Here is a 447,459-nt window from a genome sequence, read left to right as displayed (position 1 = left end):
AGATGGCCTGTTCCTTGGCGTAGGAAGTCTTCAGCTCCCCGGCGTCACGGTAGAACATGGGTCAGACCCTCGCGATGCGGGCGGCGCCGAACAGGCCGGCGGGGCGGATGAGCAGGACGGCGATGGCAAGCGCATAGGGGAACCAGTTCTCGATGCCGCCCCCGACGAAGGGACCGAGATAGATCTCGGCAAGCTTCTCCGAGACGCCGATCACGAGCCCCGCCACGATGGCGCCGGCGATGGAGTTGAAGCCGCCGAGGATCATCACCGGCAGCGCCTTGAGCGCCACCAGGGTGAGGGCGAACTGCACCCCCAGCCGGGCACCCCATACCAGGCCCGCGACGAGGGCGATGAAGCCCGCCGCCCCCCACACCACCGCCCAGATGAAGCCGAGTGGCACGCCCGCCACCTGCGCCGCCTGGGTGTCGTCGGCCACCGCGCGCAGCGCCCGGCCCACCTTGGTGTAGGAGAAGAAGGCCGAGAGCACCGCCACCAGCACCGCTGCCATGACCGCGGCGGAAAGGTCGAACTGGGACACCAGAATGCCGGCGATCTCCAAGGGTTCGTCGGAGATGCCAAGATCCAGCCCGCGCACTCGCGTGCCCCAGATGAGCTGGGCGAAGCCCTCCAGGAAGATGGACAGGCCGATGGTGGCCATGAACAGGATCATGTGATCCTGCCCGACGAGCGGGCGCAGCACCGTGCGCTCGATGGCCACCGCCAGCACCAGCATGGCGGCCAGCGCCAGGAGGAAGGCGGCCCACATGGGCAGGCCGAATTCCAGGAAGCCCACGAAGGTCAGGGCCGCGAACAGCACCATGGCGCCCTGGGCGAAGTTGAACACGCCGGAGGCCTTGAAGATGAGCACGAAGCCCAATGCCACCAGCGTGTACATGACGCCGGAAAGCAGGCCGCCCACCACCACTTCGAGGAAGAAGGAGAAATCGCTCATGTGCTGTTCCTTCAGGCGGCCTCGCCCACGGCGGCGGAGCCGAGGTAGGCGGCGATGACCTCGCGGTCGGCACGCACCTCGGCCGGCGTGCCGTCGGCGATCTTGCGGCCGTAGTTGAGGACCACGACGCGGTCGGACAGGCCCATGACCACGCCGATGTCGTGCTCGATGATGAGGATGGTGGTGCCGAAGCTCTCGTTGACCCGGCGGATGAAGCCGCACATGTCGCGCTTCTCCTCGTGGGTCATGCCCGCCATGGGCTCGTCCAGCAGCAACAGGCGCGGCTCGGTGGCGAGCGCGCGGGCGAGTTCCACGCGCTTCTGGACGCCGTAGGGCAGGCTCGCCACCGGCGCCTTGCGCAGGTGCTCCAGCTCCAGGAAGGCGAGAATGCGCTCCGCCGCCTCCCGCTCGCGGCGCTCCTCCCCTGCGGTGGAGGGCAGGCGCAGGAGCTTGCCGAGAAGCGTGCCCCTGAAACGGGCGGCGCGGCCCACCAGCACGTTGTCGATCACATTCATGCCCTTGAACAGGGAGACGTGCTGGAAGGTGCGGCCGATGCCGGAGCGCGCGGCGAAGGCCGGGCGCATGCGGGCCCGCGCCTTGCCGGCGAAGGTGATGGTTCCGGAGCGCGGGTGGTAGACGCCGTTGATGACGTTGAGCAGCGAGGTCTTCCCCGCCCCGTTCGGCCCGATGATGGAGAGGATCTCTCCCTCATGGACGGCCAGCGAAACGTCGGTGAGCGCCTTGACCCCGCCGAACGCCACCGCCACGTCGCTCACCGCCATGAGCACCTTTCCCTGTGCGCGAGAGGCGCGCTCCGTCCGGGCGTGGTCGGCCGCGAGGGCAACGGCGGCGGGCATGGCGTGCCGCACCTCGCCGTCCAGCGTCAGCTCGTGCGCGCCGAAACCGTCTGGCGCCAGCTCCAGCGCGACGATGGAGACAGGCTGCCCGTTGCTCTCCGCGGCGAGGCGGGCATTCACCCGCTCCACCGCCGTGGCGGCACGGGTGCGGGCGGCGGCGCCATCCTCCGTGTCGCCGCCGGAGGGAGCAAGCGCGATGCGCGCCCGCAGACCCGTGGCATCGCGGGTGACGCGGGTGCGGTCGATGCCAGGCGCGCCCCGCAGCAGGGCTTCCACGCGCCGCAGCAGCCTCGCCGCATCGGCCGGCGTGCCGGCGCGGGAAAACGGGCTGCCGTCCTCGGCGAGGCAGAGGTCTGTGTCCAGCGGCAGGCCGAAAGCCATGAGGCGGGTGGCGGCGGCCGGCTCCAGTTCGCCGGAGGTGACGAAGGCGAGCCGGCAGGCGCTGATCCCGAGGGTGTTCCGCAGCGGCGCAGCGAAGGCGAGGCCGGCGCCAGGCGCGCCCTTCTCCGCCGTACGGGCGAGCGCCCGCACCAGCGGCCCGCCGCCCGACAGGCGGCGTCCCGCATCGCGATCGATCAGCTCGAACACGCGGGCGGGCGCGGGCAACACCGTGGGCGCCACCTCCCTGAGATCGATGGGAAAGCTCGCCGGTCCTTCCACGCAATGCACGCAGCAGCCCGACAGGAGCGGCTGCACCAGGCTCCCCGCCGCGTCCGCGATGCCGGAGGCGGGCAGGAAGGCCATGAGCCGGTCGGATGACACAAGCTCCAGCCGCGACACCGCCGCCTTGCCGGCGGCAAGCAGGCGCCGGTGGGAAAGCGCCACAGGGCGGGGCGGCCCGTCCGCGCCGTCCGTGTGCAGGATAAGCGCGGTCTCGTCGCCGTCGACGGTGGCGGCGCGCCAGGCGAACCAGGAGAGGCCATCCTCGCGGGCCTCTTCCGGCGATGGCCCCAGTTCGTCGAGGCGCAGCACCGGCGCACTGGCGCGACTCACGGCGCGCCACGCGCGGGCGGCCTCCTCATTCTCGCACAGGACCAGGGCGGGCTCGGCCTCCGGCGCACCGAAGCGGCGCAGGAATTCCGGCCCGAGCGGCATCACGGCGGCGCCAAGGCCTTGCGCTCCGAGAGCAGCGGCATACAGCTCCGGCCGGTTCTCGCCCACGCTCACCAGGAGGCCCGCGCCAGTGAAGCCCGCGCCGTCGAGCAGGCGGGCCATGGCGGCGGTGCGGGCGAGATAGTCCGCGAACGTCCACGTACGCCAGATGCCGCCCGTCTTGTGGCGCAAGGCCGGGCGCGTCGCATGGCGGCGGGCTGCAGCAACGAGGGTACCGGGCAGCGTCTCGCCGGGGGGCGCGTCCGCCTGTCCGGTGGCGAGCGCCGTATGGTCGAGGGCATGGTTCATGGGAGGAAGGGTCCCTTCGGCCATGGAGGTCAGGAGAGCCAGCGCGGGCGCCGACGGGCGGCAAGGGTCGCGCCGCCGGCCTCGGCGGAGGCATCGAGCCCGAGATAGGAGGCGCGGATTTCCGGATCGGCGGCGAGCGCCGCAGCCGGCCCCTCGCGCACCACCCGGCCGCTCTCCACGAGATAGCCATAGGTGGCGTAGCGCAGGGCGACGGAGGCGTTCTGCTCGGCGAGGAGGAAGGTCATGCCTTCGTCCGCGTTGAGCTGGCGCATGATGGAGAAGATTTCCTCCACCAGCAGAGGCGCGAGGCCCATGGAGGGTTCGTCGAGCAGGATCATGCGCGGGCGGGCCATCAGCGCCCGGCCGATGACGCACATCTGCTGCTCACCGCCGGAGAGGAGGCCGGCGGCCTGGTGCCGGCGGTCCTTCAGGCGGGGGAAATAGCGGTAGACCATGTCGAGGCTGTCGCCCACGCCACGGTCGCGGCGGGAGAAGGCGCCGACCTTCAGATTGTCCTCCACCGACAGGGTGCCGAAGGCGTGCCGGCCCTCCATCACCAGCGAGAGGCCGCGCCGGGCGAGGTCGGAAGCGTCGAGCCCGTCGATGCGCGCGCCGTCATAATGGATGGCACCCCGCGTCACCTCGCCCCGCTCGGAGCGCAAGAGGTTGGCCACCGCCTTCATGGTGGTGGTCTTGCCCGCCCCGTTGGCACCCAGCAGGGCGACGATGCCGCCCCTCGGCACGCTGAGCGACAGGCCGCGCAGGACGAGCGCGAGACGAGAATACATCACCTCGATGCCGGCGATGGACAGCAAGGGGCCTTGCTCGCTCATGGCGTGCCTCTCCCTGGGATGGTTCCGGCACCGGGTCGGGCGATGCCCGAGCTCCGGCGCGTCGGTTCGTGTGGCGGGGTCGTGGGTGGAGCAGACGGGCTCAGTTGGTCTCGCCGGCGCAGTCGCGCGCCGTGATGCCCTTTTCCTTGGCGAACTGGGCCGCCGAGGCCTCGATCAGCGGGCGGACCATGGACTGGTCCGACTTGATCCAGTCGGAGATCATCGTCCATTTGGCGCCGTCCCATTGCTGGAAGCGGATGGCGCCGTCGCCTTCGTGGTCGGCGCAGGTGACCTTGATCTCCGGCATCAGGCCCTCGAGGCCGAGCTGCTTGATGCGCTCGCTGGTCATCACCAGATGCTCGAGGCCCCAGCGCACCTCGTCACCGGTGAGAGGACGATTGCCGAACTTCTTCATGGCGGTGCGCATGGCTTCCGTCACCGCCACACCGTGGAGCACGCCGCGGACATAGTAGACCGAGCCGATGCGGTTCTCCTCCACATTGCCCTGGCCCTTGGCGTAGACGTACTTCTTGATGTCCTCGAACACCGGATAGTTCGGGCCGGTGGCATGGAACTGGGCGGTGATGAAGCCCTTGGCCGCATCGCCCGCCGGCGTCACGTCCTCTTCCGAGCCCGACCACCACCAGCCAATGATGCGGTCGCGGGCGATGCCGGCGCGGGCGGCTTCCTTGATGCCGGTGGGCGTCGCGGCGCCCCAGCCGCGGAACAGCACCCAGTCCGGCCGATACTGGCGCACCTGAAGCCACACGGCGCGCTGATCGAGGCCGGGCGGCGTGATGGGGAAGGTCGTCACCTCGAAGCCGTAGCGCTTGGCCTGGGCGTCGAGGATGGCCTGGGTCTCGCGGCCGGCGGCGAAGTCCATCACCACATTGGCGATCTTCTTGCCCTTCAGCTTCTCCAGCCCGCCCTCGCGCTCGGCGATGTAGCGGATGGTGGCGGTGTTCTCGCTCCAGTAATTGGAGATGAGCGGGAAGAAATAGGGGAAGACCCGGCCATCGGAGGAATCGGTCCGCCCGTAGCCGATGGTGACGGAGGGGATCTTGTCCGCCGTCATGCGGTCGATGAGGGCATAGACGCCGCCCGTGCCGGAGGGCGTGAAGGCCGCGGCGCCGGTCGGCCCCTTCGCCTTCTGGCGCTCGTAGCATTCGATCATGCGGTCGGGCTGGTAGCCGGTCTCGCACTCCTCATAGACGAGCTTCACGCCGTTCACGCCGCCGTCGCGGGCGTTCACCAGCGCGAGATAGTCCGCATAGGCACCGTAGATGCCCGAGCCGCCCGGCGCGTAGGGGCCGGTGCGGTAGATGGCGATGGGCACGAACTGCTCCATCGCCTTGCCCGCGCCGGGGGTCGGCGACTGGGCCACGGCGGGCAGGGATGCAGCGGCGGTGAAGGCCGCGACGCCGAGGGCGCAGGCGAACGCAAGGGTCGGCACGCGACGCGTGCCAGGGCTTCGAGACATTGGCGCTTCCTCCCGAGGCCGGTGTTTGGTCCGGCATTTTTGATATGATGGTCGGACCATAAATCGAAGGACGCGGAATCGTCAATAGACCGTCGCCGGCCACTGAATCTCGAATTAAATAATTATATTTGCTATATTTTATCGAAATATGACGTCATCCGCGCTGCGTTGCGGCGACGAATTTTCACTTGACCAACTAATTTCAGTCGGACAATTTTAGTCCGACAAAACGTTCGAACCCCGGTGCCTCATGGTCGAAGCCGAACGCATGCCTCCAGGTCTCCCCTCGCCGTCTCCGGAAGAGGGCGACGCGTCGGCCGTGGCCCTTGGGCGGCAGGCCTTGTCGCCACCGCCGGGCGTTGCCCTGCGCAGCCGCGCGGAGAGCCGGGTGCTGGACTGGGACGCGGTTGCCATCCACCTCGAGGACCACGGCATCGCGCTGGATCGCGCCTTCGCGCCACGCCAGTTCGCGGGCGGGCTGGCCAACCTCAACTTCCTTGTCCGAGTGGACGGGGGCTGGACGGTGCTTCGGCGCCCTCCAGACGGCCCCCTCCCCCCCGGCGCCCACGACATGGCGCGCGAGCACCGCATCCTCTCCAACCTCTGGCGGGAGCTGCCGCTGGCGCCCCGCAGCCTGCATCTGTGCGCCGATGCCGGAGTCGCCGGCGCGCCGTTCCAGCTCCTCGAATTCCGCAATGGCATTGCCCTGCGTGGCGACAGCCTTGCCCCCTTCCCCGCCACGACGGAGACGGGCGCCGCCGTCTCGCGCCTGCTGGTGGAGACGCTTGCGGCCATCCATGCGGTGGACCCCAAACGAGTGGGCCTCGACACGCTCGGTCGGCCCGCCGGCTTCTTTGCCCGGACCGCCGCGGGCTGGATCGGCCGCGCCGAGCGGGTGGCGAAGGGCGTGCTCTCCCCTGCCGCCCGCGCCGTGGCCGCATGGCTCGCCGCTGCCGAGGTGGCGGATGCAGCGGCACCGACATTGCTGCACAACGACTTCAAGCTGGACAATGTTCTGCTCGATCCCGTGACCCGCGCGCCCGTCGCCGTGGTGGACTGGGACATGGGCACCCGCGGCGACCCGCTGTTCGACCTCGCGACCCTGCTCAGCTACTGGACCGAGCCGGACGATCCCGCCTGCATGCACCAGCTGGCGCAGATGCCCACGGCCCATCCCGGCTTCCTGACCCGCGCCGAGGCGGCACAGGCCTACGCTCGCGCCACGGGGCGGGACCTCAGGCAGCTCAAGCCCTACCGGGTGCTCACCATGCTGAAGCTCGGCGTGGTGTTCCACCAGCTCCACGCCCGGCACCTCGCCGGCGAGACGGCGGACACGCGCTATGCCGGCTTCGGCCAGCTCGCCGAAGCGCTGTTCGATTTCACCCTCGACATCGTCAACGACAAGACATTCTGAGGCGACGCCCCATGGATTTTGCGCTTCCCCAAGAACTCGCGGCTCTGGAGGCCCGCACAGTGGCCTTCGTGCAGGACGAGATCCTGCCGTTCGAGGCCGACCCCCGCCGCACCGCCCACGGCCCCACCGAAGACCTGCGCCGCGAGTTGGTGGAGAAGGCGCGCGCCGCCGGCCTGCTGAGCCCCCACGTGACGCGGGAATGGGGCGGGCTCGGCCTCTCCCACCTCGGCAAAGCGGTGGTGTTCGAGGCGGCGGGCTATTCCATGCTCGGCCCGGTGGCGCTGAACATCGCCGCGCCGGACGAGGGCAACATGCACCTCCTCGCCGGGGTGGCGAGCCCGGCGCAGAACGCGCGCTTCCTCGCGCCCATGGCGGCGGGCGAGACCCGCTCCTGCTTCCTGATGACCGAGCCCCATCCGGGCGCCGGCGCCGACCCCTCCCTCATGAAGACCACGGCGGTGAAGGAGGGCGACCACTTCATCGTCAACGGCGTGAAGTGGCTCATCACCGGCGCCGAGGGCGCCGCCTTCGCCATCGTCATGGCGCGCACCTTCGTGGACGGGCGGGACGTGGGTGCCACCATGTTCCTCACCGATCTGCCGGCGGAGGGCTTCCGCATCACCCGCGCCCTCGACACCCTCGACAGTTCCTTCACTGGCGGCCATGCGGAGGTGGCGCTGGAGAATTTGCGCATTCCCGCCACGGACGTTCTGGGCGCGGTGGGCGAGGGCTTTCGTTATGCCCAGGCGCGCCTCGTGCCGGCGCGGCTCACCCATTGCATGCGCTGGCTGGGCGCGGCGCGGCGCGCCCACGACATCGCCACCGACTATGCGTCGCGCCGCGAGGCGTTCGGCGGGACGCTGCTCTCCCACGAGGGCGTGGGCTTCATGCTCGCCGACAACGAGATCGACCTTCACACCACCCGCCTCGCCATCCGCCACGCCGCATGGCTGCTGGACCAGGGCCAGAAGGCGAACGTCGAAAGCTCCATGGTGAAGGTCTTCGCCTCCGAGGCCATCTTCCGCGTGGTGGACCGTTCGCTGCAGGTGCTCGGCGGGCTCGGCATGACGCGGGACACGGAGGTGGAGCGCATCTTCCGCGACGTGCGCGGCTTCCGCATCTACGACGGCCCGTCCGAGGTGCACCGCTGGAACATCGCGCGCCGGCTCGCGCGGACCGCGACCGCAGCCGCCGTGCCGGCCGGAAGGGCGGCGTGATGAGCATCGCTATCGCCATGCCCAGCGCCGCGCCGCCCGTCGCCGGCCTTCAGGGCAAGATCGTCATCGTCACCGGCGGGGGGCGGGGCCTCGGCCGCGCCATCTCGGACGGCTTCGCCGCCGCCGGCGCCCATGTGGTGCTCACCGGCCGTACCGCCGCAACCGTCGAGGAGGCCGCCGCCACCATCGCCGCGCAGGGCGGCGCGGCGGAAGGCATCGCCGCCGATGTGTCCCGCGAGGAGGACGTGGACGCCCTGTGCCGCGCGGTGGTGGAGCGCCATGGCCGCATCGACGCCCTGGTCAACAATGCCGGCATCAATCCCTGGTACAAGGCCGCCGAGGACACCAGCCTCGACGAATGGCGGGCGGTCGTGGACACCAACCTCACCGGTGTCTTCCTCGCCGCCCGCGCCGCCGGCCGGGTGATGCTGGCGCAGGGCGAAGGCGCCATCGTCAACGTCACCTCCGTGGCGGGACGGGTGGCCCTTGCGCGGACCACCGCCTATTGCGCCGCCAAGGGCGGGGTGGAGCTGATGACCCGCCAGCTCGCCCTCGAATGGGCGAAGAAGGGTGTGCGGGTGAACGCAGTCGGCCCCGGCTACTTCGAGACCGACCTCACCGAGGGCCTGCGCCACAACCCCAAGCTCGCCGAGCGCGTCACTGCCCGCACGCCCATGGGGCGCTTCGGCCACCCGCAGGAGCTGGTCGGCGCCTGCCTGTTCCTCGCCTCGCCCGCAGCCTCCTACATCACCGGCGCCTCGCTGGCGGTGGACGGCGGCTGGACCGCCGCCTGATCCGCGGGATATCCCATGAACGCGCTCACACCCACTGCCACCCCTCCCACCGCCGCCCCCCTGGCCCTCGCCGGCCTGAAGGTGCTGGACCTCACCCGCCTCCTGCCCGGCGCCTTCTGCTCGCTGATGCTGGCGGACCTCGGCGCCGACGTTCTCAAGATCGAGCAGCCCGAGGGCGGCGACTACAACCGCACCTTCCCGCCGCTGAACCGCGCGGAATCCGGCTCCTTCCTGCTGCTTAACCGCAACAAGCGGAGCCTGACGCTCAACCTGAAGGCCGAGGAAGGCCGCGCCATCCTCCTCAAGCTGGTGGAAGAGGCCGACGTTCTGCTGGAGGGCTTCCGGCCGGGCGTCATGGACCGCCTCGGCCTCGGCTACGAGACCCTCTCCGCCCTCAACCCGCGGCTCGTCTATTGCGCCATCTCCGGCTACGGGCAGGATGGGCCGAGCCGACTGAAGCCGGGCCACGACCTCAACTACCTCGCCGAAGCCGGCGCGCTGCAATTGTTCGGCAAGGCGGGGGAAGGCCCCATCGTACCGGGTCTGTCCATTGCCGATGTGGGCGGCGGCTCGCTCATGGCCTCCACCGGCATCCTCGCCGCGCTGCTGTCGCGGGCGACCACGGACCGGGGCCAGTTCGTGGACGTGTCCATGCACGATGGTGCCATCTCCTGGCTGGCGCTCCACGGCGCGGACCACCTGTTCGCCGGCATCGAGCCGAAGGGTGGCGAGCGTCCCTTCATCGGCCAGGCGCCCTGCTACAACGTCTATGCGTGCGCGGACGGGAAATACGTGGCGCTGGGCCTCATCGAGCCGCATTTCTGGCACCGCTTCTGCGATGCCGTCGGCCTGCCCGCGCTGAAGGACGAGCAATGGCCACAGGGCGAGCGCGAGGTTGCGCAGAAGCAGATCCTCGCCGACCTCTTCGCGCAGAAGCCGCGCGATGCATGGGTGGCGGAGCTGGAGCCCGCGGACATCCCCTTCGGCCCGGTCCTTTCCATGGAAGAGGCGTTCGCCGATCCCCATGCACAGCACCGGCAGATGCTGCTCTCCATGGAGCACGCGGTGGAGGGCACCATTCCCCAGCTCGGCTTTCCGGTGAAATATTCCGGCACGCCCTGCACCCTGCGTTCGCCGCCGCCGCTGCTCGGCGAGCACACCGGCGCGGTGCTGGCGGGCCTCGGCTACGGCGAAGACGACATCGCCGCGCTGAAGGCCGGCAAGGTGATCTGAGCAAAATGATCTGAAAGCAAGAGAGCGCAATGCTCCGGGAGGAAACCATGGCCCCCAACATGACCGACTATGCCGAAACGGCCCGCACCTTCCGCTGGCGGGTGCCGGAGACCTTCAATTTCGCCGCCGACGTGGTGGACCATCTCGCCCACACGGCGGACGGCCCCGCCCTCATCTGGGCCAATGCGGCGGGGGAAGAGCGGCGTTTCTCCTTCTCCGACATGGCGCGCCTCACCGCCTGCTTCGCCTCGGCGCTGGCGGCGCGGGGGGTGAGGAAAGGCGACCGGGTGCTGGTGATGCTGCCGCGCATCCCCGAATGGCAGGTGGCCATGGTGGGCTGCCTGAAGCTCGGGGCGGTGCCCATTCCCTGCATCGAGATGCTCACCGCCAAGGACATCGCCTATCGCGTGCGCCATGCGGGAGTGCGCGCCGTCGTCGCCCGCGCCGAGCATACGGAGAAGTTCGCGGACGTGATGGGCGAGGTGCCGGTGCGCCTTGCGCTCGGCAACGCGCCGGGCTTCGAGCCGCTGGCGGAGGCCCTGGCGGCGGGCGACGAGGCCTTCGCGCCGGTGGACGTGGCGGCGGACGATCCGGCCGTCCTCTATTACACCTCCGGCTCCACCGGTCAGCCGAAGGGCGTGCTCCATGCCGCCAGAGGCCTCTATGCGTGGCGCGGCTCGGCCATCCACTGGCTGGACCTCCGGCGCGGCGATACCATCTGGTGCACCGCCGACACCGGCTGGAGCAAGGCCGGCACCTCCATCCTGTTCGGCCCGTGGAGCTGCGGGGCGGCCAGCTTCTTCTACGACGGCCCGTTCGACCCGAAGGAGCGCCTGCGGCTGCTGGAGCGCTACGGCATCACCGTCTATTGCGCCCCGGGAACCGAGCTGTTCCGGGTGGTGGATGCCGGCGTCGCCGAGCACGACCTCTCGCGCCTGCGCCACACCGTCTCCTCCGGCGAGACGCTCAACCCCGCGGTCGCGGCACGCTGGCAGACGGCGACGGGCGTCCCCATCCTTGAAGCCTACGGCCAGACCGAGACGCTGATGACGCTGCTCAATTATCCCTGCGTCGCCCCGCGCGAGGGCTCCATGGGCAAGCCGCTGCCGGGCCTCGATCTCGCCGTCATCGACGGCGCGGGCAACCGCCTGCCGCCCGGCGTGGAGGGCGACATCGCCCTTCTCACCCCCAACCCGCAGATGATGCTCGGCTATCTCGACGAGCCCGAGCGCACCGCCAGCGCCCATGTGGAAGGGCCGGAGGGGCGCTGGTTCGTCACCGGTGACCTCGGGATGGTGGATGCGGACGGCTATTTCTACCATCGTGGCCGCAATGACGACGTCATCAACTCCGCCGGCTATCGTATCGGCCCCTCCGAGGTGGAGAACGCCCTGCTCGACCATCCGGCGGTGCAGGAATGCGCGGCGGTGGCGGCGCCCCATCCCGAGCGCGGCGAGATCGTGAAGGCCTTCGTGGTGCTGCGCGCGGGGCTCACCGGCGACGACGCCCTCGCCAGCGCCTTGCAGGATCACGTGAAGCGTGTCACCGCTCCCTATAAATACCCCCGCGCCATCGAGTTTCTCGGCGAGCTGCCGAAGACCATGACCGGGAAAGTGCAACGCAAGGTGCTGCGCGACCTGGAAAAGGCCCGTGCCGCCGAGAGGATGGTTCCTGATGTCGCTCGCGCTTGATCCGGTGCAGGTGGAGCGGGCCTTCCGTCTCGTCGCCCGCACCATCGAGGACAAGATCCTGGCCGGCGAAATCGCGCCGGGGGATCTGCTGCCCTCAGAGGCGGGGCTGGCCGAGAAGCTGGGCGTGAACCGCTCCACCATCCGCGAAGCCATCCGCGTGCTGGAGCAGAACGGCTTCGTCAGGCGCGAGGCGGGGCGGAAGAAGCTCTATGCCTCCATCCCCCAGTCCGGCGACATTTCCCGCCGGCTCACGGCGGCGATGGTGCTGCATCAGGTGACGTTCGAGGAATTGTGGGAGGCGATGTACGCCATCGAGCCTGCCGCCGCAGCCTCCGCCGCTCAGCGCAGCGATGCGGCCGACCTCGAGGATCTGGAGCGCAATCTCGAGGAGACGCGCAAGGCGCTGAAGGATTCCACCAGCCTCACCGCCCTCGACATCGAGTTCCACGATTTGGTCGCCCGCGCCACCCGCAACCGGGCCATCCAGATGGCAAGGCTACCGATCTCCGAGCTGTTCTATCCGCCCTTCCTGAAGGTGATGTCGCGCCTCAATGCCGGCGAGCGCCTGCTGGTGGCCCATGAGGCGATCTTCGCGGCGGTGCGCGATCACGATGAGAAGCGCGCGCGGGACTGGATGGAGAAGCACATCCTTGACTTCAAGCGCGGCTACGAGCTCGCCAATCTCGACATGGCCACGCCCGTGGATATGCCCGAAAAATGAGTGCGCCCGCCCCCTCCCCCGCCTCTGTCACCTCCGGCGCCATCTCCGCCGAGGAGGCCATCCGCTCGCGCCGCTCCATCCGCGCCTTCCTGCCGACGCCGGTCGGCGACGAGACCGTTGGGGCCATACTGGAGCTTGCGGCCCGCGCGCCCTCCGGCACCAACATCCAGCCATGGCAGGTGCTGGTGCTCAGGGGTGAACCGCTCGCGGCGCTGACGGGCGAACTCCACGCCCTCTCCCTCGCCGGCGATCCCGGCACGGAGGAATTTGCCTATTACCCGCGGCAATGGCGCGAGCCCTATCTCTCCCGTCGCCGCAAGGTGGGGTGGGATCTCTATGGCACACTCGGCATCGCCAAGGGCGACTCCGAGCGGATGCGCCAGCAACTTGCCCGCAACTTCCTGTTCTTCGATGCCCCGGTTGGCCTAATCTTCACGATCGACCGAGATCTGGAGCGCGGCTCCTGGCTCGACTATGGCATGTTCCTTCAGAATATCATGATTGCCGCGCGGGCCTTCGGCCTCCACACCTGCCCGCAAGCGGCCTTCAACGCCTATGGGCCGGTGATCGCCAAGCGCCTAGCCATTCCGGACACGCAGATGGTCGTGTGCGGCATGGCCCTGGGATATGCGGACGCCGCCGCTCCGGAGAACCACCTCGACACCGAGCGCGAGCCACTGAAAAGCTTCGTGCGCGTCATCGACGCGCTCTCCTGACCGTCGGCCGGCGGCCCGACTTAACCTTGCGCCACCGCCGCACGCGCAGCCCCGGTTGCGCGAGTGATGACGCACGACCACTCCCAGACAGGACATGTCCCACATGGATCTCACCGGCACTCTCGCCATCGTCACTGGTGCCGCTTCCGGCCTCGGCAACGCTACCGCCCGACTGCTGGCAGAAAGGGGCGCCCGCCTCGCCTTGATCGACCTTCGGGAAGAAGGCATGGCAAACCTCTCGAAGGAGACCGGAGCGCTTTCCATCTCTTGCGATGTCGCCGACGCTTCGGCTTCGGAAGCGGCATTCGCCCGCATCCTTGCGGATCACGGAGTTCCGCGGATATTGATCAATTGTGCCGGAATCGCTCCCGGCGCCCGCATCGTTGATCGCAGCGAGCCGGGCTCCCTCGCGGAATTCGAGCGCATAGTGCGCATCAACCTGATCGGCACCTATAACTGGCTTCGTCTCGCTGCGGCCTCTATGACAGGCAACACGCCGGATGCCGAAGGCCAGCGAGGTGTCATCGTCAACACAGCCTCTATTGCCGCCTTCGAAGGACAGATTGGCCAGACGGCCTATGCCGCCTCTAAGGGAGGTGTCGCATCCCTTACTCTTCCGGCGGCACGGGAGCTGGCGCGCTACGGCATCCGCGTCGCTGCCATCGCTCCCGGCCTGTTCGGAACTCCCATGGTGGAGGCGATGACCCAGGAAGTGCAGGATCGCGTCTTTGACGCCATCCCATTTCCGAAGCGCCCCGGCCGACCTGAGGAATTCGCACGGATGGTCCTCAGCATCCTTGCCAATCCAATGGTGAACGGCTCTGTACTGCGTCTCGATGCAGGTTTGAGGATGCAAGCCCGGTGACATCTGCTCTTAAGAGACAATATGCAGATTGAAGCCAGAGCCCGTGTTCGGGGCATAGCCCGATGTGACAGGGCGGTGCGCAGAAGCAGGTTTTACCGCGCGCGCTCAATTCGACCGGTGCGCGGAATCGCCGTCAACGGGACGGTTGATGTCGAAATTGGCCAGTTCGTAGCCGCGGCGGAAGTCCATGATGTGCTTTTCCATCCACAGGGTGGCATGCCTCGGATCACGCCTGCGGATGCCCTCGAATATCTCGGTGTGGGCGGCGAGCATGCGATCCTTCGCATTGAGGCGGGACATCACGCGATAAAAGGCCGGGTAGAAGAATTGCCCAATAGGCTCGCGCGCCAGCAAGAGCGCGCGGTTTCGTGACGCCTTGGCAATGATGTAGTGGAACTCGATATCCAGCGCCACAAGCTCGGTTTCATGTTCGAGGCAGCGGCTGGTCGCTTTGAGATTCGTATCGAGCAACGCTATTTCTTCAGCACTAGAGCGCTCTGCGGCAAGCTCTGCGGCGCGGACCTCGAGCGGTAGCATGATTTCCCACAGTTCGAGGAAGGTAATCTCGTGCAGGATCATGGCGCGGGTCATCTGCTGCGCCAGATCCTTCTCTTGGGGGACACTGATGACGAGGCGGCGAGCGCTCTTGCGGAAGACAAGCCCACTCTGCTCGAGGACACGGATGGCCTCGCGCACTGTCGATCGGTTGACGCCAAGCTGCTTTGCCAACTGCAATTCCGATGGCAGTTGCTGACCGGTTTTGAAAACGCCGTCGAGGATGCGCTTCTCAATGGATGACGCAACCAACTGGTAAGTCGGCTGAGCCTCGACCCGCTCCAAGGCGAAAGTTTCGTTTCGGACCTCACCCATGATGCGTATGCCCACATTCAAAGCAGCCGATAGTCGGTCTATCCGCAGATTTTCGCACCATAGTGATGTCGCGCCCCGGAGCCAACCCACACGACTAATGCTGTCAATTTTTGAAATTCATAATGTATTTCAAATATTTACAATTATCGATGATCTGAGTTTGGCGATCCTGCTCTGCAGCGTTTTTTGATGGTGAGTCTAGACAGCGGATTGGCGGCACGATATAGACCGATAGTCCGACTATAAATAAATCGTGGTCTCCTAGCCGAATTGCCCGCTGAGATGACGCCAACGGTCAGCGAGCACCGCCACGGTATTTATGATTATACCATAAATCATAGATACTTATATGGACATGGCTGGGTGACTTCCAATTCAGATAACTGGAGGAGCCCCATGCGCAAGACCTGCCGAACCTTAAAGTATGATGCCAAAGCTCCTCAGCCGCAGGAGCCTATTGCGGCAATATCGTCCCTCCCTTCGCGCCGAGCCCTTCTTGCCAATGCCGTCTGCGCGATCGGAAGCGTCGGTGTCATGACGGCGGGGAATGCCCATGCCTCCACCACGAATGAAACGGCGGACGCGCGCTATGAACGCGGGATGCAGATGCTCAAGCGCGTCGGCGGCGAGGGCTACGACATTCCTGTGAAACGCCTCGCGGAAGTGGCCCCGGATCTTGCGCGCTTCACTGTCGAATATCCTTACGGCGACGTTCTGTGCCGCCCCGGCCTTGACCTGGCAAGCCGCCAGATCTGCACGATTTCGGCACTGATCGCCAACGGCAGCGCTCAGCCGCAGCTCAAGTATCATATGAATGGCTTCCTGAACGTCGGCGGAAAGCCGCGGGAACTTGCCGAACTGATGTTCGTGGCCATCGCCATCTGCGGTTATACTTCCGCAATCAACGGCGTCGGCCTCATTCGCGAGATTTTCAAGGAGCGCAACATCGCCTTCGAGGCGATCGCCCCCGTCACCGACGACGGGACGCGCCGGTACGAACGCGGCATGGCAACCCTCATCGCCTGGTCACAGAAGGGGCCGGACGCGGTGACCGGGCCGCTTCAGAAGGTGTCTCCGGAACTCGCCCAGTGGGTGGTCGAGGTCGCCTATGGTGACCTTCTGTCGAGAGAGGGGCTCAGCCACCAGACGCGAGACCTCGCGATTGTGTCGATGCTGACCTCCCAGGGAAATCGCGCCGATGCGCTGAGATTTCATATCGAAGCCGCGCTGCGCCACGGCCTCACGAAGGAGCAGCTGATCGAGGCCATCACGCAGCTGAGCATCTATGCAGGTTTCCCTGCAGCGCTGAATGCCTTCGCGGTGGCGAACGCCACGTTCAAGGATTGGAACGGCGCAATCCCTGCTGGCCCTGCGTCGGGGGCGGCGGCGGTGCAATCGGAGACCCGCGAGGCCCGCCGCAAGCGCGGATCGGAAGTGCTGTCTAGGACATCCGCCGCTGCCGGCGAGGCGGTCGTACGCAGCTTCTCCGACATTGCTCCAGACATCGGCACGATGATCGTCGAGAATGCCTATGGCGACGTCTTCGCCCGCAACCAGATCTCCTCGAAGACGCGCGAGCTGACCGCGTGTGCCGCGCTGGCGGCCGTCGGCAGCAAGACGATGGAGACGCCGCTTCGCGTCCATGTGAACGCCGCGCTCACCGCTGGTGCCAACCGCGAGGAGATCAACGAGGCGCTTCTCAACCTCATACCTTATTTCGGCTACCCGGTGGTGCAGCAGGCGATCCGCATCGCTGGCGAGGAGATCACCAAGCGACCCACTTGAAAACAAGGTCGGCCAGCCCGCCGCATGGGCTGGCCGACACGCTGCTCGCAGCGCGAGCCTTCAGGTCCCGCGATGTTCCTCGCCACGTCTTTTGTGGCTTCAGATGCCGTGCGCCCGCACGCCAAGGCCCGAGCCATATCTAGCCGCCGTTGGGCAGACCGCGACCGGAGAACGCATCTCCCGTGGAGGCGCGCGGGAGCTTTACAGGAGCCGGCACGGACCGGAGGCGCTGGAATTACCGTTTTCTCGCTTGTTTTGCTTCTCAAAGAGAGTCACCCCATGGCACTTCCAACCAAGCTCCTCATCGATGGACAGCTTCTTGACGGCTCCGGACTACTGAGCGTAGTCGACCCCTCGACCGGCGAGCCTTTCGTCGAGGTCCCGCGCGCGTCGCAGGCACAGATGGAGGCGGCGATCGCTGCAGCGAAGGCCGCACAACCCGCCTGGGGCGCGGCCCCCTTGTCTACGCGTCGTGAGCGTCTGGCGCGCTTCGCCGACGCAGTGGCGCAGCATACCGACGAACTCGCCCGCACCCTGGTGATGGAGCAAGGCAAGCCTCTGGAGCAGGCACACGCAGAGATCAGCTACGCTGAGTTCTTTCTCCGCCATTTCGCCACAGCGGAACTACCCGTCGAGATCGTGCAGGACGACGAGGTCCTTCGGGTCGAAGTTCATCATCGTCCGCTGGGCGTGGTCGCCGGAATCACGCCCTGGAACTTTCCCGTACTCATCGCCGCTTACAAGCTCGGCCCTTCGCTACTGCTCGGGAACACCTTCATCCTCAAGCCCGCGCCGACCACACCTGTGACCTCGCTGATGCTCGGCGCACTGGCGCGCGATATCTTCCCTCCGGGCGTCGTCAACGTCGTCACGGATGCCAACGACCTCGGCGCATTGCTCACGACCCATCCGGATGTGGCGAAGATCTCCTTTACCGGCTCGACGCCCACCGGGCGCAAGGTGATGGCGAGCGCCGCGTCGACCTTGAAGCGGATCACGCTCGAGCTCGGCGGGAATGACGCCGCCATCGTACTTGACGACGTGGACGTCGCTGCCGTGGCGCCGAAGATATTCGCCGGCGCCTTCCTCAATGCTGGGCAGGTCTGCATCGCGATCAAGCGGCTCTACGTCCATGATCGCGTCTATGATGCGCTCTGCGGCGCACTGGCAGCGCAGGCAGACACTTCGGTCTTGGGGAACGGCCTTGACGCCAGCACCTCGATGGGTCCGTTGCAGAACGCCGCGCAGTATGCCAAGGCGCAATGCCTCCTCGACGTGGCTGCGAGCGACGGCACGATCGTCACAGGCGGCATCGAGGCACGCAACAGCGGCTACTTCGTTCGGCCGACCATCGTCCGAGACATCACCGATGGCAGCGAACTGGTCGACGAAGAGCAGTTCGCCCCGATCCTACCCGTCGTGCGTTTCAATGACATCGACGACGTCGTAAGCCGTGCCAACGCCTCACCCTACGGCCTAGGAGGGTCCGTCTGGTCCGGCGACATCGATCGCGCCTACGAACTGGCGCAGCGGATCGACAGCGGAACCGTGTGGATCAACCATCACTTGCATTTCGGCCCCCACATTCCCTTCGCCGGCGCCAAGCAATCCGGCTACGGCGTGGAGTTTTCCGAGGCCGGCCTTTCGGAATTCGGCCAGACGCACGTCATAAGCATCGCGAAATGAAAGCATCTGGCGGGCGCGAGCGCGCACAGCGGATCTGATAACGGCGGCATGCCATGAACGCGCGCTGCCGATCCGCCGTAAAATCTGCCGCCGACCCCCGCCGTTCCATCCCGCTCAACCGCGCCGGTCGATGGGCTGGCCCATTTACAGGACACAACGATGAGCTGCCTCATTGTGCGTTCGAGAAATCTTGTCTTCGCGTTAGTCGCGGGCATCGCCACCGTCGTCCAAGCGGGCGGAACACCGGCCGCCGCCGCGCCGGTTGCCGACGTGGACGGGCGACGTATCATCGGTGCCGACGCCGAACCCGGCAACTGGTTGTCACATGGGCGAACCTATTCGGAGCAGCGCTTCAGCCCGCTGAAACGCATAACCGACGCGAACGTCGCGAAACTGGGCCTAGCTTGGCATCACGACATTTATACCCGCACCGCGCGCGGGCTGGAGGCGACCCCCATTGTCGTGGACGGCGTGCTCTATACGTCGACCGCGTGGAGTCATGTCTTAGCGCTTGATGCTCGCACCGGCGCAAAACTCTGGGAGTTCGACCCCGAAGTCGATGGGATTTATGCGGCCCGGGCGTGCTGCGACGTGGTGAATCGGGGGGTCGCGGTCTGGAAGGGGAAGGTTTTCATTGGCGCAATTGATGGACGTCTGATCGCCCTCGATGCGACGACAGGCAAGAAGGTCTGGGAGACGCTGACGGTAGATCGCAGCAAGGACTACACCATCACCGGCGCCCCCCGGGTAGTGAAGGGAAAGGTGATCATCGGCAATGGTGGTGCGGAATTTGGTGTGCGTGGCTATGTCTCCGCCTACGACGCCGATACCGGCGCGATGGTGTGGCGCTTCTACACCGTTCCCGGCAATCCGGCGGACGGCTTCGAGAGCCCCGTTCTCGAAATGGCCGCAAAAACTTGGGCCGGGGAATGGTGGAAATACGGAGGCGGCGGCACGGTGTGGGATTCCATGGCCTACGACCCCGATCTCGACCTACTCTATATCGGCGTCGGCAACGGTTCGACATGGAATAGGAAGATTCGCAGCCAAGGAACCGGCGACAACCTATTCCTGTCTTCTATAGTGGCGCTGCGGCCGGACACAGGCGAATACGCCTGGCATTTCCAGACCACACCCGGGGAGTCCTGGGACTATACCGCCACCCAGCATATGATACTTGCGGATTTGATCATTGGAGGGCGTCCCCGAAAGGTTCTGATGCAGGCGCCCAAGAACGGCTTCTTCTACGTTCTTGACCGCGAGACTGGAGAATATATTTCCGGAAAACCCTACATCGCATTGACGTGGGCGAAGGGGCTGGATCCGGCGGGCCGCCCGATCGTCGACCCACAGCAGCGCTATGAGGATACCGGCAAGCCGACATTCGTCGTCCCCGGACCGCTCGGAGGCCACAATTGGCACCCCATGAGTTTCAATCCTCAGACCGGCCTCGTTTATATCCCCACACGTGATGCCGGCGCCATCTACGCTCCGGCGGCACCTGATAACTACAGTCTTCGCCCTGGCGCATGGCGCTTCGGCCTGGATATGACGGCGCTGACTTTGCCCGAGGATGCGAAGGATCGCATCCAGGCCGCCAAGGGGGTCAAGGGACGGCTCATCGCATGGGACCCCGTCCGGCAGGCGGAAAAGTGGGCGGTCGAGATGCCCATGATCTGGAATGGCGGCGTGGTGTCTACGGCAGGCAACCTCGTGTTTGCTGGCAACGCACAGGGCCTTTTCGTAGCCTACCGGGCCGACACCGGCGAAAAATTGTGGGAGTTCGCAGCCGGCACCGGCATCGTAGCGGCCCCTGTCACCTACGAAGTGGAAGGTGAACAGTATGTTACGGTCCTTGCCGGATGGGGCGGGGCGGTGCCGATCGTCTTTCCCGGTATTGTCGCGGGCGCGCCCTCCAACGGCACCAATCGCGTCCTGACATTCAAACTGGGAGGCTCGGCATACTTGCCGGTCGCTGAAAAAAACTCCTCCCCGCTGGCTCCACCTCCGGCAATAGCCAATTCAACCACTGTCGAAGCGGGGAGGGTTCTCTTTCAGGAGAATTGCTTCCGCTGTCATGGTGAGAGCGCGGTGGGCGGTCCGGTGCTGCCAGATCTCCGGCGCAGCACCGCCATCGGCGACCCCGCTCTTTGGACACAGATTGTGCTTGGCGGAGCTCTTGCCTTCAACGGCATGGCGCCATTCGCACCCCAATTAAGCCAAGACGAAGTAGAGAAAATTCGATCCTACGTGATCAAGAGAGCGGAAGACGAGATCAAAGACCCATCAATCAGAAAGTGAATTGAATATGACCTGCTGGCCCAGCGAACTGGATTATATTATTCAGGCCCATTGACCGACTTCACTAAACACCCGTCGTAGCCATTGATGTCCGGGATCGGCATCATGTCGTGCGTGCCAAGTCTGCACCACCCGGAATGAAGGAATATCTATTGGCGGCGGGAAAAGTCGGAGCGGCAGCCGCCCCGCCAATGGGGCGAAGAGACGACTGGGCTCCGTAGCCACGAGGTCGGAGGCATCGACCAACATCGGTGCCATCAAGAAATGGCCAACTGTCATGACGACGTTCCGTTTCATTCCCTTCTCGGAGAGTACGGCATCGACATAGCCGCTCGGATTACCCTTCATCGAAACCTGGAGATGGCGCAGCGAGAGATAGCGGTCGAGGTCGAGTTTCTCGCCCAGGTCGGGATGATCGCCGCGGCCAGCGCAGATGAAGTCCTCTTCGTAGAGCAGTTCTTCGCGCATATGGTTGGGCGGCTGCGGGAAGTTGCCGGCGATGAGTTCTACAGCTCCTTCATCGAGCATCGGCAGGCCGACACCGTGGCTCGTATTGCGGACCACCAGAGAAACGCCTGGGGCTTCGCGATCGAGCCTTGCGGTCAGACGCGGTAGAAGCACGAAAGCGGCATAGTCGGAGAGACCGACCAGGAACTGCCGTGTGCTTTCGCTCGGATCGAACGCGCGCCCACCACGCAGGACGCCCTCAACCTGTTCGAGGATCGACCGCACGCTCGGCGCAATCTCCTGCGCCAGCGGCGTCGGCGTCATGCCGCGCGGGGATCGGACAAACAGCGGGTCGCCGAACAGAGCCCGGAGGCGATTGAGCGAATGGCTGACTGCCGGCTGGGTTAGCCCGATCCGCTCCGCCGCGCGCGTGGCGTGCCCTTCTGCAACGAGAGCGTCGAAGACAACCAGCAGATTGAGATCGACGTTAGCGATATGAATTCTCTTCATAACGGTAATACTAATAATGAATTGGATTTATCGCAACCGTCGATACAAGGTCTGGCACGAAGTAAAGCGAGGGCGGATGGCAGAGTTGGAGAACATGAGCGTCAGGTCCCACCACCGTAGCAACGGGAAGAGCAAGTTCTCGCCGCCGCTTTATTGAGGCTGCCTTTGCCGCAGTAAGTTCTTTTGCCATCAGTCGGAGCGGGCAAGCCATGGCCTCGGAAACGCATGAGGATCGATTTTCACGCGGCCTGGAGATGCTCCGCCGGATCGGCGGCGAAAATTTCGATGGACCGATCAATGCTCTGGCGGAGACCTCCGCCGATCTGTCGCGCTTCACCGTCGAATATCCCTATGGCGATGTGCTGTCCCGCCCGGGGCTCGATCTCCCACTCAGGCAGCTCTGCACCGTCTCGATGCTGCTGGCAGACGGCAGCGCCCAGCCGCAACTGAAGTTCCATATAGCCGGCTTTCTCAATGCCGGCGGCACCCCCGAAGCGATCGTCGAACTGCTCTTCGTCTCGGTCGCGGTCCTGGGTTTCCCTGCAACCATCAACGCGGTCGGCATCGTTCGGTCGGTATTCGCCGAACGCGAGTTGGCATTTCAGCCCATCAAACCCGCGACGGGTGACGGAGAGGGACGCGGATGGGCCGGACGCGAGATGCTGGAGCGGCTCGTGGCGGGCGACGCCCAGAACTATTTCGACCGCTTCGCCGGCACCGCGCCCGACCTCGCGCAACTTTCGATCGATTTTGGGTTCGGGGAGGCGCTGGCTCGGGACGGCCTTGATCACAAGGCTAAGCTGCTCGCGATCATCGCGATGCTCGCCGCGAGCGGCAACCGCACCGATGCACTGCGTCTTCATCTGGCCGGCGCCATCGCGAATGGAGTGACGTGCGAGGAGATCATCGAGCTGCTGATACAACTCAGCGTCTACCGTGGCTTCCCATCGGCCCTGAACGCATTCTCGGTCGCTCGCAGCGTCTTCGCACTCGGCGTCCAGCCGCTTCAGGTGGACATTCCCGCGCCCGTCGATGCGGAAAGTCGTTCGGATCGATTGGAGCGGGGAAAGGCCCTGCTTGCGAAAAGCTCGGCGGCATCAGGCGACGCCGTGGTCCGTAGCTTTGACGACATTGCACCGGACCTCGGGCGCATGATCGTCGAGCATGCCTATGGCGAGGTGTTCTCGCGCGACGGCATCGATCTGAAGACCCGTGAACTCAGTGCCTGCGCAGCTTTGGCCGCCATCGGTTCCGTAACGACGGAAACGCCTTTGCGGGTCCACATCAACGCCGCCTTGAATGTTGGTGCGAGCCGCGAAGAGATCATCGAAACGCTGGTCAATCTCGCGGCCTACAGCGGCTATCCAGCGACACAACAGGCGATCCGCATCGCTGCGGAAGAGTTCGCCAAGAGCAACCCGCCCTCGCGACAGCGTAAGGAAGAACGTGAATGATCGACCGACGTTCAATGCTTTCCGCCATCATCTCAACTGCACTCCTGCCGCCATCGCTCGCCATGATCACACCCGCCGCAGCGCAGGGCACCAACCGGGCCGAACGTCTCTGGACGGGTTTCAGCTCGCCGGTCGGCATGGCGTTCGACAAAACCGGCAACCTCTTTGTGGCGGAGTGGAGCGCCGGCCGCGTCTCGCGCATTGAACCGGGCGGAAAGCGCACGACATTCGCGGATGATTTGTCCGGCCCCTCGGGTCTCGCGATCGACGCGGAAGGCAACATCTACGTTGCTTCCTATTCTCGCGACGAGATCTATCGCTTCACGCCCGATGGCAGCCGGGAAACCTGGCTCACGGGGCTCGCGACGCCAGCGGGACTTGGTTTTGATCGGACAGGCCGGCTGCTGGTCGCCAACCGCCGTACCAACGAAATCCTCGCCTTCAGCGCCGCCAGGATCCGCAGCGTCGCCGTCTCCGGTCTGAGAACGCCGGTCGGGGCCGTTCAACGCCCCGACAATGGCTTCATTGTCTCCAATATCGGCGGCGGCGTGACGATCTTGCGCGGCGACGGTCGCCGGATCGAGACTGGCGAAGCATTGCGCACGCCGGGTCCAGGGATCGCACAGACAGCAAGCGGCCGGGTCTTCGTGGTCGATTACGGCGGAACAGGCATCCATGAGGTCTCCGACGATGGCCGCACGAGCCTGTTCGTCGATGGTCTTTCCAGTCCCGTTGGCCTGACCGTCTCGCCATCGGGCGATCTCTTCTCGGCCGACTGGGGCAACGGCGCCATCTATCGCATCAGACTTGCGTGAGGCTGACATTCGACAACGCCAGCTGTCATCGGAAAGCTGCACTCTGAGACCACAAACCTGGAACGCCCGAGACACTCTTTTTTGCGTCCAGATGCCCAGAGCCAACGCGGGATTTGGGGGCCGCTCCCTGACATCTCGGTTTCGCAGAAGATTCAACTGCCTTGGGTAGATCTCTCCGCCCTCGTAGCCGTTTTAGCAAACAATTGACCATCAGACTGGCGCGCCTTGTACGGAGGGGTGGCAAGGACAGCACCCGTCCCATGGAAAGCAAAGTACGGGCATTCCAAGAACCAACTCGCGATGCGGAAGTCGCCCAGCAATTAGCGTACCCCGCGTTGAAGGGGATGCCCAACCGACGCCTTGCCGCCCAGGATATCTGCCATTTCGACCGCGATACGGTCCGCTGCGAGCCGCTGCGCTTCGTCGATGTGGATGTAGCGCTGCGTCACGCCGCGCGCCGCGTGGCCGAGCAGCGCCGCGATGGTCAACTCGGAAAAGCCGAGGTCGCCGGCGACGCTGGCGAAGGTGTGGCGCAGGGTATGCGGGGTGACGTCCTCCAGCCGCGCCATCGCGCAAACGCGATCGAGCACGCGCACGATCCCGACGAAATGCCCTTCACCCCAGTCGGCCGGGAAGAAGAAGCGCGATCCCGCCTGTGGTTGAGCCAGCAGAAGGTCGACGGCGGCGCGGCCGATGACCCGCGTCTGCGCGCCGCTCTTCGTGTCGGGAAATCGGATCGAACCTTCCTCGTCATGGAGCCAAGCACGCTCCAAAGCGAGCCCCTCCATGCGGCGTAACCCCGTCATCAGAAAGAAGCGGATCGCCGCGAGGCCGGTTGGGTGCTCTCCCTCCTGCTCCGCGGCCCGGATCGCTTGGCCGAGCTTTTCGATCTCGGCGCGACTCAGCCGGCGGTCGCGCGGCATGCTGGCGAGGCGACGCACGCCCCGCGCCGGGTTGTTTTCGATCTTTCCCAGCCGGACACCGTGCTCGAGAATGGCGTGCAGAGTCGACATGGTTCGCGCAGCAACGCCCTCGCCGCCCGTCGCGGCACCGCCGCGACCGCCGGCGCGGGGCTTGGAAGTCTTGCCCGCCGCGATGTCCGCCTGTGCCCCCTCGATATCGCCGAGCTTGAGCGCGCTGACCGCGCGCTTCCCGAGGAGCGGCCGGATATGCACGTCGATACGGCTGCGATCCATGGCAAGCGTTGACGCTTTGATGGGCCGGCGTGTCTTACCGAGGATCCGGCCGGCCTCCGCCGCGGCCAGATACCAGTCGCACACCTCAGCAACGGTGGTGGCGTTACCGGCCGCCGCTTGCTTTTCCTCGAGAGGGTCGATGCCCCTGGCGATCCGGCCGAGGACGGTCTTCGCCTCGCGCCGCGCCTCCTCCAAGGTCAGGACGCCGTAGCGGCCAATCATGATGCGACGGCTGCGGCCTTGGGCGTTGCGATATTGGACGACGAAGGTCTTCAAGCCTGAGGCGACAACCTTGACGCCGAAGCCCCGGAGTTCCTGATCCCACTCGATCAAATACGAACCTTTGACCCCAACCTTCGAAGGTTTCAGAGCATCGACCGTCTGCTTCGTGAGCTTTGTCATTATATATCAATGCGTTAGCAATGTTTTGCTTACTTTATCACGGACGACCCGTCGAAGTAAGCAAAAAGTCAGCTTTTCAGGGCGCGTTCAGGCGCGCCATTGGGGAGGTTCGGCGACGGAATTGATAAAAAATATATAGCTATCATAGCAGTTTATGCGAATTCAGCGCAATTCCTCGCAGCGTGGCGAAAGCGCCTGTGGCACCTTGCCAAGGTTGGGGTCGTGGGTTCGAATCCCATCGCCCGCTCCAGTTTCGCTAAAAGAAACCAGTGACTTAGAGATTTTATCTCCAGCACCGTTTCGCTTACAATCCACTCGCTCTCCGTTTTTGTAAGCATTTTGCAAGCACGCGAACGCGTGCTGCTGGATATGACTGCGCGATTCTCTCGTCTCGATGAAACATTGCGTCCGGTCATTCGATCTCCGAACCAGGCGCACGCTATAGGGCAAAGCTCGGGCGTCGATGTGGCAAGCAAATACAGGAGAACGGCGAAGTAGTGGTAGCTGAGACCCTCATCTTTGGTGGCAAGGCGGTTTCTTTCAAGTCACAGATCGCTCCTCCAGACGGGGATCAGAAGCGCTCGCCCACCATCTCCTCGCTCTTGGCCCCGAGCGCCTCGGCGAGGGCGGGATCGAGCGCCTAGGAGCGCACGCCCTCGCCGATGGGGTTGATGAGCCCGTCGGACACGGACGAGACGTGGCAGTTCTCGCAATAGTGGCCGCCGACCAAATCGGCGACCGCCCCGGCCCACACCGAGGTCGCGGCGCCCTGCGGGATGGTCTTCCACCGGAAGGGCGGCTGGCCTTCGGCGGCCAGCTCGGCGTTGATCCGCTCAAGCATCTGTTCAAGGACGCCTGTGCCGATATGGCGTCCGAGCTCCGTCTCGATGCCGCCGGTCGAACGCAACCGCGAATAGGACGTTGGCGGTCTTTGAGCGTCCGTAGGCGACGATCGGGTCGTAGGGCGTGCCCTCGAAGTTCGGGCCTTCTAGGTCGACGTCCGCGAAGCGGTGGCTGACGGACGCTACGTTCATCAGCTGCCCGCCGGGGGCGATGCGGTTGATCCGCACGAAATGGCCGAGATGATTGGTACCAAACTGGGTCTCGAAACCGTCCGCCGTATGGCCGAGGAGACCATCGCGGCCTCCGACCGTCCGGAGCTGACGGCGGCGAAGATCATCGTCTCCGGCGGCCGCGCTTTGGGCTCGCGGGAGAAGTTCGCCGAGCTGATCGAGCCGCTGGCGGACGTGCTGGGCGCCTCGCGCGCCGCGGTGGATGCGGGCTCCGCCCCCAACGACTGGCAGGTGGGCCAGACCGGCAAGGTGGTAGCCCTGGAGCTGGACATCGCGCCGGGCATTTCCGGCGCCATCCGGCATCTGGCCGGCATGAAGGACAGCAAGGTCATCGTCGCCGTCAACAAGGACGAGGAGGCCCCCATCTTCCAGGTGGCCAACTACGGCCTCGTCGGCGACATCAACACCGTCGTCCCCGAGCTCGAGGCGGAGATCGGAAAGATGTGAGGCTGAGGCGGCCCTCATCGCCGACAACGCGCGTGCCCTGGTGGACGAGGAGGTTTCGTCCGCCAGGGCTGGCGGAGATGGTCTCGGTGACCTGCGCGGTGATCTGGCCCGGCAGGTCCGGCCGAGACGACGGCTCCTGCCGGCCACAGTGACGGCCCTTGACGATGCGGGAAAAGAGCCGAAAGTTGCGCCGATGCTGGGGAGGGCGACATGGTGGCCTTCGTGCGCAAGGCCGTGGCTTGGCTCCTGTCTCGTCTCCGTCCGGCACGGGCTGCATCAGCCCATGGCAAGGCCAGCAGCCTTCTCGATACCTGCCCTACTGCCCCGGATGCATCGCTGCGGGCGCTGGGTGCGGCTCTCGCCGATCCTGAGGAGCTGATCCGGATCGGCGCGGCGCGCGCGGCACCCTGGCTGGCGCCGAAGGGGGCGGCAGAGCTGCTGTGGGCGCGCCAGGAGCAACTGGCGGAGCCACTACCCGTCGCCGAGGCCTCCAGTCTTGCCATCGCTATCGAATGGGCCGGCGGGAACGGCGTACCGCTTGCTGCGCGTATCCTCCAGACGACGCCCGAGGTGGTGGAAGCGGCCACGGCCGGTGACGGCGCGCATTGGGCGCGTGAGATGAACCAGTTGGTGGACCGCATCGCGCGGCCCGGCCGGTTCCGCCTGCTTCAGCCCTTCTTTGTTGCGCACCGCCTGCGTACCGGGCCGCCCCAGGACCAGCCGGAGCACGACGAGGAAGAACCGGACGCCGGCCAGCGGAAGGCGCGGGCGGCCCGATGGGCCTTCGAGAACGCCTGCCGCGATTTTTCCAGCTTCGGCAGCGACGCGGCAGTCCGGGCAAGCCTCGACGCGGCGTTCGCCGACACGCTTGGGCGCCTCGACGCAGGCGACACCGACGGCGCGGTCGAACGCCTCCTCGCTTTTGCGATCACCCATCAGGACGAGCGCGTGCGGCTCACCGCCCAGCGCATGCTCCCGGCCTTCGGAAGACAGGCGTCGGAGCCGCTGCTCGCCATGCTGGCCGGCAAATCCGACATCCTGCCGGGACCCGAGGTGATGGCCGCCATCGCGGCCGCGCCGCGCGGCTATATCCCCGAAGGCGCCACAAGCGAAAGCCTGCGCGCATTCCTTGCCTGCGAGACGCTGGAGGATTTCACCGACCGGCCCACCGCCTTTGCCATCGTGCAGGCCGCGCTTTCGGGGGATGGACCGGCTCGGACCCGCGCCCAGCGGGTCGCCGCGCGCATGTCGGCCGATGTGGCGCTGCCGGTGCTGGCGTGGCGCGCGCTTGGCGGGGCCACCCCATCCGAGCGCATCGAAGCCCGCACCCTGCTGGACCGGATCCTCAGCCGCGATGCCGCCCTGGGCATCCGCTTCCATCGCATCGGCGCCACCGAAGTGGAACCGGAAACACTCGCGTGGCTGGGGCGCATCGTCCTGCCCGCGCCGGACCGTCGCGCATGGACGGACAACGAAGATGTCGCCCTTGCGGTGCTGGCTGAGGCCATCGCCGTCCTCCCCGCCCTGTTCAACGACGCCGGCCATATGTACATGGAGCTGGGCACCGCCGAGCGGTTCGATCATTTTCTCAGGACTGACGGTGTGGTCCCCTCCCGCAGCACCGGGTCCGACGCGCGTGAATATGTGCCGCGCCCGGCACCCCCCATCGCGATGCGGACAGAAGAGGAGGCGCCCACCAGCGAGACCTTTGCCAGCCGGAATGCGCGGTTCGACGCCATCGTGAAGCTCGACCTGCCCGACCCCGACTTACCGTCCCCTGACACGGCCGAAGAGGCTCCCCCGACGGCGCCCCTCCCCGAGCCGGCGCCGCGGTTCACCGATATCCAGCTGTTCGAGGCGGAACGCGAACTCGGACCGCTGGAGCCCCTCGTCCACGGCCGCGCCTACACCCTGAGCATCGCGGTGCGCACCCTGCGGCTCGGCCTGACGAAGGAACGCCAGGAGCAGCCCGACGTGCGCATTCCGGGACAGACGCAGACTGAAACCGTCTGGGCCATCGTCAGCGACGAAAGCACTGCCGAATTTGACGACGCGGAAGGCGGCGCCTTCGACATCGACAGGCGTTTCGCCTCCTTCCGCCTGCCGGTGACGGGGGATTCGGAAACCGCGGCGCTGTTCACGCTCACCCCGAGGGTCAAGGCGTTCCGCCAGCGCGGCGGCGGGCGCGGGCGCATCGGCGTCCGCCTGTATCACCGGCTCAACCTCATCGACCACCTGGAGCTCGAGCTGCGGTTGGAGGTGCAGCCGAACCAGCCCCTCTCCCCGCCGGACGATCCGGCCCTCAAGGCGGTTTTCTGCCGGGCGCTGGGCACGAGCGTGGAGCCGCTTGACCCGGACCGCGCGGCGCGCACGCTCAATATCGCCATAAGTCGCGTGGCCGACACTGAAGCGACCTATCGTTTCGCAGTGGCCCTCGGCGATGGTGACGGCGCCCCCCGGACCTATGCCGTGAAGCGCCTGCGGTCCGACCAGCTCGACACCTTCATGACGCGCTTCCGCGCCATTTTGCTGGACGCGGTGTTCGGCGAGGCTTTCGCCAAGGCGGAGCTATCGCCCGCCGTCTGCACCAAGACCCTCACCGACCTCACCCGCCTCGGGCAGGACGTGCTGACCACCCTGTTCGACTACGGCGAGGGCGGCGACTTCTTCAGCCTCGGCCAGATCATGCTGGAGGCGCTGCCGCAGGCGCCGGTGGTGCAGATCGTGCTGGGCAAGGGGGCGGAGAACCTTGCCCTCCCCTGGCAGATCCTCACCGTCGACAACCGCCCTCCCCCCGCTCCCGGCGCCGGCGCGGCACGGGTGAAGCCGGAGGACAATTTGTGGGGCTTGCGCTTCGTCCTCGAGGTCAAGCGCTGCGGCGACGGGGTGGACCGGCGCCCACCGGCCGGGCGGGACCGGAGACCGATCAAGGTGCGCTACGGCAACTGGCCGTTCGCGAACGAAGCCCAGCACCGCGCCCGCCTCGCGCAGATCATCGCCGCCCACGGGGACGAGGCCATCCTGGTCGAGCCCGTTCTCACGGGCGCGACCGATTTCGTGGAGGCGCTGAAGGGCGGCGGCGAGCTGATCTATCTCTACGCCCACGGGCACGCGGCGGCGCCGACCACGCCATCGGCCATGGCCCTGCGCGACCGCACCCTCGCCAAGCTCGCGGACGTTGAGGAGGAGCTGAAGCGCAATGCCGCCGGCCTGCCCTCGGCCGAGCTTGAGCCGCGCGTCGCGGCTCTCAAGGCCCTGAAGGACGTGGTAGGCCAGGGCGATGAGGCCAGCGCCCTCACCCTCAGCCTCGCGACCGTGCGGCTCACCGACCTGCTGCTGGCCCTGCCGCCGGACGGCGCGAAGCTTACCGACGCGCCGGTGCTGTTCCTGAATACCTGCCAGTCGGCGCAGATCTGGAACGGGGTCGAGAATTCCTTCGTCAGCTTCTTCCTCTCCCGCGGCGCGCGCGCCATCATCGGCAGCGAGGCTACCATTCCCGCAGTATTCGCGGACCGCTTCGGCTGCGAGGTCATGGGCCGGATCTTCCAGGGGGAAACCATCGGCGAGGCAGTGCGGCAGGCGCGGCTCACCCTGCTTCAGGCGAGCCGCAATCCACTGGGGCTCTGCTATGCGGTCTACGGAGCGGGCGATGCGCGGCTGATCCCACAGCGCACAATGGGGATGGGAGGACCAAGATGAGCGACATTCAAACCGTGATCGGCGAACTTCAGCAGGCCGACGACGACAAGCTGCTGGAACAGCTCGGTGCCTATTCCAAGGCCTATGCATCGGATGCGGCGAAGTTCTCGGCTCCCGCAGCCGCCATCCCCCTCGACATGGCGACCATGGGGCCGCTCGACGGACTGATCGAGATCGGTCGGCGGGTGCTGAAGCGCTGGCAGAAGGTCATCTACGATCTGGTCTGCGGCGGCGGCGAGGTTGACCCGGATGCGCGCAAGACCATCCTTGATTCCCTCAAGATCAACTCGCCGGAAGCCCTCGCGGCGGCAGTGGCTGGCGTTCTGATCAGCACGTTCAACGTGGGACCCGCCATCGCCACCATCGTCGGCGTCCTGTTCGGCCGCCTTCTGCTGCCGGCGGCAGGCCAGGTTGTCTGCGAATACTGGAAAGAACAACTGGCCTGAGCTCCTGAAGCATGGCCGGGCGCCTCCCGGCCATCCGTCTTCCACGGCCGCAGGGGTGGTGCGGAACTCTCGCGTCATCTCGCGGAGCCGGCCGGTCCGGTCGAGACCCTCAGGTTCCAGCGGACCTGCCGGATGCTGATGCGGATTGAGCCGAAGCTGCTCGGTTCGCACCCTAGACGATGTACGGCAGCGGCGCGTGCTCGTGGGTGGCGCGGAAGGCGGCGAGGCGCAGGGCCGCCTTGTCGCTGGAGGCTTGCAGATGGGCCACCAGGGCCCGCCGCGCCACCGCGTGCTGGCCCTTGCGCACCGCCTTTATGATGTCGAGGTGTTCGCCCATGAAGGGGTCCACAAGCCCGTGGGGTTTCAGCTCCATCTGGATATGCTTGCCGGAGACGAGAATGCAGCGGGTGCGCTTCAGCGCCTCCATGATCTCCGGATTGCGCCCATGGCCGATGCAGTCGATGTGCAGGTCGTTTTCCAGCACGTCGAGGTCTGCGCTCTCCACCTTGGGATAGCTGTCCATGGCGTCCCGCAGCCGGCGCTCGATGGCATCGAGCTGCGGCGTCGGGATCTGGCCGATGGCGCTGTCGAGGGCCACCGGCTCCAGCAGAATGCGCAATTCGTAGAGGTCGCGAAAGCGCGCTTCATCCAGCGGCACGGTCCACCAGTGTGACTTCTCGCCCTTGGAGACGATGCCCACCTCGCGGGCATGGATGAGCAGGTCGCGCGCCACCGTGCGCCCCACGTCGAAATGGCGGGCGATGGCCAGTTCGTTGACGCGGAAGCGGCCAAACACCGAGGACAGGATGATCTCGCGCTCGAAATCATAATAGAGCGCCTGCCAGGCAAAGCCCTTCCGGGCTTCCACCGCCTCGTCGCCGCTTTTCAGCATCTCCGCCGTCACCGGCAGGCGGCGCGGAGCGGCGGCACGGCCGACCATGAGACCGCGCCCGTCGAAGCGGGAGACGACGCCCTCTTCTTCCAGCTCCGCCAGCGCCTGCTTCACCGGCGAGCGGCTGGAGCCGAACAGGGCCGCAAGCGGCCCCTCCAGCAGAACGATGCCTTCCGGCAGCACGCCCGCCGCGATGGAGCGGCGCAGCCGGCCGGCGATGACCGCATAAGCCGGCGTGCGATCCACAACGGGCGCTGCGGTCCGCGCCGCGCTCAGGTTACGGCGCCGATCTGCCATGGCACGAACTCGCTGTCGCCGAAGCCGAAATCCTCGCTCGCCGTATGCGCGCCCGAGGCCACGGCAAGAATCATCTCGAAGATACGCTCGCCCGCGGCGGCGATGGTGTCCTCGCCGGTGACGATGCCGCCGCAGTTGATGTCCATGTCCTCGTGCATGTGCTCGTACATCTGGGTATTGGTGGCGACCTTGATGCAAGGCGCCGGCTTGAAGCCGGAGACCGAGCCACGGCCGGTGGTGAAGACGACGATGTTGCAGCCCCCCGCCACTTGGCCGGTCACCGCCACCGGATCGTAGCCGGGCGTGTCCATGAACACAAAGCCCGTGCGATCGATGATCTCGGCATATTCATAGACCGCCTCGAGCGGCATGGAGCCGCCCTTGGCCACCGCGCCCAGCGACTTCTCCAGAATGGTGGTGAGCCCGCCGGCCTTGTTGCCGTGGGAGGGATTGTTGTTCAGCTCCGCGCCGTTGCGCTCGGTGTAGGTGCGCCACCAGTCGATGCGGTCCATCAGCTTCTGCGCCACCTCGGGGCTCACCGCGCGGCGGGTGAGCAGGTGCTCGGCGCCGTAGATCTCCGGCGTTTCGCTGAGCACCGCCGTGCCGCCGTGCTTCACCACCAGGTCGGCGGCATAGCCCAGTGCCGGGTTCGCCGAGATGCCCGAATAGCCGTCCGAGCCGCCGCATTGCAGCGCCACCTTCAGGCCGGTGAGGGGCACCGTGGTGCGCTGGGCGGCATTGGCGATGGGCAGCATCTCGCGGATGATGGCGCTGGCGGTCTCGATGGTCTTGCGGGTGCCGCCGAGACCCTGGATGGTCATGGTGCGCAGCAGCCGGCCCTCCACCAGCCCCTCGCGGGAAACGATGGGCTCGATCTGGTTGGTCTCGCAGCCGAGGCCGATCATCAGGATGCCGGCGAAATTCGGGTTCTTGGCATAGCCGCCGAGCACGCGGGTGAGATAGGCGTAGCCCTCGGTCTTGGTGTTGATGGCGCAGCCGGTGCCGTGGGTGAGGGCGACCACGCCGTCCACATTACCAAAGCCCTCCAGCCCGCCGCGGTTGAAATGATCGGCGACGGCGCGAGCCACCGTGGCCGAGCAGTTCACCGAGGTGACGATGCCGATGTAGTTGCGCGTGCCCACCTGGCCGTCGGGCCGCACATAGCCCTCGAAGGTGCGCCGCGCGGCCTGCGGCAAAAGCTCGGTGGCGCGGCCGTCCTCGGCGAAGTGGTGAGCGACATCGCTCTCCTGCATGGCGAGGTTGTGCAGGTGGACATGGGCGCCGGGCGCGATGTCGGCGGTGGCGACGCCGATGGTCTGGCCGTACTTCAGCACACGCGAGCCTGCGGGGATGGGGGCGACGGCCATCTTGTGGCCGCTCGGGATCTCGGCCAGCGCGGTCACGCCCATTCCATCGAGGATGACGGCGGCTCCCGCCGGAATGTGCGCGCGCGCCACCCCGACATTGTCCGACGCATGCAGGTGGATGAGGGGTGATGCGGCGGACGTCGTCAGCATGGCGCTTCCCTAAAAATGATCATTGCGTGCATCAATCAATCATGTTAGACATGGTTTAGTCAAACAAAAAATATAACAAATATCAGGGTTATGGGGACGCCAATGGCCAGACATCCGTGATCCATCGTCTCATTCGTGTGCACTTCTGGCGCACGCCAAAGCATTCATGCCAGTCATGAACGCAGATATAGTGTCATCGGCGAAACGGACCTGATGCCGTGGGCTATGAATTCGATTTTTCATTTCTGAACGAGTATTGGCCTGACCTCCTTAATGGCGTCTGGCTGACGCTGGGCATGACCGTGGCATCGGTGCTGCCCGGATTCATCCTCGGCACCCTGTGCGCCGTGGGGCGCCTCTACGGGCCGCCCTATGTGCAGCGCGCCGTCGTCTTCTATGTGGAGGCGATCCGCAACACCCCGCTCATCATCCAGGTGTTCTGGCTGTTCTTCGGCCTCGCGGTTCTCGGGGCCAAGATCGGGCCGTTCCCCGCCGCCGTGATCGCGCTGGTGGTGAATGTGGGGGCCTATACGGCCGAGATCATGCGGGCGGGCTTCCGCTCCATTCCCAAGGGCCAGATCGAGGCGGCGCACTGCCTTGCCCTCACGCCGACCCAGGCCCTGTGGTCGGTGCAGCTGCCGCAGGCGGTGGAGCGGGTCTATCCCGCCCTCGTCAGCCAGTTCGTGCTGATGATGCTGGCCACCGCCATCATGTCGCAGATCTCGGCGGAGGAACTCACTGGCGTCGCCTACATGATCCAGTCCTTCACCTTCCGCGGCTTCGAGGTCTACCTCGTCATCGCGGTCATCTACCTCGCCATGGCCTCGCTGCTGCGCCTCAGCCTGATGGGTGTGGCGCACGTGTCCTTCCCCCGCCTTCGCCGTCTCGGCACGCCGCTGTGAGGATGCCATGCTGGGCCTGACCATCGAGCAGATCGCCTACCTCTTCCGTGGCGCCGGCTGGACCATCGTGCTGTCCGTGCTGGGCTTTGTCGGCGGCACGCTGCTGGGCCTGCCGGTGGCGCTCGCCCGTGCGTCCAAGAACCGGCTGCTGCGCTTCCTGTCCGGCCTGCTGGTGCAGCTGGTGCAGGGCATTCCGCTGCCGGTCATCATGTTCGTGGTCTACTTCGGCATCTCCATCGCCGGCTTCGACGTGCCGGCGCTGGTGGCGGCGGGCGTCGCCATGACGCTTTATTCCGGCGCTTATCTCGGCGAGATCTGGAAGGGCTGCATCCTCGCCGTGCCTCGCACCCAGTGGGAGGCGGGCGAGTGCCTGGCGCTGACCAAGACCCAGCGCTTCGTCTTCGTCATCCTGCCGCAGGCGCTGCGCATCGCGGTGCCGCCCACGGTGGGCTTCCTGGTGCAGATCGTGAAGAACACCTCCTATTCGGTGGTGATCAACTTCTTCGACCTCACCTATTCGGCGAAGGTGATCAATAACGCCACCTACAAGCCGTTCACGGTCTTCACCATCGCGGCGCTGATCTATTTCGCCATCTGCTTTCCCATGTCGCTTCTGGCGAGCCGGTTCGACCGCCGGCTGCACCGCAGCTGAGGACGCGCCATGGACCTGACCTCCCGCACCCTGACCTCCTCTGCTCTGCCCTCCTCCGCCATTCCCGCAGCCGATCCGCACGAGGGCCTTCGCATGACCAGTTCCGCCGCCCCCCTGGTGCGCTTCAAGAATGTGGAGAAGAGCTTCGGCGCGCTCCAGGTACTCAAGGGCATCACCCTCGATGTGGCGCCGGGGCAGGTGGTGGCGCTCATCGGCCGCTCGGGCTCCGGCAAGAGCACGGCACTGCGCTGCGTGAACGGCCTTGAAACCATCAATGGCGGCGAGCTGGAGGTGTGCGGACGCAAGCTTCACGCCGGCAAGGTGGACCTGCTGGAACTGCGCAAAGACGTGGGCATCGTCTTCCAGAGCTATAATCTCTTCCCCCATCTGACGGTGGAGGAGAACATCACCCTTGCCCCGCGCAAGGTGCGGCGCATCAGCAAGGCCGAGGCCCGCGACATCGCCGCCGAGGTGCTGGAGGAGGTCGGCCTTTCCGAGAAGGCGCAAGCCTATCCCGAGCAGCTCTCGGGCGGCCAGCAGCAGCGCGTCGCCATCGCCCGCTCGCTGGCCATGCGGCCGAAGCTGATCCTGTTCGACGAGGTCACCTCGGCCCTCGATCCGGAACTCACCGGCGAAGTGCTCAAGGTGATCGAGCGCCTCGCCCGCGAGGGCATGACCATGATGCTGGTGACCCACGAAATGGCGTTCGCCCGCTCGGTGGCCAACACCGTCGTGTTCATGCACCAGGGCCGCGTCTGGGAAACCGGGCCCGGCGCCATGCTCGCCAATCCCGTCACCGACGAATTGCGCCAGTTCGTCGGCAGCGGCCTGTAATCGCCATCAAAAACACTGACCGGAGGAACCCCAGGATGCTCAGGACCCCCATCATCGGCGCCATGGCGCTCGCGCTCGGCCTCGCCGCCGTTGCGCCCGCCGCCGCCGAGACGCCCGCCGGCATCAAGCAGCGCGGCAAGCTGATCGTCGCCATCGACGTGTCCCACCCGCCCTACGGTATGCTCGACGACAAGGCCAAGGAGACCGGCTCGGACGTGGAGACCGCGCAACTGCTTGCCAAGGACCTCGGCGTCGCCCTGGAGGTGGTTCCGGTGTCCGGCGCCAACCGGGTGCCCTCCCTACTCGCCAACAAGGTGGACGTGGTCATCGCCTCCTTCTCCATCACGCCGGAGCGCAAGAAGGTGGTGGATTATTCGCTCCCCTACGGTGTGATCCCGGTGGTGGTCTCCGCGCCCAAGGCCATGGCCATCAAGACCCCCGCAGACCTTGCCGGCAAGTCCATCGCGGTCGCCCGCGGCACCACCGCCGATATCGAGCTTTCGCGCACCATCAAGGACGCCAAGGTGGCGGCCAACATCGTGCGCTACGAGGACGAGGCCACCGCGGTCACCGCCCTTGCCACCGGCCAGCAGGATCTGCTCGCCGCCGCCCTCTCCACCGCCAACACGGTGGCCGAGCAGAACCCGGGCAAGACCCTGGAAGTGAAGCTGGAGATGGCCGCCTATCCCATGGCCGTCGGCCTGCGCAAGACCGATCCCGAGCTGAAGGCCTATGTGGACGAGTGGGTGAAGGCGAACCTTGCCAACGGCAAGCTCAACGACATCTACAAGAAGTATTTCCACCTCTCCCTGCCGGAGCATATCGCGGCCGAGTGAGCGTCCTGCGCCGTCATGCCTGTTCCGCCCCCTCCGCCCTATGGCCGCAGGGGGCGGGTCCGGGGAGAGGGCACGGACCTCGGGTGCTGCCCTGATAACCTCGCCTGACCGTTCGCGCCCTCCCCCCCGGGCCCCTTGTACCTCAATGATACGCCGCTCACTCGGCGGCCACATCCAGCGGCGGCATCACCGCCGGCGATGGCGGCGCCGGGCGTCGGCGATCGGCGAAGAAGCGCTGCAGGCGGTTCATGTAGAGGTAGACCACCGGCGTGGTGTAGAGGGTCAGCACCTGGCTCACCAGCAGGCCGCCGACGATGGCAAAGCCCAGCGGACGGCGCAGCTCCGATCCGGTGCCGGTGCCCAGCATCAGCGGCAGCCCGCCGAGCAGCGCCGCCATGGTGGTCATCATGATGGGCCGGAAGCGGATGAGGCAGGCCTGGTAGATGGACTCCTCCGGCGCCATCCCCTCCTCCCGCTCCCGCGCGAGGGCGAAGTCGATCATCATGATGGCGTTCTTCTTGACGATGCCGATGAGAAGCAGAATGCCGATGAGCGCGATCACGCTCAGGTCGTAGCCGAAGAGATAGAGGATCAGGAGCGCGCCGACCCCCGCCGACGGCAGGCTCGACAGGATGGTGAGCGGGTGGATGTAGCTCTCGTAGAGCACCCCCAGGATGATGTAGACGGCGATGATGGCGGCCAGGATCAGGTAGGGCTGGCTGCTCAGGGAATTCTGGAACGCCTGCGCCGTGCCCTGGAAAGTGCCGATCAGGGTCGCCGGCATGCCCATCTCGCGCTCTGCTTGCTTGATGGCGTCCACCGCCTGCCCCAGCGCGGTGCCGGGGCTGAGGTTGAAGCTCAGCGTCACCGCCGGGAACTGGCCCTGGTGGGAGATGGAGAGATAGGCGGACTTTGACGTATCCACCTTCACGAAGGCCGAGAGCGGGATCTCCTCGCCCGTGCGAGGCGAGCGCACATAGAGCTTTTCCAGCGCGCTCGGGTCACCCTGCAGCGTGGGATCCACCTCCAGGATCACGTGGTACTGGGACAGCTGGGTGAAATACTGCGCCACCTGCCGCTGGCCGAAGGCGTCGTAGAGCGTGTCGTCGATCACCTGGGGCAGGATGCCGAAGCGCGCCGCGGTGTCGCGGTCGATGGTCAGGGAGACCGTGGGCGCATTGGTCTGCTGGTCGGTGGCCACGTCCTGCAGCTGCGGCAGGGCGCGGAGCTTGGCAAGCATGCGCGGGCCCCAGGCGTTCAGCTCGTCGAGATTGGCGTCCTGCAATGTGTATTGATACTGCGTGCGCGAGGGCCGGCCGCCCACGTTGATGTCCTGTGACGCCTGGAGGAACAGGGCGATGCCCTCCACCTTGGCAAGCTGCGGCCGCAGCCGGGCGATGACCTGGTCGGCGCTGGCATCCCGCTCATTGCGCGGCTTCAGTGTGATCCAGACGCGGCCGGTGTTCACGGTCTGCGAGCCGCCGGTGGCGCCGGCCGCGCCGGACACGGCCTCCACCGCCGGATCGCGCGCCACCACCGCCATCAGCGCCATCTGCTTCTGCGTCATGGCGGCAAAGGAAATGTCCTGCGCCGCTTCGGAGAAGCCCTGGATGAAGCCGGTGTCCTGCTGCGGGAAGAAGCCCTTGGGGATCACCACATAGAGATAGCCGGTGGCGGCCATGGTGACGAACAGGCTCATGAGGGTCGCGAACTGGTGCTTCAGCACCCATTTCAGGCCGGTGTCGTAGACCTTGAGCATGCCGTCGAAGAAGGCCTCCGCCGCCATGTAGGCGCGGCCGTGCTTCGCGCCGTGGTCATTCTTCAGGAACAGCGCGCACATCATGGGGGTGAGGGTGAGCGACACCACCACCGACACCAGGATGGTGATGGTCACCGTGACCGCGAATTCCCGCAGCAGCCGGCCGACGATGCCGCCCATCATCAGCACCGGGATGAACACCGCCACCAGCGACAGGCTGATGGAGATGATGGTGAAGCCGATCTCCCCCGCCCCCTTCAGCGCCGCCTGAAAGGGTGGCAGGCCCTCCTCGATATGGCGGTAGACGTTCTCCAGCATGACGATGGCATCGTCCACCACGAACCCCACCGCGATGGTCAGGCCCATGAGGGACAGGTTGTCGATGCTGTAGCCCAGCACGTACATGACCGCGAAGGTGCCGATCAGCGCCATAGGCACCGTGACGGAGGGGATCACCGTCGCCCACAGGTTGCGCAGGAAGGCGAAGATCACCCCCACCACCAGCGCGATGGTGAGCAGCATGGTGAACTGCACGTCCTCCACCGAGGCGCGGATGGTCTGGGTGCGGTCGGCGATGATCTCCACATTGATGCCCGGCGGCAGGGCCGCCTCGAGGCGCGGGATCATGGCGCGCACCCGGTCCACGGTCTCGATCACATTGGCGCCGGGCTGCTTGAACACGATGAGCTGGATGCCGCGCTTGCCGTTCTGCCACGAGGCGAGGCGCACATTCTCGGGGCCGTCCACGGCCCGGCCGATGTCGCGGATGCGCACCGGCGCGCCGTTGCGATAGGCCACAACCACCTCGTTCCAGGGCGTGGCAGCGAGGAGTTGGTCGTCGGCATAGATGGTGAAGCCCTGGGCCGCGCCGTCGAAACTGCCCTTGGGCTGGTCCACGGTGGCGGCGGCGAGCACGGCCCGCACATCCTCGAGGCTCATGCCGAGGGCCGCGATCTTGGAGGGGTCCACCTGCACCCGCACCGCTGGCTTCTGCTCGCCGGTGATCGCAACCTGCGCGATGCCGGCGATCTGGCTGATCTGCTGCGCCAGAATGGTGTCGGCGGCATCGTCGAGCTTGGTCAGCGGATAGAGGTCCGACTGCACCGACAGGATCAGGATCGGCGCATCGGCAGGATTGATCTTGCGGAACGTGGGCGGGCTCGGGAGGTTCTTCGGCAACTGGCCTGAGGCCGCGTTGATGGCCGACTGCACGTCCTGCGCCGCCGCGTCGATGTTGCGGTTGAGATCAAACTGGATGGTGATGGCGGCGACACCGAGCGCGCTCGTGGACGTCATCTGGGTGACGCCGGAAATCTGGCTGAACTGCCGCTCCAATGGGGTGGAGACGGACGACGCCATGGTCTCCGGGCTCGCCCCCGGTAGGCTCGCCGACACCTGGATGGTGGGAAAGTCCACCTGCGGCAGCGGCGCCACCGGCAGCATCAGGTAGGCCACCGCGCCCACCATGACGAGGGCCGCCATCAGCAGCGTGGTGGCGATGGGTCGATGGATGAAGGGGGCGGAGATGTTCATGCCGGGCTCACCGCGCTGGCGCTGGTGAGCGTGCCGCCCGCGGGCGCGCCATCGGTTCCCGTGCCGGGGGTTCCCGCCGGCGCCTGCCGCACCGAAACCCGGGCGCCCGGCGTCAGCTTGTACTGGCCGTCCACCACCACCCGGTCGCCGGCGGTGAGGCCGGCCTCAAGGAAGGAGATGCCGTCACGGCTGCCGCCCACCTTCACCGGGCGCTGCTCCACGGTGCCGTCGGCCTTCACCCGATAGACGTATAACCCGTCCGGGCTGCGCTGGATCGCCTGCGCGGGAACCGTCGCTACCGCCCGGCGGGTGTCCACCAACACCTTCACGTTGACGAAGGCGCCGGGCCAGAGCTTGAGGTCGTCGTTGGGGAACAGCGCCTTGAGGCGCAGGGTGCCGGTATCGGAGCTGATCTGGTTGTCGATCAGCTGGATCTGGCCTTGGCCCATCTGCGTGGTGCCGTCCCGCTTCAGGGCGATCACCTCCACCGGCCCGCGCGCCATCGCCTCGCGCACGTCCTCCAACCGGTCCTGCGGCAGGGCGAACAGCACGGCGACCGGCTTCACCTGGGTAATCACCACCAGCCCGCCGGTGTCGGAGGCGTGGACGATGTTGCCCTGGTCCACGAGCCGCACGCCGGTCCGCCCGGAAATGGGCGCGCGGATGGTGGCATAGTCGAGCTGCACCTGGGCATTGTCGATGGCGGCCTGATCGCCCTCCACCGCCGCCTGGTACTGGGCCACGAGGGCCGACTGGGTATCGAGCTGCTGTTGGGATGCGGCCTGCTTGGGAACAAGGGTCTTGTAGCGCTCGTAATCCATCTTGGCATTGGCGAGCAGGGCCTCGTCCTTGGCCTTGGCCGCCCTGGCCTGGTTGAGCGCCGCCGTGAACGGGCGCGGATCGATCTGCGCGAGCAGGTCACCCGCCTTCACGTCCTGTCCCTCGGTGAAGGCGACCTTCTGCAATTCGCCGTCGACGCGCACCTTCACCACGATGGTGTTGGAGGCCTGCACCGTGCCGATGCCGAGGGCGTAGATGGGCACGTCCTGAAGCCGCACCGTATCCGCCACCACCGGAATGGGTGGGGCGACAGCCTTCGCCTTGGGGGCGTCCGGGCCGGGCGTCAGCAGCCCGAAATGCCACGTGACGGCGCCGGCGAGGATCACCGCCGGCGTCACGATCCATAAGACAGGCCGCATCAGCTCTTGCGCTCCAGTGGTCAACGGGCCTTTCAACCCGCCGGCGGACGGAACCCTGCGGCCATGCGTCCAGGCTCACGGGACTGTGATCGCATCAACGGACAACGGGCACCGCAGGGTTTCCCCACCGTGCGGGTTCAAAGGATCAAACCCGCAGAACGCCGCCGGCCTGCGGCGCCGCAGCGGAAGCAGCCGGGCGGGCGCCCGCCCTGGGACGGGGCGACCGATTGAGGGAGAGCGCACCATGGTGGCATGTTGCGGGGATGGGAGGCGGGTTCGAATACGCCCATGCGCGAGGCGAGCGACGAGGACCTCATGGCACGCGTGGCCACCGCCGACGCGGCAGCCTTCCGGACGCTCTGTGACCGGCATGCGGCGCGCGCCGCCGGCTTCGCCCGGCGCTTCCTGGGCGATGCGCAGGACGCGGAGGACATCGCCCAGGAGGCCCTGCTTCGGGTCTGGCGCGCCGCACCGCGCTGGCGCCCCACGGCGGCCTTCGGCACGTGGCTCTATCGCATCGTGGTCAATCTCTGCCTCAACCACCGGCGGAAGGCCCGCTTCCTGCCCCTCGACGGGACCGAGGAGGCCGCCGACCCGGCGCCGGACGCCCTCGCGCGCATGGAGCGCCGGGAGGACGACCTCGGGCTTTGGGCCGCGGTCGCCGATTTGCCCGAGCGGCAGCGCGCAGCCATCCTGCTCACCTACTGGGAGGGTCTCTCCAATGCGCGCGTGGCCGACATCCTCGGCACCTCGGTTCCCGGGGTGGAAACCCTGCTGGTGCGGGCGCGGCGCAGCCTACGCGGCCGCCTCGGCCCGCACCAGAACGGAGGATGAGGCATGACGCGCGCGGAACTCGAACGGCTGATCGCCCGCCACGGCGCGGACCGCGCCCTCTGGCCCGCAGGCGTCCGGCAGGATGCCGAACGGCTGGCGCGGCGGGACCCGGTGGCGCGGGCGCTGCTGAAAGAAAGCGACGCGCTCCATGCCCGCCTCGCCGCCGGAACCCGACACCACCCGAAAGACACGGAGAGCGGAAGACGGGTCATGGAGGCCCTGTTCGCCTCGCCGCTGCCGCCCCAGAGCCAAAGCGGGCCGACGGGCTGGCTCCCCGCCTGGCTGGTGTCGGTGGATCTCGCCCCGGCATGGCCCAGCATCGCGCTTTTGGCCGGCATGGCGCTTTTGGGCTTCGTGATCGGCACCGGCACCGGTGGCTTCGGCCTTCTGCCCGGCGAGCTTCACGCGCCGCAATTTTCCGGTGGCGACGTAAGCACCATCGTGTTCGAGCCCGACCCGCTGGGGGAGGAAGTTCTGTGAGCCTTGAACGGCGCTCCCTCCTGGCCATGCCATCTCAGCGCCTGCTGCTGGTGGCCTCCCTCGCGCTCAACCTGTTCTTCGCCGGCGCGGCGGTAGCGGTGGCGTTCCACCGCATGCACGGCCCGCCGCTGGCGGCGCGAAGCCAGACGGTGCACATCGACCGCCTCGCCGCCACCCTGCCGGCGGCGGACGCAGCCGTGCTGCGCGCCCGCTTCGGCGACATCGCCGGCAGCCTCGCCGCCGCCGAGCAGGCCTCCCGGCTGGCGCAGGACAAAGCCCGCAGCGCCATCTCAGCGACCCCGTTCGACGAAAGCAGGGGCGATCAGGCGTTCGTCGAGCTGAGGGCCGCGCGGCGTGCGGTCTGGCTCATCGTCCACAAGGCCATCCTCGATGCCGCCAAGGACATGTCCCAGGAAGGACGCGACCAGCTCGCCGCCTGGGTGCCACCCGGACCCGCCCGCGCGGGCGGCGCCACGGAGAGGACGAAACCGCCGGCATCAAACGGCGGCCAGTGACACCGCATGGCGTACCGAGTCCGGCATGCCGACCTCACGCAATGGTGCCGCCACCATCGACCGTGACGGTCGTGCCGGTGACGAACGGGTTGGTGGCGACGAAAAGGATCGCCTGCGCGATGTCCTCCGGCCGCCCCACACGGCGGGCGGGCAGACGCTCGGCGGTGCGAGCGAACATGGCCGCGCGGTCGTCCTCCCGCATGCCCTGCCACAGCGGCGTGTCGATCAGTCCGGGCGAGACGGTATTGACGCGCACTGGCGCCCGCTCGAGCGCCAGGCCGCGGGCGAGCGCCTCGATCGCGGCGTTGATCGCGCCCTGCAGCACCGCGCCCGCGCTCGGCCGGTGGGAAAGGAAGCCGGATACGAAGGTGATGGAGCCTCCATCCGCCACCTGCGCAGCGCGGGCGACGCGGTAGGCGCCCCAGAACTTGCTCTCCATGGAGGCCTTCGCGGCCTCCAGAGGCAGGCCGGAGACCGGGCCACTCTTGGTCGCAGCGGCCGCGATGGCGACGTGGTCGAAGGCCGGCGCCTCCGCGAAGACGCGTTCGATGGCACCATCGTCGAGAATGTCGAGGGCCACCGCCACGCCGCCGGTCCCGGTCGCAACGGCATCCAGCTTCGGCCCCGGCCGGCCGGCGGCGAACACGTGGGCGCCGGCATCAGCAAAGGCCCGCGCAGTGGCCGCGCCGATGCCGCCGCCCGCGCCAACGATCAGAACGCGCTTGCCTGTCAGGTCGAGTGCCATGATGAGACCTCCTGTGCTCGTCTCCGGCCTGCCGCAGCCGGGAAAGTCCAATTCGCCATGAGGGCAATGTGCGCTCTTGTTCTGAAGCTGATAAGCGAGCACGCATACGAGGTATTCTCGCATTCAAGTTGAGAACATGCGGTGCTGGACGACCTGAATGAGCTGAAGACGTTCCGGGCGATCCTGGCCGAGGGTAGCCTATCGGCCGCCGCGCGGCGGCTCGGCGTCACCCTCGCGGTGGTGAGCAAGCGACTGGCGACGCTGGAGGATCGGGCCGGCGTGCGCCTCATCCATCGCACCACCCGCGCGCTCAGCCCCACCGAGGAAGGCGCGCGCCTGCTGATCGATGTGGAGCGTGCGCTGGACGCCATCGAGGCCGGCGAGGAGCGGCTGGCGAGCGGCCGGGTCGAACCCTCGGGCGCTCTGCGGGTCAGCGCGCCCATCGCCTTCGGCCGCCGCTGCGTGGCGCCGGTGCTCGCCCAACTGGCCACGCGCCATGCCCGGCTCGCGGTCGCGCTGGAACTGGACGACCGGGTGGTGGACTTGGTGGGAGAGGGGTTCGACGTGGCCATCCGCATCGGCGCGCCCGTCGACAGTTCAGCCATGATGCGCAAGCTCGCCGACAACAGGCGCATCCTGGTCGCCGCTCCAGCCTATCTCGACCGGGCGGGCCGGCCGGTGACCCCGGAGGAGGCCGCCGGCCATGCGTTCCTGCGCTACGGCCGCGGCAGCGACCCGTGGCGGCTGCGGGGACCGGACGGAGCAACGGCCAGCCTTGGCGCGGCGGCGCGGTTGCGTGTCGACGATGGCGACGTGGTGCACCACTGGGCGCTTGCCGGCCTCGGCATCATGCTCAAGTCCGAGGTGGATGTGGCGCAGGACCTTGCCACCGGTCGGCTCACCCGCGTGCTGCCCGGTTGGGATGGCGGGGATGCGCCCATTCTCGCGCTTTATCCCAGTGCCCGGCATGTGCCGCTGAAGACGCGGGTGCTGCTCGACGCGCTCGCCGCTCACCTCGCCACCCTCATGGCCGGCGAAAGCCGCCGGCCCGCGGCACCCCTGCCGGCGCTTGACGTGCTTTAACTAGCCGTACCGCCGGCTCGCCTCTATGGCGAGGCCGGTGCCCACCGAGCCGAAGGTGTCGCCCTCGATCACCCGGGCCTGAGGCACGCAGGTGCAGATGGCCGCGCGCACATGGCTGAGGCGGGTGGAGCCGCCGGTGAGGAACAGGGCGTCGATGTCGTCGGCCTTCAGGCCCGCCGTGGCGAGGCAGGACGCAATCCGCCCGGCGATGCGATCGGCCAGCAGGCCGGTGTGCCGCACCAGATCCTCATGGGCGATGCCCACGGACAGGCCCGCTTCCAGCACCGCCAGATCCAGTACGGTGGCGCCCGCCTCGGCCACGCGGATCTTCGCGGTCTCCACGTCGAGGGCGAGGCTGTGGCCGCGTTCGTCCTCCACCGCCCGCGCGAGGCGCGATACCAGGTGGGGACGCTCGGCATCGCGCTCCAGCTCGCGGATGGAGCGGGCGGTCTTGCCGTCATAGAGCCGGTTGATGGCGGACCAGGTGGCAAGATCCTGATAGATGCCCACCGGCATGGACAGGCCCTTGCGCTTCAGCGGGCTGCCGTGGCCGAGCAGCGGCATGACCATGGACAGGGAGAGCTGCCGGTCGAAATCCGTGCCGCCCACGCGCACGCCCTCGTTGGCGAGGATGTCGGACGCCCGGTCGGACTGGCTGGCATGCCCGCGCGCAATGCGCACGATGGAAAAGTCCGAGGTGCCGCCGCCGATATCGGCGATCAGGGCCAGTTCCTCGCCCGCCACCTGCCGCTCATAATCGAGGCTCGCCGCGATGGGCTCGAACTGGAACGACAGGTCGGTAAAGCCGATCTCGCGGGCGATGGCGCCCAGCACGTCCTGCGCCCGCATGTCGCCGGCCGCGTCGCCATCCACGAAGTGCACGGGACGGCCGAGCACCACCTGATTGAGCGCGCCACCGGCCGCCGCCTCGCCCCGGGCCTTCACCGCGCCGAGAAACGCCGCGATCACCGCCCGGAAGCTCAGCCGCAGCCGGCCGACTGAGGTGGTCTCATCCACCAGCGCCGTGCCGAGCACCGATTTCAGGGCGCGCATCAGCCGGCCCTGCTCGCCCGAGACATAGGCCGCCATGGCCGCGCGTCCCACCAGCGGCTCGGCGCTACGGGGGAAGAAGATGGCGCTCGGCAGCGTGTCGGCAGCCCCTTCCAGGGGCGCAAGACGCGGACCGTCCGCGCCGATGAAGCCGAGCGTGGTGTTGGAGGTGCCGAAATCGAGGCCGCAGGCGGTCATGGGCCCTCCGTGCAGGATGCGGGATGCGGAAGGGGGCGCTTGCTAGAGCATGTCGTGCTGCAACGCAAGAGATCAAGCGCAGGCGGCCGCCGGAGCAGCCCCTTTTCGGGGCCGCCCTCAGGCTGACCGATGCAGGTTCGCTCCCGGGTCGGAGGCGCGATCAGGGGCGGCGCGGCTTCTTTCCTGCCGGCTTGCCTGCGAAGGTGCCGGGACCGCGATCCGCAGGACCTCGGCTTGGTGGCTTCCCGCCCTTGCCCGGTCCGGCCTTGTCGCGGAACGGCTTGCCCCGGCCCGGCCGGTCCTGCCCCGGCTTTTCATAGCCCGGCTTGTCGTATCTCTGCTTGTCTTGGGGCCCCTTCCAGCGCGGCGCCGGCCGCTCGGGACGGCTCGACGGCGCGCCGCCGGGCAGCGGCTCGATGATCACGTCCGAGCCATCGGACTTGCGCGCGGACGTGCTGAAACGGTCGAGGGCGGCGGCGCTCACCTCGAAGGCGGTTTCCTCGTCGAAGATGCGGATGGCGCCGATGTCGTCGCGGGTCACGTTCCCGCGGCGGCAGATCAGCGGCAGCAGCCAGCGCGGGTCCGCCTTATTGCGGCGCCCGATATTGAGGCGGAACCACGCCCCGCCGCCGGCGCCGGCAGGTCCGCCGAGCCCGCGCGCGGCGGCACGGTCGCGGCCGCGCGGCTCGCCGGGGTCGGCCACCTCCTCGGGCGAGGGCAGGCCAGCGCGATAAAGGCGCACCAGCGCCGCCACCAGATGCTCGGCCGGCTGCTGCTCCAGCAGGGCGCGGGCGACGGCGGCGTCCTCCTCGTTCGGCTCGTCGGTGAGCAGCGGATCGCGCAGCATGCGCTCGTGGTCGAGCTTGCGGATCTCGTCGGCGGTGGGCGGTCCCGACCAGGCCGGGGTCAGGCCCATGCCCCGCAGCATGTCTTCAGTCCGGCGGCGGCGAAACGGTGGCACCAGCAACACGCTGACGCCCTTGCGGCCGGCCCGGCCGGTGCGGCCGCTGCGGTGCTGGAGGCTCTCGGCGTCGTTCGGCAGGTCGGCATGGATGACGAGGCCGAGGCTCGGCAGATCGATGCCGCGCGCCGCCACGTCGGTGGCGACGCACACCCGCGCTCGGCCGTCGCGCAGGGCCTGAAGCGCGGAGTTGCGCTCGTTCTGGCTCAGCTCGCCGGACAGGGCGACGGCTGAAAACTGCCGCTCCTGCAGGGTCGCGTGCAGATGCCGCACGGTTTCGCGGGTGTTGCAGAACACGATGGCGCTCGGCGCATCATAAAAGCGCAGCACGTTGACGACGGCGTGCTCGATCTCCTTCGGCACCACGCGCATGGCGCGGTATTCGATGTCGGCATGGCCGCCCTCGGCGCTCGCCACCTCGATGCGCAGGGCCTCGCGCTGGTAACGCTTGGCCAGCATGGTTATGCCGCGCGGCAGCGTCGCCGAGAACAGCAGGCTGCGCCGCTCCGGCGGGGTGGCGTCGAGGATGAACTGGAGATCCTCGCGGAAGCCGAGGTCGAGCATTTCGTCGGCTTCGTCCAGCACGACGACCCGCACGGCGGAGATATCGAGCCGGCCCCGCTCCAGATGGTCGCGCAGGCGGCCGGGGGTGCCGACCACCATGTGGGCGCCCCGGCTGAGCGCGCGCTGTTCCTGGCGTGGGTCCATGCCGCCGACGCAGGAGACGATGCGCGCACCCGTCGCCGCATAAAGCCACTCGAACTCGCGCTGGACCTGCAGGGCCAGTTCACGGGTGGGGGCCACCACCAGCGCCTGCGGCGCCGTGGCGGGACCGAAGCGCTCATCCGTGCCCAGCAGCGTGTCCGCCATGGCGAGGCCATAGGCCACTGTCTTGCCCGATCCGGTCTGCGCGGACACGAGGAGGTCGCGCCCCGACGCCTCGGGGGCAAGCACGGCAAGCTGCACCGGCGTCGGATCGTTGTAGTCCCGCTCGGCCAAAGCGCGGGCGAGCGCCGGGTTTGTCGTCATGAAGGGCACGGGCTTGGTTCCGCCTATCTGGCACTGTCGTCAGGCGTCGAACGGGAGCCATCGGATGGGGTTGGGGAGCTCTTCTTAATCGAGCAGACGCCCTGATACCACGGCCAGCTTGATCTGATCCAATGTCGCCCCTCCCGCAATACCCCTCCCGCCCCAGTGCATGTCATGTGCGTGAGCGCCGCACCAGCTGCGCTCCCCAGAATCGACAAGCCGCTCCCCCGGCGGGCGAAGCGGCTTGTGTAGGGGTGCCAGAGCTAGCCGACGGCGACGGCGCGGACCGTAGGCTCCTCCTCGGCGTCGGGACTGACGGCTTCAATGCCCACGGACATGCCTTTGAACTCGGCGTCGCCGTAGATCGTGGCGAAGGCCGCGTCGGCGGCATCCCGGCCGACGCCGATCCGCACCAGCCCCTGCAGGGCGGCCTGCCGGGTGGCGTCGAACAGGTACCATTCGCCACCCAGATAGGCCTCGAAGACCGCATGGAAATCCGGCGGGTCCAGCTGCCAGGCATAGCCGCTGGCGAACCGGGTGGGGATGTTCAGGGCGCGGCAGAAGGCGATGCCGAGATGCGCGAAATCCCGGCACACGCCGGCACGCAGCACCATGGTGTCATAGGCGGAGGTCTGGGCATCGCTGGAACCGCGCTCATAGTCCACGTGATCGTGGATCCAGCCGCAAATGGCATTCACCCGGTTGTGGCCGGGTTCCAGCTCGCCGAACTCGCGGCGGGCAAACCGCCCGAGAAGGTCGGACTGACAGAAGCGGCTGGGGTTGAGATAGGGCAGGATGTCGAGCGGCAGCTCACCCACAGGCACTTCGCCGATGCCGGTGGGCTCCTTCTCGATCATGTTCACCTCAACCTCGCCGGCGTAGGCCACGCTGAACGGACCCGGGTTTGCGATCACCCGCAGGAAGCGGCTGCCGCCCTCATCCTCGGCGAACCGCTCGATGGCGTAGCCCGGCGTCAGTTGCAGCCGCTCGGCGATGATCCGTTGCCGGCGCAGGGCGGCGGCTTCGACGTTGAGAATGAACACGGTGGGAGACTTCACCTCGTATTCGAGGCGGGATTGGACGGCGAAGCGCATTTTTGCCCCCGTTGGTCCGCGCGCGGACGGCGCGAGGAAGACTCCGCACACGGCGCTTTGTTCCACCGAACGTCCCGCAAAGCCGAAGGCGCCACTGCGCCCGCCCCTTTCGCGCGAACCGTAGCCTGTACCTTCCGTCCGGTGCACGCGCTGGCTATGATGCCACCATGCTGCATAGCAGCATCCGGATGGACGACGCAGGCTGGGAAGGCCGGAAATGGGGAAACTCTTCAGCGCGCACGGCGCGGCACGCTGGCTTTCGTTCTTCGCGGGGTGGGTGATTCTCGGGCGCATCGGCGCCATCGACCTCGCCGCCGGCCTCGTCATATCCGCCCTCGCCACGGTCCTCAGCCTCCACCTGCTACCGACCGTGGGACCGAACCGCCTCAACCCTAGGGCGATGCTGGCCTATGCGGCCCGCTTCTTCGCCGGCTCGCTGCGCGCCGGCTGGGACGTTGCGTGGCGGGTCGCCGCCCGTCCGCCCCGGGTGAATCCCGGCGTGCTGGAGGTGCCCTGCGCCGTACCGCAAGGCCTCGCGCGGGACGCGTTTCGAGCGCTCGCCAGCCTCCAGCCGGGCACGCTGCCCCTCACCGGACAGGGACCGGAGCTGCAGGTGCATTGCCTCGATATCACCGCCCCGGTCGCAGCAATGCTGGATGCGGACGCCACTGCCTTCCTCGCCATGGCGGACACGCCACGCCATGGCTGACCTGCTCTTTTCGGCGGCGACACTGCTTCTGCTCCTCGCCACAGCGGGCCTTGCGGCCCTGTGGCGGGCCGGCAACGACGTGGATCGCTTGCTGGCTGTCCAGTTGCTCGGCGCGGCCGGGATCGCCGTGCTGCTGCTGCTGACGCCGGCCACGGGCGATCCCGCGCTGCTCGACACAGCACTGCTGCTGGCCCTGCTCGCCGCGCTGGCGGCCTGCGCCTATCGCGCTGCCTTCGGCTCGGTGCGCCCAAAGGCGGGAACACCCCCAGCGGCGCCCCGGCCATGAGCCTGATCGCGGACGCCTTCACCCTCGTGTTCATCGCGGCCGGCATCGCCTTCTTCGCCGCCGGAACCCTCGGCCTCGTGCGCCTGCCGGGGACGCTGTCGCGCATCCACGCCCTCACCAAGGCCGACAATGTGGGCCTCGCCCTCATCGTGCTCGGCCTGTTACCGCAGGCGGCGAGCTTGCTGGATGCCGCCAAGATGGTGGCGGTCTGGCTGCTGGCCCAGCTCGCCTCCGGCGCGGCAGCCCAAGTCATGGCGGAAGCCGTGATAACAGAATCGAAGGACGCCGGCGACGCGCCCGCTTCGGGGGAGGACAGCCGGTGAGCCTCGTGTTCGATGCCGTGCTTTGCCTCCTGCTGTTGGCCGGTGCGATGGGCGTGGTGGCTACCGGCGCGGCACGGCCGGCGGTGATCGCCTTCATCGGTTATGGGCTGCTGCTGGGCCTTGCCTGGGTGCGCCTTGCCGCCGTGGACGTGGCGCTAACCGAGATCGCCATCGGCAGCGGCATTTCCGGCGTGGTGCTGCTGCGCTGCGTCCGCGCCCTGTCCGCAACTCCGAAGTCGTCCGCACCCAATCGCGCCCTGCGGCCGCTGGCGGCGGTCGTTTCCATCGCCATCGCGGTGGCGCTCGGGGCGGCGGTGCTCGCCTTGCCGGAGCCGGCACCCACCCGCGCCTCCGACGTGGCTGCCGCCCTGCCCGCCACCGATCTGGGCAATCCGGTCACCGGGGTGCTCCTCGTCTTCCGCGCCCTCGACACGCTGCTGGAAAAGGTGGTGCTGCTGTTGTCCCTGGTGGGCGTTTGGGCCCTTTCCCGGGATCCGGCCTGCCGGGGGCGGCCGGATCCCCTGTCGGTGGAACCCGCGCCCGCACCCTCCGCCTTCCTCGCCCGGGTGCTGGCGCCCGTGGGCGTGCTGGTGGGGCTCTATCTGCTGTGGGCCGGCGCCGATCATCCCGGCGGGGCGTTCCAGAGCGGGGCGGTGCTCGCCGCCATGGGCCTGCTCTTGGTCATGGGCGACCAGATCAGCATCCCGGCCACGCAAAGCCGTGGCCTGCGGCTGATGCTGCTGGCCGGCCCGTTCGGATTTCTCGCGGTGGGCTTTGCCGGCTGGGCGACGGCGGGCGTGTTCCTGGGCTATCCGCCGGGGGCGGAGAAAGCGGTCATCATCGCCGTGGAAGTCGCCATCACCCTCTCCATCGCCGTCACCCTCGGCCTCATCGTTCTGGGCCCGCCGGCCGGAGAGGAGCGCTCGTGACCGGCGTTACTCTCTTCGACCTCGCCGGGGCGGCTCTTGTCGGCTGTGGTGTCTACGGGCTGCTGACGGCGCCCGGCGCCCTCGGCCGCATCCTCGCCTTCAACATCCTCGGCGGCGGGGTCTTCCTGATTTTCGGCGTGGTGGCGCGGCGCGGCGCGGGCGCCGGCTTCAATGCTGATCCAGTGCCGCAGGCGCTGGTGATCACCGGCATCGTGGTGGCCTTCTGCGCCACCGCCCTCGCCGCCGCCCTGCTGGTGCGGTTGTCCGCAACTCAGGCCGAGGCCGCGCACGAAGATGAGCGGGAGAAGGACACGTGAGCGCCCTTCTCGTCCTCGCGATCACGGCACCGCTCCTCGGCCTCGTGCCGCTTCTCCTGCTCGGGCCGCGCACCGGCGAGCGCGCGGCGCTGGGGATGCTCGCCGTCAATGTCGCCATCACCGCCGGCATCGCCGAGCGGGTGGCGCAGGGCGGACGGGCGCTGGGCTATTTCGTCGGCGGCTTTGCCCCGCCGCTGGGCGTCGGGCTGCGGGCCGACGGCTTTGCTGCCGCCATGATGCTGATGGCCGCCCTGGTGCTGCTCTTCACCGGCCTGTTCGCCATGACCGGGCCGGGGGATATGACGCGCAAGGTGAAGGCGCGTGGCTCGGCGGGCATGCCGGCCACCTTCTTCATCCTGCTTTTGTCGCTCGCCTGCGCGCTCAACCTCGCGTTCCTGGCGCAGGACCTCTTCACCCTCTATGTGGCGCTGGAACTGCTCACCTTCGCCGCCGTGCCGCTGGTGTGCCTGGAAGGCAAGGCGGGGCAGCTTGCGGCGGCGCTCACCTACCTGCTGTTCGCCCTGTTCGGCTCGGTGCTGTACCTGCTGGGCGTGGTGCTCATCTACGGCCTGTTCGGCACGCTGGACATCGCCCACCTCGCCGGCCTGATGGCGCACGGAGCCGGCGGGGCGACCGCCGCCGCGGCGCTTGCCTTGATGAGCGCGGGGCTGATGGCCAAGGCCGCCCTGTTCCCGCTCCACCTCTGGCTGCCGCCGGCCCATTCCGGCGCACCGCCGGCGGCGAGCGCGGTGCTTTCCGCCGTGGTCATCAAGGCGCCGCTGTTCCTTCTGGTGCGGCTCTGGTCGGACCTTGCGCCCTTGCCCCTGACCCAGCTGACCGGCCCCGTTTTCGCCCTCTGCGGCGCGGCGGCCATCGTGTTCTGCGGAGTGGTGGCGCTGGCGCAGGAGCGGCTGAAGCTGCTCATCGCCTATTCCACGGCGGCGCAGATCGGCTACCTGTGCCTCATGTTCCCCCTCGCGGCGTCCAGCGACGGGCCATCTAGCGCGCTGGCGTGGACCGGGGGCACGCTCCACCTCGTCTCCCACGCCTTGTCCAAGGCCGCCATGTTCCTCGCCGCCGGGCTGATCGCAGAGACCATGGGGCATGACCGGCTGTCGGGATTGGGGGGTGTCGGCCGGCTGGCGCCGGTGAGCGTCGCCGCCTTCGGCCTCGGCGGCCTGTCGCTCATGGGGCTGCCGCCCTCCGGCGGGTTCGTGGCCAAGGTGATGCTGCTGACCTCGGCCCTGCAGCAGGGCTCGTGGTGGATCGCCACGGTGGTGCTCGTGGGCGGGCTGCTGGCGGGCGGCTATGTGCTGCGGGTGGTGGTGATCGCCCTGCAGCATCCCGATGCCGACCTGCCCGATGCGCGGGAGTGCCGCTGGCGGGCGATGATCGCCCTCGCCCTCGCCTTCGGGGCCATGCTGGTGGGCTTCATGCCGCTCGCTCCCCTGCCCTTCCTGGAGATCGGCCGCCCCCTGACCTGGACGGGAGTGATGCCATGACCGGCGAGACCCTGTCCCCGCCGCTCGATCTCTCCGCCCTCGAACCGGCCATGCCGGCGCTGTCCGAGGCGCTCATGGTGGTGGCGATCGCGCTGCCGCTGGTGCTGGCCTTCGCCGCGCTGGTGCCGGCGGTGCGCCGGGCCCTGCCCCATCTTCTGGTTTTCGTCCCGCTTCCGGCGCTGATCGCGGCCCTCGCCGTGCTGCGGGGACTTTCGGTGCTGGTGGCGCCCGATCCCTTCCGCTTCACCCTCGCCCTCGACGCACCGGGGGCGCTGCTGCTGGGCGGGGCGTCGCTCTTGTGGATGACCGCCGGAACCTATGCCATGGCCTATCTGCGCAAGGACCCGGCGCGGCCGGCCGTCATGATCTGGTGGCTGCTCACCATGGCGGGGTCCTTCGCCGTGTTTCTGGTGGCGGACGTTGCGAGTTTCTATCTCGCCTATGCCCTGGTGAGCTTTTCCGCCTATGGCCTTGCCGCCCATGACGACACCCCACAGGCCCGGCGCGCGGGCTCGCTCTACCTGGCCTTGACCGTGCTGGGCGAGGCGCTGCTCATCGCAGCCTTCGTCATGCTCGCCTCCGGCGCAACCGACGCCAACCCGCAGATCCGCGATGCGGTGGCCCTGCTGCCCACCTCGCCGTGGAAGACGCCGGTGCTGGTTCTGATCCTCCTCGGCTTCATCCTGAAGATGGGCCTCTTTCCCCTGCATGTGTGGATGCCGCTGGCCCATTCCGTGGCGCCGGTTCCAGGCTCGGCGGTGCTCTCCGGCGTGGTGGTGAAGGCCGGGGTCATCGGCCTTCTGCGCTTCCTGCCCGAGGGCGTGCCTTTGCCCGGCTGGGGCGCGATGCTGTGCGGCGCCGGCCTGTTCACGGCCTATTACGGGGTCGCTGTGGGCCTCACCCAGACCCATCCCAAGCGCGCCCTCGCCTATTCCACCGTGAGCCAGATGGGCGTGGTGGCGGCGGTGATCGGCGCCGGCGTCATGAACGGGACGGCCGGCACGTTCACCATCGCCGCGTTTTATGCGGCGAACCACATGCTGCTGAAGGGCGCCATGTTCCTTACTGTGGGTGTTGCCATGGCGTCCTCGCCCAAGCGGGCATGGGCGGTGGCGGCGGTCGCCGGCGTGCTGGGCCTGAGCCTTGCCGGCCTGCCGCTGACCGGCGGCGCCATGGCGAAATACGCCATCAAGCTCATCGTGCCGGATGGGGTGGCGGGCACCCTGGTCACCCTGTCCGCCGCCGGCAGCACCCTGCTGATGGCCCGCTATGCCTTGCTGGTGGCCCGCAGCGGCACGAAAGGCACGCCGCCGCGCGACCTCGTTGTGCCCGCGCTCGCCCTCGCCGTTCTGGCGCTGGTTTTGCCGTTTGCGCTGTTCGAGGCGGTGACGGGCCTGCCAGCATCGGCTGCCTTCACGCCATCGGCACTCCTGAAGGGGCTGTGGCCCGTGGCGCTCGGCCTCGGGGGCGCGGCGCTCCTGGCCTGGAGGGCGCCGCGCGTGCGGGAGGTGCCGGCCGGCGACATCCTCAACGCCCTCGGCGTTCTGGGCACTGCGGGCCGAGCGATCATGGGTGGTGCGGTGGCGGCTGACGACGTGCTGCGCCGCTGGCCGGTCGCCGCCTTCGCCCTGCTCGCGATCGCCGCCCTGCTCGCCGCCACGCTGACCTTCGCCGCCCTGCCTTTATAGCGAGCCCCGCCCATGGCAGGGTTCACATGACCGAATCGGTCGACCTGAGGCGGGAAGGCGTTGGCGTTCGGCCGCCGACGCACAAGACGAGTGAGGGAACATTCCATGTCGAGACCGCCATTTCGCCGGACCGGAAGCTCGGTGCGGGACACCGCCGAAGCGGCGTTCAAATCGGTCACCACCAAGCCTATCGAGGCGCCCCCGAAGGCCCCGGTCGTTCCCGGTGGGCGGGAAATGGTCGCGCTACGCATCGACCGCGAGGTGCTGGAGCATTTCCAGGAGGGCGGTCCCGGCTGGCAGGACCGCATCAACGACGCGCTCCGCAAGATCGTCGACGCCAAATCCTGAGTCGCGTCGTCAGCCGGGCCGCCGGCCGCCTGCGCTGAACCCGATGGGGTTTGAGCTCTGGAACGCGGCATTCACGCCGGCCGCGACCTCGTCCAGTTCGCGGGTGAAGATGAGGTCGTCGATATAATTGATGAAGTGATGCGGCCTCATCTCGGCGATCTTCTCGATCCTCGGATGGCGCGCCAGATCGGCTGCTCTACCATAGATGCCGAGCCCATAGTTGCCGCCGAGCTGATGGCCAAAGACCTGCCCCCATCCCAGGAGGCGGCGCGCACCGCCGGCGCCGCGATCCCGCTCGGCGCGTCAGCACAGAAAATCATTGCCCGCTTTGCTGAGAATGGCGGACGCTGTAGCGACTATGCTGGGGTCATCGATCTTCTCAGGCAGAGCTGAAACGTCCATCAGGTCCGAGCGCGCAAAGCGCCGGGCCAGCCCGAAACCGGGCCAGAGCACGCGCCAGGAAACTGCTCGAGGAAACGTGGCAGAATAAAATGGGGGGACACATTGAGACATGGCATGATCATGGGCCTCGTCGCGCTGCTGGCGACGACCATCGCGGCATCCGCCCAGGCGCCGAAAACCGTCAAGATCGGGGTTCTCAACGACCAGTCGGGCCCCTACTCCGACCTGGGCGGCATCGGATCGGTGGTGGCGGCTCAGATGGCAGTCGAGGATTCCGGCCTCAGCCAGAAGGGCTGGACCATCGAGGTGCTCTCGGCCGACCACCAGAACAAGGCCGACATCGCCGCCAGCGTCGCCCGCCAATGGTACGACGTGGACGGCGTCGACATGATCACCGACCTCACCAATTCCGCCGCCGCCCTCGCGGTGAACGAGATCACCCGCGACAAGAACAAGGTCATTCTGGCCTCGGGGGCGGCAACCTCCGACCTCACCGGGAAGGCGTGCTCTCCCAATACGGTACACTGGACCTCCGACACCTGGGCGTTCGCCCACGGAACCGGCCAGGCCATCGTGAAGACCGGGGGCGACACCTGGTTCTTCCTCACCGCCGACTATTCATTCGGCCAGGCCCTGGAGCGCGACACCGCCGCGGTGGTGGAAGAGTACGGCGGCAAGGTGATCGGCCGGGTCCGGGTGCCCCTCGACACGGCCGATTTCTCGTCCTTCCTGCTGCAGGCGCAGAGCTCCAAGGCGAAAATCGTCGGCCTTGCCAATTCGGGGGCCGACACCACCAATTCGATCAAGCAGGCGGCGGAATTCGGCATCGTCGCGGGCGGCCAGAACATTGCCGGCCTGCTCATCTACATCACCGATGTGCATTCCATGGGCCTGCAGACGGCGCAGGGCCTGATCCTGACCGCGCCCTTCTACTGGGATTTCAACGACGGCACGCGGGCCTTCTCCGCGCGCTTCGCCGACAAGATGCGCGGCACCAAGCCCTCCATGGCTCAGGCTGGTGTCTATTCGGCGACCCTCGCCTATCTCAAGGCGGTGGCCGAACTCGGCTCAAGCCAGGACGGCAAGGCGGTCGTGGACAAGATGAAGTCGGCGCCCATCAAGGACGTCCTGTTCGGCGACGGCTTGATCCGCGAGGATGGGCGCAAGATCCACAACATGTATCTCTTCGAGGTGAAGAAGCCGTCCGAGTCCAAGGCGCCGTGGGACTACTACAAGCTGCGCGCCACCATCCCCGCGGAAGAGGCCTTCCGCCCCCTCTCCGAGAGCGAGTGCCCGCTGGTGAAGAAGTAGTCGCCAGCCCCCTCCCCGTCATTCAACCGGCGGATCCAGGAAACTCCACTTCGTTGGTCGAGCTGCTCAATCTCGTGATCCAGGTAGAGATCCACACCGGACAGGGCGAGGCCGTTCCCGGCCCAGCCGCAAGGTGACGGTGGCGGCCGACCGATGCCGGCCCGCCGTCGGTGAACCGTCAGACCGCGAGCCACTCCTCCATCAGCCGCGCGTTCGAGGTGAGCGCCTCGGGGGCGCCCTCGAACACGATGCGGCCATGGCCCATGACGCACACCCGGTGCGACACCTTGAGGGCGATGGTGAGCTTCTGCTCCACCAGCAGCACCGACACCCCGCGCCGGTTGATGTCGGCGATGGCCTCGCCCACCACGGTCACGATCTTCGGGGCCAAGCCTTCCGTGGGCTCGTCGATGAGGATGACCAGCGGGTTGCCCAGCAGCGACCGGCACATGGTGAGCATCTGCTGCTCGCCGCCCGAAAGGCTGCCGGCGCGGGTGTTGCGCCGCTCCTTGAGGCGGGGGAAGTAATCAAACATCTGCTCGATGGTCCAGCGCGCGGCGCCTTCCGCGCCCTTCTGCTCGCCCATCCGCAGGTTTTCGTCCACCGTGAGGTTGAGGAAGACCTCGCGCTCCTCCGGCACATAGGCGATGCCGGAGCGGCAGATGGTGAAGGCGCGAGCGCCGGTGAGCTCCTTGCCGCGCAGCACGATGTGGCCGCCGGTGGGCGGCACCAGGCCCATGATGGCCTTCAGCGTCGTGGACCGGCCCGAGCCGTTGCGGCCCAGGAGGCTCACCACCTCCCCCTGCCCCACCTGGAAGGTGACGCCGTGCAGGATGTGGCTCTTGCCGTAATGGGCGTGGAGGCCGTCGATGGTGAGAAGCGACGTGTCGCGCATCAGCTGGCCTCCTCGCCGAGATAGGCTTCGCGCACGGCGAGGTTGCCGCGGATCTCGGCCGGCGTACCGGTGGCGATGATCTGCCCGTAGACCAGCACGCTGATGCGGTCGGAGAGGGAGAACACCACGTCCATGTCGTGCTCCACGATGAGCAGCGTGCGGCCCCTGGTGATCTCGCGGATGAGGCCCACCGTGTATTCCGTCTCCTCGTGCGACATGCCCGCCATGGGCTCGTCCAGGAGGATCACCTTGGGATCGCTTGCCAGCGTCATTCCGATCTCCAGCGAGCGCTGCTCGGAATAGGATAGCTCGCTGGCCAGCACGTTCGCCCGCTTCTCCAGCCGCACCTGGGCGAGCAGTTCGTCCGCCAGATGGGTCACCGCCTTGAGGCGGGAGGCGCGCCGCCAGAACACGAAGTCGAGGCCGAAGCGCCGCATCACCGCCAGCCGCAAATTCTCGAACACCGAGAGGCCGGGGAAGATGTTGGTGATCTGGAAGGAGCGCGCCAGCCCCTGCCGGTTCACCAGATGGGGCGCCATGCCGCCGATGGGCAGACCATCCAGCAGGATGTCGCCGGCCGTGGGCGTCAGCTGGCCGGAGATGAGGTGGAACAGGGTGGACTTGCCCGCCCCGTTCGGCCCGATCACCGCATGGCGCTCGCCCGGCACCACGTCGAGCTCGATGCCGCGGATGATCTCGATGGGACCGAAGGACTTGCGGACCCCGTGGAGGGACAGGACAGGCGTGCTCATGAAACGCCTCCGCGCTCAGGATCCAGACGACGGGATGCGACGTTGAGAAGGCCGATGCCCACCGCCATCAGGCCCAGCGGCAGGCCCCAGGTGACGGGCGAGAACGGCAGCCACTCGCGCCCGAACAGGATGACCGGCGGCCATGGGGCGGCGGCGATCATGGAACGGTAGTCGGTGGAGAAGAAGCGCTGCGCCAGCTCCACCATGCACACGAAGCCGAGGATGGCGAGTACCAGCGCAGCCGCGAACAGCAGCCCCCCCGAAAGCCGCTCCCAGCCGAGGCCGAAACGCCCCTCGCGGACCCGTTTGGCGAACTCGCCCACGAGACCGTCGGGCAGGAACATCATCACCAGCACGAACAGCACGCCCTGATAGAGCAGCCAGGACCGGGTGAGGTCCGACACCGCATAGCCGAAGAAGGACATGAGCGCAGCGCCGATGGCCGGCCCCAGGAACACCTTCACGCCGCCGATATAGCTGTTCAGCACCACCGAGGCGGAGAGCTGCATGTCGAGCACGACATAGTTGGCCGCCTCGATGTTGAGGGCCTGCAGGCCGCCCGCCACGCCTGAGAACATGGCCGAAACCGCGAACACCAGCACGCTGAGCCGGTGAACATTGTAGCCGAGGAAGCGCAGCCGGTGCGTATTCTCACGCAAGCCGAGGGTGAGGCGGCCCACCGGCGTCAGGGTGTAGAGATAGAGCAGCAGCAGGCAGAGCAGCACCCAGGCGAGGGTGAGGTAATAGACTTCGACGTTGCTGCCGAAGGTGAAGCCCCAGGCCGGCATGCGCATGGCGGAGACGCCCGCCTCGCCGCCGAACACCTCCTTCAGGTGCGGCGCCAGGGCATGCAGCAGCTCGGCCAGCGCCAGCGTGATCATGGAGAAATAGACGCCGGTGCGCTTGGTGGCGAACCAGCCGGCGGCGATGCCGCTCACGAGCCCCAGCAGGCCGCCCACCAGCGGCAGCAGCGGCGTGGGCAGGAGGCCGGCGCCGTTGAAGGCATTCATGGCGTGGATGGTGGCGAAGGCGCCGATGCCGAAATAGGCCGAATGGCCGAAGGAGAGCATCCCAGCCTGCCCGCACAGCAGGCTGAAGGCAGAGGCGAACAGGGCCGCGATCAGCATCTGGATCGACGCGTTGACGAGCCCTGCGGAGAGGAAGGCCGGGGCGGCGACCAGCGCCGCGACGGCAAGGGCGAGGAGGATGACCTTGGTGCGCATGGTTTAGCTCTTGTCGCCGAACAGGCCCGAGGGACGCACCAGCAGCACCAGCAGCATGAGCGCGAAGGGAATGGTTGCGGCAAGGCTCGACACCTGCAGCGTCAGCGGGCCGCCCACCGCGCGCGCCCAGTCGCCGAGGCCGACGACGCCGAGCAGGTCGGCAAAGCTCGCGTCGATGCCCACCGCCAGCGAGGTGACCACGCCGATGAGCAGAGAGGCGACCATGGCGCCTTCCAGCGAGCCGAGACCGCCGATGACCACCACCACGAACACCAGCACGCCGAGTTCCAGCGCCATGTTGGGATTGGTGGTGTAGAACGCCCCCGCCAGCGCGCCGGCGAGGCCCGCGAGCGCCGCGCCCACGCCGAACACGCCCATGAAGACGAGCGGCACATTGTGGCCCAGCGCCTCGGCCATGCGCGGCCGAAAGATGGCCGAGCGCACCACGATGCCCACCCGCGTCGTGGTGAGCAGCGCATAGATGACACCGAACATGGCCAGCGCCACCGCGCCCATGATGAGCCGGTAGACCGGATAATCGGTGCCGCCGATGCGGAAGGCGGCAAAGCTCAGGGCCGCAGGCACCCGGTAGTCCACCGGGAAATTGCCGAAGAACAGCTTGATCAGTTCCGCGATGATGAAGGACAGACCGAAGGTGAGCAGCAGTTCATGGGCATGGCCGAAGCGGTGGACCCGGCGCAGGAAATAGCGCTCCACCACCACCCCCACCGCGCCGACCACGATGGGCGCTACGATCACCGCCAGCGCGAAGCCGAGCACGCCCGACAGCGCATAGGCCACATAGGCGCCCAGCATGTAGAACGAGGCATGCGCGAAATTGAGGACGCCCATCATGCCGAAGATGAGGGTCAGTCCCGCCGAGACCATGAACAGCAGCAATCCGTAGATCGTGCCGTTCAGGACGGCGACAAAGAGATGTTCCATCAAATGTCCTCTCGCGTCAGGCAGAGGTGTTCGGCTGGACGGCGGATCGCGGCTTCATGACAGCCCCATGGCCGGGCGTGCCCCGGCCATGGCGGATCGTGAGGCGCGAAGGCTCAGTTGGGCCGCGTCATCTTGCAGGCGTCCTGCACCGGAGAGGAGGCCTCGGCGGCGGTGAAGAGCTTCATGGGCTTGAAGCCGAGGTTGGTGCCGTCCACCTTGAACTTGGCATCCTCCGCCACGATGGAGACCACCATGGGGATCTGCGCCTGGTGGTCGGCCGCGCGCATGCTGGCCTCACCCATGGGCGTCTTGACATTGACGTTCTCGAGGGCCTTGGCGACGGCATTGATGTCGACGCTGCCATCCTTGGCCGGTGGCACGCTTTTCAGCGCCTCACCCACCATGGCGACGCCGAAGGCGGTCTGCGGCTCGATATAGACCGGATAGTGGCCGGTCTTCGCCTTGTAGTCCTCGGCGAAGGCGGCAGTGGCCTCGCTCGCCTCGGCGTTGAAGGGGTGGGCGACCACATTGCCGAGCGCCACATCGCCGGCATTGGCAATATTACCCGGCTGGTCGAGGAAGGCGGTGGCGAAGCGGGTCTTCAGGCCCGCGCCATGGGCCGCTTTCATGAGCAGAAGCAGGTCGTTGGACCAGTTGCCGGTGATCACCGTCTCGGCGTTGGCGGCCGAGATCTTGGCGACGTACGGCGAGAAGTCCTGGATCTTGTTCACGTCGTGGAGGGTCTTTTCCACCACCGTGTAGCCGCCCAGGGGCGCATTGGCGACGATGGCGCCCTCCATGTCGATGCCCCAGCTGTAGTTCTGGTTCATGGAATAGACGCGGGTGCCGAGGATGCCGGCATCCTTCATGGCAAGCACCATGGGCTTCACCCGTACCTGCGCATTGGGATTGAAGCGGAAATGGTGGAAGTGGCACTTGGCGCCGGTCAGTTCCAGCGCCTCACCGCCCACGTTGAGGAAGATGACTTCCTTGCCGGGGTTGCGGATATTGTACTTGCGCACGTCCTCGGTGATCTGGCCCGACACGGCCGACGAGGCGCCCTGCACGATAAAGCGGGCGCCGTCGGCGATGGCCGCCTTCACCTTGTCAGCGGCGCCCACCGGGCCACCCTGGTTGTCGTACTCCAATAGGACGACCGGCTCGCCGCCATAGCCGCCGCCGGCGTTGATCTTGTCGATGCCGTATTTGGCGGCGGTCTTGAACAGCAGGCCGGTGGAGGCCTGCGGGCCGGAAAGGGTCTCGATCACCGCGACCTTCAGCGGCTCGGCGCTGGCTGCGCCGGCGGTGGAGGCGAGGAGCATCGCGGCGATCGGCGCGAGGAAACGTGCACGGATGGTCATGAAAAGTCCTCCCTGGGACGTGGTTTTGCTTGGCTTCACCCGGTTCTTCTTCACTCTCTGCGGCCTCATCCCGCCGCGCGCAAATGGCGCTCCAGAAGGCGCCAGACCTCGTCGCGGATCTCCAGCTGCGGCATGTGGCCAACTCCAGGAAACAGGTGCAGGCCCACCATACCAGGCAGCCGCCGCACATGGCCCGGCGGGATGATCTTATCCTCGGTGCCGGCCACGACAGTGACCGGAATGCGCAACTGCTCCAGCTCCGCGCGCACGCTGAAGGCCTGCGTGCCGTCCGGGAACAGGGCTGCGGCGAGACGTTGCTGGGCGGCTACCAGCGCGTCGTCGGCACGGGCCGCGGCGCTGGCGCGCACGAAGGCGGGGGTCAGCACCGAAGGATCGGCCACCAGTTCGCCAAGCCAGGGCGCAAGGCTCTCGGCGGTGCGGGCGCGGGCAAGGCCGGATACGAAGGCGCCGTTGATATCGGGCCCAAGGCCCGCCGGCGCGAGCAGGAACAAGGAGCGTACATCGGGATAGCCTTCGGCCGCGAGCGCCACCGCCACCGCCGCGCCGAGGGAATGGGCGACAAGATCCAGATCGGACAGGCCGAGGCCCTGCAGGGTCTCGCCCACCGCCGCCACCAGCGCCTCGAAGCGTGCGGCACCGTGGCCGGCCGATCCGCCATGGCCTGGCAGGTCGATGCCGAGCACCGGCCGCGACACCGCAGCGCCGGCAAGGAAGGGACGCCAGCCGTTCAGCTCCGAGCCGAAGCCGTGGACCAGCACCAGCGGTCGGCCCTCGCCCTGACGTAGCCACGCATGATTGAGCCCCCCCTGTCCCGACCCGGTGCCAAGACGCGGCGCAGCAGGGGAAAAACGCGGCGCGGCGGGCGCAACCGGCTGGTGGCGCGCCTTCTCCACGTCGATCCGCACGATGCGGCCCCTGGGACCTGAGCCGGTGAGCGTGCTGAGATCGACGCCGAAATCGTCCGCGAGGCGGCGGGCCAACGGCGATGCAACGACCTTGCGCGCGGCGACAAGGGCCGCGATGGAGGGCGCCCGCGCCGCAAGGCTCGGGGCCGGTGCAACCGTCGCAGCGGGCGCCCGTGCGGAGGGCGCAGGTGTCGATGGCACAGGTGTCGATGGCACAGGCGAAGGAACAGCAACCGCCGCAGGCGCCGCCACGGCCGGCGCGGCGGCGACGGACGCGACCCGCGCGGGCGCGGCTTCCCCTTCCGCGAGGATGGAGGCGATGAGGGTGCCCACCGCCACGCCGCGCGAACCGTCACCGATCAGGATGGGGCCGAGGCGGCCTTCGTCCTCCGCCTCCATCTCCATGACGGCCTTGTCGGTCTCGATCTCGGCGAGCAGGTCACCACGCTTCACCGCCTCGCCTTCCTTCTTCAGCCAGCGGACGAGGTGACCCTCCTCCATTCCGGCGGCGAGGGCGGGCATCAGGATTTCCTTGGGCATGTGGGGCTCCTGATCAGGCGAGGGCGAGGCCCTGCTCGGCCATGACGCGACGGATGCCGGCCTCGATGTCCTTGGGACCGGCGCAGGCGGCGGCTTCCAGCACCTTGGAGATGGACGGCGAGGCCTCCCCGCCATGGACGCGCTGCACCGGCTGGTCGAGCGCATCGAAGCAGCGCGACTGGATCTCGGCGGCAAGGAACCCGCCGTAGGAGGTGCCCACCGAGCCCTGCTCCACCACCAGCACGTTGCCGGTCTTGGCGATGGAGGTCTCGATGGTCTCCCAGTCGAGGCCGGCGCGGTCGAGGCTGCGCAGGTCGATGACCTCCGCGTCCACGCCCAGGCGCTCCACCTCCTCCAGGGTCGGCTTCACCATTGACAGGTAGGTGAGGATGGTCAGGGCCGAGCCGGGCCGCACCACCTTGGCCTTGCCGAGGGGAATGAAATAGTCGAGGTCATCCAGCGGCGCCGGGCCCTTGGCGTTGTAGAGGTCCACATGCTCCAGCACGAGCACGGGGTCCTGGCAGGCCAGCGCGCTGTTCATGAGGCCCACATAATCGAACGGCGTGGAGGGGGCGACGATGCGCCAGCCCACGGCGGTGGCGAAGATACCGGCCGGGTCCATGGAATGCTGCGAGCCATAGCCCGTGCCCATGGCCACCTTGGTGCGCAGCACCAGCGGCACCGCCATGTCGCCGCCGAACATGTGCCGCGCCTTGCCGATCTGGTTGAACACCTGGTCGGCGGCCACCCACATGAAGTCCGGATACATGAACTCGATCACCGGCACATAGCGCCCGTCCATGGCGATGCCGCCGGCGAGGCCCGCAAAGGCGTTCTCGCTGATGGGGGTGCCGAGCACGCGGTCGCCGAAGGCCTCTTTCAGGCCGCGCGTGGCGCCATTGGTGCCGCCCTTGAGGCGATGCACGTCCTCGCCCATCACCACGATGCGGTCGTCCTCACTCATGCGGCGGTGCATCACGTCCGCCACCACGTCCACGAAGCGGGCCTGCGGGTCGATGCCGCCGGTGAAGGTCTCCAGTTCCTCGGTGCGCACGCCGTCGAGTTCGGACAGGTCGCCGCGCACGCCAAAGTCGCGGAAATCGGGCGAGGGCCACAAAGCCGGGATGATGCGGCGCTTGCCGTCCACCTGCTCCACCAACTCGCCGGCCACATCCTCCATGAGCGCCTTGGCACGGGCGCGCAGGGCGGCGACCTCCTCGTCGCCGATGAGCTGGCGCAAAGCCATCTCACGGGCCAGGAGATCGATGGGATCGCGCCGGCGCCACTCCTGCTCTTCCTCACGGGTGCGATAGCCGAAGGCGCTGCCGGGCAAGGGGCCGTTCTGGTGGAAGAAACGGTAGACATCGGCCTCGATGACGGTGGGGCCGCCGCCTGAGCGCATCACCTCCAGCGCCTCGGCGCTGGCCAGCGCCACCGCCAGCGGGTCCATGCCGTCCACCTTCCAGGACGGGATGGCAAAGCCCAGCCCGCGGGCGGAGAGGCGGATCTCGGCGGTGGCCTCCTCCACATGGGTGGAGACGGCGTAGCGGTTGTTCTCGATGAAGAAGCACAAGGGCAGCTTCCAGGCCGCCGCGAGGTTCATGGTCTCCAGCACCGAGCCGATATTGGTGGCGCCGTCGCCGAAATAGGTGAAGACCGCATCGCCCGTGCCGGCGCGCTTGTGGGCGAAGGCCGCCCCCGCCGCCAGCGGCACGCCGCCGCCGACGATGGCGTTGGTGCCGAGATTGCCCGCCTCGCCCCAGCGCAAGTGCATGGAGCCGCCGCGCCCCTTGCAGAAGCCCTGGGCGAGGCCGAGGATTTCCGCCATGGTCTTCTTGGACAGGTCGCGCACGTCGCCACTGATGGCGGCGGTGGGGGACAGGCCGTCCGGCGCCACATAGGCCAGCGACTTGGCGAGGAACTGGTGGTGGGCCCGGTGGGATCCGTTCACCTGGTCGGAAGCGCGCATCATCACGGCGGATCCGGTGGCGCCGCCTTCCTGCCCGATGGCCGAGTGGGCGGGGCCGTGCACCAGCCCCTGCCCGGCCAGCTCCAGCACCTTCTCCTCGAATGCGCGGATCAGCGCCATGGAGGTGAGCATGGTCCCGAGCAGGGTCGGATCGGCCGCATTCCAGTCGTCGCGGGAGGTGGTCAGCTCACGCCAGGGGGCGGCGGGTTTCAGGTCGATATGGGTCGCCATCACGGCAGCTCCGAAAACACTGGAAACGTCGAGGGTGCGAACTTCCCCCGCACGAAAGAACGGGACATCGAGGTGCGCGCCATGGCTCAGCCGCCCGGATCGGCTGTGTGCCAGAGCCTCAGGGAGGTGGTGCGCTCATAGGCCTTGCCATTGGGAAAGCTCACCAGCTCGCACTGCATGCCCCAGGGGGTGAGGAAATAAACCCAGGTCTGCCCACCGCTGGGCCCGCTCTCGCGCGTCACCGGCACACCCAGGATGCGGGCGCCGTGCGCTTCGAGATGGCGGACGGCGGCATCCATGTCATCCACGTAGAACGCAAGATGATGCCCGCCCACGTCGCTGTTGCGCGGCTGGATCGTTCGCTGGTCCGGGGCGATGTACTGGAAGATCTCGAAATTGGAGCCGAAGCCGCAGCGCAGGAAGACGAGCTTCTTCATGATGGCGCGCGGATCGACATTGAGCTGGCGGGCCATCCAGTCGTCCTCGGCCTGGAACGGTCCGAGCTCGTAGACCTGGATACAGCCGATGACATCCACGAAAAAGCGCACCGCCTCGTCGATATCGGGAACGGTGAAGCCGATGTGATCGGTTCCGCGCAGGCCCGGAAGCCCCCGCTCGGCCGTCTCGTAGGATTGCCCACCCTCAGTGCTCATGACCCGCCCCGTTGGAGGGATCGGCGCGCCGTTCGGCCGGGACGGGATGCGATTTCCGCGGGAAACCGGCCACCATCGCGGTCGCCGCAGCCCCCTCGCCCTCGCGTCTTCCCCTTGCCAAACGATCTGCGCCGCTTTCCTGACGGATAGGGCTGACGGGATACGCTGTCAATATCATTGTATCCAATTATGCCTGATATACGGATCGTGCGGCGCAAAATTCGCCTATTTGGATACATTTGTCAGAATGCGCACGCGTATGGTATCCAAACCGACCAAGCGGCACGGTCCCCATGGACGCCAGGGCCCCTCCAGCAGAGCGCGCCATGAGAACGGAAAAATCCCCGGATGGGCCAGACAAGGACCAGGGCGTCCGCAGTCACGCCATCGCCACGGACCTGCGGGCCGGCATCCTCGCCGGGCTCTACGCCCCCGGCACCCGCGTGCGGCAGGAGGAGCTGGCCGAGCGCTACGGCACCAGCCGCATCCCGGTGCGCGAGGCCCTGCGGGACCTCGAAAGCGAGGGGCTTGTGGTGCTGGTGCCCAATTCCGGCGCGTGGATCGCCAAGACCGACATCAACGAGTGCGTGGAGATCTACAAGATCCGCGAGCGCATCGAGCCCCTCGCCCTCAGCGAGAGCATCCGCAACATGGACGCGGCCACCATCACCCGTCTCGCCGAGCTGTGCGCGCAGATCGAGACCTCGACGGAGGTGGAGGATTTCCTGAAGCTGGACCGGGAGTTCCACCTGCTCAGCTACAAGGCGGCGGCGATGCCGACGCTGCTTTCCATGATCGAGCGCTTCTGGAACACCACCCAGCATTATCGCCGCGCCTATTCCCACCTCATCGGGAAGGAGGGCCAGTGGATCATCCACAGCGAGCATCGCCTGATCATGGAAGCGATCCGGCGCCGCGACGACAGGGACGTGCAGCATTTGCTTGAAAGCCACATCCGCCGCACCCGGCTTCAGCTTCAGGCGAACGACCTCACCGGCCTCGTGCCGGCCGGCAGATAGGCCTGCCTAGACCTTCTCCGCGCGGCGACGTCCGCCGGCGGGCTTGCGCGGCGGATCGGCCGGCGCCGCCGGAGTGGAGATGGACCACAAGGTCTCGAACATCACAGACTGCAGGCGCGCGAAATCCTCGCTCTCGATGATGAGGCCGTAATTCTCGCGCTTGGAAGAGATGATGGAGACCTTGTCGTCATAGACATACTGGGTCACGCCCAGCGTCATGCCATCGGGTGCATAGCGCAGCTCGCGCAATTGCTCCAGGCCCGAGGGCCAGATCTGCCCAACGTCCTTGTCGCGGGAGCGCAGCACCTTCAGGGTGATGCCGCGCTTCACCCGCTCGGAAATATACACGTCCATCTCGCCGAGCCCCGGCGTCTCGATCAGCTCGTTCATGGAGAGGATGCCACACAGCGTCTTGCTCTGGCAGGTCAGGGTATCCCACAGCACGGTGTTGATGCCCTCCTCCCCCTCGTAGAAGCGGATCTGAGGCTTGCCCTTGGCGCGATTGTAGAGGGAGCGGATCTGCGGCATCACATCGGTGATCACCTGCTTGCGCAGTTCCAGCCGCTGGAGCATGCCCACCGGATCCTCGGCCACCACGAAGCGCCGGCCGGAGCGCTCCACGATGCGGATCAGCTCTTCCTGCTCCAGCCGCTCCAGCACATCATAGGCGGTGGTGCGGGCAAGCCCGGCACGGGCAGCTACCTCCTGCACCGGCGCCTCGCCCAGCTCCACGGCGGCGAGGTACAGCTTGAACAGCTTTCCGGTGATGCCGATCTTGGCGAGCTTTTCTTCCATATCCATGACGTGTTGGTCTCACGGCGCGGCGCAGGCGGGCCGCGCCGTGAGAATGGCGGAATTCACGGCGGATTGCATGCCCCGCCGTGTGAGGTCTTCAAGCTTTCAAGCGAACCGCCTGCTGCGGGGCTTCATTGACCGTCAGGTTGAAAACGTCCGGCCGGGCATAATTGCCGGCCACGTCGAAGTCGAACTTGGCGCGGCCCAGATCGTCCATGTCGAGCTCGGCGGTCAAGAGGGTTTCCTGATCGAAGACCGGGCCGGCCAGCACCTTGCCGAGGGGGTCGATGATGGCCGCCCCGCCGTGCATCACGATCGCCTCGGGATCGTCGGTGATGGAGCAACGGTAGTCGTCCGGAAAATCACCGCGCTTGACCACCTGGCAGGTGGTGAGCACGAAGCAGCGGCCTTCCAGCGCGATGTGGCGCATGGTGGGCAGCCAGGTCTCACGATCGTCGGCGGTGGGGGCGCAATAGAGCGAGACACCCTTGGCGTACATGGTCATGCGCAGCATGGGCATGTAGTTTTCCCAGCAGATCACCGCGCCGATCTTGCCGATCGGCGTGTCGAACACCGGCAGGGTCGAGCCGTCGCCGAAGCCCCAGGCGAGGCGCTCGCCGGCGGTGGGCATCAGCTTGCGGTGCTTGCCCAATAGGGACCCGTCCGGGCCGAAATAGAGCACCGTGCAATACATGGTGCCGAGTTCGCGCTCCATCACGCCGATGACCACATAGGTCTTGGCCTCGCCCGCCGCCTTGCCGATGCGGTCCGTCTCCGGCCCCGGCACGGTGATGGCGGCGTCGAGATAGCGGCGGAAATCGTCGCGCCCGCGCACGGTGCGCACGCCGATGGCGATGTCGAAGTCCGAGCCCTTCGGATAGACCGAGAGGAAGGCCTCGGGAAACACCACGATCTCGCAGCCTTCCGCCCCCGCCTTCGCGATCCACGCCTCGGCCTTGGCGACGGACGCCTCCACATCGAAGGGCACCGCGCCCACCTGGGCGACGCCGGCTTTCACTTTCATCATTCTTCTCCCTGGGATTTGATGGGGCGTCACACGCCGAGATAGGCGCGACGCACGCCCGGATCGTCGGAGAGGGCCTGCGCGGTGCCCGAAAGCACCACGTGGCCCGCCTCCAGCACGTAGCCGCGATGGGCCACGGACAGCGCCAGCATGGCGTTCTGCTCCACCAGCAGCACGGACACGCCCTGCCGGTTGATCTCGCCGATGGCGGCGTGCAGCTCGTCCACCACGATGGGCGCGAGGCCATGGCTCGGCTCGTCGAGCAAAAGCAGCTTCGGCTGGCCCATGAGCGCGCGGCCGATGGAGACCATCTGCTGCTCGCCGCCGGACATGGAGCCCGCCATCTGAGACTGCCGCTCCTTCAGGCGCGGGAACAGGGCGAACACCCGCTCCACCCGCTCGGGAATGTCGCGGGCGCTGCGATGGCCGAAGGCGCCCATCATCAGATTGTCCAGCGTGGTCATGCGCGGAAAGACGTGGCGCCCCTCCGGCACATGGCCGATGCCGAGGCCGGGAATGGTATGGGCCGCCCGGCCGAGCAGAGCCGCCCCCTCGAAGACGATGGTGCCGCGCGCCTTCGGCACGAGGCCGGAAATGGAACGCAGCAGGGTGGTCTTGCCCGCCGTGTTCGCGCCCAGCACGGCCACCGTCTCCCCCGCCTTCACCTCCAGGGTGACGGACGAGAGCACGTCCGGTCCACCATAGGCGGCGGAAAGGTCGCGAACCTCAAGCATGAGCGGCCTCCTTGCCAGCGGCGCCATGGCCGAGATAGGCCTCGATCACTGCCGGGTCGGCGGCCACCTCGGCGGGGGTGCCCTGCGCGATCAGGCGGCCGAAATTCACCACCAGCAGTCGGTCGCACAGGGCCATGATGGCGCGCATGTGATGCTCCACCACGAGGAAGCTCAGGCCCTCGGCCTTCAGCGCGCGGATCACGCCCATGACCTCGTCCATCTCGTTGGGGGTGAGGGCCGCCATGACCTCGTCCAGCAGCAGCACGCGGGGCTCGGTGGCCAGCGCGCGGGCCATCTCCACCAGAGCCTTCTGCGGGAAGGTGAGGTCGGCCACATCCGCCTCGGCGATGGGGGAAAGGCCCAGCTTGTCCAGCACCCGCTCCGCCGTGGCGCGCGCGCCGGCAAGATCATGACGCAGCAGGGCGGCGGTCATCACGTTCTCGACCACGCTCATGTCGGGGAACAGCGCGGCATTCTGGAACGTCTTGGTCATGCCCTTCGCCGCCACCTTGTGGGGCTTGAGGCCGGACACCGTATCGCCGTCCAGCACCACCTTGCCCGAGGTCAGCGGCTGGAGACCGACCAGCGCATTGAACAGGGTGGTCTTGCCCGCCCCATTGGGACCAATGAGGCCGATGATCTCGCCCGCCTTCAGGGAGAAGGAGACGCCATCCACCGCCTTGAGACCGCCGAAGGTAACGGCGATGGCGTCGGCTTGAAGCAGCGCGTGCATTGTCAGGCCCCCTTCGCGGCGGCCTGGGCCGGCGCCACCACCGGCGGCACGGCCTTGGCAGCGCGGCGCTTCTTCGGCCAGAAGGCCATGACGCCGCGCGGCTGAATGAGGATGGCGGCGATCAGGATCAGCCCGAAGACCAGTTGCGACAGGCCCGCCGCCTTGGAGGAGAGATAGGCGTTCGCCACCTCTTCCAGCGGGATCAGGAACAGGGCGCCGATGAGGGGCCCTCCCAAGGTGCCGAGCCCGCCGACGATGGCGATCATGGCCATGCGCACCGAGATGCCCGCCAGCGAGAAGATGGAATCCGGATCGAAGAAGAAGGTGAACTGCGCAAACACCGTGCCGCACATGGCGGTGAGCGCGGCGGATATGACGCTGGCGGGGAGTTTCACCCGGAACGTGTCGACGCCCGCCACCTCGGCCGCATTCTCGTTCTCCCGCACCGCCCGCAGGCGATAGCCGATGGCGCCGCGCGCCAACAGGTGGAAGACGAGGCAGACAAACACCAGCAGCCCGAGGATGGCCCAGTAATAGGAGGACACCGCGCGGAAGGCGAAATAGGCCGGCTGGGTGCCCATGAAGGGGATGGAGAGGCCCACCGGACCGCCGGTGAGGCTGGCCCAGCTGTTGGCGATCACCCGCATCACCTCGGCGAAGGCGAGGGTGGCCAGCGCGAAGTAATGCCCCTTCAGCCGGAAGGTCGGAATGGAGAGCAGCGCGGCCGCCGCCCCCGCCACCCCGGCCCCGACGAACATGCCGATCCAGGGCGAGACGCCGAGCTTCAGGAACAGCAGGGTGGACGTATAGGCGCCGAGGCCGAAGAAGGCGGCATGGCCCAGCGAGATCTGGTTGGCAAGTCCGCCCACGATGTTCCACGACTGCGCCATGGCCGCGAACAGCAGCACCATGGCGGCGACGCGCAGCAGATGTCCGCGCGGATCCACCACCAGCGGCAGCAACGCCGCCGCGGCAAAGAACAGGAGCAGCACCACGCGCCCCGGCGAGAAAAGCTGTCGCATGGCTCAGGCGCCCTTGATGAGGCCCTGCGGGCGCAGGGCGAGAACGGCGATGAAGATCACGAACAGGCAGAGGTTCTGCAGCTGGATGGGGAAGACGAGGGTGGACATGGACTGCACGATGCCCACCATGATCCCGCCCGCCAGCGCCCCCGCCACCGAGCCGAGGCCACCCAGCACCACCACCGTGAACATGAGCACCACGAACTGCCCGCCGATGGTGGGGCTGACCGTGATGTAGGGCAGGATGACCGCGCCGCCGAAGGCGGTGAGGGCTACGCCGAGGCCGAAGGCCAGCCCATAGGTGCGCCGTGTATCCACGCCCACCAGCGTCGCGGCCATGGGATCCTGCGCCACGGCGCGGATGGCCCGGCCCATCCAGGAGCGGTCGAGGAACAGCCAAAGTGCGGCGGCCAGAATGACGGCGGCGATGAAGGCGTAGAGGTAGGGCGCGCCGATGAAGATGTCGCCGAGCCTGTAGCCTTCCACCTGATAGGGCACGCTCACCGACCGGAAGTCGGAGCCGAAGACCATCAGAGCGGCATTCTCGATGACGATCATCAGGCCCACGGTGAGAAAAACCTGCGCCGCCGGCGGCGCCTTCAGCACGCGCTGGATGAGCGTGCGCTGGACCCCATAGCCCACGGCGAACACCACGACGAAGGACAGCACCGATCCGATCAGCGGATCGAGCCCCAGATAGCGCCAGGCGAACCAGGCCACGTACATTCCGAGCATGAGGAATTCGGCATGGGCGAAATTGACCACCCCGAGCACGCCGAACACCAGCGAGAGGCCGGTGGCGATGACGCCATAGACGCCACCCAGGAGGAGACCATCGACAAGGGCCTGAAGCATATGCGTCCCGTCAGGCTGGAGGGCGGCCCCGCCACATGGCGGGGCCAAGGGAATGGCTTCAGTTCACCGGCTTGCCGCGCCAGATGGGAGCCTGCTTTGCCGCCTTGGGCGGATAGACGGTGACCGGCTCGTCGCCGCGCCATTGCACCATCACCGGGAAGGCGGACGCATTGAGGCCGTTGGCATCGAACTTGATGCAGCCACCGGGGACGCCGCGTGCGAAGCCGGCGCAATAATCAAGGCTGGCGAGGGCGTCGCGCACCTTCTGCGGATCGGACGACTTCGCCTTCTCCATGGCCTGCGCCACCGCATCCAGGGCAGCTGCGTGGATCAGGGCCTCGTGGGTGATGAAGGCGCCGTACTTCTCCTTGTACTTGGCGGCGAGATCGGGGATCAGGTCGCCGCTGGCGGCCGCCACCGAGAGCACGCCCTCGGCATAGTCGCCGAGGCCCTTCTTGAAGTCGGGAATGATGTAGCCGGCGGCGCCGCCAATCACCGGGATATCGATCTGCTGCTGGCGCAGGGCGCGGATGATGAGCAGGCTGTCGTTGAGATACGATACCGGGAACGCCATCTGGGCACCCGAAGCCCTCAGCTTGTTCACCAGCGGCGCCACATCAGTGATGCCGAGCGGATAGGCCTCGTCCAGCACGATCTCGACACCGGCCTTTTTCGCGGCATCGCGCAGGCCCTTGGCCTGGGCGGTGCCATAGGCCGTGTCCTCATAGAGGATGGCGATCTTGTCGATCTTCTCGCCGGCGGCCTTGGCGATTTCGGTGGCGTAGTCGAACTGCGCGGCACCGAACACCGTGCCTTTCGGCGACACCTGGAACACATACTGGTAGCCGCGCCCGGTGATCTGATCGGCGAAGGCGAAGGTGACCAGCGGGATGCCGGCGCGCTCGGTCACTTCCGAGGCTGCCAGCGTGGTGGAGGAGACGAAGGCGCCCACCACCGCGCTCACGCCGTTCTGGGAGATCAGGCGCTGGGTGGTGGCGGCGGCGGTGTTGGGGGTGGGCACGTCGGCGGCCACCAGCTTGATCTTGGCCCCGCCCAGGGACTTGATGCCGCCGGCGGCGTTGATCATCTCGGCCGCGAGCTCGGTGCCGCGCTGGGCGCCAATGCCGAACTGGGCGTTTGGCCCCGAGAGCGGTTGGATCACGCCCACCACCACATCATCCGCCGCATGCGCTGGCTGGAGGAGGGACGCGAACACGGCGGCACCGGCAGCGAGCATAACACCCGCCGCGCGGCGCCGGTCGAGAGGTGCGGACATCATGGGACCACCTTCGGCTCGGGCTTTCGATGGCCAGACGCTACGTCTTGTCGGCATTTTCCGTCAACGACGGACTATGTCAAATTTTGAGCAAGGACCGCACCGCGGCGGGCGTTCTTACTCATCTATATGTTTTTACACACTTTATTGTGCAAATAATTTATGCATCCCAGCTTCTGAAACAGGGAGTTTAGCACCGGAGTCAAGTGTCGAAATTTTCGACGAGTACGACCTGCGCCATCGGAGTGGCAGCTTTCCAGCCACCCCTCCTGGCATTTATGTCGGCTTTTTTCGACACAGCGGAAAGGGGATAAAAATCAGTCATACTGTCGCTTGTTTGAGCATGCTCGATACCAAAAACGCAGATGCGTCGAAGATTGTTGACATGATATCCGTTGCACCCTCATCTTTTCGGACCTTCCAAAAAAGAGAGAGGACCTTTCCGCATGCAAAGGACCTGGAAAACGCTCGCCTCAGCAGCCGCCGCGACCCTTGCCGCGGCGTTTCTGCCGGCCGCAGCCATGGCGCAGGCGCCGGTGAAGATCGGCGTGGTGCTGCCGCTCAGCGGTCCCAACGCCCAGTTCGGCATCAACAGCCGCGCCGGCATCGAGATGGCGGCGGAGGCCATCAATGCCGCCGGCGGCATCGCCTCCCTGGGCGGGGCAAAGATCGAGCTGGTGGTGGCGGACGTGCCCAGCCCCAACACCGCCGCTGCCGCCACCCAGCGTCTCGTCAGCCAGGATCAGGTGGTGGGCGTGGTCGGCGCCTTCGTCTCGTCGATCACCCTGGCCGCTTCCGAGGTGACCGAGCGCGCCGGCATCCCCATGATCACCCATTCCTTCGCCGACCAGATCACCGCGCGCGGCTACAAGTATATTTTCCAAGTGTCGGCCAAGGCGACCACCTACGGCAAGGCCCAGCTGGACTATGCCATCGCGCTGGCGAAGCATGCCGGCGCACCGTTCGAGAAGGTCGCGATCTTTTACGAGGACACCGCCTATGGCACCGCCCAGGCCAAGGGCCTGCGGGAGGCGGCCAAGGCCGCAGGCATCACGCCGGTCATCGACGAGGCCTATCCGCTCGGCATCACCGATGTCGCGCCGCTCATCAACAAGCTGCGCTCGGCGAAGGCGGATATCGTATTCCCGGTGTCCTATTTCAACGATGCGCTCCAGATCATCCGCGCCATGCGCCAGCAGCAGATCGATATTCCCACCGTCGGCGGTGCCGCCGGCTATATCATTCCCGATTTCAAGAAGGGGCTCGGCGAGTATTCGGAGGGCGTATTCTCCATCGCGCCCGCGAACTATGATTTCATCCCCGAGCTGAACGCCCAGTACAAGGCCAAGCACGGCACCTTCATGACCCACGAGGTGATCATGTACGGCGCCGCGCTGCATCACATGGCCAAGGCCATCGACGCGGCGAAATCCCGTGACCCGGAGAAGATCCGCGACGCCATCGCGGCGCTGAAGATCTGCGACACCGGCTTTGCCGCCGGCATTCCCGGCGGCTGCACAGCCTTCGATGCCACCGGGCTTTCCAGCACCGCCTATCCGGTGTTCGTGCAGTGGCGCGGCAACGATCTTGTCACCGTGTTCCCCGCCAAGGCGGCCAAGGGGCCAGCCATCTGGGCTGGCAAAACCCTGAACTGAAGCCCATCGACACCGATCGGACGCCCCGCCGGTACCCCCGGCGCGGCGCCTTCGCCTCAAGGAAACGCCCATGGTCTTCCACGTCGAATATCCGCGCATCGTCCCCGAGCGCCGGCCGCCGGGCCACGAGCCGGCGGCGCCGCGCTTCTCCCTGCGCTGGGAGCAGCCAGTAGGACTCGTGGTCTGCGCCTATTTCGGCCTTCAGGGGCAGGACCTTGCCTGGGACGAGCAGAAGGCCTTCTTCGACCGGCTGCAAACGTCCTTCGGCACGGACGGGCCTGTCGCCCAAGAAATCATGCGCACGCACGACGAGACGGGCGCGGTGAACGCCATCCTCGTCGCCTACTGGCTCGATGCCACCGCTCATGCCCGCTGGGAGCGCAACTCGCCCTTCACTGCGTGGTTTCGCGATCCCGCACGCCTCGAAGGCACCCGCGGAGTGTGGCGGGAAACCATGCATGTGCCCTACGACCGGCACGAGACCATCTATTCCACGCCCGGCTACGTCATCGGCCTGGCCCGCACGCCGGGAGCGACGCGCGTGCCCATCACCACCAACGGCTATTTCGGTGCCATGCGCGACCGCATGCCCGTCTCCGCCATCGACACGCTGGAAAGCCCGCTCGGCGCCATGCCGCCCCGCCGCGCGCCCGATTCCCACGGCCGACGGGTGACGGCGGCGTTTCCGCTGAACCTGATCTCAATTCGATCCGGGCAGTATTGGGAGGGAGCGGGTAACGAGCAGACCGCCGACTATATCGACAATCTCCAGCCCAAGCTCATGCGCGGCATGGCGCATCTTTCATCCCATCCAGAGCAGACCGGCACGCTGACACTACGCATCATGACCAATCTGGATGCGGAGGGAAGACCCCGCGCCGAAACCTCGGTGCATGGCTATTTCCTCTCCATGGCGCATCTGGAAGAGTGGTCGCGCAGCCACGAGACCCATCTCGACATCTACCGGCATGCCATCGCCATGAACCGGCTCTACAAAGAAAAGCGCGAGGTGTTCACTTGGCACGAGGTGTTCGCGCTGCTGCCCGGCGCCCACGCCGAATATGCCAACTGCCATGGCGGCACCGGCCTGCTGCCTTACTTCGCCGACGCCTGAGGCTCCCGAACGCTGCGAGCGTCGGGGTCGGCTTTGGCCGGGATCTATTGGGAATGGCGCATCTTGGGCTTGCTCGGCGTGCGCGCCGAGTCGATGCTCTCAAAGTCCATGAGTGCAAAGTCCTTGCGCGCCAGATCCATGCCGGACAAGTCTATGATCTGCTGCGCAATGAGAGGCGCAGACCGTCGCGGCTTCGCCGAGGCGAAGGGCAGTTGTGCCACGTCACAAAGACAGGATCGAGGCCGGGTTTCCCCTGGCCCCGGCGTTCAGCTTCAGATCGCTTTGGCCTGAGCCTTGGTGCGACGCTTGCGGACCGGCGCGACCACCACGAGGGCTTCGGCTTCCGCCTCGCGGGCCTCGCGCAACGCGCGCAGGCGCGCAGTATTGGCGCGGATCGCCTCGAAATCGGAATTGTAACGGTCCATGGCCTGGGCGATCGAATTCTCGAGCTGCCGGCGACGGTCCGAACTGGAAATGCGCTCATGGAGCGCGGGAGAAAATGTGTCCATAAAGAACACCATATACCATGCCGCGCTTGAGCGGTAGAAATTAATCAATGATCTGGTTTGTACGCCGGCTCTTCTTTCGAAGGGCCGGCGTTTTTCGCGTGCATATTTCGGCCGGCAACATGCGCAAACGCCGCCAATACGCCCCGGCGATCCGAAAAGAACCGACGAAAATCTGCATCCCTCATCCCATCCTGACGTGAATGGAACGATCCTGCCGCGCCGCGTCAATGGCGGCGACCGCGATGCCCTGGCTCACCTGGTCCGGGTTCTCGACCCCGATGCGATAGAGCCCCGCGCCGTGGCGGATCGTCAGATCGAAGCCCGGCCAATCCTTGGGAATACAGGGATCGAGGCGCAGCTGGTTGCCCCTCTTGCGCAGCCCGAGAATGCTCTCCAGCCCGGCCCTCTGCATCCAGCCGGCGGAACCGGTGTACCAGGTCCAGCCCCCGCGCCCCGGGTGGGGCGGCTCCGCATAGATGTCGGCGGCGAGCACATAGGGCTCCACCTTGTAGCGCAGCAGGTCCGAGCGGGTGCGGGCATGGTTGATGGGATTGAGCATCCGGAACAGGGCCGCAGAGTGGGCGGTGGTATAGGCCAGCCAGGCGCGATCATCGGAAATCCGGGTGCGCACCCCACGGCCGGAAGGGGGCAGCCACCAATGCTGTACGTCGCCCTCCACGAACTACCGGGCGGCGGCGCGCAGCAGATGAGCGCGGGTCATATCAGGGCGGATGGCGACGAGGGCCATGCCGTCCTGCAGCTGGTCGCGGAAGCCGCAGGCGCCGCTCGCATGATAGATGGCGGCACGCGCCCACACCCGGCAGGCAAGGGTCTGGTAGAGCAGCCAGCCGTTCAGCGTGATGTCCATGCTGCATTCCGGGGTGCGGACCTCCACGGCGCCGAGAATATCATCCCAGCTCCGCGTCACCTCAGCGAGGACTGATCGTGGTCGGCGGCCAAGGCAGGGCGGCCTCCAGGTCGGCGGCGTCGATGGCGAGGCTTTCGCTCCGGCCCTGCGGGGCCGCGACGGCCGGCGTGTGCAACAGGGTGGCCACGCGCCGGTAGGCGATGAAGGAAAGGCCGAGGATCTGCTCCTCATCGATCACCACGCGATAGGTTCCAGCCGGGAGCACGCCCTCGGTGCCGCGGATCCGGAAAGGATGGTCGAACGTAACCATGGTTTCATGGGTGCGAACGTCCATGACGACACCTCAGCTTTTCTTCTTCGGAGGCCCGATCGATACGGGCGTACCCTTGATAAACGAAGGCGGCGCCACAACTTCCTTTACCTTCTTCGGCTTTTTGGTTTCGCGATTCCCGCGCAATTGTCCCTTGGCCATTGCCGTCTCCTGCGCCTGGAATTGTGTGCTTCGCGCGTGTCAACCATGCCGCCAGCCTGTGGGGTGATCGACGACTGGGCGCTCTACGACCCGGCATTCGACCAGAGGGGGGCGCGAGCCGAGGGACACGCGGGCTGCAAGGCGCCGGGCGCCTTGCAGAAGTGTGGTCTACGCATCTCTCATGAAAGCGATGCGAAGGCCGGCGATGACCGGGTGACCGGGCCGCCGGCCGAACAGATCAGCTCAGATCCTTGAGCTGATCCGCGGACAGCTTGCCGCTCTTGCGATCCGTGACGAGCTCGAAGGCCACCTTCTGACCTTCGCGCAGATCCGACATACCTGCGCGCTCAACCGCGCTGATATGCACGAAGGCATCGCTGCCACCAGAATCGGGAGTGATGAAGCCAAAGCCCTTCTGGGCGTTGAACCACTTTACGGTTCCCTCAGCCATGGGAAACCCTTTCAAATTTTTGAGTTGTAGCTTACCGAGCCCTGCCCGGCCGTCGAAATCGCATTTTCTGGCGAGAGATATTGGTTTAGAGCAGAAATCAATCCCGCCTATAGCCAAGTTTTCCGGCTTTCCATCGACGCATCAGCTATGCTCCCAAATGCTGGAAATAGCAATAATATTTTCCATAACCGCCGTTTCCACATTTGCCTGCATGCCAGGCGCTGCTGAAGACGTACGATGTTTACCTCCCGGCCGTGCGCCCTTCCCGGCCAGCCCTGCGAACAGGAATGCCACCCGCCCCGGGCCCCCGCGGCCGTCGGAAGCGGCACCGGGAAACCTTGCGGTGGTGTCGTAGTCATGCGCTGATAAGGTGGTTTCTCTCGCTGTGGAGTACCCGTTGAGCCTCCTTAAGATCCGCCACACTACCACCTATCGCTTTCACCGGCCGGTCGCTTTCGGACCCCACCGCCTGATGCTCCGCCCCCGTGAAAGCCGGGACCTGCGCGTGATCTCCAATTCCATCACCCTCACTCCGCAAGCGAGCGTGAGCTGGGCGCACGACGTTTCCGGCAATGCGGTGGCCACCGCCACCTTCCAGGTGGGAGCCGACCTGCTGGTGGTGGAGAGCCTGACCCAGATCCAGCTGGACGCGGTAGCCTGGCCGGTGTTCGATATCGCAGGCTCCGCCCAGTCCTTCCCGTTCCGCTATTCCGACGACGAGTGGAAGGACCTCGGAGTCCTCGGCACCCCGCAATATCCCGATCCCAGCAACCAGTTGCGCGCTTGGGCCCAAGGCTTCGTCTGCGCGATGCCCACCGACACGCTGTCCCTGCTCAAGGACCTCAGCACCGGCGTCTCCCAGGCCATCAACTACCAGAGCCGCGACGAGGAGGGCACGCAAGCCCCGGTCCAGACCCTGCAGCGGGGCTGGGGATCGTGCCGGGATTTCGCGGTGCTGTTCGTGGAGGCGGCACGCAGCCTCGGCTTCGGCGCACGTATCGTGTCCGGCTATCTCCACAATCCCGACCAGAGCCAGACGGGATCTTCGGGCGCGGGATCAACCCACGCCTGGGGCGAGGTGTTCGTGCCGGGGGCGGGCTGGATCCCATTCGATCCCACCAACCGCAGCATGGGCGGGTCCAACCTCATCCCCGTCGCCGTGGTCCGGGATATCCGCCAGGCCATTCCGGTGGCCGGCAGCTTCATCGGCGATACCCTCGCCTTCCGGGACATGAGCGTGGATGTGCGGGTCTGGTGAGGCGGCGCACCGCCTCACTGGTTCTCCTATGAGCGGGCGTGCGACTGCGAAGACTTCGGCTCGTCCTTGTGGTCATGGAGAAAACGCGCGATGAGCACCTTGAGCTGCGCCAGATCATCATGATCGCTGGCGGTCGCCCGCCGAAACAGCGCGCGCTGAACGGGGGTCGGCAGGTCGGTCCATTCCTTGACCAAAGCCGCGCCCAAGCATTCGAGGATGTGCCGCTCGCGTTCGGTCAAGGACGCATGGCGCTGGGCCGAGAGATTTGGGGGCACCTGAGCACCACCTTCATCATCCCAGCGTGAGATAGCCGCCACCACATCAAGGCGGGTCGGCTCGATATCTTGGCGATTACTTCCCATATAAAAAGCATATCACAAAATCGAACCGCACCACAATTTCCGACATCCCGTTTCCGGCATCCCGGACTGACACCCTCAGGAGCCCGCCGCCAGGCGGCAACCCATCGGCGGGCCTGACGCAGCTCAGGCTCCGGGCACACCTTGGCGACGCGCTTGCGCCAGACCGCCCGCGTGCCGCAGCCTCATTTCAGCTGCTGCTCCACCTTGGCGATGGCGGCGTTGGCGCAGGCTTCGTCCAGCTGCCCGCCCGGCGCGCCGCCCACGCCCACGGCGCCGATGACCTCGTTGCCGGACTTCACCGGAACGCCTCCAGCGACGACCAGAAAGCCGTCGATAGCGACGAGCTGCGCGGCAGCCGGCGTCTTCTGGATGTTCTCCACCATGGTCGAGGTGGGAATGCGGGTGGAGGCCGACGTGTAGGCCTTGCGGCGCGCTGCGTCCGGCGTATGCACGCCGGCATTGTCCGCCCGCGCCAGCGCCCGGAGCACTCCAGCACGGTCCACCACTGCCGCGGTCACGTTGTAGCCCTGGGCCGCGCAGGCCGCGACCGCCTCGCGCGCGATGTCCAGCGCGATGGTGAGAGGCATGTTCTTGTCCTGGAGAACCTGGGCCGACGCTGCCGGCACGAGCGAGACCGCGGCCACGGCGGCGAGAAGAAGGCGCTTCATCGTCAATCCCTTATGTTGCGGCGGGTGTTCTTGGCACGTTTGCGATGGCGCCGGATCGAGCGGGGGTCGGTCACCGGCACGCAAAGCGGATCAGGGTGACGGAACCGCGCCGCCACGGCCCATGCTTTAGCGCGCGGCGGGCGGCCGCTTAATCCGCGCCTTCACACGGGCGGCTAGGTAGGACTACCGAGACGGCGGTGCAGCAATGGACATGCGCACCAGGTCCGCCACCGAACTGGTGCCAAGCTTCTCGGCGATGTTGGCACGGTGGGCATCGATGGTGCGCGGCGAGACGGCGAGCGCTGCCGCGATCTCCTTGCTGGCCCAGCCCCGGCACACCAGGTCCATCACCTCCCGCTCGCGCTCCGTGAGGGTGGCGAGCAGGGCATGGGTCTCCTGCCGTTCCAGCACCTCCTCCAGCACCTTGGTGGCGGCGGCGAGGGCATCCAGCAGCACCTGCTCGTCCACCGGCTTGGTCAGGAAATCCACGATGCCGGCTTTGAAGGCGCGTCGGCAGGCGTTCACGTCGCCATGGCCGGTGATCATGATGACCGGCCAGTCGATGCCGCGCGCCGTCAGCGTCGTCTTGAGCTGGAGCCCGCTGACCAGCGGCATGCGCAGATCGATGAGCAGACAGCCGGGGCGCGCCGTGTCCACATGGGCCAGGAAGGTCTCGGGGTCGGCGAAGGTCTCCACCGTCATGCCGCAGGTGGACAGCAGCAGCGACAGCGCCTGCCGCACCGCTGCGTCATCGTCCACGATATAGACGCGCAGGGGCTTCATTGCGCCGCCTCCATGCGCGCCACTGCGGCGGGCAGGATGATGACGAAGGCCGCACCCGTGGTCGCCCCGGTATCCGCACGGATGGAGCCGCCGGCCCGCTCCACCAGCGTCGCGCACAGGGACAGGCCCAGCCCCATGCCGTCCGCCTTGGTGGTGAAGAAGGGCTCGAACAGGCGCGGCAGCACTGCCGGCGCAATGCCCGGGCCGGTGTCGGCGACGCGGATTTCCACCTGCCCGCCACCAGTCCCGGTGCGGATGACGATCGTCTTCTCGGGCTGCGCCGTGCCGTCGAGGCTGTCCACGGCGTTGCGGATGAGATTGTGCAGCACCTGTTCCAGCTCGATGGGGTCCACCACCGCCTGCGGCAGCGTGCGGTCCAGATCCAGCTTCAGGCCGATGCCGCGCTGGGCGAGATCGGTGCGCGCCAGCGCGGCCGCATCGACAATCACGGCATTGATGTCGGAGGGCATGCGGGAGGTGGCGCGGTTGCTGATGTAGTCGCGCATGCGCTGGAGCATCTCGCCGGCGCGCTTGGCCTCGCGCACATTGGCCCGCAGCGCCTCGTCGAGCCGCACGGCATCGCCCCCCGGCACCGCCAGCCGCAGCGCCGCCTGGCTCTGGCTGAGCAGGGCAGTGAGCGGCTGGGTTAGCTCATGGGCGATACCGGAGGCGAGCTCGCCCAGCGCATTGACCCGCGAGGCATGGGCAAGGCGCGTCTCGCGCTCCAGCAAAAGGCTGCGCTCCTGCGCCTCCCGGGCCGCCGCGCGCGAGCGACTGGCCTCCCGGCGCTGCTTCAGGGTGTAGCGCAGCGCCAGAAGGCCGATCAGCGACAGGACGGCGAACAGCAGCACCGGCCCCATGGGCACCACCTGCGCGAACGCAAGGCTGCGGTCCAGCGCCAGCTTCAGGGGCTGGGTCTGGCTGTCGATGGCGCGCTCGAAGTGCAGCGTCTCGAGCGTCGCGCTCCCCTGCGGACCGGCGGTAGCGGTGCGGTCCACCAGGCTGTGTCCGCCGAGATCCAGCCGCAGGCGGGTCGCGGCCGGGCGCTCCTCCCCCTCCACCAAGAGGGCGGGGTCGATCTCCACGATCATGGCCAGCGGGCGACCCGGCCCTCCTGTCCGCTTGCCGAGGAAATAGCGCCCGGGCACCGCAGGATCGGCATAGGCGCGGGCCTCGCCGGGGGCCTGGGCGAATACGCCGGCGGTGAAGGCCGGCAGGGGCGTCGCCATCACCCCCTCCGGGGCTGCGACGAGGATCTCGCCGGCCCCGCCCGCGCCCGGCGCCACGATGCGCACCGAAACGATGCGCGGATAAAAGCGCATGATGGCGAGCGCCACCCGCCGCACCGCCTCGCGCGGCGGCGGATCGGCGGACTGGACCAGCGCCGCAAGGCTGGTGAGGTGGGCATCGTGCTGCGCCACACGCTGGGAGACGATGCGATGCAGCGCCACGCCGGCGGCATTCAGCTCCTCGCCGGCCTGCTGCGTGGCTGAACGGGCGGACAGCAGCGCAAAGCCACCCACCGCCCCGATCCAGACCAGGACCAGAACCGCGATCGACCTGAAGGCAAAGATGCGGTGGCGCACCCCATCTCCCCCTGCTGAAAGCGTTCGCCGCCCCGGATGACGACGGCAATGCCTCCATATGGGGCCATTTTCGCTGCCGACGGAAGATCCTCCCGCCAGGGAGGTGAGTCAGGGCCGCCATGCCGGCTCGAACCCATAGCGGCGCGCCGGATTTGCTCCGCCGCCGGTAATGGAGCGCGGTTTGCCGCCGTGCACCATTGCCAACCGCAGCGCACGCGCTTTCACTAGGGGAGAGTCGCCCGGAGCCGCGCTGTGCCGAATTTCCTGCCCCTTGCCACGACGCCCCTCGAAACACCGCTGCTGCGCGCCATCCGGGATATCCACACCCGCTTCACGCCCCTGCATGACGGCGAGGTCGCCTCCTACATCCCGGAACTGGGCAAGGCCGACCCGGACCATTTCGGGATCGCCGTGGCCACCACCGACGGCCATGTCTATGAAGCGGGCGACACGGCGGTGCCGTTCACCATCCAGTCGGTGTCCAAGGCCATCGTCTACGCCCTCGCCCTCGACATGCTGGGGTCCGAGAAGGTGGAGGCAGCCATCGGCGTGGAGCCGAGCGGGGAAGCCTTCAATTCCATCCGCCTGAAGGCCGACAACCGCCCCTTCAACGCCATGGTGAATGCCGGCGCCATCTGCTGCAGCGGGCTCCTCGCCGAGGCTGCCGGCGATGAGGCCTTCGAGCTGATCCGGACCACACTCAGCCGCTTTGCCGGGCGCGAGCTGGAGGTAGACGATGCGGTGTTCCAGTCGGAGCGCCAGACCGGCGACCGCAACCGCGCCATCGCCTACCTGCTGCGCACCTATGGCGGCGTGCGGGGCGACGTGGATCACATCCTCGACACCTATTTCCGCCAGTGCTCGGTGCTGGTCACCGCCCGCGACCTGGCGGTGATGGGGGCGAGCTTCGCCAACCACGGGGTCAATCCGGTGACCGGGGAGATGGTGGCCTCGAACTACGCCGTGGCGCGCACCTTGGCGGTGATGATCTCCTCCGGCATGTATGACTTTGCCGGCGAGTGGATCTATCGGGTGGGCGTGCCGGCCAAGAGCGGCGTCGGTGGCGGCATTCTCGCCGCTTTGCCCTCCCAGCTCGGCCTCGGCATCTTCTCGCCCCGGCTCGATGCCCATGGCAACAGCGTGCGCGGCCTGCGCACCTGCTCCGCCCTCTCCGACGCCTTCGACCTGCACATGCTGTCGCGGCGCGACGACGTGCGCACCTGCATCGCCGCCGACTACGATTTCCGCACCGTGCCCTCCAAGCCCGGGCGCCAGCCCCACGAGCAGAGCATCCTGGAACAGCGCTCCGGCTCCATCCGCGTGCTGGAGCTGGCCGGCAAGCTCTCCTTCGCCACCATGGACTATGTGACCCGCCGGCTCACCGACCCCGCCGGTGTGCCGGCCTTCCTGATCCTCAACCTGCACCGGGTCTCCACCATCACCGATGCGGGGCTGCGCCTGTTCACCGGCCTGATCCGCAATCAGCTTCCGGCCTCCACCACCACGGTGATCGCCGGAGTTGAAGGCAACTCGCCGGTGGCGCCGCAGGTCAAGGCCATGAAGGAGGAAGGCGTGCGCGTGCGCATCTTCCCCACCTACGACGCCGCCGTGGACTGGGCCGAGGACCAGATCGTCTACCGCCATGGCGGCTTCTCGCAGATCGGCATCGAAGCCGACCTGTCAGGCCAGGCGCTGCTCGCCGGGCTGTCACCGCAGGAACTGGCCGACCTCTCCCGCCTCGGCACCCGCGTGGTGTTCGATGCCGGCACGCGGATCATCGACGCCAACGAACCGCCGGCCCGGGTCTATTTCCTGGTGCGCGGCATGGTCAGCGTGCGCTCAATGCACGACGTGCGCCTGTCGACGTTGATCCCGGGCATGGCCTTCGGCGAGCTGGCGCTCATCGATCAGCCGCGCAGTGCCGACGTGTGGGCCGACACGGAGGCGGTCTGCCTGGAGATTTCCGCCGAGCAGTTCCGCGCCTTCCAGGAGACCCACGCCCGCGCCGCCGACCGGATCATGCGCAACCTCGCCATCCTGCTGGCCGGCCGGGTGCGCATGGCCACGGCGCGGATAGACATGCTGACGGGGTGACACCTCGCCGGCACGACGCAGTCCGCCGAGTGGCTCGCCTACGCCACCTCGTCGCTCACCACCTTGAAGGTCGTCAGCGTCGCTGGGCCGAAGGTGGTGACCATGGCGACATCCGTGGCATCACGCCCGCGCGCCATGAGGACGCGACCGATGCGCTGGGTGTTGTGCCGGGCGTCGAACGTGTACCAGCGATCGCCCAGATACACCTCGAACCAGGCGCTGAAGTCCATCGGATTGGGATCAATGGGGACGCCGAAGTCGCCCAGATAGCCGGTGCAGTAGCGCGCCGGAATGTTCATGCAGCGGCACAGGGTGACGGCGAGATGGGCGAAGTCCCGGCACACGCCGCGCCGCTCGTTATAGGCGTCGAAGGCGGTCCGCAGCGGGCTCGCATGGGCATAGTTGAAGCTGATGTGCCCGTGGACGAAATCACAGATGGCCTGAACCAGCGGCCAGCCCTTGGGCACGTGGCCGAACAGGTTCCAGGCGACGTTGCTCAACCGGTCCGTTTCGCAATAGCGGCTGCCGAGCAGGAACAACAGCGTATCCACCGGCAGGTCGCCGAGGGGGTGCTGGACCGCGTCAGGTGCCACCACGTCAGGCTTGCCGCTGTCGCGGATCACGAAATCGGAATGGATCTTGAGCTGTCCCGCCGGCGCCTCGATGACGTGGCAGAAATTCCCGAAGCTGTCGTGGTAGGTATTGGCCGGGATCGGCGGATCGAACAGCATCCGGTCCACGCTCTCAAGGTCGTTCACCCGCGAGGGGTGGACGCTGAGCGTCAGGATCATCGGAGTGGGCTTGGGGCACGTGTGGATAATCTCGTAGCCCGCGCGGATCTTCATGGATGGGAACCTTTTTGGGTTTGCGCGAGCAGAACGCGCGGATGTCTGCTATGGCTCGCGGCAACTTGGAAAGCGGCAACTTCGGGAACAGCGCAGGCGACCGGTGTCGCCGCGCAGGCGTGAGGACTGATTTGGACCGAACGGTATCCCTGCTGGCGGACGACGAGATGCCGCCTGTCACAGTGTTCAATGCGGAAGGACCTTCCGCGTTCCTCATTGTCGCGGACCATGCGGGCAATGCCTTTCCGCGATCAATGGGCCGGCTCGGCATTTCCGAGGCGGATCGAGTGCGTCACATCGCCTGGGATATCGGCATTGCGGGCGTGTGCCGCACGCTGGCGGAACGACTCGACGCTACCCTCATACAGCAGAATTACTCGCGGCTCATCATCGACTGTAACCGCCCGCCTTCCGTTCCCTCTTCCATCCCCCAGCAGAGCGAGGCGACGCCCATCCCCGGCAACCTTGGCCTTGGCGATGCGGAGCGGACCCTGCGCGAGCGCGATTTCTTCCGGCCCTACCATGCGCGCATCGCCGCCGAGCTCGACGAGAGGGCGAAGGCCGGCCGGCCCACCGTGCTCATCGCCATGCACAGCTTCACGCCGTCCTATCACGGCGTGGCGCGGCCCTGGCACGTGGGGGTGCTCTACAATCGCGATACCCGCTTTGCGAGTGCCATCTTGGCGGCGCTCCGACAGGAAAGCGGCCTCATCGTTGGCGACAACGAGCCATACAGTGTCGATGACACGACAGATTATACTATCCCCGTCCACGGCGAGCGCCGCGGATTGCTCCATACCGGCATCGAGATCCGCCAGGACCTGATCATCGAGCCCGCCGGGCAGACCGACTGGGCCGAGCGTATGGCCCGCGTCCTCGCCTCGGCGCTGGAAACCTGCCCACCGGAGCAGTCTCCTGGACCACTGGCCAGTTAAAGCTATCTGCACGGTCCATTTCTTGCTTCTTTATACCATCTGACATTCGAGGCGGCAGGTCTGCGACCCCCCGCCCTGCGCGAAAGATGCCCCGCGAAGCCGCCGGGGCGAATGACATCGGGCAGGAGGGGCCTCGACACATGGGCTCGAACACATTCGGACGCAGGCGGCATATGTGCGAGTGGGCGGACCTTGCCGCCGACGACACGGACCTCGCCGCCGTGCTCGCGGAAGGCCAGGGCCACCATCTCTCGCCGTTCCACCTGCTGTCGGTGCCGGGCATGAGCGCAAGCGACCAGCGCACCTGCTCGGAACTGTGGACCCGCGAGCGGCGGGTGGCTGCGCAGCTTGAGCGCGATGCCCTCGCCTTCAGCTTCCAACCCTCTGAGAAGCGCAAAGAGCGGCACAAGATCCGGCTCGGCTACCTCTCCAACGACTTTCACGAACACGCGACCGCCCATCTCCTGATCGAGGTTCTGGAGGCGCATGACCGCGACGCCTTCGAGGTCCATGCCTATTCATTCGGCGCCGACGACGGGCTGCCCATGCGCCGCCGGCTGATGGCGGCCTGCGACCGCTTCGTGGACATCTCCGCCATGGCCGACAACGCCGCGGCGCGGCTCATATATGACGACGCGGTGGATATCCTCATCGACCTGAAGGGCTTCACCTCTCAGGCCCGCTCCGGCATCGCCCTTCTGCGGCCGGCGCCAGTGGTGGTTAATTACCTCGGCTATCCAGGCACCATGGGCGCGGGCATTTGCGACTACGTCATCACCGACCCATTCCTGACACCCCCCGCGAGCGCCGCCTTCTATTCCGAGGCCTTTGCCTACATGCGGAACACCTACCATCCTCACGGCAGGCGCACGCCCGTGGGCGACAGGCCCTCGCGGCGGGAGGCCGGACTGCCGGCCGACGGCTTCGTCTTCTGCTGCTTCAACCAGCCCTACAAGATTTCCCCCCAGATGTTCGACATCTGGTGCCGGCTCCTCGCCTGCGTGCCCGACAGCGTGCTGTGGCTGCTCGACACCCCCCATGCCGCCGGGAACCTACGCAGCGAGGCCATCGCACGGGGCATCGATGCCCGCCGCCTCGTCTTCGGTGCCAACATGGGCCAGGCGGACCACCTGCGGCGGCTCCAGCTCGCCGACCTGATGCTGGACACCTCACCGTTCAACGCCCACACCACCGCCAGCGATGCTCTTTGGGTCGGCCTGCCGTTCGTGACCTGCCCCGGGGACACATTTCCCTCCCGGGTCGCGGGCAGCATCCTTCATGCCATCGGCCTGCCGGATCTCGTAACCGACAGTCCGGATGCCTATTTCGACCTCGCCTACACCCTGGCCACGGATGAGGAGCGCCTTGCGGATGTGCGCGCCCGTCTCGCGGCGAACAGGCTGACCGCGCCGCTCTTCGACGTGACAGCCTATACGGCGGACCTGGAAAGCCTTTATGGCGCCATGTCGGCCCGGCACCGGGCCCATCTGCCGCCGGCGATCATCGGAATGCACGGATAAATCGTGCGCCGATGCGGTAAATCGCGGCACATGTGCTAAGACGCCCACTTTCCGGTATGATGCCGGGAGCCCTCGAGCGAGCGGTCGCGTTGCGGCCGGGGATTCGCGGCAACCCTCAGATTGGAACCGTTTTGCAGGTACTCGTCAGAGACAACAATATCGAACAGGCCCTGAAAGTCCTGAAGAAGCGCATGCAGCGGGAAGGCATTTTCCGCGAGATGAAGCAGCGCAAGGCGTATGAGAAGCCCTCCGAGCGCCGTGTCCGCGAAGCGGCCGAAGCCGTGCGGCGCACCCGCAAGGCTGCGCGCAAGAAGGCCCAGCGCGAAGGTCTCATCGCCGCGCCGAAGCGGACCCTGAAGCCCCGGCCTGGCGCTGCCCCCGCGCCGCGCTGATACCGTTGCCTTTCGGGCCGGATCCCGATCCGGCCCGCCACTCGCGGCCCCTCCCCCGCAAGAGCACTCCCCCCAAGCGCGCCCCGAACGCCCCACCTGCGGGGCACTTTCTGCGCAGACCTCCCCTGCCACCCCCTCGCGGCGGTAGAGCGGGACGCCGATTTTAGCAGCAACTTGATCTTCGCCATTTCAGTGCGCCTCGTGCACCGGCTGATACCGGCATTCAGGCACCGGCCGAGGTTCACGTTCTCGCGATTGCCAACTACGAAACCCATTGTTTACCGGTAGTTGGACACACATTTCCCAACGTAATCACCGGTACTTTTATACGCCATGGGGCCGCCCCGAACGCGACCATGGCTCGAATCTCGCAATTGCGAGCATAATGCGAAAATGTTCAAATTATGGCAATTTTGACATATTCACACGGCAGTTTCTTGCTCAGTTTGCTGGTGCTATGAATCTTTCAGTCGAGACAAGAGCAACAAAAACCGAAACGAGGATGCCGACCCACTCTCGGTCCAGATGAAGACCTTTCGTTCAGGCAAGCCCGCTTGGCCTGCCCCGAAGGACGTCTGCGACACGGCGCGACCCCGCAAGCGCTAGTTCAGAAAAGGACGCGACGCACCTGCACCCGTCAGGAGCGACATGCGACGCGTGCCCTCTTCGAGAACCGAATGCCCCGGAACACTGCGTCGCCGATTTCGCCTTCGGACCTGAAAGTATCGGCTGCACGAAGGAGGCCGAAATGCGGTATGCGCCATCTCCTGCCAAGTATTGCCGAGAGACTGCCGAACCCTGCACTGTCGCGATCATAGGAGGTGGACCGGGGGGGCTATTCAGCGCCCGGCACCTCACCGACAAGCTCGGTGACGCCTGCAGAATCAAGATCTTTGAAGCTAGCGAGCGCCTTGGTGGCAAGATCGTCACCGGCGAGTTCGCCGGCGTCGGGCCCTACGAGGCCGGCGTGGCGGAGATCTACGATTATTCCTCCCTCGGCCCCGATCCCCTCCGCTATTTGATCGAGACCGAGCTCGGCCTTGAAATCCGGCACATCGCCGGCGGCTCCTGCATCCTCGACGGACAGATCATCCACGATGTGGAGCATCTGGGAGCGGTCTTCGGATCGGAAGCGCGGGACCAGGTGGTCCGCTTCAAGCAGAAATGCGCGGAATTGCTCAGCGTGGATGACTTCTACGCCAGCACCCGCAACGTGGACAACCACCACTCCTGGGCCCGCAAGTCGGGCGAGGAAACACTCTATAACGAGATCACCAATGATGCCGCCCGGCGTTACGTGCGCATCATGGCGCACAGTGACGTCGCCGCCCCGCCGCATCTGACCAACGGCCTGACATTCCTCAAGAACGTCTTGATGGATGTTCCCGGATACATGGATGTCTTCTCCGTGGTCGGCGGCAACGAGCAGATCGTGGACGGCTTGTGCGAGCTGATCGACGCGGAGGTCCATCTCGGCGCCACGGTGAAGTCGGTGAAGCCGCTGTTCGACGGACGCTTCCAGCTGGATATCTGCACCCACGGCGCCATCGAGCATGAAGTGGTGGACTATGTGGTGGTCTGCCTTCCCCTGACCGCCCTGTCCATCATCGACTGGCGCTCGCCGCACCTCAAGGCGGCCATGGACCAGCACATCAACTACTTCGACCGGCCCGGTCACTACTTGCGTGCCACGCTGCTGTTCGAGCGCCCGTTCTGGCGCGAACACATCTCCGGGGCCTGGTGGATGCTCGATGCGTTCGACGGATGCTGCGCCTACGACGAGGGCGCGCGCACCCCCATCGGACCGTGGGGCGCTCTGGGCTTCCTCATCGCCGGCAATGCCGCCCTGGGCCTTGCCAACATGAGCGACGAGGACATCGAGCGCCTGTGCCTCGACGCCCTGCCGCCGGCCTTCGGGGACGCGCGCCGACTTCTGGTCGATCGCAGGATCCATCGCTGGATGGCATCGGTGAATGCGATCCCCGGCGGCTATCCGGTCCGCAGCGCCTATGTGAACCACCGCCCGGCCGCCAAGCAGTATCCCGGCCTTCTGGTGGTGGGCGACTACATGTTCGACGCGACGCTCAACGGCGTCCTGGATTCGGCCGATGCCGCCTCCGATATCATCGTCAGCGAGGTCATGGCGCGGCGGCGCGCCCAGTTCGCGCCCCCCGCTCCACGCCGCGACCGGCCCGCCGAAGTCGCGGAATCCGCCCGGAGCGATGCGAGCCGCAACGGGGCACTCAACGGCAGCTACCTGGCCGAGATCATGGAAGCCGCATGGGGCGTGCAGCCCGGCGCGCGAATCCTGCATTTCGGCTCAGGCTCCGGCAAGCTGTTGTCGGACCTGCGGGCGCTTGGATTCGATGCCATCGGCGTCGAGCCCTGCCGCGCCGCCTGGGAAGGCACCCCGCACCGGCTGCGCGGACACAACCTGCGCATCTGTCCGCAACGCCTGCCGTTCCCCGACGGCTCGTTCGACGTGGTCATCGAGACCGGCCTGTGCCGCCTCGAGCGCGACCAGCTCACAGAGGTCATCACCGAGATCCGGCGCGTCGCCTCCCGCGGCTTCATCCTGGGCTCGGTCACCAGCGACCTGCCCATCGAGGTCATCGAACGCCACGAACTGCTCACCGGCATCAAGACGCTGACGTCGCGCTGGGGCTGGTCGGACCTGCTGTTGTCCCTGGGCTTCCGCTTCGCCCTCGCCGATCCGGCCAAGCTGGACAGCGCATGGCGGCTCTCGGTGGGCGCCGGCGTCGCGCCCAGCGAATGGTTCGAGGATGCCGAGTGCCTGCGCTACTGCACCTACGACGCCAGGCAGGAAACCGCTTCGAGGGATATCGCCACGGCCGCCGAGGTCGCGCGGATCATCGCCGAGCACCTTTATGACGACGATCGCGTCCCCGTCCGGCCCATGGCCGCCCGGGCCGCCCTGATGCCTTGAAGCCCGAACACGAAAGGGGCCCTGTCATGCAAAGGACACTTCCCAATCCGTCGGTCGAGATCGAAGCCCGCGCATGGCGCCTGCGCTTTCTCGATGCGCCCCCCAGCCAGGTGGCTGGTCTCGGTGAGGCGGACGTCTTCACGGTCGAGGAGCCGCGCAAGGTTTTCGTCGTCGCCGAGCCTGTAGATGCGACGGCTCCGCCATCGCGGTTTGATGACACCAGCGGACGCTCCCTCGCTTTGCTGTGGATGCCGCCTCTGGCGTTCGACGGCTGCGACAACGCCTGGCTGGAAGGCGTCCCGCTGGAGGGTCCGAAGGACGGGGGGCGTGTGGTTCGCGCGGGTTTGCGGACGGCACGGGTGGTCTGGACCAACGCCCGCGCGATCATCTACGCCAGCCCCGACCAGTTCGAGGACGCCCGCGACGCGCTCATCCGTTTCACGATCCTCGAACGCAACGTCTGCGACATCGAACGTCACATGCCCGAGGTGTGGGCTTCGATCAACCGGAACGTGAAGCTGACCCATACCATCCATCCCGGCGACCTCCGGCGCAATGGCACCAAAGTGGGCCGGATGACCGAGCTCGTGACCGAGATGAACAGCCAGGCGCTGCACAACGACTCCGCGCTTGAACAGCTCAATCCCACTCTCAGTCCAGGCTCGAAGCGGCTCTTCGCCGAACTCGCCCTTCAGGCCGATCTCTATGACCGCCTTGAAGCCCTCGCCGAACCCCTCGACTTCGCTTTCGAATATCACGAGGTCCTCAACACCCGGATCATCGAGGCGTCCCAATGGTCCAAGAGCAACTGGATCGAAATCTGGATCCTCGCGGTCCTGGTGCTGGAACTCGCCGCCACCGTCTATCCGCTCGTCGAGCAATTCGTCCCACACAACTGAAGAGGAGAGCGTGTCATGAGACTTCTCGCTGCTGCGGCCATTGCCGTTCTGGCGACATGCGCCCACGCTTCAGACTTCGAACTCACCGCCGATGAACTCCGCGCAAGGATGGTCGGCAACACCGTCGTCGGCATCGAGGATGGTGAATTCTATGCCGAATACCTGAGTCCCAACGGCATGATCTACGGTCGCAATCAACACGAGGCCTACCAGGGCTACTGGCGCATCGTCGGCAACAAGCTCTGCCTGGCCTACGATGAGGACAACGCGAAAAAGATCAGCTGGAGCTGTGTCTTCGTTGCATTGAGCGGCGACAAGATCATCTGGAACGACAACAACGAGGTATCCTACGCGCGGCTGCTTCCTGGGCGGGCAGAGAAGACTGCGGCTCGCGTATCGCGCAACTAGAATATCCAAGTTGCGCGAACGGTCATCACGTTCGCTCGAAAAATCAAGAGAGCCATTCCAGGAGAACGACATCGCAGTCGGATTGGAAATTGTCTCCTGACTTGGATCCAGAGGTGGATTGGCTATCCGGCGTGGTTCGACCTGAACACGTCCGGTTCCATTTCCCCTCCTCCCGAGCCCGCCGCAGCTCGGGAGCGAGCCCGGAGCATCGACGACCGTACTGTCGCAAGCCGTGTCGCGATGCTCCGGTGTCAGGGCGCGGGATCCGATCCGAGCGGCCTCGTGGACCTCACAGGGCGGGGGGTGGCTTCAGCCCCAGTTCCCGGGCCAGCCAGTCGGCGAAGATGCGGACCGCCTTGCGCGGCTTGGACTTTGCCGGAAAAACCAGGAAGTGGCCCAGGTAGCGCAAGTCATGCGCGACGCCGTCGAGGGGCGCCACCAACCGGCCGTCGGCGATCTCGCGTTCGGCGAGGCGAGTGGATTCCAGCGTCACGCCAAGCCCGTCCACCGCCGCCGCAATGGCCATGAAGCTGCGATCGAAGCGGCTGCCGCGCGGGCTCGGCGGGGCAAGGCCGTTGGCGAGAAACCACGCATTCCAGCGCAGCCTCTTGTGCTCGCTCTCGATCAGCGGATGGTCGTAGAGGTCCGCCGGGATGCGGATGCCGGCCGCCATCTCCGGCGCGCAGAGCGGGCGCACCGTCTCCTCGCCGAGGGGAATGACGGTGAGGCCCTCCTGCCGTGGCGGGCCGTAGCAGATGTCCGCATCAAATTCATCATTCAGGAAGCGCGGATAATCCGTGCTGGCGGACAGGCGGATGTCGAATCCCGGATGCTCGGCGATGAGCCCGCGCAGCCGTGGCATCAGCCACTGAGCCGCCATGCTGGGTGCGCAGTGCAGCCGCAGATGGTTACTGGCCCGGCCGCTGACCTGCTCGATGCCGTGCCGCAATTCGTCGAAGCCCGTGGAAACGCTAAGCTGAAGCGCCTCGCCCGCGGGATTGAGACGCACGATCCGCCCTTCCCGCTCAAACAGGGCGACCCCCATCAGGTCCTCCAGCTTGCGGATGGCGTGACTGACCGCGCTTGGAGAAATGGCGAGTTCCTCCGCTGCGGCGCGGAACGAGCCGGTGCGGGCGGCTGCCTCGAAGGCGCGCAGGGCGCCGAGTGGAAGAGCGTTCATGTTCCCTTAGATGAACTCAGTTCACCGGTTCGCGCAATTTTTGTGTTTTTCCCGGCTTAGAGCTTCCGACACACTCCGGCCAACCAAAATTGGATCGGGAGGACGTATCGTGCTGCTCAAGGGCAAGACCGCAGTCATTTCGGGGGGCGCCGGCGCGCGCGGCATCGGCTTTGCCACCGCCAAGACCTTCGCCGCCCAGGGCGCCCGCGTCGCCATTCTCGACCTCGACGCGGCCGGCGCCGCCAAGGCGGCCGCGGAGCTCGGCCCCGAACACGTGGGTATCGGCTGCGACGTGACCGACAAGGCCGACTGCGCCCGCGCCATCGGCGAGGTGCTCGCCGCCACCGGTCAGATCGACATCCTCATCAACAATGCGGGCATCACCCAGGCCATCAAGGTATGGGACATCGATCCCGAGAGCTGGGCCCGCATCCAGGATGTGAACCTGAAGGGCGTGCTTTATCTCAGCCAGGCAGTGATGCCGCACATGCGCGAGCGCAAGGCCGGCGCCATCGCCTGTATGTCGTCGGTCTCTGCCCAGCGCGGCGGCGGCATCCTCGGCGGCGCGCATTATTCCGCCGCCAAGGCCGGCGTGCTGGGGCTGGCGAAGGCCATGGCCCGCGAGCTGGGGGCTGACGGCATCCGTGTGAACTGCGTCACCCCCGGCCTGATCCAGACCGACATCAACGCCGGCAAGATCTCCGACGACGCCCGGGTGAAGATCCTGGAGAACATCCCGCTGAACCGGCTCGGCGTGCCGCAGGACGTGGCGAACATCTTCCTGTTCCTCGCCTCGGACCTGTCCGCCTACGTCACCGGCGCCGTGATCGACGTCAACGGCGGCATGCTCATCCACTGAGCGCTCCGGCGCTGCGGCGCCCAGCCTTCGAGGAAAACCAGATGACCATCGCAACTTCCGGCCACAACCGGCAGCTTGCCGAACGCGCGCACGCCATCCGGCGCCATGCGCTGCGCATGGGCGAGGTGCAGGGCCAGGGCTACATCGCGCAGGCGCTCGGCATCTCCGATGTTCTGGCGGCAGCCTATTTCCATGCCATGACCTATCGGGCCGAAGATCCGGACTGGGAAGGACGCGACCGCTTCCTGCTGTCCAACGGGCACTATGCCATCGCGCTCTATGCGGCGCTGATCGAGGCCGGCATCGTCCCTGAGGACGAGCTTGAGACCTACGGCTTCGACGACAGCCGGCTGCCCATGTCGGGCATGGCCAGCTACACGCCGGGCATGGAGATGTCGGGCGGCTCGCTCGGCCTTGGCCTCGCCATCGCCGTGGGCCGCTGCCTCGGCCTCAAGCGCAAGGGCTCCGACCGCCACGTCTACACCCTGTTCTCCGACGGTGAGCTGGACGAGGGCTCGGTGTGGGAGGCCATCATGTCGGCCGCCCACTTCCAGCTCGACAATCTCATCGCCGTGGTGGACGTCAACAACCAGCAGGCCGACGGGCCGTCCACCTCGGTGCTCGGCTTCGAGCCGCTGAAGGAGAAGCTGGAAGCCTTCGGCTGGTTCGTCTGCCGCGTGGACGGCAACGACCTCGAAGCGGTGCGCAAGGCCTTCGATGCGTGCAAGGCGCAATCGGGTGGCGGCAAGCCCAGCATGATCATCGCCGACACGCTGATGGGCAAGGGCGTGCCGTTCCTTGAGGCGCGCGAGAAGAACCACTTCATCCGCGTCGATGCCCACGAGTGGCAACTGGCGCTGGCCGCACTCGACGAGGGGAAGCCGTCATGAACCACGTAACCCGCAAGGCCGCCCCTGCCGCCCCTGCCGCCCCCCCTGCCGCCGCTGCTGCCGGCAAGCCCCGGCTGACCACCTCTGCGATGATCGCCTCCATCGCCGCCGAGGGACAGCGCACCAGGCCGGCCCCCTTCGGCCACGCCCTCGTCGCCCTCGCGCGCGAGAACCCGGCCGTCGTGGGCATGACGGCCGATCTCGGAAAATATACCGACCTGCACATCTTCTCGCAGGCCTTCCCCGAGCGCTTCCACCAGATGGGCATGGCCGAGCAGCTTCTGTTCGGCGCCGCCTCGGGGCTGGCCGCGGAGGGCTTCATGCCCTTCGCCACCACCTACGCCGTGTTCGCCTCGCGCCGGGCCTACGACTTCATCCACCAGACGATCGCGGAGGAAAACCGCAACGTGAAGATCGTCTGCGCGCTGCCGGGCCTCACCTCCGGCTATGGCCCCTCGCATCAGGCCGCGGAAGACCTCGCCCTGTTCCGGGCCATGCCCAACATGGTGGTGATCGACCCCTGCGACGCGCACGAGATCGAACAGGCGGTGCCGGTGATGGCGGCCCATGACGGGCCGGTCTACATGCGCCTGCTGCGCGGCCAGGTGCCGCTGGTGCTGGACGAGTACGGCTACACGTTCGAGCTCGGCAAGGCCAAGATGCTGCGCGACGGCCCGGATGCCCTGATCGTGTCCTCCGGAATCATGACCATGCGGGCCCTGGAGGCGGCGGTCCTGCTGCGCCAGGACAAGGTCGAGGTCGCGGTGCTTCACGTGCCCACCATCAAGCCCCTCGACGAGGCGACCATCGTGGAGGCGGCGCGCAAGAGTGGCCGCCCGGTGATCGTGGCGGAGAACCACACCGTCATCGGCGGCCTCGGCGAGGCCGTGGCGGGCGCGCTGCTGCGCTCAGGCGTGGCGCCGGCAGGCTTCCACCAGATCGGCCTGCCCGACACCTTCCTCGATGCCGGCGCCCTGCCGACCCTCCACGACCGATACGGCATCTCCGCAGCAGCCGTCGCGGAACAGGTCAAGGGCTGGACCGGCCGCTAGCGCGGTTTCTTCAAGCGGACCGATGTCCGCTTCGCCTGGAAATGCGCCAGGCCACCATCGATCCGGGAAGGGACCCGCCCCTTCCCGCCCGATCCGCCGGAGAGCGGACGGTCCAGGCAAACGAAATCGCCCAAGAAAGACATGGCCCAAAGCGGCCTAGGGGAGGAAGAATGACGACCATCGGCTTCATCGGTCTCGGCTCCATGGGCCTGCCCATGGCGCGCAACCTCGTGGCGCGGGGATTCGAGGTCACCGGCTTCGACCTGCGGGCCGAGGCCCGCAACGCCCTCGTGGCGGCGGGCGGCAAGGCTGCCGACACCGCCGCGGCCGCCTGCGCCGGGGCGGACATGGCCGTGCTGATGGTGGTGAACATCGCCCAGGCCCGCGACGTGCTGTTCACTGGCGGCGTGCTCGATGCTCTCGCCCCCGGCGCTGCGGTCCAGCTCATGTCCACCTGCCCGCCGGCAGCGGTGGCCGAGGTGGCGGCAGAGGTGGAAGCGCGGGGCTTCACCTTCGTCGATGCCCCGGTTTCGGGCGGAGTGGTGGGCGCGACCGCCGGCTCCCTCACCATCATGGTGGGCGCCGGCGATGCCGCTTTCGCCCGCGCCAAGCCGGCGCTCGACGCCATGGGCGCCAAGGTGGTGCATGTGGGCAAGGACGCTGGACAGGGCGCCACCGCGAAGGTGGTGAACCAGCTGTTGTGCGGCGCCCATCTCGCCGTCGCGGCGGAAGCCCTGTCGCTGGCCGAGCGGCTGGGCGTGGACACCACCGCCATGCTCGACATTCTCGGCGGATCGGCGGCTTCAAGCTGGATGCTGCGCGATCGCGGTCCCCGCATGCTGGAAGCCGACCCAACCGTCACCAGCGCCGTGGACATCTTCGTGAAGGATCTTGGCCTCGTGCTGGAGGCCGGACGCGAGGCCAAGGCCGCCCTGCCCATGGCAGCCCTCGCCCACCAGATGTTCCTCTCCGTCTCCGGCCGCGGCCTCGGCGCCGCCGACGACAGCCAGGTCATCCGCGCCTATCGCAGCCTGCAGGGCCGGGACTGACCCGCCGGCCGCCTCCGCCGACACGCCAAACGCCGACCACCCAAACGCCGACCGCCAACGCGCGGAACATCAAGAAGGCCGCACAGCGGCCACAAGGGAGAAACACATGACCAATACGCCCGCCTCCAAGGGCCTTGCGCAGGGTCTCACCCGCCGCACCCTGCTGACCGCAGCTGCCGCGATCCCGCTCGCCGGCATCATCACCCGCGCCCGCGCCGCCGAGTTCACCTACAAGCTCGCCACCGGGCAGGACCCGACCCATCCGGTGAACAAGCGCGCCCAGGAAGCCGCGCAGCGCATTCTGGAGGCCACCTCCGGCCGGCTGGAAATCAAGGTGTTCCCGGCCAACCAGCTCGGTTCGGACACCGACCTGCTCACCCAGGTGCGTTCCGGCGGCGTGGAGCTGTTCAACCTCTCCGCCTCGATTCTCGCCACGCTGGTGCCGGTCGCCGGTATCGTGAACACCGGTTTTGCCTTCCCGGACTACGACACGGTGTGGAAGTCTGTGGATGGCGGCCTCGGCACCTACATCCGCGAGCAGATCGCCAAGGCCGGGCTCGTCGCCCCCATCAAGTTCTGGGACAACGGCTTCCGGCAGGTGACCTCCTCCACCCGCGAGATCAGGACGCCCGAGGACATGAAGGGCTTCAAGATCCGCGTCCCGCCGGCGCCCATGCTTACCTCGGTGTTCAAGTCGCTGGGGGCGGGCGCGACGCCGATCAACTTCAACGAGCTGTATTCCGCGCTTCAGACCAAGGTGGTGGAAGGGCAGGAGAACCCGCTCGCCATCATCTCCTCTGCCCGTCTCTACGAAGTGCAGAAGTCCTGCTCCATGACCGGCCATGTGTGGGACGGCTACCTCATCCTCGGCAACCGCCGCGCCTTCGCCGCCCTGCCCGAGGACCTTCGCACCATCCTGGTGCGCGAGTTCGACCGCTCCGGCGCCGACGAGCGGGCCGACATCGCCGCGCTCAGCCAGTCGCTCCGGGCCGACCTGACGGCCAAGGGCATCACCTTCATCGACGTGGACCGCGAACCCTTCCGCAAGACGCTTGCCGAGACTTCCTTCTATGCCGATTGGCGTGCCAAATACGGCAACGAAGCCTGGTCGCTCCTTGAGGCGTCCGTCGGCAAGCTGGGGTGACGTCATGGATCGCGCAATCACGGACCCGGTAATCACCGAGCCGAATATGGCTCATACCCATATGCTGGCCCCGGACGAGCCGGCCGGCGGCTGGCGCAGGGGCGTGCTCAAGGTGGAGCGCGCTCTGATCAAGATGGTGGAGATTCCGGCGGCACTCCTGGTGCTGGCGGAAGTGGTGGTGCTCTTCGTCGGCGTGGTGATGCGCTACTTCGTGCATTCGCCCATCGTCTGGTCGGACGAGCTGGCCTCGGTCCTGTTCATCTGGCTGGCCATGCTGGGCTCCGTGGTGGCGCTCCAGCGCGGTGAGCACATGCGCATGACCGCGCTGGTGGGGGCGCTGCCCCTGCCGAAGCGCGCGGTGCTGGAAACGCTAGCCGTCGCCGCCCCGCTCATCTTCCTCGTGGCCATGCTCCATCCCAGCCTGGAATATGCCGAGGACGAGATGTTCGTCACCCTGCCCGCCCTCGACGTGCCCAATACGTGGAAAGCGGCGGCACTGCCGGTGGGCCTCGCGCTCATGGGCATCGTCGCGATGCTCAAGCTCGTCCGCAACGCCAACCCCATGCAGGTGGCGGGCGTCATCGCCTTCCTGGCGGCGCTGACCGCCGTGGGCATCCTCGGCACGCCGGTTCTGAAGACGCTGGGCAACATCAACCTCGTGATCTTCTTCGTCGGCCTGGTGGCGGCGGGGGTGTTCGCGGGGGTGCCCATCGCCTTCTCCTTTGGCCTCGCCACGCTCGCCTATCTCTCCTTCACCACCAATGCCCCGCTGACGGTGGTGGTGGGCCGCATGGACGAGGGCATGAGCCACCTCATCCTGCTCTCGGTGCCGCTGTTCGTGTTCCTCGGCATGCTGATCGAGATGACCGGCATGGCGCGGGCCATGGTGGGCTTCCTCGCGAGCCTCCTCGGCCATGTGCGGGGCGGCCTGTCCTACGTGCTGATCGGCGCCATGTATCTCGTCTCGGGCATTTCCGGCTCCAAGGCGGCGGACATGGCGGCGGTGACCCCGGTGCTGTTCCCGGAGATGATCAAGCGCGGCGCCAAGCCCGGCGACCTCGTGGCCCTTCTGGCCGCCACCGGCGCGCAGACCGAGACCATCCCGCCAAGCCTGGTGCTCATCACCATCGGCTCGGTCACCGGCGTGTCCATCGCCGCCCTGTTCGCCGGCGGCCTGATGCCCGCCGTCGTGCTCGGCGTCATGCTGTGTATCCTGGTGCGCTGGCGCTACCGCAACGAGGACCTGTCCGGCGTGCGCCGGGCGAGCAGGACGGAAATCCTGCGCGCCCTCGCCATCGCCGTGCCGGCCATCGCCTTGCCGTTCGTCATCCGCGCCGCGGTGATGGAAGGCATCGCCACCGCCACCGAGGTCTCCACCATCGGCATCGTCTATTCGGTGGTGGTGGGACTGCTGATCTACCGGCAGTTCGACTTCAAGCGGCTGATGCCCATGCTCACCGCCACGGCGGCGCTCTCGGGTGCCATCCTGCTGATCATCGGCGCGGCCACCGGCATGGCCTGGGCGCTCACCCAGTCCGGCTTCTCCCAGGAACTGGCGCGGGTGATGGGCGGCCTGCCCGGCGGGGCGGCGACCTTCATGGTGGTGTCTATCGTCGCCTTCATCATCCTGGGATCGGTGCTGGAGGGCATCCCGGCCATCGTGCTGTTCGGGCCGCTGCTGTTCCCCATCGCACGCAGCATGGGCATCCATGAAGTCCACTATGCCATGGTGGTCATCCTCTCCATGGGCCTCGGCCTGTTCGCCCCGCCCTTCGGCGTCGGCTACTACTGCGCCACGGCCATCGGCGGGGTCAGCCCCGACGCCGGCATGAAGCCCATCGTCGGCTACATGGCCGCCCTGCTCATCGGCCTCGCGCTGGTCGCGGCCGTGCCGTGGTTCTCCATCGGCTTCCTGCCCTGATCTCCCTTTGATGCGCCGGGGCGCGTGCCCCGGCGCCAGCCAAGGTCGCTCACCATGTCGCTCATTGCCTCCACTGGCTTCGCCGAAGCCGGTAACGCCGTCGCGCGCCCGAATTCCGGAGACGGCACCCCATCCGCTCGCCTGAACTCCGGGGACGGCTTCGCTTCCGCTCGCCGTATGGCCGACGCCATCCGCTTCCTCGCCCTCGACGCCATCGCCAAGGCCGAGGATGGCCATCCCGGCGCGCCGCTGGGTGGGGCGGAACTCGCCACGGCGCTGTTCACCCGCCACTTCAAATGCAATCCGGCCGACCCGGCATGGTTCGACCGCGACCGCTTCGTGCTGTCGAACGGCCACGGCTCCATGCTGATCTATGCCGTGCTCCACCTCGCCGGCTATGCGGGCATGCCCATGGAGGAGATCCGCCGCTTCCGCGAGCTGGGCGCCCACACCCACGGCCACCCCGAGCGCGACGTGGCGCTCGGCATCGAGGTCACCACCGGGCCGCTGGGCCAGGGCATCGCCAATGCGGTGGGGATGGCGGTTGCGGAAGCCTTCCTGTCCGCCACCTACGGCCCCGAGCTGGTGGATCACCGCACCTATGCGGTGGTCGGCGACGGCTGCCTGATGGAGGGCATCGCCCATGAGGTGATCTCGCTGGCCGGCCACCTGAAGCTCGGCAAGCTCACCTTCCTGTGGGACGACAACCGCATGACCGACGATGGCGGCACGCACTTCGCCATCTCCGAGGACGTGCGCGCCCGCTTCCGCATCGCCGGCTGGCAGGTGATCGACGTCGACGGACACGACGTGGAGGCGGTGAGCGCCGCCCTCATCCTCGCCCACCAGGATCCGCGCCCGACCATGATCGCCTGCACCACCGTGCTGGGCAAAGGCCTGCCGCGCCTCGAAGGCAAGCGCGGCGCCCACGGCGGACGGGTGTTCCCTGAGGATGTGGTGGAAGCCCGCGCCGCCGCCGGCTGGACCCACGGCCCGTTCGAGGTGCCGCAGGATGTCGCCGCCGCATGGCAGGCCGGCACCGGCGAGCGCAATCGCCCCGCCTATGAGGCCTGGCAGGCCCGCGTCGCCGCCTTGCCGGCCGACAAGCGCGCCGAGTTTGAGCGGCTGGTCCGCGACGAACTGCCGGCGGGCGCGCTGTCGGCGCTTTCCGCCCATGCCGAGGCCCTCGCGGCGGCGGCCCCCGCGCAGTCCTCCAACCAGTCCACCGCCGACATCGTGGACCTGCTCGCCGGCCTCGTGCCCGAGCTGCTGCCTGGCGCGCCGGATCTGGAAGGCCCCACCAACTGCAAGCGCGGGCTCGACGCCTTCACCGCCGAAAACCCGGCCGGGCGCTACATCCACTATGGCATCCGCGAGCATGCCATGGGGTCCATGATGAACGGCATGGTGGCCCATGGCGGCGTGCTGCCCCTGGGCGCGACCTATCTGGTGTTCTCCGACTACATGCGCCCATCCTTGCGCATGTCCGCGCTGATGGAGCTGCCGGTCATTACACTCTACAGCCACGACAGCATCGGCATCGGCAAGAACGGGCCGACCCACCAGCCGGTGGAGTTCCTCGCGTCGCTGCGCGCCATGCCCAACATGGCGGTGTTCCGTCCCGCCGACGCGGTGGAGACCGCCGAATGCTGGCAGCTGGCGCTCGCCCGCCGCGACGGCCCCTCCTCCATCATCTGCTCCCGGCAGGCCCTTCCGGCCCAGCGCAGCGACGCTGGCGAGAACCGCTCCGCCCGCGGCGCCTACGTGCTGCGCGCGGCCGAGGGCGGCCCACGCCGGGTGACGCTGATCGCCACCGGCTCGGAGGTGGACGTGGCGGTGAAGGCGCGCGATCTTCTCCAGGCGGAGGGCATTCCCACCGCCGTGGTTTCGATGCCCTGCTGGGAGATCTTCGGAGAGCAGGACGAGGCCTATGTGTGGGAGGTCCTCGGGCCGGGCACGGTGCGGGTTGCGGTGGAGGCGGCGGTGAAGCTGGGCTGGGAACGCTGGATCGGCGCGGACGGCGCCTTCGTGGGGATGAACAGCTTCGGTGCCTCGGGACCGGCCGACGAGTTGTTCCGCCATTTCGGCATCACCCCCGCCGCCGTGGCGGATGCGGCGCGGGCGCGGCTGTGAACGCGCCCTTCCCGCCCCTGGGCCGTGTCCCGCGCATCGTCTTCCTCGATCGCGAGACGCTGGCGCCGGCCGTGACGCTCGCGCGCCCGGCCTTCGCCCACGACTGGGTGGAATTCGACCGCACCGCGCCGGCCGAACTGATGGAGCGGGCCCGCGATGCGGACATCCTGATCCTCAACAAGGTGCGGCTCGACGCCGACACCATCGCCGGGCTGCCGCGCCTCGCTTTGGTCGCGGTGGCGGCCACCGGCACCGACTGCGTGGACAAGGCCGCCTGCGCTGCCGCCGGCATCGTGGTCAGCAACGTGCGCGGCTATGCGAAGGCAAGCGTGCCGGAGCACACCTTCGCCCTCATCCTCGCCCTGTCGCGGGCCATCGGCCCCTATGCGGCGGATGTGAAGGCCGGTGCATGGCAGGCGGCGGGGCAATTCTGCTTCCACACCCATCCCATCATCGATTTGCACGGCCGGCGCCTCGGCATCTTCGGCTCGGGGGATCTCGGCCAGCAGGTGGCGGCGCTTGGCCGCGCGTTCGGCATGGAGCCGGTGTTCGCCGGCCGCAAGGGCGCGGGCGAGGCCCGCCCCGGCTACATGCCGTTCACCGAGGTGATCGAGACCGCGGACGTGCTCACCCTCCACTGCCCGCTGACGCTCGAGACGCGGGGATTGATCGGCGCTGAGGAGTTCGCCCGCATGGGCCGGCGGCCCCTCCTCGTGAACACCGCCCGTGGTGGCCTTATTGACGAGGAGGCGCTGATCGCGGCGCTCGACGCCGGCCAGGTGGCGGGCGCCGGCATCGACGTGGCCATGCCCGAGCCGCCCCCCGCCGACAGCGCGGTGATGCGCCTCGCCCACCATCCGAAAGCCATCGTGACGCCCCATGTGGCCTGGGCCTCCATGGAAGCGCAGCAGGCGCTGGCGGACCAGCTCATCGCCAATATCGAGGCCTTCGCCGCCGGCCGCCCGGTGAACGTGGCAACGCCGTAGATCGGAGGAAACGCCCTTCCCGGCGGTCGGACGCTGCATTTTCCCAATGGACCATGAGCTTTTCCCATGGTCCATTGGTCAAGCCCGCGCGGCGCCTGAGCGTGGCCCTCTCGGCATCGGTCGAAGACCGAGGCCGTTGGCACTAGTCTGCCCGCCGGGACAGGAAACCCATGCGACTTCTTCTGGTTGAGGACAATCTGGAGCTTGCCGGCTGGCTGGCGAAGATCCTGCGGCAGGACAATTACGTGGTCGATGTCTTCCACGACGGGGAAGAGGCCGACCACGCGCTCGCCGTTGCCGCCTATGATCTTGTCATCCTCGACCTCACGCTGCCGAAGATCAACGGCATGCAGCTGCTGCGCCGCATCCGCAGCCGCAAGGATACGGTGCCGGTCATCATCCTCACCGCCAATGCGAGCCTCGACGGCCGCGTCGCCGGCCTGGACGAAGGGGCGGACGACTATCTCGCCAAGCCCTTCGACATCGCCGAGCTCGAAGCCCGCATACGCGTGCAGCTGCGCCGCTCGGCGCGGCGGCCGGACCCGGTGATCAGCTGCGGCGCGCTGGCTTTCGATACCAATACCCGCCTGTTCGCCCTCTCCGGCACCCCGCTCGCCCTCACCCCGCGCGAGCATGCGGTGCTGGAGATGCTGCTCATGAAATCGGGGCAGACCGTCAGCAAGGCCCAGCTCTCCCAGAGCATCTTCGGCCTCGACGACCTTGCCGATCCCAGCGCCATCGAGATCTATGTGCACCGCGTGCGCAAGAAGCTGGAGGGCAGCGACGCGCGCATCGTCACCCTGCGCGGCCTCGGCTACCTGCTCCAGCACGATGCGCATTGAGAGCCTGCGCCTCCAGCTCCTGTGCTGGCTGCTGCTGCCGCTGGCGGGGCTGGTGGCGCTCAACGTGTGGACCAGCGGACGGCAGGCCCGCGCCACCGCCGACCTCGTCACCGACCGCACGCTGGATGCCTCCGTCCGCGCCATCGCCGAGGATGTGCGCCTCGACCGCGGGGTCATCGACGCCACCATCCCGCCGGTGGCGCTGGAGATGTTCGATACCGGCCACCGCGACCGGGTCTTTTACCGCGTGGACACGGCGGAAGGACGGCTCCTGACCGGATATCCGGACCTGCCCCGGCCGAAGGCGACGCCGAAGGAAGGCGTTCCCCTGCACTTCTCCGCCCCCTATCGCGACCAGCATCTGCGCCTTGCCGCGCTCCAGTATCCGGTTGTGGGCGCCCATGACGGCGAACGCGTAACCGTTGTGGTCGGCGTGACTCTGGCAGGGCACGCCGCCATGGTGCGCGAATTGTGGGTGGGCGGCTTCAGCCAGCAGTTGGTGCTGCTCGCCGCCGCAGGCCTCCTCGTGCTGGTGGGCTTGCGCCAGGGCCTCGCGCCACTGCTGCGCCTGCGCGACACGGTGATGAACAAGGGCCGCGACGACCTCGCCCCCATCCCCGACGCGGCGGTGCAGAGCGAGCTGCGGCCGCTGGTCGCCGCCCTCAACACCTATATGGCCCGTGTGGAAGGGCAGATGGCGGCTCAGCGCCGCTTCGTCGCCAATGCGGCGCACCAGTTGCGCACGCCGCTGGCGCTGCTCGCCACCCAGGTCACCTATGCCCGTCGCACCCCGGACGCGGCCGAGCGCGAGGAGGCCCTGTCCGGCGTTCAGGAGAGCACGCGGCGCCTCGCCCGCCTCGCCAGCCAGTTGCTTACCCTGTCCCGCTCGGAACCCGGCAGCCGACGGCCGCGCGACGAGGAGATCGACCTTTCAGCGTCCGCCAGGCTCGTGCTGGAAGGGCTGGTGGACCTCGCCATCGAGCGCGGCATCGACCTCGCCCTGGACGCGGATGCGCCCGTGCTCACCCGGGGCGACGGCGCCATGACCCGCGAGGCCATCGTGAATCTGGTGGAGAACGCCCTGCGCTATACCCCCGCCGGCGGCAGCGTCGCGGTGAGCGTGCGCGCGGAGGACGACTGGGCCGTGCTGGCGGTGGAGGATTCCGGGCCGGGCATCCCACCGCAGGAGCGCGACAAGGTGTGGGAGCGGTTCTACCGGGTGCCGGGCACGCCCGGCGAGGGCTCCGGCATCGGCCTGTCCATCGTGCGGGAGGTGGTGGACGGCGCCGGCGGTATGCTCAGCCTCGGCACGGCGGAGGCGGGTGGGCTGAAGGTGGAAATGCGGCTACCGGCAGCTTCCACCGCCGGCAGGCTGGAGGACGGTATCCGGGGCGCCTGACCGCCAGACCGGATGCCACCGCTCGCAGGGAAGGTCGCCGATGGTGACCCGTTCCTCAGTTCTGCTCGCTGTAGGGCACGGGCCGCCACTTCACGAGCCGGTTCTCCACAAGGGTGATGAGGAATTCCATCACCAGTGCCAGCACGGCGAGGATGATCATGGCCGCGAACACACCGTTGGCGTTGAACGCGCCCTGCGCCGTGGCGATGAGCAGGCCCACGCCCTGCTTCGCCCCCAGGAACTCGCCCACCACGGCACCCACCAGCGCGAAGCCGAAGGAGACGTGCAGGGACGCGAGGATCCAGCTCATGGCCGAGGGGATGATGACCGAGGTGGTGATCTGGAACGGCGAGGCACCGAGGATCTGGGCGTTGGCGATCATGGCCCGGTCGGCCTCGCGCACGCCCTGGAACGCGTTGGCGAACACCACGAAGAACACCATCACCACCGCAAGGGCCACCTTCGACGCCATGCCGAGGCCCAGTGCGATGATGAAGATGGAGCCCAGCACCACGCGCGGGATGGAGTTCGCGATCTTGATGTAGATGGAGAACACGTCCGCCAAGAGCTTGTTGCGGCCCAGCACGATGCCGCAGACGATGCCGCCCGCGGCGCCGATGAAAAAGCCGAGCACGGTCTCTTCCAGCGTGACCAGAATTTGCACCCACAGCGAGCCCTGCGAGGTGCCCTCGGTCATCCACACCCAGATCTGCTCGGCGATGCCCGAGGGGCTGGCGAAGAAGAAGGGATCGATGAAACCGGTCTGCGCCCCCAGCTCCCAGATGCCCAGCACCGCCACCAGGATGGCGATGCGCAGGGAAATGACGAGGGTGCGCCGGGCCTTGAGGCGGGCGCGAGCCTTGGCCTCGATCTCGGCTTCGGTGGGGATAGCGCGGGGGGCCGCCTTGAACGGGGCGGACGGGGCTTCTGCCTGCATGGTCATTGTATGTCCTCCCTGTCTTCAGTGGCCAGTTTCAAGGGTGCGCTGCTGGCCGATCTGCACTTCCTCGCGCAGGTCGTTCCAGATGATGCGGCACTTCTCGACGAACGCCGGATCGTAGCGGATCTCCTCCATCACCCGCGGGCGTGGCAGGTCGATGTGGTAGACGCTCTTCACCGTGGCCGGGCCTGCGGTGAGCACATAGACCTTGTCGGCCAGCGCCACCGCTTCTTCGAGGTCATGGGTGACGAACACCACCGAGGCGCCGGAGCCGGACCACAGGTCCAAGAGCTCATCCTGCATGTTGGTGCGGGTCTGCACGTCGAGGGCCGAGAAAGGCTCGTCCATGAGCAGGATCTTGGGCTCGTTGATGAAGGTCTGGGCCAGCGCCACGCGCTTGCGCATGCCGCCGGAGAGCTGGTGCGGATAGTGATTCTCGAAGCGGGCAAGGCCGACGCGGGCGATCCAGTCGCGCGCCTTCTCATAGGCCGCCTTCCGGGGCAAGCCGCGATAGAGCGGGCCGGCCGCCACATTGTCGAGCACGCTGCGCCAGGGGAACAGGGCATCCGCCTGGAACACGAAGCCCACATCCTTGTGGATGCCCTCCACCGGGCCGCCCATCACCCGCACCTCGCCGGCGCTGGGCTTGGCGAGGCCGGTGACGAGGTTGAGGGTGGTGGACTTGCCGCAGCCGGTGGGGCCGACCACGCAGGCAAACTCGCCGCGATCCACCGTCATGGTGAAATCGCGCAGCGCCGTCATGGACTTGCCGTTGGGCGTCAGGAACCGGCGGGTAACGTTCTCAAGCTCGATGGCCGGCGACAGCGCGGCAGCGGGCATGATCGGCGGACGCACGTCCGCCACGGCTTGAAGAGACATGAGTTTCCTCCCGTCGCCGGCGGCAGGCGCGCGGCGACCTTGGTCTTGCGGGTTCTGGTTTGTGGTTCGGGACGGCCGGCGCCGAATGTCAGGCGCCCGCCGTCAAATGCGAAGGCTCAATTGCCGAGGGTCAGTTACCCAGCGTCTTGGCGGCGTTATCGACGAAGACGGTCGTGTAGGTCTTCGACAGGTCGATCTGCTTGCCCTGGACGTTCTTCGAGAAGGCGGCCAGCACCTTCAGTACCGTCTCCGGGCCATCGGCCGGCATGCGGCCGTCCGGCGTGAACTGGGCTTTGCCCTCGGCGAGGCCCTGGATGTAGAGGTCCTTGTCGCCGACGAGATAATCCTTGGGCATCTTCTCGGCGATCTCAGCAGCGCTGTGGCTGGCGATGAAGCGCATGGTGCGCACGAAGGCGTTGGCGAGCTTCTGCGCATCCTCGGCATGGCTGTCGAGCCACGACGACTGCACGTAGAAGGACGCGGCGGGATAAGGTCCACCCAGCGCCGCCACGGTCTTCTCGGGGGTGCGCATGTCCACCAGGATCTTGGCGACGCCGGTCTTCACCAACTGGCCGATGGTGGGTTCCGTGGTCATGCCGGACTGGATCTGGTCCTGCTTCATGGCCGCGATGAAGGTATTGCCCGCGCCCACCGGCAGCAGCGAGAAGTCACCGGGCTTCAGGCCCGCCCGCGCGGCAAGATAGCGGGTGAGGAAATCCGTGGAGGAGCCGAGGCCGGTCACGCCCAGGGTGTGGCCCTTGAAGTCGGCGGGGGACTTGATCTGGTCCGCGAACTTGGCGGAGACCATCTGCACTTCGCCCGGCGCCTGGCTGAACTGCACCACGGACTTGATGAACTTGCCCTTGGCCTGGAGGTCGATGGTGTGGTCGTAGAAGCCCACCACGCCCTGCACGGCGCCGGCGAGCAGCTCGTTCTCCGCCTCGACACCGGCACGGGTGTTGATCAGCTCGACATCGAGCCCCTCGTCCTTGAAGTAGCCCAGCTCGCGGGTGAGCACGGCCGGCAGGTAGATCTGCTTCTCCATGCCGCCGACGATGATGGTGAGCTTTTCCGCCGACGCCGCGCTCGCGGACATGAGGCCGGCGGCGACGATGAACGAGCCGGCGACGACACGCAGGCTGCGTCCCGCGCGGCGGAACGGGGAGAAATGGGGCATGGGTCGGTCTTCCCTGAAGGGCGCTTTGCGCGCGCGTTTCCTCAAATGGCGATGCCTTGCGGCATTCTCTTGGTCTTGCGGCACCCGTTGGCGACGGGTGTTCGTAAGCCCTTCTAGGCTACCCAAGCTTTCAGTCGGCTTTCATGTCCCGCGCGATTTGAAAGGATATGCGTCAGACCAACGGCCCCGGTCTTTGACCGATGCCGAGAGGGTTGCGCTCAGGCGCCGCGCGGGCTTGGCAAGGGCCGACGAGTCGAGCTCTTCGGCCCTTGGTATCAGGGCCCCGCCCGCCAGCGCCCATGCGCGTCGATCATGCCACGCACCGCGTGGATGAACGACCCCTCCATCAGCAGCGCGATGCCGAGCCGCGCGCCCACCACCATGCCGGCGACGGCCAGCGGCCAGGACAAGGCCAGGAGCGATCCCGCCGTCAGCCCCTGCCCGATGGTGCAGCCCCCGCACAGGATGCCGCCCATCCCCATCAGCACCGCGCCGAGGAGATGGCGCTTCATCTCGCGCGGATCGTCGAACGCCTCCCAGCGAAAGCCGTCCGATCGCCGCGCGGCCGCGAACGCGCCCAACGCCACGCCGAACACGCTGCCGGCACCGAACTCGGCAAGGCTCGCCTGGTCGAACAGCAGGCCGAACAGGGTCCGCGCTACCGGTGACACGAAGGTCAGGCTCTGGGGCGCCGTGGGATGGGCGAATTCGTCCACCAGCAGCGTCGTGGCCAGCCATCCCGCCACCACGCCGAGCCCCAGCACGACGCCGGCGGTCATCAGCCGGGGTGCGCGCCAGAGGCGGCGGTCGGCACAGGCGGGAAGGATCAGGGCGAGAACCGCCAGCGCCCCCATCCAGCCCCGCAGGTCGTGTCCCGCCACCCGCCCGATGAGGGAGGGAAGATCCGCCTGCGTGCCGGCGGGAAGGGTGAGGGCCACGCGTTCCAGCCCATCCACCCGGAAGCCGGAGAGGACCCCGCGCAAGGTGGCGTAGGCCGCCGCGCCGAACACCATCAGCACCACGAGGCTGCGCAGGTCGCCCGAACCGAGGCGCACCAGGGAGCCGAAGGCGCAGGTGCCCACCAGCGCCATGCCGAGCCCGAACAGCAGCCCGCCCAGCAGGATGCCAAGCCACGGCAGTGCCATGGGTACGTAATTGGTGCGCTCGGGCGCGAGGATGCCGGCGAGGGCCAGCGCCTGCGTCCCGGCAATTGCAAGGCCAAGGGCGAGGGCGAACACCTTCATGCGCCGCCAGTCCTTGCCCACCATGGCATCCTCGAGGGCGCCGAAGGTGCACAGCCGGGCACGGAACACGCAGAAACCCGCGATGCCTCCCACCAGGAGGCCCGCAAGCGCGGTCCACCAGGGGCTTGAAATATCCATGCGCCGCCTCCTCCCGTAGACGGCAGGCGCGGGACTTGTGTCGCCCCGTCGCCGGCCCGGCGCTGTTTTGTCTTAACTCTTGTCGGCGCGTTCCGACCCGCAATACATGTCGTAGATGACCGAGATGACCCGACGCACGTCGTCGTTGGCGAGGCTGTAATAGATGGTCTTGCCGTCGCGGCGCGTGGTGACGAGATCGTCCAGCCGCAGCCGTGCCAGTTGCTGGGACACCGTGGGCTGGCGCAGGGACAGGATATTCTCCAGCTCGGTCACCGACCGCTCGCGCTCGGCCAGCAGGCACAGCAGCAAGAGCCGGTTCTCGTGGGAGAGCGCTTTCAGGAAATCGCTCGCCTTGCGCGCATTGCGCATAAGCTGGTCGAGTTCGGGCGAAATCTCCGGGCCTTCGCGCAGTTCGTCCTCGATCCGCGTGGACACGATGGGTGGCATGCTCTCGAACCTCTCACAAATCGACGATGCGCTCCGGCCTCACGGCCGATTAGGCGCGCCCTGTTGCGTCAGCGCGCCCAGCAGACCCCAGAAGGCTTCATCGGAAGCATAACCGGTAATGCGCCCGATCTCGCGTCCTTCGTCCACGAGCACAAAGGTGGGCGTGAAGCGCACCGGACCTGCAAGCGCGACATCGGCCGGCACCCCGCCGGACAGATCCACCCGGCGCAGCGGCGCGCGCCGGCCTTCCTCGGTCTTCTGATAGATGGGCGCCACATCCCGATCGAACTGGAGACAGTAGGCGCAGCCCCTGCGCTCGAACATCACCAGCTCGCTCGCCCGCGCGGGCACCGCCGCACCGAGCACGACGGCAAGGACGCCCGTGAGGGTCAGCCAGGACAAGGCGCGACGCATATTCCACGCTCCGGAAGCGCGATTTCACTTCTCATATTATCGCATTCGCATATATCTTGAGCAAGACCTGAAACCGCGTCGGCTCAACGCATGCGGAAGGGGAGGATCATGTCGCTGGATATCGGCCTGCCCGGCGCCTTCCTGGCCGGGCTCCTGTCGTTCGCCTCGCCCTGCGTGCTGCCGCTGGTGCCTGCCTATCTCGGCTTCCTGACCGGGACGGTCGCGGGTCACGAAGGCGAGGCCGCGCCGCGCCGGCGGGTGATCGCGGCGTCGGTTCTCTTCGTTCTCGGCTTCTCCACCGTCTTTATCCTGCTGGGTGCGACCGCCTCCACCCTCGGGCAGATGCTGATGCGCCATGTGGAGACGCTCACCCTCGTCTCCGGCGCCCTGCTGGTGCTGTTCGGCCTCCACATGACCGGCCTGGTGCGCATTCCCCTGCTTTACCGGCAAGCGAAGATCGATGCTGCCGCCACGCCTGCGGGCCTCGTCGGCCCCTATCTCATCGGTCTTGCCTTCGGCTTCGGCTGGTCGCCCTGCGTCGGGCCGGTGCTCGCCGCCATCCTGATGGTGGCGGGGGCCGAGGCCTCGGTGGGCAAAGGCATGGCGCTGCTCGCGGTCTATGCCGCCGGCATCGGCATCCCGTTCCTGCTCGCGGCCGCTTTCACCGGCCCCTTCCTCGCCTGGGCGGCTTCGGCGCGGCGGCGTCTGGGCCTTATCGAGAAGATGGCCGGCGCGCTCCTCATCCTCACCGGCCTCGCCTTCATGACCGGCTTCATGCCTGAGGTCGCCCAATGGCTCATGGACCAGGTGCCGGCCCTCGGCACCATCGGCTGACGCACCCCCGGAGGGACCCTGATGTCGGATGCATCCCACCTCACCCGCCGCGGCCTCCTGCGCGGCGCCGCGAGCCTCACCGGCACCATTGCGGCGACGGCGCTCACGCCCGGCGCGGCGAAGGCCGTGACGCGGCTCGGAGATGACGGCCTCTATACGCAGGACTGGTATCTGGACAGCTTCCTCGACCTCTCCGAAGATCTGTCCGCCGCCACATCGAAGGGACGCCACTTCGCCCTGCAGTGGAGCCAGCGCGGCTGCATCTATTGCAAGACGTTGCACACCGTCTATTTCGCCGACCCGGCCCTCGCCGATCCCATCCGCGCGGCGTTCGACATCGTCCATCTGGACCTGTTCGGCGCCCGCGAGGTGACGGCCTTCGACGGTGCCCGCCTCACCGAAAAGGCGTTCGGACAACGCGAGCGCATCCGCGCGACGCCGACCTTCCAGTTCTTCGCGCTGGACAGTGGCACGGCGAAGGAGGTGGCGCGCCTGCCCGGCCTGCTGCCGCAGACGGAGTTCGCCGCCATGTTCCGCTATGTGGCGCAGGGCGCCTACAAGGACGCGACCTTCGACGCCTTTCTTGCCCGCCAGGACCGCACCTGAAAAATGGCCCCGCGCGAAGCGGGGCCAAGTCGTCGTGAAGCGCTATTTCAACGGCTTGTTCACCGGTGAATCGGGGTCGAAAAGATAGGCCACCACGTCCTTGATCTGCTGCTCGCTGAGCACCCCGTTGTGCCCGAAGCGCGGCATGGGCGAGCAGGCGAAGGCCGCCTGCGGATTGAACACCTTGGCATAGGCAGCCTTGGCATCGGCCGGGGCGAACTTGCGATCCGCGCCGTAATTGGTGAGGCTCGGGCCGAGCGTGCCGTAGCTCACCTCGCGCGGGTCCATCTGGTGGCAGGCATAGCAGTTGCCGCCGCTCACCGTGCCCGGCGGATCGGAGAACTGGCCGCCACGCCCGTTCTGCGCGACCTTCTCCCCCTCCTTCCAGTTGCCGATGACGCTGCCCTCCGGCAGCTTCACGGTCTTCGCCTCCCGCGCCATGATGGCCTCCGCCTCCTTGGCCGCGGGCTGGTTCCGCGTCACAGAGCACAGCTGCATGGTTTCGTCCGGCACGAGCCGTTGCGCCCAGCCTTCGGGCAGCTTGGTGAAGCTTTCCTTCACCACCCGATCCACCACGGCGGGAGAGGCCGGCGGGATCTGCTGGGCATGAGCCAAGCCGGGCAGAACGAGCGCGGCGGCGATGAGTATCTTCTTCATGATGCCTCTCCCCCTCAGCGCTTGATGGACGGAACGTTGAGCTCGCCGCCCGCTGCCTGCGCATTCAGGAAGACGGTGAGCGCCGTGACCGCCTCCGAGGCGTAGTCCGGGGCCGGCATGCGCATCTGGCGGTAGCAGTCCCACAGGCGGTGCTGCATGGTTCTCAGCGCGCTCTGGGAAACCCGGTAGGTGGGCCAGGAGCCCATGGTCAGCTGCGCGTCCTTGCCGGGCTTGTCGAGCTGCGGCAGGCCCTGCAGGCGGATGCGCTTGCCGGCGTCCGCATGGCAGGTGGAGCAGGAGAAGTCATTGATGGCGGAGCGGCGGAAGAACAGCGCTTCGCCGATGCCATAGGCCTCCTTCTCCTTGGCATGATCAAGCGGCACGGCGATCTTCATGCCGTTGGACTTGTTGGCGATGAAGGCGACGAGATCCTCCATGTCCGAACCACGGCCCGGCCCGGAAAAAGGCTTTGCCATGATGGGCTTGATGTCGAGGCCCTGGATCTTGTCCATGCACCAGAGCAGCCGCTGTTCCAGGTCCATCACCTTGTCGGCATCGGCGAAATAGCGCGGCAGTTTGGCATAGGCGCCCTCCAGCTTGCCGGCGCCCAGACCGAGGTCGCAGCTTTCCAGGGACACGTTTTTCGTGCCGCGCTTTTCCGCCCACAGGGCCTCGCCCCGGTCCACCGCGAGGTAGCCGGGATTGGCCATGGGATCGTTGATCATGGCGCGGTAGCGCTCGATTTCCTTCTCGCTCGCATCCTCCTGGGCGCCGGCCCGGAAGGTCGGGGCGAGGAGGAGGGCGAGGGCGCACAGACATGTGAGAAACGGGACTTTGGGTCGCATATATCCTCCCGGTCTTGGCGGGCCGAGGCGCCGGGCCTTCTGGTGAAGCCCTTGGAACGCAACGGCCTTCGGCCCCGCGGCGGCCAGTGATAGGCAATCGCGATGACCTGACGGAGGATACTTTACATTCAAAGAAATCGATATCACAATATGTGAAATTGATTGGCGACGGCGCGGTGCGCCCGCCTCAGATCATCAAGAAAAAATAAGCATTTAAGGCCTCATCCAGGGGCCGCCCAGGAGGAAACGGATGACCCTTCACGTGGATTCACCCCGTCTTGCCACCCGACGCCGAGCGCTGCAGCTGGCAGGGATTGCGGCCCTTGCTGCGGTGCTGGCGCCGCGCATGAGCTTCGCCACCGAGGCGCAGGTGGCGGAGGAGATGAAAAAGCTGTTTGGCGGCAAGGCCATGGGCGAAGGCAAGATCAAGCTGGACGTGCCGGAAATCGCCGAGAACGGCCTCGTCGTGCCCATCAACATCGACGTGGACAGCCCCATGACGGAGGCCGATTTCGTCAAGTCTGTCCATGTGTTCGCCGATGGTAACCCGCTTCCGCAGGTGGTCACCTACACCTTCACCCCGGACAGCGGGAAAGCCTCGGCTTCGGCCCGGATGCGGCTGGCGCAGACGCAGAATGTGATCGCGGTGGCGGAAATGTCCTCCGGCGCGCTGTTTTCCGCCCGGTCGCAGGTGAAGGTCACCATCGGCGGCTGCGGTGGCTGAGTAGAGTTCAAAACGAATCAAAATAATCGTGGGCGAAAATCGCCCCACCTGACTAATCGGGAGGAAACCCATGGCCATCAAGTCCGCGCCCCGCGTGCGCGTCCCCGCCCAGGCGAAAGCCGGCGAGATCATCGAGATCAAGACCCTGATTTCCCACGAGATGGAAAGCGGCCAGCGCAAGGATGCTGCCGGCAAGACGGTGCCGCGCGACATCATCAACAGCTTCCAGGCCGCGTTCAACGGTAAGACCTTCTTTACTGCCGAATGGTTCCCGGCGATCTCCGCCAATCCCTTCCAGTCCTTCTTCTACAAGGCCCGGGAGAGCGGCGAGTTCACCTTCTCCTGGAAGGACGACGCCGGCGCCGAGCAGAAGGCCACCGCCAAGCTCACCGTCGCCTGACGCCAAAGCATAAATCCGCCCCTTATCTGGATTTCGGGAGCGCTACACATCCGGATCACGAGGTGATCCGGACAACGCTACCCCTATGACTTTTGGAAAGCGCGATCACCATGATCTCAAGGCGCGATTTTCTGTCCGCCGGGACGGCGCTCGCCGGCCTTCTCGCCGCCTCGGGACCGGGGCTGGCGCAGGCCATCGGCGGGCAATTGACCCAGAATGACCTCTTGAAGTTCGGCAGGATCGGCACCTTCACCATTCTGCATGTCACCGACATCCATGCCCAGCTCAATCCGCTCTACTTCCGTGAACCGTCTATCAATTTGGGCGTCGGCGACGCGCGGGGCGTGCCGCCGCACCTGACCGATATGGCCTTCCTCAACTACTTCAACATCAGGCCGGGCACGCGCGACGCCTATGCGCTGACTTCGGAGGACTTCACGGCGCTCGCCCGCAGCTATGGCCGCATGGGCGGGGTGGACCGCATCGCCACCCTCATCAAGGCCATCCGCGCCGAGCGGGGGGCGGACAAGGTGCTGCTGCTCGACGGCGGCGACGGGCTGCAGGGCTCGTGGTCGTCGCTGCAGACCAAGGGCGAGGACATGGTGCGGGTGTTCTCCGCGCTCGGGCTCGACGCCATGGTGGGGCACTGGGAGTTCACCTACGGCGCCGACCGGGTCATGGCGATCAAGGAGAAGGCCCCCTTCGCCTTCCTCGCCCAGAATGTGCGCTCCACCGAATGGGGCGAGCCGGTGTTCGATGCGGCGAAGACCTTCGAGAAGGGCGGCGCCAGGATCGCCGTCATCGGCCAGGCCTTCCCGCGTACCCCCATCTCCAACCCGCGCTGGATGATCCCGGACTGGGAGTTCGGCATCCGCGAGGAGGAGATGCAAAGACAAGTGGATGCTGCCCGTGCCGGCGGCGCCGACGTGGTGGTGCTGCTCTCCCACAACGGCTTCGACGTGGACCGCAAGATGGCCACGCGGGTGAAGGGCATCGACGTGATCCTCACCGCCCACACCCATGATGCCATGCCCGCCGCCACCGAGGTGGGCAAGACCCTGCTGATCGCCACCGGCTCCCACGGCAAGTTCCTGTCCCGCCTCGATCTCGACGTTCAGGACAAGAAGGTCACCGGCTACAGGTTCCAGCTGATCCCGGTGTTCTCGGACGTGATCGCGCCCGATCCGGAGATGACGAAGCTGGTGGCGGACATCCGCGCGCCTTATGCCAAGGACCTTGCCCGTGAGGTGGGCCGGGCGGAAAGCCTGCTGTACCGGCGCGGCAACTTCAACGGCACCTTCGACGACATGATCTGCGACGCGCTCCTCAAGGAGCGGGACGCGGAAATCGCCCTTTCCCCCGGCTTTCGCTGGGGCGGCACGCTGCTGCCGGGCGATCCCATCACCTTCGAGACCATCTCCAACGCCACCGCCATCACCTATCCGGCCTGCTACCGCAACACCATGACCGGCCGGCAGCTGAAGGACGTGCTGGAGGATGTGGCCGACAACATCTTCCATCCCGACCCCTATTTCCAGGGCGGCGGCGACATGGTGCGGGTGGGAGGCGTGGGCTACGCCATCGACGTGTCGAAGGGCGTCGGCCAGCGCATCTCCGACCTCACCTTCCTGAAGACCGGCAAGCCGCTGGAGGCGGACAAGACCTATACGGTCGCCGGCTGGGCCTCGGTCTCCCAGAACGTGGAAGGCCCGCCCATCTGGGAGGTGGTGGAGCGCTACGTGGCCAACGCCAAGACGGTGAAGATCGCGCCCAATGCGTCGGTGAAGGTGACGGGGGCGTGAGGTAAATGCCGACTTGCCCCCGACAAGCCGGGCTGCCTCAGGCACCCGATTTCGCCGAAAATATTCAAACAAACGAATAAAAGAATACCAGGGAGGACGCCATGTCCGATAACCAGCTCCCAGACACCGGCCGCGCCGCCGGAAACGCTGTCGCTCCGCCGCTCTCGCGCCGCCGCTTCCTGTCCGTGGCAGGCCTTGGGGCCGGTGCGGCCGCGGCCGGCGCCGGTGCCCTGCGCGCCGGCCCCGCAGCTGCCGCCGGCCCCGACCCCAACATCGTGCCGGTGCCAGCTTGGTCGAAGACGCTGGGCCCCGGCGTCAACGTCAATCCCTACGGCAAGCCCTCGAAGTTCGAGAAGGACGTGGTGCGGCGCGAGGTGACCTGGCTCACCGCCAGCTCGGAAAGCTCGGTGAGCTTCACTCCGCTCTATGCTCTCGACGGGGTCATCACCCCCAACGGCCTGTGCTTCGTCCGCCACCATGGCGGCGAGGCGGAGATCGATCCGGACAAGTATCGTTTCATGATCCACGGCATGGTGGACAAGGAACTGGTCTTCACCCTGGACGACATCAGGCGCATGCCGGGCCGGGTCAACCGGGCCTATTTCCTCGAATGCGCGGCCAATTCCGGCATGGAGTGGCGCGGCGCGCAGCTCAACGGCTGCCAGTTCACCCACGGCATGATCCACAACGTGTTCTACACCGGCGTGCCGCTGCGCGCGTTCCTCGACATGGCCGGGGTGAAGCCCAAGGGCAAATGGGTGCTGGCCGAGGGCGCCGACGCGGCGGTGATGACGCGCTCCATTCCCATCGAGAAGGCGCTGGACGACTGCCTCGTCGCCTTCGCCATGAACGGAGAGGCGCTGCGGCCCGAGCAGGGCTATCCGGTGCGCCTCGTGGTGCCGGGCTGGGAAGGCAACATGTGGATCAAGTGGCTGCGCCGCATCAAGGTGGGCGACCAGCCGTGGCAGCAGCGCGAGGAAACCTCGAAATACACCGACCTGCTCGCCGACGGCCGCTCCCGCCGCTTCACCTTCATCATGGATGCGAAATCCGTGGTGACGAGCCCCAGCCCGCAGGCCCCCCTGCGCCAGAAGGGGCCGAACGTGCTCACCGGCATCGCCTGGTCCGGGCGCGGCAGCATCAAGCGGGTGGACGTGTCGCTGGATGGCGGTCGCAACTGGACCACCGCGCGCCTCGAAGGGCCGGTGATGCCCATGGCCATGACCCGCTTCTACCTGGATTTAGACTGGGCCGGGCAGGAGCTGATGGTGCAGTCCCGCGCCATGGACGACACCGGCTATGTGCAGCCCACCAAGAACGAGCTGCGGGCCGTGCGCGGCACCAATTCCATCTATCACAACAACGGCATCCAGACCTGGCTGGTGCGCTCCAACGGGGAGACGGAAAATGTGGAAGTCGGCTGAGGCGCTGCTGGTCGCATCCGCGCTCCTTCTCGCTGCCCCGGCCGGCGCTGCCCCAGAGGCGAAGGGCGCGCCCGCCAAGGTCGGGGGGCAGAACGCCGGGGGGCAGAAGGCCGCGCCGGAACAGGCCAGGCCGCAGCAGGCGGTGAATGTCTCCACCGCCGCCCCGGCGCCGGCCGCCAAGGTCATCGCGCTCGGCCGGCCCGCTTTGCCGGAGGAGATCGCCGCCTGGAACATCGACGTGCGGGCCGATGGCGAGGGCCTGCCCGAGGGCAAGGGATCGGTGAAGCAGGGCGAGGAGCTGTTCCTGCACAATTGCGCCGTCTGCCACGGCGAGTTCGGCGAGGGGGCGGGGCGCTGGCCGGTGCTGGCGGGCGGACAGGGCACGCTGAAATCGGACCGGCCGGAGAAGACCATCGGCTCTTTCTGGCCCTATGCTTCCACCGTGTTCGACTATGTCCACCGCGCCATGCCGTTCGGCAACAACCAGTCGCTGACGGCTGACGAGACCTATGCCATCGTGGCCTATCTGCTGAACCTCAACGACCTGGTGCCGGAGGGCTATGTCCTGTCCAAGGAGAATTTCCCCAAGGTGGCGCTGCCCAACGAGGCGAACTTCTATGAGGACGACCGCGAGACCACGGAAAAGGCGTTCTGGAAGAAGGACCCCTGCATGACCAACTGCTCCGGTGAGGTCCACGTCACCGCCCGCGCCCAGATCCTCAACGTGACCCCGGACGGCGAGGCACCCAAGGGTAATCTGGAGTGAGCGTCATCTGGAGCGAGGCCAGCCCCACATGCCGAGGGCGCGTTTGACGGGAGTGCATTTGACGAGAATGCATTTGACGGGGGCCATGCCCGGCCGTCACGGCATCGGGGCCGGATGGCTCCCGGCCCCGATGCTGGCCGTCACACTGGCCTTTATGCTGGCCCTGGACCTCGCCCCCGCGCGGGCCTCGGGCAATATGGAGCCGGGCGATGTGGAGCTGGGTGCCTGGCTCGCCGGGGCCTGCGTCTCCTGCCACCAGCCGGGGGCGGCATCGGGGGGCGTGCCCACCATCGCCGGCCTGCCGCAGGCGGCCTTTCGTGGCGGCCATGGAGGAATATCGCAGCGGGGCGCGGCCCTCACCCCTCATGCATGCCCTCGCCTCGGGACTTTCGGACGCGGAGATCGCCGCCCTCGCCGCCTATTTCGAAGACGTGAAGCCCGCACGATGACGGGTCAGACATAAGCTCGGCAAACGTCCGGGCCCGGGAGGAAACCATGCCGCATTTCGATCGCCGCGCCTTTCTCGGCACCCTGGCGCTGGCCGGGGCCGCTCCGGTGGCCGCCCATGCCGCCCAGAGCGTGGAACTGAAGGACATCGCCAAGGAGGCGGACACCGCCTGCCTCTACCATTGCGACTACGGCGACCACGAGCGCTTCGCCCAGACCCTGAACAACATCTCCAACCATTATGCCGCCTACGGCGCCGACCCCTTCGCCATCCAGCTGGCGCTGGTGGCCCATGCGGGCGGGGTGAAGTTCTTCCTCGACAGCCTCGCCGGCACCATGTGGGAGAAGGAGACGCTGGACCCGATCCTGACCGAGAAGATCGACGCCCTCGCCAAGAACGGGTTGAAGATCTACCTGTGCTCCTTCACCTTCGCCCGCAACAAGATCGACAAGGAGCGGGCCCGCAAGGCCCCCTACATCGCCTTCGTCCCGTCGGGGGTGGCCACGGTGGGCGCCCTGCAGAACAAGGGCTTTGCCTATCTCAAGGTGGGCTGACCGCCATGACCGGGACGATCTCGCGCCGGACCCTGCTCGCCACCGCCGCCTCAACTCTCGCCGCGCCGGCGGTGCTGGGGCAGGCCAAGCCTCGCCTCGTGGTGGTGGGTGGCGGGCCGGGGGGCGCCACCGCCGCGCGCTACGTGGCCAAGGATGCCCCAGGCGCCATCGAGGTCACCCTGGTGGAGCCGAACTCCACCTATGTTACCTGCTTCCACTCCAACCTCTTCCTCGGCGGACTGCGCAGCTTCGACAGCCTCGTGCACGGCTATGAGGGGCTGGCGCGGCAGGGCGTGCGCGTCATCCACGAGGCGGCATCCACCATTGACCGCGACCGGCGCGCGGTGGTGCTCTCCGGCGGCGACCGCCTACCCTACGACCGGCTCATCCTCTCCCCCGGCATCGATCTCGACTACGGCTCGGTGCCCGGCTGGAGCAAGGACGCGGAGGACATCATGCCCCACGCCTGGAAGGCGGGACGGCAGACCCAGATCCTGAAGGCGAAGCTGGACGCGGTACCGGACGGCGGGCTGATCGTCATCATCGCCCCGCCCAATCCCTATCGCTGCCCGCCCGGCCCCTACGAGCGCGCCTCGATGATGGCCCATGTGCTCAAGACCACGGGACGCGGCCGGGCCAGGATCGTCATCGTCGATCCCAAGGAGAAGTTCTCCAAGCAGGGCCTGTTCCAGGAGGGCTGGGAGGCCAATTACCCGGGCATGATCGAGTGGATGGCCCCGGACATCTCGGACGGCCTGAAATGGGTGGACCCGAAGACCTCCACCGTGGCCACCGGCTTCGAGACCTACCGGGACGCGGCCCTCGTCAACGTCATCCCGGCGCAGATGGCCGGCGCCATCGCCCGGCAGGCGGGGCTGGCGGATGCCTCGCGCTGGTGCCCGATCGATGCCGACAGCATGGCCTCGCGCATGGATCCGGCGATCTTCGTCATCGGCGATGCCGCCATTCCCGGCGACATGCCGAAATCCGCCTTCGCCGCCAACAGCCAGGCAAAAGTGGCGGCCATGCGCGTGCGGGCCGACCTGATCGGCGCGCGCGCCTTCCCGGCCCGCTATGCCAACACCTGCTGGAGCCTCATCACCCCCGACGACACGGTGAAGGTGGGCGGCCGCTACGCCCCCGCCGACGGCCGGATCCGCGAAGTGGAGGGCTTCATCTCCCAGACCAACGAGCCCCCGGCCCTGCGCCGGGCGACGCAGGATGAGAACATGGGCTGGTACGCAGCCATCACCGCCGACATCTTCGGGTGACGGGTCCGCTCAATGCCCGCCGCCGCCCCCTGCCCCGCCGGGCCTGGGCCGGCGCATGAGCGGGGCGGCCACCACCAAAGCGAGGAACACGAAGGTGAGCAGGTAGAACACGTCGGCAAAAGACATCACCAACGCCTCGCGCCGCACGATGAGCGCCATCTGCTTCAGCGCCGCGTCGGAGGCAAGCGAGCCCAGCCCATCGAAGGTCTTCGTCAGTCCGTCGAGCTGTTCCAGCGCCGCCTGGTTGCCCCATTCCACGCTCTCGTGCAGGCGGGCGAGGTGCAGGTCCCAGCGGTTGTTGAGCACGGTGTTGATGAGGGCGAGCCCCACCGCCCCGCCGAGATTGCGGGTGAGGTTGAACAGGCCCGAGGCATTCTTCAGCTGTGCCGGCGGCAGCGTGCCCAGCGACAGGTTGTTGATGGGGATCATGGCCATCATCAGCGAGGTGCCGCGCAGCATCTGCGGGATCAGCAGCTCCCAGAAATCCCAGTCCTTGGTGATGAAGGTGATCCACCACGTGCCCAGCGCGAAACCGGCGAAGGCGGCGCCGATCATGATGCGGGGATCGAGCCGCGTCATCAGCCGCCCGGCGATGGGCGCGCTCACGAACATGAACACGCCGGTGACGAACATGGTCTCGCCGATCTGGAGCGCCGAATAGCCCCGCACCCGCCCCAGATACACCGGGTAGAGATAGGTCAGGCCATAGAGCCCGATGCCCATGACGAAGCTGAAGGCCGAGCCGATGGCGAAGTTGCGGTTCACGAAGGCGCGGATATCCACCACCGGCTCCTTCGCCATCAGCACGCGGGCGAAGAAGGCCAAGGCCGAGACGCCGCACACCACGGCGAAGGCGAGGATGTAATTGTCCTCGAACCAGTCGTTTGTCGGGCCTTCCTCCAGCACGAACTCCAGGCTGCCGAGGAAGCCCGCCATGAACAGCAGGCCCCACCAGTCGAAGCGGTCCAGAAGGGCGAAGTCCGGCTCGTCGAAGTCGATCAGCGTCACCGAGGCGATCACCACCAGGATGCCCGGCCCCACATTGATGAGAAACAGCCAGTGCCAGGAGAACAGGTCGGTGAGATAGCCGCCCACGGTGGGCCCGATGGTGGGCGCCAGCGTCGCCACGAGGCCGATCATGGGCGCCACGATGGGCTGCTTTTCCTTCGGAAACACCGAATAGGCCGCAGCGAACACGGTGGGGATCATGCCGCCGCCGAGAAAGCCCTGCAGCGCGCGATAGACGATCATCTGCTCGATGCTCGTGGCCGTCGCGCACATGAAGCTCATGAAGGTAAAGCCCGCCGCCGAGGCCGCGAACAGCCAGCGCGTGGACAGCGCCCGCGACAGGAAGCCCGAGAGCGGGATCATCACCACCTCAGCGATGAGGTAGCTGGTCTGCACCCAGGAGATTTCGTCCGAGGAGGCGGCAAGCCCGGCCTGGATCTCGGCCAGGGAGGCGGAGACGATCTGGATGTCCAGGATCGCCATGAACATGCCGAACACCATGCACAGGAAGGCGAACATGCGCCGCCCCTCGACGCCCGGAGCGGCGGCGGGTGCGCGGGGCGGGGCGATGGGCGTGCCTTGGGTGATGGTGCTGGACATGGTGTTCGTCCTTGGGCCCGAACGGCCGGCGCTCAGGAGGCGTCGGCGCGGGTATCGACCACGGCGGTCACCGACATGCCGGGCCGCAGGTTGCGCCCTTCGAGCGCGCCGGCGTCGAAGCCGATGCGCACGGGAACGCGCTGCACGATCTTGGTGAAATTGCCGGTGGCATTCTCCGGCGGCAGCAGGCTGAACACCGAGCCGGACGCCGGGGAAACGCTCATGACCGTGCCGGCGAAATCCCGGTCGGGATAGGCGTCCACCGACACCCGCACCTTCTGGCCCTGATGCAGGCGGCCGAGCTGGGTTTCCTTGAAATTGGCGTCCACATAGACGCCGGCCAGCGGCACCACCGCGGCAAGGCGGGTACCGGCCTGCACCAGCTGGCCCACCTGCACCGCGCGGTTGCCCACCACCCCGTCGATGGGCGCGCGCACCACGGTGAAATCGAGGTCGCGCTGGGCCTGGTCGCGGGCGGTGCGGTACTGGTCGAGCACGCGCGCGGCCTCGGTGCGCTGGGCCTTGATGACCGCCACGGCGGCCTCGGCGGAAGCAACGGCTGCCTGTCCCGCGGCGACGTTCGCCTGCGCCTTGTCGCGGTCGGCGCGGGCATTGTCGAGCACCGACTGGCTGGCGAAATGGGAGCTGGCGAGCTTGTTCTGCCGGTCGAATTCCAGCTGCGTGCGCTGCAGGTCGGCCTGGTTGGCCACAAGCTGCGCCCGCGCCTGGGCGACGGCGGCTTCCGCCGCCTTCTCCTGCTCGTCGAAGCGCGACAGGGCGGCCTCCTGGGTGGCGATCTTGTCCTGCGCGGCACGCAGGGCGAGGGTGTAGTCGCCATCATCGATGCGCGCGATCACGTCGCCGGCCTTGACCCACTGGTTGGCGACCACGTCCACGCTCTTCACATAGCCCCCCACCTTGGCGGCGAGGATGGAGGTGTCGGCGGCCACATAGGCGTCGTCGGTGGAGACCTCGAAGCGACCCACCTGCCACCAGTGGGTGCCATACCAGCCGCCGCCCACCACCAGCGCCGCCAGCAGGCCGCCGAAGACGAACGGCTTCACCGAGCGCTTCCTGGCAGGCGCTGCCTCCGCCGCCGGGGCTGATGCCGGCGCGTCCGCCAGCGGGGCGCCGCCGGGCGCGGCTCCGGGCCGCTTCAGCACGGTCACGCCGGCAACCGGCGACGCCGATGCGGGCGTGTCTGGAGCCGCGTCGTTCGCGGCCGGTTCGATCCTGTTCGCCTGTGTCACGGTCGCCCTCCGGCTGGCGCGAAGAATTTCAACTGAACGGTTCAGTTCAGCGTCTGGATGGAGTATATTGAACTGAACCGTTCAGTCAAATATTTTGACAGCGCGCCGCTGCGCTCCTATGCAGGGTGTCTGTCAGGAAGGTTCAAGATGAGGCATCCCACGAAGGCCGCAGCGGCGGATGTGAAGGTGGCGCCCGCGCCCGCCGCGCCCCAGACCACCGCGCCTGAGGCCGGCAAGCACCGCGACATCATCGACGGTGCCCGCCGGGTGTTCTTCGACAAGGGCTTCGACGGCGCCAGCATGGATGAGATCGCCCGCGCCAGCCAAGTCTCCAAGGCCACCATCTACGTCTATTTCTCCAGCAAGGAAGAGCTGTTCCAGGCGCTGGTGGAAACCGACCGCCGCAAGTCCGCCGAGCGGCTGTTCGAGTTCGATCCCGACGACAAGGACGTGGAAAGCCTGCTGAAGCGCATCGGCATGACCTTCATGACCATGATGGTGCAGCCCGACCACATCCGCCTCATGCGCATGGTCATCGGCGCGGCGGAGAAGTTCCCGGCGGTGGGCCGCACCTTCTTCGATGCCGGGCCCTGCCACGGCGGACGCCGGCTGGCCGATCTCCTCGGCCGGCAAGCCGAGCTTGGACACCTTCAGGTGGACGACCGCGAGATGGCGGCGTTCCAGTTCTTCAACCTCTGCCAGGGCAACCTGGTGAAGGGCCTGATGTTCGGCACCGGTCAGCAGCCGAGCCCCGACGAGATCGCCAAAACCGTCGATGGGGCGGTGCGAGTCTTCCTCGCCGCCTATGGCGTTTTGCGAAACTAGGCCAGACCCCGAACCGCTCTTGCACGTATCATAAAAGAACTTCTCGCATAAGTTGCCGCGCAGCGTAAGCTCGTGGCAATAAAGCGTGATTTTCCGTCGGCTGCTTCCAATTGCGCCACCTAAACCCCGGTTTGGGGCTTGATCTGCGACAGCGGGAATGCATCGTCATACCGTCGAAACGGGAGGCGTCGGGGCCATGACCTCTATTCGCAGGCTTGGGGGTGACCTCGGGCGACCACCGGCTTTTTTCCACCCCCCTGCGTCATGGCCCACAAGCGGGGCGCCACAGGCGGCCGCGCCATGGCCGATGCGGGGCCGTCGCTTCGCCGTAAGGACACACTGATCTCAATGCGCGCGCCGCTGCTGCGGCATCGAGCGGCCAGCGCCTTCCGCGGCCGCAGCCGGACCCGCGCCGAGGATGTTTCATGAGCCTTTCGCCCGGCCACCGGGGGCCTTCCCCCGCGCACAAGCCGACCGCGCTCGATCAGGCCCTGCGGGCCATCCGCCCCGCCTTCATCGCCGTGATCGTCTTCAGCTTCTTCATCAACCTGCTGGGCCTCAACGGCTCGATCTACATGATGCAGGTCTACGACCGCGTGCTGTCCTCCCGCAGCATCGAGACGCTGATCCTGCTCACCCTCATCACCGCCTTCCTCTATGTGGTGTGGTCGGCGCTGGAAGCGCTGCGCACGCGGGTGCTGGAGCGGGCCGGCTTCGCCTTCGACGCCAAGGTCCACGTGCCGGTGTTCGACGCCATCCAGCGCACCGCGGTGCGCGACCGCAGCTCCGGCCAGACCCAGACCCTGCGTGACCTGGACACGGTGCGCGACTTTTTCGCCGGTCCCGCCCTCAGCGCCCTGTGCGACCTGCCGTGGATGCCCATCTACGCCATCTGCGCCACCCTGCTGCATCCCTACTACGGCTTCCTGGCGCTGGGCAGCGCGCTGCTCTCCGGCGCCCTCGCGGTGCTCAACAACCGGGCCACCCAGCCCAGCCTCTCCGCCTCGAACCGCGCCAGCATCACCGCCAGCACCCTGGCGACGGCGACCCTGCGCAATGCCGAGGTGCTGCAGGCCATGGGCATGGCTCCCGAGCTGCGCCGGCGCTGGGGCGCCATGCGCGAGCAGGCGCTGGGCTGGCAGGGCCGGGCCGGTGATCGCGGCACCATCCTCGTGGCCCTCACCAAGTTCAACCGCGCCCTGGTGCAGAGCGTGGTGCTCGGGCTCGGCGCCTACCTCGCCATCCACAAGGAGATTTCCCCCGGCATGATCATCGCCGGCTCGATCCTGGTGGGGCGCTGCATCCAGCCCATCGAGCTGGCGGTGAGCAACTGGAAGTCGGTGGTGAACGTGCGCGCCGCCCACGCCCGCATCCAGCTTCTGCTGGCTGAGGCGCCTGATCCCGGCAAGCGCCTGCGCCTGCCCGAGCCGCGCGGCGAGATCGCGGTGGAAAACCTGTTCGTGCGCGCCCCCGGCCGCGATGTGCCGGTGCTGCGCAACGTGTCGTTCCGCCTGCCGGCGGGCACCGGGCTCGGCATCGTCGGCCCCACCGCGGCCGGCAAGTCGAGCCTGGCGCGGGCCCTGGTGGGGGTGTGGGCGGCGGTCGGCGGCTGCGTGCGGCTGGACGGCTCAGAGCTGGGCCACTGGGACGAGGCCCAGCTCGGCCGCGCCATCGGCTACCTGCCGCAGGACGTGGAGCTGTTCTCCGGCTCCATCGCCGAGAACATCGCCCGCTTCGGCGAGGTCCACGACAGCGAGGTGGTGGCCGCCGCCCGCCTTGCCGGCGTGCATGACCTGATCCAGCACATGCCGCAGGGCTACAACACCCAGATCGGCGAGGGCGGCGTCGCCCTCTCGGGCGGGCAGCGCCAGCGCATCGGGCTGGCGCGGGCGGTGTTCGGCCTGCCGGCCCTGATCGTGCTCGACGAGCCCAATTCCAGTCTCGACCCGCCGGGCGAAGTGGCGCTCTCCGAGGCGCTGCGCCAGCTCAAGGCGGCGGAACGCACGGTGGTGATCGTGACCCACCGCCCGGCGGTGCTCGGCCAGTGCGACCTGATCCTCGCGCTCGCGGACGGCACGCCCCAGGCGTTCGGCCCGCGCGACGAAATGCTGAAGCGCCTGACCGGCGGCGCGCCGAAGCCGGGGGGCCCGCCCACCGCCCAGCCGGGGCCTCAGCCAGTGCCCCAGCCCGGGCCACAGATGGGGCAGCAGCCGATGCCCCAGCCGGGGCCCCAGATGGTCCGCAGCCGTCCGCCGCTGGCGAGCGTTCCCCTCGGGACGGCGGCGAACGAAATCCCGCCCAATATGCCCGGCGCCCCACGGCCCCCGTTCATGGAGGATGGCCATGCGGTTTCTTGAAAGCTGGTTCAGCCCCCGCGCCGCACTGGCCGGAGCGGACATGGGCGCTGCCGCCGGCGTGCGACCAACCACACCGGCTCCCCCGACCGCACCGGGCGCGCCCCCGCCGCCCTCGGGCGACTACAATGCCATGGCCCGCATCGGCTACGCCGTCATCGCCTTCACCTTCCTCGGTGTCAGCGGCTGGGCGGCGCTGGCGCGGGTGGATAGCGCCGTCATCGCCCCCGGCGTGGTGGCAGTGGAGAGCAAGCGGCAGGTGGTGCAGCACCTGGAAGGCGGGATCGTCGCGGAAATCCTCGTCAAGGAAGGCGAGGAGGTGGTGAAGGACCAGGTGCTGTTCCGCCTCGACCCGACCCAGTCCAAGGCCAGCGACGACGCCGCACTGGCCCAGCTGCGCGCCGCCCTGGCGCTGGAGGCGCGGCTGATTGCGGAGCGGGACGAGCGGGAGCAGATCGTCTTTCCCGACGATCTCCTCGCCAATGCCGGCCAACCCGTGGTGCGCGACGCCATGGCCGACCAGCTCACCCAGTTCCGCGACCGGCGCGCCGCCTTCAAGAGCCAGACCGGCATCCTGGAAAACCGCGCCGAGCAGTCGGGCCACGAGATCGAGGGCCTGACGCAGGAGCGGCTCTCCGCCGAGCAGCAGTTGATGTTCATCGACGACGAGCTGGATTCCCTGCGCCAGCTGGAGCAGAAGCGGCTGGTGAACAAGTCCCGCGTCTCCCAGATCGAGCGGGAGAAGGCGCGGCTCGAAGGCGTGGTCGGCCGCAACACCGCCGACACCGCCAAGGTGCGCGGCTCCATCGGCGAGCTCACCATGCAGGTCTCCCAGTTGCGCCAGCAGCGGGCCGAGGACATCGGCAAGCAATTGCTGGAGGTGCGCCAGAGGATCGCCGAGCTGACCGAGAAGGTGCGGGTGACGCGCAACGTGCTCGGGCGCATCGACATCCGCGCCCCGCGCTCCGGCACGGTGCAGAACATCAACGCCCGCGCCTACACCGTCGGCGCGGTGGCGCGGGCTGGCGACACGCTGCTGGAGATCGTGCCCCTGGACGAGCCTTTGGTGGTGGATGCCCAGGTGCCGGTGCAGGACATCGACCGGCTCAAGAAGGACGATGCGGTGGAGGTGCGCTTCCCCGCCTTCCACGATCGCACCACCCCCATGGTGATGGGCAGGCTCAAGACCGTCTCCCGCGACCGGCTGGTGGACGAGACCACCCACCAGCCCTACTTCCTCGCCCGTGTGGCTGTGGCCGAGACCGACATTCCCCCGGCCCTGAAACAGCGCCTCGTGCCCGGCATGAATGCGGAAGTCGCCTTCTATGTGGGCGAGCGCTCCGTCCTGAGCTATCTGGTGCGTCCCATCACGGATGCCTTCTCCCGCGCCTTCACGGAGCGCTGAGACGGCCGGGGTCGGGCGCCACCCGAACCGTTCGGGGAAAAGGAGACGGGGATGTTGAAGATCTGGGGCCGGCTGAACTCGGTGAACGTGGAAAAGGTGGTGTGGTGCGCGCGGGAGCTTTCGGTGCCGTTCGAGCGCATCGACGCCGGCGGCGTCTTCGGCCTCGTGGACACGCCGGCCTTCCGCGCCCTCAACCCCTTCGGCCGGGTTCCGGTGATCGAGGACGACGGCTTCGTGCTGTGGGAATCCAACGCCATCGTGCGCTATCTGTGCGCCCGCCACGGCGTGGGCACCCTGATGCCCGAGGACGCCCGCCTGCGCGCCGACGCAGACCACTGGATGGACTTCCAGCTGAGCGCGGTGGCGCCCGTGCTCTCGCCGGTGTTCCGCGGCATCGTGCGCACCAAGCCGGAAGCCCGCGACATGATCGTCATCACCCGCGCCTTCGGCGAGCTGAAGGACGCGTTGGCGGTGGCCGACGGGGCGCTGGCGACACGCACCTACCTGGTGGACGAGCGCTTCACCATGGCCGACATCCCGCTGGCCAGCGCCTGCCACCGCTGGTTCAACCTGCCCCTGGACGGCACCGGGCTCGAGCGCCCGGATTTCCCGCACCTGTTTGCCTGGTACCAGCGGGTGAAGGCCCGCCCCATCGCGACCGAGCTGATGGTGCTGCCGCTCACCTGAGAGACGGTTTGAAGATTCACCCAGATGGGCGATTGCAGCCGTCGCAGGCGCACTATCACCGTCATGGCCGGGCTTGTCCCGGGTATGACGGGGGTGATTGCGCCTGAGCTCCTTTGAATTTCCGAACGGGCTCCGAGTGTGATGCTTCGCGCGATGCTGCCGCCGCGGCGGCGCATGTGACCTGAAACGCAGTCGCCCATCTCCCGTGGGCGGACGGGGGCAGATCGCGGCAGGGTGGAAGCCGCGATTGCCAGCGCCCCCCATCGGCCTACAATTGTGGCCCCTCTTAAGGCGTACCGCGTTCGATGGTCGATTTCCGCAGCCTTGAAATCTTCTACTGGGTGTCGCAGCTGGAAAGCTTCAGCAAGGCGGCCGAGCGGCTGAACACCACCCAGCCCGCCGTATCCCAGCGCATCGCCGCGCTGGAGACCGAGTTGCGGACACGCCTGTTCGAGCGGTCCTCGCGCTCCATCAGCCTCACCGAGAAGGGCCGGGTGCTGGTGGATTATGCCGAGCGCTTTCTCAGGCTGCGCTCCGCCATGCTGGAAGCGGTGGCGACCCCCGAGGCCATGCGCGGGGTGGTGCGCCTCGGAGTTGCGGAGACCATCGTTCAGACTTGGCTGTCCCGCTTCATCGAGCGGGCCCACGCGGTTTATCCGAACGTGCTCATCGACATCACGGTGGACGTGTCGCCGGTGATGCGCGACGCGCTGGTGAAGCGGGAGCTGGACCTCGCCTTCCTGCTGGGCCCGGTGAACGAGCCCAACATGAGCAACCTCGACCTCGGCAGCTATGCGCTGGCCTTCATCGCCGCCAGCGACCTGTCCCTTGCGGCCGAGCCCCTGTCGCGGCGGGATCTTCTGAAGTATCCGCTCATCACCTATCCGAAATCCACCTATCCCTATACTTTCCTGCGCGAGGTCCTGAGCATTCCGGATATCGGATCGCCGCGCCTGTTCAGCAATTCCTCCCTCTCCACCATCATCCGCATGACCGAGGACCATATCGGCCTCAGCGTCATCCCCCCCGACGTGATCCGCGCGGAGCTGGCCGCCGGCAAGCTGCGGGTGGTTGAGACCGAGGTCGCCCTGCCGGACCTCGCCTTCACCGCCAGCTATCCCATGGCCATGGGCGGCGGCATCGCCGGTCCGCTTGCCGCCCTCGCCGCAGAGGTGGCGCGGGAGGACCGGGCCGGGGAGTTGGCCAATAAGCGGGCATGATTAAAGTTCATACAGGATCATAATTTGTATGCATGCATGGAGCGTGATGACATGGCGACCTCTCCCGCCGAGGCCCGCTCATGTCATCCCAATCCGCGCTGTTCTCCGTCATTCCCGACACTGCTTATGTATTCGCCGCCACGATCGCTGACGTTGATGCAGCATATTATCGTATTTCCGAGCAGGTCATCCGCACCCCGCTCTTCGAGAATGCGGCCATCAATGCGGCCTGCGGGGCACGAATTCTCATCAAGCCGGAAATGTTGCAGCATACCGGCTCGTTCAAGTTCCGCGGTGCTTCCAATCGCGTGGCCCTGATGAGCGCCGCCGAGCGGGCCGGCGGCATCGTCGCCTGGTCCTCGGGCAACCATGCCCTCGCCATCTCGGCGGTGGCGGCGCGCCACGGCATCAAAGCCACCATCCTGATGCCCTCCGACGCCCCGCGCGCCAAGATCGAGGGCGCCGAACGGCTCGGCGGCACCGTGCGCCTCTATGATCGCGCCACCGAAGTGCGCGAGGAGATCGGCGCCGAGATCGCTGCCCGCACCGGCGCCGTCATCATCCCGCCTTATGACGACCCCCACGTCATCGCCGGCCAGGGCACGGTGGGCCTGGAACTGGCCGAGCAGGCGGCAGCCCTCGGCGCGCAGCTCGACATGGCCCTGTTCGCCTGCTCCGGCGGCGGCCTGGTGGCGGGCGCCGCCACTGCCCTCAAGGCCCGCTCGCCGGCAACCCTGGTCTATAGCGCCGAGCCCGCCGGCTTCGACGACACCGCCCGCTCGCTGGCCTCCGGCAAGCCGGAGCGCAACGCGCCGGGCGCCACGACGCTGTGCGACGCCCTGATGGTGCCCACTCCCGGCCTGCTCACCTTCCCCATCAACCGCGCGCTGCTGGCGGGCGGCGTGGCGGTGACCGACGACGAAGTGAAGGCCGCCATGCGCCTCGTCTATGACACGCTGAAGCTGGTGGTGGAGCCCGGCGGCGTCACCCCGCTCGCCGCCGTGCTGGCGGGAAAGGTGGACGCCAAGGGCAAGACCGTGGGCGTCGTGCTCTCCGGTGGCAACGTGGACCCCGACACCTACGCCGCCTGCATCGGCGCCTGAACCCTTTCTTCTCGCTTCCAACCCACAGGGTTCACCATGCTCGCCAAGGACACGGCCCTTTATGCGCGGGTGGCGCGCACCATCGACGACTTCATCTGCCTTGATTTCACCGGCGTCGGCCTCATCGGGCCGATCCGGGCGGCGCTGGCGCGCCGGCAGCCGGGCTTCATCGCCATGGGGGCGGCGGAGATCATCGCCGCGACCCTCACCACCAAGGGCGGCCCCGCCCTCATCGCCACCGGCTTTCCCGAGGGCGGCGGCGTGCCGGAGACCGACGGGCCGGTGGGCGCGGCGCTCATCGCCCGGGCGCTGTTCCTGGGCTTCGGGGTGGAGAGCGTCATCGTCATCGACGAGGACTGGGCGGAGATGATGGCCGCCACCTGCCGGGGCGCGGGGCTTGCCCCCCTGCCCTTCCCGGCCGACGGCGTCATCCGGCCCGTGCCGTTCCTGCGCCCGGTCTATATCCGCACCGTGCCGAAGGATGCGGAAGGCTGCCGTACCGTGGCCGACGAACTGCTGGAGCACACCCGCCCGCAACTGCTCATCGCCATCGAGCGGCCGGGCGCCAATGCGAACGGGCTCTACCACGGCCTCGGCGGGCGCCCGCTGGACGGCATGGTGGGCGACCTCGACTATCTGTTCCGCACCGGCAAGGCCATGGGCCTGCCCTTCATCGGCATCGGCGACGGCGGCAACGAACTGGGCATGGGCGTCATTGCCGAAGACCTGCCCGCCTTCTCGCCCAAGGCGGCAGACTGCGGCATTCCCGGCCGTGGCGGGGTGGCGGCGGCCACTGCCGCGGGGCACCTTCTGGTGGCCAACATCTCCAACCTCGGGGCCACCGGCCTTGTGGCCGCGCTCTCGGCGCTGCTGGAAAACCCGGTGGTGTTCCACGATCCGGAGCTGGAGGTGCGCGCCATCGAGCAGTGCGTGGCCTTCGGCGGTGTGGACGGCATGTTCATGGCGCCCGAGCCGGCGGTGGACGGGCTTTCCGCAAAGGAGTGGGAAGGCCTTGTGCGCACCCTGAAGCTCACCGTTGCGCGCACCCTGGGGGACAGCGTCAACTGGAAGGGCGACCGGGGCGACTGGCGTCAGGTGAAGTGAGGCTACACACATGACTGAAGCGGAAGACAAGCTCGCCGCCCTCGGCCTGACCCTGCCGCAGGCCGGCACCCCGCGCGGCACCTATGTGCCGTTCGTGCGGGTGGGCGACCTGGTGTTCATTTCCGGGCAGGGCCCGCGCCGCGACGGCCAGTTGCTCTATGCCGGCAAGGTGGGCGCCGAGCGCACGCCCGAGGAGGGCTACGAGGCCGCAAAGCTCTGCGCCCTCAACCTTCTCGCCCAGCTCAAGGCCGCCTGCGACGGCGACCTCGACCGGGTGGCGCAGGTGGTGCGCGTGGCCGGGCTGGTGCATTGCGTGGACACCTTCGAGGGCCATCCCGGCGTCATCAACGGGGCGTCCGACCTGTTCTGCGCCGTGTTCGGTGAGCGGGGGCGGCATGCCCGCATCGCCAGCGGCGCCTCCTCCCTGCCCAGCGGAATGACGGTCGAGGTAGAGGCCTGTTTCGCCCTCAAACCGTGAGCTGGCGCCAACTATAAGTACGCCTTATCCGAAACAATCCTGAATCATCATTGGACCTTGTGCTTAGTTTGTCCAGATAATGCCCATGGATCGAGCGCGCTCATTCCATGGGCACACTGCCAGGCGCGCTCCACACCCGATCAGCCCCGAATCGCCACGGCGATCAACAGGACGAGCCTCACCATGGCCAGCACAGCAAGCCTCCGTGTCGCGCCCCAGCCGGACGCCTATGCCGCCTATCAGACCCCGCTCGCGGTGCGCCAGGCCTGCCGCAGCGGCGCGCTCACCGGCCCCACCGCCGGCATGGCGCCTGGTTATGTGCAGGGCAACCTCGCCGTGCTGCCCAAGGATCTGGCAGAGGAATTCCTGCGCTTCTGCCATTTCAATCCGCGCCCTTGCCCGGTCATCGGCATGTCGGAGCCCGGCAGCTTCAAGGTGCCCGTGCTGGGCGAGGACCTCGACATCCGCACCGACTTCCCCGGCTACCGGGTGTGGCAGGACGGCGAGGTGATCGCCGACACCGCCGACGTGACGGACTACTGGCGCGATGATCTGGTCGCCTTCGTCATCGGCTGCTCCCTGTCCTTCGAGGAAGCGCTGATGGCCGAGGGCCTGCCCCTGCGCCATGTGGACCGCAATGTGCGCGTGCCCATGTTCCGCACCACTGTGCAGTGCGTGCCGGCGGGCCGCTTCTCGGGCCGCATGGTCATGTCCATGCGTCCGCTGGTGCCGGCCCACGCCATCCGCGCCATACAGATCACCACGCGCTTTCCCCAGGTGCACGGCGCCCCCCTGCATGTGGGCCTGCCGGAGCTGATCGGCGTCAAGGACCTGATGAAGCCCGACTATGGCGACGCGGTGGAAGTGCTCGACAACGAGCTTCCGGTGTTCTGGGCCTGCGGCGTCACCCCCCAGTCCGTGATCGCCGAGGCCAAGCCCTCCTTCGCCATCACCCACGCGCCCGGCTGCATGCTGGTCACCGACCGGCGCAATACCGAGTTCGCGATCCTTTGATCATTCCCGGGCGCCAAGGCTCGGACTGACGCCGAAAACGGCGCAGACTGCAACAAATGCCGATCCAGACATCCTGACCTTCAGAGGGGACCACACATGAACCGCAGAGAGCTTCTTCTCGCCGCTTCCGCCCTGCCGCTCGTCGGCCTCACCGGCGCCGCTTCCCGAGCTTTCGCCCAGGGCGCGCCGGAAGTGGTCATCGGCGTGCTCTACGCCATGTCCGGCCCGAGCGCCCAGGTGGGCATCGATGCCCGCCACGCCTTCGAGACCGCCGCGGAAATCATCAACGGCTCGTTCGACTTCGACATGCCCACCGCCAAGGCCGCCGGCCTTGCGGGCCTCGGCGGCGCCAAGGTGCGCCTCGTCTATGCCGACCACCAGGCCGACCCGCAGAAGGGCCGCGCCGAGGCCGAGCGCCTCATCACCCAGGACAAGGTGACCGCCCTCATCGGCTGCTACCAGTCGGCGGTGTCCTCCACCGTGAGCGCGGTGGCCGAGCGCTACGGCGTGCCGTTCCTGTGCGCGGACAGCTCCTCCCCCAGCCTGCAGCGCAAGAAGCTGAAGTTCTTCTTCCGCCCGGCCGCGCAGGACGAGATGTTCTCCGCCGCCATGTTCGACTTCTTCGACGCCCAGAAGAAAAAGGGCAAGAAGATCGACAGCGTCGGCCTGTTCTACGAGGACACCATCTTCGGCGTGGATTCGTCCAACGTGCAGCGTAAGCTGGCCACCGAGCGCGGCTACAAGATCGCCGCCGACATCAAGTACAAGTCCAACTCGCCCTCGCTCTCCGCCGAGGTCCAGCAGCTGAAAAGCGCCGATCCGGACGTGCTGATGCCGTCCACCTACACCACCGACGCCATCCTGCTGGTGAAGACCATGGCGGAGCTGGGCTACAAGCCGAAGAACCTCGTCGCCCAGGCCTCCGGCTTCTCCGAGCAGGTCACCTTCGACGCGGTGGGCGACAAGCTCATCGGCGCCATCTCCCGCGCCTCGTTCTCGCTGGATCTGGCTGCCAAGCGCCCGTTCATCGGCAAGGTGAACGAGATGTACAAGGCCCGCTCCTCGCGCGACCTTAACGACAATTCGTCCCGCGAGCTGATGGGCCTCGTCATCCTCGCCGACGCCATCGACCGGGCCAAGAGCACCGACGGCACCAAGATCCGCGACGCGCTGGTGGCCACCGACATTCCCGGCACCCGCACCATCATGCCCTGGGCGCGCGTGCACTTTAACGACGAAGGCCAGAACCCCGACGCGAGCCCGGTTCTGCTGCAGTACACCGGCAGCAAGTTCGTCACCATCTTCCCCGACGACGTGGCCATCGCCGCGCCCATCTGGCCCATGAACGGCTGAATCAACGGCTGACGTTCCGGCTGGAAGGACACACAATGACCGCGCAAGCGCTGATCCAGGTGCTTGCGAGCGGCCTGCTGATGGGGCTCATCTATGCCCTCATCGCAGTCGGCCTCTCGCTCATCTTCGGGCTCATGGATGTGGTGAACTTCGCCCACGGCGAATTCCTCATGATCGCCATGTACGCCACGTTCGGGCTCGTCCTGTGGACGACCCTCGATCCCATCGTGGTCGCACCTTTGGTGGTGGGGCTCATGTTCTGCGTAGGCGCGTTCGTCTATGTCGCGGTGGTGCGCTATGCCATGCGCACCAAGGCGAATGCCGGCATGGTGCAGATCTTCTCCACCTTCGGCCTCGCCATCCTCATCCAGGGCGGCGCCCAGTATTTCTTCACCCCCGACTACCGGTCCATCAAGACCTCGTGGCTCGGCGGGCACACGCTGGACCTTGCCGGCATCTTCCTGCCCTGGCCGCAGATCTATGGCGGCCTCATCTCCATCGCGGCGTTTGCCGCCCTCTCCCTGATCTCACGGACCGACTTCGGCAAGGCGCTGGAAGCCACCCGCGAGGACCAGGGCGCGGTGGCGCTGGTGGGCATCAACCGCAACAAGGTGTTCGCGGTGGGCTGGGGCCTCGGCGCGGCCCTGGTGGGCCTCGCCGGCACGGTGCTGGCGATCTTCTACTACATCCATCCCCAGGTCGGCGCGACCTTCGGCACCATCGCCTATGTGACGGTGGCGCTGGGCGGCTTCGGCAGCGTGTTCGGCGCGCTGGTGGCCGGCGTCATCGTGGGGCTGGTGGAAGCCATCACCGCCCTCATCCTGCCGCCGACCATGAAGGCGGTGGGCATCTACGCCCTCTATCTCGCCGTGGTGTTCTTCCGCCCGAGCGGCCTGTTCGGAAAGCTGTGAAGATGACCGACAGCACCCTCACCTCCCTCAAGCTGCGCGGCGATGCCTTCATCGCCAAGCGCCGGCGCCAACTCGTCGTCGCGGCCGCGGTGTTCGCCGCCGTGGCCTGCCTGCCGCTGGGCATCCGGGACGTTTATCTCCAAAACGTCCTCATCCTCACCCTGCTCTATGCGGCGGTGTCGCAGAGCTGGAACATCCTCGGCGGCTATTGCGGCCAGATCTCGCTGGGCCATGCCCTCTACTTCGGCATCGGCGCCTATGCGGCGTCCGTGCTCTACGTGAACTACGACATCGTGCCCTGGTTCGGCATGGTGGTGGGCGGCCTGCTCTCGGCGGCGCTCGCGGTGGCCCTCGGCTTCATGACCTTCCGGCTGAAGGGCCATTACTTCGCCATCGCCACCCTGGTGATCGCGGAAATCGGCCTGGTCCTGGTCCACAACTGGGACTTTGTCGGCGGCGCCCTGGGCATCCAGTGGCCGTTCGGCACCGACAGCTTCTGGACCCTCCAGTTCGCCCGGGACAAGGTGCCCTATTTCTACATCGCCCTCGGGCTTTTGGTGGTGGTGTGGCTCGTCACCTATCTCATCGAGAATTCCCGCTGGGGCTTCTGGTGGCGCGCGGTGAAGGACGATCCGGAGGCGGCCGAGAGCCTGGGCGTGGAAGTGTTCCGCTCCAAGCTTGCGGCGGCGGCGGTGTCGGCCTTCTTCACCGCGGTGGGCGGCGGCTTCTATGCGGCCTTCGTCTCCTACATCGACCCCGAAAGCGTGATGAGCTTCCGCTTCTCGCTGCTCTTCGCCCTGCCGGCGGTGCTCGGCGGCATCGGCACCCTGTGGGGCGCCCCGCTCGGCGCGGCGATCCTCATCCCCCTCACCGAGATCACCCGCTCCTATCTCGGCGGGTCGGGCTCCGGCCTCGACCTCATCATCTACGGCGCGCTGATCATGGTGGTGGCGCTGGCCAAGCCCGAGGGCCTGCTCAGCCTCTTCACCCGCAAGTCGGGAGGCAAGGCATGACGTCCGATATCCTGCTCGAGACGCGCGGCGTCACCCAGCGCTTCGGCGGCCTGGTGGCCAACTCGGATGTCTCCATCTCCATCAAGCGCGGCGAGATCCTGGGGCTAATCGGTCCCAACGGGGCGGGCAAGTCCACCCTGTTCGCGGCCATCTCCGGGGCCCGGGTGCCCACCTCCGGCTCGATCCTGTTCGAGGGCGTGGACATCACCCAGATGCCGGCGGCCGAACGCTGCCGGCTGGGCATCGCCCGCACCTTCCAGGTGCCCCGCTCCTTCGATTCCATGAGCGTGGCCGAAAACGTGATGATCGGCGCCTTCGTGCGTAACTCGAATGCCACCCGCGCCCGTGCCGCGGCGCTGGAGGTGCTGGACTATGTGGGCCTCGACGGTCGCGCCGATGCCACCGCCGGCCAGCTCACCCCGCCGGAGAAGCGCCGGCTGGAGGTGGCCCGCGCCATCGCCACCGAACCCAAGCTCCTGCTGCTGGACGAGGTGCTTACCGGCCTCACCCCGTCCGAGGCACGCCTCGGCATGGACCTGGTGCGCAAGGTGCGCGCCCGCGGCATCACCGTGGTGATGGTGGAGCACGTGATGGAAATCGTCATGCAGCTGGTGGACCGGGCCATCGTGCTCAACCTCGGCAAGCTTCTGGCCGAGGGCAGCCCCGCCGACATCGTCCGCAACGAGGATGTCATCACCGCCTATCTCGGGGATCGCCACCGTGCTGCTTGAAGTCAAATCCCTGACCACGGCCTATGACGGCCTCATCGCCATCTCCGACATCTCGGTGGACGTGAAGGCGGGCGAGATCGTGGTGGTGGCCGGCGCCAACGGCGCGGGCAAGTCCACCCTCCTGAAGTCCATCGCAGGCATGGAGCGGCCCAAGAGCGGCACCGTGACCTTCGCCGGCGATCGGATCGACGGACTGGCGGGCCACCTCATCACCGCGCGGGGCATCGCCTACGTGCCGGAAGCCAAGCGCCTGTTTCCGCGCCTGACGGTTGCGGACAATCTGCGCCTCGGCAGCTACCTGCACGCCGACAAGGCCGACCGCGAGGCACCGCTGGAGCAGGTGTTCACCCTGTTCCCGCGGCTCAAGGAGCGCCTGCCCCAGAAGGCGGCGACGCTCTCCGGCGGCGAGCAGCAGATGCTCGCCATCGGCCGCGCGCTGATGACCCGTCCGCGCCTGCTGATGCTCGATGAGCCGTCCCAGGGCATCATGCCCAAGCTCGTGGACGAGATCTTCGACGCGGTGAAGACCATCCGCGACACCGGCGTCACCATCCTTCTGGTGGAGCAGCGGCTGGTGGAGAGCCTGGAAATCGCCGACCGCGCCTATGTGCTGCAGACCGGCCGCGTCATCCTCGAAGGCTCCGCCGCCGAGGTGCGCGAGAACCCGGACGTGCGCAAAGCCTATCTCGGCATCTGACCGCGCGTCCGGCGGTGGAAGCCAGGCGATGAAACCGTCATGGCCGGGCGCGTCCCGGCCGTGACGGCCCGCTGCGGCGCCCCGCGCAAGTCCGAGCCTGATGCCGGGATCGCGGCACGCCATATTCGGTCAGTCTCAAGCCATTCCTGAGGGGAAAGCACCATGCAGGTGGACCTCAATTCCGACCTCGGCGAGGGCTTCGGCGCCTACGCCATCACCGACGACGCGGCGCTGCTCGACATCGTCTCCTCGGCCAACCTTGCCTGCGGCCTGCATGCGGGGGACCCCGAGATCATGGCCCGCGTGTTCGCGCTGGCGAAGGCCAAGGGCGTCAGCGTCGGCGCCCATCCCGGCTTTCCGGACCTGTGGGGCTTCGGCCGGCGCCGCATTCCTTTCTCCACGGGGGAGATCGAGCGCCTCGTCGCCTACCAGGTCGGCGCCGCGCAGGGGCTGGCGGCCTATGCTGGCCATCGCGTGGCTTACGTGAAGGCCCACGGCGCCCTGTCCAACATGGCGGAGGAGAGCGCGGAAATCGCCGCCGCCATCGCCCGCGCGGTGAAGGCGGTGGATGGCAGCCTGCCCATTCTCGCCGGCCCGCTCGGCGCGCAGGCTGAGGCTACCCGCGCGGCGGGACTCACCCCCATCGCCGAGATCTTCGCCGATCGCGCCTATACGCAAGCCGGCCTACTGGTGCCGCGCGGCCAGCCCGGCGCGGTCATCACCGATCCGGACGAGGCATCCGCGCGCGTCGTCGCCATGGTGAAGGCCGGTGCCATCATCACCGCATCCGGCACGCCGCTGCCCACCGAGATCGGCTCCATCTGCGTGCATGGCGATTCAGCCCATGCGGTGGAGACGGCGAGGCGGGTGCGCCGACGGCTCGAAGACGAGGGCATTTCCATTGTCCCCTTCGCCTGAAAGTCCTGCGCCAGCCCATTCTGGCCCGCGCCTGCTGGATGCCGGGGAAACCGCCCTCGTCGCCGAGTTCGGCGATGTGGTGGACCCCGTCCTCAACGACCGGGTGCTGGCCCTTGATGCGGCCGTCACCGCGCGCGCCCTGCCCGGCGTGCGCGAGAGCGTGCCCACCTATCGCTCGCTCATGATTCACTACGACCCGCTGGTGATCGACCGCGCCACGCTCGCCGCCGAGGTGACAGCGCTGGCGCAGGCAGCGCCTGCCGAGGCCCGGCACGGCGCGCTCTGGACCATCCCCTGCTGCTATGATCCCGAATTCGGCGAGGACATCGCCACCATCGCCGCCTCCACCGGCCTTGCGCCGGACGAGGTGGTGAGGCTGCATTCCGGCGCGCGCTACCGGCTCTACATGTACGGCTTCGCCCCCGGCTACTGCTATCTGGGCGGCCTGCCGGAGGCGTTCGCCACGGTCTCGCGCCGCTTGAAGCCGCGCCCGCCCCATCCGCCCAACGTGGTGATGATGGCGGGCGGGCTCGCCAGCATCGCGACCGTCTCCATGCCCACCGGCTGGTTCCTGGTCGGACGCACGCCGGAGCGCATGTTCTCCCTCACCCGCACCCCGACGGTGCTGCTGGACGTGGGCGACGAACTCATGTTCGAGCCCATCGACCGCGCCACCTTCGACACGCTGGAAGCCCGCGCGGCCGCAGGCGAAGTGGTGGCGCGCCGGGAGCCGCAGCCATGAGCACTCCCGCCCTGCGCATCGTCGCCGCCGGTCCCGGCACCACCATCCAGGACAGCGGCCGGCACGGCTACCTGCGCTTCGGCGTCACCGGGGCCGGCCCCATGGACCCCCTCGCCCACGCCACCGCCAATCTCGCCGTGGGCAATGCCCCCGGCGCCAGCGCCATCGAGGTGGGGCTCGGCGGCCTCTCGCTCGCGGCCGAAGACGGCCCGGTGACCCTTGCCATCGCCGGCGCGCCCTTCACGGTGGCGCTGGACGGCCAGAAGCTGGAAACCCCGCTGGTGTTGACGCTGGAGCCGGGCGCCGCCCTCTCCCTGCGCGCCGGCCCCACGGGCGCCTGGTGCTATGTGGCGGCGGCGGGCAGCTTCGCCCTCGCGCCGGTGCTGGGCTCCACCGCCACCCATACCCGCTCCGGCCTCGGCGGGCTCGACGGTGGCCCGCTGAAGGCCGGCGACCGCCTGCCCCTGGGCGCGGGGGCGGAGCTCGGCCACACCGCCCCCTCCCGCCTCATCGCCCCCTGGCTGGAACGCTCACTCGACGTGGTCCGCGTGGTGCTGGGCCCGCAGGACGATTTCTTCGCGCCAGAGGTGGTGGAGCGCTTCCTCACCCAGCCCTGGATCCTCTCCGGCCGCAGCGACCGCATGGGCTACCTGCTGGAAGGCGAGCCACTGACCCACGCCGGCGGCTTCAACATCGTCTCCGACGGCATCGCCCATGGCGCGATCCAGGTGCCGGGCGAGGGCCTGCCCATCGTGCAGATGGCCGACCGCGCGCCCACCGGCGGCTATCCCAAGATCGCCACCGTCATCGGCGCCGATCTCGGCAGCTTCGCCCAGTTGCGCCCGGGCGCGAGCTTCCGTTTCGCGGCGGTGGACATCGCCACTGCCGTGGCGGCGCGGCGGGCCCAGGCCGAGGCGCTGGCGCGGCCGGTGGAGCGTGTGCCCCTGATCCGCACCGAACTGCCGTCCGAATTCCTGCTGGGGCTCAACCTGGTGGGCGGGGTGGTGAGCGCCAAGGCACCCATCGTCTGACGCCCATCACCGGCCCATTTCTTGCTGGATCTCAGTCATGGAGCCCCTGCGGCAGGGGCGCGATGGCGAGTGGGTCCGGCCATGGCCTTGGCGATGAAGGCAAATTCGACCAGGCGCGCGGACTGCCCGCGCGCGTGCGGAACCCGACACGCGTGTGACAACGACCGGTGCGATCCCGTCTGGCCCGCCCTGCGCCAGGCATCCGTGGGGGCGCGCGGATGACCACGCACGTCGCACCCGCCGCCGGCACCGAGCTGCCGATCGACCTGCCCATCGTCGCGGGGCCGAAGATCGCGGCCCTGTCCTGCGGCAAGCCGGCATGGCTGGTGGTGCTGCTGCATGAAGAAGGCGCCGACGGGCAGAAGGTGATCGACCTCGCCCTCAACTGGGCGCCCGAAATGCCCAAGGCCGACTTCCTCGCCGCCGAGGCCCCCTTCCCCGCCGAGGGCGGCGGCCGGCGCTGGTTTGCCTCCGACGCCATGACGCCGGAAGCCATTTCCGAAGGCCTCGCCACCGCCGGGCCGTGGCTCGACGCCTTTCTCGACCGCATGCTGGCCGAGCGGCGACTGCCCGACAGTCATCTTGCTCTGGTGGGCTTCTCGCAGGGGGCCATGCTGGCGCTCCATGTGGGGCTGCGCCGCGCCGCCTCTCCCGCCCTCATCATCGGCTTCTGCGGCGCGCTGCCGGAGGCGGACGATCTGGCCGGCGAGATCCGCGCCCGGCCTCCGGTGCTGCTGATCCATGGCGAGGAGGATTCAATCGTTCCCTTCGACCAGATGGTCGCCACCCGCGAGCGGCTGAAGGCGCTGGGCGTGCCGGCGAAAAGCATGCGCCGGCCGAGCCTGGGCCACGCCATCGACGACGACGGCATCCTCGCCGCCGGCACGGTGCTGGCCGCCACGCTGGTGAAAGCCCCCGCCGCGAAGGCCGGCCATGACGATCATGACCATGACGATCATGATCACGACCACGATGACCACGACCACTGAAGCCGCCGCGAGGACCCGCCCGTGACCGAACCCGTTCCGCCCGCCCTCAAGCGCTTCATCTGGGACATCCAGTCCATGGTGGAGCTGGCGGACGACCCGCGCGAGATCCTCATGATTGGCGCCGACCTCATGGGCCGCCTCGTCGCCACCGACGACTGGCTGCCGGGCGTGTTCGCCACGGCCGGGGATGCACCGTTCCGCCAGTACCAGCTTTACGCGGACGGCATGGAGCGCTTCACCGTGGTCGCCACGGTACTGTCGGGCGGCGCCGACCTGCCCCTGTGCCAGGAGCCGTTCTGGGAGATTTGCGGCGTGCTGCGCGGTACCCTCCAGCGCCAGCGCTTCGCCCTGCCGGACGGCGCCGCTCCCGAGCCCCGCGCGCCGGTGAAGGCACTGGCGGCGGGGGCGGTGGAAACCTTCTCGCCCAAGGGCGGCGACGGACTGAAGATCGCCAACGCCTCGGAAGCGGAGGTCGCCATCGCCATCCAGGTCTATGGCGGGGAAATCGGCGGTCTCGCGCGCCGCGCCATCACGGCGGATGGCGGCGCCGATGCCTTCACCAGCCGCTACGCCAACCCGCCCGAAGCGCCGGCCTACGACATCCTCACCATCCAGACCCAGATCGTGGATTGAGGCCGGCAGCGGCCACGCTATCCTCGCCGCGACCTTGAGCCGGACGGGCCTGCGCCCCCTGGAATCGGGCCAGCATGGAGAGCCCCATGACGCGCCACGCCGCCCTGCCTCTCGCTTCGGTGGCGCTTGCCCTGGCCTTGGCAATGCCGTTGCGAACCGCAGGAGCCGGCGAGGCCGCCCAGGCCTCCGACGCCGCCGCGATCCGCGCCCGCCTCACGGGCTGGGCCGAGGCGTTCAATGCGGGCGACGCCAGCCGCGTCTGCGACCTCTTCGCCGACGACCTGCAATCGGACGTGGAAACCGCCCCGGTGGGCGACAAGGCCTCGGTGTGTGCCCGCCTGAAAGCGGCGCTGGCAAAGCCGGACAGCCGGCTCACCTACGCGGTGGCCATCCACGACATCCTGGTGTCTGGTGACATGGCTGCGGTGCGCCTCACCTGGACATCCACGCTGGGAAGTTCCGACAAGGGCGAGAGCTGGGCGGAGCAGGGCCTCGACGTCTTCCGCCGCGATCCGGACGGCGTCTGGTGCATCGTCCGCTATATGGCCTACGGGACGCGGTGAGGCGGGAAACCCGGGCGGGGGATCGGGGTGCGGGGAGAGCTTTAAGGCGGTCGCCTCACGGGGCGCTGCCGCCATCCGCACCTGCCAGCGCGTGGGGCAATGGCGCGCCAGCCTATTCGGCCGCTTCCTTCGGCGGCTTGCGCCGGCTTTTGGCAGGAATGACGAGATCGAACTCGGCGAGCTGCTCGTCTGTGGGCCAGGTCATGTCCTTGTCCCAAGCCCAGTGCGCGCGGATTTCCTCGTCCGACATGGCATCGAACTTCGCCCAATCAATCGTCTTTGCGAGACGATCGGCCTCTTCCAATTGCTTCTTGGTAGGCACGGCGTTCACTCCGGTGGGCGATCCTCAGGGAAATGATGCGGCGCCGCTCGCCATTCCATTTCCAGACGCAGAATAGCACGCGCCCGTCGTACTCCGCCAACGTTTCAAAGCGGACCTCTCCGTCGGGCGATTTCACCGAGACGTCGTCTATGCGCGGGCGGCCATCGAAAAGAAACGCCGCGAGGGGGAGAGGCAAACCGCGCGCATCGCGGTTCGCCTCGTCCTTCCTGTCATCCCATTCGAGATCGTCGGTTTCGCCCATGAACAACACCTGTCGGCTGCTTCGGATAAACTTACACCGAAATGGCCGAACCGGCAGGACAGCACAAAGTAAATCCAAACACTGTACATTCAATGACATAGGAAGGCACAGCGCAGGAGGCCGCCTAACCTGCCGGTCGCCGACGACTCTCGTTTGCGGCCCCTCAGTTCTTGGTCTTGTCCACGAGGGCCTTGGCCTTGATCCAGGGCATCATGGCGCGCAGCTTCTCGCCCACTTCCTCGATGGGGTGGGCGTTGGCGCGGGCGCGGGTGGCCTTGAAAGAGGCCTGGTTCACCTTGTTCTCCAGCATCCAGTCGCGGGTGAACTTGCCGGTCTGGATGTCGGTGAGCACGCGCTTCATCTCCGCCTTGGTCTCGGGGGTGATGATGCGGGGGCCGGTGACGTATTCGCCATACTCGGCGGTGTTGGAGATGGAATAGTTCATGTTGGCGATGCCGCCCTCATAGATGAGGTCGACGATGAGCTTCACCTCGTGGAGGCACTCGAAATAGGCCATCTCCGGGGCGTAGCCGGCTTCCACCAGGGTCTCGAAGCCGGCGCGGATCAGCTCCACGAGGCCGCCGCAGAGCACCACCTGCTCGCCGAACAGGTCGGTCTCGCACTCTTCCTTGAAGGTGGTCTCGATGACGCCGGCGCGGCCGCCGCCGATGGCGGAGGCGTAGGACAGGCCGAGGTCATGGGCGTTGCCCGAGGCGTCCTGGGCGATGGCGATGAGGGTCGGCACGCCGCCGCCGCGCTGGTATTCGGAGCGCACGGTGTGGCCGGGGCCCTTGGGGGCCACCATCAGCACGTCGAGGTCGGGGCGCGGCTCGATGAGGTTGAAATGTACGTTGAGGCCGTGGGCGAACAGCAGCGCCGCGCCGTGCTTCATGTTGTCGGCGAGGCTCTCGCGATAGATGTCGCCCTGCAGCTCGTCGGGGGTGAGCATCATCACCACGTCGGCCCACTTGGCGGCGTCGGCGGGGCTCATCACCTTGAAGCCCTCGGCCTCGGCCTTCTTGGCGGTGGCGGAGCCGGGACGCAGGGCGACCACGACCTCCTTCACGCCCGAGTCGCGCATGTTGAGCGCATGGGCATGGCCCTGGCTGCCATAGCCGACGACGGCGACCTTCTTGCCCTTGATCAGGTTCAGGTCGGCATCGCGATCGTAGTAAACGCGCATCGTTGTCTCCTTATGGGCGTTGTCTTGAATGTCGGTGTGATCCGCGCCGGGCGTCCCTTTGCACCGGATCGCGGGAAATGGGAACAGCCGTTCGCGCCGGAGGGCGGCTTTCCCGCCCTGCCCCGGCGCGAGGCGCTGCCTCAGATGATGAATGGGAACATCCCGCCCTACATGGCCTCCGGCCCGCGGGAGATGGCGACCACGCCGGTGCGCGCCACTTCCACGAGGCCCAGGGGCTCCATGAGCCAGGCGAACTGGTCGATCTTGTCGGACTTGCCGGTGATCTCGAACACGAAGCTCTCGCGGGTGGCGTCGATGACCCGGGCGCGGAACGCCTCGGCAAGGCGCAGCGCCTCGCCGCGGGCCTCGCCCAGGCCGCGCACCTTCACCATGGCCAGCTCGCGCTCCAGCGCCGTGCCTTCCACGGTGAGATCGCGAACCCGGTGCACCGGCACCAGCCGGTCGAGCTGGTTTTTGATCTGCTCGATCACCATGGGGGTGCCGGTGGTGACGAGGGTGATGCGCGACAGCCGCCCCTCGTGGCTCACCTCGGACACGGTGAGGCTGTCGATGTTGTAGCCGCGACCGGAGAACAGGCCGATGACGCGCGCAAGCACGCCCGGCTCGTTGTCGACGAGGACGGAGAGGGTGTGGCGCTCGATGGGCTCAGGGGATTGGGACATGGAAGGGGCTCTGAAGGAAAGGTGTCGGCGGGATTCCCTCTCCCGCAAGCGGAGAGGGCCAGAGGGGGCTGTCAGCGGCCGGGACGGATGCAACCGGGTCGGCGGGGAGGATGGCGGGGCAAGGCACGGTGCCGAGCCACTTGCCGTGGCGAACAGGACCTGCCCCCTCCCCGGCCCTCCCCCGCGAGCGGGAGAGGGGCAAGAGCGGCGCGTGTCAGCGCGTGCCGCCCCGCTCGCGACCGTGCCTCAGACCAGCATCTTGCCCTCGTCGGTGATGGCATCGTCGAGGTCGATGGCCATGTCGCCGAGGATCATCTCGTTGTGGGCGCGGCCCGACGGGATCATGGGGAAGCAGTTCTCCTGCTGGTCCACGATGCAGTCGAAGATCACCGGCCGCTTCACGTTGATCATCTCCTGGATCGCCGCGTCGAGGTCGCCGGGCTTCTCGCAGCGGATGCCCACGCCGCCGTAGGCGTCGGCCAGCTTCACGAAGTCGGGCAGCGCTTCCGAATAGGAGTGGGAATAGCGCCCGCCGTGCAGCAGTTCCTGCCACTGGCGCACCATGCCCATGTAGCGGTTGTTGAGGATGAAGATCTTCACCGGCAGGTCGAACTGCACCGCCGTGGACATCTCCTGCATGTTCATGAGGATGGAGGCCTCGCCCGCGATGTCGATGCACAGCGCGTTCGGGTGGGCCTTCTGCGCGCCGATGGCGGCGGGCAGGCCGTAGCCCATGGTGCCGAGGCCGCCGGAGGTCATCCAGCGGTTCGGCTCCTCGAAGCGGAAGAACTGCGCCGCCCACATCTGGTGCTGGCCCACTTCCGTGGAGATGTAGACGTCCTTGTCCTTGGTCGCCTCGTACAGCCGCTCGATGGCGAACTGCGGCTTGATGATCTCGTCGGACGGGCGATAGGCGAGGCAGTTGCGCGAGCGCCAGCGCTCGATCTGCGTCCACCAGGCGGCGAGCGCCGGCTGGTCGATCTTCAGCGACCTTGCGTTCCAGGCCTCGACCATGTCGGCGAGCACGCGGGTGCAGTCGCCGATGATGGGCAGGTCCACCTTCACGTTCTTGTTGATGGAGGAGGGGTCGATGTCGATGTGGATCTTCTTCGAGCCCGGCGCGAAGGCGTCGAGGCGGCCGGTGATGCGGTCGTCGAAGCGCGCGCCGATGCAGACCATCACGTCGCAATCGTGCATGGCCATGTTGGCCTCATAGGTGCCGTGCATGCCCAGCATGCCCAGCCACTGCCGGTTCGCCGCCGGGAAGGCGCCAAGGCCCATCAGCGTCGAGGTGACCGGCACGCCGGTGAGGCGCGCCAGCTCGCGCAGCAGGCGGCTCGCCTCCGGCCCGGAATTGATGACGCCGCCGCCGGTGTAGAAGATGGGCTTCTTCGCGCCCGCGATCATCTCCACCGCGGCGGAGATCTGCGCGTCCTCGGCCTTCAGCTTGGGGCGGTAGGTCTTGTGCTGGATGTTCTCGCGGCCGATGTAGGTGCCGGTGGCGAACTGGACATCCTTGGGGATGTCGACGACCACCGGGCCGGGCCGGCCGTTCTGCGCCACGTAGAAGGCCTCGTGCAGCACGCGTGCGAGGTCGTTCACGTCGCGCACGAGGTAATTGTGCTTGGTGCAGGGCCGGGTGATGCCCACCGTGTCGCATTCCTGGAACGCGTCATTGCCGATGAGGTGGGTCGCCACCTGCCCGGTGATGCAGACGAGGGGAATCGAATCCATCAGCGCGTCGGTGAGGCCGGTGACCGCATTGGTCGCGCCGGGGCCGGAGGTGACCAGCACCACGCCGACCTTGCCGGAGGAGCGGGCATAGCCCTCCGCCGCATGGACCGCGGCCTGCTCGTGGCGCACCAGGATGTGCTCGATGGCGTTCTGCTGGAACAGCGCGTCATAGATCGGCAGCACCGCCCCGCCCGGATAGCCGAAGAAATGCTCGACCCCCTGGTCGGCGAAGGCGCGCATCACCATTTCGGCGCCGGTCATCTGGATGCTCATGGTCTGCAACTCCATCAGGGGCGCCTTCGGCCCCGCCGGGCTCACGCCGGCAAATCCTGCATCAACGCCGGCCTTGCCGGCATCTCGGTCACGAATGGCGGCCGGTGCCGGACGCCGAAGCCCTCAGGGCCGAGGCCCTTCAGAAACGACGAAGGGGCCCGAAGGCCCCTCGTCACGCGCCACCTCGTCTGCCGCAGCCCTCAGGCTGGACAAAAAGTGGCGCGCCACCCTACGAGAAGAATAACGATCTTGCGCATGTCGGCGCCGTCCCTTTCAAAAGTTGCGCGAAGCTACCCATGCGCAGGCCGCACGTCAAGCGCTGCCACAGGACTTCCGACGCCGGACTGCAAAATTCCGTTAGGGAACGAATGATAGGCTCTGTTCGCCGTCCGCCCCGATATTGCCCCATCTTTGGGCTGTGTATATCACCACAAGGTTCCGCAGGGGTGGAATGAGGAGGGGCTCGGCCTCATGAAGAAACTGACGCTCGCATTCGCCACGTCGGCCATATTGGTCGGGACCGCGCTGTCGACAGGCGCCGCCTTGGCGGATTGCCAGAGCGATGTCGCTTCCGTGCGCGGGGAGCTGGAGGAAAAGGGTAAGGCCCTGCAGGCCGCCATCAAGAAGAAGGCCGACCCGCAGACCCTGTGCCCGCTGTTCCGCGCCTATGCCACCGCCGAGAGCAAGTGGGTGAAGTTCCTGGGCGACAACAAGGACTGGTGCCAGATCCCGCCCCAGGCCGTCGATAACGCCACTAAGGGTGCCAAGAAGACCGTCGAGATTCGCAACAAGATCTGCGAAGCCGCCGCCAATGGTGGCGCCGCCCCCGGCGGCGGTGCCGCCAAGCCGCCACCGCAGGGCTCCATGTCGAGCGCGCTTGGCATCACCACCGGCTACAGTCTCGGCTCGCAGAAGAGTGGCGGCGTGTTCGACACGCTGAACGGCAACGCGCTGAAGTGAGGTTGCCGGATTGCCTTCCAGTTCCAGCGAAGGGGCGATGACCCCTCCCGTCGCCGATGCCGTCAGCGGTAATTGGGTAGATCGTTTCGCACCCCTGCGCGTGCGTCCCTACCTGCGGCTTGCCCGTCTGGACCGGCCCATCGGCTCGTGGCTGCTGCTGCTGCCGTGCTGGTGGTCTACCGCGCTCGCCGCCATCGCCGACGACGCCCCCTATCCGGATCCCCGGCTGCTGGTGCTGTTCGCCATCGGCGCGGTGGCCATGCGCGGCGCCGGCTGCACATGGAACGACATCCTCGACCGCAAGATCGACCGGCAGGTGGCGCGCACCCGCAACCGCCCCGTCGCCTCGGGCGCCGTGAGCGTGCCGGCGGCCTTCGCCTTCCTGGTGGCGCAGGCCCTGATCGGCCTCGCGGTGCTGCTGTCCCTGCCCCATTTCGCCATCATCACCGGCCTCGCCTCCCTTGGCGTGGTGGCAATTTACCCCTTGATGAAGCGCGTCACCTCGGTGCCGCAGCTCATCCTGGGCATCGCCTTCTCGTGGGGCGCGCTCATGGGCTGGGCCAGCGTGATGCGCACCATCGCCGATCCGGCCCTGCTGCTGTTCGCCGGCTGCGTGCTGTGGGTGTTCGCCTACGACACCATCTATGCCCACCAGGACAAGGAGGACGACGCCATCGTGGGCGTGCGTTCCACCGCACTGCTGTTCGGCCGCGGCACCGCGCTCGTGGTGGCGCTCTGCTACACTTTGGTGGTGGTCCTGTTCGGCATCGCCCTGCTTTCGGTGCCGTCGGGCCCATTCGCGGTGATGGGCCTGATCGGCTTTGCCCTGCATCTGGCGGGGCAGGTGCGCCGGCTCGACATCGACGACGGTGCCCGCTGCCTCGCCGTGTTCAAGTCCAACCGCGACGCCGGCCTGATCCTGTTCGCGGGCCTTGCCCTCGACACGCTCGTGCCCAACACGCTCGCGCCGCTCCTGCCTTAGGGCGTTTTCGAGCGAAGTAGGCACCGCTCCGCGTGAAGAAGGCGCGAACTCAACCAGACAGGGCGTTCACCGCGCGCCAGCGCGGGCGGAAAGCGCTCTCGGCGGGGCGCGCATTGACGCAGTGCAGCACAAGTCTCCTTGCCTCGGGACGCCGACGCCCCTATGTGGCAGGCCCATGAGCGTCGAGCCCACGCGCGGCCCCGACGGGCCTGCCCCCGCCCCCCTGGCGCGCCAGCTCACCGAAACGGTGACGGCGGCGGGCGGGATCGCGCTCGCCATGTTCCAGGCCGGCGTGAAATCCTGGACCAAGGACAACAACTCCCCCGTCACCGAGGCGGACATGGCGGTGGATGCCTTCCTCCACCGCCACCTCACCGCGCTGGATGCCGGCATCGGCTGGCTTTCCGAGGAATCCGCCGACGGCCCGGCCCGCCTCGGCACCCGCCGGCTGTGGGTGGTGGACCCCATCGACGGCACCCGCGGCTTCATGGCCGGCGGCCATGACTGGGCGGTCTCGGTGGCGCTGGTGGAAGAGGGCCGGCCGGTCCTCGCCGCCCTGTTCGCGCCCGCCACCGGGGAGCTGTTCACCGCCGAGGCGGGCCGTGGCGCCATGCTCAATGGCGCCCCCCTCAAGGTGGCGCCGCGCCACACCCTCGACGGCGCCCGGGTGGCCGGCCCCCCTGCCGATCTGGACGCCCTCGCCCGCCGTGCGGCGGTGGAGCGCCTGCCGCGCGTGCGCTCGCTGGCTTTGCGGCTCGCCCGCGTCGCCACCGGCGAGATCGATGTCGCCTTCGCCGCCGGCAACAGCAATGACTGGGATCTGGCCGCCGCCGACCTCATCGTGCACGAGGCCCACGGCCTCCTGACCACCCGCGACGGCACCCCGCTCACCTACAACGCGCCGGAGCCGCGCCACCCCGCGCTGCTCTGCGCCGGCCCCGCGCTTCACGCCGCGCTGGTGGAGACCGCGCCGCAGCCCCCGTTTTTCAACGCCACTTTAGATCAGCGCTAGTTGGGACAAGCCATGACTGACACGCAGAAACAGTTGCCGCACCTCGTTTTCGGCGGCGAGCTCACCACCCTCGACGGCTCCGAGTTCAAGGATCTGTCCAAGCTCGACATCGTCGGCATCTTCCCCGACTATGCCAGCGCGGCCGCCGCCTGGAAGGGCAAGGCACAGCAGACGGTGGACAACGCCCTGATGCGTTATTTCGTGGTGCACCTGCACCGCCTGCTCGATCCCGAGACCGGCAAGGTCCAGGGCAGCTGACACCACACACGCCCGCCCCTGAGGGACGGGCCCCATGAGAGGAAAGCGGCCGGGTCGCACAGGCCCGGCCTGTTCTTTCGTCTCCAAGATCGAATAAGAAGGGGCGTCGGCTGGACCCGCGACAAGCGGCCGGCCGCGCAGCCCGGAGCAAAAGACCAAAAGATGTGGCGGCGACTGAGGACAAACCACGCCTTCAAGGTGGCGGCGGGCACGACGTTCGCGTCCTATTTCAAGCTCGTGGCGCGCACCACGCGGTTCGTGATCGAGCCCCCGGACATCTTCGAGACCATCGACGAGCGCATGCCAGTGATCATCACCTTCTGGCATGGGCAGCATTTCCTCACGCCCTTCGCCATGAAGCCCCACCACAAGGCCAAGGTGCTCATCTCCCGCCATGCGGATGCGGAGATCAACGCCATCGCCGCCGAGAAGCTCGGGGTGGGCACCATCCGCGGCTCGGGCGCCACCTCCCGCAACGATTTCCATCGCAAGGGCGCGGTCTCCGCGACCTATGAGATGCTCGATACCCTGGAACAGGGCATCAACGTGGCCATGACCGCCGACGTGCCGAAGATCGCCCGCCGGGCCGGTCTGGGCGTCGTGACCATTGCGCGGTATTCGGGACGCCCTATCATCCCGCTCGCCATGGCCACCCGCAACCGCATCACCCTGAAGAGCTGGGACCGCGCCAGCCTCAACCTGCCGTTCGGCCGGGGCGCTGCGGTGGTGGGCGAGCCCATCTTCGTGCCACGCGATGCCGACGAGGCGACCATGAAGGCGGCCCGCGACCTGGTGCAGGCCCGGCTCGAAGCCGCCACCGCCCGCGCCGAGGCCCTGGTCCTGGAAACCTCGGCCGCCGGAGCCGACTCCGTATGAAGGGTCGCGCCCTGCCCCTGACCCTGCGCCTCTACCGGGGCGCGAGCGCCGCGGCCTCGCTTCTCGCGCCGGCCTGGCTCTCCTACCGGGTCCGCAAGGGCAAGGAAGACCCGACCCGCCTCGCCGAGCGGCGCGGACACCCCAGCGCCGAGCGCCCGGACGGGCCGCTGGTGTGGGTGCACGGGGCCAGCGTCGGCGAGGTGATCTCGGTGCTGCCGCTGATCGAGCGGCTCGACGCGCGCGGCTTCAAGGTGCTGTTGACCTCGGGCACCCTCACCTCCAGCCGGGTGGCCGCGGCCCGCACCCCGCCCGGGGTGATCCACCAGTTCGTGCCCCTGGACGCGCGCGGCTTCATCGCCCGCTTCCTCGACTATTGGGCGCCCGACCTCGTGCTTCTGGCCGAATCGGAGCTGTGGCCCAACCTGATCGCGGAGCTCGGCCGGCGCGGCACGCCGGTGGTGCTGGTGAATGCCCGGCTGTCCGACCGCTCGGCCAAGCGCTGGGCACGCCTGCCCAAGAGCGCCCGCGCCTTGCTCTCGCGCATCGACCTGTGCCTCGCCCAGAGCGAGGAGGACGCGGAGCGCTACCGCTCGCTGGGAACACCGCGGGTCGAAATCTGCGGCAATCTCAAGTTCGACGTGCCGCCGCCTGGCGTCGATCCCGCCGAGCTGAAGCGCTTCGGTGTCGCCGTGGGCAAGCGCCCGGTGCTGCTTGCCGCCTCCACCCACGAGGGGGAGGAAGGCGCGATCATCGAGGCCCACCGCATCATCACCTCCCGGATTCCCGACTTGCTCACCATCATCGCCCCGCGCCATCCCGAGCGCGGTACCGAGGTGGCGGAGCTGGCCGAGGCCGCAGGCCTTGCCCCGCGCCAGCGCGCCTTCGACGAGTGGCCCGACGCGGATACCGGCATCTATGTGGCCGACACCATCGGCGAGCTGGGCCTGTTCTACCGCCTCGCGCAGGTGGCCTTCCTGGGCGGCTCGCTTGTGGAGCATGGCGGACAGAATCCCATCGAGCCGGCCAAGCTTGGCACGGTGGTGCTCCACGGCCCCCATGTGTGGAACTTCGCCGCCGTCTATGACGCCCTCGACGCCGGCGAGGGCGCGGCGGAAGTGGCCGATGCCATGGGCATCGCCCGCGCCGCCTATGCCCTGATCAAGGACAGCCAGCTCCAGGGCCACATGGCCGACGCAGCCTTCGCCACGGTCACGGGGCTGGGTGGCGCGTTGGATCGCACCCTCTCGGCCATCGAGCCCTATCTCATCCAGATCCGCCTCGAGGCCCGCTGAGGATGCGCGCGCCCGCCTTCTGGTGGCGCCGCCCGGGTGTTGCGAGTGCCCTGCTCTCCCCCATCGGCGCCGTGGTGGGCGCCGTCGCGCTGGCCCGCATGGGCAAGGCCGGCGGGCGGGTGGATGCGCCGGTGCTGTGCATCGGAAATCCCACCGTGGGGGGGGCGGGCAAGACGCCCACCGCCATCGCCCTCCTTGACCGCCTCACCGCCCGTGGCGCCACGCCCTTCGCCCTGCTGCGGGGCCATGGCGGCTCGGCGCCGATGCCGTTGCGGGTGGATCCGGCGATCCACGGCGCCGACGCGGTGGGTGACGAGGCCCTGCTGCTCGCCCGCCACGCCCCCACCATCGTCGCCGGCGGCGCGCGGCTGGCCGGTGCGGCGATGGCGGTTGAGGCGGGCGCGAGCCATATCGTCATGGACGACGGCTTCCAGAACCCGTCCCTGCACAAGGATGTGTCGGTTCTGGTGGTGGATGGAATGGTGGGCGTCGGCAACGCCTGCGTCACCCCCGCCGGCCCGCTGCGGGCGCCGCTCCTGCCCCAACTGGCTCGCGCCGATGCAGTGCTGGTGGTGGGCGACGGCAGCGCGGGGGACAGGGTGGCGGCCGAGGCCACTCAGGCGGGATGCACCGTGCTGCGCGGCTGGCTGGTGCCCGATCCGGCGGCCGTGGCGGCGTTACGCGGAATGCCTCTCATCGCCTTCGCTGGCATCGGCCGGCCGGAAAAATTCTTCGCGACGCTGGAAGCCGAAGGGCTGGCCCTGCTGGCACGCCACGCCTTCGCCGACCACCATCCGTTCCGCCCCGCCGAAATCGCCCGGCTCGTCGAAGCCGCGCGGGCGCAGGGCGCACGGCTGGTGACCACGGAAAAGGACCGGGCCCGCCTGACCGGCCCGGCCTTCGCGGGACCCGAGTTCTCAGGCGTCCTCGACGCCATCGCCCCCCTGCCGGTCACCCTCGCCCTTGACGCGCCGCACGCGCTCGACGCCCTTGTGGACCGCGCCGAAGCCCGCTTTCAGGCCCGGCGCACGTAGAAGGCGAAGAGGCTCAGGCCCGGCGCGCGACGAGGGCGCTGGCCCCGACCGTCAGCCAGCCAAGGATCATCAGCGAGCCGCCGAAAGGCGCGCTGCCGCCCAGAAGCTTGACTTCCATCAAGGCCCGCGACGCCAGATCACCGGAAAACAGCAGGGCACCGAGCGCGATGGCGCTCGCGCCCAGTTGCAGCACCACGCGTCCGCGTCCCAGCAAAAGGCTGAGCGCGCCAAGCCCCACGAGGGCCGCGGCGTGGAACAGGAGGAAGTGGGCGGCCGTCTCCAGGTTCGCCCCGCCGCCCACATGGGCCGCGGCGGCGGCGGAGGCAACGCCCGCGGCCCCCATGAGGCCGGCAAGGACGAGAAGAACACGAGTCCAGGGGGTCATGACGCAAAGTCCGGTACGGGAGGGGGACGCATAAGTCTCGCCACAGGGTCTGGCATCTCGCACGTGCGGCGGTTCGGTCCTTCTATAGGGCGACGGCCGCACCTGCGAAATGGCGGTATGCTGCGGCATGTGGGTGTCGTTCGGGAGGGCTGCGGTTTAGCTTTTCCACCGGGGCAAGGGCCGATCAGGTTGCATCGGCCCGAGGGGCGAGTGCGGCCACGAAAGCAAGCAAAAATAACAGCTTGCGCGATCGGCTTGCGATTCAGGCCGGCCGGCGCGGGCTCTGGCGGAAGCGACGAAGGGCTATGCACCCAAAGTCGGTCTCGCCACCGCCTTGTGGAGCTTCCTGCCTCTCCCCATAATCCGGCGCAACCAAGGCGGAACAATTCGCCGCAAACGAAGGATCGCGGGAAACGCGCCCGCGCGAGGGAGGCAAGAGCATGTCCGACAAGATCTACGACGTTCCCTCCGAATGGGCCCAAAAGGCCTATGTGGACGATGCGCATTATCAGTCCATGTACGCCGCCTCGGTGAACGACCCCCATGCGTTCTGGGGCGAGCACGGCAAGCGCATCGACTGGTTCACGCCCTATACCAAGGTGAAGAACACCTCGTTTGATCCCGGCCACGTCTCCATCAAGTGGTTCGAGGACGGCATCACCAACGTCGCCTACAATTGCGTGGACCGTCACCTTGAGACCCGCGGCGACCAGGTGGCCATCATCTGGGAAGGCGACAGCCCGGACGAGAGCCGCAACATCACCTATCGCGAACTCTCCAGCGAGGTGAACAAGCTCGCCAACGTGCTGCGCAACCGCGGCGTGGAGAAGGGCGACCGCGTCACCATCTACCTGCCGATGATCCCCGAGGCGGCCTTCGCGATGCTGGCCTGCGCGCGGCTCGGCGCGATCCATTCCATCGTCTTCGGCGGCTTCTCTCCGGACAGCCTGGCCGGCCGCGTGGCCGACTGCGGCTCCAAGTGCATCATCACCGCCGACGAAGGCCTGCGCGGCGGTCGCAAGGTGCCGCTGAAGGCCAACGTGGACGCGGCCATCGCCCAGATCAACGGCGGCGTGGACCATGTGATCGTGGTGCGCCGCACCGGCGGCAAGGTGGATATGCTGCCGGGCCGCGACGTCTATTACGACGAAGCCACCGCCATGGTCACCGACGAGTGCCCGGCCGAGCATGTGAACGCGGAAGATCCGCTGTTCATCCTCTACACCTCCGGCTCCACCGGCAAGCCGAAGGGCGTGCTGCACACCACCGGCGGCTATCTCGTCTATGCGTCCATGACGCATCAATACATCTTCGACTACCACCCCGGCGACATCTACTGGTGCACCGCCGACGTGGGCTGGGTGACGGGCCACTCCTACATCGTCTATGGCCCGCTCGCGAACGGCGCCACCACGCTGATGTTCGAGGGCATCCCCAACTATCCCAGCGTGTCGCGCTTCTGGGATGTGATCGACAAGCACAAGGTCAACATCTTCTACACCGCCCCCACCGCCATCCGCTCGCTGATGCAGGCGGGCGAGGAGCCGGTGAAGCGCACCTCGCGCTCGTCGCTGCGCCTGCTCGGCTCGGTGGGCGAGCCCATCAATCCGGAAGCCTGGGAGTGGTACTACCGCGTCGTCGGCGAGGAGCGCTGCCCCATCGTCGACACCTGGTGGCAGACCGAGACCGGCGGCATCCTCATCACCCCCCTGCCCGGCGCCACCAAGCTGAAGCCCGGCTCCGCCACCCGCCCCTTCTTCGGCGTGATGCCCGAGGTGGTGGACGCGGAAGGCAAGGTGCTTGAGGGCGCCTGCGAGGGCAACCTCGTGATCGCCGACAGCTGGCCGGGCCAGATGCGCACGGTCTATGGCGACCATGAGCGCTTCGAGCAGACCTACTTCTCCACCTATCCCGGCAAGTACTTCACCGGCGACGGCTGCCGCCGCGACGCGGACGGCTTCTACTGGATCACCGGCCGCGTGGACGACGTGATCAACGTGTCCGGCCACCGCATGGGCACGGCGGAGGTGGAAAGCGCCCTCGTCGCCCATCCCAAGGTGTCGGAAGCCGCCGTGGTGGGCTTCCCTCACGACATCAAGGGCCAGGGCATCTACGCCTATGTCACCCTGATGGACGGCGAGGAGCCCACCGAGGAACTGCGCAAGGAACTGGTGGGCTGGGTGCGCCGCGAGATCGGCCCCATCGCCTCCCCGGACCTGATCCAGTTCGCGCCGGGCCTGCCCAAGACCCGCTCGGGCAAGATCATGCGCCGCATCCTGCGCAAGATCGCCGAGGACCAGTTCGAGAGCCTGGGCGACACCTCGACCCTCGCCGATCCCGGCGTGGTGGAGGACCTCATCCACAACCGCCAGAACAAGCGCGACGCAGCCGCCTGAGCCGCACCGCCTTTCTGAAAACGAGACCGGCGCCCCTCGGGGCGCCGGTTTTGTTTTGGGAGAGGGTTGGAGCGGGAGGAGCGTTCCTTCCTGTCCGCCGTCATGGCCGGCCTTGAGCCGACCATCCACGCTGCGCGGCTGGGACGGATTTTCGAGCGCTTGCACCAGCGGCCCGGCGTGGATGCACGGCACAAGCCCGGGAAAGACGCTCCGGGCTTGATCTCAATCGCAGGGAATGAAGAGAAGCGCTCTCAGTGGGTCAGGCCGGCGACGGTGTATTCGCCCGCCGCCACGCGCTCGGCGACGCGGGCCATATATTCGGCGCTCGCGGTCTCGCCATAGGTGGCGACGAGGCTGCGCAGGGCGGTGAACAGAGCCGCCTGCACCAGGCAGTCTTCCTCCAGCCCCTCGCGCACGGCTTCCACCCACGCATCGTTCAGATAGGTGAGCGCGGCGTGGCGGTCGTCCGCGGCCATGTCAGCGATCTCGGGAAGGGCGATGGCTGGGGTGGGCAAGGTGGACACGGCAAGGCCTCCGCACCGCGAAAATCATGCGGCGCTCCGCATTCTCTAGCATGCCGCGCGCGGGCGTTCAGGCCAGTTCTGACCAAAAGGTTAACGCCGGAATTTTTAGTTTCCGCCGTAGCGCACCACGATGTCGTGGGCGAGCCGCGAGCCCTCGTCGAGCTGGCGTTCCACCGCCACCCGCGCCGCCGGCGTGCAGGTGCGGTAGACCTCCGCATAGCTGGAATAGCCCCGGTTGAAGCTCGATATGATCTTGGCCCGGCGCGCGTCGGAGGGCTGCTCGGTATCGATGAGCGCCTGCATCTCGGTGCGCCAGCGCTGCCCCTCGGAGGTCACGCCGCACAGCGGGCGCAGATAATGCAGCGCGCCGAGGATCTCGGCGAGCCTCATGAGGTCCCCGTCATAGGGCGGCGGGGCGCCCTCGGTCGGGCCCGCAGCAAAAGCGGGGGAAGAGAGCGCGAGCGCGCCGGCGGTGAGAAGAACGAGGATGCGCATGACCTTGCCGTTTCCGCGCCCACTCCTGCGGCGCGGCGGGCTTGCGGTCAAGGCTCGATCACCAGAAGGGCCGCCTGTGCCACCACCTCGGCGAGCCCCTCGGTGGTGGGCAGGGCAGCCACCTCGTTGGGACGGAACCAGCCCACCTCCGCCGCTTCCGCGCCCGGCTGCGGCTCGCCGGCGCGCCAGCGGGCGGCGTGGGCGATCACCACGAAATGAGCGGCAAGCTCGCCTTCCTTGTCGCGGATGATGATGTCCCGCGCGGCGGCGAGCCCCACGATGTCGGCGCTGACCCCCACCTCCTCCATCACCTCGCGCACGGCCGCTTCGGCCAGGGTTTCTCCGGGCTCCACCCGGCCGCCGGGCAGGCTCCACAGGCCGGCGCCGGGATTGGCGGCGCGGCGGGCGAGCAGCACCAGCGGGCCGCGAAACACGGCGGCGCTGGCCGCCAGCGTCGGGCGCACCGGTGCGCGCGGCGCGGCGGCGGGCGTCTGCGGCGAAAGGGTCTCGGTCATGGCAAAGCTCGCACTGGAAAGGCTCGCGCCGGGAAAGCTCAGGCGAAAGGGCTCGGCCCGCCCGTGACGGGCGGCTTGTCGTGGGTGGGCGGGAGCTTACCCTTCCCGTCAACCTGGAGCACGCGATTCGTGACGGCCGAGACGAAGCACCCCACACCCCCGCCCGAGGCGCCGGCGCCCCCCCGGCAAGCCCCGCCCGCCCGCCGGAAAACGCCGGCCCCGGCGCGGGCGTGGCAGCGCATGCTGTCGGGGCGGCGGCTCGACCTGCTGGATCCCTCCCCCCTCGACGTGGAGATCGAGGACATCGCCCACGGCCTTGCCCGCGTCGCCCGCTGGAACGGGCAGACCTCGGGCGCCAACATTTTCTCGGTGGCGCAGCATTCGCTGCTGGTGGAGCGCCTGTCGCGGCGCTCCCACCCCGACCTCGACCCGCGCTGGCGGCTGTGCGTGCTGCTGCACGACGCCCCCGAATATGTGATCGGCGACATGATCTCGCCGTTCAAGGCGGTGCTGGGGGGCGACTACAAGGCGGTGGAGGCCCGGCTCCTGGCAGCCATCTCCCTCCGCTTCGGCCTGCCGACGGTCTGGCCGGCGCCGCTGGTCAAGATCGTGAAGGCATCGGACCATGCCGCCGCCTTTTTCGAGGCGACGCGTCTGGCCGGCTTCGCCGCCGAGGAGGCCAAGGCCTTCTTCGGCCGCCCGGCCCGCCTCGACGCTGCGGCGGAAAAGGACTATCTCACCCCATGGGAGGCGGAGACCGCAAAAATGCGGTTTCTGAAACGGTTCGAGGAGCTGAAGCCATGATCCATGTCTGCTCCCTCGCCAAGCTGCACGATACGGTCGAGACCACGGGCGCGCGGCATGTCATCACGCTCATCAACGGGAACACGGTGCTGACCCGTCCCAGCAATGTGGACCCCACCAACCATCTGTTCCTCGGCATCAACGACATCGTCGAGGAGATCGAGGGCATGGTGGCGCCGGATGAGACCCACATGCACGAGCTGTTCGAGTTCGTTCATGCCTGGCCGCGCGAGGCGCCCCTGGTGATCCATTGCTATGCCGGCATCTCGCGCTCCACCGCGGCGGCCTATGCCACCCTGTGCGCGCTGCTGCCGGATCGCGACGAGACCGAGCTGGCCCAGCGCCTGCGCCATGCCTCGCCAACCGCGACCCCCAATCCGCGCATCGTGGCGCTGGCCGACAAGGTGCTGAAGCGCGACGGGCGGATGGTGGCCGCCATCCACGCCATCGGCCGCGGCGCCGATGCGTTCGAGGGCGAGCCCTTCAGCCTGCCAGTGCGCTGAGGCGCCTTCGCGCGCGGCCCATGGCCGAAGAGGGAGGCGTCGCCTTCCCTTAGGGCATCTGCGCTCGGGATGAAGCGCTGGCGCCCCGGCACGTGCGCCTCTGCGTCATGGCCCATGCTTATGACGGGTGCCCCGATGTCGCGACAGCGTGATCCGCGAAAGCGGCGCGAGGCAATCGCGCTGCGACGCAGCATCCTCTAGAATGGAGGGGACATCGCTTCCGGCCCCTCAAGGCCGGGATCGCCCAGCCCCGCTTCCGACCCTGCCCGCCGGCGCACCGCCTTTGCTGCGGACCGTGCGGCCGGAGACTGCCCATGACCTCATCTTCCGCCAGCGCCGAGGGCGCCGGCTTCGGACGCATCTTCGCCATGGCCGCCGCCGCCGGCGTGGCGGTGGCCAACATCTATTACAACCAGCCCATGCTCGCGGTGATGGAGCGCGACCTGCCCGGTTCCCTCACCCCGCTGGTGCCTACGGTGACGCAGATCGGCTATGCCGCCGGCCTGTTCCTGCTGGTGCCTTTGGGCGACGTGGTGGAGCGGCGACGCCTCATCGTGATCCAGTTCGTGGCGGTGGCGGCGGCGCTGGCCTTTTCCGCCCTGGCGCAGGGGCCGCTGGCGCTGCTTGCCGCCTCCTTGCTGGTGGGCCTCGGCTCCACGGTGGCTCAGCAGATCGTGCCTTTGGCGGCCCATCTCGCCGCGCCGGAGAAGCGCGGCGCCACGGTGGGCATGGTGCTGTCGGGCATCCTCGCCGGCATCCTGCTCAGCCGCACCCTGTCCGGCTTCGTCGCCGCCCATGCGGGCTGGCGCGACATGTTCTGGCTGGGGGTGCCTATGGCATTGCTCGCCGGCGGGCTGATGGCACTGACCCTGCCCCGCAGCATGCCCGAGACCAGCCTGTCCTACGGCCGCCTCCTGGGGTCGCTCGGCGCCCTGTGGCGCGAGTTTCCCACCCTGCGCCGGGCCGCCATTACCCAGGCACTCATCTTCGCCGCCTTCATCGCCTTCTGGACCATCCTCGCCTTCCGGCTGGAGGGGCCGCCGTTCCACCTCGGCGCGCAGGCGGCGGGGCTGTTCGGCATCCTCGGCCTCGTGGGCATCCTGGCCGCGCCCCTGTCCGGCCGCTTCGCCGACCGCAAGGGCCCCGGGAGCGTGGTGCTCTGGGGCGCCGGCCTCGCCCTGGCGGCATGGCTCGTCTTCTTCGCCTGGCCCAGCATCGCCGGCATGGTGGTGGGCGTCATCGTGCTGGACTTCGCCATGCAGGGCGCGCTGGTGGCCAACCAGCACATCGTGTTCGCGCTGCGGCCGGCCGCCCGGGCGCGGCTGAACACCATCCTGATCGGCACCATGTTCGTCGGCGGGGCGCTGGGCTCAGCGGCGGCCACGCTCGCCTGGGGCTTCGGCGGCTGGCCGGCGGTGTGCGCGGCGGGACTTGGCTGCGGCGCCCTCGCTCTCGCCATCCAGGCCCTGGGCCGCAGGGGCTGACGATACCATCGGCCCCGGCCTTCGACCGGTGCCGAGCGCTCAAGCGCCGCGCGGGCTTGACCAAAGGCCTGTGAGCCAGGCTCATCGGCCTTTGGTGCTACCCCAGCACGCAGACGAGGCCGGGCACGGCCACGCCCTTTTCCGCGCGGGTGGAGGCCGCCTCCAGCAGCACCACGGCCAGCCCCGCCGCCTGTGCCAATGCGCGGACATGAGCTGCAGAATGGGCGTAGCGCAGGGTGTCGCGCAGGATCACCCCGTCGCCGTCATGGGTCTCCAGCGTGAAGGCGAAGAGTCCATCCGCTTTCAGCGCGCGCCGCGCCGCGTGGAAGAGCGGGGCAAGGTCGGCCACGTAGCACAGGGCATCGGCGGCGAGGATGAGGTCGAGGCCGGCTTCGGGCACGGCTTCCAGCGCCGCGCCCATCTCGCCCGCCTCCAGCCGGGCATAGAGACCGAGCCCCGCCGCCTTCTCCAGCATGGCCGGGGAGAGGTCCACACCCGCCAGCCGCTCCACCACCGTCGCGAACAGCACCCCGGCAAGCCCGGTGCCGCAGCCCAGATCCATGCCCTCGGCGAAGGCGAGGGTGCGGCCTCGCGCGGCCGCCGCGCGCGCCAGCGCCTCGAACAGCAGCTCCGGCCCGCGATAGGCGAGCTTGTCGCGCAGGGCGGTGTCGAAGCGGTCGGCATATTGATCGAACAGGGTGCGCACATAGGCCGACGACATGGCCCCCTCCGCCGGCGCCGCGCCGAGCCGGGCGAGGTGCAGCCCCGCCCCCAGCGCATCGTCGGGATCAAGCGCGCGCACCCGCTCAAAGGCCTTCGTCGCGCCGGCGCGGTCTGCCATTGCGGCACGCGCCTCGCCCAGCAGGAACCAGGCGGCGGCGAAATGGGGCGCGTCGGCCACGGTCTCGGCCAGCAGTTCGGCGCACGCGGCCGCGTCGCCCTCGGCGAGGAAGGCGCGGGCCCAGTCGAGCCGCCGGTCGAGCACCGGATCGCCGGACAGGAGGGTGAAGGCGGAATGAGCCACTTTACCGAAACCTCGCGAAACCGCTTTGGCTTCCCATATAGGCGGCAAGCCCTGCGATAAAGACATGCGCCCGGAAGACCTGCTCTGCCCCTCGCCCAAGGGCCTTTATTCCCCCGCCGGCGACTTCTATGTGGACCCGACGCGCGCCGTGTCGCGGGCGGTGATTACCCATGGCCATTCGGACCATGCCCGCGCCGGCCATGCCCATGTGCTCGCCACCCGGCAGACGCTCGACCTCATGGCCATCCGCTACGGCGAAGGCTTCGCCGGTTCGACCCAGGCACTGGCCTATGGCGAGGCGGTGGTCATCAACGGCGTGCGCGTCAGCCTGCATCCCGCCGGCCATGTGCTCGGCTCGGCCCAGGTCCGGCTGGAGAAGGACGGGCTCGTGATCGTGGTCTCCGGCGACTACAAGGACGCCGCCGACCCCACCTGCGCCCCGTTCGAGCCGGTGCGCTGCCACGTCTTCGTCAGCGAGGCGACCTTTGGCCTGCCGGTGTTCCGCCATCCCCCGGCGGCGGGCGAGACCGAGAAGCTGCTCGCCTCCGTGCGCATCTTCCCCGAGCGCACCCACATCGTGGGCGCCTATTCGCTCGGCAAGGCCCAGCGCATGATGGCGCTGATGCGCGCCGCCGGCCACGACGCGCCGATCTATGTGCATGGCGCGCTCACCGCCATCACCGATTATTATGAGGCTCAGGGCCTGGCGCTTGGCGACATCCGCCCGGTGAAGGGCACCGACAAGGCCGCCTTCGCCGGGGCGGTGGTGATAGCCCCGCCCTCCGCCATGACCGACATCTGGGCGCGGCGCTTCGCCGATCCCATCACCTGCTTCGCCTCCGGCTGGATGCGGGTGCGCGCCCGGGCCCGCCAGCGCGGCGTGGAGCTGCCGCTGGTGGTGTCCGACCATGCGGACTGGGACGGGCTCTGCGCCTCCATCCAGGCCACCGGCTGCGAGGAGCTGTGGGTGACCCACGGCGCTGAGGACGCTTTGGTCCACTGGGCCCAGACCCGCCAATTGCGTGCCCGCCCGCTCCACATGGTGGGCTATGGCGAGGAGGACGAGGAGGCGGCTCCCACTGAAGGCGCAGCGCCGGGGGCTGCGCCATGAACCGCTTCGCCGCCCTGCTCGACCGCATGTCCTATGAGGCCGGGCGCAACGCCAAGATCCGGCTGATGGCGGACTATTTCCGCACCACGCCGGACCCCGAGCGCGGCTTCGCCCTCGCGGCGCTCACCGGGGCGCTCTCCTTCGCCAATGCCAAGCCCGGCGTGGTGCGCGCCCTCATCATGGAGCGGGCCGACCCGGTGCTGTTCGAGATGTCCTACGATTATGTGGGCGACCTCTCGGAAACCGTCGCCCTCATGTGGCCGAGGCTGGAAGGCGCCCACGCCCACGCGCCGCTGCTGTCCGAGATCGTCCACGGCCTCTCCACCCTCTCGCGGTCCAGCCTGCCCCGGCGCCTCGCCGACTGGCTCGACGGGCTGGACGAGACGGGCCGCTGGGCGCTGCTGAAGCTCATCACCGGCGCCATGCGGGTGGGCGCCTCCGCCCGCCTCGCCAAGACCGCGGTGGCAAGCCTTGGCAGCGTCACGCCGGACGAGGTGGAACTGGTCTGGCCCGGCCTCGCACCACCCTATGAAGAGCTGTTCGCCTGGGTGGAGGGTCATGGGCCGCGGCCCGAGACCTCCAACCCCGCGCCGTTTCGCCCGGTGATGCTGGCCCACGCCATCGAGGAAGCCAATTTCGCCGACCTTGCCCCCGGCGATTTCAGCGCCGAATGGAAGTGGGACGGCATCCGCGTGCAGGCGGTGGCCGGCACCGGGGCGGATGGGGTGCGGGCGGTGCGGCTTTATTCCCGCACCGGGGAGGACATCTCCGAGGCCTTCCCCGATCTGGCGGACGCCATCGCCTTTAACGGCGCCATGGACGGGGAGTTGCTGATCGTCCGCGAGGGGCGGGTGGAGCCGTTCAACGTGCTCCAGCAGCGGCTCAACCGCAAAAGCGTGACGGTGAAGATGCTGGCGGAATTTCCCGCCCACATCCGTGCCTACGATTTGCTGGTCGATGGCGACGAGGACCTGCGCGCCCTGCCCTTCACCGCGCGGCGGGCGCGGCTGGAGGCGCTGGTGACCCGGCTGTCGTCGCCGCGCATCGACCTCTCCCCGCTGGTGCCCTTCGCCGGCTGGGACGACCTCACCCGCGCCCGCGCGGACCCCGCATCCGCCGGCGCGGGGCCGGACGCCGACGCGGTGGAAGGGGTGATGATCAAGCGCGGCGACAGTCCCTACCTGCCCGGCCGTCCCAAGGGGCCGTGGTGGAAATGGAAGCGCGATCCGCACACGGTGGACGCCGTGCTCATGTATGCCCAGCGCGGCCACGGCAAGCGCTCGTCCTTCTATTCCGACTACACCTTCGGGGTGTGGACGCAGGGCGAGGAGGGCGATGTTCTGGTGCCCGTGGGCAAGGCCTATTTCGGCTTCACCGACGAGGAGCTGAAGCTGATCGACGCCTTCGTGCGGCGCGCCACCATCAACCGCTTCGGCCCGGTGCGGGAAGTGGTGCATGAGAAGGACGAGGGGCTGGTGCTGGAAGTCGCCTTCGAGGGCCTCGCCCGCTCCACCCGCCACCGCTCCGGCATCGCCATGCGCTTCCCCCGCATCGCCCGCCTCAGGTGGGACAAGCCGCCGGGGGAGGCCGACCGGCTGGAGACGCTGGAGGCGCTGCTGAGGTAGGGTGACTTTTATACCATCGGCCCCGGTCTTCGACCGAAGCCAAGAGGGTGTCGCTCAGGCGCCGCGTGGGCTTCATGCCAAGGGCCGACGAGGCACACTCGCTGCCCTTGGCACTACTGGCTCGCCCAGATGATGCGGGCCATCCACTCCAGCTGGTCCAGCGGGATCTGCCGGTCCTCGTGGGCGGGATTGAGGGAGCGCAGCTCCACGTGGCGGGTGGTCTTGCGCACCAGCTCCTTGGCCAGCACCTCTCCCTCCCGGGTCTTCACCACCACCCGGTCGCCGCGCCGCACCGGCGTGCCCGGCGAGACCACCACGATGTCGCCGTTGCGATAGACCGGCTGCATGGAATCCCCGGCGATCTCCAGCGCATAGGCGTGCTGGTCCTCCACCTCGGGAAAGGCGATCTCGTCCCAACCGGTGCCGACGGGAAAGCCGGCATCGTCGAAGAAGCCGCCCGAGCCCGCCTGGGCAAAGCCGATCTGCGGGATGGCGTGGATCGGCCCCGTCAGCGGCTGGCTTTCCTCGGCGAAACCGTGGGCCCCGCCGTGGCGCTCATCGGCGGGCACCATCATGGCGAAGAACAGCTCGGCGCTGGTGCCGGTGGCCGACAGGGCCTTGGCGATGCTCTCGGTGGAAGGCCAGCGCAGGCGGCCGTCAGTGGTGATGCGCTTGGAACGGTTGAAGGTGGTGGGGTCGAGCCCGGACCGCCGCGCCAGTCCCGACGTGGACAGCCCATGCTGCTCCGCGAGTTGGTCGATGGCACGCCAGACCTGGCCGTGAGTGAGCATGGGGCTTCCGTGTCCCGCTACGTGAGTCCAGACAATAGGGATTTGTTCCCTTTTTGTACAGGACTTCTGTCCTGATGCAACCCTGGGGCGCATAAGGTTGCTGTTTTGTTCGATCCCGCGTAAGGGAGCCGCTGAAGATCCACGTCGCGGAGCTGCCCCGTGCCCGACCTCTCCCCCTCCCCTACTGTCATCTTCAAGATCTGCCCCGCTTCCCTATGGGCGCAGGCGGAGGCCGACGGCGTGTTCTCCGGCGCGCCGGTGGACCATGCCGACGGCTATATCCATTTCTCCACCGCCGCGCAGGCGCGGGAGACGGCAGCGCGGCATTTCAAGGGCGCGGGCGATCTCAAGCTGGTCGCCGTGACGGCCGAGCCCCTCGGCGCGGCGCTACGCTGGGAGCCCTCGCGCGGCGGCGCCCTCTTCCCCCACCTTTACGGCCCGTTGCCGCTCACCGCCGTATTGTGGGTGAAGGACCTGCCGCTGGGGCCGGACGGCGCGCACCTCTTTCCGGACATGGCCTGATCACGCCCCGAAGGTGCGGCGCTCCAGCGCCGGCAGGCGCAGCGCCTGGAACGCTCCCCGGGCAATGAGAAAGGCGAGGAAGGCCAGCCACAGGCCGTGATTGCCCAGCCCCCGCAGCCCCCACCATGCGGCAAGATAGACGGCGAGAGCGCACAGCATCAGGTTGCGCATGTCGCGCGACCACAGGGCGCCGATATAGACCCCGTCGAAGGCATAGGCGGCGACGCCCGCCACCGGCAGCAGCGCGGCATAGATGAGGAAATCGCGGGCCGCCGCGCGCACCTCCTCGCTCGTGGTCATGGCATCCACGGTGGCCGGGCCGATGGCGAGATAGAGCGCGCAGGCCACCAGCGCGAAGACGAGCCCCCAGATGAGGCACAGCCGCACTCCGGCGGCAAAGTCCGCCCGCCGGCGGCCGCCCACCGCCGCGCCGCAGATCTGCTCGGCGGCGGTAGCGAAGCCGTCGAGGAAATAGGCGGCCACCATCACCATGTTCTGGAGCACGGCGTTGGCGGCCAGCGTCACGTCCCCCGCCCGCGCGCCCTGCGCCGCGAAGAAGGAGAAGGCGAACATCAGCGCCGCGGTGCGGATCATGATGTCGCGATTGAGCAGGAACGATTCGGCGAGCCGCGCCCGGTTGAACAGCACCCCGCGCGGCAGGGCCACCGCGCCGCCGAGCATGCTCAGGCACAGGAGCAGCCCCGCCGCGGTGCCGGCGATCTCCGCCATCAACGTGCCGGCGGCGGCCCCCGCGACGCCCCACCCGGCGCCGAGCACCAGGACGGCGGTAAGCGCCATGTTGAGCAGGTTCATGCCCACCTGCAGCGCCAGCGCCCGGCCGGTGCGGCCGAGGCCCACCAGCCAGCCCAGCACCACATAATTGGCCAGGGTGAAGGGCGCGGCGTAGATGCGCACGGCATAATAGGCGCGCACCGCCGCGTTCACCTCCTCGCTCGCCCCGGCAAGGCCGAGGGCGGCATAGGCGATGGGCGCCTGCAGGGCGATGAGCACCAGACCCAAGGCGCCGGCGAGCAGCAGGGCGCGGGCGAGCACGGCACGCTCTTCCACGCCGTCGCGCCGGCCGACCGCCTGGGCGGCGAGGCCCACCGTGCCCATGCGCAGGAAGCCGAACACCCAGAACAGCATGTCGAAGATGACGGCGGCCAGCGCCACCCCACCCAGCAACGCCGCATCCCCCAGCCGCCCCACCACCGCCGCATCCACGATGCCGAGCAGCGGCGTGGTTAGGTGCGCCACCGTCATGGGCAGCGCGATGGCAAGCACCCGAGCGTGCGTGACCCGTCCGTCAGCAGCGGCGAGGGCCATGGGGGATCAGCGCCGGCCGAGGACGCGCAAAATGAGCCAGAGCGGGATGACAACCACGGCGCCGAGCAGGAAATAGCGCCACAGCCGCTCCACCGCCTCGAAGCTGAAGTTGAACAGGCTGCGCACCAGCCGTTCGAGGCTGGTGAGGATGTTCATGGGGTCGATGCCCAGCGCCGCGAGGATGACGCCCACCACCACCGAGAGGATGACGAGCCGCACCAGCACCCAGGCGGGCGACCCGCCGAAGAAACGGGTGATCTCGTTGGTCTCGGGCATGGGGTCCTCCTGTCGGAAGGCAGGTCTAGCACAGCTTCGCGCGCGCCGGGAATGCGGCCGGCGCCGGTCCACCCGCCCGCTTGTGGCCGGCAGATCATCCGGCGGCGAGGAAGGCCTTGACCAGCGCCACGGTCGCGGCCGGGTTCTCCTCCATGATCCAGTGCCCGCTGCCGGGCACGATGGCGCCTTTCACGTCCGTGGCGGCGAATTTCATCACCTCCGCCATGGTCAGGCCGAACGACATTTCGCCGCCCAGCGCCAGCACCGGCACCGTGAGCTTGCCGGCGGCGAGGAAAGCCTTGTTGTCGATGGCATCCTGGTCGAAGGCGGCGAACTGGGCGAAGCCCGCCCGCATGGCGCCCGGCAGGGCATAGAGCGCGGCGTAGTGTGCCCGCGCCGCCTCGCCGAAATGGCTGGGATGGGCGGAGAATTCGTTCCAGAAGCGGTCGAGGTAGATGCGCTCACGCCCCTCCACCAGCCGCTCCATGTCCGGGCCGCCGAAGCGGAAATGCCAGAGCAGCGGATTCTTGAGGATCTCCTCCCACGGCCCCACGCCCGGCAACGGCGCGTCGATGAGGACGAACCGCGTCACCCGCTCGCGATGGAGGGCGGCGAAGGCGAAGCCCACCATGTTGCCGATGTCGTGGGTGACGAGGGCGGCCTTGTCGATGCCCAGCGCGTCCAGCACGCCGGCGACATCGCCGGCCTGGGTCTTCTTGTCGAAGCCGCCATCCGGCTTTGCGGAAAGCCCCATGCCCCTCAGGTCCGGCACCACCACGGTATGGTCCGGCGCCAGCGCGGCCGCCATCGGCCCCCACATGTCGCCGGTTTCGCCATAGCCATGCAGCAGGACGACCACCGGCCCGCTGCCGCCGAAGCGGACATGGATGGTCGTGCCGTTGGTTTCGATCTCCCGGGTGCGGAAATCCGCGGGGAAGGGAACCACCTGCGCGGGCGCGGCGCCGGTCGTTGCGGTGTCAGGCATGGGACGTCCTCCATCGCGGCACCCCCGGTGCGTGCGCGGCCGCAGGAGTATGGCCCCATAAGGCCGAGCGCAGTAGCGTGGCGAGGTCGATTTCTCCGCGCCGCGGACGAAACCCGCGACGGCGGCGCTGATCCGCCATCCGGATCCGGAATTTGCCTCTCCGGCGCAAAGGTGCTAACCACCCGCACTTCACGAGGACGGCCATGCCGATCCCGCCGACCGGACCCTGGGTCCGGAGGTCACCGCCCGACAGCGCGTTGCGCCCTCGGGCGCGATCTGCGTTGTCTTGAGGCGTAGCCGTCTCGACACGGGCGCGGGGCAGGCTTCGGCCCGTCTTATGTGAAACCCAAACCACGGACGGCCATGTTCGATACCCTTTCCGACCGCCTCGGCGGCATACTCGACAAGCTGAAGCGGCGCGGCGCCCTCACCGAGGCCGACGTGGGCGAGGCCATGCGCGAGGTGCGCCGCGCGCTGATCGAGGCGGACGTGGCCCTCGACGTGGTGCGCTCCTTCACCGACCGGGTGAAGAATCGCGCCGTAGGCGTGGAGGTCATCAAGTCGGTGACCCCCGGCCAGATGGTGGTCAAGATCGTCCATGACGAACTGGTCGCCACCCTGGGCTCCGACGCCGATCCCATCGATCTCAACGCCCCCGCCCCCGTCCCCATCCTGATGGTGGGCCTGCAGGGCTCGGGCAAGACCACCTCGACGGCCAAGATCGCCAAGCGCCTCACCGAACGCGGCAAGCGCAAGGTGCTGATGGCGTCCCTCGACACCCGCCGTCCCGCCGCCATGGAGCAGCTGGCCACCCTCGGCAAGCAGGTGGAGGTGGCGACCCTGCCCATCGTCGCCGGCCAGAGCGCGGTGCAGATCGCCAAGCGCGCCATCGAGGCGGCGAAGCTCGGCGGCTACGACGTGGTCATGCTCGACACCGCCGGCCGCGTGACGCTGGACGAGGCCCTCATGGCCGAGGTGGCCGAGGTGAAGGCCGCCACCGGCCCGCACGAAGTGCTGCTGGTGGCTGACAGCCTCACCGGCCAGGACGCGGTGAACACCGCCAAGGCGTTCGACGGCCGGGTCGGCCTCACCGGCATCGTACTCACCCGCGCCGACGGCGATGGCCGCGGCGGCGCGGCGCTGTCCATGCGCGCGGTCACCGGCAAGCCCATCAAGCTGCTCGGCACCGGCGAGAAGATGGACGCGCTGGAGGATTTCGATCCCCATCGCGTGGCCGGCCGCATCCTCGGCATGGGCGACGTGGTGGCGCTGGTGGAGAAGGCCGCCGAGGCCATCGACATCGAGAAGGCCAAGGTCACCGCCGAGCGCATGCGCAAGGGCACCTTCGACCTGGACGACCTGCGCAGCCAGCTGGAGCAGATGGCGAAGATGGGCGGGCTCGGCGGCCTCATGGGCATGCTGCCCGGCGTCGCCAAGATGAAGAACCAGATCGCCTCCGCCAATCTCGACGACAAGGTGTTCAAGCGGCAGGTGGCCATCATCAATTCGATGACGCCGAAGGAGCGCCGCGCCCCCAAGCTGCTCGACGCCTCGCGCAAGCGCCGCATCGCCGCCGGCTCCGGCACCAAGGTGGAGGAGATCAACCGTCTCCTGAAGATGCACCGCCAGATGGCCGACGTGATGAAGTCGCTGGGCGGCGCCGCCGGCAAGCGCGGCCCGCTGGCGGGCCTTGCCGGCATGATGGGCTTCGGCGGCGGCGGACCGTCCCCCGAGATGCTCAAGGACATGGCCGAGAAGATGGGCGCCGGTGGTCCCGGTGGCGCGGGCGGGCTGCCCCCCAACTTCCCCGGCCTGCCGGGTGGCGGACTGCCGCCCAAGTTCCCCGGCGGCCTGCCGGGCCTGCCGAAAGGCCTTCCTGGACTGGGAGGCTCGAAGAAGAAGTAACGCGGATTCCAGCTCTCCGTCATGGCCGGGCAACACGATCCCGGCCAGCACGATCACTCATCGAACGACCAAAGGAAGAAACCCATGTCCCTGAAGATCCGTCTCGCCCGCGGCGGCGCCAAGAAGCGCCCCTATTACCGCATCGTCATCGCCGACGCCCGCTCGCCCCGCGACGGCCGCTTCATCGAGAAGATCGGCACCTTCAACCCGCTGCTGGCCAAGGATGCCGAGAACCGCGTGGTGCTCGACGCCGACAAGGCCAAGGCGTGGCTTGAAAAGGGCGCCCAGCCCACCGACCGCGTCGCCCGCTTCCTGGACGCCGCCGGCCTCATGAAGCGCGATGCCAAGAACAACCCCAAGAAGGGCGAGCCCGGCGAGAAGGCCAAGGAGCGCGCCAAGGAGCGGGCCGAGAAGGCCGCCGCCGGCAGCACCGAGGACGCCGCCGCCGAGTGAGGCCGGAGGCCTCGTCTCTGACGGTTCAAGGGGGGCGCCCGGCGCCCCCCTTTTCTTTTGCGCGGAAGGCTTGTGCGCCAGGGGCTCGCGCCGAATGCCGCCTTCCCTTCGGTCCGCGGCTGAAATCGCGGCGCCGGGCGTCGCTGCGCCCTTTCCATCCTCGGCCGGCATCCCATCTAGACGGGAGCCTCGAAGCTCGGGCGCGGCGGCATGGGCGGTTCCACCCAGGCGCCAGCCGGTCTAGAGAAAGAGGCGACAGACCGATTCCTTGAAGCCTTTCCTGCCCGGAGCGCCGCATGTCCGAACCCGTCACCCTCTCGTTCGCACGGCTCACCGCCGCCCCCAAGGGCGTGCTGATCGTGCTGACCGACGAGACCCTCGCCTTCGGCGCGCAGACGCAGAAGCTGCTGAAGGGCGCCGATGCCGCCATCACCCGCGCCTTCGACGCCGAGCGCTACAAGGGCAAGGCCTGGAGCACCATCGACCTGCTCGCTCCCGCCGGCCTTGATGCGCCGCGCCTGGTGGTGATCTCGGTGGGCAAGGCCGGAGAGCTGAAGCCCTCCGACTTCCTCAAGCTGGGCGGCGTGGCGGCGGGCAAGATCCCCTCCTCCGCCCGCGAGGCGACGATCGTGCTCGACCTGCCGGGCGCCAAGATCGGCCCTGAGTCGGCGGCTGAAGTCGCCCTCGGCATCCGCCTGCGCACCTACAGCTTCGACCGCTACAAGACCAAGAAGAAGGACGACACCGAGCGCGGCGCCCTCGCCGTGACTTTGCTGGTGTCCGACGAGGCCGCCACCAAGCGCGCGGCGACGACGGCCGATGCGGTGGGCGACGGCGTGCTGTTCGCCCGCGACCTGGTGAACGAGCCCGCCAACGTGCTCGACCCGCCCGAGTTCGCTCGCCGCGCCGAGGAGCACCTGTCGTCCGTGGGCGTCGAGATCGAGGTGCTGGACGACGCCGCCCTCGCCCGCGCCGGCATGCACACGCTGCTGGGCGTCGGCCAGGGCTCCATCAAGGAGAGCCGCGTCGTCATCATGCGCTGGAACGGCGGGCCGGCCGGCGAGCCGCCTGTGGCCTTCATCGGCAAGGGCGTGACCTTCGACACCGGCGGCATCTCCATCAAGCCGGCGGCCGGCATGGAGGACATGAAGGGCGACATGGGCGGCGCCGCCTGCGTCACCGGCCTCATGTATGCCCTCGCCGCCCGCAAGGCGAAGGTGAATGCGGTGGGCCTCATCGGCCTGGTGGAAAACATGCCCGATGGCGCCGCCCAGCGCCCCGGCGACATCGTCACCTCCCTGTCGGGCCAGACCATCGAGATCATCAACACCGATGCCGAGGGCCGGCTCGTGCTCTGCGACGTGCTCTGGTACGCCAAGGAGCAGTTCAAGCCCAAGTTCATGATCGACCTTGCCACCCTCACCGGTGCCATCCTGGTGGCGCTGGGGTCAGAATATGCCGGCCTGTTCTCCAACGACGACACCCTGAGCGAGCGCCTGACCAAGACCGGTCAGGAGACCGGCGAGCGGGTGTGGCGCATGCCGCTCGGCCCGGAATACGACAAGCTGGTGGATTCCAAGTTCGCCGACATGAAGAACACCGGCGGCCGCCATGCCGGCTCCATCACCGCCGCCCAGTTCCTCCAGCGCTTCGTGGACAAGACCCCCTGGGCGCATCTGGACATCGCCGGCACCGCCATGTCGTCGCCGGCGAGCGACATCAACAAGAGCTGGGGCTCGGGCTGGGGCGTGCGCCTGCTCAACCAGCTGGTGAAGGATCACTACGAGGGGTGAGGCGCAAGCCTCTCCTGTCCTCAAGCCTCTCCCATCGTCGCCCTCCGGCTTGACCGGAGGGCCCATCTCCCGGCCAGCGCAGACGCCGAAGAGACGGGACAAGCGGCGCCATGGATCCTCCGGTCAAGCCGGAGGATGACGGGGATGTAGAGGCGAAGGGTTGGAAGCGGGCTGGGACGTGAGGGGCGCACCCTGTGCGGGATACCCCGAGAGCCTATTCGGCGGGGCCGGCGTGCGGGGGATGCTTCGGCTCGGTCAGGCGCATGGCGGCGTAGCCCATGGCGATCACCACCACGGGCAGCACCACATATGCATAGAGCCAGAGGCCGATCATATCAGTCGTCCAAGCACGCTTCTCGCCATGAAATGTAGCACACCGGCCGCAGCCAGCCAAAAGACGCTGCCCAGCGCGATGAGCACGCCATGGGAAGGCGCCGCGGCACCGGCAGCGCCCAATCCATAGAGCGAGGCCACCGCCGGCCCCAGCGCCCCGACCGTCAGGCAGGCGGTGGAGGCCCGGTCGAGGGCATTAGCCATCAGCTTGGTGCGCTCGTTGTGGATCAGGCTCATGGAGCGGCATATGGAAGGCCGTGCTGCCCCGGTCAAGCGCCGGTGCCGGCCCGAAGGACGGGAGGGCATGGCCGAATTCCCGGTGCAAACCGGCCGGAACGTGCTCTAACCTTCCCCCGTCCCTGATCCGCCACGGCCATGACCGAAATCCTCTTCTACCACCTCGAACGCCGCCCGCTGGAGCAGGTGCTGCCGACGCTTCTGGAGAAGTCGCTGGAGCGCGGCTGGCGATGCGTGGTGCAGTGCGGGTCGGCGGAGCGGCGCGATGCGCTCGATGCGCATCTGTGGACCTACAACGAGGCCTCCTTCCTGCCCCATGGCACCGAGGCCCAGCCGGTGCCGGAGCGCCAGCCGGTGCTCCTCGCCACCACCGAGGCCAACCCCAACGGCGCGCAGGTCCGCTTTCTGGTGGACGCGGTGCCGCTGGCCGATGCCGCACCCTATGTGCGCGTGGTGCATCTGTTCGACGGGCGGGACGATGAGCAGGTGGCGGCCGCCCGCGAGCGCTGGCGTGAGGCCAAGGCCGCCGCCACCGCGCAGGGCCACGAGCTCACCTATTGGCAGCAGGACGAGAACGGCCGCTGGGTGCGCAAGGCGTGACCCCAAGCCCGCGCTGCGCCTGAGCGAAAGCGGAGTGTAAACTTACCCCACGCGGCGTCTGAGCGAACTCCGCTCACGCCTTCGGACGGCGGAAGGCCCTCAGCAGGAAGGTGAGGACCGGCACCACCAGCCCCGGCACCGCCGCGAAGGAAGCGAACTGCGACAGGCTGGACGAGGTGGCCTTCACCTCCGCCTGCACCGCCTCCATGGCCGCCTGATTCACCTGGTTGGCGAGGGCAAGTTCCCGCGAGGGCTTCAGCGTCGCGCCCACCACCGCCACGATGAGGGCCAACACCAGCCCGCCGCCGCCCACCACCACCGCTGCCCAGATCGCCCCCAGCGAGGCTTCCAGCGCGAGGAACAGCGCCACCCCCAGCATCACCACGCCGAAGCTGGCCACCAGCGCCGCGAAGGCGAACAGGCCCACCCGCGCCGCCACGTGCCGCAGGTGGATCTCGGCGATGATGGTATTGGTGCGCAGCAGGATCTTGAGGTTCCGCGCCAGCTGATCGACATTCATCCCGCATTCCTTCCCGTGCGCACGATGGTCACCGGCCGCAGCAGCGCGCCCACCACCACCCCGGCGAGGAAGGACACCGCCATCCACGCCAGGGGATTGAGCCGCACCGCGCGCCGCGCGCGCCTTGGTCCCGCATCCGTGGCGGGATCGATGCCCGCCGCGTCCGTCTCCATGGCCGCCTTCAGGGCCGCGCCCGAAAGCTCGCTCTGGAGCCCCATCAATTCCGTATGCCGCTCTTCGCCCAATGATGCCTCCCGGATCACCATGAGGGCCGCCTGAGAGGGGACCACCGGCGTTTCCCTGTCAAGCTGACCTGCGTGTACAACTGTGCGCGGCGGCGATTGATCCGTGCCGCCGAATCCCGCATCCAGATCCCCCACCGGACCTGCCCTCCCATGACCGCGCCCGACCAGACGTCCCATCGCCAGATCGACTATTTCTTCTCCTGCGTCAGCCCGTGGAGCTTCCTCGGCCACGCGCCGTTCATGGCGGTCGCGCGGCGCCACCACGCCACCGTGGCCTTCCACCCGGTGGAGCTCGGGCCGGTGTTCGCCCAGACCGGCGGCCTGCCGCTGGCCAAGCGGGCGCCGGAGCGCCAGCGCTACCGGCTGGTGGAACTCCAGCGCTGGCGGGCCAAGCGCGCCGTAGAGCTGCATCTGGCCCCGGCCTTCTGGCCGTTCGACGGCGCGCTGGCGGACCAGACCATCATTGCCGCCCTTCAGGCCGGCCTGCCGGTGGATGACCTCACCGCCCGCATCTGTTCGGGTGTGTGGCAAAGGCAGGAAAACCTCGCCCTGCCGGAGGTCATAGCCACCGTCGCCGACGAGGTCGGTCTGCCCGGTGGCAACCTCGTCGCGGCGGCCCAGGGCGAGGCGGCGAAAGCGGCCTATCTGGGCAATCGGGAGAAGGCCATGGCGGCGGACGTGTTCGGCGCGCCATCCTATGTGCTCGACGGCGAGGTGTTCTGGGGCCAGGACCGCATCGAACTCCTGGACGAAGCCCTCGCCAGCAAGCGCCCGCCGTTCCGGCCCGTGGCGTGAGAGTCCATCCGGCAAATCGGGGGCACCATGAGGCGCGCGAAAAGAGTGCGCTCATTCCGGCCGGGCTTCAGGCGAACTCGGATAGAGTGGAATCGGACAAGGCCCGAAATCAACCGGGCCGCCATTGATGGGAGGCTGTTCGATGGTCACGAGACGGCAGGCATTGAGGTCGGTCGGCGGCATGGTCCTGGGGTATGGCGCCTCCCTCGTGGCGGGCTCCCGGGTCGCGGCCGCCGCGGCGGAGACCATCACCCTTCCCTTCGCCAACGGCGAGCGGCCGCTTGTGACCTATCCCGGCAAGCGGGCGCTGATCGGCCTGACATCGCGTCCGCCGCAGCTCGAAACCCCGTTTTCGGTGTTCAATGAGGGCATCCTGACGCCGAACGATGCGTTTTTCGTGCGCTATCACCTGGCCGACATCCCGCTGGAGATCGACCCGGCCGCCTTCCGGCTGGAGGTGAAGGGCAAGGTCGCGACACCGCTTTCGCTTTCGCTCGACGAGCTGAAGACGAAGTTCGATCCGGTCGAATATGTCGCCGTGCATCAATGCTCCGGCAACAGCCGGGGCTTTTTCGATCCGCGCGTGGGCGGCGGGCAGGCCGGCAACGGCTTGATGGGAAATGCCCGGTGGAAGGGCGTGCCCCTGAAAGCGGTGCTGGAAAAGGCCGGCATCGCCAGCGGAGCGGTGGAAGTCTACTTCACCGGGCTCGACAATCCCGTCATCCCGGAGACGCCGCGCTTCGCCAAGTCGCTGAAGCTGGACCATGCGCTCGATGGCGAGGTCATGCTGGCGTACCAGATGAACGGCGAGGACCTGCCCTGGCTGAACGGCTTCCCGCTGCGCCTCGTGGTCCCCGGCTACTTCGGCACCTACTGGGTCAAGCACCTCAACCAGATCGCCGTTCTCGACAAGCCGCTCGACAATTTCTGGATGAGCACGGCCTATCGCATCCCGGACAACGACTGCGCCTGCGTGCCCGCGGGCGGCAAGCCCGAGAAGACCGTGCCCATCGGCCGCTTCGCCGTCCGCTCGTTCCTCACCAACGTGCTTGACGGCGCGAAGGTGGCGGCGGGCAAGCCTTTGGCGTTGCGCGGGATCGCCTTCGACGGCGGATCCGGGATCGCCCGGGTCGAGGTCTCCGCCGATGGGGGCAAGACCTTCGTGCCCGCCGCGCTCGGCGCGGATCTCGGCAAATACTCGTTCCGCGAATGGACGGCGAACATGACGCTGCCCGCCGGCCCGCACGCGCTCAAGGTGCGAGCCACCAACGCGCTCGGCCAGACCCAGCCCATGGAGGCCCGATGGAACCCATCCGGCTACATGCGCAGCGTCGTCGAGACCACCAACGTCGTGGCCGGGTGAGGGAGAGAACGATGATCAAGCCTCTCAAATCCCTCGCCGCCGCTGTGGCTGTCGCCGGGGCCGTCGCCGGGGCCGTCGCCGGACCTCTCGCCGGCTTGGCTCTGGCCAAGCCCCTGACCTACGCGCTGCCGGAGGAAACCTCGGTGTTCAAGCCGGGACCCGGCATCGAGTCCGCCGAGAACAATTGCGCCGCCTGCCATTCGGCGGACTACATCACCACCCAGCCACCGCACATGGGACGGCCGTTCTGGGAGGCTGAAGTCCACAAGATGATCTCGGCCTACCATGCGCCGATCGACGACACCGACGCCAAGGCAATCGTCGATTACCTGGCAGCGACCTATTAGAGCGGCGTCGAGCACAGGGGAACGCGGCGTTATGGGGGAACGCTTTCCCCTGCCTGCCGTTTAAGGTCGGCCCCCTCCGACCCGTTCGCGATGCACGGGCCGGCGGGACCTTGGCCGGGCAGAGGGATGACACCCGTTTCAGTTGCCGTCCCCCATCCTGCCAAGGTGACGCCGCCCCTTCCGGACCGGATCGGAGCGCCTATGTTTCGCCAAAGGCGGCCGTGCGCCGCCCTCACGGGAGGCGATGATGACCCGTTCCACCGCTGATCTGCGCCTCGTCACCCTGCGCGCCCTTGTTGTCGCCCCGCTGGCGGCCACCCCCGCCATGGCGCAGGCGGCGCCCCAGGGAACAGCCCAGGCAGCGCCGTCGGCCGAGACCTCCGCGCCACGCTTCGCGTTCGCCCCGGTGGAGGGCGGCGCGCTGAAGCTCGACCGGGAAACCGGCAATGTGTCGCTGTGCGCCAAACGGCCCTCGGGGTTCACCTGCGAGGCGGTGCCGGACACCCGTGATGCCTATGAGGCCGAGATCGCCCGGCTCAGGGCCGAGGTGGACACCTTGCGCCGCGCCGCCGCCGTGTCGCCACAGCCTTTGCCGCCCCAACCGGGCACGCCGGCAACGCCAGTGCCGCCGGGTGCCGCGCCGAATGCCACCGACCTCGACCAGGCCTTCGCCTATGCGGAGCGCTTCTACCGGCGCCTCAAGGGCCTGATCGACGAGTTGCGCGCCCCGACCGGCGAGGAGCGCCTCTGACCGGCGTTCAGAACGCGCTCAGATAGGCACACATGCGCTTGAGGCCCTGATCGGCGAGGGTACCGGGAAAGCCGATGAAGACGTGGCAGCCGCCGGGATAGACATCGAGCTCCGCCGCGTTGCCGGCCGCGAGCCAGGCGTTGGCCATGAACAGGGTGTCGTCGAGCAGCGCGTCGCGCGTGCCCACCATGAACAGCGCCTTCGGCAGGCCCTTCAGGTTGCCGAGCAGCGGGGAAACATCCGCCTCCTCGGCCTTGCCCTCCAGCCGAAGATAATTGTCCACGAAGAAGGTGATGTCTCGCGTGTTCAGCACCAGCGGCTCGTCGCCCCAGTTGCGCGCGGAGGGGGTCAGGCGCAGGTCGAAGCAGCCGGCCGTCAGCATCGCCGCCGAGAACGGCGCAAGCTGGTGCTTGTCGCGCAGCCGCACCAGCGTCGTCACCGCGAGCGTCGCCCCGCCCGATTCGCCGCCGATGGCGAAACGCTCGGTGCCGAAGCGGGCCGCGCCCTCCTTCACCAGCCACAGCGCCGCCGCCTCGCAATCATCCGGGCCGGCGGGATAGGGCTCCTCGGGGGCGAGCGCGTAGTCCACCGAGACCACGGCCAACCCGCACTGGCCGGCAATGCGGTCCAGCATCCCCTCGTTCTCCCGCGCCGAGCCCACGGTCCAGCCGCCGCCGTGGATGTGCAGGTAGACGCCGGTGGGGGCGCCGTCCGGCATGTAGATGCGCACCGGAATATCCCCGCGCGGGCCGGGAATGGTCTCCTGCCGCGCCCGCGCGCTTTCCGGCGCGAGCGGGAACACGCCCTTGCCGGACAGCCGCGCGGCGCGGATCTCCGGCAGCGGCACCGCCCAGCGATCAGGAATGGTCTTCATGATCTTGACGATGGCGTCGTTGACCATGCGGGTATCGGGCGCGACGGCCGCCGGCGAAAACACGGCGGCATCAAGAACCAGCTTCGACATCGGCGACAGTCCCTGGCGGCGGCGGCCAGCCGGCCGCAGTCGCGATAAAGACGGGGAGATGGCAAAACTGGTACGAGCCGGAACCGCTCGGCGCAAGACGCCGATACCAGAAACGCCGCCGGCCGGATCATCCCTGCCGGCGCCCCGCAGGAGACCCGCCATGGCCCGCACCACCCGCTCCGCGCCGACCCTGAGCGAAGCCGTGCGCCACGCCGAGGCCCGCCTGCAGCTGACGACGCCCGGCGAGGGCTTCACCGAGATTACCGCCGAGGCGGCAGCCTTCCTCGGCGACATCGCGGCCGGCGCGGGAGTGCTGACGGTGTTCTGCCGCCACACCTCGGCCTCCCTGACCATCCAGGAGAATGCGGACCCTGACGTGCGCACCGACCTCCTCAGCGCTCTCGAAAGCCTCGCGCCCCGGAATTTCGGCTGGGTCCACGACACTGAGGGGCCGGACGACATGCCGGCCCATGTGCGCACCCTTCTGACCGACACCAGCCTGTCCATTCCGGTAAGCCAGGGTCGCATGGCGCTCGGCACATGGCAGGGCCTTTACCTGATCGAGCATCGTGACCGGCCCCAGCGACGTGAGGTGGTGCTGGTATTCACGGGAACAATCGGTCATATGGCGTGATCGGCTTGTCACCGCTTCGCCACGGATTGATGATCGGGCGAGCCGATTCGCGGTGGGCGCCGTCCTCCCGCGAAGACAAGAAGGGCGGAGCCGCCGGGAGGGAGCATTGGGAGAAGCCGCCGGGGGCAGCCTGCGCCTCGTTATCGCCGACGACCACCCCCTGTTCCGCGGCGCCCTGCGCGAGGCGGTGCTTGGACGTCATGCCGACGCCACCATCGAGGAGGTGGGCACCTTCGACGACCTCACCGCGTTGCTGGAACGCGACCGCGATTTCGACCTGATCCTGCTCGACCTCACCATGCCGGGGGCGCGGGGCTTCTCGGGTCTCATCTATCTGCGCGCCCAATACACCAGCCTGCCGGTGGTGGTGGTATCGGGAAACGAAGAGACCGCCGTCATCCGCCGCTGCATCGACCTCGGCGCCTCGGGCTTCATTCCCAAGACCATGAGCGTCGCCGACATGCGCGATGCGGTGGCAAGCGTGCTCGGGGGCGAGGCCTTCGTGCCGTCGGACATCAGCCTCGGTGCCCGGGCCGACGCGGAGACGGACGCCATCATCGCCCGCCTCGCCACCCTGACGCCCCAGCAGGTGCGGGTGCTGATGATGCTGTCCGAAGGCCGGCTCAACAAGCAGATCGCCTATGAGCTGAGCGTCTCCGAGGCGACGGTGAAGGCCCACGTCTCCGCCATCCTGCAGAAGCTCGGCGTGGAAAGCCGCACCCAGGCCGTTATCGCGGTGTCGAAGGTTGAAGCCGGGCTCTGGAGCCAGTCGCAGGCCTGACGGTATTGGCCTGACGGTGTCCGCCGCCCCGGTAGGGACCTTTTCACCGGTCACGGTCTAAAGCTCGTCGGGACAGGTCGGGCGTGTTCCCCGCGACCGCGCCCGCCCACCGGCAACGGCCGAAGGATCCATATGACCGAGCAAACCCTCAGCCCGTCCGGCGGCACCGCGCCGCAGCGCCGCTCCCTGAAGGAGGCGTTCGCGCTCTATACCCAGCGCGACGTGCTGAGCGTCAGCCTGCTCGGCTTCTCCTCCGGCCTGCCGCTGGCGCTCACCGGCGGCACCCTCGCCTTGTGGATGAAGGACGTGGGGGTGACGCTCACCACCATCGGCCTGTTCAGCCTGGTGGGCCTGCCCTACACCCTGAAATTCCTCTGGGCGCCGGTGCTCGATGCGGTCGACGTGCCGCTGCTGTCGCGCCTGCTGGGCCGGCGACGCGGCTGGCTGCTCACCTGCCAGATCGTGCTCATGGCTGCCATCGCCGCGCTGGCGGTGCAGGATCCGGTGGCCTCCCCCTTCGCTGTGGCCGCCTACGCCCTGGCGGTGGCCATCGCCTCCGCCACCCAGGACATCGCCGTGGACGCCTTCCGCGTGGAGCGGCTGGACAGTTCCAGCGAGCAGGCCGCAGGCATGGCCGGCTACGTCACCGGCTACCGCCTGGCCATGCTGGCGACCGGTGCCGGCGTCATCGCATTGGTGGCCTACCTTGAGGAAGCGCACGCACTGCCACGCGCCACCAGCTGGTTCTGGGGCTACGCGCTGGCGGCGGCCTGCGTCGCCGTGGGCGTCGCCGCCACCCTGTTCGCCCGCGAGCCAAAGGCGCCGGAACGCAAGATGGGCGAGGGTACCGGACACCGGCTGCTCGCCACCACGGTGGGGGCGTTCCGCGACTTCCTCACCCGCGACCAGGCGGTGATGATCCTTCTGTTCGTCATGCTGTTCAAATTCTGCGACGCCTTTGCCGGCGTGCTCACCGGGCCGTTCGTGCTGGATATCGGCTTCAGCAAGGCGACCTACGTGGAAATCGTGAAGGTGGTGGGCTTCGGCGGCACCATCGTCGGCGGCTTCGTGGGCGCCTATCTCGCCCGCGCCTATCCGCTCGTCACCTGCCTGTGGATTTCCGGCGTGCTGCAGATGACGTCGAACCTCGGCTTCACCCTGCAGGCCTATGCCGGGCCGAACGCCAGCGTGCTCACGGGCGTGATCCTGGTGGAGAACTTCACCAGCGCCATCGGCACTGTGATCTTCGTCGCCTACCTGTCCGCCCTGTGCGGCGCGCGCGAGCATACCGCCACCCAATATGCGCTGCTCACGGCGCTGACCGCCGTGGGGCGGACCCTGCTCGGCTCCTCCAGCGGCGCCATCGCCGAGGCGTCGGGCTGGCCGCTGTTCTTCGCCCTCACCGCGGTGGCGGGCCTGCCGGGCCTCGCCGCCCTCGGCTGGCTTCAGGCCAAGGGCCACTTCCGCGCCCTGAAGCCCGACGAAGCCGGCTGAGGCTTCCCTTCTACCGCCGTCCCCGCCCCGCCTGCTGGGCCACCTGAAGCACCACCCGCTCGCAGATGGCAGGCGCCAGCGGGGCGTTGCGGCGGGCTGCGAGCACGGCGTCATCCACCGCCAGAAGCGCCTTCAGGCAACGGTCCGGATCCAGCGCCCGCAAGGCTTTCTCCATCTTCGCCTTGCGCGAGAAATGCACCGGCGGGCGGGCCGATCCCACCACCTGGTCGGGGCTGGCCCCGCCGGCGACGGCGAGCGTCATGGGATGCAGGGCGGTGAGCGCGCGCAACAGGCTACCCAGCACCGCATCGGGCCGGGTCGCCGCGCCCATGGCCTTGGCGAGGGCGGCCAGCGCCTCCCGCGTCTCCCCAGCCAGCGCCGAATCCACCACATCATCGAGGGCCAGCGCCGAGGCATCGCCCACGATGGTCCGTACGTCCTCAAGACTCACCCGCTGCTGCCCTTGGGCGTAGAGGATGAGCTTGGCGATCTCCCCGCGCGAAGCCAAGCGATCGCCGCCGATGAGGGAGACCAGAAGGTCCCGCGCATCCCGGTCGATGGTGAGGCCCGCCTCGGCCATCATGGCATCCACGAGGCGGGAAAGATCGCGGTCGCTGTCGGCATAGCAGGCGATGGCGAGGGCGTTAGGGGCGTTCTCGCAAAGGGCGCGCAAGGGGGCACCCTTCTTGAGGTCGCCGGCCTCCACCACCACCAGCGCATCGCAGCGGCCGGCGAGCACGGGCTGAAGCGCCGGGACGATGTTGCGGCTGCCGGCGCGCACCCACACCACCCGCTCGCCGCCGAACAGGCCGATGGTGGAGGTCTCGTCGATCAGCCGGCGGGGGTCGGAAGAGATGTCGTCGCCTTCGAGGCGCACCAGGGCGAACGGATCATGCGCATCGGGCACGGCGCGACGCACGAGGCCCTGAGCCCGCTCATGCACGAGGCCGGTATCGGGGCCGAAGATGAGGACGACACTCTTGCCCGGGTCGCGCCGGGCGAGCGCCGTCTCGGCGTCGCCGGGCCGCACCGCGACCACGGCTCAGCTCGCCGAGCCGGGGACGCTGGGATTGCGGATGAAGAAGGCGCCAAGCTGGGCCTTGATCTGGTCCGCGACGCTACGCGCGGCGCGCTTCTCGGCGTCCATGGTGGCGCTGTAATTGGCGAAGCGCTGGTCGCTGGTGTCGATGGTGGCGGTCCCCGACGCCGCGCCCGTGGTCACGACCACCACCGGCTTCTTCAGGTCGTCGGTCGTCTTCACCAACCGCCAGTTGGCGGTGACGCGGATGACCTGGTTCTCGGGCAGGCCCGAGGACGAGTTCACGATGGCCGTGGACGCGGAGGTATCCACCGCGACGATGAGCTGGAGCGGCGCGCCCTTCGGGTTCCCCGAGCCGCCGGTGAGGGCGAAGATGAGGTCGTTGCGCAGGTCGTTGCCGAGCCGGCCCCGGATCTCGATGACATCCACGTCCCGGAACTTGTCCATGAGGGCGGGGCCGCCCACCGTGGAATTTTCCGCATACAGCGGCTGGAAGCAGCCGGCGAGCGCGCCAGACAGGGCGCACACCAGCGCCAGCCGCGCCGCGAGCGGGGCACGGGCAAGCCGCCCCAGCCGGGAAGCAGGGCGGGACACTTGGGTCGAGGGATCAGGCAACGACATTCACGATCCTCTGCGGCACCACGATGATACGCTTTGGCGCGCGGCCGTCGAGTGCCCGCTGCACGCTTTCCAGCTTTAGCACCAGCGCTTCCACTTCCGCCGCCGTCGCCTCGCGCGGCACGACGATATCATCGCGCTTCTTGCCATTGATCTGGATCGGAAGTGTGACCGTGTCCTGACGCAGCAGGTCGGCCTCCACCTTCGGCCACGGGGCCTGCGCCACCAGCGTCGAGCCGCCGAGGGCAACCCAGCATTCCTCGGCCAGATGCGGCACCATGGGCGCGACCACCGAAGCAAGCATTTCCGCCGCTTCGCGCAGGGCGAAGGCGAGATCCGCCGGCACCGCCTTCTCCGCCCGAGCCACGGCGATGGCACTGCCGAAGGCGTTGGCGAATTCGTGCACGTGGGCCACCGCCACGTTGAAGCGCAGGCGCTCGATGTCCTCGGCTACCGTCGCCACCAGGCCGTGGGCGGCCCGGCGCAGGCCGAGGGCGGTGGGCGAGAAGGCATCCGGGCGCGGGGAACCTGCGGGCGCGCCCAGCTCCACCGCCTCGTTCACCAGCCGCCAGACCCGCTGCACGAAGCGCCAGGCGCCCTCGATGCCACCCTGCGTCCACTCGCTGTCGCGCTCGGGCGGGGTGTCGGAGAGCATGAACCAGCGGGCGCAATCCACGCCGTAGGTATCGGCCACCACCTCGGGGGCCACCACGTTGCGCTTGGACTTGGACATCTTCTCCGGCGGGGAGACGGTGACATCCGAGCCGTCGGCGATCTTCACCGCCTTGCCGTTGCCGAGGAGCTTGACCTCCTCCGGGAACAGCCACTTTCCGGCGGTATCCTTATAAGTCTCGTGGACGATCATGCCCTGGGTGAACAGGCCGGCGAAGGGCTCGTCCAGATCCACCCGGCCGCACTTCTTCAGCGCCCGGGTGAAGAAGCGCGAATAGAGCAGGTGCAGGATCGCGTGCTCGATGCCGCCGATATACTGGTCCACGGGCAGCCAATGGGCGACCGCATCCTTGTCCAGCGGCACCTGCGGATTGTCCGAGGCGTAGCGCAGGAAATACCAGGACGAATCCACGAAGGTGTCCATGGTGTCGGTCTCGCGCCGGGCCGGCTTGCCGCACTTGGGGCACGGCACGTCGCGCCACGCCTTGGCGCGGTCCAGCGGATTGCCGGGGCGATCGAAGGTGACATCGTCGGGCAGCGCCACCGGCAGTTGCTCGCGCGGCACGCCCACGGGGCCGCAGGCGTCGCAATGGATGACCGGGATGGGGCAGCCCCAGTAGCGCTGGCGGGAAATGCCCCAGTCGCGCAGGCGGAAATTCACCCGCCGCGTGCCCTGCGGCTCGTCGCCGACGCGATAGCGCTCCAGCCGGCGGGCTACCGCCTCCTTGGCGTCGGGCACGCTCATGCCGTCGAGGAAGCCCGAATTGAACAGGGTTCCGTCGCCGTCATAGGCCACGTCGTCCACCGCGAAGGCGCCGGGATCGGTCTCCGCGGGCAGCACCACGGGGGTGACGGAAAGGCCGTACTTGCGGGCGAAGTCGAGGTCGCGCTGGTCATGGGCCGGGCAGCCGAAGATGGCGCCGGTGCCGTAATCCATGAGCACGAAATTGGCCACATAGACCGGCACGGTGCGCTTGTCGTCCAACGGGTGGACGACCTCTAGGCCGGTGGCGTAGCCCATCTTCTCCTGGGTCTCGATCTCCTCGGCCGAGGTGCCGCCGCGCTTGCATTCGGCGATGAAGGCGGCGAGCGCCGCATCCTTCAGCGCCAGATGCTGGGCCAGCGGATGGTCGGGGGAGAGCGCCAGGAAGGAGGCGCCGAACAGGGTGTCCGGACGGGTGGTGTAGACCTTCACCGCCTTCGCCGCCGCCGGCAGGGTGCCGGCCGAGACCGAGGCCCTGGTGAACTCGAACAGCACTTCCATGCCTTCCGAGCGGCCGATCCAGTTGCGCTGCATGAGGCGCACCTTCTCGGGCCAGCGGTCCAGCGTATCGAGGGCGTCCAGCAGCTCCTGGGCGAAATCGGTGATGCGCAGGAACCATTGCGACAGCTTGCGCCGCTCCACGATGGCGCCCGAGCGCCAGCCGCGCCCGTCGATGACCTGCTCGTTGGCGAGCACCGTGTTGTCAACCGGGTCCCAATTGACCTCGCTCTCCTTGCGGTAGGCGAGGCCGTTGTCGAGGAAATCGAGGAAGATGCGCTGCTGCTCCGCGTAATAGGACGGGTCGCAGGTGGCGATCTCGCGGTTCCAGTCCAGCGAGAGGCCGAGCAGCTGGAGCTGCTCGCGCATGGAGGCGATGTTCTCGTAGGTCCAGCTCTTGGGGTGGATGCCGCGCTCGATGGCGGCATTCTCCGCCGGCAGGCCGAAGGCGTCCCAGCCCATGGGATGGAGCACGTTGAAGCCCTGCATGCGCTTGTAGCGCGCGAGCACGTCGCCCATCACATAATTGCGGCCGTGGCCGATGTGGATGCGCCCCGACGGATAGGGGAACATCTCCATGACGAAGAATTTCGGGCGCGGGTCGTCGTTGCGCGTGCGGAAGATGCCGCGCTCGGCCCAGGTCTTCTGCCACTTCGGCTCGGCTTCGCGGGCGTTGTAGCGGTCGGGGCTACGCTCCTGCGCACGCTCGGGGGCGCGCTCCGTCGTACGATCTTTGGTCATGGATCCGTCAAGGGTAAAATCGCGCGGGACTAGGACAGAAACAGGCCGCCCGGTCAACCTTTCTCCCGGTCGCGGAGGGGGCGCGCGCGCCCGTCGGCGGGTCGCAATGGTGCGTTGCGGGCCGCAGGCCCGGTTCCACCTCGCCAAGCTCCGCCTTGCCAAGCTCCACCTTGCCACCGGCGCGCGCTTCGTCCATCAAACCCCGGTAGGTAATCTGGAGGGTGACGATGGCAGCGCGGCGTCGCGGAATGAAGTTCGGTCTCAGGTCCGCGGCCGCCTTTGCCCTGCCCTTCCTCGCCCTCCTGCTGACGGCCGCCTCGCCCGCCGCCGCGGCGGAGGGCCTGCCGGTGCTGGACGGGGCGCGGCTGTCCCCGCTGTGGGCCATCCCGTTCGCCGGCATGCTGCTGTCCATCGCGCTGCTGCCGCTGCTGGCAAACCACTTCTGGCATCACCACTACGGCAAGGTGGCCCTGTTCTGGGGCCTCGCCTTCGTGGTGCCGTTCGCCACCGTCTACGGCCCATCGGCCACCGGGCACGAGGTGGTGCACACCGCGCTGCTGGAATACATCCCCTTCATCATCCTGCTGTTCGCCCTGTTCACGGTCTCCGGCGGCGTGCTGGTGACCGGGAACATCAAGGGCTCGCCGGCGGTGAACACCCTCATCCTCGGCATCGGCACCCTGATCGCGAGCCTTATCGGCACCACCGGCGCGTCCATGGTGCTGATCCGCCCGCTGCTGCGCGCCAATGACGAGCGGCGGCACAATGTGCACACGGTGGTGTTCTTCATCTTCCTGGTGTCCAACATCGGCGGCTCGCTGACGCCGCTGGGCGACCCGCCGTTGTTCCTGGGCTTCCTGAAGGGCGTGAACTTCTTCTGGACCACCACCCACCTTTTGCACGACACGGCGGTGATCGCGGCGATCCTGCTCGTCGCCTACTACCTGCTCGACCGCTATTTCTACGCCAAGGAAGACCCCGCGCTGAAGCGGACCGACCCGACCCCGCCGACCGAAAAGATCGGGCTGCGCGGGGCGCAGAACCTGCCCCTGCTGGTGGGCATCATCGGCGCCATCCTGCTTAGCGCCCTGTGGAAGCCCGGCGTCACCTTCGACATCTATGGCACCCATGTGGAACTGCAGTGGATCGTGCGCGACGTGCTGCTGGTGGCCCTCGCCCTGGTCTCCCTCGCCATAACCCCCACCATCGTGCGCGAGCGCAACGGCTTCGACTGGGAGCCCATCATGGAAGTGGCGAAACTGTTCGCCGCCATCTTCCTTACCATCATACCGGTCATCGCCATTTTGAAGGCCGGCTCGCGGGGGGCCTTCTCGCCGCTGGTGGACCTGGTGACCGGAGCGGACGGGCAGCCGGTGAACGTCTGGTACTTCTGGCTCACCGGTTCGCTCTCGGCGTTCCTCGACAATGCGCCCACCTATCTCGTCTTCTTCAATCTCGCCGGCGGCGATCCGCACCAGCTCATGGGGCCGCTGGCGGTGACGCTGGAGGCGATCTCGGCGGGCGCGGTGTTCATGGGCGCCATGACTTATATCGGCAACGCGCCGAACTTCATGGTGCTCTCCATCGCCCGCCACCGCGGCGTGAAGATGCCGAGCTTCTTCGGCTATATTGGCTGGTCCATCGTCTTCCTGGTGCCGTGCTTCGCGCTGCTGACGTGGCTGTACTACATCTGAGGCGCGGGGCCGGCGGCGACCCTGCCGGCCACCTCAGCGCGTGATCACGATCGTGGTGTTGCCCGGTCCGTAGCTCTGCACCAGGGAATAGAGCGTGGCCGCATTGGCGGGATGCAGGCGGATGCAGCCGTGGGAGGCGGGTCCCCCCAGCTGGTTGACCGCATAGCTGCCATGGATGGCGAAGCCCCCGCTGTAGAAGATCGAATAGGGCATTGGCGAGTTGTAGTACTTGCGCGAATAATACTCGCGGTAGAGCCGTTGCGGCCGGTAGACGCCGGTGGGCGTGACGTAGCCCCGTCGCGCTGTGGAGACCAGCCAGGAATAGCGCGGCACGCCGTTCACCGAGACCGTCATGCGCTGGGACGACAGGTCCACCCGCGCCACCACCGCCGCCGCCTCGGCCCGGACGAGGAGGCCCGACAGCAGGAGCAGTGCCAGCGCAACCGGCACCGCCCGCCATCCGCCTGCGGCCGAAGGTTTCGCCAAAGGTTTCATGGCCGATCCTGCCGCCGCACGGAAGCCGGCCCACCACCCAGCCATCGCCGTATCCTTCCTCTCCTACGGGAAAGAATACTGCCACGCCAAGGCTGCAACGCAAGGCTGCACCGCAGGGCACGACCTGCCCATGCGACAGGCGATGGGTGCCACCCCATCGCATATCCCGGCGCCGGTGGCAGCCGCCTTCACGGAATCGCGACACTACTCTAGACCCTTGTTCCGTCGCATTTTCTTCACGCGCATCAAGGCCCACTGCGCGTGAAAATGGTCTATTGTCCGCGCGCCGTTTGAAGCGCCGGCCGACCGTTGGGGGCCGCCCGCCGCGCGTCGGCGAAGGAGATCAATCCATGGTGATGATGCTGTTCGGCCTTCTGGTTTTCCTCGGCATTCATGTGGTGGGGAGCCTCAGGGGTCTTCGGGCCAAGCTCATCGCCCAGGTGGGGGAGGCTGCCTACAAGGGCTTCTTCTCCCTGCTCGCCATCAGCGGCCTTTTGCTCACCGCCTATGGCTTTGCCTTGTGGCGGGCTTCCGGCGCGCCGGACCTGTGGGATCCGCCGCTGGGGATGACGCATCTCACCAAGCTGCTGATGGTGTTCGCCTGCATCGCGCTGGTGGCGTCCAAGGTGCCGAGCCACATCAAGGCCTGGCTGAAGCATCCCATGCTGGTGGCTGTGAAGATCTGGGCCCTCGCGCACCTGCTCGCCAACGGCGATGTCGCCTCCATCGTGCTGTTCGGCTCGGTGCTGGCCTGGGCGGTGTATGATCGCATCGCGGTGAAGCGCCGGGGCGATCCGCTGCCGGTGGCGCCCAACAATTATGCCGGCGACGCGCTCGTGGTGGGCGGGGGGCTGGTGCTCTATGCCGCGCTCGCTTACCTATTCCATCCCTATGTGATCGGCGTGCCCGTGATGTGAGGCCGCCTGCGCCAGAAACGTAAGAGGAACGCCATGTCCAGTCAGGCCGATGCCCGCCGCATCACGGCGCCGCAGATCCAGGCGCGCAAGGGGGGCGAGCCCATCGTCTCCCTCACCTCCTACCATGCCCACACGGCGCGCCTGCTCGACCGCCATGTGGATGTGATCCTGGTGGGCGACAGCCTCGGCATGGTGATGCACGGCATGGAGACCACCGTGCCGGTCACCGTGGAGATGATGATCGTCCACGGCCGCGCCGTGGTGCGCGGCACCAAGCGCGCCCTCATCGTGGTGGACCTGCCCTTCGGCAGCTACGAGGCGAGCCATACGGAAGCCTTCCACACCGCCGCCCGGGTGCTGAAGGAGACCGGCGCCGGCGCGGTGAAGCTGGAGGGCGGCCGCCGCATGGCCGAGACCGTGCGCTTCCTGGTGGATCGCGGCGTGCCGGTGATGGGCCATGTGGGCCTCACCCCCCAGGCCATCAACACGCTGGGCTCGTTCAAGGCCCGCGGCCGGGACGACGCGGAAGCCTCCATCATCCTCGATGACGCCCGCGCCATCGCCGAAGCCGGCGCTTTCTCCATCGTGCTCGAAGCCATCGCCGAGCCGCTGGCCCGCCGCATCACCCAGGAGGTGGCGCCCCCGACCATCGGCATCGGCGGCTCGCCCGCCTGCGACGGCCAGATCCTGGTGCTGGAGGACATGCTAGGTCTTGGCGACCGGGTGCCCAAGTTCGTGAAGAAATACGCCAATCTCGGCCCCGACATCGAGAAGGCGGTGGCAAGCTACGCCGACGAGGTGCGCGCCCGCACCTTCCCCGCCGCCGAGCACACCTACGCCCCGCGCCTCGTCGAGAAGCCGGCGAAAGCCTCCTGATGGCTGCGCGCCGGACCGGAGCCGCCCTGTCGCGCGCCGGGCTCGGCCTTCTCCTCGCCCTCGCCGCCGCGATATCCGCCGCGCCGGCGCGGGCGGCGGAAGACTGCTTCCTCGCCACCGATCTCGAAAGCGGGCGGGTGCTGGCCAAGCAGGGCCTGTGCGCCGCCCGCCATCCGCCCAACTCCACCTTCAAGATCGCCCTCGCCCTCATGGGCTATGATGCCGGCCTGCTGAAAAACGAGACCCAGCCGGTGTTCGAGCCGCCCGGGGGCGCGGATCTCTCGCGGCCGCAGACGCGCGGGCCGCAGACGCCGCGCTCCTGGATGGTGAATTCCGTGGTCTGGTATTCCCAGGTCCTCGCCCGCCAGCTGGGGCCCGAGCGCATCGCCGGGTATCTGAAGGGCTTCGCCTACGGCAACGAGAACATGGGCGGCCTGAAGGGTGAGGACGAGCCTTTGGCCCGCTTCTGGCTCTCCTCGTCCCTGCGCATCTCGCCGCGCGAGCAGATCGATTTCCTGCGCCGCATGCTGAAGGGCGCCCTGCCCGTCTCGGCAGAAGCGGTCACCGCCACCGAGCGGCTCATGGCCATTGAGGAGCAGCCCGCCGGCTGGCTGGTGTTCGGCAAGACCGGAACCGGCAGCGGCCGGCACGCCGACGGCAGCCTCGACCTCTCGCAGCCGTTCGGCTGGTTCGTGGGCTTCGCCCGCAAGGGCGCTCACACCGTGGTGTTCGTGCGCTTCACCAGCCTCGACATGGCGCCCCCCGAGCCCCTCGGCCCGCTGGCGCGGCGGCAGGCCATCGCCATCCTCGCCCCGGTGCTGGCGGCGCAGGCGCCCTGATCAGGCGGCCTTCCCTCCCCCTTCCCGCTCCCGCCCAGACCCATTCAGCCAAGGACAGGCCCCGTGCGCGTCTCCGTCATCGTTTCCGCCTTCGTCGCGGCGCTCGTGGGATTCGGCGGAACCCTCGCCATCGTCCTCGCCGCCGCCGCCGCGGTGGGAGCGAGCCCCGCCGAAGCCTCCTCGTGGGTGGCCGCCATCTGCCTCGCCATCGCTGCGACCTCCGCCTTTCTCTCCATCCGCTACCGCATGCCCATCATCGCCGCGTGGTCCACGCCGGGGGCGGCGCTCATCGCCGGCTTCGGATCGGGAATCGGCATGGCATCGGCCACCGGCGCCTTCCTGGTCGCCGGCCTGCTGGTGGTGCTGTGCGCGGCGATCAAGCCCCTCGGCACGCTGGTCGGGCGCATTCCGGTAGCGGTGGCAGCCGCCATGCTGGCCGGCGTGCTGGTCCGGTTCGTCATGGCCCTCGCCGAGCATGCGGCGGCATCGCCGGCCCTGGTGCTGCCGGTGATCGCGGTGTTCTTCATCGTGCGGGTTCTGTCGCCCAACTGGGCGGTGCCGGCGGCGCTGGTGGTGGGCGGAGCGGGGGCCGTCCTGCTGGGTCGGGTGGGACCCATGCCGGAGTTCGAGCTCTCGGCCCTGGTGTGGACCACACCGCGCTTCGAGCCCCCGGTTCTGGTGGGGCTGGGCCTGCCCCTGTTCCTCGTCACCATGGCGTCGCAGAACCTGCCCGGCTTCGCGGTGCTGCGCGCATGCGGCTATGTGCCTCCGGTGCGGCCTATCCTCGCCGTCACCGGCCTTGCCTCCATGGCGAGCGCGCCCTTCGGCGCCCACGCCACCAATCTTGCCGCCATCGCCGCCGCCCTGTGCACCGGACCGGAGACTCACCCCGATCCCAGGCGGCGCTGGCTGGCGGGGCCGGTCTATGCCGGCTTCTACCTGCTGCTGGCAGCCGCCGGCGCCTCGCTGGTGGGGGTGTTCGCGGCCCTGCCGCCCGCCCTCATCGCCACCATCGCCGGCCTCGCCCTGCTCTCAGCGCTAACCGGCGCGCTGACCGCGGCGCTGAACGAGGACAGGCACCGGGTGGCGGCGGTGGCCACCTTCGCCACCACCGCCTCGGGGGTCACGGCCCTCGGCCTCGGGGCGCCGGTGTGGGGGCTCGCGGCGGGGCTTCTCATCGTCGGCCTCGACCGGCTGCGGCGGAATTGAAGCGCCGTGCCTGAAGCGGCCCACTGAAACGAAAATCCCGCGGGTGACACCGGTCAGCCGCGGGATTTGAGGTGCGTCTCAGGCCTTCTCGGCCGGCCTTTATCAACCGGCCTGTCTCAGCCTGCCTTCTTGGCCTTGAACTGCTGGATGATGGCGATGACCTCGCCGACGAAGCCTCTGCGGAACAGGGAGACGGCGAGGACGAAGATGACGCCCTGGATCACCAGCACCCATTCGCCGAGGCCGGCGAGGTAGTTCTGCATGGTCACGATCACCGCCGCGCCAACGATGGGGCCAAGGATGGTGCCCATGCCGCCCACCAGCGTCATCAGGATCACCTCGCCCGACATCTGCCAGGCCACGTCTGTGAGCGAGGCGAGCTGGAACACCAGCACCTTGGTCGCTCCCGCAAGGCCGGCCAGCGCCGCCGACAGCACGAAGGCGAGCAGCTTGTACTGGTTCACCCGGTAGCCCAGAGAGATAGCGCGCGGCTCGTTCTCGCGGATGGCCTTCAGCACCTGACCGAACGGCGAGTGGATCGCCCGGTAGATGACCAGGAAGCCGAACACGAAGATGGCCAGCACCAGGTAGTAGAGGTTGATATCCTTCGACAGGTCGATGAGGCCGAACAGCGCCCCGCGCGGCACCGCCTGAAGGCCGTCCTCGCCGCCGGTGAAGCGGGCCTGGAGGCAGAAGAAGAAGAACATCTGCGCCAGCGCCAGCGTCACCATGGCGAAATAGATGCCCTGGCGGCGGATGGCGAGCAGGCCGGAGATGAAACCCAGCATGGCGGCGAAGACGACGCCGGCAAGGATGCCCAGCTCCGGGGTGAAGCCCATCACCTTGATGGTGTGGGCGCACACATAGGCCGACCCGCCGAAGAACATGGCGTGGCCGAACGAGAGCAGGCCCGTGTAGCCCAGAAGCAGGTTGAAGGCGCACGCGAACAACGCGAAGCACATCACCTTCATGAGGAACACGGGGTAGACGCCGAACGGCGCCGCCAGCAGCACCGCGATGGCGAGGATGCCGAAGATGGTGCCGGCGCTGGCGCCGGAGCCGGAGGCCGCGGGCGCACCGGCGGGATGGGCGGGGGTGGAGGTGCTCATTGCGCCGCGCTCACTTGGCTGTGCCGAACAGGCCGGCGGGCTTCACCATGAGCACGATGGCCATGATGACGAAAATCACCGTGGAGGAGGCCTCCGGGTAGAACACCTTGGTCAGGCCCTCGACGATGCCGAGGCCGAAGCCGGTGACGATGGCCCCCATGATCGAGCCCATGCCGCCGATCACCACCACCGCGAACACCACGATGATGAGGTTGGAGCCCATGGTGGGGCTCACCTGGTAGGCCGGCGCGGCCAGCACGCCGGCGAGCGCGGCAAGGCCCACGCCGAAGCCGTAGGTCAGCGTGATCATGCGCGGCACGTCGATGCCGAAGGCCTGCACCAGGTCCGGCCGCTCGGTGGCGGCGCGCAGGTAGGAGCCGAGCTTGGTGCGCTCGATCACGTACCACGTGGCGATGCACACCACGAGGGAGGCCACCACTACGAAGGCGCGGTAGTTGGGCAGGAACATGAAGCCGAGGTTGGTGCCGCCCGGCAGCGGATTGTTGTAGGGCAGGCCCGAGGAGCCGTACTGCCGGCGGAACAGGCCCTCGAGGATGAGGGCGAGGCCGAAGGTGAGCAGCAGGCCGTAGAGATGGTCGAGGTGGTAGAGCCGTTTGAGCAGGGTGCGCTCGATCACCATGCCGATAATGGCCACGATGATGGGCGACAGCACCAGCGCGCCCCAGAACGGGATGCCGGCATAGTTAAGCAGCATCCACGCCCCGAACGCGCCCATCATGTATTGCGCGCCGTGGGTGAAGTTGATCACGTTCAGAAGGCCGAAGATCACCGCGAGCCCGAGGCTCAGCATGGCGTAGAACGCGCCGTTGATCAGGCCGAGCAGCAATTGCCCGAAAAGGGCCTGCGGGGGAATGCCGAGAAGCTCGAACATCGAAGATCCGTCTCGTCAGGAGGACGCGGGCCGGCCCTTAAGGCCGGCCCACCTGAATTGGAGCATCAGCCCTTCTTGACGAGGGGGCACTCGCTGTCGGCGAGGGGCCGGAAGGCCTCGTTCGCCGGGATCGTGGCCTTCAGGGTGTAGTAGTCCCACGGGCCCTTGGACTCGGAGGGCTTCTTCACCTCGTAGAGGTACATGGGATGGATGTGGCGGCCATCGGCCCGCACCTCACCCTTGCCGAACAGCGGGTCGTCGGTGGGGATCTTCTTCATCTCGGCCACCACGGCGGCGCCGTCCTTGGCCGACTTCAGGGCTTCCACCGCCTTCAGGTAGTGGGTGACGCCGGAATAGACGCCAGCCTGCACCATGGTGGGGCGACGCCCGCCGTTGGCGGCGGCGAAGGCATCGGCGAACTTGCGGTTGGCGTCGGTCTGATCCCAGTACCAGGCCGAGGTCAGGTTCAGGCCCTGAGCGGTCTTGAGGCCGAGGGAATGCACGTCGGTGAGGAAGATGAGCAGACCGGCGAGCTTCTGGCCGCCGTCGACGATGCCGTATTCGGCCGCCTGCTTGATGGAGTTGATGGTGTCGCCGCCGGCATTGGCGAGGCCCACGATCTTCGACTTGGAGCTCTGGGCCTGCAGCAGGAAGGACGAGAAGTCGGCGTTATTGAGGGGTACGCGGACCGAGCCGAGCACCTTGCCGCCATTGGCCTTCACCACTTCCGAGGTGTCGCGCTCCAGGGCATGGCCGAAGGCATAGTCGGCGGTGAGGAAGAACCAGGTGTCGCCACCGGTCTTCACGATCGCCTTGCCGGTGCCGTTGGCCAGCGCCCAGGTGTCGTAGGTCCAGTGCACGGTGTTGGGCGTGCAGGCCTTGCCGGTGAGGTCGGAGGTCGCCGCGCCGGAATTGATGAAGACCTTGTTCTTTTCCTTGGTGACGCCGCTCACCGCCAGCGCGACACCGGAATTGGGCGTGTCGAAGATGGCGTCCACGCCATCCACGTCATACCACTGGCGGGCGACCGAGGTGCCCACGTCGGCCTTGTTCTGGTGGTCGGCGAAGATCACCTCCACCTTGAGGCCCTTGGCGGCGGCGCCGAAATCTTCCACCGCCTTCTTGGCGGCCCACACCGAGCCCTGGCCGCCGAGATCGGCATAAAGGCCCGACTGGTCGTTGAGCACGCCGATCTTGACCGGAACCTGGGCGTAAGCGGCGCCGGCGCCCATGAGGCTGCTGGCCGCCAGAAAAATGGCTGCAAGACGCATGTGTTTCCTCCCGCCGGCTGCAAGCCGGAATTCTCTGTCAGGAACCCGGCGTCAAACGCCGAGGAACGCTTCGAGACGCGCCGCGTTTTCCGCGATCTTGTCGTTGGGGACCATGTCCACCACCCGACCGTGTTCCACCACGTAGTGGCGATCGGCAACGGTGGAGGCGAAGTGGAAGTTCTGTTCCACCAGCAGCACCGTGAACCCCTTCTTCTTCAGGTCCCGGATGATCTGGCCGATATGCTGGACGATCACCGGGGCAAGTCCCTCCGACGGCTCGTCCAGAAGCAGCAGCTTGGCACCGGTGCGCAGGATGCGGGCGATGGCCAGCATCTGCTGCTCGCCGCCGGACAGCTTGGTGCCCTGGCTGTTGCGGCGCTCTTCCAGCCGGGGGAACAGCTCGTGGACCTCGTCCACGGTCAGCCCGCCGGGCAGGACAACCGGCGGCAGCAGCAGGTTCTCGCGCACCGAGAGCGAGGCGAAGATGCCGCGTTCCTCGGGGCAGATGGCGATGCCGAGCCGGGCGATCTTGTTGGGCTGCAAACCAACCGTTTCAGTGCCCTGGTAGCGGATGGAGCCGGCGCGCTTGCGCAAAAGGCCCATGATGGCCCGCATGGTGGTGGTCTTGCCGGCGCCGTTGCGGCCCAAGAGCGTCACCACCTCGCCGGGATGGACCTCGAAGTTCATGCCGTGCAACACATGGCTCTCGCCATAGTGGCCGTGCAGGTCCTTCACCTCGAGCAGGGGAGTTCCGTTCGCGGCCATCTCAATGCGCTCCACCGGTGCCCATATAGGCCTCGACGACCTGCGGGTTCTTCGACACCTCGGAATAGGGCCCCTCGGTGAGGATCTCGCCGCGGGCGAGCACGGTGATCATGTCGGAGAGGTCCGACACAACCGAGAGGTTGTGCTCCACCATTAGGATGGTGCGCCCCTCCGACACGCGCTTGATGAGGTCCGCCGTGCGGGCGATGTCCTCGCGGCCCATGCCGGAGGTGGGCTCGTCGAGCAGCAGCATCTCCGGCTCCAGCGCCAGCGTGGTGGCAATCTCCAACGCCCGCTTGCGGCCGTAGGGAAGCTCAACCGCAAGATGCTTGGCGTAGGAGATCAGGTCCACGTCGGCCAAAAGCGCCATGGCGCGGTCGTTCAGCGCGTCCAGCGAAGTCTCCGACTTCCAGAAATGGAAGGAGTTGCCGATGGGACGCTGCAGCGCGATGCGCACGTTCTCCAGCACGGTGAGGTGCGGGAAGGTGGCGGAGATCTGGAACGAGCGCACCATGCCGAGCCGGGCCACATCCGCCGGCGGCGTGCGGGTGATGTCCTTCCCGTTCAGGCGGATGGTGCCCCGGGTCGGTTCCAGGAACTTGGTGATGAGGTTGAAGCAGGTGGTCTTGCCCGCGCCATTCGGCCCGATCAGGGCGTGAATGGTGTGACGCCGGATCCTGAGGTCAACGTTCTTGACCGCAGCAAATCCTTTGAATTCCTTGGTAAGACCAGACGCTTCAACGATGTAGGGCACGTCTGAGACGGTGTCCATGATCGTAAGGTGCCCTCGCTATTGCGGCCGATGGAGACAGCGAGCGTTCCCCTGGCCAAATTCCTCCGGATCGGCACCTTTTGCGGTGCACTTCATCTTGCGGCGCAAACTAGCACGTTACGCCATGGCAGCGTCAATAGACTGCTGTCGTGACATTTGTCTATCTCGATCTTGACTTGGGCATGTGCGACGCGGGCGTATGACTGCTTAATCCACGGGCGTGATCAGGAGATCGAGCCGCGCGCCCTCCGCGCCCGACACCTGGAGCCGCACGTCGCCGTCCGGAATCCTGAAGCGCAGGCTCTTGCGCAGGCCGGGACAGGCGTGCACCCCGGTGAAGGCGACAGGCGTCAGGGGTCGGCCGCTGACCACCACGTCGATCCAGGTATTTGCCGAAACCGTGACCTGCCATAGCCGCTCGGGTGGTGGCACCTTCAGGTCCACCACCCCGGCGAAGGCTCCCTCCTCTCCATGGCGTGGCCGGACGGGGAGATTCGCTCCCGCCTGCGGCACCAGGATGAAGCGCAAGGCGCTGTCGTTCGGCAGAACCAGCGTGTCGCCGTTTCGCACCGGGCGCAGGCCGGGCGCCGCGAGCCGCGCCCGGTCCGTCGCCAGCGGCCAGGCGGCGCGGTCGCAATCCTCCGGCGGGACGGCTGGTTGCGCCCTGCCCACTCCAGCGGCTGCGACGAGAAATCCGACCGTCAGGAGCAGCGGGAAGAACAGCGATACAACCGCCTCAACGGCTCCGCGCCGTCTGCCGCGCACCGAATCTGCCAAGGATGCCATGGCCGCCACCCGCCCTCAGATGTATTTCATGAGATATACCTCTCGACGAAATACAACTTCAGCGCACGGGCCGCCAGCCTGAGCCGCGGACCGTCGCCGACACCGGCAGGACCGGGAGCAGCCCCCTCACTCCGGCAGGGTGCGGGCCTGGGCGTGGTAGGCCTCGTTGGGGCGCATGTCGGTGGCCGAGGCGATTCGGTTCGACATGTTGAAGAAGCCCACCACCGCCGAGACATCCCAGATGTCCCGCTCCGAGAGACCGACGCGGCGCAGGGCCTCGCGGTCCTCCTCCTCCACCTCGTTGGGGCGTTCGGTGAGCTTGGCGGCGAAGTCGAGCATGGCGCGCCGGCGGGGATCGAGCCTTGCGGCGCGATAATTCATCACCAATTGCTCGCCCAGGATGGGATCGCCGGACAGCTGGCGCACCGCCGCACCGTGGGCAGTGAGACAGTAGTAGCAGCGGTTCACGGCGGACACGACCACCGCGATCATCTCCCGTTCCAACTTTGAGAGGCCGGACGGCGCGAGCATCAGGTCGTTGTACATGGCCGCGAAAGCCGAAAGCTTCGCCATGTCGAACGCATAGGCCTGAAGCACGTTCGGAACGAAGCCGATCTTCTCCAGGCACTTGTCGAAATACGCCCGGTTGGCAGGATCAAGCCCCGCCGGCGACAGCGGAAGCGCGATGGCCGGAAGGTCGTCCCGCACCCGCGCTGGAGCGGGCGCCACGGCCTTCGCGACCGGCGTTTTCGACGCCCGCCGCACGGCCGCCGCCGTTGTGGAGGGAGCCTGTTTGGCTGACGCCTTTTTCACAGGCGCGCCTTTATTTTCAGCAGTCCCGCTTTTGCCCTTTTCGGCGCCCACGCCTGCCCTCACCTTCATCGCCATCGCGTCGCCTCGTCATTGTCGCGTTGCCGGCCCGGTCCACAACCCGGGTCCAGAACTCGCCCGTTACCGGATCCATCACAGACGGAGCCGGCCGGCGCTCCACAGGGGGAAAGGCCATGAACATCATGGGATTTCAAGCCGGCGCGATCAATTGGGGGGATCCCACCAGCCTGGCAGAGCTGAAGGCGCAGATCGCGGCGCAGGCCCCATCCCTGCCCGCAGGCTTCGTCGACACCTTCCTCTCCGCCACGGCGCTCGAAGATCTCGCTCCCCTCACGCCGTCCTGCGTCGCCCTACTGCTGACCGAGGCGTGGTCCCATGTCTCAAGCCGGCCCCGGGGGCAGTCCTCCGTGCGCATTTTCAATCCTGAGCTTCATGGCGGGCCGGTCACCGTGATCGAGGCGGTGAACGACGACATGGCGTTCCTCTATACTTCGCTGGCCGGTGAAATCATCGAGTGCGGGCTGGAACTGAAGCTCGCCGCCCACCCCATCCTCCATGTGGAGCGCGACGCGGAAGGCGCCGTGACCGGGCTGGAGCTTCCTCTCCGCAGGGGCGAGCTGTCCGAGGAGAACCGCGAGAGCCTGATCCACATTCACGTCCCGGCCATGGGCGAGGCGGAGCGGACGCAGCTCAAGGCCGTCCTCGCAAGGGTGCTCAAGGACGTGGGAGTCGTGAACGACGACTTCTCCGCAATGCGCAAGCAGGTGAGGAGCCTGAGCAAGGGCTATCGCCGCGAGAAACGCCCCTACGATGCCGACGCCCAGGAGGAGGCCGCGGATGTGCTGGAATGGCTGACCGAGAACAACTTTGTCTTCCTCGGCCTACGGCACTATGAACTCATCGCGGACGGAAGCCTCAGGGCGGAGCCCAACAGCGGCCTCGGCATCCTGCGCGATCCCGATGTGCACGAGTTGCGCCTCGGCAACCAGCCGGTGGTGACGACGCCGGAGATCTGTGCCTTCCTCGAAAGCCCCTCCCCGCTGCTGTTCACCAAGGCCAGCCTGCGCTCGCTCGTTCATCGGCGCGACATGATGGACTACGTGGGCATAAAGGCCCATGACGACGACGGCCGCGTGGTGGGCGAGGTGCGCCTCATTGGCCTGTTCACCGCCACCGCCTACACCCAGCCGGTGCGCGAGATTCCGTATCTCAGGCTCAAGGCGGCATCGGTGGTGAAGGAAACCGGCCTCGAGCCCGGAAGCCATTCGGCCCACGCCCTCCAGACCCTGCTCGAGACCTATCCGCGCGACGACCTGTTCCAGATCAGCACGGAAACGCTGCTGGTCCACGCTCGCGAGATCCTCTCTCTCTACGACCGTCCACGCCTCAAGGTGATGGCGCGCGCGGACCGGTTCGACCGCTTCGTCTCGGTCCTCGTCTTCCTGCCCCGCGAGCGGTTCGACGCGGAAGTGCGGGACAAGACAGGCGCCATCCTCGCCCGTGCCTTCGAAGGCAGGGTGGCATCGGTCGATCAGGACTTCGTCACTGGCATCCCGCTCATCCGCGTCCACTACATCATCGATCGCAGCGGTGGCCGCATTCCGGAGGTGGACCGCGTCGCGCTGGAACGGGAGGTGGCGAATGCCATGCTTTCCTGGGGCGACCGGCTCGGCTTCGCCATTTCCGCCTTGCCCGGCATTGACTGGGAAATGGCGGCGCTCCTGAAGCACCGCTACGCTTTCGCGTTCGGCCCTGACTACGAGGCGGCATACGACGTCGCGACCGCACTCGCCGACATCGACCGGCTGGAGCGCCTGACACCCGCGCGCCCCGTCGCCCTCGACTTCTACCGCCGCCCGGGCGACGACGAGCGGCGCATCTCCCTGCGCCTCCTCTCCTTCGGCGCGCCACTGCCCCTCTCTACCCGCGTGCCCATGCTGGAGAGCATGGGCCTTCGGGCCATCAACGAGCGCTCCTATCGCATCGAACCCACCGGCGAGGCGGCGCGCAGCTGGCTGCACGACATGACGCTGGAGCGCGCCGATGGCGGTTCCATCTCGATGGCGGGTGCCGACGAGCGACTGGAGGACTGCCTCAACGCCGTGCTGCGCGGCGCGGCGGCGAACGACGGCTACAATGCGCTGGTGCTCGACGCCGCCCTCTCCTTCCGCGAAGTGGCTCTGGTGCGTGCGCTCGGCCACTATATCCGGCAGGCGGGCATCCCGTTCTCCCAGGACTATATCTGGCAGACCTTGAACGCCCATGGCGCGCTCGCCCGCTCCATCATGGCCCTATTCCACGCCCGCTTCGACCCCACGCTCGATCCCTCGGCCGAGGCGCGCGCTGCCCGTGAGGCGCCCTTGCGCGCCGCCATCGACGACGAACTCGCCGAGGTGTCGAGCCTCGACCAGGATCGCATCCTGCGGCGCTTCGTGAACCTCGTGGACGCGGCCATCCGCACCACCTTCTACCAAAGCGATGACGAGGGTCGGCCCAAGGAGGCCATCGCCATCAAGTTCGAGAGCGCGAAGGTGGAGGGCCTCGTCCTCCCCCGCCCGCTCTATGAGGTGTTCGTCTATTCGCCTCGAGTGGAAGGCGTGCACCTGCGCTTCGGCAAGGTGGCGCGCGGCGGCTTGCGCTGGTCCGACCGGCCGCAGGATTTCCGCACCGAGGTCCTCGGCCTCGTGAAAGCCCAGCAAGTGAAGAATGCGGTGATCGTGCCTGTGGGCGCCAAGGGCGGCTTCGTGCCCAAGCGCCTGCCCGCCGGCGGCAGCCGCGAGGCGGTGATGGCCGAAGGCACCGCCGCCTACGAGATCTTCGTCTCCAGCCTGCTCGACCTGACCGACAACCTGAAGGGCGGGCAGGTGGTGCACCCTGCCGACACGGTGCGCCTCGACGGCGACGACCCCTATCTCGTGGTGGCGGCCGACAAGGGCACGGCCACCTTCTCCGACACAGCCAACGCCATCTCGGCCCGCCACGGCTTCTGGCTGGACGACGCTTTCGCTTCCGGCGGCTCGGTGGGCTACGACCACAAGGCCATGGGCATCACCGCCCGCGGCGCCTGGGAAGCGGTGAAGCGCCACTTCCGCGAGATGGACATCGACATCCAGGTGACCCCGGTCACGGTCGCGGGCGTCGGCGACATGTCCGGCGACGTGTTCGGCAACGGCATGCTGCTGTCGCGCGCGCTCAAGCTGGTGGCGGCCTTCGACCACCGCCACATCTTCATCGATCCCAACCCGGACCCGGCGTCCTCCTTCGCCGAGCGCGAGCGCCTGTTCAACCTGCCCCGCTCCTCCTGGGCCGACTATGACGCATCGCTCATCTCCAAGGGCGGCGGCGTGTTCCCGCGCAGCGCCAAGAGCATCGACCTGTCGGACGAAGTGCGGGCCCTGCTGCGCTTCCCCAAGGCCCATGCCACGCCGGCCGAACTCATCACCGCCATCCTGAAGGCGCAGGTGGACCTCTTGTTCTTCGGCGGCATCGGCACCTATGTGCGCGCCTCCACCGAAACCGACGCGCAGGTGGGCGACCGCGCCAACGATGCGGTGCGCATCGCAGCCAGTGACCTCGGCGCCAAGGTGGTGGGCGAGGGCGCGAACCTCGGCATGACCCAGCGCTCCCGGATCGAGGCTGCGCGCCGGGGCGTGAAGCTCAACACCGACGCCATCGACAATTCGGCCGGCGTCAACACCTCCGACGTGGAGGTGAACATCAAGATCGCCCTCGCCCTGCCGCTGGAGCGGGGCGACCTGACCACCCCCGACCGCGCCGCGCTGCTGAAGCAGATGACCGACGAGGTCGGCACCCTCGTGCTGCGCAACAACTATCTGCAGACGCTGGCGCTGTCCTTGGCCGAGAACAAGGGCGCGGACGACCTCGCCTTCCAGCAGCGCCTGATGCAGATGCTGGAGGCGCGCGGCGAGCTGGACCGGGCGGTGGAATTCCTGCCCTCCGACGCCGAGATCGCCGACCGGCGCTCGCGCGGGGAACACCTCACCCGGCCCGAGCTGGCGGTGCTGCTCGCCTACGCCAAGCTGGCGCTGGACCAGGACCTCGTCGCCTCCAACGTGCCGGACGACGCCTATCTTTCCGGGGAGCTGGTGAATTACTTCCCGCGCGAGATCAAGGAACGCTACCCCCACGCCATCGAGACCCACCGGCTGCACCGGGAGATCATCGCCACCGGCCTGTCCAATGCCATCGTCAACCAGGGCGGGCCGTCGTGCCTCGCCCGGATCGCCGACCAGACCGGCGCCGACGCCCCGGCCATCGCCCGCGCCTTCGCCGCCGTGCGCGACAGCTACCATGTGCCGGAGCTGAACGCCGCCATCGACGCCCTCGACACCAAGGTGCCGGGCGCAGTGCAGCTCGGCCTCTACGCCGCGGTGCAGGACCTGGTGGTGGGGCGCACCATCTGGTTCCTTGGCAACGTCTCCTTCGCCGATGGCATCGCCGGGGTGGTGGAGCGCTATCGCACCGGGATCGCGGCGGTGGCCGCCGTGCTGGAAGAAAGCCTGCCGGAGGCCTGGCGCCGCGAGCGCGAGGCGCGCATGGCCGACCTCATCGGCCAGAACGTGCCGGAAGACCTCGCCCGCAAGATCGCCTTCATGCCGGGACTGGCGGCGGCCTCCGACATCGCCCTCATCGCCGAGACCACGGGCAAGTCCATCCCCAGCGCCGCCAGCACCTTCTTCGCGGCGGGGCGGACCTTCGCCATCGACGACCTGTTCATGCAGGCCCGCAGCATCCTGGCTCCGGACTATTACGACCGGCTCGCCCTCGACCGGTCTCTGGCCCAGCTGGAGACCTTCATGCGCCGCATCACCGAGCTGATGCTGGTGGACGACGTGGCGGGGGAAGCGGCGGTGAACGCCTTTATCTGCGCCCGCCACGAGGAGGTGGAGCGCATGCGCCGCACCGTGCGCGAGATCGCGGCCTCCGGCCTCAGCCTCTCCAAGCTGACGCTGGCCGCGAGCCTGCTCTCGGACCTGGTGCGCAGCTGAGCCGCGCCCTCCCGGCCCCGGTCAACAACCGGGGCCGTTGATCTGCAACCTGCGGCCCCGGACCCGACCGGGGCCGCAGGTTTGTCCCGGCGCCGCCTGCGCCCGATGGCGTCAGCCGGATCAGGCCGCGCCGGCCCGCAACACTGCCGGTGCGGCAGCCTGGGCGGGAGCAGCGGGGGGCTCCGGCAGCGTCGCTACCGCCTCCATCGCCGCCGCAATGGAGTTGACCACGGCGTCCTCGCCTTCGAGCCGCTCGGGCTGCCCCTGCTCGATGCCCCAGTCGGCGACGATCACCCGCCGGCCCGGCGCATCGCGCTTCAGGCGGCGGATGGTGTAGCGCCGGTGCGCGGGCGTGGCCGGCGACAGATAGGACAGAACCAACAGGTTCACCTCCTCCCCCACGGGCCGGCCGAGCCCGCCCCGCGAGCGCGTCTCGCACCGCAAGCCGGATTGGCGCAGCCGGTGGGCGAACAGCAGCGCCGCCGCCTCGTCCAGCCCGGAGCGGGCCGACAGGATGAGGACGTGAGGGGTGCCCTCGGTCGGCGGACCGACCAGGTCGCCCGGATCAGGCAGGTAGTCGAGCAGCTCGGCGAGGGTTTCCTTGAGGCGGGTCTGGCGCGCCTCATCCAGCACGCCGCGGGCCGCATCGCGCTGGGCCAGCCGCAACGCCGGCAGCGCAACCTGATCGGCGTAATCGGCGAGCGACTTCTCCTTCAGGTGCTCCTCCGCGGCGGCCGCCGCCTCCAGCGGATCCCCCGCCAGCAGGCGCTGGTAGAGCAGCTCGCTGGCCGACAGGGGCGGCTGGTCGCCCAGCGCAACGTCGAGGAATTCAAGGCTCTCCACGTGCCGGCCCAGCACCACCAGGCAGAGCGTGAGCGGGGTGGAGAGCAGCAGCCCGATCGGCCCCCACAGCCAGGTCCAGAAGGTGGCCGCCGCGATCACCGCCACCGGCGACAGGCCGGTGGAGCGGCCATAGAGCAGGGGCTCGATCACATGGCCCACCACCGGCTCCACCACCAGGAACAGGGCGACGGTGGACAGCACCATGGTCCAGCCGGGATCCACCGCCAGCGCGAGGCCGATGGGCAAGGCCGCCGCGATGGCCGCGCCGATGTAGGGCACGAAGCGCAGCACCGCCGCCGCCAGCCCCCACAGGAAGGGACTCGGCACGCCGATGATCCAAAGGCCGAGCCCGATGACCGCGCCGAAGGAGGCGTTGAGCGCCACCTGGGCCAGGAAGAACCGCGACAGCCGGCTCCCCGCATCGTCGAGGGCCGCCGTGGTGCGCTGGAGATCGTGCGCACCCGCGAGCCGCACGAAGCGGTTTCGCAGGTCCTCACGCTGCAGCAGGATGAACAGCACGAAGATGAAGACGATGCCGAAGGTGGCGAGGGGATGCAGCAGGGGCGTCACCACCGCCGAGATTGTGCCCAGCGTGCCCGGCGGCGGCTCGTGAACCTCCACCAGCACCGGCCGCCCGTCGGTTGTGCCCGCCGCCAGCCCCTGCCCGGCCTGCGGACCGTCGATCTCGCGGCTGAGGTCCTGCACCAGATCCATCGTGCGCTCGAAGGTGCCGGAGCCGCTGGCGGCCTCCTTGAGGGACTTGATCTTGTCCCGCATGTTCATGCGGTACTGGGGGAGTTCCGCCACAAGGTCGGTGACCTGCAGGGCGATCATCCCGCCGAGCGCCATGAGGCCGAGGAAAGTCACCAGCACCACCGTCACCACCGCTGCCGTGCGCGGGATGCGGATGCGGCGCAACACCATGATGACCGGCGCCAGCACGAAGGCGAGCAGGATCGCCACGGCAATGGGCACGAAAACGTCGCGCCCCAGATACAGCACCGTGACGATGGCGATGGCGGCGAAGAAGGTGACGAGCCGATCCTGCCCGGGTCCGAGCACGGGCAACTTGAAGGACGGTTCACCCGAACGCAGCATCACCAATCCCTCTTGCCCGCGCGCAGCACCGCGCAGGGGCATAACGCTCGGGCGCGGCTTTGCGATCCACGGCCATGCCACCACCGCCCGCCACGCCACCACCGCTCCCCTTGACGGAACGCCGGGACGACAATGGGCGTTCGCATCTACGAGCGCAGGAGGAAAGGCCATGTTCATCTATCGCGTCACGCTGCGGGGGGACCCGGACGGCGAACTGCACGTGCGCGACAAGCGTCCGCCCAAGGCCATGGGCCGGGACCTGGTGAAGGACGGCTATCTCGTGACCGAAGCGGTGAGCGTGCGCGCTGCCACCTCCGCCTTCGACGACGCCTCCGGGAACACGGTCAAGGAGGAGTTCTTTTCCGCCACGCCCATCGGCGCCGCCGTGCTGGTCCGGGACGCGGTGGCGACGCTGGTGGAGCACGTGGTGCCCAAGGGCGCCGAGCCCATGCCGGACCTGCCGGAGTGAGCGCCACCGGCACGACGGCCTGACGCGACGCCGCTCTTGCGCGGCGGCGCGTCCTGTGCGCCCTTGGCCGGACCTGACCCGTCCGGATCCGGCATGCCTGACACCTCCCCTTCCCCGCCTGTTCCTGCCCTCCCAGTCCCGCGCCGGGCCATCTTCGGCTGGATCCTGTTCGATCCCGCCTGCCAGCCCTATTTCACACTCATCACCACATTCATCTTCGCGCCCTATTTCGCATCGGCCGTGGCGGCGACGCCGGTCGAGGGACAGGCGCTGTGGGGCTTCGCCACCGGCGCGGCGGGGCTCGTCATCGCCGTGTGTTCTCCGGTGCTCGGGGCGGTGGCCGATGCGGCGGGGCGGCGCAAGCCGTGGATCTTCGCCTTCGGGCTGATGATGATGGCGGGCGCGGCGGCACTGTGGTTCGCCGAGCCGGGGAACACGGCACGCATCCCCCTCGTGCTCGCCGCCTTCGCCATCGGCACCATCGGGGTGGAGTTCGCCACCGTCTTCAACAATGCCATCATGCCCGCCCTGGTGCCCAAGGAACGGCTGGGACGGCTGTCGGGCGCCGGCTGGGCGGCGGGCTATTTCGGCGGGCTGGTGGCGCTGGCGCTGATGCTCGGCTTCTTCGCCACCCAGCCCGACACCGGCCTGACCCTCCTCGGCCGCCCGCCGGCCTTCGGGCTCGATGCGGCGGCACGGGAGGGCGACCGCTTCAGCGGGCCGCTGACGGCGCTATGGTATGCCGTGCTGGTCATTCCCATGTTCCTGTTCGTGCCCGACGCGCCCCGCGCCATGCCCATGGGCGAGGCCATCCGCACCGGGCTCGGCGAGATCCGCCGTCTGATCCCGCGCCTGAAGAAGCGCCCGGTGCTGGCGCGCTTCCTCCTCGCCAACATGGTCTATACGGATGCGTTGGTGGCGCTGTTCGCCTTCGGTGGCATCTATGCGGCGGGCACCTTCGGCTGGGGCTCCATCGAGATCGGCATCTTCGGCATCCTTCTCACCCTCACCGGCACCGCCGGCGCGCTGGCCGGCGGCTGGATCGACGACGCACTGGGGCCGCGCACGGTGATCCTGGGCGCGCTGCTGGTGCTGCTCATTGCCTGCATCGGCCTGCTCTCGCTGGATCGCGGCGCGGTCCTCTTTGGCCTGGTACCCACCGCGCCGGGCAGCGGGCTCTTCGGCTCGGTGCCGGAGAAGATCTATCTGGGACTGGGCCTGCTTATCGGCGCAGTGGCCGGGCCGTTGCAGGCGGCAAGCCGCACCCTGCTGGTTCGGCTTGCGCCGGCCGAAAACATGGCGGAATGCTTCGGCCTGTTCGCCCTTTCGGGCAAGATCACCTCGTTCGCCGCCCCCACCTGCGTGGCGCTGGTGACGGCAGCCACCGGCAGCCAGAAGGCGGGGGTGGCAGTGCTCGTCGCCTTCTTCGCCCTTGGCGCCGTGCTGGTGCGCGGGCGGGCGGGGGCACATGATGCCGATGCGACACAGGATTAGGGAGGCCGCAATGACCGTCCGCTCCATCCGCTTCGATCCCAGGCCCGCCGTGGAGGCGGCCTCCAGCACCACTGTGCATGAGTGGTATCAGGACCGTACCGGCGCCTTCTCCGCCGGCTTCTGGGCCTCGCACCCGTGCGAGATCGCCGTGACCTATGAGGAGGACGAGTTCTGCGTCCTCATCGAAGGCACGGTGGAACTCACCGACGCCTCCGGCCACACCGAGACCTATGAGGCCGGCGCCTCCTTCCTCATTCCCTCGGGCTTCACCGGAACCTGGAAGAGCGTGACGGCGGTGCGCAAATTCTATGTGGTGCACCTGCCGAAGGCACCCGCCGCCCAGACCTCCACAGGTTAGAGCGCGGCAAGCCGGGCCTGAACGCGAGGACACTCCCGGACACAGGCTACGGAACATTGCCGGCTCCGCGACTGTTGCCCTTCCGAGACTTCAATCAGGAGGGGTGAAACCCATGTCTGTGCGGCTTCAAATCGCAGCCATGCTGTTCATGATGATCCAGGCGGTGCTGTTCTTCGCCGGTCTGCTTCTGGTGCTGCTGACACCTTTGGCGCGGGAGGCCATGGCCCTCCTACCCTGGGTGGTGACCGCCACCACCATCGTGTCGCTGCCGCTGTCCTGGTGGCTGGCACCGCGCCTGCGGGCGACCACCTGGCAGCGCCACGGCACCCTCGAAGCGCTGAAATGACAGGAACCGGGGCGCCGGAGCCGGTTCCGGCGGCCCGCTCTCGCAATCGCCGTCATTGAGTGCCATTTTGTTCTCAAGAGAGAATCAGGCCTTGCGAGAGTTTGCCCGTGACCCAGTTGACCGATCCGCGCCGGCGCCCGGCTGAGCCGGCGCCCGAGCGTCCCGCCCCCCGTGCGGGCGGCATCGCCGCGCGGGCCACCGCCATCTCCGCCGCTCCGCCCGCCCCGGATTATCTCAACGGCCTCAATCCCGAGCAGCGCGAAGCCGTCGAGACCCTGGACGGCCCCCTTCTGGTCCTCGCCGGAGCCGGCACCGGCAAGACGCGGGTGCTCACCGCCCGCGTCGCCCACATCCTCTCTCAGGGCCGCGCCTACCCCTCCCAGATCCTGGTGGTGACCTTCACCAACAAGGCCGCGCGGGAGATGAAGGACCGCATCCACGCCATGGTGGGCGACCAGATCGAGGGCATGCCCTGGCTCGGCACCTTCCACTCCATCGGCGTGCGCATCCTGCGGCGCCACCACGAACTGGTGGGGCTGAAATCCGGCTTCACCATCCTCGACACCGACGACCAGATCCGCCTGCTCAAGCAATTGCTCGCCGCCGAGAACATCGACGAGAAGCGCTGGCCGGCCCGGCTCCTGGCCTCCACCATCGACAGCTGGAAGAACCGCGGCCTGTCGCCGAAAGACGTGCCGCCCGGCGAGGGCGCGGTCTTCGCCAATGGGCGGGGCGGCACCCTCTATGCCGCCTATCAGGCGCGGCTGAAGGCGCTGAACGCGGTGGATTTCGGCGACCTGCTGCTGGAGGGCATCCGCCTGTTCCGCGAGAATCCCGACGTGCTCGCGGAATATCACAAGCGCTTCAAGTACCTGCTGGTGGACGAGTATCAAGATACCAACGTGGCCCAGTATCTGTGGCTGCGCCTGCTCGCCCAGGGCTCCAAGAATGTGTGCTGCGTGGGCGACGACGACCAGTCCATCTATGGCTGGCGCGGCGCCGAGGTGGATAACATCCTCAGGTTCGAGAGCGACTTTCCCGGCGCCAAGGTGATCCGGCTGGAGCGCAACTACCGCTCCACCGGCCACATCCTCGCCTCCGCCGCCCACCTCATCGCCCACAACGAGGGCCGGCTGGGCAAGACCCTGTTCTCCGAGGGCGAGGACGGCGAGCAGGTCACCGTCACCGGAGCGTGGGATTCGGGCGAGGAAGCCCGCGCCGTCGGCGAGGAGATCGAGGCGCTGCAACGCGCCGGGCATAAATTGTCCGAGATCGCCATCCTCGTGCGCGCCTCGTTCCAGATGCGCGAGTTCGAGGATCGTTTCGTGACGCTGGGCCTGCCGTACCGCGTCATCGGCGGCCCGCGCTTTTACGAGCGGGCGGAAATCCGCGATGCGCTGGCCTATCTGCGCTGCGTGAATTCGTCCGCCGACGACCTCGCCTTCGAGCGCATCGTCAACGTGCCCAAGCGCGGCATCGGCGACGCCACGGTCAAGCAGATCCATGATGTGGCCCGCGCCGTCGGCCTGCCGCTTCAGGAGGCCACCCGCGTCCTGATCGAGAGCGAGGAGCTGAAGCCCAAGGTGCGCGCCACCCTGCGCGGCGTCGTGGAGGCGTTCGGACGCTGGCGCGAGCAGGCGCGCGTGCTGTCCCACACCGAGCTGGCCGAGATCGTGCTGGACGAGAGCGGCTACACGGAGATGTGGCAGAAGGACCGCTCGGCAGAAGCCGCCGGGCGGCTGGAGAACCTGAAGGAGCTGGTGCGCTCCATGGAGCCGTTCGAGAACCTCGCCGGCTTCCTCGAGCACATCTCCCTCGTCATGGACACCGACAACGGCGCTGGCGAGGATGCGGTGCAGATCATGACCCTGCATTCCGCCAAGGGGCTGGAATTCGACACCGTCTTCCTGCCCGGCTGGGAGGAGGGCCTGTTTCCCCACCAGCGCGCGCTGGACGAGCAGGGCAAGGCGGGGCTCGAGGAAGAGCGCCGCCTCGCCTATGTGGGCATCACCCGGGCCCGGGCCTCGGCGCGGATCTTCGTCGCCTCCAACCGGCGCATCCACGGCATGTGGAACTCCACCGTCCCCTCCCGCTTCCTCGACGAGTTGCCCGATGCCCATGTGCGGGTGGAGGAAAGCCGCGGCGGCGCGGGCTGGGGCGGGTCGAGCTATGGCGGCGGCAGCTATGGGCAGAGCCGCTTCGACCGGGCCGAGCCGTTTTCCGCCTCTTCCTATTCCACCCCCGGCTGGCAGCGGGCGCAGGCCAACCGTGGCCGCACCGACCAGGGCAGCTTCGCAGGCGCTTCTTCGGGTTCTTCCCGCAGCGGCTTCTCCGAACGGGGCGGACGCTATGATGCGGGCGGCTCCGCCCGGCGCGGTCCCATGGTGATCGAGGGCACGCTGGTGGCCACCTCCGCCGGCCCGGCATCGGCCTTCCACACCGGCGAGCGGGTGTTCCACATCAAGTTCGGCTATGGCGAGGTGACCGGCATCGACGGCAACAAGCTGACGGTGCAGTTCGACAAGGCCGGCGAGAAGCGGGTGCTGGAAACGTTCGTCGACAAGGTGTGAGCACCCATGACCGGCGGCGGTGGCCTCAGCGCCGCCCGCCTGGCTCGCGCCAAGCGCGCGGGTGCCGGCCCGACTGGCAGCCCAACCGCCGGGCCAACTTGCCGCATCTCCTGTTTTCTTCCGCCCGCCGCCTGCTAGGATCGCGGCCGGCCTGCAATTCTGCGGGTGCAGCGATCCATCATGGCCGGCTTCAACGTCTTCCTGCTCGTCATCGAGATGGCGGTGTTTTTCACCGCCATGCTGGCCCTGTTTCGCCTGCGCGAGACGCTGGGGCTGGGGGTCTTCTTCTGCGCCCTGGGCAGCTTCCATTTCATGGAGACCTACCTGGCGGCCGCCTATTATGTGCAGCTGCCCTTCGGCATCTCCCTGTCGCCGGGGTCGGTGGTGCTGTTCTCCGGCAAGCTGGCGCTGATCCTGCTCATCTATATCCGCGAGGACGCCCTCGTCGCCCGTCAGCCGATCTACGGGCTGATCATCGGCAACATCCTCCTGATCGGCCTCGTCGCCCTGCTGCGCCAGCATGATGCGGTGGCGTCGCCCGGCGTGCCGGCCGACCTGTCCTTCATGGATGCCATGGGCCTGCTGATGATGTGGGGCACGCTGCTGCTCTTCATTGATTCCATCGCCATGATCCTGATCTACGAGCGCATCGCGCGACCGCTGCGGCGCAGGCCGGTTCTCGCCATCTGGATCACGCTGGCGCTGGTTCTCACCTTCGACCAGGTCGCGTTCTTCGGTGTGCTCTCCCTCGCCATGGGCGTGCCGCTCACGGCGGGGATCGGCGGCTGGCTGGGCAAGGTGGTGGCGGCGGGGGTCTATGCCGCCATGCTCGGCCAGTACCTCGCCCGCTTCGAATTGGCCGGCAACACACCGCGCCGGACCATCACCGACGTGTTCCACGCCCTCACCTACCGCCAGCGCTACGAGGATCTGAAGCAGGAATCCCGCCGCGACCCCCTCACCAACGTGCTGCATCGCGGCCAGCTGGAGCCGCTGGGCCGCGACCTACTCGCCGTGGCGCGCACCACCGGGCGGCCGGTGAGCCTGCTGCTCATCGACGTGGACGATTTCAAGGACGTGAACGACCAGTTGGGACACCCCACCGGCGACGAAGTGCTGCGCCGCCTCGCCCGCGGCCTGACCGAGAGCCTGCGGCAGGCAGATCACGTGGTGCGCTATGGCGGCGACGAGTTCGCCGTCTTCGCCCCTGGCGTGGGCAATGCGGGGGCCTTGTCGCTCGCGGCCCAGCTGGGCCGGCGCGTCGGCGCCATGACGCTGCCCCCGGGGGTAGCGCGGCAGACCCTCTCCATCGGCATCGCCAGCGCTCCCGAGGACGGCAGCACCTTGACGGAGCTGCTGGATGCGGCCGACAAGCGCCTCTACGCGGCGAAGGCGGCCGGGCGGAACCGCGCAGCGGGCGGACCCGAAGCCGACGCCCTCAAGATGAACGGATGATTGCGCCCCCCATGCTCGAAGGCCTCCCCCCCAACGACGCCACCCATGTGATGCGGGTGGAAGCGCCCCGCGTCGCCGCCCAGCGCATCTCCGACATGATTTCCGAGACGTTCGATCCCGCCGAGGTGGCGGTGGCCAATTTCGAGCGCACGGACAATGACTGGGTGGTGGAAGTCTATGCCGGCGCAGCCTTCGACCCCGAACGGCTGCGGGAGATGGTGGAGATCGCCGCCGGGCCGGAGATCGCCAGCACGGTCACCTTCGGCGACGTGGAGGAGAAGGACTGGGTGGCGGCGAGCCTGGAAGGCCTCGCGCCGGTGCGCGTGGGCACCTTCGTCGTCCATGGCGGCCATGATCGCGGGCGCGTGGGGCCGAACCTCATCGGTATCGAGATCGAGGCGGCACTCGCATTCGGTACCGGTCATCACGGCACCACCCAGGGCTGCCTCCACGCCATCACCGATGCCGCGCGGCGCGGCGCTCCGCGGCGCGTGCTCGACGTGGGAACGGGCACCGGCGTGCTGGCCATCGCGGCGGACCGGCTGTTTCATACCCATGTGGTGGGCAGCGACATCGACGCCATCGCCGTGCGCACCGCCCGCGCCAACGCCAAGGCCAACAAGGCGCCGGCCGTGCAGATGATCCATGCGGCCGGGGCCGGGGCGCGCGTGCTGCGGGTGGGCGGTCCCTACGACCTTATCCTCGCCAACATCCTCCTGCCGCCGCTGAAGCGGCTGGCGCGCCCACTGCGCCGGCTGCTGGCGCCGGGCGGCCGTATCGTGCTGTCGGGATTGTTGTCGGCGCAGGTGCCGGCGGCGCTCGCGGCCTATCGCGCCCAGGGGCTTCGCCTGGTGTCGCAGCGCCATATCGAAGGCTGGGCGACGCTCACCCTCGCCGCGGATGCGGGGCGGCCCCTGCGCTGAAGACCGGACGGCCAAATGCAAAAGCCGCCCGCGCCGAACAGGTGCGAGCGGTCAATCCGGCAGCGGTGACCATATTGAATAAAGACGAGAAGGCAGCGCGTGTGCCGCCCGGATTGCGTGGCAACCGGGGCGGCAAAGCGCTTGCTTACATTTAACAGCAGATCGCGATGCGATCCGCCGACAACATCTCAGACGACGGCGTCTCAGGCGACGGGATCGCGGCCGTGGATCTGGACGTAGCGTGCGTATTCAAGCTCGGCCTGCTCCATGCGGGCCGCGATGACGGCTTCGAGGAAGCGGGCGAAAAAGCCCTTCTTTGCAGAAGGAGCAGCCTTGGAAGTGCGGACGAACTTGTCGGTATAGGTGACGGCGCTCATAGAGGCCTCCTGCAAATGGGCTCTGTTGCCCTTTTGCAGTGCAATATATCCCCCGGCGCAGTGCAGCAGAACTCATCAACCGGCATGCCTGCCCTGCGCCAAGCGCAAGGAAAGAGATTTGCCTGGGAAGGCGATCGACGACCCCAGCGCGGGCCGGGGCCGCCGGGTTCAGTAGCGCGCCGGCATGGTCACCTGGCGGCCGAGGCCCTCGGGCGGCGGCAGGGCGGCGTGCGCGGCGCGCATGGTGGCGATCCGCTCCAACACGTCATCGGGGAACGGCGCCACATGGCGGGTGCGCAGGTCCACGTGCAGCACCATCTGCTCGGTCGTGGCAGAGACCCAGCCTTCCGAGGCATGATGCAGCGTCTGGAACAGGTGCAGGCGCTTCTCGTCATAATCCACGAGGCGCAGCGTCACCCGCACGGGCGAATGGGGCGCCAGCTCCTTCAGGTAGCGGATATGGCTTTCCGCGGTGAAGAAGGACGCACCGCGCTTGGCGGCATAGGTCGGGCCGAGACCCAGAAGGCACAGCGCCTCGTCCACGGCACGATCGAAAATAAGGGTGTAGTAGGCCACATTCAGATGGCCGTTATAATCGATCCACTCCCCCTCCACCTTCATGGCGGAGGACACGAACGGAGCGAAAAACACGGGCTCAAAGTCGATCCGGTCAAGCATGGCCGCCTCGCTTCATCTGCATTAATGTGCCGCTGATGAACACACTGTGACGCGATAAAAGGCATTCGTCACGCCCCAAAACGGGACGAAAACCGAATCACAAAAGTCACTGTCAAGTTCAATGTGGCTCAGAACGAGCCATTTCTGGGGATGACTCCAAGGCCCCTGCCCGGCCCATGGCCGGCGGGCGAGAGGCAAAGTTAAGGAATCGTAAATGGTTGTTGCAGCCGCGAAATCCGAGCTCACGCTTCTCGAGAGAAGCTTCGCCGTCATCGAACGGCTGAAGGCCGAACTGGATCACAAGGTCGTGACCGGCCTCGCTGTCCGGGAACAACACGCTAACGTTACCACCTACCTGCCCAACGAGCCGCCAGATGCGGTGGTTTTCGCCGAATGCACACAGGATGTGCAGGCCGTGGTGAGGGCGTGCGCGGACTATGAGGTGCCGGTGATCGCGTGGGGTGCTGGCACCTCGCTGGAAGGCCACGTGAACGCGCCCTTTGGCGGCATCTGCGTGGACCTGTCGCGCATGAACCGCATCCTCGCCGTGAACACGGAAGACCTCGACTGCGTGGTCGAGCCCGGCGTCACCCGCAAGCGGCTCAACGAGGAGCTGCGCGACCAGGGCCTGTTCTTCCCATTGGATCCCGGCGCCGACGCCTCCATCGGCGGCATGGCGTCCACTCGCTGCTCGGGCACCAATGCGGTGCGCTACGGCACCATGAAGGACAATGTGCTCTCCCTGAAGGTGGTGACCCCCACCGGCGAGGTCATCACCACCGCCACGCGCGCCCGCAAGTCCTCCGCTGGCTACGACCTCACCCGCCTCTATGTGGGCGCCGAGGGCACGCTGGGCATCATCGTGGAGATCACGCTGAAGCTGTATGGCATTCCGGAGGCGGTCTCCGCCGCGGTCTGCCCGTTCCCCAGCGTGGAGGCGGCCTGCAACACGGTCATCGCCACCATCCAGAGCGGCATTCCGGTGGCGCGCATCGAGCTACTGGACGAGGTGCAGGTGAAGGCCTCCAACGCCTACGCCAAGCTCGCCCTCGCCGAGACCCCCACCCTGTTCCTGGAATTCCACGGCACCGAAACCAGCGTCCACGAGCAGGCCGACCGCTTCGGCGAACTGGCGGCCGAATTCGGTGGCGGTCCATCGGTGTTCGCGGTGAAGCCGGAGGAGCGCACCAAGCTGTGGCAGGCCCGGCATGACGCCTATTGGTCCGTGCTGCCCCTACGGCCGGGCGCCAAGGCGGTGGCCACCGACGTGTGCGTGCCCATCTCGCGGCTGGCCGAATGCGTCATGGAGACCAAGCGCGACATCGATGAGATGGGCCTCGTCGCCCCCATCGTCGGCCATGTGGGCGACGGCAACTTCCACACCACGCTCATGGTGGACGTGGACGACCCCGAGGATTTCGCCAAGGCCAAGCTCTATATGAAGAGGCTGGTGGAACGCGCCCTCGCCATGGGCGGCACCTCCACCGGCGAGCATGGCATCGGCCAGGGCAAGATGAAATACATGCTGCCCGAGCATGGCGAGGAAGCGCTGGAGATCATGCGCTCCATCAAGCGCGCCATGGATCCTAAAAACATCATGAATCCGGGCAAGATTGTCGCGATCTGATCGCATTCCCTGCGCATAGGGAACAGGTTCCCCCCATGAGGGGGACCTTTGGGGGAGACACGCGTGCAGGGGATATTGATCAGCCTCGCCACGGCGGTGATCCTGGCCATCGGCGGGGCGTTCGCAGCCCCGTTCGTGGTGGACTGGAACGCCTGGCGCGGAACGTTCGAAACGCAGATCAGCCAGGCGCTCGGCGTTCCGGTGGTCATCCGCGGCCCCATCGACGCCGAGATCCTGCCTGCCCCGCGCATCCTGCTGCGCGATGTCACCCTCGGCGACGTGGTCTCCACCGGCGGCACGGTGAAGGCGCTCCGGGCCGAACTCTCCCTCGGCGCCCTGCTGCGGGGCGATATGGAGGCCACCGGCGTCAGCCTGGACCGGCCGCAGATTCGCCTCGTCATCGACAGCGCCGGGCGACTCGCCCTGCCCACCGGGGCCCAGCGCCCCGCCGCCCTTTCCATCGCCCGGCTCGAGGTGAAGGACGGCACCCTCGACATCCTCGACCGCGCCTCCGACCGCACCCAGACCCTGGACGGCCTCAACCTCAAGGGCGAGGCGCGCTCGCTTTCCGGCCCCTTCCGCCTCGACGGCGAGGTGGAAGCCCAGGGCGCGCGCTTTGCCATCCGCTCCACCCTCGGCAAGATCGGCGATGACGGCACCGGCCGCCTGCGCCTGGTGCTGGACGGCCGCAACCGGCCCTACGCCCTCGATCTCGACGGCGGCCTCGCGTTTGCCGGCGCCAAGCCGAAATTCGACGGCCGCGCCACCCTCTCGCGCCACGGCGGCGAGGGGCTGGAAGCCTGGCAGCTCTCCGGCACGCTCAAGGCCAGCCCCGACGCTGTGCTGGCAGACAGTCTGGACCTCGCCCTGGGCGGGGCGCAGACGCCGGCCCAGCTCTCCGGTTCCGCCCGCCTCGCGCTCGGACGAGCGGTGGGCCTCGACGCCGTGCTCAACGCCCGCAGCCTCGACCTCGACGCCCTGCGCGCCGCCACCGACGGCACGCCGAACACGGCAAAGGACAAGGCGACGGCGGACCAGAACCCCGCCGCTGCTCTGGCGCGCTTCCTCTCCGGCGTGGCGGCCCTGCCGTCGCCGGACATCGCCTCCCGCGTCGGCCTGTCGGTGGAGCAGCTCATGCTCGGCGGCACGCTGGTGCGCGACGTGCGCGCCGATATTTCCGGCTCCGCCGCCGGCTGGCGGGTGGACAATGCCGAGGCCCAGCTGCCCGGCAAGGCGGCGCTGCGCCTCTCCGGCAAGCCCACGAGCGGGCCCGGCGGCGGCGGCTTCGACGGCACCGTGACCTTCTCGGCGGACGACCCCGCCATCTTCCTGCGCTGGGCGGCGCCCACCGCCCCGCGCGACTATGTGGCGGCGGCGAAGGGCCCGGTGCGCATCACCGGCAAGGTGAATGCCGGACCGACGCGGATCGCGGTGGACGGGCTAGATGCCACCTTCGCTGCCAGCCGGGTGCGCGGCTCGGTGGTGGCGGCGCTCGATGCCGGCGCCCCGCCCAAGCTCAACCTCAAGCTCTCCCTCGACGGCTTCGACCTCGACCCGCTGGTGGCCGCGCTCCAGACCGCTGCGGCTGCGGTGGGGGGCGGCGCCGACGGCACACTGGCGCTCGACGGGCGCAACCTGATGCTCTCCGGCCTGCCCCTGCGCGGCCTCACCCTTGATGCGGCGGCCACCGGCGGCAACTGGCGCCTGTCGCGCATCGTCATGGACGACCTTGCCGGCATCCGCCTCGAAGGCGCGGGCCGCATGGAGAATTTCTCCACCACGCCGCGTGGCGAGTTCAACTTCGCCTTGTCCGGCGCCAAGGCGGACGGGCTCGTGCCCCTCGCCCGCCTGGTGGCCGGCGAGCAGACGGCGCAGGTGCTGGCCACGCTCCAGCCCGTCGCCGCCCCGGTGAAGCTTGCCAGCACCGTGGTGTGGGGCGAGGCTGGCGGCCGCAACATCACGGTGGCCGGCACGCTCGGGCAGATCTCTGGAGATGTCACCTTCGCCCGCAACAATGCCGGCGTGCCCCTGCGCATTGCGCTCAAGGCCGATGCCGCGGACGGCGCGCGGGCGCTGGCGGCCTTCGGCGTGGAGGGCCTCGCCCCGCGCCTCGGCCCGGCCCATGCGGAGCTGTCCGTCTCCCCCCTCACCCAGGACGAGGCCCAGGTGCGCGGCCGGCTCACGCTCGCCGACATGACCGCCCAGGCCGAAGGCACCGCGCGCCTGTCCGGCGGCTCCATCGAGCCCAGCCTCGCGGTGCGGCTCGACGGCGGCGACCTCGGCCGCGTGCTGCCCCAGGCTTCGGCTGCGGTGGAAGGGCCGGTGCCATCGGCCCTCGCCTTCACCCTTGCCCGCACCGGCGGGATCTGGCGGCTCGATACCATCACCGGCTCGCTGGCCGCGGCGCCGGTTTCCGGCAACATGGAGTTCGAGCCCGGCCCGGTGCCGCGTATCGGCGGCAAGCTGGCGTTTGAGAGCCTCTCCCTGCCGCGCATCCTCGGCATGTTCGCCGCCCGCACCGGCACGGAGCCTGCGGGCGCCGGCGCCTGGAGCGCGGCGCGGCTGCAGCCCGCGGCGATCTCGGGCTATAGCCTCAATCTGGAGCTGACGGCTGCCCGCCTTGCGGTCATGGGTCCCTATGTTCTCGGCAACGGTCGCCTCGTGCTCGGCAGCGACGGCGCCGACCTCGACGTGCGCGATGTGGCCGGAAGCCTGGGCGGCGGACGCGCGGCGGCCAGCCTGCGCCTGCGCCGGCAGGGCGACGGCGTGCAGGCGGACGGCCGCCTGGTGCTGGAGCAGGTGGATGCGACGGCGCTGCTGGCACCCACCGGCGCGCGCGCAGCCCCCAAAGGCAAGGTCAACCTCCTGGTGGACCTGGGTGGATCCGGCCGCAGCGTGCTGGCCGTGGTGCAGAACCTCTCCGGCCAGGGGACGCTGGGGGTGCGCGACCTTGTCATTGATGGTGCCAGCCCCGCCGGCCTCGATCAGGCGCTGGCGGAAGCCGCCGGCCTGTCGCCGCCGCCCGACGAGCGGCGCGCGGCGCAGATGCTCGACCGCAGCCTCGCCAGGGGGCCGCTGCGCATCGGCTTCGTCGAGACCACGCTGGGCGTGGTGAACGGCGTTGCCCGCCTGTCCCCCGCCCGCGCCACCGCCGACGGCGTGCGCGTGGGCTTCAACGGCAGCTTCGATCTCGCCCGCCTCGCCTTGGACACCACCGTGGACCTGGAAGCCCCCGAAGGCGCCGGCGGCGCGCCGGGCGGCAGCATCGTCTGGCGCGGCCCGGTGACGGGTCCCGAACGGCGGGTAAGCGCCCCCGCCCTCACCAGCGTCATCGCCATGCGCGCCATCGAGCGCGAGACGCGACGCCTGGAGGAACGCCAGGGCCGCACCGGGCCCGAGGCCCCAGCCGGCACCGCGCCCCCGGTCGCGCCCCCGTCGGCCCAGCCCGTGGCGGCGCCGGCGCAGATCCCCGCGCCCGCCGCCATTGCCCCGGTCGCACCATCGGTGCAGCCGCAGCCCGTTCAGGCCCAACCCGCTCCGGCTCCCGCCGCCGCGAAACCCGCTGCGCCGGCCCAGACGAGCGCCCCGCCGCCGGCTCCGCGACCGGCGGCACCGGCCCCCGTCGCAACGGCGCCAGCAGCTCCTGCGCAGCCGGCGACGTCTCCTGTGCCGCAAGCCGTGCCGGCGGCACCTGCCCAGACGGCCGCGCCCCAGCCCACACCGATGCCCTCGTCGGCTCCGTTGCCGCAGGCCATCGAGAGGCGCGAAGCTCCACCGGTCGGCTTCGGCGCGCCCACGGCATCGGGTGCCGCCGGCACTGCGACGCCGGCCGAGTCTCAGGCTCAATCGAGCCCGTCCCGGCCCGAGGCCCGCGCCACACCGGAAGCCGCCGAGCGCCACACGCCCGTGGTGCGCCAGCCCGCGCCGCGCCGGACCGAGCGTGCGCAGCCCGAGCCGCCGCCACGCGTGTTCACCCCGCTTCCGCCGGAAACCACCCTGCCGCCCACCCGCGGCTTCGGCGACCTGCCGCGCCCGCCGGGCCTCGTGGGGGCGCAGTAGAAGCACCGAAAATCGCGAGGCTCGGCCGGCCGCGTCCGGACGCCACCAGCCGAGCCTCGCGTATTCCTTCAGCGTCGGTCGAAAACGAAGGCCGGCTTCAGCCGCCGGCGCGCACCAGCGTCAGAGCGGTGAAGGCGGCTTCGTCCTTCTCGCCCTGGATGGGGCCGTCCCGCGCGATCTCGCGCCATTGGGCCTGATCGAACGCAGGGAAGAAGACATCGCCATCAGGTGCCGCATGGACCTGCGTGAGATGCAGCGTGCGGGCGAGTGGCAGCGTGTCATGGAACAGGCGGGCGCCGCCGATGACCATGATCTCGTCCGCGCCCATGGCGTCCGCCGCCTCGTCGGCGAGGCGCAGTCCGTCCTCCAAGCTTGCCCCCTTCAGCACGCCTTCCGGCACCGTGAAGGCAGGATCGGTGCTGACCACCACGGACGTGCGCCCCGGCAACGGACGGCCGATGGACTCGTAGGTGCGCCGGCCCATGAGGAGCGGCTTGCCCCAGGTGAGCGCGCGGAAGCGCTTGAGGTCCGAGGGCAGGCGCCACGGCAGGCCGCCGTCGGTGCCGATCACCCCGTTCTGCGACACCGCGACCACGAGGGCCAAAGGATGGCGGGGCGGCTGGCCGGGGGTCATGGGGCGATCTCCATCATCGGTCGCTTTTCAGGGCGGCGAGGGCCGCATCGGCGGCGGCAAGGCCGCTGAGGTGGGCGCCGTGGCAGGTGGAAAAAGCCTCCCGCCCCAAGGCTTCCCCGGCAAAGAAGATGCGCTCGTCCAAAGGCTCGTGCAGCCGCGCGCGCAGCGCGGCATGGCCCGGCAGAGCGCAGGAATAGGCCCCGCCGATATAGGGCATGGCCGCCCAGCGGGTGACCAGGCTGCGTCGCACCTTCGTCTTGAGACCGGCGCCAAAGGCGGCGCCCAGCACATCGAGCGCGAAGGCCACAAGCGCGCCCTCCCCCTCCGCCGCGATGGCCTGCGCCTCCGGCCCCGCCACATGGACCAGAGCCGCCGGCGCACCGCCAGGCTTCAACAGGGCGGAGGCCCCGGCGCGGGCGGGATGGTCGAGGTCGATGGCGTCGCAGGCGGTGCGCTCGGGCACGCCGAACACATCCTCCTCGAACAGCAGCGCCACCTTCTCGGCAAAGCCCAGCGGCAGAGCCGCGAACGCCTCGGCAAGATCCGCCGGCAGCGCGGGCGCGAAGGCGAGGTGGCCGGAGGCGATCACCGCCGTCGACACGGCGACGATCACGGCGCGGCAGGTGAGAATGCCCTGCGCTGTCTCCAGCTTCAGGCGCGGGCCGGAACGGTCGATCCGGGCGACCGGGCAGTCGAGCGTCACCGGCAGGGCGCCCGCCGCAGCCAGCACCAGGGCGCCATAGCCGTCGAGCACCGGCCAGTTGTCGTCGGTGTCGTGATAAAGGGCGAAATCCACGCAGGAGATGGCGTCCGGCCCAGCTGCCGACATGAGTTCCAGCCAATGGCGCGCCAGCGGCCCGAAGCGGCCGGGTGGGCCCGCAGCCTCCGATGCCGGAATGTCCCGCCCCGCTTGCCCGGCGGCGATGATGGCCTCGAACACTTGGTCCACCTCGGCGTCCGCCTGCTCCCTTTCCTCGGGGCTGGCGAAGCGGGTGCCGAGATGCAGGCGGCGCGGGTTGGGATTATTCGCGCCCACCCGGAAGCCCAGTTTGGCGGCGAGGTCGGTGAAGGGGTTGGCCCACGCGTCGTGGAGCCAGTGACAGCCGAGGTCGAACGGCACGCCAAGGGTGGTGGTGTCGGTGGCGGCCCGTCCGCCGGGGGAGGAGGCGGCCTCAAGGATGCGGAACGGGATAGAGGCCCGACGCAGGCGTGTTCCGGCGGCAAGGCCGGCAGCTCCGGCCCCGATCACCACCACGTCGATGTCGACAGTCACAATGCCGTCCCGAAGGGCCGGCTACTTCTTGTTGCGGAAAACGTCGAGCTGCACCACCTGTGCGCCGCTCGCGGGCCGCTCGCCGGCCTCCTGGCCAGTATTCTGGCCGGTTGCGCCAGCTTCGCTCGCGGCGGTGGGCACGGCGCTCGCGAGCACCGGCTCGGATGCCGCACCCCGCGCGGGCCTGAGCGGCGCGGGCGCGTTGGCGGAACGGGGCGCCTCGAACGGCGAATCGTCGCTCTCCTCGGCCTCGCTCTCGTTGGCGGCCAGCTCGAACTGGAGGCCGAACTTCACGGACGGGTCGAAGAAGCCCTTGAGCGCGGAGAAGGGCACCAGCAGCCGCTCGGGAATGCCGCCGAAGGACAGGCCCACCTCGAAGGTGGTGTCGGTGACGATGAGGTCCCAGAACTGGTGCTGGAGGACGATGGTCATCTCCTCCGGATACTTCTCCAGCATGCGCTGGGAGAGCCGGACACCCGGCGCGCGGGTGTCGAAGGAAATGTAGAAATGGTGCTCGCCCGGCAGGCCTGTCTTGGCCACATCCAGGAGCACACGGCGCACCACGGAGCGCAAGGCTTCCTGGGCGAGAAGATCGTAGCGGATATGATCGACCGACATGAGCCCGCAGCACTTCCCCGTCCGGCCCGGTGATCCAGAAGCCTCCGGGCACCTTCCGGGGGGCCATACGGCCGCGCCGTATCCGGAGGGTCTGGCTGTGGAGCTTCCAACCTTCCCTCGTCCGGCCGGATGGAAGGGAAGTGGAGGCTTCTGTTGCCAGGTGCCTCCGAACCCCGCCTAGCCAGTGCTACCCGGTAGGACTTTGATTTCGATCGTCAAACCGCTCACGCGGCCTGAGCAACCGGAGCATAGTTGTCATTCGCAACTATCAGTTCGGCCCGATGACGGCGGAACCATGCCGAGCGAAAGTATGCCCTTTACACCCTCGTCGATCCTATTTCGCCCCCGCCGGAGCCCGCCTCCCTGAAGGGGAAGTTGGGCTTTGGTGGAGGCGCCGGGTACCGCCCCCGGGTCCGAAAGGCTTATTCCGACACCCATTTATCGCCGTATCCGACTTGCGTCGGCAGAACGAATATAGGCGTCGCCCGCCGGCGATGAAAGGGGCGCGTGCCACAAAGTCCGCCGCCATCCCCGACCCATTGTCGCGGCAGCCTAGGGCCTGGCGCAGTGACATCCGGCGAGGTGGTCGTCCACCAGCCCGCAGGCCTGCATGGCGGCATAGACGATGGTGGGACCGACGAACTTGAAGCCCAGTCCCTTCAACCGCTTGGACAAGGCGACGGACTGTGCCGTCTGCGCTGGCACGTCGGCGATGCGCTTCGGCCGGTTCACCCGCGTCTCGCCGTCCACCGCCTCCCACATCAGGTCGGAAAAGGCGATGCCCTTGTCCTGGAGGTCGAGATAGGCGCGGGCGGAGGCCACCGCCCCCTCCACCTTCGCACGGTTGCGCACAATGCCGGCGTCGGCCATGAGGGCCTCCACCTTGGCTGCGTCGTAGCGGGCCATCGTCTCAGGATCGAAGCCGTCGAAGGCCCGGCGGAAATTCTCCCGCTTCCGCAGGATGGTGATCCACGAGAGGCCGGCCTGGAATCCATCCAGCAGCAGCTTCTCGAACAGGGCGCGACTGTCGCGCTCGGGCACGCCCCATTCGTCGTCGTGATAGGCCATGTAGAACGGGTCGGTGCCGCACCAGAAGCAGCGCGCCCGCCCATCCCCGTGCTGGAGCAGCGGCGCGCGTTCCGCCTTTGCCGCCAGCTCGATCCCGTTCGCGCTTTCCGCCTTCGCGCTTGTAGCCTCCGGCGCACTCTTGTTCGCGTTTCCCGCCTTCGGCTCCGCCATCGCCCCTCTCAGCTTCCCTTGAACTTGCGGTCCAGCTCGCTCACCTTCTTTTCCCACTCCATGGAAAAGACGGCCCAGTCGGGACGGCGCAGCTCCACCGGAACCTCCCCGGCGAGCAGCGGCACGCCGTCGGTCTTGGCGTCGTTGGCGCGATCGAGTCGCACTGTGGCGATGCCGCGCCCGTCCGTCACCGACAGCACCTGCCCCACGCTCTTGTCGCCGGCGGTGATCTCCTGCCCGGTGGTGAGGGGGGTGTCGAACAGCACTTCCACCAGCCGGTTGCGGGGGGTGGAGCGATGCTCCATACGGCTCACCACCTCCTGGCCCACATAGCAGCCCTTCTTGAAGTCCACCCCGCCCAGCTGGTCCATATCGGCCTCGTGGGGGAAGGTGTCGCCATAGGTGAAATCGGGCCCGCCCTTGGGAATGCCGAGGGCGATGCGGTGCGCCTCATAGAGCGCAGGATCCGACGACAGGGCCTGCGCCGCCGTCAGCGGCAGCACCAGACGCTGGCCCAGGGCGGCAAGGCGCGGGTCGGGATAAAGCGCGCCCTCGGGCACCTCCGCCGCATCGCCGAACACAGCGGCGACGGCGAGATCATCCGCCTTGGTGAAGGTGACCTTCGCACGCAGGCGATGGAAGGTGAGGCGCTTCAGCAGGTCCTCGGCCCGCTCGGCGGGAACGTCGAACAGGAAGGCGTCGTCGCCTTCCGCGTAGAACAGGAAGTCGGAGATGATCTTGCCCTGCGGGGTCAAAAGCGCGCCGTAGCGCGCATCGCCCGTCGCCATGGTCTGCACGTTGCAGGTGATCACGCCATGGAGAAACTTGGAGGCTTCGGGGCCGGTGGCACGAATGAGCACACGATCGGTCAAATAAACGACGGGCATGGGGGCCGTCCTTGTCAGAAAAATAAAAACCAGATTTAAGGCCGCTTGCCTGTCCCCATCAAGAGCGAGCTTCCTCCCATGCCCGTGACTTTCGATCTGCTGCTCAAGGGCGGCGCGGTCGCGACCCCCGCCGGCATTGCCGTTGCGGACATCGGAGTGACAGGCGGACGCATCCGCGCCATCGGCTCGCTGGCCGCCGCAAGCGCGGGTGAGGTGGTGGACGCCACCGGCCTCCACATCCTGCCCGGCGTCATCGACACCCAGGTGCATTTCCGCGAGCCGGGGCTGGAGCAGAAGGAAGACCTTCAGACCGGGTCGCTGGCCGCCGTCATGGGCGGGGTGACCGGCGTGTTCGAGATGCCGAACACCATTCCCCAGACCACGACCGCCTCGGCGCTGGAAGACAAGATCGCGCGCGGCACCAACCGCATGCACTGCGACTTCGCCTTCTACGTGGGCGGCACCCATGACAACGTGAAGGACCTGCCCGAGCTGGAGCGCCTGCCCGGCGCTGCGGGCGTGAAGGTGTTCATCGGCTCGTCCACCGGCTCCCTGCTGGTGGCGGACGATGACGGGGTGCGCAACATCCTGAAAGTCATCCGCCGCCGCGCGGCCTTTCATTGCGAGGACGAGCCGCGCCTCCAGGAGCGCAAGAGCCTGCGCGTGCCCGGGGATGCCTCCTCCCACCCGGTGTGGCGCGATGAGATCGCGGCGCTGACCGCCACCCGACGCCTCGTCAACCTCGCCCGCGAGACCGGCGCGCGGGTGCATGTGCTGCACGTGACCTCGGCGGAGGAGATGGAATTCCTGGCCGATGCCCGCGACGTGGCCTCGGTGGAGGTGACGCCCCATCACCTCACCCTGGCGGCGCCGGACTGCTACGATCGCCTCGGCACGCTGGTGCAGATGAATCCTCCGGTGCGCGACGGCCGCCATCGCGATGCCCTGTGGGCGGCGCTCCAGAGCGGCGTGGTGGACGTGCTCGGCTCCGACCACGCGCCCCACACGCTGGAGGAGAAGGCAAAGCCCTATCCCGAAAGCCCCTCGGGCATGACCGGGGTGCAGACCCTGGTGCCGCTGATGCTGGACCATGTGGCCGCTGGACGGCTGACGCTGGAGCGCTTCGTGGACCTGTCCAGCGCCGGCCCCGCCCGGCTGTTCGGCATTGCCCGCAAGGGCCGCATCGTGGTGGGCTATGACGCCGACTTCACCGTGGTGGACCTGAAGCGCCGCGCCACCATCACGGCGGACTGGATCGCCTCGCGCTCCAAGTGGACGCCCTATGACGGCAAGGAAGTCACCGGCTGGCCCGTGGGCACCTTCGTGCGCGGCCGCAAGGTGATGTGGGAAGGCGAGCTCACCGGCCCCGCCTTCGGCGCTCCCATCGGCTTCCTGGAGACGCTCCAGCCGCAGGGCTGAGCCAAGGCGGTCCCCGAGCGGATTCCCAACGAAAGAGGGCGCGCCACCGGCGCGCCCTTTCTTTTCGGCGACAGGACTTGCTTTCGACCGCTGGCAGCCCGCAGGCGTCAGCCCGCCGGACGCTCCTTGACGCGGGTCAGCACCGCCTCGGGGCCGGAATAGGCCTCCTGCAGGTCCACGCTCCAGTAGCGCAGCTCATCCAGCGGAATGGCCTGCCCTGTGACGGCACAGCGCACGAAGCTGCCCGGCCGCAGGATGCGGAACTCGCCATCGAGGTAGCGGACCTCCGCCTCGCCATGGGGCTCGGGGAAGCGTTCGAATCTGTTCATCACAGCCGTTATCGTCCTGAAATAAGAATTTCCAGCATAGCCATTCGCCCCGCAGCGCGAAAGAGGCGCCGGCTCACCGATCGAACAGGGTCGGCCCCTCGACCTTGGGCGGCTTCCTGGATTTCGCCGGGCGTGGCCGCGCGGGCGCAGCAGGCGTGGCAGCCGGCACCACGTCCCCCGTCACCGCCGCCACGTGCCCGTCTGCGAACTCAAGATCCAGCGCCGTGCCCGCCGTGAGGCCAGCGGCAAGGCGCACCGGCTGGCCCTGCGCATCGCGCACCAGCGCGAAGCCACGGCTCAGCACCCCCTTGAAGGACAGGGCATCCAGCAGTTGCCCCGCCGATCTCAGCCGCGCTGCCCGCTGCTCGCGCGCGACCGAAAAAGCGCGTTTCAGCCGGCCGTCCAGCGTCTCCAGCCGGTCGCCGGCGCGCTCCAGGCGCAGCCTCAGCGCCTCCGGGGACAGCCGGGCCCGCGCGGCCACGAGGCGCAGGCGGTGGGCGGCCGCATTGGCCTTGAGCGCCCGTGGCAGGCGCTCGCTCGCGGCATCGAGCCGCTGCCTGGGCACGGAAAGCAGGTTCTCCGTGCTGGGCAGGAGCCGCGACAGGCCGCGCAGGTCCGCCCGCCGCCGCTCCAGAAGCCGCACCGGGGCGGCAGCGAGGCGCCCGCCCAGGTCTTCCACCGCCGCGATCAGCTCGGAACGCACCGGCACCACCATCTCGGCGGCGGCGGTGGGGGTGGGGGCGCGGACATCGGCGGCAAAATCGATGAGGGTCACGTCGGTTTCGTGGCCCACGGCGGCAACCAGCGGGATGGCGCTTTCCGCCGCCGCCCGCACCACCTCCTCGTCGGAGAAGCCCAGAAGGTCCTCCAGCGCGCCGCCGCCCCGCGCCACCACGATCACGTCGGGACGCGGGATGGCGCCGCCCGCCGGCAAGGCGTTGAAGCCGCGAATGGCCGCCGCCACCTCCGCGGCCGAGGTCTCGCCCTGCACCCGCACCGGCCACACCAGCACCCGGCGCGGAAACCGGTCGGCGAGGCGGTGGAGGATGTCGCGGATCACCGCCCCGGTGGGCGAGGTGACCACCCCGATCACCTGCGGCAGGAACGGCAGCGCGACCTTGCGCGCCGGATCGAACAGGCCCTCGGCGGAGAGGCGGCGCTTGCGCTCCTCCAGCATGGCCATGATGGCGCCCGCGCCGGCGAATTCCAGCGCCTCGATGACGATCTGGTAGCCCGACTTGCCCGGATAGGTGGTGAGGCGGCCGATGGCCACAACCTCCAACCCCTCCTCGGGCTTCAGGCGCAGGCGCTGGAAGGTGCCCTTCCAGATCACCGCGTCGAGCCGCGCGCCGGCATCCTTCAGGCTGAAATAGGCGTGGCCCGAGCCATGCGGCCCGCGATAGCCGGAGATTTCGCCGCGCACCCGCACGTGGCCGTAGGCGTCCTCAACCGTGCGCCGGAGCGCGGCAGAGAGCTCGGAAACGCTCCATTCTGGCGCGTTGGCGCGGGGTTCGGCGACATCCACCATCGAATCGCAGTCGGCTGTTGGTTCAGAAATTAGCATAGCGGGAAAGCCCCCCATGCGGCGAGCGCAGAGCCGTGCCTCTTGTTTGCGCGGCCCTGAGCCGATAGGCGATTGTGACAAGAGACTCTCGCAAGAGACGCCAGTCAGAGGCGTACGAGCGAGACATGGGGCAACGCACGGGGGAGGCCGCATGAACATCCTGCTGCTCGGATCGGGAGGGCGCGAGCACGCCCTCGCCTGGAAGCTGGCGCAGAGCCCAAGTATGGGCCAGTTCTACGCCATACCGGGCAATCCCGGCATTGCCGAGCACGCGGAGCTGATCGAGGGCATCCCCCTCTCGGCCCACGACACCATCGTGAAATGGTGCCAGGACCACGGCATAGACTTCGTGGTGGTGGGTCCCGAGGCGCCGCTGGTGGCGGGGCTGGTGGACCGGCTGGAAGCCGTCGGCATTCCCGCCTTTGGCCCGACGGCCGCCGCCGCCCGGCTGGAGGGCTCCAAGCTTTTCACCAAGGAATTGTGCAAGGCCAACTCCATTCCCACCGCCGCCTTCGGCCGCTTCACCTCGGCCGCCGAGGGCGCCGCCTATGTGCGCCAGCAGGGCGCGCCCATCGTGGTGAAGGCGGACGGCCTCATGGCCGGCAAAGGCGTCGTGGTCGCCCTTTCCGAGGAAGAGGCGGTGGACGCGGTGGAGCAGGTGTTCGCCGGCGGCGGCACCGAGGTGCTCATCGAGGAATTCATGGAGGGCGAAGAGGCCAGCCTGTTCGCTTTGGTGGATGGCGAGACGGTGGTGCTCTTCGGCAGCGCCCAGGACCACAAGCGGGCCTTCGACGGCGACCTCGGCCCCAACACCGGCGGCATGGGCGCCTATTCCCCCGCCCCCGTCCTGACGCCCGAGCTGGAGCGCCGGGCTCTGGACGAAATCCTCATCCCCACCGCCCGCGCCATGGTGGCGGCCGGCGCGCCCTATCGCGGCGTGCTCTATGCCGGACTCATGCTTACGGCCGACGGGCCGAAGCTGGTGGAATACAATTGCCGCTTCGGCGATCCCGAATGCCAGGTGCTGATGCCCCGCTTTACGGGTGACCTGGTGCAGGTGCTGCACGCCACCGCCACCGGCCAACTCGCGCAGGTGACGCCGGAGTGGTCGCAGGATGCGGCCATGACGGTGGTCTATGCCTCGCGCGGCTATCCCGGCCCGCATCAGGTGGGCAGCCCCATCGGGGGGATCGAGGCGGCGGCGGAACTCGACGGCGTGCTGGTGTTCCAGGCCGGCACACGGCGCAAGGGCGTCGCGCTGGTCTCGAACGGCGGGCGCGTGCTGAACGTCACCGCCACCGGCGCCACCCTCGGCGAGGCCCGTGACCGGGCCTATGCTGGGATCGCCCGCATCGATTGGCCGGACGGCTTCTACCGCAGCGATATCGGCTGGCGCGCGCTCGGCAAGGCAACTCCCGACAAGGGGGCCCGATGACCGCCCGCGAGAAGCCGCCCCTGCCCACCCTGGACGATTTCCCGGTCAAGGCGAGCGACACCATCCGCTACGGCGACACCGACAAGCTCGGCCATGTGAACAACGCCGTCTTCTCCACCTTCCTGGAGACCGGCCGCACCCGGCTGCTCTGGGGCGGGGCTGCCGCCGTCGCGCCGGAGCACGCCAGCTTCGTGCTCGCCCGCCTGGTGCTGGACTACCGTGCGGAGATGTTGTGGCCCGGCGAGGCGTTGATCGGTACCGGCGTGCTGTCCGTGGGCAACAGCTCCATAACGCTGTCGCAGGCCATCTTCCAGGGCGAGCGCTGCACCGCGACGGCGGAAACCGTGCTGGTGCTGTTCGACATGGTCACCCGCCGTCCCCAGCCCCTTCCCGAGGAAAGCCGCGCGCGTCTCGCCGACCTCAAGATGCGCCGTCCCGGCTGAGGCGGGCCAGCCGCTTTGCGCCGGCCGGCATTGTGCTCTAGATAGGGGGCCGACAGCCCCGGATGTGCCGTGCGCCTTCTGCCTCTTGCCTTCACGCTTCTCGTCGCCACCATTCTCGGGCTTGGCGTCACCTGGTTTTCCGTCACCCACTCGCGCGGGCTCGACGTGGTGCGCGCCGGCGCCTGGCAGGGCTGGCCCCGCGCCGGCACCGCCAAGGCGGATCCCTACGCGCGCGCCGCCTTCGCCCGCTCCGGCGAGCTGCCGCTGGAACTTGCCGACGGCCTGCTCTTCCTCGCCGCCACCGATGACGCCGGCAGGCCCATCGACGGGCGCTGCGAGACACGCATCGTCGGCGTGCTGCCCCAGGCCCGGCTGTGGACGCTGACCCTGATGGACCAGGACGGCCACCTCATCGCCAATGATGCCGGACGCTTCGGCTTCACCAGCGCCGAGGTGGTCTATCGCGACGACGGCGCCATCGACGTGCGCCTCTCCCCTCGGGCCCGTTCGGGCAACTGGTTGCCCACCGGCGCCCGGCCCCGGCTGAAGGTGGCGCTCCGCCTCTATGACGCGCCGTTCTCCTTCGCCTCTGGTGCCGCGGACGCGGCCGTGCTGCCCAAGATCACGCAGGAGGCCTGCCTGTGACGACGCTGGACGACCTGCGCGAGGAAGCCTCGACCGTTGCCGGGCGTCTTGCCCGGCGCGCTGGACGCTTCCTCGGCAGCCTGCCGCGCCCGCATTTCTCCCGCCCACGCCTGTCGCGGCCGCGCTTCGGCTCGCCCGGGCAGGTGCTGCTGTTCGTCGCGTTCGCGGTTGTGCTGGGCGCCATCGCCCACATCGTCTCCATCCTCGCCATGCCGGCGCTGGCCGAGCGCAACGCCTATGCCCGGCTGTCCGAGCGGATGGATTCCAACGTGCTCACCCTGCTGCCGGACCCCTCGCCCCAGGAGCAGGCGCTGCCCATGATGGACCCCGCCTTCGTCTCGGCGGTGTGCCTTTACGATCTGTCGGAAGCGCCGCTGAAGGTGCGGGTGCCGGCAACGGCCGACTACACCTCGGTGTCCTTCTATACGGCGGAGGGCCTTGCCTTCTATGCGCTGAGCGACCAGGCGGCGGGCAAGGTGATCGAGCTCGACCTCATGACGGCGAGCCAGAAGGCGGCTTTGCCGGAGGATGAGGAAATCACTGCCGCGGACCGGCTTGTGATCGAATCCCCCGCGCTGGAGGGCATCGTCGCGGTGCGGGCCTTCGTGCGCGAGCGAGGCACACGGGCATTCGTACGGCGCCAGCTCGAGGCCGCGACCTGCACGCTCTCAAACTAGCTCAGCGGGCGCGCCGGCCGTTGTTGCTGCGGGGCACCGGACCCGGCAATCGCGCCTCATACCGTTCCACGCGCACCACCGGCAGGATCACGATGTCCGCGCCTTCGCTACGGACCTCGTCTCCATCCCTGTTCCGCGGGGTAGCGCGGCGGGCAGCCAGCGTCCACGCGTCGGGGAACGCAATGACAGTGCTCATGCTCTTCTCCTCAGTCGAGAGCTGTGATCACAACGTCGCTGGCGTTCTTATGGTTTCGTGCACCTGAACGGGGGGTTAACCGATCATGGCAGGCGCGCCCACCCGCCTCGCTCCCCCTGCCCCGGATTCCCTGCCTTATTCCTTGGCCAGATCCAGGAAATGCCGGCCGTCGCGGTCCTCGATCTCCACCACGAAAATGTCCGGGTCGAACTTCAGCTCCCGCGCGATGCGCGCGTCCGCATCCGCCTCGGGCCGGCCGGGTTCCACCAGAACCGAGAACAGGCGGTCGCCGGGGGCGCCTTCGTCGAAGGCGCTCTGCGGTGCGGGGCCATAGAGGGCCGCGGTGCCGTCGAGGCGCGAGGCCTTGACGAAGATGGCCCCCGCCTCCTCGGAGCCGCGGCGGACCACCACGCCATAAGCGCCTTCCACCTGGGCACGGCGGAGCAGGGCGGAGACGAAGATGGCGCTCTTGAGCCGCATTCAGTTGACCGTGACGCCGGAGACCGAGGCCAGCTCACGCACGAGCTTGTCGCTGACCTCGCCGTCGGCGGTCATGTTGCGGTCGCGCTGGAACCGCTGGATGGCGGTGCGGGTTTCGCCGCCCGGACGGCCGTCCACCTTCAGCGGGCCGTAGCCGAGCTTCGCCAGCGCCTTCTGCACCGCGAGCAGGCGCGGCGAGGCCGGGACATCGCCCGGCGGACGCACCGCGCCGGTCACATCCGTCCCGACGCCGACGCTGGCCGGCGGACGGCGGGGCACGGGATCGGCATAGGCTTGGGATGTCGAACGGCCAGCGGCCGCCGTGCCGGGCACCAGCGGCACCGGTGTTCCGGTGACGGTGGTGCGGATGGACAGATAGCCGAGCGCGCCATCGGTGGCGCCGCCGGTGGACGCGGCTTGAGTGCCGCCTGGGCTGTGCGGCGGCAGTGGCACGGTGGTGCGGGTGGTCCTGGCGCGGTCGAGGGCCTGGATGGCCCCGGCCGGGCGCGCCTCCGGTAGCGGCGCGCCGGCGGGCGGCGCCTGCAGCAGCAGGAGATTGACAAGGAATGCCCCCGCGGCGGCAGCGGCCACGGCGCCGGCCGCCATGTCGAGCCGGCGCAGGCGCCGTTCCTCGTTCACACGGGCGCTCGCCGCCAACGGGTCGACCGCCGCTGGTGCGTCCTCGCTTAATCCCCCCGACATAACCGGTTCCAGCTTCATGCCAACCTCTTCGCGCGGGTGTCGTCGAGGCGGGTGGGGAACGGCGCCACCACGCCCTCCCCCCGCACCGCCGGCTCAGCCGCAAGCGGCAATGTCACGGTCACGCTGGTGCCCCTCCCCGGCGCGCTCTCCACCCGGAAATCGCCACCGTGGAGCTTCACCAGCCCCTTCACCACCGCGATGCCAAGGCCGCTGCCCCGGGCACGCTGGGTGCAGTCGCCGGCCTGGAAGAACGGCTCGCCAAGCCGCGCCACATCCTCCGGCCGCATGCCGGGGCCGGTGTCGCGTACCCGGATGGCGACGGCCTCGCCCTCGCCGCGCACGCTCACCTGCACGCGGCCGCCCTCGGGCGTGAATTTCACTGCATTGGACAAGAGATTGAGCACGATCTGCTTGAACGCCCGCCGGTCGGCATCGATGGCCGGCAGGCGAGGCGCGAACACCGTCTTCACCGCCACGCCCGCGCGTCCGGCATCGATAGCCACCATCTCGGCGCAGCCGGCGACGAGCGCGGCCACGTCCACGCCCTCGCGCTCCAGCTCGTAGGCGCCTGCCTCCACCCGCGAAAGATCCAGGATGTCATTCACCAGACCGAGCAGATGCTGGCCGCTCTCGTGGATGATGCGTGCGTAGTCGGCCTTGCGCGCATCGTCGAGGGGGGCACCGGTCTCGGTGGCCAGCAGCTCGGAAAAGCCGAGGATGGCGTTGAGCGGGGTGCGCAGCTCATGGCTCATGGCGGCGAGGAAATGACTCTTGGCGGCATTGGCCTCCTCCGCCTCGGCGCGGGCGCGGGCAGCGTCGTCAGCCTTCAGTCGTTCGGCGGCGGCGGCCTGCCACGGCGCGCGCCAGACGATGCGCACCAGGCCGGAGCGCAGGGCCGTGCACCTTGCCTCCACGGTCATGAAGGCCGGCGCGGTTTCCGCCTGCCCGTCACAGCGCAGCCGCAGCTCGCAACGCTGCGCCCTGCCATGATGGGCCGCCTGCACGGCGGAGAGGAAGGCTGGCCGGTCGGCCACCAGCACCCGCTCGAACAGGGCGAGGCCGATAAAAGCGGCGGCCGACGCGTCGGCGAACGGCCCCTCCATCGCCTCCACCATCGCCACCTCGCCACGCAGGCCGTGGCGGGTGACGAGGAGGGCATCGTCGGGAATTTCCTCGCTGGCGCGGGTGGCAGCACGGGCCAGCCCGCCGGCCACCGCCGCCAAGGCGGCTGAGACGAGCCCGGTGGCCACCAGCGCGGTGGCATTCAGGAACGCTCCCTGGACGAGGCCCGTGACCTCGGCCAGCAGCACGAGGGCCCCACAGCCCAGCGCCAGCACGCCAAGGCCGGTGAGGGTGGCTCCGGTGACGCGCCCGAGCACGGCAAGACGCGGCAGGCTCTCGCCGCCCGCACCCTTCCGGGGGCCGGGACGAGAACCATCCGCCGCTTCGCCGATGCCGAGGTGACGCACGCCGCCCCCTGTCAGATGCCCGCTTGAGCGGGCCGGATGCTGTGAAAACCTGTGCACCGGTCTCCCGGCACTTTCGGGGAACACCCTGCCACGGCAGGCTTTAAGCGAACGCTAAGCCGGGGCGGCACCGCCTGCTTTCAGCGTTAACGATGTCTTGAAAAGTGCGCCCCCTGGAGCATCCCTGCCGGCCCACCGGGACCCCGCCTCTGGTATTCTGTAAGGGCGCCGGCATCCGGCCCGCGCGTCTCGACGAGGGAGCCATGTTCTTTCTGCTGCGCCTCGCCTTCTGGATCGGCCTCGTGCTGCTGCTCCTGCCGCTCGGCCTCAAGGGCACCGACGGCAAGGAGGTGAGCGTGTTCGACGCCTTCGGCGCCGCGCAGGCGCTGGTGGCCGACCTCAAGGGCTTCTGCGAGCGCCAGCCGCAGGCCTGCGCGGTGGGCGGGCAGATGGCGAGCCACCTCGTGGAGAAGGCGCAGGTGGGCGCCAAGTGGCTGCACGATTCCATCGGTTCCGCCCCCTCGGGCGAGGCGCCCCATCCGCCGGCCGCCGTGCCGGGGGCGGGCCAGACGGGTGCGCTCGACCTCTCGCCCCAGGATCTTTTGCCGGTCTGGGGCGGCGGCGAGAATGGCCGCACGGTTCTTCCCCAGGGCGCCCAGCCCGGCGCTCCCGCCGCCCCGGCAGCCCCCGCCCCGCTGCCGCCGCGCCGGCCGGCCTGACTCCCGAAAATCGACACACGGAATCAAAGTGGCCGCATTCCTTGCCGGCTGTGTTATGCTGCAGCGCAAGGATCTCTGGGCGCCTCATTTCCGTTTTCCGGACGGGCGCCTCAAATGGGACGAGGAATTGGCCTCATGAACGCAGACGACCTCATTGCGGATTTCGAATTCCTGGACAATTGGGAAGACCGTTACCGGCACGTCATCGAGCTGGGCAAGAAGCTGCCGCCCTTCCCCGATGCCGAGCGCAACGAGACCAACAAGGTGCAGGGCTGCGCCAGCCAGGTGTGGCTCATCTCCGACCTGAAACAGACGCCGGCCGGCACCATCATCGAGTTCCAGGGCGATTCCGACGCCCACATCGTGCGCGGCCTGGTGGCGGTGCTGCTCCATCTCGTGTCGGGCCGCAGCCCGAAGGAGATCATGGAGACCGACATTCTCGGCGTGTTCCGGCAGATCGGGCTTGAGGGTCACCTGACGCCGCAGCGCTCCAACGGCCTGCGCTCCATGGTGGAACGCATCCGCGGCCACGCCCGCGCGGCGCTCGCCGCCGCCTGACGCGCGTCCGCCCGAGAGGCGTCTCGGCCCCGTTCGTCGGGGCCGGTCCCGCATGCTTGACAGCCTGGTGGTGACAGATGCGCCCCGACGCGGTCTGGCGCCAAAAGTCAGGCAGCGCTGGCGCCACTTCGCACCGTTACATCGGCCGCGGCAAGACGCCGGTACAAGCTGCGCTGCCGGGCGATGGGCCACCAGTCGTAAAGGAAGATCTCCATGGGCCGCCACAGGGCGACCCAGCCGAGGATCAGCAATCCCTCGGCTGCGAACCCCGCCAGGTTCCGAGAGAACGCCCCCTCCCCGATCAGGCCGGCAATGCCTAGGCAGACGGCGAGCACAGCGCAGCCGATGGCGAGCGACAGCCGGCCGATGCGGAACAATTCCTTCAATTCGCCCGCAACCGCAATCTCACGATCTACGAAATAGTGGCGCAGCGCCTCGGGCAGGCCCCTGGCCTCGGGCGTGGCGGCTTCCCCTTCGGGCAGGTGCACGACGATGCGCACCGGCGACCGGCGCGGCATTTCCCGCGCCCAGGCGACGATATACGCCTCGGCCTCGGGATCGAGGTCCCGCTCCCGGAACGGGAAGGGATCGAGCATGTTGAAGAGTTGCGAGACCCGCTCAACGCGGATCTCGATGTCGGTGTCCATGGGGATCGCTCAATCCGCCCCGATCAAGAAAAGCCCGACGCTTTTCGAGCGAAGCGAAGCGGGACAGGATCCAAACCACCCAACGATCAGATTACATCGCAATCTGACCGGATGCGGCTCTGGAAGCTCAACCCGTTCCGACGAAAGGAAAGAGAGGATTTCCGGTTGCTGTACGGCGGCGCGCCTCAGCGGCGGCCGCGGCGTGCCCGCACGCGCACGGGTACCGCCTGCTTCTGCCGCGCCGCAAGCTGGGCAAGGACCATGGTCCCGACAAGAGCTGCGAGGGCGAGAGCGGAACCGGCAATGAGGGACATGGAGATCCTCCTCCAAGACGCTTGCGACGATCGTCAGCAAGCAGACAGGACCTGCGCCGACGAACAAGTTATCTTAACCGTGTTCGTGGCGCGCGCTACCCGTCTAGATCAACAAATAGGTGCCGCGCCGGTGGCAACGAGGGGCGTCACGGCCATGTGACCGCTCGGAAGCCGGTCGCCCGGACCACGAAATGCCGCAGATCCATGCAAATTCACTTCCAATCAATGGGTTATGCATGCGCGGACGAAGGCGGCCGGCGTATGGGAAAAATGTCGCTCGGCGCCGTCGGTGAGCCCTACAAGGGCGACAGATAGGGCAGCGGCCCCGGCGCGGGGGCCTGGCGCACCCGCTCCAGGCGCTCCATGGCGCGGGCGAAGGAGCCGTCGAGATGGCTCTTCAGCGCCTCAACCGCAGCTTCGGCTTGGCCGGCGGCGAGCCGCTCCGCCACATCCATGTGCTCGATGAGGAACGGTTCCACGCCGGGCGCCCGTGCGGCGGCGTCATAAAGGAAGGTCAGGGCCACCAGCAGCGTCTGGTAGGTGGAGAGGGCATCCATGAGGGTGGCATTGCCGCAATGGCCGAGGAGGCTGATGTGCAATTCCTCCTCCAGCGCGCTGAGGCGCGCCCCGTCCACGGCTTCGGGGGCGGCCATGGCATCCGCGAGGTTGCCCCTGAGCGCCGCGAGGGTCGCAGGCGGCAGGCGGGGGGCGGCAAGGCGAAGCGCCGCCGGCTCCAGGATGGCGCGCATTTCGAAAAGCTCGGCTACGTAGGCGGGCGTGAGAGCCGGCGCATACCAGTGCTGGCGCGCATCCTTGCGCACGACCCCGCGCTGGTGGAGCCGCGACAGCGCCTCCCGGGCCACCGTGCGGCTGACGCCGTAGGCGGCGGCGAGGTGATTCTCCACCACGCGGAATGAGCCGAAGGCGCTGCGGGTGACCACCTCGTGCTCCACCTCCTTGTAGATGCGCTCCCAGGTGGATTCGGGGGCAAGGTGGATATCCGCCGCCGGCGCCTGTTGGGTGAAATCCGGGACCGGGCCGATGGGCAGCTCGACGACGAAGCCGTGCCCCTCGGCGCGGCGCACCAGGCCGAGTTGCTCCAGCCGGGCGAGGGCCTGGCGTGCCGGGGCGCGGGAAATGCCGAAGCGCTCCGCCACCCGCGATTCGAGCAGGCGCTCGCCGGGCCGAAGCGCGCCGGAGACGATCTGTGCCGCCAGAATGTCGAAAGCCCGCTCGTGCAGGCGGGGGGCAACCCCGCTGGTCCGCGCGCCCTCCCGGCCGGGCTCGGCCCCTTTGCCGGCAGCAGGGATCAGGTGTCCCATCGCGTCCTCACCGTCCCTCTGACCCATCGCATGGCGGAAAGGGTGCCGGAGCGGGAGCTAAATGCCAAGCTCAACAAAGGCTTGTGCATGGCGCGGGATGCCGCACCCAAGGCCTGGGAGCCACGGCTCGCCAGCGGCCCGAGCGCCGAACGGCTGAAGCCGCACGCGACCCCACAGGACAGGGCCGATCAGCCGAAAATGACGGCCGCGGCAATGACGCTGTAGGCCAGGAGGAAGAGGAAGCTGTCCCGAAGGACCCGCCCGCGTGCTATGGTCATAATTCACTTCCCATCATGTCCAGTCATTTTATATGGAAAGTGATTATCGTCAATAAACAAATTTTTCATGTGTATTTTGGTTTATGGCCCCCTGCCCGCCGACGAATGCCGGCGGGCAACGCAAGGCCTGCGACAAGGCTTGGGGATCGTGCGGACGGGCTACCGTCCCTCGAAGCGGGGCGCGCGCTTTTCCACGAAGGCGGTAGCGCCCTCGGCGAAATCGTGGGTGCCGGCGCTGGCGATGAAGGCGTCGCGCTCGGCGTTAAGCTGGTCCGACAGGCTGTGGTTGAAGGAGGCGCGCAGCAGGTGCTTGATGCGGCCATAGGCCAGCGTCGGCCCGGCGGCGAGGCGTTTCGCCAGCGCATCCGTCTCGCCCTGAAGGTCCGCCGCCGGCACCACCTTGTTCACCAGCCCCAGCCGCAGCGCCTCCGCCGCCTCGACAGTGTCGGAGAGCAGCGCGATCTCCATGGCCTTGCGCAGCCCCACCACCCGCGGCAACGAGAAGGTGGATGACCCGTCCGGCGAGGTGCCGATGCGGGTGTAGGCCAGGGTCATCTTGATGTCGTCGGCGGCGATGGCAAGGTCCGCGGCCAGCGCCACCGAGACCCCGGCCCCCGCCACCGCGCCGTGGAGGCACGCGATCACCGGAGCCGGCATGGCGGCGAGCGAGACGATGGCATGGTGAAACGGATCGATGATGGCGCTCACCACCTTGGGCGCGTCGCGGCCGGCCTCATGGAAGCGGCCCACGTCGCCGCCGGCCATGAAGGCCCGCCCTTCCCCCGACAGCACCACCACCCGGACGCTCTCGTCCTTCGCCACCTGGTCCACCGCCGCCTTTAAAGCCAGCACCGCCGCCTCGTTGATGGCGTTCAGCACATGGGGGCGATTGAAGCGGATGCGGGCTATGCCCTCGGCAATGTCGAGGCGGATGGGGTGTTCGTCGACGGCGGCGCTGGTGGGGGCGCTCATTGGGGGCGTTCCTCGGGCGTTATCGGCTCGGCCCGCACGCGGGTGCGGCAGGCGTATCCGGCTGGGGACCGCCAAGCTGCCAAAGCCGGAGCATCGCCACAAGGCACCCCGACCTCAGATCGGCGAATCGGTGTCCGGCGGGAACAGCACGCCGGCCTCTTCCAGATAGGTCTCCAGCGCCGCCAGCGTGGCGCCGATGTCGCCGGTGGTGTCGAGCACCAGCTCGGGCGCCTCAGGCTCCTCATAGGGCGCGGAAATGCCGGTGAAGCTGGCGATCTCACCCTTGCGGGCCTTGGCGTAGTGGCCCTTGGGGTCGCGCCCCTCGCACACCTCCAGCGGGGCGCGGATGAACACCTCGTGGAAGAAACGCGCGCCCACCTCCCGCGCCTGCTCCCGGTCGGCGCGCGTGGGCGACACCAGGGCGACGATGGCAATGTGGCCGTTGCGGGCGAGGAAGCCGGCCATGTGGGCGACGCGGCGGATGTTCTCCGAGCGCTCCTGCGGCGAGAAGCCGAGATCGGCATTCAGCCCGGTGCGCAGGGTGTCGCCGTCCAGATAGACCGGCGAGCCGCCGAGGTCGAACAGGCGCCGCTCCAGGGCCCGCGCCACCGTGGATTTGCCGGAGGCCGGCAGACCCGTCAGCCACAGCACCGCGCCCTGGTGGTGGAAGCGCGTGATCCGCTCGGCCGCCGTCACGGCCGAATCCACCGCCACCACCGGGCCGCGCTTCGGCGCTTCCAGCCGCGCCTCGCGGGCCGCGTGCAGGATGATGCCGCCGCCGCAGATGCGCCGCTCGCGCTCCACCACCACACGGCCGGTGAAGGCGTTGAGGTGATAGGGATCGGCCGGCAGGGCCTGGCGCAGCGTGATCTCCACCTCGCCCACATAATTGCGGCCGAGGCTCGCCTGGCCCTCGGTGACGAGATTGGCGGGATCCACCGCGCTGGTCACCGCCGAGACCACGCCCGGCGCGGCGGCGGTGGAGAGGCGCACCACCACCGGGTCGCCCGCCTTCAGCGGTGCGTCGTCGAGCCAGAACAGGCGCACCTTCAGGCTTTTGGCGGCGCGGGGGCGCTGGTCACCGTGGGCGGCGATGTCGCCGCGGGTGACGAAGATGTCCTTGTCGAGGGTGATGCCGGCGGACTGGCCGGCCTCAACCGTCGTAGGCGCCGGGCCGGGCCACGCCTCGATGGACTTCACCCGCGCGGTGGCGCCCGACGGCTCGAAGGCCAGCTCATCACCCACCGAGAGGCGGCCGCTTTCGATCCGGCCGGCGAGGATGCGCCGCTCGTCGAACTTGTAGACCGCCTGGATGGGGAAGCGCAGCGGCTGGTCGGACAGGCTCGGCGGGGCGGTGAAGGCGTCCAGCGCCTCCACCACCGTGGGGCCGGAATACCAGGGCAGGCGCGCGGTGCGCTCGGAGATGAAGTCGCCGTCGCGGGCCGAAACCGGGATGACGAAGGTGGGGCGCAGGCCGAAGCCGCCCAGATAGGCGCTCACGTCCTCCTCGATGGCCGCGAACGCCTCCTGGTCGAAGGCCACGCGATCCATCTTGTTCACCACCACCGCCACCTGCCGCAGGCCGAGCAGGTGCAGCAGGAAGGCGTGACGCCGGGTCTGCTCGCGCACGCCCTCGCCCGCATCCACCAGCAGCACGGCGGCATCGGCCTGCGCGGCGCCGGTGACCATGTTGCGCAGGAATTCCACATGTCCGGGCGCGTCGATGAGCACATAGTCGCGCTTGGCGGTCTTGAAGCGGATCTGGCTGGTGTCCACCGTGATGCCCTGGTCGCGCTCGGTCTGCAGCGCGTCGAGCAGGAACGACCACTCGAACGGCATGCCGCGGCGGGCGGAAACTTCCTTCAGCATCTCCAGCTTGCCGTCCGGCAGGGAGCCGGTCTCGTGCAGCAGGCGTCCGACCAGGGTGGACTTCCCATGGTCCACGTGGCCGACGATGACGATGCGCAGAAGCTCGCGCTCCTTGACCGCCGCAGCGGCGGTCGAGGTGGCGAGCGGCGCGGCGGGCGTTGAGGCGAACGAAGAAGCGGACATGGCAATGATCTCTTCAAAATCTCGGGATGCGGCGCGCTGGGCTCACAGGTAGCCGGCGGTACGCAGGCGCTCGAAGGCGTCCTCGGATTCGTGGTCCATGGCGCGGCCCGAGCGCTCGGAGGTCTTGGTGATGGCGAGCTCGGCCAGGATCTCGTCCAGGGTGGACGCGTCCGACTCCACCGGGTTGGTGATGTCCTGGTCGCCCAGCGAGCGGTAGCGCTTGCCGTTCTTGGAGAAATACAGCGGGATCACCGGGATGTTCTCGCGCTGGGTGTAGGCCCAGATGTCCATCTCGGTCCAATGCAGGATGGGATGGATACGCACATGGGCGCCGGGGGTCAGGGCAGTGTTGTACTGGTCCCAGAATTCCGGCGGCTGCTCGCGCACGTTCCAGGCGCCGTCGGTGCCGCGCGGCGAGAAGAAGCGCTCCTTGGCCCGGGTCGGCTCCTCGTCGCGGCGAATGCCGGCGATGACACCGTCGAAGCCATGCTTGGCCAGCGCCAGGCGCAGGCCTTCGGTCTTGCGGGCGGCCGAGCGGGCAGCGGGGGGAAGGGTGGGGTCGGTGCTCTCGATGGGCGGGCAATCCTCGACGATGAGGTCGAGGTCCCATTCCTTCGCGTAGTGATCGCGGAAGGCATACATCTCGGGGAACTTGCGGTGGGTATCCACGTGCATGGCCGGGAATGGCAGGCGGCCGAAGAAGGCCTTGCGCGCCAGGTGGATCATCACGTTGGAATCCTTGCCCAGCGACCACAGCATGGCAATCTTGCGCAGCTGGGCGAAGGCCTCGCGGAAGATGAAGATGCTCTGCGCTTCCAGCGCATCGAGACGCGTCATGACGTCATTCCTTCGTGGCACCGCTGAAGTGCCGGTCTGCCCCGGTCTTCGCCTGCCCGCGGAAAGCGGGACACGCCGGGCCGGAGCCCATCCAAACCGAACCGCCCTCCCCTTCCGCCTTGACCGCGCCCGGGCCGGGCGCCACAGACGGCGGGCAACTTTTAAATTCTACCAAACTGGTAGAATTTACATTGACGAGAAGCGGTTATTTTCATATTGCGCATTTTTGATCGGTAATTTAGCTTAAGACACACGTCAACTGGATTATTTAGCGCTCTCCCGCTGTGAGATGGGAAATCGGGCGCGCGGAGCGGCTTTTTCATGACCTCCCCCTTGCAGCGCAAGCTCAAGATCAGCGGACCGACGGTGGTGACCGCCAACCGCCTCGCGGATGGCATTTCCGTGTGGCTCACCGCCACCGGGGGCTGGAGCGAGACCATCGCCCAGGCCGCGGTGGGCACCACCAGCGACGAGGTGCTGCGGCTGCTCGACATCGCCCATGCGGACGAGATCACCGCGGTCGGCGCCTATCCGGCCCCGGCCGTTCTGGCGGCCGACGGCACGCCACAGCCGGCCAACCTGCGCGAGCGCATCCGCGTCACCGGCCCCACCATTTCCCTGCCCGGCGCAGCCTGAGATCCCTCAAGGGTCCCCGACGCCCAAGCGAGTAGGCCTCATGTACGTCTATGACGAGTTCGATCGCACGTTCCTTCAGGAGCGCGTCGCCGAGTTCCGCGACCAGGTGGCCCGCCGCCTGTCGGGGGAGCTGAACGAGGAGGAGTTCAAGCCGCTCCGCCTCATGAACGGCGTGTACCTGCAGCTCCACGCCTACATGCTGCGGGTGTGCATTCCCTACGGCACCCTGTCGTCGCAGCAGCTGCGCGCGCTCGGCGCGGTGGCTCGCAAGTACGACCGGGGCTACGGCCACTTCACCACGCGGCAGAACATACAGTTCAACTGGATCAAGCTGAACGAGCTGCCGGACGCCATGGCGGACCTTGCCAAGGTAGGCATCCACGGCCTCCAGACCTCCGGCAACTGCATCCGCAACACCACCACCGACCCCTGGGCCGGCGCGGCGGCGGACGAGGTGGAGGACCCGCGCCTCTATGCGGAGGTGATCCGCCAGTGGTCCACCCTGCACCCGGAATTCACCTACCTGCCGCGCAAGTTCAAGATCGCCATCACCGCGGCGAAGCATGACCGCGCCGCCATCCGCGTGCACGACATCGGCCTGCGCCTCCACAAGCGCGACGGCGAGACCGGCTTCGAGGTGATGGTGGGCGGCGGGCTCGGGCGCTCGCCCTTCATCGGCAAAACCATCAAGGACTTCCTGCCGAAGGAGCACCTGCTCTCTTATCTCGAGGCGGTGCTGCGCACCTACAACCTCGGCGGCCGACGCGACAACATCTACAAGGCGCGCATCAAGATCCAGGTGCACGAGATGGGCGCCGAGGCCTTCGCCAAGAAGGTGGAGGCCGAATGGGCCGAGATCCGCGACGGCGCCCTGAAGCTGGACGAGGCGGCCCTCGACGCCATCCGTGACCGCTTCAAGATCCCGGACCTCGAGGCGCTGGACGACCAGCCCGCGGAACTCGCCCGCGCGCTCGCCACCGACGCCGCCTTCGCCCGCTGGCATGCCAATTCCGTCGCCCCCCACAAGGCGAAGGGCCATGCCATCGTCACGCTCTCGCTGAAGCCCGTGGGCGCGCCGCCCGGCGATGCCACGGCGGACCAGATGGATGCCATCGCCGACCTCGCCGACCAGTATGCCTATGGCGAGATCCGGGTTGCGCACGAGCAGAACCTCACCTTCCCCTATGTGCGGCAGAAGGATCTGCCGGCGCTGTGGGCGAAGCTGAAGGCGATCGGCGTCGCGACCCCCAATGTGGGCCTTGTCACCGACATTATCTCTTGCCCCGGCCTCGACTATTGCTCGCTGGCCAACACCCGCTCCATCCCCATCGCGCAGAAGCTCACCGAGCGCTTCGCCGACGAGGCACGCATCGCCGACATCGGCCGGCTGCACGTGAACATTTCCGGCTGCATCAATGCCTGCGGCCACCACCATGTGGGCCACATCGGCATTCTGGGCGTGGAGAAGAAGGACGAGGAGTTCTTCCAGATCACCCTTGGCGGCAAGGGCAATTCCAAGGCCCGCATCGGCGAGCTGATCGGCCCCGCCGTCGCGGAAAGCGAGATCGTGGACGTGGTGGAGAGCCTCGTCGATACCTATCTCAACTTGCGGACCTCTCCCGCCGAGACCTTCGTGGCGGCGGTGGAGCGCCTGGGAATTGAGCCTTTCAAGGAGCGCGCCTATGCCCCTCGTTAAGAACGGGGCGCTTGCCGCCGATGCCTTCATCCCCGTCGCCGACGGCGATCCGCTGCCCGACGGGCCGGTGATCGTCTCCGCCGCCCGCCTCCTTGCGGACGGCCCGGCGCTGGTCACCCGTAACGGCGAGATCGGCGTTGCCTGGCCCAACGACAAGGATGTCGCCGAGCTTCAGCCCTTCCTGTCGCGGCTGTCGCTGATCACCCTGATCTTCCCGAAGTTCCGGGACGGGCGTGCCTACAGCCAGGCCCGGCTGCTGCGGGAGCGCTACGGCTACAAGGGTGAGCTGCGCGCCGTGGGCAACGTACTGCGCGACCAGGTGCTGATGATGGTGCGCGCCGGCTTCGACGCCTTTGCTCTGGAGAAGGCGGCGGACGTGGAGGCCTTCGGCAAGGCGGTTGCCACCTATTCGGTCTTCTACCAGCCCACGGGCGACCATCGCCCCACCGTGCGCGACGCTCGCACCGCGCCGGCGGCCACAGGGGGATAGTCCCATGACAGCCAGCCACAGCGCCAGCCTCCCCGCCACGCCTTTCGACCAGCCCTCGACCGGCGCCCCCCTGGGCGCAGGATCCGGCTTCGACGTGGCGGCGCTCGATGCGAAGCTCAGGTCGGCCGCGCCGCTGGAGATCATCGCGGCGGGGCTTGCCGCCTTTCCCGGCCACATCGCCGCCGTCTCGTCCTTCGGAACGGAATCGGCGGTGCTGCTGCACATGATCGCGCAGGTGGACAAGGCGACGCCGGTGCTCTTCCTCGACACCGGCCACCTGTTCGAGGAAACGCTGGCCTATCGCGACACCCTTATTGCGCGCCTCGGGCTGACGCAGGTCCTCACCTTCTCCCCGGATCCGGCGGCGCTCGCCGCGCGCGATCCCGAAAACGGCCTGTGGGCGGATGACCCGGATGCCTGCTGCGGCCTGCGCAAGGTGGAGCCGCTGGCCCGGGCGCTCGGCCCCTATGCGGCCTGGATCAACGGCCGCAAGCGCTACCAGGCATCGACCCGCGCCGACATTCCCTTCGTGGAAGAAGACGGGGCGCGGGTGAAGTTCAACCCGCTGGCGGCGCTCGGTCGCGACGACCTGCTCGCCTACATGGATGCCCACGCCCTGCCGCGGCACCCCATGGAACAGTTCGGCTTTCCCTCCATCGGCTGCATGCCCTGCACCTCGCGGGTGAAGCCGGGGGAGGACCCGCGCGCCGGCCGCTGGCGCGGAAAGTCCAAGACCGAATGCGGTATCCATATTGGCGATGGGAAATAATTTAATTCCATCGAATTTGTGATAAAAGGTGTTGACCCTTCGCGAGGCCAGTGCCATCGTTTGTTTTATCGAACAGACGATCCGTTTGACGGATGAACTTCGCTGGAGGCCCTCCATGTCATCTCGTCGCTCTTTCCTGCGCGCTTCCCTTGGGGCGGTCACGGCGCTGGCCCTGTCCGCCGGCGTGGCCGCCGCTGCCGAAACCACGCTGCTGAACGTGTCCTACGACCCGACCCGCGAGCTCTATGTGGAAGTCAACAAGGCCTTCGCGGCCGAGTGGACCAAGGCGCATCCGGGCGACACCGTGACCATCCGCCAGTCCCACGGCGGCTCGGGCAAGCAGGCGCGCTCCGTCATCGACGGGCTGGAGGCGGACGTGGTGACGCTGGCGCTGGCCTATGACATCGACGCCATCGCCGAGCGCGGCCAGCTGGCGACCGACTGGCAGAAGCGCCTGCCTGACAACGCCTCACCCTACACCTCCACCATCGTGTTCCTGGTGCGCAAGGGCAATCCCAAGGGCATCAAGGACTGGGACGACCTGGTGAAGCCCGGCATCAAGGTGGTGACCCCCAATCCCAAGACCTCCGGCGGCGCCCGCTGGAACTATCTCGGCGCCTGGGGCTACGCGCTCAAGAAGAGCGGCGGCGACGAAGCCAAGGCCAAGGAGTTCGTGAAGGCCCTCTTCAAGAACGCCCCGGTGCTCGACACCGGCGCCCGCGGCTCCACCGTCACCTTCGTGGAGCGCGGCATCGGCGACGTGCTGATCGCCTGGGAGAACGAGGCCTATCTCTCGGTCAACGAGCTCGGCCCCGACAAGTTCGACATCATCACCCCCTCCGTCTCCATCCTCGCCGAGCCCCCGGTGGCCGTGGTGGACAAGGTGGTGGACAAGAAGGGCACCCGCGCCATCTCCGAGGCCTACCTGAACTTCCTCTACACGCCGGCAGGCCAGGAGATCGCGGCCAAGAACTATTACCGTCCGCGCAACGAGGTCGTGGCGGCCAAGTTCAAGGACAAGTTCGCCCCCGTGGAGCTGTTCACCATCGATCAGGTGTTCGGCGGCTGGCAGAAGGCGCAGAAGACCCACTTCGCCGACGGCGGCGTGTTCGACCAGATCACCGGCAACTGATCCGTTTCCTTATCCTCGCGGCCGCCGCTCCCTCCCGGGCGGCGGCCGTTTTCCGGACCCGAGAGACGGGACCCTCGACAGAGTTTATGATTTGCCCATGAGCGCCTCTTCGCCCCGCTTCGCCTTCAGGCAGCAGAGCGTCATCCCCGGCTTCGGCCTCACCATGGGGCTGACGCTCACCTGGCTTGGCCTCATCGTGCTGCTGCCCCTGTCGGCCCTGTTCATCAAGACCAGCGAGCTCACGTTCGAGCGCTTCATCGCCATCGTCACCGCCGCCCGCACCCTGCACGCCTTGCAGGTGTCGTTCGGGCTGGCGCTGGTGGCGGCGCTGGTGAACGTGGTGTTCGGCGCCATCGTGGTGTGGGTGCTGGTGCGCTATGAATTTCCCTTCAAGAAGGTGGTGGACGCCCTCATCGACATCCCCTTCGCCCTGCCCACCGCCGTGGCGGGCATCGCGCTGACCGCGCTCTATGCCGAGAACGGATGGGTCGGCTCCCTGCTGGCGCCGCTCGGCATAAAGGTGTCGTTCACGCCGCTGGGGATCGTGGTGGCCCTCGTCTTCATCGGCCTGCCGTTCGTGGTGCGCACCGTGCAGCCGGTGCTCGCGGACCTCGACCAGGAGCTGGAGGAAGCCGCCGCCAGCCTCGGCGCCACGCGCACCCAGACCCTCGTCAAGGTGGTGCTGCCCTCCATCTGGCCGGCGCTGCTCACCGGCTTCGCCCTCGCCTTCGCGCGGGCGGTGGGCGAATACGGCTCCGTCATCTTCATCGCCGGCAACCTGCCGGGGGTGTCGGAGATCGCGCCTCTGCTCATCGTGATCCGGCTGGAGGAGTTCCGCTATGCGGATGCCACCGCCATCGCCACCGTGATGCTAGTGGCCTCGTTCCTGCTCCTGCTGATCATCAACCGCCTGCAGCGCTGGGCGGAGCTGCGGGGGAGCCGCAACGCATGAGCACGCTCGGCCAGCCGGTCCAGACCACGATCCACGGTGCCAGCGAGGGCCTGCCCTCCGCGCTTGAGCAATCCCATGCCTTTGCCCACCACGGCGGCCGACCGGTGCGCACCGAACCGCGCGCCGTGCGCATCGCCCTCATCCTGGTGGCGCTGGCCTTTATCGGGCTGTTCATCGGCCTGCCACTGGTGAGCGTCTTTTACGAGGCGTTCCGGCGCGGCTGGGCGGCCTATGTGGCCGCCATCATTGAGCCCGACGCCCTCGCGGCCATCCGCCTCACCCTCATCGTCGCGGCCATCTCGGTGACGGCGAACCTGCTGTTCGGCCTCGTGGCCTCCTGGGCCATCGCCAAGTTCGAGTTTCCGGGCAAGAGCCTGCTCATCACCCTCATCGACCTGCCCTTCTCGGTCTCACCCGTGGTGGCGGGCCTCATCTACGTGCTGCTGTTCGGTTCCCAGGGCCTGTTCGCCGCCTATCTCCAGGCATGGGACATCAAGATCATCTTCGCGCTGCCCGGCATCGTGCTCGCCACCATCTTCGTCACCTTCCCGTTCGTGGCGCGCGAGCTGATCCCGCTGATGCAGGAGCAGGGCACTTCCGAGGAAGAGGCGGCCATCTCGCTCGGGGCGTCGGGCCTCGCCACCTTCTTCCGCGTCACCCTGCCCAATGTGAAATGGGCGCTGCTCTATGGCGTCCTGCTCTGCAACGCCCGCGCCATGGGCGAGTTCGGAGCGGTGTCGGTGGTGTCCGGCCATGTGCGCGGGCTGACCAACACCATGCCGCTGCACATCGAGATCCTTTATAACGAGTACCAGTTCGTCGCCTCCTTCGCGGTGGCGTCGCTGCTGGCGCTGCTGGCCCTGGTGACCCTCATCGCCAAGACCATCCTGGAACACCGCCTCGCCGAGGAAGACAGATGACCATCGACGTGGTTGGCGTCACCAAGCGCTTCAAGACCTTTACCGCCCTCGACCATGTGAACCTCACCATCCATTCCGGTGAGCTGGTGGCTCTGCTTGGCCCCTCCGGCTCGGGCAAGACCACGCTGCTGCGCATCATAGCCGGCCTGGAATGGCCGGACACGGGCGAAGTGCGCTTCGATGGCGAGGACGCGCTGTCGCGATCCGTGCGCGAGCGCAACGTGGGCTTCGTGTTCCAGCACTATGCCCTGTTCCGGCACATGAATGTCTTCGAGAACGTGGCGTTCGGCCTGCGGGTGCGGCGCGGCGCGGACAAGCTGCCGGAAGCCGCCATCCGCGAGAAGGTCAACGAGCTGCTCTCCCTGGTCCAGATCGACTGGCTGGCCGAGCGTTATCCCGCCCAGCTCTCCGGCGGCCAGCGCCAGCGCGTGGCGCTGGCGCGCGCGCTCGCCATCTCGCCGCGCGTGCTGCTGCTGGACGAACCGTTCGGCGCCCTCGATGCCAAGGTGCGCAAGGAATTGCGGCGCTGGCTGCGCCACCTGCACGAGGAACTGCCGGTGACCTCCGTTCTCGTCACCCACGACCAGGAAGAGGCGCTGGAACTCGCCGACCGCGTCGTGGTGATGGGCCACGGCCGGATCGAGCAGGTGGGGTCCCCCGCCGAGGTCTACGACAATCCTGCCACCGCCTTCGTGCACGACTTCATCGGCGAGACCATCACCTTGCCCGGCGAGGTGCGCGGCGGCGCGCTCTATTTCGGCACCCGGGCACTGGGCCTTGATCCGCAGGGGGTGGGCGACGGCCCGGCGCGCATCCTCGCCCGCCCGCACGACGTGGACCTCGCCGATCCCGGCACCACGCCCTTCGCCGGCAAGGTGCTGGCGGTGCGCACCTTCGGCCCCACCCGCCGCGCCGATGTGGAACTGACCAGCACCGGCGGCCCGGTGGTGGTGGAAGCCGCCGTGCCCCACGGCCAGACATTGGAGCCCGGCACGCAGGTGGGCCTCCTGCCCCGCCGCTACCGGGTGTTTTCCCAGCCTGCGCGGTGAGCCAAGGCGGAAGGCGGGCGACGATTTTTCGCCACGGGCGTATGGTTTGAATGCCTCAGGCTGTCCGTTCCGGAGGCCTGAAGGGAGAACACCCGTGCCCCCGCTCCTCGTTGTCGCGCTGGGCGCCTTCGGCGCCGCCGCTGTGGTCAAGGTGATCGTCGCCGAAACGCGCCGCATCAACGCAGCGCTCGACCGCCGTCGCGCCGCCAGTCCGGATGTGATGAAGGCCGTTCCGCTGGAGCGCGACCCGGTTACCGGCGACTACCGTCCCAGGCAGGGGTGAAGGCGGAGGCCAAGCCTCAATCGGCCAGGACCGCGCCCACAGGTTCGTCAGTCACGGGCAGGGGCGCAGGCAGCGGCGGGCCGGCAGCCGGGCGCGGCGGCGCCCAGACCTGAAGCGCCCGCTGCTGCGCGGCGTGCGGCACGGCTCTTCTCATGCTCGCGGTGCACGGCATAGAGGCCCGCGCCCACCACCAGCACCATGCCCAACGTGGTCCAGGCATCCGGCAGGTCGCCGAAGACGAAATAGCCTGACACCAGCGCCCCGAACACCAGCAGGTAGCGCAGGGGCGAGACCGAGGCCACCGGCGCGTTCCGGAAGGCGAAGACGAGGCACAGGGTTCCGCCGGCAAAGGCCACGCCCGAGGCGACGATATAGGCCATGACCGCCACCGGCGGCAGCTTCCAGCTTTCCCAGGCCATGAAGACCGCGGCGGTGGCGCACAGCACCAGCGTGCCGGAAAAGCCCACCACCGTGCCCGGAATCTCCCGACCGATCCCGCGCGTCGACACGTCCCGGATGGCGCCGAACAGGGCGGCGAGCAGGGGCAGGATGGCGATGGCCTCAAAGGTGGAGGGGTCCGGCCTGGTCACGATCACCGCACCGCAGAAGCCGACCACGATGGCGCACCAGCTGCGCCAGCCCACCTTTTCGCCCAGCATGGGCACCGCCAGCGCCGTGGTGATGAGCGGCGTCGCCATGTAGATGGTGGTGGAGGAGGCGATCGCCATCACCGCCAGCGCCGCCACATAGACGAAGGTGGTCAGCGTATCGAGGGTGGAGCGCATCACCACCCGCGGGTGGAAGGCATAGCGCAGGGCCGGAAGGTCGCCGGCCCGCACGATCAGCACGAACAGCACGATGCCGGCCAGGAACGAGCGCAGGCCGAGCGCCTCGCCGAGCGGGATCTCCCGGATGGAGAGCTTGAGGAACGTATCGTTGGTGACGAAGAGCGCCATGGACAAGGCCATGGCGATCAGCCCCTTCACCGTGGCCGACATGGCGGGCTTTGCCGCCGCAGGGCCGGCTGCGGCCGGCTTCGCCGCTTGGGGAAGACGGCTCATGCCCGACACTCCACCGGACAAGCGGCGAAGGGAAGGACAGGCGTTGCGGCATTGACGCAGTCGCCGACGCGCAGGCGCACGGCTGCCCGGGGCAGGCTCACGATCGACCTCTTGGGGTTTGCTCCCATGGTGCAGGCCTGTGGCCCGCACCTCATCGATTAGTTGAACCAGATGTAGCTGATTTCAGGTAAATCCCGCCTTGCGGAATCCCGATGGCTCGCGCACGAGCCCTTCGCGCGCCGCATGCCGCCGCCACCTCACCGCCGCATTTCCCCCTTCGCGCGGGGACCGGACGTTAGCGGGAAACCTCCCGGCTCTGAGTGAAGGCTATTGTGGTGGCAGCAGGGCGCGCTTCAGCCGCCCGTCATGCTCATGTGGCGGCTCACCGCCGGCTGGCGGGTGCGGCGGTCGATGACGAAGTCGTGGCCCTTGGGCTTGCGGAAGATGGCCTCGTCGATGGCCTTCTGCAGCAGGGCATCGTCCTTCGAGGCCCGAAGCGGCGCGCGCAGGTCCGCGGCATCCTCCTGGCCGAGGCACATGTAGAGCGTGCCGGTGCAGGTGACCCGCACCCGGTTGCAGCCCTCGCAGAAATTGTGGGTCATAGGCGTGATGAAGCCGATCCGCCCGCCAGTCTCCTTCACTGCCGCATAGCGGGCCGGCCCGCCGGTGCGATAGTCGATGTCGGTGAGGGTGAAGCGCTCTTCCAGCCGTGCGCGCACGTCGGACAGCGGCAGATACTGGTCCACCCGTTCCTCGCCCACCTCGCCCAGCGGCATCACCTCGATGAGGGAGAGGTCGTGCCCCTCGCTATGGGCCCATTCCATCATGGAGGCGATCTCGTGCTCGTTCACGTCCTTGAGCGCCACCGCGTTGATCTTCACCTTGAGCCCGGCCGCGCTGGCGGCCTTCACCCCCTCCAGCACCTTGGACAGTTCACCCCAACGGGTGATGGCGCGGAACTTGGCCACGTCCAGCGTATCGATGGACACATTGATGCGCTTCACCCCGCAGGCCGCGAGGTCAGCCGCGTGCCGGGACAGCTGGGAGCCGTTGGTGGTGAGGGTGAGTTCCTCGAGCTGCCCGGTCTCCATGTGGCGGGACAGGCTGCGGAACAGGGTCATCACATCCCGGCGCACCAGGGGCTCGCCGCCGGTGAGGCGGAGCTTTCGCACCCCGCGCAGCACGAAGGCGCTGCACAGGCGGTCCAGTTCTTCCAGGCTGAGCAGGTCCTGCTTGGGCAGGAAGGTCATGTGCTCGGCCATGCAATAGACGCAGCGGAAATCGCAGCGGTCGGTCACGGAGACGCGCAGATAGGTGACGGCGCGGCCGAACGTATCCACCAGCGGTCCGGCCTGAGCCGCCGCTGCCACGCTTGGCCTGTCGATCAGATCCCTCGGCACATCACTCACGAGACCACTCCCACATCCACCCTGTGCCGCCTCTCCCGCCGGCTTCTGCCGGTCTCGAAGGCCCGCTGCCGCCCGCTGCCCCATTTCCGGAGGGACTGCGGCAGTGCGCGGACTTCGGCGCACGCTCTATATATCGTATGCAAGCAACCCATGGATAGGGTCCGGGCCGGTACACATTGCGGTGTGGTCCCGCCCAAGCATGCGATTGGAGAATGAAATGGCCACAGCGTCTGCCCCCGCCGCGGCATGGCCCACCGAGCTGCGCGTGGTGAACGAGCGGCACGCCCTCGCCGTCACCTTCGATGATGGCCAGAGCTTCACCCTGCCGGCCGAATATCTGCGCGTGGAAAGCCCCTCCGCAGAGGTGCAGGGCCACAATCCGGACGAGAAGATCCTGGTCGCCGGCAAGCGCAACGTCCGCATCGCCCAGGTGGAGCCGGTGGGCAATTACGCCGTGCGGCTCATCTTCGACGACGGCCACTCCACCGGCCTCTACACTTGGCCGCTGCTCCTCGCCTACGGGGTCGAGCAGGAGGAAAAGTTCGGCGCCTATCTCAAGGCGCTGGACGACGCCGGCCTGTCGCGCGGGTAAGGCCCGCACGATGGCGTGAGGGTGTAACCGGGCACAGGCGCCGGCCGAAGCGCTCAAGGAGCGCGTTCGGCCGTGTCGCGGCGAATGGCGCCTCGCTCCGGAGAACCGCCCAATGCCCGCACCGACACGCCCCTCTTCGCGCGCGCGCCTGATGCACGCCACCTCCCTCATGGTGGCGCTTGCGACTGCCGCCGCGCCACCGGCCGTCGCCGCCCCGCAAAACCAGCATCTCACCGTCGTGGAACTGTTCACCAGCCAGGGCTGCTCCTCCTGCCCGCCGGCGGACGCCAACCTCATCGCCCTCAGCCGGCGGCCGGATGTGCTCGCGCTCAGCTTCAGCGTGACCTATTGGGATCATCTCGGCTGGCGCGACACCTTCGGCAAGCCGGAATTCACGAAGCGCCAGTATGCCTATGAGCCGCAACTGGGCGAGCGCGGTCCGTTCACTCCGCAGATGGTGGTGAACGGCCGCATCAGCCGCGTCGGGTTCAACCTGGCCGAGATCGAGCGGGCCATCTCCGTTGCCCCGCCCTTCAGCGGACCCGACATCACCCTCGGGCCGAGGGAGGTGTCCATCGGCCGGGGAGCGGCGCCTGCCGCGGAGGCCGACATCTGGCTGGTGGCCTATGATCCACACGTGGTGGAGGTGCCGGTGCGGCGCGGCGAGAATTCCGGCCGCACCTTGCCCCACGTGCGCGTTGTCCACCGACTGGAACGCCTCGGCGGCTGGGATGGCAAGCCCGTCCACATCGCCCGGAGCGAAACGCCGCCGGGCCTGCTCACAGCGGTCCTGATCCAGCTTCCGTCCGGCGGCCCGATCCTGTCGGCGGCGACCGAATAAGCCTCGCGACGGCCGGTGCTTGAAACGGCCGAAGCCGTCCCCAGCGGGAAAGGGGTCAGGAGCGGGAAAAGGGGCCTGGGGCCCCCTGCCCTCACTTCACCCGTTCGAGCACGGAGACGTAGTTGGCCACAGCGGCGCCGCCCATGTTGAAGATGCCGGCCATCTTGGCGTCGGCGATCTGCATGTCGCCGGCCTCGCCCATGAGCTGCATGGCGCAGAGCACATGCATGGACACGCCGGTGGCGCCGATGGGATGGCCCTTGGACTTCAGCCCGCCCGAGGCGTTCACCGGCAGCTTGCCGGTCTTCTCGGTGATGCCCTCGCGCACCACCTTGTATCCCTCGCCGGGCTTGGCGAGGCCCATGGCCTCGTATTCAAGCAGTTCGGCGATGGTGAAGCAGTCGTGGGTCTCCACCAGGTCGAGGTCGTCGAGGCTGATGCCGCCCTGTTCCAGCGCCTTCACCCAGGCGCGGCGGGCGCCCTCGAAGGCGATGGGATCGCGCCGCGACAACGGCAGGATGTCGTTGGCATGGGCACGGGCGCGGAAGGCGACGGCGCGCTGCAGTGTCTGCGCCACGTCGGGCGAGGCGATCACGAGGGCCGCGGCGCCGTCCGACACCAGCGAGCAGTCGGTGCGGCGCAGGGGGCCGGCCACATAGGGGTTCTTCTCGGAAATGGTGTTGCAGAACTCGAAGCCGAAATCCTTGCGCATCTGGGCGTAGGGATTGGAAACGCCGTTCTTGTGGTTCTTGGCGGCGATGCGCGCGAGTTCCTCGGAGCGATCGCCGTAGCGCTGGAAATAATGCTGCGCGATGCGGCCGAACACGCCGGCAAAGCCGCCGTCGATGTCGGCTTCCTCCTTGCGGTAGGAGGCGTTGAGGAGGATGTCACCCACCTCGGCGGTGGGCTTGGCAGTCATCTTCTCGGCCCCCACCACGAGGGCGATGCGGCCCTGACCGCTGGCGATATAGTTGAGCGCCGAATGGATGGCGGCCGATCCGGTGGCGCAGGCATTCTCCACCCGCACCGCCGGGGTGTGGGCGAGTTCCGGCACGCTCAGGGCTGGCATGGCGCCCTGGAAATCCTGCTTCTGGAAGCCGGCGTTGAACACGCCCACATGGATGGAATCCACATCCGAGGGGGCAAGGCCCGCATGCTCGATGGCAGCGCCGGCCACGCGGCCCATCAGCGCCTCGGTGTCGGCATCCTCGAGCTTGCCGAACGGCGAATGGGCCCAGCCCACGATGGCGGCCTTGTTCTCCAGATCTCCTGCAGGCATGTCGTTCTCCCGGCGGCGTGACGCCGCGTTGTGTTGGTCTTGGTTGAGATAGGGACGCGGCCGTCTTTATGACAGGCCCGCGATAAAGCCATCCGGCATCACGAAAATCTGTTCTGCGGCAGGGGCCGATGGCAGGCCCGGCATGGTCATGATGTCGCCTGCCAGCGCCACCACGAAACCGGCACCGGCGGACAGGCGCACCTCCCGCACCGGCAGCACATGGCCTTCCGGCGCGTTGCGCGCCGCCGGATCGGCGGAGAAGGAATATTGCGTCTTCGCCATGCACACCGGCAGGTCGCCGAAGCCGGCGATCTCATACTCATGGAGCTTGCGGGCGGCGGCGGGGGTGATGTCGACCCGGGCGGCGCGGTAGATCTGTCGGGCGATGGTCTCGATCTTGGCGGTGAGGGGCATCTGGTCGGGATAGAGGGTGTGGAAGGTGGAGGGACGGGCCACCAGTTCCAGCACCGCGCGGGCCAGATCTTCAGCGCCGGCGCCACCTTTTGCCCAATGGTCGCAGACGTGGACGCCCACCCCGAGCGGCGCCAGGGCGGCGCGCACGGCCTGCGTCTCTTCCGGCGTGTCGGAGGTGAAGCGGTTCAATGCCACCACCACCGGCAAGCCGAACTTCTCCAGGTTCTCCACATGTCGCTTCAGGTTGGCGCAGCCGCGCGTGACCGCATGGGGGTCCGGCGTGCCCAGCTCCTTGAGCGAGACGCCGCCATGCATTTTCAACGCCCGGACGGTGGCCACCACCACGGCGGCGGAGGGCGCAAGGCCGGCCTGCCGGCACTTGATATCGAGAAACTTCTCGGCCCCGAGATCGGCCCCGAAGCCGGCCTCGGTCACCACCACGTCGGCAAGGCCAAGGGCGGCCTTCGTGGCCATCACCGAATTGCATCCATGGGCGATGTTGGCGAACGGGCCGCCATGGACGAAGGCGGGGGTGCCCTCCATGGTCTGCACCAGGTTCGGCTGGAAGGCGTCGCGCAACAGCGCCACCATGGCGCCGATGCCGCCCAGTTCCTCGGCGGTCACCAGCCGGCGGCCGCGGGTCTGGCCGATGACCATGCGCGACAGGCGCTCCTCCAGGTCCGCCAGATCGGTGGCGAGGCACAGGATGGCCATGACCTCGCTGGCGACCGTGATGTCGAAGCCGTCCTCGCGGGGGAAGCCGTTGCCCGGCCCGCCGAGGCCCACGGTGACATGGCGCAGCACGCGGTCGTTGAGATCCATCACCCGCCGCCAGCTGATGCGCCTGGCGTCGAGGTCGAGGCCGTTGCCCCAGTGGATGTGATTGTCGATGAGCGCCGACAAGAGGTTATGCGCGGCGGTGATGGCGTGGAGGTCGCCGGTGAAATGCAGGTTGATGTCCTGCATGGGGATGATTTGCGCCCGCCCACCGCCGGTGGCGCCGCCCTTGGCGCCGAACACCGGGCCGAGGGAGGGTTCGCGCAGGCACACGGCGGCCCTGGTGCCGAGGCGGGCCAGGGCATCGCCGAGGCCGATGGTGGTGGTGGTCTTGCCCTCCCCCGCCGGGGTCGGGTTGATGGCGGTGACCAGCACCAGGTGCCCGCGCGGCCGGGTCTCGATCTCGGTGATGAAATCCAGCGCCACCTTGGCCTTGTACGGACCATAGCGGTAGAGCGCATCCGCCGGGATCCCCAGGGCGTCCGCCACCTCGGCGATGGGCCGGGGTGTCACGCTGGCGGCGATGGCGGCGTCCGAGGAGGGATCGAGCGGGCGGGCAGTTCTCTCGTGCATACATCAGTCCCCAGGCGGCGCGACCCTACCGGGTCGCACCACGCGAGGGAAGCATGGGCGCGGCAAAAATGCTGTGCCCCAGTGAGGGGGCACCGCGCCTCAACCGCCCTTCTGGGTCTCTTCGGCCTTGCGCACGGGGGCCGGCTGGTCCACCGCGTCAAGGCCCTTGTCGATCTTCTGCACGATCTTGGTCAGGTCGTCCGGCTCGGGCTTGAGGTCGCGGGCGTGGGCCCACTGGAAGCCCGCCTCCAGCTTGCGACCGACCTTCCAGTAGGCGTCGCCCAGATGGTCGTTGATGACCGGATCCTGCGGCATCAGCTCGATGGCGCGCTCAAGCTGCACCACCGCCTCGTCGTAGCGACCGAGGCGATAATAGGCCCAGCCCAGGCTGTCCACGATGGGGCCGTCGTCGGGCCGCAGCTTGGCTGCCTTGCGGATCATCTCGACGCCCTGGTCGAGGTTAACGCCCTGGTCCACCCAGCTGTAGCCCAGATAGTTGAGCACATGGGGCTGGTCCGGGTTCAGTTCCAGCGCCTTCTTCAGGTCGGCCTCCGCAGCCGGCCAGTTCTTCGAGCGCTCGCTGCAGATGCCGCGGAAATAGAACAGCGCCCAATTGCCCTTGGTGGGCTGGGGAATGAGGGCGATGGCCTTGGAATAGGTCTCAGCGCATTCGGCGAACATCTTGCGCGACTGCTGGATCTTGCCCAGCGCCACGATGGCCTCGATGTCCTTGGGGTCGGCCGCAATCATCTTGTCCAGATGGGCGCGGGCCTCCTTGTACTTGTCGGCGGCGTCGAGGTTGACGGCCAGCTGGACCTCGGCGTTGCGCTTCAGCGGCGAGCTGTCCGGCACGCTCTCATAGACCTCGATGGCCTTGGAGGGCTGCTTCAGCTGCTCATAGAGATCGGCCAGCGTCAGGCTGGCGAACGGGTGCTCGGGATAGAGCCAGATGGCGAGCTGCAGATAGACGAGGGCAAGGTCCTCGCCGCCCTGCCGGCCCACGGTGGAGCCGAGGCCATAGAGCACCTCGGAGGAGCCCTCCTGCGCCGTCTTGACCAGCGGCGGCAGGGTCTTGCCCGCCTTCAGGTCGCGGATGGCCGCCATCACGATGGGGTGGTTGGGCAGCTGCTTCTCGAAACTGCCATAGGCGGCCAGCGCCGCGTCGATGCTCTCGTTGCGCGAGGCCCAGCGGGCATAGGCGTCGATGGCGCGCAGCGAGCCGGGATCGATCTTCATCGCCTGCTCGAGGCGCTTGCCCGCTTCCTTCTTCTGCCCGGCGGCATCGAGGATGAGGCCGGCATGCAGTTCCTTGAGGGGCGCGTACCAGTCGGGGCCTTCCAGCCGGTCGATGAGCTCCACCGCGCCCTTGGTGTTGCCCGAGCCGTAGAAGGTCCAGGCGGCCAGCAGCGTGGCAGTGAGATCGCCGATGGGGCCGCGCACCGAAAGGGCGAGGTTGGTGCGGGCGGTCTGGTAGTGCGCCTTCTTGATGGCGCGAACGGACAGGGCCAGACGGGCGATGCGGTGGGTGCGGTCCGCCTTCACCATGCGGTCGGCCAGCTTCATGGCCTCGTCGATGTCGCCATCCATGAGCATGGCGAAGAAGGTGCGCTCGACGATCTCGTCATTGCGCGCATCGAGCTTCATCAGGTTGCGCAGGTAGGTCACCGCCGCATCCGAATCGCGCTCGGAGCTGGCGAGCCGCGCGGCGAGATAATTGCCGGCCAGCGAGGTATCGACGTCGGGGACCGCTTCGGCGCGGGCCGGGCTCGCCGCGAGATGGAGCACCGCAGCAAAGCCGGCCGCAAGGGCCAGGGAGAAAAAGGGGCGTGCAGTCGTCACCGATCGTATGTCCTGATAAAGCCCCCGGCCGGTTGAACGCCAGAGATACGGGTGAAGGATCCAAGCGGGGCGAGATGGCGCGAGGATGGCGGCTTTCCTGTGACACCGCAAGTTACGTGCGCGTAATGCCGCGCGCGTCCTACCGCAGGGCGGTGGTGCGGTGCGGGAGAGGGGCGAGGGGGAGAGGGCAAGGGGAGAAGGCGGCCCGGGCGTGACGCCCCGGCCTGATCTGCTATAAGCCCGGCCCATGGAACTGATGCGCGCGCGCGCCCCGGCGAAGATCAACCTGACGTTGCGCATCGAAGGCCGTCGCGCCGACGGCTTTCACGATCTCGCGAGCCTCGTCGCCTTTGCCGGCGCCGGTGACCTCGTCTTCCTTCAGCCCGATGCGCCGCTGGCGCTGGAGGTGTGCGGCCCCACGGCAGCCGCCGCCGGCCCGGACGACGACAATCTGGTGATCCGCGCCGCCCGTGCCTTTGCGGAACGGGTGCCCGGCGCGCGGCTCGGCCGTTTCGTGTTGGAAAAGCGGCTGCCGGTGGCGGCGGGGCTGGGGGGCGGCTCGTCCGATGCCGCCGCCGCGCTGCGCCTGCTCGCCGGCCTCAACGGGCTGGCGCTGGATGATCCGCGCCTGTTTGCGGCCGCCCGCGCCACCGGATCGGACGTGCCGGTGTGCCTTGATCCACGGGCGCGGCTGATGCGCGGGGTGGGCGACGTGCTCTCGGCCCCGCTCGCCCTGCCGCCGTTGTCGGCGGTGCTGGTGAATTGCCGGGTCGCCGTGCCCACCGCCGGCGTGTTCCATGCGCTGGGCCTTGCGCCGGGCGCGGCTTTGGCTGGTCCCGAGCACCCGGACGGCCTGCCGGAGACGACGATGGGGAATGCGGCGGCCGTGTGCGCCTTCCTGTCCGGCCTGCCGAACGATCTGGAGCCGCCGGCCCTGGCGCTGGCGCCGGAGATCGGCCGGGCCATGGCCCTGCTTTCCGAAGCGCCCGAGGCGCGGCTGGTGCGCATGTCCGGCTCCGGCGCAACGGTGTTCGCCCTCACCGACAGCTGCCACACCGCCGCATCGCTGGCACGGCGCCTGCTTGCTCAGCAGCCCGGCTGGTGGGTGAAGCCCACCGTTCTGCGATAGGGCTGAACCCCACCATGACGCGCCCCCCGAAGACGTTGCCCCGATGACGCTGCCCGCCTTCCTCTTCGCCGCCCTTGGGGAAATCGCCGGCTGTTTCGCGGTCTGGCATGTGGTGCGGCTCGGCGGGTCGCACTGGTGGCTGCTGCCCGGCATCGTGAGCCTTGCCGCCTTCGCCTATGCCCTCACCTTCGTGGAGGCGGAGGCTGCCGGCCGGGCGTTCGCGGCCTATGGCGGCATCTATATTTTGTCGTCGCTGGTCTGGATGTGGACGGTGGAAGGCGTGCGCCCCGACCGTTGGGACGCCACCGGCGCGGCTCTGTGCCTCGCCGGGGCGGCGGTCATCGTCTTCGGCCCGCGGGGCTGATCTCAATCAGGCCCGCGTGGCGCGGCCTTCTCGCGGGCGAGCAGGCGCTGGTAGACCCAGCCCATGGCCACCAGAACCAGTCCGAGGCCGATGAAGGAGACCGCGCGCAGCACGCCCTCCAGATCCGCCATGTCGGAGAGGAACACCTTCAGCACGGTCGCCACCATCACCGCCGCCGAGGCGAGGCGCAGGGTGCGCGATCCGCGCCACAGGCCGATGCCCAGCAGCACCATGCCCGAAACCAGCCACGCCGCCGAATAGGCGTACCACTCGGCCGAACTGATCTGGTCGGGATCGAGCACGTCGCCCTGAAACAGGCGGCTCACCTCGAAGGTGATGTAGGCCAGCGCCAGCACGATGGCGAGGCCGCCCGCCACCAGCTTCACCTTGGCGCGCGCCACCGGCTGCACCCCGGCGAACACCAGCGCCAGCCCCGCCGGCAGCGCGAAGGCGACCAGCAGGTCGTTGAACAGCACCCCGCCGACGCTCTCCCCGGTGGCGAACGGATTGTTCTCCCCGAGGCCGTTGAGGGCGCACAGAGCCGCGATCGCCGCGACGAGGTCCGAGAACAGCCGGTAGAAGCCGCGCCCGGTGATGGTGGCAAGGCGCGACAGGCCCACCGCATAGGCCCCGTAGATGCAAGCGAGCAGCCCGGTCTCGAACAGGCGGGTACCGCTGGCATAGATGTCGCCGCCATGGGCGAGGTGGCGCACCTCGGTTGCCGCCAGCATCACCGCGAACAGCAGCGCCAGGCTCTCATGCACCCGGCGGCTCCAGTCGTCGCCGCTCTTCGCCAGCAGGAAGGCGGCGCCGGCGAAGGCGAAGGCCGGCACGCCGTAGCCCCACAGCAGCCAGTTGAAAATCGGGGTGGCTCCGGGGTCCACGGCGATGGTGGGCAGCCACACGATGCGCCCCAGCACCACCAGCGCGAGGGCGGCGGAGAAGGCGCGCAGGCCCGGAAGCGGCCGCAGGGTGGAGATCCACGCCACCCCCAGCGCCGCCAGCGCGAGCCCCACCGTGAGCCAGCCCTTCTCCAGCGCGAAGGTGAGCGCGAGCGCGAGCGTCACCACCGCCCCGGCGGCGAAGATGGTGCCGCCATAGGCGCGCACGCTCCGCGACAGCCGCTCGGCGGCGAGCGTGAAGAGGAAGGCGAGGGCCAGCGCCAGCGCTGCGAACGGCACGCTGCGGTCGAGCTCGGTGAGGCGCGCATAGGCGGCGATCAGCATCAGCACCGGGCCGAGGGTGCCCGTGACCGCCCAGCCGACGAGGACCAGGAAGCGCCCGCCGCGCCACGCGCCGGCAAGCCCCGCCCCCAGCATCAGCGCGCCCATGCCGAAGGCGTAGACCATGAAGTGGCCGATCGAGAGCCGCGCCGGCTCCGGCAGCGCGCCGGCCATGGGCCCGGCGGGGGCCATGGCGGTGCCCGGCAGCGGCGGAAACACCCATCGGGTGAGGATCGCGGGGGCCAGCACCGCCACCGCAAGCGCGGCCAAGGTCATGGGCTTCACCCGCCACGCCAGCGCCAGCACGCCCACGGCGGCGAGCACGAAGACCGAGAGCGGCATGCCGCCCACCAGCCCGTCCACCGCCGCCGCGGCGGTGATGACCAGAGCGCCCACGGCACCGAGGATGGAGATCGGCTCCGGCCGCGGGCCGGTATCGGGACCCCAGAACAGGCGCGGTGCCAGCAACAGGGCGGTCAGCGCCAGCAGCACCAGCCCCAGCGCGCCCGAGGCGCTCACGGCCTGCGGCACGTCGAACACCACCAAGGTGAGACCCCACGCCACCACGCCGATGATGGCGATCAGGGCCAGCCACGCCCAGCGCCGCACCCGCGCCACGGCGAGTGCGCTCGCCGCCACCGCCGCGATCAGCAGGGCGACGCCCCAGGCATTGGGATCCTTCGAGGTGATGAGGAAGGGCGTCACCGCCGCGCCGATGAAGCCCAGCGCCGCAAGAGCCGGACCATGCAGCAAGGCGGCGAGCAGGGTGGCGACGCCGGTGGCCGCCAGCAGCAGGAAGGCGGCCTGCGGCGGAATGAGGTGGTACAGCTCATAGGCCGCATAGATGCTGCCGAAGGCGGTCATGGTGCCGGCGGCGGTGAGGATGCTCGGCACGTCCGGCACCCGCCCAAGGCCGGCAAAGGGGCCGGCAGCCGGCGCCGAAAGCGGCTCGGCCGGCTCTTCCCTGCGGGCACGGCGGCGCAGCACTTCTCCCCCCGCGAGCAGCGCGACCGCCAGCAGCAGCCCCAGCCCCACCCGCATGCCCGGGCCGATGAGGTCCTGCTCCACGGCGAAGCGCACCAGGAACACTCCGCCCAGAGCCAGGGCGAGGCCGCCCACCCACACCGCCCAGCGCGCGCCCACCTTCTCCTCGAATCCGGCGAAGCGTTCCTTGAGCTGGCCGGCATCGAAGCCCGGCCGCGGCGGAAGCGGCGGCGCGGCGTCCTCGGGCTGCGATGGCGCCGAGAGCGGCGGTGGACGCGTCACGTCATGCAGGGCCGGCGGGCGGGCGGGCTCTGGCGGCGCGGTGGCCGGTTCAGGCGGCCGGGGCGCGAAGGGCGCCAGCGTGACCGGGCCTGAGGGAATCGGGGCGGCGGCGGGAGGCACGGCAGGAACGATGCCGAAGGCCTGCGCTTCCAGCGCGGCGACCCGCGCCTCCAGCACCCGGATGCGGCCCCGGTGCTTGAGCACGAGCACGAAGGCGACCAGCGTCATCACCGGAAAGGCGAGAACCACAAGAATGAGAAGTGCCCATTCGTCCATCGCCATGCACCCGTCTGCTGCCACGCCGGCCTTCGGCCGACTCCGCGTGGGAAACGCTCGCATTTCCCCACCGGCATCGGGGTGTAGCGCAGCGCCCGGCGCAACGCTAGCTGAGCCACGTTAAGTGCTCAATTTAAAAAAGGATTTCCGCGTTTCGACAGCGGTAGCATGGACCCGCCGGCGGACCGTACCGGCCGGCGTTTCCTTGGAGACCGTTTGAAAATTCAACCGGATCAGCGCTCGCAGCCCTCGCAGGCACTTGACCGCCGTCATGGTCGGGCTTGTCCCGGCCATCCACGCGGCGAGGATTGGAATGATTTTCGCCGATTGTCCCAAGCAGTTCGGCTTGGATGCGCGGGAAAAGCCCAGGCATGACGACAGTGTTTGCGGTTATGCCCTTCTGAATTTCCAAACGCGTGCTTATCGCCTCACCCCTCGCGGAAGCGGTTGGTGATGGGATAGCGGCGGTCGCGGCCGAAGTTGCGGCCGGTCACCTTCACCCCCGGCGCCGCCTGCCGGCGCTTGTATTCGGCGATGTTCAAAAGCCGCTCCACCCGCGTCACGGTGGCAGCGTTGAAGCCGTCGGCGATGATCTGCGCCACCGAATGCTCGCGCTCCACCAGGCGTTCGAGGATGGCGTCCAGCACCGCGTAGGGCGGCAGCGAATCCTCGTCCTTCTGGTTCTCGCGCAATTCGGCGGTGGGCGGCTTGTCGATGAGGCTGTCGGGGATCACGACGCCGTCCGGCCCCAGCGCGTCGGCCGGCTTCCAGCGGTTGCGCAGGCGCGACAGGCGGGTGACCTGGGTCTTGTAGAGGTCCTTGATGGGATTGTAGCCGCCGTTCATGTCGCCATAGAGGGTGGCGTAGCCGGTGGACATCTCGGACTTGTTGCCGGTGGTCACCACCATGGCGCCGAACTTGTTGGACACCGACATGAGCAGCGCGCCGCGCACGCGGGACTGGAGGTTTTCCTCGGTCACGTCGCGCTGGGTGCCCTCGAACAGGGGCGCCAGCGCGGCTTCCATGCCCTCCACCCCGGCAACGATGGGCAGCACGTCGTAGCGCACGAACAGGGCCTGCGCCACGGCGGCGGCATCCGCGAGGCTTTCCTCGGACGTGTAACGATAGGGCAGCATGATGCAGTGGACCCGCTCCGGCCCCAGGGCATCCACCGCCATGGCGGCGCAGATGGCGCTGTCGATGCCGCCAGAAAGCCCCAGCACCACGCCGGGGAAGCGGTTCTTGTTCACATAGTCGCGCAGGCCCAGCACGCAGGCGGCATAGTCCGCCTCATCGCCCTCGATGCGGTCGGCAAGATTGGCGCCGAGGCACTTCCAGCCGTTCTCGAAGCGCTGCCACTTGGAGATGCGCACCCGCTCCATGAAGCCGGGAAACTGCAGGGCCAGGAAGCGGTCGGGGTTAAGGGCGAAGGACGCGCCGTCAAATACCAGCTCGTCCTGCCCGCCCACCTGGTTCACATAGAGCAGCGGCAGGTGGCTCTCCACCACGCGGGCCACCGCCACGTTCTCGCGCTCGGCATAGACGCTCTGGCGATAGGGCGAACCGTTGGGAACGATGAGCAGCTCCGCGCCGGTCTCGGCGAGGCATTCCACCACGTCCGCGCCCCAGATGTCCTCGCAGATCGGTACGCCGAGGCGCACGCCCTTGAACGGGATCGGCCCCGGCAGCGGGCCGGGGGTGAACACGCGCTTCTCGTCGAATACGCCGTAATTGGGCAGGTCCACCTTGTGGCGAACGGCGGAGATGCCACCGTTTTCCAGCAGCAGCACCGAATTGTAGAGCTTGCCCTCCTCCACCCACGGCGCGCCGATGAGCAGCGCCGGGCCGTCAGTGGTCTCGGCGGCCAGCGTCTCGATGGCGGCGCGGCAGGCCTGCTGGAACGCCGGCTTCAGCACCAGGTCCTCGGGCGGATAGCCGGCGATGAACAGCTCGGGAAAGACCACGAGGTCCGCCCCCGCATCGCGGGCGCCGGCGCTGGTGCGGCGGGCAAGGTCCAGATTGCCGGCCACGTCGCCCACGGTGGGGTTGAGCTGCGCGACAGCGATGAACAGGGTGTCGACGGGAGCGTCGGTCTCAGGGGCGCCGGGCGCTATGCCGGTGGTCAGGACGGTGGTCATAAATCGGATTTAACCCCAGCGGCGAAGGGGGGAAAGGGCAAGAAAAGGGCAGGTGCGAAATCTGCCTCATCCGGCGCCATCGCGGCACCCCGGAGGGGCTGCCGCGCGGCGTTTTTCGTCGATCACAGGCCAAGCCGCGACCACAGGGCGCGCTCCTCCACTGCCGCCATGGCCCCGTCCGCCGCCTGAGACGCAAGGTTGCCGGCCAAGGCCGCGCCAAAACCGCCCGGACGGCGCGGGATGAGGCCGGAGGACGACTGCACCAGTGGCATGCGCACCTCCTCGCCGTACCGCGCCTTCAGTATGGAGCGCACGTCGCCCAGCCCGTCCACGAGGCCAAGCCCGGCCGCCTGCGTGCCCAGCCAGAATTCACCGGAAAACAGGCTCTCGTCGTCGGCCGGCAGCGCATCGCCGCGCCGCGAGCGCACGAGGTCCACGAACACGGTGTGAAGTTCCTTCAAGAGCACGTCGAGCCGCTCCACGTCCTCCGGCCGCGTGGGACGGAACGGGTCGAGGGTCACCTTGCGTTCGCCGGCGGTATAGACGCGCCGCTCCACGCCCAGCTTCTCGATGGCCTTGTCGAAGCCGAAGCCCGCCGTCACCACCCCGATGGAGCCGACGATGGAGCAGGGATCGGCGAAGATCTCGTCCGCCGCGCAGGCGATCATGTAGCCGCCGGAGGCCGCCGCATCCTCCACGAAGGCGAAGACGTGCTTCTCCTTCTCCTCCGCCAGCGCGCGGATGCGCCGGAAGATCAGGTGCGACTGCACCGGCGAGCCGCCCGGAGAATTGATGAGCAGCGCCACCGCCGGCGCCGACTTCATGGCGAAGGCCTTGTCCAGCGCCTGCGCGGTGCCGGCCAGCGACAGGCTGCGCGCGAATGGCGTCGTCTGCATGCCGATGGCGCCGGAGAGCCGCACCACCGGCACCACCGGCAGGTCCCGGCGCCACTTCTTGGGGAGGATGCCGCTGACGCGGCGCGAAAGGGAAGAAAGGAAGCTGTCGGCCATGGTCCAGATGTAGGGCGCGCAGGTGACGCACTCAAGGCGCTGATCCACTCAAGGCGGAGTGAGCAGGCGCGGTCAGCGTCAGACCGTGTCTCAGTTTTAAAAGAGCCTTCGGCGAACCTTACCCTCTCCCCCGCGCCGGCCAACTCCCTCTCCCGCCTGCGGGGGGGTGGGGGAGGGGGCACCGCGTCAGGGCAGAATACCGGAGGGCGGGGGTGTAAGCGGAGAGTGCCTGCCCCCTCCCTGCCCTCCCCCGCCCGAACTCGGCTATTGCCGAGTTCGGTTCTCCAAGAGCAGAAGCCGGAAACATCCGGCGTCTGCGCGGGAGAGGGTTCAGAGCGCGCCCAGTCGCAGCAGCGGATCTTCGAACTGAAACACCGCTCAGGTTCAGGCCTGGGCGAGGCCTTCCCCCTGCCGCAGCACCGCATCGGCGGCGACGGTGGGGGTGCCATCGGCATCGGCGAGGATGAGGCCCGGCAGCAGCGCCGGGGGCGTCCGGCGGCCCTTCACCGCGCGCACCAGCAGCCGCACCGCGGGACGGTCGGGGCGCGGATGCACCGGCAGGATCTCCACCGCACCGAAGCGGCCGTCGAGGGCTGCCAGAATCTCCGCCAGCGCCTGCGGCCGGTGGATGAGGCAAATGACGCCCCGCGCCGCAAGGCAGCGGTCGGCGGCGCGCACCCACTCTTCCAGCAGCGTTCCATCGGCCATGTGGGCGCGGGCGCGGGCCGCGTCGGGGGAAACGCGATGCTGCGCCGTGTCGTTGAACGGCGGATTGGTGAGCACCAGGTCCGCCGCCCCCGCCTGCGGCACGTCAGGCCCGGGCGGGCGGCAGAGGCGGGTGACATCCGCCGTCACCACCTCGACCCGCGCGGACAGATCGTTCAGCGCCGCATTCTCCCGCGCCAGATCCGCCAGTTCCGGCGCGATCTCCACCAGCACGCCGCTCGCCTGCGGCACGCGGGTGAGGAAGGCGAGGCCGCAGCTGCCCACCCCCGCGCCGAGATCCACCATGCGGCGGCGGTCGGCCGGGGCGAAGGCCGCGAGCAGCAGCGCATCGTGCCCCACGCGGTGGCCCGCTTTCGGCTGACGCAACGTCAGACTGCCGCCGAGAACGCTGTCGGTGGTGATGGAAGGTGTCGCAGCGTCAAGTGCCATCGCGGAGCGCCGCGCCGAAGCCGGCCTCCTTCAGCAGGCGACGGGCGCGATCCACATCCTCGTCCACCACCAGCAGGCGGCGGGGCAGGATTCCGATGGTGCCTTCCATGACGCTCATATACTGGTCCGCGACCATGTGCCCGATCTGTGCCGATTGAAACAGTGCCTCGATGGCGCCGATGAGCACCAGATCATTGGTCCGCACCAGCTCATGCATCGTAATCCACCCGACCTAGCGGCAATGTGCGCACCGGCGCGACGCGAAGAAAACCGCCCGGCGCTTGCACGGAGCCCGTCAGCATCCCTATGGTGCGCCCCAAAGAATGACAAGCGGGAGCGTTTCTTGGCCCTCGTCCTACCGTTCGAGCCCAACGAGCCGTCCATCGAGGCCCTGGTCGCCCTGGTGAAAGCGGACATGGAACGCGTGAACGCCACCATCCTGGCGCGCACCGGCTCCGACGTGGCGATGATTCCCGAGGTGGCGAACCACCTCATCTCCTCCGGCGGCAAGCGCTTGCGGCCGATGCTGACGCTCGCCTGCGCGTCGCTCTCCGGCTATCGGGGCGACGGGCATGTGAAGCTCGCGGCGTCCGTGGAGTTCATGCACACCGCCACCCTCCTCCACGACGACGTGGTGGACGAGAGCGACATGCGCCGGGGCAAGCTCGCCGCCCGCAAGCTGTGGGGCAACGAGGCCAGCGTGCTGGTGGGCGACTTCCTGCTCGGCCAGGCGTTCAAGATGATGGTGGAGGTGGGCTCCATGACCTGCCTCGACATCCTCGCCACCGCCGCCTGCGTCATCGCCGAGGGCGAGGTGATGCAGCTCGCCGCCGCCAAGAACACCACCACGTCGGAAGACGATTATCTCGCCGTCATCCGCGGCAAGACCGCCGAATTGTTCGCCGCCGCCTGCGAGGTGGGTGCGGTGCTGGGCCAAAGGCCCAAGGCCGAGCAGGCCGCCTGCCGCTCCTACGGCATGAATCTCGGCATCGCCTTCCAGCTGGTGGACGACGCCCTCGACTATGGTGGCAGCCAGGCCAAGCTCGGCAAGAATGTGGGCGACGACTTCCGCGAGGGGAAGATCACCCTGCCGGTGCTGCTCGCCTTCCGCCGCGGCGACGCCAGTGAGCGCGCCTTCTGGCAGCGCTGCCTGGAGAAGGGCGAGGGCAACGACGCCGACCTGGATCAAGCCATCGGGCTGATGACCCGCCACCGCGCCATCGCCGACACGGTGGAGCGCGCCCGCCATTACGGCGCCATCGCCAAGGATGCGCTGGCCCTGTTCCCCAACGGGCAGGCCAAGGACGCGCTGATGGAAGCGGTGGATTTCTGCCTGTCCCGCGCGCACTGACGCCACCGGTCTCGGTCGTTGACCGAGACCGGACGGGCACGCTCAGACGCCGCGCGGGCTTGGCGAACGGCCAATGACCGCGACACGCATCCCGAACAGCAAAAGGCCGGCCCCTTGCGGAGCCGGCCTTTTTCGTATGTCGCGCAAAAGGATCAGGCGAGGGCGCGACGGCCGCCGGGGATCAGGGCGGCGGGCTTCAGCGCATAGGCGCCTTCGCCGGCAAGGGCCACCACCAGGGACGCCACCACGAGGAAGGCGGGATATTCCCAGCCACCACCGGTGGTGGAGAACACCCAGCCGTTCGGGGCATGGTAGCTGAGCGCGCCGAGCATGATCGGGATGAGCAGGATGGCCACCTGGCGGGCATAGACGCCGGAGGCGATGAGCAGGCCGCCGATGATCTCCGCCGCGATGATGGGCAGGGCGAGGGCGGAGGGCAGACCGATCTTGCCGAGGAAGCCGGCGAAGCCGGGCACGGTGAAGATGAAGACCTTCATCAGCCCGTGGGAGACCCACATGAGGCCGAGGGCGAGACGAAGGATGAGGAGGCCGTAGGGGGCGGTGCGGTTGTCAACCATGGGAGTGATCTCCGGTTTGATGTGGCACCACATCTAGCTTTCGCACTCGCGCAACGCCATAATCAAGAAATCAAGCTGGAGTTTGCATCCACGCAAATCACATCCTCGCGTGGGGCGAGGGCGCGGGACGCGAATGACCGCAGGACCAACGAGCATGTGGGATTGGGAATGATCGCCTGGGACGATTTCCGCCTGGTGCAGGCCATTGCGCAGAGCAGCTCGCTGGCCGGGGCGGCCGAGCAGCTGGGGGTGAACCACTCCACCGTGTTCCGCCGGCTCGGCGCGCTGGAGGAGCAGCTCGGCGCCCGCCTGTTCGAGCGCGCGCGCTCGGGCTACGTGCCCACCGCCATCGGCGAGGAGATGGTGCGACTCGCCGAGCGCATGGCCGACGAGGTGCTGTCCGTGGAGCGCCGCATCACCGGGCAGGACTTGAGGCCCTCCGGCGAATTGCGCGTGACCACCAACGACACCCTGCTGGTGCACATGCTGACGCCCGTGTTCGCCTCGTTCCTCAAGGCCTACCCGGAGATCCGGCTGGACGTGGTCATCTCCAACCAGTCCCTCAGCCTGTCGAAGCGCGACGCCGATGTGGCCATCCGCGCCAGCGACCGGCCGGGGGATACGCTGGTGGGCCGGCGCATGGCCTCCATCGCCTGGGCCATCTATGCCCGCGCCGACCTCGCGCCTGCGACCCCGCTCGGTGCCGGCGATTTCAGGCGTTACGACTGGATCGGATTTTCCGACAATCTCGGCGGCATCAAGCCGGCCAAATGGTTGCGCGAGCGGGTGGACGAGGACAGGCTCGTCTATCGCGTCAACACGGTGCTGGGGCTGGCGGAAGCGGCCGCCGAGGGCATCGGGCTCGCGGTGCTGCCCTGCTTCATCGCGGCGGTGACGCCGGGCCTCGTCCAGATCGTGCCGCCGCAGCCCGAGATGGAATCCGGCCTGTGGCTGCTCACCCATCCGGACATCAAGGCGACGGCGCGGGTGCGCACCTTCATGGAGCATGCGGGCCGCGAGATCGGCAAGCTGCGCGGCCGCATCGAGGGACGCGAGGCGCTGGTCTCCGGTGAAGGCCAGATGGTCGAGGGCTGACCGGCCGGGATATGCGGCCGGGATTATTCCGCGGAGGCTTCGGTGGTGGAGTTGCGGGGCTTGGCCTTGGCGCGGCGGGAAGCCACCTGCGACTTGTCCCCGCCGGCGCTCACGAACTCGCACCACATGGTCTGCACGCCGGCAAGCGAGCCGCGGAACGAGCCGGGGCCGGTCTTCACCAGGTCGAAGCAGGGCTCGAAGGTCATGCCCTTCACGAAGCCGCACACATTGTCGCCGCGCACGCGCAGGGTGTTGGCCGGCAGGCGGACAAAGCGCGGCTCCTTGTCGGGCATGGTGATCATGCCGGCGACGGAGCCGTCCGGATAGATCCGCCCTGCCCCCTTCGATCCCTCGAAGCAGTTGAAGGAGAACATCTTGCCCACCGCGAACTCCCGCGCCTGCTGGGCGGAGAGCTGCTGGCCGGAACTCTGCTGGGCTAAGGCCGGGCCACTGGCGAATGCGGCAAAGCCCAAGGCCGCGAAAAGGATGCTGCGCATGGCTCGTTCGCGAATACCTGTTTGATCCCTACCACGTTGCGCAGAGACCGCGGGTTGTTGTCAAGAGTCCGGAACAGCAGGGGAACACCGAAGGCGCCCGCCGGGTCGGATTTTGCCGGGACCGTGCCTTCCATGTCGCGGAAAGGTCCATCCCGGCGTTAGGACTTAGGTTACCAGCGTGCCCGAACTGTGGCGGCCAGGCCGCCCAGCATGCCCGTACCGTGACGGCTAAGCCGCCACAGGCACCCGCACCACCGGGCGCTCCTTGATCGGCAGGTTGATGGCGGCGGAGGCGAACGACAGCGCCACCGACAGCCACCACACCCAGCTGTAAGAACCGGTCGCCACATAGAGCATGCCGCCCAGCCACACGCCGAGGAAGCCGCCCACCTGGTGGGAGAAGAAGGCGAAGCCGTACAGCATGGCCATGTAGCGGGTGCCGAACATCAGCATAACCAGGCCCGAGGTGGGCGGCACGGTGGAGAGCCACAGGAAGCCCATGGCCGCGCCGAACACGTAGCAGCTCAGCGGGGTGATGGGCAGCAGCACGAACGCGGCGATGGCCACGCCCCGCCCGGCATAGATCCACGCCAGCAGCCACTTGCGCGACACCCGGCTGGACAGGTAACCCGCCGTGAGCGAGCCGAGGATGTTGAACAGGCCGATCAGCGCCAGCGTGTAGGCGCCCACCGACAGGCTCACGCCGTTGTCCACCAGGAAGGCCGGCATGTGCACGGTGATGAAGGCGAGCTGGAAGCCGCAGGTGAAGAAGCCGAGCACCAGCATCACGTAGCTCGGGTGCCGCAGCGCCTCGCCGATGGCGGCGCCGATGCCCTGCTGCGGTGCCGCTGCAGCCGCGCCCGGCCTCGCGGCAGCCACGCCGCGGGTGGCCAGCGCCAGCGAGAACGGCATGACGATGAGCAGCGCGGCCCCGAACACGATCAGCGTCTCGTGCCAGCCGATGGTGTCCATCAGCGCGCGGCTGAGGGGCGGGAACAGGAACTGGCCGAACGAGCCCGCCGCCGTCGCCGCGCCGAAGCCGATGGACTTCCATTGGTCGGGCAGGAGCTTGCCGAAGGCGGCCAGCACCAGGTTGAACGAGGCGGCGGACAGGCCGAAGCCCACCATGATGCCGGCGGTGAGGTGCAGCATGCCGGGGGTGGTGGCATAGGACATCAGCACCAGGCCGGCGGCATAGAGCAGCGCGCCGCAGCACATCACCCGCACGGTGCCGAAGCGATCGGCGATGGCGCCGGCGAACGGCGAGCCGAGGCCCCAGAGCAGGTTCTGCAGCGCCACCGCGAGGCCGAATACGTCACGGCCCCAGCCGAATTCCTGCGACATGGGCAGCAGGAACAGGCCGAACACCGAGCGCGGGCCGAAGGTGATAAGAGCGATGACGCAGCCGGCGACCAGGATGAGCATGGCCGGAAGCGCGCGCCGCGCGCCGGGAGGCGCCGGCACCGAGGACGTGGCAGACATGACGAAAACTCGCTGTGCGGCGCCGGAGGGCACCTTTCACAGCCAGTCTACGGATTTGCCGGCCCTATTGAAAATCAATATTGATCAAGCGATCCATGAAGGATCCTCATGGAAGGCGGACCGGCGACGGCCGTGGAGGGTCCCCGGCCATCGCTCAGCTTTCATTGCAGGCCGCCGGGCCCCGCGGGGTGCGAACGACCCTCGGGGCGCCATCATTCAGCCCCGGCGCGGACCATCGCCGTGCGGGCCGTGGCCGCCGTGACCGCCGCCATGGAACTGCTGGCGCAGCATCAGGTTGAGGCGCTGCTTCTGACCATCGTCCAGGGTCTTGTAGAGCGGGTCGGCGGCGTCAGCGATCTTGCGCAGGTCGGTGGCGCTGGCATCCATGCGGGTAGCCATGGCGCGCATGCGGGCGATGGGATCGGGCGCGGTGTTGGACTCGCGGGCGGCCTGGCGGGCGGCGCGAGCTTCATCGCGACGGGCCGCGCGGTCCTTCGACACCTGCTTCAGCGTGGCCTCGACACCGGGCCACAGCTTCTCCTGGTCGGGGGTCAGCTTGAGCACGGTCTTCAGGGCGACGATGCGCGCATCGGTGAGGATGGCGCGATCCTCGGCGCTGGGATGCCAGCGGCCGCCGGCGTCGGGGCCGGCGTTGGAATTGGCGGCGAAAGACACCGCCGAGCCGGCGATAAGCGCAGCGGCAGTGGCGGCAATGACGGCGCGTTTCATAAGCAGTCCTCCTTCAAGGGGCGAAGGAAGCATCGGGCCGCAGCCCGTCACAGGCAACTTAAAGTTCTGTAATCAGCCTTCAGTTACAAGTCGTTACGCATGATCTTGCACGGTCACATCGATGCCGTTTCCAAGGCACGATTTCGCCACGACTTTCAGGAAGCCTGCCCCTAGCCGACGAGGACCTGACGCGTCAGCGACTGGACGCTGGTCACATCCTTGGCGTAGCCGCGCCGCTCCATGTCGCAGCGCCACGCGCCGGGACCGCCGGAGATGCGATACAGGCAATAGCCGCCCGGGCCGCGCTCCGACGCCGGCCCGGCCGAGGCCGAGGGCACGCCCACCACCGGAATCAACCCGCCCGCCGCCTCGATCTGCCCGAGGGAGGCGCGATGGTCGTGGCCGTGCAGCACCAGCTCGGCCCCCGCCTCCGCCAGCACCGCGCGCACCTTGGCGGCGTCGCGCAGGTCGCGATGGAACGGCCGCTCGCCCACCGGCGGATGGTGGATCATCACCACCCGGAACAGGCCCTCGGCCTTGAGCTGCTCCAGCAGCGTCTTCAGCCGCGCCCGCTGCGCGCGGCCCATCTCGCCGCTGGCGAGGAACACGGCGGTGGGCACGGCGGTGGACACCCCCACCACCGCCACCGCACCGCGCCGGCGCACATAGGGGAAGGCCTCCACGTCCACCGGCGTGTGAGGATGTGTGTTGTCGCCGGCGAGGAAGGGCGCCCAGTGCTCCAGATGGTAGTGCATGGCCGAGCGCACATAGGCGTCGTGGTTGCCAGGCACCACGCTCACCTTGTCCGGCGCGCCGAGGGAGGCGAGGAAGGTGGCGCCGGTATCGAATTCCGCCGGCAGGCTCACGTTGACGAGGTCGCCGGTGACGCAGATGTGGTCCGGCGCCTGGGCCAGCATGTCGGTGATGAGCGGCGCCAGGGTGGCGGCGCCGAAATTGCGTCGCCGCGCGCCGATCCAGTTCATCATGCCGAAGAAGCGCTTGCCCAGAAGCTCGGAGATCCGCGCCTCGGGGATGGGGCCGAGGTGGGGATCGGAGAGATGGGCCAGCACGTACATGCGGAAAACCTCAGCTTCTGCCGCGAACGCCGGCCTTATAGCAGATCGCCCGCCCCGTTCACCCGCCTGCCGCCGCGGCGTTGCGCCTTCGGTGACCGGGGGCCGGAGCACGGCGCCCGCAATAAGTTGATGTTGCCGCCACGGTCCTGCACCCTTCATGGTGCAGTGCAGTTGCCAAGGTTTTCAATGCGAGTCTGGTTCCCGTGCGTCGTGCTCTCCCCATCGCGCTCAGCGCGTTCCTGATGTCGTCCTCCCTCCACGCCGCGCAGGTGAGCGTGCGCGGCGCCGAAATCGTCGTGGACGGCAAGCCCTTCATTCCCAACGGCGCCAGCGGCGAGGCCCGCTTCAGCGATCTGAAGGCCCTCGGCGCCACCGTGGTGCGCACCTACGGGCAGGAGCCGGGGGAAATCCTCGACGCCGCCCAGCGCGCCGGGCTGAAGGTGATCGTCGGCTTCTGGCTCGGCCATCCGCGCCTCGGCTTCGATTATGCCAACCGCACCGCCGTGACCCAGCAGCTGGAAGACCTGCGCCACATGGTGGAGCGCTATCGCACCCATCCGGCGCTGCTCATGTGGGGCATCGGCAATGAGGTGGAGGTGGATCTCTCCCCCGAGGAGGCCATGGCCGTGTGGCCCGCCATCGAGGAGGCGGCGAAGCTCGCCAAGACCCTGGACAGCCAGCACCCCACCATGGCGGCCGTCGCCGAGGTGGGACAGGACAAGGCGGCGCTCATCATGCGTCATGCGCCGAGCATCGATGTCATCGGCATCAACGGCTATGGCGACGGCCTGCTGACCTCGGCGAAGCGGGCGCGGGCGCAGGGCTGGACCGGGCCGGTGATGCTCACCGAGATGGGCGCGCAGGGCCACTGGGACGCCCCCACCGCGCCCTGGGGCGCGCCGCTGGAGCCCACCTCCTCGCAGAAGGCCGATCGCGTGCGGCGCTACCTGCTCACGGCCAAGCAGGCGGGAGTGGGCGCCATGCCGTTCCTGTGGGGCCAGAAGCAGGAGGTGACCCCCACCTGGTATTCCCTGCTGCTGCCCACCGGCGAATGGACCGAGACGGTGGAGGTGATGGCCGCCATCTGGGGCGGCACGCCGCCGGGCGGGGCCAACCATGCCCCGCGCATCCTCGCCCTCACCTTCGCCGGGCCATCGCGCTTCGCCTCCGACGGCGACACCCATGTGCGCCTCGCCGCCACCGATCCCGACGGCGATTCCCTGAAGGTGGAATGGCAGGTGATGGCCGAGACCACCGTGCGCAGCGTCGGCGGCGATCCCGAGCCGGTGCCTCCGAGCTTTCCCGAGGGCATCCATGAGCCCCATCCGGACGGGGTCCGCATCGCCGGCCTGCCGAGAGGCCGCTACCGCGTGTTCGTCACCGTACGCGACGGCCGCGGTGCCGCCGCCACCGGCAACCTGCCGTTCGAGGTGCTGTAGGGCGGCTCCGGCGCCCGCCAGGCCACAATCCAGGCATGGAACGGGCGACCCAAGCTGGCCTGGGCGCGGTCAGCTTATTGCATGAAAAGGCAGATACCCCGGCCAGGCCGGCCCCTTTTCAGCACGCCGCGTATTTTTGGAGGTTTCATGCCGAAGATCGATCGCCTGATGGTGGGCGAGGCCCTGGTGGGCGAGGGCAACGAGGTGGCCCATATCGACCTCATCATGGGTCCGCGCGGCTCCTCCGCCGAAACCGCGTTCGTATCCGCTTTGACCAACAACAAGGATGGCTTCACCACCCTGCTGGCCGTGGTGGAGCCCAACCTTCTGGCCAAGCCCGCCACCGTGCTGTTCAACAAGGTGACCATCAAGGACGCCCGCCAGGCGGTGCAGATGTTCGGCCCGGCGCAATATGCGGTGGCCAAGGCGGTCACCGACTGCGTGGCCGAGGGGATCATTCCGGTGGAGGAGGCCGACGATGTCTTCATCTGCGTCGGCGTCTTCATCCACTGGGATGCGAGCGACAATGCGAAGATCCAGGCCTTCAACCACGAGGCCACCCGCCTTGCCATCATGCGGGCGGTGAGCGGCACGCCCCGGCCAGCGGACGTTCTGGCGCAGAGCGCGAGCGCGCGGCACCCCTTCGCCGCCGACTGACGGACGGGCGGCTCGACGCCTACAGCACAGCTTGCGACAGCCCCAAACGAAAAATGGCGCCCGGCCCCATGGCCAGGCGCCATCCGGAACCGCGATCAGCCTTTGATCTGGGCGACGAGACCCCGGGCAAACCAGGCACCGGTGCCCGCGAGTACAGCGCCGAATACGAACGCCAGCGCCGGCCAGTGTGCAGCAGCAAGGCAAAGGCCCATGAGGAGGCCAGAGGCCGCGCACGAAAAGGCAACGACGAGAACTGCAGCGCTCTGACGCGCCATATCATCACCTGCGGCAATGCTCTTTGCCGCAACACGTCCAATGGGCCGGCGTGGACGACCGTTGGTCTCGAATGTCACAATATCCCTCCCGCGTCCCGTGTTCCGGGAGCATTTGTTGGACCCGGAGTAAAGCAGAAATCCCGCCGGATTCCACCCTCTTCCTTGGTCGGGGGGTAATATATTCTTCCCGCACTGCGGTAGTGGAAGGCGCTTTACCTGCTGCACCGCACCGTCCAACGGCTCTTCTGCGGCGTCTGCGCAAACGGCAGCCTCGCGTGCGTCGGCGCCAGAACCTGCGTGATCATCGCATGATGGCCCGACCAGACGCGCCGTGATGGACACGCCCCATGGACCCCCTTGCTGGGGATCAGCGTTCAATACGCGGCCAGGACAGGCCGTTGTGCATTGCCCACGCCGCATCACAGACAGCAGCGGGGCACTCCATGGTCATGCCGGATCGGCGCGATGACGCCACGCGGGTCATCAATCGGGCCTCGCCTTGTAAGGTGCCTGTAAGCTTGGCTGCCTAGGCTCTGCTCTCGATAGAGCAATCGGGTGAATCAGGAGGCGGCCGTCGAGGTAAGGCGGACCAGGACTGCGACCTCGCAGCATTCAGCTACCACTATACAGCACATCATGCCGACGATTACCTAAATTTACGGTCCACACCCATCGACACCCCCTTTTTATCCCGGAAATGCTCCAGACAGCGTGGATGATGAATAAGAAAAGCACTGCCTCCGAGGTGATCAACGATCGTATCGGCGCGGCGCCCGCGGTCGGCGCGCGCCGCCAGTCCTCCGGTGCGGCCGGGGCGCTGCCATGAACCCATACGTCTCTCCCCCGCAGACCGGCATGGGTGTGATTGCGGTGCCGCCGGCCGTGCCGGAACTGTCGGTCATCGTTCCCACCTTCAACGAACGCGACAATGTCGAAGTCCTGTTCGCCCAGTTGGAGGCGGCGCTGGATGCCGTCGCCTGGGAAGCCATCTTCGTGGACGACGATTCCCCGGACGGCACGGCGGACACCGTCCGCGCCATCGGAGCGCGCGATGGCCGCGCCCGCTGCATCCGCCGGGTGGGCCGGCGCGGCCTCGCCGGCGCCTGCATCGAGGGCATGCTGGCCGCCCAGGCGCCGGTGGTCGCGGTGATCGACGCCGATCTCCAGCATGATCCATCCGCGCTGCGGACCATGCTGGACCACATCCGCGCCGGCGCCGACCTGGTGGTGGCCAGCCGCTACATGGAAGGCGGCAGCGCCGACGCCTTCGACCGGCAGCGCAGCTGGCTGAGCCGCACCGCCACTACCATGGCCAAATGGCTGCCCGGCGTGTCCACCTCCGATCCCATGAGCGGCTTCTTCATGATCCGCCGCGACGTGGTGGAGGCGCGCGCGCCGCACCTGTCACGACACGGCTTCAAGATCCTGCTGGACATCATGACCACCACCGGCCGCCCGCTGGCGTGCGTGGACGTGCCGTTCACCTTCGGGGCGCGGCAGGCGGGCGAGAGCAAGCTCGACCGGCGCACCATCCTGGATTTCCTTGCCCTGCTGGCCAGCAAGGCCATCGGCGCCACCATCTCGCCGCGCTTCCTGTGGTTCTCGGCGGTGGGGGGCCTCGGCCTGCTGCTCCATCTTGCAGTGCTGAAGGGCGCGCTCGCCGCCGGCCTCGCCTTCGCCGGCGCGCAGGCCGTCGCCACGCTCTGCGCCATGACCTCGAATTTCGCGCTCAACAATGCCCTGACCTATCGCGACCGGCGGGTCCACGGCTGGCGCATCGTGCCGGCGCTGGCCAAGTTCTACGCCATCTGCGGCGCCGGGGCGGTGGCCAATGTGGGGGTGGCGAGCTGGGTGTTCTGGGGCGGCTCGCGCTGGTGGGCGGCGGGCGTCGCCGGCTCGCTCATCGGCGCGGTCTGGAACTACGCCATGAGCACCGCCCTGGTCTGGGGAGCCGACGAATGACGCATGCGGTGCCGGCGGCGACGCCGGTTGCGGGGCCCGCGCTCGACCACGCCTTGGACGCCTCCCTGGACACCCCCTGCCCGGCTTCGGCAACCGGCCTTGCCGGAGTGCTGGCGCGCCGCATCTCGCCCGCGACCGCCCTGCTGGCGGTGCTTGTGGGCGCCACGATCCTGCGGATCGCGTTCGCGGCCGCCACGGGCCTCGGCAATGACGAATCCTACACCGTGGTCACCAGCCGCGCCGTGGCCCTGAGCTATTTCGACCACCCGCCCATGGCGTGGTGGCTGGCGCGCTTCGCGGCGTGGCTCACGGGGTCCGAGGCGCCGGCGGTGGTGCGCGCGCCATTCATCGTGTTCTCCGCGCTCTCCACTGTCCTGATGTACCGGCTCACCGCCCGCCTGTTCGATCCGTGGGCGGGGGTGCTGGCGGCGCTGATGATGGCGTGCGCGCCGGTGCTGGGCGTCACCAGCGCCAGCTGGGTGCTGCCGGACGGGCCGCTGATCGCCTTCCTGCTGGCCGGAACGCTGGTGCTGGCGCGGGTGCTGTTCGAGCCCGACGCCCATCCCGCGGGCTGGCTGCTGGCGGGACTGCTCGGCGGCCTCGCCATGCTGTCCAAATATCACGGCGTGTTCTTCTTCGCAGGCACGTTGCTGTTCCTCGTCACCAGCCCGCGCCACCGCTTCTGGCTCGGCCGGGTCTGGCCCTACGCCGGCGCGCTGGTGGCGCTGGCGGTGGTGTCGCCGGTGCTGATCTGGAACATCCAGAACGATTTCATCTCCCTCAGCTTCCAGGCCGGGCGGGCGGCGGCGGCGCGGTTCCACCCGGTGATGCCGCTGGTGGTGATCGGCGGCATCGCCCTGTTCCTCACGCCGTGGATCTGGGTCGGCCTCGTGGTCGCCGCCGCGCGGGCGGTGCTCTGCCATCTGCGTGCGCCATATGGGCTGTCGCGGGGCGCGGCCCGGTCCTGGCTGCTGGTGTGCATCGGCTGCGGGCCGGTGCTGCTGTTTCCGCTGGTGGCGGCGTGGTCGCCGGCGAAGCCCTTCTTCCACTGGGCGGCGCCGGGCTACCTGATGCTCTTCCCCCTGCTCGGGCGCATGATGGCGCAGCGCTGGCCGCACCATGTGGCGACCCGGCGCTGGGCCTTCGGCTCCGCCATTTTCGTGGCCACGGTGATGGTGGCGGTGATGGCGCTGGCGCGGGTGCCGACGGTGGCCGCCTATGGCCCAGCCACGCCGCGCGATCCGCTGCGGGAGCTGGCCACCTGGAGCGACCTTGCGAGCGCCTTCCGCCAGCAGGGCCTGACGATGGAGCGCACGCCGTTCGTGGTGACGCGCATCTGGCACGAGGGCGGCAAGGTCGGCTATGCGCTTGGGGAAAGCTGGCCCATCGCCTGCATCGGCGACGACTGCCGCGGCTTCCGCATCACCCATGTGGAAGAGGACCATGTGGGCGAGGATGCCGTCATCGTGGTCCCGGCACCGGCGCGGCCCGAGGATCTGGCCCAGATCCAGAGCCATTTTGCCCGGCTGGAGCCCCTCGTCACCGTCGACCTGCGCCATGCCGGTGCGTTCGTCGGGACGGTCACCATCCTGATCGGGCGCAGCTACAGCCGGTAGGCCCGCGCCCGGACGCAAAAAGGCCCCGCTCGCGGCGGGGCCTTCGGGTCGAAACCGGACGGCAAAGGTCTCAGCGGCGCGAGCCGCTGGCTAGGATGTAGCCGGCGGCAAAGCCCACCAGAAGCCCCATCACGCCGGCGGACGACAGCACCGCCGCGGCCGTGCCGGGATTTTCCCCGATGGCCTCGGACACCGCGTGGGCCTGCCGGCGGACCGTCCTGGCCGCGCCGTTGGCCCGCGCTTTCACGGTCTCGAAGGCGTCCTCGGCATCATCGGCGGCATCGGACGCCCGCTCCTGCAGCGACTTGCTGAGACGGCCCATCTCGTTCCTCAACTCGATGATCTGCGCCTCGATCGTCGCACGGGTATCGTGGCTGGTATCCTGGGCGAGATTTGAGTCGGCCATGATTGTTCATCCTCGATCAATACGTGCAGCCACGGCGCGAAAGCCTGACTGCAACTGCGAGGAAAAACGTTGCGCCGGGTCAATCGTTCCCGAAGATCGCCTTCCCAGGCCAGGAAGGCGGCTCCTGCTCAGGGCTGCGCGGCGATGCGCTCCCGCCAGAGTGCCGGTCCAAGGGTGTGGATGGACTGGCCCGCGGCGCTCACTGCCACCGTCACCGGCATGTCCTCCACCTCGAACTCGTAGATGGCCTCCATGCCGAGGTCTTCGAAGGCCACCACCCGCGCCGCCTTGATGGCCTTGGAAACGAGATAGGCCGCCCCGCCCACGGCGACGAGATAGGCCGCTCTGTGCCGGGCGATGGCTTCGATCGCCTGCGGCCCCCGCTCCGCCTTGCCCACCATGGCGAGCAGGCCGGTGCCGAGGATGGCATCGGTGTAGCGATCCATGCGGGTGGAGGTGGTGGGGCCGGCCGGGCCCACCGCCTCGTCCCCCACCGGGTCCACCGGGCCGACATAATAGATGACGCGCCCGTCGAGGTTCACCGGCAGGGGCGTGCCGGACTTCAGCATGTCGGTGAGGCGCTGATGGGCGGCGTCGCGGCCGGTGAGCATGTGGCCGGACAGCAGCAGCTTCTGCCCCGGCGTCCAGGAGCCGACCTCCTCCCGCGTCAGCCCATCGAGGTTCACCCGGCGGGCGCTGCCGTCGGCGGCATCCAGCACCATCTGCGGCCAGGCCGAGAGGTCCGGCGGATCGAGCCGCACCGGCCCCGAGCCGTCGAGCACGATGGTGGCATGGCGGTTGGCGGCGCACTGGGGAATGAGCGCCACGGGCTTCGACGCCGCATGGGTGGGAAAGGTGGCGATCTTCACGTCCACCACCGTGGTCAGGCCGCCGAGGCCCTGCGCGCCGATGCCCAGCGCGTTGATCTTCTCGTAGAGGGAGATGCGCATCTCCTCCAATTTGCTGGAGGGGCCGCGGGCGAGGAGGTCGGTCATGTCGATCTCCTCCAAGAGCGCCTCCTTGGCGATCAGCATGGCCTTTTCCGCCGAACCGCCAATGCCGAGGCCGATGACCCCCGGCGGACACCAGCCGGCGCCCAGCTCCGGCACGGTCTTCAGCACCCAGTCCTCGACGCTGGCGCCGGGATCCAGCGTCACGAACTTCGCCTTGTTCTCCGAGCCGCCGCCCTTGGCCGCCACCGTGATCTCCAGCGTGGCGCCGGGCACCAGTTCCACATGCACCACCGCCGGGGCGTTGTCCCTGGTGTTGCGCCGCTCGAACAGCGGGTCCCCCACCATGGAGGCGCGCAGGGGATTGGCCTCGTCCAGATAAGCGCGGCGCACGGCATCGTTGATGAGGGCGGCGAAGGGGCGGGCGCTGTCGATGCGCACATCCATCCCCACCTTGGCGAACACCACCACGAGGCCGGTATCCTGGCAGATGGGCCGTCGCCCCAGCGCCGCCATGCGCGAGTTCACGAGGATCTGGGCGATGGCATCGCGCGCCGCGGGGGAGGCTTCGCGCGCATGGGCGCGGGCGAGATGGGCAATGTAGTCCGCCGGATGAAAGAAGGAGATGTACTGGAGCGCGTCGGCGACGCTCCGGACGATGTCGTCCTCGCGGATGACTTTTGCAGGGCCGGTGGGGAGGATTTGGGCGGAACCTGCTTGGGCGGAACTTGCTTGGGCGGAACACATGGCGCCTGGCTTTCCTTGCCGTGGGGATGGGGAAGCGACTGGCTGCCGCCTCCCCATCCGATCTCAGAGCGTCAGCCGCCGTGCTCGACCGCGGCGGAACGGGTCAAGCGCACGCGCGAGCGGCCTCACATCTCCATCACCATGGGCGCCGGGAAATAGCGGAAGCCCTGCCCCTGCGCCGCCACATGGCCGAAGCCCGGCCAGGCGAAATGGTAGGCGATGAGGGGAATGCGGTTGGCCGCGAGCATGGACAGCACCTTCACCCGCGACTGGGCCGACTGCTTGGGGTCGGTGTCGTACATGAACTCGGTGAGCGGCTGTTCCAGCAGCAGCACCGGATGGTGGGCGAGGTCGCCGATGTAGCACAGCTGCTTGCCGCCGGAGCTGATCATGAAGACGGTGTGCCCCACCGTATGCCCCGGCGCGGAGATGGCCTGGATGCCGGGCAGGAATTCCTCCCCGTCCTTGAAGAACACCATGCGGTCGCGGTTGGGAACGAGGTTCTTGCGCGCCTGCTCCAGGAAGGCCTTCAGGTTCGGCCCCACCGTCTTCTCGTCGGTCCAGTAATCGTAATCGGCCTGGGAGATATAATACTGGGCATTGGGGAAGTTGCGCGTGCCGTCCTCGGCCATGCAGCCGCCGCAATGGTCGATGTGGGCGTGGCTCATCACCACCGCGTCCACGTCCTTCGGATCGATGCCCGCCTGCTTGATGGAGGCCATCAGCTTGCCCGTGGTGGGGCCGAACAGCTTGGACGTGCCCATGCCGGTATCGAACACGATCAGCTTCTCGCCAGTGTTCAGCACCAGAATGTTCTGCTCCAGCACCGCATTGGAAAGGGGCAGGAAGTTGGACGTGAGCTGCCGGTCCATCTCCTGGGCGGACAGGCCGGTGAAGTTGGCGTGGGGATCGCCGAGCGGCAGCGTGCCGTCGGATACCACGGTGATCTCGCCGTCACCGAACTTGAAGCGGTAGAAATAGGGCGCCGGCTGGCCCACCAGCGGCGCCTTGGCGAAGGCGGGCGCAAGGCCCGGCCCCAGTGCCAGCGCGCCCGCGGAAAGGGCGCCGCCCAGAAGCGCGCGCCGACGTGTAATCAGCATCCTCGGGTCGTTCATGTCTGTCCTCCCTGACGCATTGGTCCGGAAGCCGGGCCGATCCGCGCCATCGTCGGGCTGCAAGACAGGTGACGATGCGCGACAGGCGATCCCGCTCCCTCCTCCCTCACGGCGCCGTATGCCGGCGCTCTTCCCCTCGGAACACGCATCCCCGCCGTGGCGGGGCGAAGGAGCCCGGCGGTTGGCGCCGGCCGGGCTCCCTGGAGCATCGCTCTCTTGCGATCAGATGGTGCGGCCGCCGTCCACTTCCAGCACCACGCCGGTGATGAACTCCGCCTCGTCGGAGGCAAGATACAGGCACGCGTTGGCGATGTCCTTCGGCTCGGACAGCCGGCCGAGCGGAATGGTGGCGATGAAGCGCGCGCGGTTCTCCGGCGTGTCGGGCACGCCCATGAAGCTGTCGAGGAGACCTGTCGCGCCCATCACCGGGGCGACGCAGTTCACGCGGATCTTCTGCGGCGCCAGCTCCACCGCCAGCGAGCGGGTGGCGAGGTTCACCGCACCCTTGGAGGAATTGTACCAGGTGAGGCCCGGACGCGGCCGGATGCCCGCGACGGAGCCCACGTTCACGACCACTCCACCGCCCTGCCCCGACATGATCGGCACGATGGTGTGGGTCATGTAATAGATGGACTTCACGTTGATGGCGTAGACCCTGTCGAACTCCTCCTCGGTCACCTCCATCAGCGGCTTGTTGCGGTGGGTCCAGCCCGCGTTGTTGACGACAATGTCGAGCTTGCCGCCGTGGGCGATGGTGGCGGCAACCGCCGCCTCGATGTCGGCGCGGCTGGTCACGTCCGCCGTGACGGCGATGGCGGCCGGGCCGATCTCTTCGGCCACCTTCCGGGCGCCCTCGCCGTTCAGGTCGACGATGGCGACCTTGGCGCCCTCGCGGGCGAAGACGCGGGCGATCTCGGCGCCGAAGCCCGAGGCGGCGCCCGTGACGAGCGCAGTTTTTCCGGAAAGACGCAGATTTCCAGCAGTGGACATGGTGGGCTGCTTTCTCAATCGTGCTTGATGATCAGGGTCTTGAGGGTCGAGAACTCGTAGAGCGCCTCGAAGCCCTTCTCCCGGCCGTGGCCGGATTTCTTCATGCCGCCGAACGGCAGTTCGATGCCGCCGCCGGCGCCATAGGCATTCACATAGACCTGCCCCGCCTTCACCTTGCGGGCGACGCGGATGGCGCGCGAGGCATTGGTGGACCAGATGCCGGCCATGAGGCCGAACTCGGTGCCGTTGGCGAGGGCGATGGCGTCGGCCTCGTCGTCGAAGGGCAGCACCGCGAGCACCGGGCCGAATACTTCCTGGGTGGCGAGGATGTGGCTGCGCGGCACCGGGCCGTAGACCCGTGGCGGCACGTAGAAGCCGCCCGCGGGCACGCCCTCGGCCACCAGCCCCTCGGCCACCACGCCCACGTCATCCGCCGCCGCTTTGGCGAAGAAGCTTTCCACCCGCTCCTTCTGCTTGGCGTTGATCACCGGGCCGAGGTCGAGGTCCATCTCGGGAGAACCGGCGCGCAGCGAGGCGAAGCGGGCGTTGAGGCGGGACACCACCTCCTCATAGACCTTGCGCTCCACCAAAAGGCGCGAGCCGGCCGAGCAGGTCTGCCCGGCGTTCTGCACCACGGTGTTGGCGATGACCGGGATGGCCACGTCGAAGTCCGCATCGGCGAAAACCACGTGGGGCGACTTGCCGCCCAGCTCCAGGGTGCAGCCGATATGGTTCCGCGCCGCCGCGGTCTGGATCAGGATGCCCACCTCCGGCGAGCCTGTGAAGGCGATGAAGTCTATGTCCGGATGGGCGGAGAGCGCCGCGCCCGCCTCCTCGCCGAGGCCGGGCACGATGTTGATGGCGCCGTCCGGAAAGCCCACCTCGGCGGCCAGCTCGGCGAGGCGCAGCGGCGTGAGGCAGGCATCCTCCGCCGGCTTGATGACGGTGGCGTTGCCCACCGCCAGCGCCGGCCCGATGGTGCGGCCGAACATCTGCGCCGGGTAGTTCCACGGGATGATGTGGGCGGTGACGCCGTGGGGCACCCGCTCGGTGGGCACGAAATAGCCGGCGAGGAAGGGAATGGTCTCGCCGTGCAGCTTGTCGGCGGCGCCGCCGTAGAACTCGAAATAGCGCGCGGTTGCGACGATATCGGCGCGGGCCTGCTTCATGGGCTTGCCGGTGTCGCGGGCCTCGAGCTTTGCCAGCTCCTCCGCATGGTCGGCGATGGCGACGGCGAGCCTGGAGAGCAGGCGGCCGCGCTCGGTGGCGGTGAGGCGGCTCCAGGCCCCCTCCTCCGCCGCATGGCGCGCGGCCTTCACCGCCGCATCCACGTCGGCGGCGGTGCCGGCGGCGATCTGGGCGAACACCCGGCCCTCGGCCGGAGCGTACACATCGATGACGCGCCCGGAGGCGGCCGGGCGCCAGGCATTGTTGATGAAGACGCCCTTGGCGGGCATCACGGGGCTCAGCTCATTCATGCGGCCAGTCCTTCGTTGGGCACGTCGCCCGCGATCTCGCCACGCTCGATGGTGATGGTGCGTTCGGCGAAGCCGCGCAGCAGGTGCGGGTTCGATTCAGTAATGATGAGGGCGAGGCTGGGATCGGTGTCGCGCAGGCTCCGCAGGGCCTCGGCGTAGCGGTTGGCGAGCACCGGGGCGAGGCCCTGGAAGGGCTCGTCCAGAAGCACAAGGCGGGTGGCGAGCATCAGCGCGCGGCCGAGCGCCACCATCTTGCCCTGCCCGCCGGAGACCGAGCCGGCGGGGCGCCGGGCCATCTCCTTCAGCTCGGGCAGCACACGGTAGACGCGATCGAGCCGGCGCTTTGTCTCCTCGCTGGAAAGCTTGGCCACCTGCGCCGGAAGCAGGATGTTCTCCTCCACCGTGAAGCGGGAGAACAGGCGGCGGTCCTCCGGCGCATAGCCGATGCCGAGCCCGGGCCGCAGGTGCGCGGCGACGCCGGCTAGGTCGTGCCCGTCGAACTCTATGCGCCCGCCATTCCGGGTGAAGCCCATGATGGAGCGCAGCGTCGTGGTCTTGCCGGCGCCGTTGCGGCCGACGAAGGCCACCGCCTCCCCTTCCCTGAGCTGGAACGACACGCCGCGCAGCACCGGGACCGTGCCGAACGAGACGGTGACATGATCGAGGATGAGCATGATCAAACTCCGATCACGGTGCGAATGACCTCGGGGTCCTCCAGCACCTCGGCCGGGGCGCCGAGCTTCTGGATCTTGCCGGCGCTCCACACCGCCACCCGGCCGGCGTAGCGCTGCACCATGTCCATGTCGTGCTCCACGAAGACGGAGGCGACCCTGGCCTTGGCGAGCGCGGAGACCAGAATCTCCATGACGCCGAACTTGTCGGCGGTGGCGACGCCGGAGGTGGGCTCGTCCATGAGCAGCAACTTGGGCTTCATGGCCAGCGCGATGGCGATGTCCACCAGCTTGCGGTGGCCCTCCGGCAGGTCGCCGGCGCGCTTGCCAAGATCCCCGGCGCAACCCACGAGGTCGAGCAGTTCGACCATCTCGTCGCGCTCGGCGATCTTCTCCAGTGGCCGCAGCAGGTTGAACCGCCGCGCGCGGGAGGCCGCCGCCAGCAGCATGTTCTCCAGCACCGTGTGGTCGGAGAACAGCTGCGGGATCTGGAAGGCGCGCGCGATGCCCAGCCGCGTGATGTCCCGCGGCGGATGGGCGGTGATCTCCTTGCCCTCGAACCGTACCGTGCCGGCCTTGGGCCGCAGATAGCCGGTGCAGATGTTGAGGAAGGTGGTCTTGCCCGCGCCGTTGGGGCCGATGATGGCGAGGTTCTCGCCGCCGCGCACGTCGAGATCGATGCCGTTGGCCGCGACCACGCCGCCGAAGCGGATCTCGAGACCGCGCGCCTGAAGCAGGATGGGATGCTCGCTCATCGCGCGGTCTCCACGGTGAGGCCGGCCGTGGCCTGCGCCTTGCGGCGGCCGGCGATGGCCTGCACCAGCCCGACGATGCCGGTGGGCGCCTTCAGGATGATGGCCAGCAGCACGAAGCCGAGGATCATCTGCCAGCTGTCGGCCACGAAGGCCGCCGCATAGGTGCGCACCGCCTCGTAGACGAAGGTGCCGGTGAGCGCGCCGGCCACATGGCCCACCCCGCCGAGGATGGCGATGAAGACGAATTCGGCGGAGCGGGTCCAATAGCTGTACTCGGGCGTCGCGATGCCCTGGATGATGCCGAGGCAGGCGCCGCCGATGCCGCACAGAAGCGCGGAAATCACATAGCCCACCAGCATCACGAAGCGGGCGGACAGGCCGATGTATTCGAGCCGCGTCTCGTTGCTCTTGATGGCTTTGAGCGCCTGTCCGAGCGGGCTGCGCAGATAGCGCCACACCAAGTAGGCCGCGCCGAAGGCGAGCACCAGCGTGAGGTAATAGATCAGCGTGTCGAACTGCGCGCGATCGAAGGCGAAGCCGAAGGCGGAGGGCCGGCGGATGCGCAGGCCATCGGAGCCGCCGGTAAGGTGGAAGAACTTCTCCAGGATGGAATAGAGCACCATGGAGAAGGCCAAATTCAGCATGCCGAAGAAGATGTAGCGGTAGCGCACCACGAACAGCCCCACCAGCAGGCCGAGGAGCACGCTGGAGACCGCCGAGGCTGCGAGCAGCAGGGCGATGTCGCCGCCGCCCATGCTGCGGCCGAGGAAGGCTACGGTGTAGGCGCCGGTCGCGAAGAACATGCCGTGGCCGAACGACACCTGCCCCGCCTGAAGCAGCAGCAGGAGGCCGAGCACCGCGAGGCTTTTCGCGAACACGATGGCGAGGAAGGTCTGGGACGAGGCGGCAAAGGCCGGCACGGCCGCCAGCACCGCGAGAAGGAGAGCGAGGAGGATCCAGCGCACGGCCATTTTCAGATCTTCCTGAGCTGGGGCGCGCCGAACAGGCCGCTCGGACGGAAGATGAGCACCGCGACCATGAGGATGTAGGGCACGAGCACCTCGAATTCGGGGGCGAGATAGACGGCGACGGATCGCCCGAGGCCGATCATCAGGGCTGCCACGGCGGCGCCCTCGATCTGGCCGAGGCCGGCGGTGGCGGCCACCGCGAAGGACAGCACGATCATCTCCGCCCCCATGCCGGGCATGAGGGAGGTGGTGGGCGCCGCCAGCGCCCCGCCCAGCGCCGCGAGGGTCGCGCCGGCGATGAAGGTGATGAAATAGACCTTCTGGGCATCGATGCCGATGGCGCTCGCCGCCTCCCGGTCCTCGGTGACGGCAAGGATCTGCGCCCCCGCCGAGGTGTGCCGCAGGAAGAAGCGCAGGCCGAAGAGCACGATCAGCGCCAAGGCCGGCAGGAACAGGGTCTGGTAGGCGGTGTAGCTGATGCCGAACAGGGAGACGTTGCCGAGCAGTTGCAGCGGTTCCGACATGAAATAGGGCTGCACGCCCCACACCAGCCGCTGCACATTCTCCAGGATCATGAACACGGCGAAGGTGACGAGGATCTGCAGCACCTGCTCCTTGTCGTAGATGCGCTGGAGCAGCAGCTTCTCCATCAGCCCGCCCAGCACCACCCCAACCGCGATGGCACCCACGAACAGGGCCGGAAAGGTGAGCCAGGGGCTGAACCCGGCCTTGGTGAGCGCCAGCCCCGCGCTGACGGCGGTATAGGCGCCGAGCGCGTAGAAGCTGCCGTGGGCAATGTTGAGCACGCCTAGCACGCCGAAGATGAACGTCAGGCCCACCGCCACCAGGAAGACCAGGGAGGCATAGGCGACGCCGTCGCAGACGGCCAGCACGATGGTGTCGAAGGACATGAAGGCCCCTTGCGGTACCGGCGCGGCACGTGACATGCCGCGCCCGGAAAAACCTCGGATGGCTTGGATCGGGGGCCTATTTGGCCGCCTTGAAGGTGTCGACCTTGATGTCGACGATGCCGGGCTTCAGCGTTGCGATCCAGGCCTCGGACTTCTGGCCCACCGGCGGCATCAGTTGCACGGCGGGGAAGATCATCATGTTGTCGAGGATGTCGAAGCTGTAAGCCGGCACGCGGGTGGTGGTGCCGATGAGCTGGTCCTCGACGCCCTGCCCGTCGGCGCGGATTTCCACTGGCCGGCCAAGGGCCTGGAAGGTGAGGCCGGGCATCGCCTTGGCGACCTGGTCGTGGCTCGGCCACTTGCCGCCGTTGGCGGCCACCGCCTTGCCATAGACCGCTTCGAGGGCGGCGAAGGCCTGCGCCATGTGGAACACCGGGTAGATGGGATAGCTGCCGGTCTTCTGCTTGAAGGCGTCCATGAACGCCTTGAACTTGGCGTCGCCGATGCGCTCGGGATGAAGGAAATAATGGTCGCCGCGGCCGCCCACGATCACCCCCTCAGGCAGGTCGGTGCCGAGGCGCTGGAGCGAGGATTCCGCCAGCGGCAGCACGAACAGGGACGACTTGAACAGCCCGCGCTGGTTGGCCTGCCGCACGAAAGTGTCGAGGTCGCCGCCCCAGGAAGTGGACAGGATCACATCCGGCTTCAGCGCCAGCAGGCGCGAGACCTCGGTGGAGAAGTCGGCGGCGCCGAACTTGGGGAAGAATTCCGCCACCACCTTCACGTCGGGCTTCAGTACCTTCAGCGCCTGGGAGAAGATGGCCCAGCTGTCGCGGCCCCAGGCATAGTCCTGGTTCACCACGGCAATGGTCTTGAAGTCCGGCTTGGTCTTCAGGAGATAGAGCAGCGGGGCGAGGACCTCGGGGGTCGCGTTCGCCTGGGTGCGGAAGACGTAATTGTACTTGTCTTCCTCGAGGATGCGCTGGGTGCCGCAATCCCACATGAAGTTGAGAACCTTCAGGTCCTCGGCCAGGGGGGCGATCTTGTTGCACACGCCGGAGGAGATGGAGGCGAACATCACGTCCACCTTGGTGTCCTCCACCAGGCGGCGATATTCGGTCATGAGGGTCTCGATGCCGGCGCCTTCATCCACGAAGAACAGCTTCACCGGCACGCCCTGGACGCCACCCTTGGCGTTGATGTCGGCGGCCAGCATCTCCGCCGCGTCGCGGGCCGGGATGCCGAAGACGGATGCCGCGCCCGAGCTGTAGGTGGTGATGCCGATCTTCAGCTCGGCCGGCTTTTGCTGGGCCAGGGCGGGACAAAGGCCGAGCAGCGACAGTCCCGCTGCCGCGACGAGGCGACGAAGCAACATCGGCGTTCCTCCAGGTCGGTCTGATTCGACCGCGTTTCTTCTCTCCCCACCGGGGGAGGCGAGCGCATTCTGGTTTCGCCGACGGCTATCTCAAAAGACTATTTTGACTTGGATCCCATAGCGGAAAGTTCTAGCCCAATACCCGCTCCCGGAGCGCCGCCGCGCCGGCCTCGTCATCGATGAGATCGGCCGGCCACGCGCCTTCGCGCACCAGCCGGACAAGCGTCGCATGGGCCAGATCCTCGATGGCCCGGACCGCATTGGACATGGGCCGGTCAGCCGGCCGGACGAGGTGCAGGTCGCGCGAGAGCACCGGCTCGCCCATGGGCCAGGTGCGCAGCAGGCCCTTCTCCACCTCCGCCCGCAGCGCGGCGCCGGGCAGGATGGAATAACCCAGCCCGCCCTCCACCAGCAGCTTGATCTGGCCGTAGGTGTCGATGTCGATGACGGTGCTGAGGTGCACGTTCTCGGACAGCGCCCGCTCCTCGATGAGGTCGCGCAGGCCATGGCCGAGGCTGGGCAGGATCAGCGTGAGGTCGGCGATGTCGGCGAAGGAGACGGCGCCCGGCGGGGGGTGGGGCCGGTCCATGGGCTCGGCGGGTCCCAGCAGGCACAATTCCTCGGAGAGAACGCGGCGGGCGAGCAGCGTGCGATCCGCCACCGAGCGATAGAGGACGCCGAGGTCGATCTTGCCCTCGCGCAGCCAGTCCAGCACGAAGCCGCTCATGGCTTCGGCGACGCGCAGCTTGATCTTGGGGTAGCGACGGCGCGCCTCGCTGAGCAGTGGCACGCACAGCATCTGGCTCACCGTGCCCGGAAGGCCGAATCGCACCTCGCCCTCGGGCTCGCTCTGGCCCCGGCGCACCGCCTCCCGCGCCACCTCCATCTGGCTGAGGATGAGGCGCGCGTGGCGCACCAGCGTCTCTCCCGCCTCGGTGGCGCGCACCCCCTGCGGGCTGCGGAACAGCAGCTCCACGCCGAGGTCGATCTCCATGTTGCGCACATGCTGGCTCAAGGCCGGCTGCGCCACGCGCAGGCGATGGGCGGCCTTGGAGAAGGAGCCCACCTCGACGATGGACACGAAATAGCGCAATTGCCGCAGGTCCATGGCGTTTCCTCGCCCCTTGATAGACAAGAAGCTTATAGGACTTCACCCACAGACGCCAAAAAGTTATGGAGAAATGCCCACGGCTTCCAGCAGCACCGCCCGGTGCGGCTGGACGAGGCACACGCCACCCTCCTCCGGCGTGCCCCAGCGCGTCATGAGCACCGCCACCTCGCCTCTCAGGCGCCGCGCCGCTTCGGCACGCGCCGGATCGACCGCCACGATCTTGTCGAGGAAGGCGTCCACACCGCTGAAGCGCCGCACGTCGTCGAAGACGTGGTCCCGCACGATGTTCGCCCGGCCCTCAGCCACGAAATCCGCGATGGCGGCCTGGGCGGCATGGCGTATCACGGTCTCGTCCTCCACCGCGCGCATGGCCTCGAAGAACGGCCCCTCCGCCAGAGGCTCGATGACGAGCAGCGGCCTTCGGCAGACCCGCAGGGCCTGCGCCAGCGCGGCGGCCATCAGGTGCTGCGGCACATGGTGGAAGCTGTTGAGCAGGAGCACCGCATCGAAGCTGCCTGAGGGATAGGGCAGTGCCTCGGCCCCGCCCACGTCGAACCGGGCCTCCGGCACCGCCGCCCGGGCAGCTTCGATGGCCTCGGCGGCGGGATCGATGCCCACGACCTGCGCCCCCCGCGCCGTGAGCGCCTTGGCGAGCGCTCCCCGGCCGCAGCCGACATCGAGGAAATGGCGGCCGGCCAGCGGGCCGAGCCACTCTTCGATCAGCGCGAGCGCGCTGCCGGCAGGACGGCGCACGCGGGGCGCCTCATCCGCAGGACCGGCATCAGGGAACGACATGTCCGGCCTCCTTATGTGTCGGCACTCGCGTGCACGGCGAACTCACCGCGAATGGCGTCCGTATGCGCCCCCAAAGCCGGCACCGGTCCGAAGCGCGGCAAGGTCCGGTCGAACAGCGCCCCCGGCGCCAGGCACCGCACCGGCCCGGTCGGCGTATCGACCTCCACATAGCGGTTCTGCGGATGGACCAACAGGTCCTCCATGGTGCTGACCCGGCCATAGGCGATCCGCGCCTTTTCCAGGCGCGCCACCATCTCGTCGCGCGGATAGGCGCGGAACACCGCCGTGACCGCCGCCTCCAGCGCCGGCCGGTTCTCCACCCGCAGGCTGTTGCTGGTCCAGCGCGGATCGGTGGCGAGGGCCGCGTCCCCGAGCACGTCGGCGCAGAAATTCACCCATTCGCGCTCGTTCTGGATGGAGAGGAGAACCGCCTTGCCGTCGGCGCACTCAAAAGCCCCATAGGGCGCGATGGTGGGATGGCTGAGGCCCGCGCGCACCGGGACCTTGCCGCCATAGGCGAACTGGAGGTACGGCACGTTCATCCAGTCGGACAGCGCATGATAGAGCGAGACGGAGACATGGCGCCCCACGCCGGTGCGCTCCCGGCCGATGATCGCCTGCAGCACCGCCTGGAACGCGGTCATCCCCGCCGCGATGTCGCACACCGACACCCCGACCCGCGCCAGCCCCGCCTCGTTGCCCGTGAGAGAAGAGAGGCCGCTCTCGGCCTGAACCAGAAGATCGTAGGCCTTGAGGTCGCGGTAGGGCCCTTCGTCGCCATAGCCGGAAATGGAGCAGGTGATGAGGCGCGGATTGCGCCGGCGCAGGTCATCGGGGGCAAAGCCGAGCCGCTCGATCACCCCCGGCGCGAGGTTCTGGATGAAGATGTCGGCCTTCTCGAGCAGGGCGGCGAGCAGGTCCGCGTCGCCGCGCTCCTTCAGGTCGAGGCAAATGGATTCCTTGCCCCGGTTCAACCAGACGAAATAGGCGCTCTCGCCATGGACGAGGCTGTCGTAATTGCGCGCGAAATCCCCTTCGGGGCGTTCGACCTTGATGACGCGCGCCCCCGCGTCCGCCAGTCGGCCTGAGAGGTAGGGCGCGGCAACGGCCTGCTCCACCGAGACGACGAGCATACCTTCGAGATCACGATGCATCGAAACACCGGCGGACTGAGTGGCGACGGGGAAACCTCGCCGGCCGGTGCAGACGCCGTCTGCGCCTCGACCGAGGCTCTTCCTCGGCAAGATCGCCGTGCCGGGGCCAGAAAACAAATATAAGTGAAGCCTAGGAGTTATAGCAGAATGTTATGCCTCTCCGCAGACTGGCGAACGCTGGCGCTATAGGCGCGGGGTATGTGGGGCAGCGCAAATCCCTATTTCGCCTCCCGCCGCGTTTGCGGTGACTGTGCCCCCGTTTCCATGACGTCGCGTCGCGCCGGTCCTTGCCGAGCGCGCGCCGACCCCATCCGACGGGTTTCGACCATGTCCGAGTTTGCCCGGCCCGTTTCGCTCAGGAGCGGGCGGCTCGTTGCCCTGTTTGTCCCGGCGACGCGTCCCGATCGCTTCGCCAAAGCGCTCGCCTCCGGCGCCGACGCCATCATCATCGACCTCGAGGATGCGGTGGGCCACGCAGAGAAGGATGCCGCCCGCGATGCCCTCGCCGCCGCCATCCCGGCCGGAGGACCGGTGCTGCTGCGAATCAACGCCTCTGGCACCCCGTGGCACGCGGAGGATCTCGCCGTCGCGCGGCGGCTGCCCCTTGCCGGCGTCATGCTGCCGAAGGCCGAGAGCCGGGACGAGGTGGAGCAGGTGGCCGCCCGCCTCGGCGAGGGCGTTGCCCTCATTCCCCTCATCGAAAGCGCCCGGGGCCTTGCCGCGGCGCGGTCCATCGCGGCGGTGCCGTGCGTAGCCCGCCTCGCCTTCGGCTCCATCGATTTCGCCGCTGATCTGGGCTGTGCCCATACCCGCGAGGCGCTCCTTTCCGCCCGCTCCGAGCTGGTGCTGGCGGCGCGGCTCGCCGGCGGTCATGGCCCCATGGACGGGGTCACCACCCGCGTCGACGACGCCGCCCTCGCGCAGGACGACGCGGCCCATGCGGTGGCCCTCGGCTTCGCCGGCAAGCTGTGCATCCACCCCGGCCAGATCGCCCCCGTGATGACTGGCTTTGCGCCGACCGCCGAAGAGGTGAGCTGGGCCGAGCGCATCCTCGCCGCCCTGGACGAAGGCGGCTCGGTCGTGACGGTCGACGGCGCCATGGTGGACGCGCCCGTGCGTCTGCGCGCCGAACGCATCCTGGCCCGCACAGGCCGCTGAAAGGTCAAGCCATGAGCAATGAGACCCTCACCCTCGCCGCCTATTCCGCCGGCATCCGGCTCGCGGACATCCCCGCCGATGTGGTCGCGCGGGCGGAGCGGCTGATCCTCGACTTTGCCGGCAACATCGTGCGCGGCGGGTTCGAGACCGATTCCGCCCCATCCCTCCGCGCGCTGGTGGAAAAGGCCGGCTTCGGCGCGCCCGGCCCGTGCACGGTGCTGGGCGAGGCGCGCGGCTACGGGCCGGCCGCCGCCGCTTTGCTGAATGGCGCCTTCGGCCATTCGCTGGATTTCGACGACACCCATGCGGCCAGCTCGCTGCATCCCAGCGCGCCGGTCATCCCCGCCGCGCTCGCGGCCGCGGAACTGACCGGGGCGAGCGGCGCCAATTTCGTGGCGGCGGTGATCGCGGGCTATGAGGTCTGCTGCCGCCTCGGCTTGGCGCTCGACCCCACGCGGCACTATGCGCGCGGCTTCCATCCCACGGCGACGGCCGGCACCTTCGGCGCCGCCGCTGCCGCCGGGCGCCTGCTGGGCCTTGCCCCCGAGGCCGTGGCGGCGGCCTTCGGTGTCGCCGGAAGCCAGGCGGCAGGCTCCCTGCAATTCCTCGCCAACGGCGCATGGAACAAGCGCTACCAGGTGGGCGCGGCGGCCATGAACGGGCTCATGGCCGCCCTCCTCGCCGCCGAAGGCTTCCACGGATCGCGCGCCGCCATCGAGGGCGAGCACGGCTTCCTCAAGGGCTATTCGGACGGTGCCGATCCGGCCGTCGCCGTCGCCGGGCTCGGCCGGCATTTCGAGACCCTGCGCATCGGCCTCAAGCCCTATCCGAGCTGCCGCTACACCCACGCCGCCCTCGACGGCCTCCTCGCCCTGCGCGCCGAGCACGCCTTGAAGGCCGACGATATCCAGCAGGTAGCCATCGGCCTGCACCGCAACGGCATCACCCTCACCGCCGATCCGCTGCCGGAGAAGCGGCGCGTGCGCGCGGTGGTGGAGGGGCAGTTCTCCATGCCGTTCACGGCGGCGGTGGCCCTCGACCAGGGCCGCTTCGGCTGGGACGACTACAGGCGGCTCGGCGACCCTGTGCTCGACGCCATGAGCGACCGCATAAGCGTCTTCGCCGACCCGCGCCTTGAAGACCGCCCCCATCCGTTCGGCGCGACGCTGCGCCTGACGACGCCGCAAGGGGTGTTCGAGCGCACGATCCCGGACCCTTCCGGTGAGCCGGAGACCTTCCCGGACGATGCGGCGTTGCGCGCCAAATTCATGACCCTGAGCGGTCCCGTCATCGGCGCCGACGCCGCCGGCGCCCTCGCCGATGCCATCCTGAACCTGTCCAGCAGCGACGCGGTGAAGCTGAACGCCACCGCGTCCGCCAGCCGATAATGAGGGTTTCCGAAACCATGCAGACCGTTGGCAGCGACCAGTTCCAGGATATCCGCGACGCGGTGCGCGCGCTGTGCGCGGACTTTCCCGCCGAGTACCATCGCAAGGTGGACGAGGCCCGCGCCTATCCGGAAGACTTCGTCGATGCCCTCACCAAGGCCGGCTGGATGGCCGCGCTGATCCCCGAAGAGTACGGCGGCTCGGGCCTCGGCCTCACCGAGGCCTCGGTGATCATGGAGGAGATCAACCGCGCGGGCGGCAATTCCGGCGCCTGCCACGGCCAGATGTACAACATGAACACGCTGGTGCGGCACGGTTCCGAGGAGCAGCGCAAACGCTACCTGCCGAAGATCGCGGCCGGCGAATTGCGGTTGCAGTCCATGGGCGTCACCGAGCCCACCACCGGCACCGACACCACGCGGATCAAGACCACGGCGGTGAAAAAGGGCGACCGCTACGTCATCAACGGCCAGAAGGTCTGGATCTCTCGTGTCCAGCATTCCGACCTGATGATCCTGCTCGCCCGCACCACGCCCCTCGACCAGGTGAAAAAGAAGTCGGAAGGCCTCTCCATCTTCATCGTGGACATCAAGGAGGCCATGTCGAAGGGGATGACGGTGCGGCCCATCCCCAACATGGTGAACCACGAGACCAACGAGCTGTTCTTCGACAATCTGGAGATTCCGGAAGAGAATTTGATCGGCGAGGAGGGCCAGGGGTTCAAATATATCCTCACCGGCCTGAATGCCGAGCGCACGCTGATCGCCGCCGAATGCATCGGCGACGGCTACTGGTTCATCGACAAGGTGTCGGCCTACGCCCGCGAGCGGGTGGTGTTCGGCCGGCCCATCGGCCAGAACCAGGGGGTGCAATTTCCCATCGCGGAAAGCTTCATCGAGGTGGAGGCCGCCAACCTCATGCGCTTCGAGGCCTGCCGGCTCTATGATGCGCACCAGCCCTGCGGGACCCAGGCCAACATGGCGAAATACCTCGCCGCCAAGGCCTCGTGGGAAGCCGCCAACGCCTGCCTCCAGTTCCACGGCGGCTTCGGCTTCGCCTGCGAGTATGACGTGGAGCGCAAGTTCCGCGAGACCCGCCTCTACCAGGTGGCGCCGATCTCCACCAATCTCATCCTGAGCTATGTGGCCGAGCACGTGCTCGGACTGCCCAGGTCCTTCTAATATGGGTCGTTCTGACATGACCGGGACATCCGAACTGGACATCGAGCACCTGCGGACCTGGATCGGCCGCGAGGATATCGGCACCGAGGCGGTGGACCCGGCGCTGGTGCGCCGCTTCCGTGCCACCTTCGACGACGAACCGGGCAACCCGGTGGACGGCGATGTGGCGCCGCGGCTGCTGCACTGGTGCCTCGCCCAGCCGGCGGTCCCTTCCCACAGCCTCGGTCCGGATGGCCACCCGGCGCGCGGCGGCTTCCTGCCGCCTGTGCCGCTGCCCCGGCGCATGTGGGCGGGCGGGCGCTTCGCCTTCATCGACGAACTGAGGGTCGGCAACACCATGCGCCGGGTGTCGCGGGTCGAGGACCTGTCCCTGAAGGAAGGCCGCACCGGCACCTTGTGCTTCGTCACCGTGAAGCACGAGATCGAGGCCGGGGGACGGACGGTGCTGAGCGAGATTCAGGACATCGTCTATCGCGGCCTCGATGCCGGCGACGCACCCAAAAAGGCACCCACGCCGGCGGCCGAAGGACGGCACCGGCGCGAGATCGTGCCCTCCGCGCCCCTGCTGTTCCGCTATTCGGCGCTGACCTTCAACGGACACCGCATCCACTACGACCACCCCTATGTCACCAAGGTCGAGGGCTATCCCGGCCTGGTGGTGCACGGACCACTCCAGGCGACGCAGCTCTACCGCTATGCGGCGGAGCTGGGGGGCCGCCCGCCGGCCCGGTTCTCTTTCCGCGGCCTGTCGCCCCTCTTCGACACCGCCCCGTACGTCCTCCACGCGGACGACGGGCCGAACGGGACGCTGGAGCTGTGGACGGCCACCGCCGGCGGCCCGGTGGCCATGTCCGCCGAGGCGCAGTGGTAGATCGCGATCCGGGAGGCTCCAAGTCTGAGACGCCAAGTCTGGGTCAAACCTCCTGCGGAGCATCGCCCCGCCTAAAAGACCTGCAGCAGGCGAACCGTGCCGCGGAACGCTTCGGGAAAGCCTCCCGAGGTGGCGACATCGCGCTGGACCAGCCCCAGCACCTGGAATGTCGGCGTGATGAACTTGGACAGCTCGAGCCGCACCTGCGAGCGTTCGGTCTCATTCCCGGTGGGCACACCGGCCAGATATTCGGTGCCGCCCCAGAACTGGGAATAGCCGACGGCCGCCGACCAGGTGGGGGCGAAGGCGTAGGAGAGCCACGCCTGAAGCTGATAGGTGGGGTCTTGCGACAGGGTCTGCGTGCCGTTGCCGGCCCTCCCATTGTCGCCATACCAGATCACGTCTCCGGTGAACTGGAGCGCGACGCCGTTGGTGAGGCCCTGATACCAACCGGCCTGCAGGTCCAGCTTCCAGCGGTTCTCGCCCAGGTTCAGCACCTCGCCTGCGCTGTACTGGCCGACGGGCAGGAACAGATAGGGCATGATGCCGATATAGGTCTGGCTCGCCTTGTTGTTCACCACCCAGACCGTGGTCGCGAGGATGGGATCTCCGAGGCCCGCCGCGGCATCGAACGAGGCGCCGCCGAGCCGGCCGTTGTAGAGCGTGCCAGCCGGGATGAGCACCTGCGGCGCCACCGTAAAGCCGCCGATGTCGAAGTAATGCACGTAGCGCAGAATGTTGACGTAGGAATCAAGGCCGGTGCCGTTGGAAATGGTCTGTCCCGAGGCGGTGACATATTCGTCGCGGGTCGCATACTGGCTGTAGAAGACCAGCAGGTTGGTGCCGGCGGGCGCCGGCAGATAGTCGCCGGAATTCACGTCGGCAGCCCAGGCGGACGAGCCGGCAAATAGGGCGCAGACTATGGCGAGGACGATGTCCTTGAACGAACGGATCATGTTTCCTCCGGATTGATTTTGGGTGATGGACGGCGTTGGCGCGCCGCGCTGGTCCGCGCGCCCCGCTGGCGCACGGACATGGCTCTGCCTGCCCCGGCCGGGCGTGGGCCACGGTCCGGGGGCGCTGGCGGACGGGTCAGCTCAGGCCCGCAGGCGGGCGAGTTGCTGGAGCACGGATTCCGGCTCTGCCCCCTCGGGGATCTCGGCGAAGTAGAACTGGCCGCCACCAAGCGTGGCGAGGGGCCCGCCGCTCCACAGGTCCCGGCTCACGTCGAGGCCGAGGGCGAAGTCCCCACCCGCAACCGGCTCGGTGCTGATGAGGGTGTCGAGCTCGCTGGTGGCGCCCCCGTCACGCCCGCGCAACGCCAGGCCCCAGCGATAATGCCGGGCGACGTTCACCAGCGGCCGGCTCGCCTCCAGATCGCCGGCTTCGGCGGCCTGGTCCTCTTCCAGCAGCAGTCCGCCGATGGGAAGGGCCGAGACCACGCGCACGAGGTCCGCCATGTACATGGCGGCGCTCTCGACCATGTCGGCGTCGATGGGGACGCCCTCCCGCCCGGCGAAAGCGGCAGCCTCGGCGAGCCAGCGCCGCGGGGCGGGAAAGGCAAGCACCAGCGGGGTCTGCCCGCGCAAGCTCGCTGCCACCGCCTCCACCACTTCCGCCAGCAGCCGGCGGGGACCCTCCTCCTCCAGCATGCGCTTGAGCGGGAAGGCGGCGCGGGATTTCGCCGCCATCTGCGTCTTCAGGGCAGGATTCCGCTCCACCCAGGAGCGGTAGAGATCGCCGACATCCACCACGCCCACGTCCGGTCGCAGCAGGCCATGGGCCTGGGTGAAGAAAGAGAGATAGCGCGGCGCGCTCTCCCACGGGTCGCCCCCCTCCCCGAGCAGAAGGCGCCGGGCATAGCCCGACGACTTCAGCCAGACCCTGAGTCCGGGCGCGCCGGACGGACGCGGCAGGGCATCCACGAGCCGTGGGCTCATTGCTTCTCGCCCCCCATGGCGCCGACGGCGGCGAGACGGGCCTCAAGCTCGGCGATGCGCACATCCTTGGGATGCGGCATGTAGTTGGGGCGCGGGGTTTCAGCGTCGCGGGTCTTGTGCGGGCTGCCCATGTAGAGGGTCTGGACATCATCGCCCCACGCACCGAAATACTGCAGGTGGGTCGGCGGCGTGGGCTTGCTCCAGTCCTTCACAAAGTCCGAATAGGGCCTGGAGCGGGCGATGCGGGCCTTGCGCTCGGCGGCGCGCGCCACTTCGGTGGCCGCCTCGTCGATGGCGAGGGTCTCGGGGTCGAACGCCACCTTGTAGAGGCGGGCGGCGACCTCCGGGGAGATCAGCCCCTCCTCGATGTCCTTGATGACGCCCCTTGGGTCGCGCTCCAGCAGGTCGCCGTAGCCGGCGCCTGCCCCCTGCGAGATCATGAACAGCTCGCCGCGCTTCGAGATTTCAAAGCCCATGCCCATGTGGTGGGTGGTGTAGCTGGCGCCCTCGAAGGGCTGCTCGTTCATGACCTCCTCGATGGAGTGCTTGAACTTCTCCGGCGTGTTTTGCAGCACGTCGTAGACATCCACGCCCTTCACCTTGGACAACGGATAGCAGCCGCAGGCATAGCCGCCGAACAGCCCCTGGAGCGGCGGGATCTTGGCGCCCTGGCAGGTGGTCATGAACCCCCACTGCTCGCTGTCCTTGGTGGCCACCATCATGGTGTAGCCCTGGCCGCCGCGATACTTGCCCGGCGCAATGGCATCGCGCGTCATCTTCTTGGACACGAGCTGGAGGAACGGCACCTCTTCCTCGTTCAGCTCCTGCTCGCCGATGTCGGCCATGGTGGCGAAGATGGGGGCCAGCGCATGCTCGCCGTCCCGGTCCACGGTGGCGCCGGCGCCCATGCCGTTGAGGTCGGCGCAGAGGTTGCCCAGGGTCTCGCCGTGCTGGGACACGCCGCCCCAGATGAAGGTGTTGATCATGTTGAAGGTCGGGGCGTGGACCTTGGTGAACTTCTCCGGGCAGGAATAGAGGAACTTCGCCACCGCGTGCTGGCCCGCCGTGAAGCCCGTGAAGATGGACATCAGGCTCTGCGAATTGGGCGCGTCGTAGGAGCAGTTGACGATGGAATGGGGGTCGGTGATGACCTCGATGGGGGCGAAGGCCGCCTGCCCGCGCGGCAGGTCCGGCCACACATAACACAGGAACACCTGCGCCAGCATGCCCTTGAGGCCGGCGACGATGGTATTGGTGGCGCGGTTGGTGAATTCCGGCGCGGAGCCGCGGAAATCGAAGATCAGCCGGTCGCCGGTCTTGGTCAGCTTGCAGTTGATCTTCACCACGCAATTCTCGCGCAGGGTCGAATCCTGGATGATGTAGGTGCGCACCGTCATGTCCGGCCACTCGGAAATGCGGCGCTTCACCTCGGCGCGCACATTCTCCATGGTCAGGCGCAGGGTGGAGACGAGGGCCTCCGGGCCGTCGGTGTTCAGCGTCTCCTCGATGCGCTGCTTGATGCGCAGGCAGGCGAACAGCTTCACCTTCATGTCTTCATATTGCAGCTTGGGCTCGCGCACCGAATTCTGCAGGAAGGTGAGGATATCGCGCTTGATCTGGTAGTTCTCGACCACCCGGAAGGGCGACATCTTCAACCCCTCGTCGGACGGGCTCTCCGCCATGGAGGGCATGCCGCCCGGCTCGATGGCGCCGTTCTCGCCCTCATGCACGGTGGAGGCCACCCAGCACACGAGCTTGCCCTTGTGGAAGATGGGCACGATCATGGACTGGTCGGTATTGTGGACGTTGCCGTAGCGGCTGTCGTTGTGGATGAAGCCGTCGCCTTCCCGCACCCCGACGGTCGGATCATTCATCCAGTTCTTGATGATGAACTTGATGGGGTGGTGCACCAGCGCCGAGAAGATCAGCACGCCGCCGGCGGAGGCGATGGCCAGATCGCCGGAGGCCGAATACACGCCGGTGATCACGTCGCCCCATTTGGCGCCGGGGGCGGCGCCCATCTGCTCCACCATCTCGTAGCCTTCGTCGCAGCCGGCCTGGATGCGATCGCGGATCTTGGCGATGATGTGGCTGTCGGCCACCTTGGTGATGGCCTCTTCCTCGTCCGCCGTGCGCGGCATGAGGTCGTGGTTCTGCATGATCTCGGGGTCGGGGCCGAGGAACAAGGTGGTGTCGTTCAGGAACTTCCGGACCAGGGCAGCCTCTTCGGCGCTGGGCAGCTTGCCGCGGCCGGCGATGCTCATGTCGTTCATGGGTTTATCCTCCCGGATTATCTCAGGTGATCGCAGCGCCATGGGGCGCGCTCTCCCCGCGCGGGGCGGGGAGAGAAACGGCGTCAGTGCGTGGTGGCGGGGATCTTCGCGCGCAGGAACCAGGAGGCCCCCTGCTTCGCCGCCACGAAGCTCCAGCCCGGATTGACCAGGAAGGTGGTCACCTCCGAGGCGATGATGGCCGGGCCCTCGATCTGGACACCGGGACCGATATCGGCGCGGCTCCACACCGGCGTCTCCAGCGGGCCGTCCTGGCCCACGAAGTGGCACACGCGGCTCGCCGCGGGTGGCGGCGGCGCCTTGCGCTCGCTCTCGGGCACCGGCTTGATGTCCTCGAACTGCACGGTCTCGTGCTGGACATAGGCGGCGATGCGGATGGTGTTGATGCGGATGCCCGCCTCCGGCGCCTGCGAGCCTTCGCCGAAGCGCTTGCCGTAGTCCGCCGAGAACTGGGAGATGATGGCGAGCACGTCCGCCGGGCCGTCCACCGCGTGCTTCTCGATCACCGCCGTGGTCTGCACCAGCTGGTTGCCGTAGCGCATGTCCAGTTCAAGGTTATGGCGGATGTCTGCGGGCGGAACGCCCTGGCGCAGCAGGTCCTGGGTGCCGCGCTCCTTCAGGTCGGCGACGATGGCGTTGAAGCGGTCATAGTCGTCGAACAGGGCGCGGGTGTTGCTGTCGTAGAGCACCATGTAGAGCGACTGCTCATGGATATGGAGCTGGTGCATGTTACCGGCGCCCACCGCGGAGAACACCGAGGAGAGCGGCGGCGCCAGAATACGGTCGATGTTGAGGTTCTGGGCGATGCCGCAGCAGTGCAGCGGGCCGTTGCCGCCGTAGGCGAGCATGGTGAAGTCCTTGGGGTCGTAGCCCCGGGCGCGCAGCTCGGTGAACAGGCCGTTGGCCATGTTGTCGTCCACCTTCTCGCGGATCAGCAGCGCCGCCTCGATCACCGAGCAGTCAAGCTCGTCGCACAGGGTGTCCTCGATGGCCGCCCTGGCCCGGCGCGGGTTGAGCGGGATGGAGCCGCCCGCATAGTTCGCCGGGTCGAGATAGCCGAGCAGAAGGTCGGCGTCGGTCACGGTGGGCCGCATGCCGCCCCGGTCGTAGCAGGCCGGGCCGGGGTCGGACCCGGCGCTCTCCGGGCCGCACTTCACGGTCTTGTACATACGGTCATAGGAGGCGATGGAGCCGCCGCCGGCGCCCAGCGTCACCAGGTGCACCATGGGCACCGAGACCAGCCAGCGATCGATCACCGGATTGAAGTCGTAATGCTTCACGCCGCCGTCCACCACGATGCCGATGTCGTAGCTGGTGCCGCCCATGTCGGTGGCCACCACATTGCCGAGCCCGGTGAGCATGGCCAGGTGCTCGGAGGCGCCAATGCCGGAGACCGGGCCGGAATGAATGGTCTGCAACGCGTCGGTGGAGTTGAGCTGCGCCATGCCGCCGGAATTGTGGATCACCAGCATGGGCTTGTCGTAGCGATGGGCGCGCAGGTTCTGCTCCAGCGCCGAGAGCGCATGGTACATGGTGGAGTGCAGATAGCCGTCCACGATGGCCGAGGTGGCGCGGACATACTCGCCTTTGCGCCCCGCCACCTGGTGGGACAGGATGACCGGGATGGCGCCGAGCAGGTGGGAGGGATACTCCTCGAGGATGATCTCCTCGATGCGCTGCTCGTGCGCGGGGTTCACCACGGCGTTCACCAGCGCCACCACGATGATCTGGGCGCCGCGGTTCACCAGCTCGCGGATCTGGGTGCGCACGTCCTCCTCGTCGAGGGGCATGACGCGCTTGCCCTGGAAATCGAGCCGCTCGCGCACGCCACGGATCATGTGCGCCTCCACCAGCGGATCGGGGCGCTTGGCGTTGGGCATGTCCTGCTGACCGAGGTTGTCCAGCCCCTCGCCATAGCCGCGGGCGCGGCTGAGCGGCACGGTGGCCTCGTAGCCGGCGGTCACCAGCATGCCGATCCTGGGGCCCTTGTGCTCGATGAGCGCGTTGGTGCCGAGGGTGGTGGCATAGCGCACGCTGTCCACGGCGCTGAGGATCTCCTCAAGCTGGAGCCCCAGCACGTTGCAGGCCTTGCCGAGGGCCTCGTTGAACCCCATGGCGAGGTTGTGGTGGGTGGTGAGGGCCTTGGCCTCGATATACTGCCTGTCCCAAACCACGAAGCAGTCGGTGAAGGTGCCGCCGATGTCCACGGAAACGCGTTTCATGTGTCCTCCCAGAGGATGCTGGCGGGCGCGTCGCGCCGCATTCGTTCTGCTGTTGGGGTGGTGCCGCCTCGTCCCGCACGGGGATGGGCGGCACCGTCAGAGCGTTTTCGAGCGAAGTGGATACCGGTTCGCGTGAAGAAAACGCGTCAACAGATGCTTCAGTGGCCGTGGCCGTCGTCACGCACCACGGCCGGGCCGGCATAGGGTGCCGCCGCCTCGCCGCGGGCGGCCCATTGGGCCTTGAGCGCATCGAGATCGACTTCCATGTCGTGGAGCGGCGGGTGGCCGGGCACGGCATATTCGGTCTCGACCTGGGTGCCGCAGCTGGGGCAGCAATATTCGAGGATGCGCACCCACTCCGGATCGGGACTGAAGGTGAAGCGATACTTGTCCGGATCGAGGATTGGCGGATGGATCTCGCGCGGATCACGATCGTGGACCAGCAGGCCCTCCTTGTAGTTGCCCCGCGCCGGCGCAATGTCGTGATCGCACACGCGGCATTCCCACCTCTCCGACGTCAGGTTGATGCGGAGATATTCGGTCATGGCGACTTTCATGTTCTTCAATCCTCCCGGCTCAGCAGGATGTCGCCTGCATCGCTGATGACGAACTGCCAGTTTTCAGGGACCCGGCAGGTGAAATAGTCTTCCTCAAGGATGGCGGGGCCGGATGCGAAGTCGCCATCCGCAAGGTCGGCGAGGCGGTAGACCGGCACGTCGATGCGCCCGCGATCGCGGATCAGCACGTTGCGCTTGCCATGGGCTGCGGCCGACGAGCGGGGCGCGAAGCGAGCCGACCGCTCCGCGCCTTCGCGCAGACTGCGGACCGCCTTCAGTTCCACTTCCACCGAGCGAGCCCCGGCGAAGGCGGCCGGAACCTCCAGCTGGTCGCCCAACACGTGGACCAGCGTGCGCCCGTCCCCGAAGTCGGCAACCAGGCGTGCATCGAGGGTGTAGGTGCCGTCGGCGCAGCCTTCCGCGAACATGTCGCGGGACGCCTTCACCTTCAGCGCCGCGATGGTGCCGGAAAGCTCGGTGACATCGCTCAGCGTCACCGCATAGCGCTGGGAGACATCGCAGGAGCCGATGCCGTAGGCCGAGAACACCGCCGCCATCTGCGGGATCGCCACCCGGCGAATGCCCGCCTTCTCGGCGACGCCGCAGGCGTTGAGGGGGCCTGCGCCGCCGAAGGCGAGCATCACCGTCTCGTCGGAGATCTTGGTGAAGCGGTGAAGCTCCGCCGCGATCTTCTCCTCATAGGCGAATTCCATGCGTAGCAGCGCATCATCGAGCCCGAGCCCCAGCCGGCTGGCGACGCTGGCGGTCACCGCCGCCGCCGCGCGGTCCGCGTCGAGCCCCATGCCGCCGCCGAAATAGGAGGTGGGATCGAACAGGCCGATGAGCAGGCTGGCGTCGGTGATGGTGGCCTCGCGCCCGCCGCGCCCGAAGCAGGCCGGCCCCGGAACCGCGCCCACGCTCTCCGGCCCGATGACGATGCGCCCGTCCACCACCTTGAAGATGGAGGAGCCGCCCGCCCCCGCGCTCAGGATTTCGCACAGGGGGAAGGAGACGGAGATGCCTTCCACATGACCGCGCCGCACCTCGGCCACGGTGCCGTCGATGTACTGGCCGATATCCGTGGTGGTGCCGCCCACGTCGATGGAAACGGTGTCGGCGAAGCCGTAGCGGCGCGAGAACGACTTCACGCCCTCCATGCCGCCGCGCGGGCCGGACGAATAGGTCTTGATGGCGATGGTCTTGGCCACGCGCGAGGCGTCGCCGTCATTGCGGAAGATGAGCAGCGGGTTCTTGGTGCGATAGGCCCGCAGCCGGTTCTCCGCATTGTAGAGGAACGCCTCCATGGAGGGGTGGAGGAACGAGTTGATGAGCGCGGTCCAGGTGCGCCGCTCGCCATCCGGGTCGGTGGTGAGATCGGAGCCGTAGAGGATCGGCACGGCGCCGAGCAGGTGGCGCGGATACTTGCGCAGGGCGACAAGGCGGAAGTCGTTCTCCAGCGCCTGGAAATCGGCGCCGCCGAAGCTCACCACCAGGCGGTTGGCACCGGCGGCGGTGAGGGTGTTGATGGCCTTCGCCACCGCCACGTCCGCCTCGTCGGCGCTGATGGCGGCGGCATCGAGGAAGGCGATCCGGTCGCCCACCAGGGCCTCGAACACATCCTGGTCGTGGGCCGCGAGGCGGCTCGGCAGGTCGTGCGCGGATGCATCGAGGATGAGGCCGAGCCGGGGCCCCTTGCGCTCGCAGATCGCGTTGGTGCCCTGGGTGGTGGAATAGCGGATGAGGTCCACCTCCTCCAGCAGACGCTTCACATCCGGCGCGCCGTAGAGCACGCCGGAAGCCTTGGTCAGGCCCTCGAAGAAGCACTTGCTGAGATCATAAGGCGTGGTGAGGACCTTGGTCTTTCTCACCGCATCATCTGACAGAATACAGATGTCCGTCAGCGTGCCGCCGTTGTCGATGTTGATTTGAAGGGACATACGCTCTTTCTCCTCCCACGTCTTCTCCGGCTGCGGCTTCATGCGTCGGCAGGCCCGGGCGCGCCGCAGCGGCGCTCGCGGCCAGGTCGACACACGGTCCGCAAGGCTCCCACAACGGATCGCAAGGGGCGTGCCAAGAGGAGAAAGGCAGGCGACGTCTCGACTATTGTTTATTTGCACTGAATTTCGACGCCGGCGCTTTTTCTGGAGGTTGAGGCATCGACGTCTTTACGAATGCCTGTTCGAAAATCAGTCTTTATTGTGCGACGCGATGAACGCGGGGCGTGCGCCGCACCATGCCCGCGCAGACAAAAAAACACCGCCGATCGAGACCGGCGGTGTGGAGGAAGCTTTCGGGAGGGATGCGAAAGCCGATGCTTTCAAGCAATCGGCGTGCCGGACAGGTGCAAGTTATGGACGGGGGCCTAGATCTGGACCCGCCGCGTCTCGCCCACCGCGCCCTCGAGGCCGAAGCGGCGGAGCTTGGCGTAGACCGTGCTCTTGGCGATCCCCAGATCGCGGGCCACCGCGGTCATGTTGCCCTTGTGCGCCTGCACGGCCCGCAACAGGGCGAGCCGCTCGGCATTCTCCATGCCGGTGAGGCCGCGCAAGGGCTCGGCCTCGCCAGCTTCGCCGGCCTGCGCGAGCGGGGACGCCACGCCACCCGCCTGCGCCGCCCAGATCTCGTCCGGGATATCGGCTTCGGTCAGTTCCTCCCCCTCGGCGATGAGGAGCATGCCCTCGATGACGTTGCGCAGCTCGCGCACGTTGCCCGGCCAGGCATAGGCCTGCAGCACCTCGATGGCCCGGGGCGAGAGCCGGCGGGGTGCCAGGCCCTGCCGGCGTGCGAGGTCCTGCACCAGATGCTCGGCCAGGAGCGGGATGTCCGTGGCGCGCTCCCGCAGGGCGGGAATGGAGATGCTGGTGACCGCGACGCGATAGAACAGGTCCATGCGGAACCGCCCCGCCTCCACCTCGCGCCGCAGGTCACGGTTGGTGGCGGCCACGAGGCGCAGGTTCACCTTGCGCGGACGCGTTTCGCCGATGCGGTAGACCTCTCCCGATTCCAGCACCCGCAGGAAATGGGGTTGCAGGTCCTTCGGCATCTCGCCGATCTCGTCGAGGAACAGGGTGCCGCCGTCCGCGGCCTCGATCTTGCCGGTCATGCCGCCGCGGCGCGCGCCGGTGAAGGCGCCTTCCGCATAGCCGAACAGCTCGCTCGTCAGCAGCTCCCGGGAGAAGCCGCCGCAATTGAGCGCCACGAACGCGCCGTCGCGCCCGGCGCTGCCGGCATGGAGGCACTGGGCGAACACGTCCTTGCCCACGCCGGTCTCGCCCAGCAGCAGCACCGGCGCCCGGCTCTTCGCAAGCTGGCGCGCCCGGCCGATGGCGTGCCGCAGGCTGGGCGCCTCGCCGACGATCCGCGCGAAGGCATCGCCCCCCGCCTCCGGCTTCGGGGCGGCGTCCGGGCCCGCGGTCCGGGACGGCGCAGCCCGGCGCCCGGGAAGGCGCAGCACGATGCCGAGCCGCTCACCATCGGTCACCACCGGCTCAAGCCATTCGCGCCGCATCCACGACGGCAGTTCGTCGGGCAGGGCGGCCTGCTTGCGCCAGTTCAGGCGAAGCTGCGAGAGGTCGCCCGTCGCCTCGCCGCGCTGGCGCTGCAGGTCGAGCAGCGCGTCGGCGGCGGCACCGTTGGCCTTCACCGCCCGGCCGCGGCGGTCGAACACGACCACACCGTCGCTGCTCGCCCCCGAAAGGCGGTCCATGCAGTGGTCGAGGAGGCGCAGGCGGAGGTCCATCTCCTGCTGGGCGAGGCGATTCTCGATGCGCCCGGCCGTCGCCACCACGAGGGCGAGGCTGTGGCGATTGAAGGTGTCCGAAAGCCCGGAGACATCGACCACACCGAGAATGGTGCCGTCATAAGGGTCGCGGATGACGTTGGCGGAGCACGACCAGCGCTTGATGCCCGAGCAATAATGCTCGGCCGAATGGATCTGCACCGGCTGGCCGACCTCGATGGCCGTGCCGATGGCATTGGTGCCGCACGCCTGCTCGCTCCAGCTGGCGCCCGACAGCAGGTGGATGTTGGCCGCCGCGTCCCGCAGCCGCATGTCCCCCTCCAGGTTGAGGATGACGCCGGCGCCGTCGGTGAGAACCATCACGGTGCCGGTCTCGGCGAGGAACTCCCGCGCCGAGGCCATCACCGGCTGGCTCGCCTCCAGCAGCTCGCGGCAGTCGTCGCGCAGGGAATGCAGCGAGTCCTCGCGCATGGGCGGCGGGGCCTGGTCGCGTTGCGGGTCCACGCTGTTGTTGAGGCAGCGACGCCAGGAATCATCGACGAGCCGGCGCAGCGCGTCGGAGCCGAATTCGTCACCGCCGAGGAATTGCTCCCACGACGTCATTACCTTGTCGTCGTTCTCGGGCACCGAGAACTTTTGTCCGGTTCGTCCGAAAGGCATTTTTGTCCTCCCCCGGCGGGCTCCATGAGCCGGCCGGTGTGCCGCCACCCGGGCAGATCTGCTGTCTGCGTTTTCGTGGGCGGACTTTTCTCTTCGGTCTTGTGGTCTTGGGTCTTGTGGACTTCGGTCTGTGACAGCCGCGGTGCGAACCCGCTCCGGCCTACTCCATTTGAAGCGACAACGGCCTGCGCCTCGCCGTTGCAAGGTCATCATGCCTGGGAGTGAGCGTAGCATCGATCATGCCATGCCGCACGCCCTTCAGGTATCGAGACTTCCCGCGTTTCCGCCCCGGCGCAACCTTGCGGAAGGCGCACTACGCCGTTCGATTTTCGAATGCGACAGCGGCCGGGAATCGAACGCCTTCGACCCGCTTCGGACACCACGGGCAGGCTTTGCCCCGGTGGCACGGGCGTTGCTGCGCTCCCGCGACATCCCAGCGCTGCCGGCGCCCGCTGCGAGACCGCCCATGACCGAACACGATCCTACCGATCCGCCCATCGACCCGCGCATCCCCGTCACCGTGCTCACCGGCTTCCTCGGCGCCGGCAAGACCACGCTGCTCAATCGCCTCGTCACCCATCCGGAAATGGCCGGTACCGCGCTGCTCATCAACGAATTCGGCGCCGTGGGTATCGACCACCAGCTGGTGGAGCAGATCGGCGAGACCATGGTGCTGCTCGAATCCGGATGCGTGTGCTGCACCGTGCGCGGCGATCTCGTGGCGGCGCTCGAAACGCTCCATGACAAGCTCGCGCGGCGGCAGATCCCGCAGGTGCGCCGCGTGGTGATCGAGACCACCGGCCTTGCCGATCCCATACCGGTGGTCTGGACCCTGATGGAGCAGCGCTACGTCGCCGCCCGCTTCCGCTGCGACGGCGTCGTCACGCTGGTGGACACCGGCCTTGGCGCCGAGCAACTGGACCGGAACGAGGAGGCGCGCCGCCAGGTGGGCATGGCCGACCGCATCCTCCTCACCAAGGCGGACCTTGCCGATCGTAGCGCCCGCGAGCAGCTCGATGCCCGGCTCAACGTGCTCAATCCGTCGGCTCCGCGCCTTGTCGTGACCCATGGCGAGATCGAGCCCCGGCACATCCTGGGCGCCGGACTTTATGCGCCGGGCAGCCTGCCGGCGGAGGTGGAGCGCTTTGTGGCCGAGACGGAAGCCGCCGCCCGCGCCGGCGAGGCCCCGCCCTCCGCCCACGGGGCGCAGGCGCTGCCGGTGAGCTTCACCTGCTACTTCAACCATCAGGTGCCCTGGCGCGGCTTCGCGGTGGCCATGGGAGAGATTCTCGCCAAATACGGATCGCACCTGCTGCGGGTAAAGGGGCTGATGAACGTGGCCGGCCTCGGCGCACCGGTGGTGGTGCAGTGCGTGGAACAGGTCGCCTATCCCCCGGTGCGCCTGCCGCGCTGGCCGAGGGAGGGCACGCGCTTCGACATGCGGGGACGGCTCGTGTTCATCGTCCGTGACCTTCCGGAGGCAGCCATCGACGACATCCGCCGCCGCCTCGCCGATCTGCCCGGCGACACGGCTGCCCTGCGGGCCGCGGCAACCGCCCCCCTGCTGCCGACGCGCTGCTGGCTCAGCGCCCGCATGCCGGTGCAGGGCCGCAGCCGCTTCGAGACCGACGCCTGGCACATCAATTCCGTGAGGTTGGGCAAGGGCCGGCCCGCCGCTGCCGCCTCGTGAAGCCGCGCGGCGACACCGCCGCGCGGCCTCGCCTCACTTCACCGGCTCAAGCACGCTCACATAGTTCGCCACCGCTGAGCCACCCATGTTGAACACCCCGCCAAGGCTGGCACCGGGAACCTGCATGTCGCCGGCGGTGCCGGTGAGCTGCATGGCGGACAGGACGTGCATGGACACGCCGGTGGCGCCGATGGGGTGGCCCTTCGCCTTCAGGCCGCCGGAGACGTTCACCGGGAGACGGCCGCCACGGGCCACCGTTCCATCCTCCAGCACCCGCGCGCCCTGCCCTTCCGGAGCGAGCCCCATGGCCTCGTAGGCCAAAAGCTCCGCGATGGTGAAGCAGTCGTGGACTTCGGCAAATGAGAGATCGCCGACCGTTATGCCGGCCTCGGCGAAGGCTGCGGCGAAGGCGCGTCGCGGCCCCTCGAAGCGCACCGGATCGCGGCGCGACATGGGCAAAAGGTCGTTCACCTGCGCCCGGGCACGAATGCGCACGGCGCGCTGTGCCTCGCCGATGAGATCGTCGGATGCGAGCACCACGGCCGCCGCGCCGTCCGAAACCAGCGAGCAGTCGGTCTTGCGCAGCGGCCCGGCAATGACCGGGTTCTTCTCCGAGACGGTATTGCAGAATTCGAAATCGAGCGCCTTGCGCATCTGCGCGAAGGGGTTGGACACACCGTTGGCGTGGTTTTTCACCGCGATCTTCGCCAGCGCCTGCGCATGGTCGCCATAACGCTCGAAATAGGCGCCGGCGATCTCCCCGAAGATGGACGGGAAGGTCTTGCCGCAGTTCGCCTCCTCCTTGACGTAGGAGGCCGAGCCGAGGATGCGCGTCACCTCCTCGCCGGAGACCGCGGTCATCTTCTCCGCACCCACCACGAGGGCGAGGCGCGCGCGGCCGGACTGGATGGCGTCACAGGCGGCGAAGATGGCCCCGGCCCCGGAGGCACAGGCGTTCTCGACCCGTGTCGCCGGCTTCCAGCGCAGACCCGGCTCGCCGTTCATGGGCAGGGACGAACAGAAGATCTCCGGCACGAAACCGCCGTTGAGATTGCCGAGCCAGACGCCGTCCATGCGCTCGGCCGGGAAGCCGGAATGAACCAGCGCTTCGTGGCAGACCGCTGCGATGAGCGCCTCCATGTCCATGTGGGCCAGCCGGCCGAAGGGCGAATGGCCCCAGCCGACGATGGATACTGCGTTGCCAAGCTTCATGATGCGTCCTGCCGCTGTCGCGTCGTCGTTGCGCCGGCGCTCCTGCACTGTGCGTGCCACCGCGTGGCCCTCGCTGGGAGAAGCGTGGCCGCCCCCAAGGGAGCACTCCGGGCGACCGAAATCCGTCCGCGGGAGTAGCAATTGCGGACAGCATGGCAGCCCCACCGCACGGGAGAAGCATGCGAATGCGCGGCCTTCAGCCATGGCATCTGTTTTGCCGAGGAGGCGGCGCGGAAAGCGGCCGTTGTCCCGCGTGCCGCCAATTCAACGACACTGGAAAGGGAGATACCTCATGAAGGGTCTGGTCTATCGTGGCCCCGGCAAGAAGGCGCTGGAGGAGGTGCCGCATCCGCGGATCGAGCAGCCTACCGACGCAGTGGTGAAGATCCTGCGGACGACCATATGCGGCAGCGACCTGCACATCCTGAAGGGCGACGTGCCCACCGTGAAGCCCGGCACCGTGCTTGGCCACGAGGGCGTCGGCGTCATCGAGGAGGTTGGCCAGGCGGTCTCGGCCTTCAGGAAAGGGGACCATGTCCTCATCTCCTGCATCTCATCCTGCGGGCGCTGTGAGTACTGCAAGCGCGGCATGTATTCCCACTGCTCCGTCGCCGGCTGGATGCTCGGCCACACCATCCACGGAACGCAGGCCGAATATGTCCGCATCCCCTTCGCGGACACCTCCCTGCATCGCATCCCAGACGGCATGGACGAGGAAGCCCTCGTCATGCTCAGCGATATCCTGCCCACCGGCTTCGAGTGCGGCGTGCTGAACGGCAAGGTGCAGCCCGGCAGCACGGTCGCCATCGTAGGGGCTGGGCCCGTGGGCCTCGCGGCGCTCCTCACCGCGCAATTCTACTCCCCCGCCGAGATCATCATGATCGATCTCGACGACAACCGCCTGGAAGTCGCCCTGACCTTCGGCGCCACGAAGACGGTGAACAGCGGCCGCGAGAATGCGGTCGAGCGGGTCATGGCCCTGACTGGCGGCATCGGCGTGGACACCGCGATTGAGGCGGTCGGCATTCCCGCCACCTTCGTGCTGTGCCAGGACATCGTGGCCCCCGGCGGCACCATCGCCAATGTGGGGGTTCACGGCACCAAGGCCGACCTTCACCTTGAACGCTTGTGGGCTCACAACATCACCCTCACCACGCGGCTGGTGGACACCGTGACGACGCCGATGCTGCTGAAGACGGTGCAGTCGAAGAAGCTCGATCCCCAAAAGCTGATCACCCATCGCTTCGCCCTCGCCGACATCCTCGATGCCTACGAGACCTTTGAGAAGGCCGCGCAGACCCGAGCCCTGAAGGTGATCATCGGATAGCGCCAGCCTTCCGCGAGAGCGCTTTCAGGCGAAGCGGATTGCGGTTCGCATCAAGAGGATACGTGAAACGACACCCGCGTGGGTTCCGTGAGCCGATGAGAACGGAACCCGCGCGGGACATCGGCAGAATCAGACCGGCAGTTTGCGGATGAACCGTCCGCAGGCGGATGCGCGCCCCGCAATGGACCGGCGTGCGCCATGCGGTGGGGATCGCAACCCACGGCGAAAACCGCTTCAGTTTCGGAAACTGAAACGGCAAAACCGCTGTAAGTCTTTGATTTTAGTGGTGGGCGCACTAGGGCTCGAACCTAGGACCCGCTGATTAAGAGTTCTTAGGCGCTTCTCTTACCCTGTTTCCCCCTGTACGATCAAGCCCGCATTTTATATACGGTCACCACAAAGTCAGCCGGTCTATGTCTGACGGCGGTTCCCCGGACTTTACCGAATGTGGTGACCAGGTGGTGACCGGTAGCGGCTGCAGGGGTGGATATGGAACGGATCGCCAAGCTCACGAAGCGGACGGTGGACGCGGCCCAGCCCGAGGGCGCCCGATACATCGTGTGGGATGCCGACCTGAAGGGCTTCGGCCTGCGAGTGGAGCCGACCGGAGCGAAATCCTTCGTGGTGCGCTACCGCGTCGGCGGCGGCAGGAGCGCGCCGCGCAAGCAGGTGAAGCTGGGCAACATGGGCGTGCTCACGCCGGAGGAAGCACGCACGCGCGCCAAGGAAATGCTGGCGGCGGTGACCAGCGGGATGGACCCAGCAGCCGAGCGGGAGCGGTTCCGCGGGGCCCCCACCATGCGAGAGCTCGCCACCATGTTTCTCGCGGACCATGTGGAGGCGAAGCGCAAGGGCAAGACCTACCTCGCTTACAAGGGCATATTGGACCACCACGTCCTGCCGGCGTTCGGAAGCAACAAGGCTGAATCGCTCACCCGCGCCGAGGTTGCGCGCCTGCACACGGCCATGAAGGCGACGCCTTACCAGGCCAATCGCATGCTCGCCGTCATCGGTTCACTGTACGCCTTCGCGTCCAAGCGTGGGCTCGTGCCCGAGGATCTGAACCCAGCCCGCAAAATCGAAAAGTTCCGGGAAAAGAAGCGCGAGCGCTTCCTTTCGTCCGAGGAGATGGAACGCGTCGGGGCAGCCATTGCGCTCGCTGAGGCTGACGGGGTGACGCTGGAGCGCGATGGGCGCACCACACTTGCGCGCATATCGCCAGCTGCCGCGGCCGCGATTCGCCTCCTGCTCTTCACCGGTGCGCGGGTCTCGGAAATCCTCTCTCTCGAATGGAGCCATGTGGATTTTGAACGGGGATGTCTGAACCTGCCGGACTCGAAGACAGGATCCAAAGCGGTACTGCTTAACCCCCCTGCCCTAAGCGTGCTCGCCGGGATCGAGCGCGAAGAGGGCAACCCGTTCGTCATCCATGGGCAGCGCACCGAAACCCGCCTGACGGACCTCAAGCGCCCATGGGGGGTGGTGCAGGAGGCGGCTGGGCTGGAGGGGGTACGCATCCACGACCTCCGGCACACCTTCGCTTCGATAGGTGCCGGCGCCGGCCTGGGGCTGGCTGTCATCGGGAAGTTGCTCGGGCACACGCAGGCCGCCACGACGCATCGATATGCCCACCTCGCCGATGATCCGCTGCGCCGGGCGAACAACCAGATTGGACAACGCATCGCCGATGCGCTCGCACCGAAAGCACGGAAGCGCCCGCCCGCGGATGGTTAGCGCCTAGCCTGCGACAGGCTGTCGAATGCAGTAATGTGGTAAACAGCGCGAAACATGCCCTTGCAAGATCATAATAGATGTGGCTAGATTCCTATATCGAGTCCTGAAGCGCTGCGTCGAAGCAGCACAAGGCGACGGACTTGACCCGCTCGACCGTGCGTTATCGGTCTTCGCCTGAGGAAGCGTCAAAGTCCTCCCACCAGAGAATGTGGCTAAACCTCTCTGCGCATTGGCTGCGTCAAAGGCCACCTCGAAGAATGCAGAGGTAAACTGTCTTCTACGTCCTGTCCGCACGGCACGTGGGCCAGCGCTCGCAATGCGTCTTCACGCATGCGGCAGCGCTGCGGCATATCCAGCGACATAGAGGCAACCATGGCTCTTCACGACGCATCCGTGAATGATGGCTCCGTTGCGGCTCGCTCTGCGGTGATGAACACCCGGCGCGCAGCGGAATACATCGGCGTTTCTGTCCCCTGGCTTGAGAAAGCCCGCCTGATCGGTGGCGGCCCCATCTTCGTGAAGATCGGGCGCAGCGTTCGCTACCGAGCTTCTGACCTTGACGAGTTTCTGGAGAGCGGTGCCCGGCGCACGACAAGTGCGGCTTAGCCCGTCCTGCATCCGGTTCCTGAACCCCAGAAACACGAAGCCCGGCGGGCGCTTGCGACGCCACACCGGGCAAAACTCAAGGACAGAGCTATGCCTTCTCTACCTCAGGCCCGCCGTGCGGGCAAGCGTCCGCCGCCCACCAGCAGCGCGAAGCCCGCGTCTTCCATCCTCCCGAATACCCTTCACCTCGCGGCCCATCGGCTCGCGTCCGCCCTCGGCGTTCCCTTCAGCGTCGCCCTTGTCCATGCCGAGGCCGCCGGCCTTGGGAAGGAGGCTGCGCATGGCTGACGTGACCCGGCTCATGGTCCGGCTGGACGGCCCCGGGGGGCCCACGCTCACGGTGAAGGGCCGCGTGGCCTGGACCCTCGACCAGCTCCTGCAGGCGGGCGAAGCCGGCTGCACCCCCATCGAGCGCCCGGCGCCGCGGTGGTCCGACTACGTGTTCAAGCTCCGCAAGGCCGGCTTCTCCGTCGAGACCATCGATGAGAACCATGGCGGCTCCTACGGCGGCTCGCACGGCCGGTACGTCCTGCGTTCTGCAGTGGAAGTGCTTGAGGAGGCGCGGCGATGAGCAACGTCGTCCACCTCCATCCCGAGCCCCACGTCATCCTCGAATGGGGCACCATCATCCGCAGCGATGATCCGCGGGAAATCTGCCAGCGCCGCTATTTCCTAAACCTGCACGAGGGCCACGCCCGCTCGTGCGTCTGGTCCGGGAGCGACCGCGCCGCCGCCTTGGATGCCCTCTCTCGCTGGCGGAAGGACGGATTGCTTGGGTTCGACCGGACGATCCCGCAGGCTCCGGAGGGCAGAGCATGAACCAGCGCGCGCAGAAACGGCGCCTGGAGCGCCTTGCCCTCAAAAATGAAGCCACCATCGCTTCCGACCGACGCTTCTTCGAGCGTCGGCCGGATCGGCAATACCGGCTTCGCCTCGCCTCGGCGGCCGAAGTGGATCTCAACCGAGCCCTACCCGGCACCTGGAGCGCTCCCGGTTCACGGCTGTTCGTGGTGGTGCGGAAAATCTCGCCCACAGTGCGCATCCGGGCCTTGTTCTTCGGCCCCGCGGATAATGCCGCCGACATGGACAACGTGAGCGAGGAGGAAGCCGCCTTTCTCTTCGAGCGGGCGCGGCGGCAGAACGCGCAACTCGCCAGCATCGAGCGCAGCACCGTTGAAGCGTTCGGAGGCGCCGCATGAGCAATATCCTCCGCTTCCCCGGCGAGCGCGGACCGGACATGACGTTCACGGTTGAACGGGACTTCGGCCAGTGGTGCGTCGTGCACCGGCGCCACGGCAAATTCGTCAAGCGCACCTTCTGTGAGGACCAGGCCGCCGCCGAGGTGCTCGCCGACTGCCTGCGTTCCCCTGAAGTCGCCGTGTCGGACAGCGTGTTGCAAGCCGCCTCCCACGATGACGACGATGGAGGCGCCGCGTGATGGACCTCCGCAGTATCGCCAGCGCCCTCGGCGGGGAAGTGATCGGCCGCCAGGTGCTCGCCCCCGGCCCCGGTCACAGCCGAAAGGACCGCTCCCTTGCCGTTGTGCCGTCGCCCCGCGCGCCCGGCGGCTTCCTCGTGCATTCCCATTGCGGCGACGACTGGAAGGAATGCCGGGACCATGTGTGCGACGCGCTCGGCATCTCCCCGCCCGAGCGGCGGCGCAAGCCGACCCGCGAAGAGACGGCTCAGCGCCGCGAGGCCAACGCCCGCGCGGCCGAAGAGGCGGCGGCCGACACCGCCAAGCGCACCACCTGGGCGATCGGGATCTGGGCCAAAAGCGTCGATCCGCGCGGCCGCGTCGTGGAAACCTATCTGGAGAGTCGGGCCCTGCCGCTCGGCGAGGACCTGGCCCGCACCGTCCTGCGCTTCCACGGCGGCCTGCGCTACGGCGAGGCGCGCCATGCCGGCATGGTGGCGTTGATGCGGGACATTCTCACCGATGAGCCGTGCGGCATCCACCGCACCTTCCTCGCCCCGGACGGCCGGAAAATCGACCGGCGGATGCTCGGGCGCGCGAAGGGTGCGGCGATCAAGCTCGATCCTCTCGACGGCCCGACCCTCACCATCGGCGAGGGCATCGAGACGGCCATGTCCGGCCGCCTGTTCGGCTTCGCCCCGGCCTGGGCGCTGGGTTCGGCCGACGCCATTGCCTTCTTCCCCGTCCTGCCCGGCATCTCCCGCCTGACGATCCTCGGCGAGACCGACGATAGCGGCGCCAACGCGAAGGCGGTGAAGACCTGCGCCCGCCGGTGGATGGCGGCCGGCCGCGAGGTGTTCGTGGTGGAGCCCCGCATTCCGGGCGACCTCAACGACGTTCTGATGGAGGCGGCGACCTGATGGAACATGCTGCCTTCGAGACGCGCCGCCTGACCCCGGACGACGTGGCGGATTATCGCTGCAACGACCTCCTCACCGAGGACAATGCCGCGGCCCGCTTCACCGAGCTGTTCGCGGACAAGCTGCGCTTCTGCCACGACACCGGCGCGTGGTTCGAATGGACCGGCGCGGCCTGGCAGCGGAACCGCACCGGCCTCGCCTTCAACTGGGCGCGGAACCTCGCCCGCGACCTCGCCGAGAGCGAGCCGGACAAGGTGCGGTATGTGACGGGCAAGACCAGCTTCGCCACGGGCGTGGAGAAGTTCGCCCGCACCGATCCCGCCTTCGCGGTGACGATGGACGCGTGGGATCGGGACACGTTCATGCTGGGCACGCCCGGCGGCACCGTGGACCTGCGCACCGGCATCCTGCGCCCAGCCGATCCCGCGGACGGCATCACAAAGCTGGCGGGCTGCACGCCGGCGGCCGAGGCCATGTGCCGGCGCTGGCTCCAGTTCCTCGAGGAAGCCACCGGCGGCGATGCGGAGGCCATCCGGTTCATGCAGCAATGGTGCGGCTACAGCCTCACCGGCGACACCCGCGAGCACGCCCTGATCTTCGTCTATGGACCGGGCGGGAACGGCAAGAGCGTGTTCCTGAACGTGCTGACCGCCATCATGGCCGACTACGCCACCACGGCGGCCATGGACACCTTCACGGCCTCGCACAACGACAAGCATCCCACGGATCTTGCCATGTTGCGCGGCGCCCGCCTCGTGACCGCGAGCGAAACCGAGGAAGGACGGGCATGGGCGGAAAGCCGGATCAAGCAGATGACGGGTGGCGACACCATCACGGCGCGGTTCATGCGGCAGGACTTCTTCAGCTTCCGGCCAAACTTCAAGCTCACCATCGTCGGCAACCACAAGCCCGCGCTCCGCAATGTGGACGAAGCAGCCCGGCGTAGGTTCAACATCGTGCCCTTCACCCGCAAGCCGGCGTCGCCCGATCCGGAGCTTGAGGCGAAGCTGAAGGAGGAATGGCCCGGCATCCTGCGCTGGATGATCGAGGGGTGCCTGGACTGGCAGAAGAACGGCCTTGTCCGGCCCGCCAGCGTGACCGAGGCCACGCAGACCTATTTCAGCGACCAGGACCTGCTCGGACAGTGGATCGAGGAATGCTGCCGGGTGGAGCGTGAGCGCGCTGACATCTGGGATCGGCGCGCGGACCTCTTCGAGAGCTGGACCGAATATGCCCGCGGTGCCGGCGAGGATGCCGGATCGGCAAAATCCTTCTACGAAGCCATGCTGCGAAAGGGTTTCGAGCCAATCCGAAAGCATTCCGGAAGAGGCTTCAAGGGTATCCAGTTGCTGCCTAAGGTGCATTCCGCGATGGAGCGTGACGCGTGACGCGCCGTGTCGCGTTTTTGCATTATAAGCTTCTATACGCGCGCACATCACGCGCACGCGTGACGGAGGCTTATACCGGATTTCGCGTCACAACGCGTCACGCGTCACGCTTCGTGGCAAAATCGTGGCGGGTGTCGGCCGTCGAGGCCCTGCCCGAGGCCAGAATTCCCATAGCGGCCGAACCGGGAATTTCCGGCACGCCTCCCGCTACTCAGTTCACCAGCTGCACCGGCAGCCGCATCGCGAACGCGAAGGTCTCGAACGCCAGTCTGGCGCGTCGCTCCAGATCGGGCGCGTCCGCGGCCTCCATTACGTCGATCAGCGGTTCGGTGTGCTCGGCGATAGACAGGGTGCGCAAGAAGCCCACCGCCTCATCCATCGAGTTCAGGACGATGGTCGGCCGGAAGGCATCGACCTGCATGGGGCGGATGTCGGTGCACGGCATGGCTCGGTTCTCCTGCATGAACGGTCGCCCCCGTCATCGCGATCCTGGCGGCGAAACGCGCCCCCACTTTGGGGGAGATGTGACAATTCCGGGGAAGGCGGCCGTGGTCGTCATTTGTCGTCACCACCGAGCAACATCCGTGCCGCGGCCTCTCTGTCCAATTTGGACCATTAGGAATTGGCCCGCTCCCATGACCGAGACGGCTGTGGAGCCTCGCCCATGATGCCGGCGCGCTCCACCAGCCGTGCCCCCATGGTGCTGCGGCCCTACGACCCGGCCGACGCCATCGACCCGCATGTGGCGGCCGACATCGCCGGCCTCTCGCCCCAGACGGCCCGCCAGTGGGCCGCAGCCCACGACATCGGCCGCAAGGTCGGTGGGCGCTGGAAGATTTCGCGCGCTGCGCTGCTGATGTTCCTCGACGGGAACCGGGGCGCCCTGCGCGCCTACCTCGCCGGGGACCGGACCAGCCCCGAAGTGCTGGCCTATTTCAACCGCAAATGACGCAGGAGGCTCACATGGACGACACGACGAACACCCCGACGGCCCAGACCACCGAGACCGAGGGCGCCGAAAACCTCCACCTGATCACCGTCGATTGCCTCCGCAACGCCAGGGAGAACCTCGACATGCTGATCGAGACGCTTGAGAAGGCGCCCGACGCAGACCAGCGCGTCTCGACCATCGACATGGCCTTCAACACCTGGATGTCCATGGCCGTGCAGCATCGCGCCGCCTACATGGCCGTCAGAGGCATGAAAAAACAATAGCTTATGCATTTAAAACAAGAAGAACAACGAAAACAACGAAAAGCTCTACGGAAGCGCGGCGCAGATCCTTAATCTCTCTGGCAATTGCTTCACAGGGATACGCCGCGCCATGCAAAGCGTGCCGACCATCGACGAATACGACCAACCCACCGTCTTGTGCGACACCATCATCGCCAAGGCCCCGAAGGGCACGCGGGACCAGGTGCACGATGCTGCCCGCCGCGAGCACATCACGGCGGCGGAGTTCATCCGCCGCGCGGTGCAGGAGCGCCTGGGCCGCTCCATCGGCGAACTGCAGGGGGCGCGCTAATGGGCGGTTCCAGCTCGCAGACGCAGGCCACCACGACGCAGCCCTGGGCGCCAGCCATTGGCCCGTTGAACAACGTTCTCGGCAAGGTCAACAGCCTCACCGGCACCACGGGCGTCACGGCGGACCAGTCGTCGGCCTTCGACGCGATCAAGGGCAACGCTGGGGCGCTGCAGACCTCGGCGCAGAACTACTCAGGGCTGCTCGGAAACCTCTATGGCGGGGGCGGGTACGGGTCGACCAGCGGCATGCTGAAGGACACGTTCGACAACGTGTCGGGCGCGCTCTCGCCCTACACGTCGGCCGACTATGCCGACCCCACCAAGAACCCCATCTACCAGCGCATGGCCGACCTCGCCGGGAACCAGGCGCAGAACAGCGTCAACGGCATGTTCGCGGCCGCTGGACGGTCCATGTCGGGGGCACACGCTGGGGCGCTCGGGAAGGGCATCACAGACGCGATGACCGGCGTTTATGCCAATGGGCAGGGGCAGCTGGCCAACCAGCAGCTCCAGGGGCTTGGGCTGCTGAACACCGCGGGGCAGGGCACGTCTTCAGCGCTGGAGGGCATCCAGGGGCAGCGGAATGCAGCGGGCACGACGGCGGCACAGCTCAACCAGATGCTCCCCGGCATCCTAAACCAGCCGTATACGAATGCGATCAACGCTGACAGCGCCCAGTGGAACCTCCCCGTGCAGCAGCTGGGGATGCTCTCTAACCTGCTGGTACCCATCGCAGGCCTGGGCGGCACCAGCAATTCGACGACGACGACGAAGAGCGACCCCCTCAGCAACATCATCGGAGGGGCGCTCGGTCTCGGTAGCCTGTTCTCGGCACCGGCCGGGGGCACCTCGGCAATGGCCGGCCTCATGGCTCTCTCAGACCGTCGGGCCAAGCGGGACATCTCGCGCATCGGCGAGCTCTACGACGGGCTGCCCGTCTATCGGTTCAGGTACCACGGCTGCCCGAAATGGCACGTGGGCCTGATGGCAGATGAGGTGGAAGCCTTCGCCCCCGAGGCGGTGGCCGAGGTGGAAGGCTTCAAGGTGGTGGACTACGGCCGCGCCACCGAGCGGGCGATGGAGGCTGCATGATGGCTGGGCTTCTCGATCTTCTGTTTGCCGCGCAGCCGTTCGCGCAGGCTCAGGTGCCTCTGCAGGGCACGCCATGGCAGCTTCCCCAGGGCTCGGACCCGGTGCCGACCCGTCCGCAGGGCCAGGCCCCTACCCTCGGGCTGCTCCAGCAGCAGGCCGGAGGCCTCCCGCCGCTTCCGGCGCCCATCGAGATCCCAGGTCGGAAGGTGGCGGCGGTGGATCCGATCATTCCCGGTCCCGAGAGCATGCCGCGCTCGAAGCCCGGCACCGAACCCGATCAGGCGATGATGCCGGCGAATGCCCGGCCCGCGCAGGGACCGTTGCCGGGTATGCTCTTCGGATCTGCCCAACCCGCGCAGGGTTTCTCTCCGCTGCAGAGCATCACCCGCGACACGCCGCTCGCCGGCGTTGCCGACTGGGCGGCGCAGAACCGCAGCACGCTGATGGCGCTGGCCTCGGGGCTCATGGGCGCGCAGAACCTGGGCGAAGGCCTGTCCCGCGGCTTCCGGAACGCGACCGCCGGATCGCAGATGGACCAGCAGGCGGCACAGGGGCGGCAGCAGCAGAACGCGACGTACCGCTACTTGACGAACCACGGCATGGCCCCGGACGACGCCATGGCGATGTTGTCGAACCCGGAGGCCCTCAACGGATACCTCAAGACCATGTTCACGCCCCGCCAGCCGGTGGCGGTGGGCGAAAACTCCTCCCTCGTGGATCCGGTGACGGGCCAGGTTGTCTATCAGGGCGCGGGTTCCGCCGGCACGATGGCGGCCCAGGCGAGCCAGCGCGCGCAGCTTGCCCGGCAGTATGGCGTGGACCCCAACTCGCCGACAGGGCAGGCCTTCATCCTCTCCGGCAAGTTCTCGGAAGGGGCCAACGCGCCGGCCGGCTACCGGTGGAGCGCGGACCGCACCGGCCTTGAAGCCATCCCCGGCGGCCCGGGCGAGAAGATCGACGCCGCAGAGGCTGCGCGGCTCGGCCTCACCAAGAGCTTCCTTGAGCAGCTTCCTGGCATCAAGAAGTCCGTGGAGGGTGGCGAGGCGACCGGCCTCATCGAGGGGCCGCTGGGCGCTGCCGGCTATGGCCGTTCTGCGGAAATCCGCCGACAGGTGCAGTCGGGCGTGGATGCCCTCCTGCGCAATCTCACCGGCGCCGGCATGAGCCAGACCGAGGCCGAGAGCTATGCACGGCGCTACGCCCTCGGCTGGGGCGACTCCCAGGACACGGTGCTGTCCAAGCTGAAGCAGCTCGACCGCGAACTCCGGTCCACCGCCGACGTGCTGGGCCGGGGCCGCGGTGGCGCGGGCTTCATCAACGGCATCCCGTCGGCCTTCCAGGCAAGTGGGCAGCAGGGCCAGCGGGGGCAGTCCGCACCCACCGGTGGCAGCCTTCAGCCCGGCGCCGTGGTGAACGGCTTCGTCTATCGCGGCGGCAATCCGAATGACCCGAACTCGTGGGGGCGCGCCCAATGAACCCGTGGGAGATGGACTGGAGCAACGCTGGCGGCCAGCCGCAGCCGGCGCCCCCGAAGATGCCTTGGGAAATGGACTGGAGCGGCTCGCAGCCCCCGCCTTCCGGCGCTTTCAACAACGCCACGGCAGGCCTGAACAGCGCCATCTATTCCACCCTCGGCGCGCCTGTGGATGCCGCGACGTGGCTCACCAACAAGGGCGTTGATGCCCTGAACGCCGTGACCGGCGCCGAGCTGCCGCAGGCACGCGCCAATCTGCCGGGCTCCAGCCGGTGGCTGGCCGGCGCCGGTGAAGCGGTGGGCGTGAACGATCCGAGCAAGGTGCAAGCCACGACGCAGGGCGAGAAGCTGGCGCGGGCGGCCGGCTCCGGGATCGGCTTCACTCTCGCGCCGGAAGCCGCCATCGGCGCCCTTGGCCGCGCTGGAGTGCTCGGCGAGGGCGCAGTGAATGCGCTTGCCCCCTACATCGGCCATTCGACCTCGCTCGGCGACGTGGCGCTCAGCGCCGGTATCGGTGGCGCGGCTGGCACCGGCGGCGAGCTGGTGGCGGAGGCCGCGCCGGAGAGATACCGCCCGGTGGCCGAAGTGGCCGGCAATCTCCTGGGCGGCGGGGCTGCTGTCGGAGCCATGGCGCTTGGCCGAGGCGTGACACAGGCAGGGCGCGCGGTCGCCGACCGTCTCGCCCCCATCACACAGTCCGGGCAGGAGCGCGCGGCCGGCATGGTGCTGCGCGACGCCGCGACCGACCCGGCCGCGCTGCGGACGAGCCTTGAGCAGACCCCTGGTGAGCTTGTGCCAGGATCGGCCCCCACGACCTTCCAGGCTACGGGCGACATGGGGCTTGGCGGCCTTGAGCGCGCCGTTGCGGCGAAAAGCCCGGCCGAGTTCATGCAGCGCCGCGCCGACCAGAACACCGCCCGCGTCGGCGCGCTGGAGGGGATCCAACAGGCAGGGGCGCCCGATATGGTGGTGGGCGCGCTGCGGCAGAACCTCGCCGATCTGGACGCCATGACCGGGCAGGCGGTGGACGCGGCCACCGGCCGGGCGCGAGGCGCCACGGCGGCCTTGGGTGGGGAGCAGACGCCGGAGGCTTATGGCGCGGCGTTGCGGGGACTGGAAGCGCCGGTGGTTGATGCGGCGCGCGCCGACGCGCAGGGCGCCATGCTCGGGCTCGGCGGCCACGGCATGCCCGAGGGCTACGGCGAGGCCATGCGGCAGCAGATCATGGATGCCCGTAGCGTAGCGAAGGAACGTGAGCGGGCGCTCTGGAGGGCCGTGGATCCGGAAGGCACCCTGGCATTGCCGGCGACGGAGACGGCGCGCATCGCAGCCGATGTGCAAGCCAGCATGCCCGCGAGTGCCAAGCCCATGTCCGGCGAGGAAGCGGCCATCTTCGGGATGGCGCGCCGGTTCGGGAGTGCCGTTGCGCCATTTTCGGAGGTGACGGCCCTGCGGAGCCGGATCTCCGAGGCCATGCGACAGGAGATGATGGCGAGCGGCCAGACGGTGCAATATGCCCGTCTCGCCCGGCTTCGCGCCGCCGTGGAGCGTGATCTGGAAACGGCCGTCCTCGATCAGGCCGAGCGGGAAGCGCAGGGCATGGCTTCGGGTGCCGTCTCGCTCGAGGACACCATGTTCGGCCGGATGCAGGCGGCCGTGGGTGCTCCTGGAGATTGGCCCGGTCCGACGCCCGGCGCGACCATGAGGGCGGGCGGCACGGCTGCCGGTGCTGCGCCCGGACGCTCCGATGCCGTGATGAACGAGGCCGCAGACATCGCGCTCGGCCGCAAGGCACCCTACCGACCGCCGTCCTTCCTCAAGTGGATCGAGCGCAATGGCGGCATTCGCTACGATGACAATGTCGCAGCCGCGCTGGACGCTGCGGACCGGCGACACGGCAATCTGCTGAACCGCTCCGGTCGCAGCGTGGATGAATGGGGCGTCTCGATTGCCGAGCGCGCGGGCTGGGCAGACCGGCCGGACCAGAATGAAATCCTCGACTGGATCGCAGAGGCCGCGAACGGGCGCGAACCCGACTGGTGGACCGCGCTCCATGCGAGTCCGGAACGGCAGGACGCGGCGCGCCTCGCCGAGCACCTGACGCGGATCGCCGCCGAGGAGGGCATTTCCCTTCGCTCGCGGCAGGCGGCGCTTGACTTGCTCCGCCGGGATGCCGAGCTTTACGGCCTTGGCCCGACCGATGATCTGCGGGCTTGGGCGAGGGAGCGCACGGCTCGATATGGAACGGAGGCCCCCGCCGGAGGGTTCAGCCCATCGACGCCGGCCATGGGGCGCGGCGCTGGCGCTGGAGCTTCTGGATTTCCCGGAGGATCGGCGGAATGGACTTCTGGATTTTCTGGAAGCCGAGGCCAAGCGCGAGGGCAATCTGGACGCTCTTCGGGAGATCAAGGCTTTCCGGGAGAAGGGCTGGTCAGTCCTAATTTCGATGAGGCAGCCCTAGAGCGGCTTCGCGCTGCATCCGCCGCCACCCGCGAGCGGGCGCAGACCTTCGACGCCGGCCGGGTGGGCGCGGTCACGAAGCGCTCGGGCGCCTCCGGGCCCTTCCTGACGGAAGCCTCGGCTGTGCCGGGGCGCTTCTTCACGCCAGGCCCGCGCGGCTACGAGGCCATGCAGGCGCTGCGCAACGCCGCGCCCGAGGCAATGCCGCAGATCCGCGATTATGCAATCAGCACACTGCGGCAGGCCGCTACCCGCCAGGATGGCACGCTCGATCCCGGCGGATTCCTGCGCTGGCGCTCGCGCTATGGCGACGCCCTGCGCGCCTTCCCCGAGCTTATGCAGCGCGTCGGCACCGCGGAACAGGCGTCGCGCCTGCTTGATGCCGCCCGCGTGATCCCCGAGAACGTCCTGAATGGTGATGTGCCGGCGCGCATCTTCCGCCCAGGGCCGGGGGGCGCCGAGAGCGTGAATGCCTTCCGGGCCGCCGTGGGTGACCAGCAGGCGACAGCCGTGTTGCAGGATTACGCCATCGCCAGCATGCGGCAGGCGGCAGAGCACCGTGACGGCCCGCTCATTGGCACTCTTGACCCGGCCAAGGTACGCGTCTGGCGCCAGAAGCATGCCGACGCGCTCCGGGCCATCCCCGAGGTGGACCGCATGTTGGCTGACCCGGTACAGGCTTCCGAGGCCGTGACCCGCGTCGCCGCTGACCGGAAGACGCAGATGGACGCCTTCCAGCAGGGCGCCGTGGCCCGCCTGCTCAATCTGGACGACCCGGCGGACGTGACGCGGACCATCGGTGGCATCTTCAGCCGGCAGGATGCCGTGCAGCAGATGACGCGACTTGTCCGCGAGACGGCAGGCAACCAGGAGGCACGCGCCGGCCTGCGCAAGGCCGTGGCCGACTACATGACGCAGCGCCTTAAGTCCTACACCGAGGCTGGCACCAGCGGGCAAAACCTTCTCAAGTCGGACACCTTTCAGCGGTTCGTGGACCAGAGCGCGCCTGTGCTGCGCAAGGTGCTATCCGAGCAAGAGGTGGGCACGCTGCGAGCCATCGCTGCGGACCTGAACCGTGCAAACCGGTCGGTTGCGTCCGTGCGCCTGCCAGGTGGTTCCAACACGGCGCAAGACCTCACGGCCATCTCGCGCGCCCAGCATCAACCATCGATCCTCGCCCGCACCCTGAGCGTGGCTGGATCTGCCGGACTGGGCGCCGCCGCCGGCGGGCCGCTGGCGTCCGTAGCGGCGGTGGTGGGCGTCGAAGCGGTACAGGCGATGCTGCGCGCCGGGTTGCGGAACGTGAATGATCTGGTGCGCGATGCGCTGCTGAACCCGGAGCGGGCCAAGGCGCTGCTGGCGAAAGCTCCGGCACGCCCCAACAGGGTCAGCGACGCCGTGCTGGCCCGCGCTTATGCGCGCGGTGCCGTGCTGCCGGCGCTTGGGAGCACGGTGCAGGGAGATGGGCAGCGATGAGTGAGGATCGGCCTGAGCGCAACGAGCGCGGCCAGTTCGTCCCCGGCCACGTTGCCACCGGCGGCCGGCCCAAGGGCTCCAGGAGCAAGTTGGGCGAGGAGTTCCTCGAGAAGCTGTATGCCGACTTCGCCGAGCATGGTGCGGATGTCATTGCCCGTGTCCGGGAGGAGAAGCCCGACCAATACCTGCGCGTGGTGGCCTGCCTCCTGCCGAAGGAGGTGAAGGTGTCCACCGAGGCCGACCTGTCCGACGAAGAGCTGGACCGCCGCATTCGCCAACTGGCTGCGGCGCTGGACCTCACGTTCGGCGGGGGCGAGGCGGTGCATTGAGGGGGGCGGGCGACCGCGGGGGGGGCAGACCGCCAGGCTTCCGTCTACCCCTGTCAGGGCAGGGGGCAGGCGCCGCAGCGACACGGACAGCAGCAAAAGGCCGGCACCGGGCAACCCGATGCCGGCCGAAGTGCTTCAGGCCACCTCTACCGCGCGGATCGCACCTACCATCGCCTGCGCACAGGCGGCATAGGTTCGGCGCCGCAGATCCGCCTCGCCCCGGTGCAGGCTTTCCAGCTTGCTCTGGAGCAGGTCGAAGTCGCGGCCGGGCACGATGTCCGCGCACTTCCGCATTATAATAGATGGCTACGCTCGTGCAGAAGATGAACCGTTTCGGCGAGCGCGCTTGGGCGCTGAGGGCGACGGTGCTTCTGCACCTCCAACATCGCCATCGGATCGCGGCGAGTCTGAATTGCCTGTCCGATCTGCGCCCCGGCTGACATCCATCTCCGGTCCCGACGGACTTCCCTCTCTTTGTGGCTCAGCGCATGCTTCTTCGTCAGCTTCGTTCTCATTCTGATCACCTCCAAGGGCGTCAAGCAGGCAGTGCAGCGGCTCGACCGCCGCCTCATCTGCTTCATTGTAGGCATCGTGCCCTATGGCTCCCACGAGACGATATAACGCTTGGGTGGGAACGTCGACTACGTCAAAGAGTTCCTTAGCTTCCTCGTCATCAATGATAAAATCATGAGAGGGATAATGGCTTACCAAGTGGTCAACGGTAGAAGGCCTTGCATTTCCTGAAGCTTGAACAAGTCGCAGCCCATAATGGAGGGCGACTTCCAAATCTCTCCGGTCTTTCCCAACGATAAATGGATTTATCTGCCCAAATACGGGGGACATCAAAGCAGACGTTAGATTTACGCTCAGTTCAGCTGCAACCTTAAAGCTTACCAGGCCACCGCTTCTACGTAGCATTCGCAGCATAAAATGCTCAAATAAATCGAATGACTGTTCCTCTAGACCCTCAAATGCAGACCTCGTTACCAATCCAGACTTGCGCGCACCTATTTCATTTTGTTCTAACAATTGAACATCTAGCGGACCAAGTTCTGAAAACTGGTCCATGATCAACTTGTGTGCACCTAACGCAATCAATGTTCCCGCGCTTTTGCAGTAGCTCGGCGTATAAAGAATAAAATTCTTGTAAGTTTTGTGTAAAACTCTTGCAATTTGGTATGCGTTATTTGCAGACCCTCCATTTGTCACGAGTATTAATAGAATATTTCTCCGATCTGTTCCGTGCAATGCAATGGATTCGACGAGTTTTCCATATCCTTGATCCGAAATTTCTCCAGAATATATATACACATCGGCGTCATATTCTTCGCTAACCAACTTTCCGTATTCGGCGATTTTTTGAGTGGTGCCGTCGATCATTGCGTCATGCCTCCCTACGTATGGTTGCGCAGGGATTTGGATGTTGTCTAGTGCAACGTTCGTGGCACACGGGCCTCCTCCTCATGCGGGCAAAGACGCGGGCGAGGTCGGCCTGGGTGAAGCGCGCAGCCCGGCGGCTCATGATTGCTTCTCCGATCGGGAACCTTAGGAGCGGCGCTTAACAGTCGGCGAGTTGCTGTTCAGCTGCTGCGCGGTCAGCAGGAGCGCATCCAGTGCTGACCTTAAGTGCCCCGTCGCGGATGACCCAGACGGATCGCTTGCGGAGCCGCCCGGTCTTATCCCGTTCTTCGGGTTGGAGCCAGAGACGGGCGCCTTTGGCTGGACGCGGCATTTCTCCCTCATCTCCTCAATCGCGCGCAGGGTCGTGTAATCCTTGCCCGCGATCCTCTCGACGGCAAGCCGGCCTTTAGCCGCCTCCCGGCGCAGACCACTGGAACCCATGCTTCCGTCCGGGAAGGCGAGGGCGGCCGCGACGCTGAGCCGTAGTGGCATCGTGTCAGTGACTTCGTCCAGGCGTGGGATGCGCTTCGTCATGGTCGATCCTTAGGGATCACAGATGCTTCTTGAGCCTCACCCCCGGCCCCTCGCCGTTCTCAGCCACGAAGATCACGCCGGCAGCTTCGAGAGCCTTCTGGATCGCGAGGAGAGTGGACGCTTTCGGGTCGGCCGAACCACGCTCGATATTGTTGAGGGCGGTTGCGGAGATGCCCGCCGCCTTGGCCAAGTCGGCCTGGGTGAGCCCCAACATGGCGCGGGCTCCGCGGATTTGCTGCGGTGTAATCATGCTACTCGTATAGCGTCGGCTTGTTTTTTTCTCAAGTGCGCTTGACGATGATGCAAGTTGAGGTTAATCCAATCCTACTTGAGAAATTCTCAAGCGGAGACGATTATGCCCAACCTCTCCCACATCATGCGCCGCGCCTGGTCGCTCCTGGGCAACGGTGTCCAGTTTGGACGCCTCACCGGGTCGGCCGGCGCACTCACCTTCACCAGCACCGACACTACGCTCGCCGAGCGGGCGGGCACCACCTTCGCATCATGGGAGGACTTCCCCGCCGTGCTCGCCAAGGTGCGGGCCGCCGACGAAGCCCTTCGCCTTTCCCGCATCGCCTGATCCCGCCCGGCGGCGGGTCCGCCCCCTCCAACCTCTTCCAACATCACCGGAGAACACCAATGCCGAAGCCCACCACGGCGGCAAACGCCGCCCCTATGCCCATCACCACCCGCCGGGCCTTCCTCAAAGCCGGCGGAGCGCTGGGCACCGTTGCTGCCCTGGCGGTGCCTGTGGCCGTCCTGCCGAAGGCGGAGGCCGCGGAGCATCCCGACGCCGAGTTGCTACGCCTGGGCGCTGAGTTCGAGCGCAATCTGGTCCTGCTGAAAGCGGAGATGGAGCGCAACGCGCCGGTCCGTGAGCGTTACGCCCGCGCTGTGGAGCGGTGGAGAGGCGACCTCAATCGCGAGCCGTTCGACAACTTCGTGAAGCGGAGGGTCGTCGTCGAACATGATGATGCAATCGACCGGGAAGACGCCTTCTTCAACGCGATGGACGCTGTCACCAGCGTGATCCGCTCCACACCGGCCCGGACCCTCGATGGCCTCGCGGTAAAAGTGCGCGCGACTGCCTACGATTGCCACTTCAGCCTGAGTTTCGACCTGCCGCCCGATCAGATCGGCTGGCAGGAAGGCTGCTTCCTTCAGCTTGTCCGAGAGGTGGAGCGCATGGCGAAGGAGGCCGCCAATGTCTGAGCACAGCCCCTCCCGCCGCGCCATACTGAAAGGCGCCACCGCCGCCGCGCTCCTCACGATGCCGGTTGACGCCCTGGCCTCGGAGGCCGATCCGTTGCGCGCGCTCGTCGCGGCCTATCGTGATGAGTGCGCCCGCCTGAACGCTATCCCCGGCGACATCCCGGACGATACTCCCATGCCGGTTTGGAACGCGCTCAACGAAGGCCGCATCCCGGTTGCCACCAGCAAAGAAGGGGCGATTGCAGCCCTGAAACTGGCAGTGGAAATGTGCGAGGACTTCTCGGGCGTGGACGCCGTCCCGAACCTCATGCAGGCCGCCCTCGGCTTCCTTGAGGGAGGCATATCATGACGCGCCGAACCTCTGCCGGCCGGCCCGGCCCCGCACCCCATCCTACGTTTTAATAAGCTTATCAGTGCCTCTCATCACTTTGCCATATGTGGCGCGACTGCCTCCGTCCTTGTCAAGTATCAGAGATACATCAGCATTGTTAACGGCATCCAATGTTATGAAAATACCTCTAATTTCACATATGACCTGCAATCTTGCGACTGCTCCTAACAACTCATCGAGTGCCTGACGATTAGCCTGCATTTCCTTTTCTTTAATTGCGCGATTGATTTCATCATTATTTGAATCAAACATAATCGCTGCTCCTTCCAAAAGGTATACCCTATTCATCGCAAGTCGCAGCGAAGGATCGAGCAGCCTGCACCGCCCTGTTTTGGGCGGCTCCAAGCGTTCGCCCCTCCCCCTTCACTGTCCCCAAGACCTTATGCGTTTTTCGACTGAACACATGGCCCTCTACCTGATATTTTGGCCTGCTCGAAACAAGGGTCACGGTAACTCCAAAAAATTGGTCGAGGTCGACTGTCATTTTGCCTCTCCTACCAATCTCATATGATGCGTTCCCTCTCAATCCGGGTCAGAAGTGTGCGGTGATACCTCTTGACCAATCTATTAGCTAACATCGACTCAAGCCCGGCGTTCCAAAAAATGTAGCCCCGAAAGCGAAACGGTATGGCTAGGAAATGAAAACACCCCAAGCCATCGAGGCGCTAAGCGACGCGATGTTGGCTGGATCTTCTCACAAGGCCTTGAGACCGGCGAAGGCCAAGGCGGCCTGAAGGTGCGAAGTGCCTAGGTTGGGCGGCGACCATCGCCGTCCCGTCTCTTCCCGCGTAATCCCGGCAAATCCCGCTTGTGTCCACGTGGACCACCACGAGCTAACGCACATGCTGGCGCGAACGTGCCTAGAAATGGCACCGTGGTGACCGGGTGGTGACCGAAACCGGTGATAGGCCTCTCACGCCGAGAGGCTTCACCAATTTCCGCTATGTCATCAAGGAGATATTTGGTGGGCGCACTAGGGCTCGAACCTAGGACCCGCTGATTAAGAGTCAGCTGCTCTACCAACTGAGCTATGCGCCCGTTCCGAAGGTGTGCCCCTCGGAAGGAGGCGTCCGTGTAGCAAATGCGTTCGGGGCTGGCAAGAGTGGGAGGGGTGGTTTTTCCACAGGCACGTCGTTACCCCGTTGCGGAACTCCGCCCCTCCCCGCTTCGCCGCTATTCCTTGAAGGCCTCCTCGCGGGTCTTGCGCACAGAGGGCAACAGCACCACCACCAGCGCCGCCGCCGCCAACAGGATGGCTGAGATGGGGCGCGTCACGAACACCATGGGATCGCCCCGCGAGATCAGCATGGCGCGGCGCAGGTATTCCTCCAGCATGGGGCCGATGACGAAGCCGAGCAGCAGCGGCGCCGGCTCGCAGTCGAGCTTCACCAGCGCGTAGCCCAGCACCCCGAACAGGGCCATGGAATAGACATCGAACGTATTGTTGTTCACGCTGTACACGCCGATGCAGCAGAACGCGATGATGGCCGGGAACATCACGTGGTAGGGCACGGTCAAGAGCCGCACCCACAGGCCGATCAGCGGCAGGTTCAGCAGCACCAGCATGAAATTGCCGATCCACATGGAGGCGATGACGCCCCAGAACAGGTCCGGCTTCTCGGTGACCACGTTCGGCCCCGGCGTGATGCCCTGGATGATCAGCGCGCCGATCATCAGCGCCATCACGGGGTTGGAGGGGATGCCCAGCGTCAGCATGGGGATGAAGGAGGTCTGCGCGCCGGCATTGTTGGCGCTCTCCGGCCCCGCCACACCCTCGATGGCGCCGCGGCCGAACTCGCGCGGGGTCTTCGAGATCTTCTTCTCGATGGAATAGGACGCGAAGGAGGACAGCATGGCCCCGCCGCCGGGCAGGATGCCGAGGAAGGAGCCCAGCGCCGTGCCGCGCAGCACCGGGCCGATGATGCGCTTGAACTCGTCCTTGGTGAGCATCAGGCTCTTCACCTTGGCCGCCACCAGCGAGCGCTGGTGTTCGTCCTCCAGGTTGCGGATGATCTCGCTGATACCGAACATGCCCATGGCCAGCGCCACAAAGTCGAAGCCGTCGGAGAGTTCCGGCAGGTCGAAGGTGAAGCGCGGGGCGCCGGTGTAGATGTCCTGCCCCGACAGGCCCAGCAGCAGGCCCAGCACGATCATGGCGATGGCCTTCACCACCGAGCCAGACGCCAGCGTCACCGAGGCGATGAGGCCCAGCACCATCAGCGAGAAATATTCCGCCGGGCCGAACTGGAGCGCCAGCTCCGCCAGCGGCGGGGCGAACACCGCCAGCAGAAAGGTCGCCACCGTGCCGGCGAAGAAGGAGCCTAGCGCCGCCGTAGCCAGCGCCGCCCCGGCGCGGCCCTTCTTGGCCATCTGGTGGCCGTCGATGGCGGTCACGACGGAAGAGGATTCGCCCGGCAGGTTGATGAGGATGGCGGTGGTGGAGCCGCCATATTGCGCGCCGTAATAGATGCCCGACAGCATGATCAGCGCCGACACCGGCGGCAGGCCGAAGGTGATGGGCAGCAGCATGGCGATGGTGGCGATGGGCCCAAGCCCCGGCAGCACGCCGATGAGGGTGCCCAGCAGCACGCCCACGAAACAGTAGAGGACATTCTGCAGGGACAGGGCGACCGAGAAGCCGAGGGCGAGGTTGTCCAGGAGTTCCATGGCCGCCCCCTCAATATCCGCCGAGCCACGGGCCGAGCAGCGGCAGCGGCAGGCCCAGGCCCTTGATGAAGACCGCCCAGGCGAACACCACCATCGCCGCGGTGATGGCGAGGGCGGTGGCGGGGTGGAACAGGCGGCTCGCCAGCGCCGAGAGGAACACCGAAACCGCAAGCGCCGGCAGGAAGCCGAGCGGGCGCACCGCGACGCCGAAAAAGACGACAGCGAAGGTGATGATGGCGAGCCCCCGCCAGGCGATGCCGCTCGGCTTCTCGCCGGGAAAGCGCAGGCCGTTGACGAGCACGATCAGCCCCAGCAATCCCAGCAGGATGGCGAGCACCAGCGGGAAATAGCCCGGCCCCATGCGCACCGCCGTGCCCATGGGCAGGTCCTGCGTCTGCCAGGCGAACAGCAGCGCGAGGACAATGAACAGAAGGCCCGAAAGGACATCCTTGGGATTGCGGATGATGTGCATGTGCCCCTCGGCTGCAGTGAGGAAGGTGCGGATGCGGCCGGGCAAGCGGGATCCGGGACGCCGCCGCCCGGAGGATGCTCCCCCGGGCGGCACGTTCGGCGGCCCGTTCGGCCGTCTGTTCTTGTTGGGTTTTTCGTGTTTGCGCCGGCTTCAACGCGGTGCGCCGGACACCGTCCGGCGGACCGACCGATCAGTCGGCGTAGACGCCGGCGGACTGGATGATGGGCTTCCACTTGGCGATTTCGGCCACCACGAAGTCCTTGTGGAAGGCCGGGCTGCGGCGGTCCTTGGACTCCGGCTCGGTGCCGAGGTCGGCGAAGCGGGCGATCACCTTGGGATCATCCAGCGCGGTGTTGAGGGCGGCGTTCAGCTTCTCCACGATGTCCTTCGGCGTGCCCTTGGGCACATAGACGCCGTGCCACACCGCCACCTCGAAGTCCTTCAGCCCGCTTTCCTGCATGGTGAAGACGTCGGGCAGGGACTTCACCCGCTCCTTGGTGGTGACGCCATAGACCTTCACTTTACCGCCCTTGATCTGGCCGGTGGTGTTGGTGGTCTGGTCGCACATGAGGTCGATCTGGCCGCCGACGAGGTCGTTCATGGCCGGGCCCGTACCCTGATAGGGCACGGTGGTCATCTGCGCGCCGACGGAGGACATCAGCAGCATGCCGCACAGGTGCGAGGCCGAGCCGACGCCGGCATTGCCGTAGGTGACCTTGTCCTTGTTCGCCTTCACGAATTCCACCACTTCGCCCATGGTCTTGGGGGCGAAGCCATTCTTGGCGATGAGGGTCATGGGCACTGCGGTGACGAGGCCCACCGCCTCGAAATCCGTGGCGGGATTATAGGGCAGCTTGCGATAGAGGCTGGCGGCGGTGGCGTGGCCGATATGGTGGAGCAGCAGCGTGTATCCATCCGGCGCCGCCTTCGCCACCTGGCCGGCACCACGGGTGCCGCCGGCGCCGCCCACATTCTCCACGATCACCTGCTGGCCCAGCGACTTCGACATGGATTCGGCCACCAGGCGCGCCACCGTGTCGGTGGGTCCGCCGGCGGCGAAGGGCACTACCATGGTGATGGGGCGGCTGGGATAGGCCTGGGCGCTGGCGACGGTGGCAGTACCGGTCGAAAGTCCGAGCGCGGCCGCAAAGACCAGCGCCGCTGACAGGATACGCATGGGGTTTCCTCCTCCAGGGTGTTTCTGACGAACGCCCTTCCCCCTTTTGAAGTTCGCGTAACGGCACCCGTCAAGTGCGAAATGGAGGTAACTTTCCCCCGAGGATGCCGCAGCGGCACTCCAGCTGGACCGACAGCCCCCGCATTGCCCCCGAAGAGCGCCGCACAATTTGAACCAATCCATTGGGGTTGGCCGGTATTCTGGAAAACCAATGTGGCATCGCAATACGCAGTGCCGCCCGAAAGGCGTGATGCGAATTTCACAACGCCTTTGCCCGGCCGCCCTCGGCCAACGCGGGATGGAGCCGCCCGCGCCACACCGCCGCCCAAAGACATCCGCCCAAAGAAAAAGGCCGCCCAACGGGGCGGCCTTTCGCATCGGGACCGGCGCGAGGGGATCAGCCCACGGCGCTCTGCGGGTTCATGGTCTGACGCTTCATGTGCAGCTTGTTGAGCGCGGTGATGTAGGCCTGCGCCGAGGCGACCAGCGTGTCCGGGTCCGCCGCGCGGGCGGTCACGGCCTTGCCGTTCTCTTCCAGCCGTACCGAGACCTCGGCCTGGGCGTCGGTGCCCTCGGTCACGGCATGGACCTGGTAGAGGTCGAGCTTCACCTGGTGGGGCACCAGCGCCTTGATGGCGTTGAAGGTGGCGTCCACCGGGCCGTTGCCCTCGGCTTCCTCGGTCTTCACCTGGCCGTCCACCTCCAGCCGCATGGTGGCGCGCTGCGGCCCGCGGGTGCCGGCGATGACCGACAGGGAGATGAGCTTGATGCGGTCGTAGGCGGCGGCGATGCCCTGGTCCACCAGCGCCTCGATGTCCTCGTCGTAGACCACCTTCTTGCGGTCGGCGAGGTCCTTGAAGCGGGTGAAGGCGTCGTTCAGGGCGTTCTCGCCCAGCTCGTAGCCCATGGTCTTGAGCTTGTCGCGGAAGGCGGCGCGGCCCGAATGCTTGCCCATGACCAGCGAGGTCTTGGAGACGCCGACGCTCTCCGGCGTCATGATCTCATAGGTCTGAGTGTGCTTGAGCATGCCGTCCTGGTGGATGCCGCTCTCATGGGCGAAGGCGTTCCGGCCCACGATGGCCTTGTTATACTGCACCGGGAACGAGGTCACCGCCGATACCAGCTTGGAGGCGCGGGTGAGCATCTTGGTGTTGATGCCGGAGCGATAGGGCAGCACGTCCGAGCGGGTCTCGATGGCCATCACCACTTCTTCGAGCGCCGCATTGCCCGCGCGCTCGCCGATGCCGTTGACGGTGCACTCGATCTGCCGGGCGCCGCCGGCGAGGCCCGCCAGCGAGTTCGCCACCGCCATGCCGAGGTCGTCATGGCAATGCACCGAAAAAATGGCCTTGTCCGAGTTCGGCACGCGCTCGATCACGGTGCGGAACAGGGCCTCATACTCGGCCGGGGTGGTGTAGCCCACGGTGTCGGGGATGTTGATGGTGGTGGCGCCGGCCTTGATGGCGGCTTCCACGCAGCGGCACAGGAAGTCGATCTCGGTGCGGGTGCCGTCCTCGGACGACCACTCCACGTCCTCCACATGGTTGCGGGCGCGGGTGACGGACGCCACCACCATCTCCAGCACCTCGTGGGGCTGCTTCTGGAGCTTGTACTTCATGTGCACCGGAGAGGTGGACAGGAAGGTGTGGATGCGGCCGCGGCGGGCGTGCTTCACCGCCTCGGCGCAGCGGTCGATGTCGTTCAGCGCAGCGCGGGAGAGGCCGGCGATGGTGGCGTTCTTGGTGCGGCGGGCGATCTCCGCCACGCTCTCGAAATCGCCGATGGAGGCGATTGGGAAGCCGGCCTCGATCACGTCCACGCCCATCTCGTCGAGGAGCGCGGCCACTTCCAGCTTCTCCTCGAAGGTCATGGAGGCGCCGGGGCACTGCTCGCCGTCGCGCAGGGTGGTGTCGAAGATGACCACGCGGTCGCGGTCGGATACGGGCTTCCCGGAGACGGGGGCAGAGGAAGTGTCGGTCATCGGAACGGTCCTTCTGGCGGTCCGGCGGAGCCCGTCATCGGTCGGGCGCGGTTTTGCCGGATCATAAGCCGAAACGGGCGCCGGGTCTTCAACCCGGCGGCGGCGTGTCCCCTGAGTGCCCAGGCAAAGCCCGGCCGGCCCTCAGGGGCGGCTAAGGAGAAGAAGCGCGCGCAGAATCAGAGCGTTGCCCGGAACCGTGATGGTCCGGGGGGCAGAAGCGGCAGTCTTGGTCGCACGGGACGACACGGGGCGCTCTACTCTTCGCTCGATAGGATCGGGAGGAAGCTCATACCGGAGGGATCGGGCCGGCGCAAGGGGGTGACGACAGTCGGGTGACGTCAGCCGGGTGGCGATCTACCCGCGCTGCGCCCAGCGCGCCCGCATGTAGTCCACCGCGAACGGGGCCATGTGCTCGGTGATGTCGGCCTCCGAATGCACCACCGCCACGTCGGATAGTTCCGGCTGGTGCTCACGCGCCAGGAACGCGCGGATGCGCGCGGCCAGCACATCCGCGGGGGCATCGAAGACGAGACGGCCCAGCAGCGCGACGCGCGGGCCGTCGAACAGGCCGGTGAAGCCGTCGTCGCGGGCGATGTCGGAGGGCTTGAGGCCGGTCTCCTCCTCAAGCTCGCGGAGCATGGAGGCGTGGAGGTCCACCCGCCCGTCGGCGGTGACGTCGGAGGGGTCGGGCGTGCCGCCGGGAAAATAGGTGCGCCCGGCCGAAGCCGTGGTCGGCCCCATCACCCCCAGGATGAAGCCGCCGTCCGCGCCCTCGATGGCCGCCAGCGCAAAGGCGTTGACCATGCCGAGGTCGCGCCAGCCGTTATCGCGCCAGAAGGTGAAGGCGGCGAAATCCGTGTGCCGGAAGCCGCCGGAGAGCACCCCGTCGGCAAAGGCATAGTCGCGCAGCAGCAGGATGGGGCCGTTCCACAGGTGTGGATTGTCCGCAGCCCTTTTGGCGAAATGGGCGTCCACCTCGGCGCGCTGGACCTCCAGCTCCGGCCAGCCGCCCGGCTCGGCGCGCAGCTCAAGGCGATGGACCGGCGCGATGCGCCGGTCCACGTTCCATTTGAAACCCCAGCCGGCGTCGGTGGTCACGCCGCCGCGTCCGCAAGGGTAGGATAGTCGGTATAGCCCTTGGCGCCGCCGCCGTAGAAGGTGTCGCGGTCGGGCTCGTTCAGCGGCGCATTGCGGCGCAGGCGCTCCACCAGGTCCGGATTGGCGATGAACGGCTTGCCGAAGGCGACGAGGTCCGCCTTGCCGGCGCCGATCGCGCTCTGGGCCAGCTCCAGGTCATAGCCGTTGTTGACGATCCAGGGGCCGGTGAAGCGCTGGCGCAGCGCATCGAAGGAGAAGTCCGGCGCCACGTCGCGCGGGCCGCCGGTGGCACCTTCCACCACATGGACGAAGAGCAGGTGGCGCTTTTCCAGCTCCTCGGCCACATGGTTGAAGAGGGCCTGCGGGTTGCTGTCGCTGATGCCGTTGGCCGGGGATACCGGCGACAGGCGCAGGCCGGTGCGGTTGGCGCCGATCTCGGCGACGATGGTGTCCACCACCTCCAGCAGGAAGCGCGCGCGGTTCTCGATGGAGCCGCCGTAGTCGTCGGTGCGCTTGTTCGAGCCATCCTTCAGGAACTGGTCGATCAGGTAGCCGTTGGCGCCGTGGATCTCCACGCCGTCGAAGCCGGCCTTGATGGCGTTGGCGGCGGCGCGGCGATAATCCTCAAGGATGCCGGGGATTTCGGAGCGCTCCAGCGCGCGGGGCTCGGAGGTGTCGGCGAAGGCGTTGTTCACGAAGGTCTTGGTCGCGGCCGTGATGGCGGAAGGCGCCACTGGCGCGCCGCCGTTCGGCTGCAGCGAGGTGTGGGAGACCCGGCCCACGTGCCAGAGCTGGATGACGATGTGCCCGCCGCGGGCATGCACGGCGTCGGTCACGGCCTTCCAGCCCTCGACCTGGGCGTCGGTGTAGATGCCGGGGGTGTCCTGATAGCCCTGGCCCTGCTGGGAGATCTGCGAGGCCTCGGTGATGAGCAGGCCCGCGTCGGCGCGCTGGGCGTAATATTCAGGAGCCAGCGGGCTCGGCACGAAGCCGGCACCGGCGCGGTTACGGGTCAGCGGCGCCATGACGATGCGGTTGGGCAGGGTCATGTCGCCAAGGCGGAAGCTGTCGAACAGGGTGGGCGCGCTCATGATGATACCCTCCGGAAGGGCAAGTGGGAGTGTTGCGATGCAGCACACATAGGAGCGATCGCGTCCCAGCCAAGGTCAGACTGCTCGCTATTTCCCACGCCTTCCGTGAGTTCTGTCAAATCCACATATTGATAAGGCTCAGATGTGGAGCACCCCTTCGGTGATCACCACGGCGGAGCCACCGATGGTGGCGTCGAGCACCTGCCCACCCTTCACGGTGAAGCCGAGGTCCACCCGGCTGGGGCGGCCCATCTCGAAGCCTTGGTCGATGCGCACCTTGTGGTGGCCGTCCACCCGGTTCTCGGCATCGAGCAGGACGCAGGGGAAGGCGGCGGCAGCGGCACCGGTGGCGGGGTCCTCCTCGGTGCCGAGGCCGGGGGAGAACATGCGGGCGCGGAAATCGGCGTCGCCCTCCTCGTCCAGGGTGTAGAGGTAGAGCGCCTCGCCGAAGCCGCCCAGGGAATTGATGAAAGCCGCCTCGTCCGGCCGGGCGCGGGCCAGCGCGGTGAGGTTGGCCAGCGGCACGAACAGGAACGGCACGCCGGCCGAGGCCACCACCGGGCGATGGGCGTCGAAGCCGATGTCGCTCTCATCCAGATTCAGCGCCTCGGCGCAGGCGGCACGGGAGATGTCCACCTCCTCCAGCTCGCCCTTGCGCGGCGCGGTGAACACCGCCACCCCCTTGCGTGAGCCGGCGCCCTGAGTCGTCACCTCGCAGGTGACGGTGCCGATGGGCTCCTCGATCTTCAGGGTGCCCTTGACCAGCTTGTCTTCCAGCGCCAGCAGCACCGCCGCCCCCACCGTGGGATGGCCGGCGAACGGCATCTCGTGGGCCACGGAGAAGATGCGGATGCGCGCCCGGTTGGCGGGGTTCTTCGGCGGCAGCACGAACACCGTCTCGGAGACGTTGAATTCGCGGGAGATCTGCTGCATCGCCGCGTCGTCGAGCCCTTGGGCGTCGAGCACCACGGCGAGCGGATTGCCTCCGAACGGGCGGGAGGTGAACACATCCAGGGTCACGAAGCGGCGCGGCATGCGAACAGGTCTCTACAGGTCTCTGTGACCGCAGCATGCACGCGCACGGCGTCTTCCGGGTCACGGCAGCCACGGGGTGGCCGCCACATTTTTGCCTCAGATCACCGAGGCGGGAAAGAGCCGGGAGGGCCGCACGAACTCGTCCTGGGCTTCCACCAGCAGCAATTCCCGAGACTGTGCTTTTTCCGTCCGCTCCAGCACCCCGTAAATGGAGGATGCGGCGGCGGAAACCGCCTCGGCGGTCGATCCCGTGCGCTGGACGTGGAAGAAGAACAGGGCGGCGATGGCATCCCCCGCCCCGTTGAGCGAGACTGCGAGGCGCGGCGTGCGCACCAGGAAGCGCCCGTCCGGCCCCGAGGCGATCAGGTCGATGCAATCGGGCGGGGTCTCCGCCACGTTGAGGCTGGTGACGAGAATCACCTTCGGACCCCGGGCGTGGAGGGCGTCGCAAGCCGCGATCGCATCGTCGATATAGGCGCAGGCGCGGCCCGAGAGCAGCTCCAGCTCGAACTGGTTGGGGGTGATCACGTCCGCCGCCGGCACCGCGAGATCGCGCATCAGTTCGGGGATGCCGGGGCGCACGAAGATGCCGCGCCCAACGTCGCCGATCACCGGGTCGCAGCAATAGGCGGCATTGCGGTTGGCCGCCTTCACCCGCGCCACCGCGTCGAGGATGGCGGCGCCGATGTCCGCCGAGCCCATGTAGCCGGAGAGCACGCCGTCGCAGCGCGGCAGCACCCCGCGCTCGGTGATGCCCTCCACCAGCTCGCCGATGACCGCCGCCTCGAACACCTGCCCGCGCCACGCCCCGTAGCCGGTGTGATTGGAGAACTGCACGGTGTTGATGGCCCACACCTCCACCCCGAGCCGCTGGAGCGGAAATACGGCGGAGGCATTGCCCACATGGCCGTAGGCGACATGGGACTGAATGGAGAGGAGGTTCATGGGCTCGGATCCCGCGATCGGGGTCGCTGCCTGATGGCCGGCGCCCGCAATCCGCCGGTTAGCCTGCCGCCGCGCCCTTCTCAAATGGAATCTGTTGATCGGCCCCCTGCTCGCGCTGATGTTTCCGCGCGCAACAGCTCGTGACCGGCCCGCACTGGCCAAGGGCCGCGCGGGCGCCTATGCGAAAGACCGATCCTTCGCACCTGTCGAGTTTGCCGTGTCCGTCCGATCCACTCTTTGCCTCGCGCTCCTGCTGCTGCCTGCCTCCTTTCCGGTACTCGCCGGACCAGCGGCGGGGCCGGCCTGCTATTCGCCCGCGGCGCTGGCCGCGAAGCCGGGGGAGGAGATCGTGCGCCCGCGTGCCGGCGGCCCGGTGACCCTGCCCGACATGGCGACGCCCACCCTGCCCCCGGTGCCGGCGGCGCTCCGCGGCTCGATCCGCCGGGTGGAGCTGCCGCCGGGCGAGAAGCTGGTCGCCCTCACCTTCGACCTGTGCGAGGCCTCGGCGGAGATTTCCGGCTATGACGGTGCTCTGGTGGATTACCTGCGCGCCGAGAATGTCGCCGCCACCTTCTTCGCCGGCGGCAAATGGCTGATGAGCCACACCGAGCGCGGCGACCAGCTCACCGCTGACCCCCAGTTCGAGATGGGCAACCACACCTGGTCCCACGCCAACCTCACCGTGCGCACGGGCGATGCCATGCGCCGGCAGGTGGACGACGCGGACGTGGCCCTCGCCCTGCGCCGCACCGAGGTGAAGGCCAAGGGCTGCATGCTCCCGAGCGCACCGGCGCAGGCGACCGGCGGGGCGGAGCTGTTCCGCTTCCCTTACGGCTCATGCAGCGCCGAATCGCTGAATTATGTGAACGACACCGGCCACCTCGCCATCCAGTGGGATGTGGATTCGGGCGATCCCGCCTTCATCGGCGCCAAGGGCATGGCCGACGACATGCTGCGCTCCATCCGCCCCGGCTCCATCGTGCTCATGCACGCCAACGGGCGCGGCAAGCATACCGCCGAGGCTCTGAGGATCCTGATCCCGGCGCTGCGGGCCAAGGGCTACCGTTTCGCCACCGTGAGCCAGCTCCTGGCGGCGGGCCGTCCGGTGATCGCCGACACCTGCTATTCCCTGAAGCCCGGCGACACCCGCGTCTATGACGACGCCGCCCGCACCGGCAAGCGCATCCTGCCGGTGCAGTAGGGCCCCCGCCCCCATTGCGCGCACGCTGCCGCCTGCGCATGGTGGGCGCCCTTTGCGCCATGCCTCGAGTAACCCCATGACCCTCCTTCTCGCCCGCGACCTTGCCGCCGACCTCCACGCCGGGCGCACCACGCCCCGCGCCGTGCTGGAACAGGTGGCGCGGGCCATCGGCGCCCGCGAGAGCGAGGTGCAGGCCTTCGCCGCCCTCGACCTCGACCGGGCGCGCGCGGCGGCGGATCAGGCCGGGCTCACGGCGCGCGCCCTCGCCGGCCTGCCGGTGGGGGTGAAGGACATCATCGACACGCGGGACCTGCCCACCGCCTACGGCAGCGCGCTCTATGCCGGCCACCGGCCGCGCAACGACGCCCCGGTGGTGGCCATGACGCGCCGGGCCGGCGGCCTCGTGGTCGGCAAGACCGTGACCACGGAATTTGCCTTCCTGAAGCCATCGCAGACCCGCAACCCGCGCCGGCTCACCCATTCGCCGGGCGGCTCCTCGGCGGGCTCGGCGGCGGCGGTGGCGGCGGGCATGCTGCCCCTGGCGATCGGCACCCAGACCGCCGGCTCGGTCATCCGCCCCGCCGCCTTCTGCGGGGTCACCGGCTACAAGCCCACCTTCCGCCTGTTGCCGACGCTGGGGATGAAGACATTCTCCTGGCACCTCGACACCATGGGCCTGTTCGCCGCCCGGGTGCGGGACGCCGCCTTTGCCGCCGCCGCCATCACCGGCCGCGACCTCGACATCGGCGAGGAGACCGCAGAGCGACCGCGCATCGGCATCGTGCGCACCGCGCGCGCCGGTAGTGCCTCCGCCGAGGCCCATGCCGCGCTGGACGCCGCCGCCCGCGCCGCCGAGGCCAGGGGCGCGCGCGTCTTCGACCTCGACCTGCCCGAAGAGCTGGAGGCCGCCGACGCCGCCCAGCCCATTATCCAGGATTTCGAGGCCGCCCTCGCCTTCGCCGACGAGCTGGCCTACGACCGCGCCGGCCTCTCGCCGCTGCTCGCCGCCCATCTCGATGCCGCCACCCAGATCGCGCCCGACACCTACGATCAGGCGCGGCGCACCGCCAAGCGCGCACGGCAGAAGCTGGGCGATGTGTTCGGCGAGGTGGACGCGCTCCTCACCTTCTCCGCCCCCGGGCCGGCACCGGAGGGCTTTGCCACCACCGGCTCGGCCATGTTCTGCCGGCTGTGGACGCTGCTGGGCTGTCCGGCCATCAACATTGCCGGCCTTGAGACGGCGGACGGACTGCCCGTGGGCGTGCAGCTGGTGGGCCGGTTCGGCCGCGATCGGCAGGCATTGGCGGTGGCGAATCTGCTGGAAAGCGCCACCTCCCGCTGAAATACAATATTTCACAAACTTTTCTCGACACCGCCGCTTGCGCCGCAGCGTCGAGAAAAAGGCAGAACCGGGGCACACTTGGCTTCCGACAGTCATGCGTCGCAACACAATACCGGCCGCGGTGCAGCACATCTTACCTCTTCACGCATTTTGAGAATTTGTTAAGGTTCTTTGCGAGATCGACTTCGCGAGGAAAAACGGTGACCTTCGGCCATCTGCTCACCGTGATCGAGACCTGTGCCGCCTTCGCATTCGTTGGCGCCGTGCTCCTCGGCATGGTTTGAGCCGCTGGCCACACCACTCGCCGGATCGAAGAACACAACAAAGCGTGGTCCGGTCGATCCGCGGCGCCGGGGAGCCCACACCTCCCCGGCGTCTCCGCGTCGGCCGCAAGGCCCCGGATTGGCGTTTGTCACAATCGACGATCCCGTGACATTTCCCTGACGCCCCCGCGCGGCGGCCCCTGAAACCATCCCGAAAACACATCGGCGGCGGCTGGCCCACCGGTCGTCACACGGGTGTTGCGCTCACCCCTTATCAGGGTTCGGACGCGCAACGGAGCGACCCGATGCTGGTGATCGAGGGCCTCACCCGCCGCTTCGGCGACAAGGAGGCCGTGTCCAACGTCGATCTTCAGATCGGCGCGGGTGCCTTTGTCGGCGTCATCGGACGCTCCGGCGCCGGCAAGTCGACGCTGCTGCGCATGATCAACCGCCTGCAGGACCCCTCCTCCGGCCGCATCCTCCATGACGGCCGTGACGTGACCGCCCTGAAGGGCCGCGCCCTGCGCGCGTGGCGGGCCGAGGCGGCCATGATCTTCCAGCAGTTCAACCTGGTGGGCCGGCTCGACGTGCTCACCAACGTGCTCATGGGGCGGCTCGCCACCGCGCCGGCCTGGCGCGCCCTCACCAAGAGCTGGAGCGCCGAGGACCGGGCCATCGCCCTGTCCGCCCTCGACCAGTTCGACATCGCCCCGCTGGCCGCGCAGCGCGCCGACAGCCTCTCCGGCGGCCAGCAGCAGCGGGTGGCCATCGCCCGCGCGCTGGCGCAGGAGCCGGCGCTGATCCTCGCGGACGAGCCCATCGCCTCCCTGGACCCGCGCAACACCCGCATCGTGATGGACGCGCTTTTGCGCATCAACAAGCACTTCGGCATCACCGTGCTGTGCAACCTGCACTCCCTCGACCTGGCGCGCACCTATTGCGATCGCCTCGTGGGCATGGCGCAGGGCCGCGTGGTGTTCGACGGCGCGCCGGCCGCCCTCACCGAGCAGGTGGCCCACGACCTCTATGGCCTCGAAGCCGGGGAGGTGATGGACCTGCCCGTGGCCAAGCCCGCCTTCGGCGGCGCCATTCCGCAATCCGCGGCGCTGGCCTGAACGCCTGCCGCCCCGCGCCGGCCTCCCCGGAGGCCGGTCGCACCGGTTTGTTCCAAATCCGTGCGCTTGAAATCAAGACCTGCCGACAGGAGCCTGAAATGCTGAACCGTCGTACCCTGATCGCGGCCTGTGCCGCGCTCGCTGTCTCTGCCGGTGCCGCCGCCGCGCAGGACTGGAAGGCCAAGTATCCCGAGCTGGTGTTCGCCATCATCCCGGCCGAGAACGCCTCCGGCGTCACCGAGCGCTTCGCGCCGCTCATGGACTATCTCTCCAAGCAGCTCGGCACCAAGGTGATCCTGCGCATCGCCAATGACTATGCGGCGGTGATCGAGGGCCAGCGCGCCGGCAACATCCACATCGCCTCCTACGGCCCCTCCTCGTTCGCCCGCGCGCTCATGACCGGCGCCAAGATCGAGGCCTTCGCCATCGAGGTGAATGCGGACGGCACCAAGGGCTATCACTCGGTGCTCTATGTGAAGGCCGACAGCCCCTACAAGTCCATCGAAGACCTGAAGGGCAAGAACCTGTGCCTGGTGGATCCCAATTCCACCTCCGGCAACAACGTGCCGCGTTTCTCCCTCAACAAGATGGGCATCACCCCCGACCAGTTCTTCGGCAAGGTGGTCTATGCCGGCTCGCACGAGAATGCGGTGATCGCCGTGCAGCAGGGCACCTGCGACGCCGCCTTCAACTGGTGGAACGATGAGCAGGAATCCAACCTCCGGCGCATGGAGCGCAAGGGGATGGCGAAGTACGACGACTACCGGATCATCTTCAAGTCCGACCAGATCGTGAACTCGCCCTATGCCTATCTCGCCGACATGCCGGCCGAGCTGAAGGCGAAGATCCGCGACGCCTTCTTCTCCATCCAGCAGAACGACAAGGCCGCCTTCGACAAGATCTATGAAGGCAAGCAGCAGCCCTGGCAGCCGGTGGACAATGAATCCTACGTCTCCATCATCGAATTGAACAAGTTCGTGGACGAGCTGCGCAAGAAGAAGAGCTGATCCCTACCAGTTGAAATCGATACGCCGGCCTTTCGCCCCTCAAGGGCGCGGGGCCGGCGTGCGGCCATCGAAACTTCGACAAAACGCGACAAGGCACCCCCTTGGCCCACGCCGTCACCCGCCTGCCCGACGCCCAGCTCGCGCCTATGCTCGCCGCCTACGAGGCGGCGGTTCGGGAACGGCGGCGGCACAGCTTCATCGCCGCCGCAGTGGTGCTGGTGTGCATCGCCCTCGCCGCCTGGATGGGCGAGGTGAAGCCGGGCGTGCTGTTCGCCAATGCCGGCCGGCTCACCAGCTATTTCGCCTCCATCGTGCCGACCCTGCGCTGGGACACCCTCGGGACGGACCTCGCCGAGTGGTATTGGAACCTCGACCACTGGCTGAAGCTGCTGCTGGACACCATACTGATCGCCTATCTCGGCACCCTGATCGGCGCCATCGGCGCCTTCTTCCTGTGCTTCCTCGCCTGCGCCAACCTGGTGCGCAGCCCCTTCGTCCGCCTCGCGGCGCGGCGCTATCTGGAATTCTGCCGCACCGTGCCGGAGCTGGTGTTCGCGCTTTTGTTCGTGGTGGCGTTCGGGCTCGGGCCCATGCCGGGCGTGCTGGCGCTTGCCATCCACACCATGGGCGCGCTGGGCAAGCTGTTCGCCGAGGTGGTGGAGAATATCGATATGAAGCCGGTGGAAGGCGCGATCGCCGCCGGCGCCTCCTGGCCCAAGATGGTGCGCTTCGCCGTGGTGCCGCAGGTGACCTCCAACTTTGCCTCCTACGGGCTGCTGCGCTTTGAAATCAATGTGCGCGAGGCCTCCATCATGGGCTTCGTGGGGGCCGGCGGCATCGGGCAGGACCTGGTGGAGGCGATCCGCAAATTCTATTACTCGGATGTCTCCGCCATCCTGCTCCTCATCATCGCCGCGGTGATGATCATCGACCTTGTCACCGAGCAGATCCGCCACCGGCTCCTGGGCGTGGGAGGCCACCGATGAGCCGCGCTCGCATCACCCTCGACGCGGAGGCGCGGGCACGCCTCGCCACAGCTTATCCAGAGGCGCTCGCGCCCTCGCCGGCGCAGCGGCTGCGCGTCCTCGCCGTCGCCGCCGTGCTGGCGGGGATCGCCGTGTTCGGCTTCTGGCGGCTGGATTTCAACCTGGACCGCATCGGATCGGGCCTCGCCCAGCTCGGCCATTTCCTCACGCTGATGGTGCCGCCGGACCCCGGCACCCAGCTGCCGCTCTACATTCACGCCCTGGGCGAGACGCTGGCCATCGCCTTCCTCGGCACGCTGCTGGGGGCGGTGGTGGCGTTCCCATTCGGCTTCCTTGCGGCGAAGAACGTGATCCCCAACATCTTCGCCCATTTCGCCGTGCGCCGCCTGCTCGACACCGTGCGCGGGGTGGACCGGCTGATCTGGGCGCTGATCTTCGTCACCGTGGTGGGCCTCGGCCCGTTCGCCGGCATCCTCGCCATTGCCACCGCAAGCTTCGCCGAGCTGGGAAAACTGTTCTCCGAGGCCGTGGAGGCGCTGGATCACAAGCCGGTGGAAGGCATCGTCTCCACCGGCGGGTCGGATGTGGAGGCGGTGCGCTTCGGCATGCTGCCGCAGGTGCTCCCCGTGCTGGCGAGCCAGTTGCTCTATTACTTCGAATCCAACGCCCGCCAGTCCACCATCGTCGGCATCGTGGGCGCGGGCGGGCTCGGCCTGCACCTTGCCGAGCAGATCCGCGTGCTGGAATGGCAGAAGGTGTCGTTCCTCATCCTGATGATGCTGGTGATGGTGGCGGTGATCGACTTCATCTCCTCGCGTCTGCGCTTCTCCATCATCGGCAAGACCCGGCTGGAGCCGTGAGGCGCGCTCAATACAGAATGCCGCGATAGCGCTCCACCATCGCCTCCTGGCTTTCCGCCTCGCCGACCACGGACGATCCGGACGTGTCGCCGTTCTTGCCGGCGATCTGGTCGCGCAGCATCTCGCCCATGGTGGGCAGCACCGAGCGCGCCACCTGCGCCTCGACGTCCCACAGGCGCGAGCGCATGAAGGCCTTCGCGCAGTGGAGATAGGCCTCCTCCACCTCCACCTTCAGCACCGTGCGCGGCGCCTTGCCGCCCACAGCGAAACGCGCCGTCAGCTCGGCATCGTCATGAATGGTGGCGCGCCCGTTGACGCGCAGGGTTTCGTCCACGCCGGGAATGAGGAAAAGCAGCCCCACCCGCCCGGTGGCAAGGATATTGGTGAGGGAATCCAGCCGGTTGTTTCCGGGACGATCGGGGATGACGAGGTCGTGGGCGCGCGCCGCGACGAAGCCCGGCAGGTCGCCGCGCGGGGAGACATCGGTGGCGCCCTGTGCGTCCGCGGTGGCGATCAGCACGAAGGGGCTCAGCGCGATAAAATCCAGGCAATGGCGATCCAGCCGGTCGAGCTGCTTGGCGACACTGCGCCCCGCCGGTTGGCCATAAAGGCGACGCAGCGCGTCTTCGTCTCGAATCTCGGCCATGGGGTCGTCCTTATGCTGTCCTGAAGAGCTTGCCGCGCACCGCCACCGGCGCGGATGCGCTCACGCCTTGAACACCAGTTGCACCCGGTCCGCAGCGAAGGAGGAACGGCCCCATTGCAGAGGCACGCCGTTCGGCTCCACGTCGAGCCGCTCCAGAACCAGCACCGCGCGACCGGGGGCGAGCGACAGCAGCTCGATTTCGCGCCCATTGGCGGGGCGCGCGGTGATGCGGGTCTCGCGGCGGCGATAATCCTCGATGCCGAGGGTGGCGAGCGCCCGCGTCAGCGAGCCGGTGGCGGCATAGACGAGGTCGAGGTCGCGTAAGCGCGCGTGGGGAAACCACGCGGTGCCGAACGAGATGGGCACCCCGTCCGCCTCGTGGATGCTCTCGATGCGTAGCACCGGCGTGCCCTCGGGCACGGCCAGTTCCCGCGCCACGTCCGGGCAGGCATCTTCCACCTTCGAGCCGAGGAAGCGGCCAAACGGCTCGCGCCCGCCCGCCGAGACGATCTCCGAGAAGCGGGTGCGCGCGCCGATGGGATAGCGCAGGGGCGGCTCCTTCACGAAGGTGCCGCGCCCGGCCGTGGCCTCGATGAGCCCCTGCTCGGCCAGATGCGCCAGCGCCCGGCGCAGGGTGTGGCGGTTGACCCCGAAGGTCTCGGACAGCTCCGCCTCCACCGGCAGGCGCGCGCCGGGCTTCAGGACGCCGGAATGGATCTCCTCCTCCAACCGCTGGGCGATCTGCCGCCACAGGGTGACGCCCGATCCGCGGGCCACGCCCTCGTGCCCGGACGCACCGCCGTCCGCCTTTGTTTGCGTCGCCTCCGTCATCGGGTTGTGACCCTTGGTTGAGAGACTGCGCGACGTCCCCGACATTTCCGCCTCCCTGACGGCCTCGCCGTCTTGTCTATTTGTCTAGACTATTATACAAATAGAGTCCAGCGGAGCCTCGGCTCCCGTATCCTTCCGCGCGCCTGCCCCGGCGGGCACCTGCACTCGAGGCGATCATGGGGCCCGACGCACCTGTTTCCGGACCAAAGACGCCCCCGTCCTTCCCCGAGGCGACGGACGACAACGGCGAGCGGCAGGCCATGATGGCGCTCTACGCCCGCGCCACCCGCGCCGAGCTGGAGGCGGCGGTGGAACGCTTTTCGCCGCTCCCTCAAGTCAGGAAGCTGCGGCCGCCCGAGGCCGGTCTGGTGATGGTGCAGGGCCGCACCGGCGGCGACGGCGCACCTTTCAACATGGGGGAAGCCACCGTCACCCGCGCCGCCGTGCAGCTGGAGGGCGGCGCCACCGGCGTCTCCTACATGCTGGGCCGCGCGCCCGAGAAGGCGAAGGTCGCGGCCATCCTCGATGCCCTGTGGCAGGACCCGGCGCTGAAACTCGCGGTCAACGATGCGCTTGCCCCCATCCGCCGCCGCCTCGCGGCCGAGGAGGCAACGGCCGCCGCCGAGGCGGAGGCGACCAAGGTCAACTTCTTCACCATGACACGGGGCGAAGACTGATGGCTGCTCCCGCCCTTGCCCTCACTGCCGGCTTCGCCGATCCGGTACACGACGCCCAGCGCACCTTCGCCGCGCTCATGCGCGCCATGTCCGAGCCGGGCCGCCCGATTCCACTGGTGAGCGATCTCGCCCCCCCCACCCCGCTCTCGCCGGAGATGGCGGCGGCGGCTCTGGCGCTGCTGGATTACGAGACGCCGGTCTATCTCGACGCCACGCTGGCGGCGACGCCGGACGTGGCCGCCTTCCTGCGCTTCCACACTGGCGCGCCGCTGGTTGAGGACCCCGCCGCCGCCCGCTTCGCCCTGATGGGCGATGGCGCGGCGCTGCCGGATTTCACCCGCTTCGCCCAAGGCGAGCCGGATTATCCCGACCGCTCGGCGACGCTGATCGTGCAGGTCGCGCGCCTGGGTGAAGAGGGTGCGGGGGAAGCGGGAGCGGGCGAAAACGCGCTGGTGCTGGAAGGCCCCGGCATCAAGGGCCGGCGCATCTTTTCCGCCGCGCCCTTGCCTGCGGATTTTGCCCGGCGCCTGGCCGCAAACCGGGCGCTCTACCCCCTCGGCATCGACCTCATCCTGTGCGCGCCCGGCCTCGTCGCCGGCCTGCCGCGCACCATCGCTCCCCACACACAGGATTGACCCCATGTATGTGGCCGTGAAGGGCGGCGAGGCCGCCATCCGCAATGCCCACGCGCTGCTCGCCCAGCGCCGGCGCGGCGATGCCTCCGTGCCCGAGATCGGGCTCGACCAGATCTCGGAGCAATTGTCCCTCGCCGTGGACCGGGTGATGGCCGAGGGCTCGCTCTATGATCGCGAATTGGCGGCGCTGGCCATCAAGCAGGCGCGGGGCGACCTGATCGAGGCGATCTTTCTCGCCCGTGCCTTCCGCACCACCCTGCCCCGCTTCGGCGCCAGCGTGCCGGTGGATACGGGCGCCATGCGGGTCCGCCGGCGCATCTCCGCCACCTTCAAGGACCTGCCCGGCGGCCAGGTGCTGGGCCCGACCTTCGACTACACCCACCGCCTGCTGGACGAGCGGCTGGCGACGCAGGCGGGTGATGAAGCTTCCACCCCCGAAGCGGTCCCCGCCGGAGAAGCCCCAGCCCCCACCCTGCCCTCCCCCGACCGAACTCGGCTGTTGCCGAGTTCGGCTCCAGAGACCGAGGCCGGATGTTTCCAACCTCGGAGCGGGAGAGGGTTCAGCAACGTGCAGGCCCCCATGCCCCGCGTCACCGACCTGCTCGGCGACGAAGGCCTCATCGAGCCCGCCCCGGCGGACGATGGCACGCCGCCGCGCGATCTCACCCGCGAGCCCTTGTCCTTTCCCGCCGACCGCCCGCTGCGGTTGCAGGCGCTGGCGCGGGGCGACGAGGGCTTCCTTCTGGCGCTCGGCTATTCCACCCAGCGCGGCTATGCGCGCACCCATCCCTTCGTGGGCGAGATCCGCTTCGGCGAGGTGGAGGTGAGCCTTTATGCCGAAGAGCTGGGCTTTGCCGTGCCGCTGGGCGAAATCAGCGTCACCGAGTGCCAGAGCGTGAACCAGTTCAAGGGCTCGGCCACCCAGCCGCCGCAGTTCACCCGCGGCTATGGCCTCGTGTTCGGCCAGTTGGAGCGCAAGGCCATGTCCATGGCGCTGGTGGACCGATCCCTGCGCTTCGCCGAGCTGGGCGAGGAGAAGAGCGCCCCGGCGCAGGACGAGGAATTCGTGCTCTCCCATTGCGACAACGTGCAGGCCACCGGCTTCGTGGAGCACCTGAAGCTGCCCCATTACGTGGACTTCCAGGCCGAACTGGACCTCATCCGCCGCATGCGCGCGGAGCAAGCGGATCAAGGTGAGAGGCAAGCACCGGAAACGGCCGAAGCCCCCCACAAGGAGGCCGCCGAATGACCGCCCTTGCCCGCACCGCCTCCGGCATACCCGCCATCACCTACAATTTCGCCTATCTGGACGAGCAGACGAAACGGATGATCCGCCGGGCCATCCTGAAGGCCATCGCCATCCCCGGCTATCAGGTGCCGTTCGCCTCGCGGGAGATGCCCATGCCCTATGGCTGGGGCACCGGCGGCGTGCAGGTGACCGCCGCCATCCTCGGCGCGAAAGATGTGCTCAAGGTGATCGACCAGGGCTCGGACGACACCACCAACGCAGTGGCCATCCGCACCTTCTTCGAGACCACGGCGGGGGTGGCCACCACCACGCGCACGCAGGACGCCACCATCATCCAGACCCGCCATCGCATTCCCGAGGCGCCGCTGAGGGAAGGCCAGGTCATCGTCTACCAGGTGCCCATCCCCGAGCCGCTGCGCTACCTGGAGCCGCGCGAGACCGAGACGCGGCGCCTGCACGCCCTTTCCGACTATGGCCTGATGCAGGTGAAGCTCTACGAGGACATCGCGAAGCACGGCCACATCGCCACCACCTACGCCTATCCGGTGAAGGTGGCGGGCCGCTATGTGATGGACCCCTCGCCCATCCCCAAGTTCGACAATCCGAAGATGGACGACAGCCCGGCGTTGCAGCTGTTCGGCGCGGGGCGCGAGAAGCGCATCTATGCCATTCCGCCCTATACCCGCGTGGTGTCGCTGGATTTCGAGGACCACCCGTTCGCGGTGCAGACCTTCGCCAAGCCCTGCGCCCTGTGCGGCGCCAAGGGGGTCTATCTCGACGAGGTGATCCTCGACGACAAGGGCGGCCGCATGTTCGTGTGCTCCGACACCGACCATTGCGCCACCCGGCAGGCCGAAGGCCACACCGGCTCCATGAGCGCGCCCTATGGGGAGGGCCAGCCATGAGCCAGGAGATGATCTCGCCGCCCGACGCGCCTCTCCTCGTCGCCGAGGGACTTGAGAAATATTACGGTCCCCGCCTCGGCTGCCGCGACGTGGACCTCACCCTGCACGCGGGCGAGGTACTTGCCATCGTGGGAGAATCCGGCTCCGGCAAGTCCACCCTGCTGGGCCTGCTCTCCACCGAGCTGCCCCCCAGCGCCGGCCGCGTGTCCTACCGCATGCGCGATGGGGAGATGCGCGACCTCGCGGCGCTGTCGGAGGCCGAGCGGCGCCTTTTGCTGCGCACCGACTGGGGCTTCGTGCGCCAACATGCGGAACAGGGCCTGCGCATGGCGGTCTCGGCCGGCGGCAATGTGGGCGAGCGGCTCATGGCCGTGGGCTGGCGCCACTACGGCAACATCCGGCAGGAGGCTGCCGACTGGCTCGCCCGCGTGGAGATCGCCACCGAGCGCATGGACGACGACCCGCGCACCTTCTCCGGCGGCATGCGCCAGCGGCTGCAGATCGCGCGCAACCTCGTCACCCGCCCGCGCCTCGTGTTCATGGACGAGCCCACGAGCGGCCTCGACGTGTCGGTGCAGGCGCGGCTTCTGGACCTCATCCGCCAGTTGGTGGAGGAATTCGGGCTCGCGGTGGTCATCGTCACCCATGACCTTTCGGTGGCGCGGCTCCTGTCCCACCGCATCATGGTGATGAAATCCGGCCGCGTGATCGAACAGGGCCTCACCGACCAGGTGCTCGACGACCCGCGCGAGCCCTACACCCAGCTCCTCGTCTCCTCGGTGCTCGCCGCATGATGACCGATCCGTCACGCACCCCGCCCGGCGATCCGACGCCATCGAGCGGAAGGCATCGCGAAGCAGAAGCGTCGTCATGGCCGGGCTTGTCCCGGCCATCCACGCCCGGTGACCGGGCACAGCCTTCCGAGCGTTGCGCCGACGGCACGGCGTGGATGCCCGGGACAAGGCCGGGCATGACTGCGGCTCAAGGGAGTACGGCCTTGCCCCAAGACACCCGCCTCCTCGCCGTCGAAAACCTCGGCAAGAGCTTCACCCTGCACCTGCAGGGCGGCCTCAGCCTGCCTGTGGTCTCCGCCGTCTCCTTCGCCGTCCATGCCGGGGAGTGCGTGGCGCTGGGCGGGCCGTCGGGGGCGGGGAAAAGCTCCATCCTCAAGATGGTCTATGGCAATTACCGGGTGGATCAGGGCTCCGTGCAGGTGGCCGATGCCGGCGCGCTGGTGGAGGTGGCAGGCGCCGACCCGCGCCTGATGCTGCGGCTGCGGCGCGCGCGCATCGGCTATGTCAGCCAGTTCCTGCGCGTGATCCCGCGCGTGTCGGCCCTCGACGTGGTGGCAGCGCCCTTGCGCGCGGAAGGCATGGACGCGGAAACCGCCAAGGCACGCGCTGGTGCGCTGCTGGCCCGGCTCAACCTGCCGGAGCGGCTGTGGGGCCTGCCGCCCGCCACCTTCTCCGGCGGTGAGCAGCAGCGGGTGAACGTGGCGCGCGGCTTCATCGGCACCCAGCCCCTGCTGCTGCTGGACGAGCCCACCGCATCGCTGGACGCCGCCAACCGGGCGGTGGTGATCGACCTCATCCATGAAAAGAAGGCGGCCGGCTGCGGCCTGCTCGGCATCTTCCACGATGCCGAGACCCGCGACGCCGTCGCCGACCGGGTGGTGGATGTCACCCGCTTTTCCGCCTGACGCAGGATTGAAGACATGACCGAACAGGTGTTCGCCAATGCCCGCCTCGTCCTCGCCGACGAGATTGTCACCGGCCACCTCACGGTGCGCGACGGCCGCATCCATGCCATCGGCACCGGCGCGGCGCCCCAATGCGCGCAGGACCTGGAGGGCGATTTTCTTCTTCCCGGCCTCGTGGAACTGCACACCGACCATGTGGAAGGCCACCTTGCGCCCCGCCCCAAGGTGCGCTGGAACCCGCTCGCCGCCGTGCTCGCCCATGATGCGCAGATCGCCGCCTCCGGCATCACCACCGTGTTCGACAGCCTGCGGGTGTGGCCGGACAAGAAGGCGGTGGGCATGGACGGCGACGCGCCGACCCTCATCCGCGCCCTGAAGGAGGCCCGCGCCGCCGGCGTGCTGCGGGCCGATCACCTCATCCACCTGCGCTGCGAGGTGCCGACCGACACCGTGGTGGAGGATGCCGCCGCCATCCTTGAAACCACCGACGTGCACCTGATCTCGCTCATGGACCACACGCCGGGCCAGAGGCAGTTTGCGAGCGTGGACCAGTTCCGCTCCTATTACATGAAGAAGAGCGGAATCACGGCCGAGGAGATGGATGTGATCGTGGCCACGCGGCTCGATTTCCACGAGCGCTTCGCGCGGGAGAACCGCGCCGGGCTGGTGGCGCTGGCCCATGCCCACGGCTGCGTGGTGGCAAGCCACGACGACGGCACCCCCGAGCATGTGGCGGAGGCCATCGGCGACGGCGTGGCGGTGGCCGAATTCCCCACCACGGAAGAGGCGGCCAGGCTCTCCCATGACGCCGGCATCCGCGTGCTCATGGGCGCGCCCAACCTGGTGCGCGGCGGCTCCCACACCGGCAATGTCTCCGCCGAGGCGCTGGCCCGCGCCGGGCTGCTCGACATCCTGTCGTCGGACTATGTGCCCTCCTCTCTCCTGTGGTCCGCCTTCGACCTCAACCGCCGGGCGCCCTCCATCGACCTGCCGCGGGCGGTGCGCATGGTGACGAAGACCCCGGCCGAGGTGGCGGGCCTCACCGACCGGGGCGAGATCGCCCAGGGCCGGCGCGCCGACCTGGTGCGGGTGACGCTGGCCGGCGACATGCCGGTGGTCCGGGCCGTTTATCGCGCGGGGCAAAGGGTGGCATGAACACGCGGGAGACCGGCGCAGGGGCGACCCTCGACCACAGGCCAGCCAACACGCGGCCGGACGCTCTGCTGGGCCCCGGAACGCTGCTGCTGGTGGTGGGCCCCTCGGGCGCCGGCAAGGACACGCTGATCGACATCGCCCGCGCCCGCTTCGCCGACAACGCCCGCGTGCTGTTCGCCCGCAGGCTCGTCACCCGCCCCGCCGGCGCCGGGGAGGCCCACGGCACCCTGAGCGAGGCGGAGTTCGAGGCGCTCAGGGGCGAAGGGCAGTTCCCGCTGTTCTGGCGGGCGCACGGGCTCTGCTATGCGCTGGGTCCCGAGGTGGCGCAGGCCATTGCAGAGGGCGGCGTGGTGGTGGCCAACGGCTCGCGCGCCACCTTGCCGGAAGCGCGGGCGCGCTTTCAACGGGTGCGCGTGGTGGAGGTGACCGCGCCGGTGGCGGTGCGCGCCGGGCGCCTCGCCGCCCGTGGCCGCGAGGACGCCGCCGATATCGAGGAGCGCCTGTCGCGCGCGCCGGAGGTGGACGTGGCCCCCGACCTCGTCATCGACAATGTGGGCACCCCCGCCGATGGCGGGCAAAGGCTCGGCGCCTTCATCGCGGCGGAGCTGGCAGCGGGGTGAGTAGCCGCTTGGAAATTTAAGGAAGGCATCACGGCAATCATGCCGTCATGGCCGGGCTCGTCCCGGAAGTCGGCTGTTGCCGACTTCCGCCCTGAAGAACGGAACCTGCAAACATGCGGGTTCCGGCCATCCACGCCCTGCGGCCGGGAGCAACACGCAGGAACAGCGCGGCAGAAACAGCGCGCAAACGGCACCGCGTGCATACCCGGCACAAGGCAGGGCACGACGCGGAGATCTCGGCACGGCCGGTCAGGGCCTTCAAACACACTCTGAAACGAACGGCAGCGGGCCTGGGCGCGGCATCTATTGCCGGTAATGCTGGATGCGCGTGGTGCGCAAGCCGGGCAGGCCGTGGCGGTCGATGGAGGCCTGCCACGACAAAAATTCATCCACGGTGAGGGTGTAGCGCTTGCACGCTTCCTCAAGGGACAGGAGCCCGCCGCGCACCGCGGCCACCACCTCCGCCTTGCGGCGGATGACCCAGCGTCGCGTATCCGGCGGCGGCAGGTCGGCGATGGTCAACGGTCCCCCATCCGGGCCGATCACATATTTCACCCTCGGCCGATAGGCATCGGTCATCGCTACGCACCTGCTACACATCAAGACGCAAGACAAGATTGCAGGCGGCGATGAAAACTTTGCTAAAGGCTCAGAAAAACAGGATATTTACTTGTCTTAACAGCGCGTGAACAAGATATTCCCGAAACGTAAAGACCCCGATGTTTTTGCAGAATGCAAATCCGGTAAGATTTCGAGAAGGAACAGGCACCCCCGCTCAGAATGCCGACTGGGAGGTGCCGCTGCCCTTTTACCGGCGTAGCCGTAGAAGGTGCCGGGGGCGGACAGGGCAGCCTACGCGTGGATAGGGTTCAGGCCCGGTCGCTGCAGGATCGCCGGTATCGGCATGGACCCGTTACGTCACGCATGAGAGACAGGTAGCGCAGCAGCGCGGGTTCGGCTATATAATTTGAATTCAAATTATTTGAACACTCATAACTCCCATGCCCGATCCTTTCCCCACCCCCGACCCCATCTCCCCCCGCGAGCGCTTCGGCATGCTGTTCGTCATGGTGGCGCGCCACTGGCGCAGCGCGCTGGATGCCAGCCTTGCCTGCCGGGGCCTCTCGGACGCCAGCTGGAGCCCCCTCCTCCACATCGGCCGTTCCGGCGGCGGCCTGTCGCAGAAGGAACTGGCGGCACGGGTGGGCATCGACGGGTCGAGCCTCGTGCGCCTGCTCGACATCCTCGCCGCCAAGGGGCTGATCGAGCGCCGGCAGGACCCGGCCGACCGGCGGGCCAACCTGCTGTTCCTGACCCCGGCTGGCCGCGAGGCCATGGCCGACATCCAGCGCCTCCTGAACACCATCGAGGCGCGGATGCTGGCGGATTTCGACGATGCCGAGATGGCGGCCATGACAACGGCCCTGGAGCGGATCGACACCCGCATCCGGGCGCTGCGCCACGGCGGAGAAAAGCCGTGAGCGCCCCCGCCACCCTGGAGCGGCTTGGCTTCGACCCGCTCCGCCTGAACTTCACCCTGCGCACCGCGCTCGCGGCCTGCTGCGCGCTCCTGGTCGCGTGGCTGGTGGGCCTCGAGCATCCGCAATGGTCGGCCATGACCGTGTGGGCCGCCGCCCAGCCGGTGCGGGGCCAATTGGTGGAGAAGAGCTTCTTCCGCGCGCTGGGCACCATCATCGGCTCGGTGGCGGGGATCGGCCTCCTGTTTGCCGCGCACGGGCAGCAATGGGCCATCGTCCTCGGCCTTGCCGTGTGGATCGGCCTGTGCGCTGGGGCCGGCAATCTTCTGCGGGGCTTTGCCTCCTACGGCGCCATGCTGGCCGGCTATTCGGCGGCCATGGTGACCCTGCTTCACAGCACGCTCGCCGCCGGCCCCTTCGTGGTGGGCATCGACCGCATGCTCACGGTGCTGCTCGGCGTCGGCGTGGCGCTCGCCATGGGCTGGATGTTCACCGCGCCGGCGGATCCGGACGATCCCGCGCGGCGGGTGCGTCGGCTGACGCGGCGCATCCTCGACGACCTCGCCTCGCATCTGGCGGGAACGCTGCCTCCGGGCCGGGGCGAACACCAGACCTTGCTCTCCGAAATGGCCGCCATTGAGGACGCACTGGACGGCCATGCCGCCGGATCGCTGCGCTCGCGCGCGACCATCCGGGCCATCCGCCGTCTGCTGACGGCGCAGGTGGCGCTGCTGTTGTGGATGCGGCGCCCGCCGCGCCCGGCCTGCGACGCGGCGCTGGTCGCGGCCGTGCGGCAGGCCACCACAGCTTTTGCCGCCGATCGGCCGCAGGATGCCGAAGCCCACCTGCGCGACGCCGCCGGGCGAACAGGCTCCGACCGCATGCTCCACGACGCGCTCCAAGGGCTCGCCGAGGCCGAGGCCACGCAGCTGAACGGGGCAGATGGCGCGCGCACCGGGGCGCACGATGGCGTGGTCCTGCACCGCGACCTCATCGGCGCGCGGGAAGCCTTGATCCGCGCCACGGTCACCCTGCTTGCGGTGGGCGCGGCGTGGCTGGCGACGGGATGGGAAGCCGGCGCCTTCATGCTGCTCGGCGCCGCCATCATGACCAGCATCTTCTCCACCGCCGACAACCCGGCGCAGACCCTGAAGCAGGTGATGATGGGCCAGATGCTGGGCGCGGCCGGTGCACTGGCCTGCCGCTGGCTGGTGTGGCCCCACGCGGACAGCGCCTTCGGCCTGGTGCTGGCCATGATGCCCTTCATCCTGCTGGGGGCGTTCATCCAGGCCCACCGGCGGACGGCGGGGCCTATCGGCTTCGACTATTCCATGGTGGTGCTGCTGATGCTCCAGCCGGCATGGCCGCTCGCCGGCACCCTCGCCCATTCCCTCATGCTGGCCGGCGCCGTCGTGCTTGGGCCAGCGGTGGGGCTGATGGCCTTCCTGCTGATCTTTCCCGTGGATGGGCGCCGCCGGCAGCAAACGCTGGTGACCATGATGGTCCACGATCTCCAGTCCATGGCAGCGCATCCCGGCGCCGCCCGGCAGCGGGCCGTGTGGCGGGCGCAGCTTTATCACCGGGTGCTGCGGCTGGCGCGCTGGGCCGACAAGACCGGCGGCAGCCGGGAGCAGGCCATGGAGGGCGGCTTTGCCGTGCTGCTTCTGGGCTCCGCCATCCTCCACATGGACGAGGCCCTGAACCAGTCCGATCCGGCGCCGGGAACCGCCCGGCGGCTCAACGCGGCGCTGGCCCGGCTGCGCCATGTGGGCAGCGATCCCGAGCGCGCGGCGCGGGCCCTGGGCGTCGCCGCCACGCGCCTCGCCGCCGATGGAACCGGCGACGGAGACCTGCTGCGCGAAGCCGCAGCCGAGCTTTCGCAGCGCGCCGCCTTTATCCGGTTGCCCGGACGCGCGGTGTCCACCGCGCGATAGCGGGGCGCCCTTCTACTTCGCGGCGCCGCCGGCCGCCTTCAGGGCCTGGGTGAGCACTGCGCGATCGCCGATGTGGTTGGCGAGCAGCAGGATGAGCTTGCAGTTCATCAGCTGCGCCTCCTCGTCGCTGAGCAGGCGCTGGCTCTCGATCAGCTCCTCGTAGAAGCCGTCCGGGTCGGGGATGTTGGGAGTGCGGATCAAGAGGTCGTGCCGCGGCGCGTCCGTGGGCAGGGTGTGAAGCATGGCGTCTCCTCCTTCAAAGCGTTTTCGAGCGAAGTGAGTACCGGTTCTCAGAAAGAAAACGCGTCAAAACGAGAGTCTGGAGCGATTTCCGTGAGCCGGAGCGAATGGAAAACGCTCTAGGCGGCGATGGCGCGCTTGATGGCGCTCTGGATCTTGTCGGGGTCGAAGCTGCGCCAGCGGGCCGCCACATGCTGGTCCGGACGGATGAGATAGGTGGTGCCATCGGCGCCGTCGTAGCGCTCGGCGAGGCGGCCCTTGGCGTCCGCGGCATCGATGCCGATGCGAAGCACCGGGGCCGCGATGCCCCCCGCCCGCACCTCGCCCTGCGGCGCATCGCCGAAGGTGACCACGGTGAAGCCGTCGCCCAAAAGGCCGAGGAACCAGCCGTCCTTGCCATCCACCCGCACCGGCGCATCGGCGCAGGTGGTGCCGGGCTTCATGAGGCCGGCGAAGGCGTCCTCGTCCGGGGTGTTGAGGGGCGAGGCGAGATAGGGCGTGGGGGTGGAGAGCCGCCCGGAATTCACCAGCGGCCGGGCGAAGGGGTGGTCCTGCGCCAGCTCCAGCACGGCATTGCGGAAGCGCCGGCTCATGGCGCTCTTGGGGGTGATGAAATCCGTGGAGCGGGTGGAATTGGCGATGTTGTCGTCGGCCGCCAGCGCCCGCTCGTCATGATAGGTGTCGAGGAGACTCTCCGGCGCCGCGCCATCCAGCACCAGCTTGAGCTTCCAGCCCAGATTGTCCACGTCCTGCACGCCGGAATTGGCGCCGCGCGCGCCGAATGGCGAGACCTGGTGGGCGGCATCGCCGGCGAAGATCACCCGGCCGTGGCGGAAGCGGTCGATGCGCCGGCAGGCGAACTGGTAGACCGAGGCCCATTCCAGCTCGAACTGCGCATCCGGCCCCAGCATGGCCTTCACCCGCGGGATGATGTTCTCCGGCTTCTTCTCCTCGGTGGGGTCGGCGTCCCAGCCGAGCTGGAAGTCGATGCGCCACACATCATCCGCCTGCCGGTGCAGCAGCACCGACTGGTTGCGATGGAAGGGGGGATCGAACCAGAACCAGCGCTCGGTGGGAAACTGCGCCTTCATCACCACGTCGGCGATGAGGAAGCGGTCCTGAAAGGCCTGTCCGGTGAATTCGGCGCCCACCATCTTGCGGGTGTCCGAATTGGCGCCGTCGCAGGCCACCACCCATTGCGCCTCCAGGGTGAACACCCCGTCCGGCGTCTCCACCACGAGGGTGGCGAAATCCTCATGCTGCTGGAGGGACAGTAGCTTGTGCTTCCAGCGCAGGTCCACCAGAGGCTGGCGGGCGCATTCCTCCACCATGAACTCCTCCAGATAATATTGCTGAAGGTTGATCATGGCCGGCATCTTGTGGTCCGGCTCGGGGAGAAGATCAAACTGGTAGCGCAGGTCATCTTCAAAGAAGACCTTGCCGATGCGCCAGCTGATGCCCCGCTCTACCATGCGCTCGCCGCAACCCAGGCGATCCCAGATCTCCAGCGGCCGCTTGGCGTAGCACACGGCGCGCGAGCCCATCGACACGGTGTCGTTGTCGTCCAGCACCACGGTGGGAATGCCGCGCGCGGCAAAGTCGAGGGCGGCAGTGAGGCCCACCGGGCCGGCGCCGATCACCACCACCGGATGGCGCACGAGGCGGCCGGCTTCCTGCTCCGGCGAGATGCGATAGGGATACTTTGGATAAGTATAGGTGCTCATCATCGGAGCGTTTCTCCCGAAGCGCGGCGGGCCATTCGGCCTCGTGACGATTGGTGATGGTGCGCCCGGCGGCGTCCGGGCGCGAGGGGGCCTGCCCTCAGCTTGCGGAGAATTCCTTCTCGTGCAGCCAGGCGGCGTGGCGCGGGGGCTTCTTCGTCACCGCCCATTCCTCGATCATGGCGGGGGCCACCGCCTTCAGGCGGGCCAGCGTCTCAGGCGTGGTGGTCCAGGCGGCAAGCTCCAGCCGGTGACCCGACGGATCGAAGAAGTAGATGGACTTGAAGATGTCGTGGTCGGTGGGACCGACGACATCCACCCCCGCCGCCTCGGCCTTGGCCTTCACGGTCTCCAGCGCGGCCACGTCGCCCACCTGGAAGGCGATGTGCTGCACCCATTCGGGGGTGTTGGGATCGCGGCCCTGGGGCGGGGAATTGGGCAGCTCGAAGAAGGCGAGGATGTTGCCTGCGCCCGCATCGAGGAAGATGTGCATATAGGGGTCCGGCGCCTTGGTGGAGGGCACCTTGTCCTCGGCGATGGCGCCGACCAGCTCCATGTCGAGAATGTCGCGGTAGAACTCGACGGTCTCTTTGGCGTCCCTGCAGCGGTAGGCGACGTGATGGATCTTCTCGACGAGCATGGCGTCCTCCGGCTTTTGATTGGGCTGTGTGGGCCGGGATTTAAAGTAACTGTTGTTACTAATTGGCGCAAGCGAAATTCGTTGCGAGTGAGACGATTTTAAATCTATCGGGGCAAAACCAGAAAAGGTGCAGGCCGTTGGAACCTGCCGGCTCAGCGGTGTATATGTAACCTGCGTTATCAATTGCAGGCGGAAAAGCGGGACAGACATGGCGAAGCACGAGGTGATCGCATTCGCGCTCGCGGATTTTTTCCCCTACCGCCTCGCGGTGCTGGCAGAGCACGTCTCGCAGGCGGTGGCGCAGCTTTATGGCGACCGCTTCCAGATCACCCGGGCCGAATGGCGCGTGCTGGCGGCGCTGGGCGCCAACAACGGCATGGCGGCAAAGGACATCGGCGCCTATTCCACCCTCGACAAGATGCAGGTGAGCCGCGCCGTGGCGCGCCTGGAGGAAGCCGGCCTCATCACCCGTGCCACCGACGACGCCGACCGCCGGGCAAAGATCCTCACTTTGACCGGCTCCGGCCGCGCCCTGTTCCAGAAGATCGTGCCACTGGCGCAAGCGCGGGAAGACTACCTGCTGGAAGACCTCGACCCCAAGGAGCGCGCGGTGCTGGACAAGGCCATGGCCAAGGTGCTGGCGCGCGCCCAGGGCCTCATCGAGCGCGGGTGAACCCGTGCCGCTTCAAGGCTTTCAATCCCCGCACTGCACCAGGTCGAAGCTTTTTTCCAGCTTGTCCATCAGGTGATCGAGCTGGGCGCGCTCCTCGGCGCTGAGGCAGGAGAGGATGGCCTCCTCGCGCTTCAGCAGCAGCGGCACCAGCTCGGCATAGACCGCCCGCCCCTTGGGGGTGAGCTCCAGCATCACCTCGCGGCGATCGTCCGTCGCCTCCGCCCGCGCCACGTAGCCGAGGGTCACCAGCGAGCCCACCGCCCGGCTGATACGGGATTTGTGGGTGCGGGTGCAGCGGACCACGTATTGGGCGCTGCGGGGCGCGTCGTGAAGGCCCAGCGTCGCCAGCACCCGCCATTCGGGAATGTCGATGCCGAAGCGGGCCATGTATTCCATGGCGAGCGCATTGGAGAATTCCGCCGCCAGCCGGTTGAGCCGGAACGGCATGAATTTCAACAGGTTCAGTCGCTCGACCTTCCGCTTCGACATGGCTCAAGGGGCGTACGCCCTCTCCTCTTCGCCGCCCGTGAACGGCGGCCTTGACTGTTGCAGTCGCAACTGTATAACTTGGTCTCAATCGCAACCAATTGCGATATATCAAACTGTCGAAGAACAAGGAAGCGCGCATCGGACGACCGGCGGCCATCGACGCCGGAAGCCGGCACTCCTGCGCCGCGCACCAACGGAGGAAACCCGCGTGAGCACCGCGACCGCACCCGCCGCCAAGAAATTCGCAAGCCAGGCCGATCTCGCCGAGAAGAAGGAAACCTTCACCGAGCTTGCGGACGGCGTCTTCGCCCTCACAGCGGAAGGCGATCCCAATTCCGGCGTCATCATCGGCGACGACAGCGTGCTGGTCGTCGACGCCCGCGCCACTCCGGTCATGGCGCGCGAGCTGGTGGAGCGCATCCGCGCCGTCACCGACAAGCCCATCCGCCACGTGCTGCTCACCCATTATCACGCGGTGCGGGTGCTGGGCGCGGCGGGCTTCGACGAGCGCGTCAACGTCATCGCCTCCGACGTCACCCGCGACATGATCGTGGAGCGCGGCGCGCAGGACATGGCCTCCGAGATCCAGCGCTTCCCGCGCCTGTTCCGGGCGCAGGAGACCATTCCCGGCCTCACCTGGCCCAGCCTCACCTTCCACGGCGAGATGACGCTCTGGCTCGGCTCCCGCGAAGTCCGCATCATCCATGCCGGGCGCGGGCACACCCGCGGCGACACCATCGCCTGGCTGCCGAAGGAGAAGGTGCTGTTCGCCGGCGACCTGGTGGAGTATGGCGCCACGCCCTATTGCGGCGATGCCCATTTCCGCGACTGGCCCGCGACCCTCGACCGGCTGGAGGCGCTGGGCGCGGAAAAGCTGGTGCCGGGCCGCGGCGAGGCGCTCACCACCCCCGGCCAGATCAAGGCCGGGCTGGACGAGACCCGCGCCTTCCTGCGCGACGCCTTCGCCATCGCCGATGCGGGCGTGAAGGCGGGGCATGACCTGAAGACGGTCTATGCCGAGGCGCTGCGGCAGATGCGGCCCAAGTATGGGCATTGGGTCATCTTCGACCATTGCATGCCGTTCGATATCTCCCGCGCCTATGACGAGGCCAAGGGCATCGACACCCCGCGCATCTGGACCGCCGAGCGCGACATCGAGATGTGGCACGCTTTGGAAGGCTGAAGTCCGGGCCGCTGGTGCAAGGCCAAGCTCACCGACAAAAAGGCCGCCGACGCCAATCGGCGGCCCGCACACAGGAACACTCCACAAGACTGAACCAGCGCGCCGCGCAGGAACGACGGCGCGCGCCCACTGGAGGACCATGATGCATCGCCTGACTGCCCCGCGCACCCCACGCGCAGCGCTGCCCGCCTTCGCCCCTTCCCTCGCGCTCGCGCTCACCCTCACAGCTGCCACGGCTCTGCTGCCCGCGCCTGCGCACGCCCAGATCACCGACAATGTGGTGCGCATCGGCGTGCTCGGCGACATGGGCGGGCAGTTCGCCGACATCGGCGGCAAGGGCTCAGTGGTGGCGGCGCAGCTCGCCGTGGACGATTTCGGCGGCAAGGTCGCCGGCGCGCCGGTGGAGGTGATCGCCGGCGATCACCAGAACAAGCCGGACGTGGGCGGCGCCACCCTGCGCAAATGGTTCGATGAGGGCGGCGTGGATGCGGTGGCCGACCTGCCGGTCAGCTCGGTGGCCCTCGCCGCGCAGGAGATCGCGCGGGAGAAGAAGAAGACCCTGCTCATCTCCGGAGCCGCCGTGTCGGACCTCACCGGCAAGGCCTGCTCGCCTTATTCCACCCACTGGGCGGACGACACCTATGCGCTGGCCAACGCCACCGGCCGCGCGGTGACGGCGGGCGGCGGCAAGAGCTGGTTCTTCCTCACCGTGGACTATTCCTTCGGCCATGCCATGGAGCGCGATGCCTCGGCGGCGGTGGTGGCCACCGGCGGCAAGGTGGTGGGCAATGCGCGCCATCCGCTGGGGGCGGCGGACCTGTCCTCCTTCCTGCTGCAGGCCCAGTCCTCCAAGGCGCAGGTGATCGGCCTTGCCAATGTGGGCGGCGACACCAGCAATGCGGTGAAGCAGGCGGCGGAATTTGGCATCACCTCCGGAGGGCAGAAGCTGGCGGGCTTCCTCGTCTTCCTCACGGATGTGCACGCCATCGGCCTGCCGCTGGCCAAGGGGCTCATGGTCTCCACCGGCTTCTACTGGGACCAGAATGCCGAGGCGCGGGCCTTCGCCAAGCGCTTCGAGGCCAAGATGGGCCGCATGCCCACCAAGCAGCAGGCCTCGGTCTATGCCTCGGTGAAGCACTATCTGAAGGCGGTCGCCGCCGCCGGCACCGATGATGCCGCCAAGGTGAATGCCGAGATGCGCAGCCTGCCGGTGGACTATTTCGGCCACGCCGCCTCCATCCGCCCCGACGGCCGCGTGCTCTACGACCTCACCCTCTATGAGGTGAAGAGCCCGGCCGAGAGCAAGGGGCCGTGGGACTATTACAAGCCGGTCACCACCCTGCCCGCCGCCGAGGTGTTCCGCCCCGCCGGCGAGACCGGATGCCCGCTGGGCAAGTCCTGATCGACAAGTCCTGATCGGCAAATCCTCAAATCCCGGCACGGACGAAGAGGAAAACACAGCGCCGGAGCATGCTCCGGCGCTTTTTCATGCCCGGCCTTCGCACGCCCCTGCGCTCACGATCCAACGACGCATGGACAGGGTCGCAATAAGCGGGTATATGCACATACATGACATCACCCTGCTATTGCACCTTGTTGCGCACCGCCACCCGGAAGGTCGCTGCGGCCTATGACGCGGCGCTGGCGCCGGTGGGCATCAACATCGCGCAATATGCGCTGCTGCGGATGATCCAGAACCGCCAACAGGTGAGCCTCACCGAACTTGGCCGCGTCGCCGATCTCGACCGCTCCACCATCGGCCGAAACGTCAAGGTGCTGGAGCGCGATGGCCTGGTGAAGACCGCGCGCGGCGAGGACCAGCGCGAAGCCGTGGTCAGCCTCGCTCCGGGCGGGATCGAGGCACTGGCGGCGGCAACGCCCCTGTGGGAAGCCTGCCAGCGCCAGATCGAGAAGCGCCTGGGCGCCGACAAGATCGAAGCCCTGCGCGCCATCGCGAATGCCGTGTGATTTTTGCGGACGAAAACGGGCATATACCCGTAGATTGGATATCGGATGAACGCCCCCACTGATTTCCCCACGCGCCAGCCACGGCTCGCTGCCTTCCTCGCCCGCAGGGGTATCCATTATGGCTGGGCGGTGGCCGCGGTGACATTCCTCACCATGCTGGTGACCGCGGGGGCGGTGGGAGCGCCGGGCGTGCTCATCGGGCCGCTGCAGGCGGAATTCGGCTGGGCCACCGCCGACATCTCCTCCGCCTTCGCGGTGCGGCTCATGCTGTTCGGCCTCCTCGGCCCGTTCGCCGCCGCCTTCATGAACCGCTTCGGCATCCGCCCGGTGGCGACCGTGGCGCTGACGCTGATCGCCGCCGGCGTGCTCGGCTCCTTCACCATGACCAGGCTCTGGCACCTCGTGCTGCTGTGGGGCGTGGTGGTGGGGATCGGCACCGGCCTCACCGCCATGGTGCTGGGGGCGACCGTGGCGACGCGGTGGTTCGCCCAGCGTCGCGGCCTCGTCCTCGGACTGCTGACGGCGAGCACGGCCACCGGCCAGCTGGTGTTCCTGCCGCTGCTCGCCCGGCTCACCGAGGTGCTGGGCTGGCGCAGCGCCCTCGGCCTGGTGCTGGCCATGCTGCTGGTGGCGGTGGTGTGCGTGCTGCTCTTCATGCGCGACCGGCCGTCCGACGTGGGCCTCCTGCCCTATGGCGCCAGCGTGCCGCCTCCGGCACCGGTGCTGCCCACGACGTTCGGCGCCATGCTGGCCTCGCCGCTGGTGGCGCTGAGGGATGCGGCGCGCACGCCCACCTTCTGGGTGCTGTTTGCCACCTTCTTCATCTGCGGCGCCTCCACTAACGGGCTGGTGCAGACCCATTTCGTGTCCCTGTGCGGCGACTACGGCATGGCGGCGGTGACGGCGGCAGGCATGCTGGCGATGATCGGCATCTTCGATTTCATCGGCACGGTGGGCTCGGGCTGGCTGTCCGACCGCTTCGACAGCCGCTGGCTGCTGTTCTGGTATTACGGGCTGCGCGGCCTGTCCCTGCTCTACCTGCCCTTCACCGATTTCAGCTTTTATGGACTGTCCCTGTTCGCGGTCTTCTACGGCCTCGACTGGGTGGCGACGGTGCCGCCCACGGTGAAGCTCACCGCCGACCGCTTCGGCGAGCGCGCCAACCTGGTGTTCGGCTGGATCTTCGCCGGCCACCAGCTCGGCGCGGCCGCGGCGGCCTATGGCGCCGGCTTCAGCCGCACCTTCTACCAGACCTATCTGCCCGCTTTCTTCGTGGCCGGCGTGCTCTGCATCTTCGCGGCGGGAGCCGTCGTCGCGGTGCGCGAGCGGCGCCCGGCGCCGAATGCTGCGTGAGTGGCCGCGCGGCCGCTCAGTTGAGGCCGGCTCCACGCATGGCCTCGGCGGCGCGGCGGATGACCTGGGGCGGCTGCCCGAAGGTGCGCACGAAGGCCCGCCGCATGCGCTCGCGATCGGCAAAGCCGGTCTCGCGGGCCACCTCGTCCATGGAGCGGTGGCCCTCCTCCATCAGCATGCGCGCGGTCTCCAGCCGCAGGTGCTCCACCGCCTTGGCCGGCGACTGGCCGGTCTCCTCGCGAAACAGGCGGCTGAACTGGCGCGGGCTGAGGTTGGCGGTCTCGGCCAGTTCCTCCACCGAGAGTGGATGGGTGAGGTGCTCCTTGGCATAGACCAGCGCGCGGCGGATGCGGTCGGATTTCGGCTCCAGCTCCAGCAAAGTGGAGAACTGGGACTGGCCACCGGGCCTTCGCAGATAGACTACCATGTTGCGCGCGGTAGTCTTCGCGACCTCCTGCCCGAAATCGTCCTCCACCAGCGCGAGGGCAAGGTCGATGCCCGCGCTCATGCCCGCGGAGGTCCACACATTGCCGTCGGCGCTGAAGATGCGGTCGGCCTCCACCCGCACGCGCGGATAGAGCGACTGCAAGTGGCGCGCATGGGCCCAGTGGGTGGTGGCCCGGCGGCCGTCGAGCAGCCCGGCTTCTGCCAGCACATAGGCCCCGGTGCAGATGCCCGCCACCCGCCGGGAGGCGGTGCCGGCGCTGCGTAGATAATCCAGCAGCGCGGGCGCGGAGGGCTTCACCACCAGCGAGCCGATGGTGATGGTGGTGTCATGGATCTGCGCCCCGAACGGCGCCGTCTCGATGGCGAAGCCGAGGGAATTGCGCACCGGCCCGCCGTGCTCGGAGAGCACATGCACCTCATACGCCGGCGGCCCGATGACGCCATTCGCCATCTCGAACACCGAGAGCGCGGCAAGGCCCATGATCTGGAAGCCGTCGAACACCACGAAACCGATACCCGGCATCTCGACCTCATCGGTGTTGGGGAGAAAGCTGCCGCCGGCCCATCCGGCGGCAGATCAGGGATCAGGCCGCCGCCGTCGCAGTATAGCGCGGGGCGACCTTGGCGCTGGAGAGGTGGGGCAGCATGGCCTGGCGGGCCGCCTCATAGGCGTCCCACTGCGCCCCATCCTGCAGCGAGGGGATGGTGACGAACTCGCCCTTGTCGAGGCCGGCCAGCGCCGCGTCCACCAGATCCGCCGCCGACATCACCCAGGTCTGCGGCAGCTGGTCGACGGGCAGGCCGGCGGCATCCCAGAAGGCGGTGGCAGTGGCCCCCGGCAGCACCACCTGCACGCCGACGCCGGTTCCGGCGAGTTCCTTGCGCAGCGACTGGCTGAAGCCGAGCACGAAGGCCTTGGTGCCCCCATAGACCCCATTCAGGATTTCCGGCCCGATGGCGACGATGGACGAAATGTTGATGAGGGTACCGGCCCCGCGCGCCACGAAGCGCGGCACCACCGCATAGGTCAGGCGCATGACGGCGGTGACGTTGATGGCCACCATCTCCTCCATGCGGTCCACATCGGACTGGAGCAGCGTCCCGGCCCCGCCGAAGCCGGCATTGTTGACGAGGACGGTGATGGCGTCGTCGTCCCGCAGCAGGGCCTCCACCTGGCGCAGCTGGGCGGCATCGGTCAAGTCGGCGTTGAAGACGCGGACGGAAACGCCATGGCGCTGCCCGATCCGCTCGGCCTGCTGCGCCAGCCGCTCGGCGTTGCGGGCGACGAGGATCACGTCGTGACCGCGCGCGGCGAGCCGCTCCGCATAGACGGCGCCGATGCCGGACGAGGCGCCGGTGATGACGGCAGTTCCCTTGGTGCTCATGGGCTTGTCCCCTCTATCCGGCCCCCGGGCCGGCTCTGATGGGAGAACCATAGGTCTGGCGGCCAATGTCTCAAATGTCAAAGACACCACGATTTAGGACATGACAAAGGCATGGCAGAGCCTGCACCCCGCAAGCCACCTTCCACACTCCACACTCCACACTTGCCCCCACGGCTCCCCCCGCACCCCGCCCCCTGCGACAGTTTGGCCCTCGGGTCCGGCTCCGGGCCGGGCCGACTGGACAATTTGTCCATCCGCGCCCGGCCGGGCAACGCCAAGTCCTTGACGGATCAGGCCCCCGCCCGCTGGCCCTGCCCTTGCTAGGCGGGCGTGCCGCGCGTCGGCCAAAGGCCGCGCGCCAAACAAGAAAAGCTGGAGGAAACATGTCCGTCACCGCGTTCGCGCCACCCCCGTTCCTGAGCCGGGAGCGCACCATCGCCTCGGCCGGCTTCAATCGCTGGCTGGTGCCGCCGGCGGCCCTCGCCATCCATCTGTGCATCGGCATGGCCTACGGCTTCAGCGTGTTCTGGCTGCCGCTGTCCCGCGCCGTGGGCGTCAGCGCGCCGGTCGCCTGCCCCGCCGACATGAGCGCGGTGGCCACCCTGTTCGCCACCTCCTGCGACTGGCAGATCTCGGCACTGGGCTGGATGTACACCCTGTTCTTCGTGCTGCTCGGCTCCTCCGCCGCCATCTGGGGCGGCTGGCTGGAGACGGCGGGGCCGCGCAAGGCCGGGCTTGTCTCCGCCTTCTGCTGGTGCGGCGGCCTCGTGATTTCGGCGGCGGGGGTCTACCTGCACCAGATCTGGATGCTGTGGCTCGGCTCCGGCGTCATCGGCGGCATCGGGCTGGGCCTCGGCTACATCTCGCCGGTCTCCACCCTCATCAAGTGGTTTCCGGACCGGCGCGGCATGGCCACCGGCATGGCCATCATGGGCTTCGGCGGCGGCGCAATGATCGGCGCGCCGCTCGCCAACATGCTGATGCAGCATTTCGCCAGCCCCACCTCGGTGGGGGTGTGGCAGACCTTCCTGGTGATGGCGGCCGTCTATTTCGTGTTCATGGTGGGCGGCGCGCTGAGCTACCGGGTGCCACGCGAGGGTTGGGCGCCCAAGGGCTGGACACCGCCGGTCGCCGCCGCCAACGCCATGGTCACCCACCGCCACGTGCACCTGAACGTGGCCTGGCGCACCCCGCAATTCTGGCTGCTGTGGGCGGTACTGTGCCTCAACGTGTCGGCGGGCATCGGCGTCATCGGCATGGCCTCGCCCATGCTGCAGGAAGTGTTCGGCGGGCGGCTCATCGGCCTCGACCTCACCTTCTCCCAGCTCGATGCCGGGCAGAAGGCGCAGATCGCCGCCATCGCGGCGGGCTTCACCGGCCTGCTCAGCCTGTGCAACATCGGCGGGCGGTTCCTGTGGGCCTCCTTCTCCGACACGCTCGGGCGGAAGATGACCTACGCCATCTTCTTCGTGCTGGGCTTCAGCCTCTATGCGCTGGTGCCCACCACCGCGCACATGGGCTCGGTGGTGTTGTTCGTGGGCGCGTTCTGCATCATCCTGTCGTTCTACGGCGGCGGCTTTGCCACCATCCCGGCGTATCTCGCCGACATCTTCGGCACCCACATGGTGGGCGCCATCCACGGCCGCCTGCTCACCGCCTGGGCCACCGCCGGCGTGCTCGGCCCAGTGCTGGTGAACTACCTGCGCGAATACCAGATCGCCTCCGGCATCCCGCGCGAGGCCGCCTACGACCAGACCATGTACATCCTCGCCGGCCTGCTGGTGCTGGGCCTCGTGTGCAATCTCCTGGTCCGGCCCGTGGCCGAGCACCTCTACATGAAGGACGAGGACCTCAAGAAGATGAGCAAGGCCGCCCTCGCCAAGGAGGACGCTCACGCCGACTTCGAGGACTTCGAGGAAGAGGCGAAGGATGGCGGCGTCGCCGTCCTGGCGCGCGGCTCGACCCCCGTGGCCTCCGGCTCCACCCCGCTGCCGCTGGTGGTCGCAGCGTGGCTGGTGGTGGGCGTGCCCCTCGCCTGGGGCGTCTGGATCACCCTGCAGAAGGCGGTGATCCTGTTTCACTGAGCCTCGCCCTTTCCGGCGCGCCCCTGCCCTTGGCAAAGGGCGCGCCGGACCTATCCCCATTTGCCCGATCCCGCGATTTGCGCGATGGATGGGGCGATGACCGGCGATCGCGCGCTCCACAAGACGCGGCGGCGACATCGGGGAGGAAAGGCGGGACGGATGGCGCGCCAGCGGCGGGCCACACGACGCGTCTTTCGCGAAAGGCCCTCAGCAGGCGCCGGATCGGGTGCCGGCGGGGGTCTCAGAAGGACGATCGAGACCTGATGGCCACCACCGCCGATGCCCCGCAGGAGGCGCCTCACGCCGCCAGCGACATCGCCTTCAGCCCGCATCTTTCCGGCGCCTCCATCCTGGTGGTGGACGACGAGCCCGGCATGCGGAACTTCCTCGTGCGCATGCTCGCCTCGCGCTGCCGGCACGTGGCGGAGGCGGCGGACGTGGCGGCGGCCTCGAAGCTGCTGGAGGCGACGCCTTTCGATCTCATCATCCTCGACAACATCATGGCCGGGCGCACCGGCCTTGAGTGGCTGGAGGAGCTGCGCGGCTCGGGCTTCCATCGCGACGTGATCCTCATCACCGCCTTCGCGGACCTCGAAACCGCCATCAAGGCCCTGCGGGCCGGTGCGGCGGACTTCGTGCTGAAGCCGTTCCGCTCCAACCAGATCCTCAACGCCATCGCCCGCTGCCTCGACCGGGGCCGGCTGATGCGCGAGAATTTCGTGCTGCGCCGCGAACTGAAGGCCCTTCCCGGCGTCGGCGCCGTGGTGGGCGCCTCCAATGCCACCCGCTCGGTGCGGGGCATGATCGAGCGCGTCGGCCCCATGCCCACCACCGTGCTGGTCACCGGCGAATCCGGCACCGGCAAGGAGGTCACCGCCCGCTCGCTGCACGATGTCTCGCCCCGCGCCGGCAAGCCGTTCGTGCCGGTGAACTGTGCCGCCATCGCCCCCGAGATCATCGAAAGCGAGCTGTTCGGCCACCTGAAGGGCGCCTTCACCGGCGCCGCCTCCTCCCGCGAGGGGCTGTTCTTCTATGCCCAGGGCGGCACGCTGTTCCTCGACGAGGTGGGCGAGCTGCCCCCCGCCATGCAATCGAAGCTCTTGCGCGTCATCGAGGACAAGAAGGTGCGGCCGGTGGGCGCGGAGCGGGAGATCCCGGTGGACGTGCGCCTCATCGCCGCCACCAATTGCGACCTCGCCACGGCGGTGGCGCAGGGCCGCTTCCGGCAGGATCTCTATTACCGGCTCAATGTGGTCAACATCCACCTCGCCCCCCTGCGCGCGCGGGCGGCGGATGTCGAGCCGCTGGCCCACCTGTTCATGGCCGAGCTGTCGGCCCAACTGGGCGTGCCGCCCCTCGACCTGACGGCGGGGGTGCTGCGCGCCCTCACCCGCTACGACTGGCCCGGAAACGTGCGCGAGCTGCGCAACGTCATCGAGCGCTCGCTCATCCTCGGCGAATTCCCCAGCGACGTGGTGCCGGACGCCGACGAGGAACCGGCGGCGGCGGACGTGGACGCCCTGCCGCAGGCCCTCGGCGCGGTGGAGAAGGCCCACATGCTCAAGGTGCTGGGCGAGGCCGGCGGCAACCGGGCGGAGGCGGCGCGGCGCCTCGGCGTCTCGCGCAAGACCCTCGACCGCAAGCTGAAGGCCTGGAATGCCTGAACCGGCGGCGCAGGCCGCGCCGAGGCATTTGTTCTCCCGCCTGCGCTCGGTGCGGGCGCGGCTGCTGGCCATCGCGCTGTTGCCGACGCTGATCATCATGCCGGCGGTGCTGGCGCTGGTGGTGACATGGTGGACCCGCCAGTTCGACCACCTGCTCATTTCCAAGGTGGCGGGCGACCTCACCATCGCCCGGCAATATCTCGACCGCCTCATGGAGCGTTCCGACGAGACCCTGCACGCGCTCGGGGAGTCCGTCGCCTTCGCGCGGGTGGCGGAGGCCGGCGATGGCGCCGCCATGGCCGATTTCCTCGATGCCCGCCGCCGCGCCATGGGGCTCGATTTCCTTTACCTGCTGGATCCGCAGGGCCGCCGCATCGCCGCGTCCCCGCCCTCGGTGCAGGATGGCCCGCAGGCGCACCTGTGGCTGGTGGAGCGCCGCGCGCTCGAAGGCCGGGCCTCCACCGAAATCGACATCTTCGGCCCGGAGCAGCTTGCCCGTCTCTCCCCCGAGCTGGCGGCGCGCGCCCACATCGCCCTCGTGCCCACTCCCGGCGCCGTGCCCACCGCCCGCGATGCCGAAGACCGTGGCATGGTGGTGCAGTCCGGCACCCCGGTGCAGCTTGCGGACGGCACGCGGAAGGGCGCGCTGGTGGGTGGCATCCTGCTCAACCAGAACCTGGATTTCATCGACACCATCAATGACCTGGTCTACCGCCCCGGCAGCCTGCCCGAGGGCTCGGCCGGCACCGCCACCCTGTTCGTGGAGGACGTGCGCGTCTCCACCAATGTGCGCCTGTTCGAGGGCCGCCGGGCGCTGGGCACCCGCGTCTCCAAGGAGGTGCGCGAGGCGGTGCTGGGTGAGGGCCGGGTGTGGCTCGACCGCGCCTTCGTGGTCAACGACTGGTACATCTCCGCCTACGAGCCGGTGATGGACAGCAAAGGCCAGCGCATCGGCATGCTCTATGTGGGCTTCCTGGAGGCGCCGTTCCTGGCGCTGAAGCGGGCGAGCCTCGCGGCGGTGGGCATCGGCTTCCTGCTGGTGGCGCTCATCGCCAGTCCGGTGCTCCTGCGCTGGGCGGCGGGTATCTTCCGGCCGCTGGAGGCCATGAATGCCACCATCGCCCAGGTGGAGGCCGGCACGCTCTCCGCCCGCACCGGGGTCGCCGCCACCTCCGACGAGATCGGCCGCGTCGCCCACCATCTCGACGGCATGCTGGACCTGCTTCAGCAGCGTGACGCCGAGCTCAGGCGCTGGGCGCAGGAGCTCGACGGCCGCGTCGCCGCCCGCACGGCGGAGCTGAAGGCCGCCAATGCGGAGCTCGCCGCCACCCAGCGCCAGCTGGTGATGTCGGAGAAGCTGGCGGCCATCGGCGAGATCACCGCCGGGGTGGCCCACGAGATCAACAATCCGGTGGCGGTCATCCAGGGCAACCTCGATGTGGCGCGCGACGTGCTGGGGCCGGCGGCGGCGCCGGTGCGCACCGAGTTCAACCTCATCGACCAGCAGGTCCACCGCATCACCATCATCGTCTCGAAGCTGCTGCAGTTCGCCCGGCCGGCGGAATTCGCCGGGCACCTGGAGCCGGTGGCGCCGTCCGAGGTGATCGGCGATGCGCTGGTGCTGGTGCAATACCTGCTCGGGCGCGGCGAGATCGCGGTGGTGCGGGACGAGAGCGCGACGCGCCTCGTCCTCATGAACCGGGTGGAGCTACAGCAGGTGCTCATCAACCTGATGGTCAACGCTGCCCACGCCATGCCCCAGGGCGGGACCCTCACCTTGCGCACCCGCGACACCGCGCACAACGGCCGCGCCGGGGTCTCCATCGAGGTGGCCGACACCGGCCCCGGCATTGCGCCCGAGCATGTTGCGCGGGTGTTCGATCCCTTCTTCACCACCAAGCCGCAGGGCGGCGACAAGGCCGGCACCGGCCTCGGCCTCTCCATCAGCTTCACTTTGGTGGACCGGGCCGGCGGCACCATGAGCCTTGCGAGCCCGCCGGGAGGCGGCGCCACCTTCGTCCTCTGGCTGCCGCAGGCGGATGCCACCGCCGCGTGGGACGGCTGACGGGCGGCGTCCGCGCCGTGCTCAGACCAGCACGAAGGCGGCGATCATCGCCGCATAAAGGGCGAGGATGATGCCGGCGCCCAGAGCATTGGTGCGCGGCGATGCCGATTGCACCCACCAGTCGAAGCGGCGGCTGGCCCAGGGCACGAGGCGGGTGAGCATCAGCACGCTGGCCCCGTTGCCGATGAACAGCGCCACCGCGAACGGCAGCCCGGCCCGGTCCATCAGCAGCGGGGTCTGCACCAGATGGCCGAACAGGAACACCACCGGATAGAGCATGAGCAGAACCAGCATGTTCTGCTTCCACGGCGCCGGCGGCTTGCCCTTGGGCGCGGAGAACCATTGCTCGAAGCCGGTGCGCACGGTGCGGGTGTGGAACTCGTCGATGAAGGCCCGCGCCTCCTCCAGCATGGCAGCGCGCTGCGGCGAGCCGAGCCAGGATTCCAGATGCTCCTGGGTATCGAAGCGCAGGATCGCCAGGAAATCCTCCTGCACGCCGGGAATGGGCGCTTCCAGCCGGTAGCCCTCGAAGCCGGGAGCGCGGCTCTGCAGCGCCGTCATGCGCTGCTCCCAGGCGCGATAGGCCGTCTCCTGCCCGCTCTTCAGCCGGGTGGAGATGACCACCGACACCGGCGAGGGCAAAACCCCGGCAGCGCCATCGCGCACGAGGTGGACATCGTCCCGCCCCGCCAGCATGGGCTGCACGCCGGAGATGCGGGCAAGGCGCTCCGGCGACTTCAGCCAGCCCACCGCATCCTGCGTGCTGGCGAAGCGCTGGAGGATCACCCAGTCCACCTGCGCCGGCGGCGCGGGGGGCGCCACCGATTGCTCGATGAAGCCGGGAAAGCCGGCGACGACGCGCTTGGTCTCCTCCTGCCAGTCGGCGAAGGCGTGGTCGTGTCCCTTCAGCACCCGCGTCTGGGTGACGATGGTGACCGAGCCTTCCGGCGCACCGCTCATAACGGTCTGCTTTCAGGTCTACCGAGCCGGTCGAAGATGCGGTCGGGGGTGAAGGGCAGATGGGCGAAGCGCACGCCGGTGGCGTTGGCGAGCGCGTTGGCCACTGCCGGCGCCACCGCGTTGATGGCGCATTCGCCCTGGGCCTTGGCCCCCAGCGGGCCGATGGTGTCGTGGGTGTCGGCGAACAGCACCGTGGTGCGCGGCATGTCGGCGAAGGCGGGGATGTGATAGTTGCGCAGCGCGGCGTTCAGCACATTGCCCTGCGCGTCATGCACCATGTGCTCGGTGAGCGCCCAGCCCAGCCCCATGGCCACCGCCCCCTCGATCTGCCCCCGGCATTGCAGCGGGTTGATGAGGCGGCCGATGTCCGCCGCATGTACGCTGTGGAGGATGCGGACCTCCCCCGTCACCCGGTGCACGGCAAGCCGCACCCCCTGCACGTTGAAGCCGATGGTACGCGGCGAGAGATAGGCCTTGCGCTTGGCCTCCAGGTGATGGCCCTCGGCGGCGGCAAGCCGGCAGAGTTCGACGAGCGAAATGCGCTGGGTTGCGCTTTCCACCGCGTCGGCGGTCAGCCGCCAGTCCTCCGGCGCGGTGTTGGTGCGCCGCGCCGCGTAGGAGAGGATCTCGGCCGCCAGCGCCCGCGCCGTCAGCTCCACCGCCTGCCCGGCCACCACCGTGCCGGTGCTGGCGAAGGTGCCGGTGTCGTAGGGCGCGCGGTCGGTATCCGCATTGATGATGGCGATGGCCTCCGCCCGCGTGCCCAGCACCGCTGCCGCGATCTGGCGATGGGCGGTGACCGAGCCGTTGCCCATCTCGGTGGAACCCACGGCGAGGTGATAGGTGCCGTCCGCCAGGAGCCGCATCTCGCCGCCGGAGCGATGCTCGGTGGGCGGCCCGGCTTCCAGTACGGCCAGCGCCACGCCGGTGCCCTCGGCCCAGTCGCCCTCGGGCGCCTGATCGCCCTTGCCGCTGGCGAGCTCCGCCTCCACGAGGTCGAGGCACTGGTCGAGGCCGTAGCTGCCGAAGGCGACATCGCTCGGCTCGGCCCACACCGACTGGATCACATCGTCCGGCCGGATCATGTTCCTGCGGCGGATGGCGAAGGGGTCGATGCCGAGCTTTGCGGCGAGGTCATCCAAAGCGGATTCGATGGCGAACGAGGTCTGCGAGGCGCCATAGCCGCGAAAGCCGCCGCCGGGAATGACATTGGTATAGACCGCGTGGCCCTCGGCCTTCTTGGCCAGGCAGCGATAGGCGGCGAGCGGGCTCCCCAGCGCCGCCGCCAGCGTCTCCCCGCCATGGCCGCCATAGGCGCCGGTGTTGGACACCACATGCACCTCCAGCGCCGTCAGGGTGCCGTCTGCCGTGGCGCCCATCTTCACCCGCGTGGTCATCTGGTGGCGGGTGGTGGCGCCGAGGAATTCCTCCGGCCGGGTGAATTCCCACTTCACCGGCCGGCCGAGCTTCAGCGTCGCCAGCACGCACAGGTCTTCCGACAGCATCTCCTGCTTGCCGCCGAAGCCGCCGCCGACCCGCTCGGTGAACACATGCAGGTCGTGGGGGAAGATGCCGAAGAGATAGCAGAGCTTCTTGTGGGTGATGAACGGCGCCTGGGTGGAGGTGCGCACATGGATGCGCCCGTCGCCGTCCCGCCACGCGATGGAGCCGTGGGTTTCCAGATGCGCATGCTGCACGCGGGAGGTGGAATAGGTCTCCTCATGGACCACGGCGGCGGCCGCGAAGCCCTCGGCGACGCTGCCCACCTCGCCCTTGAGGCAGAGGAAGACATTGCCCCGCGCGCCACCGGCGAGCCCGTCATTGCCGGGATGCAGCAGGGGCGCGTCCGGCGCCATGGCTTGGAGCGGATCGAACACGGCGGGCAGGATCTCGTAATCCACCTCCAGCGCCCGGCAGCCGGCCTCGGCGGCGCCCTCGGTGTCCGCCACCACGGCGGCGATGCGCTGGCCGACGAAGCGGGCCACATCATCGAGGATCAGGGTGTCGTCGGGATCGACCAGATGGTCCTCATGGGTGGCGGTGCTGAAGAGCTTCTTCGGCACGTCCTCATGGGTGAACACCGCCACCACGCCGGGGATGGCGAGCGCCTTCGCCGTATCGATGCGCAGGATGCGCGCATGGGCGTGGGGCGAGCGCAGCACCTTGAGATGCAGCAGGCCGTGGAGCGCCGGATCGGCTGTGTCCACATCCATGGTGTAGCGCGCATGGCCGGTGACGATGCCGGCGCTGAACGGATTGGGCAGACTGGCCCCGCAGGCCGCCCCCGCCACGTCCTGCTCGATGGCGCCGACGCCGTGGACCGCATCCGCGATGGAGCGATAGCCGGTGCAGCGGCAGAGGTTGCCCTTCAGCGCGCGCGGCAGGTCGGCCCGCTGGTCCTCATCGAAGGCGGCCACCGTCATGATCATGCCGGCGGCGCAGAAGCCGCACTGGAACGCCTGCGCCTCCAGAAACGCCTGCTGCACCGGGTGCAGAGCATTGCCGGACGCGAGGCCCTGCACGGTGGTGACCTGACGCCCCTTGGCCCGGAAGGCGGGCATGAGGCAGGAATGCACGGGGCGCCCGTCGAGCCACACGGTGCAGGCGCCGCAATCCCCTGCGTCGCAGCCCTTCTTCACCCCCAGCGCGCCGCTCTCGCGCAGGAAGGTGCGCAGGCACTGGCCGGGACGCGGCTCGGCGGAAACGGTCCGCCCGTCGATGCTGTAGGTCACGCGTCTCTCCCGCCAGCCGCCAGCTCCGCCCGGATCTCTTCCGCGAAATGCAGGGTGAGATGGCGCTTGTAGGCGGGCGTGCCATTGACATCGTCGAACCAGCCATCGGCCGGGATCGCCGCCGCAAGCGCGGCCTGCACCTCTTCCGCGCCCGGCATGGCGGCAAAGCGCAATTGCACCGGGCGCGGGGTCGCGGCAGTGATGGTCAGGAGCATGTCGCCCTTGGGCCCGCTGGTGCCGATGAGCAGCGCTGCCGAGCGGCCGAGCTTGGTCAGCGACGCCCGGCGCAGGGCGAAGCGCCGCTTCAGGGCCGCCGCCGGAATATGGACGGCGCGCAGCAATTCGCCGGGCCCAAGCACATTGGCATGGTTACCGGTGACGAAATCTATCGCCGCCACCGTGCGCGGCGCGCCCGAGCGGGGCCACAGCACATAGGTGGCCTCCAGCGCCACGGTGAGGGAGATCATGGCGCCGGCCGGCAAGGACATGCAGATGTTGCCGCCCACGGTGGCCACATCCGCCACCTTGAACGACATGAGCAGCGCATGGGCGCAGGCGCGCAGCAAGGGCGCGGCGGTCCAGTCCGGCGGGGCGGAAAAATCGGCGAGGGCGCCGATGGTGGCGGTGGCCGCGATCTCCAGCCCCTCCTCCGACGCCACCAGCGCCGGCCAGTCGAAGGCGAACAGGTCCACCAGCGTGTCGATGCCCGGCTGCGGCTCGGACATGAGCCAGGTGCCCCCCGACAGCCAGGCGTGGCCGGCCGGCCAGTCGGCGATTTCGTCAGCGCTTAGGGGCGACTTGACCTGCCGCACGGTGTTCAGATCCATTCGTCGTTCCGCCTTGGCCGCTGCAGGACAGGTTTTGCTGAAAGATCGGGTGCGGGAAGTCACGCCGATTCATTGATACGGCGATGCGTGTTCTCGCCCGAAAAGCAGAAATAAAGATCCATCAAAGAAAAAAGCGGCGCACATTCAGCCTGCGCGGCGCACATCTGCGGCGCTACAGCCTCTCCGGCCGGCATCCGCACATTCGTTTCCCCCGCCCCTCCGGCCGCTCGGGCGCCGGCATTGATATTTGTTCTATTTCAACGCTACCACGCCCTCCCGGCCGCAGCCAAGAGGCGTCTGGGAGGGGCGTATGGCGCGCATCGCCCGCGGCGAGGGGGTGCCGGGGTCCGGTCCGGCGCCGCACCCCGGTGCCTCGAAATCGCCCGAGTTTCTCCCCTGACTGACCCTCATCCCGTAAGCAGGACGTAAGCTTGCCTCGGCAAGGTCCGCTCAACCTGAAGAACAAGGATGAGCGGACATGAGTTCAGCCGGCATTGTCCGACCGCTCGACGACGAGCGCGCCGAAGTCGAAGCCTTTATTGCGCAGGTCTACGCCCGTGAGTTTGGTGCGACGCTCGATCACTTTGCCGAACAGCTGATCTTCCGGCGCGACGGGAGGGGAAACCTCTCCTGCGCCGCCGGCCTGCGGGTCGCCGCCGACGGCTTTTTCTCCGAAGCCTACCTACGGGAACCGGTAGAGGGCGCGCTGGCGCGGGCCAGCGGCCGCCGGGTGGCGCGCGACGACGTGTTCGAAGTCACCACCCTTGCCAGCCGCTCGCCCCGCGAGCTGTCCGCCTTCATCGACGACATCATCGCCTTCGGCGCGCGCAACGGCCACGGCTGGGCCTTCTTCACCCTCACCCGGCGCCTCAGCCTGCTGGTGCAGCGGCGCCAGCTGGCGCCCTTTCCGCTTGCCGATGCCGATCCGCGCCGGATCGCCGACCCCGCCGCCTGGGGGCGCTATTACGAAACCGAGCCCAGGGTCTATGGCGTGTGCGGCGCACGGCTCACCGGCCGCAGCGCCCGCGTGGTGGAGGCATCGCACCATGCACCGCTTTTTTGAGGCGGTGGCGTGCCATGCGCGCCGCGAACCCGACCGCATCCTGTTCACCGACGCCGCCGGCAGCCTGACCCGGGCCGGCCTGATGGCCGACGCGGTGCGCCTTGCCGCCCGGCTGCCGCCGCAGGCCCGCGTCATCGGCCTGCTCTTGCCCAACGGGCGGGAATGGGCAGTGGCGCAGATGGCCTGCCTTGCCGCCGGCCGCATGGCGGTGCCGCTGCCTACCTTCTTCAGCGCCCTGCAATTGAGCCATATCCTCATGGACGCGCAGGTGGATCTCGTCCTGGTCCCGCAGGCGAACCCGCCCGCCCTGCCTGCCGCCGTGCCCGTGCTGCCGGTGGCCGCCAGCGGCGAAAGCGGCGCCATGCCGGACTTTAGCGAGGGGTTCGGGCAGATTATCTACACCTCCGGCAGCTCCGGCCAGCCGAAGGGCGTGCGCCACCAGAGCGGGCAGATCGCCTGGTCGGCGTCGGCGCTGGCTGAGGCCATCGCGGCCGATGCGGAAGACACCTATCTCTCCGTCCTGCCCCTGTCGCTGCTGCTTGAAAGCATCTGCGCCGTGTTCGTTCCCGCGCTGGTGGGCGGGCGCACCCACTTCGACACCCAGCTTTCGGAGGCCATCGGACGTGGCGCGGTGCGTGGCGTCGCCGCCGCGTTCGAGGCCCATCGGCCGAGCGTGGGCGTGGTGGTGCCCGAGCTGCTGCGGGTGTGGGCCCACGACCTCCTCGCCACTGGACGCAGGGCGCCGGACAGCCTGCGCTTCGTGGCCGCCGGCGGCGCCCGGGTGCCGGAACGCCTCGCCGAGACGGCCTGGCAGCTCGGCATTCCGGTGCATGAGGGCTATGGCCTCTCCGAATGCTGCTCCGTGGTGGCGCTGAACCGGCCCGGTGCCCGCGTGGCGGGAACCGTGGGGGCGCCGCTGCCCGGCCTCCAGCTCACCATCCGCGACGGCGAGATCCTGGTGGACGGCCCCGGCGTGATGGATGGCTATCTCGGCGGCCCGGAAGCCCCGCGCCCGTGGCCCACGGCCGATCTCGGCGCGCTGGATGGGCAGGGGCGCCTCACCGTGTTCGGCCGCAAGGACAACCTCATCGTCACCCCGCTGGGGCGGAACATCAGTCCGGAATGGGTGGAGACCGCCCTTCTGGACGACCCCGGCATCGCCGCCTGTGCGGTGGCGCAGGTGGATTTGGTGGAGACAGATGGGTCGGAGGCGGACGGCGCCCTCGCCGCCCTCGTCATCCCCACGCCGCAGGCGCAGGGCTGGTTCGACGATGCCGGCCCGCAGGGCATCCGCGCGCGCATCGCCGAACGCTGCGCCGCCCTGCCCGTCTATGCCCGGCCCACGCGCCTCACGGTGCTGGAGCTTGCCGACGCCAGGGCGAGGGGGGTCCTCACCGCCAACGGCCGCATCCGCCGTCCCGCTGCCCGCGCCGTGCTGGCGCAGAAGACCGGCGCCAACCCGTGCCCCGTTCCTCCCCTTGCCTCCCAGGAAAGGCCCCTGCCATGACGTTTTACGACCGCCTCATCCGGGAGACCGCGCGCGAGCGCGATGCCTTCCTCGCCATCCCCCTCGTGCGGCAGGCGCTCGCCTCCGGCGCGCCGAAAAGCCTCTATGTGGCCTTCCTCACCCAGGCCTATCACCATGTGAAGCACACCTTCCCGCTGCTCGCCCTCGCCGCCTCCCGCACCGGCGACGCGCGCTATCAGGACGCGCTGGTGGACTACATGGAGGAGGAGCGCGGCCACGAGAAATGGATCCTCGACGACATCCGCGCCATGGGCGGCGACGCCGATGCGGTGCGCGACGGGGTGCGCGAAGGAATGGCCGGCCCGGCCTGCCGGATCATGGTGGGCTTCTCCTATTATGCCATCGAGCATGTCAGCCCCTATGCGCTGCTCGGCAGCGTTCATGTGCTGGAAGGCATGTCGGTGCTGCTGGCGGACCGCCTCGCCGATACCCTGAAGCGCAGCTTCGGCGCGCAGGCCGAGGCCGGCTTCTCCTATCTGCGCTCCCACGGCAGCCTCGATCAGGACCACGTGGCCTTCTTCCGCACTTTGGTGGACGGCTTCGACGATCCTGCCGCGCAGCAGATCATCATCGACCATGCCCGGCTGTTCTACCGGCTCTATGGCGACATCTTCCGCGAGCTCGGCGCCGGCCTGGAGCTGAGCCATGCGGCGTGACGCGCAGCACGGCCCGCGCCGCGTCCTCATCACCGGGGCCGGGTCCGGCATCGGCCGCGCCCTCGCTCTGGAGGCGGCCGCGCGCGGCATGGAGGTCGCCCTGTGCGGCCGGCGTCGCGGCGCGCTGGAAGACACCGCCGCCGCCCTGCCGCCGGGCGCCCGTCCGCTGGTCATCTCCGCCGACATCACCTCGACGGCGGATCGCGCCCGGATCGTGGCGCGGATAAAGGCCGAATGGGGAGCCCTCCACGTGCTGGTCAACAATGCCGGCGTGGTGGAGGGCGGCCCGCTAGAGACCTTCGACGACGCGGCGCTGGAAGACACCTTCCGCACCAACGTGCTCGCCCCCATGGCGTTGACGCGGGATCTGGCGCCGCTACTTGCGGCTGCACGCCCGTCGCGGGTGGTGAACGTGGGCTCGGTGTTCGGCGACATCGCCTATCCCGGCTTTGCTGCCTATTCGGCCTCCAAGTTCGCCTTGCGCGGCTTTTCCAGCGCCCTGCGCCGGGAGTGGCGCCCGCTGGGCATCGGTGTCACCTATGTGGCGCCGCGGGCCACCCGCACCGATGCGGCGGCGGCCTTTGATGACCTCATCGCCGCCACCGGCATGCGCCTCGACGCGCCAGACATGGTGGCGGCACAAATCTGGCGGGCGGTGGAGCGCGGGCGCGACAGCGCCTATCCGCCCGGCATGGAACGCCTGTTCGTGCTCATCCAGCGCCTTGCCCCCCGTCTCATCGACCGGGCGCTGGCCAGAACCGCCCCTGCGACAGCCGGCGCGGCGCGCGCGGCCGCCTGAGCCCGCGCGGCACTTGAGCGAAGCCCTCTCGGCGCCGGTCGAAGACCGGGGCCGTCGGCGTGAATGCCCCATCATCGAAAGGAAACCTTATGCGTGCCAACCCGCACACGCTGCTGCGTGCCATGCTGCTCACCGCCATCGCCCTCGGTGCCCCCGCCGCGCGAGCGGCCGACGATGGCCTCAATGCCCAGGTCAAGCAGATCCAGACCCGGTGGGAGACCATCAAGTTCACGGTGCCGGAGGGCGACAAGCAGACCGAGCAGATGAACGCCCTCGGCGCCGAGGCCGACGCCATGGCGGCCAAATATCCGGACCGGGTGGAGGCGCTGGTGTGGGACGGCATCCTCACCAGCGAGCGGGCCTCCATGGTCAATCCCATCAGCGCCCTGTCGCTGGCCAAGCGAGCCCGCGACACGCTGGAAAAGGCCTATGGCATGAACCCCACGGCGCTGGACGCCGGCGCGCCCACCAGCCTCGGCGTGCTCTATTATCGCGTGCCGGGCTTCCCGGTGGCGTTCGGCGACAAGGTCAAGGCCCGCCAGCTGCTGGAGGAGGCCACCCGCGACGCCCCCAACGGGCTCGACGCCTGGTATTTCTACGGCGACTTCCTGCTGAGCCAGGGCGAATATGCCAAGGCCCGCGCGGCTTTCACCCACGCCTTATCAATCCCGCCCCATGCCGACCGGCCCCTGTGGGACGAGAACCGACGCCTCGTGATCCACGAGAAGCTCGACCAGATAAAGGCCAAGCTGTGAACCCGCCCGAGCAGGCCCTGATGGCGAAGGCGGGTGAACGACGGCCGGGCGCGGGCCTGTGGCACCGGCTCGGCCGCCAGCTCGCCCGGCCGCAGGGCCGGGCCGGCGCCCTTGCCGGCCACCTCATGGCGTGGGTGAACCGGCGGCCCAATGCCCTCGCCATCGCGGCGCTGGAGGTCCGCCCCGACGACCACGTGCTGGAAATCGGGTTCGGGCCGGGCGATGGCCTCGCCATGCTGGCGCGGCAGGCGGGCCTTGGGCTCATCCACGGTATCGACGGCTCGCCGGCCATGCTGGCGCAGGCCAGCCGCCGCAACGCGCAGGCCATCGCCGAGGGCCGCATGCGCCTTGCCACCGGCGACATGCGCCGCCTGCCCTTCCCGGATGCCAGCTTCGACAAGGTACTGGGGGTGAACGTGGCCTATTTCTTCGATCCGGACGGGGCCGCGGTGGCCGAGATCCATCGCGTGCTGCGGCCGGGCGGGCGGGTCGCGCTCTATGTGACCGACCGAGCCACCATGGCCGGCTGGCCGTTCGCCGACCCCAGAACCCATGTGACCTACGACTGGGCGGATCTGAAGCACCTCATCGCCGGTGGCGGCTTCGAGCCGGCGCGGGTGATGATCCGCGCCCTCGACCTACCCCTGGGGGTCAAGGGCCTCATCGCCACCGCCCGGCGCTGAGGGGCGATCTCAACCCACCTCGGTGCCGAGTGGCGGGAAGCACATTTCCGCGCAGCCGCCCACGATGCCGTTGGAGAGTTCCAGCCGGCCGCCATGAACCATCATGGTGCGCTCGACGATGGCGAGGCCCAGACCCACGCCGTTGCGGCGATCGCTGCGCACCAGGCCGCGCCGCCGGCGCTCGGCGTCCAGCACCTCGGCCGGAAAGCCCGGCCCGTGGTCGCGCACCCGGATGGCGGGGGCGTCCGTCACCTCCACGCTGATGGTGGTGGCCTCCGGGGTGTGGTCCAGCGCATTCTCGATGAGGTTGCGCACCGCGCGGAACACGTCGTCGCGGCCGCCGGCCACCACCACGGGCGCCGGACCCGCGATCACCTCGATGGAGCGGTTGCGGGCGATCACCTGCGGGGCCAGATAGGCGGCGGCCTCCCGCGCCGCCTCGCGCAGCTCCACCACGTCGCCGGGCTCGATGCGGAAGCGGCCGAGCCGGACCCGGTCGAGCAATTGCTCCACCAGCCGCTCCATGGCGACGAGTTCCTTTTCCAGCACCCGCGCGTAAGGCTCGTCGGTGACGGCGAGCTGGGTCTTCATCACCGCCAGCGGCGTGCGCAGCTCGTGGGCCATGTCGCCCACGAACTCCTCCTGGGCGCGATAGCCCTGCCGCAGCCGGCCGAGGGCCTGGTTCACTGCGCGCACCAGCGCCAGCACGTCGTCCGGCAGCCCCTTCTCGCTGAGGGTGACCGAGACTCCGCCGGGCTGGATCGCCTCCGCCTCCTCCACCGTCTGGCTGAGGGGTCGCAGCGCGATGCGGGCGACGAGGAGGTTGGTCGCCAGCATCAGCAGCATGAAGGGGATCCACAGCCAGGCGATGTCCTGCATGAATTCCTCAAGGACGGAATCAAACACCACGTCGCTGCTGGGAAAGGCCACCTGCACATAGGTGGGCTGGGCGATGCCGTGGATGCGCAGGGAAATGCCGTAGAGCGCTTCCGGCGAATTGCCCTTTGGCAGCTCGAAATAATGCTCCGCCATCTCCTCCACCGGCACGAACGGGTCGTGCACGTCGGCGGAGCCGGCCAGCCGCTCGCCGGACGGGCCGATGACGATGAAATGGCCGCCCTCCTGGGCGATGCGATGCACCGTGGACTGGCGGATCGGCGCGGTGACCACATGGCCCACCGCCCGCACGTCCTTGGCGATGCTCATGGCGAAGCTGTGGAGCGTGCCCTCGCGGAAGCGGGTGTTGATGGTGTCGAAGCGGATATAAAGGAACACGGCGGTGACGCAGACTGCCACCACGCTCACCGCCACCATGCCGATCATCAGGCGGCCGAACAGCCCCCGGACCAGCCGCTTCACGGCCGCGCCCCGGACAGGAGGTAGCCGATGCCGCGCAGAGTGTGGATCTCCACCACCGCGCCGGCCCCCGCCAGCTTCTTGCGCAGGCGGTGGATCAGCACTTCCACGGCGTTAGAGCTGACCTCCTCGCCATAGCCGTAGAGGGTCTCCTCCAGCGCCGGCTTGGAGATGACCGCGCCGGTGCGGCGCATCAAAAGCTCCAGCGCCGCCGCCTCCTTGCGGCTGAGATCGAGCCCCACCCCATCCACCCGCGCCTGCCGGGCGATGGTGTCCAGCTCCACATTGCCTTCCTTCAGCGACACCCCCAGCGCCGAGCCGGGACGCCGCAGCAGGGCGCGGACGCGGGCGATCAGCTCGTCCACGTTGAAGGGCTTGCGCATATAGTCGTCGGCGCCGCCATTGAGCCCGGCGATGACCGAGGGCGCGCCGTCGCGGGCGGTCAGCACCAGGATGGGCTGGGCCACACCCTTGCGCCGCAGCGTGTCCAGAAGGTCCATGCCGTCGCGGTCGGGCAGGCCGAGATCGAGGATGATAGCGTCGAACGGGGTGGTTGAGACCGCTTCCTCAGCGTCAGCCGCCGCATGGACGGCATCGACGGCGAAGCCCGCCGTGCGCAGCGCATCGGCCGCCAGCGCCGACATCCGTTCGTTGTCTTCGACAAGCAATATACGCATGCGCCGGAAATCTCGCCCCCGCACCGGATTGCGCCCAGGAATGTGGCAAAAATCAATGCTGACGCACAGTAAAATGGCGGCTGCATATTTGATCCAAATCAAGAAAACGTCGCAAACACCTCAAGCGACGAGAACAGCGTGGCGAGATCATCCGACTTTCGTGTGATGTCTTTTGCAAAAGGCGCCCGGCCCGGAAGCCGGAACCGATGACCGCGACCACAAGGCGCGAGGCCCCTGGCGCGTGGTCTGGATGCACCGCAGCGAAGCCCTTGCCATTGAGACCCACGGCGGGTCAGATATCCGCATGAACGGTGCTCAGTCACACGCGACGGAACCTCAGGACGCCGCACGCCACGCCTCGGGACGCGACAGCCTCGGCTGCGCGCTGGATGCGCTCTGCGAGGGTCAGGAACTGAGCGGTAACGGCTTCGTGATCTACCGCAAGTCCCATGACGGCAGCGAACTGCGGCAGGTGGAAACACCGCCGAGCGACCGGGGCGTGCTGGTCGGTCTGTCCCTCTCGGGCGGCCACCGGCGGCGCATCTTCACCGGCAACCGCTCGGCCACTTACGATTTCGCGGCGGACAGCTGCTACATCCGCCCGTTCGCCGACGACTACCGGGCCGACATCGAGACCGGGTTCGAATTCCTTCTGCTGGAGGTGTCCCAGGCGGCGCTCCACCGCACCTGCGCCGAAAGCGGCGTGGCGCTAGCGGACACGCTTTTCACCACGCCCGGGGCGAGCGACCCGGTGCTCGCCCATCTCGGCCGGGCCCTGTTGCCGGCCCTCGCCCATGCGGCGAGCGCCAGCGCGCTGTTCGTGGAGCAGGTGGTGTGCGCCATGCAGACGCATCTGGTCGCCCGCTATCACGGCGCCACCGTGCGGGCCGCGCGGGGTGGCGGCCTGTCCGACCTGCAACTGCGGCGCGCTCAGGAACTTCTGGCGGCGGGCATGGACGGCACGGTGCTGATCGCCGACATCGCGGCCGCCTGCAACGTGTCGCGCAGCTATTTCATCCGCGCCTTCCGGCAGGCCACGGGCGCGACGCCCTACCAGTGGCTGCTCGCCCGGCGGGTGGAGCAAGCCCGCGCCCTGCTCACCCGATCGGCCCTGCCCCTGGCGGACGTGGCCATCCAGTGCGGCTTTTCTGACCAGAGCCACATGACGCGCACCTTCGTCCGCCTCACCGGATCGACGCCCGGAGCCTGGCGGCGCAGCCGCTGAGAGCGGGTTGGGACTTCAAAGGGAAAAGACTGCCGGCGCCCTATGTCGTGCCCGGCCATGGCGGCACTAAAGCGCTTGCGAGGACTGCAAGCAGCACCCCGTCCACAGCATTTTCGATGCCACTCACAAGCAGCGCGCATCATTTCAATGTGATAAAATGATAATTCAAAGACGTTGCGCGTATTCCCGGAATGCGCAACCTGACGGCGTGAGGCGCCCAACCCGTCGGGTCCGATCGTTCAAGAGCGCAGACTTTCCTTCAAGACGCTCGCCCGGCCCGGCGCGATAGTTCGCACGACCTGACACCAGCCGGAGGTCGAAGCCATGATCGCGACCCTGGAACCCGACCAGCGCTTGCGGCGCCGAACCGCCACGCACGCTCCCCCCGAAGCGGACACCGCCGCCCTCGCCCGAGCCGGGCAAGGGCTTGTCAATACATAGGTTTAACGCGTCAAAGCCGGACCTCCGGCACGCCGAATGCCTCGTTGCGGGCGAGCGCCGCATCCACCTCGTGGCCGTTCGCGGTCAACGCATATTCCACGTGCCGCACCCGGCCTTCGCGTTCGCGGCGCGTCACATAGCCGGCCGATTCAAGATCCTTGAGCCGCGCGGAGAGGACCCGCGCGGAGATTGCGCCGGGGAGCGCCCGGCGCAATTGGCCGAACCGCAGCGTCCCGTTGCGCGCGAGCGCGGCAATGATGTGGCCCATCCATTCCTGGGCCATGAACTTGAGGAAATGCTCGGCTGGGCAATACCCGAGGCCGATCTTCTTGCGTTCTGTTTCGTCGTCCATGGGTAAAACCAGTATCTCGCAGGTAACTAATGGCCGCCGCGCCCATGTGGCGCTAGCTTCCCGTCCACCTTGTCAGTCCCCTCCATCACAGCAGGAGATTTCCCCGTGTCAAATGCCGTCGCTGCCCCCGGCGGGATGTTGTTGTCTCCCAACGACCACACCCTGATCATGATCGACTTCCAGTCGCAGATGTCGTTCGCGACCAAGTCCATCGACGCCGTGAACCTGCGCAACAACGCCGCCCTCGTCGCCCATGCGGCGGCCGGGTTCGGCGTCTCCACCATCCTCACCACGGTGGCGGAGAAGAGCTTCTCCGGCCCCATGTTCTCCGAGATCACCGAGGCCTTCCCCGGCGAGAAGCTGCTTGACCGCACCTCCATGAACACCTGGGAGGATGAGGCCGTCATCGCCAGGGTCAATGCCATCGGCAAGAACCGCATCGTGCTGTCGGGCCTGTGGACCGGCGTGTGCATCGTCGGCCCGGCGCTGTCGGCCATCGAGCAGGGCTTCGAGGTCTATGTCATCGCCGACGCCTGCGGCGATGTCTCCGACGAGGCCCACGAGCGTGCCATGCAGCGCATGATCCAGGCCGGCGCCCGGCCCATGACCTCGCTGCAATACCTGCTGGAACTGCAGCGCGACTGGGCCCGCACCGGCACCTACGACATGACCACTGGCATCGCCAAGAAGTTCGGCGGCGCCTACGGCCTCGGCATCATCTACGCCAAGACCATGTTCGGCGCCTCGGAAGGCCACTGAGCATGGACCACGCCTCATCGGCCCCCAGCGCCCCGGCCGGCGGCCTGACGCGTCGCACCGCCCTTGAGCTTGGCGCCGGCGCGGCGCTGGCCGCCGCCCTCGGCCTGCCCCTGCCCGCCGCGGCCGCCGCCACGGACCCGAACCAAAGGACCACAGCCATGCCTTTCGTCACCACCAAAGACGGCGTCGAGATCTTCTACAAGGACTGGGGCCCCAAGGATGCCCAGCCCATCGTGTTCCACCACGGCTGGCCGCTGTCGTCGGACGACTGGGACACCCAGATGCTGTTCTTCGTGCAGCACGGCTACCGCGTGGTGGCCCACGACCGGCGCGGCCACGGCCGCTCCACCCAGGTCAGCGACGGCCACGACATGGACCATTATGCCGCCGACGCCTTCGCGGTGGTCGAGCATCTCAACCTGAAGAATGCGGTGCATATCGGCCATTCCACCGGCGGCGGCGAGGTCGCGCGCTATGTGGCAAAGCACGGCCAGCCGGCCGGCCGCGTCGCCAAGGCGGTGCTGGTTTCGGCGGTGCCGCCGCTGATGCTAAAAACCGCCGCCAACCCGGAAGGCCTGCCCATCGAGGTGTTCGACGGCTTCCGCAAGGCCACCGCCGACAACCGCGCCCAGTTCTTCCTCGACGTGCCCACGGGCCCCTTCTACGGCTTCAACCGCGAGGGCGCGAAGGTCTCGCCAGGCGTGATCCAGAACTGGTGGCGGCAGGGCATGATGGGCAGCGCCAAGGCCCATTATGAGGGCATCAAGGCCTTCTCCGAGACCGACCAGACCGAGGACCTGAAGACGATCACGGTGCCGACGCTGGTGCTGCATGGCGAGGACGACCAGATCGTGCCCATCGCCGATTCCGCGATGAAGTCCATCAAGCTGCTGAAGCACGGCACGCTGAAGACCTATCCGGGCTTCTCGCACGGCATGCTCACCGTCAACCACGACGTGGTCAACGCCGACCTGCTCGCCTTCATCAAGGCCTGACCCCGACGGCGCCGGCCCGGCCGGCGCCGTCCCATCCAGGGCGCACATGGCATGAAGCTTTATCTCGCCTCGCTGGGCGCCGGCCTTCTGGTCGGCATCGTCTACAGCCTCATCAACGTGCGCTCGCCGGCGCCGCCGGTGGTGGCGCTGGTGGGGCTGCTGGGCATCCTCATCGGCGAGCAGATCGTGCCGGTGGCGAAGAACCTCTGGGCCGGCGACAGCCTGCGCACCGCCATCGGCCTTGCCGACTGCTCCGACCATGTGCTCGGCCAGCTGCCGGGCCGGCAGAGCGCCGCAGCGGAGCCGCCGCAAGAAACATCTCTCAAAGACGCGCCGCCCCACACCCCTCCCGGAACCTGAGAGGAGCCGCGCCATGCCCGACCGAAAGCTGCCCGACCGAAAGCTGCCCGATCGCCGCCAGTTCATCGCCGCGGGGCTCATGGCCGCCGCCGGCCTTGTCCCCACCTCCCCGAAGGCGCAGACCATGAGCGAGACCGCCGACCTCATCCTCTTCAACGGCAAGGTCACCACCCTCGACCGCACCAATCCGCAGGCCGAGGCGGTGGCGGTGAAGGACGGGCGCATCCTGTTCGCCGGCACCACCGCCGACGCCATGCGCCACGCCGGGACCCTAACGAAAATCATCGACGTGGGCGGCCGGCGGATCATTCCCGGCCTCATCGACAGCCACATGCACATCATCCGCGGCGGGCTGAACTACAATATGGAGCTGCGCTGGGACGGGGTGCGCTCCCTCGACCACGCCATGGAGATGCTGAGGAAGCAGGTGGCCGTGACCCCGCCGCCGCAATGGGTGCGCGTGGTGGGCGGCTTCACCGAGCACCAGTTCGCCGAGAAGCGCCTGCCCACGCTGGAGGAGCTGAACGCCGCCGCCCCCGACACGCCGGTGTTCATCCTCCACCTCTACGACCGCGCCCTGCTCAATGCGGCGGCGCTGCGCGTGGTGGGCTACACCAAGGACACGCCCAACCCGCCCGGCGGCGAGATCGTGCGCGATGCGGCCGGCAATCCCACCGGCCTGCTTTTGGCCCAGCCCAACGCCACCATCCTTTATTCTACGCTGGCCAAGGGTCCCAAGCTGCCCGCCGAATACCAGAAGAACTCCACCCGCCACTTCATGCGCGAAGTGAACCGGCTGGGCGTCACCAGCGTCATCGACGCCGGCGGCGGCTTCCAGAACTATCCGGACGACTATGCGGTGATCGAGGAGTTGCACCGCGACGGGCAGCTCACCGTGCGCATCGCCTACAACCTCTTCACCCAGAAGCCGAAGCAGGAGCTGGCGGATTTCTCCGGCTGGTCGAAGCAGGTCAAGCCCGGCCAGGGCGACGACCTCTACCGCAACAACGGCGCCGGCGAGATGCTGGTCTATTCCGCCGCCGACTTCGAGGACTTCCAGGTGGCCCGGCCCGACATGCCGCCCAACATGGAGGGCGACCTGGAACCGGTCATCCGCCTGCTGGCCGAGAACCGCTGGCCGTGGCGGCTGCACGCCACCTATGACGAGACCATCTCGCGCGCCCTCGACGTGTTCGAGAAGGTCAACAAGGACGTGCCGCTGAAGGGCCTCAACTGGTTCTTCGACCATGCCGAGACCATCACCGACCGCAACATCGACCGCATCGCGGCGCTGGGGGGCGGCATCGCCGTGCAGCATCGCATGGCGTTCCAGGGCGAATATTTCGTGGAGCGCTACGGCGCCAGCAAGGCGGAGCGCTCCCCGCCCATCCGCCGCATGCTGGACGCCGGCATTCCGGTGGGCGCCGGCACCGACGCCACCCGCGTCGCCTCCTACAATCCCTGGGTGTCCCTGTCCTGGCTGGTGACGGGCAAGACTTTGGGCGGCCTCTCCCTCTACCCGCCGTCCAACCTGCTCGACCGCGAGAGCGCGCTGCGGCTGTGGACTGAGGCCAATACCTGGTTCTCCTCCGAGCCCGACAAGAAGGGGCAGGTGAAGGCCGGCCAGCTCGCCGACCTCGTGGTGCTGTCGGACGATTATTTCTCCGTGCCCGAGGACAGGATCCAGGACATCACCAGCGTGCTCACGCTGCTGGGCGGCACGCCGGTGCACGGCGACGGCGACTTCAAGACGCTCGCGCCCGACCTGCCGCCGCCCATGCCCGACTGGTCGCCGGTGCGCACCTTCGGCGGCTACCAGAAGCGGGCGGAAACCGGCGAGCGCAAATACGCCTTCGCCGCCGCCTGCGGCTGCGCCACCGCCTGCGGCGTCCACGGCCACGCCCACGCCAGCGCGCTGGCGGCGCAGGTGCCCGCCGCCGACGAACGCTCCTTCTGGGGCGCGCTCGGCTGCGCCTGCTGGGCGTTCTGATGGGGGCGGAGGTGGTGGCGCCTTGAGATGCTTGCACACCGTCGCCGTCCGGCTTGACCGGACGGCCCATCGCCCCGCCGGACCGACGCCTCCGGGACAAGCGGCGGCCGGACAAGCGGCGAGATGGACCCTCCGGTCAAGCCGGAGGGCGGCGATGGTTAAATGCGGTCTGCCCCCTCTCCCGCTTGCGGGGGAGCGTTCCCTGTGGACCCGGCCGCCAAAACGTCCACCCAAGCAGCCGATCCAACACCACCCCTCGACCCGCCCCAAACCTTCGGAACCATGCCGCCCATGGCTGAACGCCCAAGCAACGCCCACCTCACCGCCTTCGCCCGGGGCCTGATCTCGCCGGCGCCGGTGCGGTTTCTCGCGCTGCTGGCCCTGTGCGGGGCCTATATCCAGGGCGGCCTCACCAAGGCTCTGGACTTCAACGGCGCGCTGGCGGAGATGGCCCATTTCGGGCTCACTCCGCAGGCGCCGTTCGCCGTGGCCGTGATCGTGCTGGAGCTGGGCGCCTCGGCCCTCATCCTCAGCGGCCGGCTGCGCTGGCTGGGGGCGCTGGGGCTGGCGGGCTTCACGGTGCTGGCCGCCCTCCTCGCCAACCGCTTCTGGGCCATGCCGCCGCCGGAGCGCACCATGGCCGCCAACGCCTTCTTCGAGCATCTGGGCCTGGCCGGCGCCTTCGTGCTGGTGGCGTGGTACGATCTTGTCCACGGCGCCTCCAACGGGACCGGCCAGCACGGGAGAGACCTGTGAGCGACCACACCCACGGCGCGCCATCTGCCACCCCTCCGGCAGCCCCGCAGCCCGCAGCCGGCGGCGCCTTCGCGCCGTTGCGGCGGCCGGTGTTCGCCGTGCTGTGGGGCGCCACCGTGCTGGGCAATACCGGCAGCTTCATGCGCGACGTGGCGAGCGCCTGGATCGTCACCGATTTGTCCGCCTCCCCGGCGGCGGTGGGCATGGTGCAGGCCGCCGCCATGCTGCCGGTGTTCCTGCTCGCCATTCCCGCCGGCGTGCTCTCCGACATCCTCGACCGCCGCCGCTTCCTCATCGGCATCCAGATCGGCCTCGGGCTGGTGAGCGCGGCGCTGATGCTGCTGTCCATGAGCGGGCTGATGACCGTGTCGTCGCTGGTGGCGCTCACCTTCCTCGGCGGCGTGGGCGCGGCGCTGATGGCGCCCACCTGGCAATCCATCGTGCCGGAGCTGGTGCCGCGTCCCGAGCTGAAGAGCGCTGTGGCGCTCAACTCGCTGGGCATCAACATCGCCCGTTCCATCGGCCCGGCGGTGGGCGGCCTGCTGCTGGCATCCTTCGGCGCGGCGGTGACCTATGGGGCGGACGTGGCGAGCTACGTGCTCGTCATCGCCGCCCTGTGGTGGTGGCGCCGGGACGCCGGCGCGCAGGATGAATTATCCGAGCGCTTCACCGGCGCCTTCCGCGCCGGCCTGCGCTATGCCCGCGCCAGCCGCGAGCTGCATGTGGTGCTGCTACGCGCGGTGTTCTTCTTCTTCTTCGCCAGCGCCGTATGGGCGCTGCTGCCCCTGGTGGCGCGGGAGCTGCTGAAGGGCGACGCCGCCTATTACGGCGTGCTGCTGGGGTCGGTGGGAGCGGGCGCCATCGGCGGCGCCCTGCTGCTGCCGCGCCTGCGGGCCTTCGCCACCGCCGATGGGCTGGTGCTGGGCGCCGCCTTCGTCACCGCCGCCGCCACCGCGAGCCTTGCCTTCGCCCCGCCGCGCTGGCTCGCCCTGGTGGTGCTGCTGGCCATGGGCGGGGCGTGGATCATCGCGCTGACCACCCTCAACGCCACCGCCCAGTCGATCCTGCCCAACTGGGTGCGCGGGCGGGCGCTGGCGGTCTATCTCACCGCCTTCAACGGCGCCATGGCCTGCGGCAGCATCAGCTGGGGCCTGGTGGCGCAGCAGATCGGGCTGCCGGGGGCGCTGCTGGTGTCCGGCGCCGGCCTCGTGGTGGCCGGTCTCATCCTGCACCGGGTGAAGCTGCCGGCCGGGGAGGCCGACCTCACCCCTGCCATGCACTGGCCCGAGCCTCTGCTCGCCGCCCCGGTGGAGAATGACCGCGGCCCGGTGCTCATCCTCATCGAGTATCGCATCGCGCCGGAAGATCACCCGGCCTTCCTCGATGCCCTCTACCGCCTCTCCGCCGCCCGCCGCCGCGACGGCGCCTACAACTGGGGCGTCACCGAGGATGCCGCCGACCCGTCGCTGATGGTGGAGTGGTTCATGGTGGAATCCTGGGCCGAGCACCTGCGCCAGCACCGCCGGGTCTCCCACGCGGATGCCGACGTGCAGGCCGGCGTGCTGAAATTCCACCAGGGCGACGCCCCGCCCCATGCCCGCCACCTGATCGGGGCCGAGCGCCCCGCCCGGGCGACGGGCGGGCATGCCTGAGGGGTGCCGCAGGTCGCGCGACCTGAACCGGGGGGACCACCCGACAGGGAGATCAGACGCCCCTCGTACCGGATAATAACACCACAAAACTGAACCCCTAGCCGAAGCACGACCTTTCGCCCAGAGTTCTCCGGGAATCGCGTGTCGATGGTGGAGAAGGTCATGAATCGCGCGGCCGCCGGTGGAGCCGAACGGCGGCCCGCCATTCCGAGGACCGTGTGGGCGCTGGGTTTCGTCAGCATGTTCATGGACATCTCCTCGGAGATGATCCACGCGCTGCTGCCCCTGTTCCTCACCGCAACGCTGGGGGCAAGCGTGGCGATGGTGGGCCTCATCGAGGGCATCGGCGAATCCACCGCCGCGGTCGTGAAGGTGTTCTCGGGCTATCTGTCCGATCGCCTCGGCCGGCGCAAGCCATTGATCCTGCTTGGCTATGGACTGGGCGCCGCGTCCAAGCCCCTGTTCGCCCTGGCCGGCGCGCCGGGGCTGGTCCTGGCCGCGCGCTTCGCTGACCGCATCGGCAAAGGCATGCGCGGAGCCCCGCGCGATGCCCTCGTCGCCGACGTCACGCCGCCGGAAATCCGCGGTCGCGCCTATGGGCTGCGCCAGGCCCTCGACACCGCCGGCGCCTTCGTCGGCCCGCTGCTCGCCATCGCGCTGATGGCGCTCCTCGCCGACGACATGCGGGCGGTGTTCTGGTTCGCCCTCATCCCGGCGGGGCTGGCCGTGGCGTGCGTGTTGCTGGGGGTGGAGGACCGCGCCAGCCCGCAGGAGGCAGCCGCGCCCCGCCCGCCGGTGCGCCTCGCCGATCTGCGACAGCTCGACCGGGCATTCTGGGGCGTCGTCGCCATCGGCGTGGTGTTCACGCTGGCGCGATTCAGCGAGGCTTTCTTGGTACTTAAAGCCCACGACGAGGGGCTGCCCCTGGCGCTTGCGCCTTTGGTGCTGGTGACCATGAACGCGGTCTATGCGCTGGGCGCCTATCCGGCCGGCGCGTGGTCGGACCATGCCCCGCCGCAGCGCCTGCTACTCGCCGGCATGGGTGTTTTGATCGCCGCCGACCTTCTGCTCGCCTTCGGGCCGGGCCTTGCCGGCACCTTGCTGGGCATCGCCCTGTGGGGTGTCCACATGGCTCTGACCCAAGGCCTTTTCGCCAAGCTCGTGGCGCACAACGCACCGGCTACGCTGCGCGGATCCGCGTTCGGCCTGTTCAATCTCGCCACCGGCATCGCCATGCTCGCAGCCAGCCTCGTGGCCGGCCTGCTCTGGGAAGAGTATGGCGCGGCTGCGACGTTCATCGCCGGTGCGGCACTGGCCTGCATCGCGGCGGCGCTGGTGGCGGGCCTCGGACGTGCAGGGAGGACAAGCACATGATGAATTATGGAATGATGGACGGCGTCGGAGGGGGCATGTGGCTCCTTGGCGTCCTGATCCTCGTACTCGTCGTTCTCGGTATCGCCGCCCTGATCAAGTATCTTGGGCAGTAGTGTATCGGCTTCGACCCCATCCTTCGGCGTGCGCCGCCGGAGGATGGGGTAGGCCGGAAGACCTCAGGTCGGGTTTTCCAGATTGAACTGGCGGGTATGCTCGTCATAGCCGAACAATTCGCCGTAGCGCCCCCAGGTGATGAGGGCGCGCAGGGTGTTTTCCGCGAAGTCTTCGGACATATAGTCTTCCAATTCCTCGGAAAAGCGCGTGAACGGCGCCTTGTGGCTGGGCCGCTCGTCCAGCACCCGGCGGATGAGTGCCGCCAGCGGCACGTAGGCCAGGAGATGCTCTGCGAACAGGCGCTTGCGCGCATCCACGTCGAGATCCACGAACCGCCGCCCGGCCTCGGTCAGGGTCACGTCGCCCGCCTCCAGCTCGGCGAAGCGCATGAGCTGGAGCGTCTCGACGATGGGGAACAGCTCGTCCACCTCCATCTGCAGGGTGGCGGCGAGGTCCGGCAGGTCGGCCTTCCCGGCGTAGGGCGGCGCGGCCAGCGCCTCCATCAGGCCGGAGATGAGGTTGGTCGAGATGTGCGGCAGCGCCATGCCGATGCCGGTGCCCGGCAAGGCGCCTTCGCCCTTGCGCGCCTCCTTCTCCGCCGGGGTCCGCTGGGTCATGCGGCCGTAGATGTCATCCACGATGGCGCGGAACACGGGGTCGAGCCGCGAGCGCGGATGCGGCAGGTCGATCCTGATCTCCGCCGCTACCCGCCCGGGATTGGAGGAGAAGATGAGGATGCGGTCGCACATCAGCACCGCCTCCTCGATATTGTGGGTGACCATGAGGATGGATTTGATGGGCAGCCGGCCCTCGATCCACAGGTCGATGAGGTCGGTGCGCAAAGTCTCGGCGGTCAGCACGTCCAGAGCCGAGAAGGGCTCGTCCATCAGCATCAGGCGCGGATGCACCACCAGCGCGCGGGCAAAGCCCACGCGCTGGCGCATGCCGCCCGACAGTTCCTTGGGATAGGCGCTCTCGAAGCCGTCGAGGCCGATGAGGTCGATGGCCTCGATGGCGCGGCGACGCCGCTCCGCCGCCGGCACGCCGATGGCTTCCAGCCCCACCTCCACATTCTCCAGCACGGTGAGCCAGGGGAACAGCGCGAAGCTCTGGAACACCATGGACAGGCCCTCGCTGGGGCCGGTCACAGGCTTGCCGCGCCACTCCACGCGGCCCGAGGTGGGTTTCACCAGTCCGGAAATGATGCGCAGGAGCGTGGACTTGCCCGAGCCGGAGCGGCCGAGCAGGCCCACCACCTCGCCCTCGCGGATGGCGAGGGACACGTCGTCCAGCACCACGAGGTCGGCATTGTCGCCCTTGGCATAGACCTGCCGCACGCCCGAGGCGTTGACGAGGAAGGCGCCTTCGGTTGCGGGGCGCGGCGCGGCCCGATCGATCACAGCCATTGTTTCCTCCTTCAGTCGAGGCGCAGGCGACGGCCGGCGAACGTGAACATGGGGCGCCACAGCAGGCGGTTGAAAAAGATGACGAAGATGGACATCACCGCCACCCCGAGCACGATGCGCGGATAATCGCCGGCGGCGGTCGCATCGGCGATGTAGGCGCCCACCCCGTGAGCCCTCAGCGTGGTGTCGCCCCAGCTCGCCACCTCGGCGACGATGGAGGCGTTCCACGACCCGCCGCTCGCGGTGATGGCGCCGGTGACGTAATAGGGAAAGATCCCCGGCAGCATCACCTTGCGCCACCAGTTCCAGCCGCGGATGCGGAAGGTGGAGGCGGCTTCCTTCAGGTCGTTGGGAAAGGCGCTCGCCCCGGCCACCACATTGAACAGGATGTACCACTGGGTGCCGAGCACCATCAGCGGCGACAGCCAGATGTCCGGGTCCAGCCCCAGCCGCACGATGGCCACCACCGCGAACGGGAAGATGATGTTGGCCGGGAAGGCGGCGAGGAACTGGGCCAGCGGCTGGACCCTTTGGGCCCAGCGCGGCCGCAGCCCGATCCACACCCCGATGGGCACCCAGATCAGGGTCGCCAGCGCGATCAGCACGATCACCCGGATCATGGTCAGAACGCCGAGGCCGAATACCTGGGTCACCTCTGGTAGGGTCAGCTCGGTGCCGACGAAGGCAACGATCACATAAAGCGCGTAGCCGGCCACGGCGAACACCAGCGCCAGCCAGATGCCCTCCGCCCAAGGGCTGGCCCAGGCGCCCTCCACGGCGCGGCGGGTGTCCTGCGACACCGGCGTGGAGAAGGACAGGCGCTGGCGCGGCACCGCCGCCAGCATGGCGCCCAAGGGCTGCAGCACGCGCTGGAACAGATAAGTGCGGCGGGCGGCGGACAACAGCCAGGAGCGCGGCGCCGCGCCGCTGGCGGAGGTCTCCACCCGGAACTTGTCGGCCCACGCCACCAGCGGGCGGAACAGCAGCTGGTCATAGAGCAGGATCACCGCCAGCATGGCGAGCACCGCCCAGCCCACGGCGGCGAGGTTCTGCTCCTTGATGGCGAGCGCCACATAGGAGCCGACGCCCGGCAGGGTGATGGTGGTGTCGCCCACCGAGATGGCCTCGGAGGCCACCACGAAGAACCAGCCCCCCGACATGGACATCATGGTGTTCCACACCAGCCCCGGCATGGAGAACGGCACTTCCAGCCGCCAGAAGCGCTGCCAGCCGGAAAGGCGGAAGCTGCGGGTGGCCTCGTCGAGGTCGCGCGGCACCGTCTTCAGCGACTGGTAGAAGCTGAAGGTCATGTTCCAGGCCTGGCTGGTGAAGATGGCGAAGATGGCCGCCAGCTCCACCCCCAGCACCCGGCCGGGGAACAGGGACATGAACCCCACCACGGTGAAGGACAGGAAGCCCAGCACCGGCACCGACTGGAGGATGTCCAGCATGGGCACCAGCACCATCTCCGCCCGCCGGCTTTTCGCCGCCAGCGCGCCGTAGGCGAAGGTGAAGACCAGCGAGGCCACGATGGCCGCCAGCATGCGCATGGTGGTGCGCAGCGCGTACTCCGGCAGCATGGCCGGATCGAGCGAGACCGGCGCAAGGTCGAGCGCGGCCAGTGGCGCCAGTGTCTCCTTGCCGCCGTGGACCATGAGAATGAGCCCGCCGAACAGCAGGCCGAAGGCGAGCGCGTCCCAGAGGTTCGGCGCGAACGTGCGCCGGCGGCCCGCTTCCAGGGCCGGGTGATGCATCGACATGATCAAGGATCCGATTTCGGCGTGAGGGTTCGGCCGGCCGGAGCACGTCGGGTCCGCCCCTGACGGCGCGGACCCGAGCGGAATGCTCGACGTGTTGGGTTCTCAACGTCCTGGGCTCGAAGCGCTCGCCCCCGCGTTACCCGAGAGGTGGTCGCGGCGGGACGGCGCATTCGATCACGGCCACTTGCACGGCCACGTGCGCAGCCACAAGGCGCCGCACGCGGCGGCGTCAGCGCCGACTTCGGTCCTGCCCCGATGCGCTGGTCCGGCAGGTGCGATGCCTGCGGAACAGGGGCTTGTGCAAAGGCTGTGTGCGGAAAGGAAGCGTCCGCATGGGTTCACCTTTCATCCCGGAGCCTGCGGCGGCGGGAGGACGAACCGGACGCGAAAGGTCAGGTCCGTGCCGCTGCGAGCAGGCTCGAGCTAGATCGACTGGAACTGTCCATCAGAGGAACGACTTTCGATTGACCGGCACGGGGCCGTCGCGCCCGCCTATCGCGCCGCGAAACGGCGAGGTCAAGGCCTTTTTGCAACGCGGCAACACGCCTGCGCGAGCCGCCGCAAGGGCAGCTGAAGACATCGTTGCGCGCGCTCGCAATCCTGCGCCCCTGCGGCAACGCGGCACCAACCTGACGGTGTACATACCCACTTGGCGTATCGACGCGGTCCCGGTACGCCGCTATTGTCCCGTTGTTTTCTGGGAAATGGTTCTCTCGGCCTGTGTAACTGGCCGCGGGGCGACAAAAGGCCGGCCTGAGCGCTGTCCGGATCGGATCCAGCCCATGGCCGGGGTGCCCCCCTGGAGCATGCCGGCGGATCGCCCGGCGGCCTCCTGAGCGGACGACAAGGAGCGGACCCGATGGATTTCGATCCGGTGACCCTCGCGCGTATTCAGTTCGCCTTCACGGTCTCCTTCCACGTCATCTTCCCGGCCTTCACCATCGGGCTTTCCGCCTTCATCGCGACGCTGGAACTGATCTGGCTGAAGACCGGCCGCGACGTGTACCATCGCCTTGCACGGTTCTGGACCAAGATCTTCGCCGTGTCCTTCGCCATGGGCGTGGTGTCCGGCATCGTGCTGTCCTACCAGTTCGGCACCAACTGGAGCCGCTATGCCGAGTTCGTGGGCTCGGTGGTGGCGCCGCTCATCGGCTTCGAGGTGCTGACCGCCTTCTTCCTGGAGGCGACCTTCCTCGGCATCATGCTGTTCGGCTGGAACCGGGTGCCGCCGTGGCTGCATGTGCTGTCGTGCTGCGTGGTCGCGTTCGGCACCTTCATGTCGGCTTTCTGGATCCTTTCCGCCAACAGCTGGATGCAGACCCCCGCCGGCTTCGAGCTGCGCGACGGCGTCGCCTACCCGCTGGACTGGCTGAAGATCATCTTCAACCCGAGCTTCCACTGGCGCCTGCCCCACATGCTGCTGGCGGCCTATCTCACCACCTCGCTGGTGGTTCTGTCGGTGGGCGCGCGCTACCTGCTGGCCGGCAAGTTCCCTGAGGAATCGCGGGTGATGATGGTGATGGGCATCGGCATGCTCGCCATCGTCGGCCCCATCCAGGCGTTCGTGGGCGACAGCCACGGCCTCAACACCGCCCACTACCAGCCGGCCAAGATCGCCGCCGTCGAGGCCCATTGGGACAGCAAGGAGCCGGCGCCCCTGGTGCTGTTCGCCTGGCCCGACGAGAAGGCGGAGAAGAACCTCTTTGAGATCTCCATCCCGCGCGGCGCCTCGCTGATGATCACCCACAGCCTGGACGGCCTGTTCCCGGGACTGAAGGACTTCGCCCCGCAGGACCGGCCGCCGGTGCTCGGCCCGTTCTTCGGTTTCCGCGCCATGGTGGGCGTGGGCGTGGTGATGATCCTCCTCGGCTGGATCGGCGCGTGGCTGATCTACCGGGATGAGGAGACAATCACCCGCTGGTATCTGCGCCTGTGTTCCTGGGCTTGGCCTCTGGGCTTCATCGCTATCCTGTCGGGCTGGATCGTCACCGAGCAGGGCCGCCAGCCCTGGGTGGTGGACGGCCTGCTGCGCACCGAGGACGCCATGTCGCCCCTCGCGGGCTGGACCGTGGCGCTGACACTGGTGCTGTTCCTCATCGTCTACGGCATCATCTTCGCCACCGGCCTCTATTTCATGAACCGCCTCATCGTGCGCGGTCCCGGTGGCACGATGATCGAGCCGCCGAGCACCGAGCGGCCCACCAGCCCCATGGCCGCCGCCCACGGCGAAGGCCAGATGACTCCCGGCACCTGAAACATCGTCCCGTCAACCGACGCGTGAGAGGATACAAGCCATGGAATGGTATCTCCCCGTCATATGGGGCGGCATCATCGGTGTCGCGGTCATCATGTACGTGGTGCTCGACGGCTTCGACCTGGGCATCGGCATCCTGTTTCCGTTCGCCAAGGAAGAGCGCGAGCGCGACACCATGATGAACACGGTGGCGCCGTTCTGGGACGGCAACGAGACCTGGCTCATCCTCGGCGGCGGCGGCCTGTGGGTCGCCTTCCCCAAGGCCTATGCGGTGGTGATGCCGGCGCTCTACCTGCCCGTCATCATCATGCTGCTCGCTTTGGTGTTCCGCGGCGTCGCCTTCGAGTTTCGATGGGTCGCCTTGACCAGCCGGCGCTGGTGGAATGCCGCCTTCGCCGGCGGATCGCTGGTGGCGGCCTTCGCCCAGGGGGTGGTCCTGGGCGGGCTGGTGCAGGGCATCACCGTGAAGAACGGCGCCTTTGCCGGCGGCCCGCTGGATTGGGCGACGCCGTTTGCCGCCCTGTGCGGCATCGGCGTGGTGCTGGGCTATGCGCTGCTGGGCTCCACCTGGCTGCTCATCAAGACCGATGGCGTAGTGGCCGAGCGCGCCCGCGCCCACGCCATTCCCCTGCTTTTGGCGGTGATGGCCATGATGGCGGTGGTCAGCCTGTGGACCCCCATCGCGTTCGACCGCATCGCCACCCGCTGGTTCTCGCGGCCCAACATCTTCTTCCTCGCACCGGTGCCCGTCATCACCGTGCTGGTCGCCCTGGCGGTGCTGCACTGGCTGAAATCCGGGCGGGAAATGCTGCCATTCTTCGGCACCGTGGGGCTGTTCGTGCTCGGCTTCCTGGGCCTTGCCATCTCCACCTTCCCCTATCTGGTGCCGCCGAGCCTCACCGTGTGGCAGACCGCCGCCGCCGCGCCGAGCCAGATCCTGATGCTGTTCGGCGTCATCTTCCTGCTGCCGGTGGTGCTGGGCTACATCGTGTTCGTCTACTGGATCTTCCGCGGCAAGGTCCGCGAGGGCGAGGGCTACCACTGACCGGCTTGTCCTGAGGACTGCACTGAAGGATCTGCACTGAGGGACGCGCACCCCTCAGTCCGCCTCCTCCAGCTCCCCGGGGGCTGGAAACAGGCCAAGCTGCTGCTCACGCACCGGCGCGAACGACCGACGGTGGTGCAGGCATGGCCCGTGGGCCTTCAGCGCCGCGCCATGCTCCCGGGTGCCATAGCCCATGTGGCGCTCGAACCCGTAGGCGGGAAAGGCGGCGCCGACACCCGCCATCAACCGGTCGCGCACCACCTTGGCCACGATGGACGCCGCCGCGATGGAAGCGACGAGCCCGTCACCCCCCACGATGGCCTCCACCTCGCAGTCGACCCGCGGCGGATCATTTCCGTCCACGAGAAGGAACGCCGGCCGGCACGGCAGGCCCCGCACCGCGTTCGCGAGCGCCCAGAGCGTCGCCTGGCGGATGTTGTCCCGGTCGATGCGCTCCGGCGGGGCGAGGGCAATGGCGACTTCGGCGGTGGCGCAGATCTCCAGATAAAGCGACTCGCGTTTTGCCCGCGTCAGCTTCTTCGAATCATCGAGCCCCTGCGGCACCCGCGCCGGATCCAGCACCACGGCCGCCGCCACCACCGGGCCTGCAAGCGGGCCCCGACCCACCTCGTCGGCACCGGCGACGGGGGCGCGCCCGTCGGCGTAGAGCGCGCGCTCACGTGTGAAGTCGAGGCCCACCCAGCCTGTCGTGACCGCCCCCGCCTTCGGCGGCCGGCCGCGTGGCCTTGGCAGCGCGGGATCGGGCTCAGCGGGCTGAGGAGGGGCTTTCGGACGCGGCGCCATGGAGAAGACAAACCCTGATCTGAGGGTGAACCGGGCCACCTTCGGTCGATGCGCGGCCCTGGCGTCTTGATACCATGGAACCCGGCGACGGGCTGGGCATTGCTCCTGTCACGATGTAAGCCCATGTTCGAGACGGCGTTCAAGGCGACCCTCGGGAGCCCGGACGCGATCTGGTCAAGGCCGGAAAGCCTGTGCGGGAGGCGCGCGATGCGTTGGGACGATTTCCGCTCCAGCGATAATGTGGAAGACCGGCGGGGCGACGGCGGTGGCGGTGGCGGCTTCCAGATGCCGGGCGGCCGGGGCGGCCTCGGCATCGGCACCATCATCATCGTGGGCATCGTCGGCTGGGCGCTGGGCATCAATCCGGCCCTGCTCATCGGCGGGCTGGAAGCCATCAACGGCATGGGCAGCGGCAGCGCCCCGCAGCAGCAGGCCGCGCCGCGCACCGCGCCCCAGGGCGCACCCAAGGATGAGCTCGGCCGATTCGCCGCCGCCGTGCTGGCCCAGACCGAGGATGTGTGGACCGAGCTGTTCCGCGCCGATGGCAAGACCTATCAGGATCCCAAGCTGGTGCTGTTCTCCGGCGCCACGCGCTCGGCCTGCGGCGGCGCCCAGTCGGCCATGGGGCCGTTCTATTGTCCGCTCGACCAGAAGGTCTATCTGGACCTCTCCTTCTTCCAGGAGATGAAGACCCGCTTCAAGGCGCCGGGCGACTTCGCCGCCGCCTATGTCATCGCCCACGAGGTGGGCCACCATGTGGAAAACCTCATCGGCATCCTGCCCAAGGTGCAGCAGGCGCAGGCGCGCGCCTCATCGCGGGCGGAGGCGAACAACCTGTCCGTCCGCGTGGAGCTGATGGCCGATTGCCTCGCCGGGGTGTGGGCCTACCACGCCAATGCCCGCTTCCGCATTCTGGAGCCCGGCGATGTGGAGGAGGCGCTGAACGCCGCCACAGCCATCGGCGACGACCGGCTACAGAAGCAGTCGCAAGGTTATGCGGTGCCCGACAGCTTCACCCACGGCACCTCGCAGCAGCGGGTGAACTGGTTCACGCGCGGGCTGAAGGGCGGCTCCATGCAGCAATGCAATACCTTCTCAGGGGCGATCTGAACCGGCCTGCGTCAGGACCAGCCGGCATATCCTTCCCAGTTGCCGTCGCATTCGTGCGACGGGAGCGGCTTGCGTCACTCTCAGGGCACCGAGAGCATCCCCTCATTGAGCGGGCGCCCGGTTGCAACCCTCTTGCATTAAATCGATAAAACCCGCACCAATTTGCCTGTGTCGGACCCGTGGGCATGCACCTGCGGGCCGGCCGGTTCCGGCGCACCGCTCCCGAGACGAGGAGCCGGGCCCCGGCGAGGAAACGCCATGGACTTCACGCACCTCGCGGACGAGGTCTCGAACCAGCCGCCGCCCTACGGCGACATCAATCTCGCCGCCGGAGACCCCGCCCTCGCCGCCGCGTCCGAGCGGGCCGGCATGAACGGCGGCGCCTTTGCCTTCGGCGGCCAATGGGGCGGCTCGGACCAGCTTGCCCTCGGCCGCCTGGCCAATGAGAACCCGCCGGAGTTGCACAGTCACGACCCCCAGGGCCGGCGTTGCGACGTGGTGGAATTCCACCCCGCCTATCACGCCTTGATGGCGCAAAGCATGGATGCGGGGCTCCACTGTTCCAGCTGGGATGGCCCGGCGCGACCGGCCGAGGCGCGGCGCGGCAATGCCCAGCGCGCGACCCGGCTCTATGTGGTGAGCCAGGTGGAGGCGGGCCACGTCTGCCCGCTCACCATGACCCACGCCGCCCCCGCAAGCCTTGCCGCGGCACCGGAGCTGCTGCGCGATTTCCTGCCCCGCATCCGCGCCCGCAACTATGACGGCCGCTTCGTGCCGTTCTGGGAGAAGGCCTCCGTCACCATCGGCATGAGCATGACGGAGCGGCAGGGCGGCACGGACGTACGCTCCAACACCACCCAGGCCGTGCCCATCGGCGGTAGCGAATACGAGATCACCGGCGCCAAGTGGTTCCTCTCGGCCCCCATGAGCGACGCCTTCCTGGTGCTGGCGCAGGCGCCCGGCGGCCTCACCGCCTTCCTGATGCCCCGCTTCCGGCCAGACGGCAGCGTCAACGGGGTCCGCCTCACCCGGCTCAAGCGCAAGCTCGGCAACCGCTCCAACGCCTCCTGCGAAGTGGAGTTCGAGCGCGCCTTCGCCTGGCGGGTGGGCGAGGAGGGGCGCGGCATACCCACCATCATCGGCATGGTGCAGATGACGCGGCTGGACTGCGCCGTCTCCTCCGCCGGCCTGATGCGCGCGGCGTTGGCGCGGGCGCTGCACCATGCCCGCCATCGTACCGCGTTCCAGAAGAAGCTTGTGGACCAGCCGGCCATGGCCATGGTGCTGGCCGACCTCGCGCTCGACCAGGAAGCCTTCGCCGCCCTCGCCTTCCGACTCGCCCTGAGCTTCGACGAAGCGAACGGCTCCGGCACCGAGGCCGCCCATGCCCGGGTGCTGACGCCGGTGGCGAAATTCGCCGTGTGCAAGGCGGCGCCGGCCTTCATCGCCGAGACCATGGAGGTGCTGGGCGGTAACGGCTACGTGGAGGACTGCGCCCTGCCGCGCCTCTATCGCGAGGCGCCGGTCAACGCCATCTGGGAAGGCTCGGGCAATGTGATGGCGCTGGACCTCGCCCGCGTCGCCTTCCGTGAGCCGGATCTGGTGCAGGCGATTCTCGCCAACCTCAAGGAGCGCACGCGCGGCCTGCCCGGCGCCGCCAGCACGGCGGAAACCGTATCCCGGTGCCTTCAGTCCGGCGACCGCGAGGCCCACGCACGGCGCGCCGCCGAGGCTCTGGCCCTGCTGGCTGCGGCAGCCGCTCTCGCCGAATCGGCACCGACCGCGGTGACGGAAGCCTTTGCCGCCACGCGCCTTGCCACGGCACGGGGCATCTACGGCGCCAACGCCATCGATGCCGTGCGCGACCTCATGCTCGAACGGACGCTTGGCGCGTGAGGGGGCTGGGCCTCTCCTGTGGCGCGCTGCTGCCGGGCGCTGCTGCCCCGGGCTGTTGTCGCGCGCTCTTGCCATGTGCTCTTTCCGCTCGCTCTTGCCTCCTGCGGCCAAGCATGCGAAGGACGGCCGATCGCACAGCGCCGCCGCGGGGAACCCCTTCGCGCGGGCTGTTCGGCGTCGGCCATTGAAACCTCTTGCAGCCTTCGCTATAGGGGCCGACAACTCATTTCCGAAGGGGCCATGCGGCCAGCCCTCGGCCCTGAACGCAGACCTTGCATGATGCCCAAGGGCAGGATGCGCGGGCCGGCGGCGAGCAGAGCGGCCGAGCACACGAGAGGCGTCAGTCCATGTCTTCGACGTTCGACACGGTGGCCAACATCATCGCGGAAACCTGCGATATTCCGCGGGACACCATCACGCCGGACAGCCACGCCATCGACGATCTGGGCATCGACAGCCTCGACTTCCTGGATATCGCGTTCGCCATCGACAAGGCGTTCGGCATCAAGCTGCCGCTCGAGCAGTGGACCCAGGAAGTCAACGACGGCAAGGCCACCACCGAGCAGTATTTCGTGCTCAAGAACCTTTGCGCCCGCATCGACGAGTTGGTCGCTGCGAAGGCCGCGTGAGGCGCCTAGATGCGTCCTGAAGTCTTCAAGATGATCGACCGGGTCGTGTCCATCGACCCGTCGCTTCAGAAGATCCACTGCCAGGGACTGGTGCCGGAAGAGAGCTCCATCTTCGAGGGGCACTTTCCCGGCTATCCCATCATGCCCGGCGTGCTGCTCATCGAGGCCATGGCCCAGACCACCGGCTGGCTGGTGCTCGCCCGCAACCGCTTCAACAAGATGCCCTTCCTCGCCACCGTCAAGGAGGCGAAGCTGCGCACCTTCGTGCTGCCGGGGCAGAATCTGGATCTTTATTCCGAAATCCTCCACGATGGCTCGGGCTTCGTCGTGGCGAAGACCCAGGCCACGCTTGAAGGCAAGCCCATCTGCTCCGCCGAGCTCACCTTCCGCGTGCTCCCCTGGCCGGAAGGCAAGATGAAGCCCGTGGTGATGAAGGTGGCCGAGCACGTCTCCTTCCCCCTTGCGGACTTTGCCGATGCCTGACGTGAACGCTGGCCGGCGCCGGATCCACCGCGACGTGTGGATCACCGGCATCGGCCTCGTCTCCTCCCTCGGGGAGGGGCTGGACGCCCATTGGGAAGCGCTCGCGTCTGGCGCCGCGCCGGTGACCGACGCCACCACCTACGCGCCCTACGTGGTCCACCCGCTGGTCAAGGTGAACTTCGACACCCAGATCCCCAAGAAGGGCGACCAGCGGCAGATGGAGCCCTGGCAGCGCATCGGCACCTATGCGGCCGGCCTTGCGCTCGACTCGGCGGGGATCGCCAAGAATACCGAGATCCTGTCCAAGACCGACATGATCGTGGCGGCGGGCGGCGGCGAGCGCGATTTCGCCGTGGACGCCGCCATCCTCAACGATCTTGCCACCTCCAACGACGCCGGACGGCTGCTCAACGAGCGCCTGCTGTCGGACCTGCGGCCCACCCTGTCGCTGGCCCAGCTCTCCAACCTTCTGGCGGGCAACATTTCCATCGTGCACGGCGTCACCGGCTCCTCGCGCACCTTCATGGGTGAGGAGAGCGCCGGGGTGGACGCGACGCGCGTCGCCTATTCGCGCATTGCCGCCGGCCAAAGCGAGATCGCCCTCGTGGGCGGCGCCTACAATGCCGAGCGCGAGGACACCCTGCTCCTCAACGACCTCGACGATTTCTGCCTGAAGGGCGAGCTGAAGCCGGTGTTCGCCGCGCCGGGCATCGCCTCCGGCTCCATGGGCGCATTCCTGGTGCTCGAATCGCCGGAGCACGCCACGGTGCGCGGGGCCAAGCCCATTGCCAAGCTGTCCGGCGTGTGGTCGGAGCGGGCGAAGCGCGCGGTGGAAGGCGCAGTCGCCGAAAAGGTGGCCGCGCTTCTGTCCACCGCCGGAACACCGGCCGGAACCGCTGTCATTTCCGGCGCCACGGGGGCCCATGACGCCACCGAGGCCGAACGTGCGGCCCTGGCCGCCTCCGGCCTGCCGGTGCGGGCGGTGGCGAACCGTCTGGGCCACGGCTTCGAGGCGCAGTTCATCGCCGGCCTGGCGCTGGCCGCCCTCGCGGTGTCGAAGGGCGCCCTGTTCCCGCCGTCCGCCGGCGATCCGCTGGAGCAGGCGGGCGACGCCGCCGAGCGCATCGTGGTGACCCAGGTCGGACACTGGCGCGGCGAAGGCGCGGGCCTGGTGGAGAAGGCGTGAGGCTCGACCGGGGCGCCTGTTGCTCCATGGGTTTTGCGACGCGCTCGACCGGCTGTCCTTTCGCCATCGTCCCGGCGTTCCCAGGCGACGACAGGACGGGACAAGGCGCCGCCGCATTGTTCTTTGCGCCGCCTTCGGCTTATTTTCCGGACCCGCCGGCACGGACGTTCGCGCAGCCGCAGTTTGCGCGAGGCCGGGGGACACCATGGACGGCGCCTGGGGCGGGCGCGCTTCACGTAAAGGAGCCGCGAACATGACGCAGGCGCATCTGGACAAGTTCGGCCGCCCCATCGTGGTGGTGACAGGCATCGGCATCGTCACCTCCCTGGGCCAGGGCAAGGAAGACAACTGGCGCCGCCTCACCGCTGGCGAATCGGGCATCCACACCATCACGCGCTTCCCCATCGAGGGCATGCGCACCACCATCGCCGGCACGGTGGACTTCCTGTTCGACGGCCGCGTCGCCGCCCCGAACCTGTCCGAGAAGCTGGCGACGCTGGCGGCGGAAGAGGCCATCGCCGAAGCCGCCATTGGCTCGGACGGGGATTTTCCCGGCCCGCTGTTCGCGGCAGTGCCCCCCGTGGAGCTGGAATGGCCCGAGCGGCGGCAGCTGGCCGATGCGGTGGGTCACTACCCCATCGTCTATCATGACCTGCTCGGCGCAGCGGCCTCCGGCAAGTTCCGTCCCTGGCACGAGCGCTTCCTGTTCGGCTCGGTGGCGGATCGGCTCGCCGACCGCTTCGGCACCCGCGGCCAGCCCATCTCGCTGTCCACCGCCTGCGCCTCGGGAGCGACCGCCATCCAGCTCGGCGTCGAGGCCATCCGCCGCGGCGAGACCGATGTGGCGCTCTCCCTCGGCACCGATGGCTCGGTGCACCCGGAAGCGCTGATCCGCTTCTCGCTGCTGTCGGCGCTGACCACCGCCAACGACAATCCGGAGGGCGCCGCCCGCCCCTTCGCCAAGAATCGCGACGGCTTCGTCATGGCCGAGGGTGCCGCCGCCCTGGTGCTGGAGAGCTATGAGCACGCGGTCGCGCGCGGGGCGAAGATCCTCGGCGTGCTGGAAGGCTGCGGCGAGATGGCGGACAACTTCCACCGCACCCGCTCCAGCCCCGACGGCCGCCCCATCATCGGCTGCATGACCAATGCCTTCGCCGACGCGGGTGTGACCCCGGACGACGTGGACTACATCAATGCCCACGGCACCTCGACGCCGGAAAACGACCGCATGGAATATGTGGGCATGAAGGCGGTGTTCGGCGACGAGAAGCTGGCGCAGACCCCGATCTCGTCCAACAAGTCCATGATCGGCCACACCCTGACGGCGGCCGGTGCCATCGAGGCGGCGGTGTCGCTGCTCACCATCGCCAACGGCCGCATCCCGCCGACCATCAACTACAATATCCCCGACCCGGCCATTCCCCTCGACGTGGTGCCCAACGTGGCGCGCGACGCGAAGGTGCGGCGGGTGATCTCCAACTCCTTCGGCTTCGGCGGGCAGAATGTCTGCCTCGTGCTGGCGGGGGAGCCGGCGTGAGGGGGACGGCGCGATGAGCCCCTCCGCCAAGCCCATCCTCGTCACCGGCGGCGGGCGTGGCCTTGGCGCCGCCATCGTGCGCGCCCTGGCGGCGGCGGGCTATCCCGTGACCTTCACCTACCGTTCGGCCGTGGCGGAAGCGCAGGCGCTGATGGACGAGATCCACGCCGCGCACCCGGACGCTGTCTTGTCTGCCCGCGCGCTGGACCTGGCCGACCGCGCCGCGGTGGAGGCCTTCGCCGAGGAGCTGGAGGCGGGGGATACGCTCTACGGCCTGTGCCACAATGCGGGCGCCTCCTACGACACCCTCGCCGCCATGATCGACCAGGACAAGGCCGAGACGGTGATGCAGGTGAACCATTTCGCCTTCGTGCGCCTTGCCCGCGCGGTGGTGCGGCCCATGACGCGGGCGAAGGCCGGGCGCATCGTCGCCATCGGCTCGGTGGCGGCGCTCCAGGCCAACCAGGGCAATGCGGCCTACGCGGCGTCCAAGGCCGCCCTGCTCGCCCATGTGCGCGGCCTTGCCATCGAGACCGCCCGGCGCGGCGTGACGGTGAACTATGTGGCCCCCGGCTTCATCGATACCGCCATGCTGGAAAAATTCGCCGACTATCGCGCGAAGATGGAGGCGCAGATCCCCGCCGGCCGCTTCGCGACGCCCGATGACGTGGCCCAGGTGGTGGCCTTTCTCTTCTCCCCCGGCGCGGGCTATATGACCGGCGCCATATTGCCGGTGGATGGCGGGCTTTCCGCCTCGCTCGCCGCCCACCGCTGACCCAACTTCCGAGAAAAAAAGAATGCGTGGCCTCCAGCTCGTCTCCGACCGCAGCCTCGAACTCGTCGACCTGCCCGAACCCGACGCCCCCGGCGCCGGCGAGGTGCAGATCCGCGTCAAGGCGCTGGCGCTCAACCATATCGACGTGTGGGGCTGGCGCGGCATGGCCTTCGCCAAGCGCAAGATGCCCCTCGTGGTGGGCGCGGAGGCCGCCGGCGAGATCGTGGCGCTGGGCGCGGACGTGCGCGGCCTGAAGGTGGGGCAGACGGTGGCCATGTACGGCGCCATGACTTGTGGCCACTGCGTCAACTGCCTTAAGGGGCGGGATAATCTCTGCCAGAACGTGGGCGGCGTGCTGGGCTTCCACATCGACGGCTTCGCCCGCGACGTGATCAACATGCCCGAGCGCCTCGTTATCCCGGCGCCCGAGGGCGTCTCCTTCGAGGATGCGGCCTGCGCCGGCATCACCTTCTCAACCGTCGAGCACATGCTGTTCGACAATGCGCAGCTGGAAAAGGGCGAGACCGTTCTGGTCCATGCCGGCGGATCGGGCATCGGCTCCGCCGCCATCCGGCTCGCCAAGGACGTGGGCGCCATCGTCATCACCACGGTCGGCGACGACGAGAAGCTGGAGAAGGCGAAGGCGCTGGGCGCCGACCACGTCATCAATTATCGCAAGGACCGGTTCGAGCACGAGGTCCGCAAGATCACCAAGAAGGTGGGCGTGGACGTGGTGTTCGAGCATGTGGGCGCCGACACCTGGAATGCCTCGCTGCTGTCCATGAAGCCCGGCGCGCGCCTCGTCACCTGCGGCTCCACCTCCGGCGTGAGCGTGCAGATGAACCTGATGCAGCTGTTCCAGCGCCAGTACAAGATCTTCGGCTCGTTCGGCGCGACCATCCGCAATGTGTCGGAGGGCCTTGAGAAGATGGGCCGTGGCATCAAGCCGGTGATCGATACTGTGGTGCCGCTGGAAAACTTCAACGAGGGCCTGGAGCGGCTCGAGAGCCGCAAGGTCTTCGGCAAAATCGTGGTGAAGTTCTAAGGGCTCGACGCGGCGCGCTCGGCCGTGACCCGCTTGTCCCACACCGTCCGCCGCCTGCTCCTCCGGCTGCGTCTTGCGCTGCAGCCGGTAGTGGAAGTGCTGGTGGGCGGCTATGTGCGCGGCTCCATCTGGTGGCTGCGCCTGTGGCCGCTCTGGCTGTCGGCCGGGGGCATGGCCTTCTGGGCGCGCACGTTCGGCCCCTTCTTCGCGGTGAGCAAGGTGGCGCGGCGCAACCTCACCGCCGCCTATCCCGAAAAGAGCAAGGGCGAGATCAGCGACCTCGTGCGCGGCGTGTGGGCCAACATGGGCCGGCTCACCGCGGAATTTGCCCAGCAGGACCGCCTGTGGGACTACGACCCCGCTCGGCCCGGTGAAGGCCGCGTGGAAGTGGTGGGCGCCGAGATCTTCCAGCGCCTGCGCGATGACGGGCGCCCTGCCCTGTTCTTCACCGCCCATACCGGCAATTGGGAAATGTGCGCCATCGCCGGCGCCAAGTTCGACGTGCCGGGCGGCGTGCTCTATCGCGCGCCCAACAACAGGCGCGCCGCCGCTTTGATCGAGGAGATGCGCTCCGGCACCATGCCGGGCCTCATCCGCGCCGGCCGCGACGCCGGCCGCCAGATGGCGCGCATGCTGGCCGAGGGGCAGCATCTGGGCATGCTGATCGACCAGTACTGGACCGGCGGCCCCGAGGTGACCTTCTTCGGCCGGCCCTGCGCCACCAACCCGACGCTCGCGCGCCTCGCCCGGCAGTTCGATTGCCCGGTCCACGGCATGCGCGTCATCCGCCTGCCCGGCGCGCGCTTCCGCGTGGAGATCACGGAAGAGATCGCCCTGCCCCGCGACACCGAGGGCAAGATCGACGTGGTGGGGGCCATGCAGACCGTCACCGGCGTGATCGAGGGCTGGGTGCGCGAATATCCCGACCAGTGGCTGTGGCTCCACCGCCGCTGGCGCTGAGGCCACCCGCGCCCGGATGCGGACAGGAGAGTTGGCCGCAACCCTTGCCCCCGCTGCGGCGATCCTATAAAGCCGCGCTTTCCGTTTTAAGGGGTCTTGAGGGATGAGCACGGCTGACGTTGCCGTCATCATGGGCAGCCAGTCCGATTGGGAGACCATGCGCCACGCGTCCGAGACGCTGGAAGCGCTGAAGATCCCGCATGACAGCCGCATCGTCTCCGCCCATCGCACGCCCGAGCGCATGTACGCCTTCGCCCGCAGCGCGAAGGCGGACGGCTTCAAGGTGATCATCGCCGGCGCCGGCGGGGCGGCCCACCTGCCGGGCATGGTGGCGGCGCTCACCACCCTGCCCGTGTTCGGCGTGCCGGTGCAGTCGAAGGCCCTGTCCGGCCTCGACAGCCTCTATTCCATCGTCCAGATGCCGGCCGGCGTTCCGGTGGGGACGCTGGCCATCGGCGTCGCCGGGGCGACCAACGCGGCGCTGCTGGCGGCTTCCGTGCTGGCGCTCTCGGACCCGGTCCTGTCGCAGCGCCTCGAAGCCTGGCGGGCATCCCGCACCGCGGCGGTGGCGGAACGGCCGGCCTGAGCCATGCTGAAACCCGGAAGCGTCATCGGCATCCTCGGCGGCGGCCAGCTCGGCCGCATGATCGCGCTCGCTGCGGCGGAGCTGGGCCTGAAGACCCATATCCTGTGCCCCGACAAGGACAGCCCCGCCTTCCATGTGAGCGAACACCACATCTGCGCGCCCTACGACGACTTCGCGGCGCTGGAGCGCTTCGCGGCCGGCGTGGACGCGGTGACCTACGAATTCGAGAACGTGCCGCTGGCCACCGCCGAGTTCCTCGCCGCCCGGGTGCCCCTGAGGCCGGGCGCGAAGGCCCTCGCCATCACCCAGGACCGGCTGGCGGAAAAGAGCTTCGTGCGCGACCTCGGCATCGAGACCGCGCCGTTCGCCGCCGTGGACGACCTCGCCGGCCTTGAGGCGGGCGTGGCGGCGCTTGGCCTGCCGGCGGTGCTGAAGACCCGGCGCTTCGGCTATGACGGCAAGGGCCAGGTCATCATCCGCCCGGAGGAAGACCTCACCGCCGCCTGGCACGCCCTGGGCCGGCAGAGCGCGATCCTGGAGGGCTTCGTCGCCTTCGAGCGCGAGGTCTCGGTGGTGGCGGCGCGGCGGGCCGATGGCGCCTTCCAGGCCTTCGACGTGACCGAGAACGTGCATCGCGAGCACATCCTGCACACCTCCACCGTGCCCGCCACCCTGTCGGCCGGCACGGCGCGGCAGGCCCGGTCCATCGCCCGCGCCATCGGCGATGCCCTCGACTATGAGGGCGTGTTCGCGGTGGAATTGTTCGTGGTGGGATGCGGCGCGGATGAACGGGTGATCGTCAACGAGATCGCCCCGCGCGTGCACAACAGCGGGCACTGGACCCAGGACGGCGCCGTGACCTCCCAGTTCGAGCAGCATGTGCGCGCCATCGCCGGCTGGCCGCTGGGCGAGGTGGCGCGCATCGGCCGGGTTGAGATGACCAACCTCATCGGCGCCGACGTGCATGACTGGCATGCGCTGCTCGCCGAGCCCGGCGCCCACGTCCATCTCTACGGCAAGGACGAGGCCCGCGCCGGCCGCAAGATGGGCCACGTGGTGCGGGTGCGCCGCGATCCGGAAGCCTGCACCAACATTCCCGAGGACGGGTGCTAGAACACTGTTCCCGCCCCTCGGCAGGACTGTCCCAGAGCTGTCACAGCCCTGCCATCGAGCCTGACCAAAATACCGCTTGAAGCTTGACCTTCCGCGACCTGAGGCGAATCGCCATGGCGACGCCGACCTCGCCCTGAGTCATATGTGCGCAACCCAGTATCAATACTATGATACCATATTGGCTCGGGGAATTCCGTTGGCCCAGGATCGCTTCAAGGATTGGCTGCGCGAGCTTGCGCGGCACATGGCCCGCACGGGCCGCTATGGCAGCTGGCGTCTGATCCAGATTGAGCTGCGCTTCATGCAGGGCATCCGGGAGGCGGCGAACTGCTTTGCCGATTCCGAGATCCGGACGGAGCTGGACGCCCTGTGCCGCGAGGCGCAGAAGCAGGCGGGGCGGGCCATCGCCCTGCCCGTGCTGGAACCCTCCACCGATTCCGCCTTCGCCGCCGCCACGCGGTGACCGCCGCGGCCGACCTCGTGGATCGGCCGGCGGGAAGATGAGCCGGCACAAGGCCCGCCTTGCTTTTCCGGTGCGTCGGGGATGTGGACAAGGCACAGGGCTTCTGATAAGAGAGCAGCCTTCCGGATGAGCTGAAGTCGAGCGAAAGGCTCGCGCTTCCCCGGTCCGGGTGTTCAGATCAAAGTTGGCCAGATCACGGCTTGCTGGGCTCGGCGCAACAGCTCGAAGAGGTAAACACGTGCAAGTTCTCGTCCGCGACAACAATGTTGATCAGGCCCTCAAGGCGCTCAAGAAGAAGATGCAGCGCGAGGGGATCTTCCGCGAGATGAAGCTGCGTGGCCATTACGAGAAGCCCTCCGAGAAGCGCGCCCGCGAAGAGGCCGAGGCCATCCGTCGCGCCCGCAAGCTCGCTCGCAAGCGCGCCCAGCGCGAGGGTCTCATCCCCTCCAAGCCGCGCCCGACCCGCTGATCCGGCCGGCGCTGCGCGGTCCTGAACCGGCGCGGCGCAGCAGCTCCCAGCTTTCAGCCATTTCAACCGCGCGTGCCTGCATGCGCGGATCCCGCTTGTCTGATACCGCACGGCCTCGGCCACCCCGCTGATCCATGGGCGGGCGGTTTGGTGAGGCGCTCGCGCAATCGCGCAGAGGAGCGCCGCTCCCGGCCCCTTCTGTCCCGTGCCATCCCGTTTTCATCAACATCGCTCATGCTGCCGCAGAGATGCGCCGTGCCCGCGGACCCGTGCGCACAGGGCGCGTGGTTCAGCGACCAGTTAGCGGTGCAATCCGATCGGAACGTGATCTAGAGTGCCAGCGGCGGACGCGGATGCGGCGGCCCCGGGCGCGCTCCGGGTGCGGCAGGCGCCGCGGTCAGGGGAGAGGCTCATGGTTGCGCGTGTGGTCGCGGTCGAACCCTTCGACATCATCGTGTTCGGCGCCACCGGCGATCTCGCGCGGCGCAAGTTGCTGCCGGCCCTGTTCGAGCGTGATCTCGCCGGCCAGATGCCCGACGAGGCCCGCATCATCGGCGTCTCCCGGCGCCCCATGGAGCGGGCGGCATTCCAGGATTTCGCCCGGGACGCGGTGGAGATGTCCGACGGCATCGAGGATGCCCGCCCCGCCCGCCTCGCCCATTTCCTCGACCGGCTTGACTATGTGGCGGTTGACGCCCAGTCCGACGCCGGCTGGGCGGATCTTGCCCGCCTGCTGGACGAGGGACGCGACCATGTCCGGGTGCTCTATCTCGCCGTGGGGCCGGACCTGTTCGATCCCATCTGCGCCCGCATCGGGGAACACGGCATCGTCACCGACAAGACCCGCGTGGTGGTGGAAAAGCCGGTGGGCAAGGACCTCGCCTCGGCGCTGAAGGTCAATGCCGCCGTCGGCAAGGTCTTCCGCGAGGAAGCGGTGTTCCGCATCGATCATTATCTCGGCAAGGAAACAGTGCAGAACCTGATGGCGCTCAGGTTCGCCAACGCCCTGTTCGAGCCGGTGTGGAACAATGCCCATATCGATCATGTGCAGATCACGGTGGCCGAGAGCATCGGCACCGCGGGCCGCGCCGGTTACTACGACACCGCCGGCGCCCTGCGCGACATGGTGCAGAACCATATTCTCCAGCTGCTCTGCCTGGTGGCCATGGAGCCGCCCGTATCGCTGGACGCGGATGCGGTGCGGGACGAGAAGCTGAAGGTTCTCAAAGCCCTCACCCCCATCACCGAGGCCAATGCCGCCCAGCTCACCGTGCGCGGCCAGTATCGCGCCGGCGCTTCGTCGGGCGGGGCGGTGCCGGGCTATCTGGAGGAGCTGGGCTCCTCCACCTCCGAGACCGAGACCTTCGTGGCCCTGAAGGCGGAAATCGGCAACTGGCGCTGGTCCGGCGTGCCTTTCTACCTGCGCACCGGCAAGAGGCTGGCATCGCGGGTGTCGGAGATCGTGGTCGCGTTCCGGCCCATTCCCCATTCGGTGTTCGACGCGCAGGCGGGTCCCATCGTGGCCAACCGCCTCGTCATGCGGCTCCAGCCCGACGAGGGCGTGAAGCTCTGGCTCATGATCAAGGACCCCGGCCCCGGCGGCATGCGGCTCCAGCACGTGCCCCTCGACATGAGCTTCGCCAGCGTGTTCGGCGTGCGCAACGCCGACGCCTACGAGCGGCTCATCATGGATGTGGTGCGCGGCAACCAGACCCTGTTCATGCGCCGCGACGAGGTGGAGGCGGCCTGGAACTGGATCGATCCCATCCTCGACGCCTGGCGAACCTCCCGCGAGCTGCCCAAGCCCTACACCGCCGGCACCTGGGGGCCCTCCGCCGCCATCGCCCTCATCGAGCGGGACGGACGGACCTGGACCGACGATGCCTGAGGCCGCCTTTTCCGAGAAACCCATGACGACATCCTCCCACCCGACACCCGCCCTCCCCTTCGCCCTTGCCGCCTATGACGACCCCGCTGCCCTTGCCCGCGCCCTGGCGGCGCACGTGGCGGAGGCGTTGCGCGCCCGCGTCGCCAGCGACGGATCGGCGAGCCTTGCCGTCTCCGGCGGCCGCACGCCGACGCGCTTCTTCGAGACCCTGTCCGGCGCGCCGCTCGACTGGAGCCGCATCACCGTGACCCTGGTGGATGAGCGCTGGGTGCCGGAAACATCGGATCGCTCCAACGCCGCCCTGGTGCGGCGCCACCTGCTCAAGGGACCTGCCGCCGCCGCCCGCTTCTTACCGCTCTTCACCGGCGCGCCAACGCCGGAAGAGGGACTCGCGGAGGCCGAGGCCGCCGTCGCCGCCCTGCGCGCCCCGTTCGCCGCCGTGGTGCTGGGCATGGGGGATGACGGACACACCGCCTCCTTCTTCCCCGGCGCGCAGGCGCTCGCCGCCGCCATCGATCCGGCCGGCACGGCGCGTCTCATCGCCGTGCGCGCGGAGGCGGCCGGCGAGCCGCGCATCACTTTCACCCTGCCGCCCCTCATCTCAGCCGACCTGCTGCTCCTGCACATCGAGGGCGCGACCAAGCGCGCGGTGCTGGAGCGGGCCGCGGCCGGTGGCAATGGGGCGGACCTGCCGATCCGCGCCGTGCTCGCCAACGCCCCAAGGCCGCTGGACGTGCTCTGGTGTCCCTGAAGCCGTTTTGACTGCCTCCCCTTTCCTTCCCGCGACCCGGGTTCCCACATTGCCCAAGCAGGGCCTGATGGAGATTTCGCGCCCATGACGTCTAACGCCCACGCGACCGACGCCGCCTTCAAGGCCCTCGCCACCGCCTGGACCACCCGCGAGGGACGCATCCTCGACCTGTTCGCGCAACCGGACCGGTTCGAGCGCTTTTCGGTGGCCTATGGCGACCTGCTCATCGATTTCTCCAAGACCGCCATTACCGACGACATCCTCACCCAGCTCCTTGAGCTTGCCCGCGCCGGCGGGGTGGAGGCCCAGCGCGACGCCATGTTCGCCGGCGACCACATCAACCTCACCGAGGATCGCGCGGTGCTGCACACCGCCTTGCGCGACCAGGCAAGCGACACCATCCAGGTGGACGGCATCGACGTGAAGCCCGGCGTGGTGGAGACGCTCGCGCGCCTCGGCGATTTCGCCACCGGCGTGCGCGAGGGCCGCATCGCCGGGGCGCGGGGCGGCGTCATCACCGACGTGGTGAACATCGGCATCGGCGGCTCGGACCTCGGCCCGGCCATGGTGACGCTGGCGCTCGCGCCCTATCACGACGGGCCGCGCTGCCATTTCGTCTCCAACGTGGACAGCGCCCACATCACCGATGTGCTGAAGGTGCTCGACCCCGCCACCACTTTGTTCATCGTGGCCTCCAAGACCTTCACCACGGTGGAGACCATGACCAACGCCGCCACCGCCCGCGCCTTCATCGTGAACGCGCTGGGCGAGGATGCGGTGGGCGCCCATTTCGCCGCCGTCTCCACGGCGCTCGACAAGGTGGGGGCCTTCGGCATCCCGGCCGATCGCATCTTCGGCTTCTGGGACTGGGTGGGCGGGCGCTATTCGGTGTGGTCGGCCATCGGCCTGCCGCTGATGCTCGCCATCGGCCCGGACCGGTTCCGGGAATTCCTCGCCGGCGCGGCGGCCATGGACGAGCACTTCCGCTCCGCCCCTCTCGACCAGAACCTGCCGGTGCTGCTGGGACTCATTGGCCTATGGCATCGCAATGCCTGCGGCTTCCCGAGCCGCGCCATCATCCCCTACGACCAGCGCCTCGCCCGGCTGCCGGCCTATCTCCAGCAGCTCGACATGGAGAGCAACGGCAAGAGCGTGACGCGGGACGGAACTGCCGTCGCCCGCCCCACCGGCCCCATCGTGTGGGGCGAGCCCGGCACCAATGCGCAGCACGCTTTCTTCCAGCTGCTGCACCAGGGCACGGACATCGTTCCGGTGGAATTCCTGGTGGGGGCGCAGAGCCACGAGCCGGCGCTGAAGGACCACCAGAACCTGCTGGTGGCCAATTGCCTGGCCCAGTCCGAGGCGCTCATGCGCGGGCGCACGCTGGAGGAGGCGGCGGCCCAGCTCCGGGCCAAGGGCATGAGCGAGGACAAGGTGGCGGAGATCGCGCCCCATCGCGTCTTCCCCGGCGACCGCCCGTCGCTGACCATCGCCTATGCCACCCTCGACCCGTTCACCCTCGGGCGCATCATCGCGCTCTACGAGCACCGGGTGTTCGTGGAAGCGGCGGTGTGGGGCATCAATGCCTTCGACCAGTGGGGCGTGGAGCTGGGCAAGGAACTCGCCACCCAGTTCCTGCCCGCCGTCACCGGCGGTGCACTGCCGCCGAGCGCATCGGCATCCACCTCCGGCCTCATCGCCCATCTCGACGCGGTCGCTGGGGGCTGAGCCCTTCCCTATCGGAAGGTAGCGCGTTCTTCCCGTCAACCCTCGCATGTGCGATGCTGCTATGCAGCAATGCGGGGGTCCCTCTGCGTATTATGTATACCACATTGATCTCGGCCTGCGCTATGAAGAGGTCGATCCCGGTGGTGCATCGCACGTGAGGGCTCATTCGGGGTGGCACTTGAGGTGCCCGGAGAGAAGATGATGAACGCGCTTGAACTGACGGCCTTCGGCCTTTTCGGCATTGTGCTCTCGCTGGCGGTGACCGGCCTGAGCGCGCAGAAGCCTTACATGTCGGTTGCCGGCGGCATGGGCATTCCGGTGGAAGACGTTCTGCTGCAGCCGTCCGAGCCCCGTTTCGCTTCCGTGCGCACCGCCGCCAACGGTGCGGTGGAAGTGGCCGTCGCGCCCCGCCACAACTGAGAGAAGGCCGCAGGGCGTAGCCGCGACCTTCGGGATCGGGAGGCCGCTGCGGATAGAAAGAAGGGAGCGGCAAGCCGCTCCCTCAAGGTAGGCCCGGGGTAGGTGGGCCAAGGTGAAGTCCGAGGTCGGGGCCGGGTTTTCCCACCCCCGTCCGTCGGCCAAACTTCAGCTGACGACCTTGGCGCTGGGAACCTCCACTTCCTCCTTCGCCGCCGCTCCCAGCACGAAGCGGGCGCGCAGCGGCTTGAGGACGAAGAGCGCCATGAGCGCGGCCAAGGCATTGACGCCCGCCGTCAGCATAAACACCAGGTCCCAGTTGCCAAGCTTGGCAACCGCGACCGAAGCCAGCGGCACCACGAGCGAGGCGGTGCCCTTCGCGGTGTAGAGCAGGCCGGCGTTGGTGGTGGCAAAGCGCGAGCCGAACGTGTCGCCGCAGGTCGCCGGGAACAGCGAGTAGATCTCACCCCAGGCGAAGAAGACGAGGCCGGTCAGGATCACGAAGGCGATCGGGTCGGCACCGAAATGGGCCAGAGCCAGCACGCCCACCGCTTCCAGCGAGAAGGCGATGAACATGGTGTTCTCGCGCCCGATATTGTCCGACACCCAGCCGAAGAACGGGCGGGTGACGCCGTTGAGCACCCGGTCGATGGACAGGGCGAAGGTCAGCGCAGGCAGGGTGAGGCCGAGGATCGACACCGGCACGTCGGCGATCTTGAAGTCCTTCGCGATGGAGCCGAGCTGGGCCGTGGCCATCAAGCCGCCCGCCGCAACCAGCACGAACATCAGGTACATGACCCAGAACACCGGGGCCTTCAGCATCTCCCCCGGACCATAGCTGCGACGGCTCTGGGTGGTGGAGGTGGCGGCGACGACCGGCACCTGGCCAGGCTTCGGGCTCATGAGGAACAGCGATGCCAGCAGCACCACGGCGCCCTGGATCAGGCCGAAGAACAGGAAGGTGTGCTCGTAGCCCTGCGACTTGATCATGGCCGCGATGGGCACGATGGTCAGGGCCGATCCGGCGCCGAAGCCGGCGGCGGTGATGCCGGCGGCAAGGCCGCGGCGATCGGGGAACCACTTCAGCGCCGCACCCACGGCCGTACCGTAGACCGCGCCGGCGCCGGCGCCGCCGAGAGCCGCCGAAATGTACAGCATGGTGAGGCTGGATGCGACCGAGTTGAGGCCCCAGGACAGGGCGCACAGGATGCCGCCGATAAACACCACCGGGCGCGGTCCGAACTTGTCCACGAACCAGCCTTCCACCGGGACCAGCCACGTCTCGAACACGACGAAGATGGTAAAGGCCACCTGGATGGCGGCGCGGCCCCACTGGTGCTTCTCGTTCATCGGTTCGACGAACAGCGTCCAGCCGTACTGGAGGTTGGCGATCATGGACATGCAGACCACGCCAATGGCGAGCTGCATCCATCGTCCGCCCAACGGCCCGCGCACGGGCGTCGAAAGATTCTGCGACATTTCCTTCCCTTTCTCACTGGGGATCATCGAAAGCGATGAACGGCCCGTGACGGTCACCATTCTTGATGCGGGCCTTCTTGACCGAGCCCGCTCGCGTACCGAGGAGGAAGCTGTATCAAAAATACGGTATACATAATGCGTTTAACGGCTATGTAACTGATACATGCCGTTGTTTTCAGGGGTTATCACAAAGCCAAATGCCGGGCGAGCGCGGCGCAATCGAGCAAAGGCTTGCAGCGTTTTCTTGAGTCTTGATTGCGCTCTCTGAATAGAGATGCATGTAACGCCAGTTTCTACATCGACACAATTGCGACCGATTGGCAACCCACCCCGCGAATGCATTCGAAGACATGCGCGAGCCGAAAACATGCGCGAGCCCATGACCGCCCCGGTGGTGCGGATCGGGGGCGCACGGACGAAAAAAGCCCCGGCACAAGGCCGGGGCTTGAGGGGCCGCCACTAGGACGGCGGAGGGACGGGGTCGGTCGCCCCACCCGGCGCATGGCGCTGGAGAGGCGAAGCCCGGGGGCACGCCGATCTGGCCCCAATGCGGACCTCGATCGTTCTCGCGCCCTTGCCTTTGGGCTTCCGAATAAGGCCCGATCGCCCTGCACCGCAGGATGACCGGAAAATGTCTCGTACCTTCTGAAACTTGGACCTGGAGGACCGACCGGGCCGGCGGCGCCGACCCGGTCGGATCCGAAGGGTCAGGCCGTTGCTTCGCGGGCTGCGGTCGCAGCAGCGGCCGCCTCTGCATTCTGCCGGTGGTGGCGCGCCAGCATGGGCCGCAGGACAAAGAGCGCTCCGAAGGCCGCGGTCAGGTCCATGGCCGCCACCGTGTAGAGCACGGTGGTCCAGGTACCCGTCGCCTCCATCAGGATGTTGGCGAGCGGCACCAACAGGGCGGCAAAGCCCTTGGCCGTGTAGAGCATGCCATAGATCTTGCCGATGTGCTTGGAACCGAAGGTATCCGCGGCAGTCGCCGAGAACAGGGAGTAGACTTCGCCCCAGGCCAGGAAGACCACGCCGGACAGGATGATGAACGCCCACGGATTGTGGCCGAACGTGCCCAGCGCGACGATGCCGAGGCCTTCCATGGCGAAGGCGAAGAACATGGTCTTCTCACGGCCGATATGGTCGGAGATCCAGCCGAAGAAGGGGCGGGAGAAGCCGTTCAGGATGCGGTCCAGCATCAGGGCGAAGGGCAGCGCCGCCATGGCGAAGAAGTAGAGGTCGACGTTGATGTGCTTCACGCCGAGGTCTTCGGCGATCACGCCCAGCTGCGCCACGGCCATGAGGCCGCCGGACACGGTTAGAACGAACAGGGTGAGCATGATCCAGAACACCGGGGTCCGGAGCGCCTCGCCGAGCGTATAGTCGCGCCGGCTCTGGGCCACGGTGGAGGAATAGATCACCTCGGTCTTGGACGGCGCCCGCAGGAAGCCGGCCGCGAGCAGGATCACCGCGCCCTGGATCAGGCCAAAGGTGAAGAAAGTGTCCTGATAGCCGCTGGTCTTGATCATGGCGGCGATGGGCAGGATGGTCAGAACCGTGCCCGAGCCGTAGCCCGCCGCGGTGAGGCCCACGGCCAGGCCGCGGCGATCCGGGAACCACTTCAGCGCGGCGTTCACGCAGGTGGCGTAGACGCAGCCGACGCCGATGCCGCCGACAGCCGCCGCCACATAGAGCGCGGTGAGCGAGCCGGCATAGGAATTCAGCACCCAGGACAGGCCGGTGAACAGGCCGCCCACCATGACCATGACCCGCGGGCCGTACTTGTCGATGAAATAGCCCTCGATGGGCGTCAGCCAGGTCTGCACCACGACGAAGACGGTGAAGGCGACCTGCACGGAGGCACGCGTCCAGCCGTGCGTGGAGACGATTTCCGGGACAAACAACGTCCAGGAATACTGGATGTTCGCCGCGGCGACCATACAGACGATACCGGCGACAAGTTGCAGCCAGCGATTGGTCGCAGGCGCCTTTACTGCTGCTTCAACCATTTTTCCTACCCCTTGAGACTTTTATATTTTTTGATGTTGTTAACCGCTCCACCCTCTTTTTGTCCCTCATGGAGCAGCGGATGTTCAAACGGGCGTTTTTCTCCCGTCAGACTGCACCGGCGGCACGCATGCCGGCGATCTCTTCATGGGTGTAGCCAAGGGTGGCCAGCACCTCGTCCGTATGCTCGCCGAGGAGCGGCGCGCGCTCGACGGGAACATGGCTTGCGGACAAATGGATGGGGGATCCCACGGTGACGTAGGTGCCACGCTCGGGATGCGGCACCTCCACCAGGAAGCCCCGGTCATAGAGCGCGCGGTCCTCCAGGATGTCCTTGGTGGACAGCACCGGGCCGCAGGGAACGTCGATGGCCTTGAGCTGCGCCATGACCTCGAACTTGGTGCGCTTGGCGGTCCAGCGCTCGATGATTTCGAAGCACTGCTCCAGCCGCTGCGCCCGGGCCTCGTGGGAGGCGAACTTGGGATCGTCGATGAGGTCCTTGCGGCCCACCAGCCGCATCAGCGGCGCCCAGCCCTGGGGCTGGATGATGACGTAGCAGTAATCGTTCTCGCCCCCCGGCGCGCAGCGCAGGGCCGCGCCGGGCTGGCCGCCGCCCGAGCAATTGCCGGCCCGCGGCACGCAGTCCCCTTCCGGGGCGCCGGGATATTCGGTGAGCGGCCCGGCTTCGAGGCGCTGCTGGTCGCGCAGCTTCACCCGAAGAAGGTTCACCACGCAGTCCTGCATGGCCACGTCCACCTTCTGACCCTCGCCGGTGACGGTGCGCTGGTAAAGCGCCGCGAGGATGCCGGTGACGCAATGGATGCCGGTGCCGGTGTCGCCGATCTGAGCGCTGGAGGCGGTGGGCGGGCCCGACCGCCAGCCGGTGGTGCTCATGGCGCCGCCCATGGCCTGGGCGATGGTCTCATAAGCCTTGGCGTCCACGCCGGCGCCCTCCGCGAAGCCGCGGATGGAGGCATAGATGAGGCGCGGGTTGCGGGCGCGGACGGCCTCGTAACCGAAGCCCTGGCGGTCCAGCACGCCGGGGCCGAAATTCTCGACCAGCACGTCGCAGGCGTCGATCAGGCGCCCCATGGCTTCCTGGCCCTGCGGCGTCTTGATGTTGATGGTGACGCTCTGCTTGTTGGCGTTCAGCATCGTGAAGTAAAGGCTGTCCACATTGGACTTGTCGCGCAGCTGCGTCCGGGTGATATCCCCGCGCCGCGGCATCTCGACCTTGATGACCTCCGCCCCCAGCCACGCAAGAAGTTGCGTCGCGGAGGGGCCGGACTGCACGTGCGTCATGTCCAGGACGCGCACGCCTTCGAGCGCCTTGCCCATGCCTCCACTCCCGGATTTCCCTGCCCTGATTTGCGGAGCCGCCGGTCTGCGCCGGCTTGCCGTTCGCTGGGTCACCGGCTTCGCCGGGTCGCCACTCGCTGGTTCGCCGGCCAGAGGCCGGCTTGTGTGTCTTGCTTGGGTTCGCCAGCCCCTGCCGGCAGGGACTGGACCCTGAGGGCATCGTCCGCGGTACTCATGTGTACTGAATTACGTATGCCAGATACAAAATGTAGCACCGTCATTCGGTCCCCGCAATCACTTTGCGTGAGGACCTCACCTAAGGGCGGCGAGACCCGCTTCCATGCCCGCGGTGACCGGCTCGCGGAGGGCCGCTTCCTCTTCCTTGAGGTAGTGGCGCATGAGATCGGTGGCGCTGATGACCCCGACAAGACTGTGGTTCTCGATCACGGGAAGGTGGCGCACCTGGTGCTCCACCATCAGCCGCAGCACGGTCTCGATGCTGTCGGCGAGGCTGCAGCTGATCACCTCCCGCTTGAGCAGGCTGGCGAGAACCATCTTGGGCGTGTTGGCGCCATGCTCCAGCACGGCACGGGTGACATCGCGCTCGGAAAAGACACCGACCACGGTGTTGCCTTCGGTGCGGCACACGTCCTTGACGATGACGGAGGAGATGTTCTCCCGCTTCATCACCAATACGGCGTCGGCCACGGTTTCATGCATGCGCAGGGTAATGATGCGGGTATCGCGCTTGGCCCGCAGCATGTCGTCCACGGTCATCATTGGCGTTCTCCCCTGGCTCGGGCATGGGCTGGAGGCTTGTCGTGCAAGCGGTTCGCAGCGCGCATCCCGACCTACGTTCAAAACCGGATTCCCCAATCAGATCGATTTGACCTGATCGGACCCGGCCCTGTGTTCGCCGTCATGGGCGGGGCTTGGGCCAAATAGGCCGCCCCGTCTTCTGGGAGAGATGCTGGTATTCAAAATACATTCTGTCAACGCGCACCGCGGCATGAACCGCGCCATATCTTTGCTGCAGCGCAATGCAACTGGGCAGCAGGTGCGGCATTGCTTACCACCTGCAATCATGCTGCCATTAGATATGATGTATATGGTAGGCAAAGGCGGGAATCACGCGGCGCCGATCCGGCGAACCTGATCAGCCAGGGGCGAAAGGGTGCGATGACGTACCAGGATATCAACGTGAAGCCGATCGAGACCGAATCGAGCTTCCGGATGAAGGCGTACAAGGCGCTGAAGGCGGCCATCATGGAGATGGACATCTACAGCCACCCCGAGGAGATCCGCCTCGAGGAACGCCAGCTCTCGGAACGACTCGGCGTCTCGCGCACACCCATTCGCGAGGCCATGACCCTGCTGGAGCAGGAAGGCTTCGTGCGATCCGTGCCACGCCGCGGCATCTTCGTGGTCCGCAAGACCAAGCAGGAGGTGATCGAGATGATCACCGTCTGGGCGGCGCTGGAGAGCATGGCCGCGCGCCTTGCCTGCGAGCGGGCGACCGAGGCGGAGATCCGCCTGCTGCGCGAGAATGTGCGCGCCTTCGCCAACCGCGATCCGGAGGACTACGTCTCGGAATATTCCGAGGCGAACCTCGCCTTCCACAAGCTCATCATCCGCATGTCCGGATGCCAGCTCATTGCCGAGACCACGGAAAACCTGTTTCCGCACATGCGCGGGGTGCGCAAGGTCACCATCGGCCAGGACCACCGCGCCCAGCGCTCCATCGTGGACCACACCAAGATCGTGGAAGCCATCGAGAAGCGCGACCCGGATCTCGCCGAGCGCCTGGTGCGCGAGCACACCATGGGCCTTGCCCGCCACGTGGCAGAGCACGGTAATTTCCTGGACTGAGCGCCCGGCGACGCGCGCAACAAAAAAGGCCGGCGCATGCGCCGGCCTTTTTCTTGTCTCAGAGGCTCTCAGGCCGCCTTGTGCTTGCCGATCATCTCGATGAAGCGGTCGAACAGATAGTGGCTGTCCTGCGGGCCGGGGCTCGCCTCGGGGTGGTACTGCACCGAGAACACCGGCCGGTCCGCCAGCGCGATGCCAGCATTCGAGCCGTCGAACAGGGAGACATGGGTCTCCACCGCATTCTTGGGCAGGGTCTCGCGATCCACCGCGAAGCCGTGGTTCATGGAGGTGATCTCCACCTTGCCGGTGGTGAGGTCCTTAACCGGATGGTTCGCGCCGTGGTGGCCCTGGTGCATCTTCACCGTACGGCCACCCACCGCGAGGCCGATCATCTGGTGGCCGAGGCAGATGCCGAAGGTGGGCACCCCGGTCTCGATGATCCGGCGGATCACCGGCACCGCATATTCCCCCGTCGCCGCCGGATCGCCCGGGCCGTTGGAGAGGAACACGCCGTCCGGCTTCAGGGCCAGGATGTCGTCGGCCGAGGTGGTGGCCGGAACCACCGTCACCTTGCAGCCGGCGCGGGCGAGCAGGCGCAGGATGTTGCGCTTCACGCCATAGTCCACCGCCACCACGTGGTGACGCGGCGCGTCCTGGTGCCCGTAGCCCTTTTCCCATTCCCAGGTGGTCTCGTCCCATCCGAAACGCTGGGCCGAGGTGACGCCGGGCACGAGGTCCATGCCGACGAGGCCGGGCCAGGCCCGCGCCTCGGCCTTCAGCGCCTCGATGTCGAAGACGCCGTCGGCGGAATGGGCGATGACCGCGTTGGGCATGCCCGCCTCTCGGATGAGGGCGGTGAGGGCGCGGGTGTCGATGCCGGTGATGCCGGGGATGCCGCGCGCCTTCAGCCATTCATTCAGGTGGCGGGTGGCGCGATAGTTGGACGGCTCGGTGACGGCGGTGCGCAGCACCACGCCGCGGACGCCCGAGGCGGCGGCCATGGACACCGTCTCGATGTCTTCCTCGTTGGTCCCCACGTTGCCGATGTGCGGGAACGTGAAGGTGATGATCTGGCCGGCGTAGGAGGGATCGGTCAGGATCTCCTCATAGCCGGTGATAGCGGTGTTGAAGCACACCTCGCCGGCGAGGCGGGCTTCGGCGCCGATGCCAAAGCCTTCGAGGACGGTGCCGTCCGCGAGGACAAGAACGGCGGTGGGCTTGGGCTCGCTCCAGCCTTCGGCGGAGGGGCGCACATCCCGGCCTTCGGCCGGAGCGGTCGGGGCGTGGTCTTGTTCGTTGGTCATGGATCGCCTAGATAGAGCGTCGCGCGTCGCGTTTCCAGCGTTCCGCACCGAATTTGTGCGGCGCGGCGCCGGACGGTCGAGGGACCGGAGTGGAAAGTGCCTCCGCAAGCTGGCGTTCCGGATGGAGCCGGAAGCTTGCGGCCAGCCAGCCCCGGCCCCTTTGCTCCAGCCGCCATGCCAGCCCGTCCGCTGATCCCTTCCTTCATTTCAATCTAAGGACGACGTTCCGTGCTTCGTGACGACATCAACACGGCCCTGAAAGAGTCGCTGAAGGCCCAGGACAAGCGCCGCACCGGCACCCTCCGGCTCATCAACGCGGCGCTGAAGGACCGCGACATCGAGCAGCGCGGCCAGGGCAAGGATCCCCTCACCGACGACGAACTGCGCGCCCTGCTGGCCAAGATGGTCAAGCAGCGCGAGGAAAGCGCCAGGATCTATGAGGAGAACGCCCGCCCCGAGCTCGCCGAGCAGGAGCGCGAGGAAATCACCTATATCCAGGCCTTCCTGCCGCAGCAGCTCTCGGAAACCGACACCCGCGCCGCAATCGCCGCTGTGATCGCCGAGATCGAGGCCAAGGGCATCAAGGACATGGGCCGCACCATGGCGGTCCTGAAGGAGCGCCACGCCGGCGCCATCGACTTCGGCAAGGCCTCCGGCTGGGTGAAGGAAGCCCTCACCGCCGCGGCCTGAGCCAGTTTTGCCGGCGGGTCAGGCCCGCCGGCTTCCGCCTTCTGTTCCCGGAAGGCAGCGCCAGGTCAGCCCCGGCGCTTCCAGATTTCCCCGTCCACGCCCGGCGGCAGGTCCGGCATGTCGGTGGCGATGAAGACCGGCTCCACACCGGCCTTGCGCTTGACGAGATAATCCTGCGCCAGCCGCACCACCGTGCCCGACAGCAGCACGATGGCCACCAGATTGATGGAGGCCATGAGCCCCATGGAGGCGTCGGCCGCATTGAACACGGTGGCGACGCTCTGCACCGCGCCCCACACCACCATGGCGAGCACGCCGATGCGCAGGAGCACCACCCCGGACACATGACCGTGGCCGAGGAACACCAGTGCATTCTCCGCATAGGAGTAGTTGCCGATGATGGAGGTGAAGGCGAAGAAGAAGATGGCGATGGCCACGAAATAGCGCCCGAGCCAACCCACATGGGCTTCCAGCGCCGCCTGGGTGAGCTGCGTTCCGGTGGCCGACCCCAGCTCCACGCCCGACAGCAGGATCAGCAGCGCGGTGGCGGTGCAGATCACGATCGTATCGATGAACACCCCCAGGGACTGCACGAAGCCCTGGCTCACGGGGTGATGCGGATCGGGCGTCGCCACGGCGGCGATATTGGGCGCGCTGCCCATGCCGGCCTCGTTGGAGAACAGGCCGCGCTTCACCCCGTTGAGCATGGCCGCGGCCACCGCCCCCGAGACGCCGCCTGCCGCCGGCTCAAGGCCAAAGGCGCTGCCGACGATATGGCCGAGCATGGCCGGCACCGCGCCGAGATGGGTCACGAGCGCATAGAGCGCGAGGGCCACATAGGCGAGCGCCATGAACGGCACCACCAGCTCTGCGGTGCGCGCGATGGCGGCGATGCCGCCGAAGATGATGATTCCCGAGAGCGCGGCGACGGCCAGCCCGGTCCAGAGCTTGGGGATTTCAAAGGCGCCGTGCATGGCATCGGCGATGGAATTGGCCTGCACGGCGTTGAAGACCAGCCCAAAGGACAGGATGAGGCAGACCGAGAACACCCCGCCGGCCCACGGCGCCTTGAGGCCGCGCGCGATATAGAAGGCCGGCCCGCCGCGATAGCGGCCCTCATCGTCCTTCACCTTGTAGAGCTGGGCCAGCGTGCTTTCGGCGAAGGCGGTCGCCATGCCGAGGGCGGCCACCACCCACATCCAGAAAATGGCGCCCGGCCCGCCGAGGGTGAGCGCCACGGCGACGCCGGCGATGTTGCCCGTGCCCACGCGCGAGGCAAGCGAGGTGCACAGGGCCTGAAACGGCGTGATACCGGACTTGTCGGTGGCATCCGCCCGCAGCACGGAGCGCAACATCTCCGGAAAATGCAGGATCTGGATAAGGCGCAGGCGGAAGGTGAAATACACGCCCACCGCCAGCAGGCCGTAGATGAGGACATAGCCCCAGAAAATTGTGTTCAGGACGTCGATCAGTGCATCCATTGCGCCCCAGCCCCCGTGCAACGACCACGTGCAGCGCTCAGGCTAGCGACGGCGTGCCACAGGGTCCACACGCATCCGCACCCAAAAGTACCGTTCCGCCATGCCGCGACGTGCTGTGGATAACGAGGACAGCGGGCGTCCGATCAACGTCCCCCGAGGCGCGCCCAAACCCCATTTTTAGGATGGACGGTATTATAATAACGAAACCTTCAACACCTACATGGAGGCAGGTCCGAGCTGCGACGTTCGTAATTTCGGAAATTGCAGCCTCAAAGTTGCATTGCAGCATCTTTCGCTGCGCCGCAATTGGAGGTACCGTTAGGTTAGTCGGTGGTTGTGTGCAGATGGTGGGTTGAGGGGGGCGGCATGATGGGTACCTGGGGTTACCGCGTTGCAAGCCGGTCCAAGTTCCTCGCCTCCCAAGGTCCGCTCGTCACCGGCCAGGGGTGCGATCGTGCTGCGGGGCGCCTTCCAATCGCGACCGGCGGTGCGCGCGACCTCCACGCGGCCAGCGCCCGATGAATTCCGGACCGACCAATCGGCAAGACGTAAAAGCGGAGCCGGGCAGCCCCTCCCGCAGCATCGACCGTCCGAAGATCCGGGCGGATTGGGTGGACAGCGCCAAAGGCATCAGCATCTGCCTGGTGGTGCTTTGGCACACGGCGGGAACCGAGCTTTTCGTCAACAATCTCCTGATTTTCGTGCGCATGCCGCTGTTCTTCTTTGCAGCCGGCTTCTTCGCGGCCAAGGCCATCACCGGAAGTTGGGCAAATCTTCTCAAGAACAGATGCCTGAATTATTATTATATCTACGTCGTATGGATGACGATTTTCTTCATAGCCGTCGTATGCGTGCGCGAGTTCAGGAATGGAACGCCACTACACATTTCAGACTACCTCATAAATTTTGTCTCACCGCTGGAATACCTCTGGTTCATTTTCGCACTGGCCCTGCTCTTCGCCGTGGCCAAGGTGGCGCGCCTGTTTCCGAAACCGCTGGTGATTGGCCTGCTGCTGCTCGCTTACGCAATCAGCGTCGCCGATGGTGAGTGGGAGCCCATTACCTTTGCAACGCGCATGGCTCGCCTGCCGCTGTTCTTCATTCTTGGCACCTATGCGTTCACCGCGGTGAACACCTATTCCCATGCCTACCGGCGGCTGTGGCCGGTCACGCTGGCCGCCTTCCTCGCCCTCAGCGGCACGCTGATTTACTACGATATCGACTACCTCTCGCCGCTCACGCTGATGGCCAGCGCACTCGGCATCTTCACCGTCTGCCAGTTCTGCCAGGCGGTAGAGGGCACGACCATCGCCGCCGGCCTCGGCTTCATCGGCCGACGCACCCTCTACATCTACCTCCTGCACAAGATCCTGATCGTCTACCTCATCAACGGGTTCGCGATTCTGGGCCTGGCGAGTCGGCCGATCACGCCCTATCTCGTGTTCGCCGTCGCGCTGCCCCTGTCGCTGTTCGGGGGATTGGTGCTGTCGCGCATCGCGCCCTGGCTGTTCGAGGCGCCATGGGTCGGCCGATCGCAACCCAAGATTGCCACCGCATCCTGATTCGCCGACAAGCGGCACTTTACAAGAAAGGTCCTGCCTCTCACTGTTGCGGGTCTCGTCCGCCGTGCCTCTCATGCGGCCTCGGCGGCCACAGGCGCTGGCGCCGCGACACCGCGCCGACGCCCCAACAGACCAGGCACAGACCAAGCCATATGCGCTTTCCGCCCGCCTTCCTCGACGAGATCCGTGCCCGTCTTCCGGTGTCGGAGGTGGTGGGCCGGCGCGTCAAGCTGAAGAAGCAGGGGCGTGAGTTCGCTGGCCTCTCGCCTTTCAACGCGGAGAAGACGCCGTCCTTCTTCGTCAATGATCAGAAGGGCTTCTACCACTGCTTCTCCTCCGGCAAGCACGGCGACGTGTTCGACTTCCTGATGGAGACCGAGGGCGTGCCCTTCGGCGAGGCGGTGGAGCGGCTTGCCGCAATGGCCGGCCTGCCCCTGCCGCAGGAGACCCCCGAAGCCGCCGCCAAGGAGCGCCGCCGCCACACCCTGTTCGAGGTCATGTCCCTTGCCGCCCGGCATTTCGAGGAGACGCTGCAATCGCGCCTCGGCGCCAAGGCCCGCGGTTACCTGGCTGATCGGGAACTGGGCGCTGCCACCCAGAAGCGATTCGGTCTCGGCTATGCCGCCGGCGAGCGCTTCCGCCTGAAGGAGGCGCTGGGCAAGGCCGGCGTGCCGGTGGAGGACATGGTCGAAGCGGGCCTGCTGATTGCCGGCGACGACATTCCCGTGCCCTACGACCGCTTCCGCGACCGGGTGATGTTTCCCATCACCGACCTGAAGGGCCGCATCGTCGGCTTCGGCGGCCGGGCGCTGGAGAAGGATGTTCCGGCCAAATACCTCAACTCCCCGGAGACGGTGCTCTTTCACAAGGGATCGCTGCTTTATAACGGCGCCGCCGCCCGCACCGCCGCCCAGTCGGGGGCGCGGGTGATCGCGGTGGAAGGCTATGTGGACGTGATCGCCATGGCCGAGGCCGGCTTCGGCGCCACCGTGGCCCCGCTGGGCACGGCACTGACCGAGGAGCAATTGCAACTGCTCTGGCGCATGTCGGAAGAGCCGCTGCTGCTGTTCGACGGCGACAAGGCCGGCCGCCGCGCCGCCCATCGCGCCATCGATCTCGCCCTGCCGCACCTGAAGGCCGGCCGCAGCCTCGCCTTCGCCACCCTGCCGGAGGGGCAGGACCCCGACGACCTCATCCGCCGCTCCGGCCGCGATGCCATGGAAGCCGTGCTGGCCCAGGCGCGGCCGCTGGTGGCGGAACTGTGGGCGCGCGAGAGCGAAGCCGCCACCCTCGACACGCCGGAACGCCGCGCCGGCCTCGAAGCCCGCCTCGGCGAGGTGGTGTCCGCCATCGCCGACGAGACGGTGCGCAAGCACTACCGCCAAGAATTGCTCGGCCGCTTCAACGCCCTGGTTTCCCCGCAGGACCGCGCCCCAGCCCGTGCCCGTCGGGAGGGCTGGAAGGACGGCTGGCAGCCGTCCGGCGGTCGCCGCGGAACGCCTTTGCCCCCGCCCCTGGTGCCGCGCGGCACCGAGATCGCCCGCAGCGCGCTGGTGCGCGGGCCCATGGCGGCCCTGCCCCGCAACGAGGCCCTGCTGCTGTTCTGCCTCATCAACCACACTTTCCTGCTGGACGAGGCCGACGAAGACGTGGCAAGCCTACCGCTGGCCAACCCGGAGGCGGATCGTCTGCGCCGCATCCTGATCGAAGCCCATCTTGAAGGCGCCGACACCGACGCCCTCACCGAGCGCCTGGGGCGTGCAGATATCGACGCCCTCACCCGCCGGGTGAAGGCACTCGCCAATCCCCGGCACGACTGGCCGGCATATCCAGATACCGCGCAGAATGATGTCCGGCTCTGGTGGCATCAGCGGACGGCCTTGCATCGCAAGGCCCACGCGCTATCTAGAGAGTTGAAGGAGGCCGAGCGCAGTCTGGGAGAAGATCCCAGTGAAGCCAATTTTGCCTGGCTTCGGGACGTCCGCGAGCGCCTTTCGGCGCTGGATGGAACCGAAGCACTGGTGGAAGGCTTTGGTGCGTCATCAGGCCGGAGTGCGGTGCGCTCTCTTTGAACTGCCCATGTTCCAGGAACCGGATTCCGGGAATAAAGGTGGTTCAAGGCGGGTTACGGCACTCTTCTCGCCTTTCGGCAGTCGGCCACCCCGTGGCGGCCACATCGATGGGCGAAGCAGAATGAAAGGGAGCCTAACGCATCAACCATAGGGGTTGGAAGTGCGTTCAGGCTGGTTTAACGGGATGGCGTCAAAAAAGCCGCTCCCGGGCGCAAAGGCAAAAGGTGGTACGGCCGAGGCGCCGCGCCGCCGTTCTGCTGTTGGCACTCAGCAGGATCCGCAGGAGAAGTCCATGGCGAAGCAGTCTTCCGAAGCGACCGAGGCTCCCGAGAAGGAGACCGACGCGCCCGACGGGCCGTTGCTCGACCTCTCCGACGCCGCCGTCCGGAAGATGATCAAGAATGCCAAGCGCCGCGGCTATGTGACCTACGAGCAGCTCAATGAGGTGATGCCTTCCGAGGAAGTCACCTCCGAGCAGATCGAGGACACTCTCGCGATGCTCAACGACATGGGCATCAACGTCATCGAGGCCGAGGAAGCCGAGGCCGAAGAGGGCGCCGAGGAAACCGAGACCGCCGAGGAGCCCGAGGAGGCCGAAGGCGGCGAGCTCGCCGAGCCCGCCCCACGGGCCGTCGCGCGCTCCGAGACCAAGTCCGAGCCAGCCGAGCGCACCGACGATCCGGTGCGCATGTACCTGCGCGAGATGGGCTCGGTGGAGCTGCTCTCCCGCGAGGGCGAAATCGCCATCGCCAAGCGCATCGAGGCCGGCCGCGAGGCCATGATCGCCGGCCTGTGCGAGAGCCCGCTGACATTCCAGGCCATCATCATCTGGCGCGACGAGCTCACCGAGGGCCGCGTGCTGCTGCGCGACATCATCGACCTCGAGGCGACCTACGCCGGCCCCGAGGGCAAGAACCCGCCCGCGGCCCTCGGCGAGGAAGCCGCCCTTGCGCCTGAGGCCGGGGAAGACGGCCTTCTGGGCGACGCCCCCGGTCCCGAGGGCGAGGACGACGACATGGAAAATTCCATGTCGCTCGCGGCCATGGAGGCGGAGATCAAGCCGAAGGTGCTGGAAACCTTCGACCGCATCGCCTCCTCCTACACCAAGCTGCGGCGCCTGCAGGACCAGAACGTCGAATCCAAGCTGAAGAACGAGACGCTGTCGCCGGCGCAGGAGCGTAAGGCGAAGAAGCTGAAGGAAGACCTCGTCGGCGACGTGAAGAGCCTGTCCCTCAACCAGGCCCGCATCGACGCCCTGGTGGAGCAGCTCTACGAGATCAACAAGCGCCTCGTGGGCCTGGAGGGGCGCCTGCTGCGCCTCGCCGACAGCTATGGCGTGACCCGCGACGACTTCCTGAAGAACTACATGGGCGCGGAGCTGGACCCCAAGTGGCTGCTGCGCGTGTCCAAGCTGGGCACCAAGGGCTGGAAGGGCTTCGTCGGCCACGAGAAGGATACCATCCACGAGATCCGCGGCGACATCCATGCGCTGGCCACCGAGACCGGGCTGGAAATCGCCGAGTTCCGCAAGATCGTGCAGATGGTGCAGAAGGGCGAGAAGGAAGCCCGCCAGGCCAAGAAGGAAATGGTGGAGGCCAACCTGCGCCTCGTCATCTCCATCGCCAAGAAGTACACGAACCGCGGCCTGCAGTTCCTGGACCTGATCCAGGAGGGCAACATCGGCCTGATGAAGGCGGTGGACAAGTTCGAGTACCGGCGCGGCTACAAGTTCTCCACCTATGCCACCTGGTGGATCCGGCAGGCCATCACGCGGTCCATCGCCGACCAGGCGCGCACCATCCGCATTCCCGTGCACATGATCGAGACGATCAACAAGATCGTGCGCACGAGCCGGCAGATGCTGCACGAGATTGGCCGCGAGCCCACACCCGAGGAGCTGGCCGAGAAGCTCGGCATGCCGCTCGAGAAGGTGCGCAAGGTGCTGAAGATCGCCAAGGAGCCCATCTCCCTCGAAACGCCCATCGGCGACGAGGAGGATTCGCACCTCGGCGATTTCATCGAGGACAAGAACGCCATCCTGCCCATCGACGCGGCGATCCAGTCCAACCTGCGCGAGACCACCACGCGGGTTCTGGCCTCCCTCACCCCGCGCGAGGAACGCGTTCTGCGCATGCGCTTCGGCATCGGCATGAACACGGACCACACGCTGGAAGAAGTGGGCCAGCAGTTCTCGGTGACCCGCGAGCGTATCCGTCAGATCGAGGCGAAGGCGCTGCGCAAGCTCAAGCACCCCTCGCGCTCGCGCAAGCTGCGGTCGTTCCTCGACAATTGAGCGGGCGGCGTATCTGATTGGAAAAGGCGGTCCTTGCGGCCGCCTTTTCTTTTGGCGCCGGCGCATTCAGCGCGCCGGCGCCTCCACCAGCAGGGCGACGATCCGCCGGACCACGGGCAGCACCAGCAGCAGCGTGGGAAACGCCACCACCCACGACAGCGCCCAGGCGGTGGGCCACGTAGTGAGGAAATCCGGGCCGAAGCCGAGGCTCTTGGCCGTGGCGATGGCCGAGACCACGAAGGTCATCAGCACCGACAGCACCAGCGGCATGAGAATGCCGGCATAGCGGGCGGGCAGCTTGCGGATGGACTTGGGGGACTTTGAAGAGGCCATGTGGGCCATCCCTTCTGGACGGTCCCGGCCGGTCCGGATCGCGCACACACATCCGGACCGGCCAAGGACCGGTGTGGATGCGTTGCCTGACGTCGGACGCTTACGGCGCCGCAGAGCGAGCGCAGCACGCTTACACCATGCACGCCGGGGCGCCGTCAAGACCCGGTGCCGCCAGATCAAGCCTCAGCTGCTCTCCCGCTCCACCAGCTCGAAACCGAGATCAATGGCCGGCTCGGCGCGGCAGTCCCCTTCCATGAGGGCCACGAGCCGGCGCGCCGCCGCCTCCCCCACCTTGGCCCGCGGGGTGCGGATGGAGGTGAGGCGCGGCGCCATGTGGGCCGACAGCGGCAGGTCATTGAAGCCCACCACGGCGACCCGGCCGGGAATGGGAACCTGCCGTCGCGTCGCCTCGAAGATCGCGCCCTGCGCGAGATCGTCATTGCAGAAGAAGATGCCGTCGATGTCGGGATAGGCCTCCAGAAGGCGCACGAACAGTTCGCCACCGAGGGCCACCGACGAGGGCTCGGGCACCGAAAGCCACACCGGGGGCCGCACCTCGCGCTCCCCCGCCAGCACCCGCTGGAAACCGAGGCCGCGTTCCAGCGCGCGCGGATCGAGCTGGGCCGCCACATAGGCCAGATGGCGCCGCCCCCGGGCGAGCAGGTGACGGGCGACCGCTGCGCCGGACTCCTCCTGCGAGAAGCCGACGCTGTGAACCCCCATCTCCCGGCTCAGCTCCATCATGTAGACGACGGGAATGCCGCTCGCCTTCAGCAGGCTGCGCGTGGCCGGCGTCTGCTCCAGCCCGGTGAGCAGAATGCCGCGCGGCTGGTAGGCGAGGTAGTTGCGGACAAGCTTCTCCTCCTCCTCCGGTGAATAGTGGAAATTGCCGATCAGCACCTCCAGGCCGCGCGGCATGAGCACGTCGTGGATCGCCTCCAGCGTGTCGATGAAGAGCAGGTTGGAGAGAGAGGGAATGAGCACCGCCACCGCATCGCTGTGGGCGGAGGCGAGGGTGCGCGCGGCAGGGTTGGCCACGTAGTTGAGCGCGGCCGCAGCCTCGCGCACGCGCTTTGCGAGATCGGGATCCACACTGGCGACGCCGCGCAGGGCACGAGAGGCGGTGATCGGCGAGACGCCGGCGATCTGCGCCAGTTCCGCGAGGGTGGGACGGCCGCTGGCGCGCGACCCGCGGGAGGGGTAGCCGGACGATCCACTCGAAGACCGCTGGGACATGGGCGCGTTTTTCCGCTTGATAGCCGGCACCGACAGCGGCATAAGATAACGCTATCTTGACGGCATCAAGCAAGAAACATGCGCGCTCCACAGGAACCGGAGCGCTATATCGTTGGAAGTTAAGGATGTACTCGACTTAAGGTCAATGACCCAAGGACGCATGGCAGCTATGCTTCCGGCCGCGAAAGACAGCGCTATCTCAGGAAGCGCGTGACACCGCCCTGGGGGCGCGGGGGAGACGAAGATGGGCGACACGATTGCGGCCCTGGTGGTGATGGGCGTTTCGGGCTGCGGCAAAAGCAGCGTCGGCGCGGCCGTGGCCGAGCTGGCGGGGGCGCGCCTGATCGAAGGCGACAGTTTCCATCCCGCCAGCAACATCGCCAAGATGTCCGCCGGCATCCCCCTCGACGATGACGATCGCGCCGGCTGGCTGGCGCGCCTCGGCGAGGAGATGGCGCGCACCCTCGCCGACGGTGCGGCGCCGGTTCTCACCTGTTCGGCTCTGAAGTTGAAATATCGCGATGCCCTGCGTGCGGCTGTGCCGGGGCTCGGCTTCGTGTTCCTGGACCTGACACGGGAAATGGCGGCCCACCGCGTGGCCGAGCGGCCCGGACATTTCATGCCGGCGAGCCTCATCGACAGCCAGTTCGCGGCGCTGGAGCGCCCGTCGGCGGAGGCCCTGACACTGACCCTTGATGCGACGCTCCCCCTGTCCGAGATGGCGCCCCGCGTCGTGGAATGGTGGCGTGCGTCGGCGGAAAGGCGCGCAGGCGCGCGACATATCCCCGGCTCCACTCTCAGTCAGGCTGTCTAGCCTCTGCTTTTTCCCCTCCGTCCGCACGGGGCGGGACTGTTGATGCACGGCGTGCTTCGGCCTCGCGAGATAGCGCTATCTCACCCTGCGTCAGCGAAACCTCATTGTCGTCCCGGCCGGCAACGCCGGGGCAAGAGCACCACGGACGGTCATTTTCCACTGGGTTTCAAAAGGGTTGCGAGGAACGCATGCTGGGCATGAGCAAGGACACATTTCTACTGGTCGACGCGGCGGTGACCATCATCGGCCTCATCGTCCTCATCACGCGCTTCAAGGTCCACCCCTTCGTGGCGTTGATCCTGGCCGCCGGCTTCCTGGGGCTCAGCTCCGGCATGCCAGTGGACCTCATCATGAAGTCGTTCCAGGACGGCTTCGGCGGCGTGCTCGGCTTCGTCGGCATCGTGCTCGGCCTCGGCACCATGCTGGGCAAGCTGATGGCCGAATCGGGCGGCGCGGACCAGATCGCCCAGACCCTCATCAATGCCTTCGGCAAACAGCGGGTGCACTGGGCCATCATGCTCGCCGCCTTCCTGGTGGGCATTCCCCTGTTCTTCGAAATCGGCTTCGTGCTGCTCATCCCGCTCGTCTTCGTCATGGCGAGCCGCACCGGCGTGTCGCTGGTGAAGGTGGGCATTTCGCTTTTGGCGGGTCTCTCGGCGGTGCACGGCCTGGTGCCGCCCCACCCGGGGCCGCTGCTGGCGGTAGGCGTTTTCGGCGCCGATATCGGCAAGACCATCTTCTACGGCCTCATCGTCGGCCTGCCCGCGGCCGCCATCGCCGGCCCCATGTTCGGCTCGTTCATTTCGCGGCGCATCCCGGGCCACCCATCGCCGGAGCTGGTCGCCCAGTTCGTTCAGGACGAGCGCGCCCACACCCTGCCCGGCTTCGGCGTCACCCTCACCACCATCCTGCTGCCGGTGGTGCTGATGCTGCTGAAGGCGTTCGCCGATGTCGCCTTCGCCGCCGGCCATCCGGTGCGGGCGTGGCTGGACCTCATCGGCCACCCCATCACCGCGCTGCTCGCGGCGCTGCTGCTGTCGCTCTACACCTTCGGCAGCGCGCGCGGCTTCTCGCGCGAGGTCATCGGCAAGCACCTCAACGACAGCCTCCTGCCGGTGGCGGGCATCATCCTCATCGTCGGCGCCGGCGGCGGCTTCAAGCAGATGCTGGTGGCGAGCGGCGTGGGCGATGTCATTGGCCATATGGCGGTGCAGGCCCATGTGAACCCGATCCTCCTCGCCTGGCTGGTGGCGGCGGTGATCCGGGTGGCGACGGGCTCCGCCACGGTGGCGACCATCACCGGGGCCGGCATCGTCGCCCCGGTCCTCGCCCTGACGCCGGGCGTCAACCGTGAGCTGCTGGTGCTGGCCACCGGCGCCGGCTCGGTGGTGCTCTCCCACGTCAACGACGCCGGCTTCTGGCTGGTGAAGCAGTATTTCAACATGACGGTGGAGGAGACCTTCAAGACCTGGACCGCCATGGAGACGATCCTGTCGGTGGTGGCCCTGGGCCTGATCATGCTGCTTTCGCTGGTGGTGTAGCTCCGCCGCGACAGCACGCCCGCCGCCGCTTCCCCAAGTCCGGCGGCGGGCGTGGTTTTGCTGCTATCCCCGGGATGCTGCGCATCCGGGATTTCTTCGCCCGGGCGCCGCGCGGTCTCGGGTCAGGGTTGGCGGAAACGGGCGCGGATGCGCTGCTCCAGTTCGTCGCGTACCGTGCGGTAGGCGTCGAGACGCTGCTCGCGATTGCCGGACTCGCGCGAGGGATCAGGGGTCGGCCAGTATTCCACGCCCAGGGCGTTGGTGCGGGTCAGTTCCAGCGCGCGGTGGTGGGCATCCGGCGAGAGGGTGATGGCGAGGTCGAAGCTGAGGCCCTCATATTCCTCAAGGTCCTCCACGCTCTGCGGCCGATGCTTCTTCACATCGAGGCCGATTTCATCAAGCACCGCGGTGACGAAGGGGTCGACATCGCCCGCGATCACGCCGGCCGATGCCACATAGATGGATTTGCCGAACAGGTGCTTGGCCAACGCCTGCGCCATCACCGAGCGCACCACATTCTGTCCACACATGAAGAGAACCGATTGCGGCCGCGCCGAGCGCTTGGGTGCCGCAGGCGGCTCCATGGTCGCTCAGCCTTTCCAGTGCAGGGCGCAGATGAGCGTGAACAGGCGCCGGGCGCTGTCGAAATCCAGATCGACCTTGCCCTCGAGGCGCTCTTGCAGCAGCGTCGAGCCCTCATTGTGGAGCCCCCGCCGGCCCATGTCGATGGCCTCGATCTGGCTCGGCGAGGCGGAGCGGATGGCGTTGTAATAGCTCTCGCAGACGAGGAAATAGTCCTTCACCACCTTCCGGAAGGGGGTGAGGGACAGGTGGTGCTGCACCACCTGCTCGCCGCTCTCGCGCTTGATGTCCAGCACCAGGCGGCTCTCCATGAGCGAGATATGCAGCGTATAGGGCCCCTCCCCCGGATCGCCGCACGGGGCGAAGCTGTTGTCCTCGATGAGGTCCCAGATGGCGGTGGCGCGCTCGTGGTCGATATCGGCGCTGGAATGGCCGATGGAGGCGTCGTCGAGCGTCACCGCGCTGAGGCGGGCTGAGGGGCGCGCATCCGGCTTGTCGCTCATCGCCTCGTCCTTCCGATCATCTGTTGGTGCGGATGGAGACAGACCGCCCGTGGGCATCGAGCCGCTCCACCGCCGCAAGGCGCACGGCCGCCGGCCCGAGCTGTTCCAGCGCGCCGGCGTCGAGCTTCAGGATGGAGGTGCGCTTCATGAAATCGAGCACGGACAGGCCCGAGGAGAAGCGCGCCGAGCGGGCGGTGGGAAGCACGTGGTTGGTGCCGCCCACATAATCGCCGATGGCCTCCGGCGTGAAGGCGCCCACGAAGATCGCCCCCGCATGCCGTACCTTGGCCGCAAGCGCGTCCGCGTTGGCGGCGTGGATCTCCAGGTGCTCCGGCGCGATGCGGTCCACCAGCGGAATGGCCGAGGCGAGGTCCGGCACCAGGATGATGGCGCCGTGGTCGCGCCACGAGGCGGAGGCGATGGCGACGCGCGGCAGGGTCGCCAGCATGCCTTCCACCGCCTTCTCCACCTGGTCCGCCAGCTCGTGCGAATCGGTGATGAGGATGGACTGGGCGGCGGTGTCGTGCTCGGCCTGGGCGAGGAGGTCGGCGGCGATCCAGTCGGCGCTGGCGTTCCCGTCGGCGAGGATCAGCACCTCGGAAGGGCCGGCCACCATGTCGATGCCCACCTTGCCGAACACCTGCCGCTTCGCCGCCGCCACATAGGCGTTGCCGGGGCCGACGATCTTGTCCACCGGCTGGATGGTCTGCGTGCCATAGGCCAGTGCCGCCACCGCCTGGGCGCCGCCCACGCGATAGACCTCGTGCACGCCGGCAAGGCGCGCCGCCGCAAGCACCAAAGGCGCGATCTCGCCATCGGGGGCCGGCACCACCATGACGATGCGCGGCACGCCCGC

General features: G+C 68.1%; 422 protein-coding genes, 1 tRNA gene, 1 other RNA gene and 3 pseudogenes (2 of these 427 running past the window's edge). 240 read left to right on the top strand and 187 right to left on the bottom strand.

Annotated elements, in window-relative coordinates:
- The 6 genes and pseudogenes from V5F66_RS03570 to V5F66_RS03545 all read right to left on the bottom strand — a co-directional run.
- Positions 1-58, bottom strand: partial view of a branched-chain amino acid ABC transporter permease gene (locus tag V5F66_RS03570; protein WP_394093256.1) — the start only. 1,007 nt of this gene lie to the left of the window's left edge; the window shows 58 of its 1,065 coding nt (coding positions 1-58); it begins with the start codon at positions 56-58; its stop codon lies beyond the left edge, outside the window.
- A 3-nt stretch (positions 59-61) separates the two neighbouring features.
- On the bottom strand, positions 62-952 hold the full coding sequence (locus tag V5F66_RS03565; protein ID WP_394093255.1) for a branched-chain amino acid ABC transporter permease: 891 nt from the start codon (positions 950-952) through the stop codon (positions 62-64).
- A gap of 11 nt (positions 953-963) precedes the next feature.
- Positions 964-1,734, bottom strand: a complete 771-nt coding sequence (locus V5F66_RS03560) for an ABC transporter ATP-binding protein (protein ID WP_394093294.1) — start codon at positions 1,732-1,734, stop codon at positions 964-966.
- Positions 1,735-2,262: 528 nt separating this feature from the next.
- Positions 2,263-3,210, bottom strand: a pseudogene (locus V5F66_RS03555) (AMP-binding protein); the annotation flags it as partial.
- A 29-nt stretch (positions 3,211-3,239) separates the two neighbouring features.
- Entirely contained in the window at positions 3,240-4,043 is an 804-nt protein-coding gene (locus V5F66_RS03550; RefSeq protein WP_394093254.1) for an ABC transporter ATP-binding protein, read from the bottom strand.
- Positions 4,044-4,143: 100 nt separating this feature from the next.
- Positions 4,144-5,523 (bottom strand): ABC transporter substrate-binding protein, encoded by a 1,380-nt coding sequence (locus tag V5F66_RS03545; protein ID WP_394093253.1) that lies wholly within the window; start codon positions 5,521-5,523, stop codon positions 4,144-4,146.
- Positions 5,524-5,791: 268 nt separating this feature from the next.
- Here V5F66_RS03545 and V5F66_RS03540 point away from each other — a divergent pair, with 268 nt between their 5' ends.
- The 8 genes from V5F66_RS03540 to V5F66_RS03505 all read left to right on the top strand — a co-directional run bounded on the left by V5F66_RS03540 (position 5,792) and on the right by V5F66_RS03505 (position 14,174).
- Positions 5,792-6,937, top strand: coding sequence for a phosphotransferase family protein (locus V5F66_RS03540; RefSeq protein ID WP_394093252.1), 1,146 nt, complete (start codon positions 5,792-5,794; stop codon positions 6,935-6,937).
- 11 nt (positions 6,938-6,948) lie between these two features.
- Complete coding sequence (locus V5F66_RS03535; protein ID WP_394093251.1) at positions 6,949-8,154, top strand: acyl-CoA dehydrogenase family protein; 1,206 nt, start codon at positions 6,949-6,951, stop codon at positions 8,152-8,154.
- On the top strand, positions 8,154-8,948 hold the full coding sequence (locus V5F66_RS03530) for an SDR family NAD(P)-dependent oxidoreductase (RefSeq protein ID WP_394093250.1): 795 nt from the start codon (positions 8,154-8,156) through the stop codon (positions 8,946-8,948). The genes V5F66_RS03535 and V5F66_RS03530 overlap by 1 nt, the downstream gene beginning before the upstream one ends.
- 15 nt (positions 8,949-8,963) lie before the next feature.
- Positions 8,964-10,181, top strand: a complete 1,218-nt coding sequence (locus V5F66_RS03525; protein ID WP_394093249.1) for a CaiB/BaiF CoA transferase family protein — start codon at positions 8,964-8,966, stop codon at positions 10,179-10,181.
- A 29-nt stretch (positions 10,182-10,210) separates the two neighbouring features.
- On the top strand, positions 10,211-11,872 hold the full coding sequence (locus tag V5F66_RS03520) for an acyl-CoA synthetase (protein WP_394093248.1): 1,662 nt from the start codon (positions 10,211-10,213) through the stop codon (positions 11,870-11,872).
- Positions 11,856-12,593, top strand: coding sequence for a FadR/GntR family transcriptional regulator (locus V5F66_RS03515; protein WP_394093247.1), 738 nt, complete (start codon positions 11,856-11,858; stop codon positions 12,591-12,593). Before V5F66_RS03520 ends, V5F66_RS03515 begins: the two co-directional genes overlap by 17 nt.
- Positions 12,590-13,309, top strand: a complete 720-nt coding sequence (locus tag V5F66_RS03510; RefSeq protein ID WP_394093246.1) for a nitroreductase — start codon at positions 12,590-12,592, stop codon at positions 13,307-13,309. The genes V5F66_RS03515 and V5F66_RS03510 overlap by 4 nt, the downstream gene beginning before the upstream one ends.
- A gap of 103 nt (positions 13,310-13,412) precedes the next feature.
- Positions 13,413-14,174, top strand: coding sequence for an SDR family NAD(P)-dependent oxidoreductase (locus tag V5F66_RS03505; RefSeq protein ID WP_394093245.1), 762 nt, complete (start codon positions 13,413-13,415; stop codon positions 14,172-14,174).
- A 105-nt stretch (positions 14,175-14,279) separates the two neighbouring features.
- On the opposite strand, the gene V5F66_RS03500 is transcribed toward V5F66_RS03505, so the two are convergent.
- The gene (locus tag V5F66_RS03500) at positions 14,280-15,044 is read right to left on the bottom strand and encodes a FadR/GntR family transcriptional regulator (RefSeq protein ID WP_394093244.1); all 765 of its coding nucleotides are present in this window, start codon (positions 15,042-15,044) and stop codon (positions 14,280-14,282) included.
- Positions 15,045-15,440: 396 nt separating this feature from the next.
- Between V5F66_RS03500 and V5F66_RS03495 the strand changes: the two genes are divergently transcribed.
- The 3 genes from V5F66_RS03495 (at position 15,441) to V5F66_RS03485 (ending at position 20,816) form a co-directional block, all read left to right on the top strand.
- Positions 15,441-16,829 carry a carboxymuconolactone decarboxylase family protein gene (locus V5F66_RS03495; protein ID WP_394093243.1) on the top strand — a complete coding sequence of 463 codons (1,389 nt, stop codon included), beginning with the start codon at positions 15,441-15,443 and terminating at the stop codon, positions 16,827-16,829.
- Between the two features lie 279 nt (positions 16,830-17,108).
- Positions 17,109-18,515 carry an aldehyde dehydrogenase family protein gene (locus V5F66_RS03490; RefSeq protein WP_394093242.1) on the top strand — a complete coding sequence of 469 codons (1,407 nt, stop codon included), beginning with the start codon at positions 17,109-17,111 and terminating at the stop codon, positions 18,513-18,515.
- 159 nt (positions 18,516-18,674) lie between these two features.
- Positions 18,675-20,816: a PQQ-dependent dehydrogenase, methanol/ethanol family gene (locus V5F66_RS03485; RefSeq protein ID WP_394093241.1), complete on the top strand. Its 2,142-nt coding sequence runs from the start codon at positions 18,675-18,677 to the stop codon at positions 20,814-20,816.
- A 42-nt stretch (positions 20,817-20,858) separates the two neighbouring features.
- Here the strand turns inward: V5F66_RS03485 and V5F66_RS03480 are convergent, their stop codons facing one another.
- On the bottom strand, positions 20,859-21,773 hold the full coding sequence (locus V5F66_RS03480; protein WP_394093240.1) for a LysR family transcriptional regulator: 915 nt from the start codon (positions 21,771-21,773) through the stop codon (positions 20,859-20,861).
- A gap of 209 nt (positions 21,774-21,982) precedes the next feature.
- On the opposite strand from V5F66_RS03480, the gene V5F66_RS03475 reads away from it, so the two are divergent.
- Positions 21,983-23,227 (top strand): carboxymuconolactone decarboxylase family protein, encoded by a 1,245-nt coding sequence (locus tag V5F66_RS03475; RefSeq protein WP_394093239.1) that lies wholly within the window; start codon positions 21,983-21,985, stop codon positions 23,225-23,227.
- Positions 23,224-24,042, top strand: a complete 819-nt coding sequence (locus V5F66_RS03470; protein ID WP_394093238.1) for an NHL repeat-containing protein — start codon at positions 23,224-23,226, stop codon at positions 24,040-24,042. The genes V5F66_RS03475 and V5F66_RS03470 overlap by 4 nt, the downstream gene beginning before the upstream one ends.
- Before the next feature lie 320 nt (positions 24,043-24,362).
- Here the strand turns inward: V5F66_RS03470 and V5F66_RS03465 are convergent, their stop codons facing one another.
- The gene (locus tag V5F66_RS03465; RefSeq protein WP_394093237.1) at positions 24,363-25,640 is read right to left on the bottom strand and encodes a tyrosine-type recombinase/integrase; all 1,278 of its coding nucleotides are present in this window, start codon (positions 25,638-25,640) and stop codon (positions 24,363-24,365) included.
- Between the two features lie 571 nt (positions 25,641-26,211).
- A pseudogene (locus V5F66_RS03460) lies at positions 26,212-26,767 on the bottom strand (SDR family NAD(P)-dependent oxidoreductase); the annotation flags it as partial.
- Positions 26,768-26,770: 3 nt separating this feature from the next.
- Between V5F66_RS03460 and V5F66_RS03455 the strand changes: the two are divergent.
- The 3 genes and pseudogenes from V5F66_RS03455 to V5F66_RS03445 form a co-directional block, all read left to right on the top strand.
- Positions 26,771-27,160: pseudogene (locus V5F66_RS03455) on the top strand (electron transfer flavoprotein subunit alpha/FixB family protein); the annotation flags it as partial.
- 210 nt (positions 27,161-27,370) lie between these two features.
- Positions 27,371-30,859, top strand: coding sequence for a CHAT domain-containing protein (locus tag V5F66_RS03450; RefSeq protein WP_394093236.1), 3,489 nt, complete (start codon positions 27,371-27,373; stop codon positions 30,857-30,859).
- Positions 30,856-31,305, top strand: a complete 450-nt coding sequence (locus V5F66_RS03445; RefSeq protein WP_012113630.1) for a hypothetical protein — start codon at positions 30,856-30,858, stop codon at positions 31,303-31,305. Before V5F66_RS03450 ends, V5F66_RS03445 begins: the two co-directional genes overlap by 4 nt.
- A 172-nt stretch (positions 31,306-31,477) precedes the next feature.
- Here V5F66_RS03445 and V5F66_RS03440 read toward each other — a convergent pair whose 3' ends face one another.
- Positions 31,478-32,494: a GntR family transcriptional regulator gene (locus tag V5F66_RS03440; protein WP_394049895.1), complete on the bottom strand. Its 1,017-nt coding sequence runs from the start codon at positions 32,492-32,494 to the stop codon at positions 31,478-31,480.
- On the bottom strand, positions 32,470-34,011 hold the full coding sequence (locus V5F66_RS03435) for a UxaA family hydrolase (protein ID WP_394093235.1): 1,542 nt from the start codon (positions 34,009-34,011) through the stop codon (positions 32,470-32,472). Before V5F66_RS03435 ends, V5F66_RS03440 begins: the two co-directional genes overlap by 25 nt.
- 218 nt (positions 34,012-34,229) lie before the next feature.
- Here V5F66_RS03435 and V5F66_RS03430 point away from each other — a divergent pair, with 218 nt between their 5' ends.
- The 4 genes from V5F66_RS03430 (at position 34,230) to V5F66_RS03415 (ending at position 37,235) form a co-directional block, all read left to right on the top strand.
- The gene (locus tag V5F66_RS03430; RefSeq protein WP_012113627.1) at positions 34,230-34,913 is read left to right on the top strand and encodes an amino acid ABC transporter permease; all 684 of its coding nucleotides are present in this window, start codon (positions 34,230-34,232) and stop codon (positions 34,911-34,913) included.
- 7 nt (positions 34,914-34,920) lie between these two features.
- Complete coding sequence (locus tag V5F66_RS03425) at positions 34,921-35,565, top strand: amino acid ABC transporter permease (protein ID WP_394003101.1); 645 nt, start codon at positions 34,921-34,923, stop codon at positions 35,563-35,565.
- Between the two features lie 93 nt (positions 35,566-35,658).
- Positions 35,659-36,399, top strand: coding sequence for an amino acid ABC transporter ATP-binding protein (locus tag V5F66_RS03420; protein ID WP_394003120.1), 741 nt, complete (start codon positions 35,659-35,661; stop codon positions 36,397-36,399).
- Positions 36,400-36,434: 35 nt separating this feature from the next.
- Positions 36,435-37,235 (top strand): transporter substrate-binding domain-containing protein, encoded by an 801-nt coding sequence (locus V5F66_RS03415; protein WP_394093234.1) that lies wholly within the window; start codon positions 36,435-36,437, stop codon positions 37,233-37,235.
- Positions 37,236-37,392: 157 nt separating this feature from the next.
- Here the strand turns inward: V5F66_RS03415 and V5F66_RS03410 are convergent, their stop codons facing one another.
- Complete coding sequence (locus V5F66_RS03410; protein WP_394093233.1) at positions 37,393-40,527, bottom strand: multidrug efflux RND transporter permease subunit; 3,135 nt, start codon at positions 40,525-40,527, stop codon at positions 37,393-37,395.
- Positions 40,524-41,726 carry an efflux RND transporter periplasmic adaptor subunit gene (locus V5F66_RS03405; protein WP_394093232.1) on the bottom strand — a complete coding sequence of 401 codons (1,203 nt, stop codon included), beginning with the start codon at positions 41,724-41,726 and terminating at the stop codon, positions 40,524-40,526. The genes V5F66_RS03410 and V5F66_RS03405 overlap by 4 nt, the downstream gene beginning before the upstream one ends.
- Before the next feature lie 288 nt (positions 41,727-42,014).
- Here V5F66_RS03405 and V5F66_RS03400 point away from each other — a divergent pair, with 288 nt between their 5' ends.
- Genes V5F66_RS03400 through V5F66_RS03390 form a run of 3 tightly spaced genes read left to right on the top strand, consistent with a single transcriptional unit; the run spans position 42,015 to position 43,555 of the window.
- On the top strand, positions 42,015-42,560 hold the full coding sequence (locus tag V5F66_RS03400) for a sigma-70 family RNA polymerase sigma factor (protein WP_012113620.1): 546 nt from the start codon (positions 42,015-42,017) through the stop codon (positions 42,558-42,560).
- 3 nt (positions 42,561-42,563) lie between these two features.
- Positions 42,564-43,040, top strand: coding sequence for a hypothetical protein (locus V5F66_RS03395; protein WP_394049903.1), 477 nt, complete (start codon positions 42,564-42,566; stop codon positions 43,038-43,040).
- Positions 43,037-43,555: a periplasmic heavy metal sensor gene (locus V5F66_RS03390; protein WP_394049905.1), complete on the top strand. Its 519-nt coding sequence runs from the start codon at positions 43,037-43,039 to the stop codon at positions 43,553-43,555. Before V5F66_RS03395 ends, V5F66_RS03390 begins: the two co-directional genes overlap by 4 nt.
- A 34-nt stretch (positions 43,556-43,589) precedes the next feature.
- Here the strand turns inward: V5F66_RS03390 and V5F66_RS03385 are convergent, their stop codons facing one another.
- A complete protein-coding gene (locus V5F66_RS03385; RefSeq protein WP_012113617.1) occupies positions 43,590-44,300 on the bottom strand; it encodes an SDR family oxidoreductase in 711 nt (236 codons plus the stop codon).
- Positions 44,301-44,441: 141 nt separating this feature from the next.
- On the opposite strand from V5F66_RS03385, the gene V5F66_RS03380 reads away from it, so the two are divergent.
- Positions 44,442-45,383, top strand: coding sequence for a LysR family transcriptional regulator (locus tag V5F66_RS03380; RefSeq protein ID WP_394093231.1), 942 nt, complete (start codon positions 44,442-44,444; stop codon positions 45,381-45,383).
- Here V5F66_RS03380 and V5F66_RS03375 read toward each other — a convergent pair whose 3' ends face one another.
- From V5F66_RS03375 to V5F66_RS03365, 3 genes are all read right to left on the bottom strand, one after another.
- A complete protein-coding gene (locus V5F66_RS03375; RefSeq protein ID WP_394006821.1) occupies positions 45,384-46,631 on the bottom strand; it encodes an Hsp70 family protein in 1,248 nt (415 codons plus the stop codon).
- 160 nt (positions 46,632-46,791) lie between these two features.
- Complete coding sequence (locus V5F66_RS03370) at positions 46,792-48,621, bottom strand: DEAD/DEAH box helicase (RefSeq protein ID WP_394049911.1); 1,830 nt, start codon at positions 48,619-48,621, stop codon at positions 46,792-46,794.
- Positions 48,622-48,884: 263 nt separating this feature from the next.
- Positions 48,885-49,715 carry a transglutaminase-like domain-containing protein gene (locus V5F66_RS03365; protein ID WP_394093230.1) on the bottom strand — a complete coding sequence of 277 codons (831 nt, stop codon included), beginning with the start codon at positions 49,713-49,715 and terminating at the stop codon, positions 48,885-48,887.
- A gap of 217 nt (positions 49,716-49,932) precedes the next feature.
- Between V5F66_RS03365 and V5F66_RS03360 the strand changes: the two genes are divergently transcribed.
- The 8 genes from V5F66_RS03360 to V5F66_RS03325 all read left to right on the top strand — a co-directional run bounded on the left by V5F66_RS03360 (position 49,933) and on the right by V5F66_RS03325 (position 55,817).
- The gene (locus V5F66_RS03360; RefSeq protein WP_394093229.1) at positions 49,933-50,424 is read left to right on the top strand and encodes a Na+/H+ antiporter subunit E; all 492 of its coding nucleotides are present in this window, start codon (positions 49,933-49,935) and stop codon (positions 50,422-50,424) included.
- A complete protein-coding gene (locus V5F66_RS03355; protein WP_394093228.1) occupies positions 50,417-50,710 on the top strand; it encodes a monovalent cation/H+ antiporter complex subunit F in 294 nt (97 codons plus the stop codon). The genes V5F66_RS03360 and V5F66_RS03355 overlap by 8 nt, the downstream gene beginning before the upstream one ends.
- A complete protein-coding gene (locus V5F66_RS03350; protein ID WP_394093227.1) occupies positions 50,707-51,033 on the top strand; it encodes a monovalent cation/H(+) antiporter subunit G in 327 nt (108 codons plus the stop codon). Before V5F66_RS03355 ends, V5F66_RS03350 begins: the two co-directional genes overlap by 4 nt.
- Entirely contained in the window at positions 51,030-51,962 is a 933-nt protein-coding gene (locus V5F66_RS03345; protein WP_394093226.1) for an MnhB domain-containing protein, read from the top strand. The genes V5F66_RS03350 and V5F66_RS03345 overlap by 4 nt, the downstream gene beginning before the upstream one ends.
- A complete protein-coding gene (locus tag V5F66_RS03340) occupies positions 51,959-52,279 on the top strand; it encodes an NADH-quinone oxidoreductase subunit K (protein ID WP_394093225.1) in 321 nt (106 codons plus the stop codon). The genes V5F66_RS03345 and V5F66_RS03340 overlap by 4 nt, the downstream gene beginning before the upstream one ends.
- Positions 52,276-53,781, top strand: a complete 1,506-nt coding sequence (locus V5F66_RS03335; protein ID WP_394093224.1) for a complex I subunit 5 family protein — start codon at positions 52,276-52,278, stop codon at positions 53,779-53,781. Before V5F66_RS03340 ends, V5F66_RS03335 begins: the two co-directional genes overlap by 4 nt.
- On the top strand, positions 53,778-55,469 hold the full coding sequence (locus V5F66_RS03330) for a complex I subunit 5 family protein (RefSeq protein WP_394093223.1): 1,692 nt from the start codon (positions 53,778-53,780) through the stop codon (positions 55,467-55,469). Before V5F66_RS03335 ends, V5F66_RS03330 begins: the two co-directional genes overlap by 4 nt.
- 105 nt (positions 55,470-55,574) lie before the next feature.
- Positions 55,575-55,817 (top strand): BrnA antitoxin family protein, encoded by a 243-nt coding sequence (locus V5F66_RS03325; RefSeq protein ID WP_012113605.1) that lies wholly within the window; start codon positions 55,575-55,577, stop codon positions 55,815-55,817.
- A gap of 9 nt (positions 55,818-55,826) precedes the next feature.
- Here V5F66_RS03325 and V5F66_RS03320 read toward each other — a convergent pair whose 3' ends face one another.
- Positions 55,827-55,967 carry a hypothetical protein gene (locus V5F66_RS03320; protein ID WP_394093222.1) on the bottom strand — a complete coding sequence of 47 codons (141 nt, stop codon included), beginning with the start codon at positions 55,965-55,967 and terminating at the stop codon, positions 55,827-55,829.
- Positions 55,968-55,991: 24 nt separating this feature from the next.
- Between V5F66_RS03320 and V5F66_RS03315 the strand changes: the two genes are divergently transcribed.
- Both V5F66_RS03315 and V5F66_RS03310 read left to right on the top strand, forming a co-directional pair.
- Entirely contained in the window at positions 55,992-56,210 is a 219-nt protein-coding gene (locus V5F66_RS03315; protein WP_394093221.1) for an NAD-binding protein, read from the top strand.
- A 123-nt stretch (positions 56,211-56,333) separates the two neighbouring features.
- A complete protein-coding gene (locus tag V5F66_RS03310) occupies positions 56,334-57,530 on the top strand; it encodes an ABC transporter substrate-binding protein (protein ID WP_394093220.1) in 1,197 nt (398 codons plus the stop codon).
- A 178-nt stretch (positions 57,531-57,708) separates the two neighbouring features.
- Here V5F66_RS03310 and V5F66_RS03305 read toward each other — a convergent pair whose 3' ends face one another.
- The 8 genes from V5F66_RS03305 to V5F66_RS03270 form a co-directional block, all read right to left on the bottom strand.
- On the bottom strand, positions 57,709-58,425 hold the full coding sequence (locus V5F66_RS03305) for an ABC transporter ATP-binding protein (RefSeq protein WP_012113602.1): 717 nt from the start codon (positions 58,423-58,425) through the stop codon (positions 57,709-57,711).
- Positions 58,425-59,177 (bottom strand): ABC transporter ATP-binding protein, encoded by a 753-nt coding sequence (locus V5F66_RS03300; protein WP_012113601.1) that lies wholly within the window; start codon positions 59,175-59,177, stop codon positions 58,425-58,427. The genes V5F66_RS03305 and V5F66_RS03300 overlap by 1 nt, the downstream gene beginning before the upstream one ends.
- Positions 59,174-60,400: a branched-chain amino acid ABC transporter permease gene (locus tag V5F66_RS03295; protein WP_394003060.1), complete on the bottom strand. Its 1,227-nt coding sequence runs from the start codon at positions 60,398-60,400 to the stop codon at positions 59,174-59,176. Before V5F66_RS03295 ends, V5F66_RS03300 begins: the two co-directional genes overlap by 4 nt.
- Before the next feature lie 3 nt (positions 60,401-60,403).
- Positions 60,404-61,345 (bottom strand): branched-chain amino acid ABC transporter permease, encoded by a 942-nt coding sequence (locus tag V5F66_RS03290; RefSeq protein ID WP_394003058.1) that lies wholly within the window; start codon positions 61,343-61,345, stop codon positions 60,404-60,406.
- Positions 61,346-61,458: 113 nt separating this feature from the next.
- Positions 61,459-62,706, bottom strand: a complete 1,248-nt coding sequence (locus tag V5F66_RS03285) for a branched-chain amino acid ABC transporter substrate-binding protein (protein ID WP_394093219.1) — start codon at positions 62,704-62,706, stop codon at positions 61,459-61,461.
- Between the two features lie 65 nt (positions 62,707-62,771).
- A complete protein-coding gene (locus V5F66_RS03280; protein ID WP_394093218.1) occupies positions 62,772-64,172 on the bottom strand; it encodes an acetoin dehydrogenase dihydrolipoyllysine-residue acetyltransferase subunit in 1,401 nt (466 codons plus the stop codon).
- Between the two features lie 13 nt (positions 64,173-64,185).
- Positions 64,186-66,372 carry an alpha-ketoacid dehydrogenase subunit alpha/beta gene (locus V5F66_RS03275; RefSeq protein WP_394093217.1) on the bottom strand — a complete coding sequence of 729 codons (2,187 nt, stop codon included), beginning with the start codon at positions 66,370-66,372 and terminating at the stop codon, positions 64,186-64,188.
- Between the two features lie 86 nt (positions 66,373-66,458).
- Positions 66,459-67,025, bottom strand: coding sequence for a VOC family protein (locus V5F66_RS03270; protein ID WP_394093216.1), 567 nt, complete (start codon positions 67,023-67,025; stop codon positions 66,459-66,461).
- 326 nt (positions 67,026-67,351) lie between these two features.
- Between V5F66_RS03270 and V5F66_RS03265 the strand changes: the two genes are divergently transcribed.
- Positions 67,352-68,044: a GntR family transcriptional regulator gene (locus tag V5F66_RS03265; protein ID WP_394049939.1), complete on the top strand. Its 693-nt coding sequence runs from the start codon at positions 67,352-67,354 to the stop codon at positions 68,042-68,044.
- 6 nt (positions 68,045-68,050) lie between these two features.
- Here V5F66_RS03265 and V5F66_RS03260 read toward each other — a convergent pair whose 3' ends face one another.
- The 7 genes from V5F66_RS03260 to V5F66_RS03230 form a co-directional block, all read right to left on the bottom strand.
- On the bottom strand, positions 68,051-68,845 hold the full coding sequence (locus tag V5F66_RS03260) for a TrmB family transcriptional regulator (protein ID WP_394003052.1): 795 nt from the start codon (positions 68,843-68,845) through the stop codon (positions 68,051-68,053).
- Positions 68,846-68,936: 91 nt separating this feature from the next.
- Entirely contained in the window at positions 68,937-69,866 is a 930-nt protein-coding gene (locus V5F66_RS03255) for a carbon-nitrogen hydrolase family protein (protein WP_394093215.1), read from the bottom strand.
- 26 nt (positions 69,867-69,892) lie between these two features.
- Positions 69,893-70,597 (bottom strand): ABC transporter ATP-binding protein, encoded by a 705-nt coding sequence (locus V5F66_RS03250; RefSeq protein WP_012113591.1) that lies wholly within the window; start codon positions 70,595-70,597, stop codon positions 69,893-69,895.
- Positions 70,590-71,330, bottom strand: coding sequence for an ABC transporter ATP-binding protein (locus V5F66_RS03245; protein WP_012113590.1), 741 nt, complete (start codon positions 71,328-71,330; stop codon positions 70,590-70,592). Before V5F66_RS03245 ends, V5F66_RS03250 begins: the two co-directional genes overlap by 8 nt.
- Before the next feature lie 2 nt (positions 71,331-71,332).
- Positions 71,333-72,352, bottom strand: a complete 1,020-nt coding sequence (locus tag V5F66_RS03240) for a branched-chain amino acid ABC transporter permease (protein WP_394093214.1) — start codon at positions 72,350-72,352, stop codon at positions 71,333-71,335.
- 3 nt (positions 72,353-72,355) lie between these two features.
- Positions 72,356-73,207 carry a branched-chain amino acid ABC transporter permease gene (locus V5F66_RS03235; protein WP_394003043.1) on the bottom strand — a complete coding sequence of 284 codons (852 nt, stop codon included), beginning with the start codon at positions 73,205-73,207 and terminating at the stop codon, positions 72,356-72,358.
- A gap of 58 nt (positions 73,208-73,265) precedes the next feature.
- Positions 73,266-74,486, bottom strand: a complete 1,221-nt coding sequence (locus tag V5F66_RS03230; protein WP_394003041.1) for an ABC transporter substrate-binding protein — start codon at positions 74,484-74,486, stop codon at positions 73,266-73,268.
- Positions 74,487-74,929: 443 nt separating this feature from the next.
- Here V5F66_RS03230 and V5F66_RS03225 point away from each other — a divergent pair, with 443 nt between their 5' ends.
- A complete protein-coding gene (locus V5F66_RS03225) occupies positions 74,930-76,138 on the top strand; it encodes an ABC transporter substrate-binding protein (protein WP_394093213.1) in 1,209 nt (402 codons plus the stop codon).
- Between the two features lie 70 nt (positions 76,139-76,208).
- On the top strand, positions 76,209-77,252 hold the full coding sequence (locus V5F66_RS03220; RefSeq protein ID WP_394093212.1) for a phenylacetaldoxime dehydratase family protein: 1,044 nt from the start codon (positions 76,209-76,211) through the stop codon (positions 77,250-77,252).
- Between the two features lie 272 nt (positions 77,253-77,524).
- Here V5F66_RS03220 and V5F66_RS03215 read toward each other — a convergent pair whose 3' ends face one another.
- From V5F66_RS03215 to V5F66_RS03190, 6 genes are all read right to left on the bottom strand, one after another.
- Positions 77,525-77,761 (bottom strand): hypothetical protein, encoded by a 237-nt coding sequence (locus V5F66_RS03215; RefSeq protein WP_012113584.1) that lies wholly within the window; start codon positions 77,759-77,761, stop codon positions 77,525-77,527.
- Positions 77,762-77,942: 181 nt separating this feature from the next.
- Positions 77,943-78,392 (bottom strand): GH36-type glycosyl hydrolase domain-containing protein, encoded by a 450-nt coding sequence (locus V5F66_RS03210; RefSeq protein WP_394093211.1) that lies wholly within the window; start codon positions 78,390-78,392, stop codon positions 77,943-77,945.
- Positions 78,393-78,443: 51 nt separating this feature from the next.
- Positions 78,444-78,689: a GH36-type glycosyl hydrolase domain-containing protein gene (locus V5F66_RS03205; RefSeq protein WP_394093210.1), complete on the bottom strand. Its 246-nt coding sequence runs from the start codon at positions 78,687-78,689 to the stop codon at positions 78,444-78,446.
- A 1-nt stretch (position 78,690) separates the two neighbouring features.
- Positions 78,691-78,963 (bottom strand): hypothetical protein, encoded by a 273-nt coding sequence (locus V5F66_RS03200; protein ID WP_394093209.1) that lies wholly within the window; start codon positions 78,961-78,963, stop codon positions 78,691-78,693.
- 9 nt (positions 78,964-78,972) lie between these two features.
- Complete coding sequence (locus tag V5F66_RS03195) at positions 78,973-79,101, bottom strand: hypothetical protein (RefSeq protein ID WP_394006777.1); 129 nt, start codon at positions 79,099-79,101, stop codon at positions 78,973-78,975.
- Positions 79,102-79,339: 238 nt separating this feature from the next.
- A complete protein-coding gene (locus V5F66_RS03190) occupies positions 79,340-79,552 on the bottom strand; it encodes a cold-shock protein (RefSeq protein WP_012113582.1) in 213 nt (70 codons plus the stop codon).
- A gap of 397 nt (positions 79,553-79,949) precedes the next feature.
- Between V5F66_RS03190 and V5F66_RS03185 the strand changes: the two genes are divergently transcribed.
- On the top strand, positions 79,950-80,810 hold the full coding sequence (locus V5F66_RS03185) for a transglutaminase family protein (protein ID WP_041575276.1): 861 nt from the start codon (positions 79,950-79,952) through the stop codon (positions 80,808-80,810).
- 26 nt (positions 80,811-80,836) lie between these two features.
- On the opposite strand, the gene V5F66_RS03180 is transcribed toward V5F66_RS03185, so the two are convergent.
- The 4 genes from V5F66_RS03180 to V5F66_RS03165 all read right to left on the bottom strand — a co-directional run bounded on the left by V5F66_RS03180 (position 80,837) and on the right by V5F66_RS03165 (position 84,209).
- Positions 80,837-81,172 carry a hypothetical protein gene (locus V5F66_RS03180; protein ID WP_394093208.1) on the bottom strand — a complete coding sequence of 112 codons (336 nt, stop codon included), beginning with the start codon at positions 81,170-81,172 and terminating at the stop codon, positions 80,837-80,839.
- A gap of 182 nt (positions 81,173-81,354) precedes the next feature.
- Complete coding sequence (locus tag V5F66_RS03175) at positions 81,355-81,840, bottom strand: GlcG/HbpS family heme-binding protein (protein ID WP_012113579.1); 486 nt, start codon at positions 81,838-81,840, stop codon at positions 81,355-81,357.
- Between the two features lie 183 nt (positions 81,841-82,023).
- Positions 82,024-82,623 (bottom strand): response regulator transcription factor, encoded by a 600-nt coding sequence (locus V5F66_RS03170; RefSeq protein WP_394003023.1) that lies wholly within the window; start codon positions 82,621-82,623, stop codon positions 82,024-82,026.
- On the bottom strand, positions 82,620-84,209 hold the full coding sequence (locus V5F66_RS03165; protein WP_394093207.1) for a sensor histidine kinase: 1,590 nt from the start codon (positions 84,207-84,209) through the stop codon (positions 82,620-82,622). Before V5F66_RS03165 ends, V5F66_RS03170 begins: the two co-directional genes overlap by 4 nt.
- A gap of 252 nt (positions 84,210-84,461) precedes the next feature.
- Between V5F66_RS03165 and glsA the strand changes: the two genes are divergently transcribed.
- Positions 84,462-86,303: a glutaminase A gene (gene glsA / locus V5F66_RS03160; protein ID WP_012113575.1), complete on the top strand. Its 1,842-nt coding sequence runs from the start codon at positions 84,462-84,464 to the stop codon at positions 86,301-86,303.
- Positions 86,304-86,341: 38 nt separating this feature from the next.
- Here the strand turns inward: glsA and V5F66_RS03155 are convergent, their stop codons facing one another.
- Positions 86,342-87,148, bottom strand: a complete 807-nt coding sequence (locus tag V5F66_RS03155; RefSeq protein WP_012113574.1) for a transglutaminase-like domain-containing protein — start codon at positions 87,146-87,148, stop codon at positions 86,342-86,344.
- A gap of 167 nt (positions 87,149-87,315) precedes the next feature.
- Between V5F66_RS03155 and V5F66_RS03150 the strand changes: the two genes are divergently transcribed.
- From V5F66_RS03150 to V5F66_RS03125, 6 genes are all read left to right on the top strand, one after another.
- Positions 87,316-88,083 carry an N-formylglutamate amidohydrolase gene (locus tag V5F66_RS03150; protein WP_394093293.1) on the top strand — a complete coding sequence of 256 codons (768 nt, stop codon included), beginning with the start codon at positions 87,316-87,318 and terminating at the stop codon, positions 88,081-88,083.
- Between the two features lie 140 nt (positions 88,084-88,223).
- Positions 88,224-89,603, top strand: a complete 1,380-nt coding sequence (locus V5F66_RS03145; protein WP_394093206.1) for an O-linked N-acetylglucosamine transferase, SPINDLY family protein — start codon at positions 88,224-88,226, stop codon at positions 89,601-89,603.
- A gap of 131 nt (positions 89,604-89,734) precedes the next feature.
- Positions 89,735-89,995, top strand: a complete 261-nt coding sequence (rpsU, locus tag V5F66_RS03140) for a 30S ribosomal protein S21 (protein ID WP_041575272.1) — start codon at positions 89,735-89,737, stop codon at positions 89,993-89,995.
- 748 nt (positions 89,996-90,743) lie between these two features.
- Positions 90,744-92,942 (top strand): FAD-dependent oxidoreductase, encoded by a 2,199-nt coding sequence (locus tag V5F66_RS03135; protein ID WP_394003016.1) that lies wholly within the window; start codon positions 90,744-90,746, stop codon positions 92,940-92,942.
- Positions 92,943-92,968: 26 nt separating this feature from the next.
- Positions 92,969-93,841: a hypothetical protein gene (locus V5F66_RS03130; protein ID WP_012113569.1), complete on the top strand. Its 873-nt coding sequence runs from the start codon at positions 92,969-92,971 to the stop codon at positions 93,839-93,841.
- Positions 93,842-93,856: 15 nt separating this feature from the next.
- Positions 93,857-94,249 carry a hypothetical protein gene (locus V5F66_RS03125; RefSeq protein WP_012113568.1) on the top strand — a complete coding sequence of 131 codons (393 nt, stop codon included), beginning with the start codon at positions 93,857-93,859 and terminating at the stop codon, positions 94,247-94,249.
- A 289-nt stretch (positions 94,250-94,538) separates the two neighbouring features.
- Here V5F66_RS03125 and V5F66_RS03120 read toward each other — a convergent pair whose 3' ends face one another.
- Positions 94,539-95,429 (bottom strand): LysR substrate-binding domain-containing protein, encoded by an 891-nt coding sequence (locus V5F66_RS03120; RefSeq protein WP_394003013.1) that lies wholly within the window; start codon positions 95,427-95,429, stop codon positions 94,539-94,541.
- A 109-nt stretch (positions 95,430-95,538) separates the two neighbouring features.
- Here V5F66_RS03120 and V5F66_RS03115 point away from each other — a divergent pair, with 109 nt between their 5' ends.
- From V5F66_RS03115 to V5F66_RS03070, 10 genes are all read left to right on the top strand, one after another.
- Positions 95,539-96,288, top strand: a complete 750-nt coding sequence (locus V5F66_RS03115; RefSeq protein ID WP_041575268.1) for an SDR family NAD(P)-dependent oxidoreductase — start codon at positions 95,539-95,541, stop codon at positions 96,286-96,288.
- Positions 96,289-96,329: 41 nt separating this feature from the next.
- On the top strand, positions 96,330-97,178 hold the full coding sequence (locus tag V5F66_RS03110; protein ID WP_012113565.1) for a transketolase: 849 nt from the start codon (positions 96,330-96,332) through the stop codon (positions 97,176-97,178).
- Positions 97,175-98,230: a transketolase family protein gene (locus tag V5F66_RS03105; RefSeq protein WP_394093205.1), complete on the top strand. Its 1,056-nt coding sequence runs from the start codon at positions 97,175-97,177 to the stop codon at positions 98,228-98,230. The genes V5F66_RS03110 and V5F66_RS03105 overlap by 4 nt, the downstream gene beginning before the upstream one ends.
- A gap of 170 nt (positions 98,231-98,400) precedes the next feature.
- Entirely contained in the window at positions 98,401-99,279 is an 879-nt protein-coding gene (locus V5F66_RS03100; protein WP_394049965.1) for an NAD(P)-dependent oxidoreductase, read from the top strand.
- Positions 99,280-99,385: 106 nt separating this feature from the next.
- The gene (locus tag V5F66_RS03095; protein WP_394003007.1) at positions 99,386-100,423 is read left to right on the top strand and encodes a TRAP transporter substrate-binding protein; all 1,038 of its coding nucleotides are present in this window, start codon (positions 99,386-99,388) and stop codon (positions 100,421-100,423) included.
- A gap of 61 nt (positions 100,424-100,484) precedes the next feature.
- Complete coding sequence (locus V5F66_RS03090) at positions 100,485-102,344, top strand: TRAP transporter large permease (protein ID WP_049776106.1); 1,860 nt, start codon at positions 100,485-100,487, stop codon at positions 102,342-102,344.
- A gap of 177 nt (positions 102,345-102,521) precedes the next feature.
- On the top strand, positions 102,522-104,477 hold the full coding sequence (gene tkt, locus V5F66_RS03085; RefSeq protein ID WP_394093292.1) for a transketolase: 1,956 nt from the start codon (positions 102,522-102,524) through the stop codon (positions 104,475-104,477).
- A complete protein-coding gene (locus tag V5F66_RS03080) occupies positions 104,474-105,463 on the top strand; it encodes a D-2-hydroxyacid dehydrogenase (protein ID WP_394093204.1) in 990 nt (329 codons plus the stop codon). The genes tkt and V5F66_RS03080 overlap by 4 nt, the downstream gene beginning before the upstream one ends.
- A gap of 170 nt (positions 105,464-105,633) precedes the next feature.
- A complete protein-coding gene (locus tag V5F66_RS03075) occupies positions 105,634-106,305 on the top strand; it encodes a response regulator (RefSeq protein WP_394093203.1) in 672 nt (223 codons plus the stop codon).
- Complete coding sequence (locus V5F66_RS03070; RefSeq protein ID WP_394049969.1) at positions 106,295-107,704, top strand: sensor histidine kinase; 1,410 nt, start codon at positions 106,295-106,297, stop codon at positions 107,702-107,704. Before V5F66_RS03075 ends, V5F66_RS03070 begins: the two co-directional genes overlap by 11 nt.
- Before the next feature lie 55 nt (positions 107,705-107,759).
- Here V5F66_RS03070 and V5F66_RS03065 read toward each other — a convergent pair whose 3' ends face one another.
- From V5F66_RS03065 to V5F66_RS03040, 6 genes are all read right to left on the bottom strand, one after another.
- Positions 107,760-108,647 (bottom strand): ABC transporter permease, encoded by an 888-nt coding sequence (locus V5F66_RS03065; protein WP_012113556.1) that lies wholly within the window; start codon positions 108,645-108,647, stop codon positions 107,760-107,762.
- An 18-nt stretch (positions 108,648-108,665) separates the two neighbouring features.
- On the bottom strand, positions 108,666-109,484 hold the full coding sequence (locus V5F66_RS03060) for an ABC transporter ATP-binding protein (protein WP_049776105.1): 819 nt from the start codon (positions 109,482-109,484) through the stop codon (positions 108,666-108,668).
- Between the two features lie 169 nt (positions 109,485-109,653).
- Complete coding sequence (locus V5F66_RS03055; RefSeq protein ID WP_394006947.1) at positions 109,654-110,619, bottom strand: ABC transporter substrate-binding protein; 966 nt, start codon at positions 110,617-110,619, stop codon at positions 109,654-109,656.
- A 356-nt stretch (positions 110,620-110,975) separates the two neighbouring features.
- Positions 110,976-112,082 (bottom strand): YeeE/YedE family protein, encoded by a 1,107-nt coding sequence (locus V5F66_RS03050; protein ID WP_394049971.1) that lies wholly within the window; start codon positions 112,080-112,082, stop codon positions 110,976-110,978.
- 72 nt (positions 112,083-112,154) lie between these two features.
- Positions 112,155-112,529, bottom strand: coding sequence for an ArsR/SmtB family transcription factor (locus V5F66_RS03045; protein WP_012113552.1), 375 nt, complete (start codon positions 112,527-112,529; stop codon positions 112,155-112,157).
- A 39-nt stretch (positions 112,530-112,568) separates the two neighbouring features.
- Positions 112,569-112,943: a thioredoxin fold domain-containing protein gene (locus tag V5F66_RS03040; protein ID WP_012113551.1), complete on the bottom strand. Its 375-nt coding sequence runs from the start codon at positions 112,941-112,943 to the stop codon at positions 112,569-112,571.
- A gap of 108 nt (positions 112,944-113,051) precedes the next feature.
- Here V5F66_RS03040 and V5F66_RS03035 point away from each other — a divergent pair, with 108 nt between their 5' ends.
- Both V5F66_RS03035 and V5F66_RS03030 read left to right on the top strand, forming a co-directional pair.
- A complete protein-coding gene (locus V5F66_RS03035; protein ID WP_394093202.1) occupies positions 113,052-113,777 on the top strand; it encodes a cytochrome c biogenesis CcdA family protein in 726 nt (241 codons plus the stop codon).
- Positions 113,778-113,798: 21 nt separating this feature from the next.
- Positions 113,799-114,383, top strand: a complete 585-nt coding sequence (locus V5F66_RS03030) for a SoxW family protein (protein ID WP_394093201.1) — start codon at positions 113,799-113,801, stop codon at positions 114,381-114,383.
- 42 nt (positions 114,384-114,425) lie between these two features.
- Here V5F66_RS03030 and soxX read toward each other — a convergent pair whose 3' ends face one another.
- Both soxX and soxA read right to left on the bottom strand, forming a co-directional pair.
- Positions 114,426-115,040, bottom strand: coding sequence for a sulfur oxidation c-type cytochrome SoxX (gene soxX, locus V5F66_RS03025; RefSeq protein ID WP_394049975.1), 615 nt, complete (start codon positions 115,038-115,040; stop codon positions 114,426-114,428).
- A gap of 14 nt (positions 115,041-115,054) precedes the next feature.
- Positions 115,055-115,885 carry a sulfur oxidation c-type cytochrome SoxA gene (gene soxA, locus V5F66_RS03020; protein ID WP_012113547.1) on the bottom strand — a complete coding sequence of 277 codons (831 nt, stop codon included), beginning with the start codon at positions 115,883-115,885 and terminating at the stop codon, positions 115,055-115,057.
- Between the two features lie 250 nt (positions 115,886-116,135).
- Between soxA and soxY the strand changes: the two genes are divergently transcribed.
- The 8 genes from soxY to V5F66_RS02980 all read left to right on the top strand — a co-directional run bounded on the left by soxY (position 116,136) and on the right by V5F66_RS02980 (position 123,274).
- Entirely contained in the window at positions 116,136-116,609 is a 474-nt protein-coding gene (gene soxY, locus V5F66_RS03015; RefSeq protein ID WP_012113546.1) for a thiosulfate oxidation carrier protein SoxY, read from the top strand.
- A 70-nt stretch (positions 116,610-116,679) separates the two neighbouring features.
- A complete protein-coding gene (gene soxZ / locus V5F66_RS03010; protein ID WP_012113545.1) occupies positions 116,680-117,009 on the top strand; it encodes a thiosulfate oxidation carrier complex protein SoxZ in 330 nt (109 codons plus the stop codon).
- Between the two features lie 110 nt (positions 117,010-117,119).
- Positions 117,120-118,811: a thiosulfohydrolase SoxB gene (gene soxB, locus V5F66_RS03005; protein WP_394093200.1), complete on the top strand. Its 1,692-nt coding sequence runs from the start codon at positions 117,120-117,122 to the stop codon at positions 118,809-118,811.
- A gap of 101 nt (positions 118,812-118,912) precedes the next feature.
- Complete coding sequence (gene soxC, locus V5F66_RS03000) at positions 118,913-120,235, top strand: sulfite dehydrogenase (RefSeq protein WP_394093199.1); 1,323 nt, start codon at positions 118,913-118,915, stop codon at positions 120,233-120,235.
- Positions 120,219-121,001 (top strand): c-type cytochrome, encoded by a 783-nt coding sequence (locus V5F66_RS02995; protein ID WP_394093198.1) that lies wholly within the window; start codon positions 120,219-120,221, stop codon positions 120,999-121,001. Before soxC ends, V5F66_RS02995 begins: the two co-directional genes overlap by 17 nt.
- Before the next feature lie 317 nt (positions 121,002-121,318).
- Complete coding sequence (locus V5F66_RS02990) at positions 121,319-121,450, top strand: c-type cytochrome (protein ID WP_394093197.1); 132 nt, start codon at positions 121,319-121,321, stop codon at positions 121,448-121,450.
- Positions 121,451-121,496: 46 nt separating this feature from the next.
- Positions 121,497-122,003: a DsrE family protein gene (locus tag V5F66_RS02985; RefSeq protein ID WP_394093196.1), complete on the top strand. Its 507-nt coding sequence runs from the start codon at positions 121,497-121,499 to the stop codon at positions 122,001-122,003.
- 5 nt (positions 122,004-122,008) lie between these two features.
- Positions 122,009-123,274 carry an FCSD flavin-binding domain-containing protein gene (locus tag V5F66_RS02980; RefSeq protein ID WP_394093195.1) on the top strand — a complete coding sequence of 422 codons (1,266 nt, stop codon included), beginning with the start codon at positions 122,009-122,011 and terminating at the stop codon, positions 123,272-123,274.
- A 9-nt stretch (positions 123,275-123,283) separates the two neighbouring features.
- Here V5F66_RS02980 and V5F66_RS02975 read toward each other — a convergent pair whose 3' ends face one another.
- Positions 123,284-124,882 carry a DHA2 family efflux MFS transporter permease subunit gene (locus V5F66_RS02975; RefSeq protein ID WP_394093194.1) on the bottom strand — a complete coding sequence of 533 codons (1,599 nt, stop codon included), beginning with the start codon at positions 124,880-124,882 and terminating at the stop codon, positions 123,284-123,286.
- A gap of 32 nt (positions 124,883-124,914) precedes the next feature.
- Positions 124,915-126,132, bottom strand: a complete 1,218-nt coding sequence (locus tag V5F66_RS02970) for an HlyD family secretion protein (RefSeq protein WP_394049984.1) — start codon at positions 126,130-126,132, stop codon at positions 124,915-124,917.
- A 147-nt stretch (positions 126,133-126,279) separates the two neighbouring features.
- On the opposite strand from V5F66_RS02970, the gene V5F66_RS02965 reads away from it, so the two are divergent.
- From V5F66_RS02965 to V5F66_RS02870, 20 genes are all read left to right on the top strand, one after another.
- Positions 126,280-126,957, top strand: coding sequence for a TetR/AcrR family transcriptional regulator (locus tag V5F66_RS02965; RefSeq protein WP_394093193.1), 678 nt, complete (start codon positions 126,280-126,282; stop codon positions 126,955-126,957).
- Between the two features lie 425 nt (positions 126,958-127,382).
- Positions 127,383-129,314, top strand: a complete 1,932-nt coding sequence (locus V5F66_RS02960) for a type I secretion system permease/ATPase (protein ID WP_394049988.1) — start codon at positions 127,383-127,385, stop codon at positions 129,312-129,314.
- Positions 129,301-130,716, top strand: coding sequence for an HlyD family type I secretion periplasmic adaptor subunit (locus V5F66_RS02955; protein ID WP_012113532.1), 1,416 nt, complete (start codon positions 129,301-129,303; stop codon positions 130,714-130,716). The genes V5F66_RS02960 and V5F66_RS02955 overlap by 14 nt, the downstream gene beginning before the upstream one ends.
- A gap of 51 nt (positions 130,717-130,767) precedes the next feature.
- On the top strand, positions 130,768-131,403 hold the full coding sequence (locus tag V5F66_RS02950; protein ID WP_394049990.1) for a glutathione S-transferase family protein: 636 nt from the start codon (positions 130,768-130,770) through the stop codon (positions 131,401-131,403).
- Positions 131,404-131,708: 305 nt separating this feature from the next.
- A complete protein-coding gene (locus tag V5F66_RS02945; protein ID WP_394049992.1) occupies positions 131,709-132,623 on the top strand; it encodes a LysR family transcriptional regulator in 915 nt (304 codons plus the stop codon).
- An 80-nt stretch (positions 132,624-132,703) separates the two neighbouring features.
- The gene (locus tag V5F66_RS02940) at positions 132,704-133,726 is read left to right on the top strand and encodes a threonine/serine dehydratase (RefSeq protein ID WP_394093192.1); all 1,023 of its coding nucleotides are present in this window, start codon (positions 132,704-132,706) and stop codon (positions 133,724-133,726) included.
- A gap of 36 nt (positions 133,727-133,762) precedes the next feature.
- Positions 133,763-134,830, top strand: coding sequence for a DUF4392 domain-containing protein (locus V5F66_RS02935; RefSeq protein WP_394049996.1), 1,068 nt, complete (start codon positions 133,763-133,765; stop codon positions 134,828-134,830).
- 10 nt (positions 134,831-134,840) lie between these two features.
- A complete protein-coding gene (locus V5F66_RS02930) occupies positions 134,841-135,308 on the top strand; it encodes a RidA family protein (RefSeq protein WP_394002965.1) in 468 nt (155 codons plus the stop codon).
- Between the two features lie 183 nt (positions 135,309-135,491).
- Complete coding sequence (locus V5F66_RS02925) at positions 135,492-136,322, top strand: putative hydro-lyase (protein ID WP_394002963.1); 831 nt, start codon at positions 135,492-135,494, stop codon at positions 136,320-136,322.
- 96 nt (positions 136,323-136,418) lie between these two features.
- Positions 136,419-137,675: an ABC transporter substrate-binding protein gene (locus tag V5F66_RS02920; protein WP_012113525.1), complete on the top strand. Its 1,257-nt coding sequence runs from the start codon at positions 136,419-136,421 to the stop codon at positions 137,673-137,675.
- A gap of 35 nt (positions 137,676-137,710) precedes the next feature.
- Entirely contained in the window at positions 137,711-138,586 is an 876-nt protein-coding gene (locus V5F66_RS02915) for a branched-chain amino acid ABC transporter permease (RefSeq protein ID WP_012113524.1), read from the top strand.
- Between the two features lie 2 nt (positions 138,587-138,588).
- Positions 138,589-139,599, top strand: coding sequence for a branched-chain amino acid ABC transporter permease (locus V5F66_RS02910; RefSeq protein ID WP_012113523.1), 1,011 nt, complete (start codon positions 138,589-138,591; stop codon positions 139,597-139,599).
- Positions 139,596-140,330, top strand: coding sequence for an ABC transporter ATP-binding protein (locus V5F66_RS02905; protein WP_012113522.1), 735 nt, complete (start codon positions 139,596-139,598; stop codon positions 140,328-140,330). Before V5F66_RS02910 ends, V5F66_RS02905 begins: the two co-directional genes overlap by 4 nt.
- Positions 140,287-141,027 (top strand): ABC transporter ATP-binding protein, encoded by a 741-nt coding sequence (locus V5F66_RS02900; RefSeq protein ID WP_394006724.1) that lies wholly within the window; start codon positions 140,287-140,289, stop codon positions 141,025-141,027. The genes V5F66_RS02905 and V5F66_RS02900 overlap by 44 nt, the downstream gene beginning before the upstream one ends.
- A gap of 162 nt (positions 141,028-141,189) precedes the next feature.
- The gene (locus V5F66_RS02895; protein WP_394001868.1) at positions 141,190-141,945 is read left to right on the top strand and encodes a LamB/YcsF family protein; all 756 of its coding nucleotides are present in this window, start codon (positions 141,190-141,192) and stop codon (positions 141,943-141,945) included.
- On the top strand, positions 141,929-142,687 hold the full coding sequence (locus V5F66_RS02890) for a 5-oxoprolinase subunit B family protein (protein WP_394093191.1): 759 nt from the start codon (positions 141,929-141,931) through the stop codon (positions 142,685-142,687). The genes V5F66_RS02895 and V5F66_RS02890 overlap by 17 nt, the downstream gene beginning before the upstream one ends.
- The gene (locus V5F66_RS02885) at positions 142,684-143,718 is read left to right on the top strand and encodes a 5-oxoprolinase subunit C family protein (protein WP_394093190.1); all 1,035 of its coding nucleotides are present in this window, start codon (positions 142,684-142,686) and stop codon (positions 143,716-143,718) included. Before V5F66_RS02890 ends, V5F66_RS02885 begins: the two co-directional genes overlap by 4 nt.
- A gap of 218 nt (positions 143,719-143,936) precedes the next feature.
- Positions 143,937-144,707 (top strand): alpha/beta hydrolase, encoded by a 771-nt coding sequence (locus V5F66_RS02880; protein ID WP_394093189.1) that lies wholly within the window; start codon positions 143,937-143,939, stop codon positions 144,705-144,707.
- Between the two features lie 21 nt (positions 144,708-144,728).
- Entirely contained in the window at positions 144,729-145,340 is a 612-nt protein-coding gene (locus V5F66_RS02875; protein WP_394093188.1) for a cysteine dioxygenase family protein, read from the top strand.
- An 86-nt stretch (positions 145,341-145,426) separates the two neighbouring features.
- Positions 145,427-145,903: a YybH family protein gene (locus tag V5F66_RS02870; RefSeq protein WP_394093187.1), complete on the top strand. Its 477-nt coding sequence runs from the start codon at positions 145,427-145,429 to the stop codon at positions 145,901-145,903.
- Positions 145,904-146,015: 112 nt separating this feature from the next.
- On the opposite strand, the gene V5F66_RS02865 is transcribed toward V5F66_RS02870, so the two are convergent.
- The 5 genes from V5F66_RS02865 to V5F66_RS02845 all read right to left on the bottom strand — a co-directional run bounded on the left by V5F66_RS02865 (position 146,016) and on the right by V5F66_RS02845 (position 150,360).
- Positions 146,016-146,153, bottom strand: coding sequence for a hypothetical protein (locus V5F66_RS02865; protein ID WP_374252652.1), 138 nt, complete (start codon positions 146,151-146,153; stop codon positions 146,016-146,018).
- A 19-nt stretch (positions 146,154-146,172) separates the two neighbouring features.
- On the bottom strand, positions 146,173-146,487 hold the full coding sequence (locus tag V5F66_RS02860) for a BrnT family toxin (RefSeq protein WP_394050004.1): 315 nt from the start codon (positions 146,485-146,487) through the stop codon (positions 146,173-146,175).
- Between the two features lie 163 nt (positions 146,488-146,650).
- Positions 146,651-147,670 (bottom strand): ketol-acid reductoisomerase, encoded by a 1,020-nt coding sequence (gene ilvC / locus V5F66_RS02855; RefSeq protein WP_012113511.1) that lies wholly within the window; start codon positions 147,668-147,670, stop codon positions 146,651-146,653.
- Positions 147,671-147,837: 167 nt separating this feature from the next.
- Positions 147,838-148,353 carry an acetolactate synthase small subunit gene (gene ilvN, locus V5F66_RS02850; protein ID WP_012113510.1) on the bottom strand — a complete coding sequence of 172 codons (516 nt, stop codon included), beginning with the start codon at positions 148,351-148,353 and terminating at the stop codon, positions 147,838-147,840.
- A gap of 246 nt (positions 148,354-148,599) precedes the next feature.
- Positions 148,600-150,360 carry an acetolactate synthase 3 large subunit gene (locus V5F66_RS02845; RefSeq protein WP_041576535.1) on the bottom strand — a complete coding sequence of 587 codons (1,761 nt, stop codon included), beginning with the start codon at positions 150,358-150,360 and terminating at the stop codon, positions 148,600-148,602.
- A 471-nt stretch (positions 150,361-150,831) separates the two neighbouring features.
- On the opposite strand from V5F66_RS02845, the gene V5F66_RS02840 reads away from it, so the two are divergent.
- From V5F66_RS02840 to lpxK, 7 genes are all read left to right on the top strand, one after another.
- Positions 150,832-151,320, top strand: coding sequence for a hypothetical protein (locus V5F66_RS02840; protein ID WP_012113508.1), 489 nt, complete (start codon positions 150,832-150,834; stop codon positions 151,318-151,320).
- A gap of 37 nt (positions 151,321-151,357) precedes the next feature.
- A complete protein-coding gene (ubiA, locus tag V5F66_RS02835; protein WP_394001853.1) occupies positions 151,358-152,302 on the top strand; it encodes a 4-hydroxybenzoate octaprenyltransferase in 945 nt (314 codons plus the stop codon).
- Positions 152,303-152,477: 175 nt separating this feature from the next.
- Positions 152,478-153,314, top strand: coding sequence for a 3'(2'),5'-bisphosphate nucleotidase CysQ (locus tag V5F66_RS02830; protein WP_394093186.1), 837 nt, complete (start codon positions 152,478-152,480; stop codon positions 153,312-153,314).
- A gap of 12 nt (positions 153,315-153,326) precedes the next feature.
- Positions 153,327-153,572, top strand: coding sequence for a DUF4170 domain-containing protein (locus V5F66_RS02825; protein ID WP_012113505.1), 246 nt, complete (start codon positions 153,327-153,329; stop codon positions 153,570-153,572).
- A gap of 162 nt (positions 153,573-153,734) precedes the next feature.
- Positions 153,735-154,448, top strand: a complete 714-nt coding sequence (locus V5F66_RS02820; RefSeq protein ID WP_012113504.1) for a lysophospholipid acyltransferase family protein — start codon at positions 153,735-153,737, stop codon at positions 154,446-154,448.
- Entirely contained in the window at positions 154,445-155,740 is a 1,296-nt protein-coding gene (locus V5F66_RS02815) for a 3-deoxy-D-manno-octulosonic acid transferase (RefSeq protein WP_012113503.1), read from the top strand. The genes V5F66_RS02820 and V5F66_RS02815 overlap by 4 nt, the downstream gene beginning before the upstream one ends.
- Positions 155,741-155,742: 2 nt before the next feature.
- Positions 155,743-156,774 (top strand): tetraacyldisaccharide 4'-kinase, encoded by a 1,032-nt coding sequence (gene lpxK / locus V5F66_RS02810; protein WP_394093185.1) that lies wholly within the window; start codon positions 155,743-155,745, stop codon positions 156,772-156,774.
- Between the two features lie 13 nt (positions 156,775-156,787).
- On the opposite strand, the gene V5F66_RS02805 is transcribed toward lpxK, so the two are convergent.
- The gene (locus V5F66_RS02805) at positions 156,788-157,159 is read right to left on the bottom strand and encodes a DUF423 domain-containing protein (protein ID WP_394050012.1); all 372 of its coding nucleotides are present in this window, start codon (positions 157,157-157,159) and stop codon (positions 156,788-156,790) included.
- A gap of 440 nt (positions 157,160-157,599) precedes the next feature.
- Between V5F66_RS02805 and acs the strand changes: the two genes are divergently transcribed.
- Positions 157,600-159,555 carry an acetate--CoA ligase gene (gene acs, locus V5F66_RS02800; protein WP_394001846.1) on the top strand — a complete coding sequence of 652 codons (1,956 nt, stop codon included), beginning with the start codon at positions 157,600-157,602 and terminating at the stop codon, positions 159,553-159,555.
- 251 nt (positions 159,556-159,806) lie between these two features.
- On the opposite strand, the gene V5F66_RS02795 is transcribed toward acs, so the two are convergent.
- The 3 genes from V5F66_RS02795 to V5F66_RS02785 form a co-directional block, all read right to left on the bottom strand.
- Entirely contained in the window at positions 159,807-160,079 is a 273-nt protein-coding gene (locus V5F66_RS02795; protein WP_012113499.1) for a hypothetical protein, read from the bottom strand.
- A 105-nt stretch (positions 160,080-160,184) separates the two neighbouring features.
- Positions 160,185-160,574, bottom strand: coding sequence for a TIGR02301 family protein (locus tag V5F66_RS02790; RefSeq protein WP_041575259.1), 390 nt, complete (start codon positions 160,572-160,574; stop codon positions 160,185-160,187).
- Between the two features lie 47 nt (positions 160,575-160,621).
- Positions 160,622-161,089, bottom strand: coding sequence for an NUDIX hydrolase (locus tag V5F66_RS02785; protein ID WP_012113497.1), 468 nt, complete (start codon positions 161,087-161,089; stop codon positions 160,622-160,624).
- Between the two features lie 240 nt (positions 161,090-161,329).
- Here V5F66_RS02785 and V5F66_RS02780 point away from each other — a divergent pair, with 240 nt between their 5' ends.
- The 3 genes from V5F66_RS02780 to V5F66_RS02770 all read left to right on the top strand — a co-directional run bounded on the left by V5F66_RS02780 (position 161,330) and on the right by V5F66_RS02770 (position 163,880).
- Entirely contained in the window at positions 161,330-161,893 is a 564-nt protein-coding gene (locus V5F66_RS02780; protein WP_049775885.1) for an HD domain-containing protein, read from the top strand.
- A complete protein-coding gene (locus V5F66_RS02775) occupies positions 161,890-162,396 on the top strand; it encodes a tyrosine phosphatase family protein (RefSeq protein WP_012113495.1) in 507 nt (168 codons plus the stop codon). The genes V5F66_RS02780 and V5F66_RS02775 overlap by 4 nt, the downstream gene beginning before the upstream one ends.
- A 314-nt stretch (positions 162,397-162,710) precedes the next feature.
- On the top strand, positions 162,711-163,880 hold the full coding sequence (locus tag V5F66_RS02770; RefSeq protein ID WP_012113494.1) for an MFS transporter: 1,170 nt from the start codon (positions 162,711-162,713) through the stop codon (positions 163,878-163,880).
- A 97-nt stretch (positions 163,881-163,977) separates the two neighbouring features.
- Here V5F66_RS02770 and V5F66_RS02765 read toward each other — a convergent pair whose 3' ends face one another.
- Entirely contained in the window at positions 163,978-164,904 is a 927-nt protein-coding gene (locus V5F66_RS02765; protein WP_394093184.1) for a class I SAM-dependent DNA methyltransferase, read from the bottom strand.
- A gap of 64 nt (positions 164,905-164,968) precedes the next feature.
- Between V5F66_RS02765 and V5F66_RS02760 the strand changes: the two genes are divergently transcribed.
- The gene (locus tag V5F66_RS02760; RefSeq protein ID WP_394093183.1) at positions 164,969-166,015 is read left to right on the top strand and encodes a ligase-associated DNA damage response exonuclease; all 1,047 of its coding nucleotides are present in this window, start codon (positions 164,969-164,971) and stop codon (positions 166,013-166,015) included.
- A complete protein-coding gene (locus V5F66_RS02755) occupies positions 166,012-167,640 on the top strand; it encodes a cisplatin damage response ATP-dependent DNA ligase (protein WP_394093182.1) in 1,629 nt (542 codons plus the stop codon). Before V5F66_RS02760 ends, V5F66_RS02755 begins: the two co-directional genes overlap by 4 nt.
- Before the next feature lie 113 nt (positions 167,641-167,753).
- Here the strand turns inward: V5F66_RS02755 and V5F66_RS02750 are convergent, their stop codons facing one another.
- Positions 167,754-168,431, bottom strand: a complete 678-nt coding sequence (locus V5F66_RS02750; protein ID WP_012113490.1) for a S24 family peptidase — start codon at positions 168,429-168,431, stop codon at positions 167,754-167,756.
- A gap of 159 nt (positions 168,432-168,590) precedes the next feature.
- Between V5F66_RS02750 and V5F66_RS02745 the strand changes: the two genes are divergently transcribed.
- Entirely contained in the window at positions 168,591-168,953 is a 363-nt protein-coding gene (locus V5F66_RS02745) for a DUF952 domain-containing protein (RefSeq protein WP_394093181.1), read from the top strand.
- On the opposite strand, the gene V5F66_RS02740 is transcribed toward V5F66_RS02745, so the two are convergent.
- From V5F66_RS02740 to V5F66_RS02730, 3 genes are all read right to left on the bottom strand, one after another.
- Entirely contained in the window at positions 168,954-170,279 is a 1,326-nt protein-coding gene (locus V5F66_RS02740; protein ID WP_394093180.1) for an MATE family efflux transporter, read from the bottom strand.
- Between the two features lie 6 nt (positions 170,280-170,285).
- Positions 170,286-170,555 (bottom strand): DUF6460 domain-containing protein, encoded by a 270-nt coding sequence (locus tag V5F66_RS02735; protein WP_012113487.1) that lies wholly within the window; start codon positions 170,553-170,555, stop codon positions 170,286-170,288.
- A 94-nt stretch (positions 170,556-170,649) separates the two neighbouring features.
- Positions 170,650-171,540, bottom strand: coding sequence for an alpha/beta fold hydrolase (locus tag V5F66_RS02730; protein ID WP_394093179.1), 891 nt, complete (start codon positions 171,538-171,540; stop codon positions 170,650-170,652).
- Positions 171,541-171,903: 363 nt separating this feature from the next.
- On the opposite strand from V5F66_RS02730, the gene ffh reads away from it, so the two are divergent.
- The 3 genes from ffh (at position 171,904) to V5F66_RS02715 (ending at position 175,691) form a co-directional block, all read left to right on the top strand.
- On the top strand, positions 171,904-173,445 hold the full coding sequence (gene ffh, locus V5F66_RS02725; RefSeq protein WP_394001831.1) for a signal recognition particle protein: 1,542 nt from the start codon (positions 171,904-171,906) through the stop codon (positions 173,443-173,445).
- Positions 173,446-173,529: 84 nt separating this feature from the next.
- Entirely contained in the window at positions 173,530-173,898 is a 369-nt protein-coding gene (rpsP, locus tag V5F66_RS02720; RefSeq protein ID WP_012113484.1) for a 30S ribosomal protein S16, read from the top strand.
- 296 nt (positions 173,899-174,194) lie between these two features.
- Entirely contained in the window at positions 174,195-175,691 is a 1,497-nt protein-coding gene (locus V5F66_RS02715) for a leucyl aminopeptidase (RefSeq protein WP_394093178.1), read from the top strand.
- A 330-nt stretch (positions 175,692-176,021) separates the two neighbouring features.
- Here the strand turns inward: V5F66_RS02715 and V5F66_RS02710 are convergent, their stop codons facing one another.
- Entirely contained in the window at positions 176,022-176,261 is a 240-nt protein-coding gene (locus tag V5F66_RS02710; RefSeq protein WP_394093177.1) for a hypothetical protein, read from the bottom strand.
- 138 nt (positions 176,262-176,399) lie between these two features.
- Between V5F66_RS02710 and V5F66_RS02705 the strand changes: the two genes are divergently transcribed.
- On the top strand, positions 176,400-176,861 hold the full coding sequence (locus V5F66_RS02705; protein WP_012113480.1) for a DNA polymerase III subunit chi: 462 nt from the start codon (positions 176,400-176,402) through the stop codon (positions 176,859-176,861).
- 73 nt (positions 176,862-176,934) lie between these two features.
- Here V5F66_RS02705 and V5F66_RS02700 read toward each other — a convergent pair whose 3' ends face one another.
- Positions 176,935-177,381, bottom strand: a complete 447-nt coding sequence (locus tag V5F66_RS02700) for a hypothetical protein (RefSeq protein ID WP_012113479.1) — start codon at positions 177,379-177,381, stop codon at positions 176,935-176,937.
- The gene (locus V5F66_RS02695) at positions 177,378-177,671 is read right to left on the bottom strand and encodes a hypothetical protein (protein ID WP_012113478.1); all 294 of its coding nucleotides are present in this window, start codon (positions 177,669-177,671) and stop codon (positions 177,378-177,380) included. The genes V5F66_RS02700 and V5F66_RS02695 overlap by 4 nt, the downstream gene beginning before the upstream one ends.
- Before the next feature lie 105 nt (positions 177,672-177,776).
- Here V5F66_RS02695 and V5F66_RS02690 point away from each other — a divergent pair, with 105 nt between their 5' ends.
- The 4 genes from V5F66_RS02690 (at position 177,777) to V5F66_RS02675 (ending at position 180,882) form a co-directional block, all read left to right on the top strand.
- Positions 177,777-178,421 (top strand): 2-hydroxychromene-2-carboxylate isomerase, encoded by a 645-nt coding sequence (locus V5F66_RS02690; protein ID WP_394093176.1) that lies wholly within the window; start codon positions 177,777-177,779, stop codon positions 178,419-178,421.
- Positions 178,422-178,563: 142 nt separating this feature from the next.
- A complete protein-coding gene (sorA, locus tag V5F66_RS02685; protein WP_394093175.1) occupies positions 178,564-179,784 on the top strand; it encodes a SorA family sulfite dehydrogenase catalytic subunit in 1,221 nt (406 codons plus the stop codon).
- 11 nt (positions 179,785-179,795) lie between these two features.
- Positions 179,796-180,131, top strand: coding sequence for a SorB family sulfite dehydrogenase c-type cytochrome subunit (gene sorB, locus V5F66_RS02680; protein WP_394093174.1), 336 nt, complete (start codon positions 179,796-179,798; stop codon positions 180,129-180,131).
- A gap of 247 nt (positions 180,132-180,378) precedes the next feature.
- Complete coding sequence (locus V5F66_RS02675) at positions 180,379-180,882, top strand: hypothetical protein (RefSeq protein ID WP_394093173.1); 504 nt, start codon at positions 180,379-180,381, stop codon at positions 180,880-180,882.
- A gap of 7 nt (positions 180,883-180,889) precedes the next feature.
- Here V5F66_RS02675 and V5F66_RS02670 read toward each other — a convergent pair whose 3' ends face one another.
- On the bottom strand, positions 180,890-181,846 hold the full coding sequence (locus tag V5F66_RS02670; RefSeq protein WP_394093172.1) for an alpha/beta hydrolase: 957 nt from the start codon (positions 181,844-181,846) through the stop codon (positions 180,890-180,892).
- Between the two features lie 160 nt (positions 181,847-182,006).
- Here V5F66_RS02670 and V5F66_RS02665 point away from each other — a divergent pair, with 160 nt between their 5' ends.
- The 3 genes from V5F66_RS02665 to V5F66_RS02655 all read left to right on the top strand — a co-directional run bounded on the left by V5F66_RS02665 (position 182,007) and on the right by V5F66_RS02655 (position 184,755).
- Positions 182,007-182,480 (top strand): secondary thiamine-phosphate synthase enzyme YjbQ, encoded by a 474-nt coding sequence (locus tag V5F66_RS02665; RefSeq protein WP_012113472.1) that lies wholly within the window; start codon positions 182,007-182,009, stop codon positions 182,478-182,480.
- A gap of 106 nt (positions 182,481-182,586) precedes the next feature.
- The gene (locus V5F66_RS02660) at positions 182,587-183,261 is read left to right on the top strand and encodes a response regulator (protein ID WP_012113471.1); all 675 of its coding nucleotides are present in this window, start codon (positions 182,587-182,589) and stop codon (positions 183,259-183,261) included.
- Positions 183,262-183,393: 132 nt separating this feature from the next.
- Entirely contained in the window at positions 183,394-184,755 is a 1,362-nt protein-coding gene (locus tag V5F66_RS02655) for an AmpG family muropeptide MFS transporter (protein ID WP_394093171.1), read from the top strand.
- Positions 184,756-184,765: 10 nt separating this feature from the next.
- Here V5F66_RS02655 and holA read toward each other — a convergent pair whose 3' ends face one another.
- The 3 genes from holA to leuS are packed head-to-tail and all read right to left on the bottom strand — an operon-like array spanning position 184,766 to position 189,086.
- Complete coding sequence (gene holA / locus V5F66_RS02650; protein ID WP_012113469.1) at positions 184,766-185,794, bottom strand: DNA polymerase III subunit delta; 1,029 nt, start codon at positions 185,792-185,794, stop codon at positions 184,766-184,768.
- 3 nt (positions 185,795-185,797) lie between these two features.
- Positions 185,798-186,415: an LPS assembly lipoprotein LptE gene (lptE, locus tag V5F66_RS02645; RefSeq protein ID WP_012113468.1), complete on the bottom strand. Its 618-nt coding sequence runs from the start codon at positions 186,413-186,415 to the stop codon at positions 185,798-185,800.
- Positions 186,402-189,086: a leucine--tRNA ligase gene (gene leuS, locus V5F66_RS02640; RefSeq protein ID WP_394093170.1), complete on the bottom strand. Its 2,685-nt coding sequence runs from the start codon at positions 189,084-189,086 to the stop codon at positions 186,402-186,404. The genes lptE and leuS overlap by 14 nt, the downstream gene beginning before the upstream one ends.
- Positions 189,087-189,334: 248 nt before the next feature.
- On the opposite strand from leuS, the gene V5F66_RS02635 reads away from it, so the two are divergent.
- Entirely contained in the window at positions 189,335-190,780 is a 1,446-nt protein-coding gene (locus tag V5F66_RS02635) for a sodium:proton antiporter (protein WP_157048216.1), read from the top strand.
- Positions 190,781-190,813: 33 nt separating this feature from the next.
- On the opposite strand, the gene V5F66_RS02630 is transcribed toward V5F66_RS02635, so the two are convergent.
- A complete protein-coding gene (locus V5F66_RS02630; RefSeq protein WP_157048215.1) occupies positions 190,814-191,275 on the bottom strand; it encodes a L,D-transpeptidase in 462 nt (153 codons plus the stop codon).
- On the opposite strand from V5F66_RS02630, the gene V5F66_RS02625 reads away from it, so the two are divergent.
- The 5 genes from V5F66_RS02625 (at position 191,274) to V5F66_RS02605 (ending at position 195,116) form a co-directional block, all read left to right on the top strand.
- Positions 191,274-191,540 carry a hypothetical protein gene (locus V5F66_RS02625; RefSeq protein ID WP_394093169.1) on the top strand — a complete coding sequence of 89 codons (267 nt, stop codon included), beginning with the start codon at positions 191,274-191,276 and terminating at the stop codon, positions 191,538-191,540. The genes V5F66_RS02630 and V5F66_RS02625 overlap by 2 nt on opposite strands.
- 85 nt (positions 191,541-191,625) lie before the next feature.
- Positions 191,626-192,192: an NnrU family protein gene (locus tag V5F66_RS02620; RefSeq protein ID WP_394006667.1), complete on the top strand. Its 567-nt coding sequence runs from the start codon at positions 191,626-191,628 to the stop codon at positions 192,190-192,192.
- A gap of 33 nt (positions 192,193-192,225) precedes the next feature.
- Positions 192,226-193,068 (top strand): 3-methyl-2-oxobutanoate hydroxymethyltransferase, encoded by an 843-nt coding sequence (gene panB, locus V5F66_RS02615; RefSeq protein ID WP_149575533.1) that lies wholly within the window; start codon positions 192,226-192,228, stop codon positions 193,066-193,068.
- A complete protein-coding gene (locus tag V5F66_RS02610; protein ID WP_394093168.1) occupies positions 193,068-193,907 on the top strand; it encodes a penicillin-binding transpeptidase domain-containing protein in 840 nt (279 codons plus the stop codon). The genes panB and V5F66_RS02610 overlap by 1 nt, the downstream gene beginning before the upstream one ends.
- A 63-nt stretch (positions 193,908-193,970) precedes the next feature.
- The gene (locus V5F66_RS02605) at positions 193,971-195,116 is read left to right on the top strand and encodes a benzoate/H(+) symporter BenE family transporter (RefSeq protein ID WP_012113461.1); all 1,146 of its coding nucleotides are present in this window, start codon (positions 193,971-193,973) and stop codon (positions 195,114-195,116) included.
- Between the two features lie 116 nt (positions 195,117-195,232).
- On the opposite strand, the gene V5F66_RS02600 is transcribed toward V5F66_RS02605, so the two are convergent.
- The 7 genes from V5F66_RS02600 to V5F66_RS02570 form a co-directional block, all read right to left on the bottom strand.
- Complete coding sequence (locus V5F66_RS02600; protein WP_012113460.1) at positions 195,233-196,225, bottom strand: branched-chain amino acid ABC transporter permease; 993 nt, start codon at positions 196,223-196,225, stop codon at positions 195,233-195,235.
- A gap of 10 nt (positions 196,226-196,235) precedes the next feature.
- On the bottom strand, positions 196,236-197,117 hold the full coding sequence (locus V5F66_RS02595; RefSeq protein ID WP_012113459.1) for a branched-chain amino acid ABC transporter permease: 882 nt from the start codon (positions 197,115-197,117) through the stop codon (positions 196,236-196,238).
- A gap of 65 nt (positions 197,118-197,182) precedes the next feature.
- On the bottom strand, positions 197,183-198,388 hold the full coding sequence (locus tag V5F66_RS02590; RefSeq protein WP_012113458.1) for an ABC transporter substrate-binding protein: 1,206 nt from the start codon (positions 198,386-198,388) through the stop codon (positions 197,183-197,185).
- Between the two features lie 51 nt (positions 198,389-198,439).
- The gene (locus V5F66_RS02585; protein WP_012113457.1) at positions 198,440-199,153 is read right to left on the bottom strand and encodes an ABC transporter ATP-binding protein; all 714 of its coding nucleotides are present in this window, start codon (positions 199,151-199,153) and stop codon (positions 198,440-198,442) included.
- Between the two features lies 1 nt (position 199,154).
- A complete protein-coding gene (locus V5F66_RS02580) occupies positions 199,155-199,925 on the bottom strand; it encodes an ABC transporter ATP-binding protein (protein WP_012113456.1) in 771 nt (256 codons plus the stop codon).
- A 207-nt stretch (positions 199,926-200,132) separates the two neighbouring features.
- The gene (locus V5F66_RS02575; RefSeq protein WP_394093167.1) at positions 200,133-200,711 is read right to left on the bottom strand and encodes a hypothetical protein; all 579 of its coding nucleotides are present in this window, start codon (positions 200,709-200,711) and stop codon (positions 200,133-200,135) included.
- A 126-nt stretch (positions 200,712-200,837) separates the two neighbouring features.
- Positions 200,838-201,440: a peroxidase-related enzyme gene (locus V5F66_RS02570; protein ID WP_394093166.1), complete on the bottom strand. Its 603-nt coding sequence runs from the start codon at positions 201,438-201,440 to the stop codon at positions 200,838-200,840.
- Positions 201,441-201,715: 275 nt separating this feature from the next.
- On the opposite strand from V5F66_RS02570, the gene V5F66_RS02565 reads away from it, so the two are divergent.
- Positions 201,716-206,551, top strand: a complete 4,836-nt coding sequence (locus V5F66_RS02565; RefSeq protein ID WP_394093165.1) for an NAD-glutamate dehydrogenase — start codon at positions 201,716-201,718, stop codon at positions 206,549-206,551.
- Positions 206,552-206,671: 120 nt separating this feature from the next.
- On the opposite strand, the gene V5F66_RS02560 is transcribed toward V5F66_RS02565, so the two are convergent.
- A complete protein-coding gene (locus tag V5F66_RS02560) occupies positions 206,672-208,492 on the bottom strand; it encodes an AI-2E family transporter (protein WP_394093164.1) in 1,821 nt (606 codons plus the stop codon).
- Positions 208,493-208,661: 169 nt separating this feature from the next.
- Here V5F66_RS02560 and V5F66_RS02555 point away from each other — a divergent pair, with 169 nt between their 5' ends.
- The 7 genes from V5F66_RS02555 to V5F66_RS02525 all read left to right on the top strand — a co-directional run bounded on the left by V5F66_RS02555 (position 208,662) and on the right by V5F66_RS02525 (position 216,107).
- Positions 208,662-208,961: a hypothetical protein gene (locus V5F66_RS02555; RefSeq protein WP_394006655.1), complete on the top strand. Its 300-nt coding sequence runs from the start codon at positions 208,662-208,664 to the stop codon at positions 208,959-208,961.
- Between the two features lie 93 nt (positions 208,962-209,054).
- Positions 209,055-210,455 (top strand): MFS transporter, encoded by a 1,401-nt coding sequence (locus V5F66_RS02550; protein WP_394093163.1) that lies wholly within the window; start codon positions 209,055-209,057, stop codon positions 210,453-210,455.
- A gap of 10 nt (positions 210,456-210,465) precedes the next feature.
- Complete coding sequence (locus tag V5F66_RS02545; protein ID WP_049775882.1) at positions 210,466-210,813, top strand: cupin domain-containing protein; 348 nt, start codon at positions 210,466-210,468, stop codon at positions 210,811-210,813.
- 112 nt (positions 210,814-210,925) lie between these two features.
- Positions 210,926-211,159 carry a hypothetical protein gene (locus tag V5F66_RS02540; RefSeq protein ID WP_394093162.1) on the top strand — a complete coding sequence of 78 codons (234 nt, stop codon included), beginning with the start codon at positions 210,926-210,928 and terminating at the stop codon, positions 211,157-211,159.
- Between the two features lie 116 nt (positions 211,160-211,275).
- Positions 211,276-213,729, top strand: coding sequence for an ATP-dependent helicase (locus V5F66_RS02535; protein WP_394093291.1), 2,454 nt, complete (start codon positions 211,276-211,278; stop codon positions 213,727-213,729).
- 180 nt (positions 213,730-213,909) lie between these two features.
- Positions 213,910-215,184, top strand: a complete 1,275-nt coding sequence (locus tag V5F66_RS02530; protein ID WP_394050053.1) for a GGDEF domain-containing protein — start codon at positions 213,910-213,912, stop codon at positions 215,182-215,184.
- A complete protein-coding gene (locus V5F66_RS02525; protein WP_394001781.1) occupies positions 215,181-216,107 on the top strand; it encodes a 50S ribosomal protein L11 methyltransferase in 927 nt (308 codons plus the stop codon). The genes V5F66_RS02530 and V5F66_RS02525 overlap by 4 nt, the downstream gene beginning before the upstream one ends.
- Positions 216,108-216,310: 203 nt before the next feature.
- Here V5F66_RS02525 and V5F66_RS02520 read toward each other — a convergent pair whose 3' ends face one another.
- On the bottom strand, positions 216,311-216,484 hold the full coding sequence (locus tag V5F66_RS02520) for a hypothetical protein (protein ID WP_157048062.1): 174 nt from the start codon (positions 216,482-216,484) through the stop codon (positions 216,311-216,313).
- A gap of 168 nt (positions 216,485-216,652) precedes the next feature.
- Positions 216,653-217,162, bottom strand: a complete 510-nt coding sequence (locus tag V5F66_RS02515) for a thioesterase family protein (RefSeq protein ID WP_012113444.1) — start codon at positions 217,160-217,162, stop codon at positions 216,653-216,655.
- 214 nt (positions 217,163-217,376) lie between these two features.
- On the opposite strand from V5F66_RS02515, the gene V5F66_RS02510 reads away from it, so the two are divergent.
- The gene (locus V5F66_RS02510) at positions 217,377-218,789 is read left to right on the top strand and encodes an FAD-binding oxidoreductase (protein ID WP_394006648.1); all 1,413 of its coding nucleotides are present in this window, start codon (positions 217,377-217,379) and stop codon (positions 218,787-218,789) included.
- 63 nt (positions 218,790-218,852) lie between these two features.
- Positions 218,853-222,848 (top strand): AsmA family protein, encoded by a 3,996-nt coding sequence (locus V5F66_RS02505; RefSeq protein WP_394093161.1) that lies wholly within the window; start codon positions 218,853-218,855, stop codon positions 222,846-222,848.
- A gap of 97 nt (positions 222,849-222,945) precedes the next feature.
- Here the strand turns inward: V5F66_RS02505 and V5F66_RS02500 are convergent, their stop codons facing one another.
- The 6 genes from V5F66_RS02500 to ygfZ form a co-directional block, all read right to left on the bottom strand.
- On the bottom strand, positions 222,946-223,482 hold the full coding sequence (locus V5F66_RS02500) for a dihydrofolate reductase (RefSeq protein ID WP_394093160.1): 537 nt from the start codon (positions 223,480-223,482) through the stop codon (positions 222,946-222,948).
- Positions 223,483-223,495: 13 nt separating this feature from the next.
- Positions 223,496-224,755 carry a flavin monoamine oxidase family protein gene (locus tag V5F66_RS02495; protein WP_394050057.1) on the bottom strand — a complete coding sequence of 420 codons (1,260 nt, stop codon included), beginning with the start codon at positions 224,753-224,755 and terminating at the stop codon, positions 223,496-223,498.
- A gap of 21 nt (positions 224,756-224,776) precedes the next feature.
- A complete protein-coding gene (locus tag V5F66_RS02490; RefSeq protein ID WP_012113439.1) occupies positions 224,777-225,373 on the bottom strand; it encodes an SspB family protein in 597 nt (198 codons plus the stop codon).
- 139 nt (positions 225,374-225,512) lie between these two features.
- Positions 225,513-225,877: a transfer-messenger RNA gene (gene ssrA, locus V5F66_RS02485) on the bottom strand.
- Positions 225,878-225,925: 48 nt separating this feature from the next.
- Positions 225,926-226,612, bottom strand: a complete 687-nt coding sequence (locus tag V5F66_RS02480) for a DNA-3-methyladenine glycosylase I (RefSeq protein ID WP_394093159.1) — start codon at positions 226,610-226,612, stop codon at positions 225,926-225,928.
- A gap of 8 nt (positions 226,613-226,620) precedes the next feature.
- Positions 226,621-227,499, bottom strand: a complete 879-nt coding sequence (gene ygfZ, locus V5F66_RS02475; RefSeq protein ID WP_394093158.1) for a CAF17-like 4Fe-4S cluster assembly/insertion protein YgfZ — start codon at positions 227,497-227,499, stop codon at positions 226,621-226,623.
- 78 nt (positions 227,500-227,577) lie between these two features.
- On the opposite strand from ygfZ, the gene V5F66_RS02470 reads away from it, so the two are divergent.
- Complete coding sequence (locus tag V5F66_RS02470; protein ID WP_394093157.1) at positions 227,578-228,918, top strand: dihydroorotase; 1,341 nt, start codon at positions 227,578-227,580, stop codon at positions 228,916-228,918.
- A 107-nt stretch (positions 228,919-229,025) separates the two neighbouring features.
- On the opposite strand, the gene V5F66_RS02465 is transcribed toward V5F66_RS02470, so the two are convergent.
- Together V5F66_RS02465 and xseA are read right to left on the bottom strand one after the other, a co-directional pair.
- Positions 229,026-229,247 carry a DUF2093 domain-containing protein gene (locus V5F66_RS02465; protein ID WP_041575248.1) on the bottom strand — a complete coding sequence of 74 codons (222 nt, stop codon included), beginning with the start codon at positions 229,245-229,247 and terminating at the stop codon, positions 229,026-229,028.
- Positions 229,248-229,320: 73 nt separating this feature from the next.
- Entirely contained in the window at positions 229,321-230,775 is a 1,455-nt protein-coding gene (gene xseA, locus V5F66_RS02460) for an exodeoxyribonuclease VII large subunit (RefSeq protein ID WP_394093156.1), read from the bottom strand.
- A gap of 187 nt (positions 230,776-230,962) precedes the next feature.
- Here xseA and purD point away from each other — a divergent pair, with 187 nt between their 5' ends.
- From purD to V5F66_RS02440, 4 genes are all read left to right on the top strand, one after another.
- Complete coding sequence (gene purD, locus V5F66_RS02455) at positions 230,963-232,246, top strand: phosphoribosylamine--glycine ligase (protein ID WP_394050067.1); 1,284 nt, start codon at positions 230,963-230,965, stop codon at positions 232,244-232,246.
- Positions 232,243-232,689, top strand: a complete 447-nt coding sequence (locus V5F66_RS02450) for an acyl-CoA thioesterase (RefSeq protein ID WP_012113432.1) — start codon at positions 232,243-232,245, stop codon at positions 232,687-232,689. The genes purD and V5F66_RS02450 overlap by 4 nt, the downstream gene beginning before the upstream one ends.
- Positions 232,690-232,758: 69 nt before the next feature.
- A complete protein-coding gene (locus tag V5F66_RS02445) occupies positions 232,759-233,334 on the top strand; it encodes a DUF1214 domain-containing protein (protein ID WP_012113431.1) in 576 nt (191 codons plus the stop codon).
- Positions 233,335-233,477: 143 nt separating this feature from the next.
- A complete protein-coding gene (locus V5F66_RS02440) occupies positions 233,478-234,011 on the top strand; it encodes a DUF1254 domain-containing protein (RefSeq protein ID WP_394093290.1) in 534 nt (177 codons plus the stop codon).
- Between the two features lies 1 nt (position 234,012).
- Here V5F66_RS02440 and V5F66_RS02435 read toward each other — a convergent pair whose 3' ends face one another.
- The 4 genes from V5F66_RS02435 to V5F66_RS02420 all read right to left on the bottom strand — a co-directional run bounded on the left by V5F66_RS02435 (position 234,013) and on the right by V5F66_RS02420 (position 236,858).
- Positions 234,013-234,207, bottom strand: a complete 195-nt coding sequence (locus tag V5F66_RS02435) for a hypothetical protein (protein WP_041575244.1) — start codon at positions 234,205-234,207, stop codon at positions 234,013-234,015.
- 135 nt (positions 234,208-234,342) lie between these two features.
- Positions 234,343-234,687, bottom strand: coding sequence for a DUF1491 family protein (locus V5F66_RS02430; RefSeq protein WP_012113428.1), 345 nt, complete (start codon positions 234,685-234,687; stop codon positions 234,343-234,345).
- Complete coding sequence (locus V5F66_RS02425) at positions 234,688-235,407, bottom strand: peptidoglycan-binding domain-containing protein (protein WP_394093155.1); 720 nt, start codon at positions 235,405-235,407, stop codon at positions 234,688-234,690.
- The gene (locus V5F66_RS02420) at positions 235,404-236,858 is read right to left on the bottom strand and encodes a sensor histidine kinase (protein ID WP_394093154.1); all 1,455 of its coding nucleotides are present in this window, start codon (positions 236,856-236,858) and stop codon (positions 235,404-235,406) included. The genes V5F66_RS02425 and V5F66_RS02420 overlap by 4 nt, the downstream gene beginning before the upstream one ends.
- Before the next feature lie 260 nt (positions 236,859-237,118).
- On the opposite strand from V5F66_RS02420, the gene V5F66_RS02415 reads away from it, so the two are divergent.
- Together V5F66_RS02415 and V5F66_RS02410 are read left to right on the top strand one after the other, a co-directional pair.
- Entirely contained in the window at positions 237,119-237,574 is a 456-nt protein-coding gene (locus V5F66_RS02415; RefSeq protein ID WP_394001753.1) for a DUF5330 domain-containing protein, read from the top strand.
- Positions 237,575-237,709: 135 nt separating this feature from the next.
- Positions 237,710-238,132: a SufE family protein gene (locus V5F66_RS02410; RefSeq protein ID WP_012113424.1), complete on the top strand. Its 423-nt coding sequence runs from the start codon at positions 237,710-237,712 to the stop codon at positions 238,130-238,132.
- 107 nt (positions 238,133-238,239) lie between these two features.
- Here V5F66_RS02410 and V5F66_RS02405 read toward each other — a convergent pair whose 3' ends face one another.
- From V5F66_RS02405 to cysD, 6 genes are all read right to left on the bottom strand, one after another.
- Entirely contained in the window at positions 238,240-238,779 is a 540-nt protein-coding gene (locus V5F66_RS02405) for a hypothetical protein (RefSeq protein ID WP_012113423.1), read from the bottom strand.
- A gap of 185 nt (positions 238,780-238,964) precedes the next feature.
- On the bottom strand, positions 238,965-239,093 hold the full coding sequence (locus V5F66_RS02400; RefSeq protein WP_394001749.1) for a hypothetical protein: 129 nt from the start codon (positions 239,091-239,093) through the stop codon (positions 238,965-238,967).
- A 296-nt stretch (positions 239,094-239,389) separates the two neighbouring features.
- Entirely contained in the window at positions 239,390-240,415 is a 1,026-nt protein-coding gene (locus tag V5F66_RS02395; protein WP_012113422.1) for a GntR family transcriptional regulator, read from the bottom strand.
- A 437-nt stretch (positions 240,416-240,852) separates the two neighbouring features.
- On the bottom strand, positions 240,853-241,665 hold the full coding sequence (locus tag V5F66_RS02390; RefSeq protein ID WP_394093153.1) for an enoyl-CoA hydratase/isomerase family protein: 813 nt from the start codon (positions 241,663-241,665) through the stop codon (positions 240,853-240,855).
- A gap of 114 nt (positions 241,666-241,779) precedes the next feature.
- Positions 241,780-243,717 (bottom strand): adenylyl-sulfate kinase, encoded by a 1,938-nt coding sequence (gene cysC / locus V5F66_RS02385; protein ID WP_394093152.1) that lies wholly within the window; start codon positions 243,715-243,717, stop codon positions 241,780-241,782.
- A 42-nt stretch (positions 243,718-243,759) separates the two neighbouring features.
- Complete coding sequence (cysD, locus tag V5F66_RS02380; protein ID WP_012113419.1) at positions 243,760-244,554, bottom strand: sulfate adenylyltransferase subunit CysD; 795 nt, start codon at positions 244,552-244,554, stop codon at positions 243,760-243,762.
- 321 nt (positions 244,555-244,875) lie between these two features.
- Here cysD and V5F66_RS02375 point away from each other — a divergent pair, with 321 nt between their 5' ends.
- The 9 genes from V5F66_RS02375 to V5F66_RS02335 all read left to right on the top strand — a co-directional run bounded on the left by V5F66_RS02375 (position 244,876) and on the right by V5F66_RS02335 (position 252,481).
- Positions 244,876-245,190 (top strand): DUF2849 domain-containing protein, encoded by a 315-nt coding sequence (locus tag V5F66_RS02375; protein ID WP_012113418.1) that lies wholly within the window; start codon positions 244,876-244,878, stop codon positions 245,188-245,190.
- Positions 245,191-245,230: 40 nt separating this feature from the next.
- The gene (locus tag V5F66_RS02370) at positions 245,231-246,886 is read left to right on the top strand and encodes a nitrite/sulfite reductase (protein WP_394050077.1); all 1,656 of its coding nucleotides are present in this window, start codon (positions 245,231-245,233) and stop codon (positions 246,884-246,886) included.
- Complete coding sequence (locus V5F66_RS02365; RefSeq protein WP_394093151.1) at positions 246,873-247,376, top strand: DUF934 domain-containing protein; 504 nt, start codon at positions 246,873-246,875, stop codon at positions 247,374-247,376. The genes V5F66_RS02370 and V5F66_RS02365 overlap by 14 nt, the downstream gene beginning before the upstream one ends.
- Before the next feature lie 4 nt (positions 247,377-247,380).
- Entirely contained in the window at positions 247,381-248,145 is a 765-nt protein-coding gene (locus tag V5F66_RS02360) for a phosphoadenylyl-sulfate reductase (RefSeq protein WP_394050079.1), read from the top strand.
- A gap of 115 nt (positions 248,146-248,260) precedes the next feature.
- The gene (locus tag V5F66_RS02355) at positions 248,261-249,277 is read left to right on the top strand and encodes a sulfate ABC transporter substrate-binding protein (protein ID WP_394001736.1); all 1,017 of its coding nucleotides are present in this window, start codon (positions 248,261-248,263) and stop codon (positions 249,275-249,277) included.
- Positions 249,278-249,374: 97 nt separating this feature from the next.
- Positions 249,375-250,229, top strand: a complete 855-nt coding sequence (gene cysT / locus V5F66_RS02350; RefSeq protein WP_394006620.1) for a sulfate ABC transporter permease subunit CysT — start codon at positions 249,375-249,377, stop codon at positions 250,227-250,229.
- Positions 250,226-251,149 (top strand): sulfate ABC transporter permease subunit CysW, encoded by a 924-nt coding sequence (cysW, locus tag V5F66_RS02345; RefSeq protein ID WP_012113412.1) that lies wholly within the window; start codon positions 250,226-250,228, stop codon positions 251,147-251,149. Before cysT ends, cysW begins: the two co-directional genes overlap by 4 nt.
- Positions 251,146-252,198 (top strand): sulfate/molybdate ABC transporter ATP-binding protein, encoded by a 1,053-nt coding sequence (locus V5F66_RS02340; protein WP_394001732.1) that lies wholly within the window; start codon positions 251,146-251,148, stop codon positions 252,196-252,198. The genes cysW and V5F66_RS02340 overlap by 4 nt, the downstream gene beginning before the upstream one ends.
- A gap of 94 nt (positions 252,199-252,292) precedes the next feature.
- Positions 252,293-252,481, top strand: coding sequence for a hypothetical protein (locus V5F66_RS02335; protein WP_394093150.1), 189 nt, complete (start codon positions 252,293-252,295; stop codon positions 252,479-252,481).
- 47 nt (positions 252,482-252,528) lie between these two features.
- On the opposite strand, the gene V5F66_RS02330 is transcribed toward V5F66_RS02335, so the two are convergent.
- Together V5F66_RS02330 and moaA are read right to left on the bottom strand one after the other, a co-directional pair.
- Positions 252,529-253,542 (bottom strand): DMT family transporter, encoded by a 1,014-nt coding sequence (locus V5F66_RS02330; protein ID WP_394093149.1) that lies wholly within the window; start codon positions 253,540-253,542, stop codon positions 252,529-252,531.
- Between the two features lie 353 nt (positions 253,543-253,895).
- Complete coding sequence (moaA, locus tag V5F66_RS02325; RefSeq protein ID WP_394093289.1) at positions 253,896-254,942, bottom strand: GTP 3',8-cyclase MoaA; 1,047 nt, start codon at positions 254,940-254,942, stop codon at positions 253,896-253,898.
- 226 nt (positions 254,943-255,168) lie between these two features.
- Between moaA and V5F66_RS02320 the strand changes: the two genes are divergently transcribed.
- Both V5F66_RS02320 and V5F66_RS02315 read left to right on the top strand, forming a co-directional pair.
- Complete coding sequence (locus tag V5F66_RS02320; protein ID WP_012113406.1) at positions 255,169-255,543, top strand: gamma-butyrobetaine hydroxylase family protein; 375 nt, start codon at positions 255,169-255,171, stop codon at positions 255,541-255,543.
- A gap of 112 nt (positions 255,544-255,655) precedes the next feature.
- Positions 255,656-256,384, top strand: coding sequence for a DUF1223 domain-containing protein (locus V5F66_RS02315; protein ID WP_394093148.1), 729 nt, complete (start codon positions 255,656-255,658; stop codon positions 256,382-256,384).
- 91 nt (positions 256,385-256,475) lie between these two features.
- Here V5F66_RS02315 and V5F66_RS02310 read toward each other — a convergent pair whose 3' ends face one another.
- From V5F66_RS02310 to V5F66_RS02300, 3 genes are all read right to left on the bottom strand, one after another.
- Complete coding sequence (locus tag V5F66_RS02310; protein ID WP_012113404.1) at positions 256,476-257,663, bottom strand: acetyl-CoA acetyltransferase; 1,188 nt, start codon at positions 257,661-257,663, stop codon at positions 256,476-256,478.
- Between the two features lie 66 nt (positions 257,664-257,729).
- Entirely contained in the window at positions 257,730-259,427 is a 1,698-nt protein-coding gene (locus V5F66_RS02305; protein WP_394093147.1) for a formate--tetrahydrofolate ligase, read from the bottom strand.
- Between the two features lie 99 nt (positions 259,428-259,526).
- Positions 259,527-261,266, bottom strand: a complete 1,740-nt coding sequence (locus V5F66_RS02300) for a tetratricopeptide repeat protein (protein WP_394093146.1) — start codon at positions 261,264-261,266, stop codon at positions 259,527-259,529.
- Positions 261,267-261,513: 247 nt separating this feature from the next.
- On the opposite strand from V5F66_RS02300, the gene V5F66_RS02295 reads away from it, so the two are divergent.
- Both V5F66_RS02295 and V5F66_RS02290 read left to right on the top strand, forming a co-directional pair.
- The gene (locus V5F66_RS02295) at positions 261,514-262,395 is read left to right on the top strand and encodes a 4-(cytidine 5'-diphospho)-2-C-methyl-D-erythritol kinase (protein WP_394093145.1); all 882 of its coding nucleotides are present in this window, start codon (positions 261,514-261,516) and stop codon (positions 262,393-262,395) included.
- A 43-nt stretch (positions 262,396-262,438) separates the two neighbouring features.
- Positions 262,439-262,759: a YnfA family protein gene (locus V5F66_RS02290; RefSeq protein WP_012113400.1), complete on the top strand. Its 321-nt coding sequence runs from the start codon at positions 262,439-262,441 to the stop codon at positions 262,757-262,759.
- Positions 262,760-262,761: 2 nt separating this feature from the next.
- Here V5F66_RS02290 and V5F66_RS02285 read toward each other — a convergent pair whose 3' ends face one another.
- The 5 genes from V5F66_RS02285 to V5F66_RS02265 form a co-directional block, all read right to left on the bottom strand.
- Positions 262,762-265,530, bottom strand: a complete 2,769-nt coding sequence (locus tag V5F66_RS02285; RefSeq protein WP_394093144.1) for a DUF2339 domain-containing protein — start codon at positions 265,528-265,530, stop codon at positions 262,762-262,764.
- A 422-nt stretch (positions 265,531-265,952) separates the two neighbouring features.
- The gene (locus V5F66_RS02280) at positions 265,953-267,662 is read right to left on the bottom strand and encodes an NAD+ synthase (protein WP_394001717.1); all 1,710 of its coding nucleotides are present in this window, start codon (positions 267,660-267,662) and stop codon (positions 265,953-265,955) included.
- A 122-nt stretch (positions 267,663-267,784) separates the two neighbouring features.
- Positions 267,785-268,672, bottom strand: a complete 888-nt coding sequence (locus tag V5F66_RS02275) for a S49 family peptidase (protein WP_394093288.1) — start codon at positions 268,670-268,672, stop codon at positions 267,785-267,787.
- 384 nt (positions 268,673-269,056) lie between these two features.
- Positions 269,057-269,827 carry a tRNA1(Val) (adenine(37)-N6)-methyltransferase gene (locus V5F66_RS02270; RefSeq protein ID WP_394093143.1) on the bottom strand — a complete coding sequence of 257 codons (771 nt, stop codon included), beginning with the start codon at positions 269,825-269,827 and terminating at the stop codon, positions 269,057-269,059.
- Positions 269,817-270,044, bottom strand: coding sequence for a putative signal transducing protein (locus V5F66_RS02265; RefSeq protein ID WP_012113394.1), 228 nt, complete (start codon positions 270,042-270,044; stop codon positions 269,817-269,819). The genes V5F66_RS02270 and V5F66_RS02265 overlap by 11 nt, the downstream gene beginning before the upstream one ends.
- Before the next feature lie 126 nt (positions 270,045-270,170).
- On the opposite strand from V5F66_RS02265, the gene V5F66_RS02260 reads away from it, so the two are divergent.
- Positions 270,171-271,178 carry a polyprenyl synthetase family protein gene (locus V5F66_RS02260; protein ID WP_394093142.1) on the top strand — a complete coding sequence of 336 codons (1,008 nt, stop codon included), beginning with the start codon at positions 270,171-270,173 and terminating at the stop codon, positions 271,176-271,178.
- Positions 271,179-271,330: 152 nt separating this feature from the next.
- On the opposite strand, the gene V5F66_RS02255 is transcribed toward V5F66_RS02260, so the two are convergent.
- Entirely contained in the window at positions 271,331-271,756 is a 426-nt protein-coding gene (locus tag V5F66_RS02255) for a DoxX family protein (protein WP_041576509.1), read from the bottom strand.
- Between the two features lie 168 nt (positions 271,757-271,924).
- Between V5F66_RS02255 and V5F66_RS02250 the strand changes: the two genes are divergently transcribed.
- Positions 271,925-272,851, top strand: a complete 927-nt coding sequence (locus tag V5F66_RS02250) for a LysR family transcriptional regulator (protein ID WP_012113391.1) — start codon at positions 271,925-271,927, stop codon at positions 272,849-272,851.
- A 23-nt stretch (positions 272,852-272,874) separates the two neighbouring features.
- On the opposite strand, the gene V5F66_RS02245 is transcribed toward V5F66_RS02250, so the two are convergent.
- The 4 genes from V5F66_RS02245 to V5F66_RS02230 all read right to left on the bottom strand — a co-directional run bounded on the left by V5F66_RS02245 (position 272,875) and on the right by V5F66_RS02230 (position 276,635).
- A complete protein-coding gene (locus V5F66_RS02245) occupies positions 272,875-273,348 on the bottom strand; it encodes a hypothetical protein (RefSeq protein WP_012113390.1) in 474 nt (157 codons plus the stop codon).
- Between the two features lie 228 nt (positions 273,349-273,576).
- Positions 273,577-274,830 carry an MFS transporter gene (locus V5F66_RS02240; protein WP_394093141.1) on the bottom strand — a complete coding sequence of 418 codons (1,254 nt, stop codon included), beginning with the start codon at positions 274,828-274,830 and terminating at the stop codon, positions 273,577-273,579.
- Between the two features lie 216 nt (positions 274,831-275,046).
- Positions 275,047-275,559 carry a Spy/CpxP family protein refolding chaperone gene (locus tag V5F66_RS02235; RefSeq protein WP_012113388.1) on the bottom strand — a complete coding sequence of 171 codons (513 nt, stop codon included), beginning with the start codon at positions 275,557-275,559 and terminating at the stop codon, positions 275,047-275,049.
- Positions 275,560-275,729: 170 nt separating this feature from the next.
- Positions 275,730-276,635 carry a metallophosphoesterase family protein gene (locus V5F66_RS02230; protein WP_394093140.1) on the bottom strand — a complete coding sequence of 302 codons (906 nt, stop codon included), beginning with the start codon at positions 276,633-276,635 and terminating at the stop codon, positions 275,730-275,732.
- A 203-nt stretch (positions 276,636-276,838) separates the two neighbouring features.
- Between V5F66_RS02230 and V5F66_RS02225 the strand changes: the two genes are divergently transcribed.
- Both V5F66_RS02225 and fae read left to right on the top strand, forming a co-directional pair.
- The gene (locus V5F66_RS02225) at positions 276,839-278,074 is read left to right on the top strand and encodes a glycoside hydrolase 5 family protein (protein WP_394093139.1); all 1,236 of its coding nucleotides are present in this window, start codon (positions 276,839-276,841) and stop codon (positions 278,072-278,074) included.
- A gap of 147 nt (positions 278,075-278,221) precedes the next feature.
- Entirely contained in the window at positions 278,222-278,731 is a 510-nt protein-coding gene (fae, locus tag V5F66_RS02220) for a formaldehyde-activating enzyme (RefSeq protein WP_394006595.1), read from the top strand.
- Between the two features lie 95 nt (positions 278,732-278,826).
- Here the strand turns inward: fae and V5F66_RS02215 are convergent, their stop codons facing one another.
- On the bottom strand, positions 278,827-279,084 hold the full coding sequence (locus V5F66_RS02215) for a hypothetical protein (protein WP_012113384.1): 258 nt from the start codon (positions 279,082-279,084) through the stop codon (positions 278,827-278,829).
- Positions 279,085-279,828: 744 nt separating this feature from the next.
- Between V5F66_RS02215 and V5F66_RS02210 the strand changes: the two genes are divergently transcribed.
- Together V5F66_RS02210 and V5F66_RS02205 are read left to right on the top strand one after the other, a co-directional pair.
- Positions 279,829-280,968 (top strand): glycosyltransferase family 2 protein, encoded by a 1,140-nt coding sequence (locus tag V5F66_RS02210; protein WP_012113383.1) that lies wholly within the window; start codon positions 279,829-279,831, stop codon positions 280,966-280,968.
- Positions 280,965-282,584 carry an ArnT family glycosyltransferase gene (locus V5F66_RS02205; protein ID WP_394093138.1) on the top strand — a complete coding sequence of 540 codons (1,620 nt, stop codon included), beginning with the start codon at positions 280,965-280,967 and terminating at the stop codon, positions 282,582-282,584. The genes V5F66_RS02210 and V5F66_RS02205 overlap by 4 nt, the downstream gene beginning before the upstream one ends.
- A gap of 70 nt (positions 282,585-282,654) precedes the next feature.
- Here V5F66_RS02205 and V5F66_RS02200 read toward each other — a convergent pair whose 3' ends face one another.
- The 13 genes from V5F66_RS02200 to V5F66_RS02140 form a co-directional block, all read right to left on the bottom strand.
- Positions 282,655-282,990, bottom strand: coding sequence for a DUF3618 domain-containing protein (locus V5F66_RS02200; protein WP_394006588.1), 336 nt, complete (start codon positions 282,988-282,990; stop codon positions 282,655-282,657).
- A gap of 128 nt (positions 282,991-283,118) precedes the next feature.
- Positions 283,119-284,687: a fumarate hydratase gene (locus V5F66_RS02195; protein ID WP_394093137.1), complete on the bottom strand. Its 1,569-nt coding sequence runs from the start codon at positions 284,685-284,687 to the stop codon at positions 283,119-283,121.
- A 125-nt stretch (positions 284,688-284,812) separates the two neighbouring features.
- On the bottom strand, positions 284,813-285,802 hold the full coding sequence (locus V5F66_RS02190) for an MBL fold metallo-hydrolase (protein WP_394093136.1): 990 nt from the start codon (positions 285,800-285,802) through the stop codon (positions 284,813-284,815).
- Positions 285,803-286,024: 222 nt separating this feature from the next.
- The gene (locus V5F66_RS02185) at positions 286,025-286,774 is read right to left on the bottom strand and encodes a glucose 1-dehydrogenase (protein WP_041576504.1); all 750 of its coding nucleotides are present in this window, start codon (positions 286,772-286,774) and stop codon (positions 286,025-286,027) included.
- Positions 286,775-286,806: 32 nt separating this feature from the next.
- The gene (locus V5F66_RS02180; protein WP_394093135.1) at positions 286,807-288,270 is read right to left on the bottom strand and encodes an aldehyde dehydrogenase family protein; all 1,464 of its coding nucleotides are present in this window, start codon (positions 288,268-288,270) and stop codon (positions 286,807-286,809) included.
- Positions 288,267-288,944, bottom strand: a complete 678-nt coding sequence (locus tag V5F66_RS02175) for an ABC transporter ATP-binding protein (RefSeq protein ID WP_394050115.1) — start codon at positions 288,942-288,944, stop codon at positions 288,267-288,269. The genes V5F66_RS02180 and V5F66_RS02175 overlap by 4 nt, the downstream gene beginning before the upstream one ends.
- 2 nt (positions 288,945-288,946) lie before the next feature.
- Entirely contained in the window at positions 288,947-289,696 is a 750-nt protein-coding gene (locus tag V5F66_RS02170) for an ABC transporter ATP-binding protein (RefSeq protein ID WP_012113375.1), read from the bottom strand.
- Entirely contained in the window at positions 289,693-290,667 is a 975-nt protein-coding gene (locus tag V5F66_RS02165; protein ID WP_394093134.1) for a branched-chain amino acid ABC transporter permease, read from the bottom strand. The genes V5F66_RS02170 and V5F66_RS02165 overlap by 4 nt, the downstream gene beginning before the upstream one ends.
- Positions 290,668-290,669: 2 nt before the next feature.
- Positions 290,670-291,575: a branched-chain amino acid ABC transporter permease gene (locus V5F66_RS02160; RefSeq protein ID WP_012113373.1), complete on the bottom strand. Its 906-nt coding sequence runs from the start codon at positions 291,573-291,575 to the stop codon at positions 290,670-290,672.
- Between the two features lie 76 nt (positions 291,576-291,651).
- Positions 291,652-292,950, bottom strand: coding sequence for an ABC transporter substrate-binding protein (locus V5F66_RS02155; protein WP_012113372.1), 1,299 nt, complete (start codon positions 292,948-292,950; stop codon positions 291,652-291,654).
- A 130-nt stretch (positions 292,951-293,080) separates the two neighbouring features.
- The gene (locus V5F66_RS02150) at positions 293,081-294,058 is read right to left on the bottom strand and encodes a LysR family transcriptional regulator (RefSeq protein ID WP_012113371.1); all 978 of its coding nucleotides are present in this window, start codon (positions 294,056-294,058) and stop codon (positions 293,081-293,083) included.
- A gap of 63 nt (positions 294,059-294,121) precedes the next feature.
- Complete coding sequence (locus tag V5F66_RS02145) at positions 294,122-294,856, bottom strand: class I SAM-dependent methyltransferase (RefSeq protein WP_394093133.1); 735 nt, start codon at positions 294,854-294,856, stop codon at positions 294,122-294,124.
- Positions 294,857-294,867: 11 nt separating this feature from the next.
- Positions 294,868-296,010 (bottom strand): CaiB/BaiF CoA transferase family protein, encoded by a 1,143-nt coding sequence (locus tag V5F66_RS02140; RefSeq protein WP_394050121.1) that lies wholly within the window; start codon positions 296,008-296,010, stop codon positions 294,868-294,870.
- A 327-nt stretch (positions 296,011-296,337) separates the two neighbouring features.
- On the opposite strand from V5F66_RS02140, the gene V5F66_RS02135 reads away from it, so the two are divergent.
- The 4 genes from V5F66_RS02135 to V5F66_RS02120 are packed head-to-tail and all read left to right on the top strand — an operon-like array spanning position 296,338 to position 300,608.
- On the top strand, positions 296,338-297,168 hold the full coding sequence (locus tag V5F66_RS02135; protein ID WP_394050123.1) for an HpcH/HpaI aldolase/citrate lyase family protein: 831 nt from the start codon (positions 296,338-296,340) through the stop codon (positions 297,166-297,168).
- Between the two features lie 11 nt (positions 297,169-297,179).
- The gene (locus V5F66_RS02130; protein WP_394093132.1) at positions 297,180-298,556 is read left to right on the top strand and encodes an MmgE/PrpD family protein; all 1,377 of its coding nucleotides are present in this window, start codon (positions 297,180-297,182) and stop codon (positions 298,554-298,556) included.
- Positions 298,557-298,573: 17 nt separating this feature from the next.
- Positions 298,574-299,737, top strand: a complete 1,164-nt coding sequence (locus V5F66_RS02125; protein ID WP_394093131.1) for an acyl-CoA dehydrogenase family protein — start codon at positions 298,574-298,576, stop codon at positions 299,735-299,737.
- A 16-nt stretch (positions 299,738-299,753) separates the two neighbouring features.
- A complete protein-coding gene (locus V5F66_RS02120) occupies positions 299,754-300,608 on the top strand; it encodes an HTD2 family dehydratase (RefSeq protein ID WP_394093130.1) in 855 nt (284 codons plus the stop codon).
- A gap of 71 nt (positions 300,609-300,679) precedes the next feature.
- Here V5F66_RS02120 and V5F66_RS02115 read toward each other — a convergent pair whose 3' ends face one another.
- From V5F66_RS02115 to V5F66_RS02085, 7 genes are all read right to left on the bottom strand, one after another.
- On the bottom strand, positions 300,680-301,564 hold the full coding sequence (locus V5F66_RS02115) for a transporter (protein ID WP_394093129.1): 885 nt from the start codon (positions 301,562-301,564) through the stop codon (positions 300,680-300,682).
- 141 nt (positions 301,565-301,705) lie between these two features.
- Entirely contained in the window at positions 301,706-302,548 is an 843-nt protein-coding gene (locus V5F66_RS02110) for a hypothetical protein (protein ID WP_394050131.1), read from the bottom strand.
- Positions 302,545-304,821, bottom strand: coding sequence for a hydantoinase B/oxoprolinase family protein (locus V5F66_RS02105; protein ID WP_394093128.1), 2,277 nt, complete (start codon positions 304,819-304,821; stop codon positions 302,545-302,547). Before V5F66_RS02105 ends, V5F66_RS02110 begins: the two co-directional genes overlap by 4 nt.
- A gap of 83 nt (positions 304,822-304,904) precedes the next feature.
- Positions 304,905-307,061 carry a hydantoinase/oxoprolinase family protein gene (locus tag V5F66_RS02100; protein ID WP_394001679.1) on the bottom strand — a complete coding sequence of 719 codons (2,157 nt, stop codon included), beginning with the start codon at positions 307,059-307,061 and terminating at the stop codon, positions 304,905-304,907.
- A 158-nt stretch (positions 307,062-307,219) separates the two neighbouring features.
- Complete coding sequence (locus V5F66_RS02095; protein WP_394093127.1) at positions 307,220-307,606, bottom strand: acetone carboxylase subunit gamma; 387 nt, start codon at positions 307,604-307,606, stop codon at positions 307,220-307,222.
- Positions 307,607-307,623: 17 nt separating this feature from the next.
- Entirely contained in the window at positions 307,624-309,555 is a 1,932-nt protein-coding gene (locus V5F66_RS02090; protein ID WP_394093126.1) for a hydantoinase/oxoprolinase family protein, read from the bottom strand.
- A gap of 425 nt (positions 309,556-309,980) precedes the next feature.
- A complete protein-coding gene (locus tag V5F66_RS02085; protein WP_394093125.1) occupies positions 309,981-312,017 on the bottom strand; it encodes a sigma-54-dependent Fis family transcriptional regulator in 2,037 nt (678 codons plus the stop codon).
- Positions 312,018-312,483: 466 nt separating this feature from the next.
- Between V5F66_RS02085 and V5F66_RS02080 the strand changes: the two genes are divergently transcribed.
- Entirely contained in the window at positions 312,484-313,707 is a 1,224-nt protein-coding gene (locus V5F66_RS02080; protein ID WP_394093124.1) for a CobW family GTP-binding protein, read from the top strand.
- A 33-nt stretch (positions 313,708-313,740) separates the two neighbouring features.
- Here the strand turns inward: V5F66_RS02080 and V5F66_RS02075 are convergent, their stop codons facing one another.
- Complete coding sequence (locus V5F66_RS02075; RefSeq protein WP_041576499.1) at positions 313,741-314,919, bottom strand: acetyl-CoA acetyltransferase; 1,179 nt, start codon at positions 314,917-314,919, stop codon at positions 313,741-313,743.
- A gap of 292 nt (positions 314,920-315,211) precedes the next feature.
- On the opposite strand from V5F66_RS02075, the gene V5F66_RS02070 reads away from it, so the two are divergent.
- The 9 genes from V5F66_RS02070 (at position 315,212) to V5F66_RS02030 (ending at position 322,311) form a co-directional block, all read left to right on the top strand.
- Positions 315,212-316,246: a zinc-dependent alcohol dehydrogenase family protein gene (locus tag V5F66_RS02070; protein ID WP_394001671.1), complete on the top strand. Its 1,035-nt coding sequence runs from the start codon at positions 315,212-315,214 to the stop codon at positions 316,244-316,246.
- Positions 316,247-316,735: 489 nt separating this feature from the next.
- The gene (locus V5F66_RS02065; RefSeq protein ID WP_394093123.1) at positions 316,736-317,980 is read left to right on the top strand and encodes a tyrosine-type recombinase/integrase; all 1,245 of its coding nucleotides are present in this window, start codon (positions 316,736-316,738) and stop codon (positions 317,978-317,980) included.
- Between the two features lie 372 nt (positions 317,981-318,352).
- The gene (locus tag V5F66_RS02060; RefSeq protein WP_394093122.1) at positions 318,353-318,586 is read left to right on the top strand and encodes a helix-turn-helix transcriptional regulator; all 234 of its coding nucleotides are present in this window, start codon (positions 318,353-318,355) and stop codon (positions 318,584-318,586) included.
- A 280-nt stretch (positions 318,587-318,866) separates the two neighbouring features.
- Complete coding sequence (locus V5F66_RS02055) at positions 318,867-319,157, top strand: winged helix domain-containing protein (RefSeq protein WP_394093121.1); 291 nt, start codon at positions 318,867-318,869, stop codon at positions 319,155-319,157.
- The gene (locus V5F66_RS02050; protein ID WP_394093120.1) at positions 319,154-319,405 is read left to right on the top strand and encodes a hypothetical protein; all 252 of its coding nucleotides are present in this window, start codon (positions 319,154-319,156) and stop codon (positions 319,403-319,405) included. The genes V5F66_RS02055 and V5F66_RS02050 overlap by 4 nt, the downstream gene beginning before the upstream one ends.
- A complete protein-coding gene (locus tag V5F66_RS02045) occupies positions 319,402-319,785 on the top strand; it encodes a hypothetical protein (RefSeq protein WP_394093119.1) in 384 nt (127 codons plus the stop codon). Before V5F66_RS02050 ends, V5F66_RS02045 begins: the two co-directional genes overlap by 4 nt.
- On the top strand, positions 319,782-320,024 hold the full coding sequence (locus tag V5F66_RS02040) for a hypothetical protein (protein ID WP_394009133.1): 243 nt from the start codon (positions 319,782-319,784) through the stop codon (positions 320,022-320,024). The genes V5F66_RS02045 and V5F66_RS02040 overlap by 4 nt, the downstream gene beginning before the upstream one ends.
- Positions 320,024-320,923, top strand: a complete 900-nt coding sequence (locus V5F66_RS02035; protein ID WP_394093118.1) for a DUF7146 domain-containing protein — start codon at positions 320,024-320,026, stop codon at positions 320,921-320,923. Before V5F66_RS02040 ends, V5F66_RS02035 begins: the two co-directional genes overlap by 1 nt.
- Positions 320,923-322,311, top strand: a complete 1,389-nt coding sequence (locus tag V5F66_RS02030; protein ID WP_394093117.1) for a phage/plasmid primase, P4 family — start codon at positions 320,923-320,925, stop codon at positions 322,309-322,311. The genes V5F66_RS02035 and V5F66_RS02030 overlap by 1 nt, the downstream gene beginning before the upstream one ends.
- 211 nt (positions 322,312-322,522) lie before the next feature.
- On the opposite strand, the gene V5F66_RS02025 is transcribed toward V5F66_RS02030, so the two are convergent.
- On the bottom strand, positions 322,523-322,756 hold the full coding sequence (locus tag V5F66_RS02025; protein WP_394009139.1) for a hypothetical protein: 234 nt from the start codon (positions 322,754-322,756) through the stop codon (positions 322,523-322,525).
- 219 nt (positions 322,757-322,975) lie between these two features.
- Here V5F66_RS02025 and V5F66_RS02020 point away from each other — a divergent pair, with 219 nt between their 5' ends.
- The 7 genes from V5F66_RS02020 to V5F66_RS01990 all read left to right on the top strand — a co-directional run bounded on the left by V5F66_RS02020 (position 322,976) and on the right by V5F66_RS01990 (position 330,666).
- On the top strand, positions 322,976-323,260 hold the full coding sequence (locus tag V5F66_RS02020) for a helix-turn-helix domain-containing protein (RefSeq protein WP_394093116.1): 285 nt from the start codon (positions 322,976-322,978) through the stop codon (positions 323,258-323,260).
- Positions 323,261-323,274: 14 nt separating this feature from the next.
- Positions 323,275-323,526: a hypothetical protein gene (locus tag V5F66_RS02015; protein WP_394093115.1), complete on the top strand. Its 252-nt coding sequence runs from the start codon at positions 323,275-323,277 to the stop codon at positions 323,524-323,526.
- A 109-nt stretch (positions 323,527-323,635) separates the two neighbouring features.
- Positions 323,636-323,836 carry a hypothetical protein gene (locus tag V5F66_RS02010; RefSeq protein ID WP_394093114.1) on the top strand — a complete coding sequence of 67 codons (201 nt, stop codon included), beginning with the start codon at positions 323,636-323,638 and terminating at the stop codon, positions 323,834-323,836.
- Entirely contained in the window at positions 323,836-324,927 is a 1,092-nt protein-coding gene (locus tag V5F66_RS02005; RefSeq protein ID WP_394093113.1) for a tail fiber domain-containing protein, read from the top strand. Before V5F66_RS02010 ends, V5F66_RS02005 begins: the two co-directional genes overlap by 1 nt.
- Positions 324,924-326,402 (top strand): hypothetical protein, encoded by a 1,479-nt coding sequence (locus V5F66_RS02000; RefSeq protein ID WP_394093112.1) that lies wholly within the window; start codon positions 324,924-324,926, stop codon positions 326,400-326,402. The genes V5F66_RS02005 and V5F66_RS02000 overlap by 4 nt, the downstream gene beginning before the upstream one ends.
- Positions 326,403-326,461: 59 nt before the next feature.
- Positions 326,462-330,337 carry a hypothetical protein gene (locus V5F66_RS01995; RefSeq protein WP_394093111.1) on the top strand — a complete coding sequence of 1,292 codons (3,876 nt, stop codon included), beginning with the start codon at positions 326,462-326,464 and terminating at the stop codon, positions 330,335-330,337.
- Complete coding sequence (locus V5F66_RS01990; RefSeq protein WP_394093110.1) at positions 330,334-330,666, top strand: hypothetical protein; 333 nt, start codon at positions 330,334-330,336, stop codon at positions 330,664-330,666. Before V5F66_RS01995 ends, V5F66_RS01990 begins: the two co-directional genes overlap by 4 nt.
- A gap of 135 nt (positions 330,667-330,801) precedes the next feature.
- Here V5F66_RS01990 and V5F66_RS01985 read toward each other — a convergent pair whose 3' ends face one another.
- From V5F66_RS01985 to V5F66_RS01970, 4 genes are all read right to left on the bottom strand, one after another.
- The gene (locus V5F66_RS01985; RefSeq protein ID WP_394093109.1) at positions 330,802-330,960 is read right to left on the bottom strand and encodes a hypothetical protein; all 159 of its coding nucleotides are present in this window, start codon (positions 330,958-330,960) and stop codon (positions 330,802-330,804) included.
- A 12-nt stretch (positions 330,961-330,972) separates the two neighbouring features.
- Positions 330,973-332,046 (bottom strand): SDH family Clp fold serine proteinase, encoded by a 1,074-nt coding sequence (locus V5F66_RS01980; RefSeq protein WP_394093108.1) that lies wholly within the window; start codon positions 332,044-332,046, stop codon positions 330,973-330,975.
- 165 nt (positions 332,047-332,211) lie between these two features.
- Positions 332,212-332,601, bottom strand: a complete 390-nt coding sequence (locus tag V5F66_RS01975; protein WP_394093107.1) for an excisionase — start codon at positions 332,599-332,601, stop codon at positions 332,212-332,214.
- 16 nt (positions 332,602-332,617) lie between these two features.
- A complete protein-coding gene (locus V5F66_RS01970) occupies positions 332,618-332,851 on the bottom strand; it encodes a helix-turn-helix transcriptional regulator (RefSeq protein WP_394093106.1) in 234 nt (77 codons plus the stop codon).
- Positions 332,852-332,956: 105 nt separating this feature from the next.
- On the opposite strand from V5F66_RS01970, the gene V5F66_RS01965 reads away from it, so the two are divergent.
- The 3 genes from V5F66_RS01965 to V5F66_RS01955 are packed head-to-tail and all read left to right on the top strand — an operon-like array spanning position 332,957 to position 334,162.
- Positions 332,957-333,181, top strand: a complete 225-nt coding sequence (locus V5F66_RS01965) for a hypothetical protein (RefSeq protein WP_394093105.1) — start codon at positions 332,957-332,959, stop codon at positions 333,179-333,181.
- Between the two features lie 59 nt (positions 333,182-333,240).
- On the top strand, positions 333,241-333,813 hold the full coding sequence (locus V5F66_RS01960) for a twin-arginine translocation signal domain-containing protein (RefSeq protein WP_394093104.1): 573 nt from the start codon (positions 333,241-333,243) through the stop codon (positions 333,811-333,813).
- A complete protein-coding gene (locus tag V5F66_RS01955) occupies positions 333,806-334,162 on the top strand; it encodes a hypothetical protein (RefSeq protein ID WP_394093103.1) in 357 nt (118 codons plus the stop codon). The genes V5F66_RS01960 and V5F66_RS01955 overlap by 8 nt, the downstream gene beginning before the upstream one ends.
- 42 nt (positions 334,163-334,204) lie before the next feature.
- Here the strand turns inward: V5F66_RS01955 and V5F66_RS01950 are convergent, their stop codons facing one another.
- The 10 genes from V5F66_RS01950 to pdxY form a co-directional block, all read right to left on the bottom strand.
- Positions 334,205-334,456, bottom strand: a complete 252-nt coding sequence (locus V5F66_RS01950; protein ID WP_394093102.1) for a hypothetical protein — start codon at positions 334,454-334,456, stop codon at positions 334,205-334,207.
- A gap of 710 nt (positions 334,457-335,166) precedes the next feature.
- Positions 335,167-335,242, bottom strand: a tRNA-Lys gene (locus V5F66_RS01945).
- Positions 335,243-335,377: 135 nt separating this feature from the next.
- Positions 335,378-336,871, bottom strand: a complete 1,494-nt coding sequence (locus V5F66_RS01940; RefSeq protein WP_394093101.1) for a tripartite tricarboxylate transporter permease — start codon at positions 336,869-336,871, stop codon at positions 335,378-335,380.
- Positions 336,872-336,881: 10 nt separating this feature from the next.
- Complete coding sequence (locus V5F66_RS01935) at positions 336,882-337,388, bottom strand: tripartite tricarboxylate transporter TctB family protein (protein WP_394093100.1); 507 nt, start codon at positions 337,386-337,388, stop codon at positions 336,882-336,884.
- 145 nt (positions 337,389-337,533) lie between these two features.
- Positions 337,534-338,520: a tripartite tricarboxylate transporter substrate-binding protein gene (locus V5F66_RS01930; protein WP_394093099.1), complete on the bottom strand. Its 987-nt coding sequence runs from the start codon at positions 338,518-338,520 to the stop codon at positions 337,534-337,536.
- Between the two features lie 397 nt (positions 338,521-338,917).
- Positions 338,918-340,501: a 2-isopropylmalate synthase gene (locus tag V5F66_RS01925; protein ID WP_394000614.1), complete on the bottom strand. Its 1,584-nt coding sequence runs from the start codon at positions 340,499-340,501 to the stop codon at positions 338,918-338,920.
- Between the two features lie 354 nt (positions 340,502-340,855).
- Positions 340,856-341,599 carry an NUDIX hydrolase gene (locus V5F66_RS01920; protein ID WP_394050147.1) on the bottom strand — a complete coding sequence of 248 codons (744 nt, stop codon included), beginning with the start codon at positions 341,597-341,599 and terminating at the stop codon, positions 340,856-340,858.
- Positions 341,596-342,690, bottom strand: coding sequence for an alkene reductase (locus V5F66_RS01915; protein WP_394006545.1), 1,095 nt, complete (start codon positions 342,688-342,690; stop codon positions 341,596-341,598). Before V5F66_RS01915 ends, V5F66_RS01920 begins: the two co-directional genes overlap by 4 nt.
- Positions 342,691-342,828: 138 nt before the next feature.
- A complete protein-coding gene (locus V5F66_RS01910) occupies positions 342,829-343,725 on the bottom strand; it encodes a PhzF family phenazine biosynthesis protein (RefSeq protein WP_394093098.1) in 897 nt (298 codons plus the stop codon).
- Positions 343,726-343,821: 96 nt separating this feature from the next.
- On the bottom strand, positions 343,822-344,670 hold the full coding sequence (pdxY, locus tag V5F66_RS01905; protein ID WP_012113345.1) for a pyridoxal kinase PdxY: 849 nt from the start codon (positions 344,668-344,670) through the stop codon (positions 343,822-343,824).
- A 217-nt stretch (positions 344,671-344,887) separates the two neighbouring features.
- Between pdxY and V5F66_RS01900 the strand changes: the two genes are divergently transcribed.
- The 6 genes from V5F66_RS01900 to phnE (V5F66_RS01875) all read left to right on the top strand — a co-directional run bounded on the left by V5F66_RS01900 (position 344,888) and on the right by phnE (V5F66_RS01875) (position 351,444).
- Complete coding sequence (locus V5F66_RS01900) at positions 344,888-345,871, top strand: polysaccharide deacetylase family protein (RefSeq protein ID WP_394093097.1); 984 nt, start codon at positions 344,888-344,890, stop codon at positions 345,869-345,871.
- A gap of 76 nt (positions 345,872-345,947) precedes the next feature.
- Positions 345,948-347,213 carry an amidase gene (locus V5F66_RS01895; protein ID WP_394093096.1) on the top strand — a complete coding sequence of 422 codons (1,266 nt, stop codon included), beginning with the start codon at positions 345,948-345,950 and terminating at the stop codon, positions 347,211-347,213.
- Positions 347,214-347,781: 568 nt separating this feature from the next.
- Positions 347,782-348,591 carry a phosphonate ABC transporter ATP-binding protein gene (gene phnC / locus V5F66_RS01890; protein ID WP_012113342.1) on the top strand — a complete coding sequence of 270 codons (810 nt, stop codon included), beginning with the start codon at positions 347,782-347,784 and terminating at the stop codon, positions 348,589-348,591.
- 98 nt (positions 348,592-348,689) lie between these two features.
- Positions 348,690-349,598, top strand: coding sequence for a phosphonate ABC transporter substrate-binding protein (phnD, locus tag V5F66_RS01885; protein WP_394093095.1), 909 nt, complete (start codon positions 348,690-348,692; stop codon positions 349,596-349,598).
- A 101-nt stretch (positions 349,599-349,699) separates the two neighbouring features.
- Positions 349,700-350,584, top strand: coding sequence for a phosphonate ABC transporter, permease protein PhnE (phnE, locus tag V5F66_RS01880; RefSeq protein WP_394006537.1), 885 nt, complete (start codon positions 349,700-349,702; stop codon positions 350,582-350,584).
- Positions 350,581-351,444 (top strand): phosphonate ABC transporter, permease protein PhnE, encoded by an 864-nt coding sequence (gene phnE / locus V5F66_RS01875; RefSeq protein ID WP_394093094.1) that lies wholly within the window; start codon positions 350,581-350,583, stop codon positions 351,442-351,444. The genes phnE (V5F66_RS01880) and phnE (V5F66_RS01875) overlap by 4 nt, the downstream gene beginning before the upstream one ends.
- A 7-nt stretch (positions 351,445-351,451) precedes the next feature.
- Here phnE (V5F66_RS01875) and V5F66_RS01870 read toward each other — a convergent pair whose 3' ends face one another.
- Both V5F66_RS01870 and phnF read right to left on the bottom strand, forming a co-directional pair.
- Complete coding sequence (locus V5F66_RS01870) at positions 351,452-352,090, bottom strand: pyridoxamine 5'-phosphate oxidase family protein (RefSeq protein ID WP_394093093.1); 639 nt, start codon at positions 352,088-352,090, stop codon at positions 351,452-351,454.
- Positions 352,091-352,150: 60 nt separating this feature from the next.
- Positions 352,151-352,966 carry a phosphonate metabolism transcriptional regulator PhnF gene (phnF, locus tag V5F66_RS01865; protein WP_012113337.1) on the bottom strand — a complete coding sequence of 272 codons (816 nt, stop codon included), beginning with the start codon at positions 352,964-352,966 and terminating at the stop codon, positions 352,151-352,153.
- 131 nt (positions 352,967-353,097) lie between these two features.
- Between phnF and phnG the strand changes: the two genes are divergently transcribed.
- The 8 genes from phnG (at position 353,098) to phnN (ending at position 359,861) form a co-directional block, all read left to right on the top strand.
- On the top strand, positions 353,098-353,598 hold the full coding sequence (gene phnG / locus V5F66_RS01860) for a phosphonate C-P lyase system protein PhnG (protein ID WP_394093092.1): 501 nt from the start codon (positions 353,098-353,100) through the stop codon (positions 353,596-353,598).
- The gene (gene phnH / locus V5F66_RS01855; protein WP_394050160.1) at positions 353,598-354,233 is read left to right on the top strand and encodes a phosphonate C-P lyase system protein PhnH; all 636 of its coding nucleotides are present in this window, start codon (positions 353,598-353,600) and stop codon (positions 354,231-354,233) included. Before phnG ends, phnH begins: the two co-directional genes overlap by 1 nt.
- A 4-nt stretch (positions 354,234-354,237) precedes the next feature.
- Positions 354,238-355,482, top strand: coding sequence for a carbon-phosphorus lyase complex subunit PhnI (locus tag V5F66_RS01850; RefSeq protein ID WP_394093091.1), 1,245 nt, complete (start codon positions 354,238-354,240; stop codon positions 355,480-355,482).
- Positions 355,479-356,387 carry an alpha-D-ribose 1-methylphosphonate 5-phosphate C-P-lyase PhnJ gene (locus V5F66_RS01845; RefSeq protein ID WP_394093090.1) on the top strand — a complete coding sequence of 303 codons (909 nt, stop codon included), beginning with the start codon at positions 355,479-355,481 and terminating at the stop codon, positions 356,385-356,387. The genes V5F66_RS01850 and V5F66_RS01845 overlap by 4 nt, the downstream gene beginning before the upstream one ends.
- Positions 356,384-357,181, top strand: a complete 798-nt coding sequence (gene phnK, locus V5F66_RS01840; RefSeq protein ID WP_394093089.1) for a phosphonate C-P lyase system protein PhnK — start codon at positions 356,384-356,386, stop codon at positions 357,179-357,181. The genes V5F66_RS01845 and phnK overlap by 4 nt, the downstream gene beginning before the upstream one ends.
- Before the next feature lie 176 nt (positions 357,182-357,357).
- Entirely contained in the window at positions 357,358-358,086 is a 729-nt protein-coding gene (gene phnL, locus V5F66_RS01835) for a phosphonate C-P lyase system protein PhnL (RefSeq protein ID WP_012113331.1), read from the top strand.
- 15 nt (positions 358,087-358,101) lie between these two features.
- Positions 358,102-359,241 carry an alpha-D-ribose 1-methylphosphonate 5-triphosphate diphosphatase gene (locus V5F66_RS01830; RefSeq protein ID WP_394093088.1) on the top strand — a complete coding sequence of 380 codons (1,140 nt, stop codon included), beginning with the start codon at positions 358,102-358,104 and terminating at the stop codon, positions 359,239-359,241.
- Complete coding sequence (phnN, locus tag V5F66_RS01825; protein WP_394006519.1) at positions 359,238-359,861, top strand: phosphonate metabolism protein/1,5-bisphosphokinase (PRPP-forming) PhnN; 624 nt, start codon at positions 359,238-359,240, stop codon at positions 359,859-359,861. Before V5F66_RS01830 ends, phnN begins: the two co-directional genes overlap by 4 nt.
- A 303-nt stretch (positions 359,862-360,164) precedes the next feature.
- On the opposite strand, the gene sciP is transcribed toward phnN, so the two are convergent.
- Positions 360,165-360,440, bottom strand: a complete 276-nt coding sequence (gene sciP / locus V5F66_RS01820; RefSeq protein WP_012113328.1) for a CtrA inhibitor SciP — start codon at positions 360,438-360,440, stop codon at positions 360,165-360,167.
- A 422-nt stretch (positions 360,441-360,862) separates the two neighbouring features.
- Here sciP and V5F66_RS01815 point away from each other — a divergent pair, with 422 nt between their 5' ends.
- Complete coding sequence (locus V5F66_RS01815) at positions 360,863-361,342, top strand: MarR family winged helix-turn-helix transcriptional regulator (RefSeq protein ID WP_394093087.1); 480 nt, start codon at positions 360,863-360,865, stop codon at positions 361,340-361,342.
- A complete protein-coding gene (locus V5F66_RS01810) occupies positions 361,339-363,273 on the top strand; it encodes an FUSC family protein (RefSeq protein WP_394093086.1) in 1,935 nt (644 codons plus the stop codon). The genes V5F66_RS01815 and V5F66_RS01810 overlap by 4 nt, the downstream gene beginning before the upstream one ends.
- 12 nt (positions 363,274-363,285) lie before the next feature.
- On the opposite strand, the gene V5F66_RS01805 is transcribed toward V5F66_RS01810, so the two are convergent.
- The 3 genes from V5F66_RS01805 to V5F66_RS01795 form a co-directional block, all read right to left on the bottom strand.
- Positions 363,286-363,516, bottom strand: a complete 231-nt coding sequence (locus V5F66_RS01805) for a DUF2783 domain-containing protein (protein WP_012113325.1) — start codon at positions 363,514-363,516, stop codon at positions 363,286-363,288.
- A gap of 116 nt (positions 363,517-363,632) precedes the next feature.
- Positions 363,633-365,237 (bottom strand): FAD-dependent oxidoreductase, encoded by a 1,605-nt coding sequence (locus V5F66_RS01800; RefSeq protein ID WP_394093085.1) that lies wholly within the window; start codon positions 365,235-365,237, stop codon positions 363,633-363,635.
- Between the two features lie 97 nt (positions 365,238-365,334).
- On the bottom strand, positions 365,335-365,874 hold the full coding sequence (locus tag V5F66_RS01795) for a VOC family protein (protein WP_012113323.1): 540 nt from the start codon (positions 365,872-365,874) through the stop codon (positions 365,335-365,337).
- 208 nt (positions 365,875-366,082) lie between these two features.
- Between V5F66_RS01795 and V5F66_RS01790 the strand changes: the two genes are divergently transcribed.
- Positions 366,083-366,547 (top strand): MarR family winged helix-turn-helix transcriptional regulator, encoded by a 465-nt coding sequence (locus tag V5F66_RS01790; RefSeq protein ID WP_012113322.1) that lies wholly within the window; start codon positions 366,083-366,085, stop codon positions 366,545-366,547.
- A 21-nt stretch (positions 366,548-366,568) separates the two neighbouring features.
- Here the strand turns inward: V5F66_RS01790 and V5F66_RS01785 are convergent, their stop codons facing one another.
- Positions 366,569-367,036: a MarR family winged helix-turn-helix transcriptional regulator gene (locus V5F66_RS01785; RefSeq protein ID WP_394000646.1), complete on the bottom strand. Its 468-nt coding sequence runs from the start codon at positions 367,034-367,036 to the stop codon at positions 366,569-366,571.
- Positions 367,037-367,244: 208 nt separating this feature from the next.
- On the opposite strand from V5F66_RS01785, the gene V5F66_RS01780 reads away from it, so the two are divergent.
- From V5F66_RS01780 to V5F66_RS01765, 4 genes are all read left to right on the top strand, one after another.
- The gene (locus tag V5F66_RS01780) at positions 367,245-368,219 is read left to right on the top strand and encodes an MBL fold metallo-hydrolase (protein ID WP_394093084.1); all 975 of its coding nucleotides are present in this window, start codon (positions 367,245-367,247) and stop codon (positions 368,217-368,219) included.
- A 142-nt stretch (positions 368,220-368,361) separates the two neighbouring features.
- Positions 368,362-369,621 carry an ABC transporter substrate-binding protein gene (locus V5F66_RS01775; RefSeq protein ID WP_394093083.1) on the top strand — a complete coding sequence of 420 codons (1,260 nt, stop codon included), beginning with the start codon at positions 368,362-368,364 and terminating at the stop codon, positions 369,619-369,621.
- 167 nt (positions 369,622-369,788) lie between these two features.
- Positions 369,789-370,187 (top strand): MarR family winged helix-turn-helix transcriptional regulator, encoded by a 399-nt coding sequence (locus V5F66_RS01770; protein WP_012113317.1) that lies wholly within the window; start codon positions 369,789-369,791, stop codon positions 370,185-370,187.
- A gap of 45 nt (positions 370,188-370,232) precedes the next feature.
- Positions 370,233-371,540, top strand: coding sequence for an MFS transporter (locus tag V5F66_RS01765; RefSeq protein WP_394093082.1), 1,308 nt, complete (start codon positions 370,233-370,235; stop codon positions 371,538-371,540).
- 16 nt (positions 371,541-371,556) lie between these two features.
- On the opposite strand, the gene V5F66_RS01760 is transcribed toward V5F66_RS01765, so the two are convergent.
- A complete protein-coding gene (locus tag V5F66_RS01760) occupies positions 371,557-372,510 on the bottom strand; it encodes a GlxA family transcriptional regulator (RefSeq protein WP_394093081.1) in 954 nt (317 codons plus the stop codon).
- A gap of 61 nt (positions 372,511-372,571) precedes the next feature.
- On the bottom strand, positions 372,572-373,372 hold the full coding sequence (locus V5F66_RS01755; RefSeq protein ID WP_394093080.1) for an SDR family NAD(P)-dependent oxidoreductase: 801 nt from the start codon (positions 373,370-373,372) through the stop codon (positions 372,572-372,574).
- A gap of 383 nt (positions 373,373-373,755) precedes the next feature.
- Here V5F66_RS01755 and V5F66_RS01750 point away from each other — a divergent pair, with 383 nt between their 5' ends.
- From V5F66_RS01750 to V5F66_RS01740, 3 genes are all read left to right on the top strand, one after another.
- On the top strand, positions 373,756-375,456 hold the full coding sequence (locus V5F66_RS01750) for an OFA family MFS transporter (protein WP_394093079.1): 1,701 nt from the start codon (positions 373,756-373,758) through the stop codon (positions 375,454-375,456).
- Positions 375,457-375,719: 263 nt separating this feature from the next.
- Positions 375,720-377,120 carry a sigma-54-dependent transcriptional regulator gene (locus tag V5F66_RS01745; RefSeq protein WP_394093078.1) on the top strand — a complete coding sequence of 467 codons (1,401 nt, stop codon included), beginning with the start codon at positions 375,720-375,722 and terminating at the stop codon, positions 377,118-377,120.
- Positions 377,113-379,185, top strand: coding sequence for a sensor histidine kinase (locus V5F66_RS01740; RefSeq protein ID WP_394093077.1), 2,073 nt, complete (start codon positions 377,113-377,115; stop codon positions 379,183-379,185). The genes V5F66_RS01745 and V5F66_RS01740 overlap by 8 nt, the downstream gene beginning before the upstream one ends.
- A gap of 21 nt (positions 379,186-379,206) precedes the next feature.
- Here the strand turns inward: V5F66_RS01740 and V5F66_RS01735 are convergent, their stop codons facing one another.
- From V5F66_RS01735 to V5F66_RS01725, 3 genes are read right to left on the bottom strand one after another with little or no spacing between them, the layout of a single operon-like run.
- On the bottom strand, positions 379,207-380,145 hold the full coding sequence (locus V5F66_RS01735) for an antibiotic biosynthesis monooxygenase (RefSeq protein ID WP_394093076.1): 939 nt from the start codon (positions 380,143-380,145) through the stop codon (positions 379,207-379,209).
- A complete protein-coding gene (locus V5F66_RS01730) occupies positions 380,142-382,877 on the bottom strand; it encodes a molybdopterin-dependent oxidoreductase (RefSeq protein WP_394093075.1) in 2,736 nt (911 codons plus the stop codon). Before V5F66_RS01730 ends, V5F66_RS01735 begins: the two co-directional genes overlap by 4 nt.
- A complete protein-coding gene (locus tag V5F66_RS01725) occupies positions 382,874-383,704 on the bottom strand; it encodes an FAD binding domain-containing protein (protein ID WP_394093074.1) in 831 nt (276 codons plus the stop codon). Before V5F66_RS01725 ends, V5F66_RS01730 begins: the two co-directional genes overlap by 4 nt.
- A gap of 478 nt (positions 383,705-384,182) precedes the next feature.
- On the opposite strand from V5F66_RS01725, the gene V5F66_RS01720 reads away from it, so the two are divergent.
- The 6 genes from V5F66_RS01720 to V5F66_RS01695 all read left to right on the top strand — a co-directional run bounded on the left by V5F66_RS01720 (position 384,183) and on the right by V5F66_RS01695 (position 389,188).
- Positions 384,183-384,767: a thermostable hemolysin gene (locus V5F66_RS01720; RefSeq protein WP_394093073.1), complete on the top strand. Its 585-nt coding sequence runs from the start codon at positions 384,183-384,185 to the stop codon at positions 384,765-384,767.
- Positions 384,751-386,274: an AMP-binding protein gene (locus V5F66_RS01715; protein ID WP_394093072.1), complete on the top strand. Its 1,524-nt coding sequence runs from the start codon at positions 384,751-384,753 to the stop codon at positions 386,272-386,274. The genes V5F66_RS01720 and V5F66_RS01715 overlap by 17 nt, the downstream gene beginning before the upstream one ends.
- Positions 386,271-386,951: a TenA family transcriptional regulator gene (locus V5F66_RS01710; protein WP_012113305.1), complete on the top strand. Its 681-nt coding sequence runs from the start codon at positions 386,271-386,273 to the stop codon at positions 386,949-386,951. Before V5F66_RS01715 ends, V5F66_RS01710 begins: the two co-directional genes overlap by 4 nt.
- Positions 386,941-387,750, top strand: a complete 810-nt coding sequence (locus tag V5F66_RS01705; RefSeq protein WP_012113304.1) for an SDR family NAD(P)-dependent oxidoreductase — start codon at positions 386,941-386,943, stop codon at positions 387,748-387,750. Before V5F66_RS01710 ends, V5F66_RS01705 begins: the two co-directional genes overlap by 11 nt.
- Before the next feature lie 89 nt (positions 387,751-387,839).
- Positions 387,840-388,505, top strand: a complete 666-nt coding sequence (locus V5F66_RS01700) for a tetratricopeptide repeat protein (RefSeq protein WP_394050202.1) — start codon at positions 387,840-387,842, stop codon at positions 388,503-388,505.
- Between the two features lie 20 nt (positions 388,506-388,525).
- Positions 388,526-389,188, top strand: coding sequence for a class I SAM-dependent methyltransferase (locus tag V5F66_RS01695; protein ID WP_394006489.1), 663 nt, complete (start codon positions 388,526-388,528; stop codon positions 389,186-389,188).
- A 9-nt stretch (positions 389,189-389,197) separates the two neighbouring features.
- On the opposite strand, the gene V5F66_RS01690 is transcribed toward V5F66_RS01695, so the two are convergent.
- Both V5F66_RS01690 and V5F66_RS01685 read right to left on the bottom strand, forming a co-directional pair.
- Positions 389,198-390,547, bottom strand: a complete 1,350-nt coding sequence (locus V5F66_RS01690) for a sensor histidine kinase (protein WP_012113301.1) — start codon at positions 390,545-390,547, stop codon at positions 389,198-389,200.
- The gene (locus V5F66_RS01685) at positions 390,544-391,221 is read right to left on the bottom strand and encodes a response regulator (protein ID WP_012113300.1); all 678 of its coding nucleotides are present in this window, start codon (positions 391,219-391,221) and stop codon (positions 390,544-390,546) included. The genes V5F66_RS01690 and V5F66_RS01685 overlap by 4 nt, the downstream gene beginning before the upstream one ends.
- Before the next feature lie 304 nt (positions 391,222-391,525).
- On the opposite strand from V5F66_RS01685, the gene V5F66_RS01680 reads away from it, so the two are divergent.
- Entirely contained in the window at positions 391,526-392,446 is a 921-nt protein-coding gene (locus V5F66_RS01680) for an AraC family transcriptional regulator (protein WP_394093071.1), read from the top strand.
- Positions 392,447-392,897: 451 nt separating this feature from the next.
- Here V5F66_RS01680 and V5F66_RS01675 read toward each other — a convergent pair whose 3' ends face one another.
- A complete protein-coding gene (locus V5F66_RS01675) occupies positions 392,898-393,239 on the bottom strand; it encodes a winged helix-turn-helix transcriptional regulator (protein WP_394050209.1) in 342 nt (113 codons plus the stop codon).
- 135 nt (positions 393,240-393,374) lie between these two features.
- Here V5F66_RS01675 and V5F66_RS01670 point away from each other — a divergent pair, with 135 nt between their 5' ends.
- The 7 genes from V5F66_RS01670 (at position 393,375) to V5F66_RS01640 (ending at position 401,125) form a co-directional block, all read left to right on the top strand.
- Positions 393,375-393,998, top strand: coding sequence for a hydrolase (locus V5F66_RS01670; protein ID WP_041575230.1), 624 nt, complete (start codon positions 393,375-393,377; stop codon positions 393,996-393,998).
- Positions 393,999-394,156: 158 nt separating this feature from the next.
- Positions 394,157-394,993 carry an alpha/beta fold hydrolase gene (locus V5F66_RS01665; protein ID WP_394000870.1) on the top strand — a complete coding sequence of 279 codons (837 nt, stop codon included), beginning with the start codon at positions 394,157-394,159 and terminating at the stop codon, positions 394,991-394,993.
- Positions 394,994-395,044: 51 nt separating this feature from the next.
- Positions 395,045-395,353, top strand: a complete 309-nt coding sequence (locus V5F66_RS01660) for a XapX domain-containing protein (RefSeq protein WP_394093070.1) — start codon at positions 395,045-395,047, stop codon at positions 395,351-395,353.
- 43 nt (positions 395,354-395,396) lie between these two features.
- Positions 395,397-397,343 (top strand): amidohydrolase, encoded by a 1,947-nt coding sequence (locus tag V5F66_RS01655; protein ID WP_394093287.1) that lies wholly within the window; start codon positions 395,397-395,399, stop codon positions 397,341-397,343.
- Positions 397,344-397,634: 291 nt separating this feature from the next.
- Positions 397,635-398,099 carry a DoxX family protein gene (locus V5F66_RS01650; protein WP_049775876.1) on the top strand — a complete coding sequence of 155 codons (465 nt, stop codon included), beginning with the start codon at positions 397,635-397,637 and terminating at the stop codon, positions 398,097-398,099.
- Entirely contained in the window at positions 398,096-399,751 is a 1,656-nt protein-coding gene (locus V5F66_RS01645; protein ID WP_394006484.1) for an MFS transporter, read from the top strand. Before V5F66_RS01650 ends, V5F66_RS01645 begins: the two co-directional genes overlap by 4 nt.
- 162 nt (positions 399,752-399,913) lie before the next feature.
- Entirely contained in the window at positions 399,914-401,125 is a 1,212-nt protein-coding gene (locus V5F66_RS01640; RefSeq protein WP_394093069.1) for an MFS transporter, read from the top strand.
- 176 nt (positions 401,126-401,301) lie between these two features.
- On the opposite strand, the gene V5F66_RS01635 is transcribed toward V5F66_RS01640, so the two are convergent.
- The gene (locus V5F66_RS01635; RefSeq protein ID WP_394093068.1) at positions 401,302-402,645 is read right to left on the bottom strand and encodes an ABC transporter ATP-binding protein; all 1,344 of its coding nucleotides are present in this window, start codon (positions 402,643-402,645) and stop codon (positions 401,302-401,304) included.
- Positions 402,646-402,656: 11 nt separating this feature from the next.
- Positions 402,657-404,405 (bottom strand): ABC transporter permease, encoded by a 1,749-nt coding sequence (locus V5F66_RS01630; RefSeq protein ID WP_394093067.1) that lies wholly within the window; start codon positions 404,403-404,405, stop codon positions 402,657-402,659.
- Between the two features lie 859 nt (positions 404,406-405,264).
- On the opposite strand from V5F66_RS01630, the gene V5F66_RS01625 reads away from it, so the two are divergent.
- Both V5F66_RS01625 and cydB read left to right on the top strand, forming a co-directional pair.
- Complete coding sequence (locus tag V5F66_RS01625; RefSeq protein ID WP_012113288.1) at positions 405,265-406,659, top strand: cytochrome ubiquinol oxidase subunit I; 1,395 nt, start codon at positions 405,265-405,267, stop codon at positions 406,657-406,659.
- Positions 406,660-406,699: 40 nt separating this feature from the next.
- A complete protein-coding gene (gene cydB, locus V5F66_RS01620; protein ID WP_012113287.1) occupies positions 406,700-407,704 on the top strand; it encodes a cytochrome d ubiquinol oxidase subunit II in 1,005 nt (334 codons plus the stop codon).
- Between the two features lie 54 nt (positions 407,705-407,758).
- On the opposite strand, the gene V5F66_RS01615 is transcribed toward cydB, so the two are convergent.
- Entirely contained in the window at positions 407,759-408,508 is a 750-nt protein-coding gene (locus tag V5F66_RS01615; RefSeq protein WP_394006476.1) for a ribonuclease HII, read from the bottom strand.
- 207 nt (positions 408,509-408,715) lie between these two features.
- Here V5F66_RS01615 and ypfJ point away from each other — a divergent pair, with 207 nt between their 5' ends.
- From ypfJ to V5F66_RS01530, 17 genes are all read left to right on the top strand, one after another.
- Complete coding sequence (ypfJ, locus tag V5F66_RS01610) at positions 408,716-409,618, top strand: KPN_02809 family neutral zinc metallopeptidase (protein WP_394006474.1); 903 nt, start codon at positions 408,716-408,718, stop codon at positions 409,616-409,618.
- A 258-nt stretch (positions 409,619-409,876) separates the two neighbouring features.
- A complete protein-coding gene (locus V5F66_RS01605; RefSeq protein ID WP_394093066.1) occupies positions 409,877-411,514 on the top strand; it encodes an acyl-CoA dehydrogenase family protein in 1,638 nt (545 codons plus the stop codon).
- Positions 411,515-411,861: 347 nt separating this feature from the next.
- Positions 411,862-412,143: an acyl carrier protein gene (locus tag V5F66_RS01600; protein WP_012113283.1), complete on the top strand. Its 282-nt coding sequence runs from the start codon at positions 411,862-411,864 to the stop codon at positions 412,141-412,143.
- Between the two features lie 9 nt (positions 412,144-412,152).
- Positions 412,153-412,626 carry a 3-hydroxyacyl-ACP dehydratase FabZ family protein gene (locus V5F66_RS01595; protein WP_394093065.1) on the top strand — a complete coding sequence of 158 codons (474 nt, stop codon included), beginning with the start codon at positions 412,153-412,155 and terminating at the stop codon, positions 412,624-412,626.
- Positions 412,619-413,812 carry a beta-ketoacyl-ACP synthase gene (locus V5F66_RS01590; RefSeq protein ID WP_394050225.1) on the top strand — a complete coding sequence of 398 codons (1,194 nt, stop codon included), beginning with the start codon at positions 412,619-412,621 and terminating at the stop codon, positions 413,810-413,812. Before V5F66_RS01595 ends, V5F66_RS01590 begins: the two co-directional genes overlap by 8 nt.
- A 253-nt stretch (positions 413,813-414,065) precedes the next feature.
- Positions 414,066-415,349: a beta-ketoacyl-ACP synthase gene (locus V5F66_RS01585; protein WP_012113280.1), complete on the top strand. Its 1,284-nt coding sequence runs from the start codon at positions 414,066-414,068 to the stop codon at positions 415,347-415,349.
- A 13-nt stretch (positions 415,350-415,362) separates the two neighbouring features.
- Entirely contained in the window at positions 415,363-416,124 is a 762-nt protein-coding gene (locus tag V5F66_RS01580; protein WP_012113279.1) for an SDR family NAD(P)-dependent oxidoreductase, read from the top strand.
- A gap of 22 nt (positions 416,125-416,146) precedes the next feature.
- A complete protein-coding gene (locus tag V5F66_RS01575; protein WP_394093064.1) occupies positions 416,147-417,169 on the top strand; it encodes a zinc-binding dehydrogenase in 1,023 nt (340 codons plus the stop codon).
- Between the two features lie 24 nt (positions 417,170-417,193).
- Positions 417,194-418,129, top strand: coding sequence for a lipid A biosynthesis lauroyl acyltransferase (locus V5F66_RS01570; protein WP_394093063.1), 936 nt, complete (start codon positions 417,194-417,196; stop codon positions 418,127-418,129).
- A gap of 103 nt (positions 418,130-418,232) precedes the next feature.
- A complete protein-coding gene (gene purE / locus V5F66_RS01565; RefSeq protein ID WP_394093062.1) occupies positions 418,233-418,715 on the top strand; it encodes a 5-(carboxyamino)imidazole ribonucleotide mutase in 483 nt (160 codons plus the stop codon).
- A gap of 3 nt (positions 418,716-418,718) precedes the next feature.
- Positions 418,719-419,828, top strand: coding sequence for a 5-(carboxyamino)imidazole ribonucleotide synthase (locus V5F66_RS01560; protein ID WP_394093061.1), 1,110 nt, complete (start codon positions 418,719-418,721; stop codon positions 419,826-419,828).
- Positions 419,829-420,024: 196 nt separating this feature from the next.
- On the top strand, positions 420,025-420,291 hold the full coding sequence (locus tag V5F66_RS01555) for a hypothetical protein (protein WP_012113274.1): 267 nt from the start codon (positions 420,025-420,027) through the stop codon (positions 420,289-420,291).
- A gap of 238 nt (positions 420,292-420,529) precedes the next feature.
- The gene (gene rpsU / locus V5F66_RS01550) at positions 420,530-420,760 is read left to right on the top strand and encodes a 30S ribosomal protein S21 (protein WP_012113273.1); all 231 of its coding nucleotides are present in this window, start codon (positions 420,530-420,532) and stop codon (positions 420,758-420,760) included.
- 412 nt (positions 420,761-421,172) lie between these two features.
- Positions 421,173-422,648: a glucose-6-phosphate dehydrogenase gene (zwf, locus tag V5F66_RS01545; RefSeq protein WP_012113272.1), complete on the top strand. Its 1,476-nt coding sequence runs from the start codon at positions 421,173-421,175 to the stop codon at positions 422,646-422,648.
- 22 nt (positions 422,649-422,670) lie between these two features.
- On the top strand, positions 422,671-423,399 hold the full coding sequence (gene pgl, locus V5F66_RS01540) for a 6-phosphogluconolactonase (RefSeq protein WP_394093060.1): 729 nt from the start codon (positions 422,671-422,673) through the stop codon (positions 423,397-423,399).
- 84 nt (positions 423,400-423,483) lie between these two features.
- The gene (gene pgi / locus V5F66_RS01535; protein WP_394093059.1) at positions 423,484-425,127 is read left to right on the top strand and encodes a glucose-6-phosphate isomerase; all 1,644 of its coding nucleotides are present in this window, start codon (positions 423,484-423,486) and stop codon (positions 425,125-425,127) included.
- Positions 425,128-425,325: 198 nt separating this feature from the next.
- Positions 425,326-425,547, top strand: coding sequence for a hypothetical protein (locus V5F66_RS01530; protein WP_394000716.1), 222 nt, complete (start codon positions 425,326-425,328; stop codon positions 425,545-425,547).
- 165 nt (positions 425,548-425,712) lie between these two features.
- On the opposite strand, the gene oxlT (V5F66_RS01525) is transcribed toward V5F66_RS01530, so the two are convergent.
- The 4 genes from oxlT (V5F66_RS01525) to V5F66_RS01510 form a co-directional block, all read right to left on the bottom strand.
- Positions 425,713-427,023 carry an oxalate/formate MFS antiporter gene (oxlT, locus tag V5F66_RS01525; RefSeq protein WP_394006458.1) on the bottom strand — a complete coding sequence of 437 codons (1,311 nt, stop codon included), beginning with the start codon at positions 427,021-427,023 and terminating at the stop codon, positions 425,713-425,715.
- Between the two features lie 707 nt (positions 427,024-427,730).
- Entirely contained in the window at positions 427,731-429,026 is a 1,296-nt protein-coding gene (gene oxlT, locus V5F66_RS01520) for an oxalate/formate MFS antiporter (protein ID WP_012113267.1), read from the bottom strand.
- 106 nt (positions 429,027-429,132) lie between these two features.
- A complete protein-coding gene (gene frc / locus V5F66_RS01515; RefSeq protein ID WP_012113266.1) occupies positions 429,133-430,362 on the bottom strand; it encodes a formyl-CoA transferase in 1,230 nt (409 codons plus the stop codon).
- Positions 430,363-430,635: 273 nt separating this feature from the next.
- Positions 430,636-431,103: a CBS domain-containing protein gene (locus tag V5F66_RS01510; RefSeq protein WP_012113265.1), complete on the bottom strand. Its 468-nt coding sequence runs from the start codon at positions 431,101-431,103 to the stop codon at positions 430,636-430,638.
- 399 nt (positions 431,104-431,502) lie between these two features.
- Between V5F66_RS01510 and V5F66_RS01505 the strand changes: the two genes are divergently transcribed.
- On the top strand, positions 431,503-432,192 hold the full coding sequence (locus V5F66_RS01505; RefSeq protein WP_012113264.1) for a GntR family transcriptional regulator: 690 nt from the start codon (positions 431,503-431,505) through the stop codon (positions 432,190-432,192).
- A 68-nt stretch (positions 432,193-432,260) separates the two neighbouring features.
- Here V5F66_RS01505 and carA read toward each other — a convergent pair whose 3' ends face one another.
- Positions 432,261-433,496, bottom strand: a complete 1,236-nt coding sequence (gene carA, locus V5F66_RS01500) for a glutamine-hydrolyzing carbamoyl-phosphate synthase small subunit (RefSeq protein WP_012113263.1) — start codon at positions 433,494-433,496, stop codon at positions 432,261-432,263.
- A gap of 228 nt (positions 433,497-433,724) precedes the next feature.
- Here carA and V5F66_RS01495 point away from each other — a divergent pair, with 228 nt between their 5' ends.
- Positions 433,725-434,186: a GatB/YqeY domain-containing protein gene (locus V5F66_RS01495; protein WP_012113262.1), complete on the top strand. Its 462-nt coding sequence runs from the start codon at positions 433,725-433,727 to the stop codon at positions 434,184-434,186.
- 65 nt (positions 434,187-434,251) lie between these two features.
- Here the strand turns inward: V5F66_RS01495 and V5F66_RS01490 are convergent, their stop codons facing one another.
- Positions 434,252-435,667 carry an alanine/glycine:cation symporter family protein gene (locus V5F66_RS01490; RefSeq protein ID WP_012113261.1) on the bottom strand — a complete coding sequence of 472 codons (1,416 nt, stop codon included), beginning with the start codon at positions 435,665-435,667 and terminating at the stop codon, positions 434,252-434,254.
- Positions 435,668-436,185: 518 nt separating this feature from the next.
- Here V5F66_RS01490 and V5F66_RS01485 point away from each other — a divergent pair.
- The 3 genes from V5F66_RS01485 to rpoD all read left to right on the top strand — a co-directional run bounded on the left by V5F66_RS01485 (position 436,186) and on the right by rpoD (position 441,594).
- The gene (locus V5F66_RS01485) at positions 436,186-437,229 is read left to right on the top strand and encodes an acyltransferase family protein (RefSeq protein ID WP_394093058.1); all 1,044 of its coding nucleotides are present in this window, start codon (positions 436,186-436,188) and stop codon (positions 437,227-437,229) included.
- A gap of 152 nt (positions 437,230-437,381) precedes the next feature.
- Entirely contained in the window at positions 437,382-439,301 is a 1,920-nt protein-coding gene (gene dnaG, locus V5F66_RS01480) for a DNA primase (protein WP_394006453.1), read from the top strand.
- Positions 439,302-439,593: 292 nt separating this feature from the next.
- On the top strand, positions 439,594-441,594 hold the full coding sequence (gene rpoD, locus V5F66_RS01475) for an RNA polymerase sigma factor RpoD (protein ID WP_012113258.1): 2,001 nt from the start codon (positions 439,594-439,596) through the stop codon (positions 441,592-441,594).
- A 66-nt stretch (positions 441,595-441,660) separates the two neighbouring features.
- On the opposite strand, the gene V5F66_RS01470 is transcribed toward rpoD, so the two are convergent.
- The gene (locus tag V5F66_RS01470; RefSeq protein WP_012113257.1) at positions 441,661-441,927 is read right to left on the bottom strand and encodes a DUF2798 domain-containing protein; all 267 of its coding nucleotides are present in this window, start codon (positions 441,925-441,927) and stop codon (positions 441,661-441,663) included.
- 183 nt (positions 441,928-442,110) lie between these two features.
- Positions 442,111-443,163, bottom strand: coding sequence for an HTH-type transcriptional regulator GntR (gntR, locus tag V5F66_RS01465; protein WP_394093057.1), 1,053 nt, complete (start codon positions 443,161-443,163; stop codon positions 442,111-442,113).
- Between the two features lie 244 nt (positions 443,164-443,407).
- Between gntR and V5F66_RS01460 the strand changes: the two genes are divergently transcribed.
- The gene (locus V5F66_RS01460) at positions 443,408-443,977 is read left to right on the top strand and encodes a gluconokinase (RefSeq protein ID WP_394006449.1); all 570 of its coding nucleotides are present in this window, start codon (positions 443,408-443,410) and stop codon (positions 443,975-443,977) included.
- Positions 443,978-444,174: 197 nt separating this feature from the next.
- The gene (locus tag V5F66_RS01455; RefSeq protein ID WP_394093056.1) at positions 444,175-445,518 is read left to right on the top strand and encodes a GntP family permease; all 1,344 of its coding nucleotides are present in this window, start codon (positions 444,175-444,177) and stop codon (positions 445,516-445,518) included.
- 122 nt (positions 445,519-445,640) lie between these two features.
- Here V5F66_RS01455 and V5F66_RS01450 read toward each other — a convergent pair whose 3' ends face one another.
- The 3 genes in view from V5F66_RS01450 to hisD are tightly spaced (at most 16 nt apart) and all read right to left on the bottom strand, a layout consistent with a single transcriptional unit that may run on beyond the window.
- Positions 445,641-446,102 carry an arsenate-mycothiol transferase ArsC gene (locus V5F66_RS01450; RefSeq protein ID WP_012113253.1) on the bottom strand — a complete coding sequence of 154 codons (462 nt, stop codon included), beginning with the start codon at positions 446,100-446,102 and terminating at the stop codon, positions 445,641-445,643.
- 6 nt (positions 446,103-446,108) lie between these two features.
- Positions 446,109-446,603 (bottom strand): UPF0262 family protein, encoded by a 495-nt coding sequence (locus V5F66_RS01445; RefSeq protein WP_012113252.1) that lies wholly within the window; start codon positions 446,601-446,603, stop codon positions 446,109-446,111.
- Positions 446,604-446,619: 16 nt separating this feature from the next.
- A protein-coding gene (gene hisD, locus V5F66_RS01440; RefSeq protein ID WP_394093055.1) for a histidinol dehydrogenase crosses the window boundary here: on the bottom strand, positions 446,620-447,459 show its 3' portion. The gene runs 453 nt beyond the window's last position; the window shows 840 of its 1,293 coding nt (coding positions 454-1,293); its start codon lies beyond the right edge, outside the window — the gene reads right to left on this strand; its stop codon occupies positions 446,620-446,622.

Source organism: Xanthobacter versatilis (assembly GCF_043193975.1).
Taxonomy (GTDB): Bacteria; Pseudomonadota; Alphaproteobacteria; order Rhizobiales; family Xanthobacteraceae; genus Xanthobacter; species Xanthobacter autotrophicus_E.
This window is presented reverse-complemented; position numbering and strand designations above follow the sequence as displayed.

Bases quoted from the DNA above. Each gene is read 5' to 3' on its own strand.
- V5F66_RS03560 (WP_394093294.1), bottom strand. From the start codon at position 1,734: ATGGCGGTGAGCGACGTGGCGGTGGCGTTCGGCGGGGTCAAGGCGCTC.
- V5F66_RS02705 (WP_012113480.1), top strand. From the start codon at position 176,400: ATGACCGAAATCCTCTTCTACCACCTCGAACGCCGCCCGCTGGAGCAG.
- V5F66_RS02595 (WP_012113459.1), bottom strand. From the start codon at position 197,117: ATGTTCGAGCTTCTCGGCATTCCCCCGCAGGCCCTTTTCGGGCAATTG.
- V5F66_RS02100 (WP_394001679.1), bottom strand. From the start codon at position 307,061: ATGAAACGCGTTTCCGTGGACATCGGCGGCACCTTCACCGACTGCTTC.
- oxlT (WP_394006458.1), bottom strand. From the start codon at position 427,023: ATGTCGCAGAATCTTTCGACGCCCGTGCGCGGGCCGTTGGGCGGACGA.
- V5F66_RS02365 (WP_394093151.1), top strand. From the start codon at position 246,873: ATGCCCCTCGTTAAGAACGGGGCGCTTGCCGCCGATGCCTTCATCCCC.
- V5F66_RS03040 (WP_012113551.1), bottom strand. From the start codon at position 112,943: ATGCGTCGCGCCTTGTCCTGGCTGACCCTCACGGGCGTCCTTGCCGTC.
- V5F66_RS01805 (WP_012113325.1), bottom strand. From the start codon at position 363,516: ATGCTTCACACCCTGCCCACGGACGCGCCGCGGCACGACCTCTTGATC.
- V5F66_RS02960 (WP_394049988.1), top strand. From the start codon at position 127,383: ATGAGCCTTTCGCCCGGCCACCGGGGGCCTTCCCCCGCGCACAAGCCG.
- ilvN (WP_012113510.1), bottom strand. From the start codon at position 148,353: ATGTCCCAATCCCCTGAGCCCATCGAGCGCCACACCCTCTCCGTCCTC.
- V5F66_RS03030 (WP_394093201.1), top strand. From the start codon at position 113,799: ATGTCGGATGCATCCCACCTCACCCGCCGCGGCCTCCTGCGCGGCGCC.
- V5F66_RS03255 (WP_394093215.1), bottom strand. From the start codon at position 69,866: ATGATGAAAGTGAAAGCCGGCGTCGCCCAGGTGGGCGCGGTGCCCTTC.
- V5F66_RS03095 (WP_394003007.1), top strand. From the start codon at position 99,386: ATGACCAATACGCCCGCCTCCAAGGGCCTTGCGCAGGGTCTCACCCGC.
- V5F66_RS02250 (WP_012113391.1), top strand. From the start codon at position 271,925: ATGATCGCCTGGGACGATTTCCGCCTGGTGCAGGCCATTGCGCAGAGC.
- V5F66_RS01710 (WP_012113305.1), top strand. From the start codon at position 386,271: ATGACGTTTTACGACCGCCTCATCCGGGAGACCGCGCGCGAGCGCGAT.
- V5F66_RS01740 (WP_394093077.1), top strand. From the start codon at position 377,113: ATGCCTGAACCGGCGGCGCAGGCCGCGCCGAGGCATTTGTTCTCCCGC.
- V5F66_RS02285 (WP_394093144.1), bottom strand. From the start codon at position 265,530: ATGGCGATGGACGAATGGGCACTTCTCATTCTTGTGGTTCTCGCCTTT.
- V5F66_RS01965 (WP_394093105.1), top strand. From the start codon at position 332,957: ATGCCCAACCTCTCCCACATCATGCGCCGCGCCTGGTCGCTCCTGGGC.
- V5F66_RS02340 (WP_394001732.1), top strand. From the start codon at position 251,146: ATGACCATCGACGTGGTTGGCGTCACCAAGCGCTTCAAGACCTTTACC.
- V5F66_RS03225 (WP_394093213.1), top strand. From the start codon at position 74,930: ATGCAAAGGACCTGGAAAACGCTCGCCTCAGCAGCCGCCGCGACCCTT.
- V5F66_RS02085 (WP_394093125.1), bottom strand. From the start codon at position 312,017: ATGCCTTTCGGACGAACCGGACAAAAGTTCTCGGTGCCCGAGAACGAC.
- V5F66_RS03295 (WP_394003060.1), bottom strand. From the start codon at position 60,400: ATGCGCACCAAGGTCATCCTCCTCGCCCTTGCCGTCGCGGCGCTGGTC.
- V5F66_RS02515 (WP_012113444.1), bottom strand. From the start codon at position 217,162: ATGCTTGACCGGATCGACTTTGAGCCCGTGTTTTTCGCTCCGTTCGTG.
- V5F66_RS02940 (WP_394093192.1), top strand. From the start codon at position 132,704: ATGTCATCCCAATCCGCGCTGTTCTCCGTCATTCCCGACACTGCTTAT.
- V5F66_RS03070 (WP_394049969.1), top strand. From the start codon at position 106,295: ATGCGCATTGAGAGCCTGCGCCTCCAGCTCCTGTGCTGGCTGCTGCTG.
- V5F66_RS03265 (WP_394049939.1), top strand. From the start codon at position 67,352: ATGAGAACGGAAAAATCCCCGGATGGGCCAGACAAGGACCAGGGCGTC.
- V5F66_RS03425 (WP_394003101.1), top strand. From the start codon at position 34,921: ATGCTGGGCCTGACCATCGAGCAGATCGCCTACCTCTTCCGTGGCGCC.
- V5F66_RS02275 (WP_394093288.1), bottom strand. From the start codon at position 268,672: ATGGCCGACAGCTTCCTTTCTTCCCTTTCGCGCCGCGTCAGCGGCATC.
- V5F66_RS03260 (WP_394003052.1), bottom strand. From the start codon at position 68,845: ATGGATATGGAAGAAAAGCTCGCCAAGATCGGCATCACCGGAAAGCTG.
- V5F66_RS02520 (WP_157048062.1), bottom strand. From the start codon at position 216,484: ATGAGCGCCGTCACCTATACCGACAAGTTCGTCCGCACTTCCAAGGCT.
- sciP (WP_012113328.1), bottom strand. From the start codon at position 360,440: ATGACCGATGCCTATCGGCCGAGGGTGAAATATGTGATCGGCCCGGAT.
- V5F66_RS02190 (WP_394093136.1), bottom strand. From the start codon at position 285,802: ATGAACGACCCGAGGATGCTGATTACACGTCGGCGCGCGCTTCTGGGC.
- V5F66_RS03270 (WP_394093216.1), bottom strand. From the start codon at position 67,025: ATGAGCACTGAGGGTGGGCAATCCTACGAGACGGCCGAGCGGGGGCTT.
- leuS (WP_394093170.1), bottom strand. From the start codon at position 189,086: ATGACCAAAGATCGTACGACGGAGCGCGCCCCCGAGCGTGCGCAGGAG.
- V5F66_RS03530 (WP_394093250.1), top strand. From the start codon at position 8,154: ATGAGCATCGCTATCGCCATGCCCAGCGCCGCGCCGCCCGTCGCCGGC.
- V5F66_RS03090 (WP_049776106.1), top strand. From the start codon at position 100,485: ATGCTGGCCCCGGACGAGCCGGCCGGCGGCTGGCGCAGGGGCGTGCTC.
- V5F66_RS03135 (WP_394003016.1), top strand. From the start codon at position 90,744: ATGCGGTATGCGCCATCTCCTGCCAAGTATTGCCGAGAGACTGCCGAA.
- V5F66_RS03355 (WP_394093228.1), top strand. From the start codon at position 50,417: ATGGCTGACCTGCTCTTTTCGGCGGCGACACTGCTTCTGCTCCTCGCC.
- V5F66_RS03480 (WP_394093240.1), bottom strand. From the start codon at position 21,773: ATGAAGAGAATTCATATCGCTAACGTCGATCTCAATCTGCTGGTTGTC.
- V5F66_RS01635 (WP_394093068.1), bottom strand. From the start codon at position 402,645: ATGGCTGTGATCGATCGGGCCGCGCCGCGCCCCGCAACCGAAGGCGCC.
- V5F66_RS02200 (WP_394006588.1), bottom strand. From the start codon at position 282,990: ATGGCCGACTCAAATCTCGCCCAGGATACCAGCCACGATACCCGTGCG.
- soxX (WP_394049975.1), bottom strand. From the start codon at position 115,040: ATGAAGAAGATACTCATCGCCGCCGCGCTCGTTCTGCCCGGCTTGGCT.
- sorA (WP_394093175.1), top strand. From the start codon at position 178,564: ATGGTCACGAGACGGCAGGCATTGAGGTCGGTCGGCGGCATGGTCCTG.
- V5F66_RS02770 (WP_012113494.1), top strand. From the start codon at position 162,711: ATGACCTCATCTTCCGCCAGCGCCGAGGGCGCCGGCTTCGGACGCATC.
- soxC (WP_394093199.1), top strand. From the start codon at position 118,913: ATGTCCGATAACCAGCTCCCAGACACCGGCCGCGCCGCCGGAAACGCT.
- V5F66_RS01490 (WP_012113261.1), bottom strand. From the start codon at position 435,667: ATGGATGCACTGATCGACGTCCTGAACACAATTTTCTGGGGCTATGTC.
- V5F66_RS03280 (WP_394093218.1), bottom strand. From the start codon at position 64,172: ATGCCCAAGGAAATCCTGATGCCCGCCCTCGCCGCCGGAATGGAGGAG.
- V5F66_RS02735 (WP_012113487.1), bottom strand. From the start codon at position 170,555: ATGCCCGAGACCAACGAGATCACCCGTTTCTTCGGCGGGTCGCCCGCC.
- V5F66_RS02885 (WP_394093190.1), top strand. From the start codon at position 142,684: ATGAGCACTCCCGCCCTGCGCATCGTCGCCGCCGGTCCCGGCACCACC.
- dnaG (WP_394006453.1), top strand. From the start codon at position 437,382: ATGCGCTTTCCGCCCGCCTTCCTCGACGAGATCCGTGCCCGTCTTCCG.
- V5F66_RS03290 (WP_394003058.1), bottom strand. From the start codon at position 61,345: ATGGAACATCTCTTTGTCGCCGTCCTGAACGGCACGATCTACGGATTG.
- V5F66_RS01450 (WP_012113253.1), bottom strand. From the start codon at position 446,102: ATGGAGCCGCCTGCGGCACCCAAGCGCTCGGCGCGGCCGCAATCGGTT.
- V5F66_RS02825 (WP_012113505.1), top strand. From the start codon at position 153,327: ATGACTGACACGCAGAAACAGTTGCCGCACCTCGTTTTCGGCGGCGAG.
- cydB (WP_012113287.1), top strand. From the start codon at position 406,700: ATGGAATGGTATCTCCCCGTCATATGGGGCGGCATCATCGGTGTCGCG.
- V5F66_RS03440 (WP_394049895.1), bottom strand. From the start codon at position 32,494: ATGGCAGATCGGCGCCGTAACCTGAGCGCGGCGCGGACCGCAGCGCCC.
- V5F66_RS02655 (WP_394093171.1), top strand. From the start codon at position 183,394: ATGACCGAGCAAACCCTCAGCCCGTCCGGCGGCACCGCGCCGCAGCGC.
- V5F66_RS03510 (WP_394093246.1), top strand. From the start codon at position 12,590: ATGAGTGCGCCCGCCCCCTCCCCCGCCTCTGTCACCTCCGGCGCCATC.
- V5F66_RS01985 (WP_394093109.1), bottom strand. From the start codon at position 330,960: ATGCGGAAGTGCGCGGACATCGTGCCCGGCCGCGACTTCGACCTGCTC.
- V5F66_RS02780 (WP_049775885.1), top strand. From the start codon at position 161,330: ATGCTGTCGGGGCGGCGGCTCGACCTGCTGGATCCCTCCCCCCTCGAC.
- V5F66_RS02910 (WP_012113523.1), top strand. From the start codon at position 138,589: ATGACCGACAGCACCCTCACCTCCCTCAAGCTGCGCGGCGATGCCTTC.
- V5F66_RS01575 (WP_394093064.1), top strand. From the start codon at position 416,147: ATGCGTGGCCTCCAGCTCGTCTCCGACCGCAGCCTCGAACTCGTCGAC.
- V5F66_RS02950 (WP_394049990.1), top strand. From the start codon at position 130,768: ATGTTGAAGATCTGGGGCCGGCTGAACTCGGTGAACGTGGAAAAGGTG.
- cysT (WP_394006620.1), top strand. From the start codon at position 249,375: ATGAGCGCCTCTTCGCCCCGCTTCGCCTTCAGGCAGCAGAGCGTCATC.
- phnH (WP_394050160.1), top strand. From the start codon at position 353,598: ATGGCTGCTCCCGCCCTTGCCCTCACTGCCGGCTTCGCCGATCCGGTA.
- V5F66_RS01735 (WP_394093076.1), bottom strand. From the start codon at position 380,145: ATGAGCGGTGCGCCGGAAGGCTCGGTCACCATCGTCACCCAGACGCGG.
- V5F66_RS02785 (WP_012113497.1), bottom strand. From the start codon at position 161,089: ATGACCGAGACCCTTTCGCCGCAGACGCCCGCCGCCGCGCCGCGCGCA.
- V5F66_RS01815 (WP_394093087.1), top strand. From the start codon at position 360,863: ATGCCCGATCCTTTCCCCACCCCCGACCCCATCTCCCCCCGCGAGCGC.
- V5F66_RS01785 (WP_394000646.1), bottom strand. From the start codon at position 367,036: ATGTCGAAGCGGAAGGTCGAGCGACTGAACCTGTTGAAATTCATGCCG.
- V5F66_RS03240 (WP_394093214.1), bottom strand. From the start codon at position 72,352: ATGCGACAGCTTTTCTCGCCGGGGCGCGTGGTGCTGCTCCTGTTCTTT.
- V5F66_RS01750 (WP_394093079.1), top strand. From the start codon at position 373,756: ATGTCCGTCACCGCGTTCGCGCCACCCCCGTTCCTGAGCCGGGAGCGC.
- V5F66_RS02320 (WP_012113406.1), top strand. From the start codon at position 255,169: ATGGCCACAGCGTCTGCCCCCGCCGCGGCATGGCCCACCGAGCTGCGC.
- V5F66_RS01485 (WP_394093058.1), top strand. From the start codon at position 436,186: ATGAATTCCGGACCGACCAATCGGCAAGACGTAAAAGCGGAGCCGGGC.
- V5F66_RS02405 (WP_012113423.1), bottom strand. From the start codon at position 238,779: ATGGACACCGACATCGAGATCCGCGTTGAGCGGGTCTCGCAACTCTTC.
- V5F66_RS03415 (WP_394093234.1), top strand. From the start codon at position 36,435: ATGCTCAGGACCCCCATCATCGGCGCCATGGCGCTCGCGCTCGGCCTC.
- V5F66_RS03220 (WP_394093212.1), top strand. From the start codon at position 76,209: ATGGTCTTCCACGTCGAATATCCGCGCATCGTCCCCGAGCGCCGGCCG.
- V5F66_RS03535 (WP_394093251.1), top strand. From the start codon at position 6,949: ATGGATTTTGCGCTTCCCCAAGAACTCGCGGCTCTGGAGGCCCGCACA.
- V5F66_RS02935 (WP_394049996.1), top strand. From the start codon at position 133,763: ATGCTCGCCAAGGACACGGCCCTTTATGCGCGGGTGGCGCGCACCATC.
- V5F66_RS03395 (WP_394049903.1), top strand. From the start codon at position 42,564: ATGACGCGCGCGGAACTCGAACGGCTGATCGCCCGCCACGGCGCGGAC.
- V5F66_RS02015 (WP_394093115.1), top strand. From the start codon at position 323,275: ATGGACGACACGACGAACACCCCGACGGCCCAGACCACCGAGACCGAG.
- V5F66_RS02020 (WP_394093116.1), top strand. From the start codon at position 322,976: ATGATGCCGGCGCGCTCCACCAGCCGTGCCCCCATGGTGCTGCGGCCC.
- V5F66_RS02865 (WP_374252652.1), bottom strand. From the start codon at position 146,153: ATGTCGGACGAGGAAATCCGCGCGCACTGGGCTTGGGACAAGGACATG.
- V5F66_RS01915 (WP_394006545.1), bottom strand. From the start codon at position 342,690: ATGAGCGCGCCCACCCTGTTCGACAGCTTCCGCCTTGGCGACATGACC.
- carA (WP_012113263.1), bottom strand. From the start codon at position 433,496: ATGACCAACGAACAAGACCACGCCCCGACCGCTCCGGCCGAAGGCCGG.
- panB (WP_149575533.1), top strand. From the start codon at position 192,226: ATGTCCAGTCAGGCCGATGCCCGCCGCATCACGGCGCCGCAGATCCAG.
- V5F66_RS02115 (WP_394093129.1), bottom strand. From the start codon at position 301,564: ATGATCCGTTCGTTCAAGGACATCGTCCTCGCCATAGTCTGCGCCCTA.
- V5F66_RS02665 (WP_012113472.1), top strand. From the start codon at position 182,007: ATGGCCCGCACCACCCGCTCCGCGCCGACCCTGAGCGAAGCCGTGCGC.
- cysC (WP_394093152.1), bottom strand. From the start codon at position 243,717: ATGTCCGCTTCTTCGTTCGCCTCAACGCCCGCCGCGCCGCTCGCCACC.
- V5F66_RS02295 (WP_394093145.1), top strand. From the start codon at position 261,514: ATGGAACTGATGCGCGCGCGCGCCCCGGCGAAGATCAACCTGACGTTG.
- V5F66_RS02740 (WP_394093180.1), bottom strand. From the start codon at position 170,279: ATGGCCCTCGCCGCTGCTGACGGACGGGTCACGCACGCTCGGGTGCTT.
- V5F66_RS02435 (WP_041575244.1), bottom strand. From the start codon at position 234,207: ATGAGCACTGTCATTGCGTTCCCCGACGCGTGGACGCTGGCTGCCCGC.
- V5F66_RS03420 (WP_394003120.1), top strand. From the start codon at position 35,659: ATGACCAGTTCCGCCGCCCCCCTGGTGCGCTTCAAGAATGTGGAGAAG.
- V5F66_RS02980 (WP_394093195.1), top strand. From the start codon at position 122,009: ATGACCGGGACGATCTCGCGCCGGACCCTGCTCGCCACCGCCGCCTCA.
- V5F66_RS02860 (WP_394050004.1), bottom strand. From the start codon at position 146,487: ATGGGCGAAACCGACGATCTCGAATGGGATGACAGGAAGGACGAGGCG.
- V5F66_RS01850 (WP_394093091.1), top strand. From the start codon at position 354,238: ATGTATGTGGCCGTGAAGGGCGGCGAGGCCGCCATCCGCAATGCCCAC.
- ubiA (WP_394001853.1), top strand. From the start codon at position 151,358: ATGACCCCTCCCGTCGCCGATGCCGTCAGCGGTAATTGGGTAGATCGT.
- cysW (WP_012113412.1), top strand. From the start codon at position 250,226: ATGAGCACGCTCGGCCAGCCGGTCCAGACCACGATCCACGGTGCCAGC.
- V5F66_RS02145 (WP_394093133.1), bottom strand. From the start codon at position 294,856: ATGTCGTTCCCTGATGCCGGTCCTGCGGATGAGGCGCCCCGCGTGCGC.
- V5F66_RS02045 (WP_394093119.1), top strand. From the start codon at position 319,402: ATGAACCAGCGCGCGCAGAAACGGCGCCTGGAGCGCCTTGCCCTCAAA.
- V5F66_RS03495 (WP_394093243.1), top strand. From the start codon at position 15,441: ATGCGCAAGACCTGCCGAACCTTAAAGTATGATGCCAAAGCTCCTCAG.
- V5F66_RS02500 (WP_394093160.1), bottom strand. From the start codon at position 223,482: ATGACCCCCGGCCAGCCGCCCCGCCATCCTTTGGCCCTCGTGGTCGCG.
- V5F66_RS02945 (WP_394049992.1), top strand. From the start codon at position 131,709: ATGGTCGATTTCCGCAGCCTTGAAATCTTCTACTGGGTGTCGCAGCTG.
- V5F66_RS01510 (WP_012113265.1), bottom strand. From the start codon at position 431,103: ATGATGACCGTGGACGACATGCTGCGGGCCAAGCGCGATACCCGCATC.
- V5F66_RS02465 (WP_041575248.1), bottom strand. From the start codon at position 229,247: ATGAACAGATTCGAACGCTTCCCCGAGCCCCATGGCGAGGCGGAGGTC.
- V5F66_RS02525 (WP_394001781.1), top strand. From the start codon at position 215,181: ATGATTGCGCCCCCCATGCTCGAAGGCCTCCCCCCCAACGACGCCACC.
- V5F66_RS03550 (WP_394093254.1), bottom strand. From the start codon at position 4,043: ATGAGCGAGCAAGGCCCCTTGCTGTCCATCGCCGGCATCGAGGTGATG.
- V5F66_RS02915 (WP_012113524.1), top strand. From the start codon at position 137,711: ATGACCGCGCAAGCGCTGATCCAGGTGCTTGCGAGCGGCCTGCTGATG.
- V5F66_RS02690 (WP_394093176.1), top strand. From the start codon at position 177,777: ATGACCGCGCCCGACCAGACGTCCCATCGCCAGATCGACTATTTCTTC.
- V5F66_RS02585 (WP_012113457.1), bottom strand. From the start codon at position 199,153: ATGGCCGCGAACGGAACTCCCCTGCTCGAGGTGAAGGACCTGCACGGC.
- V5F66_RS02150 (WP_012113371.1), bottom strand. From the start codon at position 294,058: ATGGACCTGCGGCAATTGCGCTATTTCGTGTCCATCGTCGAGGTGGGC.
- pgl (WP_394093060.1), top strand. From the start codon at position 422,671: ATGACGACATCCTCCCACCCGACACCCGCCCTCCCCTTCGCCCTTGCC.
- V5F66_RS01695 (WP_394006489.1), top strand. From the start codon at position 388,526: ATGGCGAAGGCGGGTGAACGACGGCCGGGCGCGGGCCTGTGGCACCGG.
- V5F66_RS03470 (WP_394093238.1), top strand. From the start codon at position 23,224: ATGATCGACCGACGTTCAATGCTTTCCGCCATCATCTCAACTGCACTC.
- V5F66_RS03075 (WP_394093203.1), top strand. From the start codon at position 105,634: ATGCGACTTCTTCTGGTTGAGGACAATCTGGAGCTTGCCGGCTGGCTG.
- V5F66_RS02710 (WP_394093177.1), bottom strand. From the start codon at position 176,261: ATGAGCCTGATCCACAACGAGCGCACCAAGCTGATGGCTAATGCCCTC.
- V5F66_RS02760 (WP_394093183.1), top strand. From the start codon at position 164,969: ATGCGCCCGGAAGACCTGCTCTGCCCCTCGCCCAAGGGCCTTTATTCC.
- V5F66_RS02030 (WP_394093117.1), top strand. From the start codon at position 320,923: ATGGAACATGCTGCCTTCGAGACGCGCCGCCTGACCCCGGACGACGTG.
- V5F66_RS03145 (WP_394093206.1), top strand. From the start codon at position 88,224: ATGGGCTCGAACACATTCGGACGCAGGCGGCATATGTGCGAGTGGGCG.
- V5F66_RS02925 (WP_394002963.1), top strand. From the start codon at position 135,492: ATGGCCAGCACAGCAAGCCTCCGTGTCGCGCCCCAGCCGGACGCCTAT.
- V5F66_RS01760 (WP_394093081.1), bottom strand. From the start codon at position 372,510: ATGCCGGGTATCGGTTTCGTGGTGTTCGACGGCTTCCAGATCATGGGC.
- V5F66_RS02555 (WP_394006655.1), top strand. From the start codon at position 208,662: ATGTTCATCTATCGCGTCACGCTGCGGGGGGACCCGGACGGCGAACTG.
- V5F66_RS02625 (WP_394093169.1), top strand. From the start codon at position 191,274: ATGGCCGATCCTGCCGCCGCACGGAAGCCGGCCCACCACCCAGCCATC.
- V5F66_RS01650 (WP_049775876.1), top strand. From the start codon at position 397,635: ATGGCTGAACGCCCAAGCAACGCCCACCTCACCGCCTTCGCCCGGGGC.
- V5F66_RS01775 (WP_394093083.1), top strand. From the start codon at position 368,362: ATGCATCGCCTGACTGCCCCGCGCACCCCACGCGCAGCGCTGCCCGCC.
- V5F66_RS01720 (WP_394093073.1), top strand. From the start codon at position 384,183: ATGAGTTCAGCCGGCATTGTCCGACCGCTCGACGACGAGCGCGCCGAA.
- pdxY (WP_012113345.1), bottom strand. From the start codon at position 344,670: ATGAACCTCCTCTCCATTCAGTCCCATGTCGCCTACGGCCATGTGGGC.
- V5F66_RS03275 (WP_394093217.1), bottom strand. From the start codon at position 66,372: ATGGCGACCCATATCGACCTGAAACCCGCCGCCCCCTGGCGTGAGCTG.
- V5F66_RS01950 (WP_394093102.1), bottom strand. From the start codon at position 334,456: ATGTTTGATTCAAATAATGATGAAATCAATCGCGCAATTAAAGAAAAG.
- V5F66_RS02395 (WP_012113422.1), bottom strand. From the start codon at position 240,415: ATGGGACACCTGATCCCTGCTGCCGGCAAAGGGGCCGAGCCCGGCCGG.
- V5F66_RS01745 (WP_394093078.1), top strand. From the start codon at position 375,720: ATGGCCACCACCGCCGATGCCCCGCAGGAGGCGCCTCACGCCGCCAGC.
- V5F66_RS02010 (WP_394093114.1), top strand. From the start codon at position 323,636: ATGCAAAGCGTGCCGACCATCGACGAATACGACCAACCCACCGTCTTG.
- V5F66_RS01630 (WP_394093067.1), bottom strand. From the start codon at position 404,405: ATGTCGATGCATCACCCGGCCCTGGAAGCGGGCCGCCGGCGCACGTTC.
- V5F66_RS01625 (WP_012113288.1), top strand. From the start codon at position 405,265: ATGGATTTCGATCCGGTGACCCTCGCGCGTATTCAGTTCGCCTTCACG.
- V5F66_RS03305 (WP_012113602.1), bottom strand. From the start codon at position 58,425: ATGCGCGACACGTCGCTTCTCACCATCGACGGCCTCCACGCCCATTAC.
- V5F66_RS02235 (WP_012113388.1), bottom strand. From the start codon at position 275,559: ATGAAACGCGCCGTCATTGCCGCCACTGCCGCTGCGCTTATCGCCGGC.
- V5F66_RS02070 (WP_394001671.1), top strand. From the start codon at position 315,212: ATGAAGGGTCTGGTCTATCGTGGCCCCGGCAAGAAGGCGCTGGAGGAG.
- V5F66_RS02675 (WP_394093173.1), top strand. From the start codon at position 180,379: ATGACCCGTTCCACCGCTGATCTGCGCCTCGTCACCCTGCGCGCCCTT.
- V5F66_RS03200 (WP_394093209.1), bottom strand. From the start codon at position 78,963: ATGGACGTTCGCACCCATGAAACCATGGTTACGTTCGACCATCCTTTC.
- V5F66_RS02715 (WP_394093178.1), top strand. From the start codon at position 174,195: ATGTCCGAACCCGTCACCCTCTCGTTCGCACGGCTCACCGCCGCCCCC.
- V5F66_RS02730 (WP_394093179.1), bottom strand. From the start codon at position 171,540: ATGCCTGACACCGCAACGACCGGCGCCGCGCCCGCGCAGGTGGTTCCC.
- V5F66_RS02985 (WP_394093196.1), top strand. From the start codon at position 121,497: ATGCCGCATTTCGATCGCCGCGCCTTTCTCGGCACCCTGGCGCTGGCC.
- V5F66_RS01640 (WP_394093069.1), top strand. From the start codon at position 399,914: ATGAATCGCGCGGCCGCCGGTGGAGCCGAACGGCGGCCCGCCATTCCG.
- V5F66_RS02105 (WP_394093128.1), bottom strand. From the start codon at position 304,821: ATGAACGACATGAGCATCGCCGGCCGCGGCAAGCTGCCCAGCGCCGAA.
- phnD (WP_394093095.1), top strand. From the start codon at position 348,690: ATGCTGAACCGTCGTACCCTGATCGCGGCCTGTGCCGCGCTCGCTGTC.
- V5F66_RS02255 (WP_041576509.1), bottom strand. From the start codon at position 271,756: ATGGTTGACAACCGCACCGCCCCCTACGGCCTCCTCATCCTTCGTCTC.
- V5F66_RS02035 (WP_394093118.1), top strand. From the start codon at position 320,024: ATGGACCTCCGCAGTATCGCCAGCGCCCTCGGCGGGGAAGTGATCGGC.
- V5F66_RS02005 (WP_394093113.1), top strand. From the start codon at position 323,836: ATGGGCGGTTCCAGCTCGCAGACGCAGGCCACCACGACGCAGCCCTGG.
- V5F66_RS03045 (WP_012113552.1), bottom strand. From the start codon at position 112,529: ATGCCACCCATCGTGTCCACGCGGATCGAGGACGAACTGCGCGAAGGC.
- V5F66_RS02790 (WP_041575259.1), bottom strand. From the start codon at position 160,574: ATGCGCATCCTCGTTCTTCTCACCGCCGGCGCGCTCGCGCTCTCTTCC.
- phnE (WP_394093094.1), top strand. From the start codon at position 350,581: ATGAGCCGCGCTCGCATCACCCTCGACGCGGAGGCGCGGGCACGCCTC.
- V5F66_RS02920 (WP_012113525.1), top strand. From the start codon at position 136,419: ATGAACCGCAGAGAGCTTCTTCTCGCCGCTTCCGCCCTGCCGCTCGTC.
- V5F66_RS01830 (WP_394093088.1), top strand. From the start codon at position 358,102: ATGACCGAACAGGTGTTCGCCAATGCCCGCCTCGTCCTCGCCGACGAG.
- V5F66_RS01460 (WP_394006449.1), top strand. From the start codon at position 443,408: ATGGGCGACACGATTGCGGCCCTGGTGGTGATGGGCGTTTCGGGCTGC.
- V5F66_RS01590 (WP_394050225.1), top strand. From the start codon at position 412,619: ATGCCTGACGTGAACGCTGGCCGGCGCCGGATCCACCGCGACGTGTGG.
- V5F66_RS01755 (WP_394093080.1), bottom strand. From the start codon at position 373,372: ATGAGCACCAAGGGAACTGCCGTCATCACCGGCGCCTCGTCCGGCATC.
- V5F66_RS01845 (WP_394093090.1), top strand. From the start codon at position 355,479: ATGACCGCCCTTGCCCGCACCGCCTCCGGCATACCCGCCATCACCTAC.
- V5F66_RS03155 (WP_012113574.1), bottom strand. From the start codon at position 87,148: ATGAAGATCCGCGCGGGCTACGAGATTATCCACACGTGCCCCAAGCCC.
- gntR (WP_394093057.1), bottom strand. From the start codon at position 443,163: ATGTCCCAGCGGTCTTCGAGTGGATCGTCCGGCTACCCCTCCCGCGGG.
- V5F66_RS02620 (WP_394006667.1), top strand. From the start codon at position 191,626: ATGGTGATGATGCTGTTCGGCCTTCTGGTTTTCCTCGGCATTCATGTG.
- V5F66_RS02170 (WP_012113375.1), bottom strand. From the start codon at position 289,696: ATGAGCGAGCATCCCATCCTGCTTCAGGCGCGCGGTCTCGAGATCCGC.
- V5F66_RS02290 (WP_012113400.1), top strand. From the start codon at position 262,439: ATGACGCTGCCCGCCTTCCTCTTCGCCGCCCTTGGGGAAATCGCCGGC.
- V5F66_RS02565 (WP_394093165.1), top strand. From the start codon at position 201,716: ATGAACATCATGGGATTTCAAGCCGGCGCGATCAATTGGGGGGATCCC.
- V5F66_RS03490 (WP_394093242.1), top strand. From the start codon at position 17,109: ATGGCACTTCCAACCAAGCTCCTCATCGATGGACAGCTTCTTGACGGC.
- V5F66_RS02175 (WP_394050115.1), bottom strand. From the start codon at position 288,944: ATGCTCATCCTCGATCATGTCACCGTCTCGTTCGGCACGGTCCCGGTG.
- acs (WP_394001846.1), top strand. From the start codon at position 157,600: ATGTCCGACAAGATCTACGACGTTCCCTCCGAATGGGCCCAAAAGGCC.
- V5F66_RS02375 (WP_012113418.1), top strand. From the start codon at position 244,876: ATGACCTCCCCCTTGCAGCGCAAGCTCAAGATCAGCGGACCGACGGTG.
- V5F66_RS01505 (WP_012113264.1), top strand. From the start codon at position 431,503: ATGACGTACCAGGATATCAACGTGAAGCCGATCGAGACCGAATCGAGC.
- V5F66_RS03475 (WP_394093239.1), top strand. From the start codon at position 21,983: ATGGCCTCGGAAACGCATGAGGATCGATTTTCACGCGGCCTGGAGATG.
- lpxK (WP_394093185.1), top strand. From the start codon at position 155,743: ATGCGCGCGCCCGCCTTCTGGTGGCGCCGCCCGGGTGTTGCGAGTGCC.
- V5F66_RS02880 (WP_394093189.1), top strand. From the start codon at position 143,937: ATGACCACGCACGTCGCACCCGCCGCCGGCACCGAGCTGCCGATCGAC.
- phnN (WP_394006519.1), top strand. From the start codon at position 359,238: ATGAACACGCGGGAGACCGGCGCAGGGGCGACCCTCGACCACAGGCCA.
- V5F66_RS02245 (WP_012113390.1), bottom strand. From the start codon at position 273,348: ATGCGCAGCATCCTTTTCGCGGCCTTGGGCTTTGCCGCATTCGCCAGT.
- V5F66_RS01895 (WP_394093096.1), top strand. From the start codon at position 345,948: ATGACCCTCCTTCTCGCCCGCGACCTTGCCGCCGACCTCCACGCCGGG.
- V5F66_RS01560 (WP_394093061.1), top strand. From the start codon at position 418,719: ATGCTGAAACCCGGAAGCGTCATCGGCATCCTCGGCGGCGGCCAGCTC.
- xseA (WP_394093156.1), bottom strand. From the start codon at position 230,775: ATGGTGGATGTCGCCGAACCCCGCGCCAACGCGCCAGAATGGAGCGTT.
- V5F66_RS03330 (WP_394093223.1), top strand. From the start codon at position 53,778: ATGACCGGCGAGACCCTGTCCCCGCCGCTCGATCTCTCCGCCCTCGAA.
- sorB (WP_394093174.1), top strand. From the start codon at position 179,796: ATGATCAAGCCTCTCAAATCCCTCGCCGCCGCTGTGGCTGTCGCCGGG.
- V5F66_RS02575 (WP_394093167.1), bottom strand. From the start codon at position 200,711: ATGGCATCCTTGGCAGATTCGGTGCGCGGCAGACGGCGCGGAGCCGTT.
- V5F66_RS01725 (WP_394093074.1), bottom strand. From the start codon at position 383,704: ATGGATCTGAACACCGTGCGGCAGGTCAAGTCGCCCCTAAGCGCTGAC.
- V5F66_RS01445 (WP_012113252.1), bottom strand. From the start codon at position 446,603: ATGAGCGACAAGCCGGATGCGCGCCCCTCAGCCCGCCTCAGCGCGGTG.
- V5F66_RS02355 (WP_394001736.1), top strand. From the start codon at position 248,261: ATGTCATCTCGTCGCTCTTTCCTGCGCGCTTCCCTTGGGGCGGTCACG.
- V5F66_RS02430 (WP_012113428.1), bottom strand. From the start codon at position 234,687: ATGCGGCTCAAGAGCGCCATCTTCGTCTCCGCCCTGCTCCGCCGTGCC.
- frc (WP_012113266.1), bottom strand. From the start codon at position 430,362: ATGGGCAAGGCGCTCGAAGGCGTGCGCGTCCTGGACATGACGCACGTG.
- V5F66_RS01980 (WP_394093108.1), bottom strand. From the start codon at position 332,046: ATGATCGACGGCACCACTCAAAAAATCGCCGAATACGGAAAGTTGGTT.
- V5F66_RS01455 (WP_394093056.1), top strand. From the start codon at position 444,175: ATGAGCAAGGACACATTTCTACTGGTCGACGCGGCGGTGACCATCATC.
- oxlT (WP_012113267.1), bottom strand. From the start codon at position 429,026: ATGGTTGAAGCAGCAGTAAAGGCGCCTGCGACCAATCGCTGGCTGCAA.
- V5F66_RS02135 (WP_394050123.1), top strand. From the start codon at position 296,338: ATGTCCGAGTTTGCCCGGCCCGTTTCGCTCAGGAGCGGGCGGCTCGTT.
- V5F66_RS01800 (WP_394093085.1), bottom strand. From the start codon at position 365,237: ATGAGCACCTATACTTATCCAAAGTATCCCTATCGCATCTCGCCGGAG.
- V5F66_RS02090 (WP_394093126.1), bottom strand. From the start codon at position 309,555: ATGTCCCTTCAAATCAACATCGACAACGGCGGCACGCTGACGGACATC.
- tkt (WP_394093292.1), top strand. From the start codon at position 102,522: ATGGCCGACGCCATCCGCTTCCTCGCCCTCGACGCCATCGCCAAGGCC.
- V5F66_RS03370 (WP_394049911.1), bottom strand. From the start codon at position 48,621: ATGACGACAAACCCGGCGCTCGCCCGCGCTTTGGCCGAGCGGGACTAC.
- V5F66_RS02560 (WP_394093164.1), bottom strand. From the start codon at position 208,492: ATGCTGCGTTCGGGTGAACCGTCCTTCAAGTTGCCCGTGCTCGGACCC.
- V5F66_RS01660 (WP_394093070.1), top strand. From the start codon at position 395,045: ATGAAGCTTTATCTCGCCTCGCTGGGCGCCGGCCTTCTGGTCGGCATC.
- V5F66_RS03190 (WP_012113582.1), bottom strand. From the start codon at position 79,552: ATGGCTGAGGGAACCGTAAAGTGGTTCAACGCCCAGAAGGGCTTTGGC.
- V5F66_RS02410 (WP_012113424.1), top strand. From the start codon at position 237,710: ATGAACGCAGACGACCTCATTGCGGATTTCGAATTCCTGGACAATTGG.
- V5F66_RS03215 (WP_012113584.1), bottom strand. From the start codon at position 77,761: ATGGACACATTTTCTCCCGCGCTCCATGAGCGCATTTCCAGTTCGGAC.
- V5F66_RS01910 (WP_394093098.1), bottom strand. From the start codon at position 343,725: ATGCCGCGCCGCTTCGTGACCCTGGATGTGTTCACCTCCCGCCCGTTC.
- phnG (WP_394093092.1), top strand. From the start codon at position 353,098: ATGGGGCCCGACGCACCTGTTTCCGGACCAAAGACGCCCCCGTCCTTC.
- V5F66_RS02750 (WP_012113490.1), bottom strand. From the start codon at position 168,431: ATGCTCACTCACGGCCAGGTCTGGCGTGCCATCGACCAACTCGCGGAG.
- V5F66_RS02080 (WP_394093124.1), top strand. From the start codon at position 312,484: ATGACCGAACACGATCCTACCGATCCGCCCATCGACCCGCGCATCCCC.
- phnK (WP_394093089.1), top strand. From the start codon at position 356,384: ATGAGCCAGGAGATGATCTCGCCGCCCGACGCGCCTCTCCTCGTCGCC.
- V5F66_RS01765 (WP_394093082.1), top strand. From the start codon at position 370,233: ATGAACGCCCCCACTGATTTCCCCACGCGCCAGCCACGGCTCGCTGCC.
- V5F66_RS02450 (WP_012113432.1), top strand. From the start codon at position 232,243: ATGACCGCCCGCGAGAAGCCGCCCCTGCCCACCCTGGACGATTTCCCG.
- V5F66_RS02820 (WP_012113504.1), top strand. From the start codon at position 153,735: ATGTGGCGGCGACTGAGGACAAACCACGCCTTCAAGGTGGCGGCGGGC.
- V5F66_RS03195 (WP_394006777.1), bottom strand. From the start codon at position 79,101: ATGGCCAAGGGACAATTGCGCGGGAATCGCGAAACCAAAAAGCCGAAG.
- V5F66_RS02550 (WP_394093163.1), top strand. From the start codon at position 209,055: ATGCCTGACACCTCCCCTTCCCCGCCTGTTCCTGCCCTCCCAGTCCCG.
- V5F66_RS03300 (WP_012113601.1), bottom strand. From the start codon at position 59,177: ATGAGCACGCCTGTCCTGTCCCTCCACGGGGTCCGCAAGTCCTTCGGT.
- V5F66_RS03315 (WP_394093221.1), top strand. From the start codon at position 55,992: ATGGCGCGCCAGATCGGCTGCTCTACCATAGATGCCGAGCCCATAGTT.
- V5F66_RS03515 (WP_394093247.1), top strand. From the start codon at position 11,856: ATGTCGCTCGCGCTTGATCCGGTGCAGGTGGAGCGGGCCTTCCGTCTC.
- V5F66_RS01990 (WP_394093110.1), top strand. From the start codon at position 330,334: ATGAGTGAGGATCGGCCTGAGCGCAACGAGCGCGGCCAGTTCGTCCCC.
- V5F66_RS03055 (WP_394006947.1), bottom strand. From the start codon at position 110,619: ATGTCCGCGAGCGCGGCGTCGGCGGAAAAGCTCACCATCATCGTCGGC.
- lptE (WP_012113468.1), bottom strand. From the start codon at position 186,415: ATGTCGTTGCCTGATCCCTCGACCCAAGTGTCCCGCCCTGCTTCCCGG.
- V5F66_RS02900 (WP_394006724.1), top strand. From the start codon at position 140,287: ATGTCATCACCGCCTATCTCGGGGATCGCCACCGTGCTGCTTGAAGTC.
- V5F66_RS03435 (WP_394093235.1), bottom strand. From the start codon at position 34,011: ATGCTGACGACGTCCGCCGCATCACCCCTCATCCACCTGCATGCGTCG.
- soxB (WP_394093200.1), top strand. From the start codon at position 117,120: ATGATCTCAAGGCGCGATTTTCTGTCCGCCGGGACGGCGCTCGCCGGC.
- V5F66_RS01930 (WP_394093099.1), bottom strand. From the start codon at position 338,520: ATGCGTATCCTGTCAGCGGCGCTGGTCTTTGCGGCCGCGCTCGGACTT.
- V5F66_RS02425 (WP_394093155.1), bottom strand. From the start codon at position 235,407: ATGAAGCTGGAACCGGTTATGTCGGGGGGATTAAGCGAGGACGCACCA.
- V5F66_RS03130 (WP_012113569.1), top strand. From the start codon at position 92,969: ATGCAAAGGACACTTCCCAATCCGTCGGTCGAGATCGAAGCCCGCGCA.
- soxZ (WP_012113545.1), top strand. From the start codon at position 116,680: ATGGCCATCAAGTCCGCGCCCCGCGTGCGCGTCCCCGCCCAGGCGAAA.
- V5F66_RS02670 (WP_394093172.1), bottom strand. From the start codon at position 181,846: ATGTCGAAGCTGGTTCTTGATGCCGCCGTGTTTTCGCCGGCGGCCGTC.
- V5F66_RS02830 (WP_394093186.1), top strand. From the start codon at position 152,478: ATGAGCGTCGAGCCCACGCGCGGCCCCGACGGGCCTGCCCCCGCCCCC.
- pgi (WP_394093059.1), top strand. From the start codon at position 423,484: ATGACGTCTAACGCCCACGCGACCGACGCCGCCTTCAAGGCCCTCGCC.
- V5F66_RS03105 (WP_394093205.1), top strand. From the start codon at position 97,175: ATGAACCACGTAACCCGCAAGGCCGCCCCTGCCGCCCCTGCCGCCCCC.
- V5F66_RS02310 (WP_012113404.1), bottom strand. From the start codon at position 257,663: ATGCCTGCAGGAGATCTGGAGAACAAGGCCGCCATCGTGGGCTGGGCC.
- V5F66_RS02210 (WP_012113383.1), top strand. From the start codon at position 279,829: ATGAACCCATACGTCTCTCCCCCGCAGACCGGCATGGGTGTGATTGCG.
- V5F66_RS02060 (WP_394093122.1), top strand. From the start codon at position 318,353: ATGGCTCTTCACGACGCATCCGTGAATGATGGCTCCGTTGCGGCTCGC.
- V5F66_RS01975 (WP_394093107.1), bottom strand. From the start codon at position 332,601: ATGACGAAGCGCATCCCACGCCTGGACGAAGTCACTGACACGATGCCA.
- V5F66_RS02230 (WP_394093140.1), bottom strand. From the start codon at position 276,635: ATGTACGTGCTGGCCCATCTCTCCGATCCCCACCTCGGCCCCATCCCC.
- V5F66_RS02965 (WP_394093193.1), top strand. From the start codon at position 126,280: ATGAGGCATCCCACGAAGGCCGCAGCGGCGGATGTGAAGGTGGCGCCC.
- V5F66_RS01715 (WP_394093072.1), top strand. From the start codon at position 384,751: ATGCACCGCTTTTTTGAGGCGGTGGCGTGCCATGCGCGCCGCGAACCC.
- V5F66_RS02590 (WP_012113458.1), bottom strand. From the start codon at position 198,388: ATGCGTCTTGCAGCCATTTTTCTGGCGGCCAGCAGCCTCATGGGCGCC.
- V5F66_RS01585 (WP_012113280.1), top strand. From the start codon at position 414,066: ATGACGCAGGCGCATCTGGACAAGTTCGGCCGCCCCATCGTGGTGGTG.
- V5F66_RS02755 (WP_394093182.1), top strand. From the start codon at position 166,012: ATGAACCGCTTCGCCGCCCTGCTCGACCGCATGTCCTATGAGGCCGGG.
- V5F66_RS02315 (WP_394093148.1), top strand. From the start codon at position 255,656: ATGCCCGCACCGACACGCCCCTCTTCGCGCGCGCGCCTGATGCACGCC.
- V5F66_RS02805 (WP_394050012.1), bottom strand. From the start codon at position 157,159: ATGACCCCCTGGACTCGTGTTCTTCTCGTCCTTGCCGGCCTCATGGGG.
- V5F66_RS03325 (WP_012113605.1), top strand. From the start codon at position 55,575: ATGTCGAGACCGCCATTTCGCCGGACCGGAAGCTCGGTGCGGGACACC.
- V5F66_RS02330 (WP_394093149.1), bottom strand. From the start codon at position 253,542: ATGAGCCGTCTTCCCCAAGCGGCGAAGCCGGCCGCAGCCGGCCCTGCG.
- ypfJ (WP_394006474.1), top strand. From the start codon at position 408,716: ATGCGTTGGGACGATTTCCGCTCCAGCGATAATGTGGAAGACCGGCGG.
- V5F66_RS02905 (WP_012113522.1), top strand. From the start codon at position 139,596: ATGACGTCCGATATCCTGCTCGAGACGCGCGGCGTCACCCAGCGCTTC.
- zwf (WP_012113272.1), top strand. From the start codon at position 421,173: ATGGTTGCGCGTGTGGTCGCGGTCGAACCCTTCGACATCATCGTGTTC.
- V5F66_RS03235 (WP_394003043.1), bottom strand. From the start codon at position 73,207: ATGCTTCAGGCCCTTGTCGATGGTCTCCTCCTGGGTGGCGTCTATGGC.
- V5F66_RS02125 (WP_394093131.1), top strand. From the start codon at position 298,574: ATGCAGACCGTTGGCAGCGACCAGTTCCAGGATATCCGCGACGCGGTG.
- V5F66_RS02165 (WP_394093134.1), bottom strand. From the start codon at position 290,667: ATGGCCGTGCGCTGGATCCTCCTCGCTCTCCTTCTCGCGGTGCTGGCG.
- purE (WP_394093062.1), top strand. From the start codon at position 418,233: ATGAGCACGGCTGACGTTGCCGTCATCATGGGCAGCCAGTCCGATTGG.
- V5F66_RS02400 (WP_394001749.1), bottom strand. From the start codon at position 239,093: ATGTCCCTCATTGCCGGTTCCGCTCTCGCCCTCGCAGCTCTTGTCGGG.
- V5F66_RS03120 (WP_394003013.1), bottom strand. From the start codon at position 95,429: ATGAACGCTCTTCCACTCGGCGCCCTGCGCGCCTTCGAGGCAGCCGCC.
- V5F66_RS03445 (WP_012113630.1), top strand. From the start codon at position 30,856: ATGAGCGACATTCAAACCGTGATCGGCGAACTTCAGCAGGCCGACGAC.
- V5F66_RS02975 (WP_394093194.1), bottom strand. From the start codon at position 124,882: ATGTCCAGCACCATCACCCAAGGCACGCCCATCGCCCCGCCCCGCGCA.
- V5F66_RS03565 (WP_394093255.1), bottom strand. From the start codon at position 952: ATGAGCGATTTCTCCTTCTTCCTCGAAGTGGTGGTGGGCGGCCTGCTT.
- V5F66_RS01970 (WP_394093106.1), bottom strand. From the start codon at position 332,851: ATGATTACACCGCAGCAAATCCGCGGAGCCCGCGCCATGTTGGGGCTC.
- V5F66_RS02110 (WP_394050131.1), bottom strand. From the start codon at position 302,548: ATGAGCCCACGGCTCGTGGATGCCCTGCCGCGTCCGTCCGGCGCGCCC.
- V5F66_RS02040 (WP_394009133.1), top strand. From the start codon at position 319,782: ATGAGCAATATCCTCCGCTTCCCCGGCGAGCGCGGACCGGACATGACG.
- V5F66_RS02240 (WP_394093141.1), bottom strand. From the start codon at position 274,830: ATGTCTGCCACGTCCTCGGTGCCGGCGCCTCCCGGCGCGCGGCGCGCG.
- V5F66_RS02095 (WP_394093127.1), bottom strand. From the start codon at position 307,606: ATGACCGAATATCTCCGCATCAACCTGACGTCGGAGAGGTGGGAATGC.
- V5F66_RS02160 (WP_012113373.1), bottom strand. From the start codon at position 291,575: ATGTCCTTCGACACCATCGTGCTGGCCGTCTGCGACGGCGTCGCCTAT.
- V5F66_RS03250 (WP_012113591.1), bottom strand. From the start codon at position 70,597: ATGCTTGAGGTTCGCGACCTTTCCGCCGCCTATGGTGGACCGGACGTG.
- V5F66_RS02280 (WP_394001717.1), bottom strand. From the start codon at position 267,662: ATGACCACCGTCCTGACCACCGGCATAGCGCCCGGCGCCCCTGAGACC.
- V5F66_RS03350 (WP_394093227.1), top strand. From the start codon at position 50,707: ATGAGCCTGATCGCGGACGCCTTCACCCTCGTGTTCATCGCGGCCGGC.
- soxA (WP_012113547.1), bottom strand. From the start codon at position 115,885: ATGCGACCCAAAGTCCCGTTTCTCACATGTCTGTGCGCCCTCGCCCTC.
- V5F66_RS02130 (WP_394093132.1), top strand. From the start codon at position 297,180: ATGAGCAATGAGACCCTCACCCTCGCCGCCTATTCCGCCGGCATCCGG.
- V5F66_RS01595 (WP_394093065.1), top strand. From the start codon at position 412,153: ATGCGTCCTGAAGTCTTCAAGATGATCGACCGGGTCGTGTCCATCGAC.
- V5F66_RS03180 (WP_394093208.1), bottom strand. From the start codon at position 81,172: ATGGGAAGTAATCGCCAAGATATCGAGCCGACCCGCCTTGATGTGGTG.
- V5F66_RS02845 (WP_041576535.1), bottom strand. From the start codon at position 150,360: ATGAGCATCCAGATGACCGGCGCCGAAATGGTGATGCGCGCCTTCGCC.
- V5F66_RS03125 (WP_012113568.1), top strand. From the start codon at position 93,857: ATGAGACTTCTCGCTGCTGCGGCCATTGCCGTTCTGGCGACATGCGCC.
- V5F66_RS02610 (WP_394093168.1), top strand. From the start codon at position 193,068: ATGGCTGCGCGCCGGACCGGAGCCGCCCTGTCGCGCGCCGGGCTCGGC.
- V5F66_RS01680 (WP_394093071.1), top strand. From the start codon at position 391,526: ATGAACGGTGCTCAGTCACACGCGACGGAACCTCAGGACGCCGCACGC.
- V5F66_RS03175 (WP_012113579.1), bottom strand. From the start codon at position 81,840: ATGAAGCGCCTTCTTCTCGCCGCCGTGGCCGCGGTCTCGCTCGTGCCG.
- V5F66_RS02305 (WP_394093147.1), bottom strand. From the start codon at position 259,427: ATGCACGAGAGAACTGCCCGCCCGCTCGATCCCTCCTCGGACGCCGCC.
- rpsP (WP_012113484.1), top strand. From the start codon at position 173,530: ATGTCCCTGAAGATCCGTCTCGCCCGCGGCGGCGCCAAGAAGCGCCCC.
- V5F66_RS02265 (WP_012113394.1), bottom strand. From the start codon at position 270,044: ATGCATGAGCTGGTGCGGACCAATGATCTGGTGCTCATCGGCGCCATC.
- V5F66_RS02530 (WP_394050053.1), top strand. From the start codon at position 213,910: ATGGCCGGCTTCAACGTCTTCCTGCTCGTCATCGAGATGGCGGTGTTT.
- V5F66_RS01615 (WP_394006476.1), bottom strand. From the start codon at position 408,508: ATGGCGCCGCGTCCGAAAGCCCCTCCTCAGCCCGCTGAGCCCGATCCC.
- V5F66_RS03035 (WP_394093202.1), top strand. From the start codon at position 113,052: ATGTCGCTGGATATCGGCCTGCCCGGCGCCTTCCTGGCCGGGCTCCTG.
- V5F66_RS01940 (WP_394093101.1), bottom strand. From the start codon at position 336,871: ATGGAACTCCTGGACAACCTCGCCCTCGGCTTCTCGGTCGCCCTGTCC.
- V5F66_RS02895 (WP_394001868.1), top strand. From the start codon at position 141,190: ATGCAGGTGGACCTCAATTCCGACCTCGGCGAGGGCTTCGGCGCCTAC.
- V5F66_RS02580 (WP_012113456.1), bottom strand. From the start codon at position 199,925: ATGGACACCGTCTCAGACGTGCCCTACATCGTTGAAGCGTCTGGTCTT.
- V5F66_RS03065 (WP_012113556.1), bottom strand. From the start codon at position 108,647: ATGACCATGCAGGCAGAAGCCCCGTCCGCCCCGTTCAAGGCGGCCCCC.
- ygfZ (WP_394093158.1), bottom strand. From the start codon at position 227,499: ATGCCCGTCGTTTATTTGACCGATCGTGTGCTCATTCGTGCCACCGGC.
- phnF (WP_012113337.1), bottom strand. From the start codon at position 352,966: ATGTCGGGGACGTCGCGCAGTCTCTCAACCAAGGGTCACAACCCGATG.
- V5F66_RS01700 (WP_394050202.1), top strand. From the start codon at position 387,840: ATGCGTGCCAACCCGCACACGCTGCTGCGTGCCATGCTGCTCACCGCC.
- V5F66_RS02055 (WP_394093121.1), top strand. From the start codon at position 318,867: ATGGCTGACGTGACCCGGCTCATGGTCCGGCTGGACGGCCCCGGGGGG.
- V5F66_RS01960 (WP_394093104.1), top strand. From the start codon at position 333,241: ATGCCGAAGCCCACCACGGCGGCAAACGCCGCCCCTATGCCCATCACC.
- V5F66_RS02995 (WP_394093198.1), top strand. From the start codon at position 120,219: ATGTGGAAGTCGGCTGAGGCGCTGCTGGTCGCATCCGCGCTCCTTCTC.
- V5F66_RS02840 (WP_012113508.1), top strand. From the start codon at position 150,832: ATGAAGAAACTGACGCTCGCATTCGCCACGTCGGCCATATTGGTCGGG.
- V5F66_RS03500 (WP_394093244.1), bottom strand. From the start codon at position 15,044: ATGGGTGAGGTCCGAAACGAAACTTTCGCCTTGGAGCGGGTCGAGGCT.
- V5F66_RS03465 (WP_394093237.1), bottom strand. From the start codon at position 25,640: ATGACAAAGCTCACGAAGCAGACGGTCGATGCTCTGAAACCTTCGAAG.
- V5F66_RS01675 (WP_394050209.1), bottom strand. From the start codon at position 393,239: ATGGACGACGAAACAGAACGCAAGAAGATCGGCCTCGGGTATTGCCCA.
- V5F66_RS03375 (WP_394006821.1), bottom strand. From the start codon at position 46,631: ATGACCGCCTGCGGCCTCGATTTCGGCACCTCCAACACCACGCTCGGC.
- V5F66_RS01995 (WP_394093111.1), top strand. From the start codon at position 326,462: ATGCCTTGGGAAATGGACTGGAGCGGCTCGCAGCCCCCGCCTTCCGGC.
- V5F66_RS01685 (WP_012113300.1), bottom strand. From the start codon at position 391,221: ATGCGTATATTGCTTGTCGAAGACAACGAACGGATGTCGGCGCTGGCG.
- V5F66_RS03320 (WP_394093222.1), bottom strand. From the start codon at position 55,967: ATGAGGCCGCATCACTTCATCAATTATATCGACGACCTCATCTTCACC.
- V5F66_RS03545 (WP_394093253.1), bottom strand. From the start codon at position 5,523: ATGTCTCGAAGCCCTGGCACGCGTCGCGTGCCGACCCTTGCGTTCGCC.
- V5F66_RS03285 (WP_394093219.1), bottom strand. From the start codon at position 62,706: ATGACCATCCGTGCACGTTTCCTCGCGCCGATCGCCGCGATGCTCCTC.
- V5F66_RS01530 (WP_394000716.1), top strand. From the start codon at position 425,326: ATGATGAACGCGCTTGAACTGACGGCCTTCGGCCTTTTCGGCATTGTG.
- V5F66_RS01770 (WP_012113317.1), top strand. From the start codon at position 369,789: ATGACATCACCCTGCTATTGCACCTTGTTGCGCACCGCCACCCGGAAG.
- V5F66_RS03060 (WP_049776105.1), bottom strand. From the start codon at position 109,484: ATGCCCGCTGCCGCGCTGTCGCCGGCCATCGAGCTTGAGAACGTTACC.
- phnL (WP_012113331.1), top strand. From the start codon at position 357,358: ATGACTGCGGCTCAAGGGAGTACGGCCTTGCCCCAAGACACCCGCCTC.
- V5F66_RS02065 (WP_394093123.1), top strand. From the start codon at position 316,736: ATGGAACGGATCGCCAAGCTCACGAAGCGGACGGTGGACGCGGCCCAG.
- V5F66_RS03310 (WP_394093220.1), top strand. From the start codon at position 56,334: ATGATCATGGGCCTCGTCGCGCTGCTGGCGACGACCATCGCGGCATCC.
- V5F66_RS02360 (WP_394050079.1), top strand. From the start codon at position 247,381: ATGACAGCCAGCCACAGCGCCAGCCTCCCCGCCACGCCTTTCGACCAG.
- V5F66_RS03410 (WP_394093233.1), bottom strand. From the start codon at position 40,527: ATGAACATCTCCGCCCCCTTCATCCATCGACCCATCGCCACCACGCTG.
- V5F66_RS03110 (WP_012113565.1), top strand. From the start codon at position 96,330: ATGACCATCGCAACTTCCGGCCACAACCGGCAGCTTGCCGAACGCGCG.
- V5F66_RS03385 (WP_012113617.1), bottom strand. From the start codon at position 44,300: ATGGCACTCGACCTGACAGGCAAGCGCGTTCTGATCGTTGGCGCGGGC.
- V5F66_RS03050 (WP_394049971.1), bottom strand. From the start codon at position 112,082: ATGGATATTTCAAGCCCCTGGTGGACCGCGCTTGCGGGCCTCCTGGTG.
- V5F66_RS02270 (WP_394093143.1), bottom strand. From the start codon at position 269,827: ATGGCACTTGACGCTGCGACACCTTCCATCACCACCGACAGCGTTCTC.
- V5F66_RS02775 (WP_012113495.1), top strand. From the start codon at position 161,890: ATGATCCATGTCTGCTCCCTCGCCAAGCTGCACGATACGGTCGAGACC.
- ffh (WP_394001831.1), top strand. From the start codon at position 171,904: ATGTTCGATACCCTTTCCGACCGCCTCGGCGGCATACTCGACAAGCTG.
- V5F66_RS02480 (WP_394093159.1), bottom strand. From the start codon at position 226,612: ATGGCGGAGCCGAAGGCGGGAAACGCGAACAAGAGTGCGCCGGAGGCT.
- V5F66_RS01955 (WP_394093103.1), top strand. From the start codon at position 333,806: ATGTCTGAGCACAGCCCCTCCCGCCGCGCCATACTGAAAGGCGCCACC.
- V5F66_RS02540 (WP_394093162.1), top strand. From the start codon at position 210,926: ATGTCTGTGCGGCTTCAAATCGCAGCCATGCTGTTCATGATGATCCAG.
- V5F66_RS02630 (WP_157048215.1), bottom strand. From the start codon at position 191,275: ATGAAACCTTTGGCGAAACCTTCGGCCGCAGGCGGATGGCGGGCGGTG.
- V5F66_RS02390 (WP_394093153.1), bottom strand. From the start codon at position 241,665: ATGAGCGCCCCCACCAGCGCCGCCGTCGACGAACACCCCATCCGCCTC.
- V5F66_RS03245 (WP_012113590.1), bottom strand. From the start codon at position 71,330: ATGCACGCGCTGCTTCAAGCCGACGCCATCGCCGTTACCTTCGGCGGT.
- V5F66_RS03405 (WP_394093232.1), bottom strand. From the start codon at position 41,726: ATGCGGCCTGTCTTATGGATCGTGACGCCGGCGGTGATCCTCGCCGGC.
- V5F66_RS02815 (WP_012113503.1), top strand. From the start codon at position 154,445: ATGAAGGGTCGCGCCCTGCCCCTGACCCTGCGCCTCTACCGGGGCGCG.
- V5F66_RS03360 (WP_394093229.1), top strand. From the start codon at position 49,933: ATGGGGAAACTCTTCAGCGCGCACGGCGCGGCACGCTGGCTTTCGTTC.
- V5F66_RS01705 (WP_012113304.1), top strand. From the start codon at position 386,941: ATGCGGCGTGACGCGCAGCACGGCCCGCGCCGCGTCCTCATCACCGGG.
- V5F66_RS02000 (WP_394093112.1), top strand. From the start codon at position 324,924: ATGATGGCTGGGCTTCTCGATCTTCTGTTTGCCGCGCAGCCGTTCGCG.
- V5F66_RS03365 (WP_394093230.1), bottom strand. From the start codon at position 49,715: ATGCGCTTCGCCGTCCAATCCCGCCTCGAATACGAGGTGAAGTCTCCC.
- V5F66_RS03540 (WP_394093252.1), top strand. From the start codon at position 5,792: ATGCCTCCAGGTCTCCCCTCGCCGTCTCCGGAAGAGGGCGACGCGTCG.
- V5F66_RS01665 (WP_394000870.1), top strand. From the start codon at position 394,157: ATGCCTTTCGTCACCACCAAAGACGGCGTCGAGATCTTCTACAAGGAC.
- V5F66_RS03150 (WP_394093293.1), top strand. From the start codon at position 87,316: ATGCCGCCTGTCACAGTGTTCAATGCGGAAGGACCTTCCGCGTTCCTC.
- V5F66_RS01925 (WP_394000614.1), bottom strand. From the start codon at position 340,501: ATGACCGACACTTCCTCTGCCCCCGTCTCCGGGAAGCCCGTATCCGAC.
- V5F66_RS01795 (WP_012113323.1), bottom strand. From the start codon at position 365,874: ATGCTCGTCGAGAAGATCCATCACGTCGCCTACCGCTGCAGGGACGCC.
- V5F66_RS01605 (WP_394093066.1), top strand. From the start codon at position 409,877: ATGGACTTCACGCACCTCGCGGACGAGGTCTCGAACCAGCCGCCGCCC.
- V5F66_RS01600 (WP_012113283.1), top strand. From the start codon at position 411,862: ATGTCTTCGACGTTCGACACGGTGGCCAACATCATCGCGGAAACCTGC.
- V5F66_RS03505 (WP_394093245.1), top strand. From the start codon at position 13,413: ATGGATCTCACCGGCACTCTCGCCATCGTCACTGGTGCCGCTTCCGGC.
- V5F66_RS02700 (WP_012113479.1), bottom strand. From the start codon at position 177,381: ATGAATGTCGATCAGCTGGCGCGGAACCTCAAGATCCTGCTGCGCACC.
- V5F66_RS02470 (WP_394093157.1), top strand. From the start codon at position 227,578: ATGCCCGTGACTTTCGATCTGCTGCTCAAGGGCGGCGCGGTCGCGACC.
- V5F66_RS02510 (WP_394006648.1), top strand. From the start codon at position 217,377: ATGGTTGTTGCAGCCGCGAAATCCGAGCTCACGCTTCTCGAGAGAAGC.
- V5F66_RS02370 (WP_394050077.1), top strand. From the start codon at position 245,231: ATGTACGTCTATGACGAGTTCGATCGCACGTTCCTTCAGGAGCGCGTC.
- V5F66_RS02025 (WP_394009139.1), bottom strand. From the start codon at position 322,756: ATGCCGTGCACCGACATCCGCCCCATGCAGGTCGATGCCTTCCGGCCG.
- V5F66_RS03525 (WP_394093249.1), top strand. From the start codon at position 8,964: ATGAACGCGCTCACACCCACTGCCACCCCTCCCACCGCCGCCCCCCTG.
- V5F66_RS02180 (WP_394093135.1), bottom strand. From the start codon at position 288,270: ATGAATGAGCTGAGCCCCGTGATGCCCGCCAAGGGCGTCTTCATCAAC.
- V5F66_RS03520 (WP_394093248.1), top strand. From the start codon at position 10,211: ATGCTCCGGGAGGAAACCATGGCCCCCAACATGACCGACTATGCCGAA.
- V5F66_RS02155 (WP_012113372.1), bottom strand. From the start codon at position 292,950: ATGTTGCTTCGTCGCCTCGTCGCGGCAGCGGGACTGTCGCTGCTCGGC.
- V5F66_RS02870 (WP_394093187.1), top strand. From the start codon at position 145,427: ATGACGCGCCACGCCGCCCTGCCTCTCGCTTCGGTGGCGCTTGCCCTG.
- V5F66_RS01580 (WP_012113279.1), top strand. From the start codon at position 415,363: ATGAGCCCCTCCGCCAAGCCCATCCTCGTCACCGGCGGCGGGCGTGGC.
- V5F66_RS01470 (WP_012113257.1), bottom strand. From the start codon at position 441,927: ATGGCCTCTTCAAAGTCCCCCAAGTCCATCCGCAAGCTGCCCGCCCGC.
- V5F66_RS02140 (WP_394050121.1), bottom strand. From the start codon at position 296,010: ATGCATCGTGATCTCGAAGGTATGCTCGTCGTCTCGGTGGAGCAGGCC.
- V5F66_RS03100 (WP_394049965.1), top strand. From the start codon at position 98,401: ATGACGACCATCGGCTTCATCGGTCTCGGCTCCATGGGCCTGCCCATG.
- V5F66_RS02930 (WP_394002965.1), top strand. From the start codon at position 134,841: ATGACTGAAGCGGAAGACAAGCTCGCCGCCCTCGGCCTGACCCTGCCG.
- ilvC (WP_012113511.1), bottom strand. From the start codon at position 147,670: ATGCGCGTTTACTACGATCGCGATGCCGACCTGAACCTGATCAAGGGC.
- phnC (WP_012113342.1), top strand. From the start codon at position 347,782: ATGCTGGTGATCGAGGGCCTCACCCGCCGCTTCGGCGACAAGGAGGCC.
- V5F66_RS02195 (WP_394093137.1), bottom strand. From the start codon at position 284,687: ATGTGTTCCGCCCAAGCAAGTTCCGCCCAAGCAGGTTCCGCCCAAATC.
- V5F66_RS02075 (WP_041576499.1), bottom strand. From the start codon at position 314,919: ATGAAGCTTGGCAACGCAGTATCCATCGTCGGCTGGGGCCATTCGCCC.
- cysD (WP_012113419.1), bottom strand. From the start codon at position 244,554: ATGACGCGTCTCGATGCGCTGGAAGCGCAGAGCATCTTCATCTTCCGC.
- purD (WP_394050067.1), top strand. From the start codon at position 230,963: ATGAACATCCTGCTGCTCGGATCGGGAGGGCGCGAGCACGCCCTCGCC.
- fae (WP_394006595.1), top strand. From the start codon at position 278,222: ATGCCGAAGATCGATCGCCTGATGGTGGGCGAGGCCCTGGTGGGCGAG.
- soxY (WP_012113546.1), top strand. From the start codon at position 116,136: ATGACCCTTCACGTGGATTCACCCCGTCTTGCCACCCGACGCCGAGCG.
- V5F66_RS02415 (WP_394001753.1), top strand. From the start codon at position 237,119: ATGTTCTTTCTGCTGCGCCTCGCCTTCTGGATCGGCCTCGTGCTGCTG.
- V5F66_RS02955 (WP_012113532.1), top strand. From the start codon at position 129,301: ATGCGGTTTCTTGAAAGCTGGTTCAGCCCCCGCGCCGCACTGGCCGGA.
- V5F66_RS02050 (WP_394093120.1), top strand. From the start codon at position 319,154: ATGAGCAACGTCGTCCACCTCCATCCCGAGCCCCACGTCATCCTCGAA.
- V5F66_RS03485 (WP_394093241.1), top strand. From the start codon at position 18,675: ATGAGCTGCCTCATTGTGCGTTCGAGAAATCTTGTCTTCGCGTTAGTC.
- V5F66_RS03170 (WP_394003023.1), bottom strand. From the start codon at position 82,623: ATGAAGCCCCTGCGCGTCTATATCGTGGACGATGACGCAGCGGTGCGG.
- V5F66_RS02205 (WP_394093138.1), top strand. From the start codon at position 280,965: ATGACGCATGCGGTGCCGGCGGCGACGCCGGTTGCGGGGCCCGCGCTC.
- V5F66_RS03230 (WP_394003041.1), bottom strand. From the start codon at position 74,486: ATGATGTCCGCACCTCTCGACCGGCGCCGCGCGGCGGGTGTTATGCTC.
- V5F66_RS02635 (WP_157048216.1), top strand. From the start codon at position 189,335: ATGAAGTTCGGTCTCAGGTCCGCGGCCGCCTTTGCCCTGCCCTTCCTC.
- V5F66_RS03400 (WP_012113620.1), top strand. From the start codon at position 42,015: ATGCGCGAGGCGAGCGACGAGGACCTCATGGCACGCGTGGCCACCGCC.
- V5F66_RS01870 (WP_394093093.1), bottom strand. From the start codon at position 352,090: ATGGCCGAGATTCGAGACGAAGACGCGCTGCGTCGCCTTTATGGCCAA.
- rpoD (WP_012113258.1), top strand. From the start codon at position 439,594: ATGGCGAAGCAGTCTTCCGAAGCGACCGAGGCTCCCGAGAAGGAGACC.
- V5F66_RS02600 (WP_012113460.1), bottom strand. From the start codon at position 196,225: ATGAGCACCTCCACCCCCGCCCATCCCGCCGGTGCGCCCGCGGCCTCC.
- V5F66_RS01670 (WP_041575230.1), top strand. From the start codon at position 393,375: ATGTTGTTGTCTCCCAACGACCACACCCTGATCATGATCGACTTCCAG.
- V5F66_RS02545 (WP_049775882.1), top strand. From the start codon at position 210,466: ATGACCGTCCGCTCCATCCGCTTCGATCCCAGGCCCGCCGTGGAGGCG.
- V5F66_RS02120 (WP_394093130.1), top strand. From the start codon at position 299,754: ATGACCGGGACATCCGAACTGGACATCGAGCACCTGCGGACCTGGATC.
- V5F66_RS03450 (WP_394093236.1), top strand. From the start codon at position 27,371: ATGGTGGCCTTCGTGCGCAAGGCCGTGGCTTGGCTCCTGTCTCGTCTC.
- V5F66_RS01790 (WP_012113322.1), top strand. From the start codon at position 366,083: ATGGCGAAGCACGAGGTGATCGCATTCGCGCTCGCGGATTTTTTCCCC.
- V5F66_RS02490 (WP_012113439.1), bottom strand. From the start codon at position 225,373: ATGTCGGTCGATCATATCCGCTACGATCTTCTCGCCCAGGAAGCCTTG.